This window comes from Flavobacterium sp. GW823-FHT06G12 (genome assembly GCF_058794775.1).
This window is the reverse complement of record NZ_JBXAHE010000004.1, coordinates 57,672-519,044: the sequence shown is the minus strand read 5'-3', so window position 1 is coordinate 519,044 and position 461,373 is coordinate 57,672. Positions and strand designations below refer to the sequence as shown.

383 protein-coding genes, 5 tRNA genes, 1 other RNA gene, 1 pseudogene and 1 riboswitch (2 of these 391 running past the window's edge) are annotated in these 461,373 nt (G+C 33.7%); of the genes and pseudogenes, 205 read left to right on the top strand and 185 right to left on the bottom strand.

Going from position 1 to position 461,373, the window contains the following annotated elements; all coding sequences use genetic code 11:
• The 7 genes from AC1Q5Z_RS17840 to AC1Q5Z_RS17810 all read left to right on the top strand — a co-directional run.
• Positions 1-450, top strand: partial view of a RagB/SusD family nutrient uptake outer membrane protein gene (locus tag AC1Q5Z_RS17840; RefSeq protein WP_492446206.1) — the end only. 1,023 nt of this gene lie to the left of the window's left edge; the window shows 450 of its 1,473 coding nt (coding positions 1,024-1,473); its start codon lies beyond the left edge, outside the window; the stop codon is at positions 448-450.
• A gap of 32 nt (positions 451-482) precedes the next feature.
• Positions 483-2,399, top strand: coding sequence for a sulfatase family protein (locus AC1Q5Z_RS17835; RefSeq protein WP_492446204.1), 1,917 nt, complete (start codon positions 483-485; stop codon positions 2,397-2,399).
• A gap of 232 nt (positions 2,400-2,631) precedes the next feature.
• Positions 2,632-3,687 (top strand): sterol desaturase family protein, encoded by a 1,056-nt coding sequence (locus AC1Q5Z_RS17830; RefSeq protein ID WP_286964967.1) that lies wholly within the window; start codon positions 2,632-2,634, stop codon positions 3,685-3,687.
• Positions 3,688-3,698: 11 nt separating this feature from the next.
• Entirely contained in the window at positions 3,699-4,415 is a 717-nt protein-coding gene (locus tag AC1Q5Z_RS17825; protein ID WP_492446202.1) for a thioredoxin domain-containing protein, read from the top strand.
• A gap of 334 nt (positions 4,416-4,749) precedes the next feature.
• Positions 4,750-6,369 (top strand): sulfatase-like hydrolase/transferase, encoded by a 1,620-nt coding sequence (locus tag AC1Q5Z_RS17820; protein ID WP_492446200.1) that lies wholly within the window; start codon positions 4,750-4,752, stop codon positions 6,367-6,369.
• Between the two features lie 126 nt (positions 6,370-6,495).
• Entirely contained in the window at positions 6,496-7,755 is a 1,260-nt protein-coding gene (locus tag AC1Q5Z_RS17815) for a YeiH family protein (RefSeq protein WP_492446198.1), read from the top strand.
• A 34-nt stretch (positions 7,756-7,789) separates the two neighbouring features.
• Positions 7,790-9,448, top strand: a complete 1,659-nt coding sequence (locus tag AC1Q5Z_RS17810) for an arylsulfatase (RefSeq protein ID WP_343588090.1) — start codon at positions 7,790-7,792, stop codon at positions 9,446-9,448.
• A gap of 134 nt (positions 9,449-9,582) precedes the next feature.
• Here AC1Q5Z_RS17810 and rocD read toward each other — a convergent pair whose 3' ends face one another.
• Entirely contained in the window at positions 9,583-10,836 is a 1,254-nt protein-coding gene (gene rocD, locus AC1Q5Z_RS17805) for an ornithine--oxo-acid transaminase (RefSeq protein ID WP_343588092.1), read from the bottom strand.
• A gap of 226 nt (positions 10,837-11,062) precedes the next feature.
• Here rocD and AC1Q5Z_RS17800 point away from each other — a divergent pair, with 226 nt between their 5' ends.
• The 4 genes from AC1Q5Z_RS17800 to AC1Q5Z_RS17785 all read left to right on the top strand — a co-directional run bounded on the left by AC1Q5Z_RS17800 (position 11,063) and on the right by AC1Q5Z_RS17785 (position 14,436).
• Positions 11,063-11,515, top strand: a complete 453-nt coding sequence (locus tag AC1Q5Z_RS17800) for an Lrp/AsnC family transcriptional regulator (protein ID WP_198856384.1) — start codon at positions 11,063-11,065, stop codon at positions 11,513-11,515.
• A gap of 109 nt (positions 11,516-11,624) precedes the next feature.
• Positions 11,625-12,398, top strand: a complete 774-nt coding sequence (locus tag AC1Q5Z_RS17795) for a dienelactone hydrolase family protein (RefSeq protein ID WP_198856385.1) — start codon at positions 11,625-11,627, stop codon at positions 12,396-12,398.
• A gap of 43 nt (positions 12,399-12,441) precedes the next feature.
• Positions 12,442-13,410: a DUF3667 domain-containing protein gene (locus tag AC1Q5Z_RS17790; RefSeq protein ID WP_198856386.1), complete on the top strand. Its 969-nt coding sequence runs from the start codon at positions 12,442-12,444 to the stop codon at positions 13,408-13,410.
• A gap of 9 nt (positions 13,411-13,419) precedes the next feature.
• The gene (locus tag AC1Q5Z_RS17785; RefSeq protein ID WP_198856387.1) at positions 13,420-14,436 is read left to right on the top strand and encodes a M28 family peptidase; all 1,017 of its coding nucleotides are present in this window, start codon (positions 13,420-13,422) and stop codon (positions 14,434-14,436) included.
• Between the two features lie 160 nt (positions 14,437-14,596).
• Here the strand turns inward: AC1Q5Z_RS17785 and rho are convergent, their stop codons facing one another.
• The gene (rho, locus tag AC1Q5Z_RS17780; protein ID WP_343588100.1) at positions 14,597-16,432 is read right to left on the bottom strand and encodes a transcription termination factor Rho; all 1,836 of its coding nucleotides are present in this window, start codon (positions 16,430-16,432) and stop codon (positions 14,597-14,599) included.
• A 181-nt stretch (positions 16,433-16,613) separates the two neighbouring features.
• Here rho and AC1Q5Z_RS17775 point away from each other — a divergent pair, with 181 nt between their 5' ends.
• From AC1Q5Z_RS17775 to AC1Q5Z_RS17765, 3 genes are all read left to right on the top strand, one after another.
• Positions 16,614-17,024 carry a DUF4293 domain-containing protein gene (locus AC1Q5Z_RS17775; protein ID WP_198856389.1) on the top strand — a complete coding sequence of 137 codons (411 nt, stop codon included), beginning with the start codon at positions 16,614-16,616 and terminating at the stop codon, positions 17,022-17,024.
• A gap of 149 nt (positions 17,025-17,173) precedes the next feature.
• Positions 17,174-17,833, top strand: coding sequence for a response regulator (locus tag AC1Q5Z_RS17770; protein WP_343588102.1), 660 nt, complete (start codon positions 17,174-17,176; stop codon positions 17,831-17,833).
• 11 nt (positions 17,834-17,844) lie between these two features.
• Positions 17,845-18,753, top strand: coding sequence for a sensor histidine kinase (locus AC1Q5Z_RS17765; RefSeq protein WP_492446194.1), 909 nt, complete (start codon positions 17,845-17,847; stop codon positions 18,751-18,753).
• Here AC1Q5Z_RS17765 and AC1Q5Z_RS17760 read toward each other — a convergent pair whose 3' ends face one another.
• Positions 18,754-19,248, bottom strand: a complete 495-nt coding sequence (locus AC1Q5Z_RS17760; RefSeq protein WP_198856392.1) for a metallophosphoesterase family protein — start codon at positions 19,246-19,248, stop codon at positions 18,754-18,756.
• 212 nt (positions 19,249-19,460) lie between these two features.
• Here AC1Q5Z_RS17760 and truA point away from each other — a divergent pair, with 212 nt between their 5' ends.
• The 31 genes from truA to AC1Q5Z_RS17605 all read left to right on the top strand — a co-directional run bounded on the left by truA (position 19,461) and on the right by AC1Q5Z_RS17605 (position 49,985).
• Entirely contained in the window at positions 19,461-20,195 is a 735-nt protein-coding gene (gene truA / locus AC1Q5Z_RS17755) for a tRNA pseudouridine(38-40) synthase TruA (RefSeq protein ID WP_492446193.1), read from the top strand.
• 100 nt (positions 20,196-20,295) lie between these two features.
• Positions 20,296-22,050, top strand: a complete 1,755-nt coding sequence (locus AC1Q5Z_RS17750; RefSeq protein ID WP_492446191.1) for an ABC transporter ATP-binding protein — start codon at positions 20,296-20,298, stop codon at positions 22,048-22,050.
• A 16-nt stretch (positions 22,051-22,066) separates the two neighbouring features.
• Positions 22,067-23,641 carry a histidine kinase gene (locus AC1Q5Z_RS17745; RefSeq protein WP_492446189.1) on the top strand — a complete coding sequence of 525 codons (1,575 nt, stop codon included), beginning with the start codon at positions 22,067-22,069 and terminating at the stop codon, positions 23,639-23,641.
• Between the two features lie 86 nt (positions 23,642-23,727).
• Positions 23,728-26,325, top strand: a complete 2,598-nt coding sequence (locus AC1Q5Z_RS17740) for a zinc-dependent metalloprotease (RefSeq protein ID WP_492446187.1) — start codon at positions 23,728-23,730, stop codon at positions 26,323-26,325.
• 16 nt (positions 26,326-26,341) lie between these two features.
• Positions 26,342-29,680, top strand: coding sequence for a SusC/RagA family TonB-linked outer membrane protein (locus tag AC1Q5Z_RS17735; protein ID WP_492446185.1), 3,339 nt, complete (start codon positions 26,342-26,344; stop codon positions 29,678-29,680).
• A gap of 11 nt (positions 29,681-29,691) precedes the next feature.
• Positions 29,692-31,011: a RagB/SusD family nutrient uptake outer membrane protein gene (locus AC1Q5Z_RS17730; RefSeq protein WP_492446183.1), complete on the top strand. Its 1,320-nt coding sequence runs from the start codon at positions 29,692-29,694 to the stop codon at positions 31,009-31,011.
• Positions 31,012-31,159: 148 nt separating this feature from the next.
• Positions 31,160-31,924, top strand: a complete 765-nt coding sequence (locus AC1Q5Z_RS17725) for a LytR/AlgR family response regulator transcription factor (RefSeq protein WP_343588120.1) — start codon at positions 31,160-31,162, stop codon at positions 31,922-31,924.
• A 225-nt stretch (positions 31,925-32,149) separates the two neighbouring features.
• Positions 32,150-32,734, top strand: a complete 585-nt coding sequence (locus tag AC1Q5Z_RS17720; protein WP_198856400.1) for an NUMOD4 domain-containing protein — start codon at positions 32,150-32,152, stop codon at positions 32,732-32,734.
• Between the two features lie 200 nt (positions 32,735-32,934).
• A complete protein-coding gene (gene lpdA / locus AC1Q5Z_RS17715) occupies positions 32,935-34,323 on the top strand; it encodes a dihydrolipoyl dehydrogenase (protein ID WP_278020931.1) in 1,389 nt (462 codons plus the stop codon).
• A gap of 194 nt (positions 34,324-34,517) precedes the next feature.
• Positions 34,518-35,108, top strand: coding sequence for a hypothetical protein (locus AC1Q5Z_RS17710; protein WP_198856403.1), 591 nt, complete (start codon positions 34,518-34,520; stop codon positions 35,106-35,108).
• A gap of 163 nt (positions 35,109-35,271) precedes the next feature.
• On the top strand, positions 35,272-36,021 hold the full coding sequence (locus AC1Q5Z_RS17705; protein WP_343588127.1) for a DUF2314 domain-containing protein: 750 nt from the start codon (positions 35,272-35,274) through the stop codon (positions 36,019-36,021).
• A 164-nt stretch (positions 36,022-36,185) separates the two neighbouring features.
• Positions 36,186-36,689, top strand: a complete 504-nt coding sequence (locus tag AC1Q5Z_RS17700) for a TPM domain-containing protein (RefSeq protein ID WP_286968001.1) — start codon at positions 36,186-36,188, stop codon at positions 36,687-36,689.
• Between the two features lie 130 nt (positions 36,690-36,819).
• A complete protein-coding gene (locus tag AC1Q5Z_RS17695; protein WP_492446179.1) occupies positions 36,820-37,254 on the top strand; it encodes a GNAT family N-acetyltransferase in 435 nt (144 codons plus the stop codon).
• A 198-nt stretch (positions 37,255-37,452) separates the two neighbouring features.
• Positions 37,453-38,133 carry a DUF4919 domain-containing protein gene (locus AC1Q5Z_RS17690; RefSeq protein ID WP_492446177.1) on the top strand — a complete coding sequence of 227 codons (681 nt, stop codon included), beginning with the start codon at positions 37,453-37,455 and terminating at the stop codon, positions 38,131-38,133.
• Between the two features lie 89 nt (positions 38,134-38,222).
• On the top strand, positions 38,223-38,816 hold the full coding sequence (locus AC1Q5Z_RS17685) for an NAD(P)H-dependent oxidoreductase (RefSeq protein WP_492446176.1): 594 nt from the start codon (positions 38,223-38,225) through the stop codon (positions 38,814-38,816).
• Between the two features lie 25 nt (positions 38,817-38,841).
• Entirely contained in the window at positions 38,842-39,282 is a 441-nt protein-coding gene (locus AC1Q5Z_RS17680) for a hypothetical protein (protein ID WP_492446174.1), read from the top strand.
• A gap of 104 nt (positions 39,283-39,386) precedes the next feature.
• Positions 39,387-39,872 (top strand): SRPBCC family protein, encoded by a 486-nt coding sequence (locus AC1Q5Z_RS17675; RefSeq protein ID WP_286967992.1) that lies wholly within the window; start codon positions 39,387-39,389, stop codon positions 39,870-39,872.
• A gap of 103 nt (positions 39,873-39,975) precedes the next feature.
• On the top strand, positions 39,976-40,872 hold the full coding sequence (locus AC1Q5Z_RS17670; protein WP_492446173.1) for an NmrA family NAD(P)-binding protein: 897 nt from the start codon (positions 39,976-39,978) through the stop codon (positions 40,870-40,872).
• A gap of 12 nt (positions 40,873-40,884) precedes the next feature.
• Complete coding sequence (locus tag AC1Q5Z_RS17665; protein ID WP_492446171.1) at positions 40,885-41,799, top strand: helix-turn-helix domain-containing protein; 915 nt, start codon at positions 40,885-40,887, stop codon at positions 41,797-41,799.
• Positions 41,800-41,843: 44 nt separating this feature from the next.
• Complete coding sequence (locus tag AC1Q5Z_RS17660; RefSeq protein WP_492446170.1) at positions 41,844-42,260, top strand: hypothetical protein; 417 nt, start codon at positions 41,844-41,846, stop codon at positions 42,258-42,260.
• A gap of 1 nt (position 42,261) precedes the next feature.
• Positions 42,262-42,471 (top strand): ArsR family transcriptional regulator, encoded by a 210-nt coding sequence (locus tag AC1Q5Z_RS17655; protein ID WP_278020919.1) that lies wholly within the window; start codon positions 42,262-42,264, stop codon positions 42,469-42,471.
• A 79-nt stretch (positions 42,472-42,550) separates the two neighbouring features.
• A complete protein-coding gene (locus tag AC1Q5Z_RS17650; RefSeq protein WP_198856415.1) occupies positions 42,551-42,919 on the top strand; it encodes a nuclear transport factor 2 family protein in 369 nt (122 codons plus the stop codon).
• Positions 42,920-42,996: 77 nt separating this feature from the next.
• Positions 42,997-44,037, top strand: coding sequence for a serine hydrolase domain-containing protein (locus AC1Q5Z_RS17645; protein WP_343588150.1), 1,041 nt, complete (start codon positions 42,997-42,999; stop codon positions 44,035-44,037).
• 5 nt (positions 44,038-44,042) lie between these two features.
• Positions 44,043-44,468 carry a DUF1801 domain-containing protein gene (locus AC1Q5Z_RS17640; protein ID WP_343588153.1) on the top strand — a complete coding sequence of 142 codons (426 nt, stop codon included), beginning with the start codon at positions 44,043-44,045 and terminating at the stop codon, positions 44,466-44,468.
• Positions 44,465-45,568, top strand: coding sequence for an MBL fold metallo-hydrolase (locus AC1Q5Z_RS17635; protein WP_343588156.1), 1,104 nt, complete (start codon positions 44,465-44,467; stop codon positions 45,566-45,568). The genes AC1Q5Z_RS17640 and AC1Q5Z_RS17635 overlap by 4 nt, the downstream gene beginning before the upstream one ends.
• Before the next feature lie 117 nt (positions 45,569-45,685).
• Complete coding sequence (locus tag AC1Q5Z_RS17630; protein ID WP_343588158.1) at positions 45,686-46,810, top strand: lactonase family protein; 1,125 nt, start codon at positions 45,686-45,688, stop codon at positions 46,808-46,810.
• Between the two features lie 93 nt (positions 46,811-46,903).
• Positions 46,904-47,431 carry a GNAT family N-acetyltransferase gene (locus AC1Q5Z_RS17625; protein WP_492446166.1) on the top strand — a complete coding sequence of 176 codons (528 nt, stop codon included), beginning with the start codon at positions 46,904-46,906 and terminating at the stop codon, positions 47,429-47,431.
• A 116-nt stretch (positions 47,432-47,547) separates the two neighbouring features.
• Entirely contained in the window at positions 47,548-48,129 is a 582-nt protein-coding gene (locus AC1Q5Z_RS17620) for an LOG family protein (protein ID WP_198856421.1), read from the top strand.
• Between the two features lie 82 nt (positions 48,130-48,211).
• Complete coding sequence (locus AC1Q5Z_RS17615) at positions 48,212-48,679, top strand: SRPBCC family protein (RefSeq protein WP_198856422.1); 468 nt, start codon at positions 48,212-48,214, stop codon at positions 48,677-48,679.
• Between the two features lie 245 nt (positions 48,680-48,924).
• Positions 48,925-49,293 carry an iron chaperone gene (locus AC1Q5Z_RS17610; RefSeq protein WP_286969591.1) on the top strand — a complete coding sequence of 123 codons (369 nt, stop codon included), beginning with the start codon at positions 48,925-48,927 and terminating at the stop codon, positions 49,291-49,293.
• An 8-nt stretch (positions 49,294-49,301) separates the two neighbouring features.
• A complete protein-coding gene (locus AC1Q5Z_RS17605) occupies positions 49,302-49,985 on the top strand; it encodes a 2'-5' RNA ligase family protein (protein WP_278020910.1) in 684 nt (227 codons plus the stop codon).
• Between the two features lies 1 nt (position 49,986).
• Here the strand turns inward: AC1Q5Z_RS17605 and AC1Q5Z_RS17600 are convergent, their stop codons facing one another.
• Genes AC1Q5Z_RS17600 through AC1Q5Z_RS17585 form a run of 4 tightly spaced genes read right to left on the bottom strand, consistent with a single transcriptional unit; the run spans position 49,987 to position 53,412 of the window.
• Positions 49,987-50,349: a VOC family protein gene (locus AC1Q5Z_RS17600; RefSeq protein ID WP_492446163.1), complete on the bottom strand. Its 363-nt coding sequence runs from the start codon at positions 50,347-50,349 to the stop codon at positions 49,987-49,989.
• Positions 50,350-50,364: 15 nt separating this feature from the next.
• Entirely contained in the window at positions 50,365-50,790 is a 426-nt protein-coding gene (locus AC1Q5Z_RS17595; RefSeq protein WP_198856426.1) for an SMI1/KNR4 family protein, read from the bottom strand.
• A gap of 3 nt (positions 50,791-50,793) precedes the next feature.
• Positions 50,794-51,252, bottom strand: coding sequence for a hypothetical protein (locus AC1Q5Z_RS17590; RefSeq protein WP_198856427.1), 459 nt, complete (start codon positions 51,250-51,252; stop codon positions 50,794-50,796).
• A 12-nt stretch (positions 51,253-51,264) separates the two neighbouring features.
• A complete protein-coding gene (locus AC1Q5Z_RS17585) occupies positions 51,265-53,412 on the bottom strand; it encodes a cation:proton antiporter (protein ID WP_198856428.1) in 2,148 nt (715 codons plus the stop codon).
• 291 nt (positions 53,413-53,703) lie between these two features.
• Between AC1Q5Z_RS17585 and AC1Q5Z_RS17580 the strand changes: the two genes are divergently transcribed.
• The 7 genes from AC1Q5Z_RS17580 to ypfJ all read left to right on the top strand — a co-directional run bounded on the left by AC1Q5Z_RS17580 (position 53,704) and on the right by ypfJ (position 64,479).
• Positions 53,704-55,131 (top strand): L-serine ammonia-lyase, encoded by a 1,428-nt coding sequence (locus AC1Q5Z_RS17580; protein ID WP_198856429.1) that lies wholly within the window; start codon positions 53,704-53,706, stop codon positions 55,129-55,131.
• Between the two features lie 192 nt (positions 55,132-55,323).
• Positions 55,324-56,142 (top strand): 3-methyl-2-oxobutanoate hydroxymethyltransferase, encoded by an 819-nt coding sequence (gene panB / locus AC1Q5Z_RS17575; RefSeq protein WP_198856430.1) that lies wholly within the window; start codon positions 55,324-55,326, stop codon positions 56,140-56,142.
• A gap of 165 nt (positions 56,143-56,307) precedes the next feature.
• Positions 56,308-56,997 (top strand): RluA family pseudouridine synthase, encoded by a 690-nt coding sequence (locus AC1Q5Z_RS17570; protein WP_278020905.1) that lies wholly within the window; start codon positions 56,308-56,310, stop codon positions 56,995-56,997.
• Between the two features lie 76 nt (positions 56,998-57,073).
• On the top strand, positions 57,074-58,402 hold the full coding sequence (locus tag AC1Q5Z_RS17565; protein WP_198856432.1) for an aldehyde dehydrogenase: 1,329 nt from the start codon (positions 57,074-57,076) through the stop codon (positions 58,400-58,402).
• 118 nt (positions 58,403-58,520) lie between these two features.
• On the top strand, positions 58,521-59,318 hold the full coding sequence (locus AC1Q5Z_RS17560) for a hypothetical protein (RefSeq protein ID WP_488754289.1): 798 nt from the start codon (positions 58,521-58,523) through the stop codon (positions 59,316-59,318).
• 91 nt (positions 59,319-59,409) lie between these two features.
• Positions 59,410-63,462, top strand: coding sequence for a PAS domain S-box protein (locus AC1Q5Z_RS17555; protein ID WP_492446160.1), 4,053 nt, complete (start codon positions 59,410-59,412; stop codon positions 63,460-63,462).
• A 162-nt stretch (positions 63,463-63,624) separates the two neighbouring features.
• Positions 63,625-64,479 carry a KPN_02809 family neutral zinc metallopeptidase gene (gene ypfJ, locus AC1Q5Z_RS17550; protein WP_278020901.1) on the top strand — a complete coding sequence of 285 codons (855 nt, stop codon included), beginning with the start codon at positions 63,625-63,627 and terminating at the stop codon, positions 64,477-64,479.
• Positions 64,480-64,664: 185 nt separating this feature from the next.
• Here ypfJ and AC1Q5Z_RS17545 read toward each other — a convergent pair.
• The 4 genes from AC1Q5Z_RS17545 to AC1Q5Z_RS17530 all read right to left on the bottom strand — a co-directional run bounded on the left by AC1Q5Z_RS17545 (position 64,665) and on the right by AC1Q5Z_RS17530 (position 67,143).
• Positions 64,665-64,738: transfer RNA gene (locus tag AC1Q5Z_RS17545), tRNA-His, on the bottom strand.
• Between the two features lie 79 nt (positions 64,739-64,817).
• On the bottom strand, positions 64,818-65,534 hold the full coding sequence (gene bshB1 / locus AC1Q5Z_RS17540) for a bacillithiol biosynthesis deacetylase BshB1 (RefSeq protein ID WP_343588180.1): 717 nt from the start codon (positions 65,532-65,534) through the stop codon (positions 64,818-64,820).
• A 104-nt stretch (positions 65,535-65,638) separates the two neighbouring features.
• A complete protein-coding gene (locus AC1Q5Z_RS17535; protein WP_492446158.1) occupies positions 65,639-66,709 on the bottom strand; it encodes a chorismate-binding protein in 1,071 nt (356 codons plus the stop codon).
• A 2-nt stretch (positions 66,710-66,711) separates the two neighbouring features.
• Positions 66,712-67,143: a PaaI family thioesterase gene (locus AC1Q5Z_RS17530; RefSeq protein WP_012026684.1), complete on the bottom strand. Its 432-nt coding sequence runs from the start codon at positions 67,141-67,143 to the stop codon at positions 66,712-66,714.
• 312 nt (positions 67,144-67,455) lie between these two features.
• Between AC1Q5Z_RS17530 and AC1Q5Z_RS17525 the strand changes: the two genes are divergently transcribed.
• Positions 67,456-68,967 (top strand): hypothetical protein, encoded by a 1,512-nt coding sequence (locus AC1Q5Z_RS17525; RefSeq protein ID WP_492446156.1) that lies wholly within the window; start codon positions 67,456-67,458, stop codon positions 68,965-68,967.
• A 531-nt stretch (positions 68,968-69,498) separates the two neighbouring features.
• Entirely contained in the window at positions 69,499-73,152 is a 3,654-nt protein-coding gene (gene purL / locus AC1Q5Z_RS17520; RefSeq protein WP_492446155.1) for a phosphoribosylformylglycinamidine synthase, read from the top strand.
• A gap of 183 nt (positions 73,153-73,335) precedes the next feature.
• On the opposite strand, the gene hypE is transcribed toward purL, so the two are convergent.
• Genes hypE through hypA form a run of 4 tightly spaced genes read right to left on the bottom strand, consistent with a single transcriptional unit; the run spans position 73,336 to position 75,801 of the window.
• The gene (gene hypE / locus AC1Q5Z_RS17515) at positions 73,336-74,346 is read right to left on the bottom strand and encodes a hydrogenase expression/formation protein HypE (protein ID WP_492446153.1); all 1,011 of its coding nucleotides are present in this window, start codon (positions 74,344-74,346) and stop codon (positions 73,336-73,338) included.
• Between the two features lies 1 nt (position 74,347).
• Positions 74,348-74,590 carry a HypC/HybG/HupF family hydrogenase formation chaperone gene (locus tag AC1Q5Z_RS17510; protein WP_492446151.1) on the bottom strand — a complete coding sequence of 81 codons (243 nt, stop codon included), beginning with the start codon at positions 74,588-74,590 and terminating at the stop codon, positions 74,348-74,350.
• 3 nt (positions 74,591-74,593) lie between these two features.
• Entirely contained in the window at positions 74,594-75,451 is an 858-nt protein-coding gene (gene hypB, locus AC1Q5Z_RS17505; protein ID WP_492446150.1) for a hydrogenase nickel incorporation protein HypB, read from the bottom strand.
• Between the two features lie 8 nt (positions 75,452-75,459).
• Entirely contained in the window at positions 75,460-75,801 is a 342-nt protein-coding gene (gene hypA, locus AC1Q5Z_RS17500; RefSeq protein ID WP_198856443.1) for a hydrogenase maturation nickel metallochaperone HypA, read from the bottom strand.
• A 162-nt stretch (positions 75,802-75,963) separates the two neighbouring features.
• Here hypA and AC1Q5Z_RS17495 point away from each other — a divergent pair, with 162 nt between their 5' ends.
• The 13 genes from AC1Q5Z_RS17495 (at position 75,964) to AC1Q5Z_RS17435 (ending at position 91,993) form a co-directional block, all read left to right on the top strand.
• Positions 75,964-77,091 (top strand): hydrogenase small subunit, encoded by a 1,128-nt coding sequence (locus AC1Q5Z_RS17495; RefSeq protein WP_198856444.1) that lies wholly within the window; start codon positions 75,964-75,966, stop codon positions 77,089-77,091.
• A 17-nt stretch (positions 77,092-77,108) separates the two neighbouring features.
• Positions 77,109-78,845: a nickel-dependent hydrogenase large subunit gene (locus AC1Q5Z_RS17490; RefSeq protein ID WP_492446148.1), complete on the top strand. Its 1,737-nt coding sequence runs from the start codon at positions 77,109-77,111 to the stop codon at positions 78,843-78,845.
• Positions 78,846-78,861: 16 nt separating this feature from the next.
• On the top strand, positions 78,862-79,608 hold the full coding sequence (gene cybH / locus AC1Q5Z_RS17485; protein ID WP_198856446.1) for a Ni/Fe-hydrogenase, b-type cytochrome subunit: 747 nt from the start codon (positions 78,862-78,864) through the stop codon (positions 79,606-79,608).
• Between the two features lie 31 nt (positions 79,609-79,639).
• The gene (locus AC1Q5Z_RS17480) at positions 79,640-80,149 is read left to right on the top strand and encodes a HyaD/HybD family hydrogenase maturation endopeptidase (RefSeq protein WP_286966769.1); all 510 of its coding nucleotides are present in this window, start codon (positions 79,640-79,642) and stop codon (positions 80,147-80,149) included.
• 10 nt (positions 80,150-80,159) lie between these two features.
• Positions 80,160-82,433 carry a carbamoyltransferase HypF gene (gene hypF, locus AC1Q5Z_RS17475; protein ID WP_492446146.1) on the top strand — a complete coding sequence of 758 codons (2,274 nt, stop codon included), beginning with the start codon at positions 80,160-80,162 and terminating at the stop codon, positions 82,431-82,433.
• A 3-nt stretch (positions 82,434-82,436) separates the two neighbouring features.
• Positions 82,437-83,063 (top strand): FKBP-type peptidyl-prolyl cis-trans isomerase, encoded by a 627-nt coding sequence (locus AC1Q5Z_RS17470; protein WP_198856449.1) that lies wholly within the window; start codon positions 82,437-82,439, stop codon positions 83,061-83,063.
• Between the two features lies 1 nt (position 83,064).
• Entirely contained in the window at positions 83,065-84,141 is a 1,077-nt protein-coding gene (gene hypD, locus AC1Q5Z_RS17465; RefSeq protein WP_492446145.1) for a hydrogenase formation protein HypD, read from the top strand.
• 6 nt (positions 84,142-84,147) lie between these two features.
• Positions 84,148-84,864, top strand: coding sequence for an urease accessory protein UreH domain-containing protein (locus AC1Q5Z_RS17460; protein ID WP_198856451.1), 717 nt, complete (start codon positions 84,148-84,150; stop codon positions 84,862-84,864).
• A gap of 162 nt (positions 84,865-85,026) precedes the next feature.
• A complete protein-coding gene (locus AC1Q5Z_RS17455) occupies positions 85,027-87,435 on the top strand; it encodes a TonB-dependent receptor (protein WP_492446143.1) in 2,409 nt (802 codons plus the stop codon).
• Positions 87,436-87,579: 144 nt separating this feature from the next.
• Complete coding sequence (locus AC1Q5Z_RS17450; RefSeq protein WP_198856453.1) at positions 87,580-88,011, top strand: hypothetical protein; 432 nt, start codon at positions 87,580-87,582, stop codon at positions 88,009-88,011.
• A gap of 176 nt (positions 88,012-88,187) precedes the next feature.
• Positions 88,188-89,966, top strand: a complete 1,779-nt coding sequence (locus AC1Q5Z_RS17445; RefSeq protein WP_492446141.1) for an AMP-dependent synthetase/ligase — start codon at positions 88,188-88,190, stop codon at positions 89,964-89,966.
• Between the two features lie 120 nt (positions 89,967-90,086).
• Positions 90,087-90,941 carry a hypothetical protein gene (locus AC1Q5Z_RS17440; protein WP_492446140.1) on the top strand — a complete coding sequence of 285 codons (855 nt, stop codon included), beginning with the start codon at positions 90,087-90,089 and terminating at the stop codon, positions 90,939-90,941.
• A gap of 137 nt (positions 90,942-91,078) precedes the next feature.
• Positions 91,079-91,993, top strand: a complete 915-nt coding sequence (locus AC1Q5Z_RS17435) for a phytanoyl-CoA dioxygenase family protein (protein WP_492446138.1) — start codon at positions 91,079-91,081, stop codon at positions 91,991-91,993.
• 109 nt (positions 91,994-92,102) lie between these two features.
• Here AC1Q5Z_RS17435 and AC1Q5Z_RS17430 read toward each other — a convergent pair whose 3' ends face one another.
• The 10 genes from AC1Q5Z_RS17430 to AC1Q5Z_RS17385 form a co-directional block, all read right to left on the bottom strand.
• On the bottom strand, positions 92,103-92,648 hold the full coding sequence (locus tag AC1Q5Z_RS17430; protein ID WP_343585633.1) for a 3'-5' exonuclease: 546 nt from the start codon (positions 92,646-92,648) through the stop codon (positions 92,103-92,105).
• 20 nt (positions 92,649-92,668) lie between these two features.
• Complete coding sequence (locus tag AC1Q5Z_RS17425; RefSeq protein WP_343585631.1) at positions 92,669-93,235, bottom strand: metallophosphoesterase; 567 nt, start codon at positions 93,233-93,235, stop codon at positions 92,669-92,671.
• A 73-nt stretch (positions 93,236-93,308) separates the two neighbouring features.
• Entirely contained in the window at positions 93,309-93,812 is a 504-nt protein-coding gene (locus tag AC1Q5Z_RS17420) for a hypothetical protein (protein ID WP_343585628.1), read from the bottom strand.
• 323 nt (positions 93,813-94,135) lie between these two features.
• Positions 94,136-95,233, bottom strand: a complete 1,098-nt coding sequence (locus AC1Q5Z_RS17415) for a slipin family protein (RefSeq protein WP_492446136.1) — start codon at positions 95,231-95,233, stop codon at positions 94,136-94,138.
• A gap of 740 nt (positions 95,234-95,973) precedes the next feature.
• On the bottom strand, positions 95,974-96,759 hold the full coding sequence (locus AC1Q5Z_RS17410; protein WP_343585622.1) for a hypothetical protein: 786 nt from the start codon (positions 96,757-96,759) through the stop codon (positions 95,974-95,976).
• Positions 96,760-96,788: 29 nt separating this feature from the next.
• Positions 96,789-97,358, bottom strand: a complete 570-nt coding sequence (locus AC1Q5Z_RS17405; protein ID WP_343585620.1) for a hypothetical protein — start codon at positions 97,356-97,358, stop codon at positions 96,789-96,791.
• Between the two features lie 431 nt (positions 97,359-97,789).
• Positions 97,790-97,862: transfer RNA gene (locus AC1Q5Z_RS17400), tRNA-Asp, on the bottom strand.
• Between the two features lie 20 nt (positions 97,863-97,882).
• Positions 97,883-97,956 (bottom strand) — tRNA-Arg (locus tag AC1Q5Z_RS17395).
• 910 nt (positions 97,957-98,866) lie between these two features.
• Positions 98,867-103,933: a DUF4132 domain-containing protein gene (locus AC1Q5Z_RS17390; protein WP_492446133.1), complete on the bottom strand. Its 5,067-nt coding sequence runs from the start codon at positions 103,931-103,933 to the stop codon at positions 98,867-98,869.
• A gap of 154 nt (positions 103,934-104,087) precedes the next feature.
• Positions 104,088-104,522 carry a hypothetical protein gene (locus AC1Q5Z_RS17385; protein ID WP_492446132.1) on the bottom strand — a complete coding sequence of 145 codons (435 nt, stop codon included), beginning with the start codon at positions 104,520-104,522 and terminating at the stop codon, positions 104,088-104,090.
• A gap of 334 nt (positions 104,523-104,856) precedes the next feature.
• Here AC1Q5Z_RS17385 and tssD point away from each other — a divergent pair, with 334 nt between their 5' ends.
• From tssD to AC1Q5Z_RS17365, 4 genes are read left to right on the top strand one after another with little or no spacing between them, the layout of a single operon-like run.
• The gene (tssD, locus tag AC1Q5Z_RS17380) at positions 104,857-105,252 is read left to right on the top strand and encodes a type VI secretion system tube protein TssD (RefSeq protein WP_492446130.1); all 396 of its coding nucleotides are present in this window, start codon (positions 104,857-104,859) and stop codon (positions 105,250-105,252) included.
• Positions 105,253-105,279: 27 nt separating this feature from the next.
• Entirely contained in the window at positions 105,280-107,088 is a 1,809-nt protein-coding gene (locus tag AC1Q5Z_RS17375) for a type VI secretion system Vgr family protein (protein ID WP_492446128.1), read from the top strand.
• Between the two features lie 27 nt (positions 107,089-107,115).
• Complete coding sequence (locus AC1Q5Z_RS17370) at positions 107,116-108,639, top strand: hypothetical protein (RefSeq protein WP_492446127.1); 1,524 nt, start codon at positions 107,116-107,118, stop codon at positions 108,637-108,639.
• A gap of 4 nt (positions 108,640-108,643) precedes the next feature.
• Positions 108,644-109,237 (top strand): hypothetical protein, encoded by a 594-nt coding sequence (locus AC1Q5Z_RS17365; RefSeq protein WP_492446125.1) that lies wholly within the window; start codon positions 108,644-108,646, stop codon positions 109,235-109,237.
• 323 nt (positions 109,238-109,560) lie between these two features.
• Here the strand turns inward: AC1Q5Z_RS17365 and AC1Q5Z_RS17360 are convergent, their stop codons facing one another.
• The 5 genes from AC1Q5Z_RS17360 to AC1Q5Z_RS17340 form a co-directional block, all read right to left on the bottom strand.
• Positions 109,561-109,842: a hypothetical protein gene (locus tag AC1Q5Z_RS17360; protein ID WP_492446123.1), complete on the bottom strand. Its 282-nt coding sequence runs from the start codon at positions 109,840-109,842 to the stop codon at positions 109,561-109,563.
• Between the two features lie 233 nt (positions 109,843-110,075).
• Positions 110,076-112,100, bottom strand: a complete 2,025-nt coding sequence (locus AC1Q5Z_RS17355; RefSeq protein WP_492446121.1) for an AAA family ATPase — start codon at positions 112,098-112,100, stop codon at positions 110,076-110,078.
• A 190-nt stretch (positions 112,101-112,290) separates the two neighbouring features.
• Entirely contained in the window at positions 112,291-113,088 is a 798-nt protein-coding gene (locus AC1Q5Z_RS17350; protein ID WP_492446119.1) for a TatD family hydrolase, read from the bottom strand.
• Between the two features lie 413 nt (positions 113,089-113,501).
• A complete protein-coding gene (locus tag AC1Q5Z_RS17345; protein WP_492446117.1) occupies positions 113,502-114,923 on the bottom strand; it encodes an RtcB family protein in 1,422 nt (473 codons plus the stop codon).
• A gap of 887 nt (positions 114,924-115,810) precedes the next feature.
• Positions 115,811-117,328 carry a TROVE domain-containing protein gene (locus AC1Q5Z_RS17340; protein WP_492446115.1) on the bottom strand — a complete coding sequence of 506 codons (1,518 nt, stop codon included), beginning with the start codon at positions 117,326-117,328 and terminating at the stop codon, positions 115,811-115,813.
• A gap of 122 nt (positions 117,329-117,450) precedes the next feature.
• Here AC1Q5Z_RS17340 and AC1Q5Z_RS17335 point away from each other — a divergent pair, with 122 nt between their 5' ends.
• The 8 genes from AC1Q5Z_RS17335 (at position 117,451) to AC1Q5Z_RS17300 (ending at position 127,380) form a co-directional block, all read left to right on the top strand.
• Entirely contained in the window at positions 117,451-118,098 is a 648-nt protein-coding gene (locus tag AC1Q5Z_RS17335) for an HD domain-containing protein (protein WP_492446113.1), read from the top strand.
• Positions 118,099-118,258: 160 nt separating this feature from the next.
• On the top strand, positions 118,259-119,296 hold the full coding sequence (locus tag AC1Q5Z_RS17330; RefSeq protein WP_343585595.1) for a helix-turn-helix transcriptional regulator: 1,038 nt from the start codon (positions 118,259-118,261) through the stop codon (positions 119,294-119,296).
• A 221-nt stretch (positions 119,297-119,517) separates the two neighbouring features.
• A complete protein-coding gene (locus tag AC1Q5Z_RS17325) occupies positions 119,518-119,976 on the top strand; it encodes a MarR family winged helix-turn-helix transcriptional regulator (protein ID WP_274253820.1) in 459 nt (152 codons plus the stop codon).
• Between the two features lie 47 nt (positions 119,977-120,023).
• Positions 120,024-122,414, top strand: coding sequence for a 3-hydroxyacyl-CoA dehydrogenase/enoyl-CoA hydratase family protein (locus tag AC1Q5Z_RS17320; RefSeq protein WP_492446110.1), 2,391 nt, complete (start codon positions 120,024-120,026; stop codon positions 122,412-122,414).
• A gap of 92 nt (positions 122,415-122,506) precedes the next feature.
• The gene (locus AC1Q5Z_RS17315; protein WP_492446108.1) at positions 122,507-123,688 is read left to right on the top strand and encodes a thiolase family protein; all 1,182 of its coding nucleotides are present in this window, start codon (positions 122,507-122,509) and stop codon (positions 123,686-123,688) included.
• A gap of 154 nt (positions 123,689-123,842) precedes the next feature.
• Positions 123,843-124,193 carry a four helix bundle protein gene (locus AC1Q5Z_RS17310; protein ID WP_276172804.1) on the top strand — a complete coding sequence of 117 codons (351 nt, stop codon included), beginning with the start codon at positions 123,843-123,845 and terminating at the stop codon, positions 124,191-124,193.
• Positions 124,194-124,249: 56 nt separating this feature from the next.
• A complete protein-coding gene (locus tag AC1Q5Z_RS17305) occupies positions 124,250-126,055 on the top strand; it encodes an acyl-CoA dehydrogenase FadE (protein WP_492446106.1) in 1,806 nt (601 codons plus the stop codon).
• Between the two features lie 230 nt (positions 126,056-126,285).
• Positions 126,286-127,380 carry a glycoside hydrolase family 18 protein gene (locus AC1Q5Z_RS17300; RefSeq protein ID WP_492446104.1) on the top strand — a complete coding sequence of 365 codons (1,095 nt, stop codon included), beginning with the start codon at positions 126,286-126,288 and terminating at the stop codon, positions 127,378-127,380.
• Between the two features lie 52 nt (positions 127,381-127,432).
• On the opposite strand, the gene AC1Q5Z_RS17295 is transcribed toward AC1Q5Z_RS17300, so the two are convergent.
• The 4 genes from AC1Q5Z_RS17295 to AC1Q5Z_RS17280 form a co-directional block, all read right to left on the bottom strand.
• On the bottom strand, positions 127,433-127,924 hold the full coding sequence (locus tag AC1Q5Z_RS17295) for a hypothetical protein (protein ID WP_198856478.1): 492 nt from the start codon (positions 127,922-127,924) through the stop codon (positions 127,433-127,435).
• An 83-nt stretch (positions 127,925-128,007) separates the two neighbouring features.
• Entirely contained in the window at positions 128,008-128,922 is a 915-nt protein-coding gene (locus AC1Q5Z_RS17290; protein ID WP_198856479.1) for a transporter, read from the bottom strand.
• 41 nt (positions 128,923-128,963) lie between these two features.
• On the bottom strand, positions 128,964-129,479 hold the full coding sequence (locus AC1Q5Z_RS17285) for a DUF4251 domain-containing protein (RefSeq protein ID WP_492446101.1): 516 nt from the start codon (positions 129,477-129,479) through the stop codon (positions 128,964-128,966).
• Between the two features lie 4 nt (positions 129,480-129,483).
• Complete coding sequence (locus tag AC1Q5Z_RS17280; protein WP_492446099.1) at positions 129,484-129,912, bottom strand: META domain-containing protein; 429 nt, start codon at positions 129,910-129,912, stop codon at positions 129,484-129,486.
• A 213-nt stretch (positions 129,913-130,125) separates the two neighbouring features.
• Here AC1Q5Z_RS17280 and AC1Q5Z_RS17275 point away from each other — a divergent pair, with 213 nt between their 5' ends.
• Together AC1Q5Z_RS17275 and AC1Q5Z_RS17270 are read left to right on the top strand one after the other, a co-directional pair.
• The gene (locus AC1Q5Z_RS17275) at positions 130,126-130,653 is read left to right on the top strand and encodes a superoxide dismutase family protein (RefSeq protein ID WP_111289248.1); all 528 of its coding nucleotides are present in this window, start codon (positions 130,126-130,128) and stop codon (positions 130,651-130,653) included.
• Positions 130,654-130,763: 110 nt separating this feature from the next.
• Positions 130,764-131,966 carry an LETM1-related biofilm-associated protein gene (locus AC1Q5Z_RS17270; RefSeq protein WP_343585574.1) on the top strand — a complete coding sequence of 401 codons (1,203 nt, stop codon included), beginning with the start codon at positions 130,764-130,766 and terminating at the stop codon, positions 131,964-131,966.
• Between the two features lie 39 nt (positions 131,967-132,005).
• Here the strand turns inward: AC1Q5Z_RS17270 and can are convergent, their stop codons facing one another.
• The 4 genes from can to AC1Q5Z_RS17250 all read right to left on the bottom strand — a co-directional run bounded on the left by can (position 132,006) and on the right by AC1Q5Z_RS17250 (position 135,369).
• Complete coding sequence (gene can / locus AC1Q5Z_RS17265; RefSeq protein WP_198856483.1) at positions 132,006-132,641, bottom strand: carbonate dehydratase; 636 nt, start codon at positions 132,639-132,641, stop codon at positions 132,006-132,008.
• A gap of 114 nt (positions 132,642-132,755) precedes the next feature.
• The gene (locus tag AC1Q5Z_RS17260) at positions 132,756-134,402 is read right to left on the bottom strand and encodes a SulP family inorganic anion transporter (RefSeq protein WP_343585572.1); all 1,647 of its coding nucleotides are present in this window, start codon (positions 134,400-134,402) and stop codon (positions 132,756-132,758) included.
• Between the two features lie 83 nt (positions 134,403-134,485).
• Positions 134,486-134,767, bottom strand: coding sequence for a hypothetical protein (locus AC1Q5Z_RS17255; protein ID WP_233074096.1), 282 nt, complete (start codon positions 134,765-134,767; stop codon positions 134,486-134,488).
• Between the two features lie 122 nt (positions 134,768-134,889).
• Complete coding sequence (locus AC1Q5Z_RS17250; RefSeq protein ID WP_111379024.1) at positions 134,890-135,369, bottom strand: Dps family protein; 480 nt, start codon at positions 135,367-135,369, stop codon at positions 134,890-134,892.
• Between the two features lie 107 nt (positions 135,370-135,476).
• Here AC1Q5Z_RS17250 and AC1Q5Z_RS17245 point away from each other — a divergent pair, with 107 nt between their 5' ends.
• Positions 135,477-136,424, top strand: coding sequence for a LysR substrate-binding domain-containing protein (locus AC1Q5Z_RS17245; protein WP_198856487.1), 948 nt, complete (start codon positions 135,477-135,479; stop codon positions 136,422-136,424).
• 28 nt (positions 136,425-136,452) lie between these two features.
• Here AC1Q5Z_RS17245 and AC1Q5Z_RS17240 read toward each other — a convergent pair whose 3' ends face one another.
• Both AC1Q5Z_RS17240 and mnmC2 read right to left on the bottom strand, forming a co-directional pair.
• A complete protein-coding gene (locus tag AC1Q5Z_RS17240; protein ID WP_202003427.1) occupies positions 136,453-136,650 on the bottom strand; it encodes a hypothetical protein in 198 nt (65 codons plus the stop codon).
• Positions 136,651-136,816: 166 nt separating this feature from the next.
• Complete coding sequence (gene mnmC2 / locus AC1Q5Z_RS17235; protein ID WP_343585566.1) at positions 136,817-137,479, bottom strand: tRNA (5-methylaminomethyl-2-thiouridine)(34)-methyltransferase MnmC2; 663 nt, start codon at positions 137,477-137,479, stop codon at positions 136,817-136,819.
• A 309-nt stretch (positions 137,480-137,788) separates the two neighbouring features.
• On the opposite strand from mnmC2, the gene AC1Q5Z_RS17230 reads away from it, so the two are divergent.
• The gene (locus tag AC1Q5Z_RS17230) at positions 137,789-138,859 is read left to right on the top strand and encodes a branched-chain amino acid aminotransferase (RefSeq protein WP_198856489.1); all 1,071 of its coding nucleotides are present in this window, start codon (positions 137,789-137,791) and stop codon (positions 138,857-138,859) included.
• A gap of 302 nt (positions 138,860-139,161) precedes the next feature.
• Here AC1Q5Z_RS17230 and AC1Q5Z_RS17225 read toward each other — a convergent pair whose 3' ends face one another.
• Positions 139,162-139,542, bottom strand: coding sequence for a pyrophosphohydrolase domain-containing protein (locus tag AC1Q5Z_RS17225; protein ID WP_286968840.1), 381 nt, complete (start codon positions 139,540-139,542; stop codon positions 139,162-139,164).
• A 417-nt stretch (positions 139,543-139,959) separates the two neighbouring features.
• On the opposite strand from AC1Q5Z_RS17225, the gene AC1Q5Z_RS17220 reads away from it, so the two are divergent.
• From AC1Q5Z_RS17220 to AC1Q5Z_RS17205, 4 genes are all read left to right on the top strand, one after another.
• Entirely contained in the window at positions 139,960-141,162 is a 1,203-nt protein-coding gene (locus AC1Q5Z_RS17220) for an SRPBCC family protein (RefSeq protein ID WP_492446094.1), read from the top strand.
• A 78-nt stretch (positions 141,163-141,240) separates the two neighbouring features.
• Positions 141,241-141,783, top strand: a complete 543-nt coding sequence (locus tag AC1Q5Z_RS17215) for an RNA polymerase sigma factor (RefSeq protein ID WP_198856492.1) — start codon at positions 141,241-141,243, stop codon at positions 141,781-141,783.
• A gap of 33 nt (positions 141,784-141,816) precedes the next feature.
• Positions 141,817-142,236 (top strand): hypothetical protein, encoded by a 420-nt coding sequence (locus tag AC1Q5Z_RS17210; RefSeq protein ID WP_278020852.1) that lies wholly within the window; start codon positions 141,817-141,819, stop codon positions 142,234-142,236.
• Positions 142,237-142,267: 31 nt separating this feature from the next.
• Entirely contained in the window at positions 142,268-142,726 is a 459-nt protein-coding gene (locus tag AC1Q5Z_RS17205; protein ID WP_198856494.1) for a sensor of ECF-type sigma factor, read from the top strand.
• Positions 142,727-142,797: 71 nt separating this feature from the next.
• Here the strand turns inward: AC1Q5Z_RS17205 and AC1Q5Z_RS17200 are convergent, their stop codons facing one another.
• Positions 142,798-143,859 (bottom strand): WD40/YVTN/BNR-like repeat-containing protein, encoded by a 1,062-nt coding sequence (locus tag AC1Q5Z_RS17200; protein WP_198856495.1) that lies wholly within the window; start codon positions 143,857-143,859, stop codon positions 142,798-142,800.
• A 250-nt stretch (positions 143,860-144,109) separates the two neighbouring features.
• On the opposite strand from AC1Q5Z_RS17200, the gene AC1Q5Z_RS17195 reads away from it, so the two are divergent.
• From AC1Q5Z_RS17195 to AC1Q5Z_RS17185, 3 genes are all read left to right on the top strand, one after another.
• On the top strand, positions 144,110-145,402 hold the full coding sequence (locus tag AC1Q5Z_RS17195) for a hypothetical protein (RefSeq protein WP_492446091.1): 1,293 nt from the start codon (positions 144,110-144,112) through the stop codon (positions 145,400-145,402).
• Between the two features lie 131 nt (positions 145,403-145,533).
• Entirely contained in the window at positions 145,534-147,513 is a 1,980-nt protein-coding gene (locus AC1Q5Z_RS17190) for a KUP/HAK/KT family potassium transporter (protein ID WP_198856497.1), read from the top strand.
• 139 nt (positions 147,514-147,652) lie between these two features.
• Positions 147,653-148,867: an RsmB/NOP family class I SAM-dependent RNA methyltransferase gene (locus AC1Q5Z_RS17185; protein WP_198856498.1), complete on the top strand. Its 1,215-nt coding sequence runs from the start codon at positions 147,653-147,655 to the stop codon at positions 148,865-148,867.
• A gap of 230 nt (positions 148,868-149,097) precedes the next feature.
• Here AC1Q5Z_RS17185 and AC1Q5Z_RS17180 read toward each other — a convergent pair whose 3' ends face one another.
• Positions 149,098-150,141, bottom strand: a complete 1,044-nt coding sequence (locus tag AC1Q5Z_RS17180) for an AMP-binding protein (RefSeq protein ID WP_492446088.1) — start codon at positions 150,139-150,141, stop codon at positions 149,098-149,100.
• 4 nt (positions 150,142-150,145) lie between these two features.
• Positions 150,146-151,078 carry a CPBP family intramembrane glutamic endopeptidase gene (locus AC1Q5Z_RS17175; RefSeq protein WP_343585546.1) on the bottom strand — a complete coding sequence of 311 codons (933 nt, stop codon included), beginning with the start codon at positions 151,076-151,078 and terminating at the stop codon, positions 150,146-150,148.
• Positions 151,079-151,194: 116 nt separating this feature from the next.
• On the opposite strand from AC1Q5Z_RS17175, the gene arsC reads away from it, so the two are divergent.
• Positions 151,195-151,539: an arsenate reductase (glutaredoxin) gene (arsC, locus tag AC1Q5Z_RS17170; protein ID WP_343585543.1), complete on the top strand. Its 345-nt coding sequence runs from the start codon at positions 151,195-151,197 to the stop codon at positions 151,537-151,539.
• Between the two features lie 92 nt (positions 151,540-151,631).
• Positions 151,632-154,130, top strand: a complete 2,499-nt coding sequence (locus tag AC1Q5Z_RS17165; RefSeq protein ID WP_492446086.1) for a TonB-dependent receptor — start codon at positions 151,632-151,634, stop codon at positions 154,128-154,130.
• Between the two features lie 175 nt (positions 154,131-154,305).
• On the opposite strand, the gene AC1Q5Z_RS17160 is transcribed toward AC1Q5Z_RS17165, so the two are convergent.
• Together AC1Q5Z_RS17160 and AC1Q5Z_RS17155 are read right to left on the bottom strand one after the other, a co-directional pair.
• A complete protein-coding gene (locus AC1Q5Z_RS17160) occupies positions 154,306-154,479 on the bottom strand; it encodes a hypothetical protein (protein ID WP_492446084.1) in 174 nt (57 codons plus the stop codon).
• A 145-nt stretch (positions 154,480-154,624) separates the two neighbouring features.
• Complete coding sequence (locus AC1Q5Z_RS17155) at positions 154,625-154,771, bottom strand: hypothetical protein (RefSeq protein ID WP_492446082.1); 147 nt, start codon at positions 154,769-154,771, stop codon at positions 154,625-154,627.
• A gap of 70 nt (positions 154,772-154,841) precedes the next feature.
• Between AC1Q5Z_RS17155 and fumC the strand changes: the two genes are divergently transcribed.
• Positions 154,842-156,227, top strand: coding sequence for a class II fumarate hydratase (gene fumC / locus AC1Q5Z_RS17150; protein ID WP_492446080.1), 1,386 nt, complete (start codon positions 154,842-154,844; stop codon positions 156,225-156,227).
• A 150-nt stretch (positions 156,228-156,377) separates the two neighbouring features.
• Here the strand turns inward: fumC and AC1Q5Z_RS17145 are convergent, their stop codons facing one another.
• Positions 156,378-157,580 (bottom strand): NAD(P)-dependent oxidoreductase, encoded by a 1,203-nt coding sequence (locus AC1Q5Z_RS17145; protein ID WP_492446078.1) that lies wholly within the window; start codon positions 157,578-157,580, stop codon positions 156,378-156,380.
• A gap of 240 nt (positions 157,581-157,820) precedes the next feature.
• On the opposite strand from AC1Q5Z_RS17145, the gene AC1Q5Z_RS17140 reads away from it, so the two are divergent.
• Positions 157,821-159,023: a serine hydrolase domain-containing protein gene (locus AC1Q5Z_RS17140; RefSeq protein WP_492446076.1), complete on the top strand. Its 1,203-nt coding sequence runs from the start codon at positions 157,821-157,823 to the stop codon at positions 159,021-159,023.
• A 155-nt stretch (positions 159,024-159,178) separates the two neighbouring features.
• Positions 159,179-159,576, top strand: a transfer-messenger RNA (tmRNA) gene (gene ssrA, locus AC1Q5Z_RS17135).
• Between the two features lie 75 nt (positions 159,577-159,651).
• On the opposite strand, the gene AC1Q5Z_RS17130 is transcribed toward ssrA, so the two are convergent.
• The 17 genes from AC1Q5Z_RS17130 to AC1Q5Z_RS17050 form a co-directional block, all read right to left on the bottom strand.
• The gene (locus AC1Q5Z_RS17130) at positions 159,652-160,842 is read right to left on the bottom strand and encodes a porin (protein WP_286971372.1); all 1,191 of its coding nucleotides are present in this window, start codon (positions 160,840-160,842) and stop codon (positions 159,652-159,654) included.
• A 49-nt stretch (positions 160,843-160,891) separates the two neighbouring features.
• The gene (locus AC1Q5Z_RS17125; RefSeq protein WP_289058656.1) at positions 160,892-161,941 is read right to left on the bottom strand and encodes a type II asparaginase; all 1,050 of its coding nucleotides are present in this window, start codon (positions 161,939-161,941) and stop codon (positions 160,892-160,894) included.
• A 24-nt stretch (positions 161,942-161,965) separates the two neighbouring features.
• Entirely contained in the window at positions 161,966-163,615 is a 1,650-nt protein-coding gene (aspD, locus tag AC1Q5Z_RS17120) for an aspartate 4-decarboxylase (protein ID WP_492446073.1), read from the bottom strand.
• A gap of 39 nt (positions 163,616-163,654) precedes the next feature.
• Positions 163,655-165,349 carry an aspartate-alanine antiporter gene (aspT, locus tag AC1Q5Z_RS17115; RefSeq protein WP_492446071.1) on the bottom strand — a complete coding sequence of 565 codons (1,695 nt, stop codon included), beginning with the start codon at positions 165,347-165,349 and terminating at the stop codon, positions 163,655-163,657.
• A 59-nt stretch (positions 165,350-165,408) separates the two neighbouring features.
• Positions 165,409-166,572: an ABC transporter permease gene (locus tag AC1Q5Z_RS17110; RefSeq protein ID WP_343585508.1), complete on the bottom strand. Its 1,164-nt coding sequence runs from the start codon at positions 166,570-166,572 to the stop codon at positions 165,409-165,411.
• Positions 166,541-167,725, bottom strand: coding sequence for an ABC transporter permease (locus tag AC1Q5Z_RS17105; RefSeq protein ID WP_492446069.1), 1,185 nt, complete (start codon positions 167,723-167,725; stop codon positions 166,541-166,543). Before AC1Q5Z_RS17105 ends, AC1Q5Z_RS17110 begins: the two co-directional genes overlap by 32 nt.
• The gene (locus AC1Q5Z_RS17100) at positions 167,725-168,714 is read right to left on the bottom strand and encodes an HlyD family secretion protein (RefSeq protein ID WP_492446067.1); all 990 of its coding nucleotides are present in this window, start codon (positions 168,712-168,714) and stop codon (positions 167,725-167,727) included. The genes AC1Q5Z_RS17105 and AC1Q5Z_RS17100 overlap by 1 nt, the downstream gene beginning before the upstream one ends.
• Positions 168,715-170,172 (bottom strand): TolC family protein, encoded by a 1,458-nt coding sequence (locus AC1Q5Z_RS17095; RefSeq protein ID WP_492446066.1) that lies wholly within the window; start codon positions 170,170-170,172, stop codon positions 168,715-168,717.
• 437 nt (positions 170,173-170,609) lie between these two features.
• Positions 170,610-171,797: an MFS transporter gene (locus tag AC1Q5Z_RS17090; protein WP_492446064.1), complete on the bottom strand. Its 1,188-nt coding sequence runs from the start codon at positions 171,795-171,797 to the stop codon at positions 170,610-170,612.
• A 45-nt stretch (positions 171,798-171,842) separates the two neighbouring features.
• The gene (locus AC1Q5Z_RS17085; RefSeq protein ID WP_492446062.1) at positions 171,843-173,063 is read right to left on the bottom strand and encodes a DUF763 domain-containing protein; all 1,221 of its coding nucleotides are present in this window, start codon (positions 173,061-173,063) and stop codon (positions 171,843-171,845) included.
• Between the two features lie 144 nt (positions 173,064-173,207).
• Complete coding sequence (locus AC1Q5Z_RS17080) at positions 173,208-174,302, bottom strand: AI-2E family transporter (protein WP_198856523.1); 1,095 nt, start codon at positions 174,300-174,302, stop codon at positions 173,208-173,210.
• 111 nt (positions 174,303-174,413) lie between these two features.
• Positions 174,414-175,139, bottom strand: a complete 726-nt coding sequence (locus tag AC1Q5Z_RS17075; protein WP_492446061.1) for an ion channel — start codon at positions 175,137-175,139, stop codon at positions 174,414-174,416.
• Between the two features lie 74 nt (positions 175,140-175,213).
• Complete coding sequence (locus tag AC1Q5Z_RS17070; RefSeq protein ID WP_343585495.1) at positions 175,214-176,782, bottom strand: MFS transporter; 1,569 nt, start codon at positions 176,780-176,782, stop codon at positions 175,214-175,216.
• A gap of 3 nt (positions 176,783-176,785) precedes the next feature.
• On the bottom strand, positions 176,786-177,850 hold the full coding sequence (locus tag AC1Q5Z_RS17065) for an HlyD family secretion protein (protein WP_343585492.1): 1,065 nt from the start codon (positions 177,848-177,850) through the stop codon (positions 176,786-176,788).
• Positions 177,851-177,861: 11 nt separating this feature from the next.
• A complete protein-coding gene (locus tag AC1Q5Z_RS17060; RefSeq protein ID WP_492446058.1) occupies positions 177,862-179,208 on the bottom strand; it encodes a TolC family protein in 1,347 nt (448 codons plus the stop codon).
• A gap of 327 nt (positions 179,209-179,535) precedes the next feature.
• Positions 179,536-180,012 carry a cupin domain-containing protein gene (locus AC1Q5Z_RS17055; protein ID WP_492446057.1) on the bottom strand — a complete coding sequence of 159 codons (477 nt, stop codon included), beginning with the start codon at positions 180,010-180,012 and terminating at the stop codon, positions 179,536-179,538.
• Positions 180,013-181,005, bottom strand: a complete 993-nt coding sequence (locus AC1Q5Z_RS17050; RefSeq protein ID WP_492446056.1) for an NADP-dependent oxidoreductase — start codon at positions 181,003-181,005, stop codon at positions 180,013-180,015.
• A 92-nt stretch (positions 181,006-181,097) separates the two neighbouring features.
• Here AC1Q5Z_RS17050 and AC1Q5Z_RS17045 point away from each other — a divergent pair, with 92 nt between their 5' ends.
• Positions 181,098-181,478 carry a winged helix-turn-helix transcriptional regulator gene (locus AC1Q5Z_RS17045; RefSeq protein ID WP_198856530.1) on the top strand — a complete coding sequence of 127 codons (381 nt, stop codon included), beginning with the start codon at positions 181,098-181,100 and terminating at the stop codon, positions 181,476-181,478.
• A gap of 170 nt (positions 181,479-181,648) precedes the next feature.
• On the opposite strand, the gene AC1Q5Z_RS17040 is transcribed toward AC1Q5Z_RS17045, so the two are convergent.
• From AC1Q5Z_RS17040 to AC1Q5Z_RS17015, 6 genes are all read right to left on the bottom strand, one after another.
• Positions 181,649-183,127, bottom strand: a complete 1,479-nt coding sequence (locus tag AC1Q5Z_RS17040) for an aminotransferase class V-fold PLP-dependent enzyme (RefSeq protein ID WP_492446055.1) — start codon at positions 183,125-183,127, stop codon at positions 181,649-181,651.
• A gap of 54 nt (positions 183,128-183,181) precedes the next feature.
• On the bottom strand, positions 183,182-184,171 hold the full coding sequence (locus tag AC1Q5Z_RS17035) for a redoxin domain-containing protein (protein ID WP_343585478.1): 990 nt from the start codon (positions 184,169-184,171) through the stop codon (positions 183,182-183,184).
• A 247-nt stretch (positions 184,172-184,418) separates the two neighbouring features.
• A riboswitch (SAM riboswitch) is annotated at positions 184,419-184,519 on the bottom strand.
• Positions 184,520-184,735: 216 nt separating this feature from the next.
• Positions 184,736-185,191, bottom strand: coding sequence for a response regulator (locus AC1Q5Z_RS17030; protein WP_492446053.1), 456 nt, complete (start codon positions 185,189-185,191; stop codon positions 184,736-184,738).
• A 2-nt stretch (positions 185,192-185,193) separates the two neighbouring features.
• Positions 185,194-187,866 (bottom strand): PAS domain-containing sensor histidine kinase, encoded by a 2,673-nt coding sequence (locus AC1Q5Z_RS17025; protein ID WP_492446052.1) that lies wholly within the window; start codon positions 187,864-187,866, stop codon positions 185,194-185,196.
• Between the two features lie 232 nt (positions 187,867-188,098).
• Positions 188,099-188,302 carry a hypothetical protein gene (locus AC1Q5Z_RS17020; protein ID WP_343585474.1) on the bottom strand — a complete coding sequence of 68 codons (204 nt, stop codon included), beginning with the start codon at positions 188,300-188,302 and terminating at the stop codon, positions 188,099-188,101.
• Positions 188,303-188,479: 177 nt separating this feature from the next.
• Positions 188,480-188,740, bottom strand: a complete 261-nt coding sequence (locus AC1Q5Z_RS17015) for a hypothetical protein (RefSeq protein WP_198856536.1) — start codon at positions 188,738-188,740, stop codon at positions 188,480-188,482.
• Positions 188,741-188,958: 218 nt separating this feature from the next.
• On the opposite strand from AC1Q5Z_RS17015, the gene AC1Q5Z_RS17010 reads away from it, so the two are divergent.
• The 3 genes from AC1Q5Z_RS17010 (at position 188,959) to AC1Q5Z_RS17000 (ending at position 191,516) form a co-directional block, all read left to right on the top strand.
• Complete coding sequence (locus tag AC1Q5Z_RS17010; RefSeq protein ID WP_198856537.1) at positions 188,959-189,789, top strand: helix-turn-helix domain-containing protein; 831 nt, start codon at positions 188,959-188,961, stop codon at positions 189,787-189,789.
• A gap of 159 nt (positions 189,790-189,948) precedes the next feature.
• Positions 189,949-190,782, top strand: coding sequence for a 4,5-DOPA-extradiol-dioxygenase (ygiD, locus tag AC1Q5Z_RS17005; protein ID WP_492446290.1), 834 nt, complete (start codon positions 189,949-189,951; stop codon positions 190,780-190,782).
• Entirely contained in the window at positions 190,779-191,516 is a 738-nt protein-coding gene (locus AC1Q5Z_RS17000; protein WP_492446049.1) for an alpha/beta hydrolase, read from the top strand. Before ygiD ends, AC1Q5Z_RS17000 begins: the two co-directional genes overlap by 4 nt.
• 68 nt (positions 191,517-191,584) lie before the next feature.
• Here AC1Q5Z_RS17000 and AC1Q5Z_RS16995 read toward each other — a convergent pair whose 3' ends face one another.
• The 8 genes from AC1Q5Z_RS16995 to AC1Q5Z_RS16960 form a co-directional block, all read right to left on the bottom strand.
• Positions 191,585-193,447: a TonB-dependent receptor plug domain-containing protein gene (locus tag AC1Q5Z_RS16995; protein ID WP_343585467.1), complete on the bottom strand. Its 1,863-nt coding sequence runs from the start codon at positions 193,445-193,447 to the stop codon at positions 191,585-191,587.
• 141 nt (positions 193,448-193,588) lie between these two features.
• Positions 193,589-194,731 (bottom strand): exo-beta-N-acetylmuramidase NamZ family protein, encoded by a 1,143-nt coding sequence (locus tag AC1Q5Z_RS16990; protein ID WP_343585465.1) that lies wholly within the window; start codon positions 194,729-194,731, stop codon positions 193,589-193,591.
• A 203-nt stretch (positions 194,732-194,934) separates the two neighbouring features.
• Positions 194,935-196,239, bottom strand: a complete 1,305-nt coding sequence (locus AC1Q5Z_RS16985) for a serine hydrolase domain-containing protein (protein ID WP_343585463.1) — start codon at positions 196,237-196,239, stop codon at positions 194,935-194,937.
• Positions 196,240-196,243: 4 nt separating this feature from the next.
• A complete protein-coding gene (locus tag AC1Q5Z_RS16980) occupies positions 196,244-198,745 on the bottom strand; it encodes a beta-N-acetylhexosaminidase (protein WP_492446047.1) in 2,502 nt (833 codons plus the stop codon).
• A 13-nt stretch (positions 198,746-198,758) separates the two neighbouring features.
• Positions 198,759-200,240 (bottom strand): glycoside hydrolase family 10-like protein, encoded by a 1,482-nt coding sequence (locus tag AC1Q5Z_RS16975; protein ID WP_343585459.1) that lies wholly within the window; start codon positions 200,238-200,240, stop codon positions 198,759-198,761.
• A 415-nt stretch (positions 200,241-200,655) separates the two neighbouring features.
• A complete protein-coding gene (locus AC1Q5Z_RS16970; protein WP_343585457.1) occupies positions 200,656-201,483 on the bottom strand; it encodes an alpha/beta hydrolase in 828 nt (275 codons plus the stop codon).
• A 55-nt stretch (positions 201,484-201,538) separates the two neighbouring features.
• On the bottom strand, positions 201,539-204,454 hold the full coding sequence (locus AC1Q5Z_RS16965; protein WP_492446044.1) for an FAD-binding and (Fe-S)-binding domain-containing protein: 2,916 nt from the start codon (positions 204,452-204,454) through the stop codon (positions 201,539-201,541).
• Between the two features lie 329 nt (positions 204,455-204,783).
• Positions 204,784-205,533 (bottom strand): DeoR/GlpR family DNA-binding transcription regulator, encoded by a 750-nt coding sequence (locus AC1Q5Z_RS16960; protein ID WP_198856547.1) that lies wholly within the window; start codon positions 205,531-205,533, stop codon positions 204,784-204,786.
• Positions 205,534-205,781: 248 nt separating this feature from the next.
• Here AC1Q5Z_RS16960 and AC1Q5Z_RS16955 point away from each other — a divergent pair, with 248 nt between their 5' ends.
• From AC1Q5Z_RS16955 to AC1Q5Z_RS16920, 8 genes are all read left to right on the top strand, one after another.
• Entirely contained in the window at positions 205,782-209,069 is a 3,288-nt protein-coding gene (locus AC1Q5Z_RS16955) for a SusC/RagA family TonB-linked outer membrane protein (protein ID WP_198856548.1), read from the top strand.
• A gap of 25 nt (positions 209,070-209,094) precedes the next feature.
• A complete protein-coding gene (locus AC1Q5Z_RS16950) occupies positions 209,095-210,828 on the top strand; it encodes a RagB/SusD family nutrient uptake outer membrane protein (protein WP_492446042.1) in 1,734 nt (577 codons plus the stop codon).
• A 244-nt stretch (positions 210,829-211,072) separates the two neighbouring features.
• Positions 211,073-212,275, top strand: coding sequence for an exo-beta-N-acetylmuramidase NamZ family protein (locus AC1Q5Z_RS16945; RefSeq protein WP_343585446.1), 1,203 nt, complete (start codon positions 211,073-211,075; stop codon positions 212,273-212,275).
• 302 nt (positions 212,276-212,577) lie between these two features.
• Positions 212,578-213,405, top strand: coding sequence for an N-acetylmuramic acid 6-phosphate etherase (gene murQ, locus AC1Q5Z_RS16940; RefSeq protein ID WP_198856551.1), 828 nt, complete (start codon positions 212,578-212,580; stop codon positions 213,403-213,405).
• A 170-nt stretch (positions 213,406-213,575) separates the two neighbouring features.
• The gene (locus AC1Q5Z_RS16935; protein ID WP_492446040.1) at positions 213,576-215,084 is read left to right on the top strand and encodes a sodium:solute symporter; all 1,509 of its coding nucleotides are present in this window, start codon (positions 213,576-213,578) and stop codon (positions 215,082-215,084) included.
• A 74-nt stretch (positions 215,085-215,158) separates the two neighbouring features.
• The gene (locus AC1Q5Z_RS16930) at positions 215,159-218,155 is read left to right on the top strand and encodes a serine hydrolase domain-containing protein (RefSeq protein WP_492446038.1); all 2,997 of its coding nucleotides are present in this window, start codon (positions 215,159-215,161) and stop codon (positions 218,153-218,155) included.
• Positions 218,156-218,200: 45 nt separating this feature from the next.
• On the top strand, positions 218,201-219,472 hold the full coding sequence (locus tag AC1Q5Z_RS16925) for an acyltransferase family protein (protein WP_343585438.1): 1,272 nt from the start codon (positions 218,201-218,203) through the stop codon (positions 219,470-219,472).
• 352 nt (positions 219,473-219,824) lie between these two features.
• Positions 219,825-221,306, top strand: coding sequence for an aminotransferase-like domain-containing protein (locus AC1Q5Z_RS16920; protein ID WP_492446037.1), 1,482 nt, complete (start codon positions 219,825-219,827; stop codon positions 221,304-221,306).
• 51 nt (positions 221,307-221,357) lie between these two features.
• Here the strand turns inward: AC1Q5Z_RS16920 and AC1Q5Z_RS16915 are convergent.
• Positions 221,358-223,491: pseudogene (locus AC1Q5Z_RS16915) on the bottom strand (catalase).
• A 269-nt stretch (positions 223,492-223,760) separates the two neighbouring features.
• Between AC1Q5Z_RS16915 and AC1Q5Z_RS16910 the strand changes: the two are divergent.
• Together AC1Q5Z_RS16910 and ligD are read left to right on the top strand one after the other, a co-directional pair.
• Positions 223,761-224,240, top strand: coding sequence for a hypothetical protein (locus tag AC1Q5Z_RS16910; RefSeq protein WP_343585430.1), 480 nt, complete (start codon positions 223,761-223,763; stop codon positions 224,238-224,240).
• Positions 224,227-226,791, top strand: coding sequence for a DNA ligase D (gene ligD / locus AC1Q5Z_RS16905; RefSeq protein WP_492446035.1), 2,565 nt, complete (start codon positions 224,227-224,229; stop codon positions 226,789-226,791). Before AC1Q5Z_RS16910 ends, ligD begins: the two co-directional genes overlap by 14 nt.
• Here the strand turns inward: ligD and ku are convergent.
• From ku to AC1Q5Z_RS16795, 22 genes are all read right to left on the bottom strand, one after another.
• Positions 226,788-227,567, bottom strand: coding sequence for a non-homologous end joining protein Ku (gene ku / locus AC1Q5Z_RS16900; RefSeq protein ID WP_492446034.1), 780 nt, complete (start codon positions 227,565-227,567; stop codon positions 226,788-226,790). The genes ligD and ku overlap by 4 nt on opposite strands.
• A gap of 176 nt (positions 227,568-227,743) precedes the next feature.
• Positions 227,744-228,556: a methionine ABC transporter substrate-binding lipoprotein MetQ gene (gene metQ, locus AC1Q5Z_RS16895; protein ID WP_492446032.1), complete on the bottom strand. Its 813-nt coding sequence runs from the start codon at positions 228,554-228,556 to the stop codon at positions 227,744-227,746.
• Positions 228,557-228,710: 154 nt separating this feature from the next.
• The gene (locus tag AC1Q5Z_RS16890; RefSeq protein ID WP_281633455.1) at positions 228,711-229,364 is read right to left on the bottom strand and encodes a methionine ABC transporter permease MetI; all 654 of its coding nucleotides are present in this window, start codon (positions 229,362-229,364) and stop codon (positions 228,711-228,713) included.
• The gene (gene metN / locus AC1Q5Z_RS16885; protein WP_343585422.1) at positions 229,357-230,388 is read right to left on the bottom strand and encodes a methionine ABC transporter ATP-binding protein MetN; all 1,032 of its coding nucleotides are present in this window, start codon (positions 230,386-230,388) and stop codon (positions 229,357-229,359) included. The genes AC1Q5Z_RS16890 and metN overlap by 8 nt, the downstream gene beginning before the upstream one ends.
• A gap of 373 nt (positions 230,389-230,761) precedes the next feature.
• On the bottom strand, positions 230,762-231,766 hold the full coding sequence (locus AC1Q5Z_RS16880) for an NHL repeat-containing protein (RefSeq protein WP_343585419.1): 1,005 nt from the start codon (positions 231,764-231,766) through the stop codon (positions 230,762-230,764).
• 14 nt (positions 231,767-231,780) lie between these two features.
• Complete coding sequence (locus AC1Q5Z_RS16875) at positions 231,781-232,995, bottom strand: hypothetical protein (protein WP_492446031.1); 1,215 nt, start codon at positions 232,993-232,995, stop codon at positions 231,781-231,783.
• 176 nt (positions 232,996-233,171) lie between these two features.
• A complete protein-coding gene (locus tag AC1Q5Z_RS16870; protein WP_343585415.1) occupies positions 233,172-234,089 on the bottom strand; it encodes a DMT family transporter in 918 nt (305 codons plus the stop codon).
• Positions 234,089-235,228 (bottom strand): N-acetylglucosamine-6-phosphate deacetylase, encoded by a 1,140-nt coding sequence (gene nagA, locus AC1Q5Z_RS16865; RefSeq protein WP_492446028.1) that lies wholly within the window; start codon positions 235,226-235,228, stop codon positions 234,089-234,091. The genes AC1Q5Z_RS16870 and nagA overlap by 1 nt, the downstream gene beginning before the upstream one ends.
• A 9-nt stretch (positions 235,229-235,237) precedes the next feature.
• Complete coding sequence (locus AC1Q5Z_RS16860; protein WP_492446027.1) at positions 235,238-238,441, bottom strand: LamG-like jellyroll fold domain-containing protein; 3,204 nt, start codon at positions 238,439-238,441, stop codon at positions 235,238-235,240.
• A 94-nt stretch (positions 238,442-238,535) separates the two neighbouring features.
• Positions 238,536-239,723, bottom strand: a complete 1,188-nt coding sequence (locus AC1Q5Z_RS16855) for an AGE family epimerase/isomerase (protein ID WP_492446026.1) — start codon at positions 239,721-239,723, stop codon at positions 238,536-238,538.
• Positions 239,724-239,841: 118 nt separating this feature from the next.
• A complete protein-coding gene (locus AC1Q5Z_RS16850) occupies positions 239,842-241,881 on the bottom strand; it encodes a GDSL-type esterase/lipase family protein (protein WP_492446024.1) in 2,040 nt (679 codons plus the stop codon).
• A gap of 196 nt (positions 241,882-242,077) precedes the next feature.
• The gene (locus tag AC1Q5Z_RS16845; RefSeq protein ID WP_198856568.1) at positions 242,078-243,313 is read right to left on the bottom strand and encodes an MFS transporter; all 1,236 of its coding nucleotides are present in this window, start codon (positions 243,311-243,313) and stop codon (positions 242,078-242,080) included.
• A gap of 115 nt (positions 243,314-243,428) precedes the next feature.
• Positions 243,429-244,589 carry a galactose oxidase gene (locus AC1Q5Z_RS16840; protein ID WP_492446022.1) on the bottom strand — a complete coding sequence of 387 codons (1,161 nt, stop codon included), beginning with the start codon at positions 244,587-244,589 and terminating at the stop codon, positions 243,429-243,431.
• A gap of 31 nt (positions 244,590-244,620) precedes the next feature.
• A complete protein-coding gene (locus AC1Q5Z_RS16835) occupies positions 244,621-245,541 on the bottom strand; it encodes a dihydrodipicolinate synthase family protein (RefSeq protein ID WP_492446020.1) in 921 nt (306 codons plus the stop codon).
• Between the two features lie 96 nt (positions 245,542-245,637).
• The gene (locus AC1Q5Z_RS16830; RefSeq protein ID WP_492446018.1) at positions 245,638-247,101 is read right to left on the bottom strand and encodes a RagB/SusD family nutrient uptake outer membrane protein; all 1,464 of its coding nucleotides are present in this window, start codon (positions 247,099-247,101) and stop codon (positions 245,638-245,640) included.
• An 18-nt stretch (positions 247,102-247,119) separates the two neighbouring features.
• Positions 247,120-250,554, bottom strand: coding sequence for a SusC/RagA family TonB-linked outer membrane protein (locus tag AC1Q5Z_RS16825; protein WP_492446016.1), 3,435 nt, complete (start codon positions 250,552-250,554; stop codon positions 247,120-247,122).
• Positions 250,555-250,880: 326 nt separating this feature from the next.
• Complete coding sequence (locus AC1Q5Z_RS16820; protein WP_198856573.1) at positions 250,881-252,113, bottom strand: ROK family protein; 1,233 nt, start codon at positions 252,111-252,113, stop codon at positions 250,881-250,883.
• A gap of 165 nt (positions 252,114-252,278) precedes the next feature.
• Positions 252,279-253,082, bottom strand: coding sequence for a DUF2490 domain-containing protein (locus tag AC1Q5Z_RS16815; RefSeq protein ID WP_343585389.1), 804 nt, complete (start codon positions 253,080-253,082; stop codon positions 252,279-252,281).
• Positions 253,083-253,543: 461 nt separating this feature from the next.
• On the bottom strand, positions 253,544-254,941 hold the full coding sequence (locus AC1Q5Z_RS16810) for a TolC family protein (protein WP_343585386.1): 1,398 nt from the start codon (positions 254,939-254,941) through the stop codon (positions 253,544-253,546).
• Position 254,942: 1 nt separating this feature from the next.
• Positions 254,943-256,295: an HlyD family secretion protein gene (locus AC1Q5Z_RS16805; protein ID WP_198856576.1), complete on the bottom strand. Its 1,353-nt coding sequence runs from the start codon at positions 256,293-256,295 to the stop codon at positions 254,943-254,945.
• A gap of 2 nt (positions 256,296-256,297) precedes the next feature.
• Positions 256,298-257,953: a peptidase domain-containing ABC transporter gene (locus AC1Q5Z_RS16800; protein ID WP_492446014.1), complete on the bottom strand. Its 1,656-nt coding sequence runs from the start codon at positions 257,951-257,953 to the stop codon at positions 256,298-256,300.
• Positions 257,954-258,055: 102 nt separating this feature from the next.
• Positions 258,056-258,460, bottom strand: a complete 405-nt coding sequence (locus AC1Q5Z_RS16795; RefSeq protein ID WP_286970041.1) for a hypothetical protein — start codon at positions 258,458-258,460, stop codon at positions 258,056-258,058.
• Positions 258,461-258,814: 354 nt separating this feature from the next.
• Between AC1Q5Z_RS16795 and AC1Q5Z_RS16790 the strand changes: the two genes are divergently transcribed.
• Complete coding sequence (locus AC1Q5Z_RS16790) at positions 258,815-259,273, top strand: DUF1810 domain-containing protein (protein ID WP_198856579.1); 459 nt, start codon at positions 258,815-258,817, stop codon at positions 259,271-259,273.
• Between the two features lie 236 nt (positions 259,274-259,509).
• Entirely contained in the window at positions 259,510-260,919 is a 1,410-nt protein-coding gene (gene pdxR / locus AC1Q5Z_RS16785; protein WP_343585381.1) for a MocR-like pyridoxine biosynthesis transcription factor PdxR, read from the top strand.
• 157 nt (positions 260,920-261,076) lie between these two features.
• Here pdxR and AC1Q5Z_RS16780 read toward each other — a convergent pair whose 3' ends face one another.
• The gene (locus tag AC1Q5Z_RS16780; RefSeq protein ID WP_198856581.1) at positions 261,077-261,340 is read right to left on the bottom strand and encodes a DUF2024 family protein; all 264 of its coding nucleotides are present in this window, start codon (positions 261,338-261,340) and stop codon (positions 261,077-261,079) included.
• A 133-nt stretch (positions 261,341-261,473) separates the two neighbouring features.
• On the opposite strand from AC1Q5Z_RS16780, the gene AC1Q5Z_RS16775 reads away from it, so the two are divergent.
• Together AC1Q5Z_RS16775 and AC1Q5Z_RS16770 are read left to right on the top strand one after the other, a co-directional pair.
• On the top strand, positions 261,474-262,205 hold the full coding sequence (locus AC1Q5Z_RS16775; protein WP_492446011.1) for a YggS family pyridoxal phosphate-dependent enzyme: 732 nt from the start codon (positions 261,474-261,476) through the stop codon (positions 262,203-262,205).
• A gap of 29 nt (positions 262,206-262,234) precedes the next feature.
• Complete coding sequence (locus tag AC1Q5Z_RS16770; RefSeq protein ID WP_198856583.1) at positions 262,235-262,939, top strand: AAA family ATPase; 705 nt, start codon at positions 262,235-262,237, stop codon at positions 262,937-262,939.
• Between the two features lie 79 nt (positions 262,940-263,018).
• Here the strand turns inward: AC1Q5Z_RS16770 and AC1Q5Z_RS16765 are convergent, their stop codons facing one another.
• A complete protein-coding gene (locus tag AC1Q5Z_RS16765) occupies positions 263,019-264,464 on the bottom strand; it encodes a glycosyltransferase family 2 protein (RefSeq protein WP_492446008.1) in 1,446 nt (481 codons plus the stop codon).
• Positions 264,465-264,965: 501 nt separating this feature from the next.
• Here AC1Q5Z_RS16765 and AC1Q5Z_RS16760 point away from each other — a divergent pair.
• Both AC1Q5Z_RS16760 and AC1Q5Z_RS16755 read left to right on the top strand, forming a co-directional pair.
• Positions 264,966-265,412 (top strand): response regulator, encoded by a 447-nt coding sequence (locus tag AC1Q5Z_RS16760; protein WP_198856585.1) that lies wholly within the window; start codon positions 264,966-264,968, stop codon positions 265,410-265,412.
• A 12-nt stretch (positions 265,413-265,424) separates the two neighbouring features.
• Positions 265,425-269,444, top strand: coding sequence for a PAS domain S-box protein (locus AC1Q5Z_RS16755; protein WP_492446006.1), 4,020 nt, complete (start codon positions 265,425-265,427; stop codon positions 269,442-269,444).
• Between the two features lie 86 nt (positions 269,445-269,530).
• On the opposite strand, the gene AC1Q5Z_RS16750 is transcribed toward AC1Q5Z_RS16755, so the two are convergent.
• Positions 269,531-269,947 carry a lipocalin family protein gene (locus tag AC1Q5Z_RS16750; protein WP_198856587.1) on the bottom strand — a complete coding sequence of 139 codons (417 nt, stop codon included), beginning with the start codon at positions 269,945-269,947 and terminating at the stop codon, positions 269,531-269,533.
• Between the two features lie 185 nt (positions 269,948-270,132).
• On the opposite strand from AC1Q5Z_RS16750, the gene AC1Q5Z_RS16745 reads away from it, so the two are divergent.
• The 3 genes from AC1Q5Z_RS16745 (at position 270,133) to AC1Q5Z_RS16735 (ending at position 272,193) form a co-directional block, all read left to right on the top strand.
• A complete protein-coding gene (locus AC1Q5Z_RS16745; RefSeq protein WP_492446004.1) occupies positions 270,133-270,327 on the top strand; it encodes a hypothetical protein in 195 nt (64 codons plus the stop codon).
• A gap of 32 nt (positions 270,328-270,359) precedes the next feature.
• Positions 270,360-270,548 (top strand): hypothetical protein, encoded by a 189-nt coding sequence (locus AC1Q5Z_RS16740; RefSeq protein ID WP_343585368.1) that lies wholly within the window; start codon positions 270,360-270,362, stop codon positions 270,546-270,548.
• Positions 270,549-270,840: 292 nt separating this feature from the next.
• On the top strand, positions 270,841-272,193 hold the full coding sequence (locus AC1Q5Z_RS16735) for a GH1 family beta-glucosidase (protein WP_343585367.1): 1,353 nt from the start codon (positions 270,841-270,843) through the stop codon (positions 272,191-272,193).
• A gap of 76 nt (positions 272,194-272,269) precedes the next feature.
• Here AC1Q5Z_RS16735 and AC1Q5Z_RS16730 read toward each other — a convergent pair whose 3' ends face one another.
• Positions 272,270-272,635 (bottom strand): hypothetical protein, encoded by a 366-nt coding sequence (locus tag AC1Q5Z_RS16730; RefSeq protein ID WP_198856603.1) that lies wholly within the window; start codon positions 272,633-272,635, stop codon positions 272,270-272,272.
• Positions 272,636-273,000: 365 nt separating this feature from the next.
• Positions 273,001-273,630 (bottom strand): hypothetical protein, encoded by a 630-nt coding sequence (locus AC1Q5Z_RS16725; protein ID WP_492446001.1) that lies wholly within the window; start codon positions 273,628-273,630, stop codon positions 273,001-273,003.
• A gap of 567 nt (positions 273,631-274,197) precedes the next feature.
• Between AC1Q5Z_RS16725 and AC1Q5Z_RS16720 the strand changes: the two genes are divergently transcribed.
• Complete coding sequence (locus AC1Q5Z_RS16720) at positions 274,198-274,371, top strand: hypothetical protein (protein WP_492445999.1); 174 nt, start codon at positions 274,198-274,200, stop codon at positions 274,369-274,371.
• A 167-nt stretch (positions 274,372-274,538) separates the two neighbouring features.
• Complete coding sequence (locus tag AC1Q5Z_RS16715) at positions 274,539-276,155, top strand: tetratricopeptide repeat-containing sensor histidine kinase (protein WP_492445997.1); 1,617 nt, start codon at positions 274,539-274,541, stop codon at positions 276,153-276,155.
• 72 nt (positions 276,156-276,227) lie between these two features.
• On the opposite strand, the gene AC1Q5Z_RS16710 is transcribed toward AC1Q5Z_RS16715, so the two are convergent.
• Positions 276,228-276,761 (bottom strand): 5' nucleotidase, NT5C type, encoded by a 534-nt coding sequence (locus tag AC1Q5Z_RS16710; protein WP_343585356.1) that lies wholly within the window; start codon positions 276,759-276,761, stop codon positions 276,228-276,230.
• A 98-nt stretch (positions 276,762-276,859) separates the two neighbouring features.
• On the opposite strand from AC1Q5Z_RS16710, the gene AC1Q5Z_RS16705 reads away from it, so the two are divergent.
• Positions 276,860-277,606, top strand: a complete 747-nt coding sequence (locus tag AC1Q5Z_RS16705; RefSeq protein ID WP_278020737.1) for a DeoR/GlpR family DNA-binding transcription regulator — start codon at positions 276,860-276,862, stop codon at positions 277,604-277,606.
• A 69-nt stretch (positions 277,607-277,675) separates the two neighbouring features.
• On the opposite strand, the gene AC1Q5Z_RS16700 is transcribed toward AC1Q5Z_RS16705, so the two are convergent.
• The 5 genes from AC1Q5Z_RS16700 to AC1Q5Z_RS16680 all read right to left on the bottom strand — a co-directional run bounded on the left by AC1Q5Z_RS16700 (position 277,676) and on the right by AC1Q5Z_RS16680 (position 284,532).
• Positions 277,676-279,127 carry a TolC family protein gene (locus AC1Q5Z_RS16700; RefSeq protein WP_492445996.1) on the bottom strand — a complete coding sequence of 484 codons (1,452 nt, stop codon included), beginning with the start codon at positions 279,125-279,127 and terminating at the stop codon, positions 277,676-277,678.
• Positions 279,120-282,287 (bottom strand): efflux RND transporter permease subunit, encoded by a 3,168-nt coding sequence (locus AC1Q5Z_RS16695; protein WP_198856610.1) that lies wholly within the window; start codon positions 282,285-282,287, stop codon positions 279,120-279,122. The genes AC1Q5Z_RS16700 and AC1Q5Z_RS16695 overlap by 8 nt, the downstream gene beginning before the upstream one ends.
• A gap of 34 nt (positions 282,288-282,321) precedes the next feature.
• A complete protein-coding gene (locus AC1Q5Z_RS16690; RefSeq protein WP_198856611.1) occupies positions 282,322-283,404 on the bottom strand; it encodes an efflux RND transporter periplasmic adaptor subunit in 1,083 nt (360 codons plus the stop codon).
• 174 nt (positions 283,405-283,578) lie between these two features.
• The gene (locus tag AC1Q5Z_RS16685) at positions 283,579-283,956 is read right to left on the bottom strand and encodes a hypothetical protein (RefSeq protein ID WP_198856612.1); all 378 of its coding nucleotides are present in this window, start codon (positions 283,954-283,956) and stop codon (positions 283,579-283,581) included.
• A gap of 168 nt (positions 283,957-284,124) precedes the next feature.
• Entirely contained in the window at positions 284,125-284,532 is a 408-nt protein-coding gene (locus AC1Q5Z_RS16680; protein WP_492445995.1) for a GNAT family N-acetyltransferase, read from the bottom strand.
• 171 nt (positions 284,533-284,703) lie between these two features.
• Here AC1Q5Z_RS16680 and AC1Q5Z_RS16675 point away from each other — a divergent pair, with 171 nt between their 5' ends.
• Entirely contained in the window at positions 284,704-285,270 is a 567-nt protein-coding gene (locus AC1Q5Z_RS16675; RefSeq protein WP_492445994.1) for an outer membrane beta-barrel protein, read from the top strand.
• A gap of 65 nt (positions 285,271-285,335) precedes the next feature.
• On the opposite strand, the gene AC1Q5Z_RS16670 is transcribed toward AC1Q5Z_RS16675, so the two are convergent.
• From AC1Q5Z_RS16670 to AC1Q5Z_RS16655, 4 genes are all read right to left on the bottom strand, one after another.
• A complete protein-coding gene (locus AC1Q5Z_RS16670; protein WP_492445993.1) occupies positions 285,336-285,950 on the bottom strand; it encodes a hypothetical protein in 615 nt (204 codons plus the stop codon).
• 165 nt (positions 285,951-286,115) lie between these two features.
• The gene (locus AC1Q5Z_RS16665; RefSeq protein WP_492445992.1) at positions 286,116-287,993 is read right to left on the bottom strand and encodes a M1 family metallopeptidase; all 1,878 of its coding nucleotides are present in this window, start codon (positions 287,991-287,993) and stop codon (positions 286,116-286,118) included.
• 344 nt (positions 287,994-288,337) lie between these two features.
• The gene (locus AC1Q5Z_RS16660) at positions 288,338-289,918 is read right to left on the bottom strand and encodes an NADP-dependent glyceraldehyde-3-phosphate dehydrogenase (RefSeq protein WP_343585342.1); all 1,581 of its coding nucleotides are present in this window, start codon (positions 289,916-289,918) and stop codon (positions 288,338-288,340) included.
• Between the two features lie 73 nt (positions 289,919-289,991).
• Positions 289,992-290,303 (bottom strand): rhodanese-like domain-containing protein, encoded by a 312-nt coding sequence (locus AC1Q5Z_RS16655; protein WP_095929060.1) that lies wholly within the window; start codon positions 290,301-290,303, stop codon positions 289,992-289,994.
• A 362-nt stretch (positions 290,304-290,665) separates the two neighbouring features.
• Here AC1Q5Z_RS16655 and AC1Q5Z_RS16650 point away from each other — a divergent pair, with 362 nt between their 5' ends.
• Positions 290,666-291,292: a Crp/Fnr family transcriptional regulator gene (locus tag AC1Q5Z_RS16650; RefSeq protein WP_198856618.1), complete on the top strand. Its 627-nt coding sequence runs from the start codon at positions 290,666-290,668 to the stop codon at positions 291,290-291,292.
• A gap of 266 nt (positions 291,293-291,558) precedes the next feature.
• Entirely contained in the window at positions 291,559-292,344 is a 786-nt protein-coding gene (locus tag AC1Q5Z_RS16645; RefSeq protein WP_343585339.1) for a sulfite exporter TauE/SafE family protein, read from the top strand.
• A gap of 87 nt (positions 292,345-292,431) precedes the next feature.
• Here AC1Q5Z_RS16645 and AC1Q5Z_RS16640 read toward each other — a convergent pair whose 3' ends face one another.
• From AC1Q5Z_RS16640 to AC1Q5Z_RS16620, 5 genes are all read right to left on the bottom strand, one after another.
• A complete protein-coding gene (locus AC1Q5Z_RS16640) occupies positions 292,432-292,818 on the bottom strand; it encodes a helix-turn-helix transcriptional regulator (RefSeq protein ID WP_198856620.1) in 387 nt (128 codons plus the stop codon).
• Between the two features lie 227 nt (positions 292,819-293,045).
• A complete protein-coding gene (locus AC1Q5Z_RS16635) occupies positions 293,046-293,450 on the bottom strand; it encodes a hypothetical protein (protein WP_198856621.1) in 405 nt (134 codons plus the stop codon).
• A 551-nt stretch (positions 293,451-294,001) separates the two neighbouring features.
• Entirely contained in the window at positions 294,002-295,078 is a 1,077-nt protein-coding gene (gene cydB, locus AC1Q5Z_RS16630) for a cytochrome d ubiquinol oxidase subunit II (protein WP_343585335.1), read from the bottom strand.
• A 2-nt stretch (positions 295,079-295,080) separates the two neighbouring features.
• Positions 295,081-296,427 (bottom strand): cytochrome ubiquinol oxidase subunit I, encoded by a 1,347-nt coding sequence (locus tag AC1Q5Z_RS16625; RefSeq protein ID WP_343585668.1) that lies wholly within the window; start codon positions 296,425-296,427, stop codon positions 295,081-295,083.
• A 373-nt stretch (positions 296,428-296,800) separates the two neighbouring features.
• Positions 296,801-297,391, bottom strand: coding sequence for an HD domain-containing protein (locus AC1Q5Z_RS16620; protein ID WP_492445990.1), 591 nt, complete (start codon positions 297,389-297,391; stop codon positions 296,801-296,803).
• Positions 297,392-297,595: 204 nt separating this feature from the next.
• Here AC1Q5Z_RS16620 and AC1Q5Z_RS16615 point away from each other — a divergent pair, with 204 nt between their 5' ends.
• The 24 genes from AC1Q5Z_RS16615 (at position 297,596) to AC1Q5Z_RS16500 (ending at position 321,380) form a co-directional block, all read left to right on the top strand.
• The gene (locus tag AC1Q5Z_RS16615) at positions 297,596-299,011 is read left to right on the top strand and encodes an MBL fold metallo-hydrolase (RefSeq protein ID WP_492445988.1); all 1,416 of its coding nucleotides are present in this window, start codon (positions 297,596-297,598) and stop codon (positions 299,009-299,011) included.
• A 122-nt stretch (positions 299,012-299,133) separates the two neighbouring features.
• On the top strand, positions 299,134-299,697 hold the full coding sequence (locus AC1Q5Z_RS16610; RefSeq protein ID WP_492445986.1) for a YeeE/YedE family protein: 564 nt from the start codon (positions 299,134-299,136) through the stop codon (positions 299,695-299,697).
• 10 nt (positions 299,698-299,707) lie between these two features.
• Positions 299,708-300,184: a DUF6691 family protein gene (locus tag AC1Q5Z_RS16605; RefSeq protein ID WP_343585325.1), complete on the top strand. Its 477-nt coding sequence runs from the start codon at positions 299,708-299,710 to the stop codon at positions 300,182-300,184.
• Positions 300,185-300,208: 24 nt separating this feature from the next.
• A complete protein-coding gene (locus AC1Q5Z_RS16600) occupies positions 300,209-300,727 on the top strand; it encodes a GNAT family N-acetyltransferase (RefSeq protein WP_492445984.1) in 519 nt (172 codons plus the stop codon).
• A 185-nt stretch (positions 300,728-300,912) separates the two neighbouring features.
• Positions 300,913-302,490 carry a glycerol-3-phosphate dehydrogenase/oxidase gene (locus AC1Q5Z_RS16595; protein ID WP_492445982.1) on the top strand — a complete coding sequence of 526 codons (1,578 nt, stop codon included), beginning with the start codon at positions 300,913-300,915 and terminating at the stop codon, positions 302,488-302,490.
• Between the two features lie 288 nt (positions 302,491-302,778).
• Positions 302,779-303,237, top strand: a complete 459-nt coding sequence (locus tag AC1Q5Z_RS16590) for a MarR family winged helix-turn-helix transcriptional regulator (RefSeq protein WP_198856630.1) — start codon at positions 302,779-302,781, stop codon at positions 303,235-303,237.
• 12 nt (positions 303,238-303,249) lie between these two features.
• Entirely contained in the window at positions 303,250-303,882 is a 633-nt protein-coding gene (locus tag AC1Q5Z_RS16585) for an NAD(P)H-dependent oxidoreductase (protein ID WP_492445980.1), read from the top strand.
• A 38-nt stretch (positions 303,883-303,920) separates the two neighbouring features.
• Positions 303,921-304,487: a YceI family protein gene (locus AC1Q5Z_RS16580; RefSeq protein WP_343585312.1), complete on the top strand. Its 567-nt coding sequence runs from the start codon at positions 303,921-303,923 to the stop codon at positions 304,485-304,487.
• Between the two features lie 206 nt (positions 304,488-304,693).
• The gene (locus tag AC1Q5Z_RS16575; protein WP_492445978.1) at positions 304,694-305,974 is read left to right on the top strand and encodes a beta-helix domain-containing protein; all 1,281 of its coding nucleotides are present in this window, start codon (positions 304,694-304,696) and stop codon (positions 305,972-305,974) included.
• Between the two features lie 300 nt (positions 305,975-306,274).
• On the top strand, positions 306,275-307,675 hold the full coding sequence (locus AC1Q5Z_RS16570) for an anthranilate synthase component I family protein (protein WP_492445977.1): 1,401 nt from the start codon (positions 306,275-306,277) through the stop codon (positions 307,673-307,675).
• Between the two features lie 106 nt (positions 307,676-307,781).
• A complete protein-coding gene (locus AC1Q5Z_RS16565) occupies positions 307,782-308,225 on the top strand; it encodes a hypothetical protein (RefSeq protein WP_492445975.1) in 444 nt (147 codons plus the stop codon).
• A gap of 89 nt (positions 308,226-308,314) precedes the next feature.
• Positions 308,315-308,881 carry an anthranilate synthase component II gene (locus AC1Q5Z_RS16560; RefSeq protein ID WP_111426569.1) on the top strand — a complete coding sequence of 189 codons (567 nt, stop codon included), beginning with the start codon at positions 308,315-308,317 and terminating at the stop codon, positions 308,879-308,881.
• Positions 308,882-309,005: 124 nt separating this feature from the next.
• Positions 309,006-309,998, top strand: a complete 993-nt coding sequence (gene trpD / locus AC1Q5Z_RS16555; RefSeq protein ID WP_492445973.1) for an anthranilate phosphoribosyltransferase — start codon at positions 309,006-309,008, stop codon at positions 309,996-309,998.
• A gap of 74 nt (positions 309,999-310,072) precedes the next feature.
• On the top strand, positions 310,073-310,852 hold the full coding sequence (gene trpC, locus AC1Q5Z_RS16550) for an indole-3-glycerol phosphate synthase TrpC (protein ID WP_492445971.1): 780 nt from the start codon (positions 310,073-310,075) through the stop codon (positions 310,850-310,852).
• 165 nt (positions 310,853-311,017) lie between these two features.
• The gene (locus tag AC1Q5Z_RS16545; protein WP_343585297.1) at positions 311,018-311,650 is read left to right on the top strand and encodes a phosphoribosylanthranilate isomerase; all 633 of its coding nucleotides are present in this window, start codon (positions 311,018-311,020) and stop codon (positions 311,648-311,650) included.
• 12 nt (positions 311,651-311,662) lie between these two features.
• On the top strand, positions 311,663-312,844 hold the full coding sequence (gene trpB, locus AC1Q5Z_RS16540; protein WP_132989783.1) for a tryptophan synthase subunit beta: 1,182 nt from the start codon (positions 311,663-311,665) through the stop codon (positions 312,842-312,844).
• Positions 312,845-312,924: 80 nt separating this feature from the next.
• On the top strand, positions 312,925-313,245 hold the full coding sequence (locus AC1Q5Z_RS16535; protein ID WP_198856641.1) for a gamma-glutamylcyclotransferase family protein: 321 nt from the start codon (positions 312,925-312,927) through the stop codon (positions 313,243-313,245).
• A 6-nt stretch (positions 313,246-313,251) separates the two neighbouring features.
• Positions 313,252-313,989: a carbon-nitrogen hydrolase family protein gene (locus AC1Q5Z_RS16530; RefSeq protein ID WP_343585293.1), complete on the top strand. Its 738-nt coding sequence runs from the start codon at positions 313,252-313,254 to the stop codon at positions 313,987-313,989.
• A 155-nt stretch (positions 313,990-314,144) separates the two neighbouring features.
• On the top strand, positions 314,145-314,906 hold the full coding sequence (trpA, locus tag AC1Q5Z_RS16525) for a tryptophan synthase subunit alpha (RefSeq protein ID WP_492445968.1): 762 nt from the start codon (positions 314,145-314,147) through the stop codon (positions 314,904-314,906).
• A gap of 103 nt (positions 314,907-315,009) precedes the next feature.
• Positions 315,010-316,626 carry a M1 family metallopeptidase gene (locus tag AC1Q5Z_RS16520; RefSeq protein ID WP_492445966.1) on the top strand — a complete coding sequence of 539 codons (1,617 nt, stop codon included), beginning with the start codon at positions 315,010-315,012 and terminating at the stop codon, positions 316,624-316,626.
• A 131-nt stretch (positions 316,627-316,757) separates the two neighbouring features.
• Positions 316,758-317,387 (top strand): TetR/AcrR family transcriptional regulator, encoded by a 630-nt coding sequence (locus tag AC1Q5Z_RS16515; RefSeq protein WP_198856645.1) that lies wholly within the window; start codon positions 316,758-316,760, stop codon positions 317,385-317,387.
• The gene (locus AC1Q5Z_RS16510; protein WP_198856646.1) at positions 317,377-318,696 is read left to right on the top strand and encodes a TolC family protein; all 1,320 of its coding nucleotides are present in this window, start codon (positions 317,377-317,379) and stop codon (positions 318,694-318,696) included. Before AC1Q5Z_RS16515 ends, AC1Q5Z_RS16510 begins: the two co-directional genes overlap by 11 nt.
• Before the next feature lie 12 nt (positions 318,697-318,708).
• Positions 318,709-319,788, top strand: coding sequence for an HlyD family secretion protein (locus tag AC1Q5Z_RS16505; protein WP_198856647.1), 1,080 nt, complete (start codon positions 318,709-318,711; stop codon positions 319,786-319,788).
• Between the two features lie 5 nt (positions 319,789-319,793).
• Positions 319,794-321,380 carry an MDR family MFS transporter gene (locus AC1Q5Z_RS16500; protein ID WP_198856648.1) on the top strand — a complete coding sequence of 529 codons (1,587 nt, stop codon included), beginning with the start codon at positions 319,794-319,796 and terminating at the stop codon, positions 321,378-321,380.
• A gap of 142 nt (positions 321,381-321,522) precedes the next feature.
• Here AC1Q5Z_RS16500 and yaaA read toward each other — a convergent pair whose 3' ends face one another.
• Positions 321,523-322,281: a peroxide stress protein YaaA gene (gene yaaA / locus AC1Q5Z_RS16495; protein ID WP_488754408.1), complete on the bottom strand. Its 759-nt coding sequence runs from the start codon at positions 322,279-322,281 to the stop codon at positions 321,523-321,525.
• A gap of 465 nt (positions 322,282-322,746) precedes the next feature.
• On the opposite strand from yaaA, the gene AC1Q5Z_RS16490 reads away from it, so the two are divergent.
• Together AC1Q5Z_RS16490 and AC1Q5Z_RS16485 are read left to right on the top strand one after the other, a co-directional pair.
• Complete coding sequence (locus AC1Q5Z_RS16490) at positions 322,747-324,180, top strand: CCA tRNA nucleotidyltransferase (protein WP_343585282.1); 1,434 nt, start codon at positions 322,747-322,749, stop codon at positions 324,178-324,180.
• 15 nt (positions 324,181-324,195) lie between these two features.
• On the top strand, positions 324,196-325,221 hold the full coding sequence (locus tag AC1Q5Z_RS16485) for a COX15/CtaA family protein (RefSeq protein ID WP_492445963.1): 1,026 nt from the start codon (positions 324,196-324,198) through the stop codon (positions 325,219-325,221).
• Positions 325,222-325,540: 319 nt separating this feature from the next.
• Here the strand turns inward: AC1Q5Z_RS16485 and AC1Q5Z_RS16480 are convergent, their stop codons facing one another.
• The 9 genes from AC1Q5Z_RS16480 to AC1Q5Z_RS16440 all read right to left on the bottom strand — a co-directional run bounded on the left by AC1Q5Z_RS16480 (position 325,541) and on the right by AC1Q5Z_RS16440 (position 332,639).
• The gene (locus AC1Q5Z_RS16480; RefSeq protein ID WP_492445961.1) at positions 325,541-326,305 is read right to left on the bottom strand and encodes a LytR/AlgR family response regulator transcription factor; all 765 of its coding nucleotides are present in this window, start codon (positions 326,303-326,305) and stop codon (positions 325,541-325,543) included.
• Positions 326,306-326,344: 39 nt separating this feature from the next.
• Complete coding sequence (locus tag AC1Q5Z_RS16475) at positions 326,345-326,731, bottom strand: 2TM domain-containing protein (RefSeq protein ID WP_198856653.1); 387 nt, start codon at positions 326,729-326,731, stop codon at positions 326,345-326,347.
• 13 nt (positions 326,732-326,744) lie between these two features.
• Positions 326,745-327,050, bottom strand: coding sequence for a 2TM domain-containing protein (locus tag AC1Q5Z_RS16470; protein WP_343585273.1), 306 nt, complete (start codon positions 327,048-327,050; stop codon positions 326,745-326,747).
• A 2-nt stretch (positions 327,051-327,052) separates the two neighbouring features.
• Complete coding sequence (locus tag AC1Q5Z_RS16465) at positions 327,053-327,382, bottom strand: 2TM domain-containing protein (RefSeq protein ID WP_492445959.1); 330 nt, start codon at positions 327,380-327,382, stop codon at positions 327,053-327,055.
• A complete protein-coding gene (locus AC1Q5Z_RS16460) occupies positions 327,363-327,686 on the bottom strand; it encodes a 2TM domain-containing protein (RefSeq protein ID WP_492445957.1) in 324 nt (107 codons plus the stop codon). The genes AC1Q5Z_RS16465 and AC1Q5Z_RS16460 overlap by 20 nt, the downstream gene beginning before the upstream one ends.
• The gene (locus AC1Q5Z_RS16455; RefSeq protein ID WP_492446288.1) at positions 327,686-329,023 is read right to left on the bottom strand and encodes a 2TM domain-containing protein; all 1,338 of its coding nucleotides are present in this window, start codon (positions 329,021-329,023) and stop codon (positions 327,686-327,688) included. The genes AC1Q5Z_RS16460 and AC1Q5Z_RS16455 overlap by 1 nt, the downstream gene beginning before the upstream one ends.
• Positions 329,024-329,041: 18 nt before the next feature.
• Positions 329,042-329,662, bottom strand: coding sequence for a hypothetical protein (locus AC1Q5Z_RS16450; protein ID WP_492445955.1), 621 nt, complete (start codon positions 329,660-329,662; stop codon positions 329,042-329,044).
• A gap of 49 nt (positions 329,663-329,711) precedes the next feature.
• A complete protein-coding gene (locus AC1Q5Z_RS16445) occupies positions 329,712-330,119 on the bottom strand; it encodes a DUF2141 domain-containing protein (RefSeq protein WP_343585265.1) in 408 nt (135 codons plus the stop codon).
• Between the two features lie 354 nt (positions 330,120-330,473).
• Positions 330,474-332,639, bottom strand: coding sequence for a TonB-dependent receptor (locus AC1Q5Z_RS16440; protein WP_343585263.1), 2,166 nt, complete (start codon positions 332,637-332,639; stop codon positions 330,474-330,476).
• A 142-nt stretch (positions 332,640-332,781) separates the two neighbouring features.
• On the opposite strand from AC1Q5Z_RS16440, the gene AC1Q5Z_RS16435 reads away from it, so the two are divergent.
• The 9 genes from AC1Q5Z_RS16435 (at position 332,782) to AC1Q5Z_RS16395 (ending at position 339,344) form a co-directional block, all read left to right on the top strand.
• Positions 332,782-333,240 carry a DinB family protein gene (locus AC1Q5Z_RS16435; protein ID WP_198856660.1) on the top strand — a complete coding sequence of 153 codons (459 nt, stop codon included), beginning with the start codon at positions 332,782-332,784 and terminating at the stop codon, positions 333,238-333,240.
• A gap of 12 nt (positions 333,241-333,252) precedes the next feature.
• Positions 333,253-333,711, top strand: a complete 459-nt coding sequence (locus AC1Q5Z_RS16430; RefSeq protein WP_198856661.1) for a YciI family protein — start codon at positions 333,253-333,255, stop codon at positions 333,709-333,711.
• Positions 333,712-333,714: 3 nt separating this feature from the next.
• Positions 333,715-334,290, top strand: a complete 576-nt coding sequence (locus tag AC1Q5Z_RS16425; protein ID WP_343585259.1) for a sugar O-acetyltransferase — start codon at positions 333,715-333,717, stop codon at positions 334,288-334,290.
• A complete protein-coding gene (gene gloA2 / locus AC1Q5Z_RS16420) occupies positions 334,290-334,679 on the top strand; it encodes an SMU1112c/YaeR family gloxylase I-like metalloprotein (RefSeq protein ID WP_111363319.1) in 390 nt (129 codons plus the stop codon). Before AC1Q5Z_RS16425 ends, gloA2 begins: the two co-directional genes overlap by 1 nt.
• 377 nt (positions 334,680-335,056) lie before the next feature.
• The gene (locus AC1Q5Z_RS16415) at positions 335,057-336,340 is read left to right on the top strand and encodes a chloride channel protein (protein ID WP_343585256.1); all 1,284 of its coding nucleotides are present in this window, start codon (positions 335,057-335,059) and stop codon (positions 336,338-336,340) included.
• 92 nt (positions 336,341-336,432) lie between these two features.
• Positions 336,433-337,032, top strand: a complete 600-nt coding sequence (locus AC1Q5Z_RS16410; RefSeq protein WP_198856662.1) for an HPP family protein — start codon at positions 336,433-336,435, stop codon at positions 337,030-337,032.
• Between the two features lie 211 nt (positions 337,033-337,243).
• Entirely contained in the window at positions 337,244-337,786 is a 543-nt protein-coding gene (locus AC1Q5Z_RS16405; protein ID WP_198856663.1) for an IS1096 element passenger TnpR family protein, read from the top strand.
• Positions 337,787-337,881: 95 nt separating this feature from the next.
• Entirely contained in the window at positions 337,882-338,241 is a 360-nt protein-coding gene (locus tag AC1Q5Z_RS16400; RefSeq protein ID WP_492445951.1) for a four helix bundle protein, read from the top strand.
• 44 nt (positions 338,242-338,285) lie between these two features.
• Positions 338,286-339,344 carry a nucleoid-associated protein gene (locus tag AC1Q5Z_RS16395; RefSeq protein ID WP_278020712.1) on the top strand — a complete coding sequence of 353 codons (1,059 nt, stop codon included), beginning with the start codon at positions 338,286-338,288 and terminating at the stop codon, positions 339,342-339,344.
• Positions 339,345-339,433: 89 nt separating this feature from the next.
• Here AC1Q5Z_RS16395 and AC1Q5Z_RS16390 read toward each other — a convergent pair whose 3' ends face one another.
• Both AC1Q5Z_RS16390 and AC1Q5Z_RS16385 read right to left on the bottom strand, forming a co-directional pair.
• Positions 339,434-340,015 carry a TetR/AcrR family transcriptional regulator gene (locus tag AC1Q5Z_RS16390; protein ID WP_492445949.1) on the bottom strand — a complete coding sequence of 194 codons (582 nt, stop codon included), beginning with the start codon at positions 340,013-340,015 and terminating at the stop codon, positions 339,434-339,436.
• Positions 340,016-340,086: 71 nt separating this feature from the next.
• On the bottom strand, positions 340,087-340,839 hold the full coding sequence (locus AC1Q5Z_RS16385) for a glucose 1-dehydrogenase (RefSeq protein WP_492445948.1): 753 nt from the start codon (positions 340,837-340,839) through the stop codon (positions 340,087-340,089).
• A gap of 226 nt (positions 340,840-341,065) precedes the next feature.
• Between AC1Q5Z_RS16385 and AC1Q5Z_RS16380 the strand changes: the two genes are divergently transcribed.
• Entirely contained in the window at positions 341,066-343,435 is a 2,370-nt protein-coding gene (locus tag AC1Q5Z_RS16380; RefSeq protein WP_492445946.1) for a GAF domain-containing protein, read from the top strand.
• A 167-nt stretch (positions 343,436-343,602) separates the two neighbouring features.
• Here AC1Q5Z_RS16380 and AC1Q5Z_RS16375 read toward each other — a convergent pair whose 3' ends face one another.
• Positions 343,603-344,778: a Pycsar system effector family protein gene (locus tag AC1Q5Z_RS16375; RefSeq protein WP_492445944.1), complete on the bottom strand. Its 1,176-nt coding sequence runs from the start codon at positions 344,776-344,778 to the stop codon at positions 343,603-343,605.
• 26 nt (positions 344,779-344,804) lie between these two features.
• Between AC1Q5Z_RS16375 and AC1Q5Z_RS16370 the strand changes: the two genes are divergently transcribed.
• Positions 344,805-348,536: a metallophosphoesterase gene (locus AC1Q5Z_RS16370; RefSeq protein ID WP_343585243.1), complete on the top strand. Its 3,732-nt coding sequence runs from the start codon at positions 344,805-344,807 to the stop codon at positions 348,534-348,536.
• 154 nt (positions 348,537-348,690) lie between these two features.
• On the opposite strand, the gene AC1Q5Z_RS16365 is transcribed toward AC1Q5Z_RS16370, so the two are convergent.
• Positions 348,691-349,548, bottom strand: coding sequence for an SdiA-regulated domain-containing protein (locus AC1Q5Z_RS16365; protein WP_492445942.1), 858 nt, complete (start codon positions 349,546-349,548; stop codon positions 348,691-348,693).
• Positions 349,549-349,647: 99 nt separating this feature from the next.
• Positions 349,648-350,700, bottom strand: coding sequence for a hypothetical protein (locus tag AC1Q5Z_RS16360; RefSeq protein WP_198856672.1), 1,053 nt, complete (start codon positions 350,698-350,700; stop codon positions 349,648-349,650).
• Between the two features lie 106 nt (positions 350,701-350,806).
• Between AC1Q5Z_RS16360 and AC1Q5Z_RS16355 the strand changes: the two genes are divergently transcribed.
• The 4 genes from AC1Q5Z_RS16355 to AC1Q5Z_RS16340 all read left to right on the top strand — a co-directional run bounded on the left by AC1Q5Z_RS16355 (position 350,807) and on the right by AC1Q5Z_RS16340 (position 357,460).
• A complete protein-coding gene (locus AC1Q5Z_RS16355; RefSeq protein WP_492445940.1) occupies positions 350,807-351,718 on the top strand; it encodes an ABC transporter ATP-binding protein in 912 nt (303 codons plus the stop codon).
• A 3-nt stretch (positions 351,719-351,721) separates the two neighbouring features.
• On the top strand, positions 351,722-352,558 hold the full coding sequence (locus tag AC1Q5Z_RS16350; RefSeq protein WP_343585239.1) for an ABC transporter permease: 837 nt from the start codon (positions 351,722-351,724) through the stop codon (positions 352,556-352,558).
• A 13-nt stretch (positions 352,559-352,571) separates the two neighbouring features.
• Positions 352,572-354,920 (top strand): FIDD domain-containing protein, encoded by a 2,349-nt coding sequence (locus tag AC1Q5Z_RS16345; protein ID WP_343585237.1) that lies wholly within the window; start codon positions 352,572-352,574, stop codon positions 354,918-354,920.
• A 101-nt stretch (positions 354,921-355,021) separates the two neighbouring features.
• Positions 355,022-357,460, top strand: coding sequence for an FIDD domain-containing protein (locus AC1Q5Z_RS16340; RefSeq protein ID WP_492445937.1), 2,439 nt, complete (start codon positions 355,022-355,024; stop codon positions 357,458-357,460).
• Between the two features lie 122 nt (positions 357,461-357,582).
• Here the strand turns inward: AC1Q5Z_RS16340 and typA are convergent, their stop codons facing one another.
• Positions 357,583-359,379, bottom strand: coding sequence for a translational GTPase TypA (typA, locus tag AC1Q5Z_RS16335; RefSeq protein ID WP_111378311.1), 1,797 nt, complete (start codon positions 359,377-359,379; stop codon positions 357,583-357,585).
• A 222-nt stretch (positions 359,380-359,601) separates the two neighbouring features.
• Here typA and AC1Q5Z_RS16330 point away from each other — a divergent pair, with 222 nt between their 5' ends.
• Both AC1Q5Z_RS16330 and AC1Q5Z_RS16325 read left to right on the top strand, forming a co-directional pair.
• Positions 359,602-361,257: a PAS domain-containing sensor histidine kinase gene (locus AC1Q5Z_RS16330; RefSeq protein WP_343585233.1), complete on the top strand. Its 1,656-nt coding sequence runs from the start codon at positions 359,602-359,604 to the stop codon at positions 361,255-361,257.
• A gap of 5 nt (positions 361,258-361,262) precedes the next feature.
• On the top strand, positions 361,263-361,670 hold the full coding sequence (locus AC1Q5Z_RS16325; RefSeq protein WP_198856679.1) for a response regulator: 408 nt from the start codon (positions 361,263-361,265) through the stop codon (positions 361,668-361,670).
• Positions 361,671-361,896: 226 nt separating this feature from the next.
• Here the strand turns inward: AC1Q5Z_RS16325 and rpsT are convergent, their stop codons facing one another.
• From rpsT to proS, 4 genes are all read right to left on the bottom strand, one after another.
• On the bottom strand, positions 361,897-362,148 hold the full coding sequence (rpsT, locus tag AC1Q5Z_RS16320) for a 30S ribosomal protein S20 (protein ID WP_073417115.1): 252 nt from the start codon (positions 362,146-362,148) through the stop codon (positions 361,897-361,899).
• 153 nt (positions 362,149-362,301) lie between these two features.
• Positions 362,302-362,373, bottom strand: a tRNA-Glu gene (locus AC1Q5Z_RS16315).
• Positions 362,374-362,418: 45 nt separating this feature from the next.
• Positions 362,419-362,490: transfer RNA gene (locus tag AC1Q5Z_RS16310), tRNA-Glu, on the bottom strand.
• A 78-nt stretch (positions 362,491-362,568) separates the two neighbouring features.
• Positions 362,569-364,047, bottom strand: a complete 1,479-nt coding sequence (gene proS / locus AC1Q5Z_RS16305) for a proline--tRNA ligase (protein ID WP_198856680.1) — start codon at positions 364,045-364,047, stop codon at positions 362,569-362,571.
• A gap of 102 nt (positions 364,048-364,149) precedes the next feature.
• Between proS and AC1Q5Z_RS16300 the strand changes: the two genes are divergently transcribed.
• The 5 genes from AC1Q5Z_RS16300 to AC1Q5Z_RS16280 all read left to right on the top strand — a co-directional run bounded on the left by AC1Q5Z_RS16300 (position 364,150) and on the right by AC1Q5Z_RS16280 (position 369,830).
• A complete protein-coding gene (locus AC1Q5Z_RS16300; RefSeq protein ID WP_492445934.1) occupies positions 364,150-365,154 on the top strand; it encodes a hypothetical protein in 1,005 nt (334 codons plus the stop codon).
• Positions 365,155-365,196: 42 nt separating this feature from the next.
• Positions 365,197-366,774, top strand: a complete 1,578-nt coding sequence (locus AC1Q5Z_RS16295) for an OmpP1/FadL family transporter (RefSeq protein ID WP_488754424.1) — start codon at positions 365,197-365,199, stop codon at positions 366,772-366,774.
• A gap of 204 nt (positions 366,775-366,978) precedes the next feature.
• Entirely contained in the window at positions 366,979-368,292 is a 1,314-nt protein-coding gene (gene rimO / locus AC1Q5Z_RS16290; protein ID WP_492445932.1) for a 30S ribosomal protein S12 methylthiotransferase RimO, read from the top strand.
• A 43-nt stretch (positions 368,293-368,335) separates the two neighbouring features.
• Positions 368,336-368,896, top strand: a complete 561-nt coding sequence (locus AC1Q5Z_RS16285) for a hypothetical protein (protein ID WP_198856685.1) — start codon at positions 368,336-368,338, stop codon at positions 368,894-368,896.
• A 28-nt stretch (positions 368,897-368,924) separates the two neighbouring features.
• Positions 368,925-369,830, top strand: coding sequence for an N-acetylmuramoyl-L-alanine amidase (locus AC1Q5Z_RS16280; RefSeq protein WP_286969922.1), 906 nt, complete (start codon positions 368,925-368,927; stop codon positions 369,828-369,830).
• Positions 369,831-370,180: 350 nt separating this feature from the next.
• On the opposite strand, the gene AC1Q5Z_RS16275 is transcribed toward AC1Q5Z_RS16280, so the two are convergent.
• The 8 genes from AC1Q5Z_RS16275 to AC1Q5Z_RS16240 form a co-directional block, all read right to left on the bottom strand.
• Complete coding sequence (locus AC1Q5Z_RS16275; protein WP_492445929.1) at positions 370,181-371,269, bottom strand: outer membrane beta-barrel protein; 1,089 nt, start codon at positions 371,267-371,269, stop codon at positions 370,181-370,183.
• Positions 371,270-371,878: 609 nt separating this feature from the next.
• The gene (locus AC1Q5Z_RS16270; protein WP_289057585.1) at positions 371,879-372,844 is read right to left on the bottom strand and encodes a glycoside hydrolase family 5 protein; all 966 of its coding nucleotides are present in this window, start codon (positions 372,842-372,844) and stop codon (positions 371,879-371,881) included.
• Positions 372,845-372,855: 11 nt separating this feature from the next.
• Positions 372,856-374,088 carry a glycoside hydrolase family 27 protein gene (locus AC1Q5Z_RS16265; protein ID WP_492445927.1) on the bottom strand — a complete coding sequence of 411 codons (1,233 nt, stop codon included), beginning with the start codon at positions 374,086-374,088 and terminating at the stop codon, positions 372,856-372,858.
• Between the two features lie 80 nt (positions 374,089-374,168).
• Positions 374,169-375,428 carry a fasciclin domain-containing protein gene (locus AC1Q5Z_RS16260; RefSeq protein ID WP_492445925.1) on the bottom strand — a complete coding sequence of 420 codons (1,260 nt, stop codon included), beginning with the start codon at positions 375,426-375,428 and terminating at the stop codon, positions 374,169-374,171.
• Positions 375,429-375,512: 84 nt separating this feature from the next.
• On the bottom strand, positions 375,513-376,586 hold the full coding sequence (locus AC1Q5Z_RS16255) for an IPT/TIG domain-containing protein (RefSeq protein ID WP_278020695.1): 1,074 nt from the start codon (positions 376,584-376,586) through the stop codon (positions 375,513-375,515).
• A gap of 21 nt (positions 376,587-376,607) precedes the next feature.
• Entirely contained in the window at positions 376,608-378,170 is a 1,563-nt protein-coding gene (locus tag AC1Q5Z_RS16250; RefSeq protein WP_343585207.1) for a RagB/SusD family nutrient uptake outer membrane protein, read from the bottom strand.
• A gap of 11 nt (positions 378,171-378,181) precedes the next feature.
• Complete coding sequence (locus AC1Q5Z_RS16245; protein ID WP_343585205.1) at positions 378,182-381,349, bottom strand: SusC/RagA family TonB-linked outer membrane protein; 3,168 nt, start codon at positions 381,347-381,349, stop codon at positions 378,182-378,184.
• Between the two features lie 315 nt (positions 381,350-381,664).
• Entirely contained in the window at positions 381,665-382,543 is an 879-nt protein-coding gene (locus AC1Q5Z_RS16240) for an AraC family transcriptional regulator (protein WP_198856694.1), read from the bottom strand.
• Between the two features lie 307 nt (positions 382,544-382,850).
• Here AC1Q5Z_RS16240 and AC1Q5Z_RS16235 point away from each other — a divergent pair, with 307 nt between their 5' ends.
• The 7 genes from AC1Q5Z_RS16235 (at position 382,851) to AC1Q5Z_RS16205 (ending at position 392,596) form a co-directional block, all read left to right on the top strand.
• Complete coding sequence (locus tag AC1Q5Z_RS16235; RefSeq protein WP_492445922.1) at positions 382,851-383,987, top strand: glycoside hydrolase family 26 protein; 1,137 nt, start codon at positions 382,851-382,853, stop codon at positions 383,985-383,987.
• Between the two features lie 38 nt (positions 383,988-384,025).
• Positions 384,026-385,411 (top strand): MFS transporter, encoded by a 1,386-nt coding sequence (locus AC1Q5Z_RS16230; RefSeq protein ID WP_343585201.1) that lies wholly within the window; start codon positions 384,026-384,028, stop codon positions 385,409-385,411.
• A 26-nt stretch (positions 385,412-385,437) separates the two neighbouring features.
• Positions 385,438-386,628: a glycoside hydrolase family 130 protein gene (locus tag AC1Q5Z_RS16225; RefSeq protein WP_492445920.1), complete on the top strand. Its 1,191-nt coding sequence runs from the start codon at positions 385,438-385,440 to the stop codon at positions 386,626-386,628.
• Positions 386,629-386,634: 6 nt separating this feature from the next.
• Positions 386,635-387,825 (top strand): AGE family epimerase/isomerase, encoded by a 1,191-nt coding sequence (locus tag AC1Q5Z_RS16220; RefSeq protein ID WP_492445918.1) that lies wholly within the window; start codon positions 386,635-386,637, stop codon positions 387,823-387,825.
• 1 nt (position 387,826) lies between these two features.
• The gene (locus AC1Q5Z_RS16215) at positions 387,827-389,056 is read left to right on the top strand and encodes a glycoside hydrolase family 26 protein (RefSeq protein WP_343585195.1); all 1,230 of its coding nucleotides are present in this window, start codon (positions 387,827-387,829) and stop codon (positions 389,054-389,056) included.
• Positions 389,057-389,197: 141 nt separating this feature from the next.
• Positions 389,198-390,484 (top strand): glycoside hydrolase 5 family protein, encoded by a 1,287-nt coding sequence (locus AC1Q5Z_RS16210; protein ID WP_492445916.1) that lies wholly within the window; start codon positions 389,198-389,200, stop codon positions 390,482-390,484.
• A 132-nt stretch (positions 390,485-390,616) separates the two neighbouring features.
• The gene (locus tag AC1Q5Z_RS16205; protein WP_492445914.1) at positions 390,617-392,596 is read left to right on the top strand and encodes a retaining alpha-galactosidase; all 1,980 of its coding nucleotides are present in this window, start codon (positions 390,617-390,619) and stop codon (positions 392,594-392,596) included.
• Between the two features lie 57 nt (positions 392,597-392,653).
• Here the strand turns inward: AC1Q5Z_RS16205 and mgrA are convergent, their stop codons facing one another.
• Positions 392,654-393,610, bottom strand: coding sequence for an L-glyceraldehyde 3-phosphate reductase (mgrA, locus tag AC1Q5Z_RS16200; protein WP_343585189.1), 957 nt, complete (start codon positions 393,608-393,610; stop codon positions 392,654-392,656).
• Between the two features lie 112 nt (positions 393,611-393,722).
• On the opposite strand from mgrA, the gene AC1Q5Z_RS16195 reads away from it, so the two are divergent.
• Together AC1Q5Z_RS16195 and AC1Q5Z_RS16190 are read left to right on the top strand one after the other, a co-directional pair.
• Positions 393,723-393,953 (top strand): DUF433 domain-containing protein, encoded by a 231-nt coding sequence (locus tag AC1Q5Z_RS16195; protein WP_198856703.1) that lies wholly within the window; start codon positions 393,723-393,725, stop codon positions 393,951-393,953.
• On the top strand, positions 393,953-394,237 hold the full coding sequence (locus tag AC1Q5Z_RS16190) for a DUF5615 family PIN-like protein (RefSeq protein WP_343585186.1): 285 nt from the start codon (positions 393,953-393,955) through the stop codon (positions 394,235-394,237). The genes AC1Q5Z_RS16195 and AC1Q5Z_RS16190 overlap by 1 nt, the downstream gene beginning before the upstream one ends.
• Positions 394,238-394,381: 144 nt before the next feature.
• Here the strand turns inward: AC1Q5Z_RS16190 and AC1Q5Z_RS16185 are convergent, their stop codons facing one another.
• The 4 genes from AC1Q5Z_RS16185 to AC1Q5Z_RS16170 form a co-directional block, all read right to left on the bottom strand.
• Positions 394,382-394,948, bottom strand: a complete 567-nt coding sequence (locus AC1Q5Z_RS16185; RefSeq protein ID WP_286969997.1) for an HdeD family acid-resistance protein — start codon at positions 394,946-394,948, stop codon at positions 394,382-394,384.
• A gap of 388 nt (positions 394,949-395,336) precedes the next feature.
• Positions 395,337-397,634: a beta-glucosidase BglX gene (gene bglX, locus AC1Q5Z_RS16180; RefSeq protein WP_492445912.1), complete on the bottom strand. Its 2,298-nt coding sequence runs from the start codon at positions 397,632-397,634 to the stop codon at positions 395,337-395,339.
• A 180-nt stretch (positions 397,635-397,814) separates the two neighbouring features.
• The gene (locus tag AC1Q5Z_RS16175; protein WP_492445911.1) at positions 397,815-399,197 is read right to left on the bottom strand and encodes a sialate O-acetylesterase; all 1,383 of its coding nucleotides are present in this window, start codon (positions 399,195-399,197) and stop codon (positions 397,815-397,817) included.
• Positions 399,187-400,287: an SGNH/GDSL hydrolase family protein gene (locus AC1Q5Z_RS16170; protein ID WP_343585179.1), complete on the bottom strand. Its 1,101-nt coding sequence runs from the start codon at positions 400,285-400,287 to the stop codon at positions 399,187-399,189. Before AC1Q5Z_RS16170 ends, AC1Q5Z_RS16175 begins: the two co-directional genes overlap by 11 nt.
• Positions 400,288-400,504: 217 nt before the next feature.
• Here AC1Q5Z_RS16170 and AC1Q5Z_RS16165 point away from each other — a divergent pair, with 217 nt between their 5' ends.
• Complete coding sequence (locus AC1Q5Z_RS16165) at positions 400,505-401,014, top strand: C40 family peptidase (RefSeq protein WP_343585177.1); 510 nt, start codon at positions 400,505-400,507, stop codon at positions 401,012-401,014.
• 206 nt (positions 401,015-401,220) lie between these two features.
• Here AC1Q5Z_RS16165 and AC1Q5Z_RS16160 read toward each other — a convergent pair whose 3' ends face one another.
• Positions 401,221-402,801: a L,D-transpeptidase family protein gene (locus AC1Q5Z_RS16160; protein ID WP_343585175.1), complete on the bottom strand. Its 1,581-nt coding sequence runs from the start codon at positions 402,799-402,801 to the stop codon at positions 401,221-401,223.
• Between the two features lie 370 nt (positions 402,802-403,171).
• The gene (locus tag AC1Q5Z_RS16155) at positions 403,172-403,591 is read right to left on the bottom strand and encodes a DUF1573 domain-containing protein (protein WP_198858358.1); all 420 of its coding nucleotides are present in this window, start codon (positions 403,589-403,591) and stop codon (positions 403,172-403,174) included.
• Positions 403,592-403,755: 164 nt separating this feature from the next.
• On the opposite strand from AC1Q5Z_RS16155, the gene AC1Q5Z_RS16150 reads away from it, so the two are divergent.
• Both AC1Q5Z_RS16150 and AC1Q5Z_RS16145 read left to right on the top strand, forming a co-directional pair.
• Positions 403,756-405,021 (top strand): sensor histidine kinase, encoded by a 1,266-nt coding sequence (locus AC1Q5Z_RS16150; RefSeq protein WP_198858357.1) that lies wholly within the window; start codon positions 403,756-403,758, stop codon positions 405,019-405,021.
• A complete protein-coding gene (locus AC1Q5Z_RS16145) occupies positions 405,018-405,704 on the top strand; it encodes a response regulator transcription factor (RefSeq protein WP_198858356.1) in 687 nt (228 codons plus the stop codon). Before AC1Q5Z_RS16150 ends, AC1Q5Z_RS16145 begins: the two co-directional genes overlap by 4 nt.
• A 460-nt stretch (positions 405,705-406,164) precedes the next feature.
• On the opposite strand, the gene AC1Q5Z_RS16140 is transcribed toward AC1Q5Z_RS16145, so the two are convergent.
• Complete coding sequence (locus tag AC1Q5Z_RS16140; protein ID WP_343585171.1) at positions 406,165-406,470, bottom strand: GIY-YIG nuclease family protein; 306 nt, start codon at positions 406,468-406,470, stop codon at positions 406,165-406,167.
• Positions 406,471-406,565: 95 nt separating this feature from the next.
• Between AC1Q5Z_RS16140 and AC1Q5Z_RS16135 the strand changes: the two genes are divergently transcribed.
• Positions 406,566-407,330: an MBL fold metallo-hydrolase gene (locus AC1Q5Z_RS16135; protein WP_198858354.1), complete on the top strand. Its 765-nt coding sequence runs from the start codon at positions 406,566-406,568 to the stop codon at positions 407,328-407,330.
• On the opposite strand, the gene AC1Q5Z_RS16130 is transcribed toward AC1Q5Z_RS16135, so the two are convergent.
• A complete protein-coding gene (locus AC1Q5Z_RS16130) occupies positions 407,327-409,528 on the bottom strand; it encodes a B12-binding domain-containing radical SAM protein (protein ID WP_492445908.1) in 2,202 nt (733 codons plus the stop codon). The two genes, AC1Q5Z_RS16135 and AC1Q5Z_RS16130, sit on opposite strands and share 4 nt — an antisense overlap.
• A 187-nt stretch (positions 409,529-409,715) precedes the next feature.
• Here AC1Q5Z_RS16130 and AC1Q5Z_RS16125 point away from each other — a divergent pair, with 187 nt between their 5' ends.
• Positions 409,716-416,945: an Ig-like domain-containing protein gene (locus AC1Q5Z_RS16125; RefSeq protein ID WP_492445906.1), complete on the top strand. Its 7,230-nt coding sequence runs from the start codon at positions 409,716-409,718 to the stop codon at positions 416,943-416,945.
• A gap of 120 nt (positions 416,946-417,065) precedes the next feature.
• On the opposite strand, the gene AC1Q5Z_RS16120 is transcribed toward AC1Q5Z_RS16125, so the two are convergent.
• The 3 genes from AC1Q5Z_RS16120 to AC1Q5Z_RS16110 form a co-directional block, all read right to left on the bottom strand.
• Complete coding sequence (locus tag AC1Q5Z_RS16120; protein WP_492445904.1) at positions 417,066-417,725, bottom strand: SdpI family protein; 660 nt, start codon at positions 417,723-417,725, stop codon at positions 417,066-417,068.
• Positions 417,726-417,728: 3 nt separating this feature from the next.
• A complete protein-coding gene (locus AC1Q5Z_RS16115; protein ID WP_198858349.1) occupies positions 417,729-417,983 on the bottom strand; it encodes an autorepressor SdpR family transcription factor in 255 nt (84 codons plus the stop codon).
• Positions 417,984-418,086: 103 nt separating this feature from the next.
• Positions 418,087-419,364, bottom strand: coding sequence for an MFS transporter (locus AC1Q5Z_RS16110; protein WP_492445902.1), 1,278 nt, complete (start codon positions 419,362-419,364; stop codon positions 418,087-418,089).
• 272 nt (positions 419,365-419,636) lie between these two features.
• Here AC1Q5Z_RS16110 and bshC point away from each other — a divergent pair, with 272 nt between their 5' ends.
• From bshC to AC1Q5Z_RS16095, 3 genes are all read left to right on the top strand, one after another.
• On the top strand, positions 419,637-421,226 hold the full coding sequence (bshC, locus tag AC1Q5Z_RS16105) for a bacillithiol biosynthesis cysteine-adding enzyme BshC (RefSeq protein ID WP_492445900.1): 1,590 nt from the start codon (positions 419,637-419,639) through the stop codon (positions 421,224-421,226).
• Positions 421,227-421,349: 123 nt separating this feature from the next.
• The gene (locus AC1Q5Z_RS16100; protein WP_492445898.1) at positions 421,350-422,621 is read left to right on the top strand and encodes an acyltransferase family protein; all 1,272 of its coding nucleotides are present in this window, start codon (positions 421,350-421,352) and stop codon (positions 422,619-422,621) included.
• A 173-nt stretch (positions 422,622-422,794) separates the two neighbouring features.
• Positions 422,795-423,214, top strand: coding sequence for a nucleoside-diphosphate kinase (locus AC1Q5Z_RS16095; protein ID WP_012026941.1), 420 nt, complete (start codon positions 422,795-422,797; stop codon positions 423,212-423,214).
• A gap of 117 nt (positions 423,215-423,331) precedes the next feature.
• Here the strand turns inward: AC1Q5Z_RS16095 and AC1Q5Z_RS16090 are convergent, their stop codons facing one another.
• From AC1Q5Z_RS16090 to AC1Q5Z_RS16020, 15 genes are all read right to left on the bottom strand, one after another.
• Complete coding sequence (locus AC1Q5Z_RS16090) at positions 423,332-423,628, bottom strand: DciA family protein (protein ID WP_095931056.1); 297 nt, start codon at positions 423,626-423,628, stop codon at positions 423,332-423,334.
• Positions 423,609-424,049: a lipocalin-like domain-containing protein gene (locus AC1Q5Z_RS16085; protein ID WP_198858345.1), complete on the bottom strand. Its 441-nt coding sequence runs from the start codon at positions 424,047-424,049 to the stop codon at positions 423,609-423,611. The genes AC1Q5Z_RS16090 and AC1Q5Z_RS16085 overlap by 20 nt, the downstream gene beginning before the upstream one ends.
• A gap of 340 nt (positions 424,050-424,389) precedes the next feature.
• Entirely contained in the window at positions 424,390-424,554 is a 165-nt protein-coding gene (locus tag AC1Q5Z_RS16080; protein ID WP_286969100.1) for a hypothetical protein, read from the bottom strand.
• 7 nt (positions 424,555-424,561) lie between these two features.
• Positions 424,562-425,515, bottom strand: a complete 954-nt coding sequence (gene ftsY / locus AC1Q5Z_RS16075) for a signal recognition particle-docking protein FtsY (protein WP_198858344.1) — start codon at positions 425,513-425,515, stop codon at positions 424,562-424,564.
• A gap of 189 nt (positions 425,516-425,704) precedes the next feature.
• Positions 425,705-425,857 carry a DUF4295 domain-containing protein gene (locus AC1Q5Z_RS16070; RefSeq protein ID WP_070261881.1) on the bottom strand — a complete coding sequence of 51 codons (153 nt, stop codon included), beginning with the start codon at positions 425,855-425,857 and terminating at the stop codon, positions 425,705-425,707.
• A 77-nt stretch (positions 425,858-425,934) separates the two neighbouring features.
• Complete coding sequence (rpmG, locus tag AC1Q5Z_RS16065) at positions 425,935-426,117, bottom strand: 50S ribosomal protein L33 (RefSeq protein ID WP_011963553.1); 183 nt, start codon at positions 426,115-426,117, stop codon at positions 425,935-425,937.
• 27 nt (positions 426,118-426,144) lie between these two features.
• A complete protein-coding gene (gene rpmB / locus AC1Q5Z_RS16060) occupies positions 426,145-426,381 on the bottom strand; it encodes a 50S ribosomal protein L28 (RefSeq protein ID WP_008468080.1) in 237 nt (78 codons plus the stop codon).
• A gap of 71 nt (positions 426,382-426,452) precedes the next feature.
• Entirely contained in the window at positions 426,453-427,706 is a 1,254-nt protein-coding gene (locus AC1Q5Z_RS16055; RefSeq protein ID WP_492445891.1) for a CinA family nicotinamide mononucleotide deamidase-related protein, read from the bottom strand.
• Positions 427,707-427,881: 175 nt separating this feature from the next.
• Positions 427,882-428,226, bottom strand: coding sequence for an Hpt domain-containing protein (locus AC1Q5Z_RS16050; protein ID WP_008468078.1), 345 nt, complete (start codon positions 428,224-428,226; stop codon positions 427,882-427,884).
• Positions 428,226-428,837, bottom strand: coding sequence for a fumarylacetoacetate hydrolase family protein (locus AC1Q5Z_RS16045; protein ID WP_111289096.1), 612 nt, complete (start codon positions 428,835-428,837; stop codon positions 428,226-428,228). Before AC1Q5Z_RS16045 ends, AC1Q5Z_RS16050 begins: the two co-directional genes overlap by 1 nt.
• A gap of 88 nt (positions 428,838-428,925) precedes the next feature.
• On the bottom strand, positions 428,926-429,696 hold the full coding sequence (locus AC1Q5Z_RS16040; RefSeq protein WP_198858342.1) for a 3'-5' exonuclease: 771 nt from the start codon (positions 429,694-429,696) through the stop codon (positions 428,926-428,928).
• 218 nt (positions 429,697-429,914) lie between these two features.
• Positions 429,915-431,270: a dihydrolipoamide acetyltransferase family protein gene (locus tag AC1Q5Z_RS16035; RefSeq protein ID WP_343589656.1), complete on the bottom strand. Its 1,356-nt coding sequence runs from the start codon at positions 431,268-431,270 to the stop codon at positions 429,915-429,917.
• Positions 431,271-431,354: 84 nt separating this feature from the next.
• Positions 431,355-432,518: a glycosyltransferase family 2 protein gene (locus AC1Q5Z_RS16030; RefSeq protein ID WP_343589657.1), complete on the bottom strand. Its 1,164-nt coding sequence runs from the start codon at positions 432,516-432,518 to the stop codon at positions 431,355-431,357.
• Positions 432,519-432,549: 31 nt separating this feature from the next.
• The gene (locus tag AC1Q5Z_RS16025; RefSeq protein WP_492445888.1) at positions 432,550-433,731 is read right to left on the bottom strand and encodes a BamA/TamA family outer membrane protein; all 1,182 of its coding nucleotides are present in this window, start codon (positions 433,729-433,731) and stop codon (positions 432,550-432,552) included.
• Between the two features lie 133 nt (positions 433,732-433,864).
• Entirely contained in the window at positions 433,865-435,055 is a 1,191-nt protein-coding gene (locus tag AC1Q5Z_RS16020; protein ID WP_492445886.1) for a DUF5009 domain-containing protein, read from the bottom strand.
• Positions 435,056-435,166: 111 nt separating this feature from the next.
• Between AC1Q5Z_RS16020 and AC1Q5Z_RS16015 the strand changes: the two genes are divergently transcribed.
• Positions 435,167-435,904, top strand: a complete 738-nt coding sequence (locus AC1Q5Z_RS16015; protein WP_343589663.1) for a tyrosine-protein phosphatase — start codon at positions 435,167-435,169, stop codon at positions 435,902-435,904.
• Positions 435,905-435,910: 6 nt separating this feature from the next.
• Here the strand turns inward: AC1Q5Z_RS16015 and AC1Q5Z_RS16010 are convergent, their stop codons facing one another.
• On the bottom strand, positions 435,911-437,329 hold the full coding sequence (locus AC1Q5Z_RS16010; RefSeq protein WP_233074209.1) for an undecaprenyl-phosphate glucose phosphotransferase: 1,419 nt from the start codon (positions 437,327-437,329) through the stop codon (positions 435,911-435,913).
• A gap of 138 nt (positions 437,330-437,467) precedes the next feature.
• Between AC1Q5Z_RS16010 and AC1Q5Z_RS16005 the strand changes: the two genes are divergently transcribed.
• The 4 genes from AC1Q5Z_RS16005 (at position 437,468) to AC1Q5Z_RS15990 (ending at position 441,727) form a co-directional block, all read left to right on the top strand.
• Complete coding sequence (locus tag AC1Q5Z_RS16005) at positions 437,468-438,433, top strand: T9SS C-terminal target domain-containing protein (protein ID WP_492445883.1); 966 nt, start codon at positions 437,468-437,470, stop codon at positions 438,431-438,433.
• An 89-nt stretch (positions 438,434-438,522) separates the two neighbouring features.
• Positions 438,523-440,385 carry an ABC-F family ATP-binding cassette domain-containing protein gene (locus tag AC1Q5Z_RS16000; RefSeq protein ID WP_343589669.1) on the top strand — a complete coding sequence of 621 codons (1,863 nt, stop codon included), beginning with the start codon at positions 438,523-438,525 and terminating at the stop codon, positions 440,383-440,385.
• Between the two features lie 66 nt (positions 440,386-440,451).
• Positions 440,452-440,925, top strand: a complete 474-nt coding sequence (locus AC1Q5Z_RS15995; protein ID WP_343589671.1) for an FKBP-type peptidyl-prolyl cis-trans isomerase — start codon at positions 440,452-440,454, stop codon at positions 440,923-440,925.
• Positions 440,926-440,947: 22 nt separating this feature from the next.
• Entirely contained in the window at positions 440,948-441,727 is a 780-nt protein-coding gene (locus AC1Q5Z_RS15990) for a class I SAM-dependent methyltransferase (protein WP_343589673.1), read from the top strand.
• Positions 441,728-441,780: 53 nt separating this feature from the next.
• On the opposite strand, the gene AC1Q5Z_RS15985 is transcribed toward AC1Q5Z_RS15990, so the two are convergent.
• Entirely contained in the window at positions 441,781-442,440 is a 660-nt protein-coding gene (locus tag AC1Q5Z_RS15985; protein WP_198858332.1) for a DUF6565 domain-containing protein, read from the bottom strand.
• 292 nt (positions 442,441-442,732) lie between these two features.
• Between AC1Q5Z_RS15985 and AC1Q5Z_RS15980 the strand changes: the two genes are divergently transcribed.
• The 4 genes from AC1Q5Z_RS15980 (at position 442,733) to secA (ending at position 448,037) form a co-directional block, all read left to right on the top strand.
• Complete coding sequence (locus AC1Q5Z_RS15980) at positions 442,733-443,425, top strand: ABC transporter ATP-binding protein (RefSeq protein ID WP_343589675.1); 693 nt, start codon at positions 442,733-442,735, stop codon at positions 443,423-443,425.
• A gap of 145 nt (positions 443,426-443,570) precedes the next feature.
• Positions 443,571-444,140, top strand: a complete 570-nt coding sequence (locus tag AC1Q5Z_RS15975) for a cob(I)yrinic acid a,c-diamide adenosyltransferase (RefSeq protein ID WP_095931074.1) — start codon at positions 443,571-443,573, stop codon at positions 444,138-444,140.
• Positions 444,141-444,382: 242 nt separating this feature from the next.
• A complete protein-coding gene (locus tag AC1Q5Z_RS15970) occupies positions 444,383-444,604 on the top strand; it encodes a DUF2795 domain-containing protein (RefSeq protein WP_007138072.1) in 222 nt (73 codons plus the stop codon).
• Between the two features lie 88 nt (positions 444,605-444,692).
• Positions 444,693-448,037: a preprotein translocase subunit SecA gene (secA, locus tag AC1Q5Z_RS15965; protein WP_343589678.1), complete on the top strand. Its 3,345-nt coding sequence runs from the start codon at positions 444,693-444,695 to the stop codon at positions 448,035-448,037.
• Positions 448,038-448,185: 148 nt separating this feature from the next.
• On the opposite strand, the gene AC1Q5Z_RS15960 is transcribed toward secA, so the two are convergent.
• Genes AC1Q5Z_RS15960 through cysC form a run of 4 tightly spaced genes read right to left on the bottom strand, consistent with a single transcriptional unit; the run spans position 448,186 to position 451,099 of the window.
• The gene (locus AC1Q5Z_RS15960) at positions 448,186-448,848 is read right to left on the bottom strand and encodes a TrmH family RNA methyltransferase (RefSeq protein ID WP_198858328.1); all 663 of its coding nucleotides are present in this window, start codon (positions 448,846-448,848) and stop codon (positions 448,186-448,188) included.
• A gap of 59 nt (positions 448,849-448,907) precedes the next feature.
• Positions 448,908-449,876, bottom strand: a complete 969-nt coding sequence (locus tag AC1Q5Z_RS15955) for a sulfotransferase family protein (RefSeq protein WP_492445879.1) — start codon at positions 449,874-449,876, stop codon at positions 448,908-448,910.
• Position 449,877: 1 nt separating this feature from the next.
• Positions 449,878-450,567 carry an aspartyl/asparaginyl beta-hydroxylase domain-containing protein gene (locus AC1Q5Z_RS15950; RefSeq protein WP_492445878.1) on the bottom strand — a complete coding sequence of 230 codons (690 nt, stop codon included), beginning with the start codon at positions 450,565-450,567 and terminating at the stop codon, positions 449,878-449,880.
• A 4-nt stretch (positions 450,568-450,571) separates the two neighbouring features.
• On the bottom strand, positions 450,572-451,099 hold the full coding sequence (gene cysC, locus AC1Q5Z_RS15945) for an adenylyl-sulfate kinase (protein WP_492445877.1): 528 nt from the start codon (positions 451,097-451,099) through the stop codon (positions 450,572-450,574).
• A 165-nt stretch (positions 451,100-451,264) separates the two neighbouring features.
• Here cysC and AC1Q5Z_RS15940 point away from each other — a divergent pair, with 165 nt between their 5' ends.
• From AC1Q5Z_RS15940 to AC1Q5Z_RS15925, 4 genes are all read left to right on the top strand, one after another.
• Complete coding sequence (locus tag AC1Q5Z_RS15940; RefSeq protein WP_492445875.1) at positions 451,265-451,966, top strand: SIR2 family NAD-dependent protein deacylase; 702 nt, start codon at positions 451,265-451,267, stop codon at positions 451,964-451,966.
• On the top strand, positions 451,963-452,655 hold the full coding sequence (locus AC1Q5Z_RS15935; RefSeq protein WP_492445873.1) for a sterol desaturase family protein: 693 nt from the start codon (positions 451,963-451,965) through the stop codon (positions 452,653-452,655). Before AC1Q5Z_RS15940 ends, AC1Q5Z_RS15935 begins: the two co-directional genes overlap by 4 nt.
• A gap of 69 nt (positions 452,656-452,724) precedes the next feature.
• The gene (purB, locus tag AC1Q5Z_RS15930) at positions 452,725-454,071 is read left to right on the top strand and encodes an adenylosuccinate lyase (protein WP_343588763.1); all 1,347 of its coding nucleotides are present in this window, start codon (positions 452,725-452,727) and stop codon (positions 454,069-454,071) included.
• A 215-nt stretch (positions 454,072-454,286) separates the two neighbouring features.
• Positions 454,287-456,524, top strand: coding sequence for a cation:proton antiporter domain-containing protein (locus AC1Q5Z_RS15925; protein ID WP_198858321.1), 2,238 nt, complete (start codon positions 454,287-454,289; stop codon positions 456,522-456,524).
• A 164-nt stretch (positions 456,525-456,688) separates the two neighbouring features.
• Here the strand turns inward: AC1Q5Z_RS15925 and AC1Q5Z_RS15920 are convergent, their stop codons facing one another.
• Positions 456,689-457,327 (bottom strand): peroxiredoxin, encoded by a 639-nt coding sequence (locus AC1Q5Z_RS15920; protein ID WP_198858320.1) that lies wholly within the window; start codon positions 457,325-457,327, stop codon positions 456,689-456,691.
• A gap of 112 nt (positions 457,328-457,439) precedes the next feature.
• On the bottom strand, positions 457,440-458,351 hold the full coding sequence (locus tag AC1Q5Z_RS15915) for an AEC family transporter (protein ID WP_343588764.1): 912 nt from the start codon (positions 458,349-458,351) through the stop codon (positions 457,440-457,442).
• Between the two features lie 254 nt (positions 458,352-458,605).
• Between AC1Q5Z_RS15915 and AC1Q5Z_RS15910 the strand changes: the two genes are divergently transcribed.
• The 3 genes from AC1Q5Z_RS15910 to meaB all read left to right on the top strand — a co-directional run bounded on the left by AC1Q5Z_RS15910 (position 458,606) and on the right by meaB (position 461,066).
• Complete coding sequence (locus AC1Q5Z_RS15910; RefSeq protein ID WP_113679775.1) at positions 458,606-459,013, top strand: RrF2 family transcriptional regulator; 408 nt, start codon at positions 458,606-458,608, stop codon at positions 459,011-459,013.
• A 58-nt stretch (positions 459,014-459,071) separates the two neighbouring features.
• Complete coding sequence (locus AC1Q5Z_RS15905; protein ID WP_177212378.1) at positions 459,072-459,713, top strand: NAD(P)-dependent oxidoreductase; 642 nt, start codon at positions 459,072-459,074, stop codon at positions 459,711-459,713.
• Between the two features lie 258 nt (positions 459,714-459,971).
• Positions 459,972-461,066, top strand: a complete 1,095-nt coding sequence (gene meaB, locus AC1Q5Z_RS15900) for a methylmalonyl Co-A mutase-associated GTPase MeaB (RefSeq protein WP_492445870.1) — start codon at positions 459,972-459,974, stop codon at positions 461,064-461,066.
• Between the two features lie 125 nt (positions 461,067-461,191).
• On the opposite strand, the gene AC1Q5Z_RS15895 is transcribed toward meaB, so the two are convergent.
• Positions 461,192-461,373, bottom strand: the 3' end of a protein-coding gene (locus AC1Q5Z_RS15895) for an LTA synthase family protein (protein WP_492445868.1). It continues 1,756 nt past the right edge of the window; only the last 182 of its 1,938 coding nucleotides appear in the window; its start codon lies beyond the right edge, outside the window — the gene reads right to left on this strand; the stop codon is at positions 461,192-461,194.

Here is a 461,373-nt window from a genome sequence, read left to right as displayed (position 1 = left end):
CCAATCTTCAAAAAATACTTGGATTTGTCTAATCTGGCAACACCATCAAACGTAGCGATCAACTTTCCTGTTATTCGTTATGCGGATATCCTTTTGTCTTTAGCGGAAGCGATAAATGAACAAGGTGGACCAACAGCAGAAGCTTACGAATTAATTAATCAAGTGCGTAGAAGAGCTTTTGGAAAAGATATTACAACTCCAGATGCAACTCTTGATTTGTCTGGATTAAACCAAACTTCTTTTAGAGCAGCAATCCAAGAAGAGCGCAAAAAAGAATTTGTTCAAGAAGGACAGCGTTGGTACGATTTGGTCAGATGGGGAACATTGGTTACCGAAGTGAAAAAAGTAACGGCTAAAAACTCAGTTTCAGAAAGAAATAATCTTTATCCGATTCCGCAAAGCGAAAGAAACATCAACCCTGATGGATTACCTCAAAACCCTGGATATTAATTAAAACCATATAACTAGAAAACTATAAAAAAATGAAAAATTTTAAAAATAGCATTACATTCAAAAGTCCGAAAAAAGGGCTTTTGGTTACAGCTTTCCTTATTGCACAATTAGGAGTAGCACAGGAAAAAACAGAATTTAAAGGTGTAATCGGTAAAACTTTAGCTGATTCTAAAGAATATTGGCCAGAACCTGTAACGGCTCCAAAAGGCGCTCCGAATATTGTTTGGATTCTTTTGGATGATGTTGGATTTGGAGCTTCAAGCACTTTTGGAGGTTTAATCAACACGCCTACTTTTGATAATCTTGCTAATAACGGACTTCGTTATACTAACTTTCACACAACAGCGATTTGTGCTCCTACCCGTGCCGCCTTATTGACAGGAAGAAATTCAGGAAGAGTTCACGTAAGCGGATTTTCTCACACTATTTTATCTGCCGGTTTCCCAGGTTGGGACGGAAGAATTCCTTCTGACAAAGGAACTATTGCAGAGATTTTACGTGATAACGGATACAACACTTTTGCAGTCGGAAAATACGGCGTTACACCAGACGAAGATGCTACAGATGCAGGTCCGTTTGACAGATGGCCAACAGGAAAAGGTTTCGATCATTTCTACGGATTCTTAGGTTCACAAACCGATCAATACAATCCTGATTTGGTGGAAGATCAAACTCATATTAAACCCGATGGACGCCACTTAAATGAATTGATCACAGATAAAGCTATCAGTTATATTCAGAAACAGCAAAAAGCTGCACCAGGAAAACCATTCTTCTTGTACTATGCGCCAGGAGCAGTTCATGCACCTCATCAAGTAGCTGAAAAATGGGTTGAACCGTACAAAGGAAAATTTGATGAAGGTTGGGATGTTTACCGTGAAAAAGTATTGGCAAACCAAAAGAAATTGGGAATATTTCCTCAAAATGCAGGACTGCCAGATCGTAACGCTTTAATTACAGAATGGAAAAAATTAACTCCAGACCAAAAGAAAGTGTATGCAAGATTCATGGAAGTTTACGCTGGATTCCTGACGTATACTGATTATGAAATTGGACGAGTTGTGGATTATTTAAAACAAAGCGGACAATTGGATAATACTTTAATTTTTGTTGCTATTGGTGATAACGGCGCTAGCAAAGAAGGAACGCTACAAGGAACAATCAATCAGAGTTTGTTTGCTCAAGGAAAAACAGATGAAGAGAATTTCCAAAGCAATTTAAACAATATTGGAGAAATCGGAACAGCAAAAGGATTAAATACGAATTATCCTTTAGGATGGGCTCAGGCTACCAATGCTCCTTTCAAGAACTGGAAACAGGATGCACATTCAGAAGGAGGAACTCGTAACCCGTTGATTGTATTTTATCCAAACGGAATTAAAGATAAAGGCGGTATCAGAAATCAATACAGCCACGTAACCGATTTGCTTCCAACTACATTGGCTATTGCAGGAATAAAAGCTCCAGAATATATCAAAGGAATTAAACAAGATATTATTCAAGGTTCTTCATTCCAAGCTTCTTTAGATAATCCGAAAGCAGAATCATTACACAAAGTTCAATATTACTACATCTTCGGAAACAGAGCCATTTACAAAGACGGATGGAAAGCTTCTGCTGCACATTTACCAGATTCCTTTGCAGTAAAAAAATCTTTGGGAAGCAACGAAAAACCTGCTCCAAGCAATTTTAATACAGATGTTTGGGAATTGTATAACCTAAACGAAGACTTTAACGAACGTAATAATCTGGCAAAAAAATATCCTGAAAAACTGGCTGAACTTCAAAAGTTATTTGACGAACAAGCAAAAGAAAACAATGTGTACCCATTGATTGATTGGCAGGACGTTTACAACAGAAGAATCCACAACACAGGAGCTGATAAAGGAAAAACAGTTTCTGACTTAATCAAACAGGCTACTAAACCTGGAGGAACCAATAACTAAATTACACAACCTGCAAGGTTTTTCAAACCTTGTAGGTTTAAATTAAAAGCTAAAAAAAAATACCTACAAGGTTTTAAAAACCTTGCAGGAAATAAAAAGAGTAATTATGAAACGAGTAGATTATGAAATTATAGGAAAAAAGATTGTCGTGGGGATAATCTTGTTTTTAGTTCCACTAGCAATTCTAGCTGGCGGATTAGCAGTAGTAAATAATTTTTTAAAATAAGAAATCATGGCAATAGTTCAAAAAGAAAAATTAACGAGAGACTTAACAATAAGTTTCTTCATTTATTCATTGCCTGTAGTGGCAATTTACCTTTATTTTAAATTAACTGGAGGAGCGATAAGTCAGTCGCATATTACACTTCCATCATTTTTAGAATTTGCACAGCCTGTCTTTGCAAACATCAGAACTTGGGGATTAACTGTTTTTATGCTAGTTCTTGGCGTAATCGAATTTGCAGCTGGTTTGTATGATGACGAATGGACAGGCGAAGAACGTAAAATAGACATTGTTTGTTTCCTAGCGCCAAAATTGCTTTTACCTCCTGTAATTGCTTTTTTCAGTTTAACAGCTTTGCCTTATTTGTTGCCAAATTTGGCTAATTCATTGTCATGGGTTCCATTTTGGGGAGGCTTTTTCTTAATCGCCATTGCAGACGATTTAACGCAATATTGGTATCATAGATTGCATCATCAGGTTCCGTTTTTATGGCGTTTTCATAGAACGCATCACTCTGCTCCATATATGGGAATGGCTATGGCTTCTAGACAAAACTTTATTTATACCGTTTTCTTTTCTCAAATTTATTTGACAGCGACTTTAACGTATTTAGGTTTAGGACTTCCGGCTTTATTTGTTCTGGTAATCAAAAGCTTTATCACTTTGGGAGCACATTCAAGCATTAAATGGGATAAACCTTTTTACAAATACAAAGTATTGCATCCAATTGCTTGGGTTTTAGAAAGACTTATTTCTACTCCAGCAACGCATCATGCACATCATGCTGATACAAGCGGAGACGGCGTTGGGCATTTTAAAGGAAACTTCGGAAACATGTTTTTTATCTGGGATGTCATTTTTGGAACAGGATTAATTACCCGTAAATATCCAGAATCGTATGGAACAAAATCATACAAACAAGAAGAATGGTACGCACAGTTTTTATGGCCAATTTTTAAATCTAAAAAAGAAGGAAGTTCACTTTCTGAAGGAGTATTATCACTTCCTTTAAAACCTAAAGTAGTTACTGAAGAAACTCCTAAACCAGTTTTAGAACAAGTATAATCTTTTCAGATATGAAAAATCATTTTTTAAAAATCAGTATAACAGCAATTGCCCTTTTATGGGTAATTGCTGCTTTTTCGCAAAATGAAATTCATAATTCATTATCTTTAGATTCGTTTTATTCGAAAATAAAAAGCCAAAAGAATCCGCAGATTGTTGATGCGAGAATGTCCGAAGAATTTGCTTTAAACCATATCGAAGGCGCTGTAAATTTTAATCTTCAATCTGAAAATTACATACAATCTGTTTCAAAACTTGATAAATCTAAACCTGTTTTTATTTATTCTATCGGAGCAGGAAGAAGTGTTGCTCTAGAAAAAGAATTGCTAAAAAATGGTTTCTCAGAAGCTTACAGTTTAGAAGGCGGAATTGCTAATTGGATTGGAAACGGAAAACCTTTTTATTCAAATCTAAAAAGCAAATTATCATTGGCAGAATTCAATAAAATTATTGCCGATAATAAAACTGTTCTAGTAGATATTGGTTCCAAATATTGCGCGCCTTGTAAAAAAGTAAAACCCATTTTAGAAACTATCCGATCGGAATACGGAACCAATTTAAAGATCTTAGAAATTGAGTTAGAAGACAGTCCGCAGGTTATTGCCGATTTAAAAACAGTGAAAGTTTTCCCGACTTTGATTTTATACGAAAATGGAAAAATTGTTTTTAAGAAAGAAGGCATCAACGATTTGAAAAGTGAAGTTGATGTTGCATTGGCTTCGAAATAATCTCGAAACTTTTTACACTTATGTAACCATAATATTGTCATTTCGACGAAGGAGAAATCTTCGCAAGAAGCTCTACAAAGATTGGATATTCGTTGCGGAGTTACTCGTGAAGATTTCTCCTTCGTCGAAATGACAAAAATGCGTGTAAAACTTTGACAGAGTTCTATAACCGTAATATTTGTCAGGCTGAGCGAAGTCGAAGCCACGCAATCAAAATCGCCAATCTTTGTAGAGTTTCTTGCGAAGATTCCTCGTTCCTCGAAATGACAAAAAAACGCGTAAAACTTTGTCAAAGTTCTTGCATTCCATAAAAAAACAAACCAAAAACCATACTATGGCAACCTATAGAAAAATAACCAAAATTGCTATCCCCATTTTAATCGTGCTTCTGCTTATAGCAGCATTTTTATTCTGGCCAATTAATACAGACGGAACATTAGTCAAAGAAGATCAAAAACTTGCAAAAGGGAAAAAAGATTTTTTGGCTTCAAAACCTAAAGATTCCGTTTCCGGAAAAAAGACCAATGTCATTATTATCCTTGCTGATGATTTAGGCAAATATGATATTTCGCTCTACGGCGGAAAAACGACTCCTACTCCGCAGATCGATTCTTTGGCTGCTTCGGGAGTTACTTTTACTGATGGATATGCATCTGCAGCAATCTGTTCTCCATCACGCGCTGGATTAATTACAGGAAGATATCAGGAACGTTTTGGTCATGAATATCAGCCAGGCGATCGCTATCCAAAAAACAATTTGGAATATTACGGTTTTAAATATTTAATTAAAACAGACAATTGGAGATTAAATGATAAAATCAATTATCCAAATGAAGCTTCAATTGCAACACAAGGACTTCCAAAATCAGAAATCACATTTGCCGATTTGGCTAAAAGACAAGGTTACAGCACTGCAATAATCGGGAAATGGCACTTGGGTCATAACAAAGGATTTTTCCCTTTAGATCGCGGTTTCGATTATCATTACGGGTTTTATCAAGCTTTCTCACTTTATACGCCTGAAGATGATAATCCAGATATTATCAATCATCATCACAAAGATTTTACCGATAAAACGATTTGGGGCAAAGGACGAGTTGGAATTGGCCAAATTAGACGAGATTCTACTATTATCGATGAAAAAGAATATTTAACTGAAAAGTTTGCTGACGAAGCCGAAGCCTTTATTGATAAAAATAAAAATAAGCCTTTTTTACTTTATCTTCCGTTTAATGCGCCTCACACTCCTTTTCAAGTTCGTAAAAAATATTACGATCGTTTTCCGAATGTTAAAGACGAAAACAAACGTGTTTATTTTGCTATGATCAGCGCTTTGGATGATGCCGTTGGGCGAATTCGAGAAAAAGTCAAAAAAGAAGGTTTAGAAGATCGTACTTTAATCATTTTTGCAAGTGACAATGGTGGTGCCGATTATACTTTTGCTACAACAAATGCTCCTTTAAAAGGTGGGAAATTTTCTCATTTTGAAGGCGGAATTAATGTTCCGTTTTCACTTTCGTGGAAAGGAAAAATCAAACCTCATACAATTTACAAAACACCTGTAAGCACTTTAGATATTTTTACAACAATTGCCGCAGCTATTGGTTCTGATTTACCTAAAGACAGAGTTTATGACGGTGTAGATTTAGTAAAAACAGTAAATGAAAACACAGTAGCGCACAAAGATTTATATTGGCGTTCTGGTGATGCAAAAGCGGTTCGAAGTGGTGATTGGAAATTAATCATTAGCGGAAAAACGCATGAAAAATGGCTGTACAATCTTGCATCAGATAAATCCGAAACAACAGACCTCTCACAAAAAAAACCTGAAAAAGTAAAAGAATTGCAAACTGCACTGCAAACTTGGGAAAAGGGTTTAATAAAACCGCTTTGGCCTAATTTGACTTATTATGAATTTGACTTTGGCAAACAAAAATACTTTGTCGATTTGTAAACTTTAAATATAAATACTCCTCTCCTGCAAGGTTTCCATAACCTTGTAGGTTTGTTTTTAACTACTCCAATAATTACTTAATACCGACAAGGTTTTGGAAACCTTGCAGGAAAGAAAAAAATCAAAATGTCAACCTCAACAAAATTTACTATTCACGAAGATTGGACCGTCGTAATTCTCGGTTTTCTCATTATCGGAATTTCACTTTTTATTTTTCTGCCAGAAGTTCCCATTTTTAAATGGACAAACGGAACAGACTTAATAAACAATGTTTTCGAAATCAAAAACCTTCAAACTATAGGGTTGCAATTTATTTATTTCCTTTTAATTGGAATTATAGGAACTTTTTTAGTTGGAAAATCAGTTAGGAATTTCATTCTTGCATTTCCAATAATTTATTTCCTTACCTTAATTGCGCTAGTTATTGCCGGAAATGCAAAAATCAAAGCATTAAATCTAGAAGCAGTTATTTTCAGTTTAATAATCGGATTAATAATTGGAAATTTATTCAAACTTCCAGAATGGTTTCGTTCTGCTTTATCAACTGAGCTTTTTGTCAAAATTGGCTTGGTTCTATTGGGCTCGAGTGTTATTTTTTCAGACATTCTAAAAGCAGGATCTTTAGGGTTAATTCAAGCTTTGGTTGTTGTTTTATCCGTCTGGTATTTCGCTTTTTGGCTTTGCCGAAAATTAAAAATTGATGATGAATTGACTTTGATGATTTCGAGTGCTGTTTCTATCTGTGGCGTTTCGGCAGCGATTGCAACTTCTGGAGCCATAAAAGGAGATTCTAAAAAATTATCTTATGTAATTTCTATCGTTTTGGTCACAGCCATTCCAATGATGATTTTTATGCCAATGATTGCCAAATACTTTAATTTTCCTGAAGAAGTTACAGGAGCTTGGCTCGGAGGAAGCATTGATACTTCTGGCGCCGTGGTTGCTTCTGGAACTTTGGTTGGCGAAACGGCATTAAAAATCAGTACTATTGTAAAGTTTTCTCAAAATGTTTTATTAGGAATTGCTGCTTTTGCCATTTCTATTTATTGGACTTATACGCACAACAAATCGGGAGAAGCTTTAGAATCAAAACCATCACTTTATGTCATTTGGGAACGTTTTCCAAAATTTGTTATTGGGTTTATTGGTGCCTCTATAGTTTTCTCTTTTTTCATTACACCCGAAACTCGAGAAACTGTCAAGGAAAGTTTAAAAAATATTCAGGGCCTTTGGTTTGCTTTGGCCTTTACAAGTATTGGTCTAGAAACCAATTTCAAAGATCTGCTTCAAAACAATAGCAAAAAACCTTTGATTACTTTCTTAATCGCACAGTTATTTAATATCATCATTACACTTATCATTGCTTTTTTACTCTTTAGCAAATAATTTAAAGAGAGCTTTAAAAACAAAATATAATACTATGAATACCAAACTAAAAAACATTGTACTTTCTTTCCTTCTCTCAGGAACAGGATGTATTTACGATTTAAATGCTCAGAATAATGCATCAAAACCTAACATCGTTTTGATTTTGGTTGACGACATGGGCTATTCGGATTTAGGAAATTACGGATCTGAAATTAGTACGCCAAACCTTGACCGGCTGGCAAAAGAAGGAACTCGTCTACGCGAATTTTACAATAACTCTATCTGCGCACCAACAAGAGCTTCTTTACTTACGGGACAATATCAGCATAAAGCGGGAGTTGGCTTTTTTGACGTCAATTTAGGACTGCCTGCTTATCAAGGATATTTAAACAAAGAATCTTTAACATTAGGAGAAGTTTTCCGTTCGGGCGGGTACAGTACCCTTTTATCAGGAAAATGGCATGTTGGTTCAGAAGATCAAGCCCAATGGCCAAATCAAAGAGGTTTCGATAAATTTTATGGCATTTTAAAAGGAGCTTCCAATTATTTTGACACCAAACCTTTGCCTTTCGGAAAAACGCCTTATCCAGTAAAATTAATTCGCAATAACGAGGAATTGCACCCAAAAGATGATTCCTATTATTTTACAGATGAAATTGGAAATAACGCTGTTACTTTTTTAGACGAACAAAATAAAGAAAACAAACCTTTCTTCTTATACTTAGCTTTTACTGCTCCGCACTGGCCATTACAGGCAAAACCCGTTGATATTGCAAAATACAGAGGGAAATTTGATGAAGGTTGGGACATTTTAAGAGAAAAAAGAATCAAAAAATTAAAAGAAAACGGAATTTTACTACCAGACCAAACTATTGCCCCGAGAGATCCAGAAGTTCCAGAATGGAATAAACTGACTTATGATGAAAAACAATTCTGGAAAGCAAAAATGGAAGTTTATGCTGCAATGGTAGATAATATGGATCAGAATGTGGGCAAAGTTTTAGATAAACTGAAAGCACTTAAAAAAGACAAAAACACACTGATTATTTTTATTTCTGATAATGGTGCTCAAGGCGGATTCAATACTTACAATCCCTTAGGAAGAGGTTTGGTTAGAAATGATGGACCTATTGGAACTTCGGGATCATTTGATTATCAGGAGCAAAACTGGGCCTATTTATCTAATACACCATTACAGGATTATAAAAACAATATGCATGAAGGAGGTTTTAGTTCACCGTTTATAGCTTGGTATCCTTCAAAAATTAAAGCCGGAAGAATTGACAAAGGAACAGGTCATATTATTGACCTTGCTCCTACTTTCTACGAATTGGCAGGAATTGAATATCCTAAAAATCTAAATGGAGTAAATTCTAATCCGCTTGCTGGCAAAAGTCTGTTGCCTGTTTTATTTGACAATGTTTCTGAAGTAAACAGAGGCGCACCGTTATTTTGGGAAAGAGCCGGAAACAGAGCCGTAAGAGAAGGAAAATGGAAATTGGTCTCTATTTATCCGTCATACCAATGGGAGCTTTATGATCTTGAAAAAGACCGAGGCGAAACAACAAATGTTGCTGCTCAAAACCCTGGAATTGTAAATGATCTTTCAGCAAAATATTTTGATTGGGCAGACAAAACAGGAGTCGTAGAATACAGCAAATTTAAGTTGAAACCGGAAACAATGCCTGGCGGCGCTGCATTAAAAAAATAATTACTTTTTTTGATATTTTAAGTAATTATATAAAAGTGGCTGTCACAATAACAGCCACTTTAAAAAAATGCGTCTACAAAAAAAGCAGCAATTAAACTTGCTGCTTTTTTTATTTTGATCCCAAAGGGAATGTTTTATTTCTTGAATTCTGCTAAAGATTTCTCGATAATCTCCAAACATTCTTGAATTTGCTCTTCGGTCATTACCAAAGGTGGCGCCAATCTAATTTTATTTCCGTGAGTTGGTTTTGCCAATAATCCGTTATCTCTAAATTTCAAACAGATTTCCCAAGCCAGATCTGATTCTTCGTCTGTATTGATTACAATTGCATTCAAAAGACCTTTTCCACGAACTAGCGTAATTAAGTTGTTTTTTTCAGCGATTTTATTTAATCCATCTCTTAAAATAACTCCAAGACGTTCTGCATTTTCAGCCAGTTTTTCGTCTTTAATCACCTCAAGAGCTGCAATTGCAACAGCAGCTGCGACAGGATTTCCTCCAAAAGTAGATCCGTGTTGTCCAGGTTTGATAACATTCATGATTTCATCATTACACAAAACTGCAGAAACTGGATAAACTCCACCAGAAATTGCTTTTCCTAAAATCAAAACATCTGGCTGTACATTTTCGTGATGAACTGCTAAAAGTTTTCCTGTACGAGCAATTCCTGTTTGAACTTCATCGGCAATAAATAATACATTATGTTTTTCGCAAAGGGCTTTCGCTTTCGCTAAATATCCTTCAGAAGGAACATAAACTCCTGCTTCGCCTTGAATCGGTTCAACTAAAAATCCAGCGATATTTTTTGATGAATTTAAAGCTTTTTCAAGTGCTTCTAAATTATCGTATTCAATTTTAATGAAACCATCAGTAAAAGGCCCGAAGTTTTTACGAGCTGTTTCATCGTTTGAAAATGAAATAATAGTAGTTGTTCTTCCGTGAAAGTTATTTTCACACACAATAATTTGTGCCTGATTTTCTGGAATTCCTTTTACTTCATAAGCCCATTTTCTAGAAATTTTCAAAGCAGTTTCAACCGCTTCTGCTCCTGTATTCATTGGAAGAACTTTGTCGAAACCAAAATATTTGGTTACATATTCTTCGTAATTTCCTAATTTATCATTGTAAAAAGCACGAGAAGTCAAAGTAAGTTTCTGAGCTTGTTCTACCATTGCATTCACAATTTTTGGATGGCAATGACCTTGATTTACTGCAGAATAAGCAGATAAAAAATCATAATATTTTTTACCGTCAACATCCCAAACGTATACTCCTTCTCCACGCTCCAAAACTACCGGAAGCGGATGGTAATTATGAGCTCCGTATTTATTCTCTTTTTCAATCAAAATTTCTGATTTTGACGAAAGTGCTTTTTCTGTACTTATCATAATGTGCTTTTTATTTCTACAAAAATATTAAAATTAAACAAATAACAATCCAAAAAACAATATTTTGACTTAAATATAACAAAATAAAAGTCAAAAACAAAACTTAAGCGCTTCAGAAAAGAGAAATTTATTTTTTAGGGGAAATTTGATTAGCTGTCAGTTTATTAAAAAAAAGAATTACTTTTATGAATCGCAAAAGACTCAATTTTTAAACGATTTTTACTGAATGGAATTATTAGACGAATTTGATATTAGTATTCTTAAAGAATTAGAAAAAGACGGAAGAATGGCTTTTTCTTCTATCGCCACTAATCTTAAAATATCAAATACAATGGTGCATCAGCGTATTAACAGAATGATTGAACAAGGTGTAATTGGTGGTATTAAACCTATTATTCAGGAAAAGAAAATTGGTTATGACTGGGCTTCTTTTACTGGACTCACACTGAACAAAGATTCTGATTCTGAACGAATTATTGAAGCACTTAAAGAAATTCCTGAGATTACAGAATGTTATTATGTAACAGGTTCCTTTACACTCTACATAAAAATCATAGCAAAAAATCACGAACATATGCGCCGCATTCTTTATGAAAAAATCGACGGAATCCCAGGCATTGACAAAACCGATTCTATCGTAGAACTAGGCTGCGCTTTTAAACGAAATATATCTTTATAAAAAAGAAAAACATTCTTTTAAAATATTCGTTACAAACCTCACAAGAATTTAGTTGTGAGGTTTTTTTGTAACATAATATTTCTGATATTTGTTAAAAATTGAAGAAATCATGAAAAACTCCATAGTTATTTTATTTAGTGCAATCTTATTTTCTAACCTCATGAATGCGCAGTTAAAACCCGTAAAATACACAGAAGGCAGCCAACAGTTAAATGGCTTATTTATTAAATCTGCTAAAAAAAGCGCTAATAACCCAGGAATCTTGCTTTTACCAGCTTGGCTAGGAATTGATAACGCTTCTAAAGGAATTGCAGAAGAATTATCTAAACTAGGCTATAATGTTTTTATCGCCGATATATATGGAGAAGGAAACTATCCTAAAAATACTGGAGATGCTGGAAAACAGGCTGGTTTTTACAAAACAAACTTCGAAGCTTATCAAAAACGTATTGATGCTGCTTTGAAAGAATTAGTAAAGTCTGGGGCTAATGCTGATAATATTGTTGCTATCGGATATTGTTTTGGCGGAACTGGAGTTCTAGAAGCTGCACGTGGGCATTTGAAGCTAAAAGGAGTAGCATCATTTCATGGCGGTTTAGGAAAAGACGCTAGTAGAAAAACGGAAACAATCGATGCAAAAGTTTTAATCTGCCATGGTGCCGATGATCCTTTTGTTTCTAAAGAAGAAATTGCTTCTTGCCAACAAGAAATGCGCGATTCTAAAGCTGATTGGCAAATGATTTACTACGCTAATTCTGTTCACTCTTTTACAAATCCAGAAGCTGGAAATGACAATTCTAAAGGCGCTGCATATAATCCTGTTGCGGCAAAAAGATCTTTTGAGCATTTACAGCTTTTCTTAAATGAAGTGCTAAAAAAATAAAAACTAAAAAACTACACCAAATCAAAATCAACTGAAATAACCAATGTCACACAACAAAATTAGAGAAGACAAAACCTGTTTAAATTGCAGGCACGTTGTTGAGCAAAAATTTTGTCCTAACTGCGGACAAGAAAACAGTGATTCCAGAAAGACTTTTCATCATTTATTTATCCATTTTTTCGAAGATTTAACGCATTATGAAAATGCATTCTGGAAAACAATAAAAAATCTGCTCTTTAAGCCTTCAACGCTTACTAAAGAATATCTTTCGGGAAGACGTCTATCTTATTTAGCTCCTGTTAGATTATATATTTTCATCAGTTTTATTACGTTTTTTCTAATTGCAATGTTTCCTAGCAAAGTGAAAGGCGATATTGATAAAAGTGAAAAAGTGCTTAGCAAAGAACTGGCAAAAAATACCGAAGGACTCACTAAAAAAGAAGCAGACAAGTATTTCCATTTAAAATCGATGAAGGAAATCGATTCTATTCAGAAATATGGAAAAGAAAACGATAAGTTGAATGCTTCTACGTATTGGGTTTATGAAAAAGCTGTACATGTAACTGAAAACAATACGAAAAGAGAAATTATAGAAAAGTTTATTGAATCTTTTTTTCACAATCTTCCCAAAATCTTATTCATCATTATGCCATTTTTTGCTTTTTTCCTGTGGCTTTTTCACAACAAAAAAAAGTGGTATTATTTTGATCATGGAATTTTCACTCTCCATTATTTCTCTTTCCTTTTACTGATCTTTCTCATCATGTTTATCGTTGACAGACTGATTGGCTTCTTCGGAGAAGATAATCCATTGACTTTTATATCATCAATAACAACATTTGTAGGGACAATTTGGATGTGTTACTATTTTTATCCTGCACATCATCGTTTTTATGGAGAATCCCGAATAGTGTCATTTGTTAAAAGCGTTATGCTCTTTATAATAAACTCACTTTTTATTCTATTTTTACTGACCCTTTACGTTCTTTACACATTTATTAATTTACACTAACTATCTAGAATGAAAAAATTACTCATTTTATTTTTAATTGTTACTGCGTATTCTTGTAAAACTACACAGTCAACAGCATCAAAAGACAACTCGGATCCTTCGAAATATATTAAGGCGATCAGCGAAAAAGATCTTAAAACAATGCTTTACACTATTGCTTCTGATGAAATGGAAGGTCGCGAAACTGGTTCTAAAGGACAGAAAAAAGCGGGAGTTTACATGATTGAGCAATACAAAAAAAATGGAATCTCTTTTCCAAAAGGAGCTTCAGATTATTACCAGCCTGTTCCTGCAACATTTATGAATGCAAAACGCAATCAAAATCTGCCTGATTCAGAAAACATCTGGGCATACATTGAAGGTTCAGAAAAACCAGATGAAGTTTTGGTAATTTCTGCACACTACGATCACGTTGGAATTAAAGATGGGGAAGTTTACAACGGAGCTGATGATGATGGTTCTGGAACTGTAGCAGTTATGGAAATGGCTAAAGCTTTTGCTAAAGCAAAAAAACAAGGACACGGACCAAAACGCTCTATTTTATTTCTTCATGTAACTGGCGAAGAGCATGGTTTACACGGATCTCGTTTTTATTCTGAAAATCCATTGTTTCCAATTGCAAACACAATTGCAGACATCAATATCGATATGATTGGGCGTCGTGATGTGGAGCATGCAAACACAAATAATTATGTATACGTAATTGGCGCAGACAGATTATCATCTGATTTACACAATGCAGTTGTGGCTCAAAATGATAAATACATCAAAATGGACTTAGATTTTAAATTTAATGATCCAAAAGATCCAAACCATTTCTATGAGCGTTCTGACCACTATAACTTCGCAAAACATGGCATTCCTGCTGTTTTCTTCTTTAACGGAGTTCACGAAGATTACCATGGAAAAGGCGACGAACCTCAAAAAATCGAATACGATGCTTTAACCAAAAGAACTAAACTTGCTTTTGTAGTAGCTTGGGATTTGGCAAATAGAGAAAACAGACCGGTAGTTGATAAAAAATAGTTGCTAAGGTTCTGAGATGCTAAGATTCTAAGTTTCTCTTAGGAACGAATATAAAAAAGGATGAGTTTTACTCATCCTTTTTTTATATTATATATTTTTTGATTTACTCAAAGCTAAAAAAACTTAGAATCTTAGCATCTCAGAACCTTAGCAACTTTAACTAGTCATTCATCGAAATCAAAAACTCTTCGTTATTCTTTGTTTTCTTGAAACGATCGTTTACGAAGTCCATAGATTCTACTGGATTCATATCTGATAGATATTTACGCATAATCCACATTCTTTGTAAAGTTTTCTCGTCTAATAATAAATCGTCGCGACGTGTACTAGATGAAGTAAGATCGATTGCAGGGAAAATACGTTTATTAGCTATCTTACGATCTAATTGTAATTCCATGTTACCAGTTCCTTTAAATTCTTCGAAGATAACTTCGTCCATTTTAGAACCTGTTTCTGTTAACGCAGTTGCGATGATACTTAAGGAACCGCCATTTTCTACATTTCTAGCTGCTCCAAAGAAACGTTTTGGTTTTTGCAATGCATTTGCATCAACACCTCCACTTAATACTTTTCCAGATGCTGGCTGAACTGTGTTGTATGCTCTTGCTAAACGTGTAATCGAGTCTAAAAGAATCACAACATCATGACCGCATTCTACTAAACGTTTTGCTTTTTCCAATACGATGTTAGCGATTTTTACGTGTTCTTGTGGCTCTCTATCAAAAGTTGAAGCGATAACTTCACCACGAACACTTCTTTGCATATCTGTAACCTCCTCTGGACGCTCATCTATAAGAAGAACAATCAAATAAACTTCTGGATGGTTAGCAGCAATTGCGTTTGCAATATCTTTAAGAAGCATTGTTTTACCTGTTTTAGGCTGTGCAACGATCATACCACGCTGACCTTTACCTATTGGTGAAAACAAATCTATAATTCTTGTTGAAATAGAACTGCCTTTTTCGGCTAGTTTGAATTTTTCTGAAGGAAAAACTGGTGTCAAGTGTTCGAAAGAAACTCTATCGCGAACTACTTGCGGATCGTGACCGTTAATTTTTAATACACGAACCAATGGAAAAAACTTCTCGCCTTCTTTTGGCGGGCGAACCACTCCTTTTACTGTATCTCCGGTTTTTAAACCAAATAATCTAATTTGTGAAGTTGATAAATAAATATCATCTGGAGAAGCTAAATAATTATAATCTGATGAACGTAAAAACCCATAACCGTCTGGCATCATTTCTAAAACGCCTTCACTTTCAATAATTCCGTCAAATTCAAAATCCGAATCTCTGAAGTTATTATTGTTCTTTTTATTCTTGTGGTTAGGGTTTTGATTATTGTGATTTCCGTTTCCATTGCCATTCCCGTTCTGATTTTGGTTCTGATTCGGGTTTTGATTTTGGTTCTGGTTCTGATTTTTATTCTGATTCGGATTGATCTTTTTTGCAGGAGCAGTTTGTGAAGTTTTTTCAGCTGTTTCGGCTGTTGGCTCAGAAGTAATTGATTCTGATGGAGCTGCTTCTACAACTTCTTCAGTAGCGGTTACTTCTTTTTCTTTTTTCAGCGCTACTTTCTTCTCATATGCCTGTTTATTGAATTTTCCACCTTTAGGCTCTTTTTTTGCTATTGGTGTTTTATTCTCCTCTACTGCTTCATCTGCCTTTTCTGCAATTGGCTGAACTGTTTCAACAGTATCGTTTTTTTGAACAGTTTCCTCTACTTTATCAAATTCTAAAACAGGAGCATTTTTGGTATTTGCTACTTTTGTTTTTGCTGGAGCAATTCTAGCGCGTTTTGGTTTTTCATCTTTGGCTTCAGAAACTACTTCTGCTTGAGGTGCTTGAGCCGGAGCATTAGTGCTCTCTTGGTGTGCTAAAATCTGACTAATTAAAGTCTCTTTTTTGACACCAGTAATCTTTATTGTTTTAGCTAACTTAGCTATTTCTTGAAGCTCAGCAAGCTTCATTTCTTTTAATGCAGAAATATCAAACATGAATGTTCTATGAATTTAATTATTTTAAGGAATACTGTAAAAAGAATAGGTAGATAATTAATTTGAATTGACCGCAGTATGAAGTGCTTACGGTATTATGATGCAATAATACGAATAAAATTTTATCATACAATAGTATTTTAAAAAAAGAAAATATATTTTTGTAAAACATTTTTAGACCATGATACAAAGAATTCAAACTGTATATATATTTCTAGCTTTTGCAGCAACTGGCATTTTATTGCTTTTTGTTCCGCTTTGGACAACTAGTGCAGGAAAGCCATTCTTTTTTATGCAGGATATGCTTTATACTTTTTTACTAGGATTAACAACTATGCTTAGTGTTATCAGTATAATTTCATTTAAAAAGAGACAAAATCAGTTTGTACTAAACAGACTGAACATAATATTAAATTTAATTTTATTAGGATTATTTGTATATCGATCACTAAATTTATCTGGAGGGACTGAGGTCTCTGAGAAAGGTATTGGGATGTTCATGCCAATTGTTGCTATCGTGTTATTAGTTCTAGCTAATAAGGCCATCAAAAAGGATGAGGATCTTGTAAAATCTGTTGATCGTTTGAGGTAAACCTATAAACTTTAGTTTATTTTGTGCGAAGAAAAACCCGAACTCTGATTCGGGTTTTTTTTTACCCTATTATATTATAAATCAGACCTGAAGAGCATAATAAAAGTGCATTTTATAGTATAATTTTGTGTTTTCAAATTCAAATAATCATGACTCCCAAAATACGGATTCATCTTGCAGATGATCATCAGGTTCTAATTGATGGACTGTCCAACCTGCTCCAAACTGTTTCAAACTTTGAAGTGGCAGGAACTTCACTGGACGGCACCACTGTCTATGAGGATGTTATAAACGATAAAGCCGATGTTTTGATTCTAGACATCAGTATGCCTAAAAAAGACGGCATAGAAACATTAAAAGAGTTTAACCAAAAACAACTTCCTTGCAAGGTCATTATTTTATCTAGTTATGATGATCTTAAAATCATTAAAGAAGTAATGAAACTAGGTGCAAAAGGCTATCTTACTAAGAATTGCGCTGGCGAAAATATCATTGAAGCTGTCGAAGCTGTTTATCAAGGTCAGGAATATTTTAGCGATGCTGTTAGAGAAAAAATCTTCAATACTTTTAGAGACAACCCAAAACTCAACTCAAACGCGGTTATAGAAAATCCAATCTTAAGCCCTCGTGAGATTGAAATCATTATTTTGATTGCTTTGGAATATAGCGGAAAAGAAATCAGCGAAAAACTTTTCATCAGCTCCCATACTGTCGAAACGCATCGTAAAAACATTATGAAAAAGCTCAATATAAAAAGTACAATAGGTTTGGTAAAATATGCTCTTAAAAACAATTTAATCAATCCTTAAAAATTGCTTTTATGTTTCGTTTTAAATTCTTTATATATATTCTTTTTCTTATTGCTTTTGAAGGAAATAGTACCGCACAATCTACTGATACCGTAAAAGTTCCACAAACTGAAATTAAGAGTAAAATTGCAAATAATCATTTTAGCAAATCAGAACAACTACGAAACAAAAAAATCGTCAGTTTGTCTATTATACTTATCGCCATCATTTTTCTTTTATTTTATTTTCTGTACCAAAACAATAAATTAAAGCAGAAGATAAAACGAAAAGACACCAAACAGAAAATCCTTCTCGATATCATTAATTCTGGCATAGATTCTCAAGAAGTAGAGCGAAAAAAAATTGCTTCTTTTCTGCACGACAATATCAATTCACTTTTGTCTTCCGCAGGATTACATTTAAACACCTTTACGGCTCAACATGACATAAAATCGGATGAAATCCAGAAAGCTAAAAACATTTTATCTGAAGCGCACGAATTACTACGAGATATGTCTCACGATCTTGTTCCGTCACTTTTGGTTCGTTTTGGATTAATTTATGCTTTAGAAGATTTGTGCGAAAAAAATTCAAATTCTGCGATCGAATTTGAGTTTTCAAGTTCCATTCCAACTAGCAGAAGATATGTTGAAAAGTTCGAAATGAAGATTTATTTTATAGTCAGCGAGTTATTTAGCAATATCACCAGACATAGCAACGCTAAAAAAGCAAAGCTTTCTTTGACTGAAAAAGAAAATCAATTAATTCTAAGCGTTTACGATGACGGAATTGGTTTTAAAACTCAGAAATTAAAAGAGGTTGAAGGTTTTGGGTTAAACAGAATAAGAGCTCGAATTAAAAAATATAAAGGAACTTTATCTATTGTTTCAAAAGAAAACCAGGGAACCAAAATAAAAATTCAGATTCCATTGCCGCATTAATTACTTCGCTCCTATTTCAATAATTTCCAAATCTTTGATTTTATCATCATCAATTACAAATCGCAACATGGTTCTCACTTTATGAAATCCGCTTTTTCCAGCAGCGCCGGGATTCATGTGCAGCAAATTATTCTTTTTATCAAACATGACCTTCAGAATATGAGAATGTCCGCAAATAAACAATTTCGGCGGATTCAGAGCCAATTCTTCCCTAACATTCTGATTGTATTTTCCAGGATAACCTCCAATATGCGTAATCCAGACCGATACATTTTCGCAAGAAAATCTATTATTTAACGGAAATTCCAATCTTGCCTGCGCATCGTCAATGTTTCCATAAACCGCTCTTAGAGGTTTTAGCTTTTTTATGGTATCTGTAACTACCAAATCTCCAATATCTCCAGCATGCCAAACTTCATCTGCTTGAGCAACATATTTTAAAATGGTATCATCAATATGACTGTGAGTGTCTGAGAGAAGCAGGATTTTTGTCATTTTCTAAGGTGCTAAGGTTCCAAGATGCTAAGATACTAAGGTTTTTCTTTTTAGTCACTAAGCTAATTTTTGTTTTCGATGTGATTGCTTTAGCAGAGACATAAAAGCACTATATCCTTACGCAAAAAACTTAGATCCTTAGTATCTTAGAATCTTAGCATCTTTTAAAAAAACCTTTGTACCTTTGCAGCTCAGAACCTCTGTCCCTTAAAATGAGATATTTTATTCAATTCGCTTATAACGGAACACATTATCATGGCTGGCAAATACAGCCAAATGCTTCTTCAGTTCAAGAAACTTTAAATAAAGCTTTTTCGGTTTTATTAAATGAAACTATCAGCATTATGGGTGCTGGAAGAACAGATACGGGTGTTCATGCCAGCGAAATGTACGGCCATTTTGACACAGAAAAAACATTAGATATTCCGGTTTTGACTCATAAACTGAATTCGTATTTACCAAAGGATATTGCTATTTTTGATATTATACCAGTTCACGATGATGCCCATTGTAGATTTGACGCTACAAAGCGAACTTATGAATATCATATTAATACCTTAAAAAATCCGTTTTTACAGGAATTGAGCTGGTATGTTTCGCAAAAACTAGATGTCAGTTTAATGAATGAAGCAGCGCAATTATTATTGAAACATACCGATTTTCAATGTTTTTCAAAAGTTAACACTGATGTCAACACATTTGATTGCACGATTTTTGAGGCATATTGGAAACAAGAAAACGGAAAACTGATTTTTACCATTTCGGCAAATCGGTTTTTAAGGAATATGGTTCGTGCAATTGTAGGCACTTTGATCAATATTGGTTTAAAGAAAATCACTTTAATCGATTTTGAGGATATCATTGCCAGCAAAAGCAGAGAAAAAGCAGGATTTTCGGTTCCTGCACATGGTTTATATTTAACCAAAATAGATTACGATTATTTATAAAGCTTTAAGCTTTAGACAATAGGCTTTAGGCTTATTTCTTGTTGCTTACTGCTAATAGCTTACGGCCTAAAAGCCTAAAGCTTAAAGCACGAAAAAATAAATGAAAGCAAAAGCATTCGATACAGGATTATTCAAACGAATTTTAAAATATACTCGTCCTTATAAATGGCGTTATTATGGCGTAATCATATTTGCCATTTCGCTATCTATCTTCGCTGCACTTCGTCCTTATTTACTTAAAGAAACTGTCGATGGCTACATCAAAACTCATGACAAAATGGGTTTGCTCCTATATATTATATTAATGGGAGTGGTTTTACTGATGGAAGTTTTTTCGCAGTTTTACTTTGTTTATTGGGCCAATTGGCTTGGGCAGGATATTGTAAAAGATATTCGAACCAAACTCTTTCAGCACATTTTGAGTTTCAGAATGAAATATTTCGACTTGGTTCCAGTTGGACAATTGGTTACACGTGCCGTTTCAGATATTGAGTCGATAGCTCGAATTTTCAGTCAAGGTTTGTTTATGATTATAAGCGATTTGATGAAAATGGTTGTTGTCTTGATTTTTATGTTTTACATGAATTGGAAACTGACTTGGATTGTCGTAGTTGCTATGCCAATTTTAGTTTTTATTACTAGAATTTTTCAACGCAAAATGCAAGTTGCTTTTGAAGAAGTAAGGACCCAGATCGCCAACATGAACTCTTTTGTACAAGAACGTGTAACGGGAATGAAAATCGTTCAGCTTTTTAACCGTGAAAAAATCGAAGCCGAAAACTTTAAAGACATCAACAACAAACATAGAGTTGCTTGGATTAAGACTATTTTATACAACTCTATCTTCTTCCCAATTGCCGATATTATTTCATCCATAACTTTAGGTTTGGTTGTAGTTTATGGTGGTTTCCGAATTTTAAACGGAGATCATTTTACAACTTTTGGAGATTTATTTTCATACACAATGTTTATCGGAATGCTTTTTAATCCGTTAAGACAAATTGCGGATAAATTTAATGAAATGCAGTTAGGAATGATTGCTGCCAATCGTGTTTTTGATATTATTGACACACAAGATCATATTCAAGATACGGGAACAATTGAAGCGCCCGTTTTTGATGGAAGAATTGATTTTAAAGACGTTCGTTTTAGCTACATTCCAGAAGAAGAAGTTATAAAGGGAATTGATTTATCGGTTTCGGCGGGACAGACCATTGCTATTGTAGGTTCTACAGGAGCAGGAAAATCTACGATCATTAATTTATTAAATCGTTTTTACGAAATCAATAGCGGAACAATTTGCATTGATGGAGAAAATATAGAAAACTATACTTTGGCTTCTTTAAGAAAACAAATTGCTGTTGTTTTACAAGACGTCTTTTTGTTTGCCGATACGATTTATAATAATATCACTTTGCACAATCCAGAAATTACTCGAGACAAGGTAATTGATGCTGCGAAGAAAATTGGTGTTCATGATTTTATTATGAACCTGCCAGATAATTATGATTTTGATGTAAAAGAGCGTGGTGTTATGCTTTCGTCTGGACAGCGCCAGCTTATTGCATTTTTACGTTCTTATGTGAGTAATCCAAGTATTTTGATTTTAGACGAGGCGACTTCTTCTATCGACATGTATTCTGAAGAAATGATTCAGCGTGCAACAGAAACGATTACAAAAGGAAGAACTTCGATTATAATAGCACATAGATTAGCAACAATTGTAAATGCAGATAAGATTGTGGTGATGGATAAGGGATTGATTGTTGAACAAGGAACGCATCAGGAGTTATTGCAAAAAACTGATGGGTACTATAAAAATTTATATGACTCGCAATTTGCTGTGGCAAACTAGGTCATAATGTTACTTTTTGAAATTTAGATTAAAAAATATTACCTCTAGACGGGCATTCTTAATATATGTTACGGTTTCGATTCTGGTTACAGTTTTGTCCGTTTATATTTTGAGTAACCTTATTACTGATTTGACAGAAAAAGCGAATGATGAAGTATCACTTCGCAGTTTTATGAAGAAGCAGGAATTTATGTCACAAGAGTTTTCTAAATTTATGGAACATGAAAACCAAATAAAACATGTTTTAAAAATAAGTACACCAGAAAATCTAGCATCCAACTTACATATTTTGTCTTCGGTTCAAAATACCAATTCACTGGTTGCCGATAGCTGGTTTCAAATCAATGAAAATAGAATTCAGTTTGGAACAGATTCTATTTCTGATGCCTTAAAAAAAGAAGTTTCAGATTTCATTCTAAAAAATAAAAATGTAGATTATTTCAGCGCTGTTATTCCGCAAGGAAAAGAATGGGTTTGGAGAATTTATTTCAAACTTAATTCAAAAAACACAACAGTTCGTTATGGCTACGATATCAACTTAAAAAATCTTCATAATTATATCTCGAATGTAGACAAGTCTAATTCGGCAACAAATTACGCCTTCATTTTTGATAAATCTGGAAGATGCATTTATCATCCTGAGATTGCGTTTATAGGAAAAGACATTTACAAAATATCTTCTACCCGATCTCTTGATACCATTTTTACTAAAAAACAAGATTATGTAAGAAGAATTACAATGTCCGAATATTTAAAACTGGATGTTATTCGTTTTACAAAAAGATTAGATTTAAAAAACTCGCATTGGTTTATATGTGTCAATGTTCCTAAATTTTCTGTGGATGAAAATGTAGAATTAATCAAAAAATATTCTACTTGGATATACTTGATTACAACAGTAATGCTTTTCCTCATTTTCTACTTATTCTTGTATATCAACAGACACGCGTACCGAGAAAAAGGAATTGCCATAAAAGAAAAAAATAGACTCTTAGTAGAAAACGAAAAAATAATAAAAGAAAAAGCTCTTATTCAGTTACAACAATTGAAAGAGCAGATAAATCCGCACTTTTTATTTAATTCACTCAATTCGCTTTATATGCTAATTGGAAGTGATATTAAAGTTGCGCAAAAATTTACCTTAAACTTATCTCGTATTTATCGTTATTTAATTGATCCGCCAGAAACAAATATTGTCCCTCTGAAAGACGAATTATTATTTATCGAAAAATATATCTTTTTACAGCAGACTCGTTTTAAAGACGAATTATTCTTTTCTATTCAAATAGAAAGCGAAACTGCTTTAAACAAACACATCCCCTATCTTGCTTTCCAGATTGCGGTCGAAAATGCTATTAAGCATAATGCGGCAACTCAAGAAAGTCCCTTAACTACTACAATCCTGATTCAAGAAAATCAGGCAATTATCAGCAACAATCTTCAAAAGAAATTGACTGCTGAATTGAGTACTAAATTTGGGTTAAACTACCTGAATAGCATTTACAATTATTACTCAAAAACCGATTTTAAAACATCAGAAAAAGACGGCGTTTTTATCTGTATTCTTCCATTAATAAACATTCACTCCTAAAAAAAAGCCACTCACTCCTTTTTGTTTTTTTTCTGAACTAAAATAAAATAGTTTCGGATCGAAAATTAACCTAAACTTAACATCTGATGAAGGAAAAGTCATTCCTGCATAATTTGGTAACAATTTGCATACTCTTATTATTATTATCGCCGCTTACTGTTCAATCTCAAAAGAAAAAGAAAGACAAAAAAGAAGCTGCAACCGAAATTAAAAAAGATTCTACCGATTCTAAAAAAGGTAAAAAATATGACGACCTAGTAAAAAAAGGTTCTCTGAAAAAAGGTCTGTTTAATATTATTCAAGTTAAAACGGATGTTTATTTTGAAATTCAAGACAGCTTATTTAAAAGAGAATTTTTAGTTGTAAATAAATTATCTCAAGTTCCTTTTCAAGTAAACGAAGCTGGCTTAAATAAAGGAATGAATTATGAAAACAAAGTAATTAGTTTTTATAAAGATACAATCGCAAAGAAAGTCTGGGTAAAATCGTATGTGCCAAAGGTTTCTTCGCCAAAAGAAGATGCGATTACACAATCTGTTCAAAATAATTTTGCCGAATCTATTATTGAAGTTTTTGATATTGAAACCAAAAACAACGATTCGACTTCTGTTGTTATTAAAGTAAATAAGATTTTTGACGGAAAACAAAAAAGCTTCAATGATGTTTTGAGCAACATTGGATTTGGCGGTTCTGTAAAATCTGATCTTTCTTATATTGAAGGTGTAAAATCTTTCCCAAAAAACATTGTTATAAAATCGCAATTGACTACTTCTGTTAGCGAAGGCGGACCTGCATTGTCTGTAACTCTTGGCGTTACGAGCAATATTATTTTATTGGACAAAACTCCGATGAAACCCCGTTTTTCTGATAACAGAATTGGTTTCTTCACAGAAAAACACTGGTATTTTGCCGATGATCAACAAGCAATGCTTGAAAAAGAACTAATTACACGTTGGAGATTAGAACCTAAAAAAGAAGATGAAGAACGATATTTGAAAGGCGAATTGGTTGAACCTAAAAAACCTATCGTTTATTATATTGATCCATCGACTCCAAAACAATGGAGAAAGTATATTATTGATGGTGTTCACGATTGGCAAGCAGCTTTTGAAAAAGCAGGTTTTAAAAATGCTGTTATCGCAAAAGAACCAACAGAAGCTGATTTGGATTTTGATATTGATGATGTTCGCTACTCTGTAATTACATATGCAGCTTCTCCAAAATCTAATGCTATGGGACCATCTGTGGTTGACCCAAGAAGCGGTGAAATTATCGAAGCAGATATTATTTGGTGGCATAATGTAATGACTTCGCTTCAAAGCTGGATGCGCATTCAGACAGGACCAATTGATCCGAAAGCTAGGGGAAATAAATTTAGTGATGAACATATGGGAGAAGCAATTCGTTTTGTTTCGTCTCACGAAGTTGGACATACTTTTGGCTTAAAACATAATATGGGTTCTTCTTTTGCTTATGATGTTGAATCTCTTCGCTCTAAAGAATTCACAGCAAAAATGGGCGGAACTGCTCCATCAATTATGGATTATGCCCGTTACAATTATGTAGCACAACCAGAAGACAATGTAACAGTTATTACTCCGAAAATTGGAGAATATGATAAATATGCTATTGAATGGGGTTACAGATGGTACGCGCCTAACGAAAACGAAACAACAAAACTAAACGCCTTACTTACAAAACATCAAGATGACCCCATTTATTTTTATGGAGAACAACAGGAAAATATAATTGATCCTCGTTCTCAATCTGAAGATTTAGGAAACGATGCTGTAAAAGCAAGTGAATATGGTTTAAAAAACCTAAAACGTGTTGTCGATAATATATTAAGCTGGACTTACGATAAAGATCAGTCTTACTATGAGACAGGAAAATTATACATCGGAACTATTGGTCAATGGCAATTGTACAACCGCCATGTAATGAACAATATTGGTGGTGTTTATTTAAACACAACAGTTCACGGAGATAACAAACAAAGCTACATTCCGGTTTCTGCAGCAATGCAAAAAAGAGCAGCAGATTATTTAGCTAAAAATGTACTTACAATTCCGCAATGGTTGTTTTTCAATGACATTTTAGACAAAACAAATCCGTTGAAAGATTCTCCTCTTGGTCCTTACGAATATACTCCGTATACACTTTCGAGAGAATTGCAATACAGCATTATGTATGATTTATTTAGTGATGATCGCTTGCTTAGAATGACAGAAAACGAATTGTATCAACGAAATAAAACCAAAGATCCAGTTTTTACCGTAAATGATTTGTTTAAAAAAATGCATCAAAGTGTTTTTGCCGGAACGATTGCCAATAAATCATTATCAATTCTAGAACGTATGACACAGAAAAATTATGTAGACGTTTTGGTTGTTTCTACAAATAAATTATTTGAAAAAACAGATGCTAAGAAACTATTAGACATTCAGCAGACTTTAAATATGCCTCATTTATGCACTTATTTAGATGATGCCCACATGGTAAAAAATATTAATCAATCTTCTTTAAAAAGAGTTACAGAAGTGACTTCAGATAAAAAAGGAGAATTAACAAAAGTCCTTCAATTATTAAAAATTAAAAAGAATACAGGAGACCAATCTACCCAAAACCATTACCGCGATTTGATCCAACGAATCGAAAAAGCATTAAATAACACAACCTTTTAATACACAACCCAAAAACATGAAGAAAATTTTACAAGCCTTACTGCTATTCCTGGCCATCGCAGGATACTCGCAGGAAACCCGAACCATCTCGGGAATTATTCTAGATGAAAATGATCACCAGCCTATTCCTGGAGCTTCTATTTTTGTTGAAAACAATTCTATTGGAAGCAAAACATCACAATCAGGAATTATACAAAGTGAAAGCATTGGAACTACTACAGATTTTGACGGTAAATTTCAATTGAAAATAGGAAAAAAAGTTACGGCTTTGAGAATCATTTTCATGGGATATCAGCCTTATACTCTTGAATTGTCAGCTCAAAAAGAATATACAATTAACTTAAAATCTGAAGTTGCAAAACTTCAGGAAATTGTAGTTACTGGATACCAAAAAATTGAAAAGAGAAAACTGACATCTGCTATTACAAAAGTAGATATGGCTTCGATTCAGCAAGCTGGGGTTTCTAGTATCGATCAATTATTAGTTGGACAAGTTGCCGGAGTTGCCGTTACTACTCCATCTGGAGCACCTGGAGCGGCTGCAAAGATCAGAATTAGAGGTACAGCTTCTTTAAACGGTTCGCAAGATCCTTTATGGGTTTTAGACGGACTTCCGTTAGAGAACAATGATGTTCCTAAAAATTATGATAAAGACAATATTGATGTTTTAAATAACTATTCTATCGCTGGTTTAAATCCAGATGATATTAAAGATATTACCATCTTAAAAGATGCGGCTGCAACAGCTATTTATGGTGCACGTGCTGCAAATGGTGTAATCGTTGTTACTACCAAAAAAGGAAGAAGCGGTAAAATGTCGATTAATTTCAACACAAATACCTTTATTACGCTAAGACCAGAAATATCAAAATTAAACTTGATGAATTCTAATCAAAAAGTTGATTTTGAACTTGATTTGGCTAGCCGTGCAGATTTAACTTACAGAGACACCGGTGGAGATGTTGCTCGTATCCTAAATGGAGCGAATGAATTAGACGCATACAGAGCCGGTGGATTCTCTTCTTTGAGTTCACAGACACAGCAATCAATTAATAGTTTAAGAAATATAAATACCAACTGGGGTAACTTATTATACCAAACTGCAATTAATACGCAGCACGGTTTAAGTTTATCTGGAGGTGGAGAAAAATCAGATTATTATTTCTCTTTAGGATATTATGACGAAAAAGGAACTACAATTGGAACTGGTTTAAAACGTTATAACTTAACTTTAAAAAACAATTTTGAAATAACAGATAAATTTAAAGTTGGTGTTGGAATTTTTGGTTCTGAAACCAAAACTACTTCTTATATTTCAGATACAAGTGGTTTTACTAATCCTGCAAACTATTCAAGAAACGTAAATCCGTACTTGACTCCTTACAATGCTGACGGAAGTTACAAATACGACCCAGACATTCTTGGTTATTCTGATCGTTATGTTCCTTTCAACATCATCGAAGAAAGAAACAATACTTCTTACGATTTAAAAACTAGAGCTGTTAAAGCTTTATTAGACGCTGAATATAAAATCACGAAGGACTTAAGAGTAAGTAGCCAATTAGGTTTACAGTTAGACAATAGCTCAAGTGAAAAATTTGCTGCAGCAGACACTTATTTTACAAGAAGAACAAAAGAACAAACACGTTATTACAAAGACGGAAAATTCAATTATTTCCTTCCAAATGGCGGTATTATTCAAAATTCAAACACCGATTTCTTTCAATATAACCTAAAAACAATGGTTAATTACAGTAAGACTTTAGGTGAAAAACACGAAATTGAAGCAATGGTCGGTAATGAGTTAAGAAGAACTTACAATACAAATATTGCGACAAAAGGTTTTGGTTTTGACGAAAACACATTGACAACACAGCAGATTATTTTCCCAAATTCAGATCTTGCAAACAATCCTGAATATAGAACATACTTAAAAAGCCAGAACGAAAATGCTTTTGCTTCGTTTTATGCAACTGCTTCTTATACTTACGATAGAAAATATAGTTTCTTTGGAAGTATTAGATATGATGGTTCTGACTTATTTGGTGTAGATCCTAAGTACAAATATTTACCTCTATGGTCGGTTTCTGGATCTTGGTTAGTTTCTCAAGAAAACTTCCTAAAAGACAGTAAAGTGGTTTCTAATTTAAGACTTCGTGCTTCTTACGGTTTACAAGGTAATATTGATAAAGGAACTTCGCCATATGTAATGGGAAATAACAAAATAACAACTATTTTACCAGGAACAACAGAACCAACAATCGTTGTTATAAGTCCACCAAACGATAAATTACGTTGGGAAAAAACACAGAATACCAACTTTGGTTTAGATTTAGGATTATTCAATAACCGCATTAGCATTATTACAGATGCTTACGGGAGAAAAAGTTCTGATTTAATTGGTTCGAGATCTTTACCATTAGAAAATGGTTTTGAGTATACAAACATGAACTGGGCGCAAGTAAGCAACAAAGGTTATGAAATCTCTATTGCGACAAAGAACATTAACCGTCCTAATTTTAAATGGACAACAAACATCAACTTTGCACACAACAAAAGTAATGTTGACCGTTTAGAAATTCGTGACAACACTTATACACCAAACCAAGAAGGTCATGCTGTAAATGCTGTTTTTGGGTTTAAAACAAACGGAATCGACGAAAACGGTTATCCATTATTTGTAAACAAAAAAGGAGAAACGGTAAATGCACAAACTTTCTTTGGTTTATTTGATCCTTATGCAGACTTTTTCCCTGGAGAATTTGCACAATCAAGTTTAACAGCAGCAGAGTTCAGAGATTTATTTGTTTATTTAGGAGACAGAGACCCGAAATTTACCGGAGGTATTACCAACACATTCAAAATAAGCAATTTTGATTTCACCGTTGCGGCAGCTTTCAATTTAAAACAAACGGTGGTTAAAACACCTCCTTACAACGGAACACAAGTTGATAGAGGACAAAACTATAGTACAGATATTTTAAATGCTTGGTCACCAACAAATACCTCTTCTAATTTACCAGGAATTACAAGTAAAGATTCTGGAACAGGAGATTCTTATTTAGCTTATTTATGGTTCTCTGGAGGAAATCAGATACCAACATACAACTATTTAGATACATGGGTTAGCGAAATGAGCTATATGAGATTAAGTAGTATGCGTTTAGGATATACACTTCCTAAAGCGTTCACAGATCAAATTAATATTCAAAGTATCAGATTAAATGTTGAAGCGAGAAACCTATTTGTAGTAGGTTCAGATTTCAAAGGATATTTTGATCCTGAAACATACGGAAGCATTTATGCACAGCCAGTTCCTAGATCATTTACTATAGGATGTAATGTAACTTTCTAATTCAATTAAAGATGAAAAAATTCTCAAAATATATATTCCTTTTTGTTGCGTCAATTGCTGTAAGCAGTTGCGATGAATATCTGGATGTTACTCCTATCGGAAAAGTGATTCCAGAAACTTTGCCACAATATCGTGCTGTTTTAACGACAGGCTACTCGATATATCCACAACACAAAGCCTTAACGTCTATGCGTACAGACGAATTGGTTTTAAATGAAGATAGTGACCGAACTGTTTCTTACAGAGACATTCACATCTGGAAGGATACAAACCCAGATCAGTATACCAAATTTTTTCCATACGACCAACTATACTCTATTATTTTCTATACGAATGTAGTAATCAATGAAGCTTCCAAAAAACTGGATGCTTCTCCTGAAAAAGATCAATTAATCGGAGAAGCTTATGCACTTAGAGCTTTAGCTTATTTTGACTTGGTAAATCTTTTTGGAAAATCATACAATGCAGCAACAGCTGCTTCAGACAAATCAGTTCCATTAGCTTTAGAAATCGACTTAGAACAAGCTTTTGTTCCGCAAACTGTCGAAGTTATTTACAACCAGATTATTTCAGATGCTAATCAAGCTGAAAAATTAATCAATGTAAGTTCTCAAGCTAAAGGTTTAAACTACCGTTTTTCTAAAGTTGCTTTGTATGGCTTACAAAGCAGAATTTATCTTTATAGACAAGAATGGCAAAAATCTTTAGATGCTGCCAACAAAGCACTTGCAATAAACAGCAATCTGGTTAATCTAAATTCGACTTCTGTTATTCCAACAAAGTTTGATGCTGCAGAATCTATTTTAGCTTTAGAACCTGGATATACTACCGACATTATGGAATCTTCTTTTGCATCTCCAGAGTTGATTAATACATATAGCAAAACGACAGATTTGCGTTTTCCTCTTTACTTTTCAACTAGCGGAAGCAATTACAGAATTGAAAAAGGAAGATTCGACGAAAACAAATGCACGATCAGAACTTCTGAGTTGTATTTGACAAAAGCGGAAACATCTGTAAAATTGAACAATATCTCAGATGCTAAAAGAACTGTTTTAAGTTTTGCAAAAAACAGATATTCTGCAACAGGATACACACAACTTGAAAGCCAAGTAAACGCTATGAATGCTGCAGATCTAACCAACTTTATATTGGCAGAAAGACAACGTGAATTTGTTGTCGAAGGTCAGCGTTGGTTTGATTTAAGAAGAACAACACAAAAACAGATTGTTCATACTCTAAAAGGGCAAAATTATACTTTGATACAAAATGATCCGCGTTATACTCTTATTTACCCAGCAAACGCGAGATTGAATAATCCCAATCTATAATACACCTATTGTTTTTTTTAAAAAGGTCCAGTTTTCACAGCTGGGCCTTTTTTTTATACAAATTCATGCAACAAATTACACTCTTTTTTGCGAATACGAATTACTGATTTTATCTTTGCAGTATAATTGGTTATAAATTTCGAAAAAAATGAAAATTGCCATTGTCGAAGACGAACATCTTGCTTCTAGCTATCTAAAATCGATTTTAGAACAGCAAGACGTTTTATCGATTACCGCAATCACTGTTTTAAAATCTGTAAAAGAAGCTGTTGTTTTTTTTAAAGAAAACAAAGTTGATCTTGCATTTATGGACATTCATTTGGGTGACGGAAAAAGTCTCGAAATCTTCGAAAAAACCACTATCTCCTGCCCTGTTATTTTTATCACAGCTTACGATTCTTATGCTATTTCAGTTTTCAAGCATTTTACAATCGATTATCTTTTAAAACCATTTGAAGAAGAAGAATTATTAGAAGCACTTCAGAAATTCAAAAAAATAAAAGATAATTTCAACAGCAATTCTACGCTTCAATCTTTGGTAGCAATAGAAAATCCTGAAAGCAGTAAAATCCAGCATCATTTCTTGGTAAATCACGGCTATAAAATGATTTCTATTAGCGAAAATGAAATCACTTATTTTACAGCAACAGGAAAACATTTATTTATTCATGTAAAATCAGGAAACAGCTACTTGTACAATAATACCTTAACCGATATTATAAACAATTTAGATCCTTTCAATTTCTTTAAAATAAATCGAAAATATATTGTGACTCGAAACAGTATAAAAGAAGTTGTAAAACACTCCAATCAGAAAGTAGAATTGATTTTGAATGTTCCTCCAGCCGAATCTGAGGCAATTTTCATCAGTAAAAAAGAAATCAATAATTTCAAAAACTGGCTAGATCAATAATTTAATAATTATTTAGCTATAAATTAATGTTGGTTTCCTAAATTAAAAAACTGCAGTATTCACAAATTGTGATTTAAAATCCGACTAAAAACTGTCAAAAACGCTTTAAAACGTTAAATTAGCGTTATAGAAATCATAAAATTGACCTTTCACAATCAGTTACATAGCAGAAATTTTTTGTTTATTCTTTATCTTTGAGAGTATAGAAATCAAATGTAAAAGACAATGCCACAAAATAGATTTTATCCTGATGAAAAATTCAAAGAAATAGAAATAAATGCCTCATTGCAACTAAGATACGCCATTTCAAACAGAGGTAGATTAATAAGTTTTACCGATGAAATTGAAAACGGAAGGATCCTAAAAGGAGGTTTAAGCGACGGATATCCAACTTTCCGTTTTAAAGTTAAAAAAGACGATAAAATCGTAAATAAATATCTCTTCTTATACAAACTCGTTGCCCAATATTTTATTCCAAAAGATTCTGAAGATCAAACATATGTTCTGCACTTAGATTATAACAGAGCAAACGATGATGAGCGCAATCTGCGTTGGGCTACAAAACAAGAAATGATGGCACATAGCCGTAAAAGTCCTCGTGTTATTCAGGCTAAAAAGAACTTAATTGAGCACAATCTAAAAGCTGACGGCCGAAAATTAACCACTACAAAAGTGATGCTAATTAAAAAAATCCTTGCAAGACCAGAACAAAAAACACGTCTTAAAATGATTGCAAAACAGTTTGGAGTAAGCGAAATGCAAATCAGAAGAATCGCCAGCGGAGAAAACTGGGGACATGTAAAAGTTTAATGGTGATTGTAAAATGTTAAAGGTAAAATGTGAGATGTATGATATTGAAATCAACATTTCACATTTTACTTTTTTACAACTTACCTTTTTTTAAAATAAATCCTTAAATTCGCAATCACAAATAACAAAAGAAGAAATCGAAAGATGAGTTTCGGAAATACAAACTTCATTTTCGATAGTTAATACTAAAAACAAAAAAAATGAAATACGACGTTATTGTTTTAGGAAGTGGTCCTGGAGGATATGTAACAGCGATTAGAGCTTCTCAATTAGGCTTTAAAGTAGCTGTAGTAGAAAAAGAAAATCTTGGTGGAGTTTGCCTTAACTGGGGATGTATCCCAACAAAAGCGCTTTTAAAATCTGCTCAGGTTTTTGATTACCTTAAACACGCTTCTGACTACGGATTGAAAGTTTCTGAATTTGATAAAGATTTCCCTGCAGTTATTCAACGTAGCCGTGGTGTTGCCGAAGGAATGAGCAAAGGAGTTCAATTCTTAATGAAAAAAAACAAAATTGACGTTATTGAAGGTTTTGGAAAACTAAAACCAGGAAAAAAACTTGACGTTACTGATAAAGATAATAAAGTTACAGAATACAGCGCTGATCACATTATCATCGCAACTGGTGCTCGTTCTCGTGAGTTACCAAACTTACCTCAAGATGGTGTAAAAGTAATTGGATACCGTCAGGCAATGACATTACCAACTCAGCCAAAATCTATGATCATTGTAGGTTCTGGAGCAATTGGAGTGGAGTTCGCTCATTTCTACAACTCAATGGGAACAGACGTTACTATCGTAGAATTTATGCCAAATGTAGTTCCTGTAGAAGACGAAGATATCTCAAAACAATTTGAGCGTTCTTTGAAAAAATCAGGAATTAAAGTAATGACTAACTCATCTGTTGAGCGTATTGACACAACTGGTGCAGGAGTTAAAGCTTTTGTTAAAACTGCAAAAGGAGAAGAAGTTCTTGAAGCAGACATCGTACTTTCTGCAGTTGGAATTAAAACAAACATTGAAAACATCGGATTAGAAGAAGTTGGAATCGCTGTTGACAGAGATAAAATCTTAGTAAACGCTTACAACGAAACTAATATTCCAGGATACTACGCAATTGGAGACGTTACTCCAGGTCAAGCTTTAGCTCACGTTGCTTCTGCTGAAGGTATCAACTGTGTGGAGAAAATTAAAGGTTTACACGTTGAGCCAATCGATTACGGAAACGTTCCTGGTTGTACTTATGCAACTCCAGAAATCGCTTCTGTTGGTTTAACTGAAAAACAAGCTAAAGAAAAAGGTTACGAATTAAAAATTGGTAAATTCCCATTCTCAGCTTCTGGAAAAGCAAAAGCTGCTGGAAATGCTGACGGATTCGTAAAAGTAATCTTCGATGCTAAATATGGAGAATGGTTAGGATGCCACATGATTGGTGCTGGTGTTACAGATATGATTGCTGAAGCAGTTGTAGCTCGTAAACTAGAAACTACAGGTCACGAAATCCTTAAATCTATCCACCCTCACCCAACAATGAGCGAGGCTGTTATGGAAGCTGTTGCTGATGCTTACGGCGAAGTAATTCACTTGTAAAAATATACCGTTTTACGGTTATATATAATTTTTCAATTTATAAAATCCGATTTGTGAAAACAGATCGGATTTTTTTATGCTTTTTAATCAAATCGACAATGTAAACCTTACTCTTTTAAAAAATTAGTTTTTTAATATTTTAATATTATTTTCGCAAAAATCTAACTAACCCATTTTTACAAATCAGAAATAGTATGAAGAAAATTTTCCTTTTTATCATTTTAGGAATAACCATTAATTTAAAAGCCCAAGAAGCCAGTGTTGAAAAATCAATGTTCTCAATCCAAACTGGATTTGCAGGATTATGGCTCAATAACGAATTTAAACTTGCTAATTCACTCGCATTAAGAAGTGAAATTGGTATCGAATACGATTTTGCGGTAGGAGACCATTACGACGAAGCTGGTTTTATTCTACAGCCGGTTATAACATTAGAACCCAGATTTTATTACAATTTGAAAAAAAGAAATTCTCAAGGAAGAAAAACTTCTAACAATAGCGGCAACTATCTTTCTTTAAGAACAAGTTATCATCCGGATTGGTTTGTAATAAATCTAGATGACAATATTACCAAAACAGCAGATTTGTCTATTATTCCAACTTGGGGAATAAAACGTTCGATTGGAGATCATTTTACTTATGAAACTGGAGTCGGATTAGGATACAGACTCGTATTTCTAAAAGCAAACTCATACAACGGACACGCACAAAATGTAGATGATTTTAATACAACTGAAAGCCAATACACGCCTTATTTACATCTAAGAATTGGTTACGTTTTTTAAAAGAGATATAATTATTTAACGAAATCCGATTTACTTTTAGTAAATCGGATTTTTTTTTAAGCCTTCAAATCCCTAACACCGCAGAATGTTAAACTTAAAAAGAAAAGCATCTATTGAAATAAATATTACTTAATTTTAGTAAATATAATCTAACAAAAAAATCATGTCTGAAACAACAATTTTCTACGCCGACGGAGAAAATCCAAAAATGATCGAAGCTTACAAAAGAGCTCAAGAAACCTTTAAATATTTCTGGAGAGAACTATCTTGGGAATACCGAAGAATAGTTCCAGGTTTAGATGTTGCTTGTGTAAAACTAGCTTTCACCCAAGATATAGACGACGACACCATTGTAGAACACATGTGGATTAACGACGTAAACTTTGACGGCGAAACGATATACGGAATTTTAGTAAATGATCCCAACGAATTGACTAATGTAAATAATGGAGACGAAATCGCAATTCCGATTAATCAAATTAGTGATTGGTTATTTGCTATTGACGGCAAAACTTATGGAGCATTTACAATTCAGACAATGCGCTCTGAAATGAGCGATGAAGAAAGAGAATCACATGATGAAGCGTGGGGATTAGATTTTGGTGATTTTAATGATATTTTAGTTGTAAACGAACAAAAAGAGAAACCAGAAAATCTAATTGAACATCCAATGAGCAAAAACATGAAAGAAAGTCTCATTGAATTCTTAAAAAACAATCCAGAAGAAATAGAAGCTCAAGACGATTTGGGTTATACTTTTTTACATCGCGAAGCTATTGCCGGAAATCAAACTTCTGTAGAGCTCATTTTAAAAGCAGGAGCCAATGCAGATGCAAAAACCAATAACGGAAAAACAGCTTTAGATTTTGCCAAAGAACTCAAATGGGATCACTTAATTCCTGTACTTCAATAGAAAATTTTAGAACCCGATTTGCAAAAACAAGTCGGGTTTTTTATTTACGAAGTTGCTTTCAAAATGAATATTTCTTCATTTCAAAATCAAAACTAATCTTTTTTTAGATGGTTTAAAATAAAGAATATGCTACTTTTGCTGCACCAAATCTAACCTGCAACAGAATGAAAAAATTATTCTTTACGCTACTATTATTATCTTCAGTTCTTTTGTCTGCCCAAACAAAAAACGATACTGATTTTGCTTCACGTTTAAAAAGCACTTTTTCTCAATCTACAGACTGTGTTAACGACTTCGAAAAAATACTAAAACCAGAAGAACTTAAGGCTTTAAACACCACGCTAAACAATTTTGAAAAAAAATACCTTTACAAAATTGTTATTATAACAACTCCTTCTATAGAACCATTTCAATCATTTGAAGAGTTTGCAACCGATTTAGATCAATTTTTATCAAAAGACCCAAGATTAGATCCTACCCTTTTAATTGTTGTTAGCAAAACATTGAGACAGATTCAGCTTTTAAGTGTCGATTTTATAAAATACAAGTTAAACACAGAAGACACTCAAAACATAATCAGCACCTATTCTATTCCTGAGCTTAAAAAAGGAAATTACTATAAAGCGCTAGAGCAGGCTTCAAATGAGCTTATAAAAAAGCTACAATAATAAATAATTCAAAATCCGATTTGTGCAAACAGGTCGGATTTTTTTATCTATATTGTCTACTTCCAGCAGAATTCTAAAAATAATTTAAAAGACAATTCTGCAATTGAAGAACAGTAAATTAAAATTAGAAATGATACGCATAATAGAAGCCCAAAATAGTGATCTGCCACATTTAAGAAAGCTTTTTTTAAATGAAAGACGGCGCACATTTACCGACCAAGACATTTCTCAATTCAAATTAGAAGATTTTGACAAGCAAACTCAAGGAGAATATATTTTAATTGCATATGTAGACAATATCCCAATCGGATTTATTTCGATCTGGATGCCCAACAATTTTATCCATCATCTTTATGTTGATCATAAATATCAAGGACAAAATATTGGAACCGAATTATTAAAAGCTGCAATTTCTAAAACCAATTTTCCGCTTACTTTAAAATGTGTTGAAAACAATAGTAAAGCAATTCATTTTTACCTAAAAAAAGGATTTGTAGAAAAATCAAGAGGAAATTCTAGTAACGGAAGTTATATTTTATTTGAATTAACCAACGATGTAAAATAACCCTAAATGCAAAACATATGCGTTTTATATGGGCGTGTCCCTCCGGGTCAGGCTGTCCGCTATATCTTTTATGGCAAACCCTGCCATAAAAGGATGCCGCTCCCATCCTTCACGCATTGGTTTTCATAAGAACACTTTTGTTCTAATATAATTTGTATTTTAGTAAGATCAGAACTACAACCAAAAACATTCTAAATCATGCTAAAACAAATTTTTATCCTTTTCATTTTTTGTTTCGGAATCCAATTGCATTCACAAGAAACTGGTTTTACGACACCAGATTATAAAGCCATTGAAAAAGAAATAAGCGACAAAAATTCAAAGTTTTTCTATCCTAAATTAATGGAAAGACTCACGAAGAACGACACTCTTTTAACGCATGATGAATATCGCCATTTGTATCTTGGTTATTTTTTTCAGTCCAAATACAATGCTTTCTGGAAATCTCCAGACGACGAAAAGCTCCAAGCTTATTACAATAAAGAAAAACTCGAAACCACCGATTACGATGCCATCATCAAACTAATCAATCATTCTCTAAACGATTTCCCTTTCGACTTACAGCAGCTTAATTTTCTAGCCTATATTTATCACTTAAAAGGCGATGAAACCAGTGCAAAAATTGCCTCTTTTAGATTTCACAGTATCATGAACGTTATTCTTTCTTCTGGCGATGGTAAAAAATGCGAAACTGGTTTTCACGTACTAATGGTCGATCACGAATATATTCTGCTCAGTCTTTTTGAAATCGAATCGAAAGGACAATCACTTGTTGATAATTGTGATTATTTAAGCTTTGAAAAAGGTGTTTACAATGTTGATGGCATTTATTTCAATATCGAAAAAATGCTCGAAAACGAAAGGAAAGTTCTTAAATAACAATCCCATTATTATTTATGTTTTTATTTGTATTTTCGTACAAAATATAATTAGTTTTAAAAGTATTTTCTAATACAAAAAATCTAAAAATGAATATTCTAATTGTTTACGCGCATCCTAGCAAAAAATCGTATACTTTTCAAGTTCTAGAAAGATTAAAACTAGCCTTGAACAATGAAAAATGGAATATAGAAATCTCTGATTTGTATGCGTCTAATTTTACTAGCGATATGTCTGAGGAAGAATACGATCGTGAAGGTTTTGCGAAAACAGAACTTCCTATACCTGCGGATGTTTTAGCAGAACAAGAAAAAATAGAAAAAGCAGACTGTATTATTTTTCTATATCCTGTTTGGTGGAGCGATTGTCCAGCAAAATTAAAAGGCTGGTTTGATCGTGTATATTCGGTAGGGTATGCATATGGGCAAAACGAAACTTTCAGAAAAATGAAAACTATTCCGTACGGTCTCGTAATTTGCACAGCCGGTCATCCGAATGAGTTTTTACATGAAATCGAAATCGCTCAAAGCATGGAAAAAATTATGATCGAAGACCGACTTGGAAAACGTTTTACACATAAAGAAATGATTATTCTAGGCGGAACTTTGAATCTCGAAAATGTGATGTCAAAACATTTTGACCTTATCAATACAATTCCTCAAAAAATTAAAACAATAGTATAAAAAATCAAATCTAAATCTACCCAAAATGATGCAAGACAATAATGTAGAGAAATCAGTCTTTGAAGAGATTCCGACAGAAAAAATATATTCTAAAAAAGCAATTAGCACCGCAACTTTTTTTGGCGGTCCATTGGTTGCTGGTTATTGCATTGCGGAAAATTTTAAAACTTTTAATGATCTTGAAAAAGCCAGAAACACTTGGATTATTACAGCAATCTGTACAATCGTAATCATTGGAATCTCATTTAGCCTTCCCGAAAACTTTCCAAAAATTGTTTTTCCAGTTATTTATTCTTTCATCGCTTCCTACATAATTCAGACTTATCAAGAAGAAAACATACAAAAGCATAACGATAACGGAGGAGATACTTATGGCGGATGGAGAGTTACTCTAATTACTCTTCTAGGTTTTCTAATTTTATTTGGCTTAATCATGGTAATTGCAGTATTCTTTTACGGCATCTAATAAAAAACTTGTCTGAAATACACCTTCAAATTGTCTTTTAAACACCTTAATCAATTGATTTTTAGATTGTAATTTTACTTTACTAATTTAAAAGTCAATTGATTATGAATACTCAAGATTTTACCACAACCATAATTGTCAATCAGTCACCAGAAGAAGTTTTTAAAGCCATACAAAATGTTCGCGGCTGGTGGTCTGAAGAGATTGAAGGAAAAACAGCAAATCAAGGCGATGAATTTAAATATCATTATGAAGATGTTCATCGCTGTAAAATAAAATTGATTGAAGTAATCCCGAATCAGAAAATTGTTTGGCTCATTGAAGAAAATTATTTCAGCTTCACGAAAGACGATACAGAATGGACTAATACAACAGCAGTTTTTGATATCTCAAAAGAAGATGACAAAACAAAACTCACTTTTACACACATTGGTCTGGTTCCAGAATATGAATGTTTTGATGTTTGCAAAGCAGGCTGGAGTAATTACATCGAGAATAGTTTGAAAAAACTAATTGAAACAGGAAAAGGCCAACCAAACGCAACGGGAAAGCCTCAAATTGAAACGGAAAGAAAATTATCCGAAAAATAAAATCACTTTTCATACTATTATTTTAGACTACGTCAATCATAGATTTGGCTAAATCTATTTCTCTAATGATGCGCAACTTTGTATCATCAAAAAAAATAATAGTATGAAAATTATAATTACAGGTTCTTTAGGAAACATTAGCAAACCTTTAGCGAAAGCTTTAATAAAAGAAGGACATCAAATTACAGTAATTGCAAGCAGTAGTGAAAGAAAATCGGAAATTGAAAACCTTGGAGCGCAAGCCGCAATTGGTTCAGTAAATGACGTTAATTTTTTAACTCAAACTTTTATAGGAGCAGATGCTGTATATTGCATGATTCCACGTGCAAATTATTTTGATCAGAATCTTGATTTAGATGCTTTTACTCGTACAATTGGAAATAATTATGCAGAAGCTATCTCAAAATCTGGCGTAAAGCGCGTAGTGTTTTTAAGCAGTATTGGTGCGCATTTAGAGCAAGGTTCTGGAATCATTCAGCGTTATAATGAAATCGAAGCCGTTCTAAACAGACTTTCAAATGTTTCGATAACATTTATGCGTCCAACTTCTTTTTACTACAATTTGTTGGCTTATATTCCGATGATTAAAAATCAAGGAGTTATAGCCGCTAATTATGGAGCAGATCAATTAATTCCTTGGGTTTCTCCAAACGATATAGCCGAAGCAATTGCAGAAGAGCTTACAACTCCGCTCGACGGAAAAAAAATACGTTATGTAGCAAGCGAAGAAGTTACTGGAGATCAAACCGCAAAAATTTTGGGCGACGTAATTGGTAATCCAGATCTAAAATGGAAATTAATAAGTGACGAAGAAACACTAAACGGATTAATTGCTGTTGGAATGCAACCTAAAATTGCACAAGGTTTGGTAGAAATGTATGCTGCACTTTACAGCGGTTTGCTTGGTGAAGATTATTATCGAAATCGTCCTGCAGTTTTAGGAAAAACAAAACTGGCAGATTATGCTAAAGAATTTGCTTCTATTTTCAACCAAAATTAAGTACTTTGTATTATGGCAAATCAGCAACCTCTTCGATTTAAAACAATAAGCGAATTTCATGATTTTAGAAATTTGCCAAAACCTGAACATCCTTTGGTGAGCGTCTATAATTTTGAAGATTTAAAATATCTTAATGACGAAGAACCAAAAAGCTTAATGCTGGATTTTTATTCGATTGCTTTAAAAAGAAATGCCAACGCAAAAATGCGTTATGGCCAGCAGGAATACGATTTTAAAGAAGGAGTTTTAATTTTTCTTTCGCCAGGACAAGTTTTTTCTATTGAAGGAAATAACGAAATGCAACACACAGGATGGTCATTATTGATTCATCCTGATTTTCTTTGGAATACACCGCTTGCGCAGAAAATCAAACAATATGATTACTTTGGTTATGCAGTCAGTGAAGCGCTTCATCTTTCTGATAAAGAAGAAAACATGCTAATAGACATCATAAAAAATATTCAGCAGGAATACCAGTCTAATATTGATAAGTTTAGCCAAGATGTAATTATTGCACAAATCGAATTGTTTTTGACTTACGCTGAAAGATTTTACAACAGACAATTTATTACTAGAAAAATCAGTAGCAATCAGATTTTAGCGCGTTTAGAAAAATTGCTTGAAGACCATTTTTCTGATGATTCATTAAAACAGAAAGGACTTCCGACGGTACACTTTATAGCCGAAAATTTAAACGTTTCTCCTAATTATCTAAGTGCGTTGTTAAAAATGCATACGGGCCAAAGTACACAACAGCACATTCACAACAAATTGATTGAAAAAGCAAAAGAAAAGCTTTCGACCACTACGCTATCTATTAGCGAAATTGCTTTTGAACTTGGTTTTGAACATCAGCAATCATTTAGTAAATTATTCAAGACCAAAACAAATACTTCACCTTTAGAATTCAGACAATCATTTAACTAATTGTTTTATTTTTCATAAATTCGTTAGCTTAAAAAGCGAAAATTATGAATCCATTTTTAAGAAATACTTTGGCTGTAATTGCAGGTCTAGTTATTGGTAGTATTGTCAATATGAGCATCATTTTACTAAGCGGATCTATAATTCCGGCTCCAAATGGCGCAGATGTTAGCACTACAGAAGGCTTAAAGGCAACCATGCATTTATTTGAACCAAAGCATTTTCTTTTTCCATTTTTAGCACACGCAATCGGAACTTTTGCGGGAGCGTTGACAACTGCTGTTGTCGCAATTAAACACAAAACAAAACTAGCTTTCGGTATTGGAGCTTTCTTTTTATTTGGCGGTATAGTTACGGTTTTTACTTTGCCTTCTCCTATTTGGTTTGGTTTTGCCGATTTAATTTTTGCTTACATTCCGATGGCATATTTAGCTTCTAGAATTGCTTTAAAAAAGAAAAAATAATATGAGCGACAAAACAATAAAACCAGCAAAAAAATGCTACGAACATATTGGTGGCAAATTGGGAGAATTGCTTTTAGAGACATTTGCAGCTAAAAAATGGATTGCAAAAAACAATTCGACAGACAAGCATTTCTACATAACCGAATTGGGCGAAAAAGAATTTACCAAACTAGGCGTAGATCTGAATAAAATAAAATCGGAAGCCCTTTAATTTTATAAATTTACAATCCTTTTCTGCAAAATTTGTAGCGCTTTATTTCTTAACTTAGTTTGCTTTTAAATCTTGAATCATGACTAGGAAAGAAATCGCTAAAAACTTCTTGAAATTAGCAGCAAAAGGGCACCCTCACGAAGGTTTTCGATTGTATGTCGGAAAGAATTTCAAACATCACAACGCCTATTTCAAAGGCGATGCAGACACTTTAATGCTTGCCATGGAAGAATCTGCCAGAACAAATCCGAATAAGGTTTTTAAAATTCATCATATTCTAGAAGACGATAACTTAGTTGCTGTGCATTCGCACCTCAAACAAACGCCTTCAGATATTGGTTTTGCCGTTGTGCATATTCTCAAATTCGAATCGGATAAAATCGTCGAACTTTGGGATCTAGGACAACCTGTCCCAAAAGATTCTATTAACGAAAACGGAATGTTTTAACTAATAATAAAGTACTGATGGTTAATTCTAAATTACAAACAATTCATAATTTGCAACTTACAATCCACAATTAATAAATGAACTTAATCCCTAAAATTTCCTTATTACTACTAGTAATCTTAACCAGTTGCCATTCTTCAGCACAGACAAAAGACAATTATAAAAAAAGTATTGATAGTTTACTCCAAAACACCAACCCTAAATTTACTGGTGTGATTTTGATTGCGAAAAATGGCAAAACAGTCTATTCAAAGGCTGAAGGATTTGCGAATTTTGAAACCAAAAAACCTTTAAACCTAGATAGCCAATTTGAAATTATGTCTATTACCCGACAAATTACAGCTGCTTTGGTTTTGAAAGAAGTAGAACAAGGTAAAATTGATCTCAATACTCCAATAAAAAAATACCTGCCCAATTTAAAGCAGACATGGGCAGATACTATTACAGTTCATCAGTTATTAAACCACTCACATGGAATCACTGATTTACAAAAGCCTTTACTTTTTAAACCAGGAAGCGATTTTAAATATGGCAATGAGGGCTATCCTATATTGGGTCAAATTCTCGAATCGGTATCTAAAAAAAGCTATTCAGAACTAGCAAACGAGCTGTTTAAAAAGCTTAAAATGAATAATACATTTTGCTATTCAAAAGACAGCGATAAAAATTTAGTTACAGGATACATCTCTAACGGCAATAATTTAGAAAAAGCAGAGAATAATTTAATATCTCCATACAAAGTGCCTTCAGGCGGTCTTGTTTCTACTGTAAATGATCTTTTAATTTGGAATAACAACCTTCACAAGGGAAAAATTCTAAAACCCGAATCATACAAATTAATGACATCGTATACAATTCAAAGTCAACATAACTTTTTCGGAAAAGTAAAAGAAGGATATGGTTACGGTTTAAGAATTATAGAAAAAGAACCTATAAAATATTTTGGACATACTGGCCTTGGCAACGGATTTTCTGCTGTAAACCTGTATTTTCCTGATAGTGATGTAAGCTTAATTGTTTTAGAAAATCAGATGCCCGAAGATTCTAATTTGTTTTATGCTTCTGAATTTAAAATCAAAAACATTCTTTTTAAAAGTGATTTATTAAGTAAATCGTAGACAAAATGGCAAAAAATAAAACTACAGAAACTCAAAGTAGCGTTACTGATTTTATTAACGCTGTCGAAAATGAAGTTAAAAAAAGTGATGCTTTTGAACTTCTAAAAATAATTCAAGAAGCAACTGGTTTTGAACCCAAAATGTGGGGACCAAGCATTATTGGTTTTGGAAGCTATCATTACAAATACGACAGCGGTCACGAAGGTGATGCTCCGTTGGCTGGTTTTTCGCCAAGAAAAACAGCCATGACCGTTTATTTTTATCTGCCAGAAGAAAAAAGAGAAGAACTTTTATCTAAACTTGGAAAACATACTTCGTCTAAGGCATGCATTTACATTAAAAAACTCGCAGATATTGATATTGAAATCTTAAAAAAGATAATTTTACTTTCAATTGAATATACCCAAAATTTATATCCTCAAAATAAATGACAACATTCCTAATTCTATTATTCCTGATTGCTTTTGCAATTTATATGTTTCTTCAACACCCAAAATTCGGAAAAGCACCTTCGGGAGAAAGACTGGTTCAAATTCAAAATTCGCCGCAATATAAAAACGGAAAATTCGAAAACCAGAGCTTTACACCCGATCTCGCCGAAGGCAAAACTATGGCTGGAGTTTTATTTGAATTTTTCTTCAAGAAAGTAGATCGAAAAATTCCGACAGATTTAATTCCGTCAGTAAAAACCAACTTAAAAGAACTCCCATTAAATCAGGATGTTTTAGTTTGGTTTGGGCATTCGTCCTATTTTATTCAGTTGGAAGGAAAACGCTTTTTAATAGATCCCGTTTTTAGCGGGAACGCCTCTCCTATTCCAGGAACAACAAAATCGTTTAAAGGAACTGATATTTATACGGTCGATGATCTCCCTGAAATTGATTATTTGCTAATTACGCACGATCATTACGATCATTTGGATTACGATACCTTCTTAAAATTAAAACCTAAAACTAAAAAAGTTGTTACCGCTCTTGGTGTTGGCTCGCATTTGGAATTCTGGGGATTTCCTTCTGAAAATATTATTGAGAAAGATTGGTATTCTAAAATAGAATTAGATGAAAATCTAACAATTCACACCACGCCATCAAGACATTTTTCGGGTAGAGGTTTTAAAAGATGCAATACGCTTTGGACTTCTTTTGTTTTAGAAAGCAAGGATTTTAAAATGTATTTGGGCGGAGACAGTGGCTACGACAAGCATTTTGCCGAAATTGGCGAAAAATACGGACCGTTTGATATTGCTTTAATTGATAATGGACAATACAACGAAAGTTGGAAATATATTCATAATTTACCTCAAGATGTAATAAAAGCCATGAAAGACCTGAATGTAAAAAGAGTATTTCCCGTACATTCTTCTAAGTTTTCATTATCACTTCACGCTTGGGACGAACCTTTGAAAAAAGTAACCGAATTGAATAGTTTGTCTGAAAATCCGATTCCGTTAATTACACCAATGATTGGCGAAATTGTTGAATTGAAAAATGATAAACAAGAATTTAAACAATGGTGGAAAGGGGTTAACTAATGTTATGAATTATGAATTATGAATTCTAAACCGAATTATAAATTCATGCTATGTCCCTGAGGAAAGTGAGCAAAACTTGAAACATGAAACTTTAAAACCTGAAACAAACTAAAAACCGTGAAACCAAAAATATACTATTTCGCAATTGCATTTCTATTAACAATAAACCTATTTTCTCAAAATACCTATGTCTTTTTAGGATCTTACAATCGTGATAAAACCGCTGAAGCTATTCAAGTATATCAATTGGATACCTTAAACGGAAAATTGACCAAATTTACTTCAGTCAAAAACATTATAAATCCGTCTTATTTGACGGTTTCGCCAAACGGAAAATATGTTTATGCCTGCACAGACACTAAAACGCCAAATGCAGGAAGCGTAAGCAGTTTTGAATTTAATCCGTCAGCAAAAACTTTGACTTTTTTGAACAGTCAAAGAAGCGGTGGCGAAAATCCTGTTTATGTCAGTGTTCACAAAAACGGAAAATGGCTTGCCAATGCCAATTATACAGAAGGAAGTGTTTCTGTCTATCCTATTTTAGAAAATGGCAAAATCGATTCGATTGCCCAGAATTTTCAGTATATGGACGGAAGCGTAAATAAAGATAGACAAACTAGATCTCACGTACATTCGGCGGTATTTTCTCCACAATGCGATTATTTGTTTTTGCCCGATTTAGGAGCCGACAAAATACGCTGTTATGCTTTTGATGAAAATCTGAAAAAGCCATTAGTAGAAACTAAAAATCCGTTTACGAAAACCGATTTAGAAGCTGGTCCAAGACATTTAACCTTTCATCCAAATCAAAAATATGGATATTGCATTGAAGAAATGGCTGGACAAGTTAGCGTTTACAGTTATGAAAATGGTGTTTTAAATAAAATCCAACGCATTGCTACGCATTCAGATAAAATAAAAGATGGCTTTGAAAGTTCTGATATTCATATTTCTCCTGATGGAAAATTTTTATACGCAACAAATCGCGGCAAAGAAAATAATATTGCTATTTTCTCTATCGATGAAAATGGTCTTTTAAAAAACATTGGCTATCAATCAACTTTAGGAAAGCATCCTAGAATTTTTGCTCTCGATGAAAGCGGGAAATTTTTGGTTGCCTCGAATGTTTTAACGGGAAATGTAATTGTTTTTAAAAGAGATTCGAAAACTGGACTATTAAAGAAAGTAGGAAAAGAAGTGAAAATGGAGAATGTTTCTTGCGTACAGATTAAACAGATTTAATTTTCTTATAAGTATATTATAGATAATCTTGTTATTTCTCGTTCGTCGAAATGACAAACTTTGAGTTAAAAATTATTAAATAATTAAAAAAACATGACAATAAATAACTTCAATTTACAGCCAGATTTCTTAGAAAATGAAATCTCCAAGTTAATTCCGTTAGAAGAAAAACATTTTGAAGCCTTATTTAAAGCAGCTTCTGATCCGTTAATTTGGGAACAAAATCCTGCGAAGGATCGACATCAAAGAGATGTTTTTAGAGCTTATTTTGATCTGATACTTACAAAAAGTCCGTTCCTAATTCTCGATAAACAAACCAATGAAATAATGGGAACAACAAGTTTCTACGATTACAATCCAGAAAAATCGAATATTAGCATTGGTTACACTTTTATTACCCGAAAATATTGGGGCGGCCCGTACAACAACTCAAACAAAAAATTAATGATCGATTACGCATTTGAGCATGTTGATTCGGTACTTTTTCATATTGGAGCAGAAAACTTCCGTTCGCAAAAAGCCGTTTTAAAACTTGGAGCCAAAAAAAACAATGAGTTAACATTTATGGTTAATGGTCGTGAAGTACCATATTTTGAATATGAATTGAAGAAAAAATTATAGAAAATTATGAATTATGAGTTATGAATTTTGAGTTGACGATAACTTGTAATTTATATCATAACTCTTAATTCATAACTCATAATTCATAACTCACAAAACTCACAAAACTCAAAAAGATGAAAAGAATAACCGTTTTCTGTGCTTCAAGTTTTGGCACTGAAAAAATTTACGAAGAACAAGCAACCAATTTAGGCAAAACCTTAGCCAAACAAAATATAGAATTAGTATATGGAGGTGCAAATGTCGGTTTAATGGGCGCTGTCGCTGATGGAGCTTTAAGTGCTGGCGGAAAAGTAATTGGCGTGCTTCCTAATTTTTTAAGATCGAAAGAAATTGCACATTTAGGTCTAACCGAATTGATTTTGGTAGAGAGCATGCATGAAAGAAAAACCAAAATGAACGATTTATGTGATGGTGTAATCGCGCTTCCAGGTGGTTTTGGAACTCTAGAAGAACTTTTCGAAATGTTGACTTGGGCGCAATTAGGTTTGCATAAAAAACCAATAGCAATTTTGAATGTAAATGGCTATTATGATTCTCTAATAACGTTATTGCAAACTATGACAGAAAAAGGATTATTGAAAGAAGTCAATCAAAAAATGCTTTTGGTTAGCGATTCTATTGACGATTTATTAGATCAAATGAAAAATTACACTGCGCCCACTGTCGGAAAGTGGATTGATAAAAAAAAGTTATAAGTCAGAACTTAAGATCTCAATACAAATTTTAGAGTTATATTTACATTTCCTCGTTAGATCTAACTAATTAACTTCAAACAAAATGAAAACAGAAAACAACAAATACGCTAAGGCAGAAATGCTGATAAGAAAGCCTGTTTCAGAAGTTTTTCAGGCTTTTATTGATCCGCAGATTACAAGTAAATTTTGGTTTACAAAAGGATCTGGAAAATTAGAAGAAAATCAAAAAACAGAATGGACTTGGGAAATGTATGGTTTTTCTCTTTCTGTTACGACAATTGTACTTCAAGAAAATAAAAAAATTGTTATTGAATGGGGAAATCCTGACGAAATTACATTGGTAGAATGGGTTTTTAATCCGTTGAACGAAAGTGAAACTTTTGTGAGTATTACCAATTCTGGTTTTCATGGAGACACCGATAAAATTATAGATCAGGTTCGTAATTCGACTGAAGGCTTTACTTTGGTTTTGGCTGGAGCAAAAGCTTATTTAGAACATAATTTACAACTAAATTTGGTTTTGGATCGTTTTCCAAAAGGACTTGCTTAATCTTATTTAACCGCAAAATCTCTGTGTGTGTGTTTACCGCAAAGAACACAAAGGTTTACGCAAAGCTTGCTAAGTATTTTAAGAGTCACTAAAACGAAAAGTCCACAAAGCTTTATCTGTACAAAACTTTGCGAACTTTATATCCAGATTCTGTTTAGTCTCTTAATAAAATAACTTTGCACCCTTTGCGGTTAAAAAACTAGCCACAAAGAAAAGCAACTTGAAACCTGAAACAAAAAAATGTCATGGAAGTTAAAAAACCAGAAAACATAGACGAATACATTGGTGGATTCCCTAATGATGTTCAAGAAATTTTGGAGAAAGTTAGAATAACGATTCAGAAAGCAGCGCCTGATGCAAAAGAGAAAATCAGTTATTCGATGCCAGCTTTTGAGCAAAATGGAATTGTAGTTTATTTTGCTGCTTTTAAAAACCATATCGGACTTTATGCTTTGCCAAGCGGACATGAAGCTTTTGCTGCAAAACTCTCTAAATATAAATCTGGAAAAGGTTCTGTACAATTTCCTCTCAAAGACCCAATGCCTTATGACTTAATTACTGAAATTGTAAAATTTAGAGTCAAAGAAAATCTGGCAAAAGCCAAAAAGAAATAAAACCACAAATGAATTTAACCCAACACTACGACCAGCTTTACAAAACCTCTTCTGAGATTATTTCGACAGGAAAATATTCAATTGATTCTGAACTTAAAAATGAATCCGATTCTCGTTTTGGAATCACGTTGCTTATTCGCCCAAATGATGAAATTAAAGCAAATATTCACTCTTTCCTAAACGAATTAAGAAAAGCAGAACCTGAGCAATATTTTTACCCTGATTCAGATATTCATATTACAGTTATGTCTATTATTTCTTGTTCTTCTGATTTTACTTTAAATCAGATTTCTGCAAAGGAATACATAGAAGTAATCTGCAGAAGCCTTGTTGATGTTGAGAAAATTCAAATTCACTTTAAAGGAATAACTGCTTCTCCGTCTGCTCTTATGATTCAAGGATTTCCAAGCGATGAAACGCTAAATAATTTACGAAATAGACTTCGCGAAAATTTCAAAAATTCAGGATTACAACAAAGTATCGACAGCCGTTATTCTATATCTACAGCACATTCAACTGTAATGCGTTTTCAGGAAAAACTCCATGATCCGAAAAAATTAATAGAAATAGCCGAAAAATTTCGTGATTATGATTTTGGAGAATTTGAGGTTAAAAACTTAGAATTGGTTTACAATGATTGGTATCAGCGTAAAAGTACGACACGCGTTTTAGGTGATTTTGGATTGAGGTGATTCACTTAAATTTCCCAAAATGCCATAAAACTCCCGAAGGATCGTGCAGAAAACATTCACTCCCCCAATCTAAATATTTTATAGGAGTTAATTTTACTCCTTCATATTTTTCAGGAAGACTTAGAGCCAAAAGTTCGCTATAATATCGTTCGACATTATCCACTTCAAGAAAAATCATAGTGTTTTCAATCCAGCTTTTATCGTAGTAACCTTGGAGGTAAAAAGCGATTTCTCCTGTTTTAAAAACTGAAAAATTAGATTCTAAAACTGTTTCCTCAAACCCTAAATCACGATAAAAACTTCTTGAAACTTCAAAGTTCTTAGCGCCAATAAACGGTCTGATAGATTTAACATTGTGATTCATATAATCTATTTAAATTTATAAAAACCATTCCACTCCATTATCAAGTCGAAGGAGAAAATCTGTAAATGAATTTCCTATTTCAACATGATACTTTGTGTCCAAATCTATAGAAGGCGAAAGAATAATTTTTAAAGAATTATCATCTTCAAATTCAATTCCAATAAATTCTCCACTTCCATTTGTACCTATTGCTAATGTTTGGGGCAGTTTTTCAAAAATATGATATTCCAAATTAGCATCAATAATTTCTTCTAGGCTCCAAAGTTTTATAAACTCAGCTCCAATAAACTGATCGATTCCAAGATAATTTTCGACATAAAAAACATAATCTTCAGGAAGATCAAATTTTAAATGTGCTTGAATATCTTCAATATCAACTGAAGATTCTATCTTTCTTTTAGGAAAACGATACTTCTGCAAAATCTCATCTAAAGTCTCCATATACTATAAATTTATGTCGTTATAATAAATTAAAAACCATTTATTCTGAATGAGTTTAAACTGTCTTTCCACTTCAAAACCACTGTCAGGAATCCAAAATCTTTCTGTAATTAAGGTATCTGTTTTTACTAATGAATGCTGATATTCTTCTATTTCCGATTTTTCGGCAACGGGAATTGCTTGAAACTGCCAATTCTTTCTTGTCCAATTGTACTGCTCAAAACCTGAAACATGCTGTCCTTCAATCGGAAAATCAACTCTCGAAACCTGAAAAAGAGAATCAGAATGGAATTTTTTATTGAATTCGTCAAAACTCTCAGGCAATTCTATTTTTACAGGTTTTACAACGCTATCATTTTTAAATGCTATTTCAGAATTTAAGTTCACATCTTCTTTAACTTTATTGCAATTCAAAGAAATAAAAGTGAGAGCCAAAACAAGCAAAATAGTTGAAATTTTCATGAAGATTCGATTTTAGCCTTTCTTCAAAATACTTCCTAAACCACGCCCGATTTGTTCTATCGCTTCAATACCTTTTGCTAAAGGCGATGCAGTAAAATCTTCGTAAGCATCCATTGCGCTTTCTTTTCTGTCGTCTTGCGGATAAACAAGCATTACATTATTGCTGTCAAAATACTTTTCAAACTTTGTTGGCAATTTATCAAAGATTGATTGATAAGAAACAGAACCTTTTCGAGATAAGTTGACAATAATAAAATCGGTTGGTTTTATGTCTTCAGAAATTACTTCAAAATTTTCCCAATCAGAAACATTTTTAAAACCAAATTTACTGTTCAGTTTTAAATTAGAACCAATTTGCTGAATAGCTTCATGCGTTTTCTTTTCAGCATAAATCACAATCGGAATGCTTAATTCTTGTGACAAACGGCTCACTTTCTGCATTAACAAATGAAAACCAATTCCTCTTTCTGAAAACGGCGGACAAATAAAAACCAATCTTTTTTCTTCAATAAAATTCTTTTGAAACCTGCAGATAAATAAAGTCTTATCTACATTATTTATTATCGAATCTACATTCTCTCCGAAGATTTTATCAATAAATCCGGTCTTTCTTGGCCAGCCCACAATCACAATATCCGACATAATTTCTTTTGACGTTCTTGCAATTCCGCTCGCAGGATTATGGTCGATTCTGGCAATCGTATTAATTTTTACTTCTGAAGCCGATCCTTGAATTACAAATTTATCGGCTGCTTTTCTGTATTTTAAAATGTTCTTTTCTGCCTGATTATTGTTTGGAACAATCGTTAATAAAGTAACTGGATTAGATGATTTTTTATCTTTTATCAAAAGAGCAAAATCTAATAAACTTGCCGCAGCAGAAGATTTTGCTAACGGAATCAAAATATGTTCGTCTAAAATTTGATCTTTGTCGGCGTCTTCATGTGAAATTTCTTCTTCGCAGATGGCAATTTTTTTCGCTGCTTTTTCAGTTGCAAACGAAGCTACAATACACGTAATAAGAATTAGAATGATAGTTCCGTTTAAAATATTTTCGTCTAAGATTTTAGCTTTAAAACCAACTAAAATTACTGCCAAAGTTGCCGCTGCGTGCGCACTGCTCAATCCAAAAATAAGCTGTCTTTCTGTTCTAGTGTATTTAAAAACAATTTGAGTAAAAAATGCTGCGATCCACTTTCCAAAAATTGCTACAACACTCAAAGTTCCTGCTACGATCAAAGCTGTTGGTCCGCTTAAAATAACGCTTACATCGACCAACATTCCAACAGAAATCAGAAAAAATGGAATAAATAAGGAGTTTCCAATAAATTCAATTCTATTCATCAACGCAGAAGAATGTGGAATTAATGGATTAAGCGCTAAACCTGCAACGAATGCACCAATAATTGGCTCTACTCCTGCTACCTCGGCCAAAAATGCGGCAAAGAAAACCACAGAAAGCACAAAAATATAATGAGCGTGTTTTTCACTTTCTAATTTCTTAAAAAACCATTTTGCAACACGTGGAATAATCATAAACATTATCGCAGAAAAAATGGCTAACGAGACAATTAATTTAACCCAAAATGCCTGATTCAAATTCCCTTGACTGCTTCCCATAATTACCGCTAGGATAATCAAAACTGCGGTATCGGTCAAAATAGTTCCGCCGACTGTAATGGCAACCGCTTGGTTTTTAGCAATTCCCAACTTGCTTACAATCGGGTAAGCAACCAAAGTGTGGGTTGCAAACATGCTCGCTGTTAAAAAACTGGCATTAAAATCATATTTCAACAAGTAAAAACAAACCGGAAATCCAATTGAAAGAGGCAGAATAAAGGTAAAAAATCCAAATAGAACACTTTTGTTACGATTGGCCTTAAACTCATTCATATCTAATTCTAGTCCCGCAATAAACATGATATACAAAAGCCCGATTGTCGAAAATAAATCGACAGCAGAGTTTTTTGCCAGAATATTTAATCCGTGCGGGCCAATAATAACACCCGAAATAATAAGTCCGATAATTCCAGGGATATTGATCTTTTTTAATAAAATTGGGCAAAGCAGGATTATAAATAGTATTAACGAAAAGATTAATACTGGGTTGCTTAGAGGTAATTCGAATTCTTGTAATAGATGTCTGAAAAATTCTATCATATGGTAACTTTATCTTCTTGTGGCATTAACATTTGTAAAAAGACATTTCAGAATTAAAACAAAATTCCAGGAAGTATTAATATTAAGAGCCAAGCAATGCGCTTCGTTCTTCTACAAAAATACCGAAAAAACACTAACTTTTTACGGAAAGTGCATATTAAGGTTTTAAATTTATTTCGTTGCCGAATTATTAAATTTTAATATTTTTTTTAACAAATACGCAAGATTAACACTCAAAAAGAAATCATCATTGCATTATTCGATTATCTTTGTCTTAACAAAAATTGAACAATGGAAGAATGTATCTCTGTTTTTGATATGCTTAAAATTGGCGTTGGCCCTTCAAGCTCACATACTTTAGGTCCTTGGCGCGCTGCCGAACGCTTTCTAGAAGAGTTGAAAGACGAAGCAATTTTAGAGGATATCACAAGGGTAAAAGTCGATTTATATGGCTCACTTTCTTTAACTGGAAAAGGCCACGCAACAGATCTTGCCGTTATGCTCGGATTGAGCGGACAAGATCCTGAGTATATTCCTGTCGAAGATATTGCTGGTATTATTAAAAAAATCGAAACCACAAACGAAATCAATTTGGGAAACCAAAAAGTGATTCCGTTCTTTTTTCTTCAAGACATTGTTTTCAATAAAGATTTTCTTCCGTTTCATGCAAACGGACTAAAATTTACGGCTTACAAGTCTGATGATTCTGAATATGAATCTACTTTCTATTCTATCGGAGGAGGATTTGTGGTTAAAGAAGAACGTACAAATGCTAAAGAAAAAAAGGCAATTAAATGTGCATTTCCCTACCCAATCCAAAACGCAGCCGAATTATTGAATTATACTATTACTGAAAACAAATCGATTTCTGAAATTGTATATGAAAATGAAATTTCGATGCGCCCAGAAGCTGAAGTGCATTCTGAATTAATGCGCATTTGGAATACGATGTTGGAATGCATGTATATTGGATGCCATTCTGAAGGTATTCTCCCTGGCGGACTTCACGTGCGCAGAAGAGCTTTTGACATGCACCAAAACTTAATCGGATTATCTAACTATAATGATCCGCAAAGCTGGCTGGAAGAAATTAGAAAAACCGAAGTTAAATTCCGCCAAATCTTAAAATGGGTTAGCTGTTTTGCACTTGCCGTGAACGAAGTAAATGCTTCTTTAGGCCGTGTAGTTACTGCTCCAACTAACGGAAGTTCGGGTGTAATTCCTGCTGTTTTAATGTACTACATGGTAATTGAAAACCATAATGCAGGCGAAAAAGAAATAAAACAATTTTTGATGGTTGCTGGCGAAATTGGCAGTATATTCAAAAAAGGATCAACTATATCTGCCGCAATGGGCGGTTGTCAGGCCGAAATTGGCGTTTCGTCTTCTATGGCTGCAGCAGCGCTTTGCGAATTAATGGGCGGGTCTCCTGCTCAGGTTTTAATGGCGGCAGAAATTGCAATGGAACACCATTTAGGTTTAACTTGCGATCCTATTGGCGGATTGGTTCAGATTCCGTGTATCGAAAGAAATACAATGGGTGCTATTAAAGCTATAAATGCTGCTGAATTGGCCTTAGAAACTGATTCTAAAAATGCTAAAGTTCCATTAGACAAAGTAATTAATACGATGTGGGAAACAGCAAAAGATATGAATTCAAAATATAAAGAAACTTCTGAAGGAGGTCTGGCGGTTGCCGTAAATATGGCCGACTGCTAAACTTTAAGTTATCAAGAATTCTACAAATTAATACTTATACATAAGCTGCATAATTATTTTATTATAATGTAAAACAGGCAATTTTGATTAGAATTTAAAGACCGAAAACTATTTTCTGTCGAAATATTCTACAATTGCTAATTCCTGTTTTACATTTATTCAATACTTTTACAATATCAAAAAAACATTAAAATGTCAGTAGCAAAAAAAGATTATAAAAGAATCACAACAAAGTCATTAATAGAAATGAAAAGCAACGGAGAAAAAATCTCTATGCTTACTGCGTATGATTATACAATGGCAAAAATTGTTGACACCGCTGGTGTCGATGTAATTTTAGTTGGTGATTCGGCATCAAACGTAATGGCTGGACACGAAACAACTCTACCTATTACTTTAGATCAGATGATTTATCATGCTTCTTCTGTAGTTCGCGCTGTAGAAAGAGGTTTGGTTGTAGTTGACTTGCCTTTTGGAAGTTACCAATCTGATCCAAAAGAAGCTTTACGTTCTTCTATTAGAATTATGAAAGAAAGTGGTGCTCATGCTGTAAAATTAGAAGGCGGAAAAGAAATTAAGGAATCAATTAAAAAAATATTACACGCTGGTATTCCAGTAATGGGACACTTAGGTTTAACTCCTCAGTCTATCTACAAATTCGGAACTTATAGTGTTCGCGCAAAAGAAGAAGAAGAGGCTGAAAAACTAATTGAAGATGCTCAAATGCTTGAAAAAGTTGGATGTTTTGCTGTTGTTTTAGAAAAAATCCCAGCAGAACTTGCTAAAAAAGTAGCAGAAAGCATTTCTATCCCAGTAATCGGAATTGGAGCTGGAGGTGGCGTAGACGGTCAAGTTTTAGTAATTCACGATATGTTAGGAATGAATAATGAATTTAGTCCGCGTTTCTTACGTCGTTACTTAAACCTTTACGACCAAATGACTAAAGCAATCGGTCAATATGCAGCAGATGTTAAGTCTAGTGATTTTCCTAATGCTAATGAACAATATTAGATTTTAAGATACTAAGGTTCTGAGTTGCTAAGGTTCTAAGTTTTTAGGGGCAAGGGAACAAAGGTTCAAAGATTTTTGAATTGCCTCCAGCTTTAGCTGGAGGTTTATTTTTAACACACATTAAAGGCTTTAGCCAAACTTTTCAATTTAAAATTTCACTTCAAAATGAAAATTGTTTCAGATAAAAATAATCTCCAAATTTTACACGAAGATAATCACATTATCGTGGTCAATAAACGTGTAGGTGATATTGTACAGGGAGATAAAACGGGTGACAAACCTTTGTCTGATGTTGTAAAAGAATATATTAAAGCTAAATATAACAAACCAGGTGATGTTTTCTTAGGTGTCATTCATCGATTAGACAGACCTACAACGGGAATTGTGGTTTTTGCTAGAACGAGTAAGGCTTTGTCTCGAATGAATGAATTGTTTAGCAATCGTGAGACTAAAAAAACATATTGGGCTGTTGTAAAAAACAAACCAAAAGAAGCGAAAGCAAAACTGGTTCATTATTTAAAACGAAATGAAAAAAATAACACTTCTAAAGCTCATTTAAAAGAAGTTCCAGACAGCAAATTGGCTAGTTTAGATTATACCATAATCAAAGAACTTCAAAATTATACAGCATTAGAAATCAATTTGCATACAGGTCGCCATCATCAAATTCGTGCTCAATTAAGTGCAATCGGATCTTCTATTAAAGGAGATTTAAAATACGGAGCAGATCGAAGCAATCCTGATGGCGGAATTCATCTTCATGCTCGAAAACTGACTTTTGTACATCCGGTTTCAAAAGAGAATATTACAATTATTGCCCCTACTCCAGACGATCCAATTTGGAATGCTGTATGATTTTTATGATTTAATTGTTAAATTTTTAAATTTTATCGATTAACTTGCAGGGAGAAAAAAACAAGCTAATCGTAAAATGGACTTTAAAAGCGACATCGGATATCGAAAGGAAACTCTAAAAAAGTTATTGTATAATATTCAAAAAAGCGAAGATTTAATTGTAAAAGCTTTATATGATGACTTTAAAAAACCAGAGTTTGAGGCTGTTTTGACCGAAACCAATTATGTCATTTCAGAACTTAAAGATGTTATCAAAAACCTTAACAAATGGGCAAAACCAAAACGTGTTTTTCCATCACTGCTTAATTTTCCTTCTACCGATTATATTTACAAAGAACCTTATGGCGATGTATTAATCATTGCTCCTTGGAACTATCCTTTTCAACTTGCTTTATGTCCTCTTGTTGCTGCTGTCGCCGCGGGAAATAGAGTTGTTTTAAAACCATCTGAACTTACACCTCATACTTCTGCTGTAATTGCAAAAATTATAGAAAAAACATTTCATGTTAATCATGTTGAAGTTTTTGAAGGCGGAGTTGATGTTTCTAATAAATTACTGGCACAGCGATGGGATTACATCTTTTTTACAGGAAGTGTCGCTGTTGGAAAAATTGTTGCAAAAGCCGCAGCAGAAAATTTAACGCCAGTTACTCTTGAATTAGGCGGGAAAAATCCGTGCATTATTGATCAAACGGCCAATTTAAAACTGGCTGCAAAACGAATTGTTTGGGGAAAATTTATAAACGCAGGACAAACTTGCATTGCTCCAGATTATATTCTAATTCAGAAAAACATGAAAGTTAATTTCATTTCTTTTATGATCGAAGAAATCATAAAAGCTTATGGAAAGAAAGTAGATAAATCTCCTGATTTTGCACGAATTATAAATACGAAAAACTGGTATAGATTAACCAATATGATTCAAGGCGAACATGTTTTATTTGGTGGAGAAAGCGATGCCAATAAACTTTATATTGCACCTACTCTTCTTGAAGAACCAGATTTGGATAGCGCTGTTATGAAAGAAGAAATCTTTGGGCCTATTCTGCCAATTCTTGTTTATGAAAATGAAAATGATATTGAAAAGGTTGTAAGCCGTTATGAGAAACCTCTTTCATTTTACATTTTTAGCGAAAATAATTCATTTGCAAAGAAATTAATTTCAAAATACTCTTTTGGAGGCGGATGCATTAACGATACGGTTATTCATTTTTCTAACAATAGACTGCCTTTTGGCGGTGTCGGGCATAGCGGAATTGGTGCTTATCATGGCAAACGAAGCTTCGATACATTTTCTCATCATAAAGCAATTGTAAAAAAAGGAAATTGGCTTGATTTACCAATGCGTTATGCGCCATATAAGGATAAACTGGGCCCAATAAAACGAATTCTAGACTGGCTATAAATCAGTTAAAAACATTTCGGAATGTTTTGTAGATTTTTATAAGGAATTGATTAAATATATTATATTTACGTCAAGATACCTTTCAAATATTACAAGTCTATAAAACAATCTTACATAAATGAAATCTACACTTGACCAAATTGAGGACATTAAAAAAAATGGCTTTTCCCTTGATTTTGCTACAGTTTTTAATCACGCCTTCGAAAATTATAAAAAAATAGCACTTTATTCTGGGCTAATCATCTTGGTATTTTCAATTATTGCAGCTGTAGCTTTTATGGGCATAATGGTTGCCTATTATGGAGCTGAAGCAATCTCAAAAGATTTTATTCAAAATTTTGAAAACCAACAATTCACTACTATTCAGCTTGTAATTCAAACTGTTGCCGTTTCTATAGTTGCAGGAATAACAGCTCCATTTGGTGCTGGTTTTCTAAAAATGGCAGATTCTGCAGACAGAGATGTAGAATTTAATGTTTCTACTATCTTCACTTATTACAAATCACCATATTTTGGGCAAATTTTTGTTGCAGCCTTTATTCCTGCCCTTTTCGGAACTGCTATCGCCAATTTAATTGAAAGTGCAGGAATCATATTTGTTGGAAATGTAGTTTCATTTATGGTTTCTTACTTTATGTTTCTATCAATTCCGTTAATTGTTTTTGGAAACCTTGGGGCTATAGATGCTATAAAATCGAGCTTAGTTATCGTTACAAAAAACCCACTTAATATATTTGCTTTTTTCATCATAGGTTTCCTTGGTTCAATGGTTGGTTTTATCGGTTGTTGCGTGGGGATTATTTTCACTGTTGTTTTTAATAGTTCAATGATTTACGCGACCTATTTTGCCATTTTTGGAACACAATCTGAAGATGAAGATTCAATTGATTCAATTGGAAAATACAATGTAGATTAAAATAGAAAATTCTTAATTTCAGAGAACTTAACCACTTCTTTTTAAGAATTTTCAAAACCCTATTTACTAAACCAACATACCCCCAAATTCTATGGCCGCAAACTGTAGTTTTTTCAATTTGATTCTTTCAGGAATTTCCACTGTTGGAAGTACCTTCGAATCGATTGTGACTAGGTGGTATGTATTTAATTCAGACATAATTTACTACAATAACCATAAGCTTTTTGTTTTAGGTTTATCGCTCTTTGCATTTTTGTCGCTTCTAGTTTACCAATTTTTTAGAATTAAAGCTAAAATTGGATACTTCATCGAAAAAAAGAAAGAACAAGATACCGTTGGCAGAGAATATCAGCTTTATATTTTATTTTTTGGTATTGCAGTTATTATTATTGAGATCATAAATGAGATCTTTAAAATTAGACCTAAAAGTCTATTAATAGTCAATGTTCTAATTGGTATTTTTGTTCTTGTTATCTACACTATAACAAACAAAATTAAATGGGTAAGAGATCACATTCAACAGATTTTCATTTCCTGCTTCTTTGTTTATATCAGTTACGCGGCTTACAACATTGTTACTTTAAGCAGTGATGTTGTACCAATTATTGTCTTCCTGATTTCATTTTTCTTTTCTTACAACATACTTAAGCCCATAAAAATATACTGGCTTTTTGTTGCGTTAACATTTAGCTTTTTAATAGCAACAGTTGCATTTCAGCTAATTCCAATAAAATCTTCTATTTTATTAATCAATTTCTGCATCCTTATTTTCATCATAAACCAAGTAAAATATGCAGTTTTATTAGACAATAGAGACAATTTTAGATTTGCAAGCGAAATTGTTCACAAAGGAAATTCGCTTACAATAGCATCAAACCAAAAAGGCGAAATACTTTTTTGCAGCGAAACCATAACTCCTATTTTAGGATACCAACCTGATCAGGTTATGGGTTTAAAATTCTGGGAATTGACTGAAAATTTAGAATCCAACGAAAAATTAAATCTTGTTAGAAATCAAGAAAACAAACTTTACATTAGGAAATTAAAAGCCCAAAGCGGTGAATATAAATACATTCAATGGAAAGATAAAAAATTCTCAGACGACCTAATTATTAGCATTGGACAAGACGTAACAGAACAAGTTATTGTTCAGGATCAATATAAAAATCTAATTGAGACGGCAACAGATATTATTTTTGAAATCGATGCTGACGGTCATTTTACTTTTATAAATGAATTTGGCATTTCTGCTCTTGGATACACTCAAAACGAAATAATCAAAAAGCATTATTCTAATTTCATTCACGATAACTATATCAGTAGTGCTGTTGACTTTTATGAAAATTTGGTGCTTAACGAAAATAATTATCCGATTATCGAAATTCCTATTTTGAAGAAGAATGGCGATGAAATATGGATTTCACAAAAAATTATTGTTCGAAAAAACGACGTAGGATTAACGGCTGGATTTTCTGGAATTGCGCGAGATATTACCGAGAAAAAAAACATCGAAAACGAGAAAAAAAGACGTCTTAAAAAAATTGAGGCCTATAATAATTCGACCAAAAAATTATCTACGACAGACTTTAGCAAATACAATGATTTAAATACGGTTATAGATTTAATCTTAAAAGAAGCCGCCTCTATAAGCAATACGAACCGCGTAAGTTTCTGGAAATACGACAATGATTTAATTACGTGCAAAAACCTTTTTAGCATAGACAATCAAAGTTTAAGCGATAAAAACATCTTAAATAAAGAATCTTACCCTATTTATTTTGAAACCTTAAACAATAAAGCCATTATTAACGCGCCAGACGTATTCAATAAACTGGAAACCTCTGAGTTTCAAAAGCTTTATTTTACAAAAAACAATATCAAATCAATGCTAGATGTACCTATTTTCTTAACAGGCCAATTAGCAGGTGTTGCTTGTTTTGAAAGTACAGAACAAAAACGCGAATGGGACAATGAAGACATTAATTATGCCAGAACTATCTCTGATGTAATTTCACTTGCAATTTCTTCACAAATGCGTTTAGAAGCAGAAAGAAAATTAGAACTTAAAAGTCAGCTCTTGTCTGCACTTTCTCTATGCACCGAAAAGTTTCTCTTGAGCAAAACTACTCATCAGATGTTTCAGGAAACCTATCAAATTATAGGAAAAGCAGCCAAAGTAGATCATATGTATTACTACGAAAAGGATCCGATTTACAATACTGTTAGTCAAAAATATAAATGGTCGCGTGAAGGTGTTGTCCATCAAATTACTCCTCTGCACCATATGACAGAAGAAAATCTTCAAGAAATTTATGATGTTGCTTCGCAAAGAAAAATTCTAAACACATTTACAAGAAATCTTAATGATGGTTTTTTCAAAAAACTACTTATAGATAATGAAATTCAATCGATCTTAATTCTGCCAATTTACATTAACGATTTATTTACTGGTTTTATTGGTTTTGACGACTGCACTACTGAAAGAAAATGGTCTGAAGACGAAATAAACATCTTTCAGGTATTAGCAAATAATATCTCATCTGCTCTAGAAAGAAACCGAAACGAAACTAAAATTATTGAAAGTGAAGAGAAATTTAAACTGATTGCAAACAACATTCCTGGCACAGTTTACCTATCAAAATTTGATGCCTTCTCTACCAAAATATTCTTAAACGATGAAGTTTTAAATCTTACGGGATATTCAAAATCTGAATTCATTGAAAATAATTTATCTTTCTTATCGTTAATTCATCCAGATGACAAAGAAGAGGTAATTAACAATCAAATCGATAATCTACAGCATGGAATGCCTTTGCATAATGTATATCGCATTCAACGCAAAACTGGCGAGTTTATTTGGATTGAAGAATTTGGAGATGTAATTAAACGAGATGATGAAATTGAATTTGTTGGCGGAATTTATTTTGACATTACAAGTAAAAAAGAAATAGAAGATGCTATAAAAGCGAAACAGCTGGCTGAAGCGGCAAACAAATCAAAATCTGACTTCTTGGCTAATATGTCGCACGAAATTAGAACTCCTCTAAACGGAATTATTGGTTTTACACACTTATTAATGAAAACGGAATTGGAGGAAATTCAAGAAAAATACATGACCACGATTAACCAATCAGCTCATTCTCTTCTTGAAATTATAAATGACATTTTGGATTTCTCAAAAATTGAAGCAGGAAAACTGGAACTGTTTATAGACCTATATGATATAAAAAAAATTCTAGGTCAAGTTTTTGATTTAATTGTTTACGAATCGAACAAAAAAAATCTGGAACTTGAATTAAATATTGATCCTGATGTTCCCAAATATATCTGGACAGATATTGTTCGACTCAAACAGATCTTGATTAATCTGCTTTCAAACGCTGTTAAATTCACAACCGAAGGATCTATCAAATTAAACGTTTCGGTTTTAGAAAAGAATCATAACAACAACTGCGTGCTTCGTTTTGCCGTAATCGATACAGGAATTGGAATTCTTGAAAAAAATCAGAAGAAAATCTTTAAAGCATTTCTACAAGAAGATAGCTCTACAACAAGAAAGTTTGGAGGAACGGGATTAGGCTTAACCATATCTAACCAATTGCTCGCTTTAATGGAAAGTCGTTTGCAGTTGGAAAGCAAAATTGACGAGGGAAGTACTTTTTTCTTTGATTTAAATCTAAAAACAAGCAACCAAAGTATAAATGATAAATATAATGCCGAGCTTAAAAGTTTAGATATCGATCTAGATTCTGATGAGATAGAAACAAACGACAACAATATTACTTTTCTAATTGTAGAAGACAACAAGGTAAACATGCTTCTTCTTAAAACAATTATAAAAAACTTATACCATAATGCCTTTATTTTCGAATGCGAAAACGGGTATGAAGCCATTCAACAATTTGAAAAAATTAATCCAACACTTATTTTTATGGATATTCAAATGCCAATAATGAATGGTTATGAGACTGCAAAAGCCATTAGAAATACTAAAAAAGGACGCGACATTCCGATAATTGCCGTTACAGCAGGCGCTGAAAAAGAAGAACGCAATAAATGCATTTCTGCCGGAATGGACGATTATATTTCTAAACCAATCATGAAAGGAACAGTTGAAGAAGCATTAGTAAAATGGCTAGGATGATTTAGTTTTTGAATCTCAGTTTGAGTCACAGCCTTAATAAATTGCTTTTGATAGAAAACAAAAAAATGAGACTGAAAACTTAATGTTCCGATTGTGAAATTTATCATAAAAAATCTATAAATTCGTACAACGTTTTAATAACCAGATTAAAAAGAATTCAATATGAAATGGCAAGGCAGAAGACAAAGTGACAATGTAGAAGACAGAAGATCAATTTCTGGCGGTGGCAAAGCACTAGTCGGCGGTGGAGTTATTGGGATTATTATTTTACTGCTTAATGTTTTTGGAGGCGAAACAGGTCAGCAAATAGCGCCAATTCTAGAACAAATGCAAGGTGGGCAATCCCAACAAACAGAAACTGCAGCTCCTCTAAGCGAGGAAGATAAAAAAATGGGCGAATATGTAAGGACTTTACTTGCATACAATGAAGATACGTGGACAAAGATTTTTGCAGAACATGGAATGACCTACGAAAAACCAAAATTAGTTCTTTTTAAAGGCGCTGTACAAACTGCTTGCGGCGGAGCATCATCTGCTTCAGGTCCTTTTTATTGCCCAGGCGACCGCAAAGTATATATGGATTTAGATTTTTTTGAAGAGTTAAAAACTAAATTTGGCGCAAAAGGAGGCGATTTTGCGATTGCATACGTTATTGCGCATGAAATTGGCCATCATATTCAAACCTTAATGGGAACATCTTCTAAAATGCGTCAAATGCAGCAAGGAAAAAGCGATGCAGAAGCTAATAAATTATCTGTAGCCTTAGAATTACAAGCTGATTTTTATGCCGGAGTTTGGGCACACGATAACCAGAAAGATCTTGATGTGGGAGATATAGATGAAGCTTTAAGTGCTGCAAATGCTGTTGGAGACGATGCTATTCAAAGCAAAATGCAAGGACATGTTGTTCCTGATTCTTTTACTCACGGAACTTCAGAACAAAGAATGTATTGGTTTAAGAAAGGTTTTACAACTGGAGATATTAAACAAGGAACTACATTTGAAGACATTAGATAATACATAAAAACCAAATAATTACCAACCAAAAAAGCACAACCCTACCAGTTGTGCTTTTTTTATAAAATTCCGATAAAAAAAATCCAAATACCAAGTTGATACACTTTGACATTTGGATTTTAAACATTTGAAAGTTTTGTCTTTAAACTAAAAAAGCCTTGAATTTCTTCAAGGCTTTCTTTCTGGGTGGCTGACCGGGTTCGAACCGGCGACCCGCGGCACCACAAACCGCTACTCTAACCAGCTGAGCTACAACCACCATTTTTCTGCTTAGCGAGTGCAAATATAGAACAAAGGTTGAGTTCTACAAAGAAAAAAATGAAAAATTTTCATAAAAATTACATCAAATTTTCTAAGCTATTGACTGCCAAACATCTTTCAACTGTAAAACCTTCTGCAAAATCTTTCCCAACTAGTCTTCCTAGATCCTGCGCACGGTAATTTAGACTTTCAAAAAAGTTTTTACTTGTAATTGGCGTTGCAGGTTCTTTTGAATTCGGATCGTAAAATTGGGTTTTATAAGCAGAAATCGCTTCTACTTTCTTTTTTTCAAATCCTGTAATATCTACAACAAAATCTGGAGTAATATTTTTCCATTGAATATAATGATAAACAATTTTAGGTCTCCACGCTTCTTGCTGTACTCCATCAATCGAAGTTTCAATTTTCATTAATCCCGAAAGAAAGCAAGAATCAGAAACTAGTTTGCTTCCTTTTCCATGATCAATATGGCGATCGTCTATTGCATTGCACAATACAATTTCAGGTTTGTATTTACGTATCATTTTTATGACTTCTAATTGATGTTTTTCATCATTCACAAAAAAGCCATCGCGCATTGCTAAATTTTCGCGCACTAAAACACCTAAAATCTTAGCCGCATCTTTTGCTTCCTGATCTCTAATTTCTGCAGTTCCACGTGTTCCTAATTCACCTCGTGTTAAATCTACAATGCCTACTTTTTTCCCAAGGGAAACTTCTTTTAAAATTGTTCCAGCACAACCTAATTCTACATCGTCTGGATGTGCACCAAATGCTAATATATCTAGTTTCATTTTCTCTTTTTGTTTGTTTTGTTTCAAGTTTAGCCACAGCTGCAATATTAAGTCTCAGTAACTGAAAACTGTGACTTTGACTGAAAACTCATAATTCATAACTTCTAACTCCTAACTTTCAAGACTCTTTTCATCGTCATTGATTTATTGACGCTTTCTTCCCATTCTTTTTCCGGAACGCTTTCTCTTGTAATTCCGCAACCCATATATAAAATTGCTTTTTCTTCCTGAATCTGCATGCATCGTAAATTTACAAATAAATCAGAACTTGCTTGAGCTTCTCCAAAAGTACTATTCAATTCACCTAGAAAACCTGTGTAAAAAGTTCTATCATAATTTTCGTTTTCAATAATAAATCCTTTCGATTTCTTTTTTGGAAGTCCGCAAACGGCTGGAGTTGGATGCAACGTATCGATTACTTCTTCTAAAGTCGAATTATCTTTTAAAACCCCAGAAATATCTGTTTTTATATGCCAAATAGATCCTGCTTTTAAACTATAAGGTTCAGAAACCACAACCGATGCTGTAAATTCTCGAAGCCTTTTTACAATAAAATCAGTTACAAATTGCTGCTCGTCTTTTTCTTTTTGCTGCCAAACAATTTTAGTTTCCTGATTGTCTTTTTGCGTTCCTGCCAAAGCCATCGTTTCAAAAACATTTCCGTTTGCCTTTAGCAGTTTTTCTGGAGTCGCTCCCATCCACAAACCAATTTTAGGATGAAAGAAACAATAGCAAAAAGTTGCTGGATACAATTGAACCAAGTGCTGAAACGTTTCAATAAAATCAAATTCAGATAAAGGCACTTCTTCTTTTCGCGATAAAACGACTTTTTTGAATTCTTCGTTTTTTATCGCTTGAATTCCTTGTGCTACCAAATATTCGTATTGAAACTTAGCTTCAGAATCAAAATTTAAATCGTCAATCTCGATTGGTTCAAATGAAGCTGGATCTTTGTGGACAGAAATAATTTCTGATTCATTTTCAGGAATCAAGACTAGTTGTTTTTCATCAAAAGAAGCAAAAACAAATCCTTTTTCACTGTAATCAGAAACATTGTATAATGTATTATTTTGCTGTAAAATCCCAACATAGCTTTCTGTATTGGGTTTTGAATAAAGTACAAAGGGTAAATTTTGTTCTTTATGATTTTTAATTTTTAAGAAAAATGAATTCATATTTATTCGCTTTTCTTTCTATCCAAAACCATATTCGTCAATTTGCAAAGCGAAACCAGATTTCCCTCTTCATCAGTAATTTTGATTTCCCAAAGATGAAGACTTCTTCCTTTGTGAATAATTCTGGCTGTTCCAAAAACATAACCTTCACGAATGCTTTTTAGATGATTTGCCGAAATCTCGATACCTCTTACCTCCTGTTCTTTCGGATTGATAAAAAAGAAAGAAGCCGCACTCCCCACACTTTCTGCCAAAGCAACAGAAGCGCCTCCATGCAACAATCCCATCGGCTGATGAACACTTGGATTTACAGGCATTTTTGCAGTTAAAAAATCTTCTCCGGCGTCTATATATTCTATTTTTAATGTTTCCATCAATGTGTTTTTAGAAAACTCATTGCAGCGCGCCAAAATCTGCTCTTTTGTATAATTCATTAAAATAAACTTTAAAATCGTAAAATTAAAGAAAGATAAGACATAAATCTAAAATCCGATCCTAAATTTAAAATTCAACTTCAAACGTGTAGGTTTTTTGTTATTTTTACAAAAACAATCAAAATCAATCTTTGGCTAGAAATTATTTTATTTGCCACAGATTGCACAGATTAAAGGGATTTTAAAAGTATAGCCACGAATTACACAAATTTCAGCGAATTATATTTCAATTTAATTTGAGAAAATTCATGGAATTGGTGGCAAAAAAAATCTTTTTAATCCTTTTAATCTGTGGCAAAAAAACTTTTTTAAATGCGTCAACACTTTACACTTTTAATCTTCGGAATCATTCTTGCTTTCAGTTCTTGTCGAACTGATTTTGATACCGTTGCTAGTTCTGGAGATTTAAAGTTTTCAAAAGACACCGTTTATTTGGATACTGTTTTTAAAAATATTGGTTCAAGCACTTACCAATTAAAAGTCTACAACCAAAGCAAAAAAGACATTTCGATTCCGATTGTACAATTTAAAAAAGGCTTGAATTCTAAATACAGAATGACTGTTGATGGAATGTCGGGCAACAACGGTAAGATTTTTCAAAATGTTACACTTTTAGCAAAAGACAGTTTGTACATTTTTATAGAAACAACTGCCGATATTACGGATGCCAATCCTGATGATTTTTTATATACTGACCAAATTCAGTTTGACAGCGGAGCCAATTTACAAGAAGTTGCTTTGGTTACTTTAATTCAAGATGCTGTTTTTTTATATCCGAACCAAAATCCTGACGGAACCAAAGAAAAAATTAAAATTGACGGCAAAGATGTTGATGGATTCTATTTGAGCGAAAATGATCCTATAAACGGAAACGAGCTTCTTTTTACAAACGAAAAACCATACGTCATTTATGGATATGCTGGAGTTCCAGAAAACAAAACCATAACTTTTGAAGCTGGTGCAAGAATTCATTTTCATGCCAATTCTGGTTTGTATGTTGGTAAAAATGCTTCTCTAGAAATTAACGGAAAAACTTCTACAACAAACAAACTCGAAAATGAAGTTATTTTTGAAGGCGACCGTTTAGAATCACTTTATTCTGAGATCCCTGGACAATGGAAATCGGTTATTTTTGAAAAAGGAAGCGCGAATCATTCTATCAATCATTTAACTTTAAAAAATGCGATTGTAGGCTTAGATTTCAGAAGTTCATTAAATCCTATTTTGATCAAAAACACACAAGTTTACAATTGCGTTGAATACGGAATTTTAGCTCAAAACGAACAAATTACTGGAGAAAACATTGTTATAAATCGTGCTGGAATAGCAAGTTTATCTTGCATCTATGGCGGAAATTATAGTTTTGCACACTGTACTTTTAATAATAATTGGTCAGGCAGTTCTCCGTTTGCAGTAAATTTAAGCAACTCTTTGGCAGGAGCAACTCCAGAAACCAATCCGCTTACTCAGGCTACTTTCAATAATTGCATTATTTATGGTTCAGCTACAAACGAATTAAATTTAGATAAAAATGCAAAAGCCACATTTGTTTATCAATTGAATAATTGTTTATTGAAATTTAGCAACTCAACAACCAATCCTAATTACCAATTCAAAACCGATACAGAACATTACACGAACATTATTCTAAATGAAAATCCTAAGTTTTATAATGCTTCTGAAAATAAATTCAATATTGATAAAACTTCTGCCGCTTTCGCTAAAGGGAATCAGGCCTATATCATTACAACAGATATTTTAGGAATTACAAGAACTTCGCCGCCTGACTTGGGTGCTTATCAGAATCAGGATTTCCCTAAATAATGGTTTTGCCACGAAGGCGCTAAGGCGCAAAGTATTTTTATAAAGCATCCATGCAGTTTGTCATTTCGACGGAGGAGAAATCTTCGCGAGTAACTCCGCGAAGAGAATTCAATCTTTGTCGAGCTTCTTGTGAAGATTTCTCCTCCGTCGAAATGACAAAATACACTTAAAGCTAAGAAAATTACTACAATTAGCTTTTAATTAAAATCATTTTTTCAAAATTTACACTTTTTCTTCATTTCCAGATTTCGTAATTTTTGCAAATCCATTCATTTAAAGACATTAAACTTATGAACTTTAAATTTTGATTTTTTTCTTCTAAAAGTTTAATATTACAGAACATATCAAAAAAGAAATTTTACTAAATCATTAAATTTCACCAAATACCTAAACCTCTTGATTTTGCGTCTTTTTGGTAGAAAAAATGCAAGAAAAAAGCAATTTCATTTTTTTTGAAAAGAGATCGTTTCCAAATTTGCGCTTACTATTTATTTACATTAAATTTGCAGCTCAATACAACAAACTACACAAATGATCCATTTCTTTGAAAACCAAAGCAAAACTGTTTTTGCCGTACAAACGCAAAACGAAATTTCAGCTCAAGACATTTCAAAATTAAACTGGCTTTTTGCCGACGCAAACAAGATCGAAAAATCTGCATTGACAGGATTTTTTGTTGGTCCACGCGCCACTATGATCACACCTTGGAGTACAAATGCTGTAGAAATTACTCAAAACATGGGGATTTCTGGCATTATTAGAATTGAAGAATTTCATCCTGCAACGGAAGATTTTACTGATTTTGATCCAATGCTTTCTCAAAAATTCAATGAATTAGATCAAGAAATCTTCACTATCAACATTCAGCCAGAACCAATTTTAGAAATTGATGATATTGCTGCTTACAACAAAGTGGAAGGTTTAGCTTTAAGCGAAGAAGAAGTTGATTACTTAAACAATCTTTCGACTAAACTTGGAAGAAAATTAACTGATTCTGAGATTTTTGCTTTCTCACAAGCGAATTCAGAACACTGCCGTCACAAAATTTTCAACGGAACATTTGTAATTGACGGTGAAGAAAAAGAGACTTCTCTTTTCAAATTAATCAAAAAAACATCTCAGGAAAATCCTAACGATATTGTTTCTGCTTACAAAGACAACGTTGCTTTTGTAAAAGGACCAAAAGTGCAGCAATTTGCACCAAAATCGGCAGACAAACCTGATTTTTACGAAATAAAAGAATTCGATTCGGTTATCTCATTAAAAGCCGAAACACACAATTTCCCAACAACAGTGGAGCCTTTCAACGGAGCTGCAACAGGATCTGGAGGAGAAATTCGTGACCGTTTAGCTGGAGGACAAGGATCTTTGCCATTAGCTGGAACTGCGGTTTATATGACTTCATATTCTCGTCTAAAAGAAGATAGAAAATGGGAAAATGCAGTTGAAGAAAGAAAATGGTTGTACCAAACGCCAATGGATATTTTGATCAAAGCTTCAAACGGAGCTTCTGATTTCGGAAATAAATTTGGTCAGCCGCTTATTACAGGTTCTGTTTTAACTTTCGAACACGAAGAAGAAAACAGAAAAATTGGTTACGATAAAGTAATCATGCAAGCGGGTGGAATTGGATACGGAAAACTAGATCAATCAATTAAAAAGAAACCACAAGAAGGCGATAAAATCGTAATTCTTGGAGGTGAAAATTATAGAATCGGAATGGGTGGTGCTGCGGTTTCTTCTGCAGATACAGGAGCTTTCGGTTCAGGAATCGAATTAAATGCAATTCAGCGTTCAAATCCAGAAATGCAAAAACGTGCTGCAAACGCGATTCGTGGTTTGGTCGAAAGCGACAATAACCCAATTGTTTCTATTCATGATCACGGAGCTGGAGGACACTTAAACTGCCTTTCTGAATTAGTGGAAGAAACAGGAGGTTTAATCGATTTGGATAAATTGCCTGTTGGAGACCCTACCCTTTCTGCAAAAGAAATTATTGGTAACGAGTCTCAAGAAAGAATGGGATTGGTTATTGGTCAAAAAGATATTGATACTTTGCAAAGAATCGCCGACAGAGAGCGTTCGCCAATGTATCAGGTTGGAGATGTAACGGGAGATCATCGTTTTACATTCGAATCAAAAACTAACGGTTCAAAACCTATGGATTATGCTTTAGAAGATTTCTTCGGAAGTTCTCCAAAAACGGTTATGACAGATAAAACGGTTGACAGAAAATATGCTGATGTTGCTTACAACGCAGGAGATTTTGAATCATATTTAAAAGATGTATTACGTCTAGAGGCTGTTGCTTCAAAAGACTGGTTGACAAACAAAGTTGACCGTTGCGTTGGAGGAAAAGTGGCTAAACAACAAAATGCAGGACCGTTACAATTGCCTTTGAATAATGTTGGAGTTATGGCTTTGGATTATTTAGGTAAAGAAGGAATTGCAACTTCTATTGGGCACGCTCCTATTGCAGCTTTGATTGATCCAGTTGCTGGATCTAGAAATGCTATTGCAGAATCGTTATCAAACTTAGTTTGGGCTCCAATTATTAATGGTTTAAAAGGAGTTTCATTATCTGCAAACTGGATGTGGGCTTGTAAAAATGAAGGTGAAGATGCTCGTTTATATGATGCTGTACAAGGTTGTTCAGATTTTGCAATTGAATTGGGAATCAATATTCCGACAGGAAAAGATTCACTTTCGATGAAACAAAAATATCCAAATGATGAAGTAATTGCACCAGGAACGGTTATTATTTCAGCTGCTGGAAACTGTACAGAGATTAAAAAAGTAGTAGAACCAGTTTTACAGAAAAACGGGGATTCTATTTATTATATCAATTTGTCTCAAGATGATTTCAAATTAGGAGGTTCATCTTTTGCACAAATCAGAAATACAATTGGAAACGAAACTTCTACTATTAAAGATTCGGCTTTCTTCAAAAATGCATTTAATACAATCCAAGATTTAATCAGTGAAAACCAAATTTTAGCCGGACACGATATCGGAAGCGGTGGTTTAATCACTACTTTATTAGAATTGTGTTTTGCAGATGTAAATCTTGGAGCTAAAATTGATTTCAGCGCTTTCGCGGAAAAAGACTTATTGAAAATCCTTTTCGCTGAAAACATCGGAATTGTTTTCCAAGCTAAATCTGATGCTGCTGTTGAAGCTAAATTGAAAGCTAATAATATCGAATTCTTCAAAATTGGTTCTGTAACTTCTACAGCTACTTTAGAAATTGCAGATTATAAATTAGATATCCCAACTTATAGAGATGTTTGGTTCGAAACTTCGTATTTATTAGATCAAAAACAATCTAAAAACGGAAGAGCTCAAGCACGTTTTGAAAACTATAAAAATCAGGTTTTAAATTATACTTTCCCTGCACACTTTACAGGAAAAAAACCAGAAATCGACAATTCTAAACCAAGACCAAAAGCGGCGATTATCCGTGAAAAAGGAAGTAATTCTGAGCGTGAAATGGCAAATGCAATGTACTTGGCTGGATTTGATGTAAAAGATGTTCACATGACGGATTTAATTTCTGGTCGCGAAACGCTTGAAGATATTCAGTTTATTGGAGCAGTTGGAGGATTCTCTAATTCTGACGTTTTAGGTTCTGCTAAAGGTTGGGCCGGAGCGTTCTTATACAACGAAAAAGCAAAAACAGCTTTAGATAATTTCTTCAAAAGAGAAGATACTTTATCTGTCGGAATCTGTAACGGTTGCCAATTGTTTATGGAATTAGAAGTAATTAATCCAGAGCATGAAGTTCACGGAAAAATGCACCATAACGAAAGCCAGAAACACGAAAGTATCTTTACTTCTGTAACAGTTCAGGAAAATAACTCTGTGATGTTATCGACTTTAGCTGGAAGCACTTTAGGAGTTTGGGTTTCTCACGGAGAAGGTAAATTTAAATTGCCTTATTCAGAGGATCAATACAACATTGTTTCTAAATATGCTTACGAAGGTTATCCTGCAAACCCTAACGGTTCTGATTACAACACGGCTATGATGTGCGATAAAACAGGAAGACATTTAGTAATGATGCCTCATATTGAGCGTTCGACTTTCCAATGGAACTGGGCGCATTATCCAAAAGATAGAAATGACGAGGTTTCACCTTGGCACGAAGCTTTTGTTAATGCCAGAAAATGGATTGAGAAAAACTAAAAATATATTTTTACTAAAAGCGCCCGATAATTCGGGCGTTTTTTTTGCCACAGATTACACAGATTAACACAGATTTTTTTCTAATAAAAGAAATCATCATAATCCTTTTAATCTGTGGCTATAAAAAATAACTTGTGTAATTGCTTCGTCTATTCACTATCGCTCAGGTCGTGGCAAAAAAACTTAACAAATTCGTGGCAACTGTTCTCCCACTAAAGGGTTTACCACTCTTTTGCCTCCAAAAGCACTTTCGATAATTATTTTTGAAGGATGTTCAGCAGTGACAAAACCAATTTCTGATGCTTTTGGATTTGCTTTTTGCAAAATTCCCAATACCTCATCTTTAATTTCTGGCGCAGCAACGCAAACAAAAATCCCTTCATTGGCCACATAAAGCGGATCTAACCCCAATAATTCACAAGCACTTTTTACCTGATTTTCTACTTTTATATTCTCTTCTAAAAGTGAAATTCCTAAATTAATTTCTGCCGATATTTCATGTAAAACCGAAGCCAAACCGCCACGAGTAGCATCTCTTAAAAAATGAATTTTATCTCCAAATTGTGTTATTAAATCTACAACTGTATGGTTTAAATTTATTGTATCGCTTAAAATATCGCTGTCGAATTCTAATCCTTCACGTTCTGACATAATTGCCATTCCGTGCGAAGCTATTGCTCCATTTATGATTATAACATCACTCTCCTTAATATTTTGAGCTTTAATATTCGCTTTTTCATGAATAACTCCAATTCCAGAAGTATTGATATAAATTTTATCTCCTTTTCCTCTTTCTACAACTTTTGTATCTCCAGTAACGATTTTGACATTTGCCTTATCAGCAGCTTTTTTTACTGATTTAATGATTTGAATAAATTCTTCCAAACCGAAACCTTCTTCTATAATTAAAGCAAGTGAAAGATATTTAGGAACTGCACCACACATCGCAAGATCATTTACAGTACCATTTACAGCTAACTCGCCAATATTACCGCCTTTAAAAAATATAGGCGAAATGACATAGCTGTCTGTAGAAAATGCCAAACTGCCTTGTATGTCTAAAAATGCACCATCATGGCGAACTTCTAAAACATCATTCTTTAAAATTTTAAAAATCACTTCATTCAGTAATTTTGTCATATGTTCACCACCACTGCCATGATGCAAATGAATTACTTCACTATTTTTTTCCATTTCACTCAATTAAATCTTCACCCATTTCCTTAAGAACCTCCATTGTTCGTTTAGCCTCTTCTTCGTCAATAATTCCAATGGCAGCGCCCACATGAACTAACAAATAATCTCCAATTTTAGCCTCTGGAACAAGAGCTAAATTTACTTCTTTAATAATACCCTCAAATGATACTTTTCCTATTCTAAAAGTTTCGTCAAGTTCTACTGTAACTTTTTCTAAATGGCCGGGAACTGCTAAACACATATACTATTGTTTTATAGATTGAGACAAAAAATCGTACCAAGCCGACAATCCTTCTCCTGACGTTGCTGAAACTTCAAAAAAGATTAAGTTCGGATTGACTTTTTTCGCATATTCTTTTAATTTTTCTAAATCAAATTTCAGATAAGGCAGTAAATCAATCTTATTAATAATACAAATTTGCGATCCCGAAAACATGTCAGGATATTTTAGTGGCTTATCTTCTCCTTCGGTAACCGATATAATGACAATACGTTTTAATTCGCCAAGATCAAACATAGCAGGACAAACTAAATTCCCAACATTTTCAATCATTAATACAGAATCTGAAACAGGTTTTAACTCTTTAACGGCTTTTGCTATCATTTCGCTATCCAGATGACAGCCTTTTCCTGTATTAATCTGCAATACAGGAACATTCAATTTATGAATTCTATCTGCATCATTTGTTGTCTGCTGATCCCCCTCGATTACAGAAAAAGCCATTTTGCTTTTCAAATCTGAAATTGTTCTTTCTAATAAAGATGTTTTCCCAGACCCCGGAGAACTAACTAGATTTATAGAGAAAATATTCAATGCTTCAAAAAAGCCTCTGTTTCTTTCGGCAGTAAGCTGATTTTTAAATAAAATATCTTTCTCCAACTGTACTATATTAACTTCATGAGAATGTGAATTCCCATAATTATGATCATGGTCATGACTATCATGGTCATGGTCATGATCAGAATGGCGTTCATGATGATGATCTTCGTGATGATGGTGATGAAAATGTCCAGAATGATAATGAGAGTAGGAATTTTTATCTCCTATTTTAGTAAACCTAATTTCGTTTTCATCAGAACTGCAACCGCAAGTGGTACACATAATTAAATTTATTTAATGATTATTTTCTTTATTTTCAACTCTTTTCCTGTTATGATTTCTTTAAAAGGACTGTTACAATTTGGACAACTGTCAAAACTTTTTTCGATTTGGAATTTCGTTTCGCATTCAGCGCATTTTGCTGTTCCTTCAGGTTCTTCTATAAACAATTTTGCATCTCTTAAAACGGTCCCATTTATGCATTGCGGCCAGATAAAATGAAAAGAACTCATTTCAATGCCAGATAATTTTCCTATTTGCAAGTAAATCTCTAAGGCTTTGTTTCCTCCTATTTTATCTACCTCTTGTTTAGCAATTTTTACGATTGAAGTAACTATAGAAAGTTCATGCATAACTTATCTGTTCTTTAAAATATATTTCAATTTCGCAAGGTATCAACAAAAGAAATCCCAAAAACTGATATTTATCACATTCATAGCAACAATATTTAGATAATTTTAAAATCCTTTTAAACACACAAAAAGTCTTTTTATCTATAATTTAAAACATAACGGATGGAGGAAAAAAACAAAGAAAACGAAACCTATTACAATAGTATTGAAAGACAAGGTTACAACAGAAGGGATTTCTTAAAGTTTGTAGCTTATATTGGAGCCTACATGGGCGTTCAAAGTTCGGCAATTGGCCAGATAGCCAAAGCGCTAGAAACTACTCCGCGTTTGCCTGTAATTTGGGAGCATTTTCAGGAATGTACCTGCTGCAGTGAATCCTTCATTCGTTCTGACCATCCTATTGTTGCAGATATTATCCTAGACAAAATTTCTTTAGACTATACTTTGACATTAATGGCCGCATCTGGTCATCAGGCTGAAGCGGCTAAAAAAGCAACTATGGAAAAATATAAAGGAGAATACATCCTTTGCGTTGAAGGTTCTATTCCGATGGGAGCTGATGGAAACTATTGCTGTATTGGCGGCCGAAGTGCTGTAGATATTCTTAAAGAATCTGCAGCAGGAGCAAAAGCTATTATTGCTTGGGGAAGCTGTGCTACATCTGGTTGTGTACAAGCAGCAAAACCAAACCCTACCGGAGCTGTGCCAATTCATAAAATCATAACAGACAAACCTATTATAAATGTTCCTGGCTGTCCTCCTATAGGCGAGGTAATGGCTGGAATTATTGTGCATGTGGTAGCATTTGGAAAACTGCCTGAATTAGACAGTTCTGGACGTCCAAAAGCTTTTTATTCAAAAAGAGTTCACGACAGCTGTTACCGCAGACCTTACTTTGATGCGGGATTATTTGCAGAAAATTTTGATGATGAAAATGCGAAGAAAGGTTATTGCTTATACAAAGTAGGCTGCAAAGGGCCAAGCACTTATAATGCTTGCGGCAATATGAAATGGAATGGCGGTGTTAGTTATCCTATACAATCTGGTCACGGCTGCATTGGCTGCAGTGCTAAAGATTTTTGGGATGCAGGAAGTTTTTATTCCAGAGATGCAGCTGTAAGCCCTGGCAATATTGAAGCTAATGCAGATACTCTAGGAAAAATTGCTCTTGGAGGCGTAGCTGCAGGAATTGGAGTTCATGCTATCCTTTCGAATGTATCGAAAAGAAAAGAGCTTAATCAGAGAATTAATCAAGGAACTGAAAACGAAAAACACTTAGAGGATTTATAATCTAATAAAAATAAAACATGGCAGAGCGAATAGTAGTAGATCCAATTACCAGAATTGAGGGGCATCTTAGAGCCGAAGTAGAAATCTCAGACGGCACAATACAAGAAGCTTTCCTATCTTCTACAATGGTTAGAGGTTTAGAAAATATTGTAAAAGACAGAAACCCAAAAGATGTTTGGGCCTTTGTGCAAAGAACCTGCGGCGTATGTACATCAACACATGCAACGGCATCTGTACGATCTGTGGAAGATGCGCTTGGAATTGTTATTCCGCCCAATGCAGAAATTGTTAGAAATATCATGTTAGGCTCATTATACCTTCATGATCACGTAGTGCATTTTTACCATCTGCATGCTTTTGATTGGGTTGATGTACTAAGCGGACTAAACGCTGATCCTGTAAAAACATCTCAATTGGCTCAATCCATATCCAATTGGCCCAAAAGTTCACCTGGTTATTTTTCTGATTTGCAGAAAAGATTAAAAAAATTTGTAGCCAGCGGTCAATTAGGAATTTTCGCAAATGGATACTGGGGACATCCGCAAATGAAATTGCCTCCAGAAGCCAATTTAATGGCAACTGCACATTATCTGGAAGCATTAGAATGGCAAAAAGAAATTGTCAAAGTTCACGCTATTTTTGGAGGCAAAAATCCGCATCCTAATTTTCTTGTGGGAGGAATGGCCTGCTCTATTAACCTTGATGATGCTAGCGGCTTAAATGCTGAAAGATTGGCATTTGTAAGACAATTGCTGGAAGAAGGAAAACGATTTGTAGAACAAGTTTACCTTCCAGATGTTTTAACCATAGCAAGTTATTATAAAGACTGGGGCGCCATTGGAGGCTTTCATAACTTTATGACTTTTGGTGATTTTCCAACACAAGGATATAATAACACCAATAATGATACTTTTAAATTTCCGTCGGGAGTTATTCTAAATAAAGACCTCACAAAAGTACACGATCTAGATCTGAGAGATTTAAAAACTGTAGAAGAATACGTAAACAATTCTTGGTATGATTATGAAGGAGACGGCAATACCGGAAGACAGCCTTGGAGCGGAGAAACCAAAATAAATTATTCTGGTCCAAAACCTCCTTATACGCATTTAAATGTTGATGAAAAATACAGTTTTATTAAAACACCAAGGTGGAAAGGCCATGCTATGGAAGCTGGCCCTCTAGCTAGAATGTTAGTAGGATATGCATCAGGAAGAGAAGAATTCAAAGATACTATCGATGCTGCCTTATCCAAACTTCAAATTCCTGCAGAAGCTTTATTTTCTACTTTAGGCAGAACTGCTGCAAGAGCATTGGAATCGAAATTAGTGGCTGGCTGGAATCTCGAATTCTTTGACCGTTTAATTGAAAACATTAAAAATGGAGATACCAAAATGGCCAACATGGAAAAATGGGAAACTTCAACTTGGTCTAAAGAAGCTCAAGGGGTTGGTCTTGTAGAGGCACCAAGAGGTGCATTAAGCCACTGGATCGTAATAAAAGATGCAAAAGTTGCGAACTATCAGCAGGTAGTTCCTTCGACTTGGAATGCTTCTCCGAGAGACCCTAAAGGACAACGTTCGCCGTATGAAAGCAGTTTGTTAAATACACCTGTCGCTAATCCAGAGTTGCCATTAGAAATCATTAGAACCATACATTCATTTGATCCTTGCATTGCCTGCGCTGTTCACTTATATGATGAAAACGGCAGTATTATTAAAGAAGTAAACGATATCTCAATCTGTACCGTATAATTTAAAATTGTTAAACATGCCAGCAAAAACTAACGATTATAAAAGAGCCTACATATGGCAGCTGCCGATACGTATTTTTCATTGGGTAAATGCATGGGCTATTACAGGACTAGTGGCTACGGGGTTTATCATTGGCAATCCGCCAGGTATAATTTCGACTAGAGAAGCAACAAACCAGTTTTGGTTTGGGTATGTCCGAGAAATTCATTTTGCCTGTGCTTACCTATTAGTAGCCGTAATGATTTTAAGAATTTATTTTGCTTTTAAGGGAAATAAATATGCCAGCTGGCGTGTGTTTTTTCCTTTCAAAAAAGAAGGTTTTAAACGAATGTGGCATGTTATAAAATATGATATTTTCCTGCAAAATGAACATACAAATGGCTCTCCATCTGGAGCCGTTGGGCACAATAGTGTAGCCGCAGCCTCTTATTTAATAATGTTTGTGATGGCGTTAATTATGATTGCTACAGGTTTTGCAATGTACGCTCCAACCTCAACTTGGTTTTTTCCTAAAATGTTTGGCTGGGTAACCAATTTTGCTGGTGGTGATTTGAACGTTAGAACTATACATCATTTTACCACTTGGACTTTTATATTGTTTGCTATTGTTCACATTTATTTAGTCTTCTTTCATGACTGGCTTGAAGGACTAGGTGAAACGTCGGCAATGGTAAGCGGTTATAAGTTTGTACGAACTGAAAGAATAAAAAAAGACGAAGATTTAGAGAAAAAGATAGAAATCGTTGAACAGGAGAAAGTTTAAATCGTTTCATCGATTTCAAAAATAAAATTAGATGCAGGAAGAAATTATTGCAAAAAAAATAGATGAGTTTCACACAGATGGAAATGAGATTTTAGTACTTGGAATTGGAAACTATTTAATGGGAGACGAAGGTGTTGGCGTACATTTTATAAACAGAATAGACAAAACCCAATTTCCTGAAAACATTTCATTTATTGATGGAGGCACAGGTGGCTTTACCTTGATTCCTTATATAGAAAATCATAAAAAAGTAATCATTGTAGATGCAACGATGGATGGTAAAGATGAAGGAACAATTACGCTCTTAAAACCTCGTTTTTCAGAAGACTTTCCAACTGCATTAAGCGGACATAATTTTGGACTTAAAGATATGGTTGACATTTTATCAATGCTGAATGTCATGCCCGAAATCTCTCTGTACACAATTACAATCCTAAAAATGGAACCTATGTCTATGAACCTTTCACCAAAGGTAGATGAAGCAATCCAAAAGGTTACCCTTCAGATTATTCAGCAAATTGAAAATTTTAAAAATACATAATTCACTTTTTTTGAATCCCACATTTCAAATAACAATTTCAGGTAGTGTGCAAGGTGTAGGCTTTCGTCCCTTTGTATATAATTTGGCAATCAGCTATGATCTGAAAGGTTATGTTTCTAATAATGAAAATGGAGTCATTATCATAGTGCAGGAAAAATCGCCTACTGTAACTGAATTTTATAAAGAGCTTAAAAAAAAGCATCCTAAAAATGCTAAAATAAAACACATTGAGATTGTAGAAATTTTGAGCGATGAAACATTTGATATTTTTTCTATAAAACCAACTGAGAAAAACATCGCAATCAATGCTCCTCTAACTCCTGACTTTGCAATCTGTAAAAACTGTAAGAGTGAGGTTTTAGATCCAAAGAATCGACGTTATTCTTATCCATTTATAAGCTGTACGTCATGCGGGCCAAGATATGCTATTGCTAGAAAGTTTCCTTTCGAAAGAGAAAACACAAGTTTAAATGAATTTAAAATGTGTAAAACATGTCTTGAGGAATATAATAATCCCAAAGACATTCGTTTTCATTCTCAGACTAATTCATGTCCTGAATGTGGTGTAAGAATTTCATTTACAGACAATAAAGGAATCATAACAAAGGGAACAAATAAAGAAATATTTGAAGCTCTTTGCGAAAAACTTACAGCAGGAAAAATCATTGCCGTAAAAAACATCAGCGGCTACCTACTCTTATGTGATGCAACAAATCCTAAAGCAGTTCTAGAATTACGAAACCGAAAAAAACGTCTCACAAAACCATTTGCAGTTTTATTTAAAGACATTAAACAAATAGAAAATTATCTGTATTGTCAGAAAGCAGAAAAAAAAGCAATCACTTCCTGCCAAGCTCCAATTGTAATTTTACCGCTAAAAAAGAAAGCAGATTTAGCTATTACAGAAATCAGTCCAGCTATCGAAACTGTTGGCGCTATGTTGCCTAATTCTGGCATTTTACATTTAATTTCGAACTTGTTTCAGAAACCATTTGTGGCAACTAGTGGCAACTTTAATGGCGCAGCAATCTGTATGAACCAAAATGAAGCTTTAAAATCATTAAATTCTGTTGCCGACTTTTATTTACATCATGATTTAGAAATTCAACATTCGCAAGATGATTCTATATTAAAATTTTCAAAAAAGCATAAGCAAAAAGTAATATTGCGCCGAGCGCGTGGTCTTACTCCAAATCTCAATTTGTCTTTTTTAGCTCCGAGGTCAGAAAAACTGCTTTGCTTAGGTTCAGATCTAAAAAATACTATTACAATTACACCAAACGAACAGACCTACATAAGCGAATACATTGGAGATCTTGCAAATTATGATACTTATAACAGATTTGAAAAAAAGATTAATAGCTATTTGACTTTTTTCAATTTTTCACCACAAAAAATTATTTATGACCCGCATCCCAGTTACCAATCTGCCAATAAAATTTCAGCTTTCACATTCGAAAACAAAACTATAGAAACGCTTACAATACAGCATCATGAAGCACACTTTGCTGCTATTTTGGGTGAGAAAAATTTATGGAAAAAGCGCAAAATATTAGGAGTTATTTGGGATGGAGCAGGTTTTGGAAGCAATACAGAGATATTTGGCAGTGAATTTTTTGAATATAATCTTGGACAGATTAGCAGAATTGGGCATTTAGAATATTTTCCGTGGATTTTAGGCGATCAAATGTCTAAGAATCCAAAAATAGCAGCATTTTCGATCAGCAGAAACAATCGTCACTTTCAGCAACTTTTCAATAAAAACGAAATCAAAATTTATTCGAAACATATTGAAAATAGTGTAATAAAAACTTCTTCGATGGGACGCTTATTTGATGCCGCTGCTTTTATATTGGGCTTTAAAAATCCAATTTTGTTTGAAGGCGAACCTGGAATGTATCTCGAAAAACTAGCTCAAGAAGCTTTTAGCAAATCTACTGTAAAATTGAAAGATTACCTGCAAGACGAGAAAATCACAAATCTGATTCCAACAAAAACACTTTTGTTAAATCTCAATAAAGCAGTAAAAAACAATACCCAGATAGAAAACGCCGCATTAAATTTTCATTACACTTTAGTTAAATGCATTGAAAAAATAGCTAGGCACAAAAAATCAAAACATCTCGCATTTAGTGGCGGCGTTTTTCAAAATACAATCCTTATTGATTTAATAATTGATCATTTAAAACCAAAATACAAACTGCATTTTCATGAAATGCTTTCTCCTAATGACGAAAACATTTCATTTGGACAACTGAGTCATTATTTACACTTAAAAAATTAAAACATGGATATTCTTGAATTATTAGGGCATATTGGGAAAACAGAAGAAAAAGACAAGATTTCTTACTCTACTGGTGTTGTTATGGCATTGAGTCTTAAAGACATTGGTTTTGAAGAAATAATGTATGAAGATTTTATTGACGGCATGAAATCTATTTTTGAGAAATCAAGTGAAAAAATCTCTCCAAAACGTTCTATTGAAATTTTCAATAATTATGTTGCCCTTTTACAAGAAGAACTAAAAGTAAAAAATGCCGCAATAGGAACTGCTTTTTTAGAGAAAAATGCTTTAAAAGAAGAAATTACTTCTCTAGCCAGCGGTTTGCAATATGAAATTTTAGAAGAAGGCACAGGCGAAATTCCAAAAATATCAGATACAGTAAATGTTATTTACGAAGGTTCTTTGTTAAATAAGACCGTTTTCGATTCTACTAAAGATTCTGGACCACAAAAAATGCGTGTATCAGAAACCATAAAAGGCTGGCAGGAAGCTTTACAATTAATGCCCGAAAAATCAAGTTGGAAAATTTACATTCCGCATCATCTTGCGTATGCCGAGATTGGCGCACCGCCAATGATACAGCCCAACTCTACTTTAGTGTTTACTATTAAGCTCTTAAACATTGTCTGAAATGAAATATCTTTCTGAATATCGAAATCCCGAACTAGTAAATTATTATTTAAATGAAATTCATAAAATTACCACTAAACCTTGGAATATAATGGAAATCTGTGGTGGTCAGACACATTCATTGGTCAAAAATGGATTATTAGATTTGCTTCCAAAAAATATTAGAATGATCCACGGACCAGGTTGTCCCGTTTGTGTTACTCCAATTTCATTAATTGATAAAGCAATAGAATTACTGAAAAAAGGTGTCATTTTATGCTCTTTCGGAGATATGATTCGCGTGCCTGGATCTTCTAAAAGCTTGCTTCAGGCAAAGGCCGAAGGAGGAGATCTTAGAATTTTATATTCACCTTTGGAAGCTGTAAATATTGCTTCAAAAAATCCAGATAAAGAAGTCGTCTTTTTTGCTGTAGGTTTTGAGACTACCGCACCAAGCAATGCTTTGGCTGTTATCTATGCTCAAAAATTAGGGCTTACTAACTTTAGTTTATTAGTCTCTCATGTATTGGTTCCGCCAGCTATGGAAGCTATTTTATCTGATGAGTTTTGTACCATTAATGCTTTTCTAGGAGCAGGTCATGTTTGCACAATTGTTGGGCTGGCAGATTACTACCCTATAGCTAAAAAATATAAAATTCCTATTGTGGTTTCAGGATTTGAGCCCGCCGATATGGTTCAGGCCATTTATCATACCGTAGTTCAATTAGAAAAAGGAGAATACAACGTAGAAAATCAATATACCAGATTAGTAAAAGAAGAAGGCAATGTAAAAGCCAAAGAAGTTGTTGATAGTATTTTTACAATTGGAACTCAGGAATGGCGAGGAATTGGGGTAATTAAAGACAGTGGACTTGTAATGCGAGTAGAATATAAAATGTATGATGCTAGCCAAAAGTTTTCGATCACAACTTTGCACAAAAATACAGATCAATACTGTATTGCCGGACAAATTTTAACAGGACATAAAAGACCAAATGAATGTCCTGAATTTGGGAAAAAATGTAAACCGTCCAATCCCTTAGGCGCACCAATGGTTTCTTCTGAAGGTGCTTGCGCGGCCTATTTTAACTATTTGTAAAAAATTATGATTGGATTTCTGATTACGATTTACGCTGGATTAGAACATGCCTTTGAAGCTGATCATTTACTGGCTGTAAATAATTTGGTTACTAATAGAAATAGAATCAAAGATGCTTTAAAAGATGGAATGTTCTGGGGTGTTGGCCATACTTCCACAATTTTTTTAGTCGGCATTATCATGATTGGCTTTAAAATTTCGATAAGCGAAAATATATTTAGCTATCTCGAAGCTATTGTAGGTTTGATGCTTATTGTGCTGGGAATAATTCGTTTGTTTAAATTATTGTACAAGAAAAAACATGCGCACACGTATTACCATAGTCACGAGCATACGCACAGTAACGGAGTTACACATACACACATGCACGCTCACACCTACTATCATTCGCATCCTATTGCCTCTTTTAAACATGCCCATTTTGATGAATCAACAAATTATAAAACGGCATTTGGCGTAGGACTGGTTCATGGTTTGGCAGGGAGCGGATCTTTGGTTATTTTGGTTATTTCGCAAATGAAAACTCCATTAGAAGGATTACTTTATATCCTAATTTTCGGAATTGGTTCTATAATAGGAATGTTTATCGCTGCTGGATTATTTAGTATTCCGTTTACAAAGAGCATTCTCAAATCTCAAAAATTGCAATATGCCTTAATAATAATTTCTTCGGTAATATGCATCATCTTCGGCTTCAAGATTGTTTATACCAATTTATTTTAAAAATTAAGTTTATTCAGATATAAAAAAATGCTACGACGCTATCCCCATGTCGAAGCTTTTTTTTCTTCATTAATTATACTCTAATTAACATATAAGAATAGCTTAATGATATCTTAAGGCTATTTTTAAAGCTTCATTTACTGCGATAAATATCTTTGCTTCATGAAAAATATTATACGCAAATTATACCTCCCAATTCTCTTATTTACTTTAAGCCAATTTTCTTTTGCTCAAAAAACAGCAATAAAAGGAACCATCACCGACGGAAAAAACCCTATAGAATTTGTTGATGTTATTTTAAAAAGTACAGCCGATTCAACAAAAACTGTTAATTATACCACAACAGATGTTTCTGGCAATTTCGCTCTAGAAAATGTAACTTCTGGAGAATACCTGCTTCAGTTTAAATTAATCGGTTTTAAAATAAATACTAAAAAGATAAAATATACAGGCACGGCTATTTCACTCGGCACTATCATTTTGCAAGAAGATGCAAATCAGCTTAATACTGTAGTTGTAAACTCACAGAAAAAACAGATTCAAAAAACTGCAGAAGGTTTTGTTTTTAACGCGGTTTCAAATATTTCGCAATCAGGAGGAACAGCAATTGATATGCTAAAAAATATTCCAACAGTTTCGGTTGATGCTGATGATGCCATTTCGTTAAGAGGAAAAACGCCTTTGATTTTAATCAATGGTAAAAATTCTGCTATTACTGATATGAATCAGATTCCGGCAAGCAGTATTGAAAGCATCGAAATCATTACAAGTCCGACTGCAAAATACGATGCTAATGCAGAAAGTGGCATTATCAATATCAAACTTAAAAAGAATAATCTAAACGGAATAAATGGTGCTGCAGTTCTTGGTGGCGGTTTTGGAGCAAAAGGAAGATTAAGCAGTTCTGCTCTTTTAAATTATAAAAACGACAAATGGAATGTTGGCCTTGCTTACGACAATCGTTTTGCAGGAAGAACAAAAAGTATTGAAGGCGAACGAACGAACTATTTTATTCAAGACGAACATTATATCCATCAGACTCGAAGTGACCAGCGTACAGAAGGTTTACAAAATCTAAAATTCAATCTTGATTTTTCTCCAAATGAAAGAAACACTTTCTCTTTTGAAGCACTTGGAAATCTTGAGAACAAAGACAATGAAGAGACTTTAAAAACGAATGTTTATAACGATTCAGATGCCTTTTTCTCTGCTAACCAACGCCATTCTTCAGAAATCCAAAAAGCTAAAGCTGCAGAGTTTTCGTTAAATTATGACCGAAAATTTTCTGATGACAGAAAAAGTTTAAATGCAAACATTACCAGTTCTTTCAATTTTGGCAGAGAAAACACAAATATCGATACCAATAATTACGATGAAAATGGAATGCTGATTGGTGACACATTTTGGCAAAAAACACATAATTATGGGAAAGAAAATATTTCGAATGCTATTGTAAATCATGCATTTCCAATTTCAGAAAAATCAACTATTGAAACAGGCTATAAAGGAACTTTTAGATTTTTTAATTCTGATTTTCAAACCGCTGATTTAATTAATGGCGATTATGTAGTTAATCCGCTTGCAAGTAATATTTTTGATTTTAATGAGCAAATAAATGCCTTTTATGGACTTTTAAATTCGTACTCTGGTTCAAAAGACAATCAGAAATGGAAATATAATGTCGGACTTCGTGCAGAACAAGTTTCAAATAATGGAAAAACAGAAAATGGAAGTGATAATTTTTCTAATCATTATTTAAAACTTTTCCCTTCAGCATCTTTTCAATTGAATTTGCAATCTGACGAATTTTTAAAATTTGGTTATAGTAAACGTATAAATCGCCCAGATCTAGATGATTTAAATCCTTTTGTTGATATTACCGATGCATTAAATCCTCATAGTGGAAATCCTTATTTAAAACCAGAAATTATTCATATTGTAGAATTAAATTATAATAAAGAATGGGATAAATATTCGCTTTCTGGAAATGCCTTTTATAGAAATGCTAACAATACCATAAGACAATATGCCACATTGCAAGATAATGGAGTTGTTTTATTACAGCCTCAGAACATTGGAAACATGGTTACTTATGGAGTTGAAGGTATTTTTAGTCTAAAACCATTCTCTTTTTATGATGCCAATATTAGTTTAACGGCTTTTCAGCAAAACATTAGTGCAACAAATTTACCACAATCTGAAGATGTTGTCAATAGTGCATTCAGTTGGTATGGAAAAGTGATCAATAACTTTGTGCCATGGAAAGATGGAAAACTACAAATTATAGGAAACTACAATTCTGCTGTTGCAACTCCACAAGGAAAAAGAATCCCGATTTACAATGTCGATATGGGATTTCAGCAAAAATTAGGAAAAGGAAATGCACGATTAGGCTTAGTTGTAACCGATATGTTTAACACATTAGAAAGCGGTTATAAAAACAATACTTTATTATTTAAAAGCAATAGAACTTCAAAATCTGATACAAGAGCTTTAATGATAACGTTTGCTTATACCTTTAGATCAGATTTCAAAGAAAAATTACTAGAAAATCAGTTTTCGACGGAGTAAAAACTGACATAGAATCATAAAAAAAGAAAAATTTCATTCTTGTATTTTTAAGCTATTATTCTATTGAAAAATTGAATTATATTCGCCAAAAGAAATCAGCTAGACAGATTTTTTTAAGCCCGAAAACACTTAATCCTACATAGAATGAAATTTTTACATTTATTAGTGGTCACACTATTTTTTACTGCCTTTCAATCGTATTCACAAGTACACGTTGATCAGATCATCCATAATTCTAAAGAACGTTACATTACCACAACTATTGGTTATCCAGTTCCAGGAACTTTTGCACCTTTGAACCAAAAAGAGCCTATTACAGTTTTAAATCCAGACGGAACAGGTTTTATTCAGGCCGAAGATTTAAGCAAACAAAAAATAAACTGGGGAATAGAATGCACAGAAGAAGGTGTTCCTGTTTTTAAAGAAGGATTCAACAGTGCAACTTATACATTTTGGTACAGACCAAATGACAGTGAAGAATGGTATTACTCTCAATTCTCTATTCATTTTGCCAAAAAGAAAATGTTTTTAATGGGCGAAAGAGTAAAAACTTACGAAGATTATAACGTGCAATAACTTTTAAAAGCATCTTCAAATTAAATTTTTCTTGATTTTTTGGAAATTTCACGGCGAAAAAGAAAACGTTTTCGTTGATTTTTAATAGTCTCTATAAATTTTCCCATTAAATTTTATAAAACTGAAAATCATACCCAAATTTTATTTAATTTGCAATAAAATTCAATATATTAAACATGGTTTCAATCACACGCCTTTTTGATTTTCCCTATTATCAACAAGAAACTTACAACCTTCCAGTTGCTCTTGCAACCAAAAAAAATGGAGTCTGGGAAAAAACATCTAGCCAAGAATATATTGCAAAAGCAAATGCTGTTTCGAGAGCATTATTGCGTATGGACGTTCAGAAAGATGATAAAATCGCATTAATTACTTCGAACAACAGAACGGAGTGGAATATAATGGATATTGGTATTTTGCAGACTGGTGCTCAAAATGTTCCTATTTATCCAACTATCGCAGAAGAAGATTACGAATATATTTTAAACCATAGCGGTAGCATTTACTGTTTTGTTTCTGATGAAGAAGTATTACAGAAAGTAAATGCCATAAAAGCAAATGTGCCAACTTTAAAAGAGGTGTATTCCTTTAATGAAATTGCAGGTTGCAAACACTGGACAGATTTACTTGCACTTGGTGAAGACGAAAGCAATCAAAGCGAAGTCGAAGCTAGAAAAGACAGCATTAAAACAGATGATTTAGCTACTATTATCTACACTTCTGGAACAACAGGAAGACCAAAAGGAGTTATGCTTTCGCACAAAAATATTGTATCAAATGTTTTGGACAGTGCGCCAAGAATTCCGTTTGATCCAGGAAAAAGCACTGCATTAAGCTTCTTGCCTATTTGCCATATTTTTGAAAGAATGATTTTGTACATCTATCAATATTATGGTGTTTCAGTTTATTTTGGAGAATCGATCGATAAAATTAGTGACAACTTAAAAGAAGTTCGTCCAACTGTCATTACAGCTGTACCAAGACTTTTAGAAAAAGTTTACGATAAAATTTATGCTAAAGGAGCCGAATTAACTGGCATCAAGAAAAAACTGTTTTTCTGGGCTATTGATTTAGGCTTAAAATACGAACCATACGGAGCTAACGGATTCTGGTATGAGTTCCAATTAAAAATTGCTCGCAAACTAATTTTTAGCAAATGGAAAGAAGGTTTGGGAGGAAATCTAGATTTAATGGTTTCTGGAAGTGCTGCTTTGCAACCACGTTTAACGAGAGTTTTTGCTGCTGCAGAAATTCCAGTTATGGAAGGTTACGGTCTATCTGAAACATCACCCGTAATTGCAGTTAACGATCAAAGAAACAGAGGTTTTAAAATTGGAACTGTTGGAAAACCGATTCGTAACCTTGAAGTTAAAATTGCTGAAGACGGAGAAATTTTATTAAAAGGACCAAACGTAATGTTAGGTTATTATAAAGATCCTGAAAAAACGGCTGAAGCAATTATCGATGGTTATTTCCATACAGGAGATATTGGAGAAATTGACAGTGAAGGTTTCTTGAAAATTACAGATCGTAAAAAAGAAATGTTCAAAACTTCTGGAGGTAAATATATCGCTCCACAAATGATTGAAAATGCCATGAAACAATCTCGCTTTATTGAGCAGATTATGGTTATTGGTGAAGGTGAAAAAATGCCTGCAGCCTTTATTCAACCCAACTTTGAATTTGTAAAAGAGTGGGCTAAAATTCATAAAATTACTTTAGGAAGTACAGATGCTGAAATTTCTTCAAATCCAGATGTTATTAAACGAATTGATGAAGAAGTAGAAAACATCAACAAAAAATTTGGTCACTGGGAACAAGTGAAACGCATTGAGCTAACTCCAGATGTTTGGTCAATCGATGGCGGACAACTTACTCCTACCTTAAAATTGAAACGAAAAATTATTAAAGAGATTTACAAAGACCTTTATGCTAAAATCTACGGAAACAATTAATAAATCAAAATAATATAACCAAAGCGAAAAGGCCGTCTCAATGAGATGGCCTTTTTTAGTTTTAAATATTTTTTTGTCTGAATATTTTTTAACTATTTTTAATCTACTAAAAACAAAATAATGAAAGAATATATCGACAATATAAATTGGTCAGAAGTTTGGGAGTTTTCAAAACAATTTATCCTGCCTAACATCGGTTGGTTTATACTCTGGATTGTTTTATTTATTGTTCTCGGGATTATTTTAGGCATTCTTTTCAATGTGTTTTTATATCGAAAAAATTTCTTTTACCGCGACAAAAAATATTACAACTGGTTTGCCAAACTCTGGATTCCGTATTTCCTAATTGTCATTCTCTATTTTATGACAATGATTGGCTTGTTCTACGGAACGCATTCTATTTTACGCAGCGAAAACAAGAACATTGCCACTAAGATTTATTCTAACACTTTTGGAACCACATTTTCATCTGAAAAAGAGAAAAAAGATTTTTTGCATGCTTTGCAACTGCTTTCAAATTCTTCAGAAGATGCCAGTAAAACGCTTACTAAAGCATTTGCATCTTATATCAAACAAAACAATAGCGGTTTAAGCACTTTAGATAACTTCAAAAATTCTTCGACTTCTTACTTGCTTGAAAAATACGAATCAGATGTTTACAGTGCTTGCGTCTACGGATTTATGAAAGCTGTCGACAAAAAAGCCGACATGAAAAATGTAAAAGACATTAATTATGTCGATTTTAAAGCTACTTTGGCAAAACTAGATCAGATTGAACCTCAAAAGATTGAACTCTCCTTACAATCAGAAATGGGGCGAAAATTACAATCGGTACAGAACTTTGTTTTTTATGGAATTCTAAAACACGAATTGATTTTTTTTCTGTTTTTTCTTTTGATTCCGTTTGTTGAACTTCTCATTTATATAAAATTTGTAAAAGCACCAAAAACAACTCAAAATACAGTTGCTATTTAATTGATAAAGATTTTGTTCTAAAGGCTATCTCAATAGGATAGCCTTTTTTAGTATCAAAAAAAACGGGTATTTTTACTTTAACCCCAAAATTATAATTCCCGTATTTTTATGTTTTCATTCAACTAAAATTGAAAAGTATGCCTTGGACAATTCTCGAACAATTATGGAACCGTGCTGTAAATCCAGAAAACACGAATCCAGATCTTACCAATTGGGACAACGAAATTAAAACATTGTACCAATTAGGTATTGCCATGGAAGATACTTTATTCTTTTTATATTCTGAAAAACCAGATTTTGAAACTTTCAAGACATGGATTAATAACAGAAAACGAAATGCTGCCTCAGAAATAGAGGATTTAATAGAAAATGTATTGTCTGAAGAAGATCTTCAATTTTGGAATGAGAACGGTTATATAGTAGTTAAAAATGCCATTTCTAAAGAAGATTGCCAAGCCACACAAAATGCAATTTGGGATTATTTAAAAATGGATCCAAATCAAAAAGAAAGCTGGTACAAACGTCATGAAAAACAAAAAGGATTGATGCTTAATTTTTCGGATCACGAAACTTTAAATCGTAACCGTTTTTCGCCAAGAATAAAAAAAGCTTACGAACAGCTTTACACAACCAATAAAATTTACAAAACTATTGATAAAGTAAGTTTTAATCCTCCGGAAACAGATCATTTTACTTTTCTTGGAAGTCCGTTGCACTGGGATATGAGTTTAAAAAAACCGCTTAAGTATGGCCTTCAAGGTTTACTTTATTTAACCGAATGCGGAGAAAATGATGGCGCTTTTCATTGTGTTCCTGGTTTTCATAACCAGATTAATGAATGGCTCGATCAACTTGCACCGAATGAAAATGCTAGAGAAAAAGCTTTAAAAACTTTACAGCCAAAACCAATTACAGGAGATGCAGGTGATTTTATAATCTGGCATAATGCACTGCCGCATTGCGCAACACCCAACAAAGGAGAAAATCCAAGAATGGTGCAATATCTTACTTATCTTCAAGATGATTACAATGCTACAGGAGAATGGATTTAATTTATTTATAGCAATTGTAGAAAATGCGAAAAACTGCAAATACAACGATTTACAGTTTTCTACAGTTATCAGCTATTCTTTTTAATAACTGCGATTAACAAATTAAATTCTAATTTTTAAGGCACCAATTCAAAATCTTTGCGATGTTTTTGGCATCGTCAATTCCGCGGTGATGTGTTCCTTCTAATGGAATATTCAGCAATGCAAGCGCACCATTCATTCCTGTTGGTTTAACCAAGCCAAACTTTTCGGCAAAATGCTCTTTTACATTGATATGCTCCTCTCCCATTGGATAGGAAACACCAAACGATTTACATTGTTTTTTCAGCATATTTAAATCGTATTGACCATAACTTGCCCAAGTATACAAATCAGGATTATACTCGTCAATAAGCTCATTAATGGCATCTTCGAAACTAACTCCGTTCTTATCAAGCAAATCCTGAGTAATGGTGGTTAATTCCGTACAAAACAAACTAACGGTTGAACGTTGTGGCTTTACTAATATTCCTTTATTCTTCGAAATTGCTCCTGTTTTTGTATCCAATACAGCTAAACCAATTTCAATAATTTCATTTTGCTGCCCACTCGGGACAGCACCTTGCCAACATGTGGCTTCTAAATCGATAATAATAATTTTATCTGTAGTTTTCATTTTTTTAATTTTTAAAAATTTTACAATTCCCTGTCTCCAAAAGGAGCTTTCCAATCTTTCTTTAAAATAACGGCTTTTACCTCATCATAAGAAAGAGGTTCATAATTGTGGCAGTCAACACCAACATCAAACGATCGAGAAGTTTCATCATCAAACAAATGACCATGCGAGTGACCGTATAAATGCCATGTTCCTCTAAAAGAACTTCTCCATACTTTCATTGCGTAGTGAAACAAGATTATTTTCTGCCTTCCGTTTGGTGCATCTGCATCTTCAATACTTAATTCATAATAATCTTTAATCCATTCAAATCGTTTTGCATAACTCAATGCCGATTTATCGTGATTGCCTTTTACAAGAAAAATAGAACCATTTAATTGGTCTAAAATTTCTTTTGTTCGTTCTGGTCTTGCCAGCGAAATATCTCCTAAGTGATAGACAATGTCTCGCGGACTCACCTTTTCATTCCAACGTTTAATGAGTTCCTGATCCATCTCTTCTATCGAGGCAAAAGGCCGTTCACTAAACCTAATTATATTCGTGTGACCAAAATGATGATCAGACGTAAAAAATATTTTTTGATTCATTAATTTTTTAAATTTTTAATTTGAAACCACCAATTTTATATTGATGGTTTCTGTTGTATTTTCTCTGTTTTTATCAGAAAAACATGCTTTTAAAATCTAGAAAGAAACTTCTTTTCTTAGACTTTTTTTCAGGTTTTTCTCTTTTTTCAGAGTTCTTTTTTTCAAAAACAGCTTTAGCTTTCTCAAGCTTTTTTACTGGTTTTGTTTCTTCTTTTTTAGAAGTTTCATAAAACTTTTTGAAAGGACGTGGCTCAAAATCAACCAAAATAGCTGCCATGTTTATAGCATCAATATTTGATGGATCTGTCTCTCCTTTTAAGAACGTTTCTATAGGACGGAATTTGTCTTTCTTTTCCTTAAACTTGTTCTTTTTGGTATGATCGAAATCTAAGCCCAGTAGATTCTTGAAAACATTCAAATCATCTTGAGTTGGGTTATTCTCGAAAATAAGCCAGCACAAATCACGAAGTTTACCACGAGAAGGCTTGTACAAATAATCAAAGTATTGACCGCCTTTTTCTGTCTCGTATTTATTTCTAATTGCTTTTTTATATTTTTCTAGTGTATTGTTTTGCATGGTATTTTTCTTTTGCAATTCTTGGGAATCTCAGGAAATTGAAGGCTTTTCTGGGAAATCCAATATCACAAAAGTTCAAAAGCACGCTTGCTTTACTAGAGAAATATCTCTAAATGATATATATGGTTTTCCGAAAATTTACCTTTTCATTCCATAGGCTAATGCATTCTAAATCTGCTTCGATAATCGAGGCAAACGAAGATTCACTAAACTCCACTGTATCTGTCTGACCTTTATGGGCCGACCCAAATCCTATTTCTTGATTCATCCTTAAATTTTTATTATTAAACTTAAACAATCAACATTTACTGCTAATGGTTCTTTTACTTTACGAAGATTTCTTTTAATTGACCAATTACGTTTCCGCCGCCAGAAATAGTGATTTCACCAATTTTATCTGCGATTTTTTCAACGTATTCCATCTCTTTCAACTTCCACAACATTTCGTTTTCTTCCATCAGCTTTGCTGTGTTAAGCAAACTTCTTGTTGCAGCAGTTTCTTCTCTTCTCATAATGCTGTTGGCTTGCGCTTTTTTCTCCGCAACCAAAACCTGATTCATGATTTCTTTCATATCTCCTGGAAGAATTACATCTCTTATTCCAGCATCAGAAATTTTCAAACCTAAATCTTCGATTTTAGTTTTTGCTTCTTCTAAAATAGCTTCGGCAATAGCATCTTTTTTAGTTAACAATTCATCTAAAGTCAAGCTTCCAACAAAAGCTCTTAAAGCCAATTGCATTGCTACATACAATTGTTTTTCAAAATCTTTATTTTCAGTCAAAGCTTTCATGATATCAACTACTTGGTATCTCACAAAAAAGTTAATTCTCAATCCTGCTTTATCTTTAGTCAACAATTCTTGGCCGGAAATCTCCAATTGCTGCTGTCTTGTATCGACAGTTTTTACTTCGATTGTAATGGCGTTATTCCAGAAATAATGTGTTCCAGATTTCAATTCTTTCACAAAAGTTCCATTCACAAATAACAAAGCCTTGTCGTTACTTGCTACAATGAATTTTCTTGTGAAGTATCTCATCTTAACATTTTCCAATAAGTTTACTGGAATATTTTCTGTAATTTCAATCTTAGACAAATCTGCTTTAATGAATTCATTTTTTACAACTCCTTTCCAAAAAGCATATTTTCCTGGCGTTAAAACTTCTTTGAAATTTCCTTTTACGAATTGTAATACAATTTCGTTATCGGCAACCTCAACAACTTCCAAAAGAGATACTAACACTTCATTTTGCAATAAAATATCCAACTCAAAAGGAGCCTGAAAAGATCCATTTAGATCATAAATCATAATGTTTTTATTTCCAAAAATCCAGTGTAATCCTTCTTCTAAGATTTTTTCCAATTTTCTATTTTCGAACACCAAGCCTACTTGGTACGTTTCGATTTTAATTCTTTTTATCATAATTATATTTTGTTTCAGGTTTAATGTTTCAAGTTTTGAAATCTATAACCTCTATTATCTTTCTTCTTGCTAAATAAAAAAACCTCTTTGCCTTTCTCCTCTAAGAAAAACGGACGAATAGTTTGTTCTTTGTCTGTCTGAATTATTTCTGATTCTATTTTATTGAGAGAATCCCCAAATTCTCTTAACAATCAAATCAAAAAGAAAACAAACTTTTCAAAACACATTTCTATTTGCACTGGCTTTATCAGAGTGTGAAACATCAGATTGTAAAATCCTAATTTCACTGACAAAGACAAATCAGTTTTTTCTAATGGTCATCTTTTTAAGAGTGATGGTCTCTACTGTTACAGGTTTTTGAGACCCGTCGACTTACCGGATTCGTCCAACCGAAACGCGTTCGGTGCAGGATTCGAACCTGCATAACACATCCAATGCTCTATCCAAATTGAGCTACCACATTACTGTGAATGGGATTCGAACCCACAACCCTCAGATCCCTTGTGCGATAATTTTTTGGAAAACCATCAAAACCTCCAAACCAAGCTGCATAGAAAAACATAATACGCTTTCGCGAAAAGTCTGCTACAATAGTGCTATACAGAAACACCCAACAAGGCTTGTTTGATATTTTTAATCAAAGTTTCCTTTGATATCATTTCATTTTTTAAAGAACGTTTTTTCTTCTTAAACAAAGATTCAAATGATCCTGCGCAATTATTCTGCGCAGGATGTTTTTTTTAATTAATCCATTCTATAACTGTCGACAAATAAGTTTCTCTTACTTCATCAAATCGAGTTATGTTCGGAATGTGATTTACTTCTAACAAATATTTAGAACCATCTTTTGCAACGATATAATCATTTCCAATCATATCCATTTGCAGAGTTTTTTTTATATGAATTGTATCTGCTAGCAAATCTTCATCAACAGGCATAAAACCTGCATTGTCAGGATGAATAGATTTTAACCAATCGTCTCCTTCTAATTTAATCTGCCAATATACATCTCCAATCATCATGATACGAACGGCTTCTCCTTCATAATAGGGTTCAATTGTAGCCGTAAATTGGCTTTCCCATTCTCCTGTAAAACGATGTTTATTCTCGCCGCAATGCCAATTACCCCATTTGGCAACCGTATCATTGGCAATATTTACAGAAGCCCCTGCGCTTATAAAACCACGAGGTGCACTAAATTTTGAAAGAGATAATGCTTTTACCAGACACGGAATCTTAAATCGGCAATCCAACATTGCTGCCGCATTCGGATAACAGTCTCCTCGCCAAATTGCTAAACCAGTAATAAAATCGAAATCATTATCGTAAATTCCGTAATAAACCACTTTATCAACCGGAAGCATTCCAACTCCATTGGCTTTTTCCATATAAAGCACCTCATCTTTTACTACGATTTTAGGAATAGACTGATGCCAAATAATGTGTCCTGAAAAATTGGCTTTTATAACATCATACTCTTCTTGTTCAATTCCAACAAGGGCTATTCGGTTGAATAATTCTTTCATTTTTTTTACTTTTTAGCGTTATTTACTTTTTACACAGATTCTAGTTTTAATCGTTTAATACCAAAATCTGATTTCCTTAATTTGCACATTCTTTCATCTGAAATGTGATGGAAAACAATACCTTCAATGTCATTCTCTGATAAGAATATTTCTAAATCCTTAAAATCAAGACTTACAAAATCAAGTACTTCACTTCCGTGTTTTACCAATGTATGTTTCTCAAAATTTTCAGGGTTTCCTTGAACTTTTGGTCCGCATAATTCGTAGGTTCCGTCAACTTTGCTTTCTAATCCATCAAAACCTTCAAAAAAATGTTTGTCCTCCGATTTTGAACGGTCGCATTTTAACCAGTGTGGATGATGACCTGATTTTGGATCGGCTTCCTGACAAGGAATTGCACCCATCGGGATTGCTCTTCCCTTTTTAGCATCAAACCTTTTAAATATTTCACCGCCTATAATCGCTGCCGATGTACCATCAAATTTTCTAGTTGCAATGGCTTCTCCATCAAAAACCCATTTGTTTTCAATATTAATTTTATCTACTACCCTTCCTAAATCATTAGGGTCTTTGGCGAATAATGTGCTTATCTTTTTCATCGTATATTTTTTAATTTTTCATTTTGTACAGGAAGAGTCCCGATAGCTATCGGGGCGAACTCTCAGGAAACTGATCCTAAATCAGCCGTGTTTACCATTTCACCATTCCTGCGTTTTTTTAAAGTTGCTAAGGTTCTGAGATGCTAAGAGACTAAGTTTTTTTAACTTTTAAATCCGAATCTCAACAACTTTAAAAACCATTTCATTTGTCTGGGAAGCAGTCCCGATAGCTATCGGGAGAACCTGCGACCTCCCGCATCCAAAGCGGGTAAACAACCTCCGTTATCTTCCCGGATTTTTTTTAAAGGTTCTAAGGTACTGAGATGCTAAGGGACTAAGTTTTCAACCTCTACCGCTTTGTACCTTTGCAACTCTATCACTAAAAAACTCAGAATCTTAGTGCCTTAGCACCTCAGTGCCTTTAAAATAAGCGGCTCATACGGGAGTCGAACCCGTTTCTCCCGAGAGACAGTCGGGAAGGTTAGCCAGTAACCCCAATGAGCCAGTTCCTTCTAGAGAACAAGTGATTTTGGAAGGATTCGAACCTTCGACCATCTGCTTAGAAGGCAGACGCTCTATCCAACTGAGCTACAAAATCATTTATTTTTTATTTTGCCACGAAGGCGCTAAGGCACTAAGGTTTTTTTACGCTTATTAAATCTTTGCGACTTTGTGCCTTCGTGGCAAAACTATGGGCATAAAAAAAGCACCCGATCAAAGGTGCTTTACAAAATTCAACGTGATATAACTATCCTATTGCCTATATTGATGCACCTGCATTGCGAAACGTCCAAGATCGAATCTTGAGTTTAGTGGTAATCCGTATGATATTTTATTTTGTAAAGCCATTTTATATGCTGTATTATATTTTAAAATTCTTGTTATTATTTGAAATGCTGTGTTTCAATTTTGTTTGGCAAAGATAAAGTCGAAAAAATCATATTTCCAAATATTTTTTAAGATTATTTTCCTGACTATCAATTAGTTACGCCTTAAATTAAAACAAAGAAATTCCTGTCCGCAAACTGATGCAGATCTCTATTTTGTATCAAATGACTGTTACTCATCAGATTACTTTCCAATACTATATTTCTCTATTTTGATTAATCATTAAACATTTTGGTCAATTATTTTTTTAGTTTTTTTAATTATGGTTTGTTTTTCTATCATTCTAAACATCTTTTTTGTCACACTGAGCGAAGTCAAAGTGCTTTTTAAACGAAGTCAAAGTTGCTTTAAAACAAAAAAAGCGCCCTACTTTGAGGACGCTTTTTTATTTTATGATGAGTTTGACTCTAAATTTTACATTTCAATTTCATAAAAATACATATTGCATCCTGATACTTTAGCCGGAAGTGATCCTGCTAAGTGGTCAAAATATTTTGCAATTGAAAGTCTCATCTGTATTTTTTCTGTTTTTAAATTATGGGAACAAATGTAATATTTTATTTCTTAATTTAACATTTTACAATAAAAATGTTAAAATTATTATTTCCAAAACTTAACTATTAAGCATACGTCTTATCAATCTGACTTAAAATAGTCGGATCCTGAATTTCATTATCTTTCGCAAACAATAAAACTTTAGACATAACCTCAGCCGATTTAGGATCATCATCTGCAAATGGAAGGAATAAACGTCCTCTGTGTTGCGAATGAATTGGCAATATCGATAAATATTTACCTGGCATCTGATGTACAACCGCACTTCCTAAATGAACGCTATACTCTGCCAATTGTCCTTTGATGATGGCATGATTTCCTGTAATTTCAACATTCTTGATTTTGAATAAACGCAATGTTTCTCTTAACAATACTGCTCTCATCTCGATAGAAGAATGACTCGCTTCCGGATCAACGCCACCAACGTGGGCAACGCTTACCACCAAATCAATATCACGCATTACTTCTGAGAAAATCCTCGGATTAATATCTTCAAAAGCAATGTTTTTATAATCTTTTAAAGAATGGAATTCGATAGTTTCTAAAGTCGGACTTTCTACATCTGCTGGAGAGAACCAATCTGCCATCGCATACATTTTGACCTGATAACCTTCTTTATGGAAAACCTTCTGCAATCCTTCTTCGTAATCTACTTTCCAACCTCTTGTTTTCAATAAAGCCAAAGTTTGGTTCGGCTGAACTTGATGCCCTGCATAACGTCTTGAAACCGATTTCTCTTTCAATTCATCTGGTGTTGGAACATACAATTCTCTAAAAATCTGTTTAAACGGCTGTTGCAATTTATTATCAAAACAATATTTCTGGTAATCTACCCAAACGTTATTTTTATGCAAATCGAAACAGTGTGCGATTCTAAAAGTCTGCTTTTCGTTTAACGAAATCATTTCTCCTAAACCGGTAACTAAACTTCCATCGACATAAAAACCAATCTGATTGTCATTAGAAATAAAAACTAATTTCTCTAGATGTTTTGAAATAATTGGATGTTCGAAAAGGTTTTGCATTTCTGCGAATAAAAACTCGTCGCCGCGAATCATACTTTCTTCCAAACCTTTTCTTGAACGAGTCCATTGCTCACGCATGGTTTTTCGGTAATTGGTCAATTCCAAAATGCCTTTATCTTTTTTGTATTTCGGCGGAATCGATTTTAATTCCTTATCGCCTTTCAAAGTAACCAAATCGGCTTTTCCTTCTTTGTTGATGACCAAGCTTATCGTTACATCATCTAACTTAACTTCAGTTTCTTTTGACAGGATATTTTGAACTTGTTTCGTTTCCATTGCCCATGTCAAACGAACTGGATCTGGATAACCCGCATTTCTCGCTAAGTTTTCTAAAGCCACACGAATAGCCAAAGCTTCGCTCGCCTGTTTCATCGAACCGAATTCTTTGCTTTCTTTTTTAAACTGCTGTAAATATTCGTAACGCGCCAAAATATCTTTTTCTGGACTTGTTTTACTTAACGGAACCAATCCATAAACTCTTAAATAATCCTGATCGCGTTTGTCTTTTACTTTGGCCGTAACTTCTCTAATTTTCAAATCTCCTGTAATCGTATCAGCGTACAATCTGGCACGCCTGTGACCATTTCCGTCTGTTACATATTTGGCAGATTCGTATAAAAGTTCCCATTTTGCTTTTCCTAATTTCTTGTAAGCCGATGTAAACCAATCTTTATCTACAGCACCATCTTTAAAATCTTGCAAATCTAAAGTCGAAAATCTCGCTGCTTCACTTTCTAATTCTGAATTGGTTGCACTATAAGAAGCCGTTTTAGTATGCGCATGAAACCACCAGATTCCTTCATCCAGACCATTCCAATCCAAATAACTGCTGATAAACTTTTGCCATTGAGGCGCATAAATAGCAGTCTGAATCAGTCTTTCTTCAGAAATTTTGGCTTTTTTAATTAAAGCATTAAAACTTTCCTGCGTATCAGTTTCTAGCGGATAACATCTTTTCAACAAGAAACTAAATAATTTCTGTTTCGTTAAATCGGTGTAGCTCCATGAGTAAATATAACCTTTGTACAAACTTGCTTTTCCAAGCGCTGTAATCAATTCGACTAAGCGGTTTGCTCCAAAAATCTTCTGGAAACTTTGTACCAAATGCGTTACCGAAGTATTAGAATCGCCTCTTTTGACCTCAACATCCAAAAATGTTTCACGGATTTTATCTACCATCGAAACTAGGAATGGAAATCTAGCCAGTAAGTATTCGCTTCCTTGATTTCTGTAATTTCTGCTTCCGCCCGTTAAAAATGAAATTCTTTCCGGATCCAAAATACCTTCGTACAATTCACCTTCGGTAATTAACTTTTGTTCAAATGCAGCACTATATAACTGAACAAAAGGTTTGCAGTACGAAATATTTCTTTCTAGTCCGTTCAATTGTCTCCATCTGTATAGATTCCATATCTTAATTTCTTGTTCTGTAGTTACATTTCCTAAGTCGATTCTGTTTAGATAAACATCAAAAAAGTTCTGATTTTGCCAGCCGTTTCCGTTGTTGTTATTGTAATAATATTCATTTTTCCCAGGCACATATTCAAACTCTTTTACAGATTCTGGAAGATCTGCATACAAAGTCGCACAAGCGTCGATTAAGAAATCGGCTTTTTCTTCAAAAACATATTTTACTTGCAACGCATTCAAAATATTCAGAATCGCATTGTCCCAATCGTAACCTCTTTTGTTTGGATGAGGCAATAATTCTTTATAATAAAAAACATGTTTTTCGAGGAAATCACGCCAAATCTTACGGTCGCAATTGCTTACAAATGTCAGCAAAAACAAATCTCGTCTTATTAACCCTGATTTTTCAAACCATTCTTCCCAAACTTCATACAACGGATAATTGTTTGCTGCCAATTCTGAATTCTTTTCGTCTTTTAGATTTTTTAATGGTCTAAAAGAATTTCCAAGCAGAACAGTCGATTTGCTATTATCGTAGTTTTCAATTTCGTATTCGTAATTTCTGTTTTCTTCAAACAATTTATAAAGCTTCGCAATTTCATCTTTAATATGCGGCATCGATTTGGAGAAACCGTATTGATGTTCTTTTACCGCTTTTGCATACAAAGAATCTGCTCCTACTTTAGGAAGTTCATAAGCAGAAATTTCGTTTGGCGTAAAAAATCCGTAACCGTTTTCTGCGCTTAAGAGATCTTGTTTTTTTGAAGGTTCTAACTGCTCAATAAATTTGGCTTCTTTCTCGGTAATTTTTGGCCTTTGCAGATAATCTTTTACCCAATCGTTAACCTTATCCGTCAGTTTATTGTTTTTCTGAAGCTGAAGCATTACGTCTAGCATAGACATACGCTGTTCTAAATCGCCTTTTTCTATAGTCTGATTAACAAAATTGACTACTTTCTGATCTTCTTGTTTGATTAGAATCGACGTTAGATTTTTCTTTAAATTAGAATTTTTACGTTTAAATAATTCCTGAAAAATAATTAATTCATCTTCTGTTAAACTCAAATCTTTCAAAACATTAACTGCCGAAGCCACAAGAGATTCTCCTCGATCTTTTAAAATTCTCAACGCAAAATTTCTTTGAAATTCAGTTGGTTCTGTTTTGGTTGGATTGTTTTGATTGCTATAGTAAGAATAGCTGTAAAAACTTCCCAATAAATTTCTCGTCAGTTTCTCTCTTAAGTTGATCGAGAAGCCTTCAAAATGTTGTAAAACCGCATCTAATCTTTCGTTGTTATCGCCAACCAAATTAATCGCTGCGGCATAAAGCGTATCTCTTTCGAATTTTACATTTAACCACGAAAACACCTTTCCTTCAAAAGTTTTTTCTTTTTCTGTAATGCTTTGCGCTAGATTGTAAACTTTATCAAAGAAGTTCGGATAATCTGTATTTTCAATATAGAATTTCGATTTTGTATTAGCCTCCAACAAAGCATTCATTCTCGGAACTGCAAATGCCAAAACCTGCAGATTTTCATCTTCTAACGCTTTAAAATAGAGAGGCATTTCGATATAAGGATCGTTGGTTTCTCCCGCAAATTTTAATGCCAGCGATTTCTTTTCGACCGAACCTTTTTCTAATAATTCATGCAGATACGGAACCGTTTTCTCGACATCCAAAACACCTTGAACCCAAAGCGCCATATAAACTTCGTTATTATTTTTGCTTTTTACGCCTGTCGCAATCGTTTCTGGTTTGGTAAAATAACCCGAAGCCAACTCGATAATATTACGAACCGTAGTTTCTTTTTCAGAATCCCAACCCAAACCTGTCCAAGTATCAATCGCTCTTACAACCGATGAAAAACGAGTCAGTTTATTATCAATAAGCACTTTGATCATGTACTGCAAAGCGCCGATACTTGTTTCGTCTAAAGCTTCCAGAATCGTTTGGCGCAAACCTTCCTGACGCTGAGCCGCCAAAAGCAGTTTTTCTACCAACTCCCAGTTCTGCTGCTTTTCGCTGTTTAAAAGTGCTTTGATGATATTTCTAGACACTTTTCCGTGTGGATCTTTATTGAAAATAATGTCTTCAAATAATTGAAAAAGTCCTTCTTTACCAGAATCTAATGCAGCAGACCAAACCATGAATTTAGTAATGGTATTCGAAATCTCGGTATCGTAGCGAATTTCATCTTCAATACTTAAATCATAATAAAAAGTGGTGCTGTCATGGTAATTGTATTTGTAAGGTCCGTTTAGCAAAGAACGCAGAAAATTAATCTGATTGACCAACAGATAACTTTTATGATTTGGTGCTCTAAATGCTCTTCGCGTATAACCCGTCTGATACATTTTTTGAGGCAATCTGTTCCAAGCTTCTTTTACGAATGCGGCGTTTTCTTTGCCAAAAAAGTAAAGCAAAAGCTCGTAGTAATTTTGATCTTCCCACATATCCTCTTTTACCAAAGTCGCAAACTTTTCGGCTTCTGCAGAACCAAGAGAAATATAATTACTATAATAATTGTCCTGAAGTTTAACGAGTTCTAGACCAAACTCCGCCACTTCTTTTTTGAGTTTTGCTTTAGAAAATAATTTCGTAACCAGATTACTGTTTGCAATTTCTTCCAATTCTTTTTTAAATCTCTTAATTGGATTTTCGATTACTTTACTTTTTAATAAATCTTCAATTGTCATAATTTTTATTTTTTTGTGAAAAGTAAAATGTAAACTGTGAGATGTTTTTTGAAAAAGCCTAAATCTAACTTTCACATTTAACAGCTCACAACCAACATCTTAATTCTCACATTTTACGTTTTACGTTTCACATCTAACATCTCACATCTAACAATTACCAATAGCTTCCCGCCAAGAAAGTCAGCCTGATAAAAGTGAGGTTTTTATTTTGAGATAAATCGATTTGTTCGGTTAGCGTTTCTAGCTGATCGTCGCCGTAGAAAACAGCGTACAAACCATCTTCAAAAGCTACAATGGCATTTTCTTGCGCTTTGGCCAAATCTACTTGGTTGTGATTGTACAGCGCGCCAAAACCTACTTTTCCGGTATCGGTAAGAATGGGTAAATAATTTTCTTTTGGAAGATGGATTTTGTCTTCGTCTTCAAACTCAAAGGATGAAGAACGGAACAATTGAACCTGATGATCAACAATCGATTCTATGAGTTTTTGGGTAGTAATAGCAGGATTTTCAATATCCAGAGCGATACTTTTTTCCTGAAGGAGCGGATGTTTTTTTCCTAATTGTTTAACTGAGATGTTTATATTCATCTTTTGTGGCATTTATAATAATGCTGTAAAGTAAGAATTTTAAAGCAGGTTTCACTTAAAATAATGTCTTTTAATTGTTAAAAAATCTAGGATTAAAAGCGCTATTGGATACTTCAAATTCAAGAAAACCTTATTCTGTCATTTTTATGTCTTCTAAGGCTTCTTTTTCTTTTCCTTCTTGTATAAATTTATAATTATACCACAACTTTAACTGCCAGCATTCTGAGCAGTAATTCAACAACATTTTCAGAAAAAAAAAGCTGCTCCAGCACATTCTTGCCAAAGAATCTGGAATAGCAGACAGACTGCATATTAATCTACAAAAAATAAAACCATGAGCTTTTTAGCAAAACTACAAATCGACGGAGAAGAATTTAATGTATTGGATTTTAATCTAAAGTTTAAGCAAGAAATTGATGCTGCCAGCAAACCAACTGGCAATGCCAAAGGCGGAATTATAAAAATAAGCATTGAAGCCAATCAGAGCACCAATTTCTTGTCTTGGATGCTGAGTGGTGATTCTACAAAAAACGGAAAGATTGTTTTCTATAGAAGAGATGCCTTAAGCAAAATGAAAGATCTGCAATTTAATAAAGCCTACTGTATTGGCTATGAGGAGCAGTTTTCAAGCACAAACAAAATGCCAATGATGATTACCATGGAACTGACCGCTAAAGAACTCGTTTTTGGCAGTGCCAAATTTGCCAACCAATGGATCTCATTAGACTAAATCTTTAAACTAACCCACATAGCAATTATGTCAGCATTTTCAGAATATGTGCATATCTCCATCAGCGGATTTACACAAAATGTTATTTATTACAATCTGCAGCTAACCCAAAAAATGGCAGACCACCATTATTTTTCTTTCTTATGGCAATACACTGGAAAGCCCATTATTGAGCCACAAGATCAAGAAGAAGCTTTTAGCATTTATATAGGACGCGAAGTCATTTTTACTTTCAAAGTAAACGGTGTCAGATTGATGTCTAAAGGTAAAATTACAAGACTGGACTCTATTGATCTTCACGGAAGTCCTGTGGGCTTGCATGTAACAGGAACGAGCCACACGATCTCTATTGACGAGATGAAAAAATCCAGAATCTTTCACGAACAGAATCTGCAGCAGATTGGGCTTGAAGTTTTTTCAGAAGAAGGATCAGGAGAATTTTATCAGCGAGAATCTATCGTTCCTACCTATATCAAAGAATTCAAATTTAAGACGCAGTATAACGAAACCAATTTTGATTTCCTTAAACGCCTTGCCACACGATACGGACAATGGTTTTATTTTGACGGAATGCGTATGCAGTTTGGAAAGCTTAAAAACAGCAACGTAACGCTCATAAACGAATCTTCGCTTCATAATTTCAGGATCGAAGCCTATTTGGTTTCGCACAAAACTGCGTTCAGCGGCTATAATTACCTCAATGCCGAGAATATAAAAAATGCATCGGCAAAAACGGTTGAAGGAAGCCAAGACCGATTTGCCTCTATGGTGGGCTACAAACAGGCAAACATTGTCCAGCATGGTTTAAATAACAGCGCCTACACCAACAATGCGCAAAACAGTGAAGAAATTGACCTGATGGTAAAACTGCAGACTTCTGCCCGAGATGCCAACAGCGTATTTTACAGCGGTACATCTTATCTGCCTATTGGTCTTGGACAGATGTTTAGCATTGAAAACAAAAACATAAAGCACGATCTAGTGGCGGTCGAAGTCAAACACTGCTCTGAAGTAAACGGAAATTACACCTGTCAGTTTAGAGCCATTCCTGCCGATGTCGCTGCTCCGCATTATACAGATGTAAATGTTTTTGCCTCCAGCGAGAGCCAGCCAGCCGTAGTTATTGACAATAATGATCCTGAAAAATTAGGGCGCATAAAAGTACAGTACTTCTGGGGTGCATGGAATTCTAAAAGTGACTGGATGCGTGTACTTCAGCCTTATTCTGGCTCAAACAAAGGTTTATATTTTAGACCTGAAATAGGCGAAGAAGTCCATGTAAGTTTTGAAGGCAGCAATGCAGAACGCCCTTACATTTCTGGAACTTATTACAACGGAAAAGAAATGCCCGATTTCTTTGATGCCGAAAACCGAATTAAAGGATGGAAACTCCCTTTTGGAATGCTTTTTAAGTTTATTGAAAAAGTGGGCATTTGGCTTTCTGACTCAAGCAGTAATGAAATTCATTTGGATGAGGAGGGCAAAAATATAAATGTTACTTCTCCTGAAACTGTAACGATCCGCGCTAAAAATATTGTTTTTGAAGCTACGGAAAGTATCACATTTACAGCGGGAACAAATATTTCTGAAAATGCAACTTTAGATAAAACCACTATTGTTGGTGGAGTGCTGCATACAAATGTTATAGGAAATAGTATGTTTTATGTTGGTGGAAATCATGATGAGAATATTGAAGGTGATCTAAATTCAGATATCAAAAAAGATAAAATTTATACAGTTTCAGGAAAAAACATTCATCAAAGTGAAAATGGACATGAATTCAATTCCGATAAAACTATAAAAAACAATAGTTCGGAAGATACAAGACAAAATTAAACTGACAGAATATAATAAATTCAAGAAATGACCAAAACCAGACGTGTTGGCGGGAATGCAACTTACATAGTAAGAGGAACTACAAAAGAATTTGCCAACGAAATAGAAATAAACTCAAACGGACGCATAGAGTATAATGCACCTGAATATACTTATGGCGATCCAGAACCGAGACCAGTTAGAGAAGATCCTGAAATTGCTTTTTCAGGCTGCTGGACATCAGATTATGAAGGAATGAGAAATTTGGAACAGGACAACAGAGGGCCTAAATCTTCTTTAGGTAAAACCGTTTATTTTCAATTGACTGTGAGCAATGATATTCCTATCGGTACAATTATTACGTTTCAGCTATGGGATAAAGATACCGGAATGTTTCTGGATTGGCTAGTTCCCGATGATGATAAACTCGATGGTAAAAAAGTATATAGAAATGCTATTGTAAGAGAAGTAAACGGAAAACGCATTATGACCATTGAGTTATTTTTGAACCCAAAGTGGAATAGTGACCTTTTATCAGACAAAGGCTATTTTAAAGATGGCTGTCTAGATTTTTATTGGACTTGGAAATATCGTAATCAGGATTGGATTTCAAATAATAATTTATTGAGTGTTTACGCTTCTGAAACCGCTTTGTTTATAAAACCTGCCTATGAAGGTTATGGCTTTCCTGAAATACGAACTGCAGATGGAGAACTTATTGTTTTCTCTGCTGGAATTGTTGCTACTGTAGAACCATCGAAAGAATTAGAAAAAATAATGGATACTATTTTAGATGACATTAAAGATAATGCCATTGCAGATGTTCGCGAGAAGATGGTAAAATACAGTGACAAACTAAGGTATTCTATTGCAGTAAAAAAACTCAAAAAAGGATTTTTAGCCAACAACTTGGGTAAAATAGAATTTAGCAGAAGACTTTACACTAAACCCGTATTTGATAACAGCGGTAAACTTTACGAAATTACACAAGCTGCGAATTTTGGTTATAGAAAAGAAGGAAAACTTATAACAACTAAAGGAATAAGCCAATTGAATTATTTTAAACAGGTTGGGGTTCGTAATGCTGTTTTAAAAAATGTAGAAAAACTAGATTATGTCTTACAAGCCTTAGATCTATTACGTTTTGCAATGGATGAAAAAAAAATGGAAACTATTACAACCATGTTTGCTCCTTTAGATTTTTTAAATGCTATTGTTTATCCAAGCATAAGCAAACCTATTGAACAAGTTTGGAATGGAATGGTTTCAGATGCTGTTGAAGAAGCAAAGGATAGAGGGCTTAATGGTATTTATGAATTAGCAGATGCAAAATGGTTTAAAAAAGAAAAATATGGAAACTATCAATACACTCTTATTAATCAACAAATATTGGACAAACTATTAAAAGGAGAAATAAAAACAATACAAAAATTAAATGACTTATATGAAAATCAATTAATCAAAAATAATTATGACAAATCTCTTTTTGAGTATACTCTCCTTCATTATTCAATAAAAGATCATACTATTGATGATTATAAAACTTATGTAGATTGTATCTTTATAAATTAGCAAAATGAAACATATTTATATCCTTATTTTAGTAACCACATTACTAACATCTTGCTTGGAAAAAAAAGGTCCGATTGAAGTTAAGCAATTAGATACTAAAGAAATAGTTACTATTTTACCAAGTTTAAAAAATCCCCATATTAAAGATAGTGTAGTCTTATCACTTCCTACTGAATTTCAGATAACAATGGATTCTTCTGTGGATTATGTAGTTTGGCTTTATCGAATTGATAATAGAACATTAAGAGATGGGTCTTTTGATTATCAAGTATATAAAAAGCAAAATAAAAGAAAAGTTATCTATCAGTTAGATTCAGATAAATCATTAATTGATATACCAATTGATATAATCATAAAAGAACGAAATCATCTAATATCGAAAGTTGACGCTTTAAAATTATTAAGAAAATACAACCAAAATAGATCTTTGGATAATTTGAAATTTGGAGACACAATAAAATTAGTGACATACGATAAATTTAGAAATGAAAACAAAACACTCATTAACAACTTTGAAAAAATTCCTGATTCTATTCATTTTAAAGCCGTTAGAGGTACGAAAGAGAATTTTTATGTAGTAAAAAAAATTACTTGGTAAAATAAAAAACCTCGATCCCAAAAAGTCGAGGTTTTTCCATTTTATAAACCTTACTCCTCGCTCAAATAAGGATTCAAAATCTCCGCCAATTCATTGAGCCAATAATAATTGTCTTCAAAATTGGTTAGTCCTATTTGGAGGGTCCCGATAGCGCGGATTTGCAATCCGTGCCCACAACAGTTTGACACAATAAAGATCATTAAAACAAAGTACAAACCAAACTGTTGCGGGCACGGATTGCAAATCCGCGCTGTCTGGTTTTCAAAAAAGACTTATACTAAAAAAAATATCCCGACAAATAGACATTGTCGGGATTTGAGTTTTTATTGAGATAATTTACGATTGTTACTACAAGCCTTATAAATCTGTTTCTCTGAAAATGGCGATAAGGCTTCTGCCAGATTACGGCTGGTTCTTAAACAGCTCAGTATTTTTTGCCTTAAATTGATATCGTCGCCAAACTCTGTATGCATTAATAGCTCGAAGATTTCCTGCAAATACATGGGCTGTTCTTTGTAATCTCCATCAAACAATTCGTCTGAAAGGAAATTAATTACGGATGGCACTACATCACGATGTGTTGGTTTTTGATTTTCTTTTTGCATAGTTCTGAAAATATTAAACACACGAAACCCACGATCGGTTGTGCAAAAACATTCCAAGGAATGAGATTAGGGCTATCACTAGCACCCTCAACGTAACGTGGGTTCGCTTATATTAAACTTAAAAATAATTTTTTAAGGATTTCTCCTTGGTGTAATGTTTTTGCTCTGCAAAGATATGATTTTATTTTAAAAAGAAAGAAAAAGCTTACTTTTTTTTTCATTATAATGCTTAATTATTTTCGAGTTATAAAATTATAAATTTCAATGGTTAATTTTTCAATCTCTTTGCTCTTAGACAAAATTTCCCACGGAAAATTTTGCTCAAAAACTCTCTCGCTTAGATATCTCTTATTAATGATTGTCCCAAATACTTTATATTTTTTAGTTTCGTAAAATGATTTATTAAGGATGAAAGTATTATTTATTCTTCCTATTTCCTCCCTCAAAACATTCAAAAACTCACCAATATATTGTTTTTTAAATTTTGAATAATCATGTTTTTGTAATGCTGTCTCGATTTTTGTTTGAATTTCCGCCTCATTCTCTTTCAATAAATTTTCATTACAAAAATTAATCAAAACAATTTTCCAAACATCATTTGTAAGCAAATTTTCAATCTCCCTAATTTCCCAAATTATTTTAGGATAAAAGTTATCTTCTTTCGCATCTAATAATGCTTGTAGTCTTTTCTTCTTAGCCGAGTTCTTCTTTCTTGTCTCATTATCTGAATCTGCTAAAAGAAAAATTCTGTTACTCACTGATAAAGCATTTATATCTTTTAAAATAAGTTCCGCTTCCTCTCTTTCTATTTCCTGATCAAAAAAATAATGGTCAATATTTGATCCAGCATATTCAAAAAATGCAAAATCTATATCCTCTTTAATATTAACATATCTTTTTTTATCATTTTTTAAAAGATAGTAAGTATATGATTTTAAAAATGCTTTTACATAATTACGATCTGATATTCCTTCAACCCAAATACTACAATTTGCCATGAAAACGGAAGAATTATTTACTCCTAAATCCTTGAGCAAACAATTATCGCCCCTATTCACATTCTTAATGGTAAACTGCTTATCATTTACTTCGTTTTTTCTTTGAGAAAATAAATAAATTGACACATCCTCTTTCTCAATTGTTAAATCTAAAAAATGATTTGAATGGGTAGTTATTATATATTTGAGTTTCTTGCTAGTTAAATCATTATTAGATGCAATTTGTTCTAGAAATAACCTTTGCATTCCAGGATGTAAATTGAGTTCAGGTTCATCAATAAAAATAAATGATTCAGGTTCAGCCATAAAAATTTTATACATCAATATAATTAATGCTTGAACACCATCACCTAAATTATATAGTTTTCTAGTTTCTTTTTCACCTTCAACATGTATAAGAATTAGTTCCGATTCATTAATTCCTTTTTCATTATCATTTTTATCAAATTTAGCTACAATATCAATTTGTTTACCGTCAAAAAAATTGATGCTTAAAAATTTTTCAAAATTTTCAAACTGAATTCTTATGCTTTTTTCTGAATTTCTTGAATTCAATATATCTCGATATAAATGTAGCCCAGTAAAAATTTGAACGTTCCTGTCTATTTGATAGTTTTGCAGGTAAGTATGAAGAAATATATCTTTTTCAATCTTTTCATAATCATTTGTACCTGGTACTTCTAATTTCTTCTCTGAGCCATATTTTGTTATTTGAAATAATGAATGAGCACTTCTTAAAGTTGGAATATAATACTTTTTAGGCTTAAATTCTATTGTGTGTATTTCTTCATTTCTAGAATAATTCTCTAAAAATTCATCCTTCATACTAGAATAACGAGCTATTTCATTAAGCCTTTTTTTGTTATCTTTTATAATACTATTAAAATTATCTTCGTTAGATTTATGAAGCGTATTCCTTTGAATTCTATCCGCTTGTTGATCCATTACACTACCACTACTTATAGCACTTCTGACAGTATGTCTATCTACAAATTGTTTAATTTTATCTCTATTAAACATTTCAACATATAAATTATACTCATCAACAAGTTGTCTTCTCAACAATAAATCATTAATTCCGTTATATGAATTTAGAGACATCAATTGTCTCATAAATCTACTTTTACCGCAATTATTTGCTCCAACAATTATATTTATTGAATTAAATTTTGGAAAATATTCTATTGAATGATCATCATCATTTAAGAAATAATCTTTAAATAATTTTGGGTCTAATATTAAATCCCAAGCTTTTTCCATAATTATTATTTTAACATTTTTTCTAATTAAAAATTACTAATCAAAAATGCAGAAAATTTCGCAAAGACTTTTACGGTTTTCCATAATCTCCTTAATTTTAATTTGCTCAAATATATACAAACAAAAAAGCCCTCAAACCAAGTACAAACACCTGATTTAAAAGCCAACAAATAATCTTTATAATTAAGATCTAAATCCCAAAAAAGCTTTTAGAATTCCTCGTCGTTTCCTCCGCTACTTTAACTAAAGTAATTCCTTTAAACTGTGCAATTGTTCCGGCAACATACGGCAGAAAAGCAGGTTCGCAACGGCGTTCGTGGTATTTCTTTAAGAGGCTGTTCGGGACATTTTTAGGAAGCATAAACGGCGCATCGGTTTCAATCATCATTCGGTCTAGCGGTACGTACTGAATGACTTCTTTTAAATGGCTGAAACGCTTGGCATCTGAAATCGCTCCCGTAAAACCCAGATAAAATCCGTTATCGAGATAGGTTTTGGCTTCCTGCAACGTTCCCGTAAAACAATGCACAACGGCTTTTGGCAGTTTCGGCAGATAGTCTTTTGTGATATTCATAAACGAACTAAAAGCGCTTCTTTCGTGCAAAAACAACGGCTTCTGTACGTCAATCGCCAATTCTAATTGAGCTTTATAACATTCTTCCTGTTTGTTTCGGGGCGAAAAATCACGATCAAAATCGAGTCCGCATTCGCCAACCGAAATGACGTGTTTCAGTTCTAATAATTTCCTGAGTTTCGAAATACTCTGCGAATCGAAACTCTTCGCATCATGCGGATGTATGCCCGCCGTAGCGTACAACACGCCCGGATATTGCCTCGCAATCTTTGCAGATTCTTCACTATTTCGTACGCTGGTGCCTGTGAGTATCATTTGCGATACGTCGGCGTCGAGCGCATCTTGTATGACATCGTCTATGTCGTTTTGGAATTGTTTGTTGGTTAGGTTGATTCCTATGTCTATGTAATTCATATTTTTTAAAAGTTGCTAAGGTTCTGAGATACTAAGATGCTAAGTCTTTTCTCTCTGTTGCCTTAAATTATTTATTTTTTTGCCACGAAGGCGCTAGGGCGCAAAGTTTTTTGTTTTTAATCTCGCAAAGGCGCAGAGTCGCTAAGTTTTTTTTTTAACCACAGATTATTAAGATTAAAAGGATTATTTTAAAATCTGCACAATCTGTAAAATCTGCGTGAAAAAATTATTTGAGCTCAAAGTAACCGCAATATTTGTCATTTCGACGTTAGGAGAAATCTTCGCGAGAAACTCTACAAAGATTGGACTAACGTTGTGGAGCCACTTGTGGAGATTTCTCCTCCGTCGAAATGACATAAAATGAGGATAATCGCTGTGATGAGAAACCTTAGAATCTTAGCATCTCAGAAAAACTAGTCTTCTTTGCTCCCGTCATCTGCCATTCTCACCAATTTCGGCGTGAACTTCGCCACAACATCAACTAAATCTTTCTGTGCTTCCATGACCTGATTGATATCTTTATACGCCATTGGAGCTTCGTCAAGACCTGCTCCGATAAGCGTAACTCCATGATCTCTCAGGATCGATTTCATTTCGGTTTGTGTGATGTTTTTTATGGCTTGAGTTCTGCTCATTTGTCTTCCTGCTCCATGCGAAGCCGAATTAATTGCGTTCTCCTCGCCTTTTCCTCTCACCAAAAATCCCGGTGCGGTCATACTTCCCGGAATGATTCCCATAACGCCTTTTCCCGCTGGGGTTGCTCCTTTTCTATGTACGATCACTTCTTCGCCATTCCAGATTTCTTTCCATGCGAAATTATGGTGGTTTTCGACTTTGGCTAAAATCGTCGCACCCAAAGCGCGTTCCATTTTGTTATGAATAATCTCATGACAAGCCGAAGCGTAATCTCCCGCCAAATTCATCGCCATCCAGTATTCCTGACCCAATTGCGAATTCATATCTAAATACGCCAAGTTTTTGGCTACTTCTGGAAGTTTACATTCGTCTTTGGCAATTTTAGTATAATAGCCGGCAATTGTGGCTCCCATTCCGCGTGAACCGGAATGCGTTAACAAAGCGACGTATTTTCCTTTTGGGATATTTAAAACTGCATCGTCTTTTGCAAATTCCATGATTCCGAATTCCACAAAGTGATTTCCGCCACCCGAAGATCCTAATTGCGACCAGGCTTTATCTTTCAAGTTCTTCACAAACGGATTCATATTGAATGTTTCGTTTTCCAAAACCGCATGATCTGATTTGTACTGACCATGAAATCCGTGACCTGCTCCAAAAATAGAATTCGCGATTAATTCTCTTTTGAATTTGGCTTCATTTTCAAAGTAAAAATCCTCCGGAATATCGTAAACTGACAATGCCATTCTACACCCAATATCAACGCCAACACCATACGGAATAATGGCATTTTTTGTGGCTAGAACTCCGCCAATCGGTAATCCGTAACCTTGGTGCGCGTCTGGCATTAAAGCGCCAGCAACCGTAACAGGAAGTTTCATAGCGACTTCCATTTGTTTTCTGGCTCCGTCTTCGATATGATCTAATCCGTAAGCCGAATACGCATTCGGATTCTGATTTAAAGCAATGAAATCTTCTGGTTTTTCATTCGATTTTTCGATCAAAGCCACAGCGAGTTTGCTGAAGATTTTATCGTCTATATAGTTCTCCGGAGTTTCTAAGACGTTTTTGTAGTGAGTGATCATTTCGTCTCTCATGAATCCGTTTCTTTTGCTGTTTATTTTTAAGGCAATCCCAATTATTTTTCCTTCTGGGAATCCTAATGCTAATATATCTGTACCGTTTATTTGTGTTTTCATTTTTTTTGTTTTTTAAGGGACAAAGGCGCAAAGGTTTTTTGCCGAGCAAAGGCATATTTCTCGCAAAGTCGCTAAGACGCAAAGTTTTTATTTAAAGTGATTAACACGCCGTTTGTCATTTCGACGTAAGGAGAAATCTTCGCAAGTAACTCCGTAATCAAAATCGTCAATCTTTGTAGAGCTTCTCGTGGAGATTTCTCGTTCCTCGAAATGACAAACTGTGTCTTTAATTTTATTTAATTGATGTTTTCAACATTCATTTTTTAATTTTTAAAAGAGGTAACACTTAGGAATGGTCTAATTTTCTTGGAACGAAGTAACCATTTCCTGACGACACTCTTTTTTAAGAGCAATATTCTATAAGCGACTTTTAGGATTCGAACCTAATATTATCATGCCGCGAAGTAGCGCTTTATAGACGGCATCTTATTTTTTGAAAAAGTAATAATTTATAAGAGTTAATATTCAACCTAAACGAAGTAGCTCTCATACACGACATTTTTCAGTTTTAAAAAGAAGTAAAAAGCAATAAGAGAAACGGGGCTTGTCTTGCCAGAGTCGAACTGGATAACCTTGCTGATTTTACAACTTCGCTATTCCTCCCCAAATTTGAGACGAAGTAACTCTTATTTACGACATTCTTTTTTATTTTTAAAACAAGGCAACAAACGATAAGTGAAATTTACGTGCTCTACCACTGAGCTACACTTCCTTTTATATTTTTTTTCTTGCGGAAGTGGCGGGGCTCGAACCCGCGACAACGTCGTTAACAGCGAAGTAACACTTATCTACGACACTTGCTTTTTATTCTTATTTTCAATGAACTTATTTCTTTTGCAAATATTCAAATCATACTGCGCAATTATTTTACGCAGTAGATTCTTTTTTTACAATTCTATTCGGTTAATGTAATTCAAAGCGCTGTTTTTATCCTCTAAAGCATTCAAAACATCAAACACTTTATCTGACCAGCCGGCTATTAAATATACATCGTTTTTTTCGATATTTATTGGCGACTGACCGTAACCAGCCAAATCAAATAAATACAATTTTGCATTTGGTGCGATACTTTTGTATCGGTTCCAGGAGTTTGCAAATGAGTCTTTTGTGTACGCGTTATTCCACATTTGAACGTCTGTAAACAACATTACTTTGTCTACAATTTCTTTTCGGGCGATTAAATCTTCCAAAACCAAATGACCGTTTGTAGCGTAACCCACTTCACCTTCGCGTTTGTAATATTCATTAACATTAGCCAATATGCTTCGTTTTGGCATATTAATTATTTTCCAACGATCACCAAACATACCGCTTACCACATTTTTACAACGGCTTTGCATTAACATACCCAACATCAAACCGATATCATAAAGCAATACTTTACTTTTTGGTGAAATTGGCTGTTGCATTGAACCCGAAACGTCACAAGCAATTACAACTGATGTGTTTACATCAAAACCTTTTATGTTTTGTGAACTCGCCATAACAGCATCTTCCAAAGCATCTAAAACCATTGAAGTATATTTAGAATTCAAGTCTTTCACTTCACGATAAGCGGCTAAAAATCGGAAAGGCAATTGTTTTGAGTTTGCGACTGCTTTTTCGTTAGAAAGATAATCGCACACTTTTTGGATATGAAAACCAGAAACATTCGCTTCTAAGATATTTCGTAAGTTACGCAACAAAGCCATGTAACCTATTTTACCGCTATCAATCAATTCTTCCCATTTTTGAGTAAATGCTTTTTGTTTTTCAAATTCGTTATAAAACTTAATCTGACCTAATTGCGACAACTCAGTTTCCCAAGTATATGGCGTTTGCAAAGTGTTACTCACAACTTTATTAAAAATGGTTTGTTGCGCTTCGTCTTTTGCTTTCGGATGAACCAAAAACAAAGCATCTTTTAATTTTACAGCACCATCGCGATTGTATTTGGCAAATTGATATTCATCAAATTTGTTGAACGAAACCGCTAAACCTTTTTGAATTTGTTTTGATAAACGGTTTAATTTCTTAACGCCATTACGTTCGTTTGCCATTTGATAATAAGCCAATAATTCTGTGATTTCATCTGCACGCTGAATTACATTGATTATCATTTTACTGATTAATGAATCGCCAGAATAAATTTTAGCCAATTCTACAACCAAAACCAATGGCACAGAACGCATATGCATTTCGTTACGGGCATAAACTGCCAATTTTGCAACAAATACTGGATTACATTTTTTAATCAAGTTTTTGATTCGCTCTAAACGAGTTGTATCTTTTTCATAAAATGAAGCACTTAAGCTTGTTGTTACAACTGCTGCGTATAATTCGTATTCTGATGTTAAAGAAAAAGCCGGAGCATTTTCGTGATTAACTATATTGTTTTTCTCTTTTGCTAAAAAATTGAATTTCATAATTTCTGGTTTTTAAAATTAGACAATGGTTATTGTTTTATTTCTTGAGCAAAGATTTCAAAACGACTACGCAATTATTTTGCGCAGTAAAAAAAGAATTTTAAATTTGAGTAAAAAACAAGATGAATTTAGAGAAAATCTATTCTGAATTGCTTTCGAATATTGGCTTTTCAGCAAATGAAATTCAGCAAAACTGGTTGGATCTAGAAAAGGCATATTCCAAAAAATCAAGGCATTATCACAATCTCACGCATTTAAAAGAAATGATTGCCAGTTTTGAAATGTATCGTGATAAACTTCAAAACCCAAACGAAATATTATTTTCGATTTTCTATCATGATTTTGTGTATTCGGCTTCCAAAAAAGATAACGAACTTAAAAGTGCCGAATATGCTTTATCTATTTTTACAGATATTAAACCCGACAGGTTTTTAAAACCTGTCGGGTTTGCGGAATTTGATCGTCACTTGGTTTTTGACGCGATCTGCGCAACACAGCAACATCAACAAAATGCAATTGAAGATATTAATTGGTTAATCGATTTTGATTTGAAAATCCTCGCTAAAGATTGGGAAGATTATAAAATCTATTTTGAACAAATTAGAAAAGAATACCGCATTTATCCTGATTTTCTATACAAACCTGGACGTGCAAAAGCGTTGAAACATTTTCTAGAAAATGAGTTTATTTTTCAAACGGATGAATTCAGAAATTTATACGAAGAAAAAGCTCGCGCTAATATTGAGAAAGAAATAAAGTTATTAAGCTAAAAATTGAATCTCGCAAAGACGCAGAGTCGCAAAGTTTTTTCTCTCGCAGATTGAGCAGATTTAAGAGATTTTTTTTAATCCTTTTAATCCATATAATCTGTGGCTTAAAAATAAAAACTTTGCGCCTTCGCGACTTTGCGAGCAAAAAACACACAAAGCAATGTCACAAAACAAAAACGCCTTAATCCGATACAAAACCATCGATAAATGCCTTCAGAATAAATACAGACAATGGACACTCGAAGATTTAATCGAAGAATGTTCAGAGGCTTTATTTGAATATGAAGGACGACAAAATCCAATCAGCAAACGAACGATCCAAATGGATATTCAATTGATGCGAAGTGAAAAATTGGGTTATAATGCGCCAATCGTGGTTTACGATAAAAAGTATTATAAATATGAAGATGAAGATTTTTCGATAACTGATATTCCGCTGACGGAAACCGATATGAATGTTTTAACCGAAACGGTTTCGATGCTGAAACAGTTTAAAGATTTCTCTTTATTTAATGATGTATCAGATATTCTACAGCGTTTGGAAGATAAAATCTACGCTGAGAAATCGCATACCAAACCTGTTATTTATTTGGATAAAAACGAAAACCTAAAAGGGCTTCATTATTTAGATGAAATTTATCAGGCGATTATTAAAAAGATGGTTTTGATAATTACCTATAAATCGTTTAAATCGCGAGAAGAAACCAAATTTCATTTTCATCCTTTTATATTAAAGGAGTTTAATAATCGTTGGTTTTTAGTCGGAAAGAAAAAAGCCTCACAGCCGATTACCAATTTGGCTTTAGACAGAATCATTTCGATTGATTATGATTTTAATCTGCCTTATATAGAAGAAGATTTTGATGCCGACATTTATTATAAGGATGTAATTGGCGTAACTATAAATTCAGGCTTACAACCGAGACGAATTGAATTATGGGTGGATGCTTCAAACGCGCCTTATGTACTTACAAAACCGTTGCATACTTCTCAGCGTATAATTAAACAAAATGAAGACGGAAGTGTTATTATACATATATATGTAATTCCAAATTACGAAATGGAACGTCTTCTGTTAGGTTTTGGAAGCTGTCTGGAGATTTTAAGGCCAGAAGGTCTGAGAAATCGTATGAAAAAGATACTTCAAGACGCTATTTCACGCTACAATTCAGTACAACCAACTGAAATAAATGCATAATTTTTTAAAGAATACAGAATTAAATGCGTTTTAAAAACTAAAAAAGGATTTTTACAGCATTAAAAATGTTAAAATCTAAAAAAAGAATAGTATATTACACTTAAAATAAACAACCAAAACCCTCTAAATCAGGGATATTTTATAACTAACCAAAAAATTATTAAAAAATTATATGCATGCATAGTATTTTTTAATTATATTTGAAATCGATATAGTTACCTATGAAAGACAAAACGATAGATTATATTTTAAGAGCGACATGGCAAGCTGTTTCAAGAATGTATAATGAAGAGGCTGCTAAATATGATGCAACAATGGCGACAGGGTTTGCTCTTTTAAGTATGGACAAGGAAGAAGGAACTCCATCAACCGCTTTAGGTCCGAGAATGGGCATGGAAGCCACCAGCTTAACAAGAACCTTAAAATCTATGGAAGAAAAAGGTTTAATTGTTCGCAAAAAGAACCCAAGTGACGGAAGAGGTGTTTTAATCTATCTAACCGACTTTGGAAAAGAAAAAAGAGATTTATCTAAAAATACAGTTCTAAAGTTTAATGAAACCGTTAGAAAACATGTTTCAGAAGAAAAACTGAATCATTTTATCGAAGTTTCTGAAATCATCAACGAACTGATTCACGATAAAAACATATTTAATCAAACAGAAAACACAGAAGAAAAGTAATCAATTTTGATTGTCCTGATTCTGTAAAAAAACAAATAATAACAAATATGAAACGCACAATTAAAAAAGTTGCTGTAATTGGATCCGGAATTATGGGTTCAGGTATAGCTTGTCATTTTGCTAACATTGGTGTCGAAGTTTTACTTCTGGACATTGTACCGCGTGAATTGACCGAAGCTGAAGCTAAAAAAGGATTAACACTTGAAAGTAAAGCCGTTCGCAACCGTGTGGTAAACGAACATTTGGCGAATTCATTAAAATCGAAACCATCTCCTATTTACAGTCAAAAATTCGCAAATAGAATTACGACTGGAAATACGACGGATGATATGGCAAAAATTGCAAATGTTGATTGGATTATCGAGGTTGTTGTAGAGCGTTTGGATATCAAAAAATTAGTTTTTGAACAAATCGAGAAATTCCGTAAACCGGGAACTTTAGTTACTTCAAACACTTCTGGTATTCCAATTCACTTTATGAGTGAAGGAAGAAGCGAAGATTTCCAACAGCACTTCTGCGGAACTCACTTTTTTAACCCTGCGCGTTACTTAAAATTATTTGAAATTATTCCTGGTCCAAAAACTTCAACTGAAGTATTGGATTTCTTAAACGAATACGGATCTAAATTTTTAGGAAAAACTTCGGTTGTTGCTAAAGATACTCCGGCGTTTATTGGAAACAGAATTGGTATTTACGGAATCCAGAGTTTATTCCACTTGGTAAAAGAAATGGGATTAACAATTGAAGAAGTTGATAAATTGACTGGTCCGGTTATCGGTCGTCCAAAATCGGCTACTTTCCGTACGGTTGACGTTGTTGGTTTAGATACTTTGGTTCACGTTGCCAACGGTATTTACGAAAACTGCCCGAATGACGAACAACACGAATTGTTCAAACTTCCTGATTTCATCAACAAAATGATGGAAAATAATTGGTTAGGAAGTAAAACTGGACAAGGTTTTTATAAAAAAGTAGATAAAGATATTCTTTCTCTAGACTTAGATACATTAGAATACCGCGCTGCGAAAAAAGCAAATTTTGCAACTTTAGAATTAACTAAAACTATCGATAAACCTATCAATCGTTTCAAAGTTTTAGTAAAAGGAACAGACAAAGCGGGAGAATTCTACCGTAAGAGTTTCGCCGGAATGTTTGCTTATGTGTCAAACAGAGTTCCAGAAATCTCAGACGAATTATACAAAATTGACGATGCCATGAAAGCTGGTTTTGGATGGGAAAATGGTCCATTCGAAATCTGGGATGCAATTGGTGTTGCCAAAGGAATTGAAATCATGAAAGCTGAAGGTTTAGAGCCTGCTGCATGGGTTACTGAAATGCTGGCTTCTGGAAGCGATAGTTTCTATACTGTAAAAGAAGGAGCAACTTATTTCTATAACATTCCAACAAAATCTCAAGTAAAAGTTCCTGGACAAGATTCATTTATTATCCTAAACAACATTCGCGAAAGCAAAAAAGTTTGGAGTAACAGTGGTGCAATCATTCAGGATTTAGGAGACGGAATCTTAAACTTAGAATTCCAATCTAAAATGAATACAATTGGTGGTGACGTTCTACAGGCTATCAATAAAGCAATCGACTTATCAGAAAAAGAATATCAAGGTTTAGTTATTGGAAATCAAGCAGCGAATTTCTCTGTTGGAGCTAATATCGGAATGATTTTCATGATGGCGGTTGAGCAAGAATACGACGAGTTGAACATGGCAATCAAATTGTTCCAAGATACAATGATGCGTGTTCGTTACTCTTCTATTCCAGTTGTAGTAGCGCCTCACGGAATGACTTTTGGCGGTGGATGTGAAATGAGCTTACACGCTGATAAAGTGGTTGCTGCTGCAGAAACGTACATGGGATTAGTTGAATTTGGTGTTGGAGTTATCCCTGGAGGTGGTGGTTCTAAAGAAATGACTTTAAGAGCATCTGATTTATTCCGCAAAAACGACGTGGAATTGAATGTTCTTCAAGAGTATTTCTTAACGATCGCAATGGCTAAAGTTTCAACTTCTGGTTACGAAGCTTTTGACACTGGGCTTTTACAACACGGAAAAGACATTATCGTAGTAAACAAAGATCGTCAGATTGCTGAAGCTAAAAAACATGCTTTATTATTAGCTGAAGCTGGATATACACAGCCTATCAGAAGAAACGATATTAAAGTTCTAGGAAAACAAGCTTTAGGTATGTTCTTAGTTGGAACAGATCAAATGCAGGCTGGAAAATACATTTCTGAGCACGACAAGAAAATCGCTAACAAACTGGCTTATGTAATGGCTGGTGGTGATTTATCTGAAGCAACTTTAGTATCTGAACAATATTTATTAGATATCGAACGTGAAGCTTTCTTGAGTTTATGTACAGAGCGTAAGACTTTAGAGAGAATTCAATATATGTTAACTAAAGGAAAACCGCTTAGAAATTAGAAAATAGAACAAAGAGAATAGAATATAGATTAAAGACTTTGTAAAGTCTATTTTCTATACTCTATCTTCTATACTCTTAAAAAACAAAACAAATGAAAACAGCATATATAGTAAAAGCATATAGAACAGCAGTTGGAAAAGCTCCAAAAGGTGTTTTTAGATTTAAAAGACCTGATGAATTAGCTGCAGAAACCATTCAGTTTATGATGGACGAACTGCCTAATTTCGACAAAAAACGTATCGACGACGTTATGGTAGGAAATGCCATGCCGGAGGCGGAACAAGGTCTTAACGTTGGACGTTTAATCTCTTTGATGGGATTAAAAGTAGAAGACGTTCCTGGTGTTACAGTAAACCGTTACTGTGCATCTGGATTAGAAACTATCGGGATGGCGACGGCTAAAATCCAATCAGGAATGGCAGATTGTATCATTGCAGGTGGTGCAGAAAGTATGAGTTATATTCCGATGGGAGGTTACAAACCAACTCCGGATTATAAAGTTGCAGCTGCAGGTCACGAAGATTACTATTGGGGAATGGGTTTAACTGCTGAAGCGGTTGCTAATCAATACAAAATCTCTAGAGAAGATCAGGATGAGTTTGCTTACAACTCTCACATGAAAGCTTTGAAAGCGCAGGCAGAAGGAAAATTTGACAAACAAATCGTTCCAATTACTGTTGAGCAGACTTTCATCAATGAAAATGGAAAAAAAGAAACTAAGTCATACGTTGTAAAACAAGACGAAGGTCCAAGAGCTGGAACTTCTGTTGCTGCTTTAGCAGGTTTAAGACCAGTTTTCGCTGCTGACGGAAGTGTAACTGCTGGTAACTCTTCTCAAATGAGCGACGGTGCAGCATTCGTTTTAATCATGAGTGAGGACATGGTTAAAGAATTAAATCTTGAGCCAATTGCCAGATTAGTAAACTTTGCTTCTTCTGGTGTTGAGCCAAGAATTATGGGTATCGGTCCTGTAAAAGCAATTCCAAAAGCATTGAAACAAGCCGGTTTAACATTAAACGATATTGAATTAATTGAATTAAATGAGGCTTTTGCTTCACAAGCTTTAGCAGTAACTCGCGAATTAAATATTAACCCAGAAATCGTAAACGTAAACGGTGGAGCAATCGCTTTAGGTCACCCACTGGGATGTACAGGAGCTAAACTTTCTGTTCAGTTGTTTGATGAAATGAAACGCAGAGGTAATAAATACGGAATCGTTTCTATGTGTGTGGGAACTGGGCAAGGTTCTGCGGGGATTTACGAGGTTCTTTAAAAAGAGAATAGAATATAGAATAAAGAGAATAGATGTTTTTCTTTGAGAATAAAAAGATTTACTTTTTGGAATGATAAAAGATTCAAAAAACAAAATAAAAAATAGTATTAATCTTACTTTTTATTTTAATTTCTTAAATTGACTCAAAAAAAACATGAGACATAATTATAAGAACTTGAAGATTTGGAAGATTGGAATTTCGATTGCTAATGAAATTTCAGATGTATTAATAGAATTTCCAAAACACGAACGATACGATTTGAGTTCTCAAATAAGCAGATGTTCGGTTTCGATGCCTAGTAATATTGCAGAAGGATCTTCAAGAACAGATAAATCTTTCAGTCACTTTTTAGACATTTCTCTTGGTTCTTCATTTGAACTAGTTACACAATTATTGATTGCTAAACATAGAAAATATATAAACGAGATACAATTTAACCAATTAGAAATTAAAATAGAAGAATTCCAAAGAATGACAATGAGTTTTCAAAACGGACTAAAGTAAAAGTCTATTTTCTATACTCTATACTCTATTTTCTTTCATAAAAAAACAAAAACAAAATGGCAGATACAATCGAAAAAAACGTGACTCGTGGCGGTCAGTTTTTAGTTAAAGAAACAAAATGCGAGGACATCTTCACACCAGAAGATTTCTCCGAAGAGCAGTTAATGATGCGTGACTCTGTAAAAGAGTTCGTAGACAAAGAATTATGGGCGCATAAAGATCGTTTTGAGAAAAAAGATTATGCGTATACAGAATCATCTATGCGCAAAGCTGGTGAACTTGGACTTCTTGGAGTTGCAGTTCCGGAAGAATACGGCGGATTAGGAATGGGATTTGTTTCTACAATGTTGGTTTGTGACTACATTTCTGGAGCAACTGGTTCGTTCTCAACTGCTTTTGGTGCTCATACAGGAATTGGAACTATGCCAATTACACTTTATGGAACTGAAGAACAAAAGAAAAAATACGTTCCGTTATTAGCTTCTGGAGAATGGTTTGGAGCTTATTGCTTAACTGAACCAGGCGCAGGATCTGATGCTAACTCAGGAAAAACAAAAGCAGTTTTATCTGAAGACGGAAAATACTACTCTATTACAGGACAAAAAATGTGGATTTCGAATGCAGGTTTCTGTAGCGTTTTCATCGTTTTTGCTCGTATTGGAGACGATAAAAATATTACAGGTTTCATCGTAGAAAACGATCCTTCAAACGGAATTTCTATGAATGAAGAAGAGCATAAATTAGGAATCCGTGCTTCTTCTACTCGTCAGGTTTTCTTCAACGAAACGAAAGTTCCTGTTGAAAACATGCTGTCTGAAAGAGGAAACGGTTTCAAAATCGCAATGAATGCTTTGAACGTTGGTCGTATTAAATTGGCTGCAGCTTGTTTAGATGCTCAAAGAAGAGTTACTTCTGGAGCTGTAAAATATGCTAACGAAAGAATTCAGTTCAACACTTCTATTTCATCTTTTGGAGCTATCCGTTCTAAATTAGCTGAAATGGCGACTAACGCTTATGCTGGAGAAAGTGCTTCTTACCGTGCTGCAAAAGACATCGAAGACAGAATTGCTGCTCGTGAAGCAGAAGGAACTTCTCACCAAGAAGCAGAATTGAAAGGTGTTGAAGAATACGCTATCGAGTGTTCTATCTTGAAAGTAGCCGTTTCTGAAGACGTTCAATCTTGTTCTGACGAAGGAATTCAGATTTTTGGTGGAATGGGATTCTCTGAAGATACTCCAATGGAGAGTGCTTGGAGAGATGCTCGTATCGCTCGTATCTATGAAGGTACAAACGAAATCAACAGAATGCTTTCTGTAGGTATGTTGATCAAAAAAGCTATGAAAGGACATGTTGATTTACTTGGACCAGCAATGAAAGTTCAAGAAGAATTAATGGGAATTCCATCTTTTGATACTCCAGATTTCTCTGAATTATTCTCAGAAGAAAAAGGAATTATTGCTAACCTTAAGAAAGTTTTCTTAATGGTTGCTGGTAGCGCCGTTCAAAAATATGGTCCTGAATTAGATGCTCACCAACAATTATTAATGGCAGCTTCTGATATCTTGATCGAAATCTACATGGCTGAAAGTACTATTTTGAGAACTGAAAAATTAGCAAAAGCTCAAGGCGAAGATAAAGTTCAAGAGCAAATTGCTATGGCAAAATTATACTTATACAAAGCGGTTGATATTGTAAACTTAAGAGGAAAAGAAGGAATCGCTTCTTTCGCTGAAGGTGACGAACAACGTATGATGTTAATGGGACTTAAACGTTTCACTAAATATACTAACCTGCCAAATGTTGTGGCACTTAGAGAAAAAATTGCAGCAAAATTAGTAGCAGAAAACACATACTGCTTCTAATTTCAAAATAGTTTTTAGCTTTTAATTTGTTATAAACCCGCACAAGTCCGAAACTGTGCGGGTTTGTTTTTTTATAATTTTCAACGAAAGGCATTTCTTATAAGACGCAATAATTTTGCAATTATTTGCAAAATATTTGTTAAAATTAGCTTTCAGACTCATAGAGAATAGTCAAACATCAAATGGATTACATTATATTTAACGTTCTAAAAACTATAAAAAACAAAATAATGAAACAAATTAACCTAATTGCATCATTTTTATTGTGCTTTTGCTTCACCGCTGCTTTCGCACAGAAAAATAAAAAAATGGACATCATTGCCTATTACACTGGCGATTCTCAACTTATTGATCAATACGAAGTTGGAAAATTGAACCAGATTATTTTTAGTTTCTGTCATTTAAAAGAAGGCAAACTAAGTGTTGATTCCGCTAAAGATTCTCTTACAATCAAACATTTAGTTTCCCTTAAAGCGAAAAATCCGCAACTTAAAATCGTTTTATCACTTGGTGGCTGGGGAGGCTGCGAACCTTGTTCTGAAGCTTTTTCTACTGCAGAAGGACGCTTAAAATTTGCAAAATCTGTAAAAGAAGTAAGTGACTATTTTAAAGTTGATGGTTTAGATTTAGATTGGGAATACCCATCAATTGAAGGGCTTCCTGGTCATTTATACCAGCCAGCTGACAAATCTAATTTTACTGAATTGATTAAAATATTACGTTCAACTTTAGGTAAAAAATACGAATTGAGTTTTGCGGCTGGAGGTTTCCAAAAATGTCTGGATGAATCTATCGACTGGAAAGCTGTTGCTCCTTATGTAAACCGCATTAATATTATGAGCTACGACTTAGTAAACGGATATTCAAAAGTTACGGGTCATCATACGCCATTATATAGCACAAATCCGAAAGAAGAATCTACTGACAGAGCTGTTGAGTTTTTATTAAAAGCTGGTGTTCCTGCTGAAAAATTAGTAATTGGAGGTGCATTTTATACTAGACAATGGAAAAATGTAGAGAATATCAACAACGGATTGTATCAAGCTGGAGAACACTTTCAAGGTGTTGACTTTAAAAACTACGCTACAACATATACAGAAGCAAACGGCTGGAAATATTTTTATGATGAAAAAGCTCAAGCACCATATTGGTACAATGCATCAACTAAAACTTTTGCAACATCAGATGATTTAAAATCGATCAAAGCTAAAGCTGAATATGCAAAAGCAAAAAAATTAGGTGGAATTATGTTTTGGGAACTTACTTTGGATAGTTTCCGCGACGGAATGGTAAATGAGATTTACAAAGTTAAAACTGAAAAATAAAAAAAAGCGGGAATCAAATTGATTCCCGCTTTTTTTTATTAGACGAATATTTTTACATCGTTTTAGTCTTGTTTTTATCCATTTCACCAATAAATGGAATAGCTTCTAAAATTTCGCTTCTAATTATAGTTTGAAGATAAACCTCAAGCTGAATAAATTTTGCTGCATTTATTGAACCAATTGCTTTTTTGGCCTGATTATAAGTTTTAGAGTAAAGCTTTTCATAATCAACATGGTTTTTCAAAGTAGCTTTTGCCAATTCATCAGCTTTAGCATCGGTTAAAGTTTCGTAATTAGCCGCATAATCATTTATCAATTGAAACTTTGTCTGCCCTAAAGCCTTTCGCGACGTTTCATAATTATCGTAAACTTTTGCAAAGGCTGCCGCTTGTGCGTCAGATAAATTCATGTACTGTTTTACCAAGTCAGCTTTAGATTTTCCATAAACACTTTGCACTACTTCTAAATCTTCTTTGTAAGAAGACTGCGCATAAGATGAAAATGAGGCTACTGCCATGATAAGAATAAGACTTAATTTTTTCATAGTTTCAATTTTAAATTTGTTTTTAAAAATATATGCATACTCAAATATACTGATTTTAAACACATTAAATCATAATCAATATTTTAAAAGAAAGAATATTGATAAACTGCTGATAAGGCATAATAATTTAGTCCGTTATTGGTATAAGCTCCAATATGATATTGAAATCTGACCGACTGTCCTTTCGCAATTGGAGTAGAAAAAGTTCCTCCTACTCTCCAGTTATCAATCTGGCTATCATCTGAAACTCCATCAGTAATAGTTCGTCCTCCAAAAAACCAAGTCGTATTGAAGCCAACCCACATTTGGTTCTTAAAATAATAGCTTGCATGCGCCTGAAGGCTATAGGTTGGTTTTTGCTCTAATTTTTTCCCTAAATAATCATTATTATCCGTATAAAACCACATCCCGCCATAGGCCTCGGCATATACATGAGCAAACCGTTTCGACACCCCTATTTCAGGCTTAAAAGCCCAGCGGTTTGTTCCAATATTTACTTGTTTATCACCATAATATCTTCCTGTTGGAATTGAAGTAACCAAACTGACTCCAAGAATTGTTTTTTGCTCAAAACTTCTGAATTCAGATTTATCAAGTGCAGGAGAACCTAGCAAATTAATTCCGAAACGCACTTTCATATCTGCAAAACCAGTTCTTGAGCCAGTAACCAGCTGATCACTAATTACAGCAGATCCATCCATAAACGTAAAAGGTAGCGCTACCTGTATACGAGCCAGTTTATCTGCCATTCCAAAAGTTCTGATATAATTTACAGCCATATTGTGGCTTTGAAGTGTAAAATCTTTTATGGGTAGAGAAGGATCTGTCAGCACATTTCCATTCATAAAAACATAACCTGCAGCAATTACATTTAAACCTTTAGGAACATTTGCATACACTCTGGGTTCCAAATCCTGACCAAATACGCTGCACACACCAAAAAAGAAAAACAAAACCGAAAACTGCCACTTTAATAACCAAAAAAAGATTCTTACCATATATTCAGACGAATTTGTGACAAGTTTAGTATTGAATTAAATCATTGTTTCTCTGCTGATTTTGGAGCATATATTACTCCATCATAATTAATTGGACCTCTATTATTGCTACTCACAGAAAGTGTTGTACTTCCGTTATAGAATATAGAAAACGTTAAATCATAGACATCACTTTTACCTCTTACTGTTGCCTTTAGAATGGTATTATTCTTTTTAGTTTCAACCTTAATATTCTCAGGCTTGCCTTCAAATTTTATTCCGCCATCGCTATTATATCCTACATTATAAGCACGTCCAAAGAAAGGCAAATCGCAAGTTGTGTTATCCGCATTAAACTTTAAAAAATAAGTATTATAATCGAGCTGAAGCAATCTACCTCCTTGAGGTGTTGCTTTTTGGGCTTCAAAAACAAAATTTTGAGAATCTATAAGAGCTTTGATTTCATTTTGTTTCTTTAACTCCCTTTCTTGTTTAAGTTCTTTTTTTGTTTTCTCCTGTGCAGAAACTGAAAAGTTAATTACAATCAAAAACAGTAAGACAGATAATTTAGTTTTCATAATACTATTTTTTCGTAAAACGCATCATGGCAATATCGCCAGAAATAAAATTCAAAGTCTTACCATCATCAGTTACATCGTAAGAAGTTATTTTTTGAAGCGTACTCAAATAAGTTTGTTCACCTTGCAATCCATCCAAACACATCATTTTGGTTACTGCCATTGGCTGAGTAAAATCAATTTTGTTGCCATCAACAACCAATTTCCCTGTGTATGAATTACAGCTTGCGTTACCAGAAACCTGATTTGTTTTGGTATCAAATTGTATGGTTGGTTTTTTATTTGGGTATAATCCATCAAAAGTAATTCGTGGTCCAGAAATGTAATTCAATTCCCAAGTTCCATCAAGTTTAGAAACTGAACCTGTTTTTGCGCATTTGCAGGAAATTAAAAACGAACTAAAAAAAACGAGGGTAAAAATCTTTTTCATCATAACATTAAGGATTAAATGTGAGCGAATTAGACAAATGGTTTTCAGAAATTATTCGTTAAAAACCTATACGAATTTAAGCAATATTTTCGGTTTTTAACTCAATCAATATCAAATTATAACGTATAGTTTGACTTTTTTTTAACTTTTAGAGTTAATCAATTCCGTTATTTTATGTTAAATTTACTTAATCTTTAACTAAAAATGCCCGTAGATATGAAAAAACTAATTGTTTCTTTCGCTATAATTACAGCCTTAATCGTTGGCTGTAAAACAAATAACAAATCAAATGATGCTAAAACTCTGACTGTTGCATTAGAACCAAAAAGCAACAGCAAAGTAGCCGGAACTGCTACTTTTGTTGAGAAAAATGGCAAAGTAACTTTTACAGCAAAAATCACTGGATTAGAACCTGGAGTTCATGCCATTCACATTCATGAAAAAGCAGATTGTAGTTCTGCAGACGGAAGTTCTGCTGGAGGACACTGGAATCCGACTTTCAAAAAACATGGAAAATGGGGAGTTGGAGAATATCATAAAGGTGATATTGGAAACTTTACCGCTGATGCAAAAGGTAACGGATCTATCACTTTAACTACTGACGAATGGTGCATTGGATGCGGCGACAGTAACAAAGATGTTCTAGGAAAAGGCTTAATTGTACATGCAGGAACAGACGATTTTACAACCCAGCCAACTGGAAATGCAGGAGGAAGAGTTGCTTGTGCAGGAATCATTAAATAAGAAAAAATTTAAATAACCGCTATTTTTAACAAAATGTAGCGGTTATTTCATTTTAAAATGAATTCTAAAACAAGAAAAAGACATAGCTTTGCATCAGCAAAATTAAGTCCATGATTAACCCATCAGCACCAGGCTGGATCGATAAATTTTTTAGTGAACAGAAGTTTTCAGAAGCAATTCCTTTTGAAACGGTGGATTCGTTTTACTATAAAGTGAGAGAAACGGGATTCATTTACGGACATATTATTGCGATAGATTCTCAAATTCCGATTCCGATAAAAGGCTGGTTTAAAACCGAAATTTCAAAAGTTGCTTTACTTAATACACTCTATCATGTTTTTTGTTTAGAGAAAAGAAATTCGGAACCTAAAAATTTTATTTCTGAAGCTTTAAAGTTTTACAAGCAAATGAATCCAGAAGGATTTAATTTGTTTAAAATTTTATTGCCAAAAGATACGCCTTCCCTATCTCTGGAAAATATTATTGACCAGAGAGTTCAAACCAATGACAGCATTATTAGTAAAAACTTTTCGCATTTGGTAACCAATGCGCTTTTGTTTATTGATGTTTTGGCTTTCAGACAATATTTGGAGCATGGAGAAATTCCTGAAAAATATTTAAAAAGAATCGAGGAGACGGTTCTCGGAATTGTTGGTTTGGCCTTAAAAACCAAAACAGTAAAATCTCAGCATGATGATTTATTGATCAAACTTTTTGAAGCTTCTATACGCTATTCCAAATTTTCGAAAGTTACAGTTGAAACTTTAGAAACTTTAAATCTTGACTATTTTAAAAATAGACTTGAACATTATTACCTAATAGATATGGCTGGAATGGCTTTGTGGAGCGATGGTGTAGTTGAAAACGAAGAATCTTATTTTCTATACGCTTTAGGTTCAACAATGGGAGTTTCTGACGATTTTGTAACAAAAAGTATGGATACAACCAATACTTTTATTACAACACATAAAAAGAAGATTCCATATTTTAATTATTCCAATCCTGTTAAGCACTTTTATGATCAAATGACGCACAGTGTAGTCAAATTAATCATAAGAAACAAAAACCGATTGATTAAAGAAATTGTTCAAAGTAAAGAATTGATGGTGCTACTTGCCTATTCTACAACAAGAGATTTGGATGCAAAGGAAAAGAAAAAAGTAAAAAAACAGCTTTTGGACATTTGTAAAACCATTCCATCGCTAACCATATTTTTACTTCCTGGAGGAAGTTTACTTTTACCGATACTGATTAAGTTCATCCCAACAATGCTGCCATCGGCATTTAATGAGAATTTAGACGAAAACGAATAAAAAAAAATCGCCCTCTAAGAGGGCGATTTCTATTTCTTATTAAAAGTCCAGCTTATAAACACTATCAAGCTCTGCATTCGAACTGATTGTAACATTTAAATCTGTTACAAAACCAGAATTCAATCCATAAACCCAACCGTGAAGCATAAGGTCTTGACCGTTTTGCCAAGCATTTTGAACAATTGACGTTTTAGCTAAATTATAAACTTGCTCTTTAGCATTTATTTCTACAAAAGCATTGAATCGCTCTGTTTCGTCTTCGATCGAATTCAAGTATTTATCATGCAAACGGTACTCATCTTTAATGTGACGAATCCAGTTATCAATAATTCCAACAGATTGATGCCCCATTGCCGCTTTTACACCTCCGCAACCGTAATGGCCACAAACAATAATATGTTTTATTTTCAAAACATTTACTGCATAATCTAGTACACTTAGCATATTCATGTCAGAGTGAACAACCATATTTGCAATGTTTCTGTGTACAAAAACTTCGCCTGGTTTTGCACCAACAATTTCGTTTGCAGGAACACGGCTGTCAGAACATCCAATCCATAATAGTGGTGGCTGTTGTCCTTTTGCCAAATCAGCAAAATAATTAGGGTCTTTTGCCAATGAAGTTTCAACCCACTTCTTATTATTTTCTAATAACTGCTCATAAAATTTTCTCATTTTTTTATTTTTTGTGTGGTAATTTCTAATTCTAGGAATGTCTCAAAAAAGAACTTAAATGTAAAGTTACCTAAAATTTGACATTTCTAAGGCCTTAAAAACACCATTTTTTAATTATTCTTCTCTAACAACTTCTTTTTTAACCAGTTCTCTTTTTGCTACATCATAATAGTGTTCTATTGTAACATGATTGTGGTTTTCGGGTGTATTTTCTAATTCGTATGCTTCTTTAAATCCTTTAAGCTTTACTTTGATGTTTTCATCGATAGCTCTGGTTTCCTTAAATTCACGAATTAAATCTAAAACGTCATGAGCAATATACTCTGTATCATGAGCATTGATGATTACTTTAGAATTTTCTGGAATTTCTGCCAACGTTTGTTTGATTGCCGCTTTATTTAAAAACGAAACTTCCTGAGCTAAATCAATATGAATAAGGTCTCCATCTTCATATTCTTCTTTCTTGAAAACATAAGCTCTTTTCAAATTTCCTCTCAAAACAAAAATAATACTGATAACAATTCCCAGCGCAACACCTTTTAGCAAATCTGTCGCAACAACAAAGACCAAAGTTGCAATGAAAGGTACAAACTGGTATTTCCCCTTTTCCCAGAAATGCATAAAGGTTGCTGGTTTTGCTAGTTTATATCCAACCAAAATCAAAACAGTCGCCAATGTTGCCAGTGGAATCTTGTTTAAAATTGCTGGTATAGACAATACACTTATTAATAGAAGCACACCATGAATAATGGCTGACATTTTAGATTTTGCTCCTGCATTGTTATTTGCAGAAGATCTTACTACTACAGAAGTCATTGGCAAACCTCCTAAAAGAGAGCTCACAATGTTACCAACTCCTTGTGCTCTAAGCTCAACATTAGTATTGGTATAACGTTTTTGAACGTCCATTCTATCAGAAGCCTCAATACATAAGAGCGTTTCAATAGAAGCGACAATGGCAATTGTAATAGCAACTACCCAAACTTGCGGATTTGTAATAGCAGTAAAGTCTGGGGTAATTATAATTGATTTAAAGTCATCAAAAGATTTTGGAACTGGCAAAGAAACCAAATGTTCTTTTGCAATTGCCAAAGTGCTTCCTGTAGATACAAATATTTCGTTTAAAACAACTCCAGCAATTACAGCAACCAAGGCTCCTGGAACTAGTTTTATTCTTTTTAAGAAAGGAACTTTGTCCCAAGCTAATAAAATCACCAATGAAACCGCAGAAATTACTACAGCTCCTAAGTGAATATGATTTAAAACATCAAATAAAAATGAAAACGAATTGCTTCCATCATTTTGAACAAAAGCCTGATCTCCTTCGAAATCTGCATCATAACCAAAAGCGTGCGGTATTTGTTTTAAGATGATAATGATTCCGATACCCGCTAACATTCCTTCAATTACGTTTGTTGGAAAATAGTTTGATATACTTCCTGCCTTTAAAAATCCTAATGCTAATTGAATTAATCCAGCAATAAAAACAGACATTAAAAATACATCGAAAGCTCCTAAATCGGTAATTGCGGTTAAAATGATAGCTGTTAACCCAGCAGCTGGACCCGATACACTAATATGCGACTGGCTTAAATATCCAACAACAATACCACCCACAACACCAGCAATAATTCCAGAAAATAACGGCGCTCCAGAAGCCATTGCAATACCTAAACACAACGGAAGAGCCACCAAGAAAACCACTAAACCTGAAGCAAAATCAGATTTAAGGTTGGCAAAAAGATTGATTTTTTTTGTCATAATATAATACTAAAAAAATTATTCATTAAAGATTTACCCCATCTCGATAGAAATGCGGCTAAAGTTCGAAATAATCGGAAGTATTATGCTACGTTTGGTGGTGGAGCAAAAATGCTCGGAGAGATGTTGTCTAGTTTGACAATGTTTTCAGAAATGATTGTTTTTTTCTCGATATAAACCGGAATCAAAACTTCGTGCTCAAGAATAGTTGGATGAACTACATTTTTAAGTTCTTTATGCACTTCTTCTTCAGCAATACTAAAAGATATAGCCGTATTATTTCCTTTCTTAATCGCCTGGACAATTGTCGGGGTCGATAAGAAGGCAATAAATATGAATAATAATATGCGAGCTATAAATTTCATTGAAGCAAAAATAGCGTTAAACAAATAAAATCAAAGAGATTTTTATAGAAATTTAACATAAACAAAAAAGCAGAATGCAATTTTTATTCCATTCTGCTTCTATTTTATTAAAAACCAATATTTTACAATGATTCTTCCAACCAAGCATTCATCATCCAAATTGTTTTTTCTTGCTCTGCAATGAAGTCGCTCATCATAGAATTGGTACCCTCATCATTAATTTCGTCAGATTTGTTCAAGATTTCTCTTTCAATTTTTAATAAATCTGATAAAGAGTGAACAATAAGCTGAACCGCTTTTTCATCGTTAGAAATATTTTTTCCTACTGTCAATTTATTATTTTTAATATAATCTTCAAAAGTATGCAGAGGCGTTCCTCCTATTGTCAAAACTCTTTCTGCGATCATATCTATTTTTAATTGTGCATCTGTATATAATTCTTCAAATTTTACATGTAAATCAAAGAAACGTTTTCCGCGAATATTCCAGTGAATTCCTCTCAAGTTTTGATAATAGACTTGAAAATTTGATAATAACACATTCAATTCTTTTACTAATAATTCTGATTCTTTTACTGGTAACCCTAAAATATTTGTCTTCATAATCTTATTTTTTACACTAATTTACTACAAATTTAGAGTAACTTTACTAAAATAAACATAAATAAAAATTATATTTTCTTATTTTTGCATCACAAATTACTATCAACATGACTATAACTCAATTGCAATATGTGTTAGCGGTTGCTGAGCATAAAAATTTCACTCTTGCTGCTGAAAAATGCTTCGTAACACAGCCAACTTTAAGTATGCAAATACAAAAAATCGAAGAAGAACTTAATATTTTAATTTTCGATAGAAGTAAAAAACCGATCCAACTTACTGATATTGGACAAAAAATCGTAAATCAGGCAAAAAATATTGTAAACGAGGCTGATCGTATAAAAGATATAGTAGAACAACAGAAAGGTTTTATTGGCGGAGAATTTCGTTTAGGAATTATTCCAACGATTATGCCAACGTTGCTTCCTATGTTTTTGAATAACTTCATTAAAAAATATCCAAAAGTTAAACTCTTAATTGAAGAGTTGAATACCGAGGAAATTATTCTGAAACTAAAAAACGGACATTTGGATGCTGCAATTGCTGCAACACCGCTTGAAGACGAAAAAATTAAAGAAATTGTTTTGTATTTTGAACCTTTCGTAGCATATATTCCTGAACATCATGCAAGTTTTCAGAAAGAAGAAATTGAAGTTTCCGATTTAAATCTGAATGAAATTCTGTTATTACAAGACGGACATTGCTTTAGAGATGGTATTTTAAATTTGTGCAAAAATGTCTCAGACGCCGATCAAACTAATTTTCAGATTCAAAGCGGAAGTTTTGAAACCTTAATTAAATTGGCAGACGAAGGCCTTGGTACAACGTTACTTCCGTACTTGCACACTTTAGACTTAAAAGAATCCGACAAACTGAAGCTCCGTAATTTTAAGGAGCCAAAACCTGCTCGAGAAGTAAGTTTAATTTACCCAAAGAGCGAATTAAAGATGCAAATCATTGATGCATTAAGATCTACAATTGCTGGCGTTGTAAAAGGCGCAATTGTTTTTCAGAATGTTCAAATCATTAGTCCGTTACAAAAGAAAGCGCAATAAAAAAGGAGCCAATTTGGCTCCTTTCTTTTTATACTTTAATTAGCTGTAGACTTGGCTTTAATTCTGGTTTTCCAACAACGAAATTAAGTAACCACTCTTGCAATTGTTCCATTTCGTAAGGTAACAGTGTTTTGATAGCTTTTTCTAACTCTTTGCAGAAAAGTATCGGATCGAAACTAACTCTCTCAAGTATTGATTTCGTGTAATCAAACATCATTTTTGACATAATAAAATAAGATTTTCGGGGGTTATCTATTTTTTTAAACTCGAGCCAAATTTAAACAATTAACTAACATAAATTCTACTTTTAACTTATTTTTTTAAAAACTTTAGCAACGAATACGTTTTCTTAAAACACATAAATCAATGTAGAATTATTCTAAATAACTCATTTAAACCTTTTTAAAAGCTCGAAACATTTCTCTTTTTCCTGGAGGCCCTGCTAATTTTTCTACAGTAAATCCAACTTCAATCATGCTTCTTTTAACAACTCCTCGAGCTGCGTATGTAACAAGAACTCCGTTTGGCTTTAAACTGTTGTACATTTTCTGAAAAATTTCGGTACTCCAAAGTTCCGGTTGCACTCGGTAACCAAAGGCGTCAAAATAAATCAAATCAAAAATTTCAAAATCGTTTATTTCGTGAAAAAATTGTTTTCTTTTGGTTAACGAGAACTGGTCGCAAATTTCTATTTTTTCATTCCATTGAGATTTATGCATTTTTTCAAAAATGTTATAAAATTCCGATGCATCCAATTCATCAGCATAATTCATTTCCAAAATCTCGTCTGCATCTACAGGATACGCTTCTACTCCAACATAATCAATCGCCTGTTTCTTTCTAACAGATTCCAAAAAAGTAATAAAAGCATTTAACCCTGTACCAAAACCAATTTCTAATATACTTATAGGATTATCAAATAATGAAAGACCGTTTTTAATAAAAACGTGCTTTGCTTCCTGAATTGCGCCATGTTTAGAATGATAGCATTCATCCCACTCTGGTAAACGAATTGTAGTTGAGCCATCTAGCGTTTTAATTATTTCTCTTTTCACTTTTTTCAGAATTTTACAATGGCTTTTTATTGGTTTTCAAGCCATTTTAATAATCAAATTTAATCAAAACTAATGCGTAAAGCCTTAAAAAACCGTACTTTTTTCATAAAATCTTTATAAAAACCAATCAAATATTTGAGTTTATTATAGGATAAATAAATCTCAATCAAAACCATTAAATAATGAATTTTCGCTAAGCATTTTACAGATTTTTACGTAATTTTGCATTCAATAAATTCCATTTTACACGATATCATCACTCTAGTATTTCTGACAGTGAAGAATATCTCACAAAAAACTTACATAACTATGAGTACAACTCAAACAAGCAAAATTGAAATCATTAAAGCTACTTCTACAAAAATCAACGAAGTAGATTTTGACAACTTAAGTTTTGGTGCTGTATTTACAGACCATTTATTCGAATGCGATTTTAAAAATGGGCAATGGCAAAACCCTGTCATTAAGCCTTATGCTCCAATTTTAATGGACCCGTCATCAAAAGTCTTCCATTACGGACAAGCAATTTTTGAAGGAATGAAAGCTTATAAAGATGACAATAATGATGTTTGGTTGTTTAGACCAGATGAAAACTTCAACCGTTTCAACAAATCGGCTGTAAGAATGGCAATGCCAGAAGTTCCTGAGGCTATTTTTATGGATGGTTTAAATGAATTATTGAAATTAGATAAAGATTGGATTCAAAGAGGAAACGGAGCTAGTATGTATATTCGTCCATTTATGATTGCTACAGGTCCTGGAGTTATTGCAAATCCTTCTGACGAATATAAATTTATGATTTTACTTTCTCCTGCAAAAGCATATTATGGAGGAGAAGTAAAAGTTATCATTGCTGAGCATTTCAGTAGAGCTGCAAATGGTGGAATCGGTGCTGCAAAAGCTGCCGGAAACTACGCTGCTCAGTTTTACCCAACTAACTTGGCGAACAAAGATGGTTTTCAACAAGTTATCTGGACAGATGATGCAACACACACAAAATTAGAAGAAGCTGGAACAATGAACGTTTTCTTCAGAATTAATGATACTTTATTAACTGCTCCAACAAGCGAAAGAATTTTAGATGGTGTTACCAGAAAAAGTTTAATTGCAATGGCAGAAAAAGAAGGATTAAAAGTTGAAGTTCGCCCAGTAATTGTTTCAGAATTGGTTGAAGCTGCTAAAAACGGATCTTTGAAAGAAATCTTCGGAGCAGGAACTGCTGCAGTTATTAGCGTTATCAAAGGATTCTCTTATAAAGACGAATACTTTGAAATGGCTCCAATCGAGAATTCTTATGCTTCTTTCTTAAAAGAAAAATTAACTAATCTTCAAAACAAACTTTCTGAAGACACTTACGGATGGACAGTTAAAGTTCAATAATCCCAAGATTAACATAAAAATAAACCCGACAGATTTTTTAAAATCTGTCGGGTTTTCTATTTTTCTTTATTCTTAAATTTTACTGCAGAGAACGCCAAGATTAAACACAATCTTGTCATTTCGACGAAGGAGAAATCTTCACTAGTAACTCCGCAATCAGAATCATTAATCTTTGTAGAGTTTCTTGCGAAGATTTCTCCTTCGTCGAAATGACAAAAATGAGACAACGCTTTGCGTTCTTTGCTTTTTTTTTACAAGAACTACAAAAAAAACTTAGCGTTCTTTGCGTTAAAAAAACTTCTTTACAACAATTTCGAAAAATCTGGTTTAAAATAATTTGGACCTTTCATCACTTTTCCATCTTCGCGGTAAATTGGCTGACCATCTTCTCCTAATTTACTCATATTACTGCGCTGGATTTCATCAAAAACTGCTTCAATTTTATCTTGAAGTCCGTGTTCAATAATTGTTCCACACAAAATATACATCATATCTCCAAGAGCGTCTGCAATTTCAACTAAATCATTATTCTGAACCGCTTCATAATATTCCTCATTTTCTTCCTTCATTAAATTATAACGAAGTAATTTCTTTTCTGCTCCTACATCAGCCTTTGGTGTTGTGCTGTGGCCAATTCTAAAAGCAGTGTGGAATTCTGTTACGGCATCAAGTTGTTTTTTCATATAGTAGTTTTCTTTTTTTTTGCTAATTTAAGTCACTTTCTTATAAATCTGAAAATTTATTGAATGAAATGAAAAGGCAATTTAGCAGCAAATCGTTTACAAATCTCTAAATTTGCTAAAAATTTTTATAACTATGTTCAGTCAAGGTCAAATACTATTTGGAGTATGTTTTTTTATCGCTTTTGTAATCATCATGATATTTGCTTATCGAAAAGATTTGAAATTACATAAAGTCTTTTATAAAGGGAATTACAAAGTACTCCTAGCCTTTCTGCTTTTTATTGTTCTTTTGTTCGTAATTAAAATATTTTTAAAAAGATAAATTATTCTGGTTGCCATAAAATAAACCTAATCATTATGGGTTATTAGTAAGACTCATGATAAATTTATAACTTTACCGAAACCAAACAATCTACCATGAAAATTCTAAAGTATTTATTTCTTTTTGCACTTTTAAGCTTTGTTGCTCTTACTGTTTTTGTTGCTACTCAGAAAGGAGATTTTTCTGTAGAAAGAAGTAAAGTTATCAATTCGCCTCGTGCAACGGTTTATAACTACTTAAACGACTTTAGAAATTACGAAGATTTTGAATCATGGTCGGTTGAAGATCCTTCTATCAAAATGACTTATGCTAATAAAACAAGCGGAAATGGCGCTACATTTTATTGGGATGGTGCTGATGGAAAAGGAAACTCTATTATTCTTAAAACAAAAGACGGCGAAAGCATTGACCAAAAAATGCAATTTGACGGTACAGAAGCTGATGTAAATTGGACTTTAAAAGATACTTTGAACGGAAAAACAAAAGTTACTTGGAAAGGAAAAGGAACTATGAGCTTTCTATTTAAAATATATACCGCTTTACATGGAGGTTCAGATAGAGTTATTGGAACTATCTACGAAAAAAGCTTAGCCAATATTGATAAAAACCTAGACTACGAAACCAAAACTTTTGCAGTTACAGTAGACGGAGTGGTAAAGAAAACCGAAACTCCTTATATCAAGCAGACTTTTACTAGTGAGATTGCCAAAATAAGCAAAAATGCTAGAATTGTAATTCCGAAGCTTATTCACTTTAGCGAAACAAATGGTTTGTCTGAGGTAGGAAAACCTTTTATCATTTATCATACGTACGATACCAAAACTGGTTTAGCGAAGATTTCAATCTGTCTTCCTATTAATAAAGAAATTTCAACAAGTTCAGGAAGCGATATTTTAGCTGGAAAATTAAATGGTTTTGACGCTGTAAAAACAACTCTTACTGGAGATTACTCTCATAGAAATGAAGCAATAGCTAAAACAACTGCTTACATCAACAACCAAAAAATTATTCCAGATTTAAGCTGGTCACATCTTGAAATCTTGACTCTAAGTAAATTGGATGTAAAAGCTTCTTCTAAATTGGTAACTGAGATTTATTTCCCTATAAAACCTAAAGTAGTTCCAGTTACTGCTGAGCCTGTTTACGCTCCAGAAAATACTAGTGAAACTCCAAGCGAGCCACGCACAGAACAACCACGCACAGAACAACCACGTACAGAGCCTGTAAAACGTAAACCTGCTGCGCCAGCACCAGCTCCTACGCAAACACCTACACAAGAAGAAGACTCAGAATTTTAAATAATTTCGAAGGTACATTAAACCTTTTCCTTTAAATTCTGTCTAACTTCTATTAAAAAAGTTTACAAAACAAAAAGTTTGATAGACGAGAAAGAATTTATAAAAGAATTATTAAACCCTGAAACGCAAAATATTGCGTTTCAAAAACTCTTGTCTGATTATCAGAAACCTTTGTATTCTCATATTCGAAACATTGTTTTGAATCATGACGATGCTGATGATGTTTTACAGAATACTTTTGTAAAAGTCTTTCAAAATCTTAAAAACTTTAAAGGAGAAAGCAAACTTTTTTCTTGGATGTATCGCATTGCTACCAACGAAGCTTTGACTTTTTTATCGCAAAAAGCGAAATTAAGCGGCATTTCGTCTGAAGATCTGCAAAACAAAACGATTGATAATTTAAAAGCTGATCTTTATTTTGATGGAGATGAAATTCAAATCAAACTTCAAAAAGCAATTGTAACACTTCCAGAAAAGCAACAATTAGTTTTCAAAATGAAATATTTTGAAGAATTGAAATATGAAGAAATCGCAGATATTTTAGGAACATCTGTTGGAGCTTTAAAAGCATCTTATCATCACGCAGTAAAAAAAATTGAATTATATGTTACATCAAATTAAACCTTTTGTAACTAAAACTATCTTATAAGTATTATGAAAACATTTAAATTAGAAAACGAACCCAAAATAAAATCTGGCTTTAAAGCTCCGGACAATTATTTTGATGATTTTTCAGAGAAGGTTTTACAACAATTAAACGAAAAAGAAGTTAAGGTAATTCCTTTTTACAAACGCAAAAAAACAATTTCTCTGGCTGCCGCTGCAGTAATTGCTTTTGCATTACTAATACCAATTGCAAACAATTATAAAGCTAGCGTAAACGATCTTGACGAAGCTACTTTAGAAAACTATTTATCTTATCACTCCAATATAAGCCAATACGATTTAATTCAAACATTAGACGACAGTGACATAGAAAAATTAGGTAACAATGTTACTCTAGAAGACGAAACACTAGAAGATATCTTAGCTGCAAGTCCAAACATAGAACACTTAATTTCAGAACAAAATTAAATCAAACTTAACTCAACAACTTAACTTAGCAATGAAAATAAAAAACATTTTACCGCTACTGCTATTTCTGACAAGTATTTCATTTTTTGCACAAAATGGAAAAATTGATGAAAAGCGAGAAAAAATCAAAGCTTTTAAAGTGTCATTTTTAACAACAGAATTAGAATTAACTTCAACCGAAGCCGAAAAATTCTGGCCAATTTATAATGCTTACGATGACAAGCAATATGAATTAAAGTATCTGAAAATGAAAACTTATATTAAACAGCTTAAAGATGAGAATCTAAAAAATCTTTCAGATAAAGAAGCAGCGACATTATTATCTCAAATAGAGAGTACTGATAAAGAAATATATCAGCTTCGAGACAAATATATGAGCAGCCTTAAAAAAGTACTCCCAGCAAAGAAAATATTATTGCTTAAAAAATCAGAAGACGATTTTAATAGAAAGTTACTGCAACAATACCGAGACAAAGGCAATAAAGATTAAACTTAACGATACAACAGCGATAAGAACCCTATATAATAATACTTACTTTATTATTTAGGGTTCTTATTTTTTTATTTAAAATTAAGTCGAACCACTTTATTATGTCCTGCTGCGATTGCAGTGTTCCTATTCACAAAACGAATGGTAAAAAATCCTTTATCGGTAGAAAGCTGCATCCAGTTTTCTCCTCCATTTTGAGAATATTGTATTCCTTCAGAGCCTACACAAACAATTTCTTTTCCATTACCTCCTGGAACATATTGCACACATGATGCATAGCCAAATCCCATATTCTGACCAATTAATTGCCAAGTCTTGCCACCATCTTTTGTAAAAGCTTTATTATTGGCTTTATTATTAGGAAGATCGTAATCTCCTCCTGCAACGAAACCTTGTTTAGAATCATAAAAATCGGCCGTAAAAATTCCTGTCATTTGTTTTCCCTGCACAATAGGAGTTTCTACAACTTTCCATGTTTTTGCTTTGTCGGGAGAATAAAAAACACGTGCTTTTTTTCCACCTGAAACTAACCATGTATCATTTCCTTTTATAACGATATTAGTGTTACTTGCCGCAAAAGCAGCTTCTCCAGTACTATTTGTTGGCAATTTATCAGACAGTAATTTTGTCCAGGTTTCTCCACCGTCACGTGTAACTATAATAGAAAAAGTATCCTCTGTCGGATCGCCAATTGCAATTCCTTCCTTATCATTCCAAAACTGCATACTATCGTAAAACACCTTCGGATTAACTTCTTTATACACCAATTTAACTTTACGGTCTTTCTTTGAAACGGAATAAAGAAGTGCTGGATTTGCCACACTCAGCAAAAAAATATCTTTTGAAGTTTGTGCTATACTTCTAAATTCTAATTTAAGTGTATCGCGGTAAATATGTTCTTCAAATTTTTCTTTTTTATCCAAATCATAATAACCAAAACGAGAATTATCGGCCCCGTACCAAACTTTATTTTTGTCAATTAGAATTGCTCTAATACTAATTCTGTCTTTAAATAATGTATCTATTGTCATTGAAGTAAAGCCATTATTGTAAACAACGTCAGTTTTATAATTAAATGTCCTAAAAGACATCAATAAAATAAAAATAACACAAAATAAAGAGAGTTTTTTCATAGGAAACTTAAAATTTGGTTAACGCTAAAATACAATTAATTCCAACATAGAAAATTAATTTTCTCATTTTTTTTGACAAGAATATTTGCTATTTCATTTACAGATCTTTATCTAAAAAAAACTCAAAGACATTTCAATAAAAACACAAAACCTTATTAATCAATGCTTTAATAGCAATATTTTAGCACATAAATTTTATGGCACAGTAATTGAATATCTCATAACACAAATAATTTAATACAAATTAGCCATGAAAGCGAATTTACTTTTAATAGCGATATCAGCCTTAGTTTTTGGTTCTTGTGCTGCACAAGGTCAAACTACTGTTTATGCAAAAAACTCAGATATAAGCGATAACTTAGATTTAAGAGCTGTTGCTTCGATGTTTGGAGAATCAGCTAACCTTCAAGATTTTGAAAGACGTTTAAATGACCCTAAATATCAAATATCAAACTTAGACCTTAATGGCGATAACGAAGTAGATTATCTTCGTGTTATTGAGAGCGTTGAAAACAGAACGCACGTTGTAATTATTCAAGCTGTTTTAGATCGTGATGTTTATCAAGACATTGCAACTATTGATGTTGAGAGAGATAATTACAACAAAGTAAGTGTTCAGGTTGTAGGTAACACCTATTTATACGGAGCAAATTACATTTATGAGCCTGTTTATAGTGTGGTTCCTGTTATCTATTCTTCTTTCTGGGTGACAAATTACAGACCGTACTGCTCAACTTGGTATTGGGGTTATTACCCAACCTATTATAGAGCATGGAATCCGTATCCAGTTTACAGATATAGAAATAATGTAAATGTTTATATTAACGTAAACAACCATTACAACTATGTAAATGTTAGAAGAAGCTATTCAGCTCCTGCGATTTATGAAACAAGACGTAGTTATGGTTACGAAAGAATGCGTCCGAACTATAGCTTTGCAGAAAGACATGCTAACACAACCAACAGATATGATTTAGATCAAAGACGTGTTGCGAGCAGAGAAACTAGCAGAAATACATATAATACAAACAGAAATTATACAGGTAGAACTTCTGATAACGGAATCTCTAACAGAACATACGCTGATAATAAAAATACAACAAGCAGACCTACTGTAGACAGAAGCAACAATAACTACGGTAATAGCAATAGTAATAGAGGTTACAACTCTACTGGCAGAAGTTCTGAAAGTGTAAACGTTGAAAGAAACACAACAGGCCGCGGTTATTCTAATAACGCAAATAATACTCCAAGAGTAGAAAGCACTCCAAGGGTTCAGAATACGCAAAGAGCAGATTACGGAAGCACCAGTTCTTCTAATACATCAAGAGGATATTCTAATCGAGAAGCATCTGCTCCAAGAGTAGAAAGAAGCTCAAGAAGTTATTCTGAAAACCAATCTGGTAATTCAAATAGAGACTATTCTGCTAGAACACAACAAAGTCAACGTTCAGAGTCTCCAAGAATAAGCCAAGAATCTAGAGGCGGACAAAGCCAAAGAGAAAGCGGTTCTAGTTCTAGAGGAAATGGAAGAAGAGGTTAATTTTAGAATAAATAATATTTAAAAAGAGAAGCACAATTTTACGATTGTGCTTTTTTTTATCTTTTTAATTTTAAATGCCTCTAATTTGTTTTAAAACAGTAAATTTGCAACCGTCTTTTTATAAAATTAACATGAGCGCATCGCATAAAAACTTACATAGTAAGTTGTCTATTGGGGGTTTATTAATTACTTTAGGGATTATATATGGAGATATTGGAACCTCTCCATTGTATGTAATGAAGGCTATATTAGGCGATCACACGATAAATGCTGATATTGTTTTAGGAGGTATCTCTTGTGTGTTCTGGACCTTAACATTACAAACTACAATTAAATATGTACTTATTACTTTAAGTGCAGACAACCACGGTGAAGGAGGAATTTTTGCATTATATGCATTAGTCAAAAAAACAAAAATTCAATGGCTCATAGTACCCGCCATTATTGGAGGAAGCGCCCTGCTTGCTGACGGAATTATAACTCCGCCTATTTCGATTTCATCTGCTGTAGAAGGAATTAGAGCATTCTACCCAACGATGGAAACACAAACCATTGTGTATATCGTAATTACAATTCTATTCGTTTTATTCACCATTCAGCAGTTCGGAACTAAATTGGTTGGTAAATTCTTTGCCCCAATGATGTTGATCTGGTTTGCAATGTTAGGAACCTTAGGAGCAATTCAGGTATCGAATTATCCAGAAGTAATTAAAGCAATTAATCCATACTACGCTTATCATTTATTATCGATACACCCTGATGGTTTCTTCGTTCTAGGTTTCGTATTCTTATGTACAACTGGAGCAGAAGCATTGTATTCTGACATGGGACACTGTGGAAGAAAAAACATTAGAATCAGTTGGATGTTTGTAAAAACGACTTTAGTTTTAAACTATTTCGGACAAGCAGCTTATTTAATTCATCATGAAGGAAGCACCTTACAGCAATTAGGAGGCGAAAACGGAAACCCGTTTTACTTAATTATGCCACATTGGTTTTTACCATTCGGAATTGTAGTTGCAACTCTTGCAGCTGTAATTGCATCTCAAGCGCTTATATCAGGTTCGTTTACTTTAATTAATGAAGCAATGCGATTGAACTTCTGGCCAAAAGTAAAAATCAAATATCCAACAGAAGTAAAAGGTCAATTATACATTCCATCAATCAACTGGTTATTGTTTTTTGGTTGTGTTGGAATCGTTTTACATTTCGAAAAATCAGGAAACATGGAACACGCATATGGTCTTGCTATCATTTTGTGTATGATCATGACTACTATACTATTAAATTACTACTTAATCATGAAACGTGTAAAACTGTACTTCATGGTACCGTTGATTACTATTTATTTATTGATTGAGTTTAGTTTCCTTTTCGCTAATATTACCAAATTTGCAGAAGGTGGTTATGTAACACTAATCATTGCCAGTATGCTAATTTCTGTAATGACAATTTGGTATTTGGCTAAGAAAATCAACAAAAACTACACGAAAGTGGTTAAGGTTGACGATTACAAACAAGTTCTTGTTGAGTTAAGCCAAGATTTATCAATTCCGAAATATGCTACGCATTTGGTTTATATGACCAACGCTAATCGTGTAGATGAACTAGAGGAAAAAATCATTTATTCTATCCTTCAAAAACGCCCAAAAAGAGCAGATATTTATTGGTTTGTTCACGTTAATATTTTGACAGAACCTTATAAAACGCAATACAAAGTAACAGAAATTGCTAAAGACGATATTTACAGAATTGACTTTAATTTAGGTTTTAGAGAGCCTACCAAAATCAATTTGATGTTTAGAGAAGTTATCAAAGACATGGTAAAACGTGGCGAGGTAGATATTACCAGCCGTTACGAATCTTTAAACAAAAACAATATTATTGGAGACTTTAAATTTGTATTGTCTGAGAAATTCTTATCAAATGACAACGACTTAAGATGGCATGAAAACATTATCATGAACTCTTATTTCTTCATCAAAAAACTGAGTTTGTCTGAAGAAAGAGCTTTTGGTCTAGACAGCAGCTCTGTTAAAATAGAGAAATTCCCAATGGTGCTTCATGCTCCTGAAAATATTGGATTAACGAGAATTATTTCTAAAGAGTAAAACTCAAAAAAAGATATTTCTAAAAAAACACTCTAAATCAGAGTGTTTTTTTTCTTTTAGTAGCAGTCTGAGCAAGATTCGGTATTAAAAATTTAACTTTCAACCAATTAATACTACCTTTGCACTTCAAATAAATAAAATGAGATTACACAGAAATTTAGTTTATACTACCATTGACTCTTTAAATGCAATTTTCAACGAAGGAGAATATGCAGATAAAGTGGTAGCAAGAGCATTAAAAAAAGACAAACGTTGGGGAAGTTCTGACAGGAAGTTTGTTGCTGAAACCATATACGAAATTGTTCGCTGGAAACGATTATATGCTGAAATTGCAGAAGTAAAAGAACCTTATGACAGAGACAATCTATGGAGAATGTTTGCTGTTTGGGCTGTTTTACGCGGTTATCCAATTCCAGATTGGAGACAATTGGAAGGAACTCCTGAAAGAAAAATTAAAGGACGTTTTGACGAATTATCTAAGACTAGAGCTATCAAAGAATCTATTCCTGATTGGATGGATGAATTAGGCGTGAAAGAACTTGGAGAAAAAGTTTGGGCAAAAGAAATTGCTGCACAAAATCAGCCTGCAAAAGTTATCTTGAGAACCAATACTTTAAAAGGAACTAAAGAGAGTCTTAGAAATACTTTAATGGACTTAAATATTGAAACAGAATATTTAAAAGACCAACCAGAAGCTCTTGTTTTAAAAGAAAGAGCAAATGTATTTTTAACAGATGCATTTAAACAAGGACTTTTTGAAGTTCAAGATGCCAACTCACAATTAGTTGCAGGTTTTCTAGATGTAAAACCAGGAATGCGAGTTGTAGATACTTGCGCTGGTGCTGGCGGAAAAACATTGCATATGGCTTCTTTAATGGAAAATAAAGGGCAATTGATTGCAATGGACTTGTATGAAAGCAAATTGAAGCAATTAAAATTAAGAGCGAAAAGAAATGGTGCTTTTAACATTGAATACAGAATCATCGATAGCACAAAAGTGATCAAAAAATTACACGAAAAAGCTGATCGTGTTTTGATCGATGCGCCTTGTAGCGGATTAGGTGTTTTGAAAAGAAACCCAGATTCTAAATGGAAATTACAACCTGAGTTTATTGATAACATTCGTAAAGTACAGAGCGAAGTTTTGGAAAACTATTCTAAAATTGTAAAACCAGGCGGAAAATTAGTTTATGCAACTTGTTCTGTTCTTCCATCAGAAAACCAAGAGCAAGTAGAGAAGTTCTTGAAAACAGAAATCGGACAGCAATTTACTTTTATTGAAGATCGTAAAATGTTAGCTTCTGAATCTGGTTTTGATGGATTCTATATGGCTTTACTGGAACGCAAAAAATAAATTCCAAATCATTTAGGAATACTTAATATTAAAAAATCCAAATTCCAATCTTAAAACTTGGAGTTTGGATTTTTTTTTAATTCCATATAGCTTTGTCATTTCGACGTAAGGAGAAATCTTCGTTAGAAATTCCACAAAGATTTGTCTATTGGAGCGGAGTTACTTGCGAAGATTTCTCCTTGCGTCGAAATGACAAGATTGCGAAAACTTGGGATTTAAAAGATTGGAATTTAATCTTGTAAAGTAGGTTTTCGCAACAACTTTCCGTTTTCGTTTTCTTTGAATTTTGAAACAAAAACTATTTCTTTTGGTTTTTCATATTTCCCTAAAACGTCAAAGAAATCAGGAGCAAATTCTTGTTTTTCTCCTTCAATAACCAAAACCAATTTCTCACCTAAAGTAGTATCTGGAAGTCCGGTAACGAAAAATCTATTCGCAATTTTTCCGATTAGTTTAGCTTCAATCTGTTCTGGAATTAGCTTTACTCCTCCACTATTAATTACATTATCTATTCTTCCTAAAAATTTAAATTGTTGTTCATTCAATAATTCAACCAAATCGTTTGTAACAATTGGTTCATCCGAAATTGTTGCCACATGAATAACCAAACATTGACGATCGTCTTGAGATATTTTTACGTTTGGAAGAATCGAAAAAACTGAATCACCTAAACGTTTTGCAGCGATATGTGTGATCGTTTCTGTCATTCCATACGTTTCATAGATTTCTGTTTTAAGGGGCAATAATTTTTCTTCTAAAGCCGAATCTAATTTTGCTCCACCAATAATCAACTTTCGCACTTTAGAAAGTCCTTCAATAGAATTCTGAACTTGAAGTGGCACCATCGCAACAAAATCGTAAGTAGTACTATTTAAAGCCAACGGATGCAGACTTGGTGAAACGACATCCAATTCTAATCCTAAAATTAAACTTCTCACTAGCATCATCTTTCCAGCAATAAATTGAGTTGGAAGACACAATAATGCTTTATCTCCTGGCTTTAAATCAAAAAAATCGCCAGTTGCCAATGCCGATTGTATCATTGCTTGTTTCTGCAATCTGACTAATTTTGGAAGTCCTGTTGTTCCAGAAGTAGTCATTTCGATGTAATCTTTTTTATCAAACCAATCCAAAAAGAACTCTCCAATAGATTGTTCGTAAGCATCTCCTTCTTTGATAAAACTATAAGCAACACGACACAAATCTTTTGCATTTAAATGATACCCATTTAGTTTAAAATAATTGTGAACGTTATTTTGAGTTAAATTTTGCATATTCTTAAGCTTTTAATTCGACATTATTAATGTTTCCTGTCAATCTTTCTTTCCAATTTGTCCATCCGTATTTTTTACTAAAAATAAAAAGTAAAATAGGATAAATAACTACAACAGGAAGAATTACATCTATTCCCGCTGAAGGTTCTGAAAGATCTTTAAATATAGAATTGGTTTGAAAAACAGTCCAATCTGAGGTAACCAATAATGCACCTACAAGATTATTTGCGGCATGAAAACCGAGTGCCAATTCCATTCCTTCATCCATTAATGTTATAATACCCAGAAACAATCCAGTTCCTATATAATAAATCATGATAATATTTCCCATTTTGCCAACTTCTGGATTTGTCCAGTGCATTGAACCAAATATAACAGAAGTCATTAAGAGCGGAAACCATCTGTTCTGAGCCAAATTGGCAAATCCCTGCATTAAGTATCCCCTAAAAACATATTCTTCCGTACTGGTTTGAATCGGAATTAAAATAAATCCTAAAATGACTAATATTAAAAAAGGCACTAACTTAAATTGCAATACAAATTGCTCTGGAGACCTAAAATAGACAAACAAAAAACTAAGCAATGAAAAAAATGCCCATAAAAAGAAAGAAAACCAGATTCGTTTCCAATCTACTTTAGATCTTGAAGTGGTAATCGACAATAAGGTTTGATGATGAATAAATTTTACAACAAAATAAATCCCTGCAAAAGCAAAAACAAAAGAAATCATTACCAAAAAAAGCGTCGTATTTGAATCGAACATAGTCATAATACCCTCGTTGGTAGTCGGAAAAGCAATATGCTCTGTAAACGTTTTATAAAATACAGCTGCCGAAATTGGAATTTGCCCAACAAAAGATGCCGAAATAATAAATACAGATCCTAAAAGATATTTCCAAAATTTATTTTCAGGTTTAATCCCTTGCTCTAAAAACATAAATTTAAAATTTTAAAAAATGAGAATTCAAATTCGATAAGTTAATCTTACTTTTGATATTGCAAAAATATCTCTTTTTTATTTTAAGAATATTTGAAACATCTAAATATAACAAAATGATACAAATTTACCATAATCCGAGATGCGGAAAATCAAGAAACTGCCTTGCTTTTATTGAAAAATCGAATCAAGATTTTGAAATCATACCTTACTTAACTGAAACTCCAACTTTTGAACAGCTTAAAACATTATTGGAACAACTAAACCTTGAACCAATTCAGCTTATTAGAACCAAAGAAAAAATCTGGATCGAGAATTTTAAAGGCAAAACTTTGAGCAATGATGAGATTATAAATGCAATGGTAGAAAATCCTATTTTAATTGAACGTCCGATTGTCGTAAAAGACGGAAAAGCCATAATTGGCCGTGATCCTGATTTAGTTGCTTCTTTTTTAGATTGATTCTAAAATATCTTATTAACATTTTTTTGTGATTTCTCTCTTTAAACCAAAAACTACATTTGCCGTCTAAAGGATTAAAGAAAAACCAGAAAATGAAAAAAATCAAATTTGCAGTATTACTTGTATTCTTATTTACAAGTTTTTACAATTACTCTCAGCAAGGAGGCCCTGGAGGCAAAAACAAAGTTAAAGTCACCGGAAAAGTTTTCGAGAAAGTAAGCAAACAACCGTTAGAATACGCTACCGTTTCGATTACTGCACCTAATGACACAAAAGTAATTGCAGGAGGTATTACCAATCCAAAAGGAGAATTTGAGGTTGCTGTTGCGCCTGGAACTTACGATATTAAAGTTGAGTTTATTTCGTTTAAAGCAACTGAAATTAAAGGAAGAAGCATTAAAGACGACACTAATTTAGGCGTAGTAAATTTGTCGGAAGACGCTGCGCAACTAAATGAAGTTGTTGTTCGTGCCGAAAAATCGACTGTTGAGATTAAACTAGACAAAAAAGTTTACAACGTTGGTCAAGATATGATTGTAAAAGGCGGAAGTGTAAGCGATGTTTTAGACAACGTTCCATCTGTCTCTGTTGATACTGAAGGAAATGTAAGTTTAAGAGGAAGCGACAATATTCGTATTTTAATTGATGGAAGACCTTCGCAAGCTATAAATATGGCAGAAGCATTAAGACAGCTTCCTGCAGATGCAATTGACAAAGTTGAAGTAATCACTAATCCATCAGCACGTTATGATGCTGAAGGTGGTTCTGGAATCATCAATATCATTCTAAAAAAAGGTAAAAATCAAGGTTTCAACGGAACTTTTATTGCTTCAACAGGTCTACCAGAAACTTATGGTTTAAGTGCCAATTTGAACTATAAAACTAAAAAATTAAACTATTTTACAACTGCTGGATACAACTACAGAACTACAGAAGGAGCTGGTAAAACAAATTCTGAATATTTTAATCCAGACGAAACAATAAAAAATTACTTAGATGAAGACCGTGACACAAAACGTGTTAGAAAAGGTTTTAACGGAAGAGCTGGTGTTGAATGGACGATAACTCCATCTACATTTTGGACAAACGCCATCAACTATCAAAAAAATTCAGGAGACGATAGAGATTTAATTAATTACTACAACTACGATGCTGCCCATAATTATACAGGAACATCTTATCGTTTAAACAATGCAGATACTGGAAGCGAAAACTTTGAGTATACTTCTAATTTAATTAAAAACTTTAACGACAAAGGGCACAAACTTACTGCAGATCTTTCTATTTCAAGAAACACAGACGACAGCTTTAGTGAAATTACTGCTTCACCAAATTTCAATAATACATTAAATGATCAAATCCAAAAACAAGTTTTGTTTCAAGCTGATTATGTATTGCCTTTAGGAAAAGCTGGACAATTTGAAGCGGGTTATAAAGGAAGTTTTGGCGATTTGAATAACGAATATTATGTAACAGATAATGATGGAGCAAAAAATCCAAATTTATCAAATACATTAGAGTATAAAGAAAACATTAATGCTCTTTATACACAATATGGTTTTAAAGTAAATAAATTCTCTTATTTATTTGGTTTAAGATGGGAAGACACAGATATTCATGTGAATTTATTAGACAATAGCGTTTTCAATACTAAAAAATACAACAACTTATTCCCAAGTACTTTTATTAGTTATGAAATCTCAGATCAAAGCAACTTCACTGCAAGTTACAGCAAACGTTTGACTAGACCTAGAGGACGTTTCATGAATCCTGCTGTGAACTACTCAAGCAACATCAATATCTTTCAAGGAAATCCAGACCTAGACCCTTCTTTAACAGACAAATATGACATTGGTTATATCAAGAAATGGAATAAAGTAACATTCAATACATCTGCCTATTTTGAAGATACAAAAGACGTTTTCAGTTTTGTGAGATCTCCTACTGGTGATGTTGTAACTCCTGATGGTGATGTAGTAACTCCAGCACCAGGTCAAACAGTTGAAGGTACGCCTGTTATTAAAAGCATGCCTATTAACTTAGGGCAAGAGCAAAAATTTGGTTTCGAATTTACATTAAATTACACACCATTCAAATGGTGGAGATTAAACAGTAACTTCAACTTTTTTAACGTAAAAACAACTGGAGAACACAGCTATACAGATACGCAAGGAAATGAGATTGTTCAAAATTTAGATAATCAGGCTAATTCTTGGTTTGCAAGATTAAACTCTAAAGTAACGCTTCCTTACAAAATTGACTGGCAGTTAACTGCAATGTACAACGGAGAACAAAAAACAGCTCAAGGTAAAAACTTAGGCCAATTTGGAATGAATACTGCTTTCAGTAAAGATGTAATGAAAGATAAAGGAACGATTGCTTTCAATATTAGCGACGTATTCAATTCAAGAAAAATGAGATCTTATACTTATTTAGATGATGTAACTTCATATAGTGAATTCCAGTTCCGTAAACGTCAATTTAATTTATCGTTCACTTACCGTTTCAATAAACCGAAAAGCGAAAGAGATAAAAACGCACAGCCTAAAAATGATGGCGGTGGAGAAGGTGGCGGAGATTTCCCTGGATAATCTCTGTTAATTTTCAATACTAAAAATCCTAATTCCAAGTTATAAAATTGGAATTAGGATTTTTAGTATTTGCCATATTCCAATTTGGAGCTTCGCTATTCAATATTTCCTTACTTTCAAGCATAAAAAAAAGGACTCGTAAAACGGGTCCTTTTTTTATGACATCAATCTAAAATTAAATAGATTGATCTTCTTGTCTTTTTCTGGCTCTTTTTTCTTTGATCATTTCCCAGCTAGCTCCCGTAACCCAATAAGATACGAAACCAACCAAGAAAAACATTAACCAAAACCCTATAGTTAGTATGGTTAAGAAAAGTAAAAAGCCTAAGTACTGTGAAAATTCAAACATGTTTTCCGGAATTTTTGAATGTTACGACAAATGTAGGGTATATATTTTTTCTCAGCAATAAAATCTAAATCAATTTTCGTTAAATAACATTTATCCGTATATTTATACTCATTTTAAATAAGCTTTTTTAGAACTTGAAATCCTTTTAAATAAAGAGCTCAGGCAAATTACAATAATTTTCAGGAGCTATTTCCTGCTGTCCGCTATATTCCCTATAAACAAAAACTACGGCTAAAAAGCCTTGTTTTTCTAAATCGGGAGATGCCGCTACCATCAGGGCTAAAAGACTCATTTTCAAAAGAAGTTTTCGTTTTAAAACAAAACATTTCACATTTTACGAATAACATTTTACATACACCATAATGAAATATAGAATAGAAAAAGACACCATGGGCGAAGTTAAAGTCCCAGCCGATAAATATTGGGGTGCACAAACAGAGCGTTCCAGAAACAATTTCAAAATCGGACCAGCAGCATCAATGCCAAAAGAAATCATTGAAGGTTTTGCCTATCTAAAAAAGGCTGCAGCTTATGCCAATTATGATTTAGGAGTTCTGCCAATCGAAAAAAGAGATGCAATTGCCGCAGTTTGCAACGAAATTCTAGAAGGCAAACTAGACGATCAATTTCCGCTTGTAATCTGGCAAACGGGTTCTGGAACACAAAGCAACATGAATGTGAATGAAGTAATCGCCAATCGCGCTCAAGTTCTTAAAGGTTTTGAAATAGGCGAAGGCGAACAATTCATTAAAGCCAATGATGACGTAAACAAATCACAATCATCAAATGACACTTTTCCAACAGGAATGCATATCGCGGCTTATAAAATGGTTGTAGAAACTACAATTCCAGGTGTAGAAAAACTTCACGCTACTTTAGCAAAAAAAGCCGTAGAATATAAAGACGTTGTCAAAATCGGACGCACGCACTTAATGGATGCAACGCCATTAACTCTTGGACAAGAAATTTCAGGTTATGCAGCTCAACTAGCATTCGGATTAAAGGCTTTAAAAAACACTTTAGCCCACTTATCTGAAATTGCTTTAGGAGGAACAGCAGTTGGAACCGGACTAAATACTCCAAAAGGTTATGATATAAAAGTAGCCGAATATATTGCCAAATTTACCAACCATCCTTTTATAACGGCAGAAAACAAATTTGAAGCTCTTGCAGCACACGATGCGATTGTAGAAACACACGGAGCTTTAAAACAATTAGCCGTTTCCTTAAATAAAATTGCTAATGACGTAAGAATGTTAGCTTCTGGTCCGCGTTCTGGAATTGGAGAAATCCACATTCCTGAAAACGAGCCTGGTTCTTCTATCATGCCAGGAAAAGTGAATCCGACGCAATGCGAAGCTTTAACAATGGTTTGTGCACAAGTTATCGGAAACGATATGGCAATTGCAGTTGGAGGAATGCAAGGTCATTATGAATTGAATGTTTTTAAACCTGTTATGGCGGCCAACTTTTTACAATCGGCACAATTATTAGGAGATGCTTGTGTTTCTTTTGACGAACATTGCGCACAAGGAATCGAACCAAATCATAAAAGAATCAAAGAATTGGTAGATAATTCATTAATGCTAGTTACAGCCTTAAATACTAAAATTGGATATTACAAAGCAGCAGAAATTGCCCAAACTGCACACAAAAACGGAACAACATTAAAAGAAGAAGCTGTTCGTCTTGGTTATGTAACTCCAGAAGATTTTGATGCTTGGGTAAAACCTGAGGATATGGTTTAATTTCAAGTTATGAATTATGAGTTAAGAGTTATGAGTTAACTTACTAAATCAAAATTTTCCTAAAGCAAAAAGGTAAAAACATACTGTTTTTACCTTTTTTTACATTTAACAATGAGCAAAACTCATAATTCATAACTCTTAACTCTTAACTTATTTACCGTCTACATAATCCTGTAAATAGCTAAATCTTTCCGTTAGTTTTCCGTTTTCGGTTATTTTGGCGCGTTTTAAGATTCCATCTTTATCTCCATTGAAGAAAGCAGGAATTACATGTTCCATAAATTGTTCTCCAAAACCTTCGCTTGCATCTTTCGGAATTTCGCATGGCAAATTATCGACCGCCATAACAGCAACGGCTGCAGGGTGAAAGAAATCTACTTCTCTATCTTCTAAAGGAAAATAACCATACAAAGGCTCTTCGATTGTCGAAGAACGAATTGTACAAGCAATTGGCCCGTTAACATCACAAGAAATATCGGCTACAACTTTCAATTTGCAATCACTTGCATTCAGCATTTCTTTCGTTAAAATCATTGGAGCATTGCTCGCATAAAAATGTCCCGCAAAATAAATATCAGACACTTTAGTAAATCTCTCAAAATCAGATTCGTATTCTTCTGGATGATGAACAAAATCTACAAAATCTAAAACCTGTCCATCTTTTCTTTTATTATATTCTAAAACATCAAGCTGTACGTAAACCGCTTGAGCATATTTTTTAGTCAAATAATTATCTATTGTAATCTCCTTTATTTTTATTGCATCCAAAATCTCTTTTGCTCCGCTCCCAACCTTTCCAGTTCCTGTAACTACAAACTTAAGAGCTGGCATTGTGATACGTTTTAAATGCTTGATCAAATCTTCTTTTCCAGAAAGTGTTTCTGCTTTCGGAAGCTTGAACAATTCGAATTTAATTCCGAAAGCTCTAATTCCGTTATAAACACCAACCATTCCGGCATATCTTCCGAAACCAATTAAACGACGATCATGCTCATCTACAATTGTTTCGTGATCGTATAAATCAATGTTTTTTTCTAAAACTGCTTGAAGTAATTTTCTATTATGAGGCTGTTTTTTAATTGTATGAGAAAAAAAGAAATACGCTTTGTTTGGAATCAAATCTGTTACTGGAACTTCTTTTACGCCAAATAAAACATCACAATCAGAAACATCATCAGCAACTGTGATTCCCATACTTTTATAATCATCATCAGAAAAAATTCTAATATCTGAACTTTCAACTTTTACAGAAGCATCATGATATAACTGTTTTAATTTTGTCAATTCATTAGGTGAAAATACAACTCTTCTATCCGGTGGATTTTTTCTTTCTTTTATGATTCCAAATTTCATCTAAACTGATTTTTTAATATTTAAAATATAACTTTTTACACTGTATTTGTTTCAAATATAACAATTTTAGTTAAATTTTTGTTTTAAAAATTCTATTTAGAATGTTTCAAAACCGTTAAAAGCTGAAAAACAAACAAATAAATTTAACAATACTTAAAATTATGTTAAAATAGATAATTATAAGCCTCAGAATTGAGAAAACAACAAAATTGAATTCGATATATTTGTTTTTAAAGAACGATGCAAATGATTTTCCTTAAAAAAACAAAGATACCACAAATACTTTTTTCTATACTAGTTTTAAGTTCTTGTGGTCAAAACAAAAAAACAGCAACAGATACAACTCAGACAGTCGAAGATACATTGCCAAAAATGAAGCCGTTAGGAGCTGAAAAAACAGTTTCGCAAGCTTATAAAAATTCGGTTGTAGGTAGAATAAATCACTTTTATAATAAAAATTGGCCTAATAACACCATGAACGGAAGCTTCTTGGTTGCCAAAAATGGACAAATTTTATTTGAAAGATATAATGGCTTTGCCAATAAAAATGAAGGCAGTAAAATAACACCAGAAACACCTGTTCAAATTGCTTCCGTAAGTAAAGTTTTGACCGCTACAGCTGTTTTAAAACTAGTTAATGCTGGAAAAATTGATTTAGATCAAAAGGTCAATACTATTTTAAAAACTTTTCCATACGAAGACTGTACCATAAGAATGCTTTTAAGCCACCGCACAGGAATGCGCAATTATGCTTATTTTACAGATCGCGACAAATCTATTTGGGACAGACATAATCAATTGACCAATAAAGACATTTTAAATATTCTGGCAACAAAAGATATTGGTTTGGAATCTAAAACTGGAACCCGTTTTAGCTACTGCAATACCAACTATGCAATGCTAGCGCTTATTATCGAAAAAATTACAGGTTTAAGCTATAAAGAAGCAATGTCTGAAATGATTTTCAAACCTCTTGGAATGAAAAATACTTACGTTTTTGATGATGATAAGGATAGAAAAAAGATTGTTCCTTCTTATAAAGGTAATGGCGTAGAAATTGGTTTTGATTATTTGGATAATGTTTACGGAGATAAAAATGTTTTCTCTACCGCTAGAGATCTTCTAAAATTTGATAGAGCAAGACAATCTCCAGATTTCTTGAAACCAGAACTATTGAAACAAGTTTACACAGGCTACAGTAATGAGCGTAAAGGAACTAAAAATTATGGTTTAGGAATAAGAATGATTAATTGGGAAACAGGGCAAAACTTCTATTTTCATAATGGTTGGTGGCACGGAAACACCTCATCTTATATTACTTTGATGAATGAAGGCGTAACAATTATTGCACTATCTAATAAGATGACTAGAAACACTTATGCAGTTCGTAAATTAGCTCCAATCTTTGGAGATTATCCTTTTAATTTTAAAGACGAAGAATAAAATTATAGTCGTAAAGCCGAAAGTCAAAAGTCGTAAAGTCTTAAAAAACATTTGCTAATGCTGACTTTGGACTTTCGACTTTGGACTTTATGACTTTTTTTTAAAATTTTAGTAGAAAGTAATTTCAAATACTCTAAATTTGCAGACTCATTTTTGGGGTCGACTGGTTTTGACAGCGAGTCGAATTGAACAGTAAGCACGTCGAGCATTGAGACCTTGCTCGTAAATATAAGATCTTAAACTTTTACACGGCGAAAATAATTACGCTTTAGCTGCATAATCCGAATCATAGTACGATTGCGCCACGTCTCTACAAGGTAGAGAAGCTGGATTCTCCTGGAAAGCCTTGGTTTGTGGCGTTCCGTTCAGGGGAACCGTAAAAATAAACCTAGATTTCTATGAGCTTCGGGTGGATTTCGAAAATTAAGAAGATAAGTGTTGGGTGGTTGTTTCTGGCCTAGCTCAACATCGAAAATTCAATCAGGAAATAAGCGTGTAGAAAGCTCTTTAGTTGCTCGTTTGGACCCGGGTTCGATTCCCGGCGACTCCACAAAAAAGGAAGATGTTTTACATCTTCCTTTTTTTATTTAATTTTTAATGAAAACCCGTTTTAAAAAAATAATAGCAACTATAAAACTAATAGTGGCGATATTACACCGATCATTATTCGTCCTGTATTATTATTTTCTTGTCCTAAAACTGTTTTTGAATAATCGCTATAACGGTAATATCTTCCGACATAAGTAGCAAAAAACTTTAAATTAAAGTTTTTTATAGGATAAAACTCAACAGTCGGAATTACTCCCCAAGCTGTTCTTACCCTATCTGACTTTTCTAGTGATGATATATCCTTCCAATAAGACGTGCTTATCATGCCTATTAAGGAAATTTTCCATTGTTCATTAATAGAGTAGACAGTTCTGAGCCAGTGTTCTATGTAATAAACATTTTCTGCTGCATGATCTAAAACTGTCTCAGGAATAAGAGAACTTACAACACCAGTGCGATCCAAATCTTCGATGCTCCATTTAAAATCATATTGGAAGAGCCATTTTTTTGTCCGAAATTGATTTCCTAACGCGGTATAGTACATATTTACTGGTCTGCCATTTTTTAATGCTTCTTGAAAGACGCTAAAGCTGTAGATTGTTTTAAATTTTCCATCTAGAAAACTTCCGTTCCAATTTCCAATGTATGCAGCAGGGAATTTTGCTTCCTCAACATCGGGTACATTCTCGTATAGTTCTGTGAAACTTTTCGTTCTTGAATTTAATATCTGACCCGATAAAACATGATTTTTTGATAGTGTCCAATTAAATTGAACCCCAGTTAAAAAATTATCTGAATTATCTACAATGTCGTTGTACTGATAAATATCAATTGGATTCATATCAAATTCATATCCTCCCCAATTTGCTGTCATTTTTCCGATGGCAATACTTGTACGATCAGATATTTTATACCCAATAAATGCTAAATCTGTTGAATGGCTAATGTTATCTACCGATTGCGTTTCTGGATCTCTTGTGTATCTGTCTCTAAATCTAAAAAAAACTTTGTCTTTATAGACTTTTCCTTTTACTTCAAATCTAAACTGATTAATTTCAAAGCTACTTCCTGTGTAATTTCCACCCTCAAAATTATTATTTAGTCCAATTTGAGTATTAAAAATAACATCAATGTTATTCAACAGATCGGCTTTATTAGCTTTTATTAATGGTACAGTATGATTTACCGTTGTATCGGCCTGCTTTTCTTGTTGGGAATAAACATTAGACACCAATAAACTAAATGAAAGTATTAAAAATAGTATACGCATATTTTTATTTTTTAGAATACTGTTATTTTATCTCCTTTTCCCTTCTGCATCAATACTCGAAAAAGTACTCCTGCAGTTTTTTTGTGTCGTTTGTTTGTGTAAGTCCAAGCATTAGCAAAATTCTAGCTTTCTGAGGGACTAAATCATCCGCTACAATTGTTCCTAATTTTTGATCATCCGTTTCATCCAAAAGCGTAACTCTACCAGTTGCTACTCTTGAGGCTCTTACTACAACTACTCCTTTCTTCACTGCAGCTGCGACTGCATCTGAATTGACCTTGTTAAGATTTCCATTTCCTAAACCACCTGTTACAATTCCTTTTACTCCAGAATTCACATACGCATTTATAGCTGTTGCAGGAGCATCTGCATATAATTCTACTACTGCAACTTCTGGAAGTGTTTTTAATCCTGTGATATCAAAAGGCGTATCCTTGTTCGTTTTACGGAGTATTTTTTCATACATCACAACTTTTCCATCATAAACCTGTCCAATAGGTCCGCTGTTTGGAGCTGTAAAAGCATTTAAATGGGTTGTGCTTGTTTTTAAAGCAGCTCGACCTGAAAATATATATTCATTAAATACCAACAATACTCCGCTATTTGCTGCTTGTTTTGAAGCTGCTAAAGTCACCGCATCGAAAAGGTTTTTCGGTCCGTCGGCGCTTATAGCAGTTGCAGGACGCATAGAGCCTGTTATTATTACAGGTTTATCATAACGAGAGGTTAGAGATAAAAAATAGGCAGTTTCTTCCTGAGTATCTGTTCCATGTGTTATGACAATGCCATCTGCTTCATTATTTTTGTAGATTTCATTAATTCTATTATTGAGCTTAATCCAAATATCAATGCTCATATCTTGGCTGCCTACATTTGCAATTTGTTCTCCTGTGATATCGGCAATTTTTTCTATACCCGGAACAGCGCCAATCAGATCTTTAATAGGGAGTTCTCCCGCTTTATATGCAGAACGATCTGCTGATGCTCCTTTTCCAGCGATTGTTCCTCCTGTTGCCAAAACTTTAATTCGTGGCAATTTTTGCGCATAAACACCTGTAAATAATAAAACTGATAGAAGTAACGTAAGTAATGTTTTCATAATTAAGTAGTTTTTCAATTAGATTTATTGTTTTTTTGAATTTTCCCAACTAGTCACATATTCCATTATGACTTTGCGAACATTTTTCCCTAGTATTAAATAGCTATCTGTGGGAAGATTTGCCAATGATACTCTTATGCTCCACTCTGGACCAGCAAAACCACCTCCGTTTAAGAGTACTATTGCTGTTTTTTCAGCCAAACGGAACAAAACATCTACAGGCTCAAAATTTTTCTTCATCCAATCGGCAAACTCATTTCCGTAAAAATGTTCTGCGGCTACCATAATATCAATTTCAGAATAATATCCAGCTCTCATTGGATCTTCTATAATTGGAACTTCTAATCCCTCCCATAAAAGTTTTAAACGTTTCTGAATAATAGACTGCGTCAAAGTTTTGTAAACATCTTGAGTGTCCAACAGACAAAAAGCTGAGAAAAGCATCATTTGAAATTGCTGCGGAAGTGACAAACCTGCTGTGTGGTTTAAAGCTACTTGTCGGCTATCGGCTACAAGCCTGTCAATAAACTTAATTTTTTCTGGTTCTAAAGTTAAAGTAGCATAACGATCATGAAGCTCTTTTTTACGATCATCGCTAAGAGCGGCAATTTTTTTATCAAAAATGTTATTTTCATGAATTGCAATAGTTCCCAATCTCCATCCTGTACATCCGAAATATTTAGAAAAAGAATAAACATTAATCGTATTCTCAGGAATAACAGACATCAGAGACCTAAAATTATTGATAAACGTTCCGTAGACATCATCTGTAATAATCATTAATTCCGGATTGTGGTTTTTAACAATATCAGCGATATAATTAAGCGTTTTTGTACTCATTGCAGATGACGGAGGATTGCTAGGATTAACCACAAATGCCACTTTAATCTCCGAATCTTTCAATTTGTCTAACTCAGAGTCTGGGTATTGCCAAGTATGAAACCCGTTTTCACCCACACCACTTGCCTGCACATGCACAACATCAAAATTGTAACGCTCTAATTCGGGAATTTCTATATAAGGTGTAAATGTTGGAGTTAACAATGCTATTTTGTCTCCTCGCTGTGTAAGGTAGTTTTGCATGAAAGAATCAAAAATATAGCACATTGCTGCTGTACCCCCTTCTACTGCGAAAATATCGAATTTCCCGATATTGCTGCCAATACCGCACATTTCTTGTATTAAATAATCGTGCACTATTATTTCAATGTGGCTTAACATACGATCTGGAACAGGATAATTAAAACCAATTACGGCTTCAATCCATTCTCTAATCCAAGCATCGGCATCAAAATCATGATTATCAACGCCATAATGATACGTTTTTTCTAGAAGTGATGCTCCTGGCGAATCTTTATGATTACTTAAAAACTCTTCGAAGCGTTTTGCTACTCCTGTTTTATTCTGTACAATTCCAGCCAAAATACCTTGTTCCTCCATAACGTTTCGACATTCGCCAAGTGCAAATTGTCCAAACAAAAAGAAAGCTTCTCTTGGAACAGTTGCAATCCAGTTCGGATTTCCTCTTCCTGCATTAAGTGTTATCGCGGTCGATTTTAATGCACTTTCATCTGCCAAGCGAATAAGTTCATTTTTAATTTCAAAGGGGCTAAGAGTTTGGAGTGTTTTCTCTACTTCTCGTGATGTCTTAATTTTAGAAATATCAATTGCCATAATAAAAATTTTTAAAGATTTTTAGAACTAAACGATTTATCAACTCATCATTAGGATAACAACAACGCCCCAGATAATAAGCAAGGTATTTCCAACCGCATAAGTAACGGTATAACCTAAAGCAGGCGTTTTACTTTTAACAGCATCTTGCAGTGCTCCTAGAGCTGCGGTAGTGGTTCGCGCTCCTGCTGCACATCCTAATGTAATAACAGGATGAAATTTAAAAATATATCTACCTAACAAAAGGGCCAATATTAAAGGAAGTGTAGTGGCAGCGGCACCAGCAATGAAAAGTCCCCATCCAGCTTCCTGAAATCCGACAATAAAACTTGGCCCTGCTGTAATACCTACTACGGCTATAAATATGTTTAAACCTACATTATTCATAACCCATAAAGCAGGTTCTGGAATACGTCCAAATGTAGGATGCTGCCCGCGAAGCCATCCAAAAATAAGTCCCGAAATTAAAGCACCTCCGCTTGTGCTTAAACTAATTGGAACACCGTTGATTTTTAAAGTAAGTGCGCCAAACAAGCCTCCCAAGACAATTCCTAATCCAACAAATGCCATATCTGTTGCATTTGTTGCCCGATCTGCATAACCTATATGCAATGCTGCTCGATCAACATCTTTCTTAGTTCCAACTAGCTCAATCAGATCGCCTTTATTAAAAGTTGTGTTAGGTAGAACAGGCATATCAATTCCTGCTCTTTTTAAAGATCTTATGACAACACCATGTGCAATTTTACTGCCTCTTAACTCTCCAATAGTTTTGTTTAGAACCTCTTTTTTTACAATCATAACCGTTAAGACTTCTACAGGAAAATTAAGGAGTTCAACATCTAAAACTTCTTTTTCGTTTACAGCCACATAATTCATCATAAACTCTCTTCTGCCACCAAGTGCAATAACATCATTTTCTTCTACGATGGTATCTTTTTCGGCTTCGAAAATGTCTTTTCCTTTACGAATTCTTTCTATAAACAAATGCCTCCCTTTGCTTTCCAATTCTGCTTCAATAGCTGCAACGGTTTTATTACATCCAAATGATTGTGCAGAGATCTGATAAGCATTGTAAATCACTCTATCATACGCCGAAGCCATGCTAGGATCGTCACCAATGGAATCTCCTCCAAGTTGTATTTCGAGTTCTTTTGCTTTTTCGACTAGATTTCCGCCCAAAAGTTTGGGGCCAATAGAAGCCAGAATCCATGCAGATCCAGCTGTTCCAAAAATATAAGTTACAGCATATGCTACAGGAATCTTGTTAATTAAAGCTGCTTTTTCTGCTGCTGGAATATCTAGTTGATTGATGGTATCTGACGCCACACCAATTACAGCTGAAATAGTCTGAGAGCCTGCAAGCATACCCGCTGTGAGTCCCATATCGTATCCCATTATTTTACCTATAAAATAGGGGCAAACCAAACACAATACGCATACAATAGTGGCAAAGAACATCTGGGGTAAACCGTCTTTTTTTAAGCCTCCAAAAAATTGAGGTCCAACGCTGTAACCGACAGCAAATAAAAACATAAGAAAAAAAACAGATTTTACAGCCGGGGCAATAACAATGTCCAATTGTCCGACTAAAACTCCAACAAGCAAAACACTTGTTACGGTTCCTAAAGAGAAACTTCCGATTTTAAATTTACCAATGAAATATCCTAAAGATAATGTAAGAAAAACAGCTAATTCAGGATATTGTTTAAGTGTAGTTATTAACCAATCCATATAATTATTTTTACGTAACGTGAAGATAATCAAAAAATTAGCTCAAACTAAGAAAATTTTTACTTATTTAGATTAATTAACAATCGTTTAATTCTTACAAAACAAATAAAACTGTAAAAAATCCATAAAAAGATTAAATGAAACAAAGCAGATGCGTTTTCCCATAATCCTGCTCCTGATTGTACCATTCTTGTATATATGGCTATAAAAGGAGTTGTGGGCAATAAATTGGCCAGCCATTGTAATAGTAAAGGAAGTGATTCGTGTGGCCAGCTGTATCCAGTAATTAAAAATATCGGATAAGTTGAAAATGCCATCATTTGCAAACAAACTAATTGAGATTTGAACAATGAACCGATAAATTGTGCCATCGGAACTAATGTTGCGATAAATAAAACCAGTAAAATACCAAGTTCTAAACCATTTGCGCGTTGAGGCAAATCGAGTATTTTATAATTTACATTTAAAAAGAAAAATGCATAAGACGAAAACAGCAGTAAATAGAACAAACCTTTTCCCCATATTCCATTAGAAACACCTGCATTCATCCATTCGCGCAAGCGTAAATTTTGCCGTTCTCCAGCCACACTTTCAGACAAACCTATTAGCAGTGTCTGCTGTAAAATTAGAGCTAATAGTCCAGGCAACAGAAACGCTCCATAACTGGATCTTTCATTAAATAATGGACGATAATCTAAATTGACTGGCATTACATTATCCATCGCGGCGGCTGTACTCATTCCTTCGCTTTTCTGAAAATATTGAAGTCTTACACCCGCGCCTATTGTCAGACAAATTTGCTGCACGCTCATTAGCAAATCACTCGAAGGCAAAAAACGTGAAGCATTTACTGCTAGAACTACGTTACTTTGTTTTAAACTTAATAGATTCGTTTCTGTTCCTTCAGGAATATAAAAATAGCCTTGACAATTTCCCTGATACATTTGTTCTTCGGCATCTTTTAAATTAGAAAAATGAATTAATTGCACTATCGGAGAGTTATCAATATTTTGCTGAAGCAATCGTGATAATCTAGAATGATCGTCGTCTACTACTCCAAGTTTTACTTCAAATTCTTCTTTATTAATGTAGATACTGCCATAAAAAAAAGCATACAATAAAGGCGCAATAAGAAGCGTAAGAAGCAGACTATGATCTTTTCCTATTAATGAAACTTCTCTAAAAAAGAGACTAATCAATGAGTTTTGCTTCTTTTTTTTCATCGAAAACTAAATTAAATTGACGTCGAAACAATAAAATTGCTGTTGGAAACATTACGGCACAAAAAATTAGGAGTTTGATTAAATCTCCTTGGGCATATTTTAAAGGCAGATTCATATAATACAGTTTAAAAAATCCGTCTAAAAATGCGGTATATGGCATTATAAGCGCAAAATATTGATCGTACCACGGCATTGCCCAACGCGGAAATGTAAAACCGCTGAATACAAAAGCAGGAGAAGTATAAAACAAAGCAACATCTCCAGACAGCATTACATCTTTGAATAATGCAGAGATAAACATTCCGATTCCTATACAAGCTAAAGACAGAAAAGTGTAAATAACAAAAAACTTTCCTGTTGCACTAGGAACTCCAATATCGAAATAAGGAAATATTACAAAAGCAATCAAAATAAAATTAATCCAACTCACTACAAGATGAGCAATTGTTTTTCCTGCAATTACATTAATAACAGAGCCATTTGAGCAATGATATAACTCCTCCATGGTTTGAGTTTTCCATTCATAATTTAATGCCAGCATACAGCTTATAATCAAAATCATCTGCATACTTACTGTAATTAATCCAGGGACTAAATACTCCTGATAATTATAAGTAGCATTATAAAGCTGATAAACATTTAATTTTATCGGATTAGCAAGTGCCATGGCTTGATCTGCTTTCATTCCTGTTTTTACAAGTTTTTGTAAAACTACTCCTGCACTACCTGTAATTATAACTTCAGCCACAGCTTTGTAAATCATTTTTGCAGGAACCAGAGAAGCGGCATTCGTATATAAAGTCACAGTGCTTGGATGCCTGCTATAAATATTTTTTTGAAGATTTGCTGGAAAATGAACAGCCCCTAAAATTTTGCCTTCGTTAATTAACCTTTTAACCTCTTCTTCACTGTAAACACGACGCGTAATATTTAGGGATTCTTTTTGTTCTAATAAAAAAGTAAGTTGTCTACTTATGGCGCTTTGATCATCATCCCAAATGGCAAAAGCTAAGTGTTTGGCTTCTTGTTTTTGATATATAAAAGCATAAAATGTAAATAATATAGCTGGCACAACTAACATAACAAGGTAAAACACCTTCAAATTTAGAATGCGCTTCCATTCTCTAATCATTATATTTATTACGCTGTTCATCAAGGTAGAATTAGTGAAGCTGTCATACCTGAACGTAATCCTTTTATTTCCGCTAATTTTTCAGGTCTAAACTCGATTGTAAATGTTCTGAGTTCAAACTCACCTTTATCTTTAGAAGGCACCCAATTGGCAAATTCTAATGTTGGAGCAATAGAACTAACTACGACATCAAAAACTTCAGGATCGCAACCAGGAACTTTTACAGAAGCTTTAGTCCCCACTTTAAGGAGATTTGCTTTGTCTTGCCTGATATTAAATTTTATTACCGTCGAATTTTTCTTTTCAATAGTCATCATAGGATAACCAATAGAAACAATTTCTCCCTGATGGGTGACCATACTCGAGATCACACCATCTGCCGGAGCCAACACTCTAGTATTATCGCCAAGCGCTTTTGTTAGTTCGTATGCCTCTTCGGCTTGTTTTACAATTGCATTTGCCGTTTTTAATAATTCTGGTCTTGCACCGTCTTTTAGCATTTTCAGGTTTAATTTTGCGGTTTCCATTTCTTTTTTGGCCGCCTGAAATTTAAAATAAAAGACATCTTTTTCTTGACCCGATATTACATCAGCATTATACAAACGTTCCATTCTATCGTAAGTAGTGCTAAACAATTTGTATTGCTCCTCACTTATTTGATATAGCTTTGAAGTCGCTTCAATAAGTTCTGGTCTTGCACCTTGAGTAAGCAATTCCTGCTGTCCTTTTGCGGCATCAATTGCTGCCAATGCTTGCGCTTTTATTGCATTGATTTCGTTTGAACGAAGTATAGCAACCAATTGACCTGTGTGCACCGTATCACCTTGTTTTACCAATAAGGAATCGAGTCTGCCCGGAAACTCGGCCGCAACATCGACACTTGATGCATCAACCATTCCTATAAAGTTATTTTCTAAATCATTATTTCCTTTAAGAAAAAAGATCAATGCTATAACAACTACTAAAATCGGAATTAGCAGCGCCCAATAATTTTTAAAAATATCTTTCATCTATTTAATAAATTGAGTGATTCTTGTTGGTTCTCCTATACTGTTTAAATATTCTGCAAGTGCCACATAATACCCAAAAACAGCCGTATAGTATACTTTTTCTATCTCCGTTTCAACTAGCAGAGCATCATTAACATCTTTTGGCGATGACATTTGATTGTTCATTCTCTGTGTTATCAAGCTACTTGTTGTACGAGCTTCTTTTCGCGCTGCTTCTAGTGCTTCAACATCTTTTTCAAGAGAATCCATCTTATTTTTTGCAGCTTTAGACTTTACCTGAAGCAGCAAACTCACATTTTCTTCTCCTAATCTAGCTTCGTCGATTAATTGCTTAGCAGCCTGTGTACGTTTGCTTGTCTGGGCATTAAATAAAGTCCATTGCAATTCTAAAGCAACAAACCAATCTGGAATGGCAACAGGAAGATCTTTTTGATAAAGGTTGAAGTTTCCAACAGCAAAAACATTTGGCAATGCTAAAGATTTACTTATTTTTTCAGCAGTTTCAGCATATGCTATTTTGCTTTCTGCCATTTGCTGAACTGGATTGGTAAGCCAAAAATCTTTCTTTGGTTCGCTTAAATTAATTCTATTGTAATTTAACGTATCCGAAATTGTCAAAACCTGATCTAGATCGGCTCCCATTAATTTGTTCAATTCAATTTGTGCATTTTTTTTATCATTCTCGATGGAGTTAAATTGACTTTTTGCTTGAATTAAAACTACATTCGTCCAATTTTTTTGATATGGAGGCAGAATTTCATTTTTTACAGACTCTTCGGCATAGGTTTTATTTTTATCTAAAGCCGTAATAATCATTTGTTGTTTCTGCATTAAAGAATTAAGATACAGTATTCTTAAATATTGAAGTGTTATTAAGAAAGTTACTTCTTTATCTACAGCTTCGACATTAAGTCCAGCAGAAGTAACGACAGACTGAGCAAGATCTACAGAAGAATTTAATTTATTTCCTAAATAAAGAGGTTGCCTCACTCCCACACCTGCCAAAAAATAAGACTGTTCGCTTAAAGACGGATTATAATTAGGATAAATGCCTCCGATTATAGTTTTCGAAGTATTATAAATTCGATCCTGCGCGGCTTGCGATAAATTACCTCCTGTGATTTCATTATATATCTGATTGGCCGTATTGACACTCTGCTTTGATGACCCTTCTACAATTCCGTCTTTAACTGACTGCAGATTAATTGTTAAAGGACTGCTTAAATAAGTATAGCTGGATAAAAGATCTACTTTTGGAAAATAGCTGTTCTTTTCAGCCTGAAGATTATATTCTACTGTTTTTAAACCCGATTTGGCTTGCTTGAGCGAAATATTATTTTGTTTTGCGGCATTAAAACAATATTCAAGCGATGCTGTTTGGGCATTTACCTCCAAACTAATAAGAGCAACTGAAAAGAGAATTAAATAAAACTTGGCTTTTAAAAGTTGTATCTTCATAACATTGCTCTTAATTTAATTTTTAAATATTCATTTACATATATAACTAAACATTATTATTTTAAACTTGGAGTAACTGCATAAATCCACACTTTTAATCTGGGGAACTTAAAAGTATCACAGCTCTATTATTGAAGGAGTATTTATTTGCATTTGAAATTAAAAATATTCAAAAGTGCAATCTTTAAATTTAGTAATTAACTCCTTTTCAATATTATAAAGTTAGTTTTTTTTTCTTAGGAAACCATTTTATTTATAAAATGAAACAAAATATTTATCTGAAAAACTTACACATAAATAAGCTATTTGTACTCATTTCTGATAAAAAGGATATTTATGAACTAATTTCTTTTTAAAGTTTGATTTAATACATGAAAGCAAAAGCCTGCAAAAATTAATTCACAGGCTTCTCCTATTATTTCAACTTCTAGTATTATTTAAGCAAGATTTTTGCTTCTTCTTCTAGCAATCTTTGCCCAATACAAAAGATATACAATTCCTAAAACGAGAATCAGAATATCAAATTTCATAATCTGCGGAATACGCATAATTTGATCGCTGTAATAACTTCCGCCTAAAAGTGCTCCACAACCAATTCCAAGTTCCATCGAAATATACATTGTGGCAACAGCTTTTCCTCTATGATCGGGATTACTTAAATCGATAGTCCAAGCGCTGACTGCTGGAGACAAAATCCCTGTACCAATTCCGTAAATTGCTGCTCCAACCAATAGCATCTGAATATCTCTTCCTTCACTTATTACAAAAAGTGCAGAAGCCGTTATAATTAATCCTGCCAATATCACTTTTGGTCGCCCATGTCGGTCTGAAACTTTTCCTGCTCCAAAACGAACTAAAACTGAGGCCACCGTAAAGGCAGTAAAGAATATACCTTTATTGGTTGCTCCAACATGCTCGCTCCAATCTGGAATTAAAGTCAAAATAAGTCCAAATGCGGTGTATGAAAGAAAAGTAATAATTCCTGCAGGAAACACATTTTTGTCAACGATATCTTTTCGTCCAATAATAAACATAGATCGGTTCAGCTTTTCTTTTGTAGCAAGAGTTTCTTTCATATTCATTACGATAATAATAGAGAAAAACGCCAAAAATGATGAGCAGTAAAACATGACATTAATTCCGTACAAATTCACAATCAAACTTCCTAATGCAGGTCCGAGCGCTCCACCAATACTAAAACACAATCCATGCATTCCTAGAGCTTCACCCCATCTATGTTGCGGAATAACATCTGCCACATAAGCTGAAGTCGATGTGGGTTTAAATCCTGTTGAAAAACCATGAACCAAACGCAACAATAAAAATCCGGAAACAGAACTCAAGATTGGATAAAGAAATCCGCATACCACACAAACCGAAGATCCGATTGCCATAACAGGAACTCTTCCCCATTTATCGGTAAGTTTACCGCTAAAAGGACGCGAAATTGCAGCCGTTAGAGTAAATAAGGAAATAATAAGTCCTTTGTATTCTGCTCCTCCCAAACTGCTTAAGTAGTTTGGAAGTTCAGGAATCATCATATTAAAACTTGATGAAAATAATAAAGAACTCAAACAAAGTAAAATGAATTGTAGGGTGTAGATTGATTTTTCGTTTTGTGACATTATTTGTTTTTTGATAACTAAAGGCTGATAAGGAATATCTATTTTTTAGAATAATTCCAACTGATTGTTTGGGTTTATAGGTTTCTTTTTTGGAGGTTTTGCATCTCCAAAAACGGTTTTTCCTCCGTATTTATGCGATTCTTCTCGTTCTCTCTGAACAAGAGCATCAAAATTTGAATTTGGAGTAAAGCTTTCTTCTGCTCTCCGCGAAATTTCAGATAGTTTCTGAATAGCGCTTAATTTGTCACTATTGCCAATTTTGGCTCGATTAATAGCTCTTTGAAGCGCATCTATCGTTTCATCGTAAATTTTTACAGGAACAGGAAACGGATGTCCGTCTTTTCCACCATGAGCAAAAGAAAAACGAGCAGGATCTTCAAATCGTGTTGGAGTTCCATAAATAATTTCGCTCACTAATGCTAATGACTGCAAAGCTCTTGGTCCCATTCCTTTTAAAAGCAGTAATTCTTCAAAATCTTCTGGTTTGTTTTCGTGAGTTGTCCAAAGCATTGCGCCCAATCTTTTCATATTCACATCTTCTATTCTCACATCGTGATGCGCAGGCATAGAAAGATACTGCATTTCTTTTATGATTTTAACCGGCGATTCTTTTACCAGCTCTAAAATTCCTTCTCGAGATTTTGTAGCGGCGTTGGCAGTAAGGTTCAATATAGAACCTTGATTTTCGCCATAAATAAAAGTATGAGGTTCGTTTATAAAAGATTTCAAATCTTGAGAATGCCAATGATATCTTCTCGCAGTTCTAGAATCTGGATTCATTCCTTGCTGAATAACAGCCCATTGCCCTTTATTATCGACAATAAAATTATGCTGATACAATTGAAATCCGTCTTGAATGGCAGTGTTATCTACTTTGGCGGTAAGTCGGCTGCAACTGGCAAGATTAACTCCATCAAGACCTGTTTTTTCGCCAACAAATAAAAGTTCCTGCGGCGTTGCCATAGAATACTTTCCTTTGCCTCCGCAGATATAAATTCCAAGCTCTTTTGAGTGCTGATTAACTGATTTTTTTAAAGCTCCAAGTACCGAAGTTGTAATTCCAGACGAATGCCAATCCATTCCCATAACAGCGCCAAAACTCTGAAACCAAAACGGATTGCTCAATTTACTGATAACTTCGGCAGTAGAAAATTCCATCGCAATGGTTTCAACAATTGCAAAACCAAGTTTAGACATTCGCTCAGCAAGCCACATCGGAACATGTCCATAATGTAAGGGAAGATCTGCCGTGCCTGAACGTTTCATTTGCGAGGAATTTATAATCCTGCAAAAATACTTCTTTTAATTGTGAAATGTGAATTGTAAAATGTGAATTGTGGGATGTGAGATGTGAGATGTGAAGTGTAAAATGATACTCGCATCTTTCATTTCACATCTAACATCTAACAATTAAACAATCTCAATATCTTCTGCTGGTTCTTCAACAGGCTCTATATTGTCGTCTAACCAAGCAACAAAAAGTTTGTAACCTATTGAAAATACAATTGGTCCTACAAACAACCCGATAAAACCCGACATGATAAAACCACCAATTACACCAAGAAAAATAACAAGCATTGGCACAAGCGCACCTTTTCCTAATAAGAGCGGTTTTAAGACATTATCTGATAATCCGCTGATGATGAAAAATACCGTCCAAAAAATGGCATAACCAGAATCTCCTGTTGAGAAAAGATAAATGATAACTCCAATATTAATAATAATTGGTCCAATCTGTAAAATAGAAAATATAAGACAAATCAAAGTCAAAATTCCTGCATACGGAATATCAGCACAAAACAATCCAATCGCCTGAATAATAGTTTGAATAACCGCAACTCCCAAAATTCCTTTCACGACTTGATAAATTGTAGAAACCGAAATTGTCATAATCTCTTCAGCCTCATTTCCAGCAATTTTTTTAAGGAATTTCATAAAAAAAGCTTTTCCACCTGGCGATACTAGTAAAATACCTGCAATAATAATAGATAGAATAAACTGAAGAAAAGCAGCACCAGAACTCAAAATACTAGCCATAATTTTAGAAGTTAATTCTTTTATCTGGTCTTGGTATTTAATAACTCCCTGTTCCAAATCTGTCGACATTGAAAGTAAAAATTCGTAAAGTGGTTTTCCTATTATTGGCCACTCTTTTATAGAAGCTCCGGGTGGCGTAATTTTTAGCGTTCCTGCATCAAAACTATCTTTCAATTCTAAGAAATTTCCCGTTGCCGCTTTTAGGAAATAAATTAAAGGCAATATCATTATAGCGATAATCAAAATAGTAATGACAACTGAAGCCAATGCTTTACGTCCTTTCAGAATTTTCTGCAACGAATTAAACAAAGGATAAAATACCACAGACAGGATTACAGCCCAGAGAATTGGCATAAAAAAAGGTAGCAGCAATTTAAGACAAAATCCTACAAGGAGAAAAATGAAAAATAACTGCAAAATAGTATCAAAGAGTTCTTTTCTCTTATTCGAATTAGTTGTTGTTTTCATGGTTATATTTTTTAATGGTGAATGGTAATTATGAGTTGTAAATTGTGAATTGTTAATGGTAAATGATTTCTCTCCATAAATCTCTTTTCTAACTTCTTTCTTATTAATACTCTAATCTTGGTTCTTGCCTTTTGATTCTTCTTTACTTCCAGTCTTATTAATAGAGAAATTAGCATCAGAAACCAGTCTTCCAATTAAGATAACAGGATATAAAACGCCTGTAAGAACTTCTATTTGAACTAAAGAGCGTGCCAACGGATGAAGAGGAACTATTTCTCCAAAACCTGTTGAAGTCATACTGATGTAGCTGAAATACATAAAAATAGCTTGGTCGCTATTGCTTGCAAATTTTGACTCTGCAATCTGAAAAGAACCTTCGATATGGTTATAAACAAATAAATAAAGCACCGACCAAAAGTGAACTAAAAGCATATAGACTACAATAGATCCTATGATGCGATAATTGGTTACAGGACCTGGCTCTAAAACTTTTACTAAAACCAAAGAGATTAAAAGAAGCATAATAGCAACCGAAAAAATAAGATCGGCAAATAAAATAAAGACATTATGATTTAAGTAATTAATCCATTGTATAATAAGAAACAGAATAGGGATTATTGAAATACTTATGGCTTGCTTTCTATGTTTTGATAATGCCACAATTCCCGCAAAAAGAAACAGCATCCAAAATATATTGACAGCCACCATAAAATGAGATTTACTCCCAAAAAACGGAATAGCAATAAAATGCATAATACACAAAAGTATCAGCATGCCGCTAAGTCCCTTTTCTTTGGTCCAAAAGCGGTATAAAAAACGATCTTTCTTTGCTATCATAATATAAATCAATGCTTAATTAGTTGCTTTTTCTAAAATCTCACCTCTTGCTTCTTCATTTAGTTTCTTCATGCTCAAATTGGTATTGGTTCTACTTCTACTCTTCCTATTGGTCTGCGCCAAAGTTTGAAAATCAGAATAATAAAAATGGGCAGAAAACAAATTGCCGACATGACGAGATAAATATCTTTGTAAGCCAGCAAAATAGAAGCTTGCGAAGTTTGGTTAGAAAGACTTTTTTCTGCTTTTTTCTGCGCCTCAGCATCAGATAATCCTAGGAATAAAAATTTCTTTTTTGAATTTTCTAGCTGGCTTTCTGCTTGCTTGTTTATTGCACTTAACTGTTGACTTAAGCCCGTTTTATGCTGTACATTCATTTTTGAAATAAAGGTTCCCAAAATAGCACCGCCCAATAAAGAAGCAAAAATGGCTTGAGCTATAATTCCTGTCATCATCCGTGAAGTGCTTAGCTGCGGTGGAACTCCTTCTGAAATATAGAGTAACGAAACAGGAAAAATAAATCCCATTCCTACCCCTTTAAAAATTAAGGGCAGATAAAAATCAGAGGCATCGATTCCTGGATAGAACCTAAAGTAGAGCGTAATATGATAAATTCCATAACAAGCAAAACCAATTATCCAAATTGTGGCCAAATAAATTCGTTTGTATAAAAGATAAGTCGAAAGCGGAATCGAAATGCATAATCCGATCAGCAATGAAAGATGTGTTACTGCCCCAAGAACAGAATCAAATCCTAAAACATTGGTCATATAACCTGTAACTACGCTTCCTGTTCCGTTCATTATCCCGATATAAAACATCATTAAAGCACCTACAATTACATTTTTAAATTTGTAAACATCAGGATTAATTAAAGGTTCTGGCGTAAATCGAACGTGAAGCAGATAAATGCCCACAGTAATAAATAAAAATGCAAAAGCGAGAGTTATTTTAGGGTCGTTAAGCCAATTTCTCGTTTGTCCTTCAGCACACAAAAAAAGAATAATCGCAAAGAATAAAATCATAATAATCCAACCTCTCCAATCAAATTGAAATTTGGTTTTAAGAGGTGCAACATCAGCTTTGTAAAAATACCAAGCCAGAATAATACAGATTAAAAAATTGAGATTTAAGAAATAAACTCCAAATGTCCAGTTATGAAAACTTACAAAATTTGCTCCTAAATATTGATACAAATGCTGACTCCCTTTTTGTATAAACTGAAAAATGCCATACATCAAAGCCATATTTAACGCTGGATTGTATTTTAACAAAATAGGCACCATAGAAGCAAATATTCCGATTATGGAAACAATTGCTAAAAGAGCACGACATAAAACAAACCACGCAATAGTTGGCGCAAACAATGAAGCAGTATTAAATAAAAGTGATAAAAATGAAACCGATAAAATCATGGTACGCACTTTAATTTGTTTTCCTAATTTTAATCCTAAAGGCAAAAAAGCTAGCATGGCAAAAATGGGAATATAAACGGCGTAACTAAAAGCTGTAGTAGAAGGTGCAAAATGTCCTAATAGCTGCGAATTATCATAAGTCGTTACATTCAATCCGTTAAAAAAAGGAATCGTCAGGATATACAATCCTGTCAGTGTAAAAAGGCTCCTTTTTTTTCCTGCAAACATCTTTTACTTTTTTACTTTAACTGTAACATTCATTCCTGGTCTTACATCTTGAAGCTCTTTAGACGAAACTTCAAATTCAATTTTAACGGGAATACGCTGCGTGATTTTTACAAAATTTCCGGTCGAATTATCTGGTTCTACCATCGAGAATTTGGCTCCTGTTGCTGGCGAAAAACCCATTACTTTTCCTTTAAATTCTTTTCCGTCCAGAGCATCGATTGTAATAGTAACTTCTTGACCTTGCTTTATTTTTTCGATTTGAGTTTCTTTAAAATTCGCAGAAATCCATAGTTTTTCACTCAGCACCATGGTGGCAATAGTTTGATTGGCATTAATTAATTCGCCAATAGACAAATTTCTTTCGCCAATAAAACCATCTGCTGGCGAGATAATTGCCGTATAAGACAACTGAAGTTTGGCCGCATCCAAATCGGCTTTCTTTCTAGCAACAGTTGCTGTAGCAGCTTCCAGATTAATCGAACTTTGTTTAGTCATAGAACTACTTGCATCTAAGCCTTTTCTTCCTGCTTTAACATAAGCTTCTTCCGATTTTAATTTGGAAATAACCTGATCGTACTGATTTCGTGTTACAGCCGAATCTGCATACATATTTTTAAAGCGCTGATAATCTTTTTGGGCTTTTTCTAAACTCGCCAAATCTCCTGCTAATTTTTCTTTTCCCGAAGCCTGATTAGAAACTGAAGTCGTAATATTTTGTTGTAACGAATGTAGATTTCCTTCGGCTATAGCCAAATCTGCATCGGCTTGTCTAACTTTAATGAGGTATTCTTCATCGTCTAAAACAACCAAAGTATCTCCCTTATGCACCAACTGATTGGATTCAAATTTTATTTCTTTAATATGTCCCGTAGCGCGAGCCACAATATTGTTCATATAAGCTTCGACCTGAGCATTATTTGTAGTTTCGTAAGAACTGAAATCGAAGAATAGGCTTAAAATCCACAACCCTCCTGTTATTAAAAAAACAAAAGACAAAATCGTAAGAACTCTGTTTCTTCTTTTTTCGCTTTTCTGAATTGCGCTATTTTGTATATCTGCTTCGCTCATAACAAGATAAATTAAAGTTTGCCCATTGCGTACTGAAGTGAATAGTATTGAATAATCAAATCTAAATTGGCATTTACCAACGAAATACGAGAGTTGTTTAATTGTAATTCGGCATCTACAATCTCACTTATTAAAGCAAAATCATTGTCGTATCGGCTTTTTACAATTTTATAATTGCTCATAGACAATTCTACATCTTTCTTATAGGTTTTGATGTTTTCTTTGCTTTCTGCATATCTCACATAAGCATTTTTAACTTCTGTAGAAATCTGATCTTTGGTCACTTCTAGAGCTAAATTGCTTTTGTCAATTTCCAATTTGTCTCCGCTTATGCGATGTTTTAAGTTGTAAAAACTAGAAATATCCCAATTTAAAGAAAGTCCTGCTGCCCAATAATTAAGTAGATTAACATAATTGGGCCATTGTGCTGGATATTCTGTATTTAGAATAAGATTTGCATTTAAATTAGGTTTAAATCCGCTTTTGGTTAAACTCAATGATGATTCTGATAATTTGATTTTTACGGCCGCCCGTTTTATCTCTTCGCGGTTAGCAAAAGCTTCTTCTAAACTTTGCTGCAAATTCATATTTTCTGTCGGAATCATGCTTTCTGCCACTTCTGGTTTCAGAATGGTGTTATTTGGAAAACCAATCAATATATCAAGATAATTGCTGATTAATTCGATGGTATTGGTACTTCTAAAGACCGAAACCTTAAAGTTAGACTGCTGTAATTCGGTTCTTAAAAGATCACTCGTCAAGTTCTGGCCATTCTTTACACGCGATTTTAATTGATTGATTCGGATATCGGTATTTATAATATTTTGTTTTGTAACCTCAATCTGACGGTATAGTTTTTCGAGTGTAAAATATTGCTCTGTTATGGCGTTTTTAACATCAGCTTCGGTCATTCTCACAGCAGATTGCTGCATTTGGGTAATTAATTCCTGCTGATTAATTCTAGTATTAAGAGCATTTCCTGCGTAAATTGGGAGTGAAGAAACAACATTGGCAAATGCCTGATGATTGTAATAATCTACAGTAACTTGGCTTTCATAAAATCCGTTATACAATTTAGGATCGCCAATATAATTGTATCCGCCGTTTAAGTTTATCCTTGGCATTTTTGCAATTTTAGCCTGACCAACATTTTCGTTAGCAATAGCCAAATCAGCATTTGCCAGTTTTAATTGCCGGTTATTTTTAATGCCTAATAAAATTGCTTCGTCGAGCCTTATTTTTTTTGCAGAAGCGAGGCTAACGGTATCTTGCTGTGCAAAACTTAAGTTAGAACCGCAGCACAATAAAACTAGAACCAAATGTTTTATATTTGGAGCTCTAAATTGCCAATAACTCATTCGATTATATTGATTTAATTTTGCTTTTTTTGGGAATTCGTAATCAATATTATTTAGCAAACATTTCAGATAAACTTGCAAATTCACCTGTTTTTAAAGTAGTACAGGCTTAGAAATTTGCTTTTTTTAAGGCAGTTATTTTTTTGAATTAAATATAGATAATTAATAATCAATACTTTAAATACAAAAATTTAAAATGGTTTCATTTTATAAGATGAAACCATTTTGAAACTTTTTTAAGTCTATCCAAAGACAAAAAAAAAGCAATAATCAAGTAGATTATTGCTTTTTACAAATAAATCAAAATATAGTTTTCGGCGTATAATTCTATTTTTCAGCTTTTGCAGCATCTAGCAAAACTGCCAATTGAATACAAGGAGAGTCTGAGCGATTGCTCCAAGCGTGATTGGTTCCTCTCTGAATTACGATATCTCCAGCTCTCAATAAAGTTTCCTCTTCATCAACAATTAGATAAATTTCACCAGAAATTATGATAATATAATCTAAAGTATCGGTCTGATGCATCAAAGGATGCGGTTGTCCTTCTGTGACTATAATGCCTAAATCTTTATCGGGTGGAATCTGGACGTAACGAAAATAGCTTCCGTTTTTGGGTGTGTTTGGAAAAGCCGTATTCTCAATAACTTTTTCTTCAAATTTTGCTGGTGTCGAATCTGTTGACCAGATATCCGAAATAATCAAACCCGGAAAATGTTCCGATACATTGGTCACAATTTCATCTTGTTCTATAATCGATTTTCCGTCTCGTAAACCAGTTACGATTCTTCTTGGTATTGTTTTCATCTAATTAATCTTCATTATTAATTTTCTGCCACCGGTTTTGTTTTCTCTCAAAATCTTAAGCGCTTTATCTACCGTTTCTTTGCTCAATCCTCCTATTACATCAATATGGGGAGCTGTAATTATTTCATTCTCCACTAAATAATTCAATTCTGACAATCCTTTTTTATAGTAATCGTATTGCTTTTCAATTCCATACGCATAGTTTGAAATATTATGAATTGTAGCTCCTTTCGAAAAAAGTATACCGCGCGATTCTGCAGTAGAAAAGTTCGTAACATCAATATACTTTCCGTTTATTTTTAAAAGTTTTGCGGCTATTTCAGCAACATTATTTCCAACTAAATCTACTGCTATATCAAATTTTTTATTTCCATTTAAAACAAAAGCCGCTTCGTAAATTGCTTCTTTTCTGTAATTGATAACTTGTTCTGGTCTGACTCCAAGATTTAATAAAGATTTTATACTTTCTTCGTTTCCAGCTGTTACCACAAAATTGGTAAAACCTTTAGCGATAAGCAGTTTAATAAAAACGTTTCCTACTCCTCCAGCCGCACCTGTAATCAGTATCGAATCGGTTAATGCAACATTAATTCTCTTAAAAGACTGCAAAGCCGTAAGTCCAGCTGATGGAATTCCTGCCGCCTCTTCAAAAGAAATATCCTGAGGTTTCTTTACTGCAATTCCTTCTGGAACACAAATATATTCTGCATAAGTACCATTTGACCCCATACTTCCAGAACCGCAAAAAATAGCATCTCCAATTTTAAATTCCGTAACCTCAGCGCCAATTGCTGTAATTATACCCGAAAATTCTCTTCCTAAAATTGGCGAATGTATTAGCTTTCTTTCCGAGCCGTTTTCGGTCATTTGATAATCAATCGGATTAAATCCTGAAGCCATAATTTTTACCTGAATCTGATGTGGTTCAGGTTGTGGAATTGCTACTGTTTCCAGCTTAAATTCTCGGTTTTCCTGTAATACAATTGCTTTCATTTTTATCATTTTAGTTTACAAAAGTATCGCCGTAATGCTTTATTTTTGTTATGGGTTAACCCAAGGTAACCGGTTACCAAATAGATACTAGTATGGCAAAAATTAACGATAATGGAGTGCTTCGCGAAGCCAATTGTTCTGAAGAACTTATGGCAATGCGTGACAGTCTTGATGTTTTGGGCGGTAAATGGAAATTGATGATTCTAAGGTTTTTAACCAACAGAACGCATCAGGTGATTCATTTTAAAAAAATGCAACGTGAAATTGATGGTATTTCGGCTAAAATGCTCAGCAAAGAACTCAAAGAATTGGAGACCAATTTACTCATTACCAGATCTGAACAAAATACCAAACCAGCGACTGTCGTTTATGCCATTACCGAATATGGCAAATCGGTGCTTCCTGTTACCGAAACCTTAGTCAATTGGGGATTGGCGCATAGAGAAAAAATTATCGAATCGATTAGTAAATAAATTTTAAACACATAGAAAGATAGTTTTATCTATAAATACGTTTCAGTTGTTCAAAAACATAGCGATTTGAGAAACTAGTTTATTTCTAAGTCTTTTTACAAAATAGAAAAATCTATCTTTCTATGGGTAAAACCTAACAGGTTCTGAAAACCTGTTAGGACTACTACTAACTAATCTAACTTAAACCAATCTTTTACCTCTTTTTCTATATTATCTTTTATTTTGGGATTTTCAAATTCGTTTGAAACCGAATTGTATTCGTAATCTTTTTTCCATTTTTTATAATTCAACGCTACTTTTTCAATTGCGTCACAGATATAAAAAAGTTCTTCATTGGTCGTAATGGGATGCAAGGATAAACGAACCCAACCTGGTTTATTGGTCTGATTTCGCTGCAATAATTCATTGGTAATTTCAGCCGATTTCTTTTCATTGATATTGAAGAGATAATGCGCATAAGTACTGGCGCAAGACCAGCCCCCGCGAACCTGAATCCCGAAACGATCATTTAAAAGCCTTACAATCAAATTGTAGTGAATATCTTCGATTACAAAAGAAACACAGCCAATTCTTTCTGTTGTTAAATCTCCTAGAATAGATAATCCGGGAATTTTTTGTAGTCTAGAAAAACAGAGATCGAGCAATTCTTTTTCTCTATTTTTAATATTTTCCACTCCCATCTGCTCTTTTAATTCTAAAGCCAAAGCAGTTCTAATAACTTGCAGAAAACCTGGAGTTCCACCATCTTCTCTAACTTCTATAACATCGCTGTAACAATATTTCCCTAAAGGATTAGTCCATTTTACGTTGCCTCCACCTGGATTATCAGGAAAATCGGATTGGTATAATTTTTCATTGAAAACCAAAATACCGCAAGTTCCAGGTCCGCCTAAAAATTTATGAGGCGAAAAGAAAATCGCATCCAATTGTTCTTCTGGATCTTTTGGATGCATATTGATTTTGACATATGGTGCAGAAGCTGCAAAATCTACAAAACAAAGTCCGCCATTTTGATGCATAATTTTGGCCAATTCGTGATAGGGCGTAATAATTCCGGTAACATTCGAACAAGCCGTAAACGAACCTATTTTTAAGCTTCGATCGGCATATTTTTTAATTTCATCTGAAAGAACTTTTGGATCAACCAGATTGTTTTCATCTGGCGAAAGAATTACAACATCTGCATTAATTTCATACCACGGAACCTGATTGGAATGATGTTCCATATGCGTGATAAAAACAACTGGTTTATCTGTTTCCAATTCGTAGTTTTTTCGCACTCCGATAATACGCTGCAGTTTAGATAAAGCAGCCGTCATTCCGCTTCCTGTTGTAACTAAAACATCTGATTCGCTGGCATTAACCGCTTTTTTAATAATTTCTCTAGCGTGCTGATATGCATAAGTAGACGTTTTTCCTGTCTGACTAGAAAATGAATGCGTATTGGCTATCATTGGACCAATTTTATTGAGCATTATATCTTCGATCGGAGTGTATAATCTTCCACTCGCAACCCAGTCTGCATAAACTAGATTTTGTTCTCCGTAAACCGATTCAAAAGTATGCTCAATTCCTACTGTATTTTCTCTAAACTTAGAGAAGTGACACTCCGATTCTGTTGGTTTTGTTGTTGGCTCAATAGCATTCATATCCTTATCATTTTAAATTAACTAATTGTATTTTTTGTTGTGCTTTTTTTAGAATCAAATTTTATTCTCCAAAAGCGCTTTTAATGTAGACTGCAATTCTTCTCCGTGCAGGTTTTTGGCAACGATTATTCCTTTTGAATCCACTAAATAATTACCCGGAATTGCTCTTACACCATATAATTTGGCAACAGCACTGTTCCAGAAAAGCAAGTCAGAAACATGTGTCCATGTCAAATTATCGTCTTGAATTCCTTTAATCCAGTTTTCTTTCTTTTTATCTAATGAAATTGCTACAATATTGAATCCTTTATCATGAAATTCTTTGTAAGCCGATACAATATTTGGATTCTCTTTTCGGCATGGACCGCACCACGAAGCCCAAAAATCAACCAAAGTGTAGCCTTTTAAATTATCATAAAGGCGAACTGGCTTTCCATCAGGATCTTTGGCAGTAAAATCTGGGGCTTTTTTACCAACCGCCAATCCGTCTAATACGGTAACCAGTTCTTTTAGTTCTTTCACGTAAGTGATATTCTGAAGGCTTTTATCTAGTAAAGCAATATTTTGAGTAATTTGCTCTGGTGTTAATCTATACGACCAGTTTCTATATAATACATAAGCCGAAACAATAGATTTTGGATGTTCTGTAATGAATTTACTAATTTCAACATCTTTGGTCTTTTTATAGGTTTCAAACAAATCTTGAGAAGCCGAACCTTCAACCACAGAAGCCGTATAATACTTCTTCGGACTTAGTTTTACTGTTATCGGATCTTTTTCAAGAAAAATATACAATGGCGAACTTTCTGTATTGACGCTTAGACCGTATAATTCTGGCGTTTTTACTTTCGTTTTAAAACTAAAATTTCCGTCTTTTACTTTTGCAGAATCAATAGTCGTAAACATTTTATTGTGAAACTTCTGCAGGTAAACATATTGTGCCACTGTGTCGACAACAGTTCCTTTCAATTGTAAATTGCTTTCCTGAGCTTGAGTTTGAAGCGCTCCAAGAAACAAAGCAAAACCTAGTAGTATTTTTTTCATTTTATTTTTAGTGTTTTAAGATTAGACAAAAGAATTTTGTGCCAATGCCTAAAGCCATCAGCGCTATTGTTATTTTATAAAAGAAATCTGGAAAAGATTACTGTTTTAGAATTCAGAAAAAAGCAAAGCTATTTTCTTCAAAAATTGAATTCAAAAGTTCATAACCGGCATATAATATTGATTCTGCTTTCATTGTAATAAAAATTTTTAGTATGGATGATCTTAAACAGATTTACTGAAGAAATCTTTCTTATCTACCCGCACACGGCGGAAGGATTTAGCACCTTATTCGGCAACAGGTTGCTAAGACTTCATTGGGCCTATTCCCTCAGTCTTTCTGGATAAGTATCATTATATAACTTTTCTGCGATACAAATATATATTAATTCTATCTAATTAGTCAAGTTTAAAAGATGATTTTTTTATTTTTTTATTTAAAAAATACTTTTACAAATTTCAAACACATGAAAATCAAAGCATTAAATTGGAAAAACATTATTTAGGAACGGCATTTTTTATAAAAGAAATTCATACGTTTTACTCTCAAAAGAGAAAAAACATTATTTATTCTGGAAGAAAAACGTGCAAATATTTATTTTTTTCAAGGCTAGAAAGACCTTCTTTCAGTCCGTTTTTGAGGTTTGAAGTAATTAATCCCAACACTTGTTTTAGATCATTGAAATTATTGGGTTTCACAAAATAACAGACAGCACCCAAATTGGCAGCGGCATCCATGTCATTTTTATATGACGAAGTCGAAATCATTATTACAGGAATGTCTTTATAATGTTCCTCTGCCTTTAATTGTTTTAAACATTCCCAGCCATTCATAATCGGCATATTTAAATCTAAGAAAACTACGACTGGCACTTTATCTTGAGCTTTCAACAATTTTAGCACTCCGCTTCCATTTTCAGAACAATGGCAAACAATACTTTCATCTATCTCCGCCAATGCTTCACAGAACATTTCTGCATCGTCCTTATCATCATCAGCTAATAAAATCATATTTTCTCCCATAATTAAATGTCTTTTGCTTTTTGTACAAACGGCAAGGTAATAATAAAAATAGCTCCTTTATTAGAAATTCCTGTTGCAGTAATGCTTCCGCCATGACGTTCGGCTATTTTTTTGCAAAGTGACAAACCTAGACCTGTGCCTTCGTATCGATCCTTAGAATTTAATCGCGTAAAAGTTTCAAAAATGCGCCCTGTTTGATCAAGGTCAAAACCAATTCCGTTATCCTCTACCGTAATTATGGCCACTTTATTACCTGCTTCAATTTGTTCTGTTGCTGTAATATTAATTTGAGGCGGAATGTTTTCTTGGGCGAATTTAATAGAATTATTAATTAGATTATAAAACAGCTGATATAGCAATACCGAAGCTCCTTCTATAACTGGAAGCTCTTCAAAATAAATTTTGCCATTTGCTTCCTGAAGCGCAATTTCAAGATCATTTTCTATGTTTTTAATCACTTCGTTTAAATCGACTATTGTTGTTTTTTGCGAATCGGCATTCATTTTAGAATACGCAAGAACACCATCAATCATATTAAACATACGATCTGCTGCAACATGAATTCGTTCAATATATTTTGATGAAGATTCGTCTAACTGCTCTTCCATATGCTCTTCTAAGCGGCTCAAAAAAGTCTTTATTTTTCGAACAGGCTCTTTTAAATCGTGCGAAGCAACGTGAGCAAACTGCTGTAAATCTTCATTAGAACGCTGTAATTCTTTTGTACGATCTGCTACTAGAATTTCTAGTTTTTCGGTCGTAGACTTTTGTTCATGAATATCGGTACAAGTTCCAAACCAATTAGTAAGCACCCCTTCTTTATCTCTAATAGGAAGCGCTTTACTTAAAAACCAGCGGTATTCGCCTGTATTTGCATTTCTTAAGCGAAACTCTATCTGATAAGGAAATTCTGCACGAACACTTTCGTACCATCTTTTAGAAACCAAATACACATCATCGGGATGCAATTTTGAAATCCAGCTCGAATCTCCAAATTCATGTTCTTCAAAACCTGTATATTCGTACCAGCGACTGTTGTAGTAATCGACAAAACCATCTGGATCTGCTGTCCAAATAATTTGAGGAATAAGATCTGCAAGCTGTCTAAACTTTTCTTCGCTTTCTGTGATAACGTTTTGAAGTTCTTTCTGCGAAGTAATATCACTTGATGCTCCAAACCATTCGATAATTTTTTCTTGATCGTCTAATATCGGAACTACTCTTGAAAAAACCCATCTAACAGAATCGTCCTCATTAACTGCTTTATGTTCCATTTCAAAAATGGATTTTTCGACAATCGATTTAGAAATAAGGTCAACGGCTTGTCGCAAATCTGTAGTATGAATAAACTTATCCAACCAATTGATACCACGTTCTCCCGAATTAGACAAGCCTCCTTCTCCTTCCAAATTTTGCATAATCATCCAATCGGCATCCATTCGATAAACCAAGTCTGATGATGCGTTGACTAAAGCTCGAAAACGGCTTTCGCTTTCTTCCATTTTTTGGCGCGCCACAACTTGTTGTGTAACCTCAACCGCTACTTGAATCATTCCTGTTATTTCTCCATCTTCAATTAACGGACGATAAGCCAAGTTATAATAATAGTCTTTTAATTCTCCTGTTCGATTATGCGGAACCAAAACTTCACTTTGGTCAAAAGGAATTCCTTCGTTGTAAACCTTTAAAACCTGTTCCCAAACATATTGTCCTTCCAGTTCTGGCAAGACATCAATCAAGCGCATTCCGATAATTTCTTCTCCGCGACCAATCATTTGCAACATATGCTTATTGATTTGCTCAATTACAAGATTATCGCCTCGCAACACTAACGTTGGTGCCGGTGTTTGATGAATCATTTTACGGAAACGATTCTCACTTTGCTGCAATTTTTCTTCAGCTTGTTTGCTTTCTGTAATATCCCTTGTAGTTCCTGCGACAAACTCTACTTCTCCTTTTTCATTAAAAACAGGAACAAAAATATAATCGTAAATTCTTCTTCCCAATTCAGCATGAGGAAAAGAAACCGTTCCTCGAATTGGTTTTCTCTCAGAAATCACAGTATCTATTTCTTTTTCGTGCATTTCGGCATGCCAATCTTCGTAACCATTTTCAATTAAACCGCGTCCAATAGAGTCTTCTGCCGTTTTTCCCCACATGCTCAACAAAGCTTTGTTTGCATAGGCAAACTTATAATCGCGATCAAATACATAAACCAAATCTGGTGTCCCATTTAATATAGAATCATAAAGTCTTTTTTGTTTTTCTGCATCAATCAATGCATTATTCAGAGCAGTTTCGGCATGCTTCTTTTCGGTAACATCTTCCATTGTCACGACTAACATTTCGTCTTGTTTTACAACAGTAAATCCGAAACATTGTTTTCCATTTTCATCGCCGTACCATTGCTCAAAATTGGCTGCAATGCCAGTTTCTGTCGTTTCAATAAATTGCTCCAAAATATTGGTTCCTTCTATTTTAGAGAAAACTGTACTGAATCTTTTGCCTTTGTAGTCTTTATTATCGATCCAGTTTATAATACAAGAATTAAACAACAATATTGAAAAATCTTCGACTTTGTCTTTATTATCGTACAAAGATTTTAAAACTGCAATTCCATTAGGTGCAGAATTAAAAACGGTCTGAAAAAGCTCTAAATTACTTATTAGCTCCATTATCGTACTGAGTGATAGTTTTCTAAAGTTGTTTTATAGTGTAAAAGGCATGTAAATTGTTAATTTCCTTCTCAAATATAGAGAAAAACGCTTTTACTTTAAACATTTGTTAAAAATGATTTTGATTTAATAAGACATCTTTAAACACCCTCATTAATCTTCTATTAATGCATAGTAACAAAAAAGCTGAATCGTTAGTATTCAGCTTTTCGTTTTATGCATTTACTAGCAATTACTTCTTAATAGAATCAGTCTTAACTGTTGCTGTTGTGTCTATATCGACTGTATCCATGTCTGGTCCTACAGTGTCCATTGTTTTTTGAATAGAATCATTTTCATATGAATCTATTGTAGTGCTTTCGTTCTTTTTACAAGAAAATGATAATCCTGCCAAAAAAACTAAGAGGGCAATTTTTATTTTTATTTGCTTTTTCATAATCGTATATTTTTAATTGAATATTTTCTTCTTTAAATATTATAAAAATAGCGATTTCAGCCTTTAGTTCTTTTACACAATTTTTATAACTTGTTATATATCAATAAATTTACTTTATAAAAATGCTAAACTAGTAATAAAAAAGAGCAGAAGTTTTTCTGCTCTTTTTTATCATTTTTAATCTATTTTAGTTGCATCATTTTCGGCAATATCTCTATTGAAATTATTTTTATGCCTAAGTTCTTCATAATCGGCATCATCTCCCCAATCGCCTGTGTTTTGTTGATGAATAGGATGATTTTCTTCGTTTAGCAGTTCCTGTTTGTTTTCATCATTTGGAAAATACATATGGTATCCTAAGATTGGATCCCAATTTGATTCTTGAGTACGATCAATACCATCTTGGAATAAATCGTTTTGTTCATTTCTTGTATCCATTTTCTATAATTTTATACTCTCAAAAATTGAAAGCCCGATTATTATTTCATTCCTAAGTTAGTAAAATTCAATAAATTAAACCATAACTACTTATATCATTTAACGAAAAATTTACATGATTTGCTTATAGACTTTCAATTGATTTTTGATTTAACCAATAGTCTCCAATAAAATGTCTAAGAATAATAATTACCTTTAGATTCCTCAAAACACCAATTATGACTGAGATTTTTAAAATGTTTAAGATTACGGCTGCCGAATCTGAAAAAATTATGCAATCGGTAAATGAACCTCATGCGCATGATTTTGAAGAACTCATAATTGGAAATAAAGGCCAGCTAGAACATTTCATAGATTTTCAGTCCAAATTGATTGAAGCGCCTTTTATTAGTTTTGTGACTCAAGGAAAAATTCATCGCGCAAAACCTCTCATAAAAGATGGAGATTGCGATATGTGGGTTTTACGATTTAAAAGCGAATTCATCGCTGAAACTACCTTCAGTCTTTATGCTTCTTTTCATGACAAAGCGAATATTAGCTTGCAAAGTAATTATTGTTTTGAAAAACTAGATACCATCTGTAAAATTATTTTTGATGAATACGAACAAGAAGCTCCTGATCTTGCCGTTATCAAACAATTATTGAGCGCGCTTTTTACCATTATCGAATCGGAAAGACGAAAGCTGAATTTAGATAACGCTGAATCGAAAAAAATTCAGAGTTCTACTTTCAAAAACTTTTTGAGGTTATTAGAACAGCATTACAAAGAATCTAAAGATGTAAATTTTTACGCAGAAAAACTCTTTATGACTTCGCGCAACTTAAATATTATCTGCCAAAATATTTTACAGCAAAGTGTTTCGGAAATTATTGAAACTAGAAAATTAACCGAAGCCAAAAACTTATTAATGACAACAGATAAAAACATTGCCGAAATAGGTTACGAACTCGGATTTAATGAAAAAACCTATTTTACGCACGCTTTTAAACGAAAAGCAGGAATGACTCCAACAGAATTTAGAGAAGAAATGAAAAAGCTTCTTTCTTAAAAACACAACCTTTCTTCCGAAAATCATTACCCCTTTCGTTGTAATTAAATGCAATTTTGTATCACAAATAAAAGATACTTTTTAAGCAATTAATTATAAAAAATGAATCGTAAAGATTTTCTAAAAACCATGGCAATTTTACCTATCGGAGCTGCAGCAATGAAACTCAGCTCACTTAAAACCGCTGTAGATACTTTTGGACCTACAGAACGAATGCCAGTTCTTTTTCTAGGACACGGAAATCCGATGAATGCATTGGCAGATAATAATTTTACTCAAGGCTTTCAACAAGTGGCAAAAACACTTCCAAAACCAAGAGCGATACTTTGTATTTCTGCACACTGGGAAACCAAAGGAACTTTTGTAACGGCAATGCAAAAACCGCCAACTATTCATGATTTTGGAGGTTTTCCGCAAGCACTTTTTGATGTGCAATATCCTGCACCTGGAAGTCCAGAATTAGCCTTAGAAACACAAAAATTAATCACTTCAACTTCGGTTGGATTAGATAACAGTTGGGGGTTGGATCATGGATGTTGGACGGTTGTCAAATTTCTTTATCCAAATGCCGATATTCCGGTTATCGAAATGAGTATCGATTACTCGCAACCAGCATTATATCATTATGAACTAGGAAAAGAGCTAGCAGCTTTACGCCGAAAAGGTGTTCTTATTGTTGGAAGCGGAAATACTGTTCACAATTTACGTCTCGCCGCTTGGGACAAAATGATGGTTCCGGGTTACGCTTTTGAATGGGCGCATATTGCGAATGAAAAAATGAAAAACATGATTTTGGATAAGGATCACAAATCGCTTATTCAATTTGACAAACAAGGAAGAGAATTTGAATTGGCCGTTCCAACTCCAGAACATTATCTTCCGTTATTGTACATTTTATCACTTCAGGAAAAAGACGAAAAAGCAACGATTTTTAATGATGAACTTGTGGCTGGATCACTCAACATGATGTCTGTAAAAATAGACAAAGCATGAGTTTAAAAAAGTTTTTTTGGATTGCATTTGCCGTCCTTATTACCCTATCAATTTTCAGTTTTACGATTATGAATTCAACTAAAGAAAAAACTAAACTGCATTATTTAATTAGAGAACCCAAAATAAAAACGGCAAATCCGCCCTTGGTGATTTTGCTTCATGGCGTTGGCGGAAACGAGCAAAATCTTTTTTCGTTTGCACCCGAATTGCCCGATAATTTTGTGGTGGTGTCTGCTCGCGGACCATTGACTTTTGGCGCAAATAGTTTCGCTTGGTTTCAGGTAGATTTTTCTACTGGAAAACCTCAGATAAATGCTGAACAAGCCGAAAATTCAAGATTAATGCTAATTGATTTTATTAATGATTTAAAATCTGAAGTCCATTTTAATTCTGAAGAAGTTTACTTAATGGGATTTAGCCAAGGCGGAATCATGAGCTATAGTGTTGCACTTACCGCTCCAGAAAAAGTGAAAGGAATTGCCGTAATGAGCGGAAGACTTTTGCCAGAAATAAAACCTTTTATGGCAAATGAAAAACGTCTTGAAAAACTTAAAATCTTTATTTCTCACGGAAAACAAGATGCTGTTTTAAATTATCAATACGCCATAGACGCTTCTGATTTTCTAAAAACAAAAAATTTACATCCTGATTTTCATTCTTACGAAGAAGGTCACACTGTAAATAGACAAATGTTTGATGATGTCAATCTTTGGCTAAAAAACAATAGTCTTTAACAAAAAAGCCTGTAAACGTAATGTTTACAGGCTTTTTTACAATAATCTAATTCCCTAAATAAAGTAATTTAAAAAGTAACTAATTTCACTCCCAATGTAAACCATCTTGAAGGCAGTGGGACTGCTCCTACTTCATAATACGCTGCATTGAAAATATTTTGTCCATCTAAGAAAATGGTGAATTTATTAATTGCCTGGCTTACTCTAAAGTCATTTACCCAATAAGAAGGCCCTGTAATTCTTTCGTTAAAACGAGTTGCAAACATTACAGATAGATTTCTAAACTGATAATCTATCGTATTGGTAATTTGATGTTTTAATGAAGAAATTGCATATTTTGAATACGTTTCTGTACGTGCTGTTTTAAATTCAGAATCTAAATAAGTGTATCCTAAAAGAATGTTTAATCTAGAATCTTTAGAGAAATCAAATCTATAAGTTCCACGTAAGTTGATTCCGTTTGTGTTCAAATCTCCAGTGTTCTGACTTTGCCAAGGCACCGTTGTTTCGTTACGCATCCAATCGATATAATTGTCAATTTTTCTGTAGAAATAATTCGCATTTAAGCTCAAAGCTCTTTTGTTGTACTTAAATCCAACTTCACTCTGAAACGCATTTTCCGAATCTAAATCTGGATTTCCGATATTTCCAGTTTGTTTCAAATACAAATCTGTAAACGATGGAATTCTTTGGCTTGTTCCCACATTTCCAATAATTTTAAATGCGTCAGTAATTGCATAACTTGCATCAATTCCTGGATAAATCTGCCATTTGTAATCTGAATTATAGTTTAAATACGTTCCGATGTTTACATCTAACTTTTCCGTAAAACTTGTTCTGTACTCGGCATAAAGACCAACATTATCGCGATCATGATCTCCAATGTTTGAAGAGTGAATATTTTCGTTTCTAAATTCAGCTCCAAAACCAATTTCTCCTTTAGATAATTTAACTGTAGAATTCAATTCTCCAGCAATAGAATTCGTGTAATGCTGACTTCTTCCAACTGTCAAATTTGAATTTCCTAAATAACGGTAATCATCATAATTGTATCTGTAAGTTACTCTCGGCATAATTTTCCAACTATCCGTAATTTGATGATTGGATTGAATGTTAGCAAATGTAGTCTGAACAATTTCGGTAGCATTTTTATCAGTTGGAGCAGCATAAAATCCGTTAGCACCAAATCCGTTATTGATGTAACCTGCAGAACCTAAAATTTCGTTTTTATCATTGATCTGAACATTTCCTTGATAGAAAATTTTATTGTTTTCGAATGCTGTATTGTAACGGTAACCGTTGCTTTTATCATGCGAAGCAAAAATTAAATGTTGCTGTTTTTCTTTTCCTAAAACAGCTCCAGCTTGAATTCCTGTTCCGTAATAGGTATCTCCAGTGTCTTCCGTGTCTTTTTCGAAATTAGAACCTGCATAAGTGCTAACCAAAAAACCAGAATCGGTTGGTTTTTTCGTAATAATATTAATAGCTCCCGTTAAACTGTTGATTCCATAAATTCTTGCAGCCGGACCACGAACAACTTCGATTCTCTCTATTGCCTCAACTGGAAGAGGAAGATTCAACATATTATGAGCCGTTTGCGAATCGATAACTTTTGCTCCATTCAATAAAACAACAGTTTGCTCAAAACTTCCGCCATCAACACTAATGTCGGCTTGAGTTCCAAAAGGTCCTCTTTGTCTAATATCTACTCCGTTGGCATATTGCAATACTTCTTGCAATGTTCTTCCTGGAAGTTTTTTTATTGTTTCGCTAGAGATAACATAAACGTTTCTGTTTTGTTTAGAAATTGGCGTGTTAAAACGACCTTCGTTAATAATGACTTCATCCATTTGGTTGATGGAATCGTTTTTTGTCTGTGCGTAAAAATTGGTACAAATTACTGTAAAAACAGCAAAATAGATTTTTTTCATTTTGGTTTACTATTTTTTTGGCAAAAGTAAACTCTTACCGTACCAACAAAGCATACCAGTTTAATAATTACAAGTAGTCCGGTTGAAATTCTATTCTATTTTGTGTGAAATCAAATAAAACGAAAGAAAACCTGAAAGATATTACTTATAAATCAAATATTTAGCTCTCATTTTTTTAAACGCAATTAAACCTTCTTTCCAACTGTTTCTGATTTCTTCTTCCGAAATTCCAGCTTCAATCTGCTGTTGGAGTTTTTCATTTCCTGCGCGAATGGCAAATTTTCTTTTATCGAAAAATTTAGATTTATCTGCTGTTGTCTGATAGGCTTTTATCAACCATTTAATTTCTAATCTGCTTATTCTCGGAATAGAAGACAAATCTTCTCCATTGCATTCTATACCTTTGTATAAAGGATCTTTATCTCCAAAATTAGGTTGTGGAGTAAAAGAGAAATCGCTTTTTGGCAGATAGGGCGAACCGTAAATCTGGAACTGCTTTTCGGTTCCGCGTCCCATACTTACATTTGTTCCTTCAAAAAGACATAAACTCACATATAAATTAATCGCTTGATCGTTTGGCAAATTTGGTGAAGGTCGTACAGGCAAACTATAAGAGCTTTTTCTAGTATAATTCAAACACGGAATCACAGTCAGTTTGCATTGAATTCCATCTTTCAGCCATTTTTGTCCGTTGATCATTTTGGCTTCTTCTCCCAAAGTCATTCCGTGCAATAAAGGCGTTGGATGCATTCCGATTCCGCTTTTAAAAGCGATATCCAAAACAGGGCCGTCAACGATCGAAATATTCGGATTGGGACGATCCAACACAATCAGTGGAACATTGTTCTCTGCGCAGGCTTCCATAATGCGGTGCATTGTAGAAACGTACGTATATAATCGTGTTCCAACATCCTGCAAATCAAAAACCATAACATCGATTCCTTTTAATTGCTCTGGAGTTGGTTTATTGTTTTTTCCGTAAAGCGAAACAATCTGCAAACCAGTTTTAGAATCGATTTCGTCAGATACATTTTCTCCAGCATCAGCTGTTCCTCTAAAACCGTGTTCTGGTGCAAAAATGCTTTTTATTTTTACTTTTTGTTCTACTAAAAAATCGACTAAATGTTTTTCTTTAGTGATAATTCCCGTTTGGTTGGTTACAATTCCTACGGTTTTGTCTTTTAATAAAGGCAGGTATTTTTCGGAATTCTCAGCACCAGTTTTTATTTGCTGCGCAAAAGAAACGGCTGAAATTAGCAGGCAGATTATAATTAGTTTTTTCATAGCTCTTATTTTTTTTTGCCACAGATTAAAGGATTAAAAAAGGATTTTTTGTTTGTCACTAATTACACAAATTTTCGCTAATTCTTTTTTTACATACTTTATATAAAATAAAAATCACTTTAATCCTCTTAATCTGTGGCAAAACTTTTTCAAACAGATTAAGAAAATTAATTCGTGTAAATTCGTGCAATTCGTGGCAAACTTTATTTATTAATCTGTCTCCAGATTTTAGCGCTAAAATCGTCTTTGTACATTAATCTGTTTGTTCTCGTTGGGTTAACTCGATTGGTTAGAATGATTAAAAATCGGTTTGTATTTCTATTCATAAAGAAAAAAGTTCCTGTAAAACCCGTATGCCCAAAATCGTCTTTTGTAAAAAACTCGTCTGGTTTTCTTTTATCAAAACCTAAACCGCGATAAATTCCCTCTTTTGCAAGTGGCGAATCTGTAAACTCTTTTACAACATTGGCTTTTAGAATCTGTTTTCCTTTGTAATTTCCGTTGTTCATTAACATTTTACAGATTACGGCAATCGATTCTGCGTTGGCAAACAAACCTGCATTTCCAGAAACGCCTCCAAAAATCGCCGCTGCTTCATCGTGCACATAACCTTTTACAGTATCTTTTCTAAAAAAATTATCTACCTCAGTTGGCATTACATTATCTATAGAAGTCCATTTTAACGGATTATAGCCAATTTTCGAAATGCCTAATTCGGTATAAATTTCATTTGTGAACTCATCGAGTTTTTTTCCTGTTTTGGTTTCAATCATTTGCTTCACCAAAAGCAAATTTAAATCGCTATACAAATATTTCGCTCTCGGATTTGTATTTGCCTTTGCAATTCTCTCATAAACCGATGGATAAAACTCTGGATTGAGCCACATGTTTTTATAAATCTGAACCCAATTTTCTTTTGGTTCAAAAACCAGATATTTAGAATCGTAAACAATATTTTTGTTCACAAACATATTATCAAAAGGCTCAACATATTGTTCCGATTTTTGATTGCTCAAAAAAGGCGAATTATCTGGTGTAGAAAGCAATGCTTGATAAAAAGTGATACTTGGCGTTAATCCAGAAGTGTGCGTTAGCAATTCAAAAAGCGTTAAATCGGAAATCGCTGTGTTTTTGTACATCGGAACAATTTCACCTACTTGATCCGTCAATTTAATTTCTCCATCTCCAACCAAACGCATTGTTACAAGTGTTGCTCCTAAAACTTTAGACATCGAAGCCAAATCAAAAACATCATCTGATTTTACTAATTGCTTTTTGGTATAATCGTGATAACCGTAATTTTTGGAAATCAGATTAAAATCTCCTGTTCCTACAATAATCTGTGCTCCTGGAAAAAAGCCTTTTTCGAGCGCATTTGTCATCATCGAATCGATATAAACCTCATTTCGTTTTACATCAAAAGATTGCTTTGCCTTTTTCTGCGAATAACCTTTTACTCCCAAGAAAATCAAGGAAACCACTATAATTTTAATACCAATATTTTTCATAGTACTATGGATTAATTTTTAAGTCCTGTCCTGCCATCAAAGGCTCATTATTGGTTCCTGTAATTTGTATTCTAACCGCTTTTATAGGCTGTTTCGGATAAATTGATGCGTTTCCGTAATCAAAATTATCGCCTTTTATAAAATCAGTTCCATTGTATGAAAACTCAACATAACCGTTGTTTATTATAAATCTCGGATGATGCGGAATTCCAGTTAAAACATCTATTTTAGAAGACACTACAGGATTCGTAAAAGTATACAAAATCCAATCGCCATCTTTGCAGGCAACATCGGTACGCAAATAGGTTTCTTCATTATAATCTTCCAGATTCGCAATTGGAAACTTCGGATTTTCTGCCATCGAAGAAGTCACTTTCACTTCTGGTTCCTGATAAGGCGTACAATTGAATTTTACATTTGCTGCAGATTTTTTCTCTTCTTTATTTTCGACTGTAAAGTCTAATCGATACGTATTTTTTTCATTATAATTTTCAATCAAAAATCTCAAACGAGGTTTTGATTTTAGTGCTTTTTCATCTGCATAAGTCTGAATTAATTTATCATTTTCAAAAAGCGAAACATTTTTGATTGTTCCGTTTGCTCCATCATCTGTCGGATTGAAAGTCAAATACCAGATTCCTTTTTTATCAACATGTTCAGTAATATTTTCAGAAATAGTCAAGACTTCTGCTTTAGAGGTATTCCAATTGGCAACAGGCAGTTTTTCAGCTTTTACTGCTGGACTTGCTATATATTCATTAAAAAATACTCTAAACATATAGCGTTCGTAATCTTTCGTTTGAATTGGCTCTGTGTATAGAGGCGATTGTCTTGTTGGCTCATTTCCATCTTTATCAAATCGCACAACAGCACCTTCATAAGGTGGCGTTACAGTAATTGTTCCATTTTTATAAATCGCTGTTGGAGGAAAATCTCTAAAAGCAATTCCCATATCTGCCAGTCTTTGCAAATGACTGTGAGTTAATCTTCCGTAAAAATCGTCCCAGTTTTTATCTTCTTTTTTAGACCATCCAATTTCAGACAACGCACTGATTCTCGGATAACTTTGATATTCCATAATTCTTGCAGGACGATCCAAATATTCGCTCCACAAAGCACCTTGAACTCCAATGATATTTTTTTGTTCTTCTGGAGTTAAATCAGTATCTGGAATTGGTTCAAACGAATAGGCTCTTTTGGTATCTGTGATTGCAGCCCAACGATGGCCGCGTTCTGTTTCAGATTGTGCCATATCGTAATACGTAAATTGTCCTGGCATCATGATGGTTTTATACCCTTTTTTTGCAGATTCAATTCCATAACTAATTCCTTGCCAAGCAGAAATCAACGTGTTCGGATCAATTTCTCCGCCTTTCAGGATTTCGTTCCATCCATCTGTTTTTTTATGGTATTTGTCTACAATTTTCTGTACTCTTCTAAAGAAATAATTTTGAAGCTGAAAACTATCTGTAAATCCTTCCTTTGCCATCAAAGCTTGACATTTTGGACAATGTTCCCAATTGGCACGATTAACTTCGTCTCCGGCAATATGAATATATTCAAAAGGGAATAATCCAGATACTTCTCTAATAATCGAATCTAGGAGATCATAATTTTCTTCGCGCCCAACACACCAAACATTTTTCACTTCGCCCTGAACACTTTTTAGTTCCTGCGTAATCGCACAACCCACTTCTGGATACGAAGCTGTTACGGCACGCGAATGTCCCGGTATTTCGATTTCTGGCATTACAGAAATACCTCGATCTGCTGCATAAGCCACCACTTCTTTAATATCTTCTTGTGTATAGAAACCTCCGTAACGTTTGTCACCAGAGCCATAAGAAGGAAGCAAAACTTCGCCTGGACCTCTCCAAGCGCCTTTTAAAGTTAAATCTGGCAACGATTTAATTTCGATTCTCCAGCCGTTATCGTCTGTTAAATGCCAATGAAAAACATTCATTTTATGAGCGGCCAACCAGTCAATATAATTTTTTACGGTTTGTTTATCGAAGAATTGTCTTGAACAATCCAACATCATTCCACGCCAGTCAAAACGTGGATAATCTTCAATTTTTACAAACGGAACGCTTCCTTTTTTAACATCTTTTGTAGAACAAATTTGAAGTAAAGTCTGAAATCCGTTTAAAACTCCTTTATCTGTTTTTCCTTTTACGAAAATTCCTTTTTCATTTATTTCTAAGTGATAACCTTCATCTGGAAGATTCAATTTCTTATCAACCAGAAATGAAATATTATTTTTTCCGTGTTTTTTTCCAATAGAAACAATTGGGGTAATTCCTGTATTTTTTGAAATATTTGCTGAAATATAATCGGCGCTGTTTTTTAATTTCTTGTCTACAACCACTTTTAATGGCGAAGGCAAAACAAACTGACCCGAACTTTGCTGAACAGATACCGGTTTCGGAATTAGGTCTAATTTTTGGGCTTGTACAAAACTAAGCGAACTTAGAAATATGGCTAATAGAAGAATACTTTTTCTCATTTCTTTGTATATTTTATTTTATTGAAAATTCAATCGGACTGCTTTCTGTCTGAGTCTGACTCAAAGCGGTGAGCGCATACACGTAGTTTTCCAAATCGGCATTCGGAACTTCTAGTTTTAAGGCTGTTGTCACATAATAAATATTCTCAGGATTTGAGAAATCAGTTATTCTTCCTTTTGGGAATTTGTAGATTACATATTTTTTGTCATTCAATGCCGCTTTCCAAGTCAAAACTGCTTTATCTCCTTTTTTAGCAATCACTGCATTTGTTGGCGGTTCTGGTTTTAGTCTTGTAATTCTATTCGCTTCTGGAGTTAAAGCAATGTATTTATATTCTTTTTGAAGAAGTGGCTGTCTCAAAGTATCTCCTTTTTTTAAGAAAGTCGAAGCGGTAAAATGCATAGAGCCATCAATTTGAGGCATTTTACGAATCATTTCGATTTGTTTTACAATCTGGTCCGGACTTCTCCACTCAGGTTCTTTAGCCGAAGTTGAAATTTTATAATCGCCATGGCCAACGTAAACATTTGCTCCATATTTGTGTTCTGCCCACCATTTTGCCAGAACTTCAAAATTGGCGCGGTCAAAACCAATATGCCAGTATAATTGAGGTGTTACATAATCGATCCAGTTTTCTTTTTGCCATTTTAAGATATTCGCATACAAATCATCATAATTTGTTGCTCCAGCAACGGTATTAGAACCTTGCGAATCTTTGGCAATATTTCGCCAAACCCCAAAAGGTGAAATTCCGAATTCGACTTCTGGTTTATTGGCAATAATGGTATCTCTGATTTGCTTGATAATTAAATCGACATTGTCTCTTCTCCAATCGTCTTTATCTTTAAACTGGCGCGGTTCTTTGGCAAATGCTTTATCATCTGGAAATTCTTGTCCTGCAATTTTATACGGATAAAAATAATCATCCATGTGAACTGCCTGAATATCGTATTTACGAACAATCTCGCCCACAACAGAAGCCACAAAATCTCTGGTTTCCTTTAAACCCGGATTAAAATATCTCGTTTTTCCGTAAGTCAGGAAAAGGTCTGGTCTTTTAAAATATAAATGATTTTTTGAAAGTACATCTCTAACGGTATCTTTCTGAACACGATACGGGTTAAGCCAAACATGCACATTCATTCCACGTTTTCCCGCTTCATCGATCATCATCTGCAACGGATCGAAACCTGGGGCAACGCCTTGGGTTCCGGTTATCCAATGCGATGCTGGTTCTTTTGTTGATTTATAAAATGCATCAGCAGTTGGACGAATTTGAAAAATTACGGTATTCATATTATAAGAACGCAGATTATCCAAAATGGCAATCATTTCGTTCTTCATTTCTTTGTCTGATAATCCTGGTTTAGAAGGCCAGTCGATATTTTCTACGGTAGAAATCCAAGCGGCTCGCATTTCTCTTTTTGGAGATTGCTGACTGAAAATTTTAGTCTGAATCAGCAATACCAAAATCATAATTTTTAGGCTTTTCATAAATTATTATTTTTAGGTAGTTAGTATAATATTGTTGCAGAAAAGTTTAACCGCAAAGGGCGCAGTGGTTTACGCTATGTTCGCAAAAAGTTTCTTTTCCTTTTTTTTAATCTCGCAGAGGCGCAATTTTTTTATTGTTTGATTGTTATTTTTCTCTCGCAGATTTAGCAGATTCAATGGATTTAATTTGTTGCGAAAAAAATCTTTTTAATCCTTTAATCTGTGGCTATTTTTACTCTCGCAGATTTAATTCGCGGAAATTTGTGCAATTCGTGGCGAATATTTTTTTAATCCTTATATCCCGATAACTATCGGGAGTGGCAAAAAAATACCTAACAGGTTTTGAAAACCTGTTAGGATAACCAACCAAAATTTATACATTACGAATTATCGGTAGTTCGCAATGCACTTAACGTTACTTTGTTTTTATATTTTCGTTGAAGAAATCATGAAAAAACAAAAGCTGATATTTTATGGAATTTTCCCAATATTTAAGATTATGTTCGCCTGGACGTTCTATATAATCGTGATTTATTTTTAGATCCAGCATTTTTGCATGAAGCTCTCTGTTTACTTTCATAAAGAAATCGTCAACTCCGCAATCAATAATTAATTTTAATTTGTTGTCTTTTACCAAATCAAGCATATTGGTAACTGTGTTCTGATTCCAATTTTCTGGAAATTCTGTAATTGGCCCTAATCGTTTTTTGATATCCCAATTTTCAGGAAACGGACGAAAATCTACGCCTCCGCTCATACTTCCTGCTGCTCCAAATACATCTTGGTGTTTAAAAGACAAATACAAAGCACCGTGTCCGCCCATACTTAAACCTGAAATGGCTCTTCCTTTACGATCTGAAATGGTTCTGAATTGTTTGTCAATAAAAGGAACTAATTCTTTTACCACATAAGTTTCGTATTTAAAAGTTGGATCTATCGGACTGTCAAAGTACCAGCTTGAATAATTTCCGTCTACACCAACTATAATGAATCCGAATTGATCAACTTGTTTTCCCAATTCTTTAAAATCTTTTGCCCAAGAACCATAATTTCCGCTGTAGCCATGAAGCAGATAAACTACAGGAAATGCTTTCTTGCTCTTTTTATAATTGTCTGGAACCATAACACAAGTTTTAATATTCTTCTGCATCGAAGGACTAAAAACTTGCAAAGTATCAACCTTCGCCGCTTGAACTGCAAAGGCTATAAAAAGAAGAAAGAAAGTGTAAATTGTTTTTTTCATAATTGATGTTTTTATAAAATAATATTTTTGAAAAGCACTGGGAAAATACAAAAAATTATTTCAAACAATCTTTTAAAATAGTTACGGGATGCATCGCTTTTCTGCTCGTTCCGTCAAAAATCTGATGACGGCAGCTTGTTCCTGCGGCTGCAATTTCTGTAGATGACTCTGTTGCCCTAATTTTAGGAAACAGTGTATCTTCTCCCATCTTCATGCTGATTTCGTAATGTTCTTTTTCATAACCAAATGAACCCGCCATTCCGCAACAGCCCGAATTGTAAATCGTAACCGTACTATTTTTTGGAAGATTCAGCATTGCAAAAGAAGCTTCAACAGAGCTTAATGATTTTTGATGACAATGCCCGTGGATTTTGATAGTTTTCTCTTTTTCAGAAAATTGATCTTCGCGAATTTTTCCGTTTCCAATTTCTCTTTTAAAAAACTCTTCAACTGTAAAAGTATTTTTCGCTAATTTCTCGGCACTTTCTTTATCAGCCGCCAATCGAATATATTCGTCTCTGAAAGTCAATATGGCTGAAGGTTCAAGACCTATTAAAGGTGTGTTTTCAGAAATTATATTTTTAAAGGCATTGATATTTTTATTGGCAATTTCCTGCGCCTCTTCTAGAAAACCTTTTGAAATAAAGGCTCTTCCGCTTTCTTCATGCTCAATTATAATTACTCTGTAACCTAATTTTGTCAATAATTCGTAAGCATCAATTCCGACTGAAACATCGTAGTAATTGGTAAATTCATCACAGAAAAGATAAACGCTGCCGTTTTCAAAAGCGCTGTCTACGTAATGCTTTTTGTTCTTTTCGTGCCATTTTCTAAAGGTCTTTGGAGCCAATAAAGGCACCTGTCTTTCAGGCGCAATTCCCATACGTTTTTTAACAAACGAAAGATTCGAAGCCCAATTGGTAACAGATGGGGCAATACTTCCCAATTCATTCAATTTCGAATTGAAAGCAAATATCTTATTTCGGAAAGAAAATCCGTTTGCTTTTTGGTATTGGTATAAAAATTCTGCTTTTAAAGTTGCCACATCAACATTGCTCGGACATTCGCTCGCGCAGGCTTTACAGCTCACACACAATTCAAAAACTTTATATAATTCTTCGTGATCGAATTTATTTTCTTTTTCAGAATTCGTCAGATATTCTCTTAAAGCGTTGGCGCGTGCGCGCGTTGTATCTTTTTCATTTCTTGTAGCACGATAACTCGGACATAAAGTTCCACCTGCCGATGGCATTTTACGGCAATCGCCCGAACCGTTGCATTTTTCAGCAGCGCGCAAAACTCCTAAACTATCAGAGAAATCCTGAATGGTTTTTATCTCAGGCTCCACTCTTCCTGCTTCGAAACGCAGATTTTCATCCATTTTAGAAGCATTTACAATTTTCCCAACATTCAAAATCGCATTAGGATCAAATGCTTTTTTTACTCGTTTTAGCAGTTCGTAGTTTTTATCGCCAATCATAAAAGGAAGAAACTCTCCGCGTAGAATTCCGTCGCCGTGTTCACCGCTTAATGAACCTCTATATTTTTTCACCAAATGGGCTACTTCAGTAGATAAATTTCTAAACTGATGTAATCCTTCTTTTGTTTTTAAATTAATCTTCGGACGCAAATGCAACTCTCCCGCTCCAGCATGTGCATAGTAAATCGCGCTTTGTCCGTGTCTTTCCATCATTGCTGCAAAATCGGCAATATAATTAGGCAAATCACTCAATTCTACCGCAGTATCCTCAATAGAATCGGCAGCTTTGTCGTCTCCTACAATACTTCCTAAAAGTCCAAGACCAGCTTTTCTTAGCTCATTTACTTTGTCAATATCGGTTCCGTAGATTTTTGGCAACGCATATCCGAAACCATTATTTTCTATATCTTTAATTAATGCATCGGCTTGCAATTCGGCATCTTCCATGCTAATGTGCGATCCCACTTCAAGCATAATAACAGCTTTTGGTTCGCCCACAATAAAGAATCGATTTTTAGCTTGTTCTCTATTGGTTTTGGTACAATCTAATATGGTATCATCCATCATTTCGCAAGTGTACAAATGATGTTTCATGGCAGTGACAACGGCTTCTAAACTTTCCTGAATGGTATTAAAATGTGCCACAACCATGATATTATTGGTTGGCGGCAAATCGTCTACTTTCAAGGTAATTTCTGTAGTAAAGGCCAAAGTTCCTTCACTTCCGCAAAGTAGTTTTCCTAAATTGATGGTATCTTCTGTTCCCGAAAAAAGTTTTGATTTCAGTAAAACATCAATTGCGTAACCTGTATTTCGTCTGTGAATTTCTGGTTTTGGAAATTCTTTTAAGATTTCTTCCTGATTTTCTTTGCTCGAAAGTTCGTCGTAAATGGTTTTGTAAATTTTATTTTCTAAAGAATCGCCTTTTGTTTTTTCGATAAATTCTTCAGAAGTTAAATCTTTAAATATTGCGGTAGTTCCGTCACTTAAAACGGCCTTTATTTCTACAATTTTATCTCGGGTAACGCCATAACGAATTGAGGTTGTTCCTGACGAATTATTTCCAACCATTCCGCCAATCATACATCTATTGGTAGTTGATGTAGTTGGAGCAAAAAATAATCCGTGAGGTTTTAAATATAAATTCAGTTCATCACGAATTACTCCAGGCTGAACTGTTATGGTTTTATTTTTAGTATCAAAAGAAACAATTTTATTAAAATGTTTCGAAACATCGACAATGATTCCGCTTCCGATAGTTTGACCTGCAAGCGAAGTTCCTGCTGTTCTAGGCGTTATAGAAAATTTATTTTTTGAAGCGAACCGAATAATATTTACAATATCATTTTCTGATTTTGGAATCGCCACGGCAAGAGGCATAATTCTATAAGCAGAGGCATCTGTGGCGTATATTTTTTTATGAAGATCATCATAAAAAAGAGTTCCTTCTAGCGAGGTTTCTAATTCTTGTAGTTGAAGAGAATCGGACATTTAATTGGTTCTGTTGCTTTTGGTTCTTTAATACATGTTTTATTTCTGCGCTTCACTAAAAAGTTGTTTGGCAAAAACAATACATTCTAAATTTTATTAGAATTTGATACTTATTAAAGTTCCTCTTAAAAGCTTTGAACTTCTTTTAACGCACCAAAGAAATGGCAAGTAAACCAAGAAATGATTTTCATAAATATACCTGACTAATAAAATTAGTTTTAACAAATATAGATACAAAAAGCATACAAATACATTATTTTGCGTTTTTTAACATAATTAAATTATAATAACGCAACAAAACGCAAAAACTGCATTAAGTAAGTTTAAAATTATAAGATAAAAACACCAGATTTTCTATATTCGTCTAGTTTTTCATCTTCTGGATCTAACTCTGTCACAATCGTATCGAGTTGTGTAAGATCGCATACGCCGTGTGGCATTTTGGTATTTAATTTATTTGAAGCAAACATCGAAACCACTCTATCAGAAGCTTCTATCATTGCTTTTTTCACAATTGAGATTTCATAACCTACTTCTGTAAGCCCTTGTTTTATATTTATACTGCTGGCACCAATGAAACAAATATCGGCTTTGATTTTAGAAACTACCTGAATCACATCCATACCAATGGTTACCATTGCGTTTTTCTGCATTTTGCCACCAATAAATATTAAATCAATATTTGGATGTTGAGATAATTGCATCGCGATTGGCAAACTATAAGTATATATTGTCGCTTTTAAATTAGCAGGAATTAACTTGGCAAAAACCAAATTGGTGCTTCCTCCACTCATTATAATAACCTGATCGTCATGAAGTAAAGACAATGCTTTTGATACGATTTGTTTTTTTTGTTCTTCTGCAGTTATTGCAATATCAAATACATTTGCAGGTTTCTCTTTAACTTGAACTGCCCCGCCGTACACCTTCTCTAACTGCTTTTTACTGTCCAATTCATTCAAATCTCTTCTTATGGTATCTTCAGACAAATCGAGAGCCAAAGCTAAATCTGTTGTAACAACTTTTTGGTCTTCAATAAGCTTAGTCATTATGTATTTATGTCTTTCGGCTTTCAGCATGTTTTTTAAAAGTTAAAGTTCATCACAAATATATCAAATATTTTAATCTCTATCAGAAAAGACGTTAAAAACTGCAAAAATACGCATTAAGTAAATTTTTAAAATAAATCAAATAAACTTTTTGAGGCAAAACTTGCGTTTTTTTGCGTTATTCAATTTTTTTTTCGAAAAAAAATCAAAAATAACGCATTTATATGCAATTAATAAATATATTTGCTCAACAACAACCATAAAAAACCAGATTAATCATGAAAAAGTTACTCTTTATTTCAGTGTTGGTTTTGTGCATTCAAACAGCATTTGGACAAGCAAAAACAGTTACTGGAACAGTAAAAAGCAAATCAGACGGAATTCCAATTCCTGGAGTCAGCGTCGTTATTCAAGGAACAAATAATGGCACTACAACTGACTTTGATGGAAACTACAGCATTTCTGTAGCACCGGGACGAACTCTAAGCTTTAGTTATATGGGTTATGAAACTCAATCAATTAAAGTGGAAAGCCAACAGAAAATAAATGTTGGTCTTACAGAAAGCACTTCGAAACTAGACGAAGTTGTTGTTGTAGGTTTTGCTTCTCAGAAAAAAACCAATTTAACAGGAGCTGTTGCCAATATTGATGTTGCTAAAACAATTGGAAGCAGACCTTTAACTGATGTTAGTAAAGCTTTACAAGGTACTACTCCGGGGGTAAACATTAATTTTAATTCAGGAAATATCAACCGTGCCGCAAAAATAAACATTCGTGGAGCGGGTACAATTAATGGTTCAGACGATCCTTTAATATTAGTAGACGGTGTTCCTACCGACTTATCATTAATTAACCCAAATGATATTGCTACGATGTCTGTACTTAAAGATGCGGCTTCTGCGTCTATCTATGGTGCTCGTGCTGCGTTTGGAGTTGTTCTTATTACTACAAAAAGCGGAAAAACAGGCGAAGGAAAAGTGAGATTTTCTTATTCTGCCAATACGGCTTTTACAAACCCAATTTCTACGCTTAAATTCTTAGATCCAACAGAAGAAATTCCAGGATTAATTGCCGCAGGAACAAGAACGGATGGTTCTACTCCGGAAATTTTTGGTCAGAATTACAGCATTTTGTTAGACGGAATTAAAAACTGGAAACAAAAATATGCAAACAATCGTACCAGTAATGAAATGGTTTATGGAGAAGATTGGGAAATAAAAAATGGTGTTCCTTATTTCTATAGAGTTTGGGATGCAAACAAAGAATTGTATGCTAGCAATGCGCTACAAACTACACACAATATTTCTGCTCAAGGAAATTTAGGAGATAAAAGTTCATTCTTTGCTTCGTTCGGATTGACTAACCAAGATGGTATGTTAAGAGTAAATCAGGAAAAAAGACAAAGAATCAACATTAATTTAGGTTTTACAACAAAATTAGCAGATTGGCTTACTGGAGATTTTAAAGTAATGACAATCAACAGTTCTTACGATCAACCATTTAATTATTATGGAGGTTCTGGAACTGATGACACTGGTTACGGAGGTTACTTTGGTTATGCGCTTCGTTGGGGGCAATATTTCCCAAATTTTGGAACTTACAGAGGATACAATTTCCGTACAGCTGGAGGGTATTTATCTAATGCTTCTAGAAACGAAAATAACAAACGTAATACTAGAGTAAGTGCTAGATTTACAGCAGATATTACAAAAGATTTAAACCTTATCACTGAAATAAGCAGTGTAAACGATTATTACAACAGAAAACAAAATGGTGGCAAATTCTTAGCATGGGACAGCTGGTCTGCAATGCCATACGATGCGACTACGATTCAAACCGCTACTCCTGCAACTCTAGAAACAGGAAATGATTTTGTTGGACAATCAAAACAAGAATCAACTACAAATGTGGTAAACATTTATGGTAATTATAAAAAACAATTTGACAAGCATAATTTCAAATTCTTAGCTGGTTTCAACTCAGAATGGCAAAATTTATCTCGTAACTACGCAAGAAGAAATACGCTTTTAGACAAATCTAAACCAGAATTTAACCTTGCAGTTGGCGAACAATTTGTTTCTGGAGCCGCAAACACAGATTTAAATCCAACGGTAACAGAGTACTCGATTGCAGGTTTCTTTGGCCGTGTAAACTATGATTACAACGGAATTTATTTAGTAGAGCTTAATGCTCGTTATGATGGTTCTTCAAGATTTCCAACTAACGAACAATGGGGATTCTTCCCTTCTGCTTCTGTAGGATACAAAATTGTGAACGAGAAATTTATGGAAGGAACACGCAGCTGGTTAAACGATCTTAAATTGCGTGGTTCTATCGGATCAATCGGTAACCAAAACGTTGGAAACAATGCTTTCTTATCGATCATGACAGCTAAAAACCCTTCTTGGGTAAATAGCGGTGCTACTCTTCCGCCTTCTACAAATTTACCAACTAACGTAGATCCTGCATTGACTTGGGAAAAAGTAATGACTAAAGATGTGGGTATTGATATTAAAATTTTGGATATGCTTGGTGCTTCTTTTGACTGGTACCAACGTGATACAAAAGGAATGCTTGCTCCTGGTATAACACTTCCAGGTTCATTTGGACAGACTTCTGCACAAACTAACTCAGGAAACATGAGAACTCAAGGTTGGGAGCTTTCTTTGAACTTTAATAAAAATTTAAGCGAAACTGCTTCTATTTTTGTTGATGTTGCTTTATCTGATTCTAAATCGGTTATTACAAAATGGAATAATACTTCTAAATTATTAGCTTTAGTTACCACTGATACTAAGCCTTACTATGATGGTTACGAGATTGGCCAGATTTGGGGATTAACAAGTGATAGACTTTTACAGGCTGATGACGTAATTACTAATAACGGAAAAACGGTAAATGGTGTTGACTACTCTAAAACAATGGGTGGAAACTTCAAATACGGAGCTGGAGACGTTCACTATGTGGATTTAGATGGTGACGGAGCTATTACTCGTGGAGCGGGAACTGCAGACGATCACGGAGATTTGAAAAAAATTGGTAATTCAACCCCTCGATACAGATATGGTATTACATTAGGTGGTAAATTCCGTGGATTTGATATTTCTACTTTCTTCCAAGGAGTTGGAAAACGTGATTACTGGGCTGCTTCAGATGCTGTATTGCCTTTCTTCCGTGCACCTCAGCAAATGTATGCCAACCAAGCAGATTACTGGACTCCAGAAAACACAGGTGCTTATTTCCCAAATCCATACTATGGTAACGAAGCAAACACTTTTGGATCAGGTACTCAAGGCCAGAACAACTTTGTTACTTCAACAAGATATTTATTAGACATGTCTTATTTCCGTCTTAAAAACTTTACTATCGGATACAACTTGCCAGCAGCTCTTGTGAAAAAAGCAGGATTAGAAAAAGTAAGATTATATACTTCTGGTGAAAATATTGCGACTTGGGCAGACAAACGTCTTCCTGTAGATCCTGAAATTGACGAAACAGAAGTTTTCTGGGGAAGAGCTTATCCTTACACAAAAACATGGTCAGTTGGTGTTGATATCTCTTTCTAATTTCTAACTATTCAAAACTCTTACAATGAAAAAATACAATATAAAATCTAAGTTTCTGCTAATGTTTGCAACTGCTTTACTAGCAGGAAGCGCAGTTAGCTGTTCAGATTATCTTACTGATGATCCTGCAGATAAATTTACAAACGATAACTTTTGGCAGTCAGAAGATAACGTAAAAACCTTTTCATGGCTTAATTATGATACTTTTTATGGTTATGGAAATGGTACAACAATTGGACTTTCGTTCTTCTACTATCATGGAAGTGATTATAGAGTTGACGATAACTTGTCTGCCTTTACTTTCTACCAAATGCCAGTTACCGCTGCAACTACCAATGTTTATTCTTGGAATGAATATTACACGCTTATCCGTCGTTGCAACCTAATGCTAGAAAAAATCCCGACAGTAAACATGTCGACAGAAAAAAAGAACCATTACATTGGAGTTGCTAAATTTTTTAGAGCTTATACCTATTTCCGTTTAGTGCAAAAATTTGGAGATGTGCCTTACACTGACAAATATTTAGCTCAAGATGATGCTGCAGTATATGCTCCTTCAAAACCAAGAGCCGAAATTATGGACAACGTAATTGCAGAACTTCAAGAAGCAGCCGATTTGATGCTTGTAAATGATGACAAAAACGTTACGGCAAATAAATACACCGCTTACGCAGCTTTAAGTAATGCTTGTATTTATGAAGGTACTTACAGAAAATACCATTTAGGTCAAGATGGAAGCGTTTACCTTAACAAAGCAAAAGCAGCTTCTTTGATGATTATGAACAATCCAAGCTACAAATTGAATGCAGATTGGAAAGGGCTTTACAACTCAGTTGAATTACTTGGAAATTCAGAGGTGATATTAGCAAAACGTTATTTAACAAACGTATTAATGCACTCTCTTCAAAACTATACAAACACTTCAACAATCCAGTACGGTTTAACAAAATGGGCTGCTGACAGTTATGTAACAACAAACGGATTGCCTATTCAACAAGCTGGAAACAGCCAATACGCAGGAGACGACAATGTTACAAATACATTCACTAACAGAGATCCTCGTTTTAGTAAAACGGTAAATCCTGCTAACTACGGTTACAAAGGAAAACCTTTTGGTACAACAGCTTTAGTTTCAATGTCTGGATATGTATTTGAATTGTACAATAATCCTGCTACAACAGGTCCAGATGTAACTACAGGAGGACGTAACTATACCGATGCTCCATTATTCACTTTAAGTGAAGTGTATTTAAATTATGCTGAAGCTTGTGCTGAATTAGGAACTGCAACAAACGCAGATCTTGATTTGTCAATCAACAAAGTGCGTACTCGTGCCGGAATCGCTCCTTTGACTACTGACGGAGTAAATGCTTCTGCAAATGGTGTTCAAATTAACGACCCAAGAAGAACTTCTTCTTTAGAACAATTGACTGGAGTAGTAAATCCGTTAATTTGGGAAGTTCGTCGTGAGCGTCAAATTGAATTCATGAGCTGGACAACATTAAGACAAGCTGATATTTACCGTTGGAAAAAAGGTGATTATTTAGATACAAATAAAAACCCTGACGTTAATCTTGGTGCTAGAATTGGAACTCCAGTTGGATCGCAAACTGTGGTTGACGCAAACGGATATGTAAAAATATACCCAGCAAGTACAAGAATTTTTGAACCTAAGCATTATTTAATGAACATTCCAACGAATGACATTGATTTATACAAAGCTCAAGGTGTAGAATTAAAACAAAATCCAGGTTGGTAATTCGGTAAAAAACTGAAAAAACCACATTTAATAAAACTGCCTCCGACGTGAGACTTTTCGGAGGCAGTATTTTAAAATACTCTTTTTAAAGACTGTGACTAATAAAAAGAAAAATTAATCCTGATTCATACAGGTTATCTTGTTAGTTTTTACATTCCCCCAAATCTGCCTAAAACATTCATATACTCCGATAAAATATTAATTTTATTAGTCCAATTCGTCTTTAATTAATAACTGTATTAAAATGATAAAATTTATAGCAAAAAGTGCTTTTGTTACAGCATTTCTGTTTCATGCTGCGTCATATTCGGCAGCCATTCAGCCAAATAAAACCGTTATTTTAGTAGAAAACAAAAATGCTGTTATAAAAACAGGTGCTGACAATTACGAAAAATATTTACCGCTTTTAAAGGATAAAAAAGTTGGAATTGTAACCAACCAAACCGGAATTTTATCTGACAAAACTCATGTAGTAGATTTTCTATTGGAGAAAAAAATTGCTGTTCAGACTATTTTTGCTCCCGAGCACGGATTTAGAGGAACAGCCGATGCCGGCGAACATATCGTTGACGGAAAAGATCCCAAAACAGGCTTGCCGATTATTTCGCTTTATGGCGACAACAAAAAACCAAAACCAGCGCAGTTATCTGGAATTGATGTCATGATTTTTGACCTGCAAGATGTAGGAGCACGATTCTATACCTACATTTCTTCTTTGCATTATGTAATGGAAGCTTGCGCAGAAAATAACATTCCGCTTATTGTTTTTGATCGTCCAAATCCAAATGGCTCTATCGTAGACGGACCGCTTTTAGAAAAAGAATTTACCAGTTTTGTTGGCATGCACCCTATTCCGCTCCTTCACGGAATGACAATTGGCGAATATGCGCAAATGGTAAATGGAGAAAAATGGCTAAAAGATGGTGCTCAATGTAAACTAACCGTTATTCCTTGTGTAGATTACAGCAGAACAATGCCATACAGTTTATTGGTAAAACCGTCTCCGAATTTACCAAATGACCAGTCTATAAATCTATACGCAAGTTTATGTCTTTTTGAAGGAACAAACGTAAGTATGGGACGCGGAACCGAGAAACAGTTTCAAATCTACGGTTCCCCGTATTTAACCAAAACTAATTTCAGTTTTACTCCAAAACCCAATTTTGGCGCAAAAGATCCTTTATACAATGGAAAAGAATGTTTTGGCGAAGATTTGACAGCTTATCCAAAATTGAAACAATTAGAACTAAAATGGCTTATTAAAGCGTATCAGAATACGAGCGATAAAACAAAATTCTTCAATGCATTTTTTACCAAACTGGCAGGAACAAAAAAATTACAGCAGCAAATAGAAAGCGGCGTTTCTGAAGCTCAGATAAGACAATCTTGGCAGAAAGATCTAGAAGCTTTCAAAAAAATGCGAACAAAATATCTGATTTATAAATAATATTTCTAATTCAGTTCTCTTAGACTAAATTTTTTAAACAATAGAAACATAGACTTTGATAGACTTACAAAAAAGCGTTTCATTAGCATAAACACACACATATATATTGCTATTCAGAAATGTAGTTCTCTTTGGTTTGCTTTTTAAAGATTGGTTACCTTTTTAAACAAAAATCAAAACCTGTGTTTCTATGTTTTTAAAATTAAATTCTATTCTAAATAAAAATATCAAACTATTAATGTAAAAATAGAGAAGCCTGATAGTAGAAAAATCTCGGTTTCAACAATCAAAAAAAAAGAAAAATGAAAAATAAAAATCCTGAAACTGAACAAGAATCTTTGTACAAAGACTTGGATCAAATGAGCGTGAAAGAACTTCTTACAAACATTAATACAGAAGACAAAAAAGTTCCGCATATTATTGAAGAGCAAATTCCTAAAATAGAAAAACTGGTTAAAGCCATTGTAAAAAAAATGCAGTTGGGCGGAAGATTATTTTATATCGGAGCTGGAACTTCTGGAAGAATAGGAATTTTAGATGCATCGGAATGTCCGCCAACTTTTGGTGTTCCCCATGATATGATTATCGGAATTATTGCCGGCGGAGACACAGCTATTAGAAAAGCGGTAGAAAATGCAGAAGATGATACCGAACAAGCATGGAAAGATTTGGCAAAATTCGAAATTTCAAGCTTAGATATGATTATCGGAATTGCTGCTTCTGGTAATACGCCTTACGTTTTAGGAGCACTTAAAAAAGCTAAAGAACACAATATTAAAACGGGAAGTATTTCTTGTATCAGCAACGGACTAATCGCTCAAGAAGCCGATTATCCGATTGAGTTAATCGTAGGTCCTGAGTTCTTAACAGGAAGCACAAGAATGAAAGCAGGAACGGCTCAAAAACTTACTTTAAATATGATTTCTACTTCGGTAATGATCAAATTAGGAAAAGTAAAAGGCAACAAAATGGTTGATATGCAGCTGTCTAACGAAAAATTGGTAAAACGCGGCATCAAGATGATTATGGAAGAGCTTGCTATAGAATATGAAGTTGCCGAAGAATTACTGCAAAAACATAAAAGTGTACGAGCTGTTTTATTAGCGCACACCAAAAATCAGGAAAACTAAAAACCACACTATCAAAATCTTTTTATAGATTTATACAAATTCAAAAGCTGAATAAATTCATTTTTTGGAGTTTTTAACACCGACCTGACAGAGTAAAATCCGTCAGGTCAATTAAAAAATCTTCTTTATCTGAGTTATTTATAAAAACCAAAAATCACCAAAACTATAAAATGACACCAAGTACCATCCTTCTCCTTATTATCGTTTATTTCGGAACATTGTTCTATATATCGCACAGAGTCAGCAGAAAAGACAGCGGAAATGAAGCTTTTTTTACTGCTAATAAAAATTCAAAATGGTATTTAGTGGCTTTCGGAATGATCGGAACTGCTCTTTCTGGAGTAACTTTTATCTCTGTTCCTGGAGAAGTTGGCGCGCCAAGCGGTGAACAATTTAAATATTTTCAGTTTGTTTTAGGAAATGCACTTGGATTTATTGTCATTACAAAGCTTTTACTGCCTTTATATTACAGAATGAATCTGACTTCGATTTATGGATATATAGAGCAAAGAATGGGCTTTTTCAGTTATAAAACAGCGGCTTCGATCTTCTTGATCAGCCGTACTATTAGCTCGGCATTTAGACTTTACTTGGTGGTTATTGTTTTACAGCGTTTTGTGTTCGATTTTTATCATGTTCCTTTTGCGTTTACTGTTTTAATTTCGCTGCTGTTAATCTTCTCTTATACGTATAGAGGCGGATTAAAAACGATCATTATTACAGATACTTTACAGACATTCTTTTTGGTAACTTCTGTTTTTCTTACTATTTATTTTATTTGTGATAGAATGGATTTAAGTGCTATTAGCGCATTTGAAGAAGTAAAAAACAGCAACTATTCTAAGATATTTTTCTTTGATGATTTTATGGGAAGTAAATTCCATTTTGTAAAACAAATTTTGGGCGGAATGTTCGTAACTATCGCTATGACTGGTCTAGATCAAGATTTAATGCAAAAAAACTTGAGCTGTAAAAACATTGGCGAAGCACAGAAAAACATGTTCACTTTTACAGGAATATTTGTTATCATTAATATTTTCTTTTTGAGCGTTGGAGCGTTGTTATATATATATGCAAACAAAAACGGAATTGCTGTTCCAACCGATTTAATTACTGGAAAACCAAGAACCGATTTACTTTTTCCTGAAATTGCATTAAACCATTTAGCGCTTGTTCCTGCAATTGTATTTTTATTGGGAATTATTGCTGCCACTTTTGCAACTACCGATTCTGCCTTAACAGCCTTAACAACTTCTTTTTGCGTTGACTTTTTAGGTATGGACAAAGCAGAAAACAGCCATAAGAAAAACACGGTAAGAATTAGACATTTAGTACATATCAGTTTTTCTATTTTGGTATTTTTTATCATACTGATTTTCAACTCAATCAATGACAGTTCGGTAGTCGGAATGATTTTTAAAGTTGCCTCTTATACTTACGGTCCATTATTAGGATTATACGCTTTTGGTTTATTCCAAAAATCGAGACATGTAAATGATAAACTGGTTCCGTTTATCTGCTTGCTTTCTCCATTATTCACTTATTTCATCAATGAATATTCTAAAGTTTTATTCGCAGGATATGTTTTTGATAATGAATTAATTATACTAAACGGATTAATTACTTATTTAGGATTATTTGTTACCAGTTCACGCAGTGAAAAAGAAATAAGTTTCTAATTCAGCTTAATACTATTAATGAATCAATTTAAATTTAAATGCATTAAACTCAAATTGATTCTTAAAAAAATGATATGAAAAATCCATTTGTAAAAATCAGTTTCTACGCCACTTTTATATTTTTAATTACCAATTGCGCATCCAAAAAAAATAATGGTGCAGCAGATGATAAAAAGGATATTCCTTTAAAAGACACTGTTGTTTACGTACAAAAAAACACTTCAGACAAAAAAACTTTCTTTAAAGATTCTGATAAAGAAACGGCTTGGGTTGACAGCATTTACAGTAAAATGACTGTACAAGAAAAAATCGGACAATTGTTTATGGTTTCTGCCTATTCCAACAAAGATTCTGTACACGTTAATCAGATCAGCAAAATGATTGAAGATTATAAAATAGGAAACGTAATTTTCTTTCAAGGCGGGCCAGTTCGTCAAGCGAAATTAACCAACTTATATCAGTCAAAAGCAAAAGTTCCTTTAATGATTGGAATCGATGCCGAATGGGGATTAGCCATGCGATTAGATTCAACATATCGTTATCCTTGGAATATGACTTTGGGCGCTATTCAGGATTTAAGTTTAATTGAAAATGTGGGAAGAAATATGGCTGCCGAAAACAAACGAATCGGCGTTCATTTCAATTTTGCACCTGTTTTGGATATTAACACCAATCCTAAAAACCCAATTATCGGAAACCGTTCTTTTGGCGAAGATAAAGTAAATGTAAGCGAGAAAGCAATTGCTTTAATGAAAGGGATTCAAGGCAATGGCGTTTTCTGTACCGGAAAACACTTTCCTGGGCACGGAGACACGTCAACCGATTCGCATCACGCCTTGCCTACCGTTAATTTTTCTAAAGATCGTCTAGAATTAGTCGAACTCTATCCGTACAAAAAATTATTCGACGAAGGTCTGGCTTCTGTAATGGTGGCGCATCTTAATATTCCGAGTTTAGAATCACAGCCAAATTGTCCTTCTTCTGCGTCCTATAATGTGGTTACCAATCTGCTTCAAAAAGAGTTAGGTTTTAATGGCTTAATTTTTACAGACGGTTTGGCGATGAAAGGTGCTGCCAATTTTAAAGGTCCTGGAGATCTAGAAATCGCTGTTATTTTAGCAGGAAACGATATTTTGCTTTGTCCTGAAAATGTACCAGTTGCTTTTCAGAAATTGGAAGAGGCTTACAATACGCAAGTAATTACGGAAGAACGATTGGCACATTCCGTTAAAAAAATTCTTCATTTTAAATACAAAGCCGGACTGAACAAATACAAACCGATTGATTTAAATAATTTGTACAATGATTTGAATCCGTCGCAAAATGATGCTTTACATTATAAATTGTATGAAAATGCGATTACGGTTTTAAAAAACGAAAAAGAAATTCTTCCGATAAAAGATTTAAGCGAAAAAATCGCCTATATAAAATTGGGTGAAGACACTAATAGCACTTTCCTTTCGACCTTAAAAAAATATACCAATATTACAGAAGTCAAAGACACCAATCTGGACAGTCTGAATAAAGAATTGAAAAAATTTGACAAGGTTATTATCAGCTACCATAAAGTAAATAAGGCTTGGGAAAAACAAGAATTCACATTACAAGAAATGCTTTGGCTAAAAGAAATTGCAAAACACAACAAAGTAATTCTAGACATTTTTGCAAAACCTTATTCGTTATTATCTATTAATAATTTTGATGATATTGAAGGATTGGTAGTTTCCTATCAAAACTCAGATATTAGTCAGGTTGTTTCGGCAGGATTGCTTTTTGGCGCCATTGAAGCCAAAGGAAAATTGCCTGTTTCTATAAATGATGCTTTCCATGTAAATGATGGTTTGACTACCGAAAAACTAAATCGTCTGGCTTTTACCGCTCCAGAAAATGTAAATATGAATCCGGCAATTCTGTCCAAAATTGATGCTGTAGCGCAAAAAGCAATTGATGGTAAAATGGCACCAGGAATGCAGGTTTTAGTTGCCAGAAAAGGAAATGTTATTTTTCAGAAATCGTATGGAGCGCAAACTTATGATAACGGAAAAAAAGTTGCAGATACCGATTTATACGATGTAGCTTCGATTTCAAAAATGATTTCGACATTGCCAAATGTGATGCAATTGTACGATAAAAACAAAGTAGAGTTGGATACCAAACTGAAAGATATGTTGCCTTTTTTTGCCAAAACAAACAAAGAAAATATCACTTTCAAAGATTTGCTAAATCATTATGCAGGACTTCAAGCGTGGATTCCGTTTTACAAAGCAACTTTAGACAGCAACAATCAGCCTTCTGAAAAATACTATCGAAAAGCAGCAGAAAACGGTTTTACAACAAAAGTTGCCGAGAATCTTTACATTCGAAATGATTATCATGATACGATTATGAAAATCATTGCTGAAAGTCCTGTAGCTCTAAAAAAAGAATACAAATACAGCGATTTTACTTTTATCATTTTAAAAGAATATTTAGAAAGAAAAACACATAAAAAATTAGAAGAACTGAGTCAAGAAAATTTCTACACTACACTAGGAATGACCAATACGCTTTATAATCCATTAGACAAATTTGACAAAAGCAATATCGCTCCAACCGAAATTGACAACTATTTCAGACATCAGGTTATTCAGGGTTATGTACACGATATGGCGGCCGCAATGGAAGGCGGAGTTGCAGGTCATGCAGGAATTTTTTCTAATGCAATGGATGTAGCCAAAATGATGCAGCTTTATCTGCAAAAAGGAAATTATGGCGGAATTCAATATTTTTCTCCACAAACTTTTGATGCTTTTAATACTTGCTATTATAAAAATCAAGGCGTCCTGAGAGGTTTAGGATTTGATAAAAGAGTACACAAAGGCGGACCAACTTGCGACTGTGTTTCTGAAGCAAGTTTTGGACATACTGGTTTTACAGGCAACATGGCTTGGGCAGATCCAGAAACCGAAATTGTGTATGTATTCCTATCCAACAGAACGTATCCGGAAGTAGTAAATGACGAAAATAAATTAGCCAAAGGAAAAATCAGAGAAGAAATTCAACAGATCATTCAAGACGCTATCATAAAATAAAAGTTCCAAAATCTAAAATTCAAACCTATCTAAAATATCAACCCAATGACAAAAGAACGTTTAACCTCACTCGATGTCTTTAGAGGATTTACTATTCTCTTAATGACGATTGTCAATAATCCGGGAAGCTGGTCATCTATTTACCCGCCTTTAGAACATGCTGAATGGCATGGCTGTACGCCTACTGACTTAGTTTTCCCGTTTTTTGTTTTTATTATGGGAACGGCTATTCCGTTTGCAATGCCTGTGAAACATTTTGACGGAAGTGTTTTCAATAAAATTTTAGTTCGTTCGCTTAGAATCTTCTGTTTAGGATTATTTTTAAGTGTTTTCAGCAGAATACATTTATTTGGTTTAGAAGGAATTCCGTTATTAGGATTAAGACTGGTAATTGCTTTTGCGGTTGCTTATGCTCTTTTAGGAAACTTTTCAATGAAAGTCAAAACCATTCTTGCCGTTGGAGTATTTCTAATTCTTATTTCATTATCATTTAGTGGTCTTGAGCATTTTGAAGACACGAGAATTCCAGGCGTTTTGCAGCGAATTGCAATTGTGTATTTCTTTACTTCTATTTTGTATTTAAAGACTAATTTAAAAACACAGCTTTTAGTTTTAGCTACGCTTTTAATTGGATATTGGCTTGTAATGGCTTTTGTTCCCGTTCCTGGATTTGGTCCTGCCAATTTCGACAAAGGAACCAATCTTGCCGCTTGGATAGACGATACACTTCTAAACGGACATTTATGGGCTTCATCTAAAACTTGGGATCCAGAAGGAATCTTAAGCACTTTGCCAGCCATTGGAACTGGAATTTTAGGAATGTACATTGGTCAGCTACTAAATTTATCTGTTGATAAAATGGAAATCGTAAAAAAGACCGCCATTGCAGGAACTGCTTTAGTAATTGGAGGTTTAATTTGGAACATCTTCTTCCCTATTAACAAATCACTTTGGACAAGTTCTTATGTTTTATATACAGCTGGAATTGCAACACTGTGTTTAACGCTTTTGTATTATATAATCGATATCAAAGGACATAAAAAATGGACGAAATTATTCCTGATTTGGGGTGTAAACCCAATGATCGTATTTTTCTTTTCTGGAATAATTCCGAGAGTTTTAAGTGGCATAAAAGTAGCCGATCCCGAAAAAGCTGGAGAAGAAATTGGACTTCAAGCGTATATATATAACCACGGAATTGTTCCTTGTTTTGAAAATCCATTAAATGCATCACTTGCTTATGCCTTATCTTATGCTATTTTCTGGTCATTCATTTTATGGATTTTCTACAAAAAGAAACTGATTTTTAAAGTGTAATTAAGATTATAATAAATTACCGCAACGAGTTACAATGTAATATTCCGTAGGAATATCTGGTCGGTAGAAAAAGAATATGTCATTTTGCATTGTGTTCCAGAGGAACACCTGATTTTATATAACAGCGTTCTGTTTACCAACCAAACGTTCCTACGGAACGTGTAACCGCAATTCAAATTTAATTCTACCGATGAAACATTCCTACGGAATGAATTAAATAATTTCAGCCGGACTTAATAGTTTGATTTGGTCATCGTTCTAACACTTATGTAAAGATCATTTTTCTTTTTTTCTAAAAATTTTAAGAAAAGCAGTATCTTGCCGTACCAACAAAAGTGTCAGTTTATAAATTATGGATAGTCCGGTTGAAATTCCTTTTAAAAGCTTTATTCAGCTTAAACCAGAAGAAAGCACTGCTATTTATCTGCAGCTTGTTTTTGAATTTATCAAAGCCATACAAACGGGTTTTCTTCCCGAAGGTACTAAACTTCCTGGCACCAGAATTTTATGCAAAGTGCTTTCAGTTAACCGAAACACTTTAATCAAAGCCTTTCAGGATTTAGAATCGCAAGGCTGGATTGAAACACTTCCTAATAAAGGAACTTTTATTTTATCCCAGCAAAAAAGCAAAGCTGAATTTAGTATTTCGAAAGAACAAAATACCACTCCAGATAATATTGGTTTCAATTTCCAGCGATCTACTATTCTTGAAAGTCCGATTGAAATCAGTAATCTGCCGTATCAATTTAATGACGGAATGCCCGATTTACGATTGGTTCAAACCGATGTTTTGGCCAGACTTTACGTTTCGAAATTAAAAAGAAGAAAAACATCTAAAACCTACGAACAGATAGAACTTCGCTCGCATTCGAATTTTAAAACTCATTTTTCTAATTATCTTAATCTTACGCGAGGAATTCGTATTTCGACTTCTAACCTTCTTACAACAAGCAGTCACGAAATCGCTTTGTATCTGGTTACAAAAGTACTTATTACTTCAGGCGATAAAGTCATCGTAGCTTCGCCGGGATATTATATGTCAAATATGACGCTGACCAATACGGGAGCGCAGATCATTTCTATTCCAGTAAATGAAGACGGAATTGATACTAAACGTTTAAAAGAAATTTGTGAAACGACCAAAATTCGAGTTTTATATTTAACATCCAATTATCATTATCCAACCACTATTTCGCTTAGCGCTAAAAAAAGAATCGAAGTTTTGGAATTGGCCAATCAATACGGGTTTGTGATTTTGGAAGACGATTATGATTTTGAATTTCATTATGATAATAATCCTGTTCTACCTTTAGCCGCTTTCGATTCCAACCAAAAAGTGGTTTATATTGGATCTTTTGGGAGATCATTGCCATCTGGTTTTAGCTACGGTTTTGTTGCCGCTCCTGCAGAATTTATTAAAGAACTCGAAAAGCATCAAAACATCTTAGAACCCAGAATTGATGTTATAAAAGAACAGGTTTTAACCGAATGGATTACCGAAGGCGAAGTGCACCGTCTTTCAAAGAAAAATAAAAAAATCTATAAAGAACGTCGCGATTATTTTGTTTCAATTCTTAATGAAAAACTGAAAGGCAAAATCAAGTTTAAAGTACCTCCAAGAGGATTGGCAATTTGGGTCGAATGGCTAGATCATTTTAATCTGATTCAGTTTCAAAAAGAATGTTCTAAACAAGGTTTATTTCTACCCAAAACCATTTTATACCAAACCAAAAATCTTACTGCAACACGTTTAGGATTTGGACATTTGGAAAAAGAAGAAATGGAAAAAGCTGTTTCTATTTTAAGTGAATGCTTGAAGATTATTACAAATTGAATAAAATAATTTCATAAAAAAACCATTCCGAAAAGAATGGTTTTTATTTTTTCAAAGACTTTTTTCTCTTTCCCAGAAGCGATGTCTTCCCAAAGCTTTTATAAAAGAAACACTTAAGTTTTTATCTGAGTTATTTTCGCTCATCAAAACTCCGGGATCATTATTAATATCGCTGTTATTTTTTATGATCTGAATTCCTTCACCTTCAGCAGCAATAAATTTACAATGATGGTAAGAATCGTTTAAAAACTCTTTTACTTCTTTAATTTTTGAGAGCGCTACAATTCCTTTTCCTGACGGAATAAAAACACCATCAAAAAGTACTGATGCTGCAATTTTATAGGTTTGATCAACAGGAATTTCTATACCTTCTTCAGAAACAATTGTTCCTAAATGTGGTGCTATAATAACGGCTTTTGCTCCTGCATTTTGTAATGTCGTTTTCATTGTTTTTATTGAACTGGAGTTTACACCCTCTGTACATAAAAAAGCAATTTGTCTAGTTGCAATTGTATTAGAAACAGTCGGATTTTTAAGCATACTCAAAGCATCTGAATGTGTTATATTTTGGTTGGCTTTGCTTGATTCCTGTTTTCCTTCATCATCTGCTCCCACTCCGTGATTAATTGGTTTTTCAATTTTCGGAACTGAAATCCCTAAATTTTTAGCAACCGTTGCGGCTAAGCTAGAATCAACTCGATTTAAAAGCGCGAGCATTCTTTCTCTAATTGCAACAGTTTCAACTTTACCTAATTCAAAAGATAAAGCACTTGAAATATGATCTTGTTCTATTGGAGTTTGACTGTTATAAAAAAGTTTCGCCTGACTAAAATGATCAGCAAAACTTTTGCTTCTTGCTCGCACTTTATGCGCATCAACGCGTTCATTAAAACTCACAAATCCGCCTTGATCCATTTTAGCTTGAAACGGACATCCTCCTCCTAAAGAATTTGGCTGATAACTTACTTTTCCAACTGCAATTTCCTGTCGCATGTGTCCGTCCCGTTGGTTATTATGCATTGGCGCAATTGTTCTGTTAATTGGAATTTCATGAAAATTTGGGCTTCCTAATCTTGACAATTGTGTATCAGTGTACGAGAATAATCGGCCTTGCAATAAAGGGTCATTCGTAAAATCAATTCCTGGAACAATATGTCCTGGATGAAAAGCAACTTGTTCTGTTTCTGCAAAAAAGTTATCTGTATTTCTATTCAAAACCATTTTCCCGATTATAGTTACGGGAACCAACTCTTCTGGAATTAATTTCGTTGGATCAAGCAGATCGAAATCAAATTTATGTTCGTCACTTTCAGGAATAATCTGCACACCCAATTCCCATTCTGGAAAATTTCCTGCATCTATTGCTTCCCACAAATCTAGTTTATGAAAATCTGAATTTTTACCTGAAATTTTCTGTGCTTCATCCCACGCAACTGCATGTGTTCCTAATTTTGGTTTCCAATGAAATTTTACAAAATGAGATTCATTTTTATCATTAATAAATCTAAAAGTATGAACTCCAAAACCTTCCATCATTCTCAAACTTCTCGGAATTGCTCTATCGCTCATAACCCACATAATCATATGCATGGATTCGGGCATTAGCGAAATAAAATCCCAAAAAGTGTCATGCGCAGAAGCTGCTTGCGGAATTTCATTATGCGGTTCTGCTTTTACAGCGTGAATTAAATCTGGAAACTTCATAGCATCTTGAATGAAAAATACGGGCATATTATTGCCAACCAAATCAAAAACACCTTCCTGTGTATAGAATTTTACAGCAAAACCACGAACATCGCGAGCCAAATCTGAAGAACCTTCTTGAACCGGCAACGGTTGAAAATCGTACAAAAACGGGCGTTTTTATACTGGTATCGTTTAAAAATCCTGCTTTTGTATATTTTCCCATTGTTTTATAAAGTTCAAAATAACCGTGCGCACCAGAACCTCGCGCATGAACAATACGCTCTGGAATTCGTTCATGATCAAAATGGGTGATTTTTTCTCGTAATATGAAATCTTCTAAAAGAGAAGGACCTCTTTCTCCAGACTTTAAAGAATTGTTGTTATCATTTATTTTAACGCCTTGGTTGGTGGTTAAAAATTCATTTTCAGCATTTGATTTGTTATATTCTAAATCGTTCTGTTTTCCTTCAGAATTGTCTTGATTTGTTTTTTTTTGAATTTTTCATTTTCTGTTGATTTTACAATTTATCATTCAATGAACTACTATTTCAATTGAGGGGTTTCTCAAAAATAGGTTAACAAAGTTAGACTGCTTTTTAGCTCAAAAATTATACAATTAAATTTCAGGATTATAATATTATAACCAAAACATAAATTGATAATCAACACTTTACTTATAATTATATAATTCCATTTTTTAATATTATAACAGAAAAAGTCATTTTAAAAGTAACTTTGAAATAGAGTTTTAATTCAAAAAAAGGGGACATGATTTACACTTTTATACAATTAATTTTAGTTTCCATTGGAGCTACATCAGCCATGACTTGGTTTAGTTATGTGATGTCGAAAAACTTTCAAGAATTGTATAAAGAACCTGTTTTATTGACTTTTGCTCTAAAGAAAACAAACATCAGTCTTTCTGAAAAATCTCAGAAAACATGGGGATGGCTGATACATTACATTATAGGTTTTCTATTTGTTATGGGATATCAAATACTGTGGGTAAAGAACATATTACCAGTTTCCCCACTCAATGCTCTCCTACTAGGAGTTATCAGTGGTGTAATTGGCATATTCAGCTGGATTATCATATTTAAAATGACCAATCATCAACCCCCAATTGATTTTAAAGGTTATTATATTCAGCTGCTCTTTGCCCATATTATTTTTGCTGTCACTGCAACGGCACTTTACTCTCTTTCATTAACCCTTTTAATTCTTTTGAAATCTTATGTCACTGTCTAAATACCATCAAAAAAGAGATTTTAAACAAACCCGTGAACCTAAAGGAAAAGTTGAAAAATCGGCTAACGAATTGATTTTTGTAGTGCAGAAGCATGCCGCATCTCATCTTCATTATGATTTTAGGTTAGAAATGGATGGGGTTTTAAAAAGCTGGGCAGTGCCAAAAGGTCCGTCAATGGATCCTGAAATAAAACGTCTCGCCATGATGGTTGAAGATCATCCGTACAGTTACAAGGATTTTGAAGGCACAATTCCAGAAGGAAATTATGGCGCAGGAAATGTAATTGTTTGGGATAACGGAACCTATACTTCTGATGAAAAAACAGCTTCTGACGAAAAACAATTATTAAGCGATTTAGAAAAAGGACGTTTGAGTTTTGTTTTAAAAGGCAAAAAACTGAAAGGCGAATTTTCTCTGGTGAAACTTCACGGCAAACAAGAAAATGCCTGGCTTTTAATCAAGAAAAAAGATCAATATGCTTCTGATGCTGATATTTTAGAAAAAGACAAATCGGTTATTTCTAAAAGAAGTTTGGAACAGCTGATAGCAAAATCTGAAAAACAGGCTTCAAAAACAGAAGAAAAAACGGCTGAGAAAAAACCTGTAAAAAAAAAGACCAATCTAAAAACCGAAAAAGCTGAATTTCTAAAACCCATGCTAGCCAGCGTACGCGAAAAACCTTTTGAGGATGATGAATGGGTTTTCGAAAATAAGTATGATGGCTATAGGACGATTGCTGTCATTAATGCGCAGCAGGCAGATTTATTCAGCAGAAATCAGCTTTCTTTTACTGATAATTTCAAACCAATCGCCGAAGAATTACAACAAATAGATCACAATGTAGTTTTGGATGGCGAAGTTGTGGTGGAAAATGATGCTGGCAAAGCCGATTTTCAGCTACTTCAAAATTATATGAAAACCGGGATCGGAAATCTTAAATATTATGTTTTTGATTTATTGAATTTGGATGGAAATCGGATTACCGAATTATCGCTTCTGGAACGAAAAGAACTGCTGAAAATTCTCTTCAATAAATATTCTTTTTCGAATGTTTTTTATTCTGAACATACCGTTGGCGACGGAATACAACAATTTGAAAAAGCGGTTAAAAACAAAACAGAAGGAATCATTGCCAAAAAATCTGACAGTACCTATACCATAAATAGAAGAAGTTCCAACTGGCTTAAAATAAAAACCGCCAATGAAGAAGAAGCAATTATTATTGGAATCACAGAACCTAAAAATTCGAGAAAGTATTTTGGCGCTCTTTTACTTGGCCAATATGATGGAAAAAAGCTGCATTATATTGGCAAATGCGGAACTGGTTTTACAGAAGCAATCCTTAAAGAATTATACACTAAACTAAAACCGCATTTTATTGAAAAATCTCCGCTTGACGAAAAAATCTCTTTACGCGATCCTATACAATGGTTGAAACCAAAAGTGGTATGTCAGGTGAAATTTTCAGAATGGACTCAGGATCAGCATTTGCGACATCCTGTTTATCTTGGATTAAGGGTTGATAAAAAGGCTGAGGAAGTTATTTTTAATGGCAATGAGAATAGAAATAACAATAGTAATAAAGATTCTAATTTAATTGAAATGGGACATTTAAATAAACACAAGGCCGAAAATGATTACGATCTAAAAATTGGTAAAACGACTTTGCATCTCACTAATCAGAATAAAATTTATTTTCCAAAAGATAAGATTACAAAAGGCGATATTGTGCAATATTATAAAGAAGTTTCAGAACTGATTTTGCCCTATTTAAAAGACCGCCCAGAGTCGATGAATCGTTTCCCGAACGGAATTGATTCTCCTAGTTTTTATCAGAAAGATGTTGATGTTGATAAAATTCCGAAATGGCTTAAAACCAAAAAAATCTTCTCAGAATCCAACAATGCTGACATTGATTATCTTATTTGCAATAATAAAGAAACACTGCTTTATATGGCCAATTTAGGCTGTATCGAAGTGAATCCGTGGAATTCGACTATTAAACATATTCAGAATCCAGATTGGCTCGTAATTGATTTAGATCCTGCAAAAGACGATTTTAAACAAGTGGTTCAGACGGCCTTGGTTGTAAAAGAAGTTTTAGACGAATTGGAAACCGAATGCCTCTGTAAAACTTCGGGCGCTTCTGGACTTCATATTTATATTCCGCTTGGCGCGCAATACGATTATGATTCTATAAAAATTCTAAGTGAATTGATTGCCAAAGAAGTGCAATCCAGACTTCCTGATATCACGACGGTTGATAGAAGCATTAAAAAGAGAAACAACAAATTGTATATCGATTTTTTACAAAACCGACGCGGACAAACTTTGGCGGCGCCGTATTCTGTTCGTCCAAAACCTGGCGCTACAGTTTCTACGCCTTTAGAATGGAGTGAGGTAAATGATAAACTGCATCCATCGCAATTTACCATAAAAAATGTATTAAAGCGATTTGAGAAAAAAGGCGATTTATGGAAACCCGTTTTATCTAAAGGCGCCAATATTAAAAAGATTATTCTCAAACTGGAAAATAGTCAAAACAGTTAAGAAGATTTTTTCTTTTTATTTTCTAAACTTGCTTTTAGCATTTCCATTAAATCGTCGCTTTGTTTGTGTACCACTTTTAGTTTTGGAGCTGTTTTCTGTGGTTTTCCTTTTGCTTTCTTTTTAATGATATCCAAAAGCTTGGCAGTATATTCGTCTTTAAACCCAGAAATATCAAACTTCTCTGTTAGCTGATTTATCAATTTTTCTGCCATGTCCATTTCTTTTGTCGATTTTTTAGACATTGGCGGAAGCTTTAATTCACTCATACTTCTAATTTCCTGTTCGAATCGGATTCGGTTTAAAACAATGACGTTTTTGTACGGTTTTAAAATCGCCAGACTTTCTTTATTTCGCAGCACAAATCTGGTAACTCCTACTTTTCCTGAAGCTTCAAGGGCATCACGAAGTAATCCGTAGGCATTCATTGCGCCTTTATCAGGCTCGAGATAATACGACTGTTCGTAATAAATACTTTGAATTTCTTTTTCGAAGGCAAAACTTTCAATATCGATTGTTTTGGTTTTAATGGCATCTGCGGCTTCAAAATCAGAATCTTCCAAAACAATATATTTGCCTTCCAAATTATATCCTTTTACAATATTGGCAAAATCTACTTCTTTACCGGTATTTTCGTTAACACGTTTAAACTTGATATTGGCATGATCTTTCGCATCCAGCATATCCATATCCAGACTGCTTTCCTGCACCGCCGAAAATATTTTTATCGGAATATTAATTAATCCAAAACTTACCGAACCTGTCCAAATCGATCTCATAACATTTGTTTTAAAAATTGAACTCTAATTTAGTTCAATCAAAAAAGGTAAGCCTTACAAAATCAACAGATTGTTTTATATAATTGTGAATTGTAAAATGAAAAATGTGAAATGTGAAATGTCTTTATCCATAACATTTCACATCTCACATCTCACATTTTACATCTCACATTCTTTTACCAGCCTTTTACTGCTCCGCCTTTAAACTCTTGTTCAGCTGCTTTTTCAACTTCTGGAGATTGAAAAGCTTGTAAAAACTGTTTTACTTTTTCTTCATTTTTATTGTCTTCACGGCTTACTACCAAATTCACATAAGGCGATTCTTTATCTTCCACAAACAAAGCATCACGAGAAGGAACCAATCCTGCTGCAGAAGCAAATGTATTGTTGATGATTGCAATAGATACATTTTGGTCGTCTAATGCACGAGGCAATTGAGGCGCTTCTAATTCTAAAATTTTTAAGTTTTTAGGATTGCTTACAATGTCTGTTACTTTTGGTAGCAAACCAACGCCATCTTTCAATTTCAACAGACCATTTTTCTGCAAAAGCAATAACGAACGTCCTCCGTTTGTTGGATCGTTTGGAATAATAATCGTGCTTTCGTTTTTCAATTCAGAAAGGCTTTTTATTTTTTTAGAATAAGCTGCAATCGGATACACAAACGTTTTTCCGATAATAGCCAATTTGTAACCACGCTGTTTTGATTGTTCGTCCAAATACGGTTTATGCTGAAAAGCATTTGCATCAATATCACCCTGACTCAAAGCTTCGTTTGGAATCACATAATCGTTAAAAGAAACTAATTCTACTTCCAATCCGTATTTTTCTTTTGCTACTTTTTTAGCCGCTTCTGCCACTTTCAATTCTGGACCTGAAGCCACTCCCACTTTAATAAAATGAGGATCATTATTTTTACTTTTTCCGCAATTGGATAAAACAAGCGCCAAAGCAAAAACTCCAGCTATTTTTAAAATATTTCTTTTCATGATAATTGTATATTTCTTAAATTTTAAACTTCTAACATTTCACTTTTGACTTTCGACTTTTGACTTTCGACTTTTGACTTTCGACTTTCGACTTTTGACTTTCGACTTTCGACTTTTGACTTTCGACTTTTGACTTTCGACTTTCGACTAAATCTTATCTATGATCGAATCGTTTTGATAATCTATCTCCCGCAAACTGAATCACGAATACTAAAATGACCAATAAAGCCAAAACCGAGTTCATTGTTACGGCATCATAACCAATATAACCGTACTGGTATCCAACTTGTCCTAAACCTCCTGCTCCAACAGCTCCGCCCATTGCAGAATATCCGACAAGGGTAATTAAAGTGATTGAAGCTGCATTAATTAAAGAAGGCAAAGCTTCTGGCAATAATACTTTGTACACAATTTGCAAAGGAGTTGCTCCTAAAGCTCTTGCTGCTTCGATTAATCCTGAAGGAAGGCTCAACAGGCTATTTTCTACCAATCGAGCAATAAATGGAGCCGCACCAATACTCAATGGAACCAAAGCCGCACTCACACCAATTGAAGTACCGACGATAGCGCGTGTAAACGGAATCATCCAAACGATTAAAATAATGAATGGAATAGAACGAAAAACATTCACCACTATCGATAATGTTCTGTTTAAAACTGGCTGTTCTAAAATCTGGTTTTTACGAGTTAAGAACAATAAAATTCCTGTTGGAAGTCCTAACAAAAACCCGAAAAAGCCCGATACAAAAGTCATAACAATGGTTTCCCATGTTCCTTTTAACAATAAATCTATAAGAGAATCAGACATAACCTATAATTTCTGTTTTAATATGTTTTGAATTAAAATACTGAATTGCCGCAATGTAATTTTCACGTTTTCCTGAAAGTTCGATCAGCATTACGCCAAAATTAACTTCGCCAGCCTGATCCATTTGTGCGCTCACGATTTTAAAATCGGTATCAAAAAGTCTTGAAACTTCTGAGATAACAGGCTCATTAACCGATTTTCCAGTCATTTCCAGTTTCAATAACGGATTCAGATTTCCGTTATCTTCTTTTTGCAATTTATCCTGATAAACAGATGGAACTTCGATATGAAGAGAAGAAGAAATAAATTCTCTCGTCAATTCATGTTTCGGGTCGGCGAAAATTTCTCCAACACTTCCCTGCTCGATTAATTTTCCGTGACTAATAACCGCAACTTCATCACAAATAGATTTTACAACTTCCATTTGGTGCGTAATCAGTAAAACGGTAATATTAAGACGTTTGTTAATGTCTTTTAATAAATTTAAAATAGATCTTGTTGTTGCAGGATCTAGCGCACTTGTTGCTTCATCGCACAATAAAACTTTCGGATTATTGGCCAAAGTTCTTGCAATAGCAACTCTTTGCTTCTGACCTCCCGAAAGACTTGCCGGATAATCGTTGGCTTTTTCTGCCAATCCAACCAATTGCAATAATTCTAAAACACGAGTTTTGATTTCGCTTTTTGAAGTTCCAGCCAATTCAAGGGGAAAAGCTACATTTTCGAAAACCGTTCTCGAAGAAAGCAGATTAAAATGCTGAAAAATCATTCCGATTTGTCTTCTTTCAATCGCCAGTTCTGCGTTTGATAACTGCATTAAAGCTTTTCCGTCAACGATAATTTCGCCAGAAGTTGGTCTTTCCAACAAATTCACGCAGCGAATCAGCGTACTTTTTCCTGCTCCGGAAGTTCCAATTACACCAAAAATTTTCCCTTCAGGAACCTTTAAAGAGACATCAGACAAAGCAGCAACAATTCTGTCTTTCTGATGAAAAGTTTTGGTTACATTTTTTAATTCAATCATTCTTTACAGTTTAAAAACAAAAAAGCCTTCCATTAATTAGTTGAAAGGCTTTCTTGAAATAAATTTTATCATTTTATATATTAAGCCAGATCAATAAATACCATTACAATAGCACAGCACATCATGCTGTAACGATAATAATTATTCATTTTCTGGTTATCTTTCTTCATAGCGAGTGCAAATTTAAACAGTTATTTTTAATTTTTAGCTATAAATCATCAAAACTTTTAATACCCTATCAATGTAGTAGGTTATTTTAAAATTCCAATCTTGAAAATTCCAAATTTCATTTCAATTAAAAAAAATCCAAATCCCAATTTGTTCCGAGACTTCGAGATTGGAATTTGGAATTTATAAAATTGGAATTTAAAACCTAATTATTTTGTTCTGCAATTGCCGATTTGTTCAGTTTTACCACTCTAATTTTCTTATTGGTATTATCTGATAAGAAAATACGATCATCAAGCTGTGCAGTTCCCACAATAGTTCCGAACTTATTCTCGCCAAAAATATCTGAAGCATTCAAAACCGCTTTATAATTTTTTCTGATAAATTCTTCTTTTGGATACAATCTTAAATACGATGCGCTTCCTTCATTTTCTGTAGTTACCGCCCAATCTTTACTAAAAGAAACTGCAATTGGTTTTATGTCGACAAATTGCAATTTATCTGGTTCAATTGGAGTTGTTAGCGAATTCTTAGCATTTGCTTTAATGTTTGCGATATCATAGTACAGATAACTTTTTGCATCTCTTCCTGCAACCACAAGATTTCCGCCATACACATCCATAGAATATACTTCTGTGTAACCATTTAAGGTATTTAATTTAGCGATTGGCTCTAAATTCCAATTGCTTGTCTCGGTAATCTGAGAAGTTTCAAATACTTTAATACTTTTCTCTTTTTCCTTTACGAATATCAATCCATCTTTTACTACAACGCCAAAAACGTGCACAAAAGTCTGCCACCATTGCCCGTTTCCAACCGTGCTGATTCCAGCATTTGTAGTTTCATCAAAAACAAATAATCTAGATTCTGTACTTCCTACATAAATACGTCCGTTGTCAACCGCAACCGAAGTCAGGCTTGTTAACGGAATTGTTGTTGTTCCTTTTGTATATTCTTTAATTGTTTTAATGTGAGCTAATGTCAGAGCATTAAATACTTCTAAAACATTTCCGTTGATAACGTATAGTTTCTCGTTTGCAACTGCGATTCCTTTCGGATCAAATGCTTCTGCACTTCCTGGAATGTTATCCGCTGTAATCGAAGCTTCATCTGTTGGGTAATAATAACTATAGTCTTTGGTCTCATTGTCGTCTTTACTGCAATTGGTAAAAAAGCAAAGAGCAAATATCAGGGGCAAAATATTTTTCATCGTTGTTTTATATTTTAATTCCATTTTCCTTCGCCTTTGTATTTGACTAAAAATGGATTTTTCGGATTAATTTTAAACACTGGTTTTTTATAATTTCCGCTTACGTAATTTGTTTTTGCATACGTTTTCAAAACGTCTGGATCTGTAAAAGGAAGATCATTCAGATAAATTAAATACTTATAGAAATCTGTCAGCATTTCCTGTTGGCCACCGCCTTCACCACTATTCGCTAAATTACTGCTGTGACTGAAACCGATGTGATGCGAATATTCGTGCGACCAAACCGACATTTCTCCAACCCAATGGCCCGTTACGTAACCCGATTCCCATTGCGATGCTAGATTTCCTCCTCCCCAAGCAGAATCTCCTCCAACCATTGCCATCCAAACGGTTCTTTTATCTAAATAATTCCAGTATATTTTTTCGATTTCTTCTTTAGAATAATAATCGTAAATACCGTCTTTATCTTCTGCATTTCCGTGCCAGTTTAACGCACCGTTTATGCCTGTTCCAGCTGCAGCGGCTTGTTCTTGTTTGTATTTATCAAAATTGGTAAATGTGCTGTAATACATTGGATGGCTCAGCGCATAAGAATAATTGATAATCATGGTAATTGCTTCTTTTGCCAAAGCTGGATTCATAGGAAGAAATTTACCCATTTCATTAATGTGGTATCCATCATGAAATTGAACTAAATGCGTCGATTTTATCTTTTTGATTTTCTTAAACAAAGGATCTTCCGATTCTATAAAAAACTCAATTGCTCCAGACGAAAATCCGTCGATTTTATCGATTGTTACCGTATTTCCTGTTTCTAGCAAATAATCATTTTTCTGCTCCGTTAAAGGAATTTTATGAAACGAACGATGAAAAGCTGGAACTTTTGAAAAATTAAAAAGCAAAAACTTCTTATCGTAATTCGCCAATTTTGCGTACACCTTAACATCTGTCAGTCCAACTGGAGAATAAAGTGAAACTTGTACAGAATCTTTTCCTTTTAAAATAACTTGAAAAGGTTCGTTTACTCTAAACCAGCGATCTGCTTTATTGTACATGATTGAAGGATCTTCGTCGTCTTCAAACATAATCATTGGTTTATTTTCTGCGGGTAAAGCTGTAGCATCTATGCTTGGCAGGTAACTTGGTTTGTAGTTTTCGCCATCGTCACTACAGCCAAAAATAATACTTGCCAATAGGGCAAATACAAAAAAGTGAGTGTTTTTTCTCATCAGTAAGTAAAGTAGGTTTGGGGTTAAAATATCATGCAAAACTATAAATATGCTCGATAAAAACAAGCATATTGCAAGAAAAATATGAATATAAAGTATACTAATAGTAAATTTTTGTATGCTATTTCTATACTTAAAACTTTTTTAATGTTTTGATTTTCAAACATTTCATTTTGTCATTTTTCTTTTATTTTTTTTGAAGAAAGGCTAATATACAATCCTAATATTACGAAAACAACACCAAGAAAAGTATAAAAAGTCAATGGTTCCTCGACAACTAAGTAAGCGATTAAAAAACCGAATATTGGACACAAGAAAAGCCAATACGAAGCTTTTATCGGATTTATTTTTAAAAGATAAAGCCAAAACTGAATGGCTCCAATAGAAACTGCAATTGACAGCCAAAAAGTGGAAAGCCAGAAATTTAAATCTAAATTATTTTGATCTGATTTATAAGTTAAAACCAAGACAGGAAAAAGAAATACAGCTCCAATTATGGTTTGCCAGCCATTTATGGTTAAAATATGCAAATCATTCCATTCTTGCCTAGAATAATAAATTGTTCCTAATGAATATGCAATCATACTAACTAGAAGAATCAGTATTCCGCTGGGAGTTGCAAAGCTGCTTTGTAATAAAGGATAGGCCGCAAAAAAAACACCCGTAAGACAAAGCAATAAGCTAATAATATTTTTAAAATCGATTTTATGAGATAACCAAACTGCCGAAATCAAAACAATAAAAACAGGATTAGTTGCTACTGCCAAACTCCCTAAACCAGCGGATACTTTTTGCATAGCAAGAACATACAAACCCAAATAAAAAGTAATATTGAGCAAACCATAAATACTGATTTGAATCCATTCTTTTTTTTGAGGCAGACGTTTTGCCATTATAAGATGCGAAATAAGAAGCATAATGCATCCAGCGATTAGAAATCTAAAAATAGAAATTACAAAAGGCTGAGCAGAATGAAGTCCAATTTTTGTAGCTGTAGATGCAGAAGCCCACAAAAAGGAAAAAATAATTCCGATAAAAATGATTTTGAGTTCTTTAAATTTACCCAAAATTGGAGACACTTTTTCTTTAATCATTAGGAAATAGAACTGTTGGTTTTAGAAAAATCAAGCGTTTCTATTTTACTTAAATCAGCATTGAATTGGACAAAACTGGCAGGAAAACCATGCTTTATTTTGCCGATTTTTTCTTGCATACCAATAGCAGAAGCTACCCTTGTAGTTGCCATTTTTATTGCTTCATCAGCCGAAACATTCAGATGATTGTAAGCATTTTGCACCGCTTCTGTCATTGATATTGTAGCTCCCGCCAGATTGCCGTCTTCGTTTCTGTAAAAACCATTCTCTAAATGCGCGTCAAAATTGTCCCACTTAAAATTGGCTACTTTTCGCCCTAAAAAAGTTGCATCGCTTATTAGGAAGAATTTTTCTTGTTTTAACTTGTAAGCTACTTTTGCTGCAGCATAATCGCAATGTGCACCATCTAGAATAACTGGAGCATAAACTTCTTCATTTTCAAAAACAGCTCCAACCAAACCTGGTTCGCGGTGGCCAAACTGCGTCATGGCATTAAACAAATGTGTCACAAGATTTATTCCTTTAGAGAAATAAAATTGTGCTTCTTTGTGTGTTATGGTCGAATGGCCAATCGAGATCGTAAATCCGCTCTCGATTAGCATATTCAATTGTTCTTCTGTAAAACATTCGGGCGCAATTGTAATAACTTTTATAACATCTTTTCCCTTTCTGATTATTTCTTCTAGTTCTTCATTCGTTGGCTTTCGCACCTGATCAATACTGTGGGCGCCACGTCTTAACGGATTTAAAAACGGACCTTCCAAATGCATTCCGACAACGCCATTTTTGTGCTTTTGCATGTATTCTCGAACTGCTTCAATTCCGTTGAGAATAGTTTCTCTAGAAGAAGAAATCAAACAAGGTAAAACATGTGTTGTGCCATACTTCATGCTTGCATCATAAATATCCTGAATGGTTTCTTCATTTGGAGTCTGACTGAAATAGTACTTTTCTCCTCCATTAATCTGAATATCTATAAATCCTGCAGCGAGATGATTTCCTCCCAAATTAATTTGCTCAATGTCATTTGGTATTTCTTGGTGTACTGAAATAATAGTCCCGTTTTCAATAATTACGGCTCCATTTTCAATTACTTCATCTCCTGTATGCACAATCGCATTTACAATTGCTTGTTTCATGTTTTAATTTTATTTCTTTATAATTTTACTGTTAAGTCCAGTATTTGAATCTTTTACATTTAAAAGATAAATTCCTTGAGGCTGGTCTGCCAATGAAAATGATATCTCTTTTTCGTTCAAATTTAAAACGGAAGTTCGAATTAATTTCCCAGTTAAATCGAATAATTTAATTGCAGCAATTCCAGAAGCATTATTTACCTTGATTTTAACTATATCCTTAACAGGATTTGGACTTACTTCAACACTAAATTCGTTGTTTTCTATTACAGTATTTTCTGTTACTTTTTTTGCTGATAAAGAACTTGATGGAGGCAAAAATGTATCAGCTCCGCTTGTAAGCCAGTTTAATGAGAAACGGACAAAATACATCTGATAAGTTGAGCTTTCGCCATTTTCATAATAAATGCCAATTGTTCCGTCTGGCAAAATAGTAAGACTTGAATAAGCAGATGCTCCAGGAAATATTGTTTTTGGCAAACCCCAAGTTGTTCCTTCATCTGTACTCATTTGCACGCTTACGTTTTTACGGCTGCTTGAAAATGGAATCGAATGCAATAAGCGATTTTTATCGTAACCATCAAGTGTTGAAGTATAACGAATAAAATCACCATCACAATTTGGATCTGTTATACTTGTTTGATTATAAACTGTTCCCCATGTTTCTCCTTTATCTGTCGAGATATTAAAACGGCGTGTTCCCGGATTTCTTATACTCATCATAATGTTTCCATTATTCAATTCTACCACTTTTGCTTCATCTCCATCTATTTCTGCTCTATTTGTCGATGCTGTCCAAGTAATACCGTGATCGGCACTTGTAATTAAATAATTACTAATGCGTTCTGTTCCTGAAACATTTTCTCGAACTGCAATTGCGGCAACAATTTTACCATCACGTAATTGATGTGCTCTGCCAGAAGCAACAAACAATCCTTTCCAATTTGGGTTTGGTCCGTAGATCTGACTTGTAATATCTACAGGAGTTCCCCAAGTTACGCCGTTATCCGTACTATGAATTACCAAAACCTTTGCAGGAACCGCATTAGTTGAAGCAAAAAATCCTTTATCTGCAGAAACTAAACACAATAATTCTCCTGTCGATTTATCTAAGACCAAAGCCGCATCTCCTGCTCCGGTTGCCGCTCCAAAATTGGCAATTGTTAATGGTGAAGACCAAGTTTTTCCGTTATCGGTACTTCTGCGCACAACAGGATCTATTTTTGCCGATAAATCTCCTGAGCCATTCCATCTTTTATCTGTTACCGTTACCAGCGAACCATCGGCAGCAGTGATGATTGCTGGAATACGATAACTTGCAGAACCTGCATCTCCAGGCGTAAATAAAAGCGTATTAGTTAATAATATTACTCGGTTTCCAGATACTGTATTTGAGGCTACATTATAAGTTATTCCGTTTGCAACAATTGATTCGCAGGTTGCATCTAATAAATTTCCTTCAGTTGCTCCAGCTGAAACATCGTAAGTAATCCAAAAATAATTATCTCCAGAAGCCAATGCTTTTGATCCGTTTACAGTAAGATTTCCGTTAGACGGCGTAACATTTCCAAATAATGTTGCTGTTGTCGGATTAAAAATTGCTGTGCTTCCGCTTGAATATATTTTAATATTTGTAACGTCGCTAATATTGGTAGTTCCTGCCATAGTAAACTTTAAAGCACTTACCGTCAACGGATTTAAATTGCCCGAAACAGAAGCTCTAACCGCTATAATTCTCTGATCTGTATCTCCTAAACCTGTTGGTAATTCTGTCTGAATCAAAGAGATCGAATTTATCTGCATTTCATTCGTCTGCGCAATAACAGAAGCTCCATTCATTAATGTTCCTGGATGATTATTCCCTGAAATATCTGGAACCGTTGTACCACTTATATTTTCAAAATCCCAAGCGGCAATTAATCCGGTTTCTGTTCCCGTTATTGCAACTGTCTTATCGGTCAAAACTTCTGCTGCAGTCATAGCTTTGCTCCAAAAACGAATGTCATCGATTTGGGCATTCATATAAGAAGAAAAATTACTTATCGTGCCAAAAAACAAATCTCCTGTATTTGAAACTGTATTTGTTCCTCCAATATTAGACGATGTTTTAGTTTGCTGCAAAACACCATCAACATAAATTTTACAGCTTGTGGTGGCAACATCAACTACCATTGCCAAATGATGCCAAACATTGTCTGCAATACTTGAAGTTCCGTATGGCGGGCCTGCTGCTCCTGCGCTTGTCGTTAAATTTACTCCAAACTGTCCTCCTCCTGCCGAAGTATTATTTATAAATTCATATCCAATTCCAGAACCATTTGGACGTTTGCTCAAAATACGTTTTCCGAAATCGCCCGTTTTTATTCTGCAGCTTATGGTTAAATTTTGTCCAGCCGCCAAGTTAAAATCACTATGATTTGAAACTAACATATAATCATTTACTCCATCTAAATTTAAAACCATCGGAAAAGCATTTGGAAAAGTAACAGATCCAAAAAGAGTTCCCGTATGACTATTTCCTGAAATATCTGGAACTGAAGTGCCGGTTATATTTTCAAAACTCCATGCTGCCAAAAGATCTGTCGCAGGTCCATTAACAACTGCTGTCATATCTGCTTGCAATTCAGTTGCTGTCATTGCTTTATTCCAAACACGTACATTATCAATCTGTCCTGCCCATTTGTAGCTGTTGGAAGCGTCTGAAGTTGCACCAATTACGAAGCTTACAGCATTAGAAAAATCGGAAGTTACAGAAGTAAATGTTTTTCCTGTATTGGCTAAAACTCCGTCAATGTATCCATACATAGTTCGGTTACTCGAGGCATCCATAACCAAAGCAATATGATGCCAAGTTCCGTCTGCGAGAGAATTAGCAGAATAGCCTGCTGTACTAATGTTTGCTGGAGTTCCAGTACCACTCATATTCATGGCAAACTTTCCTGCATTTGTGCCGTTTCCTGTCCAAAATTCATATCCGTTACCAGAAGTGCCATTTCTTTTAGCAAAAATTCTTGGTGTTCCAGTATTGGTTGTTGTTTTAATCCAACAGGTTACGGTTTTATTTTGACCCGAACCAAAGTCTAAATCCGGATGATCTGCCACTGTCATATAAGTTGAAGTGCCATCAAGATTTAAAACTTTACCACTTTGCGCTTTTGTATTTATACTGCATAAACACATCAAACACGAACAAAAATAGCGTAATACATTTTTCATAGTTTTTAATATTTGGTTATAAATTGGTTAAAAAGCATTAAAAAATAATAACGAAAAACTTGATGACTGGCGGATAAATCAGAATAAGCGGGCTTTAATTTTTCTCAAGATATTCGTTTAATATTTGTGTACAATACCATTCCTGACGAGGCAAATGAAATGGTCCTTTATAAAGATTCCCTTTGGCAGTTTGAGCTACGCTTCCGTCTCGGTGCAAATAGCCAAACCATTCTCCATTTTCTTTATCATGAAATTTACTATACGAGTAATCATGAATCATTTTGTGCCATTCTGCATATTTTTGATTTCCAGTCATGGTATAAGCCAAAAGTGTTGCAATAATTACCTCGTTATGAGGCCACCAGAATTTCATATCCTGCCAATATTCTTGAACAGGATTTCCGTAAACATCAAGAAAATAAAGAATTCCTCCATGCTCTTTGTCCCAACCGCGTTCCCACATATAATCGAGCATTTTGCATCCCAATTCGATCAAATGCGGATCATTGTTTCTGTATTTGGCTTCATGCAAAATAAACCATGCGCCTTCTATTGCATGTCCAGGATTTAAAGTGCGTCCGTCAATGTGATCGATTATAGCACCATCTGGAGCAACTTGTTCCATTACACATTTTATATCGTGTTTTACAAAATCATTTTCAATTTCTGCAATCCATTTTGTGATCCATTCATCGCATCGAGGGTCTCCAATATTTTCTCTCAGCTGTTGTGCTGTATTAATCATAATCATTGGAGAACCAATTCCTTTTGAAGGTCTTGTTGAAGTATATTTTGGTTCTAACAAACCAGAAGTTGTTGTATATTTTATGCACTCTCCAAAAAGATGTCGCGCTTGTTCTGCTGCGGCTTCATCTCCACTTGCTTTGGCGTAAGCACTCATCGCAATTGCTGCAAATGTTTCAGAAAAATAATAACGGCGTTTACGAATTGGGCTTCCATCTTGAGTGACGTGAAAAAACATTCTTCCATCAGTATCAAAACAATGTTGATTAATAAAATCGATTCCCGATTTAGCTCCATCAAGCCATTCTTGCTTTGGCTCTATTGTATTATAAAGTGTTGCTAAAAGCCAAGCTGTGCGCCCCTGAAACCAAACCGATTTATCTGTATCAATCAAATCTCCAGTTTGGTTCCGCATTAATAAGTAACCGCCATGCTCGGTATCTATAGATCGCGGAAACCAAAATGGTACTGTATTGTTTAGTAATTGGTTCTGATAAAAGTCTTTTAATTCTATTAAATCAGTTTTTGAATAGCTCATTTTTGATATATGTTTTTTATGCCCGAAAATAAATTCAGGTTCAGTTATAGATAGGTGAAGTCACTTTAGCTGAAAAATCAGGTCAGCCAAAGGAAAAATATAGATATAGAGATGCTTTCTAGTTTTTGCTTATAGAATTCAGTTTAAGCTTAAAAGTGGAACATGGGAGACTGGCTTCGTTTACCAAATTTGCTGTTGTATAAGGTTTCCAGGCGTAGAAAACTTCATTAACTTTTTCGCCATTCGGAATACTAATCTCAACTTGATCTTTTATAATTTTTGCTTTGGTTTCAATCCGAATTCCTTTATCGGTAACTAATTCAAATCCGATTAGGTCTTTTTTATCTGCTGTGTCTAATTGTTTTGCATTCGAAAAAGAAACTAAAACTGCATCTCCTTTTTGAATTGCTTTTAAAGGAATTGGTCCGTTTGCTATTATTTTTTTGCCGTATGTTTTTTTTAATGCCAATAGCGCTAATCGCTCCCCAATTTGCCTTTTCTTTATTGGATGAACATTTGTCTCTTCTCCAAAATCCATACTAACAGCCATGCCACTATTAGGAATTTCTTTTTGAATTCTATTTTGTGCATCTCTAAATTCTGGCCAAGATGGTCGATTAATTCCTGATAATTGCACAAAATAAAATGGCAATGAACCTCCCCAAGCGCTTCTCCAATTTTTGACTAATTCTGGCATTAAATGTTCATACAATTCGACATTATGTGCATTGCTTTCTCCTTGGTACCAAATAAATCCCTTTATCGGAAACGCTATAAAATGCAAAACGCCTGCTTCGTAATTGTAACAAGGATCATAAGGATGGCGCTGTTTTGGGTTTATTGCGTTTTTTAAATTTTCGTCTGCTCTAGAACGTACCCAAGGCTGCAAGAAATCAGATTTTCTCCAATTTGTTAATACGTCTACTACTTTATCATCATGCTCCAAAGTATATCTCTCAAACCAAGATTCTATTGGAGAACCGCCAACGGCAACTTCTATTAATCCAATTGGAATATTTTCTTCGCGAATAATGTTTTGACCAAAGTAAAAGGCTACTGCCGAAAAATCTTTGGCACTTAAAGAATCGCATGTTTTCCATTTTCCAGAAAAATATTTCAACTGATTTACTTTTTCTAAAGTAATCGAGTCAAAAGCTTTTTCGTTTGTTTCTTGAATAGCTTCAAAATTGAATAATCTAAGGTTGGTATTCTCAGCCGCTTTCTTTACTTCAGAGATTCCATTTTCAGATTTTTTTAGAGGAAAAGCCATATTAGATTGTCCTGAACAAAACCAAACATCTCCAATTAAAATATTTTTTAAAGTGATTTTTTTATCTAAAGTTGAAATTGAAATTTCGTGAATTCCTCCAGATTTCATTGCTGGAAAAATAACTTTCCATTTTCCTGCTTCATTTGTTGTTGCAATTTCTTTTTTATCATCAAAAACTACTTCAACTTTTTCTCCTCCATTTGCATTTCCATAAATTAGAATCGGCTGGTTACGCTGTAAAACCATATTATCGGTAAAAACAGTTCCTAATATTAAACCTCCAAAATCTTGGGTAACATTTTCGTAAACTGTCTGTGCTAAGATTTTTGCCCCTTCCTTTGTTGGATGCAATGCATCTGGAAAAAGGTCTGGACGCGAATATAATTTTTCGTGAAGGTCAATTAAATTGACATTGTTGGCTTTTGCAATCTCGCCGATATGCTCCTGAATTTGCCAAAACCAATCTCGGGTTCCCGATTTAAAACGAGGATGTTCATTGAAAATCGGAGTCATACGACAGATAAAGATTTTTACATTCGGATTCTGTTTTCTTAATGCATCAATCAGCCAAAAATAATCGGCATTAAAATCTTCTTTGTAATTCGGCCAGTTCCTCGGATCAGTATCATTTAATCCCAAATGAATAATTGCAATATCTGGCTGATAGGCAATCGCATCAGAGCATTCTTTAGTTTTATAATAAGGTTTACTCCCTTTTTTTAAAAGAGTTGCGCCACTGTGTCCAAAATTTCTAATTTCATAACCATTTCCCATTAAAACCTGCAATTGCGAAGGATAAGATTCTGATTGCGAGTTTGCCAACAAATATCCCGCTGTAACAGAATCTCCCAAACAAGCCACTTTTACAGTCGTTTTTTGTGCATTCATTTTAAATGGAATGACTGTAAAAGCTATTAATAGGAACAGAAATAAATTTCGTTTTTGTGTTCTCATTTTTTCTTCAAATTCTATTAAAATTGAGGAATCATGAGCCGAGCGAAACGGCAAGGCTTCGCCCAGGCTTATAAAACCAAAAAACCTAACTAACAAATCTAATTTTTAAAAAAGGGTAAATAATTATGCTTTAAGCCTCTTCAAAATCGTTTACTTTTGGGCGCAAAAAACTAATTTGTGTTATAAGGGCAATCAGTACGATACCGGCCATCAAAGAAAAACCATAACCCAAATTACCAGTATCGGCTGATTTACCTAACAAAGAGGTGACCAATGCGCCACAGCCAACTCCTGTCATATTTAAAATACCATAAGCCGTAGCCCGATATTTTGAAGAAACAAATTGACAGATAATGGGCATATTGTTTGCATCAAACATTCCGTATCCTATACCAAAACACAAAACTGCGCCAACCACGTGAAGCAACGAATGCCCAAATCCGATCAACATTAATGCGGGAATAGTTAAGCTTAAACCTATCGCACTAGTATAAATTCTTCCTTTTATATTTTTTTGAACCCATTTATCTGATAAAATTCCACCGAACACAACTCCTAATAAAGAAGAAAATGAAATTGTAATCGTTGCTAAAGGCCCAGCCTGATCCATTGAAATACCTAAATTATCTGAGAAAAGCGTTGGAAGCCAGTTTTTAGTTGCCCATCCCGGTAAACTTATAATCGCGAAATAGAAAAGAATTACCCAAAAAGAAATATTGGTAAATAATAGGGCTAGACCTTTTAGCAAAGAAACTTTTTCGTGTGTTTTATTAAACTCTGGATCAAAAACCTTTGTCTTTTTCTCAAATAAAAAGAAAACCAAAATGATAGAGTAAACCACGCCTACAATTCCGAAATGATGAAAAGTAGAATGCCAAGAATATCTTGCTGCAATTGTTGCTCCAAAGCCACCTAAAGCCGAACCAACATAAAGCCCTGTCATGTGGATCCCGATGGCAAGTGATCTTGTTTTTTGTTGATGATAATCGGCAATTAAAGATAAACCAGCAGGAATGTATAAAGCTTCGCTCACGCCCATAATGGCTCTTAGCCAATAAACTTCATCGTATGTTTTGGCATAACCCATTGCATAGGTAACTGCAGACCAAACAAATAAACTCCCAATAATTAGCCATTTTCTATTTAATTTATCGGCGATAATTCCAGAAACTGGACTCATCAAAGCATAAATCCAAAGAAAAACTGCCATTAAGCGTCCAAAATTTTCTCCTGAAACTAATTCAGGAATGTCACTTTCCATTGATGGTCTCATGGTTGCGAGCATCTGCCTGTCCATGTAGTTTAATAAAGCTACAATCCAAAGTAACGCGACTACGAGCCAAGGATAATATTTAGAGTTTTTCATTTTGGTTTTGGTTGATTTTTGGTTTTTTATTAGCAATCTTCAATTAAACCTGAGAGGTTTTAAAAACCTATCAGGTTTCTAAGCAACTTAACTTAATTAACTTAGATTTTTATTTTTATTCTACAGTTCCAATCATAACATCTGGTGTACGAATTCCAGGTTTTATTTCTCCATTTGATAAAACAATTTTATCGTTCCAAAGTACTGCTGTTGTCGTTACATGAGCCAGAAATGGCAATTCGCCAATTTTTGTCCATTTATTTTTTAAAGTATCGTACAATAAAACAGCATTGTAAAATCCTTGATGTGTTGTATTTAAGATATTTTTTTCGGCAATTAATTTTGCTTTTTCTTCTTCTGAAGCTGTCTTTGAAATTTGAGATAAATAGGTTTCTATTTTATGAAATGTTTCTCCGTTATCTCCTCCCGTAATAATGATATAGTGTTTCCCAAAAGCGACTCCTGCTCCTGCTGAAAAATTAGTCGTTTCCTTTCCGTCTGTTATAACGGCTTTAGTTTCCCAAATTTGTTTTTTCAGGTTGAAAGCCAATGTTGTGTTGTGCAAATCACTTATTCCAGAAGCTGTTTTGGTTCTTCCTCCAACAACATAAATGACTTCATTCTGAACCACTGCTACTGAATTTGCTAATGCAAAAGGTAATTTTGGTTCTGATTTCCATTCTGGCTTGGCTTTATTTAAATCAATACTAAAAACCAAATCGGAACTTTTTGTGGCTTCATCTCCTCCAATTGCATATACTACATTGCTTACATTTACAAGAGCAATATTGGTTATGTAGATTGGAAAATCGGGTAATGCTTTTATTTCAATTTCATTTTTTTCAGAATTCCAATTTAAAATATGTGCTTTGTTGGATAAACCATTTTCGTTTTCTCCACCTACATAAACAATTCCTAAACTGGTTGAAACATTTCCGCAATACGCAATTGGTTCTGGTAATTCTGCTATTGATTTTTTATTCCAATGAAAGGTTTTATCGTTTTTTTCTAAAACATGAATTTCTTTTGAATAATGTTTCTTCCCTCCTTCCCAAGGCATTTTATCTTGAAAATTGGCTCCTCCAGCTACAATCAAAACATCATTTGTCACGCCATTAATTGGTCCTGCAAAACCTAAAGAAAGACTTCCATCAGCATTTTGAAGCTGCGCTGCTTTTTGCCATTCTATTTTTGAAATATTTTTTTGCTGTGAAAGACCAACTGTTGCTGACATAATTGAAATAGTAAGAATTGAGAAAGAAAAAAATCGATTCATAGTTGTTTGTTTTAGCCGAAAACGAAACGTATTATTTTGATTTAAAGGCCTCAAAATTTAAACCTGCAACATCTTTTTTGAACAATTCAAATTGTGCTGCACTCATGTTTTTGACTGGCAATCTGAATTCACCTAAATTATGCCCAACCAATTTCATGTAGGCTTTTCCAACTGAGATTCCTCCATACTTTCCTAAGAAACGAATCATATCAATTGACTTCTGCTGTAACTTTCTGGCTTTCGTTAAATCATTAGCATTAAAAGCATCGATTAAATCATAGTACAATGGTGCAGCATAATTAAAAGTACTTCCAACAGCGCCTTTAGCACCTAAAACTAATGCTGAAAGCATGTTTTCGTCACGTCCCCAAAGCATATCGTATTTTCCGTTTTCATAACTCATACAGCTCTGAAAATCCATAAAATCTTCATGTGTATATTTTACTCCTGCAAAATTTGGAAGTTTTCCATCCAAAGCTCTTACCAAATCAAACATTGGAATATTTACTCCTGTCAAGACTGGAATATGGTAGTAATACAATGGCATGTTTGGAACACTTTCTCCAACTTTGATACAAATTTCTGCCAGCGTATCTACGTTTCCTGGTTTGAAATAAAATGGCGCAGTTATAGAAACCGCGTATAAACCAACTTCATACGAGTATTTAGCTAGTTCGATACAGTCTGTTAAACAAGTTCCGCCAAGGAAAACCATTACTTTAAAATCGGCATCGTGATTAGAACAATCTGCCCATGCTTTAGCAACCGTTTTTTTCTCTTCTAATGACATCGAAACCCCTTCGCCAGTAGAACCAATTATAAATGCTCCTGTTACTCCATTTCTTTTTAGAAAAGTATAATAAGCTGGAATCAGGCTCACATCCAATTTTCCACTCTCATCGAATGGAGTAAATGGAGCTGAAATAAGACCTTGTAAATGTTCGATTTTCATGACTTTTATTTTTTAATTTTTTCGTTTTATCAAACTGGAAAAGTTTTCATTTCCAGTTTGATTTTAAACTTTAGTTTTTTTTATTCTTTGTTTCGTTTAATTAGTATATCCTGGATTCTGAACAATTTTAGGATTGAAATTGATTGTGTTTTGAGAAATTGGAAACAACACTTCTTTCCCTGCCATTGACGGAACTATACTTGTTTTATTAAAACGCACAATATCCCACCATGATTTTCCTTCAAAGGCCATTTCTTTTAAACGCTCTCTTAAAATCACATCGTCATTTGCTGCCGGAGTATCATTTGTAAATGAAGCCGATGCGTCAGCTCTTTTCATTACCAGATTCATTTCTTCTGTTGGATCCTGACCTAAAGCATTTTTAACTTCCGCTTTCATTAATAAAATATCTGCCCAACGGTAAATAATAATATCACTCACAAATCTTCTGATTGTTCCGTCTACAGTTCCGTTGTATTTTACCAAACCTGTAACTACTGGAGTTGTACCGTTATATAAAGTTAAATACGTTGCGTCTTTTCTGGTATCTGTAGCTGCAAAATTGAATCTTGTAATGTCTGGCTGTACTCTCGAAATACCAGCATTTCCTGAACCTGTTCCTAATGTACCGAAAACGGCCGTTGCCTGTGCTGATGTTAATGGTGCAAAATCACTTGGTCCAACAAACATAAACTGATTCCAGTTATCTAATAGTGATGACGTTAAATCGGCTAATGAATAACGAACTGCAAAAAGCACTTCGGCATTTCCTTTTTTGTCAAAAGCAAAAACATCTTTGAAACTTGGCATTAAAGTCGGTGTTCCCGGAATTGCATTTATTGCTGCCAAAGCATTATTTAAGTCTGCTGTTCCTCCGTTTAATTGTTTTGCTGTCCATAAATTCACTTCTGCTTTTAAAGCATAAACTGATGGAAGAGCCAATTGCGTTTTGTTATTGTTTGCATCGGGAAAATTAGCAATGGCCTGATCAATATCTGATTTAATAAAGGCAAATGTTTCTTCAATCGTATTTCGCGGAATAATGTATTGCGACTGATTGGTATTTTCTGTTGGTTCTGTTACAATTGGCACTCCTCCCCAAGAACGCGCCATAATGAAATAACATAACGCACGCATGGTATAGGCTTGAGCAATATATCTTTTTTGCTCTTTTACTGTTGATGGACTAAATGTAATTTTTGGCACATATTTTAAAACCAAGTTTGCCGAATGAATTACAGTATACAAACCAGCCCAATCTACATCTATATTTTGTGGTGTAAGATTGTTGTTATAGTAATTTGCCAATGTTAAAGGAGACTGAACTCCGCCAGTAATTTCTGCACTTCTTGCTCCTCCTAACAAATAATAATTTTGCTGTGTCTGAATTCTAAAGTTTACATACATTCCGTTTACGCCTGCTTTGGCGTCATCTTCTGTTTTCCAGAAACTGTCAGATGTAATAACACTATCAGATGTTAATTCTAAATCATCTTGACAAGAATTAAAAAGAGAAAGACTTGAAAAAAGTATTGTGTATAAAAGAAATTTCTTTTTCATGATTTTTTAATTAAAAATTTACAAACTGATATTTAAACCAAGAATAATGTTTCTAGGCACTGGGTAAGTTCCTGTAGAACCAGCTGCGTTTAATCCTAAACTAGATCCTCCGTCAATACCTTGTACTTCTGGGCTTAACCCTTTGTATTTAGTAAAGTAGTATAAATTACTTCCTGTAACATATAGACGAAGTGATGTCAAACTTGCTTTTTCGATAAGTGTTTTTGGAAAACTATAACTGAACGTAATTTCTCTTATGCATAAATAATCTCCACTTTCGTAGTAACGACTGTTACCTTGGAACATGTTGGTATTATAAGCTGCTCCGCTCGCTTCAGATCTGAATAAGTTGTTCTGATTGGTTTGATCTGCCCAACGGTAACGAGGAACATCTGTAATATCTCCTTCTTTCTGCCAAGCTTGTGCGCTTTCTGCCAATAATCCGTAGTTACCTTGAAACTGACCTAAGAAACGTGCTCTTGCTTCGTTGTAAATTGTTGCTCCTAAAGAATAATCCGTTCTAACTGTTAGAGAGAAACCTTTGTATGAAGTATCAAAATTGAAACCTCCTACGAATGTTGGGAACATATTCCCCATATATTGTCTGTCTCGGCTATCAATGATTCCGTTATTGTCTGTATCTTCAAAAACTGCGTCTCCAGCAAATTTTCTTCCATCAGGATTACCACCATTTGCAGCCGTTTTCGTTACATAAGTATCGTGAACTTTTGCGTTGTATGCATCTGCTTCTGCTTGAGTTGAAAGAATATATAATTGTTTATGAGCGTAGAAATTTCCAATTTTTTGTCCTTCCTGTAAACCTCCTACATATACATATTTACCACTTTTTGCATCCCAGATCTCAGTACCTCCAATTCTATTATTTCCATTTCCATTAAATGGAAGTTTTTCAACTGTATTGGTATTGTGCGAAACGTTTGCTCCAACATTTACTTTCCAATCATTTTTATTGTAAACATTTGCCTGAACTTCAAGCTCAAAACCTTTGCTTCTTAATCCTCCTAAATTGGTCAAAACAGTTGAGAAACCACTATTTGAAGGCAATGTCAGATTCGTCAATAAGTCTGATGTCAATTTGTTATAGAAATCTCCAATGATTCTAATTTTATCTTCGTTTAATCCGATATCAAAACCACCATTTATCGTTTCAGACTGTTCCCATTTCAAACCTGGGTTTGCAATTTGAGAGTTGATAATCGCCGATTGTCCATTGTAGCTATTCGGAAGTCCGTTTGTAGTTCCTGCATATAATCCTCCAGCTTGGAAATCTCCTAAAGTTCCTAAGTTTCCGTTTACACCATAACTTCCACGAAGTTTAAGAGAAGAAAAGAATTTTGGCATTGTGTTGGCCCAGAATTTCTCTTCCTGCATATTCCATCCTGCCGAAATCCCAGGAAAGAAACCATATCTATTGTCTGGTCCTAAACTTGATGAACCATCATAACGAAATGAAGCTGTTGCAAAATATCTGTTTTTATAATCGTAATTAACACGTCCGAAAACACTATTTAAAACCAATTTGGTATTGTTGCTGTAAACTGAAACCGGAATTGGAGATGAGTCTAAAGTCTGCGCTAAATCTGAAGGGCTTCCTTTTCCTGCTGCATTAAAATATTTAATGGTTCTATCGTATTTTGAAACTCCTAGTTTAGCATCAAAGTTTCCAATATTTTCCCAATCTTTTTTATAAGCAAAAACTCCTTCGTATTGCACTTGATAGGTTTGATTGCTCAATCTTGTTGCAGTTCTTGTATTATCAACCAAACCGCTGCTTCCGCTTAAAAATGCCTGTTGAAAAGTATTGTCATTTTCATTTTCGCTGTATAATGAAATGGCTGGTGTGAAAGTAAAATCTTTTGCAAGTCTTAATTCACCATCTACGCCCATCTGAAGCTTATCGTTTTCATTTTTGCCTTTAACTTTCCCCATCTGGTACAATGGATTTCCGTTAATGTTGTTTTGTCCTGGAGCTAAAGTTCCGTCTTCTAAATATAGTTTTGTAGTTGGTGAGTTTCCTAAATATCTATTGAAAACTACACTGTTAGCCACAACCTGATTGTTACTTGCTTTTGAGAACAAAACACGTCCGTTAATTGTAAAATTGTCCGCAACTTTTAAAGAAGCGTTTAATTTACTGGTAAACCTTTGGTATCCTGTGAATATCGTAATACCATCACCTTTTAAATATCCTAAACTCAAATCGAATACACCTGTGTCTGTCCCTCCGCTAAAACCAAGTGTATGGCTTTGTGTAATAGCATCTTGAAACAAGATATCATTCCAATCGGTACTTTTGTACATAATCGTGCTGCTCGGGTTTAAAGGATCTGCAATTTCCTGCCAGCCTTTTGCCTGAAGTGTACTTATGGTTTCTGCAGATAAATTAGATTTTAATAAAGTAGCAAACGGAGTATTATTTTCTAGATTATTTCCTGTACCTGCAGGCGTTGCACCAGTCAATTGTCCTAAACGTGCGATACCAGTAGTTGTTGAAAGTCCCGCAAGTTCGGCAGCATTATACAATCCTTCACGTTGCATTTTAATGTAATCGCCTCCATCCATAAAATTGTATTTTTTGCCAATTCTACTGTTTTGAGTTGAAACATTATAAGTAACTTTTAGTTTTCCTGCCTTACCTGTATTTGTCGTGACAATGATTACACCATTTGAAGCTCGTGCACCATAAATAGAAGTTGCAGCAGCATCTTTAAGTACTTGAAGTGAAGCTATATCTAAAGAGTTAATATCGTCGATTTGGTTTCTAATGACACCATCAACAATATATAAAGGAGTTGCGCCAGAAGGATTATCAATTGAAGTACCACCACGAACAATTACATTGGAAGCTTTTCCTGGCTGTCCCGAAGAAGTTTTTACAACCAAACCTGTAACGCTTCCTTGTAAAGATTGCGTAACGTTTGAGTAAGGTACGTTTTCAAGTACTTTTTTATCCAGTTTAGAAACTGCAGTACTTAAAGTTCTTCTGTTTTGAGCTCCATATCCTACTACAATCACCTCGTTCATTTGCTGTCCTATTTCTTTTAAGACAATGTTCAATGGACTTCCCGTAATTGCAACTTCTTGATCTTGTAATCCTATATATGTAACAATTAAAGTTGTTGCATTATCTGGGACTTCAAAAACAAAATTTCCGTCAAAATCTGTTTGAGTGCTTATGTTTGTTCCTTTAGCAACAATATTTACACCTGGTAGCGATTCGCCTTTTTCATTGGTTACTTTACCAGTAACTTTCTTCTGAATTGGGTCACTCTTTTTTACATTTTTATCCGTAAACACAACGCTTTTTTCTGTGTTAGCAGACGCTAATTGCATAGTAAAAGCTAAAAGTAACGTAGAAGTAAGTTTAACAACTTTTACGTGTTTAGGAGTAAACCTAAAATTTTTAGGCTTACTTTTAGGCAATAATTTCATACTTTTGTAATGGTTTGGTTAATAAAACTTTGTTAAGGTCAATTTATTTATTTCCAATCAACCGTTCTGATGAAGAACAAGCCAGCAATGTTCACAGCATTGGCTGGCTTTTTTTATGATCAAAAAACAATATTTTTATCCAAATGGTTAGTTTGGTTTTATTCAAATCTTAATTCTAGTTTTTCTTTTGTAAGCAGCCAACTTCTATTGATTAGATGTAAACTTTGCTTAAATATTTTATTATTATTTTGTAAAGATATAAAAATATTTAAAATAACAACTTTAGTTATTAAAATATTTTAATAAGTATGAATTTATTTTTTAAATTAATTATTAATAAGAGGAAACAACAGCTTTTCTTTTATTACACAACAAGCGCCTATAACTCCCGCACGGCGCCCCAAAGTTGATTTTTTAAGCTTCATATCACGATTGACTAAACCTAATGAATATTTTTTAAGAGCTGATTGAATTGGCAGAAGTGCATAATCGCCAAGTTGTGCGAAATCTCCTCCAATCACCAAAAGATCAGGGTTAAAGATGTTTAAAAGGATAGATAAGTAACGTCCCATTTTCTCACTTTGCTGTGTTACAAGATCAACACAAAGAGTATCTTCTAAATTTACAGCGCCTGTAATTATTGCATGATGTTGTAAAACTGGCGAGTTATCATCTAAAACAACTTTAGATTGCTTACCTTCTTTTATTGCTTCTTTAAACTGATTAATTAAAGACCAACCCGATATTTCAGTTTCTAGACAACCTAGTTTTCCGCATTGGCACATTATTTCATTATTAAATATCGTACTATGTCCAAACTCGCCAGAGTAACCCGATTTTCCATAATAAAGCTTTCCGTCAGTGATCATTCCTATTGCAACTCCCCAACTATAATTGACAAAAATGATATTTTGCTCATCATCGACAACACCTTCGCAATACTCGCCAAAAGCCATTGCACGCGTATCGTTTTCTAAGTGAACTGGAAGATTTAATTGTTCTGAAATAATCTCTGTCAGAGGTCGATTTTCACTGAAAAAATAGTTATAACTAAACCCTTCCATCGAATTAATTCGGCCCGAAAAGTTAATGCAGACACCAACGATCATTTTCTTTTCTACCAAACTATCTTCAATAAATGAATTGATTAGACTGCAAAATTTAAGAAGAGATTCTTGAGTGTTTTCTAAAGTAAAAGAAGTTCCAAGCTCTACGCTTACCAACTCATTTTTAATATTTTGAAGTCCGATTGACATACTCGTTAAACCAACTTCAACACCTAAAAAATAAGCGCAAGTCGGATTGATACTAAACAGGGAAGGTCTACGCCCGCCGCTGTTAGTAATTTTTCCCATGTCAACAACATAGTTTTCTACTAATAATTCGTTAACCGCTTTGGTTACTGTTGGAACACTTGATTGAAGTTCTGCACTTAATTCGGCAATAGTCGAATTACCTCCAGACAATAAACGCTTTACAATTGATTGTCGAAGCAGATGCCACTTTTGTTCAGACAAACTTTTGTCTTTACTATTATCTAATAAATCTTTTAAACTCATTGCTTTCCTTATTTGGTTCACAACAAATTTAAATTATTTTTTAAATCAGCATAAAAATACAGTCTTTAATATTAAATTATTTTAAAATATTAAGAACTATTTTTAAAAAGTAGTGTAAAAAAGATTTCAAAAATAAAATTGAAGCAAAATAATGAAGGACAAAAATTAATCTGCGCCACCATCGACGCTATCAAATGTTTCGCGTTCTTTTGGTTTAACACTATATTTTAAAGAAACCATTGGCCCGTAATAGACATCAAATTGAGTTCCGTTTGTGCGCAATTGCATTTGACCGATTACACCTGCCAAAAAATGAATATTCGGAGTTATTCCAGCAGTATAATAAACTGATAATCTGAAAATATCAAAATGTTCATCTGCATAATCTTTAGAGGCAAATTTCAGCATGAGCTCTGTATAATAACCAAGATTAGGCGCCAAGAAAATTGGTTTTTCCTTGCTTTGTCTCAAATAATGATTGACTCCAAAACGGGCTCTTATTCTGGGTATTGTCTGATGATTACCATTTCTGTCATCAAAAAACTTGGTCTCAAAACGCACTTGCTCAAAAAGAGAACCTTTAGGCATTTCTTGAGTATAGGTTCCCATAACGATAAGTCTATTTTCTAAAGTTTTGTAATTTCCCGCTTCTTCTATTGCATATTTCTGATTGTGCGCATATCCCAACCAAAGCTTCATATTTTTAAAACCAGAATAAATAATCCAAGGTCTTATTACTTTACGCTGTGTATATTCAAAAGGATTTCCGTTTGTGTAAGCGCCTTGTGTAACGAGCTGCATATCTGCCTGACCGCTCAAATTCCATTTTTCTATTAAAGGAAATGCAACATCAACCTCGCTTATAGATGCTGGAATAAATCCCATTGTGTAAGGAGCGTCTTGGGCTTTTAAAACTTGAGAAAGCATGATGCAACAAAATACAAGGAAACTCTTTTTTAATAAACTCATAATTCGTCAATATTAAATTACACGGCTTCGAAATAAGAAAGTCTATCAAATTTAGATAAAGAAGTTTTTAACTTTAAAAAAAAGCGGTTTCATATTATAACATGAAACCGCTTTCTAGACATTTCTTCCAAACAAAAAAGCTTTAGAAAAATATCTAAAGCTTTTTTTAAATCAAAATTCTGAAAATTAATATAATGCAGACAGGTACAAAACTGACTGTTATTTTTATGTTCACATGATATTTTGCCCCTCTGGGGCTATTTAATATATCAAACATACATTTCTATAAATATTTCGTCCCACTGGGACTACCGATGTATAGTCCCACCGAGGCTTTTTATAGCTCTGGAAGAGCAAAATATTTATAGCTAAAAATCTATGCTCCCTAATTCAGAAGCTCCAGAGGAGCGACATGTTAGATTTCTATAAATTTCAGTTATCCAATTATGCATCGAAATTTGTTAATCTGGATTTGCCAATATTTTGTACAATTCGGCATTCGACAGATAAAACTGATTCTCTAAACTTATTTGCGACAATTTTGCGCTAACCAAATTGTTTTCTCTCGAATTGATTAAGAAAATCGAACTTTCTCCAAATGAGAATAATTTTTCTTCTGAATTCAACATTGTCATGTAATCTTTTACCAGATTATCAATTACAACTTTCTGCTTTCTTAATGATGCAATTTCAGTCTGCTGCGCTTTTACTTTATTTTTAAGTTCTAATCGTTGTTGGTCTATATCAAACTTCATGTCCTGAATTTTCAGTTTTGCCATTTTTAAACTTCCTCTTTCTTTTCTTAAGAAAATAGGAAAACTGAAATCGATATTAAACTTATAATCGTCGGCGTTGAAATTATTCCAGTAATTTGGTTCTGAAATATAGTTGTAACCTACATTAATTTTTGGAAGCAACGAATTGGCTTTCAACTGGCGATTGACTTCCAAAATATCCATTTTGGTTTCTAGAGACTGAATTTTTGGATGCGAATCTAACGACTCCACATCGACCATCATAGCATCTGTCTTTAAAGTTTCTTCTATAGTCTGAATTAGATTTTGTTCAGGTTTTACTAAATCTCCAAGCTCTACAGGAACATTTTCAATCCATAAAAAATTAGCCAATTTCAATTTTGCTTTAGCTAATTTCAGGTTTCCATTTTCAACATTCAGTTCTCTGTTTCGTACCGTAATTTTGGCCTCAACACTGTCAATTGCGGGTGCATCTCCTGCCGCGATTAACTTTTTAACTCCTTCAAAACGAGTGCTGGCAAAACCTAAATAATTTTTATACAATTCGGCTTCGTTGTAGCTTTTTCTCCATTCAAAATAAGCTTCACTCGCCTGATATAAAATTTCAATTGCTCTTAGTTTTCGCTGTGCATCACTTAGTTTTACCTGAAGTTTTCCTTCGCGAACATCGGCCATTCTTTGGTTAATAAACATTCCCTGACCTAAAGCAACATTAATTCCTAGCGAAGTTAAACCTGCTTCTGGCGTTTTGTTCTGCGGGTTATAATATTCCCCGTTCGTATCGTCAAAACCTGCTTTAATCTCAACTCCATACCAAGTCGGAATTTTGAAACTGCTGTTTAATAACGAATAATATTCTGTGCCTTTAAATTCTTTCTTATTATAATCTACTTCAAGTTTTGGATCAAATCCGCCTCGTGCCATCATCAGTTTTGCCTGAGCATTTGTCACTTCAAGATTGGCTTGTTTTACCAAAGGGTGATACTTTTTTACATAGCCCAAAAACTCAATAAAAGTAAGTTCCTCTTGATTAAAATTCTGGCTCTGCAGTGTAGAAAAACTTAATAGAAATAAGAAAGAAAACAGTTTTACTAGATTTCTCATTTTACTTTTTCTCCTTTCCTTTATCTTCTTTTTCTCCTGAATTGTAATAGTTTGGTGGGAAACCATTCAAGTTTCGCCAAATCTCGTACCATACCGAAACGGTTTCTAACAACGCTATACTTTGCGCACCAGCACCAATGCTTAATTCTTTTGGCCAGTGACGATCTTCTCCATCTGGCGAAACCAGAATTCTATATTTTCCGTTTGGACTAATGAAATTTTCTATAGCTACAACTTTACCCCCGTAAGTTCCATAAGACAACCCAGGCCATCCAGAAAATACAATTCTAGGCCATCCATCAAACCAAACACGAACTTTTGCACCACGATGCACAAGCGGTAAATCGATTGGATCTACATAAGTTTCTACTGCAATATCGTATTTGGCTGGCATGATACTTACAACAGGAGTTCCTTCTTTAATAGTTTCTCCAAGACCTGCCAATAAAGCACGGTTTACATAACCACTCTGTGGCGCTGTAATATAGTACAAACCATTTCTAAGTCTGTAATTGGTATATTGGTTCTCTAGTTTGTTAACCTGAGCTTCTGTATCGTACTGTGTACTTAAGGCAGTAAATTTATCACTTCTTGATTTTGATATTTTTTCAGCATATTCGGCAGTAATTCTGCTAACTTCTACTCTTGCATTAATCAATTCGTTTTTACTACTCAAAAGTTTATTTTCTTGCGTAATCACATACGCTTCAGACTCTTGCAACTTTAATCTTTTCTGCTCGACATCTGTCATTGGTTTTAAACCTTCTTTATTTAAAGCAGTAGAACGATCAAATTGTGTTTTTGCAATTCTAAGCTGTGTTTTTACTGCTACAAGATCCATACTGTCGCTTTTTATTTTCAGTTGCGACTGACGAATTTTGTTTTGCGCCTGCTGTAATTTCAATTGCTTTTCTGTATTCAAAGACTGCGCTTGAACATCTAGCGAATTTACTTTATCACCGTATGATTCTACTGCCATTTTTTTGGCATCTACTTGTTGTTTGGTATTGTTAACCAAATTAGGATCCAAATAATCTTCTTTGATCTCCGAAATGTAAAGTATCGTATCTCCTTTCTTTACATAATCTCCTTCTTTTACAAACCATTTTTCAATACGTCCTGCAATGGCATTATGAACCGTTTGAGGTCTCTGATCTGGTTTTAAAGTCGTTACAGAACCTGTTCCCGAGATGTTTTGTGTCCAAGGCAAGAAAAGGCATAAGACAGCAAAAATCAAAAATCCGATTATGACTTTGTTCAAAATTTCGTAATGAGGTCTACGAGCAACACTTGTAATCGATTTGTATTTGCCCGGCGTTATAAGTACGTTGTTATCTTTAGATAGGTTGAGCATGATTAAAGCTTTATGTCGTTAATAATTTTTCCGTCATCAATCGTAATCATACGACTGCATTTGCTTTTCCAAACATCATTTTTAGAAGTCACAATAACAGTCCAGTCGTTTTCTTCAGAAAGTAAAAAATCAACAATTTTACTTGACGTTATTTCGTCCATTTTGTCAACTGGATCTTCTAAGAATAAGATATTCGGTTTACCGACAATACTCCTTGCCAAAAGAATCTTTTGAACATCAGAAGCAGAAAGTTCACGACCTCCAGGATGAATTTGATTCTCCAACCCGTTTTCGAAAGTTTTAATATATGGGGTAAGACCAACATTATCTAAAGCCCATTTTAAATCATCACTATTTAGTTCTTCATTTCCAAAAACAATATTCTCGCGAATTGTTCCTGCAAAAAGTGTATCGCCTTGCAAAAATGTCCCCGATTGTGCTCTGTATGTATCTTCGTTAAGACGATTCATATAATTATCGGTCACATACATAGCACCGCTTTCTGGTTCTAGAACTCCCGAAAGCAATCGCAACAAAGTACTTTTTCCTGCACCATTTGTTCCAGTAAGAATAATTTTTTCGCCTTGAGAAATTTTCAAATTGATATTCTTAAGCGATTTTTTATTGTGTCCGGGATAATTGTAACTCATGCTTTCGGTCTCGATATTGATTCCTTTTTCTGTTTTATCTGAAGTTTGAGGAATGCATGAAATCTCCATATCAGTCACCTGACCAATTTTTTCAACAGAAGTTAGCACGTCGTAGAAAGACTCCAATCCGAAGATGATTTTTTCTACCGAGTTAATTAACAATACAATTACGATTTCAGCTGCTACGAACTGCCCTATGTTCATTTGGTGGTGAATTACCAGAAAACCACCGATCGATAATAAGGCAGCAGTAACAATTACTTTAAAAATAGTCAGCTGAATATATTGCTTCTTCATTACCTGAAAGTGCTTTTCACGGTAATTGACGTAGTTGGTTACATAGCCATCATTTCTGTCCAATGCATATTCAAAAGCTCCTTTTCTGCGGAAGCTTTCTCTATTGCGGGCAATTTCTTGAAGCCATGCTGCAACCTTATATTTAAATTTTGATTCGTTCAAACTTGTCTCAAGACCATCTTTGTACGAAAATTTAAAAATGACATATAAAATGACAATAAATAAAAGTCCGATTACCATAAAGAAAGAATGGTAAAGAACTAATAGAATAATCCCCAGACCAACCTGAAGGAATGCGGTGCAGAAATCAAGCAATAATTTTGCAGTGCCTTTCTGTACCATTAAAGTATCAAAAAAACGATTGGCTTTTTCGGGAGCATATTCCGAGTACATTTCTTTAAATTTTATTAAAGGCATTCTGTACGCAAATTCAAAAGACGAACGCACAAAAATTCGCTGCTGCAGATTCTCTACAATTCGCAGCTGCAAAATCGTAAGAACACCTCCAAAACCAACGCCCACCGTAACTAGAATTACCAGAACGATCCACGAGACGCTTAGCTGTCCGCTTTGAATAAAATTAATAATAGCTTGGATTCCCAAAGGCAGAGAAAGATTTACTAACCCTGCAAATGCAGCATAGAAGATAATTTGATATACATCGCGCTTATCGAGCTGCAATAAGTTATAAAAACGTTTAAATGGTGTCATGAATTTAAAGTATAAATACAAGATTATTACATAGAATAAATATACGGCAAAAACCGCATTAATGGATTAAGATTTTTACCCTAATCCTTAAAAAACAAGTATTTATGAATTCAATCGAGGAGGCGGTATATCTATTTTGCCATGAAAGCCAAATGAGAAGATTGTATTGTCAATATATTTTTTTCCTTCAGATTCTATTAAGAAATAAAAATTAGGCATTAGTGATTCTGATGAAACCAAATATTCCATTAAAGGAATTCCTTTTGACAATTTAGCCGTTTTAGTATCTTTTGTTTTGTAATCGTCCATTTCTTCTGGAATTCCGTCACATTTAAAGATTTTCTTCAAGAAATTGCAAGTAATGCCTTTTACAGTATAAGTTTCAGCATTATCACTCAAGATTCTTCCAACACTATTAGAAATATTTAAACTGCTAATTAGAAAATAGCCGACAAGCAACACCTGAAGGCATTTACATAAAAAGCTATTTTTAATTTTGTTCAACATAGTCTAAAAAAAGGCTGAAAGTTTACCCAAATCAAATCATTTTGATTCAGGATCCCAGTAATTTAAGGCGTTTATTCTATTTTTTCTGAGCGCGCAAGTTAGAGCCATTTTTTTTGCAGAACATTAAAATAACATTAGAATTTAGAACCATTCAAAACTTTAGAAATTTATTAACAAGGCATTCTTACAGGCTATCGGAATTATGTAAAGACTAATTGCAATTCTATAACTCATAATGACTTAAGCAATCTACTTTTGGTAAGAAAAAAATTTGACAACATACAATAAAGAAATATCGAAGTGTTACCTATTAAAGAAACTCCATATATAAACAATTTAATACAGAATCAAGACATGATTTACGCAAAGAATGATTTGACCCGATTTCTAGATGCTCAAAACAAATTGTACTTAACTGCTTTTTCTGAAATTGAAAAAGGTAAAAAAGAAACGCATTGGATGTGGTTTATTTTTCCGCAGATTAAAGGACTAGGAAAAAGTACAATTTCAGATTATTACGCTGTAGCAGATTTAAAAGAGGCAACCGAATTCTTAAATCATCCTATTCTTTCTAAACATCTGATTGAAATTTCAAAACTTTTATTGACTTTTAATAAAAAATCTGCCGAAGGAATTTTGGGCGATTTAGGCGCCAAAAAACTACATTCTTCTATGAGCTTGTTTGTTTTGGTCGAAAATGCCCATCCTGTATTTCAGCAAGTTTTAGACACTTTTTTCTTTGGACATCTGGATCAGCTTACTTTAAATTTTACTCAAAACACTAGTGTTCTGCCAAACACAGTACTTTCTTAATATTCTTAGGACAAAAAAAGGGAATAGGTTTCTATCTATTCCCTTTTTAATGAATTAAAAAAATCTCTTCAATACTTTTCTTTTCTAAATTTTCATTCTAAAACAACAAAAACACTTTTAAGGTACTGCATGTGAGCTTGCTTTTCTTCAAAATAATACACAATTATTTTCCATTTATAATTATTGTATTTTTGGACTAGCAAATTATCTTCATTTATAAAAAAGAAACAGTCCACATGCTTCGACCTTGGCCTTTAGAAATTCAGTTAGACAAAAAATCAGATAAAGCCATTTATCTACAAATTGCCGATGCTATAATTGAGGCTATCCAAACAGGAAAATTGGTTAGCGGAAATGCTTTGCCAGGAAGCAGACAATTGGCTGAATTATTAAAAGTAAACCGAAATACTGTTGTAGAAGCTTTGGATGTTTTAATTACCGAAGGTTGGCTTGTAACAATTGACCGAAAAGGAACTTTTGTAACCGAATCACTTTCGCAAATTCATCATTCCACAGAAAATAAAAAAGAGCAAAATATTACAATTGAAGAGCCTAAAAGCTTTTTGGTTTTCGATGACGGACTTCCAGACAGCCGTCTTGCTCCAATGAACGATTTGGCAAGAGCGTATCGAGAGTTGTTTAGTCGAAAATCGCGTTGGCAAATTATGGGTTACAGCAACGAATTAGGAAATTTAGATTTTAGAAAATCAATAGCTCAAATGCTCAATTTTAAGCGTGGCATGAGCATTTCTCATGATCAAATCTGCATTACGCGCGGAAGCCAAATGGCAATGTATCTTGCTTCTCATTGTATTTTAAAATCGGGCGATTTTGTTTTGGTCGAAAATCCTGGCTACAAACCTGCTTGGGAAGCTTTCGAAAATGCTGGCGCAACTTTACTTCCGGTAAATATAGAATCGGACGGATTGGATATCGATCAAGTCGAAAAATATTTGCAGCATAAAAATATAAAAGCCATTTATGTTACACCACATCATCAGTTTCCAACTACGGTTACTTTGTCTTTAAAAAAGCGTTTAAAACTGATTGAACTTTCTAATCAATATACTTTCACGATTATTGAAGATGATTATGATAATGAATTTCATTTTGGCCAAAGACCAATACTTCCGATTTCTAGTTATTCGGGTTTGAAAAACTATATTTATATTGGCACTTTCAGTAAAATTGTTGCTCCAGCTTTACGTATAGGATATTTAGCCAGTTCGAATGAAAACATTCAGAAGATTGGAAATCATAGAAAAATAATCGATGTTCAAGGCGATAATATTATGGAAGAAGCAATTTTAAACCTCATCAATGAAGGTAAAATAAAGCGCCATCTTAAAAAAGCCAATTTGGTTTATAAAAGTAAAAGAGATTTTTTCGAAATCTTATTAAATCAATATCTTCAAGGTAAAATCGTTTTTACAAAACCAGAAGGCGGACTTGCTTTTTGGATTGTTCCAAAAGCAGAAATTAATATTTTAGAAATTTTCGAAAAACTAAAATCGCAAGGCATTCAAATCATGAGTTCTGATCGATTTAGTTTTGATGAAACCATCAAAGGTTTTCGTCTGGGTTATGCTTCTCTTTCTGAAAAACAAATGGAAGAAGGAATTAAGGCGCTTGCAAAGCTTTTATAAAAATCCTAAAAGCATTATCAAATCTATACTTTAGACGCAGATTTCACAGATTTACTATCGCAAAAACGCGGAAAAAAACTGATTTTAAAATCCGTCGAATCAGCGTTTTCGCGATAGCAAATCTGTTTTATCCGCGTTCAATTAACTTAACAACAAGTTAATTACAGTTTTCCATTTCAATAATAGAAAAACCATTTTCCCGAACTTGATTTTCTACTTCGATTGGCGCTTTATCAATGTGGCAGAAACGGCATTCTTTAGAAGATAATGTTTGTCCTTCCTCATCTACACTTTTCAGATATAATTTTCCGTATTCGTACACTTGTTCTGCATCGTTAACATTTTCGTCAACCAAAATATCAAAATGCATAATTTTTCCATCTTTGCGGGTTACATAGGTATCCCAAACTGCTATTTTCATTTTTTATAAGGTGCTAAGTTTTTTTTCTCTGCAAATTTATTTTGGATTTAAAAGTTTAAAATAATCCAGTTTTTTCATTTTTTGAAATGTACTGGTCCAGTATTATTTTATGGTTTAGATTTAATTTTGCAGTATGAAAAACGATATTATTTTTAATTTGATTAAAGTGCATCAACGCATTGAAAGTGCTTGCAGAATTGCTGGAAGAAATCCTGAAGATGTTCAGCTTTTATTGGCGACCAAAACTGTTCCGGCAGAACAAATACGAATTGCAATCGAGGCTGGCGAGACTTTAATGGGGGAAAATAAAATGCAGGAATTGCGAGATAAAAATGATGTTTTGAAAAGTCTTCCTGTCGAACGTCATTTTATCGGACATCTTCAAACGAATAAAGTAAAAGATGTTTTGAAATATGTAACTTGTATTCAATCTCTAGACCGAATTAATCTGGCCGATGAGTTACACAAACAGCTTCAAAACCAAAATAGAAAATTGGATATTTTTGTCCAAGTCAATACTTCCTACGAAGAAAGCAAATTCGGATTGGCGCCAGAAAATGTTTTGTCTTTCATTAAAAAAATAAAAACATACGAAACTTTAAATATTAAAGGTTTAATGAGTATTGGGCTTTTGGATGTTGAAAAAGAAAAAATGATTCCGTCTTTACGACTTTTAAGAACCATAAGAGATGAAATATATTCAGAAGGAATTGAAGGTTTACAAGATTTGAAACTTTCTATGGGAATGTCTCAAGATTTAGAACTCGCCATTGCAGAAGGTTCTAATATGGTGAGAATTGGCACTTCAATCTTTGGAAACCGTTTTTTAGGAAAAGAAATCTGGAACGAAAACATTGCAGAATAAAACTTAATTTTGCAGCAAATTAAATGCAGATGAACCTGAATGATCTTACCGTAATTGATACTGAAAAAATTGCTTTAGACGATTTGTTTTTTAGTGATGAAAATAAAGCCGCTTTGCTTCAGATAATCAAGGAACATCAATATATTGAAGAATTAAAACAATACAATCTTAAAGTTGACAATAAGATTTTATTGCATGGAAGTTCTGGCTGTGGCAAAACAACAACAGCAAAAGCAATTGCCAATGCTTTAAATAAAAAGATAATTATTGTAAACCTCAGCACTGTGGTCGATTCTAGAATTGGCGAAACTTCTAAAAATCTAAAAGCTATTTTTGATAAGGCTATTCGCGAAAGAGCCGTATTATTTTTGGATGAATTTGACCAAATCGGAAAAAGTCGTGACAGCGATGATAAAGATGTTGGCGAAATGAGACGTTTGGTAAACACAATCATTCAGCTTTTTGATTATTTCCCTTCTGATAGTTTATTGATCTGTGCAACGAATCATTACGAAATAATAGATAGCGCTTTATTAAGAAGATTTCAGCTTCGTTTGAAATATGAAATGCCTTCAGAAAAACAGCTCGATATTTATTATGACAAAATTTTAAGCACGTTTCCAGAACATTTTCAGAACATCCAAAGAAAATATTCTGTTTCTTATGCCGAAGCTTTAGATTATACCAATACTACAATGAAAAGGCAGATTATTGCTGCTTTAGATTCTAAATAAAAATGAGAAAACCCGCTGACACTACAGCGGGTTTTCGTTTGGCGGAGTTTTTTATAATAGAATGAATAGTGTTCTTAATTTATAGTCCTCTTGTCAACCAACCTCTTTTGTTGGCTGTTGCAATGGCATAAGGTGCAATCCAGAATAAACTGAAAGTGTAGAAAACACTGTAAGAATAAGCCCAGAAAGATTCTGCAAGCGTATATCTTTTTGCGTAAAATACCATCGAAAATGTTGAGAACATTAATATAGCAACCAAAGTTGAACTAATGAATAATATTGGGTGAACTGCAATAAAGTAGAACATGAATAAAAAGAACGGATACGTCATTGCAATTTTAAAAAACTGATTTAAAAACAGCATTCTAGGTCCAAATTTTGATTCTTTTCTAAAATCCTTGAAAACATATTTTGCCATCATAAGATTTTCGCGAACATTACTTCTCGCCCATCTAATAAACATTTTGTATAATCCTTTGTATTCTTCTGGAACATTAGTTAATACTACTGCATTTCTTTGAAATTTCACTTCTAAACCTTGTTTCAAAATCATATTAGTAAGAGCACGATCTTCTCCAATATCTGATGGCTGCCCCATAAAAGTTTGGTTGATCCATTCTGGCAGACAGTTAAAAACTGCATCTCTTCTGTAAGCTGCCAAAGCTCCTGGCGTACATAATACAGAACCCAATTGGCTTTCTGCAGAACGTTGAAATTCGAAACTCATTACAAAACTTACATTAAGCATTTTTGGTAAAATCGCTTTTTTATTGTTCAAAACCTGAACGTTTCCTGCAACTGCACCGCATTTTTTATTTACCACAAATGGGCTAACTAAGTTTCTTAAAGTATCTTTTTTTACTATAGAATCACTATCTACAGTTACGAAGATTTCTCCTGTTCCTAATTTGAAACCTCTGTATAAAGCCTGACGTTTTCCTTGGTTTTTAGGCTGCTGAAAAATCGTAACACGATCTCCTAATTTTGCTTTTGCTTCCTGCATCCAGTACCAAGTATCATCTTTACTTCCATCGTCAATAGCAAGAAGCTGCAGTTTTTCTGCTGGATAATCGCTTTCTGCAAGACTTAATAAAGTGTCCCAAACTAGTTTTCCTTCATTGTATGCCGGAACGATAATCGTACAAGTTGGCAATAAATCATCTGATACTGATGGAATAACTTTGTATCTTAAGTACAAATACGAACTGTACAAGAAAACTCCTGTTTGGTAGAAAAATAAAAGTGTCGTAATTATTAAAAATGGCAATCCCCAAGTCGAAGCAATTCTTTCAAAATGAAATTGCTCAAAATCGTCTTGCAATTGAAATACCATAACGGCCCCTGCAATTAGTAATAAGAAAGTAGCAATAAGAATCGCTAATCCAAAAGGACTTGTCGGTCTTTCTACATGCACTTTTTGTGATTTTTCGTTGGTTCTGAAAAAAGAACCGTTTAATGTTTTTTTGCTGATAGCTGAACTGCCGTTCGCATAAAATTGTTCTGAGATAATTGTTTCGCTTTTCATGCTTATACTCCTTTTTTAATTTTCTTAATTTGGCTTTTAGCAAAATCTTCTCCCTTTCAAAAACGGACACATTAGAGATTTTGACACTAACACAATTTACAAGCTGCATGCCAATACGATTTTAAACTGGTACAGAGCTATTTAGAAAAACAAGAACAAAAAAGAGTGTGTAATTATTTTACACTTTTTGGATACGGTATACACTAAAATCGTGATTTTTGGAGTGAAATAAGTGAGATTCTAAAAGGTTTTACAGTATTTTGTCTCTTCTATTTGGTAAAGAAATATGAATCTCAAAAAGCAAGCTTTTAAATAAAAACCTGCAAAGAATTAATAAAACGCATTTCTTAAATTAAAATTGCATTAGAGAAAAAAATCAATGATATTTTCTTCTTTTTTTCTTCTATTAAAAAACATTCTTCACAAAAAAACTAGAAATCTTACTTAAAAAAGTTAAATTTATCGAAAGAAAACTTAACCCTAAATTAAGGAGAATAAAAAATGAATAAAGAGCATTATTATCTTTTATTGGCTGATGATGACGAAGATGACTGCCTTTTCTTTAAAGAAGCTCTCGATGAAATAACGATCGGCACTACACTGTCAATGGTACACGACGGTGTCCAATTGATGAATTATTTGAAAACTAATATTTCAAATCTTCCCGATGTTCTTTTTCTGGACTTAAATATGCCTAGAAAAAATGGCCTGGAATGTTTAGATGAAATTAAAAATGACGAAGAATTAAAAGCCCTGCCAATTATCATTTTCTCTACTTCGTTAGACGGCGAAATAGTTGACAAATTATACCAAAAAGACGCTTCTTTTTATATTAGAAAACCAGGTGAATTTTCTAAACTTAAAAATGTAATAGAAAAAGCACTTACCATTGCATCCGAAAATAATTTTAAACAGCCCGAAAGAGCCAATTTCATATTGCAACCTTAATCTTCTCTGGAAATGAACCGCAAACACAAGGAACATTATTTTCTTTCTCAAGAAGGTGAAATGGGGAATTTAATTCGTTCTGCAGATTGGAGCAAAACCTCTTTGGGAAATCCTGAAAATTGGCCGCAAAGCTTAAAAACAATGACGGCAATGATACTTGGTAATCCGTTTGGAATGTACATTGCTTGGGGAGAAAATTATACTCAATTGTATAATGATGCTTTTCGTCCTATTCTTGGTGTTTCTAAACATCCAAAAGCATTAGGCATAAGTTCGCGGGAAACATTCAGCGAAATTTGGGATACTATAGGTCCTATGTTTGCCGATGTTATGAAAGGACATGCGGTAAGTTTTCCTGATTTTAAAGTTCCGTTACATCGAAATGGCTACATAGAAGATTGCTTTTTTGACTTTTCATACAGTCCGATAAAAATCGAAGATGGCTCTATTGGCGGCATTTTGGTAACGGTTATAGAAACTACCGAAAAGAAAATTGTTGCAGATGCGCTACAGGAAAGTAATGTTCGATTTGTCAATAATATTATGCAAGCGCCTGTGGCAATGTGCATTTTTAGAGGCGAAAATCATATTGTTGAAATTGCTAACGAACAAATGTTGCAGCTTTGGGATACAAAAGCAAAAAATATAATTAACAAACCTATTTTTGAAGTTCTGCCAGGATTGAAAAAACAAGGTTTTGATGAAATTCTCAACAGCGTTTTTAGAGACGGAAAAAAAATTGCCACAGATGAACTTTTTGTTCAACTAAACCGAAACGGACAAACTGAAAACACCTATATTAATTTTGTTTACGAAGCTTTGCGCGAAAAAGACGGCACTATTTCTGGCATTGCAGCAATTGCTACAGAAGTTACTGCTCAGGTTTTGGCACGTTCAAAAGTTGAAGAAAGTGAACAAAAAATAAGACAGCTGGTAGAAAATGCACCTTTTCCGATTGCGGTTTATGTTGGAAAAGAAATGCGCATTGAACTAGCAAATGAATCTATTATAAAAATTTGGGGGAAAGGCCCAGATGTAATCGGAAAAACATACCGAGAAATTCTCCCAGAACTAAAAAATCAATCGGTTTTTGAACAAGTAGAATCGGTTTTTGAAACTGGCCTATCTTTTCATTCTAGAAATTCGCGTATCGATATTGTCATCGATGATAAGTTGCAATCTTTTTATTTCAATTACAGTTTTACGCCTTTATACGATTTAAATGGTAAAATTTATGGCGTAATGAATACCGCTGTAGAAATTACAGATTTGTATATAGCCAAACAAAAAATAGAAGAAAGCGATAAACGGTTTCGTAATACAGTAAGACAAGCTCCCGTTGGTATTACTATTTTACGTGGATCTGAATATGTGGTTGAAATGGCTAACGAAGCTTATCTCAAAATTGTTGATCGAACGGAAGAATCTTTTGTTGGAAGACCTTTGTATGATTCGCTTCCAGAAGTAAAAGAAACTGTTAGCGTTTTACTAGACAATGTTTTGAATACTGGAGTTCCGTTTCACGGAATTGAAGTTCCTGTACCTTTAAACCGATATGGCAAAATCGAAACTTCTTATTTTGATTTTCTTTATCATCCGCTGAAAGAAGAAAACGGAACAATTTCAGGAATTTTGGTAACCGTTACCGAAGTAAGCGAAAAAGTTGAAGCCAGAAAAAAAATCGAACTTAACGAAGATCGTCTTAAAATTGTTGTTGAAGCCAGCGAATTGGGAACTTGGGAACTTAATGTAAAAACAGGACATCTCACCTATTCTGAAAGATATCTGGAAATCATTCACGGTTATACCGAAGAATCTTTGTTAACTCATCAAGAATTATTGGCGCATCTTCATCCTGATGATGTGCATGTTAGAAATGAAGGATATAAAGAAGCTTTAAAATCAGGTTTTTTAAATTACGAAGCTCGTGTAATTTGGAAAGATCAATCGATTCATTGGGTTGAAGCGAAAGGAAAAGTTTTTTATGATGAAAATAATGATCCATCAAAATTAATAGGAACAATTCGGGACATTACCGAAGAAAAAAAATACAACCAGAAAATAGAAGAAAGCGAAAAGAAACTGCGAAATCTTATTATGCAATCGCCTGTTCCAAAAGCCATTTTCCGCGGAAATGATTTTGTGATCGAAATGGCCAATTTTGTGCTTTTGAATAATATTTGGAAAAAAGAAGAAAGTGAAGTTCAAGGAAAAAAACTATTAGAAATATTCCCAGAACTTAACAATCAGAAATACGCACAGTTACTAAAACAAGTTTACGAATCTGGAAATGTCTATTCTGAATCTGAATCTTTGCTTTTTATTGATAATGAAAACGGCGGTGATCAATATTATGTAGATTTTGAATTTGCACCACTCCGCGAAAGCGATAATTCGATTTCTGGAATTAGAATGACGCTAATTGATGTTACCGAAAAAGTCGAAGCCAGAAAAAAAATCGAAGAAAGCGAGAAAAGATTCCGTTCACTTACAGAAAGCATTCCGCAGTTAATCTGGGAAACTGATGCTGAAGGAAAAGCTCTTTTCACCTCTGGGAAATGGCTAGAATATACCGGAGTCGAACCTGGAATTGAAGGTTCTTGGCAAAAAATGATTCATCCAGATGATTTTGAAGAAAATGTAAAAATCTGGCAACATGCACTCGCAACTGGCGAAATGTATCGCTGCGATGTGAGAATGCGCAGAAAAGATGGATCTTACAGATGGCATACCGTTATTGGAGAACCTGTTTTTGGACTCGACAATAAAATCATAAAATGGGTCGGCGCTTTTACCGATATTCATACCGAAAAAGCTTTTACTCATGAACTTGAACAACAAGTTACAGCGAGAACTAGAGAGCTAATTCAGATTAACGAATCGCTTCGAAAAAGTGAAGAGCGTTATCATTTGATGGTAGAAGAAGTTCAAGAATATTCCATTCTATACTTAAATTCAAAAGGTATTGTAGAAAATTGGAATGTTGGAGCCGAAAAGATTAAAGGCTATAAAGCAGACGAAATTATCGGAAAATATTTTGGTGTTTTTTATACTGCCGAAGATCAAAAACATAAATTGCCTGAAGAACTTTTAGAATTGGCAAGAGAAAAAGGAAAAGTAATTCACGAAGGCTGGCGTGCACGCAAAAACGGAAGTTTATTTTGGGCAAGCGTAGTTATTACAGCAGTTCATAATAAAAAAGGCGATGTTATTGGTTTTTCTAAAGTAACGCATGATTTAACCGAAAGAAAAAAAGCTGATGATAAATTAAAAATGAATGCACTAGAACTAGAGCAAAAAAACAATGAACTAGAAGAAATGAACAAAGAGCTTCAGTCATTTGCTTATATTTCAAGTCATGATTTGCAGGAACCGCTTCGAAAAATACAGACTTTTGCTTCGCAGATTATTGATAAAGAATCGGAAAATTTATCAGAAAACGGAAAAGATAAATTTAAACGAATGCAAAACGCTGCACAGCGAATGCAGACTTTAATAAATGATTTATTAGCCTACTCTAGAACAAATAGTCAAGAACGTGTTTTTATAAAAACAGACCTCAGCCAAATTATTAGAGAAGTAAAAGAAGATTTAACCGAAGAATTAGAACAAAAAAGCGCCATAATTGAAATCGGACATACTTCTGAAGTTGATATTATTCCGTTCCAGTTTAAACAATTGCTTTATAATTTGATTAGTAATTCGCTGAAATTTTCAAATCCTGATATTCCGATTATAATTAGAATCAAAAGCAAAATAGCATTAGGTCAAGATCTAGCAGAAGAAAAACTGATTGCAGCAAAAAAATATTGCCATATAGAAGTTTCGGATAACGGAATTGGTTTTGAATCCCAATACAACAAAAAAATATTCGAAGTGTTTCAGCGTCTACATGGTAGAGATCGCTACAATGGTACCGGAATCGGACTCGCAATTGTGAAAAAAATTGTAGAAAACCACAACGGAGTCATTACTGCTTCTGGCATTCACAACGAAGGAGCTTCTTTTGATATTTATATTCCCGTAAATTAAATTTATTTCATAAAAAAAGGAAACTTCAATTAAGGAGTTTCCTTTTTCCATTTCAAAACGAATTGAAATTATCTCAAAACAAATTCTTATCTAGTATAAACAGTAATTACACCAGTTGTTTTATCTTTAATTTTAAGCTCTTTGTTAGTAAGGTTCATGATATCACTAGTTGAACTAATATTTCCAACCGTAATAGTCAAATCGTTATGAGATCTTACATAAGTACCAGTAGTTTCTGTAAGAGCACAATCAGAACCGTTATAATCACCAATAACCGCTGCGTTACTTAATCTTAGATCCAAATAATCTTTATTACATCCTGCTGCATTCTGAGGTGCATCAATTAACACTTCTTTTCCATCAACAATTGTCCCAGTTTGGCTTAGACTATACTTCCCTTGAAGTGGAATTATTGTTTCTCCATCATTATCGTCGTTACTACAAGAAGTTACGAACATTCCCGCGCCTAAGGCTAATACGAATAATATGTTTCTATTTTTCATGTTTGTTTGTTTTTTATTAATTTAATTCAATAATGCTAAATTAAAAGTAAAAACCTACAAAAAATTTCATGATTTTAGGAATATATTACATAAATCGCATTTTTTAAACAATGCTCACTTTTCTATTACACTGACTAATAATTAATGTATTTTAGATAAATATTAACAACCTATTAATTTATAAAATGAAAAAACTATTACTATTTAGCGTTTTTGCTCTACTAAGTTTTGCAACGTACTCGTGCACTGCGGATGATAGTCAAACAAGCGAATCTAAAACAGAAATCAAAAAAAATACTTTGTCTTTGGATAATGCCAAAGCAAATATAGGACCGGATGATGATCCTATTACTGTGCCACCACCACCTAAAAAACCTTAAACTACAGTTGTCTAACCTAAATTTATTTTAAAGTGAAAAAATTACTTTTATTCAGCGGTATTGTATTGTTAAGTTTTGCAACTCATTCTTGCACTGCTGATGAAACAGAAACAACAAGCGCAAAAACTAAAGTTGTAAAAGAAAAACCTATAACCGAAGCACAAGCAGATGGTCCTGGCGATATTTCTGTACCTCCGCCCCCGCCTCCAGAAGATAATTAATTTTATAATGCAATTTTAGAGGAAGTATCTTTTTAATGCTTCCTTTTCTTTTTTATTGATTTTCTGACTATACAATATAAAACCCCAATCTTCCACACACTTTAACCATTTGATAATAATCACTTTACAATAAATTCACATTAGTTTTATTAATTTGATATAAAACTAATCGTTATGAAACTTTTTAATCTAAAATTTCTAGTATCATTCAAAGAATGGCTTTTCTTGAGAGCAATGCAATCTTCTTTCCTACATTAATAAACAACTTAATTATAAAGGAAAATACGATTGAATGAATAAAGTCGAAAGCTCATTTCTGAATAAAAACCAATTTGGTGAAGATTTCTTGTGGGGTGTCTCAACTGCCGCTTTCCAAATTGAAGGTGCGCATGATTCGGACGGAAAAGGTTCTTCTATCTGGGATGTTTTTACTTCTCAAAAAGGAAAAATTAAAAACGGTCATCATGCCATAACCGCTTGCGATTTCTACAACTCTTATCAGGACGATATTAATCTAATTAAGGAACTTAATATTCCTAATTTTAGATTTTCTATCAGCTGGCCCAGAATTATGCCAACTGGTGTTCATCCTGTAAACCAAGCGGGAATCGATTATTACAACAAAATCATAGATTCGCTACTGGCTTCTGGAATCGAACCTTGGATAACTCTTTATCACTGGGATTTACCACATGATCTGGAAGTAAAAGGAGGTTGGACAAACCGAGAATCTGTTTCGTGGTTTAAAGATTATGTCGAAGTCTGTGTACAGTATTTTGGCGATCGTGTCAAAAACTGGATGGTCATTAACGAACCTTCCGTATTTACGGGAGCAGGTTATTTTTTAGGTATTCACGCGCCAGGCAAAAAAGGAATTACAAATTACCTAAAAGCCATGCATCATGTTACTTTGGCAACTGCAGCTGGAGCTAAAATAATTCGAGAGCGAATTTCGGATTCTAATATCGGAACTACATTTTCGTGCACGCATATCGAACCTGCAACAGAAAACTCAAAAGATGTCGAAGCTGCTAAACGCGTAGATACTTTATTAAACCGAACTTTTATAGAACCTATTTTAGGATTAGGTTATCCGCAGAAAGATCTTCCAGTTCTTAAAAAACTTAATAATTACATTTTAGAAGGCGATTTAAATAATCTCGATTTCGATTTTGATTTTATTGGTTTGCAATGTTATACTCGTGAAGTTGTAAAATCGGCAATGCTGATTCCGTATATTGGTGCAGAATTAGTAAGTGCCGAAAAACGAAATGTAATTTCTACCGATATGGGGTGGGAAGTTTATCCGCCAGCAATGTATCATATTCTTAAAAAGTTTAATGAATATGACGGAATCAGAAAAATCATTGTAACTGAAAATGGTGCTGCTTTTCCGGATACTGTAAAAAATGGAAAAGTTCATGATATAAAACGGACACACTACATTCAGGATCATTTAGAACAGATTTTAAAAGCCAAACAAGACGGTTTAAATGTCGATGGTTATTTTGTCTGGACTCTAACCGATAATTTTGAATGGGCTGAAGGATATAATGCTCGCTTTGGGTTGATTCATGTCGATTTCGAAACGCAAAAACGTACTATTAAAAATTCAGGATTGTGGTTTAAAGACTTTTTATCTTAAAACCTATTCTCAAAAAATAGAAAAAGCCTTTCGTATTAATTGCGAAAGGCTTTTTTATTTGAAATAAGATTATCTTTTAACGAAATCTATATTTATAATTCTGTTTTAAAATTCCAACATGAATCTTTCCATTGGTTTTTAAATGAGTCGTCATCATGATATATTTTTCTTCGGGATATTTCACCTCAAAATTAAAGGTTGTATCTCTTACTTTCACTTGAAGCAAATGTTTTCCTTCACTAGAGGTTGATAGTCCAACTGTTTCGTAAGTTGGCAATGCCTCTGTTGCTTTTAAATTAATATCTTGAACTTTCTCTTTATCCAGAAATACTTCTAGTTTTAAATTGTCCAATTTCATATCGGTTGGCTGTTCAAATGAGACAACATATTTTTTACAGCTTACGGTGCATAAAACGATTAATAGTAAGAGAAGCTTTTTCATAAATAATGTTTTTAACTGATACTAATAGATTCAAAATCTATTTTTAATTTTATAAATATAGATAATTTTATTGCAAATCGATTGCTTAGAAAAGTAAGTTTTTCGGTCTTTGCAACTAGTTTTTATTCGATTAAAAATGGTCAAAAAAAATACACTTTTTTAGGTAAAAAAAGTGCTATTTCATTGATTTTTATTAGGTTTAACGGGATTTTTTTCTTATCTTTATAGTGTAAATAACAGTAAATATATGCCGAAAAACAGACTTTTTAACTACCAAAATTGCACTTCACAAAACCATTCTTTTTCCCGCTTTACGCATTTTATTTTTCAAAATGCTTTTTCGTTTCATATCGAAACTATTTTTTCTAATCTTTTTTCTGCACCAAGTATATGCAGGCCGAAGAAACTAGAGCAACTGCTCCAACCGCAATCGTAATTATTTTGCGAGGATATATTTTCTGAGCCAGTTTTTTAGAAAATAGATTCCTAAAATTCCATAAAAGATTTCCTTTTTGAGGAACTTCTTTCGACTCTTCATGTTCATTTTTCACCAAAACCTTTTCTTCTATGCCATTATTATCGATTTCGACCGTTTCATTCTTAACGACATTTTTAATTTGTTTTGCTTCTTCAATTCTACATTTTTCATTGAACTTTTTAAAAGGGCGTGGCTGAAAATCGACAATCACGGCGGCAAGATTTATCGCATCAATATTTGACGGATCTGTTTCTCCCTTAAAGAAAGTTTCAATAGGCCTGAACTTATCTTTTTGATCCTTAAACTTATTCTTTTGAGTATGATCAAAATCTAAGCACAATAAATTCCTAAAAACATTCAAATCGTCTTGGGTTGGTTTATCTTCAAAAATAAGCCAACACAAATCGCGGAGTTTTCCGCGCGAAGGGTTGTATAAAAAATCAAAATATTCGCCCTCTTTTTCGATCTCATATTTAATTTTAATCGCCTTTTTATATGCTTCTAATGTATTATTCATCTTGCCTCTTTTAGGAACTTCTTTTGACTTTCTATTTTCATTTTTTAACTAAAACTTTTTATATGCCTTTATTTTCGAATTCTAGATTTAAATGCTTTTTCAGCACTTTCAATTTCTGTTCCAATTTCTATATTTTTTCTATATTTTTTTTTGCCGTTCAAACCAACTTTTGAACAACTTATTGCATCTATTATAATATAGAGATTCGATTAAAATTAAATAATAATTAACCCAAAAAAGGCCTTCTATTTTAGTTTTATTGGGAATTCTCGGGAATCTCAGGAAAACGCAGGAATTCCGGGAATCCCTTGTCAACAGTGATCTAAAAGTGCCTTTACTTTGCATCAGAAATTAGTTCAAGTTTTGTCTGCAGACTAAAACAAAAATATAAAACTAGTTCTAATTAACATTGTGGAAAACCGTAAGACCGAGTTTATTCGGGAAGTATAAATTACGTCTTACAGGTCTACACGATCTACTTCCCAAAACCAATTTTGGTATCGCATTCCAAGATCTGGATCAACTCCGGACAGCCATACCTATGTCTAATTTCTAAAATAAACTAAAATGAAAAAACTAATACTATTTATCGCTTTTGCGCTATTGTTCACGATATTTTCTTGTACTCCTGATGAGTATGAGACACAACCAAAAAATAAAATTGAAAAAGTTGGCACACCGTCAGCAGAGTATAATGAGGGTCCTGGTGATAAAGTACCACCACCACCACCAGCTCCATGATAAAAAAAAGTTTTTAGTATCTAATTAATTACTATTTTCGGGGAAAGTAAATTTAAATGTTACGATCCCCGTTTTTTTATTGTATTATTTTTCTTTTTCTTTTTTCCTGCGAAGAAAAAAAGACCATTAATCCTAAAACTGAGTCTATACAAAAAGAAGCTCTTGCTTTGCGCGATAAAGCAATTGAAAATTATGATAAACAAAACTTCAACACCGCTTTTTATGAGTTCAATAAGTCAAAGGAACTTTCTAATACTATAAAAGACAGCGGAAATATCTCTTACGTACTTATCAGAATTGCGGAAATCCATCAGCGAAATGGAGATTATTATGGCAGCAAAGAGATTTTAACAGAAGCGTTACAAACACTCCCACATTTTAGAAAAAAAGGAGTTTATCCCGCTAGTATAAATAATACGCTAGGAGTTGCTGATAAAGAGCTTTCTCTCTATGATGATGCTATTTATTATTATAAACTAGCAGCAAATGAATATAAAGACCCGCTCTTAAAGCATGCTCCTATACAAAATATTGCTGCCGTTTATATTCAACAAAAAAAATATAATAAAGCAATCCCTATCTTAGATTCTCTTTTACAATCTCTTTCAAGTAAAGAATTAAAAGAGAAAGCTGCTCCAAGTGATAAATCTATATTGTTGGACAATTTGGGTTATGCTTATTTTAAGAATGGAATGGAAGATAAAGGATTTCATTTAATGACTGAAGGCCTGCAAATCAGAATTGACACTAAGGACGCCTATGGAAGCATTGAAAGCTATCTTCACCTTGCAGATTATTATTCTAAAAGAGATAAAAAAAAATCTGATGAAAATGCTCTTCTGGCTTACAAAGCCGCTACAAAATTAAACAGCATTGATGAAAGGTTAGAGGCTCTTCAAATTTTAATTTCAAATGACAATACTCCTAGTACACCCAAATACACCCAAAAGTACTTTACACTAAACGACAGTATTATTAAAGTTCGAAATAATTTTAAAAATAAGTCTGCCAAGATTAAATACGATGCAAAAAAAGAAAAAGACGAAAACGAAAAACTACGTTTAGAAAAAGCAGAAAATCAATTATCACTTCAAAAAGCCAAATATCTTAGAATTGTATTTGTAATTGTTTTTTTCTTTTTGGTGATTTTAATCGCAATTTTAATTCGCTATTATAAAAATAAAAATAAGGCAATCGAATTTAAAAGTTCGTACGACACCGAAACGAGAATTTCTAAAAAAATACATGATGAATTGGCAAATGATGTCTTTCAAGTAATTGCTTTCGCCGAATCTCAACCATTAGCCAAAGAAAATACCAAAGAGAATCTTCTCCAGAAGTTAGATGATATTTACGGACGCGTTCGAGGAATTTCAAAAGAAAACAATAAGATCGAAACGGGCAAAGATTTTACCAAAAGCATCAAGGAAATGCTTTCTGCTTACAATACTATTGAGAGAAATATTATTGCTACAAACTTAGAAAGCGTAGAATGGGAAGATGTTGATGATATAAAGAAAATTACCATTGGGCGCGTTTTACAAGAATTAATGGTAAATATGAAGAAACACAGTAAGGCCTCTCTTGTTGTAATAAAATTTGAAAGTGATCCAAAATCAATTCTAATACGTTACACCGATAACGGAATTGGCTGTGAAAAAACGAAGATTTCTAAAAATGGTCTCCAAAATATGGAACACCGTATTCAGACCGTTAAAGGAACTATCGAATTTGAAACAGAACCCGAAAACGGATTTAAAGCTAGAATAGTAATACCTAAATAAACAAAAGCCTTTCGGAATATTCCTGAAAGGCTTTTTCTTCAAAAAACAAGTAATTTTTAAAATTACCTTGCGTTAAACTGCCTCTTTCAAAACAGCAACAGCTTCTTTCCAATTATTCACTCTCAAATAATTCTCTTTTTTGGCATTATGAAATGCTGTAAACATAATAGGCTGACCCATGCAAAAATCTAAATTCTTTGGATGATCATCGATTAGATAATCAGTATTGATAATGGTTTTGCTTCCGCATAAAACGATATTTTGCCATTGAATAAAAGGAAAATGTTCTGCGAGCCATTCTATTTTTTCATTCAGCGAAAGCGGAAATTCTGTCGCCGCAGATACAATATAAATCTCAAAATTTTCCTGTAATAACTTTAAGCTTTCTACCGCATCATCTATTACTGGCAATGTTCTAAAAAAATCTTTAGAATTTAAAACACTACGTACTTTCTCTCGGCCGTAAAAAGCTTCTTCTTCTGTCAAACCTTGAATTTCTTCTTTTAAAATTGTTATTCCGAAATCTCTTTCGAAGTAAGTTATTAGGTGTGCTTCTACATCAGCAAGCACTCCATCCATGTCGACTGCAATTGATTTCTTTTTCATTGTAAATTTATTTTGCTGCTAAATTATGCAAAAATTGCAATAAACAGCAAAATATTGCAATTTTTTATTTATTTTTGCAATATAAAACCGCAAAACATATGAGAAAGGAAGAACGACAGCAGACAATTTTAGAATATTTATCTAAAGAACATCGAGTAACTTCGGTAGAATTAAGCGAATATTTGAGTGTTTCTGAAGACACAATTAGACGTGATCTAAAAGAACTTTCAGATCAAGGGCTTTTAAAAGCTGTGCGTGGTGGTGCGGTTGCTCCTTCTCCAATGCCTTTACATTATAGAAAAAGAGAAAAACATGACCTTGAAAACAAAAAGATTATTGCAGAAAAAGCCATTTCATATCTAAAAGATGGCCAAGTAGTTTTTATTGATGGAGGAACTACTTCTTTGGCTCTTGTAGCAAGTTTTCCACATGATTTAAAACTCACTGTTATAACAAACAGTTTTCCTGTTGCAGTTTTGGTTGAAGATTTGCCCAACATTGAATTGATTTTTGCTGGAGGAAAAATGTGTAAAACCTCTTTTACAACTTCGAGCATGGAATCACTAGATTTTTTTAGAAGTTTTAGAGCCGATGTCTGCATTTTAGGAACATGTGGTATTCATCATGAACGTGGGCTAACCGGAATTTTATATGACGATTCACAAATCAAAAAAAATATGATTCAGAATTCGAATTTCATAATTGCTTTGGGTTCAAGTGAAAAAATTGATACCGGAGAAACTTATTTTGTTTCTCATTTAAAAGACATTGATGTTTTGGTAACTAATATTTCGCCTGACGAAGAAATATTAAAACCATACAAAAAACAAGTAACGGTTCTTTAGCCAAAACAAAAAAAGCCTTTCAGGATTTTACTCCCAAAAGGCTTTTTTACTACAAATTAAGTGGCAATTTTATTTCCATCCGCCGCCCAAGTCTCTATAAACATGAACTGCAGCATTTAATTGTTCTTTTTTAGTATCGATTAATTCCAATTTAGCTTCTAATGCATCTCTCTGCGTCATTAAAACTTCGAAATAATCTACTCTTGCCGATTTAAACAAATCGTTTGAAACGTCAATAGAAGTATTTAAGGCATCAACTTGTTTTGATTTAAGATCGTAACCTTTTTGAAGATTCTCAATCTTAGACATTTGATTTGACACTTCTAAATAAGCGTTTAAAACCGTACGATCGTAATTGTATAATGCTTGAATTTGTCTTGCATTTGCACTTGCAAACTCTGCTTTAATTGCATTTCTATTAATCAAAGGCGCAACAAGATCTCCTGCCAATGAGTACAATAGCGATTCTGGCATTGTAAACAAATAAGAAGGTTTGAAAGCATTTACCCCAATTGCAGCTGTAATATCCAAAGAAGGATAAAACTCGGCACGGGCTACTTTTACATCTAATTTTGCTGCTACTAATTCTAGTTCTGCTTGTTTTACATCTGGACGATTCTCTAACAATTGAGAAGGAATTCCAGAACTTACAGCCGCTGGTAAAAGACTTAAGAAATTAGTATTACTTGTTCTTTTAATTTCCTGCGGATATCTTCCAAGCAAAAAGCTGATCTTGTTTTCTGTTTCTTTTATCTGCTGTAAGATATCAAACTCCATACTTTGCGAAGTTAAAACCTCAGCTTCAAATTTCTTAACTCCAAGTTCTGTTGCTCTTGCCGCTTGTTTTTGAACTTTTACAATTTCTAAAGCATTAGTTTGCAATTTGATAGTTTGTTTTACAATATCTAATTGATTGTCTAAAGCTAATAATTCATAATACGAATCGGCAACTTCGGCAATAAGGTTTGTAATAACAAAATTTTTACCTTCAACAGTCGCCAAATATCTATTTAAAGCTGCTTTTTTAGAATTGCGAAGTTTTTTCCAAATATCTACTTCCCAGTTTGCATAAGCGGCAATAGTAAAATCTCCAAGCGGATCTGGCATCTCTTTACCTGGTTTAATTTCAGTTGTAGCATCACCCGCTCCTTGACTTGTATATCTACCCACTTTTTCTACTCCAGCTCCAGCGCGTAAACCTGCAGTTGGCAGTAAAAGTCCTTTTTTTACACGAATATCATTCTTTGCGATTTCTATTTCTTGTAAAGTAATATTTAGTTCTTGGTTATTTTTAAGAGCAGCATCAATTAAATCAACTAGATTCTGATCTTTAAAATAATCTTTCCAGTTTAAAGCCGCTGTATTATTGTTTGCATCTTGTGTTTGAACAGTTGCACCAAACGAATCAGGAACTGGCGTACTTGTAGTTACTGCTGCCTCAGGTGCAGGGGTTTTACACCCTGCAACTGCTAGACATGCAGCTAATACAATACTATATTGATATGTTTTAACTTTATACATGATTGTTATCAATTTCTTCTGTTAATGGGTTTTCTTCTTCATGTTTTACCAATTTGTGTTTCTCGGCAATTTTAGCAAATATGAAATACAAGCCCGGAATTACAAAGACACCGCAAATGGTTCCAATAAGCATACCTCCTGCCGCCGCAGTACCAATTGTTCTGTTACCTATTTTACCTGGACCAGTTGCAAATGCAAGCGGTAATAAACCAGCAATAAAGGCAAACGAAGTCATCAAAATTGGACGGAACCTTGCTTTTGCTCCTTCCATTGCTGCATCCAAAACAGATTTTCCTGCTGCATGTCTCTGGATCGCAAACTCGACAATCAACACGGCATTCTTACCTAATAAACCGATAAGCATTACCATGGCAACCTGAGCATAGATATTGTTTTCTAATCCTGTTAATTTCAATAAAAGGAAAGCTCCAAAAATACCCGCTGGTAAAGAAAGAATTACTGACAATGGCAAAATAAAACTTTCGTATTGAGCTGCTAATACCAAATAAACGAATCCTAAACAGATTAAGAATACCCAAATAGCTTGATTACCTTGTGCCACCTCATCGGCAGAAATACCTGCCCAGTCAATGTCATAACCTCTTGGTAACTTTTCGGCAGCTACTTTCTGAATCACTTTAATCGCTGTACCAGAACTAAATCCTGGAGCTGGCGAACCACTAATTTGTGTTGAGGTATACATGTTATGACGTGTGATTTCTGAAAGTCCATACACTTTTTCTAATTTCATAAAAGCAGAATAAGGTACCATTTCATCACGATCGTTTTTAACATACAATTTCAAGATATCATCTGGCTGTGCACGATATTCTGGCGAAGCCTGAACAATTACTTTATAGTTAATACCAAATTTAATAAAACTGATTTCGTAATTACTTCCCACAAGAGTTGACAGCGTATTCATGGCATTTTCAATAGAAACACCTTTTTGCTGTGCCAAGTCATTATCAACTTTCATCATGTATTGAGGGAAACTAGAACTGTAGAAACTAAATACGTTTGACAATTCTGGCTGTTTGTTTAATTCAGCCACAAACTCATTATTTACCTGTTCCATTTTCTTGTAATCTACAGAACCTGTTTTATCTAGTAAACGAAGTTCAAATCCTCCAGCAGCACCATATCCTGGTACAGCAGGCGGTTGGAAAAATTCGATATTAGCTCCTGTAATATCTTTACATTTTTCCTCCATTTCATGCATGATCTCCAAAACAGATTCTTTTCTGTCGCTCCAGTCTTTAAGGTTAACCAAACAAGTTCCAGAGTTCGATCCTGTACCTTCAGATAAAATCTCATAACCCGCTAACGAAGAAACTGATTTTACTCCATCAATATCTTCAGCAATTTTCTGAACTCGCTCTGCAATACTATTAGTTCTCTCTAAAGATGAACCTGGTGGTGTCTGAATTACAGCATAAAACATTCCTTGATCCTCATTCGGAATAAAACCTGAAGGAACATTGCTACTAATGATCCATGTTCCAGCACAGAAACCTAAAAGAGCCACAATTGTAACCACTCTTCTATCAACAATTTTACCTAATAGGTTCTGATATTTTCCTTGTGCTAAATTGAATTTTTCGTTAAAAGCATCAATAAATCTATTTGCAGGAGTTTTCTTTTTAGGTACACCGTGGTTATTTTTTAGCATCATCGCACAAAGTGCAGGCGTTAAAGTCAAGGCCACAATACCAGAAAGAATAATCGCAGTTGCCATAGTTACAGAGAATTGTCTGTAGAATACTCCAACAGGTCCAGACATGAACGCAACCGGAATAAATACTGCAGCCATTAAGAATGTAATTGCAATAATAGCTCCCGCAATCTCGTGCATGGCTTGTTTAGTTGCTTTAAATGGCGAGAGATGTTCCTCTTCCATCTTGGCGTGGACAGCCTCGATAACCACAATCGCATCATCGACCACGACCCCAATCGCTAATACAAGTGCAAATAGCGTAATTAAGTTCAACGAAATATCAAAGAATGTCATGAACACAAACGTTCCTACCAATGATACTGGAACCGCGATAGCTGGAATAACAGTAGAACGCCAGTCTCCTAAGAAAAGGAAAACTACTAGACCTACCAGAATGAAAGCCTCAACCAAAGTATGGATTACTTTTTCGATAGAAGCATCAAGGAATTTAGAAACGTCATATGAAATTTCGTAATCCATTCCTTTTGGAAATCTTTGTTTGATTTTTTCCAGTTTTGCTTTTACTTCTTCAATAACCTGATTCGCATTACTCCCAAATGATTGTTTTAATACGATTGCTGCAGATGGTTTTCCATTCAAATTAGAATAGATATCATACATCGAGCTTCCAAATTCAACTTTAGCAACATCTTTCAATCTCAAAAGCTCTCCATTTGGATTTGCTTTTACCACAATATTCTCATATTGCTCTTTTGTTGTATAACGCCCAGAATATTTCAATACATATTCGAATGCTTGAGAACGTTTACCAGAACTTTCACCCGTTTTACCAGGAGAAGCTTCCAAACTCTGACTTGATAATGCTTCCATTACCTCATCAGCAGAAATTTTATAAGCCAACATACGGTCTGGTTTTAACCAGATACGCATTGCATATTCACGTGTTCCTAAGATATCTCCAGAACCAATACCATTTACCCTTTTTAATTCAGAAAGTACGTTAATATCGGCATAGTTATACAAGAACTTCATGTCGGTATTTTTGTCTGTACTGTAAAGGTTCACGTACATCAACATACTCGGTACTTCTCGTGTAATTTTAATACCCTCACGAATTACCAAAGGAGGAAGTTTATTGGTAACAGAAGCCACACGGTTCTGAACGTTAATTGCAGCTTGGTTAGGATCTGTACCTAAGTTAAAAACTACTTTGATTGTTGCTTCACCATCGTTTCCGGCATCTGAAGCCATATATTTCATTCCCGGAACACCATTTAAGGCTCTTTCCAAAGGAATAACAACCGCCTTGATCATCAACTCACCGTTAGATCCAGGATAATCTGCCGTAACGTTAACCATAGGAGGTGAAATTGTCGGGAATTGTGTAATTGGTAAATTTAAAACCGACAATATCCCTAAAAAGACAATAATCAACGATATCACTATCGAAAGAACAGGTCTTTGAATAAATTTATTAAACATTTTTGTATATTTTAATGATTAAAACCCAGTAAACCTATTCTGCTTTTAAGCGTAAATTATTGATTACTTTATTAGGAGATTGGTAATCGTATTTAATCTTGTCGTTTTCTTTTACTTTCTGAACACCTTCAAGTAAGATTTTATCATTCTCTGTAATACCGCTTCTGATTACATACAAATCAGGAATCTCACCCGTAATAGTGATCTCTCTTGAGCTTACTTTATCATCTTTACCTATTACAAAAACATATTTTTTATCTTGTATTTCGTAAGTTGCTTTTTGTGGAATTATGATAGCATTCTTAAGAGGAACATTCATCTGAACTTGTCCTGTTTCTCCATTTCTAAGTAATTTTCCAGAATTAGGGAATCTTGCTCTGAAAGCAATATTTCCGGTTTCATTATTAAATTCACTTTCTATAACTTCAACATTTCCTTTCTCTTTAAAAATATCTCCATTAGCCAAAACTAAATTCACCTTATTATCAGCACGATCCTTTATATTCGTTTCATAGCTAATATATTCTGGTTCAGAAACATTGAAGTACGCAAACATCTGACTGTTGTCTGAAAGACTCGTCAACAATTCCCCTTCATCAATTAAACTTCCTAGTTTTAAAGGAATACGGTCAATTGTTCCATCAAATGGAGCTCTAATTTCTGTGAATGATAAATGTAATTTTGCCAGTGCCACTTCAGCTTTTGCAGATTGTAATTTTGCTTGAGCTACACTCAATTCGTTTTTAGAAACGATATTTTTATCAGCCAATAATTTTGAATTTTGCAATTCAATTTCTGCCGATTTTTGTTCAGCCTGTGCTTTAAGCAATTCAGACTGATACATGTTTGGCATAATTTTAAACAACAACTGTCCTTTTTTTACAAATTGTCCTTCATCAACATATATATTTTGTAAAAAACCTTTTTCTTGGGCACGAAGTTCGATATTTCGAACTGATTTTATTTGTGAAACGTATTCTTTGGTAAATGAAGTATCAATTTTAACCGGATTAGTAACGGTAAATTTTTCAACTTCTTCTTTTTCTTCTTTTTTAGATGTACAGCTCGTTAAGCACACCAAGGCCATTAAGCCTGTGAACACAATGATTTTTTTCATGATTTAGTTTGGAAATTAAGCGATTGAATGCTTTGGAATGAAAATTCCTTTGGATGTTAAAATGCATCAGTCAGCCGTAGCCCAGACCTTAACTTTCATATAAGCAGAAGTAGAAAAATATACAACAGCAAGATACGCAGATCGTAACTCAGGTAACCGATGTATATTATAAAATCAAATTCTTAATACTCTCTGAGTAATATAGATAGGATTTGAATGCCCGAAAACAGGCGTAGAAATTTTAAAACGATTTGAATCATTCGCTGCAGACTGATCTGAAAGTGCCAGATACAAAGCGTCTACCAAACTATACGAAGCAGTAAAATACTTATTCGTTAGTAAATTAATATCATCACCGCCTCCTAGAAGATCTTCTTCAAGATCGATATCAGCATCTTCAATTACAGAACTACCTCGATCTTGACTAGTGAACTTAACTCTATGTTTATGTTCAAAATTGTGATGATGTGAAAGTGTACTAGCATTAAGGTATTGGCCTCCGCCAAACAGAAGCAAATTCATGAATACTAAAAATACTATTAACTTTCTCATTTGGGTGCGAAAGTAGTAAAAGAATTAAAACAAAAAAAGATTTTTTAAGAAGGTTTAACAATTACATAAAACGAAAACGTTTTCATTCGTTTAATATTTAGCAATATTCTAGTCTATTATCTTACAATTATTACCATATATTTAAAAACCAACCACTTAGAACTAAACTCAAAAAAGAATAATTTCCATAATTGTAAACTCTTGACCCGCTTTTTCAAAAGTTTTAAAAGTATTTTTCATTCCAAATTTCTCGTAAAATGCTTTTTTATTCGTTCTAGCATTGCACCAAACTTTTTTCAGTCCCTTCTTTTTCGCAAATTCCAGTATTTGTATTAAAAGCTCAGAGGCAATTCCTTTTCCTTGGTATTCTTCTAAAGTTGCGAGTTTTCTAAACTGCATTTCTTCTCCTTCAATAAAACATGAAATTATAGAAACTAATTTATTTTCTTCAAAAGCTCCAAAATGAAATCCTAAATCATCTTCTTTAAGCTGGACAAATTCAAAAGGTTGATCTGGCCACATTACCTCGTGTCTTATCTGCCAAGTATCGGACGCGTTTATTGTTTTAATTTCCATATTTATTAAATCTTCTCAAAAATAATTCATTTTGAATTGATTATAAAAAAGCAGAGAAAAATATTGATGTTGTTAACTCTCAAAACTTTACAAAAAAATAAAGCAGATAAATCATTCATTTTTAATCTATTATACTTATTTTTATAGTACCAAAATCAAATAAACCTTGTTATGAAAAAACTCTTTTTAATAGCATTTTTATGTATTTGTGCAAATGGATTCGCACAGTTAATACAAATAGGACCACAAATTTCGACAAATATTACTTCTGTTAATACCAAAAATTTCAGCTCCGACCATACTAATACAGGAATTGGTGCTGCAGCATTTGCTAGGTTAAATCTTGCACTTTTTTATGCTCAGGGAGAATTTGGATATGCTCAAACCAATTTTAGTGTTTATCAAGATGCCATTGGTGAAACCGAATTTAAACTTGCAGGAACAGATGCGTCATTAATTGCAGGGCTTAAAATTATTCCGCTTGGCAAATTAGGAAACGTAAGGCTTTTTGTTGGCTACAACTGGAAAAATTATTCTGACATAAGCAGAAGCAATAATCTCAATTCTGTAACATTCGAAAAAAACAATCACAGTATTCTTGGAGGCGTGGGAGTTGATGTCTGGAGATTGACTTTTGATTTAAGGTATCTTGCGGGACTTAGTGATATTGATACTTCTAGCAATGGCGAAATCAAAACTGGGGTTACAAATTTTTCGATTGGATTTAAATTTCTATAAAAATGCCTCCAAATAGTATCTAACTTTTTGGAGGCAGTTCAAATAATTCCCTTTTTTATTTATTTCTAGATTTTAACGTAATAATTTTCTTCGTTATTAGCTTGTATCTTTTCTATTCCGTCTTTTGTTTTAACAGCAACATTAACAACATGAAGCACATTTGCTTTTTCGTCAATATTGCAGTTCCAAATTGTTCCGTCTGAAAGTATAATTTCTGAAAATAATGAGACTGTATTATTTGAATCATTATAAATCAAGTTTTCTGTTTTTATTAATTTTTTTATTTTAGTCTTTCTATCGACTTCAAAAAACAATATTGAGTCTTCTTTAATTTCAATCACTTCATCAAGTAAAGTTTGATTAGTAGAATTAGTTTGCGTAGACACCCAAACAGGCTGGTTTCCTGAACGTTTCCAAGTTCCAATTGCATGATCTAAAATTTCCTTTCTTAAAACCTCACGTAATGTATCTACCATTTTAACTGATTCTTGAGCGATCTCATTCTCAGGTTTAATTTTAGCTGCTAAAGAAAACAAATCGATAGCTTTTACAAAATTGGCTTTCTTATAGTAGGAAACAGCCAATTCATATTTATTTTTTTGAAATGCTGCCTTTTGATCATTTTGTCCAAAAAACTGAACGGTAGTTAGTAAAATAAGTAGGACAAATGTATTCTTCATATTATTTTGTAGGTTTTTTTTTATACATGCAAACATAGTATATTTTACACAAATCTTTTTACGGTTTTCCGTATTTTTGAATATTTATAATTATTTTAAATAAAAAATGCCATTTTATTAAAATAAAATGACATTTTTTAAATATATCGTTAAATTTAAGCTAGTTTATTTAACATAAAAAATATTGTTTTCTGGAGTTGCATCCATGAAAATTCCACCATCAAGTTCTATTTTTTCTATTTTTTTTGTGCTTTTCAAAACTATCTTAGCTATTTTCTCATTTTTTTCCCAAATAGCAGGTGTTTGATGTACAATTGCTTTCGATTTATCTGCATAAGTAATCACAACATCAAACGGAATTGCAAAGCCTCCAATATTTTCTACTGTTATAGTTTTCTTATCGGCAGAAAGGCCTTTTACTGCAATATCTAAATAATTGTTCGTAAAGAACCAATTATTGAAAAACCAATTTAAATTCTTTCCGGTTGCTGTATTAAATGAATTAAAATAATCCCACGGAATTGGATGTTTTCCGTTCCAAGTATCCATATAAAAATGAAGTGCTTTTTTAAACATTTCATCTCCCAACATATCTTTCAAAGCTAAGTAAGATAGAGAAGCTTTGCCATAAGAATTATTTCCATAACCAGCTCCAGAAACCTGAGTGGACATTGTTATAATAGGCTGATCTTGCTCTGCAGAACGATCCTTAATATAATTTTTTACTCTAAAATCTTGGTAAAATTTATCTGCTGCTTCTTTTCCATGCTCAGCAATTCCAATTAAATACTCAAAAGTTGTTGCCCAACCTTCATCCATAAATGCATAACGAGTTTCGTTAATTCCCATATAAAACGGGAAATAGGTATGAGCTACTTCGTGGTCTTGAACTAATTGCGCAAAAACAAGATCATCCATCTGAGAATCGTTACACATCATAGGATATTCCATATCTGCGAAACCTTGAAAAGCTGTCATTTTAGAAAACGGATACGGAACTCCTGGCCAATTGTTAGAAAACCAATCTAAAGCATACTGGTTATTTTTTACTGAGTTTACAAAATCAGTTCCTTTAACATTATAGGCTGCCTGAATACTTGCACGACGATTTGTTTTCTTATCTACTACAACACTGCTAGCATCCCACAAATAGTGATCGCTTAAACCAAAGCAAACGTCAGAGATGTTTTTCGCTTCAAATTTCCAGATATTCCAATCGTATTGTTTCGTTACAACTCCGCTTTTCATTTCTTGCTCATTAGCGATATGCAAAATTTCATCTGTTGTGTATGATTTTTTTAAGCGTGTGGCAAATTCAGGTTGTAAAACCTCATCTGGATTTAACAAATCTCCTGTTGCATACACCACATAATTTTTAGGTGCTTTTACAGAAAAAATATAATCGTTGAAATCATTGTAAAATTCTTGACGGTCTGTATGCGCTAATCTATCCCATCCGTTATAATCATCAAAAACAGAAACACGAGGATAACTGTAGGCTACAAAAAATGTTGTTTCGTCAATCTGCCCTTCTCTACCACTTTCTTTAGACAAAGGATAATTCCACTGAATATTAATAACTGTTTTTGAATTTGGTAAAATTGGTTTTTGCAATTTCACATTTCCAACAGTTCCCCAATTTTTAGCGTCTTCTTTGTAAACTTCATTTTCAATTTTTAATGAAGTGATCGTTAATCCATCGCTTAAAAAATCGTTACTTACTTCACCACCTCTTGGAGAAGAAGGTTTATGCAGATTATTTACAAAACGGATCACTAAGTTTCTTAAAGTATCCTTGCTATTGTTTTCGTAAATAATACTTTCAGTCCCGCTGACTAATCTTGTTTTTGGATCAACTGAAATTTCCATGTTATATTTTCCACGGTTCTGCCAATAGTGTGCACCAGGTTTTCCGTCTTTAGAACGTGTGCCGTTCTCATAAGCTTTTTTTATGTTTCTAGGCATATAAAGCTCTTGTGCAAAGCTATTTTGGGCAAAAAGAACAAATGCTATTAATGCAAACTGCAAAAATTTCTTTTTCATAAGTGACTTTTGAATCTTTAAATTATTTCTTTTATAAGACTGCTGTTTTAAAACAATGTTACAAATTTAATTATTAATTGTTAATGGTGAATTGTAAGTTGTGAATTGTAAGTTGTGAATTGTAAGTTGTGAAATGTGAGATATAGAAAAACTTCATTTTATATTTTACATCAAACTTTTACAAAAAAACTTAAAATCTTAGAATCTTAGCGTCTTAGATCCTTAGAATCTCTAAAAAAAACCTTAGAATCTTAGCATCTTAGATCCTTAGCCACTTTAAAAGAAAAACCGTCTATCACCTAAAGCAACAGACGGCATCTACAATTAATATATAACCTTGATTACTACAAAATATAATCGGTATTAATAAAATTCGATTCTTTGCTGTTAAGCAATTCCTGCAGAATCTCATTATTATAATCGATATCTTTTGAAGCTACAAACGTACGAATTGAGAAAGAACGCAAAGCATCTGGAATACTCAAAGTTCCTACTGCAGAATCTTTTCTTCCTGTGAAAGGGAAAGCATCTGGCCCTCTTTGGCAAGAACTGTTGAGGTTTACTCTACATACTAAATTAACCAAAGCATCAATTAGCGGTGCAAGCGTTTTAATATCTTTACCAAACAAACTTACTTGCTGTCCATAATTTGATTCTGCCATGTCTTTCAATGGTTCTTTAATGTCTTTAAAAGAAAGCACAGGAACTACTGGACCAAACTGCTCTTCGTGATACACACGCATTTCTTTATTTACAGGATATAAAACAGCAGGGAAAATATAATTGTCAGTATGCTTTCCTCCTTTTTCATTGATTACTTTCGCTCCTTTATGAACAGCATCGTCAATTAAACCTTGAATATATTTTGGTTTATCTGTTTCTGGAAGTGGCGTTAAAGAAGCTCCTTTTTCCCACGGATTTCCAAAAAGCAAACTGTCTACTTTCTCTGCAAAACGTTTGTTGAATTCTTCTGAAATTGATTCGTGAACATATAACACTTTCAAAGCCGTACAACGCTGTCCGTTAAAAGATAAACTTCCCGTGATACATTCTTGAATAGCCAAATCTAAATCGGCATCTGGAAGAATAATCGCTGGATTTTTAGCCTCTAAACCTAAAATTAAACGTAATCTGTTTTTATTTGGATGCTGATCTTGTAAAGCAATCGCCGATTTACTGTTTCCAATTAATGCCAAAACATCAATTTTTCCAGATTTCATAATCGGAGAAGCTACTTCGCGTCCTCTACCATAAACAATATTGATTACACCTTTTGGAAAACTGCTTCTGAAAGCCTCTAACAATGGCGAGATACATAAAACACCATGTTTAGCAGGTTTGAAGATTACTGTATTTCCCATAATCAAAGCAGGAATCAATAATGAAAAAGTTTCATTCAAAGGATAATTATATGGTCCAAGACATAAAACCACTCCAAGAGGCCCACGGCGAATCATAGCATTTACGCCTTGCACTTTTTCAAAATGCGAACTGCGTCCGTTTAATTCTTTATAACTCGCAATAGTATCGTAAATATATTCTACTGTTCTGTCGAATTCTTTTTGTGAATCTCCAAGGTTTTTTCCAATTTCCCACATCAAAAGTTTTACTACTTCTTCGCGGGTTTCTTTCATTTGCTTCACAAATTTTTCCATGCATTTAATACGATCCACTACTTTCATAGTTGGCCATAAACCTTGCCCCATATCGTATGCATTGGTAGCAGCTTCGACAACTTCTGCTGCTTCTTTTTCTCCCATAAAAGGAATAGATCCTAATAAAGTAGGCGAATACTTTTCAGTTGAAGAAATAGTAGAAAACACAGGTGTGGTTTGCCCTGTCCATTGTTTCAATTCTCCATTTACAAGATAAGTATCTTGATTTATCAAACTTTTAATCTGATATTCTTCTGGTATAAAACTCATAATTTGGTTATTTAATGGTCTGGTAATTCATTTTCAAAAGAAAAAAGAGGCTTTTTTAGTGCCTCTTCTTCTTTTATGGTTGTACTGTTTCGCCTTCCCAATCCAGGATTCCTCCAAGCAGATTGTAGGCGTTTTCGATACCCAATTCGTTCATAATCTGACACGCTTTTGCGCTTCTAGCTCCAGAACGGCAGTATACGTAATAATTTTTATTTTTGTCTAATTCTTCGATTTCATAGATAAATGCCTGCCCTTTATTGATATCAATATTTAGAGCATTCTCAATGTAGCCGTCATTAAATTCGTCTTCAGTTCTTACATCAAGTATAACTGCATTTTCGTCAGCTTCTAACTGAGCAACCCAATCTTCTTGTGATAAATTCATAATAAAATGTGTTTTTGTAAAATTACGACGTTTCTCTATATGAAAAACGTACCAAATGCGATTTCGATTATTATTCTCAGAAAACGTTTTAGAGAAAGTATTATAATCAGTGAATTACAAATTTAGTTACTATTTTTAAAAATTCAGCCTACAAAATCGATAGAAAATAGGATTTTTTCATTTACATAAAATTAATCTTAAATCTAGTTTTCTGATAATTATTCCCACTTCAAACCATTATCTTTGCAAACAAATACATTTTTTAATTCGATTTTGATAAAAATATTCGCCACGAATTACACGAATTCTCACGAATTAATTGTTTTGAATTAATGCAATTGGTGGCAAAAAAAATCTACAATATGCAACATTCATTAAAAACCATTTTTCCTAATTTCTCTAATGAACTTATAGCTACAATAGAAGAAAATGGAAGTCTTCAGGATTTTAAAGCTGGAACCATTTTAATGCGTACCGGACAGTATATTAAAAATACTGTTTTGATCATTAAAGGAAAAATTAAAATCTATCGTGAAGGAGAAGATGGCGGAGAGTTTTTAATGTATTATCTACAACCTGGACAAGCTTGTGCCATTTCGATGATCTGTACTGCTAAAAGCGAAAAAAGCCAAATTATGGCAAAAGTCGTCGAAGATGTTACCGTAATGATGATTCCGTTGCAATTGATGGATAAATGGATGATGGAACACCGTTCTTGGTACGAATTTGTAATTGAAACTTATCGAAGCCGTTTTGAAGAAGTTCTCGAAGTCGTTGATAATATCGCTTTCCGTTCTATGGACGAAAGATTAGAATTCTACTTAAAACGTCATTCTGATGCTTGTGGTTGTTCTGAAGTAAATCTCTCACACCAAGAAATTGCAACCGAATTGAATACTTCACGAGAAGTCGTTTCCAGATTACTCAAAAAAATGGAACAGCGAGGTTTGGTCAAACTCAACCGAAACCAGATTGAGTTACTGAAATAGTTATTTTTGACACAGATTAAAAGGATTATTAGGATTTCTTTTTATTAAGAATAGAAAAATCCATCTAATCCTTTCAATCTGTGGCTAAAATATTTCCTGTTGTCAAGCTGAACGAAGTCGGAGTCTCGCAAAGCATTTCGACTTTGCTCAGCCTGACAAAATAATTCGTGAAAATTTGTGCAATTCGTGGCTAAAAAAAATCTTCTGTGATAAATGTTACTGTAGGTTTCTAATTTCCGAGGCAACTTTGCATTAAAATAAATGCAATGGAATATTTAGGTTTTTTTGCCTCAATCATAATCGGAATCACACTTGGCTTAATTGGCGGTGGCGGTTCTATTTTGACTATTCCAATTTTAGTCTATTTATTTAAAGTTAATCCCGATCAGGCGACTTCTTATTCTCTATTCATTGTTGGGTTAACGTCTTTATTTGGAAGTTACAGCCATTATAAAATGGGAAATTTGAAGCTGAAATCAGCTTTGTATTTTGCTATTCCTTCAATTGTTTCAATTTTAATTATACGCGAAGTTATATTTCCGCAAATTGCGGCAACGCTATTTTCTGTTGCTTCTTATACAGTTTCAAAAGATTTTCTGATTATGATTATCTTTTCGATTCTAATGATTACGGCAGCAATTTCGATGATTAAAAAAAATCAGCCAGAAATAAAATTAGCCGAACCCAATTATTCGCAATTGAGTTTGATTGGCTTTTTGGTCGGAATCGTAACTGGATTTCTAGGCGCTGGTGGCGGATTTTTAATTATTCCTGCCTTGCTTTTTTTCGCCAATTTACCAATGAAGCAAGCGGTTGGAACCTCATTGTTAATCATTACTATTAATTCTTCACTTGGTTTTGCAGGCGATTTATACATCGGAACAGCTATAAATTACACTTTCTTACTAAGCGTTTCTGCAATGGCCTTAATCGGAATGTTTGTTGGAAGCCAACTTTCTAAAAAAATTGATGGCGCAAAATTAAAACCGCTCTTTGGCTGGTTTGTTCTTGTAATGGGATTTTATATCATTGCTAAAGAAGTTTTTTTCTAATAGCAATCTTCAAAACTTTATTTAGTTTCACTTGTAGAGTAATCTTTGTCAAAGCATTAAACTTTGACAAAGATGAAACTAAAATATTCAAAGTTCTCCAAATTTATCTTTATAGCGTTCAAGCTCAATTTCAGTTCTATTAAGCAATTTTTCTAATAATTGGATTTTATCTTCATAAAGCTCTTTTAATACCGAAGTGTTATCTGCATTAATTAAGATACTTCCATTATTATTACCTGTTATTTTTCCGTAATTACTAAAATATTTATCGTATTCAAAACTAATTATATCTTCTACACTCACATCTAGGATTCTTCCTATCTCGACCAATTTTTCATAACTCAAAGATGTTTTTCCTTTCTCAATTTTACTGTAACCCGCCTGAGTTACACCTAATCTTTCTGCCATGTATTCTTGAGTGTAATTTTTTAACTCTCTAATATTTCTAATTTTATTTTTTATTGTTGTGGCCATATCTTTTTCTGATTTGGGTCATGTATAGCTAAAAACAGCCTCCCGTTAAATCGTAACGGCATAACCATACATGTTTTGGGTATTCATAAAAACTACTTCATAATAAATTACGAACTAGCGTTTCGTTAATTTTTTCTTTTTGGTAATGAGGTAACCATATATCAAAGCCACCATTATGAAAAAAGTATCATAATGGAAAATATCAAGTACAAACATCTCTGATTTTTTTAAGCGGTTCTCTTTACACTTCGTTCAAACTGAAGATCTAAATAAGCATCGATTTGCTTACCAACCAATTTGCGGTCTTTTAATGCAATTTTAGTTCTTATCTCATTTTTGTAAATATCTTTCACAAAAACAAAATATACGAACTCCGCCTTATTGCTAAATCTCGCAGCAATAATAAGTGCATAACACAAAATTGCAGGAATAATGTAATACAGATCCATTAAATTGGAAAATAACATACAATAATACGTTGCGGCGGTAACAGCTATAAAAGCACCGTTTTCAAGAAAATATTTTTTCTTTTTTTTAAGCAGTCCAAGTTCTTTAATTTCATCAAACTGATACTGCCAATTTTTAGATTTGTAACGAAATCTAACCTTGTCGGAAAAAATTGTTAAAGGCATAATAATTTAGTAGGTAAAAATAGATTTAAGCTTCTAGTAAAAATCAATTTCTAAAAATCTTTAGGGGGAAAAACTCTTAGATACGCAATATTAAGCATTAACCACTTTTTTTTCTTACAATTAACATTATAGAATATAACTATCAGTTGTAATTAAATCTTTCGTAAAAATTATCATACACTTTTAACGGCTAAATTATATTTATTCTTAGAAGGCAATAATTTGGGCGTTTTCTTCGGCCGGGCTATCCGATTTAGTCCCGATTTAGAAAAACAAGGCTTTTTAGCCGTAGTTTTTCTAAATCGGAAGATACCGATCCTATCTCTAATGCAAACTCAGGCAAAATGACGTTTTAGTCTTTAAAATTTTTAATGAATTGCCTCCAGCTTCAGCTGAAGGTAAACAAATGTATATATAAAAAAGGCTTTAGCCAAAACCGAAAAAGTTTGGCTAAAGCCCAATTCAAATTCAAACAAAAAACCTCCAGTTAAAACTGGAGGCAATTCATATAGAATTCGTGAAAATTCGTGTAATTAGTGGCAAACAAAAAATCAATGTTCTCCATACCCAATATCATCCATCTTTCCGCTGAAAACACGATATTGAATAATAAAATAAATAATCACCAGAAACAAAGCAATAAAAAACCAGCTCAAACCAGCATTTAATCCGTATTCGTGAGCGGCCGTGTTATAAATCGTTAAAGACGGATTCACTTTATTGGTTGAAGGCAAAACATTCGGAAAAATTGAAACTGCTGTCGAAGCAAATCCGCCAACTAAGAATAAAGTTGAAAAAATAAATCCGTGACCGTCTTTTTTAAAGGAACGAACTTTAAACAATCCCGCAATTCCAACAAAAGTCATTAAAGGAAAAAACCACAGAATTGGATTTTCAACGAAATTATGAAAGGGTCTCGGTTCGATAAAATGCCAAATTCCCAAAGAAATAAAGACTAAAATCAACAGAACAAAGTTAAGTCTAAAGATTACATTTTTCAATTTCGGATTCAGCGCCGAATTCGTTTTATAAATAATCCAGTTTGCACCATGAATCGTTAATGCCACAACACTCACAATTCCTAAGAAAAGTGTAAACCAGTCAATAATTCCCAATTCATCTGCTTGCGGACTAAAAGTAGGATTCCATAAAGGCAAAAAGAAAAAATGCGCCTCTTGCGTAGAAACTCCATTTTGAACCATTCCGAGATTTACACCGCGAACGATGTTTCCTAAAGCAATTCCGAAAAATAAAGCCAAAAGCAAACTCGCGATTCCGAAAGCTTTATCCCAAATGCTTTCCCACATATGATTGTGAATTTGTCCGCGCATTTCTAATCCTATGGCACGAAAAATCAAAAGCCATAAAATCATAATCAGAGGCAGATAAAATCCGCTAAAAGATGATGCATATAAAGTCGGAAAAGCAAAAAAGAGAACACCTCCCGCCGCAATCAACCATACTTCATTGGCGTCCCAAAACGGACCAATGGCATTGGTAATTGCTTTTTTATCTTTTTCTGTATCAGCAAAAAATAAATGAATAATTCCTGCACCAAAATCGTAACCGTCTAAAACCAGATAAACGGCCAGAATTCCCATTAAAACTACGTACCAAAAAAATTCCATACTTATATTTTTTCTGTTGAAAGTTCCACATGACGCGGACCTTTATTGATAATTTTTCCAACTAAAAGTAAAAACAGCATTCCCAGTAAAAGGTACAAACCGATAAAACCAAGCAATGTAAACAAGGTATTTCCTGATGAAACCGTTGGTGAAGCTCCGGCTGCTGTTCGCAGTAAATTGTAAACCAACCAAGGCTGTCTTCCTAATTCTGCCGTGTACCAACCTGTTGTATTGGCAATGTACGGAAATGGCATCATGAACATTAAAGACCATAAAATCCATTTGGTTTCAAACAATTTTCCTCTAATTAATTGAAAAAGCGAAAGCACCATCAATCCTATAAAAACTGTTCCCAGTCCAACCATAATATGATACGCATAATACAATCCAGAAATATTCGTTGGGTGTAAATCTTCTTCAAACTGATCTAAACCTTTTATTTCCTGATCCCAGTTTCCATAAGTCAGGAAACTTAGAATGTTTGGAACAGCGATTTTATTATCCAGTTTTTTATCTTTTACATCGGGCTGACCGATTAAAACAATTTCTGAACCTTTCTTTTCGGTGTGAAAAATTCCTTCCATAGCGGCAAAAGTTACAGGTTGGTATTTCACAACATTTTTAGCCAATAAATCTCCTGTTGGAACAGCTACAATAACACTCGAAATCAATCCGAAGATTACTCCTGTCTTCAAGAACAATTTCCCGAAATCAACATTCTTTTTACTTAAAATATAGAAAGCTCCAATTCCAGCCACAACAAAAGAACTCGTTACCAAAGAAGCGGCTTGATTGTGTAAATATGAAGGCCAAAGCCAAGGATTTAAAAATAAAGCTTGAAAATTATTCAATACAAATTTTCCATTTTCTAATATTTCGTAACCAACCGGATTCTGCATCCAAGAATGTGTAGCAATAATTAAGTAACCGCTCGCCCACGAACCAATCATGATTAGCAATCCCGTTACAAAATGCCATTTATGTCCGAGAAGTTTTTCTCCGAACAAAAATAATCCAAGAAAAGAAGATTCTAAGAAGAACGAGAACATTCCTTCCATCGCCAACGTCTGGCCGATGATTCCGCCCGTTAATTCGGAGAATTTTGCCCAATTGGTTCCAAACTGAAACTCCATCGGAATTCCTGTTACAACTCCCATTGCAAAATTGAGGGCGAAGATTTTCATCCAGAAATGGGTGGCGTGATTGTATTGTTCGTCTTTAGTTTTGAGATATTTCCACTTGAAGTACACAATGATCAACGAAAGACCCATCGTAAGTTGCGGAAAAAGATAATGAAAAGTGATCGTGAAGGCAAATTGCATTCGATCATAAAAGAGCATTTCTTCCATAATGGTAATTTGTTTATGAAGTTCCACAAATTTAACCATTAGAACCCGAATTAACGCCCTTTAAAAAAAGTTTATCGTCTGATATTTGTTAAACTTTTCAACAATTTAAAGGTATTGATTACACTTCTACTCTTTTTGATTTGGTTATAGTTTGTCATTTCGACGAAGGAGAAATCTTCACAAGAAGCTCGACAAAGATTTGACTTTCGTTACGGAGTTACTTACGAAGATTTCTCCTTCGTCGAAAGGACAATATTGTGTATAGATTTACGTATAAAAACATAACCCGTGGTTTCAACCACGGGAACACAACACGTTTCCTGCGGTTGAAACCGCAGGCTATGTTTGATTTTGATTACGAATTTGTTTTTAATTATTTCTCTAAAATCCCTTTTTCTACACTTTCATTAATCAAACCTTCTGCATAATTCCATAAAGATGCTGAACCATTTTTAATGACGCTTTTCTTTTCATAGACTTTATCATATTTCACTCCAAACTCCTTCCAAGTTCCGCCGTTGTTTGATGTGTTTTGCAGCAAAGGCTCTAATCTGTCCATAGATCTGGCAAATTTGGCTTCGTTGGTTTCTCCTGCTTCAAATTCTTCCCAGATTGCAATTAGTTCTTTGGCTTGCTTTTCTGGCAGTAATCCAAAAATTCTATTTGCCGCTAAACGTTCTTCATCTGTATTGTTATGACTTTTTACAGTATCATAAATGAAAACATCGCCTGCGTCAATTTCGACTATATCGTGTATCAAAACCATTTTTACCACTTTCAAAACATCAATAGGTTCATTGGAATGTTCTGCCAAAACGATTGCCATTAAAGCCAAATGCCAGCTGTGTTCTGCATCATTTTCGCATCGGTCGCTGTTGAATAATTTTGTCTTACGCTGAATGTATTTTACTTTATCAATTTCTTTTATAAAAGCAATTTGATCTATTAAGTCCTGTGTGTTCATTTTCTTTTTTGTTTTGAAATGACATTCGTCATACGCAAAATTAAAGCTTAAAGCGTAATTGCTCAACTTAAAATTAAGTTATCTCAATCGAATATGACAAACAGCACATTTTTTTACACAAAAACCTAATTTCTGTAACATTAGTCACCTATTTTTTTAAAAAACAAAGTTACCTTTGTAACCCATCATTTTACAATACCTATCATGAAAATAGAACAAATTTACACCGGATGCCTCGCTCAAGGTGCATATTATATCACTTCAAATGGCGAAGCGGCCATTATTGATCCGCTTAGAGAAATTCAGCCTTATCTGGATCGTTTAGAGCGTGATGGCGTTAAACTAAAATATATTTTCGAAACGCATTTTCACGCCGATTTCGTTTCAGGTCACGTTGATTTAAGCAAAGAAACTGGAGCTCCAATTGTTTACGGACCAAATGCTGCCTGCGAATTTGACTGCATTTCTGCAAAAGACGGACAGGAATTTAAAATCGGAAAAATAACTATTAAAGTATTGCATACTCCAGGTCATACTATGGAAAGCACTACTTTTTTACTGATTGATGAAAACGGAAAAGATCACGCCATTTTCTCTGGAGACACCTTATTTATTGGTGATGTTGGACGTCCCGATTTAGCTCAAAAAGCGGCTGGAATGACACAAGATCAATTAGCTGGAATTTTATATCATTCGTTAAGAGACAAAATCATGACTTTGGCTGATGACGTTATTGTTTATCCTGCGCATGGTGCGGGAAGTGCTTGCGGAAAAAATATGAGCAAAGAAACTGTTTCGACTATTGGGAATCAAAAAGCGACCAATTATGCTTTGCGCGCTAATATGACCGAAGAAGAATTTATAAAAGAAGTAACTGACGGTTTATTGCCTCCTCCTGCCTATTTCAGCATGAATGTTGCGATGAACAAAGGTGGTTACGAAAGTTTTGAAACTGTTTTAAACAACGGAATGAAAGCGATAAACGTAAAAGATTTTGAAGCCGTAGCTGAAGAAACTGGTGCTTTGATTCTAGATACAAGAAGCGCAGCTGATTTCAGTAAAGGATTTATTCCGCAGTCTATTAATATCGGAATCAACGGTGATTTTGCTCCGTGGGTTGGAACTTTAATTGCCGATGTAAAACAGCCAATTATATTGGTTACTGCTGCTGGCATGGAAGAAGAAACCGTAACTCGTTTAAGCCGTGTAGGTTTTGATACGATTATCGGACATTTAGAAGGCGGTTTTGAAGCTTGGCAAAATGCAGGTTTTGAAGTTGATACGGTAAATAGAATCTCTGCAGAACAGTTTGCAAATGAGTTTAAATTTGGTGAAGATAAAGTAATAGATATTCGTAAAGAAACAGAATACGAAGCAGAACATATTGACGATGCTTATAGCAAACCTTTGGCTTATATTAATGACTGGGTAAAAGACATTGATCCAAACGAGCATTTTTATCTGCATTGCGCAGGAGGTTACAGAAGTATGATTGCTGCTTCTATCCTTCAAGCACGAGGTTTCAGAAATTTCTCTGAGGTTGAAGGTGGTTTTGGAGCGATTTCTAAAACCAATGTTCCAAAATCAGATTTTGTTTGTCAAAGCAAAGTATTAAAATAATTAAAGGTTCTGAGTTGCTAAGATTCTAAGGTTCTAAGATTTTTGACCTTTGGGACTTAACAACTCAGAATCTAAAAAAACTTAGAACCTTAGAATCTTAGTACCTTAGAACCTAAAAAAATATGCTAGAAATCATAAAAGAACCTTGGCCTTGGTACGTAGCAGGCCCGCTGATTGGATTAACTGTTCCAATTTTATTAATTATCGGAAACAAATCTTTCGGGATTAGTTCTTCTCTTCGTCATATTTGTGCGGCTTGTATTCCCGCGAATATTTCATTTTTTAAATACGACTGGAAAAAAGAAAGCTGGAATTTATTCTTTGTTTTAGGAATATTTCTAGGCGGTTTTATCACTGCTCATTTTTTATCGAATCCAAATCCTGTGGAGATTGCTCCTGAATTATCAGAGAAATTAGCAATTTACGGAATCACAGATCATAGTGGTTTGGTTCCTGCACAATTATTTTCTTGGGAAAGTTTATTAACACTTCGCGGATTTATTATGATTGTCGTTGGCGGATTTTTAGTAGGCTTCGGAACTCGTTACGCTGGCGGATGCACAAGCGGACACGCTATTATGGGATTATCAAACTTACAATGGCCATCATTGGTAGCTACTATCTGTTTTATGATTGGTGGTTTTGTAATGGCACTTTTGATTTTACCATATATTCTTTCACTTTAAAATTTAGAAAATGAATTTAGAAAATAAAAATATAGACGGCGAAGGAATCAACGCAAGTCAGAAAAAAGAAACTGCATTGGGAAATCTGAAGTATTTAATAGTTGGTATCTTTTTCGGAATTGTATTCGTAAAAGCAGAAATCATCAGCTGGTTTCGTATTCAAGAGATGTTCAATCTAGAGTCATTTCATATGTATGGCGTAATTGGATGCGCTGTCGTAGTTGGATTAATATCAGTACAATTGATTAAAAAATTCAATATCAAAACTCTTGATGGCGAAAAAATCGAAATCCAACCAAAAACTTTTAATAAAGGACAAATTTACGGTGGCTTATTATTTGGTTTCGGATGGGCTATTACTGGAGCTTGTCCAGGTCCGCTTTTTGCTCAAATTGGTACAGGCGCTACTGTAATTGTAGTTACTTTATTAAGTGCAATTGCTGGAACTTGGGTTTATGGTTTGATTAAAGATAAATTGCCTCATTAATTTTTTATAAAGTAAATCCAAAAAATGAATTCTACAGAACAGTTAGTATTACGAAAAGCAGTTCTTTCTGAAGTACCTGCAATTTGGGAAATACTGCAAGATGCAATTGAACAAAGACGATTAGACGGAAGCACGCAGTGGCAAGATGGTTATCCGAACGAACTTTCTATTAAAAATGATATCGAAAATGGTTATGGATATGTTTTTACAGAGGACGAATCCATTCTGGCTTATGCGGCTATTATTTTTGATAAAGAACCTGCTTACAACAATATTGAAGGCAAATGGCTAACTGATGGCGATTATACTGTTGTACACCGCGTCGCAGTTTCAAAACTAGCAAAAGGAAAAGGAATTGCAACAAAGCTATTTGAAAAGATTGAAAGTTTATCTGTTGAAAACGACATTTACAGCATAAAAGTTGACACTAATTTTGACAATGTTCCAATGCTTAAAATTTTAGATAAACTAAAATATACTTATTGTGGCGAAGTCTATTTAAGAGGATCTGCCAGAAAAGCTTTTGAAAAACGATTGATCTAAATAAACAATATATAAAATTGATAACCCGACATGTTCTATGAATCTGTCGGGTTTGTTTTTATTTCACGTTTACGTTGCCTACCGAGAACCTGAAACTTGAAACCTGAAACCTGAAACTTTTTTCTTCATCAATTTTTAATTTCATTTCGTTAAGTTTGCTTTAAACAAAAAGTCCCGTAAAAAATATGAATCGCTCAGAGCAGTTATTAAAACTACAAAATACAGAAAATTGGGACGTAATAATTATTGGCGGAGGTGCAAGCGGACTAGGAACTGCAATTGATGCGGCAAGTCGCGGGTATAAAACCATTTTGTTTGAAGCGGTAGATTTTGCAAAAGGAACTTCAAGCCGAAGCACTAAACTGGTTCATGGTGGAGTACGTTATTTAGCGCAAGGAGATGTACATTTAGTTAGAGAAGCATTAAAAGAACGAGGACTACTAGCACAAAATGCAAGTCATTTGGTAAAAAATCAATCTTTTGTTATTCCAAACTATCATTGGTTAAGCGGTTACTTTTACACCATCGGATTAAAGATTTATGATCTTTTATCTGGCGCTCTAAGTTTAGGCAGTTCAAAATATCTTTCGAAAAAGAAAACTATTGAAATGCTTCCTAATGTAGAAGAAAATGGTTTAGTAAATGGCGTAATTTATCACGATGGACAATTTGACGATTCTCGTCTTGCTGTCAATCTTGCCCAAACTGCAGTAGAAAACGGAGCTTGTGTTTTAAATTATACTAAGGTTGTTAATTTATTAAAAGACAATAACAATCAAGTAATTGGAGTTCAGGTTCAGGATCAGGAAAGCGGAATTAAATATGATTTAAAAGGTTCTGCTATTATAAATGCTACAGGAGTTTTTACAAATGCTATTATGAAGCTCAATGATAACGTTTATAAAAAATACATTGTCCCAAGCCAGGGAATTCATTTGGTTTTTGACAAATCATTTCTGCCTGGCGATCACGCCTTAATGATTCCGAAAACAAAAGACGGAAGAGTTTTATTTGCAGTTCCGTGGCATAATCATGTTGTAGTTGGCACGACTGATACTTTAATAAAAAAACAAAGTTTAGAACCAATTGCTTTAGAAAGCGAAATTCAATTTGTACTTGAAACAGCCCAGAGATTCCTTGCAAAAAAACCAGAAAGAAAAGATGTATTAGCTGTTTTTGCAGGATTACGCCCTTTGGCAGCTCCAAAAGAAGAAGGTAAAAGCACTAAAGAAGTTTCTAGAAGCCATAAAATTATAGTTTCTGAAACTGGTCTCATTACCATTACAGGAGGAAAATGGACTACCTATCGAAAAATTGCTGAAGATATAATTGACAAAGCCATCAAAACAGGCAAATTACCAAAGAGAACCTGTACAACAGAACATCTTTCTATTCACGGAAGTCAACCTACTTCTTCACTTGATAGAGAAAATCACCTCTATATATATGGTACTGATATTGCAAAAATAATCGAGTTACAAGAAAGCGAACCAGCATTAAAAGAAAAACTGCATCCTAATCACGAATTTACAACGGCAGAAGTCGTTTGGGCAATTCGTTATGAAATGGCAAGAACTGTTGATGACATACTGGCAAGAAGAGTTCGTTTATTATTCTTAGATGCTAGAGCTGCAATTGAAGTTTCGGAGAAAACAGCTAGAGTAATTGCCAAAGAATTGGGACATGATGATGCTTGGATAAACAATGAAATTGCCAATTTCAAGCAAATTGCAAAAGGTTTTCTGCTCTCAGAATTCCAATAAATCATAAATCTAGTTGATTTTTAAGGTTTTACACTTTTAAAATATCTTACAAACAGTCATTTGACTAATATTTAAAATCAAAACTTTCTTTTAGTTTTAAAAAATCATTAATATACAACATATCAATACGTTATATTAAAAAATTACTTTAATTTTAATATCGAAAACTATTCTTTTAGTTCTTTCAAAAAGCTCATTTATTCGCGTTAACAAAAAATTAACACAACATTTGTATATACAACTATTAAAAGTTATACATTTGTATATACAAATTATACACTTACGACTATGACAATTGAAGAGGTTATTAAGAGTACGGTTAAGATGGATAATGCGAAAAAAGTTATTCTGAATATCATGTACACGCAAAATGTGATTCAGGATCATTTCAACGAGTTGATCAAACCGTATGATTTATCTGGAGAACAGTATAATGTGTTGCGTATATTAAGAGGACAAAAAGGAAAACCTGCTAATATGTGCGTGATACAAGAGAGAATGCTTGCTAAAACGAGCAACACAACACGTTTGGTAGATAAACTATTATTAAAGGATTTTGTAACGCGAAATGTCTGTCCTGATAATCGAAGAAAAATTGAAGTTTCGATTACACAAAAAGGATTAGATGTATTGAAAGAACTAGATCCAAAAGTAGACGAGCATGAGCAAACATTTGCAAATAATTTAAAACCAGAAGAATTGGTTTTCCTAAATCAACTATTAGAAAAATATAGAACCAACAAATAAAGTAATAAAAATATGAGCAATTTCTTAGAAAATCAAAATTGGAGGTACGCAGTTAAACAATATGATGCTTCAAAAAAGATATCAGAAGCTGATTTAAATACATTAAAAGAAGCGGTTAGATTAAGTGCTTCTTCATACGGATTACAACCTTACAAAGTAGTTATTGTTGAAAATCCAGAATTGAGAGAAAAATTAAAAGGCGCAGCTTGGGGGCAAACTCAAATTACTGATGCTTCTCACCTATTCATTTTTGCAAATGATTTAAGCCTTGATGCAGGTTCTGTTGACAAATACATAAGCAACATCAGTGAAGTAAGAGGTGTTCCTACAGAAGCTTTAGGAGGTTTCAGCGATATGATGAAAAATGTAATTTCAAATTTATCTGAAGATGCAAAACACATCTGGACTGCAAAACAAACCTATTTAGCTTTGGGGAACTTATTAAACGCTGCTGCTGACTTAAAAATTGATGCTACTCCTATGGAAGGTTTCAATGCGGCTCAATTCAATGAAATCTTAGGTTTCGATAAATTAGGTCTAAACGCTTCAGTAATTGCAACTGTAGGTTACAGACATGATGACGACAAATCTCAACACCACAAAAAAGTTAGAAAATCTCACGAAGAATTATTTATCACTCTATAATTATTTATTAATCAAATTCAAATTTTAATTTTAAAAACATGAAAAATTTAAAAACTATTGCAATAGCATTATTCGTAGCAGCAGCTGGAATCTCAGTAAACGCTCAAACTAAAAAAATCGATGTAAAAGCATCTACTATTAAATGGGTAGGTAAAAAAGTAACTGGAGAGCACTCTGGAACTGTAAACTTTAAAGAAGGTTCTTTAGTTTTCAAAGGAAAAAAATTAGCTGGTGGTAACTTTACAGTTGATATGACTTCATTAACTTCTACAGATTTAACTGGAGAATACCAAGGAAAATTAAACGGTCACTTAAAAGCTGACGATTTCTTCGGAACTGACAAATTCCCAACTTCAAAATTAGTTTTCAAAACTATCGGTGCAAAATCTACTGACGTTTATACTGTAACTGCAGATTTAACTATCAAAGGAATTACTAAACCAGTAACTTTTGATATCACTGTTAAAGGAAACACTGCTACAACTGCTTTCAAAGTTGACAGAACTAAATACGATATTAAATACGGTTCAGGTAGCTTCTTCGACGGTTTAGGAGACAAAACTATCAACGACGAATTTGAATTGACAGTAGCTTTAAAATTCTAATATTTAGACCTTACTAATTCAGAAATACAGTAAACCCCGACAGTTTTAAACTGTCGGGGTTTATTTTTTTTAAACTTTTCAAAAACTTAACATTCTTAATAATAAAGTAACTCTTTCGTAATAAGTATCAGGACTTTGATTAACATACGGCTTCTATTTTTGGGACAATTAAAAAAAATCAAAAACTAGAAATTAAAATCATAGTTATGAAAACAAAACTACATATTGCATGCATATTCTTCATTATCAGCTTTTTCGCACAAGCTCAACAACAGCCAAAAGGAATCACTGGTACTTCAAACTGGATGACCAACTGGACGAGCTTTAGACCAGCTGCAAATGACTATGGCGAAGCAACCAATATAATTGCCGGAACAATTGATAAAGATACACGCTTAGTAAAACGTAATATTTATCATTTGGTTGGTGTTGTGTATGTTACAAACAATGCAACGTTAACTATCGAGCCAGGAACTGTTATACGTGGTGACGATAAAACATGCGGAACGCTTGTTATTACCAATGGAGCTAAAATTATGGCTGAAGGATTAGAAACTGATCCAATTATCTTTACATCAGAAAATGAAATAAACAATAGAAAACCAGGAGATTGGGGCGGAATTATAGTTTTAGGAAAAGCACCAATAAACTCATTAGGAGGTATTCATACTTTGCCTTTCGATTTAGATCCAACCTTAAATCATTATGGAGGGCAAGATCCAGAAGACAATTCAGGAACTTTAAAATATGTGAGAATCGAATATGCCGGAAGAAAATTAAGCGCTTCAAAAGAGTTAAACGGTCTTTCTCTTGCTGGTGTTGGAAGAAAAACAACTGTGAGCCACGTTCAAATTAGTTTTTCAAATGATGATTCTTTCGAGTGTTATGGCGGAGATTTGAATTTAAGCAACTTGGTTTCATTCAGAACAACAGATGATGATTTTGATTTTACACAAGGAGCTCAAATTAATATTAGCAATAGTATTGCAATTCGCCATCCGTTTTCTTCAGATATTTCGGGTTCAAGATGTTTTGAGGTTGATTCTTACGAGAAAGTTGCGAATACAGACATGACTAAAAAAATGACTAAAATAAATGCAAACAACATTACTTTGGTTAATTTAGAGGAAAACAATCAAGGCTTGGTGAGAGAATCTGCTTACATTAAAGAAAACACCTTTTTCAACCTAACCAATAGTGTGGTTTCTGGATTTGCACCATTTATTTTGTTGGAAGGAAATATCGGAAATGGTGAAGCAAATTTATCAAAAATCACTTTTAAAAATATTGTAGCAAACAATTGTCAAGGTGAAATTGAAAGCGAATCTGGAAGCAATATTCCTGGCATAAAAAACTATTATGGAAACCCTGCTTACGGAATAGAATATACAAAATTGAAACTTAGTGAGCTGTTTGCACTTCCAAATATTAAAGGAAATCCAGATTTCAGATTAAATGTAAATAATACCATAGCAAGTGGAAATTAAGGAGTTATAGAAAGGCTTGTGATTAAAATTTAACAAATTTCAGAAATTCGAAAAGATTTTTTTGAAATTTTATGTACTCTAATTAAAATTACATTTATATCTTTGTCACATCAAAATAAAGAAATGAGAACAATTTTAAACAATACTTGGTGGTGGAGCAATTTACGTCAGACGTCGTGAACAAAGCTTCCTATGGTATTGTAAAAAATATAAATATATAAAGGGCTTGTCATCACGACAAGCCCTTTTTTTTTTGATCCAATTGAAAACAAATTAACGAACAACATAAAACTATATATTTTGAAACCTTTTATTCTTAATACACATTACAAACAAATTCTGGCAGATACAGTAACGCCGGTAAGTATTTATTTTAAAATCAGAGATAAATTCCCAAATAGTTTATTACTAGAAAGTAGTGATTATCATGGAAATGACAACAGTTTCTCTTACATCTGCTGCAATCCTATCGCTACTATTAAAATCGAAAATGAGACAATCTCAAAAACTTTTCCTGACGGAACTTCTGAGAAAACTGTGATCGATGCTTCAACAAATATTCCTCAGGTAATTCAGGAATTTTCAAGCCAATTCAAATCAGAAAAAAACGATTTTAAATTCATCAACAACGGTTTATTTGGATACATTTCTTATGACGCTGTTCGTTACTTCGAGAAAGTATCTATTGCTAAAAAAGACAATGCAACTTCAATTCCAGATGTTTTTTATGCTGTTTATCAAAACATTATTGCAATTAACCACTTTAAAAATGAAGCTTATATTTTCTGCCACAGTTTAGACGGAAAAAATAACATTGCAGAAATCGAGCAATTATTGCAATCAAGAAATATTGCTTCTTATAAATTTTCTAAAGAAGGTGAAGGTTTCTCTAACTTGACTGATGAAGAATTTAAAGCAAATGTGGCTTTAGCTAAAAAACATTGCTACCGCGGAGATGTTTTTCAATTGGTTCTTTCTCGACGATTTACTCAAGGTTTCAAAGGAGATGAATTCAATGTTTACCGAGCTTTAAGAAGCATTAACCCTTCTCCTTATTTATTCTTTTTTGATTACGGAGATTTCAAAATATTCGGTTCTTCACCAGAAGCACAAATTATCGTAAAAGATAGAAAAGCCGAAATTCATCCAATTGCGGGAACTTTCAAAAGAACTGGAAATGATGAGCGTGATGCACTTTTAGCTAAAGAACTTTCTGAAGATAAAAAAGAAAACAGTGAACACGTTATGCTGGTAGATTTAGCTAGAAACGATTTAAGCAGAAACGGACATGATGTAAATGTAGAAAAATACAGAGAAGTTCAGTTTTTCTCTCACGTAATTCACTTAGTTTCTAAAGTTACAGGACATTTGCACGATAAAGCAACTACAATGCAAGTCGTAGCAGATACTTTTCCAGCAGGAACTTTAAGCGGAGCACCAAAACACAGAGCTATGCAATTAATTGAAGATTGCGAAAAGACAAATCGTAACTTCTATGGAGGCGCAATCGGAGTTATGGATTTTGACGGGAACTTTAATCATGCGATTATGATTCGAACTTTCCTTTCTAAAAATCACCAATTATATTGTCAAGCAGGAGCTGGAATTGTAGCAAGTTCTGACGAAGAAAGTGAAATGCAAGAAGTTTACAATAAGTTGAGAGCCTTGAATACAGCGCTAGAAATGGCAGAGCAGATTTAGTTTCAAGTTTTTTTAGTTTCATGTTTCAAGTTATTGGAACGTGAAACCTGAAACCTGAAACAATTAAACAAACTATAAAAACCACAAACTATAAAAACCACAAACTATGAAAAAAGCAGTATCAATTTTAGTTTTAATCATTACCCTTAGTTCTTGCAATTCTGAAAAAAAGCAAAATCCGATTGAAGGAACCTGGCGTCTTATATCAGCTGAAACGACAGAGAAAGATTCCACTTTTTCGACTTTCAATTCAAAAACAAAAATGATTAAAATTATTAACGATACACATTTTGCCTTTTTTAATCATGATTTGAAACACGGAAAAGATACAACAGCAGCATTGTTCTTTGGCGGAGGCGGAAAATATACTTTAAAAGATAGTATTTACACCGAAAATCTGGAGTTCTTCAACAACCGTGATTGGGAAAACAACAAATTTGAATTTGTAGTGAAAGTTCAAAACGACACCTTAATTCAAAAAGGAGTAGAAAAAGTAGAAAAATTAGGAGTAGATCGTGTTATAGTAGAAAAATACGTTCGAGAAAAATAATAAAAAAATTAGTTGCCAGTCTCAGTCTCCGTTTTTAGTAAAAAACTTAGCATCTCAGAACCTTAGCAACTTAGCAACTTAAAAAAAAAATGAAAAAGATTTTAGTTATAGACAATTACGATAGTTTCACTTACAATTTAGTACACTATTTAGAAGATTTAAACTGCGAAGTTACTGTTTACAGAAACGACGAATTTGATATTGATGAAATTGCTGGTTTCGAGAAAATATTACTTTCTCCAGGACCTGGAATTCCAGATGAAGCTGGTTTGCTAAAAGCAGTAATCGAAAAATACAGTCCAACAAAAAGTATTCTTGGCGTTTGTTTAGGACAACAGGCAATCGGAGAAGTTTTTGGAGGAACACTTTCCAACCTTGACAAAGTATATCACGGCGTTGCAACAAATGTAAAAACTTTAGTAGACGACGAAATTTTATTTGAAGGTTTAGGAAACGAGTTCGAAGTTGGAAGATACCATTCGTGGGTAGTTGACAATAATTTACCTGAAGATTTAGAAGCAACTTCGGTAGATGAAAACGGACAAATTATGTCTTTACGTCACAAAAACTATGATGTAAGAGGCGTTCAATTTCACCCAGAAAGCGTTTTAACACCAAACGGAAAAAGGATTTTAGAGAATTGGATTAAGAGTTAGTGTACAGTATTCAGTCTCAGTTTACAGTCTCAGTTTACAGTCTCAGTTTACAGTCTCAGTTTACAGTCTCAGTAAAAAACTTAGAATCTTAGCATCTCAGAACCTTAGCAACTTAAAAGAAAAAATGAAAACTATATTAAACAAATTAATCAACCACGAAGTGCTTTCTAAAGAAGAAGCAAAACAGGTATTGATTAATATTTCAAGCGGTCAATACAATCCAAGTCAGATTTCGGCATTTTTGACTGTTTTTATGATGCGCAGCATTACTATTGACGAACTTTCGGGCTTTCGCGAAGCTTTATTGGATTTATGCATTCGTGTCGATTTATCAGCTTACAACACCATCGATTTATGCGGAACGGGCGGTGACGGAAAAGACACTTTCAATATTTCAACTTTAGCCTCTTTTGTATCTGCAGGAGCAGGAATAAAAGTAGCAAAACATGGAAATTACGGAGTTTCATCTATTTCTGGATCAAGCAACGTAATGGAAAAAATGGGAATTAAATTCAGCAACGATCCATCATTTTTAGAAAAATGTATTGATCAGGCTGGCATCTGTGTATTGCATGCTCCCCTATTTCACCCAGCAATGAAAAATGTGGGACCAATTAGAAAAGAATTGGCAGTAAAAACCTTCTTTAATATGTTAGGTCCAATGGTAAATCCAGCATTTCCACAGAATCAATTGGTTGGAGTTTTCAACTTAGAATTGGCGAGAATGTATGCGTATTTATATCAAAATACCAATACCAATTTCACGATCTTACATTCGCTTGACGGATATGATGAAATTTCACTGACTGGCCCAACAAAAACAATTTCTAACCACATGGAAGGAATGCTGAATCCAGAAGATTTTGGCGTTCGTCTTTTATCGCAAACAGAAATTGAAGGCGGAAAAACAATTGAAGAATCTGCTGCAATTTTCACGAATATCATTTCTGGAAAAGGAAACGAAGCTCAAAATAATGTAGTTTGTGCCAATGCTGCAATGGCAATTTCAACCGTTACAAAATGCTCTCCAAAAGAAGGATTTGAATTAGCAAAAGAAAGCCTATTGTCTGGAAAAGGATTAACAGCTTTACAGAAATTACAAGAATTAAGTAAATAAAAAACAAACACAAATTTCACGAATTAGCACTAATTAAATTTGCGCCTTTGTGACTTCGTGGCAAAACAACAACAATGAATATTTTAGATAAAATAATAATAGACAAAAAAAGAGAAGTGATTTTGAAGAAATCGATTATTCCAGTTTCACAATTGGAAGCTTCAGTATTTTTTGGAAAACAGACGATTTCTCTTAGTCAGAAATTAAAAGAAAGTAATTCTGGAATTATTGCAGAACACAAACGCCGTTCTCCTTCAAAATCAATCATCAACAATAATTTTACAGTTGAAGAAGTAGTTAAAGGTTATGAAACTGCTGGCGCTTGCGGAATCTCCGTTTTAACCGACGGAAAATATTTCGGTGGTTCTTTAGACGATTTGCTTTTAGCTCGAGCTTCAGTCAATATTCCGCTTTTGCGAAAAGAATTTATTGTAGACGAATATCAAATTCTAGAAGCAAAAGCTCACGGAGCCGATTTAATTTTATTAATCGCTGCCGTTTTAACGCGTGAAGAAATTAAATCTTTATCTGAATTTGCAAAAAGTTTAGATTTAGAAGTTCTTTTAGAAGTTCACAATCAAGAAGAATTAGAAAAATCAATTATGCCAACTTTAGATATGATTGGCGTAAACAATAGAAACCTAAAAACGTTTGAAGTAAGCTTAGATTTCAGTAAAGAATTGGCTTTTCAAATTCCAAATGATTTTGTAAAAATATCCGAAAGCGGCATTTCATCAATTGAAGCCATTCAAGAACTTAAACCATACGGTTACAAAGGTTTCCTAATTGGAGAAAACTTCATGAAAACCGATAACGCTGGATTAGCAGCGACGGAATTTATTAGTAAGATATAATTTTGGTTTGCCACAAATTACACAAATTTCCACTAATTAAATTCGTGCTAATCCGTGAAATTCGCGGCAACAATATAAGCGCAAAGCTTTGCGAACTTTTTCGCATTTTAAACACAATACAAAAGAAAAAACTTAGCGCACTTTGCGTTAAAAAAACACAACGAAATGAAACTCAAAATATGCGGCATGAAATATCCAGAAAATATCCTCGAAGTAGGCGCGCTCCTACCCGATTATATGGGATTTATTTTCTGGGAAAAATCTGCTAGATATTGCAGCGGGAATGTTCCCGAGTTGATCAAAACAATCAAAAAAGTAGGTGTTTTTGTCAACCAAAGTCAGGAAGAAATTCTGGAAAAAGTTGAAAAATACAATTTGCAAGCAGTTCAATTACACGGAGAAGAATCAGTTGAATTTTGTTCAGCTTTAAAGGAAAAACTTCCAAAGAAAATTGAAATTATCAAAGTATTTTCGGCCGATGAAAATTTTGATTTTGAGATTATAAAGCCTTTTGAGAATGTCTGCGATTATTTTCTGTTTGACACAAAAGGAAAACTTCCAGGCGGAAATGGAACAACTTTCGACTGGAGCATATTAAAAAAATACAATTCGAAAAAGCCTTTCTTTTTGAGCGGTGGCATCGGAATGAATGAATTAAAAGCCATTGAAGAAATTTCAAAAACCAAATTACCTATTTACGCTGTCGATGTAAACAGTAAATTTGAAATCGAACCAGGGCTGAAAAATAAAAATCTATTTAGCAATTTCAAACGCAAATTTGATGTTGCCAACTTTTAAAATTTAAATAAAATGAGTTTTAACGTTAACGAAAAAGGATATTACGGAGAATTTGGAGGAGCTTACATCCCTGAAATGTTATATCCAAATGTAGAAGAACTACGTCAGAAGTATTTAAGCATAATGGATGAACCAGATTTTAAAGCTGAGTTCAATCAATTGCTTAAAGATTACGTTGGACGCCCAAGTCCGTTATATTTTGCAAAACGTTTGTCTGAGAAATACAACACCAAAGTTTATCTAAAAAGAGAAGACTTAAACCATACCGGAGCGCACAAAGTAAACAATACTATCGGACAAATTTTACTTGCAAAACGTCTAGGCAAAAAAAGAATTATTGCCGAAACTGGAGCTGGCCAACATGGTGTAGCAACAGCAACAGTTTGTGCTTTGATGGGAATTGAATGTATAGTTTACATGGGAGAAATCGACATTGCGCGTCAGGCTCCAAACGTAGCGCGTATGAAAATGTTAGGCGCAGAAGTTCGTCCAGCGCTTTCAGGCTCTAGAACTTTAAAAGATGCTACAAACGAAGCAATCCGTGACTGGATCAATAATCCTGTTGATACACATTATATTATTGGATCGGCAATTGGACCGCATCCTTATCCAGACATGGTGACACGTTTTCAGAGTATCATTTCGGAAGAAATTAAATGGCAATTAAAAGAAAAAGAAGGACGCGAAAATCCTGATTATGTAGTGGCTTGTATTGGTGGAGGAAGTAATGCTGCAGGAACTTATTACCACTTTTTACACGAACCGGAAGTTGGAATCATTGCAGTTGAAGCAGCTGGAAAAGGAGTTGATAGCGGTCATAGCGCAGCAACAAGCAAATTAGGAAAAGTGGGGGTTATTCACGGCTGTAAAACGCTTTTAATGCAAACTCCAGACGGACAAATTACAGAACCATATTCGATTTCTGCAGGATTAGATTATCCAGGAGTTGGACCTTTACATGCACATTTGGCGCAAACAGGAAGAGGTGAGTTTTTCTCTGTAACTGATGATGATGCAATGAATGCTGGGCTTCAATTGACAAAATTAGAAGGAATTATTCCTGCGATCGAAAGTGCACACGCTTTTGCAGTCTTAGATCAAAAGAAATTTAAACCTACAGATGTTGTTGTAATTAGTCTTTCTGGGCGTGGAGACAAAGATTTAGATAATTATATAGATTACTTTAAATTGTAATAAAAATTGTAATTTGGGCGTTCAAATCCCGATACTTATCAGGAGACTGTACGCTAACAAATAAAGAGAAAATCATAATTATGGAACTATTATTCTCATACGGAACATTAAGATCGAAACAAACTCAGATGCAGATTTTTAATAAAGTTTTAAGTGGAAGTCCAGATCAAATACTGGGTTTCAAACTTAAAAGTTTACAAATTGAAGAAGAATTTGGAATGGCAGATTATGTTGTGGCTGTGCCAAGTGAAAATTTGGAGGACATTATACATGGTGTTGCTTTTGAAGTTTCTAATCCAGAATTGTTAAAAGTTGATCAATTCGAGTCTAATTCATACAAAAGAGTGCAAGTCAAACTTCAATCAGGAAGAACGGCTTGGGTATATACTGAAAATAAATAATTAAAAATGATTTTAGCGGCAGCGCAAACAAAACCAAAACGAGGAGATATATCTGCTAATTTACTGAATCATTATCAGCTTATTGAATTGGCTGCCGAAAACGGCGCTAATTTAATTGCGTTTCCAGAATTATCAATTACAGGCTACGAAAGAGAAAATGCAGAAGCATTGATCTTTACAGAAGACGATTATAGAATTGATCATTTAAAAGAATTATCGGTTAGAAATAACATTGTTATTATAGCTGGAGCACCAATTAAGATAGATTCGAAATTATATATTGGCGAATTTATTATAGCTCCAGACGATTCGGTTTCAATTTATACCAAACAGTTTTTACATGAAGGCGAAGATGAATTCTTCGATTCGACATTCGATTTTAATCCGATGTTAACTATAGAAGATCAAAACATTTCTTTTGCAATTTGCGCTGATATTGACAATCCTTTACATCCTGAAAATGCGTCCAAAAATGATACCGATATTTATGTAGCAAGCATTTTCTTTTCGCCAAACGGGATTCCAAATGCTTATAGAGATTTACAAAATTATGCTGAAAAACATAAAATGAATGTTTTAATGTCGAATTTTAGCGGAGAATCTTGGGGATCGCCTTCTGCTGGACAAAGCGCTTTTTGGAATAATAAAGGCGAATTAATTGCGCAAATGAATGATTCTGACTCTGGATTATTATTGGTTGAAAAAAAAGGTGATGATTGGGAAAGCCAAATCATAAAATTTTAAATAAAGTATGCCGCAGATTAAAGGATTTTCACAGATTAATTATTAAAGAGAAACAACCTTTAATTTAGAAATCATTTAAAATCCTTTAATCTGTGGCAATACAAATAACATGCCTACAAGGTTTTAAAAACCTTGCAGTAGAAAAACATATAAAAATGAACAGAATAACTCAAAAATTACAAGAAGATAAAAAAATCCTTTCGATTTACTTTTCTGCAGGATATCCTAACTTAAATGATACTGTGCAGATTATTCAGGATTTAGAGAAAAACGGAGTAGATTTAATCGAAATCGGACTTCCTTTCAGTGATCCTTTGGCAGACGGGCCAACCATTCAGGCGAGTTCTACACAGGCGCTTCATAACGGAATGACAACTCAAATCCTTTTCGATCAGCTGAAAAACATCCGCGAAAGCGTAAAAATTCCGTTGATTATTATGGGATATTTTAATCCGATGTTGCAATACGGCGTTGAAGCTTTTTGTGCAAAATGTGCCGAAATTGGAATTGACGGTTTAATTATTCCTGACCTTCCAGTTGATGTTTATGCAGATGAGTACAAAGCGATTTTCGAAAAATATGGTTTAATTAATGTGTTTTTAATTACACCACAAACTTCAGACGAACGTATTCGTTTTATTGACAGCGTTTCAAACGGATTTATCTATATGGTAAGTTCAGCAAGTGTTACAGGATCTCAATCTGGTTTTGGAAATACTCAGGAAACTTATTTCGAAAGAATTGCGGACATGAATTTGAAAAACCCTCAAATTGTTGGTTTCGGAATTTCGAATAAAGAAACTTTCAATCAGGCAACTAAATATGCAAAAGGTGCAATTATCGGAAGTGCTTTTATTAAACACTTAGCAGAAAACGGAAGTGGGAAAATTGCTGAGTTTGTTGGAGAGATTCGATAAATAGATGTAAATTACGCGGTATTTCAATCTTAGAAACCGTGTTATGCAGCAATATTCATTTGTGAAAGTATTCTTCATACTTATTATAAATTTAATGTTTTGTATGGTATATGCGCAAGAAAACATAGCATTGCATATACCAACAAAACAAGACACTTTAAATGGTTCGATAACTCCTGAAAGAATCTGGTGGGACATTCAGCATTATGATCTTACTATAAAACCTGATTACAATAACAAAACGATATCAGGAAAAAATACAATTGAATATACTGTCGTTAACAAAAAACATTCTGATTTAATGCAGATTGATCTTGTTGTTCCTTTAAAAATTGACAGTGCTTTTCAGAAAGGAAAAAAGATCGATTATACTCAAAATGAAAACATCTGGTATATAAAACTGCCTAAAAAGCTACTTTCAAAGAAAAACAAACTAACTATTTATTATTCTGGAAAACCAACAGAGTCCATTAAACCGCCTTGGGATGGTGGTTTGGTTTGGGCAAAAGACTCTTTAAACCGTCCGTGGATTTCTGTGGCTTGCCAATATAAGGGTGCAAGTTTGTGGTTTCCTTGTAAAAATGCTCTCTATGATGAACCAGATAAAGGTGCAAGAATAAATATTATTGCTCCTAAAAATCTAATAGCTGTTTCAAATGGCCGTTTGACATCAAAAATTACAAATACAGATACTACTTCGACTTTTACATGGGAAGTTAAGAATCCTATAAATCATTACGGAATTACATTTTATATAGGCAATTATATCAATATCTCTGATACATTTCAAGGCGAAAAAGGAAATTTGAGCATGGATTTTTGGGTACTTGACTACAATAAGGAAAAAGCACTAAATCATATGATTCCGGAAGTTAAACTAGCAGTAAAATCTTTAGAGCATTGGTATGGACCTTATCCTTTTTATGAAGATAGTTTTAAGATGGTTGATGCCCCATATATAGGAATGGAACATCAAAGCGCCATTGCTTATGGCAGTTCATACAAAAAAGGCACAAATAAAAAAGGAGGCGATATTTCGAATACTGGCTGGGGCAAAAAAACAGATAAAATAATTGTTCACGAAATAGCGCACGAATGGTTTGGCAATACTGTTACTGCAAGTGACATTGCCGATCGATGGATTCAAGAAGGATTCGCTGGTTTAGCCGAAGAACTTGTTATAGCAGATATATGTGGAAAACAAGCTGGAAACGAATTCATGAACGGAAGATTTAGAACAATCGAAAATGATAAACCCATTATTGGCCGATATGGCATAAATGAAGATGGCAGCAATGATAATTATATTAAGGGCTGGGCCGTTATGCACATGATTAAAAACATAATAAATGATGATTCAAAATTTCGAAAAATAATTCGTGATCTCACTCATGATTTTCATAATAAAACGGTTACAAGTAATGAAATCGAATCATATTTAAATTCAAAATCAGGAATTAGCTTTACCTTTTTGTTTGATCAATACTTAAGGACAAATAAAGTTCCTATTTTAGAATTCAAATACAAAAATGAAGAATTGAGCTATCGTTATATTGACTGTATTGAAAATTTTTCTATGCCAATTAAAACTAATTGGACAGGAGAGAATTTTATATATCCTTCGACATTCTGGCAGTCAATAAAAGTAGAAAACAAAGACACTCTTCAGGAATTAAAAATAGATTTAAACTTTTATGTAACACTTAAAAAAGTCGATTAATCCCAACAATAGAGCACTTTTTAATCCATAGACCTCGAAAACGCTTTATGTTAATATTGTGTTAAAATAAAATTAAACAAGTGTTTAAATTAAACAACTGTTTAATTTTGCATCCGATTAGAAACACTATCATGTCAAACATCGAATTAAACGATAAAAAAATTCAGATTCTAAACGTCGCTGAAAAGCTTTTTTCTGAGAAAGGATTTGAGGGTACATCGATACGGGATATCTCCAAAGAGGCAAAAATTAATATTGCCATGGTGTCGTATTACTTTGGTTCAAAAGAAAGACTTCTGGAAGCTCTAATTTTCTACAAAACGGTTGATTTAAAATTACAACTTGAAAATTTATTGCAGGAAAATCTACAACCGCTTGAAAAAGTCAATAAATTAATCGAAATTTACATTAACAGAATTTGTCTTAACAAGGGGATTTACAGAGTTTTACATTTTGAACTTTACAATAAAAAAAGAGAAAAAAGCCTTCAAGCTTTTACAGAATTAAAAAAAGGAAACTTAAAATCTGTCGAAAGTATTATCAACCAAGGTCAAGCTCAAGGCGTTTTTAGAAAAGATATTAATATCCAACTTATAACACCGACGATTATTGGAACCTTTTTTCATTTCCACATGAATCGCTCTTTCTTCGAAGAATTATTGGATTTAAAAACAGATGAAATGTTTAACAATTACATTAAAAACGATCTTACAAAGCACATTCAACAAACTATAAAAGCGCTACTTGTTTATGAAAATTAGTCAATTAATGCTCTTTGGAGTTTTCTTCATCGGAATATCTTCAGCAGAAGCACAAGAAAAAACAAGTTTAACCTTGGGCGAGGCCGTACAAATGGCTTGGGAAAAGAGTAACGAAGTTACGCTTGCCAATACTAAGGTAAACACAAAACTATACGAGTTAAAAACCGTAAAAAACAATCAATACCCAGATCTTAAAATTTCTGGCCAATATCAGCGTCTTACCAAAGCGTCGATTGATATGCCAAATCAAGGCGAAAGCGCTTCTCTAGCTTCTCCTGACAGAGCTATGTTAGGAATGGCAAATTTAAGTTTACCGATTTTTGCTGGATTTAAAATTCAAAGCAGCATCGATGCATACGACAATTTGTACGAAGCTGAAAGTGCAAATGCTGCTAAAACAAAAGAAGATGTTGCTTTAAAAACAATCACTTATTATACGGCATTATACAAAGCGCAAAAAACTTTAGATGTTTTAAATGAAAACCAAAAAAGCGCAAAACAACGTGTTACTGATTTTACAGAGTTGGAGAAAAACGGAATCATTCCGAGAAATGATTTATTAAAAGCACAGTTGTTGGTTTCTAAAACACAATTATCTATTGATGAAGCCAATAATAACATTAATAATATCAATTACTACCTAACTACGTTGCTTAAATTAGATCCTAGCGTAAAAATTCAGGTAAACGAAGAAGATTTCTTTAATTTAAAAACAAGTAATGCTCCAACATCTGATGCTATAGCATTAGAAAATAGAAAAGATTTGGAAGCAGTTAGATTACAAGGAAAAGCTTCTGAAGCAAATATTAAAATAGCAAAAGCAGGATATTACCCAGCGATTTCATTGCTTGGTGGTTACACGGCATTAGATCTAAAAGATATTATTACTGTAAAATATGCTATGAATTTCGGAATCGGATTATCTTATGATTTATCGGGAATTCTAAAAAACAATGTGCATGTTAAAGAAGCAGAAAGCAGAGCTCTTGAAGTAAAAAACACTGAAGCTATTATGACTGACAAGATTAAGGTTGAAGTTCAGAAATCTATTGAAGATTACGACTTAGCAATCAATCAAAGTGTTGTTTATGATGAAGCACTTCAGCAAGCTGCAGAAAATTACAGATTAGTTAAAGATAAATTTGACAACGGTTTATCTGACACTAATGATTTGGTAGAAGCGGATGTAGAACATTTAAACGCCAAAATTCAAACTGCTTTATCTAAAGCAACAATTATTCAAAAATATTACGAATTACTTTCAGTATCAGGACAATTATCACAATCATTCAATCTTTCTAAAATATAATCGATAGCTCTCATGGAAAAGAAAAAGACAAATAAAAAATTCATCATCATACTAACCGTAATGGTTTTATTGGGAGGAACTTACGGAATATCAAAATATTTACACGGTCAAGCTCACGAAGAAACAGACGATGCTCAGATCGAGAAAAAAATGAATCCAATTATCCCAAGAGTTTCAGGATATATTAGCAAAGTTTATGTGAAAGATAATGATTATGTAAAAAAAGGAGATACTTTATTTACTATCGATAAGAGAGATTATCAATTAAAGATTGATGAAGCTAATGCTGCATTATTAGGAGCTGAAGGTCAATACGAAGCTGCAAAAGCTGATATTGGAAGTGCTTATGCAAGTATTTCTGTTTCAGACGCTCAAATGAGATCTGCGAGCGGTTCTATCGAAAGTGCAAAAATTAGATTGAGACAGCTTACAAACGATTATAACCGTTACAATAACCTGTACAAAACTCATACTATTACAAAACAACAATATGAGCAGGCGTTAACAGCAAAAGAAGAGGCAGAAAACCAAGTACGAGTTTTAGAACAACAACAAAAAGCTACTTCTTACCAAAAATCTGTTATTCAGTCAAAATCTAAAGTTTCAGACAAACAAACAGAAGTTGCAGCGGCAAATATCAAAAAAGCAAAAACGATGCTTGATGTTGCTCACTTAAACCTTTCTTATACTGTAGTTACAGCTGCTATTGACGGTCAGGTTTCTAAAGTTGATATTCAGCCAGGACAATTGGTGCAGCCAGGACAATCTTTATTCTACATTATTAATAATAACGAAGCTTGGGTTGTGGCTAACTTCAAAGAAACACAATTAAACAAAATGGTTGTGGGACAAAAAGTAAGCTTAAAAGTTGATGCTTATCCAAACTATGAATTCAAAGGAACTGTAACATCATTTTCTCCTGCTACAGGATCTCGTTTTTCATTATTACCTCCTGATAACGCAACAGGAAACTTCGTAAAAACAATTCAAAGATTACCAGTAAAAATTAGTATAGACGAATCAAACGATCCTGAAAAAGTAAAACTTTTAAGACCAGGTATGAACGTTGACGTTGATGTACATTTGAAATAAGATAAATGGCAACAGCAGTACAAGACGACGATTTAGTAGAATACGGTTTCAGACGTGTTATCATTACGATTACAGCAGTGCTTTGCGCACTGTTGGAAATTGTAGATACAACGATTGTAAACGTAGCGCTGACAGACATGCGCGGAAGTCTTGGAGCTACCTTGACCGATGTGGCATGGGTAATTACAGCATACGCAATTGCGAATGTTATTGTAATTCCGATGACGAGCTGGCTATCACAGCAATTTGGAAGACGTAATTATTTTGTGGCTTCCATTATAATATTTACAGTCTGTTCTTTTTTGTGTGGTAACGCCACAAATATTTGGGAACTTGTAGCCTTCCGATTCGTACAAGGTATGGGTGGTGGAGCACTTCTAGTAACAGCCCAAACGATCATTACAGAAAGTTATCCTGTAGCAAAACGTGGAATGGCGCAAGCGATTTACGGAATGGGTGTAATTGTTGGTCCAACTTTAGGTCCGCCTTTGGGAGGATATTTAGTAGACAATTACTCTTGGCCTTATATTTTCTACATTAATATTCCGTTAGGAATTATCGCTACAATTTTGGCTTTAACATTCGTTAGAAGTCCGAAATATGGAGAAAAATTAAAAGCCAATCAGGTTGACTGGTGGGGAATAATCTTGTTGAGTACCTTTATTGGTTCTTTACAATTCGTTCTAGAACATGGGCAGCAAGACGATTGGTTTAACGATTCTTTAATCGTAACCTTAAGTGTTGTAACCGTTCTTGGATTGGTTTTATTTATATGGAGAGAGCTTACTTATAAATATCCAATTGTGAACTTAAGTGTTCTAAAAGATGGAAACTTAAGAATTGGAACCATAATGTGTTTTATTCTTGGTTTTGGTTTATACGGTTCAACATTGATTATCCCGATTTATACGCAATCTATTTTAGGATGGACTGCAACTGATGCAGGTTTATTATTAATTCCAGGATCTATTACAACAGCATTCATGATGCCATTTGTTGGAAATATGATTCAGAAAGGTGTACCACAAGGTTATATGGTTGGAGTAGGATTTTTGATTTTCTTCTTCTTTACCTTTATGATGTATAGCCGAATGACACCAGATACTGGGGTTGAACATATGTATTGGCCTTTAATTTTAAGAGGTATTGGTTTAGGATTGCTTTTCGTTCCTATTACAACACTTTCTCTTTCTACTTTAAAAGGAAAACAAATTGGTGAAGGAGCTGCATTTACAGGAATGATGCGTCAATTAGGCGGATCTTTTGGTATTGCAATTATTACTACTTTTATCACTCGTTTTAGCCAGTCTCATAGAGTAGATTTAATTAATAACCTAGATCCTGCTAAGTTTGACGTGCAGCAGCGCATTGCAGGAATGCAGCACGCATTTATGGCAAAAGGATATAGTGCAGATGTTGCCTTGAAAAAAGCGTATCAAGCCATAGAATATTCAGTAATGAAACAAAGTACTGTAATGGCTTATATGGACATCTTTCTTTATCTAGGAATTATGTTTTTATGTTGCATACCGATTATTCTCTTTATTAAAAAAGGGAAGAACAAAATTAGTGCAGCCGACGCAATGCATTAATGATAATAGATTTATAATACGCATAAACGCCGAATTCTTAGTTGAATTCGGCGTTGTTTTTTTATTCTTATTTACCAAAGAATTTATTTTAAAGAGGAGTTAAAAAACTCAGAATCTTAGCAACTTAGAATCTTTAAAAAAATTATCTTGTAAAAACTAAATGATTTCCTTTAGAAAGATTTGCATCAAACTGATACCCTTCGTAATTAAAACCTTTTAAATCATCTATAGTTTCAGCATTGGTATCGATAATATAACGAACCATCATACCTCTCGCCTTTTTCGCGAAGAAACTAATCATTTTTAGTTTTCCATCTTTGTAATCTTTAAAATCTGGAGTAATTACTGGAACTTTTAGAGCTTTTACATCAACAGCCGAGAAATATTCATTACTCGCTAAATTCACGAATAATTCGCCTTTTTTCAATTCTTTGTTTAAAGCTTTTGTAACCGTTGGCTTCCAGAAATCATGTAAATTTTTAGATTCGCCAACCGGCATTTTGGTTCCCATTTCCAAACGATAAGCTTGCATTAAATCAAGCGGTTTTAAAAGACCGTAAAGTCCAGATAAAATTCTTAATTTATCTTGCAGAACATCTAATTTTTCTAAGGGAATTGTATAAGCGTCTAAACCTGTATAAACATCTCCATCAAAAGTATAAACCGCAGGACGTGCATTTTCTGGAGTGAAAGGTGTTTTCCAATCCTGATTGCGTTTCCAATTTAAATCGGCTAATTTTTCTGAGATTGACATTAGTTCTGATAATTCAGAAGGCTTTTTTGTTTTTACTACTTTATGAACCACTCTTGCTTCTTTTAAGAATGAAGGTTCTGTATATTGAGATGTTGGTAATTCTTTTTCGAAATTCAATGATTTCGCTGGAGATATAACAATTTTCATGTGTGCTTTTTTCTATGATTCAAAAATACAAATTGAATTTCTAAAAACAGATTATCGCAATTGATTTGTTTTATTGGGGTATAGATTTTTTTCTGCCACGAATTGCACGAATTTCCACGAATTATTCTTTTGCGCAAATTGTTATATTTTTTTGCCACAGATTAAAATGATTTACACAGATTTTCTTAATCTATTACTATTTTTTCTGCCACGAATTGCACAAATTTTCACTAATTAAAAATCTTTTTTAATCCTTTTAATCTGTGGCAGAAAAATAAATTCGTGGAAATTCGTGCAATTCGTGGCAACCATTCTCATTTTAATAAAATTCTGCACGACAAAATGTGAAATTGTTCAAAAAAGTGAGCTCTAGATTATAATAGGCATTTTCTATGTTGTAAATTTGCATGCATTTCATTTCTTAGAAATTTGAAATTGCATTTTTACTCAATAATTAGTGAATTCGTGGCGATACAAACAAATTATAAAACTGCTTTACAAAACAAAATCTTCGATGTTATTTCGAAAGCTTCTCAGGAATTAAAAGTTGACTCTTATGTGATAGGAGGATTTGTTCGTGATTTGCTTTTAAACCGAGGTTCTAAAAAAGACATTGATGTTGTTGCAGTTGGAAGCGGCATCGAATTGGCTCTTAAAGTTTCCGATTTACTTCCGAACAAACCAAAAGTGCAGGTTTTTAAAACTTACGGAACTGCAATGCTTCGTTTTGAAGATACTGATATCGAGTTTGTTGGTGCCCGAAAAGAATCTTATACCCGAGACAGCCGAAATCCGATTGTTGAAAATGGAACTTTGCAAGACGACCAAAATCGTCGTGATTTTACCATCAATGCCTTAGCACTTTCTTTAAACCAAAATAATTTCGGAGATCTTCTAGATCCGTTTGACGGATTAACCGATTTAGAAAACAAAACGATCAAAACGCCTTTGGATCCAGATATTACCTATTCTGATGATCCTTTACGTATGTTGCGTGCGATTCGTTTTGCGAATCAATTGAATTTTGAAATTGAAGAAAATTCACTAAATGCCATCACCAAAAATGCTGATCGCATCAAAATAATTTCTGGGGAGAGAATCGTTGATGAGTTAAACAAAATTCTCATGACCGATAAACCTTCAACAGGATTTTTACTTTTATACAAAACCGGACTTTTAGAACTAATCTTACCAGAATTAACAGCGTTGAATCAGGTAGAAGAAATTGAAGGCCATACACATAAAAATAATTTTTACCATACGTTGGAAGTTGTCGATAATATTTGCCCAAACACAGATGATGTTTGGCTTCGCTGGTCAGCATTACTTCATGATATTGGAAAGGCACCAACAAAACGTTTCACTAAAAAACAAGGATGGACTTTTCACGGTCATGAATTCTTAGGCGGAAAAATGGCTAAGAAAATTTTCGAACGTTTACATATGCCTTTAAACCATAAAATGAAATTCGTTCAGAAAATGGTTATTATGAGTTCACGTCCGATTGTTTTGGCACAAGATATTGTGACTGACAGCGCGGTTCGCCGTTTGGTTTTTGATGCTGGCGAAGATGTAGAAAACTTAATGACTTTGTGCGAAGCGGATATCACAACCAAAAACCCATCGAAATTCAAGAAATATCATAAAAACTTTGAAATTGTCCGCAAGAAGATCGTTGAAGTAGAAGAGCGAGATCATGTACGTAATTTTCAACCACCAATTACGGGAGAAGAAATTATGGAAATATTCGACTTAAAACCTTCACGAGAAATCGGAATTTTAAAAGAAGCCGTGAAAGAAGCTATTTTAGAAGGTGATATTCCGAATGAATATCAAGCTGCTTATGATTTTGTGATTAAACGAGCTGAAAAATTAGGCTTAAAAAAAGTTGAGAAATAAGTATTATTTAATAAAATGAAAAAAGAGAATAAATCAGTAATCATTTGGTTACTATCGGGCTGTGTTTTATTATTTTTAATGGTTGTCGTGGGCGGAATTACACGTTTGACCAATTCAGGTTTATCTATGACTGATTGGCATTTAGTAACCGATACCTTTCCACCTTTAACAGAAGCAAAATGGCAGGCTGCTTTTGACGAATATAAAAAGTTTCCTGAGTATCAGAAAATCAATATTCACAATGATTTTCAGTTAGCCGATTATAAATTCATCTATTTCTGGGAATGGTTTCACCGTTTCATTGGTCGTATTATTGGCTTGGTTTTCTTTGTGCCGTTTGTTTACTTTTTAGCAAAAAAGAAATTAGATACTCCAACCATCAAAAAATGTATCATTCTTTTGGCAATGGGAGCTTTCCAAGGATTTTTAGGATGGTTTATGGTAAGAAGCGGATTAATTGACAATCCAGATGTAAGCCACTTTAGACTTTCTTTGCACTTAACTTTTGCTTTTATCACATTTGCGTATACGCTTTGGGTTGCACTAGATTTGATTTATCCAGAAAGAAATATCAATAAGATTTTACCTCTTAGAAATATCGCTCGTTTTGCTTTAGCTGCTTTATTAATCCAAATTATTTATGGCGGATTTGTAGCGGGATTGAATGCGGGATTAATCCATAATCATTGGCCTTTAATGAGCGACGGAGAATTTATTCACGAATCGGTTTTTATTGAGCAATCTTCTTTAATAAAAAATTTAATTGAAGGAAAAAGCGGTGTTCAGTTTGTACACCGAACTTTTGCTTATGTAGTTGTAGCGATTATTCTTTTTCTTTTCTTCAAAAGCAAAAAATATACACTTACACATACTCAATCAAACGGAATCAAAACTTTAGTTGTTTTTGTTTTCATTCAGTTTTTATTGGGAGTTTTCACTTTATTATACAGCGTGCCTTTGGCTTTAGGATTAATTCACCAAATTATGGCGTTTTTTCTTTTAAGTGCTATGACGTATACATTGCATAGATTAAGCAAATAATATTTAAAAACTTTACAATACAAAAAGAGCTGAAATTTTTCAGCTCTTTTTGTATTGTAAATATTGTATTGAAAATATGAGCCGAACCCATGGCTCTCTACATTAGGGTGCGTTATTTCTAACCGGATTAAAATCCGGCTCTACAAAATATATTGAGCCGATGGCTCTTTTCCTTAAAAGAATATAAACGATTTCAATATACATTAGAAAATTCCATAGAAATGAAAATATATTGTAGCAACGGATTTTAATCCGTTGAATTGATATTTATGCATTCCTAGAAGTTCCATATGAACGATACATTTAATTCACAAAAAAACTATCCCAACCAAGCTTTAAAATCCTGCACTTTCTCTCGGCTTACAATTACCTCATCATCTTTATAAGTTGGCAGAATAACTTTCAATCTCGAATTGGTATAAACTTGAATTTCTTTGATTGCTTTTAATGGAACAATAAATTTTCTGCTTACGCGAAAGAAATCCTTTTTATCTAATTCCTGTTCCAGAATTTCTAAAGTCGAATCAATCAAATAATCTCGATTGTCGTACGTATGAATATATGTGCCTTTATTTTCGCTGAAAAAACATTCAATTTCTTCTGTAGTAATTACTTTTAAATGTTGTCCTATTTTAACTGTAAATCTCTTTTTATACGTTTTCTCAAAAGGATTTGATAACATTTGTCGAATTTGCTCGAAATCTAATTGTAGATTTGAAGTTTCTGCTGTTTTCGGAAGACGTGATTTGAATTTTGAAACCGCAACTTCCAAATCATCCTCGTCAATTGGTTTTAGAAGATAATCTATACTGTTTAATTTAAAAGCTTTTAAAGCGTACTCATCATAAGCTGTAGTAAAAATGATCGCGCTTTTGATATCTATTTTTTCAAAAATCTCAAATGATAAACCATCTGAAAGCTGAATATCCAAAAAAATTAGATCTGGATGCGGATTATTTTCGAACCACTGAACCGATTCCTCAACAGAGTGAAGCATGGTTTCTACTGTTACATCTAGCTTTTCAAGTTTTCTTTGCAGCAACCTCGCCGCTGGTTTTTCGTCTTCTATAATTAATGTGATCATTTACTATATTGTAAAAAATTGAAAAATATTAATTCAAATTTACTCCCATTTATTTTTATTTGCGGCATCTTTTTCCATGTATTTTTGGATTTTTCTTTTCTCCCAATCAGATCCAAAAAACCAGTCGGTACCAAAAACCGATAATGCATGTGCTAATAGACCAATTCCCCAAAAAAACGCAGTTGAATAAGTATGCCATTCTGTTAAACCACTTAAATCCATTACCAGTAAACCAGCAGATTTATCTCGAGTCAAACTTGATACAATGATAATAATATTTACAATGATGAAAATTTTCAAATGCGAGTAAAATCTTTTAAGTCTTTTTACTCTTTTATAAGCAGCATTGTAATTTGGATCGTCTGCATACTCTCCAAAATGCTGTCTTGCGTAATCTTCATACATTTCTCTTCTAAAACGTCCCATAACTATATTTTAATTATTTCCACTTATTTTTATTCTGTTTTTCCTTCTCCATAAACTCTTTGATTTTTCTTTCTTCCCATTCTTTGCCCATTCCTGGAAAAACTTCAAAGACTTTTAATCCGTGAAAAACCACTCCTACTCCCCACCATAATAATGGCCAGAAAAACCATAGATATTGAGGCGATGTATAAAGATTTATAAAAATCAAAATTGCGTTTACAAATATATAAGCAACTAGATTTCCATAAAATCCTTTTAAATTTTCAACTTTTTTTCTTGCCTGAATATATCTTTCTTCTTCACTTAAATTCGTTCCCATGATTATTCCCATTTTTGCTTTTTATATTTTTTTTCTAAGATACTTCTCAATTTACGCTCTTCCCATTCGTGCCCGAAAATTTTATACGAGGCAAACAAATCAATTGCAGAGCCTACTACAACAGCCGACCAAATAATTACAACAACCCAATTTAAATATCTAATTGGAAAAAATTGCAACGGAAGATTGGTATATTCTTTTAAAAGAAAAAGGATCATTGCAATGCCATAAACAAACAAGTGTTTGTAAAAATATTTTAACTGAATCACTTTTTTGGTTGCCAAGTCTTTCAAGATCGCTTCTTCATGATCGTTATTCAAATCTGTTTCCATGATTACTTTCTAATCGTTGTTGATTTTCTTTCTCTAGAATTTCTCTTATTTTTTTCTCTTCCCATTTCTTATTGAAGAAAGGCGGAAGACTAAAAACTTTCAGTCCGTGCAAGATTATTGCCATTCCCCAGCCCATTACAGACCAAATCCACCAAAGGTATCCTGGAGAAGTCATATAATTTACAACAATCACAATCGGATTACATAAAACGTACACGGTCAAATGCTCATAAAATCCTCTTATTTCTTTGACTCTTTTTTGAGCGTCATAATAACGATTTGCTTCTATGAAATCTTTTTCCATTATTTCCACGTTTTTTGTTTGTTGTCTTTCTCTAAAATCTCTCGAATCTTTCTTTCTTCCCAATCAGAACTGTATCCAAAAACTTTGAAAGCATGCATCGCAACTCCAAATCCCCAGCCTAAAGCCGAAAACCAAAACCATTGAAATCCTGGCGAAAATTTTAAATTAATAAAGATCAAAAACGGAATCACACAGCAATACGAAATTATATTTCCGTAAAATCCTTTAAGTTCTTCTACTCTTTTTTTGGCTCTATAATAAGCTTTTGCTTCATCGGTATATTCTGCACTCATTTCCATAACTGCAATTTGTTTTGTTAAAATTGGAATTCTAACTGTGAAATTCTTTCCATCTTCTTCAATCTTCACTTTTCTATCCGTTATAATTCCGTATCTGTTTACAATATTCTGCAATCCGACACCTTGCCTGTCCTGCAAAACTTCTTTTTTCTGAAGATCATTCTGAATAGCCAGATAATCTTTATCAATAAAAATTCTAATGTGAAGCGGTTTTTGCTCACTTACCACATTGTGCTTTACAGTATTCTCCAGTAAAAGCTGTAAAGAAAGCGGCACCACTTTGGCTTCTGGATTGATATTTTCTGTTGGCAATTCGTAAAACAAACTATTTTCGAAACGCATTTTCAGAAGATTCATATAGGTTTTTGCAAACGACAACTCGTCTTCAACCGAAACCAATTCTTTGTCTTTCTGTTCTAAAACATATCGGTAAATTTTAGACAATGAAGTAGTAAAACGCTGTGCATTATCTGGATTTTCTTCTATTAAAGAACTAAGAACATTTAAGCTATTAAAAAGAAAATGTGGGTCGATCTGGTTTTTTAAACTTTCAAATTTGGCATTTGCCGTTCCCGCAATAATCTTTTGCTGTGTTACTTTGTTTTCCTGATAGAGTTTATAAAAATTAAGTCCGTGAAAAAACAATAAAACAATAAAAGTCATTACCGCAGATTCTATGTAATTTTCAGCCTTTTCATTGGCTAAAAAACCAATAATTGTCTTATTCTCGATTATTACACTTGTAAACAAACGCAACACTCCAATTACAATCATCGATACTAAAAAAGAACTTGCAAAACCAATAAGTATTCTCTTTACTGAATATGGATTTTCTCTGAAAACTCTATCTAAAAAATCAAAAAGAACGACATTTACGATATATAAAACCACACTGTAAAGCATGCAGTACAAGAAATAAATGTAAAGATTCTTGGTAAAGACTGCTGTTCCTAAAGAAGCAAACCGAATTAGAAAAGAAAATAAAAAGACTATTCCTCCAACTAAGCATGCTTTTAACAAATTAGGTTTTAATATCATCATATTTATAATACTGAATTATTTACAAGTTTTTTGAATTTCTAAAGCTCTATCTAATCCCCATTTTGGAGAATAAGGAGTTGCTGGTTTAAAAGTATTAAAAAGTTCAATAGATTTATCAACCTGTGCACATAAAGGTTTAGTATCAACTCCTGTCCATTTTGCACCTCCTAATTGATAATCGGCTTCACCAAAAACTGCTCTAGGATTGGTTGGATCCAGCGCTTTAGCTTTCGCGTAAGCTTCCATTACTTTACCAGAATATTTCATTCCGTTTGTCATTGGATCAGCTACAACATATCCTGTATAAATTAAGGCTTGCATTACATACAATTCTGAATTGGCTTGGTCTTTTATCAACTCTATATCTAATGCATCTTGAGCTTTAGTCAACAACAAATCGATTTTTGTTTTGTCTTTTTCTGTAAAAACAGCTGTCGCGTTGATCATAGCAATATAATAATTTGGCAAGTAACTGTTTTTTTCTGCCGCAGCAATTCTTTCGAATAAAGCCGAAGCTTCAGCATTTTTTCCTTCTTTCCAAAGTCCGAACGCTTTGTTCATTCCTTGTTCAAATTGTGTTTGAGCCATACCTACTGCTGCAACAAATAATACGATTAAAGTGATGATTTTTTTCATTTTATAAGTTATTTAATGATTTGTTTATATGGATTAGTTATTTGTTTATTTAGAATACAATTTCAATTTTTGAATCTTTGCTGACATTAAATTTAGCATCTTGATATGATGGAGGTCCCATAAATCCTTTTGCATTGTTTGAAGCTGCATATTCTTCTGATGGAGCTCCCATTGCATTTCTGTCAAGCTTTCCGTTGCTATTTTCATCATGATACGTTGAAATTGCATATTCTCCCGCAGGAAGATTATCAAAAGTTACAACCGCTTGATTGTTTTTAATTTCGGAAGCCAAACTTTTGTAAGTTGTTTTAAGGAAAGTTCCGTCTGAATTATATAATCCTACTTTCACGATTCCTGTGTCATTTTTCAAACCTGAAACGGCAACAGTTAATTTCACATTTTGAGCAGACATTAAGCTGCAGATAAATAAAATAGTTATTGTAATAATTTTGGTCATGATTTCTATTTTTTAAGGTTCTAAGATTCTGAGTTACTAAGGTTCTAAATTTTTTTTATTGATGATTAAAACTCTTTTTTTTAGGCTCAAAAGTTCAGAGTGTCAAAGCTTTATTTTCTATTATTCTGTTCAAAAAACTTTGAACCTTTGTCACTTTGTTTCTTTGTTCCTTTTAATTTACACTTCAAAAGTATGCTGGTTTTTACTCTTTTAAAATTAAATGATACTGAGTTGTTGATTTTTGATGATGAATTGTTTTTTTAAGCTGCTAAGGTTCTAAGGGACTATCCCGATAGTTATCGGGACTAAGTTTTTTTCCTCAGAACCTTAGAAGCTTAGCATCTTAGAACCTTTTTAAAGATTCTTCAACTGATTCTCATTCTTATTCTGACTGATCGTCCAGAAGAAACCTACGAAAAAGAATCTGTCTGCTGTTGGCACCACGGCTTGTCTTTGATAAACACCGCTTGCGTCTGGATTTTTTGCATAATCGTATCCGAAAACATTTTTCGTTCCTAAAACATTTGAAACAGAGAAATAAAGGATCTTTTGTGTCGTTAATAAATATGCCCAGCTAAAGCTTAAACTATTGTACGATTTTGTTTTCCCATTCATAAACTGTGTTTGGTTCGGATCGTTGTACGGACGTCCTGAACTAAAACTGTTTGTTAAACTAACCTGAGATTTCCAATCTGTAATAAAATATTTTGCTACAACAGATAAGTTATGATTGGCAATAAAACTTGGAGTTGCCATGTTTGGAAAGTTTTTATATTGTCTTTCTGAATCGATATAAGAATATGAAATCCAATACTCTAAGTTTTTATGCAAATTGCTGTCTCTCCAAAACAAATCGAATCCTTTTGCATAACCAGATCCATTATTATTGAAAACAGAATTGTACTGAATATCTCTTGTGTCGTATTGCACTAAATTGCTGTAATCTTTATAATAAGCCTCGGCTCTAAGTGTTTGTCCAGGTCTTGTAAACGTATAATTGAAAATATAATGACTTGCTTTTTCGCTTTCGAATTGATGATATTTAGAAAATTTAATATAATCTACAACTGGTGTTTGAGAATAATCTCCGTAAGCAAATGAGAACTGACTGTTTTTTGAAGCTTTATATCCTAATGAAGCTCTTGGCGCAATATTATTTTCGTTTAATAAACTGTTGTTTGAATATCTTAAACCAACTTTTAAGGCCAGTCTTTTAGAAAATAAAATATCACCTTCAGTATACGCTGCAAAAATGTTTGAATCGTAACCATTTGTAACATTAAGCGAAATATTATCGGCTACGTTTTCATCGTATTTTGTAATGAAATAATCACTTCCGAAAGACAATTTAAAAAAGTTTGAAAATTTCTTGCTTAATTTCAGCTTCAGCTGAGCGGCATTTTCTTGGTTTTCGATTCCGGTAATATCATATTTCAATTTGTTTTTACTGTAACCGTAGCTCACTCCAGAAGTAATCTGCCATCCAGTTCCAAAACTTCCTTTGTAAGACGAATTCAAATAGAAGTTATTATTGTTCATGTCAGTTCGAATCGGATTTTCGAAATTGACATTTTTCTGATTCAAATCAAATTTTTCAGAATCAAAAGAAGCATACAACTTAAATATTCCGTTTGTGAAGTTGTATCTGTAAACCGTCTCACCTCCAAGAGATTGATACGGATTATTCCACTCTACGTTTTGCGGAATAACAGCCTGATAAGGTGCTAAATTCACATACATCATATTTACGCTAAGAGAACTTTTTTTGAACTTCTGCGTATTTCCTAAGCTCAACCCAACCGTCATTAATCCGATATCTGTTTTATCATGATCTTCTTCGTCTTTTGTATTTAGAAGCAAAACACTCGACAAAGCTTCGCCATATTCTGCAGAATAACCTCCAGTAGAAAATGCAATTCCATTAAACAAGAAAGGAGAAAACCTGCTTCTTGTAGGCAAATTATTGGTTGTAGCACCATACGGTTGTGCCACACGAATTCCGTCAACAAAAGTTTGGGTTTCGCTTGCTTCACCTCCACGAACAAACAAACGTCCGTCTTCACCAACCGTTTGAGTTCCTGGCAAAGTCTGCAAAGCCGCCACTATATTTCCTGCAGAGCCTGCTGTCGTAACAATATCTAAAGGTTTTAAAACAGAAACTCTAGCTTTGTCTCCAGATTCTAAAGTTCCAGCTGTAATAACAACGGCATCCAAAGTATTAATATTCTCTTTTAATTTTACTACTTGATCTTTATAATTAGCAACATCAATTTCTTGTTTGTAAGTCTCAAAAAGTAGAAAACTTACCACTAAAAATTTATTTCCAGTTTCTGTAGTTTCAAAAGAAAATTCTCCTGTTTCAGAACTTGTTGCTCCGTCGTAAGTTCCGTCAATATAAATATTAGCGCCAGCAACAGGTTTTCCTTTTGGATCTACTACTTTTCCAGAAATAGTATTTTGAGCAAAAATTAAAGCTGTAAAAAATAAAAAGCTTATTGTAAAAAATAATTTGGTTTTCATGTCATCTTTGGTTTTTGATGAAGCAAATGTATTTTAACAATTCATGTTAAAAAATATATAATAACCCAATTGTAGATTTTCGAGGATGAGTTGTAAAATACTAATTTGTATCTTAGTAACGTGTTTCTAAAAACTATTAACTATGTCAGAAAGTAAAAGAGTTTCGAATTTATATCAATCCATTTATAATGGAAATCCATGGCTTGAAGTAACCTTAGCAGATACTTTAAAAGATGTAACTGCAGCTCAGGCTTATAAAAAAATCAATCCTAACTTAAACACGATTTGGGAAATTGTCAATCACCTAATACAATGGAGAAGAAACATATTAAAGCGTGTTCAAGGAGAAATAATTACAACTCCCGATCATAATTATTTTGTGCCCATTTTAGATTCATCTGAGCCCGCTTGGGAACAATCACTGCAAAGTCTGGCAAAATCTCAGGAATTATGGAGTGCTTGCCTGAATGATTTTAATGATGAGGATTTCGAGAAAATAGATCTAAATAATAATCACAATTTTTATGAAGATATTCACGGAATCATTCAACATGACGTTTATCATTTGGGGCAGATTGTTATTTTGAAGAAATTGCTTTAAAAATTCATAATCATGAAAAAGCCACTTTTAATTTTTGTTTTTTTAGTAATGAGTGCAATCGGGTTTTCACAAGAATCCGAAGTTAAATATGATGAAGCTCTAGCCAAATCTCTCCATGCCGACGAATACGGAATGAAGAAATATGTTTTTTGTCTTCTAAAATCCGGAAGTAATACAACAGCATCTAAAGAAGAAACCAAAAAACTTTTTGAAGGACACATGGAAAATATTGGCAAATTGGCCAAAGAAGGAAAACTCGCTGTTGCAGGACCTTTCATGAAAAATGATCGAAATTATCGTGGCATTTATATTTTTAATGTCGAAACGGTGGAAGAAGCAAAAGCGCTTGTTGCCACCGATCCAGCAATAAAAGCCAATTTACTTGAAGCCGAATTAACGCCTTGGTACTGCACCGCAGCTTTGCAGGAAATTCCGAAAATGCATGAAAAAATTGCCAAGACGAAAATGTAAAATATGAAAACAGAAAAAGAAAAAATGATCTCTGGCGAATATTATAATGCCTTTGATCCAGAATTAGTAAAAGGACGCCGTGCGGCAAAAAACCTTTTACACAGCTTAAATGTAAAAGAATATCGAGTTACCAAAAAAGCAAAAGAGATTCTAAAAGAATTAATTCCAAATGCTGGAGCCGGTCTTTATATTGAACCTCCTTTTCATTGTGATTACGGTTACAATATTTTTGCTGGCGAAAATGTTTATTTTAATGTGAATTGTGTGGTTTTAGACTGTGCGCCAGTAAATATTGGCTCAAATGTATTTATTGCGCCAAATGTTCAGATTTATACTGCTTCGCATCCGCTTGACGCTGAGTTGAGAAAAACGCTTGAAAACGCATATCCCGTTACAATTGGCGACGATTGCTGGATTGGCGGAAATTCTGTTATCTGCCCAGGAGTAACAATCGGAAAAGGCTGTGTTATTGGCGCTGGATCTGTTGTTACAAAAGATATTCCAGACAATTCGCTTGCTGTTGGAAATCCAGCAAAAATTATTCGAAAATTAAATCAAGAACCTGAATCTAAAAAATAATGCTTACCCTTAACAAAGTTCATCATATTGCCATTTTATGCTCTGATTACGAAAAATCGAAATATTTCTATACTCAGATTTTAGGTTTAACCATTATTCGTGAAATTTACCGCGAAGAACGCCAATCTTATAAATTGGATTTGGCTTTGAATGGCTCTTATGTTGTGGAGTTATTTTCATTTCCAAATCCGCCGCAAAGACCTTCAAGACCGGAAGCAGTTGGTTTGCGCCATTTAGCATTTGAAGTTATTAATCTAGAAGAAACGATTGCTTTTTTAACTTCAAAAAATATAGAATCGGAACCCATAAGAATTGATGAAACCACAGAAAAGCGTTTCACTTTTATCGCAGATCCTGATTTATTGCCGATTGAGTTTTATGAGCGTTAGTTCTTTTTTGCCGCAAAGTCGCTAAGACACAAAGTTTTTTAAATTTTTAAAGATTGAAGATTGAATTGCGTCCAGCTTTAGCTGGATGATTTAGAAAGTCAAGCTTGAAAGGCTTTAGCCAAATCTACAAAGTTTGGCTAAAGCCTTTTACTTTTTCAAATTTTATACCTCCAGCTAAAGCTGGAGGCAATTCAATTCACTGTAGAAGAAAACTTAAAAAACTTTGCGACTTCGCGACTTTGCGGCAAAATATACATCGAAGGAATTTTCCTGTTTATATCGATTTTAACACACTAAAATGAATATTTCCTAGAAAAAACCGAATTTGATACTTAATTTTGTAATCCGCAGAAAAAAATGCGATTCTCAAACTTATAATGATGAACAAAACGGCGCAAATCAAAAAAAATCATCAATTAATCAAACTCCGAAAATTAGTTATTGTTTCTATTTTAATTGGCTTTCTTTCTGCCTTTCTCGGAATTTCACTAAAAAAAATAACCGAATATTACGAAGAAATCTTCTTTCACGAAGTCTCGGTTCATCCAATATTTTATATTGTTTTCCCTGTTTTTGGATTATCAGTGATTTATTTTCTGAGACAATATCTTTTTAAGAAAAAAGAAAATAAAGGAATCAAAGAGGTTTTTGAAAGCACTGCATCAAAATCTAAAAATCTGCCTTCTTATAAAATTCCATCTCACTTCATAAACGGATTATTAACCGTTATTTTTGGAGGTTCTACAGGAATTGAAGTTTCTACCGTTGTAGCAACAGCAACTATTGGTTCTGTAGCACACGAAAAAGAAAATGTTTTCCGTCAATACAAAACAGAACTTATCTGCGCGGGAGTTGCGGCAGGAGTTACAGCACTTTTCAGCAGTCCGATTGCAGGAGTTTTATTTGCTTTCGAAGTAATTTCTAGAAAAGTAACGCGAGCATTTATCATTTCAAATTTAATTGCGGTTTCTATCGCATTTGGTTTGCTAACGATTTTAAAAGAAGAACCATTATTTGCAGTTTCCATCACAACATGGAACTTAAAAGCAATTCCGTACTTCATTCTTTTAGGAATTTTAGCGGGAATGAATTCTGTTTATCTGACACGTTGTGTGTTATTTTTTAAATCTCAATTTGGAAAAATCGATACGCATTATTACAAAATCATTTTAGGATCTGCTGTTTTAAGTATTTCATTATTCTTTTTTCCTCAATTATACGGAGAAGGTTATCATGCCATCAAAGGAATTTTTGGCCCTTCATCTCAGCTTCCACTAACCATTACATTGGCTTTAACATTTATCGGAATATTGATTCTAAAACCTATTGTAACTTCAATTACTCTAGCTTCTGGCGGTGACGGAGGTGTTTTCGCGCCAAGTTTATTTATCGGAGCCTTTTTAGGATTATTGTTGGCTTCTATCTTAAACAGCTTTTTTCATGTAAATGTAATTCCAGTTAACTTTATGATTATCGGAATGGCTGCGGTTCTAAGCGCCAGTATTCATGCGCCTTTTACAGCTATTTTTCTGGTTTGCGGTTTAACAAACGATTATACTTTGTTTTTGCCAATCATGGTTGTTTGCCTGATTTCAAAATACACGGCAAAAATGATTTATCCGTACACCGTATACAGTTATTCTCCAAGTTTAATTAAATAAAACTGTAATCTACAAGATTTACAAAGCAATAAAAAACAATATACGGCAAAGTATATTTAAAAGCATAACGAGTAAAATATAATACCACAATAATGCCAACTGAAAAAATAAAAAGAAGCTACCGCAAAACACGTTACATTCTTTATAAAGAAACTTTAATCGATTATAAAGAGCATTTTTGGTCCTTTTTAGGTTCGTTTGTCGGAATTGGGATTCTTTCTTATCTCGATGCTTCACAATTTGCAGGAAGTGATGTGCTCTTTTTAATTGGTTCTTTTGGTGCGTCGAGTGTTTTGATTTATGGAATTATACAAAGTCCGTTTTCACAGCCGAGAAATCTAGTGGGCGGACATCTTATTTCGGCTTTTATTGGAGTTACCATCAATAAATTGGTTCCAGACATTGTTTGGATTTCGGCTCCGCTGGCTGTTTCTCTATCTATAATTTTTATGCAGATTACCAAAACACTTCACCCGCCAGGTGGTGCAACGGCATTAATTGCAGTAACGGGCTCTGCTCAAATAAAAGGTTTAGGCTATATGTATGTGATTTCTCCCGTATTAACAGGCGTTTCGATCTTACTTATAACTGCTTTGATTTTTAATAATATGACTTCAAGCAGAACTTACCCAAGTCACAGCACTTATCATAAGCATTATCATAAAATTAGAAAAAGACTGGCGAGAAAATAATTTTCGCTCTTCTCCTGCAAGGTTTTCAAAACCTTGTAGGCATAAACTTCAGCATTAATAAGGCCTACGAGGTTTTGAAAACCTCGCAGGATCACAAAACAATTAAAACACAGAAAAACAAGAGACTAAAATCTTTTCAACAAATCGTAATTCGTGATTCGTATTTCGTTTTTTATATTTTACCTTTGACCTCTCAATAAAAACAAAGATTATGGTTTATAAATTTAGAGTTATTCTAGACGCCGAAGAAGATATTTTTAGAGACATTGCTATTCTTGAGGAAGATACACTTGAGGATTTACACAATGCAATCTTCAATGCTTTTGGCTTTGACGGATCAGAAGTGGCTTCATTTTATACTTGTGATGACACTTGGAATCAGGAAGATGAAATTCCGCTTTTTGATACGGGAGATGTTCCTGGCGAAATAAGAACCATGAACGATTATCCGTTATCTAGTATCTTAGACAAAGAAAACACAAAGATTATCTACGTTTACGATTTCATCAGTATGTGGACATTCTTAGTTGAATTAGCTGCAGTCGAAGATGAAACTGTAGGGGCAACTTACCCTGAAACTTTATTCTCTCACGGTGAAATGCCAGACGAAGCTCACGAAAAAAACTTCGAAGCCGATGACATGCACGATGATATCTACGGAGAATTTGAAGACGACCTAGACGAAGACGATCTTGACATGTTCGAAGGTGATGATAGCTTCGAAGATTATGGATTTGAGGAGAATTGGAACTAACGTTAAGTTGCTAAGATCCTAAGACTCTAAGATTCTGAGTTTTTAATTTTTGAATGAATTTTCTTATTTTTAAATTAAATTTAAAAAATAAGTTAATGAGTCATTTTAGAAAGATTTTGGTCTGGCAGAAATCAATTTCCTTAGTTACAAAAATTTATAAAGTAACAAGAACTTTTCCAAAAGAAGAAACTTTTGGATTAACTTCGCAAATACGTCGAAGTTCAGTATCAATTCCAAGTAACATTGCAGAAGGATCTGGAAGAGAAAGTAATAAAGATTTTTTACGGTTTTTATATATTTCTCTAGGCTCCTTATTTGAAATGCAGACCCAACTTGAAATTGCAAAAAATATAATTTATATAAACGAAGAAGAATTTAACCTTTTATATGAGGACAGTAGAGAGATCGAAAGAATGCTAGCGTCGTTAATCAAAAAATTAAAAGACACTATCTAAAAAACTTAGTATCTTAGAAACTTAGAATCTCAGCAACTCAAAAAATGATCAACTTATTCAACACCCACATCGACACGCTGTCAATACACCGCGTAGGAAACAAAAGCCGTAACGAAGCAATTTTTTTATCGGAGCAGCCATTTAATTTAAATGACGAGATTGTTCCTTTGATAAAAGAATTCTTTTTTAAGCCTTTTAGAGAAAAAGAAGAAAACTATTATCAGTTTGCACACGAAGTGGACTTGGATTACAACGACATGTTTAAATATGCAACTGAGATTTTCGCTAATCCGTCAAATGTTCATGAAGTTTCTAAGAACATTACAAAACATTTATTTGAGCAGTCAAATCACCCGCACATTAAAAATGGTGAGGTTTATGTAACATATTTGACAAATCTAAGTATTGATAATAATGTTGTTGATGCAATCGGTATTTTTAAAAGCGAATTACAAGCAGATTTTTTACAGTTTGAAGAAAACGGAAGTAACCTTGAAATGATTTTACAGCAAGGAATTAACTTGAGTAAATTGGATAAAGGATGTTTGATTTTCAACTACAAAAAAGAAGAAGGATACAAAATCTTAACTGTAGACAGCAACCGTTATGATGCACGCTATTGGTTAGAGCACTTTTTATCTGTTGATGCTTTTGAAGATGAAAATTTCATCACTAAAAAATATTTAAAGTTCTGTCAAAACTTTGCAAAAGATGTTGTTTTGCCAGCAGAAGACAAGAAAGAGGAAGTAATGTTTATGAACCGATCTGTGAATTATTTCGCTAAAAATGATCAGTTTGAAGAGCAGAATTTCTTGAATGAAGTAATTGATAACCCTGATTTGATCCCTGAATTTAAAAACTATAAAGTTGATAAAGGAGAAAAATACAGCATCGAAGATGTTACCTCATTCCCTATTGCCAACGCAGCAGTTTCTGACGCTAGAAAATCGATTAAAAACGTTATTAATTTGGATACTCACATTCAGATTAAAATGGATTTTATTAATCCTGAAAGTGCAGAAAAGTTTGTTGAGAAAGGCTGGGATGAAGAAAAACAAATGTATTACTACTTAGTTTACTTCAACAAAGAAGAGAAAAACTAAGGGTTTTCATTTTCTATTACTTACTTATTAATACAGAAAACGGCAGTTACATTTGTAATTGCCGTTTTTTTATTGTCTAAATTTTAATGTTACAAAACCGAAAATACGGCTTTTATAATATCATCATAAACTTGTTTGTTTCTTTCTCCTGTGCGAGCCAAAACTCGAATTCCGGAGTAATTATTAAAGATAAATCGCGCCAAAACTTTTGCATCCAACTGTTTGGAAATATGTCCCGCCTCCTGCCCTTTTTTAACAGCATTTGTAAAAACTTCTTCCATAGTTTGGCTATTGTCTTTTACAATCTTAGCAATTTCTTCATCATGCATTGCTAGTTCTACAGAAGAATTAACCATAAAACAGCCTTTTGTAATTCGGTCTTCTAAACTTTCGAGCACAGCTTGCTTAAAAATAACCTGCAAAGTTTCTTTGACATTCTCAGATTTTTCTAAAAGTTCTTTGACGGCATCTTGTGCCTGCTCCTGATAACGTTTTAAGGACTTTGTAAACAATTGCTGCTTATCGCCAAAAGTATCGTACAAACTAGAACGGCTCAAACCTAAATGCGTCACCAAATCTTGAGCAGAAGTTCCGTTGTAACCTTTGTGCCAAAAAATTTCGATTGCTTTATCCAAAGCCTGATCTTCATTAAATTCTTTCGTTCTAGCCATGACATTCAAATTAAATTCATTTACAAAGATACAAAAATACGGAACAATCGTTCCTGAATTAGTCAAAAAAATTATACTACAGCATTTACTGTAAGTCCACCATCAACTACAATTTCAGTTCCAGTTATGAATGATGCATCATCTGAAGCTAAGAACGAAACTGTTTTGGCAATTTCAGCAGACTGAGCAAAACGTTTTAATAAAATTTTCTCTCCTAAAATAGTTCCAAATCCTTCTACTTCTTCTTTTTGCAAACCTAATTTTCCATACAATGGAGTTTCGACTGGTCCTGGAGAAACAGCATTTACTCTAATTTTTCTTGGAGCTAATTCTGTTGCAAATACTTTGTTTAAAGATAGTGCTGCTGCTTTACTTGCTGCGTAAACACTAGAATTTGGCATTCCTACATGAGCATTTATCGAAGTATTAAAAATGATCGAACCTCCATCGTTTAAAATTGGCAATACTTTTTGAACTGTAAAATACACTCCTTTTACATTTACATTCATAATACTGTCATAATGATCTTCTGAAGCTGAATCTAGCGGTGCAAAAGCTGCAATTCCAGCATTCAAGAATAAAATATCAACCTTGCCAAATTTTGATTTTGCTTCTTCAACCAAGTTGTCAATTGATTTTAAATCTGATTGATCGGCTACAATTCCAGTAACATTCAATTCTTTTTCCGCTTTTGCCAAAGCTTCTTTGTTTCTTCCTGTTACAATTACTTTTGCTCCTTTCGCTGCTAAATCTGCTGCGGCTGCATATCCAATTCCGCTGTTTCCACCTGTCACGATTGCTACTTTGTTTTCTAAATTTTTCATTTTATTTATTATTTAAGTTATTGATTATTCAATTATTACAGTACAAAGATATAATAACGGAACGATCGTTCCGTTATTATTAAAGTTAATTTTATGTTAAAATATTCAACTTAGAATAGAAACGCCCGTCAAATAAGGAATTATCTATAGAATGATAAACGAAAGAAATCGCAAAATGAGGTTGATTCTTAATTTATGCTTAATTTTGCATTAAAAAATAACTCAGATGGATATTCAATTTTTTAAAGAAAGTCCTTTTACCACTATAATTTCATTTCACAAGCTAATTGAATCTTTTGAAGAAATTGCGCAGTCAGACGTTGATTACAGATCCAACTATGCTAAAGCGATTTTAGAACAAATTGAATTAATTCCGGAACTAAGGACTGGAATCCAGGATTATTCGGTTATCAAAAACAATGAAGCTTTAATTAAAAATATATTAGCCGATTTATTTCCGACTGCATTGACGCACAATGAAATAAAAGCGGTGACGATTCCATTTCAAAACATCTCCTTTAATTACACAGAGCGTTTCAAAAAAATCCTCAAAAATGCAGGTGACGAATTTTATATGGAAATTCGTGATTTTAGCGAGCATCAGTTCTATATCAATAACTGCTGTTTAATTTTAAGCAGTTATTACAAACAGCATATCGATTTCAATCAGCCATTTTTCTATGACATTCCAGATGAAAATGGTATTGAAAAGCATTATCGTATTTTATACAATGCTGATTTTATGGAAATTATTCCGACTGAAAACGCTGTTCCTTTAACTCAGGAAGATATCGATCAACTACTAGATAATTACAACGATATTAATCTATGGAAATCCAAGTTTCCAAAAGGAAGCTGGGTCTTAAGAGGTTTCGGTATTGTTTCTTTATTTGATGCCACAACAGAAAGTGCTATTTCTATATTGAAAAGCAGTTTACTAAAACCTGGTCCAAAAACAGTTGCCACAGATCAGGAAGTTTCTAATATTTTTCAGTCGATTTTTAATCTTCCGAATTTAAAAGTCGGATTTATTATCTATAATCCTGAGGAAGAGAAATTTATGCGACCTGCAAAATACGAAAATCAGATGAAGAGCTTTCTGCTTTCTGCTGATCAGGAAGTAGATTGCAAAAATGCTTTTTTTGGATGTTCTTTCGAAAATTTATTAGACAATAAAGAACCTTTTGTAATATCTAATGTTAGCAAATTCACTGAAGAACAGACGAATAAAAAACTTGGCGAGCATTTACTTTCACAAGGTATCCAAAGCTGCATATTTGCACCAGTTATAAAAAACGGGCATTTATTAGGAGTTGTAGAATTAGTTTCTCAAAATACACGAGATCTTAATAGTGTAAATGCAACAAAACTAGATTTGGTTCTGCCATACTTAACCGATACGATTGATCGTGTTAATACCGATATGCAACATCAGATTGAAGCGATTATTCAGCGTGAATATACTACGATTCACCCAAGTGTATATTGGAAATTCAAAAGAGAATCTCAGAATTATTTTCAAAATATGAATCATACCAAAGATTATATTTTTAAAGAAATTGTCTTTAAAAATGTATATCCGCTGTATGGCCAAATTGATATTAAAGGTTCTTCTGAACATCGTAATGAAACGGTAAAAATTGATTTGAAAAGTCAACTGACAGCTCTTATGGAAATTTTTGATAATCAAGAAGAAAACTCAAATTTAGTTCTTCTTGAACAAAGAAAATTTGAACTGGAATCGCTTCGAAGCGAATTGGATTATCCACTAAAAGCAGATACAGAACAGCACATACAGCGTTACATTGAAGAAGAAATTCATCCAATATTGAAAAACACAAAAAGTAATGCTAAATCTGAGAAGTTAGAGCAATTATACTTTGATAGTCTAGACGAAAAAACTGGAATGTTTTATCAGGAAAGAAAGAAATTTGACAATGCCATGTCGATCATCAATAAAAGATTGGCAACGGTTTTGGATAGAAAACAAGTTGAAGCACAACAGATTTATCCGCATTATTATGAGCGTTTTAAAACGGATGGTGTTGAACACAATTTGTATATTGGAGCTTCAATTGCGCCAACAAAACCATTTGACATCATGTATTTGCATAATCTTCGTTTATGGCAATTGCAGACTTTGTGTGAAATGGAATTGGAACATCACGAGCTTAAAGCTTCATTACCATATGAATTGGATGTTACTTCATTGATTTTGGTTTTCAGTTCTGCACTTTCTATCCGTTTTAGAATGGACGAAAAACGTTTTGATGTAGACGGAACTTATAATGCAAGATATGAAGTCGTTAAAAAACGAATTGATAAATCGCATATTAAAGGAACAAACGAAAGAATTACTGAGAAAGAGAAAATTACAATTGTATATTCTCAAAATAGCGAAGAAGCAGAATATTTAAAATATATTAAATATTTACAGCACAAGAAAATTCTTGAACCATCTATTGAACAATTTGAAGTTGAAGATTTACAGGGAGTTTCTGGTTTGAGAGCAATTCGTGTCAAAGTAATCAACAATAGTTCAAACCCAGGAATTAAGAAAATAACTTATCAGGATTTATTAGATGAGCTCAACTAAATAGTTGAGCTTTTTTTGTCTACTATTTATTGAACACCGATAAAACGGAGTCGCTATCGCGAAGACGCGGAAAAAACGGATTTTTTTAATCTAAAATAAATCAGAAAAGAATCTGTGTTCATCCGCGTCTTCGCGATAGCGAATCCGTACAATCAGCGTCTAATTTTTTATATAGACTTAAAAGCAATCACAAACGCGATCACCGTTATGATAATTCCGAACATAAAAAAGTTATAGGCAATTCGGAGTAAATTATATTTTCGTTGTAAAACCAATCCTAGATAATACAAATCTTTAATCATAGTTGAATAGAGATAATCACGATCTTTCATCATTTCATTCATTGCCCAATCGTAATCTTCTAAAGGCATTTTGTAGAAATTTCCAAAAAACATCAGATTCACTTTTTTAGCTTCAACATCGTCTCTCGTAAAAAAACCAGAAGTTACTTTTGGACGTGTAGAAAGAATGGCAAAAATAATTGTGATCACACTCGACATCAGCATAATAAACGTCGGCACAACCAAATGCGCATTTTTTGGACTGTCTAATTTTGGAATAATAGACGATAAAGCAATCGAGATGATAATTGCATTTACAGACAATAAAATATTGGCTTTACTATCAGCAATTCCGCTCAAACGAGTATGATTCCCTAGCGTAACACGAAATAAAGTATCGATTCCACGATCTGGTTTTTCGGTTTTATCCTTCTTTTTATCTTCTTCTAGTGCGGCAGCGGCTTTCAATTCTTGTTTATTGATTTTTTTCTGAATTAATAATAGATTTTTTTCTTTCAAAGGTTGCCATTTTCTCAAGGCATAATCAGTATAGAATCTATGTTTGTTTAATAAGAAATTGAGATTTTCTCTTGTCCATTCGGCATTAGAAAAACTAACTATTCCAGCATTTTTCAATTCCAAACGCAATAATTCGCAAGTTGTAGCATATTCCGCTCCCATTAAATGCGCGTAATCTGCGTCTCTTATAATTTTTTCAAGATGTGTTTTTGGTTCATATTCTTTAACTGTAGCCAGAATCAGACTTGAAACAAGTGCTATAAACTCTTCCGATTTTCCTTTTTCGCGCAAAAAGTTGGCAGCAATTTCGGTGCTTTTCTTTTCATGATTTTCATATCCCTCAATATATCCAGTGTCGTGAAACCATGCTGCAACCAAAAGAGCTTCCTTGTCCTCACCACTTACATCTTCTTTTTTGCAAAGTTCTTTTACTGCTGTAACAACCGTAAAAGTATGATTAAAATTATGGTAAGAATATAAATTAGAAAGTTTATCTTTGAGTAAATTACCGACAAAATCTTCGGATTGTTCTATTAGATTCATAAAGAATATTTTTATACCACTAAATTATGAAATTGTTTTTGGATAATCATTTTATTGCTAAGATTAAAAATTACTCTTTGGCAATTATGGCCCTATTCATCGTTTATTCTTGTGCAACGCGCAAACCTCAATACGGAAAAAATGTTAGTGCCACTGAAACAGAAAACGCTACAGATACGATACAAATTGCACATACTTTTTTTCTTGTTGGAGATGCTGGAAATGCCGATGAAGAGCAAGCACAGCAAACACTGGAGCTTTTACATCAAAAGTTAAAAAGAGCGAGTAAAAAATCGACGCTTCTTTTTTTAGGCGACAATATTTATCCGAAAGGTTTTCCTGGCAACAAACATCCTGAAGACAAAGCCTTAGCAGAAACCAAACTGACTAATCAATTAAAATTAACCAAAGACTTTAAAGGAAAAACAATTGTAATTCCTGGAAATCATGACTGGTATAGTGGCATTAAAGGTTTAGAACGTCAGGCCGATTTTGTTACAAAATATTTAAACGATAAAAAAAGTTTTCTTCCGAGAAAATCATGCCCTATTGAAACTGTAAAAATTGACAGCACTACTGCTTTGATAGTTGTTGATAGTGAATGGTTTCTAGAAAATTGGAACGATCATCCGACTATAAATGACAATTGCGAAATTAAAACCAGAGAAGCCTTTTTTGAAGAACTTGAAGGTCAATTGAACAAAAATCAAGAAAAAACAGTTGTCTTAGCAATTCACCATCCGTTACTAAGCAATGGAACACATGGCGGTCAATTTTCGTTAGAAAAACAATTATTCCCTTTAGAACAAAAAATTCCTCTTCCTGTAATTGGCTCATTCATCAATTTGTTGCGAAAAACATCTGGCGTTAGTCCGCAGGACATTCAAAACAAACAATACACGATTTATGCAAAAAGAATTAAAACGCTTTTGCAAAAACAGAAAAATGTAATAGTTGTTTCTGGACACGACCATAACCTTCAATACATAAGCAAAGAAAATATTCAGCAGATTATTAGCGGCGCAGGATCAAAATCTGAAGCCGCAAGAGCCATCAGTCCTTATGATTTTTCGTATGGAGGAAATGGTTATGCTACATTGACTATGTATAAAAGTGGCGATGCTAAAGTTTCTTATTATGGAAACGAAAACAACAAAGAGAAACTTCTTTTTGAGCGTGAAATAATAAAAGCCAAGGAAATCAATTGGGCTTCAGATATTCCAAATAATTTTCCTGCAAAAGTCACTACTTCGATTTATTCACCAAAAATGACTCAAAAAGGTGCGTTTCACAAATTTTTATTTGGCCAGCATTATAGAAAATATTACAGTCTTCCTATTGAAGCTACAACGGCAACTGTAGATACATTAAAAGGAGGTTTAAAACCAATTCGTGAAGGCGGCGGACATCAATCGGTTTCATTAAGAATGGCAGATCCTCAAGGGCGTGAGTTTATCATGCGCGCAATGAAAAAAAGCGCAACAGTGTTTTTACAATCAGTTGCTTTTAAAGACCAATACGTGGTAAATGATTTCGAGAAAACATATGCCGAAGATTTCTTATTTGATTTTTACACCACTTCTCATCCTTATGCTTCTTTTGTTATTGGCGAAATGTCTGATCAAATTGGTTTAAGACATACGAATCCTATTTTATATTATATCCCGAAGCAAAATGGTTTGGGAGAATTTAATGCAAGCTTTGGAGATCAATTATATATGGTCGAAGAAAGACCTGCTGATAATCATTTGGATGGAAAAAATTTCGGAAAACCAAGCAACATCATCGGAACTGACGATATGATGCTAAATCTTCATAAAGATGAAAAATATGTGGTTGATGAAAAAGAATATATAAAAGCTCGTTTATTTGACATTCTTATAGGAGATTGGGACAGACATAGCGATCAATGGCGTTGGGCTGAATATAAAGAAGATGGAAAAGTAATTTATAGACCAATTCCGAGAGATCGTGATCAGGCTTTTGTAAAATATGATGGTGCTTTGCTTTCACTTTTAATGAACATGCCTCCGCTTCGTCATATGCGATCTTTTAAAGGTGACAGGATCAATGTGAAATGGCTTGGCAGAGAACCTTACCCAATGGATTTGGCTTTTCTAAGAACTGCTGAAGAAAAAGAATGGGTGGAACAGGCCAAATATATTCAAGAAAACTTAACTGATGCAGATATTGATGAGGCTTTTAAAAACATGCCAAAAGAGGTTCAGGATGGAACAGTCGATGAAATCAAAGCAAAATTAAAAAGAAGAAAAAAAGATCTTCAAAAGTATGCTCGTGAATATTCTGATGTTTTAAACAGAACCGTGATGATTGCCGGAACAGACAAGAAAGATAAGTTTGTTTTGAATCATAATGTAAAAAAGGGGATTGAAATTCAGGTTTTCAGAATTAAAAAAGAAGGCGATGAATTGCTTTATACCAAAAATGTAACCGACGATAAAACCAAAAATCTTTGGATTTATGGACTAGACGATAATGATGTTTTTGAAGTAAAAGGAAATGAGAAATCAAACATAAAAATTCGTTTGCTTGGCGGCCAGAACAATGATACTTACAATATTGAAAACGGAAGAAAGGTTATTGTTTACGATTTCAAATCAAAAGAAAACACTTATAATCTAGATTCTAAAACACAAACGCAGTTAACAGACGATTACGATGTTAATTTATATAACTACGAAAAACCTAAATACAATGTAATTGCAGGACTTCCAAACATTGGTTATAATCCTGATGATGGCGTAAAAATGGGAGTCAACGTAAATTATACGGTAAATAATTTCAAACAGAATCCGTACACGCAAAAGCATATTTTTAATGCATTTTACTATTTTGCTACTGGCGGTTTAGAGTTTAATTATGCTGCACATTTCCCTGGTTTATTAGGAAAATGGGTTATTGATGTGGAATCATTGTATACGACTCCAAACTTTGCAATGAACTATTTTGGTTATGGAAATGAGTCGCAGTATAATGATGATTTAGGAATGGATTACAATCGTGTCCGTATTAGAAAATTTAATGCTTCGGGTGCCATTCGCCATGTTGGAAGATATGGAAGCGAGTTTAGCGTTCAGCCAATTTTTCAGAGAATGACAGTTGAAGACACCGAAAACAGATACATTAATATTCCGGGTATTGTAAATCCAGATGTATTTGACAGTCAGAATTACGGAAGTTTAAAAGTAAAATATCAGTTTAAAAATTCAGATTTTGCTGCAAAACCAACTTTAGGAATGGCTTTTATGATTGCGGCGACTTGGACAGCTAATTTAGATGACACCAAGAAAAATTTCCCTACTCTAGAAAGCTTCTTAGGATTTACTCATAAAATTGATCATAACGGAAAATTAATATTGGCCACTTACGTTAAAGGAAAAGCTATTTTCAACAATAATTATGAATTCTACCAAGGTGCTTCTCTAGGCGGAGATACAGATTTACGTGGTTATAGAAATGAACGTTTCTTAGGAAGTTCTTATTTTTCTCAAAGCTCTGATTTACGTTTAAGCATTGGAAAAATCCGTAAAACTATTGTTCCTTTTACGTACGGAATTTTAGGTGGTTTCGACTACGGAAGGGTTTGGCTTGATGGTGAAGAATCAAGAAAATGGCATCAAGATTACGGTGGCGGACTTTGGCTGAATGCCATAAATGTTATTACAGCGAGAATCTCTTATTTTAAATCTCCTGATGAAGTTGGAAGATTAATTTTTGGAGCAGCGTACAGCTTCTAGCTGTAGGTTCAAAGTTGCAAAGGCTCAAAGTAACAAAGTTTTTTTAGCCACGAATTACACTAATTTACACTAATTTTTATTTAAATATAATTCGTGAAAATTAGTGTAATACGTGGCTGATTTTTTTGACTTAGTATCTTAGCATCTCAGAATCTTAGAGTCTAAATTCATAGAGTTTCCCTCCTATTTTATTTGTTTTTTCGTCGGCGATTAACAAAGTATTATTATTTTTAAAAACAATCGCTTCTTTTTGCGAAAAGTGATTTAGATTTAATTCTGTTTGTTTTCCTGTGTGGAATAAATCTGCTTTAAAATCTTTAAACAAAAGCACTTTGTCATGACTTAATAAGGCTACTTTTTTTCCATCTGGACTAATTGAAGCACTTGTCAGCACGCAATGATTATAATTGTTGCATGTTTTAAATTCTCCAATCTTTACTGCTTTCTGAGTTCCTGCGGCATTTTTGATTTTGTAGATAAACGCAGTTCCGTCAAAACCTTTGCTTCTGTTTTTGGTAAAAAGATAGAAATAACCGTTTTGTTCAAAAAAACCTTCAACATCATAGAACATTTCTTTTTTCTTTGGAGGAAATTCTTTTTGTTCTGGATATGAGAATGAGATTTTATATTCGGCTTTAGCCGCATCATTATTCAATTGATTTTTTGCTACTTTATAAATGCATAAATCACGTCTTTCGTTATCATTATTTCCAAAATCTCCAATGTAGATATTTCCAGTTTTGTCTTTAGTAATATCTTCCCAATCGACATTTGTTGCATTTGAGATTGTGATTGTTTTAGCTATTTTACCTTTAGAATCAATTGCATAAATGGCGTTTTTGTTTCCGCTATCTTCCAAAGTGTAAAGAATATTGGTTTCTGGAAAATAAGTAATTCCCGAAACTTCTTTCAATTTTTTAGGCAGCGAATAAAGTTCTTTTAAATCAGAGCCGGATTGTTTCTGGCAAGCTAGTAAAGCAATTGAGCAAATAACTAAAAAAGATTTTTTCATAATATTTTTTTTTATTTTGCCACAGATTAAAAGAATTATAATGATTCCAAAATCTTTTTAATCTGTGAATCCCGATAACTATCGGGAGTGGCTAAAACTTTAAACTAAGTTAGTATTTTTAAAATTACGTGTAATAAATTCAAACGCAGCATGCATCACATGCCCCATTGATTTTGCGTTTTTAAATTTCATATCATTCGTATAACGATACAATTCCATTTTCAATTGTGTCAAATGCTCTTGCGTTGAAATGGTATCGTGGCACATAATATTCAACAATTTTTTGATTCTCGTTTCGGCAGAATGAATACGTTTCGCTAAAATCGCTCTTTCTTCATCTTTATACTGAATAATAGAACGTTCTTCTAGTTTCTCTTTGATCAATTGAATCATTGGAAAATTTTCCTTGAAAAACTGCGGGCGATATACTTTAAAATTTCCCTCGTAACATTGCTGATCAAAATCGATCGGACGAATTTTATAGACTACTTGATCAAAATCGTGAATTGGGACAATTACGTAATTATAGGCACGCATGTCTCCCAAAAGACGAATCATACAGCGTTCGTTAAACTTGACGAACTCTTTGGCAATTTGCGCCTTTTCCATTTCACTGCATTGGTCTAGCAACGTATCCATAAAAACATCGCCAGGAATTCCTATAATATGCTCCTCAATCAGAGTATCTTTATAAACTAGAAAGTTGATTTTATCTGGCGAAAGAATGTCTTCCAATTCTAATCCATAAATACGCGAAGCATCTGCTTTTTTGATGTAAAAATGAACATAGTTATCATTGAGAATATTTCGAACTTTAATTCTAAAAGGTTTCGAATTTCCGAAAGTACAATAATCAATAGCATCGACATTCAGGTATTGAATGATTTCGCTATTTCCATCAGAATGCAGCAGCGAGTAGATTTTCTTTAGATTTAAATCAATTTCACTGCGCTCAAATTCTCCATAATATACTCGAATCCAAAGTGTATCGTTATCATGTTTATCATAAACATTTATAGAACCCGAAAAACGGAGCAAGTCATCATAAAACACAGAAACTTTAGATATACGTTCGTATCGTTCTAAGTAACTTAAAAGTGGCTGTGTTAAAGGGTAAGACGGTTTTTTTAAAACCATTAAAGGCTCGCTCATTTTGAATATCTTTATTACAAATTTACGTCAATACGATTTAAAGTTAGAATTTAAAGTAACAAAAATCAACTTGACTCGTCATACTAAAAACTAAAACCAGAAAAATTTGGAAACCATATTAACCATTGAGAATTTAAGTAAAAGATACGGCCGAATTCAGGCTTTGAAAAATGTATCTTTTCAAATACAAAAAGGTCGCGTTTATGGCATTCTAGGGCCAAACGGCAGCGGAAAATCGACTACATTAGGAATTGTTTTGAGTGTTGTCAACAAGTCGTCTGGCAATTATAGCTGGTTTGATGGCAAAGTAGAAACGCATGAGGCTTTAAAAAAGGTTGGCGCTATTATAGAAAGACCAAATTTTTATCCGTACATGACGGCCGAACAAAACCTAAAACTGGTTTGCAAAATCAAAAACATCAATTATTCTAAAGTTAACGAAAAACTAGAATTAGTTGGTTTGAGTGAAAGAAAAGACAGCAAGTTCAGTACTTTTTCTTTAGGAATGAAACAGCGTTTGGCCATTGCATCGGCACTTTTAAATGATCCCGAAATTTTAATTCTAGACGAACCAACCAACGGATTAGATCCACAAGGAATTCATCAAATTCGAGATATCATAAAAAAAATTGCATCTCACGGAACGACAATTTTATTGGCTTCTCATTTATTGGACGAAGTAGAGAAAGTGTGCTCGCAAGTAATTGTTTTAAGAAAAGGCGAAGTTTTATATTCTGGACCTGTTGACGGAATGTCTTCAAACGAAGGTTTCTTTGAACTACAAGCCAATGACAATTTAATTCTAAAAACTGCTTTACAGGAACATCCTGCTGTAGATAGAATTGCTGAAGAAGACGGGAAAGTTTTGGTTTATCTAAAATCTGATTTATCGGCTTCAGACTTAAATCAGTTCTTGTTTTCTAAAAACATTGTTTTAAGCCATTTAGTAAAACGCAAAAACAGTTTAGAAGCACAATTTTTAGAGTTAACCCAAAACGCCATCGCCCAAAAAAACTAAACCATGAAAAGACTTCTTTCTATAGAATTACAAAAAATCTGGATGAACAAAGCCAGCCGATTATTAACTTTGACCTATTTCATATTACTTTCTTTTATAGCATTAATTGCTGTTATAAAATTTGATATTGGTCCTTTTAAATTTCATTTGGCAGAAATGGGAATCTTTAATTTTCCGTTTATCTGGCATTTTAACACCTATGTTGCTGCTTGGTTAAAATTCTTTTTAGCTATTGTAATCGTTTCAATGATGGCAAATGAGTATAGCTACGGAACTTTAAAACAGAACTTAATTGATGGTCTGAGCAAAAAAGAATTTATCTTATCTAAATTCTTAACTGTAGTTTTATTTGCTTTTGCCTCTACCGTTTTTGTTTTTATCATGAGTTTAATTTTAGGATTATGCTTTTCTTCTTATACCGAATTCGGAATTATTTTTAGTGAGTTAGATTATCTTTTAGCCTTCTTTGTAAAACTAACTGGATTCTTTTCTTTCTGTTTATTTTTAGGAATCTTGGTAAAACGCTCTGCTTTTGCACTTGGTTTTCTTCTCGTTTGGAACATATTAGAAGCAATCATAAGAGGTTTTTTAGCTTTTAAAGTTTTCCAAAATAGTGATACAGATAAAAAGATTACACAGTTTTTACCCTTAGAATCAATGTCTAATTTGATTGTTAATCCTGGCCCAAGATTATCAGTAGTAAAAAATATTGGTTCGCAAATCGGAATTGCAACAGACGCTGATTTTAGCGTGCATTATTCTGCTATTTTAATTGTTTTAGTCTGGACTTTTGTATTTATATATTTTTCTTACAAATTATTAAAAAATAGAGATTTGTAGTATATTTGCTACTATGAGTCAAATAAGAGTTTTTCTAATTCTAATTTTGTGCTGTTTTTGCTATAAAATCAGGGCACAGGATATTTCTGTAAATGATACAGCTACTCCAACAGATTTAATCCAGAATGTTTTAATAAATAGTTCTTGTGTTGATGTCGAAAGTGTAAACGCATCAGGAAACCCTACTCCAAATCAACAGAGTTATGGTTCTTTTACAGCTGGCTCAAATTTTCCTTTTCCTAGTGGAATAGTTTTAAGTACTTCTCCCAGTAAAAATGCTGAAGGCCCTTTTAACCAACAAGGCTCTAAAGGTACACAAGTAAGAGCTTGGAATGGTGATGCAGATCTTAATACTGCTTTAGGAATTAACAACAGTACACAAGCAACAGTTTTAGAATTTGATTTTATAGCACTTACCAACTCTATTAGCTTTAATTATATTTTTGCTTCGAATGAATATCAGAATAATTTTCCCTGTATATATTCTGACGGATTTGCTTTCTTAATTAAAGAAGCTGGAAGCAGTGATAATTATAAAAACCTTGCTGTTTTACCCAATACCACTACTGCGGTTTCGGCTACAACAGTACACCCAAAAATTGAAACCATAAATGGCAGTGGCGGAGAACCATTAGTTGGCTGTGAAGCAATAAACGAAAATTATTTCAATGGCTATAATACAGCTACAAGCCCTATTAATTATGCTGGGCAAACTGTTGTGATGAATGCTTCAACAGATGTAATTCCAAACAAAAAATATCATCTAAAATTGGTTGTTGCCGATGATGTCACCCGACAATACAATTCGGCAGTTTTTATTGAGGCAGGTAGTTTTGTAACTAAAATAAATTTTGGAGAAGATAGAACTGTAGCAAATAGCAATCCTGTTTGTTATGGAGAAAACTTTTCTTTAGATACCCATTTAAGCGCAACGACATATACTTTTAAATGGTATAAAAAAGACGCTTCTAATACTTATGTCGAAATTCCTGGCGCACTATCTCCATCTTATACTGTACCATCATCTGGGGCATATAAAGTAGAAGCTACAATGAACAATACAGCATGTGTTTCTGTTGGAGAAATCACGGTTGAATTTTCTGCTCAAATCCCGTCAACAAATACTTCTTTATTACAATGTGATGATGATACAGATGGGGTTACAGTTTTTGATCTAACTAAAGCTGCTAATATTGTAAAAAACAATGATTCTCAAATTACCAATCAAGGCTATTACGAAACTTTGGCAGATGCAAAGGCAAAAACAAATCCAATTTTAAATCCGCAACGATATACTAACAAGTCACCAAATCAAATTGTTTTTGCTCTACTAGAAAACACTTATGGTTGTAATACTACAGCCGAAATCACTCTAAATGTTTCTAATTCTGTCATTCCTAATCAAAACCCAATAGAAACTTGTGATGGAGATGATACTCAAGACGGTTTATATCAATTTGATTTAAGCGCAGAAGTAACTCCTCAAATTTTATCAGGTTTACCTGCAGGATTGCTAATTAATTATTTCTTGACTTCTGCAGATGCAATTACAGAAACTAATCCGTTGCCAAATATTTTTAAAAATACAACTCCAAATAGCCAAACGATTTATGCACGTGCTGCAAACGGCCCTAATTGTTACGATATAACTCCTATAGAATTAATTGTTCACACATTTGATCCTCCTAATTTTGAAGATGAAGCTCGTTATTTATGTAAAGGAGATAATATGACCTTAAGTGTAGATTCTAGTTTTAGCAGTTATATGTGGTCTAATGGAAGTACCACAAATTCTATAGTAATTAATAGTCCTGGAGACTATTCTGTAACTGTAAAAGATGCAAATGGCTGCGAAAAAACTAAAAAATTCAAAATAATTTTATCTGAACCAGCCACAATTACCGGAGCAGACGTAAAGGATTTTTCTGGAAACGACAATACTGTTGAGATCCAGTATACAGGCGCTGGGAATTATGAATTCTCTCTTGATGGAAAAGTCTATCAGGACAGTTCCATTTTCACACAAGTAACTCCAGGTGTTTATAATGCGATTGCTAGAGATAAAAATGGCTGTGGTTTGTCAAGTTCATTTTTAATATATGTGTTAGATTATCCGCGTTTCTTTACCCCAAACGGAGATGGATATAATGATTTATGGGTAATTAAAAATATTGATCAAATGCCAGATTTTACGATTTCAATTTTTGATCGCTATGGAAAATTGCTAAAACAAATGAATCAAAATGGCACTGGATGGAACGGAATTTTTAATGGTAGAGAAATGCCTTCTGATGATTACTGGTTTACCCTTCTTTTTGTAAATGGAAAAAATGTCAAAGGACACTTTAGTTTAAAGAGATAATCTCAATATTTTAACTTAATTCCAAATATTCGTTCAAAAATAATATCTGTAAAAAGTTAAAAACATCTATTTTGTATTAAATTTACTTCAAAATAAAGAAGATGAATTTATGTAAAAAATTACTTGTTTTATTCTTATTCTGCTCAAATCTTTATGCGCAAAACGATTGCAAAGATGCACTTATTGTTTGTGGAAATTCTGGTTTTAAAGGCCTAACTATTAATGGCCCGGGAAACATTAACGAAATAAAACCAGAAAATAGTTGCGGCACTACAGAAAGCAACAGTATATGGTTAAAAATCCTGATCAAAACTTCTGGCACTTTAGGTTTTATAATTACTCCTGAAAGCTCAGATCTCAAAGAAGATTTCGATTTTTTTGTATTTGGCCCTAATGCCAAATGTTCTTCTTTATCTTCTCCCATTAGATGTTCAACAACAAATCCTCAAATGGCACATCTTACTAATAATCAAACTGGAATTGATGGCAACCACTATGATACGTTTGAAGGTCCTGCAGCTTTAGGCGATGGATATTTAAAATGGCTGAATGTTAACGAAGGAGAAAGCTATTTTGTAGTTGTCGATCGTCCAATTGGTTCAAGTAATTTTTCATTGCAATGGCTTGGAAATGCGACTTTTTATGATGCTCCAACAATCAATATAAGTTCACCAAACGAACTTAATATGACCAATTCTGATTTTAGTGCGAGTATGACATCAACTTTTGACTTAACAGTAAATTCTCCAAAAATAATAGGATCTCAAACCGATATAAAAGTGACATATCACAATACTTCAAATGATGCAATTATTAATATCAATCCCATAGAAAATCCGACCGCTTACAAAAACACCACAAGCCAAGAAACGATTTTTGTTAGAGCCACCAATACCACAACACAATGTTACAATGTAACTTCTTTTACAATCAAGGTAAATGATAAAATTGATTTTCCAAAAAACAAAGTTGAAACTTGTGATGAAAATGATGTAGATCCATATGACGGAAAAACCGTTGTAAATCTTAATCAAGTTTCTAAAATAGTTTTTGACAATGCAGACATTTCTAGTCTAACTATAAAATACTATTTATCTCAAAACGATGCCGATAATAATATAAACGAACTGCCAAATCAATTCAGCAATAGCATTCCTTTTGAACAAACTATATACATTAAAGCCTTTAACAGCACAATAAGCGCATCTGTTGCTCCGATTAAAATTGTCGTAAATCCTCTGCCTCAAAAAGTTACTACTTCTCTTGTACAATGTGATACAGGCGAAAATGCATCTGGATTAGTTCTATTTAATTTGAACGAAGCAAACGCTTCTCTATCTAATAACGATTCTAATCTTGAAACTTCGTTTTTTAACACCAATACAGATGCTTTAAACAATCAAAATCAATTAAATCCAGTTTATACAAATACTAGCAATCCTCAAACTCTATATGTCAGAGTTCGAAATTTAAAAACAAACTGTACCAGCATATCCAATCTTATTTTAAAAACTAATGTTATTTCGGTGCAAACTCACACACTTAATTTAGTATGTGATGATGATGGAAATGAGGATGGAATACATCTTTTTGACCTAACAAGCGCTAATATCACAGTTTCAAACAATCAGGACTTAAAATATTATCCAACCGAAAATGACGCTTTACTAGAACAAAATCCTATTGAGACCCCTCTAAAATATGAAAACAAAATACCATACAATGATTTTGCCTTTGCAAGGATTGAAGAAGGAAACACTTGTTTCGGAATTAGCAAAATTAAACTTGAAGTAGCAAAATTGCCTAGTCTTGAAACTGATACTTCGACAAATGTTTGTGACAACGATTCTTCTTTTTATGCAAAATTAGATTCAGGATTTACTAATGACAACGCATTAAATGATTTCTCCTATAAATGGAAAAAAGATGGTAATGAAATACCTGATCAAACTAATTCTACATTAAACGTTAATACTATTGGAACTTATACTGTTACTGTAACAAACAAAAATAACTGTTCTAAAACAAGAAAATTCGAAGTCGTTTCTTCTAATATTGCGACTATAAAAGATATTGAAATTATAGATCTACAAATTGACGATTCTAATAAAGTTACAGTAAATGCAACTGGAAACGGAGATTATGAATATAGCCTAAATGCGCCAAGCGGTCCTTTTCAAGATTCGAATATATTTGAAAATGTAAAATCTGGAATTCATGATGTCTATATAAATGACAAGAAAAAGTGCGGCATAATTAATAAAACAATTGCAGTAATTGGAGTGCCCCACTATTTTACACCAAATAACGATGGCCACAATGATTATTGGAATATAGCGGGATTAAACAAAAACGAGTATAAAGATTCTAAAGTTTACATCTATGATCGTTATGGAAAATTAATAAAACAATTAACCGTATTTGATATAGGTTGGGATGGAACTTTTCAAGGCAGTCCGCTCCCTTCAGATGATTATTGGTACCTCTTAAAACTTAGCGATCATAGAGAAGCAAAAGGACATTTTAGTTTGAAACGGTAAATTAAAAAATTACGCCCCTAAAATCCCGAATTCCAGCTTTCCAAAACAACTCAATTCCATCATAAAAAAATCCCAAACTCCAGAATTGGAATTTGGGATTTTTATATTGAAAATTAATCTAATTAGATTTTGTATCTCTTTCTATCTGTTTCGCTTAAGTAAATTTTTCTTAAACGTAAAGATTTTGGAGTAACTTCAACATACTCATCTTTTTGAATGTACTCTAAAGCTTCTTCTAATGAGAATTTGATAGCTGGAATAATTCTAGCTTTATCATCAGCTCCTGAAGAACGTACGTTAGAAAGTTTTTTCGTTTTAGTAACGTTAACTGTCATATCGTCACTACGAGTATTTTCTCCAATTACCTGACCTTCATAGATATCTTCGTTAGGATCAACGAAGAATTTACCACGATCTTGTAATTTATCGATAGAGTAAGGAATTGCTTTTCCATTTTCCATAGAGATTAATGAACCGTTGTTACGTCCAGGAATTTCTCCTTTGTATGGTTCGTATCCAATGAAACGGTGTGCCATAATAGCTTCACCAGCAGTAGCAGTAAGCAATTGATTTCTTAAACCGATAATTCCACGAGATGGAATGTTGAATTTAATAATCATACGCTCTCCTTTACCTTCCATAGAAAGCATTTCTCCTTTACGGATAGTAACGAATTCAACCGCTCTACCTGAAAGATTTTCTGGTAAATCGATAGTTAATTCCTCAATTGGCTCACATTTCACACCATCAACTTCTTTGATGATAACTTGTGGCTGACCAATTTGAAGCTCATATCCTTCTCTTCTCATTGTTTCAATAAGAACAGATAAGTGAAGTACACCACGACCAAATACCATGAATTTATCAGCAGAATCAGTTTCTCCAACTTTCATCGCTAAGTTTTTCTCAAGCTCTTTTGTTAATCTTTCACGAATATGTCTAGAAGTAACAAATTTACCTTCTTTACCAAAGAAAGGAGAATCGTTAATTGTAAACAACATACTCATTGTTGGCTCGTCGATAGCAATTGTCTGTAAAGCTTCTGGATTTTCAAAATCAGCGATAGTATCACCAATTTCAAAACCTTCGATACCTACAACAGCACAAATATCACCAGCAACAACTTCTTCTACTTTTCTACGGCCTAAACCTTCAAAAGTGTGTAATTCTTTAATTCTAGATTTGATGATTTTTCCATCTCTTTTTACCAAAGAAATTGGCATACCTTCTTTTAAAGTACCTCTTTCAAGACGTCCGATAGCGATACGCCCTGTAAATGAAGAGAAATCTAAAGAAGTAATCAACATTTGCGGAGTTCCTTCAGAAACTTTTGGAGCAGGAACATTAGCAATAACCATGTCTAATAAAGGCTCAATGTTTTCTGTTTGATTTTTCCAATCATCAGACATCCAGTTGTTTTTAGCAGAACCATAAACCGCTGGGAAATCTAACTGCTCTTCAGTAGCTCCTAATTCGAACATTAGATCAAAAACTTTCTCGTGAACTTCTTCTGGAGTACAGTTTTCTTTATCTACTTTATTGATAACCACGCAAGGTTTCAATCCTAAATCAATCGCTTTTTGTAAAACGAAACGAGTTTGCGGCATTGGTCCTTCAAAAGCATCAACTAGTAAACATACACCATCGGCCATGTTCAATACACGTTCAACTTCACCTCCAAAATCGGCGTGGCCTGGAGTATCGATAATATTGATTTTTGTTCCTTTATATTGAACAGAAACGTTTTTAGAAGTAATTGTAATACCTCTCTCACGCTCTAAATCATTATTATCTAAGATTAAATCACCTGTGTTTTCGTTCTCGCGAAATAACTGACAGTGATACATAATTTTATCAACCAAAGTTGTTTTACCGTGATCGACGTGGGCAATAATTGCAATGTTTCTAATAGATTCCATCTGTGATTTTTAATGGGCGCAAAGGTACACTTTATTTTTTAAAAAAAAATGTTTCTATCATAGTTTGCGTATATACAATCAATTAGTTAATACAAAACGCGAAAATATCGGTTTCAAAATGACATTAACATACGTTTAGTTATAGTTAAATTAACTATATTTGAAGTGATGAAAAGTAAAACTCTCCAAATTACTCTTATTTATACAATCATCTCGATAATTATGGCGACCATATGTCATAAATTACTCACAACCTACTTTTCTTCTTCTGAATATCAATATTTATTTTTAATAAAAGACATTATATTAATTCTAATCACAGGACTAGTTTTTAGTTTTATACTTTCAAAGAACGAAAAAAGAAACATAACCATCTTTGAAAAGTTAAACAAAACCAACGAAGAAATAAAAGAATCGAATGAGAAATATGACATTGTAGCAAAAGCAACAAGCGATACTATTTGGGATTGGAAAATTCAAGAGGACAGTATTAATTGGAACAAAGGAATTGAAGGTGTTTTTGGTTACGATCCAAAAGAAGTAGGCAAAACTTCTAAATGGTGGTTTGACAAAATTCACCCAGAAGACAGTATCCGAATGTCAATAAAATTATATTCTTTCATAGAACAAAAAACAGAAAAATGGCAAGACCAATACCGTTTTAGATGTGCAGACGGAACATATAAGTATGTTTTGGATCGAGGTTTTTTATTAAAAGATGAAAACGGAAGAGCCATTAGAATGATTGGTGCAATCCAAGATATCACGAAACAAAAAGAAGAAGAGCAACGATTAAAGCTTTTAGAAACTGTAATTACACAATCTAAAGATTCTATTTTAATTACCGAAGCCAATTCTTCTGACGGGAAAATACCAAAAATAGTTTATGTAAATCCTGCATTTTCTCAAATGTCTGGCTACCAGTCAAACGAAATTATCGGAAAATCGCCAAATATTTTCAAAGGACCAAAATCAGATTCAGACGAATTAAAAAAGCTTTTAAGGGCCATAAAAAACAAAGAGGAATGCTTGATCGAAACTATTACTTACACAAAAAGTAAAGAAGAATATTGGGTACGCTTTTCTATGATTCCTATTTTCAATAACGAAGGAATGATCTCGCACTGGATTTCGATTCAAAGAGATATTACTGACGAGAAAAAACTAGAAACAGAAAAAGAACATCTTATTCGAGAATTAACGCAAAACAATAAAGACTTAAAACAATTCTCTTATATCACATCTCATAACCTTAGAGCACCGCTTTCTAATTTAATCGGGCTATTAAACCTTATAGAAGACATTCCGATAGAAAATGAAGAACTACAAGAAATACTAGCAGGATTTACAAAATCGACTCATTTGTTAAATGAAACCATAAATGATTTAGTAAAAGTTATCATCATTAAAGACAACCCTTCAATGCAGAAAGAGGAGGTTTCTTTAAAAGAAGTTTTTGAAAATGTATTTAGCCAGCTTTCTTTTCAAATTGAATTACACAAACCAATAATCAAATTGAAATTCGACAAAGTTCCAGAACTTATTACAAACAAAGCTTACATTGAAAGTATTTTATTAAACCTGTTAACGAATTCTATCAAATACAAATCGGAAAATAGAAAACTAAAAATTTCTATTACAGCAGAACAAATAGAGCATAGAACAATCCTGACCTTTAAAGACAACGGAATAGGCATTGATTTGGAAAGAAATCGCGATAAAGTATTTGGACTTTATCAAAGATTCCACAATTACCCAGATAGTAAAGGATTAGGATTATATCTTGTAAAATCACAGGTGGAGACAATGGGAGGAACAATCTCTATCGACAGTGAAGTCAATAAAGGAACTACATTTACAATAACATTTAAAAATTAATTATTATGCTTGAGCAGATTTTATGCATCGATGATGACCCTATCACATTGATGCTATGCAAAAAAGTAATTTCAAAATCTTCATTTTCACATGAAGTTATTACCGCTCAAAACGGCGAAGAAGCTCTTCATCATTTCAACATCTTAAAATACACCAACGACAAAGCAAGAAAAAGGCCTGAATTAATTTTTTTAGATTTAAATATGCCTATTATGGGAGGATGGGAATTTTTAGATCACTTCACTTCTCCAGATTATATAGAATTCAATACTGTTCCTGTAATTGTACTATCCTCAACTATTGACCCTGAAGACCTTGCCAAAGCAAAAAAATATCCAATTATAATAGACTTTCTTTCTAAACCAATTACACAGCCCATGCTAGAATATCTTAAAAAGAAGATTGATTTATAAAATTTAAAATCCCAATATTTTAAATTACAAATCCCAAAACCCCACAATACACAAAATCAATCAAGGTTTAAATTTTTAAATCTCTAAAACAACAAAATTCCAAATTTCAATCTATTTATAAAATTGGAATTTGGAATTTATTTTTTATTGGAATTTCATTTTAGATTTAAAACAAAAAAAAGTCCTCTTTTGGAGGACTCTTATATCTTTATTAAATTGTTTTTATTTACAATTTAGCAACGTGTTTCGTTAATTTAGACTTCAAGTTAGAAGCTTTATTATCGTGAATGATGTTCTTTTTAGCCAATTTATCAATCATAGAAATTACAGTTGATAATTTTGCAGTAGCATCAGCTTTATCAGTAGCTAGTCTTAACGCTTTAATAGCATTACGAGTAGTTTTATGCTGATATCTGTTAAGAACTCTTCTTTTTTCGTTACTTCTGATTCTTTTTAATGCTGACTTATGATTTGCCATTTTCTTTTAATTTTAGATGTAATAATTATTATAAATACTAGTTAAAAAAGAAAAACCTCCCACAATCGTATAACAATCACTTTGGTTTTAACTAATAAAACAAAAACCGAGACACCAATTTTTGTTTTACAAAACTTATTTACAACTAATTTGTAGTCCGTAGGGGAATCGAACCCCTGTTACCAGGATGAAAACCTGGCGTCCTAACCCCTAGACGAACGGACCAATATTCTCCTAAGTTGGAAACTTTTCAATATGTAATATAACTTGTAGTCCGTGGGGGAATCGAACCCCCCTTACCAGGATGAAAACCTGGCGTCCTAACCGATAGACGAACGGACCGCGCTTCTGTATTGCGGATGCAAAGATACATCTATTTTTTATTTGCGCAATACCTAATGCAAAAAAATCTATATTTTTTTAATAAGCCTTAGCAAAAAGCACTCTTTTAGAAGAAGGTTTCCCTGTAAACACGCAGGTTCCAGCCTCTTCTACAGCATCTAAAGGAATACAACGAATCGTCGCTTTTGTCAATTCTTTTATCTTCTCTTCTGTCTCTGCAGTTCCGTCCCAGTGAGCAGACAAAAAGCCTCCTTTACCTTCTAAAACTTCTTTAAATTCCTCAAAACTATTTACTTCCGTAATATGAGTATTGCGATAATCTAAAGCTTTTGTAAATAAGTCAACTTGAATCTGTTCTAAAAGATTATTTACGTGCTCAACAATTTTTTCGCTAGCAACAACTTCTTTTGTCAAATTATCACGTCTTGCCACCTCAAAAGTTCCATTTTCCAAATCTTTTGGACCAACAGCAATTCGAACAGGAACTCCTTTTAATTCCCATTCTGCAAATTTAAATCCTGGTTTTTGCGTTGTTCTGTCATCAAACTTAACAGTGATTTTTAATTTTCTCAGTTTAGCCGTTAAATCCTTAACAGCTTCAGTAATTTGAGCCAATTGTTCATCTGTCTTATATATAGGAACGATAACCACTTGAATTGGAGCTAAATTTGGAGGCAATACCAATCCTTGATCATCAGAATGTGTCATGATCAATGCACCCATCAAACGAGTAGACACTCCCCAAGAAGTTCCCCAAACGTGTTCTTGTTTTCCTTCTGCATTAGCAAACTTAACATCGAATGCTTTTGCAAAGTTCTGACCCAAGAAGTGAGATGTACCGGCTTGTAATGCTTTTCCATCTTGCATCAATGCCTCAATACAATATGTCTCATCTGCTCCAGCAAAACGCTCTGTTTCAGTTTTAAAACCTTTCACAACTGGAATTGCCATAAAACTTTCAGCAAAATCAGCATAAACGTTCATCATTTTTTCTGATTCCTCAATTGCTTCAGCTTTTGTAGCGTGAGCCGTATGCCCTTCTTGCCATAAAAACTCTGCAGTTCTCAAGAATAAACGTGTACGCATTTCCCAACGAACCACATTTGCCCATTGATTGATTAATAAAGGTAAATCTCTATAAGATTGCACCCATCCTTTATATGTAGACCAAATAATAGCTTCACTTGTTGGACGAACGATAAGCTCCTCCTCTAATCTTGCATTCGGATCAACCATTAATTTACCAGGTCTTTCCTCGTCATTTTTCAATCTGTAATGCGTTACAACTGCGCATTCTTTAGCAAATCCTTCTGCATTCTTCTCCTCCGCCTCAAACATGCTTTTCGGTACAAACAAAGGAAAATAAGCGTTTTGATGTCCAGTTTCTTTGAACATACGATCTAACTCGGCTTGCATTTTTTCCCAAATAGCATACCCGTATGGTTTTATCACCATACATCCTCTAACTCCTGAATTTTCAGCTAGATCTGCTTTTACAACCAGTTCGTTATACCATTTTGAATAATCTTCTGATCTTGTAGTAAGGTTCTTACTCATATTATATATTTTGGCACAAATTTTGTTTTATACAATTTTAACTAAATAGTTTGACAAAACTAACTAATTTTGTAATGTGCAACAATAAAAAACACCACAGATATGAAAACTTACCTTTCACTCCGCCAAAACTCTAATCATTTTTACTTAATTGGATTATTGAGTTTATTGCTAGCATCGTGTGGTTCTTACCAAAATTCCTCTTATTATGATAATGATGGAGTTTATGGTGGTTCATCTGTTAAATATGTAACAAATGGAACAAACAACCAATACAAAGAGTATTTCAGATCATTGCAAGATGACAATCAACCAACTGAAATATTTACTGACGTTGATAATTACACCAATTATTCAGATAGCACTCAAACTGCCTCTGTAGGAAGTTATCCTGCATGGGGAAGCAGCAGTTCTGATGTTTCTGTAAACTTTTACACTACTCCATCATGGTCATTCGGATTTGGATGGGGTTATCCTTATTATGGTTACGGTTACGGATGGGGCTACCCTTATTATGGTTGGGGATATCCAGGATGGGGATACCCAGGTTGGGGTTATCCAGGTTGGGGATACCCATACTACGGTTATGGATATAATTACTCTTACAACTACGGAAGAAGAGGTTCTGCAGCTTATTATGGAGACAGAAACTATGCTTACAACAGAAACTACAGCACTGGTAGAGGATATACAACTGGTAGAGGATATACAACCGACAGAAACTACACGACTAATAGAGGAAATTATACCACAAACAGAACTTATACTACAAATAGATCTAACGGCTATACTGACTTCAGAAGTTCAAGCATGAATGGAAGAACAACTAGTCCTACATTTACAAATAGAAGATCGTACAGCAATGGTTCTAACTACAACAGCACTTACAGTAACGGAAGATCTTATAATAACGGAAATACTTCTACAAATAGAACCTATACACCAAGCAACAACAGTGGCTCATCTAGAAGCTACACTCCTAGCAATAGCGGATCTTCAAGAAGCTACGCTCCTAGTGGCGGCGGTGGCGGATCTAGATCATACAGCGGCGGTGGCGGCGGTGGAGGAATGAGATCTGGCGGCGGTGGCGGTGGAGGAAGAAGATAATTTTTCCTCAACCCTCTGAATTTCTAACTAAAACTCATCAAAATGAAAAAAATATTTTTCCTATTTATAACAGGACTAACTGTCAGCGCGTCATACTCACAAGAAGTTTCAGATGCTTTGCGATATTCTCAAGAAAATCTTACAGGTACCGCTCGTTACAGAGCAATGAGCGGTGCCTTTGGAGCAGTTGGAGGAGACATCTCTGCGTTGAGCGTTAACCCTGCTGGGTCTGCAATTTTTAACAGTAATCAAGTTGGAGTTTCCTTTAGCAATCAGAATATCAAAAACAATTCTGACTACTTCGGCACTCAGACGTCAGATAAAAAAAATTCTTTTATTCTAAATCAAGCTGGTGGTGTTTTTGTATTTAAAAACCATAATCCTAATGTGGGATGGAATAAAATTACAATTGGAGCAACTTACGAAAATACTAATAATTTCAATAATGAAGTTTTTTCAGCTGGATACAACCCTTCTCATTCAGTTGACGCATATTTCTTAGATTATGCAAATTACAGCAATGGAGGTGCACCTGTTCCACATGAACTTGTTAATACACTAGGTAACGAAACCATTACTAGCTTATATCAAGATCTAGGTGCTAATTTCCCAAATGCACAATATCCTAACCTATCAGGTTTTTCAGCACAGCAAGCATTTTTAGGATACCAAGGATACATTACTAACATTGACAATGTAAACGATCCAAATAGCACTTATTCAACAAACGTTCCAAAAAATGCTACTTACTACCAAACAAACGAGATCTACTCAAGAGGCTACAACAGTAAAGCAAGTTTCAACATTGCAACTTCTTATAAAGATCGACTATATTTAGGAGCAAACTTAAATCTTCACATTACAGACTATAGGAGATCAACTAGTTTTTACGAAAGCAACAATGGAGATCTACAATCAGACCAAACCATATCGAGCATAAGATTTAATAACGATTTATATACCTACGGAAACGGATTCTCTTTCCAACTTGGAGCAATTGGAAAAGTAACAGATAATTTTAGACTTGGTATCGCATACGAATCTAACACTTGGTACGAGTTATACGATGAGCTTTCACAAAGTGTCTACACAACGAGACAAGCTGCAAATGGACCAATTGTGAATACAAATGTAGCTCCTAATGTTGTAAATGTATATGAATCTTACACTTTACAAACCCCAGACAGATGGACTTTTAGTGCAGCATATGTTTTTGGAAAATCAGGGTTATTAAGCATTGATTACGGAATACGAAACTATGGAAATGCTAAATTCAAGCCAGCTAATGCAGGCTTTGGCGGTCTTAATGATCAAATAGACAACTCTCTTACTAGTACTGGCGAACTTCGTATTGGTGGAGAATACAAAATCAAACAATTGAGCTTAAGAGGTGGATATCGTTACGAAGGAAGCCCATATAAAAACGGAATTACTGTTGGGGATTTAAATAGTTATTCTGCCGGTTTGGGTTATAATTTTGGATCTACAAAATTAGATTTGGCCTACTCTTATTTAGAAAGAAAATCAAATCAAGGTTTTTTCACAAGAGGTTTTACCGATGGAGCTAACATTACTTCTAAATTAAACAATGTCACCATGACCTTATTATTTGAATTGTAATTAAAAATCAAAATAGATGATTGAAAATTTCCATCAGGTTTACTTGGTGGATTTTTTTTATCCTTTATAGAATACTTTTTTAACTCAATTCAAGATTATCAGGTAATAAGAATGACTAGCTTCATAAAAAACAGCTAAAACAAACTGCAAACTAGTGTGGTTTGAATAAAAAAAGTGTAATTTTGCACTCCAATTTATAAAAGTATGAGAACCAAGTCTTTAAAAAAGAACAAAATTAACGTAATCACTCTTGGGTGTTCAAAAAATGTTTATGACAGTGAAGTCCTTATGGGACAGCTGCGTGCAAATGGCAAAGATGTTGAACACGAAGCACCTGCAGAAAAAGAAGGAAACATTATTGTAATTAATACTTGCGGATTTATTGATAATGCAAAAGCAGAATCGGTAAACATGATTTTGGAATATGCAGATAAAAAAGACAAAGGACTTGTTGACAAAGTTTTTGTAACAGGATGTTTATCTGAACGTTACAGACCAGATTTAGAAAAAGAAATTCCGAATGTTGATCAATATTTTGGAACTACAGAATTACCTCAACTATTAAAAGCTCTTGGAGCCGATTATAAACATGAGTTACTTGGAGAACGTTTAACTACAACTCCTAAAAATTATGCTTATTTAAAAATTGCTGAAGGATGCGATAGACCTTGCAGTTTTTGCGCCATTCCTTTAATGAGAGGTTCTCACGTTTCTCAGCCAATTGAAAAATTAGTTAAAGAAGCTCAAGGCTTAGCTAAAAACGGAGTTAAAGAATTAATCTTAATTGCTCAAGACTTAACTTATTATGGCCTTGATCTTTATAAAAAGAGAAATCTTGCTGAATTACTGGAAGCTTTGGTAAAAGTAGAAGGAATTGAATGGATTCGTTTACACTACGCCTTCCCTACTGGTTTCCCTATGGATGTTTTGGAAGTAATGAAACGCGAACCTAAAATCTGCAACTACATTGATATTCCGTTACAGCATATTTCTGACTCAATTTTGAAATCAATGCGTCGCGGTACAACTCAGGCTAAAACAACTCAATTATTAAAAGATTTCCGTGCTGCTGTTCCTGGAATGGCAATTAGAACTACTTTAATTGTTGGTTATCCAGGTGAAACTCAAGAAGATTTTGAAATTTTGAAAGATTTTGTTCAAGAAATGAAATTTGACAGAATGGGATGTTTTGCTTATTCTCACGAAGAAAATACTCATGCTTATTTATTAGAAGATGATGTCCCTGATGATGTAAAACAAGCAAGAGCAAATGAAATCATGGAACTTCAATCGCAAATTTCTTGGGACTTGAATCAAGAAAAAGTAGGTAAAGTTTACAAATGCATTATTGACAGAAAAGAAGGCGCGCATTTTGTAGGACGTACAGAGTTTGATAGTCCAGATGTTGACAATGAAGTTCTAATTGATGTTTCTAAGCATTATGTTAAAACTGGTGAATTTGTTAATATAAAAATAATTGAAGCAACAGAATTTGATTTATACGGAGAACCTGCTTAAATTTACGCTGAACAATTGTTAAATCACAGATAAAAATACTTTTATGAAACGCTTTCAAATCTTATTTATTTTAGTTTTTGGCCTTTTAAGCTTTACTGCTTCTGCCCAATATGGCGGATACAACAATGGTTATGGTAATGGTTATGGCGGCGGCTACGGAAGAGGCGGCGGAATGGGTATGGATAGAAGTATGATGGCTGGACAACAACAAAGCACACCAAGCAAGCCTAAAGAAACTCCTCCAGAAGAAATTGCGGCGATAATCATGGATCAAATGAAGCCTCAAGTAAATCTAGATGAGTTGCAAGCAATTGCTATTTCAAATGTTTTGGCAGAAAGCATAAGAGAGCAAGGTATTTTATTGAAAAATGAAAGCAGCAGTCAAGACCAAAAAATTGAGCAGATTAAAGCTTTAAAAGAAAGCACTGATAAAAAAATCTCTGCTTTTTTAAATCCTGATCAAATTGAAAAGTACAAAACTTTCATGGACAATTTCAAAGACATGAAAAAATCTAAATCTAAATCTAAGAAGAAAAAAGATAAAGATTCTAAAGAAGATGCCGAACAAGTAAAAGACGCCCCAGATACGAAAATTTCAGAATAATCGTTATTAACTTATAAAACAACGAATTATGACAAAAAAACATTTTTGTTATCTGATTTTAGCTATTATAATCAGCTCTTGTTCTACAAATCCGTACAAGAATACTGAAAAGGCTTACGATCAGCAGCTGAAAACTTTAGAAAACCAGATTACAAGCAAAGAAGCAAAATCAATTCCTGCTGTTCCGCCTTTAGCAATTGACACTTCTTATGCGCAACAACTGGGAATTGTGAAAGACACTTTATCTAAAACAGGTTCTACTTATTTGGTAAACGGAATAAACACAGAATGGGTTGGTACAGTAAATTTTAATTTAAGAAAACCAAGTTTTGTTATTATTCACCACACTGCGCAAGATTCGCTGCAACAAACGATTAACACTTTTACAAAAACCAAAACTCAAGTAAGCGCCCACTACATCATTTCTGAAAACGGAAAAGTAGTACAGATGCTTAATGATTATCTAAGAGCATGGCATGCTGGAAATTCGACTTGGGGAAAAACAACAGATTTAAACTCTTGTTCTATTGGTATCGAATTAGATAATAACGGCTTTAAACCTTTTACTGAAGCGCAAATTAATAGTTTGATTGCTTTATTGACCAAATTGAAAAAGGATTATAACATTCCGACTCAAAATTTTTTAGGTCATGCTGATATTGCACCTGGAAGAAAGCAGGATCCGAGCGCATTATTTCCTTGGAAAATATTAGCCGAAAAAGGATTTGGAATTTGGCCAGATGAAGTCTTAGAACCTGCACCATTTGATTTTAAAATTGAACCAGCACTGAGAATAATAGGCTATAACACCAAAAATTTAACTGCGGCTATTCAAGCATTTAAACTACATTATATTCAAACCGATGCAACTTCAGTTTTAGATAGAAAAACAATCGATACGATTTATTCGATATATAAAAAACAGGTTCAATAAAGAATCTCAATCAATTAAAATAAAAAAAAGCGTTTCTATTAATTTAGGAACGCTTTTTTTTCGGGCATGTTGAGTAATACGAAGAAAGAAGGCAGAGACACGAGATTTAAAACCTCAAAACTAGAAACCTCAAAACTAGAAACCTCAAACTAGAAACCTCAAACTAGAAACCTCAAACTAGAAACCTCAAACTAGAAACCTCAAACTAGAAAACCTCAAACTAGAAAACCTCAAACCTCAAACCTCAAACCTCAAACCTTAAACCTTAAACATGAAACAAATAAAAAAGCTGCCAAAACATTAGAATGTTTCGACAGCTCCAAAAAAAAAAAAAATATCAATCTTTATCTCTAGAAAGAGTATGTTGTCGCAATTAAGGCATAGAAACTACCACCTGTTGGCAATGTATTTTTATCTAAAAAGATGTCTTCAGAAGCTGCATCATATCTTAGCTCAGGAATTATTGTCAATTTTCCAACTTTGTAGTTTAAAGAAACTGTGTTTGCAAATACATTTGATCCTACTAAAGTTCCTAAACTCGGAGCAGCATCTTTAGCATCAAAATACTCCATTCTATAAGCCAAAAGCAATGCAGGATTGAAAGAATAAGTAGCATATCCTACCACAGAAAACCAATCTCCGTCTAAATTACTATCAAAATCATTTGTAGTTTTAGCATAAGTTGCATTCAACCCAAGTGAAAAACTATCTGTAATTGTTTTAGATGCTGTTAAATCAAATTGTGTTTTATTTTCATCTGAAACCGGAATTGTACTTCCTGGAATTGGATTTGTACTTCCTGTTGTAAAATTCAAATAAGCACTTCCTGTGTCACCAATATATCCTACTTGACCGATGAATGTTTTTTGGTAAGATCCTGCATCCATAGCCGATTTAAAATCTGTTGGATTTGTCACTCCTAACATTGCAGTGAATTTACCTGAAGTATATTGCGCTTTAACCCCAGTATTAAAAAATGGTCCGTAAGAAAACGCATAAGACATACTGTAGTTTTTATTATCTACCGCGTCTAATACTTCATAGCCGATATGAGTTCCGAAACTACCTGCTACTACTTTAAACTCTTCAGTCAAATTGTATGTAAAATATAATTGTTTAATCATAAATTTTGCGCTTGCATCTTTATCTGGCGTTTCATTATATGAAAATTCTGCTGCTCTTTTTCCGAAACCTAAGTCTACAAAAACAGAAGCTTTTCCAAAAGTATGACCTGCTTCAATCGATGCCATTCCTAACTCGAATGAATTTTGTGAGTTGGTGAAGCTCGTTAATCCATTCATCTGTTTTGAAAAATCATATTTATAGTACGCATCTGCAGAACCTCCCCATGTGGTTGCTGGAGCGGCTGCTTCCTCTTCTTGGGCAAAGGCAAAAGAACTTGTTAACATCGCGGCTAAAATGTGAAATGCTTTTTTCATGTTTTAATTTGGTTTTTAGTTATTAATTGATTCTGGTTAGTTAATCTTTTTATATATCTATTTACTAGTATAAGTCATTTCTAAAACCTTGCATGCGCCCTTCAAATCATCATCATTTTCATTAGCGAATTTATTAACTTTTGTATGAGTAGAATAATTCAAAACTGCTTTTTTGACGTTTTAGGCGAAGAATTACGGATTACAAAAATTAAATCATCAATAATCAATATTTGATATTTATCGATATTTGTTTTTGAAAATTCAATAATACCATTTTAAGTTATTTTCAATTTTTAAAAGGGTAAAATAAAAATAAAACAGATAAAAACTACAAAAACAAACATTAAAACGATACAAAAAACAACATACCCCCTAAAATTTTAGGGGTATTAAAAAATTAAACACTAAAAATAGTTTTTAACTCGAAAAAACAAAACAGCATAATCTCATTTACAGCTAAGGAAATTATTCTTACAAAAACAATGTCCAATTTTAGTACTGCCCAGCCCCATTTCTCATCTATATTTTTTAAGAGAAAGAGAAAATAATAAACAAAAAAAGCCTGCTCAGATATGAGCAGGCTTACTTGCATTTTAGCTAAAAATTGACTTATTCTTCTTTATTATATTTCCTTAAATATTCTCGGACTTTAATTCCAGATTCTTTTAAATCCTCGTCTTTCCATTTTCCATCAGATTTAGCTGTTTTTTTTAGAATAGAACAAGTTTCATCCTTATCCGATACCGACCATGTAATCCAGCTTAATTTCCGAGCTTCCATCCAATCAATGTATTCTTGCCAAGCTTTATAATTTAACGGTCCATCTCCAGAAGCTTCCATTCCTGCCGATTCTGAAATAAAAACTGGCAAGCCGCTTTTAATAGCTCTATCTGTTCTATCTCTTAATTCTTTACCATGCGTAGCGGCATAAAAGTGCATTGTATACATTATATTGTTATATCCTCTTATTGGATCTTCGGCAGGCAAATCAATATCCTGATCCCAATGAGGGCAGCCTACTAAAATTATATTATTAGGATCGTTCTCTCGAATAACTTTAATAACTTCTTCTGCGTAGTTCTTTACTTCCCACCAAGTTTCATAATCTGGCTCGTTGAATACTTCATATATTATATTAGGATACTTGGCGTACTTTTTTGACATTTCTGCAAAAAATGCTGTAGCTTCTTTAAGATTGATATTATGGCTATGCCAATCTATAATTACGTATATATCAGATTTTATAGCACCATTTACAACAGCCTCGATTTTTTCTTTAGAAAACTGAGGATCGTTTATATAGGAGTAATCCCCTAATTCGATTCCCATTGCGGCTCGAACTACATTACAATTAAAATCTTTTTTTAACCAGCTTACTGCTTTTTCATTATAAAATCTCGGCCACATGCTGTGCCATCCAAAACTTAAACCACGGAGCACAATTGGATTATTTTCTTTATCTACAAGCTGAGTTCCAAGAATACTTAATTGCCCATGTTTTTTAACGAATTGTGCTTTTGAAACATTTACACATAGCAAAAGAAAAAAAGCAGCATACCAAACCTTTGATTTCATATTATATAGCTTTAAGGGATTAATTTTAAGGTAACAACATCATGAGAAGCTATTTCGGTCACAAAAGCTTTCTTCGTATTTCCTATTTCTTTGTTTTTCCAAAGATCTTTTATTTTGAAAACCGTTTTACTAAAATCAGCTTCGTATCCAAAATCGACATCTTTGATATTGTTTTTCTTCCAATCAAAACTAACTTTTTTTGAGGTTTCAGTTCTATTTACAAAACTCACCGCCCAAGCCCCGTCTGAAAGTGGTTTTACCCAAACCTCTACTCCATCTAAAATTGCACATTTAAATCCCTGAATTCCAAGTTTATCTTGATTTACCGAAAGTAATTCTTTATTGGTTAAAATTGCCAAAGTTTCTTTAGACATTTTTCGATAATCGTTTCCTGTAAATAAAGGTGACGAAAGCATACACCACATTGCAAAATGCGTTTTATCTTCTGTATTATTCATTTCGTTTCCAACTTCCATCATATCAAAATCATTCCAATGATCTGGACCTGAATATTTACGGATATCTTTTCTCATATCTGCAATTTTCATGAATCCCCAAGATGACCAATTTTCCGGATGTTTGAATTCGCAGTCAAAACAAGGATAAATATCTCCAGAAATTCTCCAAAGATTTCCAACTGGTTTTCCCCACTCCCACGGTTGATTATCTCCCCATTCGCAAAGACTAAAAACAATTGGCTTTCCTGCAGTTTTGAGCGCATTACTCATGGTTGTATAAGCCTCTTTTGCAGTAATCCCTTCTGTATTGCACCAATCGTATTTCAAGAAGTCTATTCCAAGTTTTGCATAAAATCTAGCATCTTGATATTCATAACCTCTTGTTCCCGGATAACCAGCACAGGTTTTCGTTCCTGCGCAATTGTACAATCCAAATTTCAAACCTTTACTATGCACATAATCAATAAGTGCTTTCATTCCGTTTGGAAATTTTTCTGGATCTGGAACTAAATCACCATTTGCATCCCGTTCGTGCGTCATCCAGCCATCATCTAAAACAATATATTTATAACCTGCGGCTGCTAAACCAGAAGAGACCATAATGTCTGCCGTTTCTTTCACCAACTTTTCGTCTATATTAGTTGCAAAAGTATTCCAAGAATTCCAGCCCATTGGAGGCGTCATTGCAAGACCTTCAAATTTTCCGCCTTGTTGCGTGTGCGTATTTCCTTGACTAAAAGTAAAACTCGAAACACTTAAAAGAAACCCTAAAATTATTTTTTTCATTCTTTATCTATTTTAAAAAAGATATTCCCTAATTTCTCAATTAGGGAATACCTCAAACTAACTCATAACAAATATTATTTTTATAAAAACCCGATGTCGTCTATGTAAAAAGCACTAGATGGAGTAATTGTTCCTCCTGAAAACTCTTGAATAAACACACTATCAAAATTTCCATCAGTCAAAAGTTCAGGGTGTAAAGCTGAAATAGGAATTGAAATATTATTCCATTGTCCAGGAATTAACGTTACAGTCGTACCTTTAGCAGAATCACCCGTATCACTATTTATGGTAACCATAATTTTGGTACTTTCAGTTGGGAAAATAGACATTTTAACAAATTGATAATCTGCAGCGTTAAGAAGAAGATCTGAGTGCATGAAAAGTCCGCTCCAAGCTTCTGCAACTTTCTTAATTGCATATGTTCCTCTGCTAACTTTTTCTGTGCTTTCCCAGGTGATGTCTCCTCCCCAGCCCCAGCCCCAGCCTTTCAGTGAGTCTTCGTATAATAAATATTTAAGGCCTATACCACTTGGAGCAGAAACTCCAAATTCAGTCTCTACAACAATAAGCGCATACGAATCAAAATCTGCTGGAACAGTTGCTTTTATTTCTGTTTTAGACACTACAGTAAATGTAGCTTCAGAAGATCCAAACTTAACCGTTTTAACTTTTACAAAATTCTGTCCTGTAATAGTAATAACATCTCCAGCAGAAGCTAAAACTTGTGACAAACTTGTAATTGCAGGAGCTGGAGGAGTTAAGACAATTACATTATCCAAAACATTTACAAAACCATTCGTACCATAATAATCAAGTCCTGGAGCCGCTTTATCGGATCCATTAACTTTTAAAACATTATTAGTTACGTTAATGCTTAGTAAATATAAATCAGGATTTACGGCATTTGCCATTGTTGCATAATCTCCTGTTGTTAAATAATCAGCTTCAACACCTTCAAGTTTAGCTACTCTTTTTTTAACACCTTTAACTACATGACTTAAAACAAGTTGCTTTAGATCATCTACTGGAACTAAATTGATATCTGGATATCCTAAATCATTTACATAACCATTCGCTACTAAATAAGAGTCTAGAGCTGTATTATTAGGAACAAAATAAGTAAAATCATCAGGTGTATTTAATGACGATTCTAAACCAGCAAGTTGGATTGCTTTTGCAAACGTACTTAAATTGCTATTTGCCAAGACTAATCCGTATGCTGTATTGTAATTTTGTTGCGCCCCACCTATATCTTGAATATCATTATCACAAGAAGAAGCTGCTACAAGCAAAAAGACACATACAGCAATATGTTTTAATTTATTATATATATTTTTCATAAATTCTCTTTTAGTTTTTTAATTATGAATTTTAATAAGTAAACCCGATTAACAATCGGAATTTATTTTTCGAATTCGTCACAATTATTTTAATACCAATCCAATATCATCAAGTAAGATTGTGTTTCCGCCAAAGCCACCAAATTCTTGCCATCCAATTTTGCTTAATACAGCTGGATTACCTACATCGCTAAAAGGAATTTCTATATATGTCCATGAATCCGATTTAAATTCTACTACTTTGAAATTATTATCAGCATCTCCATTAATAAAAAACTTTACTTTTCCAGCTTTTGCTCCTTTAACAGAGAATCTAACCGCTTTAAATTTATCGGTATCTGTAAAATTCCAAGAAGCAAGTGCAATAAGATAACCATCCCACTCACCAGATTTCCATTCAATACATTTAGTACCTTGACTAGCATCTTTAGAATAAGCCAAATCAAAAGAATTGGTTCCATCCCATTTCTCGTCCCAACCCCAAATATTGGTTGGAGCATCATCATAAATTTCACTTCCTAATGCTTGGCTAGCAACAGTTGTTCCTGAAACATTTGTTACAGATAGATATTTATATTTGAAGTCATCTGGAACTTTTACTTTTATTTCAGTCAATGTCGATTCAATAGGCTCAACTTTTGTAGCTCCAAAATTTACAGAAGGACGCAAAAAGTATTCTCCCGTAATTGTAATTATGTCTCCTGCGTTAGGGTTAATTGGAAATCCTTTAATGGTAGGACTTGGAGGTCGAATTGCTATTTTATAGTTTAAAGTACCAAGATTGGTAACTATTTTCATTTCATCCATTTCGTTATAGTATGGCGTTTTTTGGTCTACCAACACAACGATTGCGTTATCTGTTACGAAAGTCGGATTAAAATAAGATTCTAACCCGTTGAATGAAATTGATTTTAATGTAGCAAAACCAGATCCTCTAATGATATAATAATTTCCTGCATTAATAATATCTGTAGGAACATCTACCTGTCTGTCTCCTTCAACCAAAGGATCATCAATAACAGATTTGCTAATTCCTGTTACTGCAAGTTTTCCAGATGAACCTCCAGAATCATCATTTGAACAAGAAGCGAACAGCAAAATTGAAACTGAAGCCAAAAAATACAACTTCAATAACATTCTATCTTTTATATTTTTCATAGTGATTTACTTTTTAAAAAATTATTTAAAATTGTAAGGAACCGGTGCCTCTTTCAACTTTGGATTTTTTCTAACTTCAATATCTGGTTTTGGATAAGTAAAATCTGTTGGAGTTGGTGTATAATGCATTACTCCTTGAGAATCAAAACCTCTATCTTGCTGAGAAATAATATTAATTGCTTCTTGACGCGGAAGTCTTCCTAAGTCAAACCAAAATTCTCCTTCAAAAGCAAATTCAACTCTTCTCTCGTGAAATAAAGCTGCTTTTGTCAAAGGAACATTATTTCCTAAAATACCAAGACCTGCTCTCTGTCTCACCATATTGTATGAGTCTTTTGCTGCTGCATTGGTAGTTTCATCAGCTCCAGCCATAATTGCTTCTGCATAAATCAATAAAAGATCTGCATAACGCATAATATAATTGCAATTATTCATTCCTCCCCACGAATCTGCTGGGCCTGTTTCGCTAGTAGCTTGTCCTACAACATATTTTTTAACCGCAGCACCAGTGTTAGCCAATATATCTCCGTACTTATCTTTATCTACTACAAAGCCCACTTGCCCGTCAGCTTTCAGATTAGGATAAGAATCACCATAAACCATAAAAGATTCTTTTCTTCTTAAATCGCCTATTTCAAAAGCATCTTGCACATCGTTACTTGGTACGTATGTAGCACCATAAGATGCATTATCATTCAAAATATCTAAACCATATTGAATATTAGAAAAGTTTCCTCCTCCATAAGTGTTTATAGCACCAGACCATTGCCAAGAATAAATTGATTCTTCGTTGTTATTTTTACTTGTCAAAAACAAATCTGCAAAATTTGGCAACAAAGCAAACTCTCCTGAATTGATAACCTTCTCAGCCATTAATTTAGAATCTGAGTATTTTTTTTCATACAAATACACTTTAGCCAAAAATGCTTCTGCAGAACCTTGTGTTACAAAAATATTGTCTCCACTAGCAGATCTTGATCTGATTTTAGATTTTAGATTTGCCGCTGCAAATTTGAAGTCGTTTTCAATGAATGTATAAACATCTTCAATTCTATTTGTATTAACTAATGGGTCTTTTGCTAAAGCTAAATTATCTTCAATAATAGGCACTGGCCCGTACAAACGAACTAAATAAAAATAAGCTATCCCTCTAAAAAAGTGTGCCTCGGCAATAGTATTTTTAATTACATCGCGGCTCACAGCTGAAGTAGCATTTTTCTCTATATTATTAATTAAATTATTAGCCTGAGCTACAATTGCAAAACAAGCTCTCCAAGGATCTAATAAAATTGGACTGTCAGAAGTTAACTTAAATTGAATAAGTTCTGGTCCATCTGCATAAGCCAAGCAGTTTCCTGACGACAACTCAGACAATGCATAAAAATTTTTAGTATAATAAGGTGCCCACATTGCTCCATACATACCATACGTAGTACGTGCCACTTGCTCGTCGCTATTATAAAACTGGTCACTGCTGTAACTATCTTCAGATGGACGATCCAAGAAATCTTCGCTGCAAGAAGTAGTTGCCAAACCAAGTGTCAAGAATAAAACGAATGTCTTTATATTGATATATTTTTTCATAAGAGTAGTAATTAAAATTCTAAATTCAATCCAAAAGTGAAACTACGATTGGTTGGGTAACGCCCAGAATCAATTCCTGATAATAATGGATCTTGATTATATGATCCGATCTCTGGATCATAACCTGTATATTTAGTAAATGTGTAAAGATTTTGAACACCTAAGTAAAATCTTAGTTTACTAATACTCGCTTTCGAAATAACATCAGAAGGCATGCTATAACCAAAAGTTAATTGCTGAATTCTTAAGTATGATCCATCTTCTACGTAACGATCAGAAATTGCAATGTTTGGATTTCCGTCTCCACCATCAGGTCTTGGATATTTTGCATTTGGATTTTCTGGTGTCCAGAAATCTGCAGCTTCAGCCAATTGATTTTCATACAAACGTTGGTTTTTTGTACCAGCACGTCTAGTTAAATTCATTACTTTATTTCCGTAAGATCCTTGCAAAAAGACTCCTAAATCTAAATTTTTGTAATTGAAAGTATTGTTGAATCCATAAGTGAATTTTGGTTGCGGATTACCAATGTACGTTAAATCCTTCTCATCAATTAAACCGTCTTTATTTTGATCTACGTATTCAATATCTCCTAATTGACTTTTTACAGCTTTATTTCCTGTAAAAGGAATTGGTGCATTTGCCAATTGCTCATTGGTTCTAATAATACCAACAGATTGGTATCCGTAAAATTGACCAACTGCCTGACCAACAACTGTTTTGGTAACTGCTTTAGTAGTATAATCATTAAGCATTACATCTTTTGTCAAATCAAAATTGTCTTGTAAGCTCAATAATTTATTTTTATTTGCAGAGAATATTACTTTTGAATTCCATTTAAAATCTTTCCCAAACTTATTAGTGTAATCTAAAGTCACCTCTAGACCTTGGTTTCTTAAGCTTCCTAAATTCACATTCGGCGCTCCTAGACCTCCCTGATAAGCATCTGTACCAGTAACATAATAAGGTAATGGTAAAACAAATAAAAATCCTTCCGATTCTTTTCTATATACATCAACCGTTGCTTGAAGTTTAGAATTAAAAAGTGTGAAATCTAGACCAAGGTTAGTCTGTTTAGAAGTTTCCCAAGTTAAGCCAGGGTTTGCAATATTATTTACAGTAAAGAAATTCCCCATTGCAGATTTTATTGCTCGAACTGTACTCATATAACCTGCACCACCAATATTTTGGTTTCCAGTTTCTCCATATCCAGCTCTAAATTTGATATTATCAATATACTCTTTAGTGCCTTCCATAAATTTTTCGTTTGAAAGTTTCCAATAACCTGAAACAGAAGGAAAGTAGCCCCATTTTTCGCCAGGTCCAAAATTAGAACTTCCATCAGCTCTCATTGTTGCCTGCAAACCATAACGGTTATCAAAATCGTAATTAAAAGATCCAAAGAAAGAGTATAAAGAAGAGCTTCCTTTATATTCTGAAGCCACAACTGTATCAGGATCTCCTAAACTAATAGAATGGATATCATTACTTAATAAGCCTGAAACCGATTGTGAGTTTCCGTTCCAATGGCTATCATTAGCCTCTTGACCAACTAATACATTAAAATGATGTTTGTCTAAATCAGTCTTGTAAGTTAAAACGTTTTTAACGTTCAGACCATACCAATTGTTAGCTCTTTCAACAAGCGAATTAGTTTCTCTAACTGCCGATCCCCATTTGTAAGTAGGCTGAAACCCTTCGAAATTATCAATATTAGTAGATCCTCCAAAATCAAAACGATACTCTAATCCTTTTGCTATTCTAAAATTAGCATAAAAGTTTCCAAGGAAATTCTTTTTAATCAACTTATTAGTATTCATCAAAGCCGAAGCTACAGGATTAATCCAAACTCCGATTGATCCATCTGCTGGTGGACCAGCATAATTACCATTAGTATCTTTTACCGCAACATCTGGAGTAGACAAAATAGATGTACTAATAATACCGTTACTTGCCCCATTGATTGTAATATCCTCGTTAGTTATACCTGTTCCAATAGAAACACCAACAGTCAGCCAATCTTTTATTTTACTGTCTACGTTCGTTTTAAAATTATATCTTTTAAATCCAGAACCAATCACAATACCTTCTTGATTTACATAACCTCCAGAAATATAATAAGTCGTACCATCTTTTGCTCCTGAGAAAGAAATCTGATGGTTAGTCATTATTGCTGTTTTATAAATTTCATCTTGCCAGTTTGTCCCTTTACCTAAAACAGACGGAACAGCAAACTCATCTCTAGGCGTTACACCATAAACCCCAGCTAAAGCATTTTGCTGTGCTGCATATTGGCTCAAAGTCATCGTATCTAATAAACGTGTAACATTTTGAATAGACATGAAGGAATCAAAAGTGATCTTTCCTGAGCCTTTCTTACCTCTTTTTGTTGTAATAATTACAACTCCGTTTGACGCTCTAGAACCATAAATTGCAGTTGCAGATGCATCTTTCAAAATATCCATTGTCTCGATATCATTTGGATTTAAAAATGCAATAGGGCTAGAAGTAACGTTTCCTGTATTTGTTCCTAAGTAACCAGTTACAATAGAACCACCTGTGTTAGTATTAGAAGCATCTCCAGAAATTGGAATACCGTCTATGATATACAATGGCTCATTTGTTCCAGAAATAGAAGTCGTTCCACGTATTTTAACCGAAACACTACCTCCAGGCTGACCAGAGTTATTCGTAACTGAAACCCCTGCAGCACGTCCTTGTAACAATTGATCTACAGACACTTGTGGAGTATCAGCAAAATCTTTAGAGGTTACTGTAGAAACAGCCCCCATTAAGTCCTTTTTCTTTACACTTCTATAACCTACGTTTACTAGAACCTCACGCAAATCTTCGGCGCTAAGCTTCAGAACAACATTGACTGTTCCTCCGTTTTTAACGTTGATTGTTTGCGCAACATATCCAATAAATGAAACAGAAATAGTAGAATTTGCAGGTGCTTCAATAGAATATTTTCCATCAAAGTCTGTCGAAGCCGTCTTCTTTGTACCGGTAACTACGATATTGGCACCTGGTATAGATAATCCCTTTTCATCAGATACAGTTCCCGAAACCTTTACCTGAGCCGTAATAAAATTACTAGTCAGTAACAAAAATAATATCAAAGGAACGGCTCTGTGGTCAGCCATCCAATGAATGAAGCTAGTCATTAGTTTTTTCATAATAAGTGTTTGGTTAGTTAAATTTGTTTTTTTCTATAATCTAAAAGCAAATGCCAGGGTAATTTTTACGTTTTAAATTATTTAACAAATCTATAACAGAGAGGGTTATCAAATCAATAGTATTATATCATTTAATGATAATATTTTTACCAGAGACGATTAAAAAAACACATATGAAAATAAAACCATTAAAATTTTAAATTATTCTCAATTACAGCACTCTCAAAAACCCAAACAATGAATTAAAAACAACGAAAACCCAAAAATCAAACGTTTTCGTTAAAAATAATATTTAGTAGTGACAAAAAAGTATCACTATAAAATACGCTTTAGACCTGAAAATTCTTCTCGATATTGACTTGGCGTGCAATTTTTTGTTGCCTTAAAACTGCGATTGAAGTTAGCAATATTATTAAACCCAGATTTAAAAGCAACTTCAGAAACACTCATATCTTTCTCAACCAACCAACGCGCAGCATAACCAATACGAATATCATTTATATAATTGACAAAAGTTTTTCCTGTTCTTTTTTTTATAAATCGATTAAAAGAAATTATCGACATACTCGCCACATTTGCCACATCTTCTAGAGTGATTTTTTCAGCGAAGTGTTTTTGCACATACTCATAAACCAATTTCATTTTATCGTAATCATCAAAAGTATCATAGTCTACCGTATAAGTCGAAAGCAAACGCTGATTTCTAGAATTGGCGAGATCATACAATAAAGAAGTTATTTCAAGAAAATAATCCATACCGTCCAATTTAGATAGCCTCACAAGCCTTGGCGTTAATTCTTCTGCTGTTTTCTTCGAAAAAAGAATTCCGTGAATCGATCTATTAAACATATCTCGAATCGGATTCATAATACGTCTTGACAACAAAGATTCATGAAATAAATCATTATGAAACTGAATTGTTATTTCGTGTATTTTTTTACTTGTACATTTATTTAGCTCCCAACCGTGATATAAATTCGGACCAATTAAAACCAATTCGACATTATCGATTTCTTCAATATTATCTCCTACAACTCTCTTCACTCCTTTTCCATTTTGAATAAAATTGATCTCGAATTCTGGATGATAATGAACCGGAAAATCAAAACTATCTTTCACGCGATCAAAAACCAAAAAGCTATCACTCGCAGCAAGCGGTGCTATTTCTCTATAAAAATTTTTCGTACTACCCATCTTAAAAATTATTTTCAGGAAAACAATATTTGTCTTTTTTGACTGCAATAATATGATATATAATTGATAAAATAATATTAATTACAGTATAATCATCCGTTTATCTTTGAAAAAGTTAATTTATCATTTCTTTAAAAAGAATATTAATAATAAACATTAATCATTTTTTATTAAATAACTTTTTATAGTTTTAATAATTTTAACAATAATAACATAGAGAATTTTGGGTAAAAAAATCGCTATATTATAAAAACTATAAACTCTTGTTTAGTCAGCTTTTAGCTAAACAATCAACTAATATTTTTCGATGAAAAAACATTTTTTAACGCTTTTGACTGTAACTCTAATAGCAAGTTCATGTATGTCTCAAAAAAGCACTAGTAATACTAATTTGTCACTTTCAGATAAAAAAGCAACAACTGAAACTAAATCTTTATATAAAGAACTTAACATTTTAACTCAAAAAGGGTTCTTATTCGGGCATCAGGATGATTTGGCTTATGGCGTTAAATGGAAGTATGAAGACGGGCGAAGCGATATAAAAGATGTTGTTGGTGATTATCCTGCTGTATATGGATGGGATATTGCCGGCCTAGAAAATGATAGTCAAAATAATATTGATGGCGTGCCTTTTACTAAAATGAAACAGTATATTATTGAAGCAAATGCAAGAGGCGGAATTTCTACAATAAGCTGGCATTTTGACAACCCTGCAACAGGAAAAAATGCTTGGGATAATGCGCCAAACTCTTTAAAAACAATTTTGCCTGGAGCCGAAAATCATAAAAAATTCACTTCATGGTTAGATAAAGCAGCTGTTTTCTTTTTGTCTTTAAAAGATAAGAATGGTAAAAACATTCCGATTCTCTTTAGACCTTTTCACGAACTTACTGGCGGATGGTTTTGGTGGGGAAAAGGAAATTGCACTTCAGAAGAATTTAAAACCGCTTGGAAATTCACCTTTGATTATCTTCAGAAAAAAGGCGTTCATAACTTAATCTATGTTTACAATACAGGAAGTTTTGAAAACGAAAATAATTTCTTAACCAATTATCCAGGAGACAATTACGCAGATATTTTAAGTTTTGACAGTTACCAAAACAATACTGATTCAAATGGAGAAAAATTCATCTCTGAAGTTCAGAACCAATTTAAAATATTGAATGAAATAAGCCTAAAAAAGCATAAACTAATGGCTTTGGCAGAAGCTGGCTATGAAGCAGTTCCAGACCCAAAATGGTGGACAGGAACTTTATTGAAAGCCATTGGAGATTATAAAATTTCTTATGTCCTGTTATGGAGAAATCACGGCTGGCAAGAAAAAGAACAAAAAATGCATTACTACGCTCCTTTTAACGGACAAGTAAGCGAGAAAGATTTTATAGATTTTTATAATCTCGACCAGACAATCTTTGAGAAAGACATTCAGAAAAAATTAAAATAATCGCCCCAAAATAAATTACAATCTTTAAAAGAAATCTAATGCACGACAAAATTAGTTTAAAAGAAAAAATTGGTTACGGACTTGGAGACGCTGCTTCATCTATGTTTTGGAAAATTTTCAGCATGTATCTGTTATTTTTCTACACCGACGTTTTCGGATTAGCGCCTGCCATAGTAGGAACTATGTTTTTAATTACTAGAATCTGGGATTCTTGCTTTGACCCAATTGTTGGAATTCTAGCTGATAGAACCAAAAGCAAATGGGGAAAATTTAGACCTTATTTGCTTTGGGTAGCAATACCTTTTGCCGTGATTGGAGTTCTAACTTTTTACACTCCTGATTTTGACGAAAAAGGAAAAATCATCTATGCTTATGTGACATATTCCTTAATGATGATGATTTATTCTTTAATCAATGTTCCTTACGCATCACTTTTGGGCGTAATGTCTTCTGACAGAAAAGAAAGAAATACACTTTCTTCTTACCGAATGGTTTTTGCCTTTGGAGGAAGTCTTTTAGCGCTTTGGCTAATTGAGCCCTTAGTAAATTATTTCGGTGGAAATTTAAATTCAAAAACTGGTTGGCTGGCTACAATTGCCGTTTTCGGATTAATCACAACCATCTTTTTTTGGGCTTGTTTTTTATTCACTAAAGAAAGAATTAAACCAATTGAAAATGAACAAAATAACCTAAAAGAAGATTTAAAAGATCTTCTAAAAAATAGACCTTGGTGGATTTTGCTTGGAGCAGGAATTGGCGCATTAGTTTTCAATTCTATTCGTGATGGTGCAGCAGTTTACTATTTTAAGTATTATGTAAGCAGTACTATAAACTTCGATTTTTCACTTTTCGGAACCGATTTCCATATGACTCCAACTTCAATTTATTTGGTTTTAGGACAAGCAGCAAACATCATTGGAGTAATCATTGCAACGCCAATTGCAAATAAAATTGGCAAGAAAAAAACTTTCTTCGGAGCGATGACTTTGGCTGCCATTTTAAGCCTGATTTTCTATGTATTCGGAAAAGAAGATGTTTTCCTAATCATGAGTTTCCAAGTTTTAATCAGTATTTGTGCCGGATGTATTTTCCCATTAATCTGGTCAATGTATGCAGACAGTGCCGATTATTCGGAATGGAAACAAGGACGTAGAGCAACAGGATTGGTTTTCTCAGCTTCGTCAATGTCACAAAAATTCGGATGGACAATTGGTGGCGCTGGAGCGGGATGGCTATTAGGTTATTACGGTTTCCAAGCTAATGTCGAGCAGACAGCAACAGCTCAAAACGGAATTCAATTAATGCTCAGTATTCTACCCGCAATTGCGGCTGCGGTATCAGTAGCTTTCATAGTATTTTACCCTCTATCAGAAGAAAAATTACAGATTATAGAACAGGATTTAAACGAAAAGAGAAATCATTAAAAAACAAAGACAAAGAATCAATTTATATGACAACAATAACATCTTCAGCCACTTTTCAAGAAAGAAAATTGGCATTAGAAAAACAACATAAAACTCTGCTTGAACAAAAAAACGAGCCTCAGCAAACTGTTGGAAACGGAATATACGAACGATATAAAAATCCAGTTGTTACAGCAGAACATATTCCGTTAAATTGGCGCTTCGATTTTAACGAAGAATCCAATCCGTTTTTACAGGAAAGAATCGGTATGAATGCGGCTTTCAACGCTGGAGCAATGAAATGGAATGGCAAATATTTAATGGCCGTTCGCGTAGAAGGAATTGACAGAAAATCGTTTTTTGCTATCGCAGAAAGTCCAAACGGAATCGATAATTTCAAGTTTTGGGATAAACCATGCGTGATTCCACAAACAGAAGAACCAGATACAAACGTATACGATATGCGTTTAATCCATCATGAAGACGGATTTGTTTACGGGATTTTCTGTACCGAAAGAAAAGACCCAAAAGCGCCAAAAGGAGATACAAGTTCGGCAGTAGCCAATGCAGGAATCGTTCGTTCTAAAGATTTGGTAAACTGGGAAAGACTTCCAGATTTAATTTCAAATACGGGACAACAACGAAATGTAGTATTACATCCAGAATTTGTAAACGGAAAATATGCTTTATACACGCGTCCGCAAGATGGTTTTATCGATGTTGGATCAGGTGGCGGAATCGGTTTAGGATATGTTGATGACATGGCAAATCCTGTAGTAAGAGACGAAAAAATCATTTTCGGCAAACATTATCATACAATTTACGAATTAAAAAATGGTCTTGGCCCTGCTCCTATTAAAACTTCAAAAGGCTGGTTGCATTTAGCACACGGAGTTAGAAATACTGCCGCCGGCTTACGCTATACTTTGTATATGTTTATGACCGATTTAAATGATATTTCGAAAGTAACTCACGTTCCAGCTGGACATTTTATGGGACCTGAAGGAATTGAAAGAGTTGGAGACGTTTCGAATGTTTTATTCTCTAACGGATGGATCGAAGACCAAGACGGAACGGTTTATATTTACTACGCTTCATCAGATACACGCATGCACGTAGCGGTTTCTTCTGTAGACAAACTTGTAGATTATGTAATAAATACTCCATCAGATACTTTTATTTCTGCAGGTTCTGTGCAAACCATTATTAAACAAATCGAAAAAAATAACGCAATTTAAAATACCGTGTCATTACAAAGAAAGCTTTTAAAATCGGAATTAACCGCAGAACTCAATTCCATTCTAAAATATTGGTCGGAGCGTACTATTGACGACCAAAATGGAGGTTTTGTTGGTCAAATCGATTTTAACGATCATATTATTGCGAATGCAGAAAAAGGTTCGGTTTTAAACGCCCGAATTCTTTGGACATTCTCTGCCAGCTACACAACCACAAAAAACGAAAACCACAAAAAACTGGCAGAAAGAGCATTCGAATTTCTCGCAGCTTATTTTTATGACACACAATTTGGAGGTCTTTTTTGGAGTATAAATGAGGATAAAACTCCAAAAGACACCAAAAATCAAATTTATGCTTTAGCATTTGCTATTTATGGCTTATCTGAATATTATGCTATTTCAAAAGAAGAACGAGCTTTAGAATTGGCTAAAAACTTATACGCCAAAATTCAAGAACACAGCTACGATCCTATAAATAAAGGCTACCTTGAAGCTTTTACCAGAGATTGGCAACCAATTGAAGATTTGCGTTTAAGTGCAAAAGATGCCAACGAAAAGAAAACCATGAACACGCATCTTCATATTATTGAGGGTTATGTGAATTTATATAAAGTCTGGAAAGACGAAAAACTGTTGTACGATATTATCGAATTATTAGAAACTATCGAAAAGCATTTTATCAATCCAGAAATAGGGCATTTGCATTTGTTTTTTGATGAAAACTGGAATGAAAAGCCAGATGTGATTTCGTATGGACATGATATCGAAGCTGCTTGGCTTTTACAGCAATGTGCAGAAATTTCAGGAAATGAAACCTTAATTGCCAATTTTAAAAAATACGCCATTCAGATAGCCGAAGCCACTAAAGAAGGCCTTGACTTTGATGGTGGATTATGGTACGAATACGATCCTGAAAAAAAAGAATTAATTGCCGAAAAACATTGGTGGCCACAAGCAGAAGCATTAATTGGTTTCTACAATGCATATCAATTAACTGATAAAGAAGAATATCTAGACATTGTTTACAAAATCTGGAAATTCACAAAGAAACACATGATCGATCATCAAAGCGGAGAATGGTTCTGGGGCATCTACGAGGATTATTCCAAAATGAAAAAAGACAAAGCTGGATTTTGGAAATGCCCATATCATAACGGCCGCGCTTGCCTAGAGCTTATTAATCGAATTAAAGACTAAAATGAAAACAACATTTCTTAAAATAGCATTTCTCAGCCTCTCGATTTTAACTATTATCAGCTGTTCTTCAGACAATGAAGACCCCGGCAAAGTAATTGTCGATCCGCCAATGCAAGACGATCCTTTAACGACATCAAATGCGGCAAATTATATGGTCGATGCCGGTGCTACAAAAGAAACTGTTGCTTTATTTTATAACTTAAAGAGACTAGCACAAACCAAAACAGCAATCGGTCAGCAAGATGCTTTCAATAGCTTTTATCAAGATGCTGGCGGAGATTCTGACATTAAAAAAAATACAGGTTTTGATCCAGCAGTTCTGGGTTCAGATTTTATGTTTATTACCGATAAAAACAATAACGAGCAAAGCAATAATTGGTTTTATCAGCAGGAACAAAAAATTATTGCCGATACAAAGGCCGCTTACGCGAAAGGAATAATCAATACTTTCAGTTGGCATTTGAGAGAACCTTACAACGAAGATTCTTTCTACACAGCCGATATGACTTCAGAGCAGAAATCGACCGCTTTTAGAAGCATTCTTCCTGGTGGGGCAAACAACGAATGGTATAAGAAAAAACTAGATAAAGTTGCCAGCGTGGTTTCAAATTTAAAAGGTTCAAATGGCGAATTGATTCCGATAATTTTTAGACCTTTTCATGAATTTGACGGAAGCTGGTTTTGGTGGGGCGCCGATTTTTGTACTGCCGATGAATATAAAAAAGCCTATCAGTTTACAGTTGATTATTTAAAAAACACAAAAGGCGTTCATAATATTTTATATGCTTTTTCTCCCGACAACTCTTATACAACTGAAGCCAATTACTTAAGCCGTTATCCAGGCGATAAATATGTTGATATTATCGGAATGGATAATTACGGAGACTTCAATAATCAAGGACAAACGGGATCTGACAGAGCAAATACAAAACTTAAAATTCTTTCTGATTACGCTAAAACGAAAGTAAAAATCGCCGCCTTAACCGAAACAGGTTATCGTGTAACTAGCACAACTCCTGCCATTACCGATTGGTTTTCTTCACTTTTATACAACGCGTTAACCAAAAATGACATCCAGATAAGTTATGTAATGTTTTGGAACAATAATACTGATGGTTATTATGTTCCGAATAGTTCGGTTTCGAATGCAGCAGATTTTAAAACTTATAGTTTGAAAACAAAATCGGCTTTGGTGAATTCTCTGCCAAAGATGTATGAAATGCCGAAATAACTTTTTGTTTCAGTTTGAATTCAAAACTTTCTAAAATAACGTAAAGCCCTAGCCCTGATAGGAGTGAAAATCCTTTTATGCTGGGGTTCAGCATAAAAGATTGTAACGGATAGCAGGATTAGCTCCATTAAAATATAAATTATGAAAAATAGATTTTTTAAAACCCTTTCGTTAGTCTTAATCTTAACAGCAATTGCATGTAATGCTCAAGAAAAAATCACCGTAAAAGGAAACCAATTTTACAAAGGCGAGAAACCCTATGCTTATATCGGGACCAATTATTGGTACGGAAGTATGTTGGCTTCTAAAAAAATAGGAGACCGAAAAAGGCTTTTACGCGAATTGGATTTAATGAAAAAAAACGGAATTGATAATTTACGTGTTTTAGTTGGTGCTGATGGCGGAAAATATGATTTTACGGTTCGCCCAGCATTGCAATACGAGCAAGGAAAATATGATGAAGATTTACTCGATGGCTTGGATTTCTTGATTAACGAAATGAGCAAACGAAATATGTATGCAGTTTTGTATTTAACGAATAACTGGGAATGGTCGGGCGGAATGTCGCAATATTTAGAATGGAATGGTAAAGGTCCAGTTCCAGTTCCAAATATTCCGCCGAATACTTGGCCTCAGTTTATGTCGTATACAGAACAGTTTCACAGCTGCGAACCATGCATGGAAGCATTGAACAATCATGTAAAGTTTATTATCGGAAGAACAAATTCTTATTCTAAAAAGAAATACAACGAAGACAACACAATTATGGCGTGGCAGGTTGGAAACGAACCAAGAACTTTTACGCCTGAAAATGAAGTAAAATTCACGAAATGGCTCAATAATATTGTGGATTTAATTGATAGTCTAGACAAAAATCATTTGGTTTCTACAGGTTCTGAAGGAAAAAATAGTTCGAACGACAGCATGGAAATCTTCGAAAGAACACATCAAAATCCGAATATTGATTATTTAACCATGCACATTTGGCCTAAAAACTGGAATTGGTTTAAAGCTGATAATGCCGAAGCTACAATGCCAGCCACAATCGAAAATGCCGGAAAATATATTGACGACCACATTAAAGTAGCTAATAATCTGAAAAGGCCAATTATTATTGAAGAATTTGGTCTTCCGAGAGAAAATGAAAATCTGAATGCTGGTGCTTCTTCTGTTTACAGAGATAAGTTTTACAGCTATATTTTTGGACGAGTTGCAGAAAGCGTTAAAAATAATGGCCCGTTAAGAGCAGCAAATTTCTGGGGTTACGGCGGTGAAGGAAAAGCGATTCATCCAGACGGAAAATGGAATCCTGGCGAACCACTTACAACAGATCCTCCTCAAGAACCACAAGGTTTAAACTCTGTTTTTAATGGAGATAAATCGACATTAGAAATTGTGAAAGATTATAATTCAAAATTGAAAAAATAAATTAAAATTCATCCCTATTTTCTGTAGAGACGCACTGCAGTGCGTCTACACAACGAATATCCAAAATACGTTAGACGCACTACGGTGCGTCTCTACAGAATAACAAAATCAAAATTTGATAAAAAATACAACATGAAAAACATATTTATTCTTTTCTGTTTTATAATCGTAAACCTTTCTTTTTCACAAAAGAAACAAGATTTTACGGTGAATTCTCCAAATGGAAAAATCGAAGTTAAAATTGCTGTAAATGATAAAATCTCATGGTCTATTTTGCACGAAAATGATTTGATTTTAGCGCCATCTGAAATGGCTATGACTTTGGATGAAAATAATATTTTAGGAAAAAACCCAGTTGTTTTAAATTCGAAAAAAGAAAGCGTAAATACTTCTTTTGAAACACCTTTATACAAAAAGAAAAGCGTAAAAGATCAGTATAATAAACTAACTATCAATTTTAAAAATGATTTCGCAATTGAATTCCGTGTTTTTGATGATGGTGCGGCGTATCGATTCATTACCAAAAAGAAAAAAGATATTACGATAAAATCAGAAGAAGTTGTTTTAAATTTTGACAAAGACTACAGCACTTTAATGCCTTATGTAAGAGATTTAAGAAATCCGAAAGATCCTTATATTTCTTCTTTTGAAGCACATTACGAAAACAAGAAAATCAGTGAATTTGCAAAAGATACTTTGGCATTTTTACCATTTCTAATTGATTACAAAAATCATAAAAAAGCTGTTTTTCTTGAAGCTAACTTGGAAGATTATCCAGGATTATTCGTTACAAATAATAAAAACAAATCTGGTTTTGAATCTCGTTTTTCTAAATATCCATTAAAAGAAGCCAATGGCGGATTCAACAATATCAACCGATTAATTACCGAAAGAGCCGATTATTTGGTGAAGACAAAAGGAACAAGAACTTTCCCGTGGAGAGCAATTGTAATTTCTGAAAGTGATGCTGCATTAGCGAATAATGATATGGTTCAGAAATTAGCTGAACCTTCAAAAATTAAAGATGTTTCTTGGATTAAACCCGGAAAAGTTGCTTGGGATTGGTGGAACGATTGGAATATTTACAATGTCGATTTTAAAGCCGGAATTAATACGCAGACGTATAAATATTATATTGATTTTGCTTCTAGGAATAAAGTTGAATATGTGGTTTTAGACGAAGGTTGGAGTTTGGAAGAAGATATTATGAAGCATAATCCTAATGTCGATTTAGAGGCTTTGATTACATATGGAAAAGAACGAAATGTTGGAATTATTTTGTGGAGCTCTTGGATGGCTTTGACTAAAAACACAGATGGAATTTTAAAGAATTATGCCAATTTAGGAATTAAAGGTTTTAAAGTTGATTTCTTAGACCGCGATGATGCCAAAATGGTCAATTCGGTTTACGATATTGCTCAAAAAGCGGCAAATTATAAATTGATTCTAGATTTCCACGGAATGTACAAACCAACTGGAATTCAACGAACTTATCCAAATATTTTAAATTTTGAAGGTGTAAAAGGCTTAGAAAACAACAAATGGACACCAAATGATGATGTTCCGCTATATGATTGCACGATTCCGTTTATTAGAATGATGGCTGGACCAATGGATTATACGCCTGGCGCAATGCGAAATGCTACAAAAAGCGAATTCAAACCAAGTCATTCGACACCAATGAGTCAAGGAACAAGATGTCATCAATTGGCATTGTACACGATTTTTGAAGCGCCTTTACAAATGATGGCCGACAGTCCGACTGCTTTTATGAAAGAACAAGAAAGCACCGATTTTATCGCTAAAGTTCCAACGACTTTTGATGAAACTATCGCACTTGATGGTGAAGTTGGAAAATTTGTTTCAATTGCCCGAAGAAAAGGAATTACTTGGTACTTAGGCACAATAACAAATTGGGATTCTAGAGAAGTAACAATTGATTTTTCTTTCCTTGAAAAAGGCAAAAAATTCCAAGCCGAGATTTTCTCTGATGGTATAAACGCAGACAAAGCCGCAACTGATTACAAAAAAGAAATTGTAACAGTTGATTCAACTACGAAATTAAAATATCATTTAGCAAGCGGAGGCGGATTGGCGATGATTATCAAATAAAAAAAGGAGAACAAATTGTTCTCCTTTTTTATCATTTCACATTTTACAAATAGCTTTTTACGCTAGAATTTTTTCAATCGCATTTAATTCATCATGCGAAAACTCTGTATTCTGTAAACAATCAATATTATTACACAATTGTTTTACAGAACTTGCGCCAATTAAAACCGATGTAATTCGTTTGTCTTTCTGCAGCCAAGCCAGAGCCATTTGTGCTAAAGACTGATTTCTATTTTGAGCAATTTCATTCAATTGAATTAATTTCTGAATACGTTCTTGTGTAACCTCATCTTCTCTTAAATGCCCATTCGGATTATGAGCTCGTGAGTTTTCAGGGATTCCTTTTAAATATTTATCGGTCAAAAGTCCTTGTGCCAAAGGCGAAAACGCAATACAGCCTACTCCTTTTTCTTCTAAAACATCCAACAAACCATTTTCAACCCAACGCTCCAACATCGAATATTTTGCTTGATGAATCAAACATGGCGTTCCCAATTGTTTTAAAACATCAACTGCAACTCTCGTTTGTTCCGCAGAATAATTACTGATTCCAACATACAAAGCTTTTCCGCTTCTTACAGCGTGATCTAAAGCCATCATGGTTTCTTCAATCGGTGTTTCTGGATCTGGGCGGTGTGAGTAAAAAATATCGACATAATCAATGCTCATTCTTTTCAAACTCTGATCTAAACTTGACAATAGATATTTTCGTGAACCCCAATCTCCGTAAGGGCCTTTCCACATTGTATAACCTGCTTTGGTAGAAATTACGATTTCATCGCGTAGATTTCCCTGAAAATTATGCCATAATATTTTTCCAAAATTCTCCTCAGCAGAACCTGGAACTGGACCATAATTATTTGCTAAATCAAAGTGAGTAATTCCTTTATCAAAAGCCTCAATAGCAATGCTTTCGGCATTTTCAAAATTATCAACCGAACCGAAGTTATGCCATAATCCTAAAGAAATTTCAGGAAGCAGCAAACCGCTTTTTCCGCATCTGTTATATTTCATTGTTTTAATTTAAAAGTTGGAATTTTAATAGATTTTAAAGGTAAAAACAAACCATGCTATTTAAAACCAAATTCGCATTTAATTTTTGTAAATTTGTTTAAATAATAAAATTATGGAAAATAACTGGCAAAATTTAATTTCAATAAACCAAGATGTTCGGTTTGGCAAACCTATAATTACTGGAACCAGAATTTGTGTTTCTGATATTCTTTCATGGTTATCTACAGGAATGTCTTTTGAAGAAATCATTGAAGATTTTCCTGAATTAAAAAAAGAGCATATTCTTGCTGCGTTAAGTTTTGCTGCTAACAGAGAAAATATTACGAAAATAATAGCCGCATAATGAAGTTACTTCTGGATGCAAATATCTCATGGAGAATAATTAAACTAGTAGAAAATACTTTTTTCAATTGTTTACATGCTAATGATATTCCCGTAAATCAACCGGCAAAAGATATTGAGATTTGGGAATTTGCAAAAGCAAATAATTTCACTATTTTGACTCATGATGATGATTTTGAAAAGTTATTACTTTTAAAAGGAGCCCCTCCAAAAGTTATAATTCTAAAAACTTTCAATAAAAACACTAAACAAATAGCTGAATTTTGTTCTCAAAAAAGTATATAATCGAATCGTTTATAACTAATACTGAACTAATGATTCTAGAAATTTACTAAGTGCTTATTAATTCATATTAACAATAAATCCGACCGTTTTTAGAGATCGGTCGGATTTATTGTTAATATAAAAGCTAAATCAAACTTTATTTTTTTAAGCTAAATCGTGTAGTTTTTTAAGTTTGAAAGAAAAATAAATGTAAAAAATACCGCTTGCGATAAAAGCAAAAGCAGTCCAATATACTATTGAAAGTCCCGCAAAAACAGGATTCCATAATAACAAAAATGAAAACAATAGTCCCAAAATCCCTAATCCTAAAAGATTTTTCCAATCTGGAACAGAATAGCTTTTTAAATTAAAAGCCATAAAAATAGCCATTACAGAGCGAAACAAAATAGCCAATCCAACATAAAGTGGCAAAAGTGTTACTGAAACTAACGGATTAGCAATTAATACTATTCCAACTCCTAAACCTATAATTCCCGAGATCAGCGTCCAGCCCCAATTGTCTATTTTTTTTCTGTTTGAAAGTGCAAAAATAATTTCAAAAATTCCGCTGACCAGAAACGATACACTAAATAAAAATGCTAATGTTAAATATGCTTTTACAGGTGTGGCAAAAGACCAAAATCCGATGATTACAAAAAGTATTCCCACTAATAACGGAATGTACCAATAATCAATTGCTGCTTTCACTTTTTTAAATAAAGAATGTTCCATAATACTGTTTTAAAATCTTGCCTACTCTATAAAGTTTTCAGCTTACCTTGAATTGCCAATTAAAAAATATTTAAATGGCTGTCTATCAAAGATAAGGCAAAAGCGTAAACCAAAATATTTTTCCTACAATAAAATACTAACATACAAATACTTAACAAACTACAATATGCAAATCAATAGCGTCCAGCTTTAGCTGGATAAAAACATAAACACAATAAAACAGGGCTTTGGCCAAACCTACAAAGTTTGGCTAAAGCCCTGTTCCTATTCAAATCTTATTCCCCTAGCTGAAGCTAGGGGCTATTCAAAAATCTTTACTGCCAACAACTATCGGGATTGCGAGATTAAAAAAACTTAGTGTCTTAGTACCTTTGTGGCAAAACCCTTTTTACTCTTTAATTTCAAAACCACTCTGCAAACCTTTATCAGAACTACCTCCAACCATGATTTTAAACGTTCCAGGTTCAACTAAATAATCTCCTTCATTATCATAAAACCCAAGTTCCTTATCGGTTAAAGTAAAGTTTACTGTTTTCGTTTCACCTTTTTTCAGGTTTACCAATTCAAAACCTTTCAATTCTTTTATTGGACGAACGATACTTGCAAATTCATCATGAATGTATAATTGAACCACTTCTTTTCCATCATAATTTCCAGAGTTCGTAACCTCAACGCTCACTTGAACTTTTTCACCTTTTGCGAAAGCCGTTTTATTCAACTTCAAGTTTTTATAATCAAAAGTCGTGTAGCTTAAACCAAAACCAAACGGAAATTGGGGCGTTTTCTCGACATCCATATAATGCGACCAGAAAACATTTTTATCGCTATCGATCGGTCTTCCTGTGCTGTATTTATTATAGTAAATCGGCACCTGCCCAACATTTCTAGGAAATGACATCGGCAATTTTCCGCTCGGATTGTAATCTCCGTACAAAACCTGCGCAACTGCATTTCCGGCTTGGGTTCCCAAATGCCAAGCTTCCACAATGGCCGGAACATTTTCTGCCGCCCACGGAATGCTCAACGGACGACCATTGTTTAAAACCAAAACCACATTCGGATTCACTTTGTAGATTTCTTCCAATAATTCCTGCTGCAAACCTGGCAGATTCAAATCGGTTCTGCTTCTTCCTTCACCGCTCTGGAATCCGTATTCGCCTAAAACCATTACTACGGCATCGGCATTTTTAGCCGCATTTTTAGCCGCTTCAAATCCGCTTCTGTCTGTTGTGTTGAAAACTGTTTCCGTTAAGAAAGTTGCTTTCTGTTTTAATAAATCTGCCCCTTTTTCAAAAGTCAGCTGGTTGCCTTTGTACTGCTGCATCCCTTCTAAAACCGAAACCGCGGTATCGTCTGAAGCCGCAATTCTCCAGCTTCCCAACGGACTGTTTTTATCGTTTGCCAAAGCTCCGATTAAAGCGATTTTCTGACCTGATTTTTTCAGCGGAAGCAGATTCTTTTCGTTTTTCAGCAAAACGATCGATTTCTTTGCCATATCCAAAACGCCTTCGTTATTGGCTCTGCTTCCAACGACTTCTTTTTCGCGTTTCTCATCGCAATATCTGTACGGATCATCAAATAGCCCCAATTCAAATTTCACGCGAAGAATTCGGCGAACGGCATCATCGATTAAAGATTCTTTTACTTTTCCTGATTTTACCAGATCAACCAGTTTTGCAACGTACAAATACGATTCCATATCCATATCAGAACCTGCAATTACGGCTTTTGCCGCTGCATCGGCTTCGTCTTTTGCATAACCGTGCGCAATCATTTCGCGGATTGAAGCATAATCGGAAATCACGAATCCGTCAAACTTCCATTTTCCTTTTAGAATATCCCTTTGCAAAAAGGCATTTCCAGTTGCAGGAACACCGTTCAAAGTATTAAACGAATTCATAAACGTGCGGACTCCCGCTTCAACTGCAGCTTCAAAAGGAGGCAGCACAGAATTGTACAATTTCGAATTGCTGATATCCACAATATTATATTCCAATCCCGCTTCAACATAACCGTAAGCCGCAAAATGTTTCGCACAAGCCGCAATTGTATTTGCTTTCGCCAAATCAGCAACAGTTTCTCCCTGAAAGCCTTTTACTCTTGCATATCCAATTTTGCTTCCCAAATACGGATCTTCTCCCGCGCCTTCCATCACGCGTCCCCAACGCGCATCATTTGCCACATCAACATTTGGCCCAAAAGTCCAATTGATTCCGGATGCCGAAGCCTCGTCTGCCGCAATCGCAGCCGATTTCTTAATCGCTTCCAAATCCCAGCTCGCAGCTTCTGCCAGCGGAATAGGGCTTAACGTCTTATAGCCATGTATCACGTCAAAACCGATAATTAATGGAATTCCCAAGCGGGTTTCTTCGACTGCAATTTTCTGCACCGCGCGCACTTCTTTAACGCCGCGAACTGTCAGCATCGATCCGACAAGGCCTTTTCTTAAATGCTCGTATTTCAGTTCGGCTGTTCCGCCTTTTGGCGCTGGTCCCGTAACATCCCAAAAGCCATTGTATTGGTTCATCTGCCCAACTTTTTCCTCCAGCGTCATTAATGGCAGAAGCAGGTCTATGCGCTGCTCAACAGTTTTATTTTTATCCAGATACGGCTTTTTTTGTGCATTCATATTTCCAACAGTAAACAGGGATAAAACCCCGATAATAATTATTTTTTTATTTTTCATGATGGTTTAGTTAGTTCTTTTTTAGGGACTAAGATTCTAAGTTTCTGAGATATTAAGTTTTTCAAAACTTTGCATCTTAGCGTCTTTGCGAGATTCGAACTATACATTTTTTAGCTTCGACTTCACTAAGCTTGGCAAAGCATATCAATAATCTAAAATCTTGCTTCTTTCCCCTCCTCTCTATAACTCAGAAATAAAACAAGAAGCAGGCAAATTCGCTTTATTAAACAAATCTGACTGAATCGTATTTCCCCATGCAAATCTCACTTTTGCTGGAGAACCTACTTTTTTACTTGTCACAATCACTTCGTTATTTTTAATCGAAGCTTCGGCCGGATAGAAAACTCCATCTATTCCCGCAACCTCAAATTGATTCGATTTTTTGTCTTTAAAGTACAATCCGTCTCCGTAGTCAAAAGAAACGATTACTGCATTTTTATCCACTTTAATTCCTTTAAAAAGCGGTCCATTAACGAAGTTAGGATTGGTTTTGTAAGTTTCTGCTAAAGCCAAATTCGCTAAACGAATTCCAACCGATTTTTTATTTTTGGGATGAATATCAATCGTATCCGAAATATCGCTAATTACAACCATTCCTGTTTTTGAAACTTCTTTCAATAATTTTCTCTGAGAATCTCTAACCGTTACGTTTGAGAAATTATTTGAACCATTTTTAAATGGCGCAATCTGAACGTAATAAAATGGGAAATTATCATTCCATTCTTTTCTCCAAGAAGTAATTAAGGCTCCTAAAGTTTTATCATAAACTAGCGAACCAACATTAGATTCTCCTTGATACCAAAGCGTTCCTGCGATTTTAAATCCGACAATTGGATAAATCATCGCATTATAAGCACGTCCAGGTTGTCTTGGTCCATATTCTTGTTCGTTAAGCTTTTTTGCATTTTCTAATAAAAGCGGATCATTATTTACCACATCTTCTGGCATCCAGATTTCAGCCGGAGTTCCGCCCCAATTCGAAGAAATTAATCCGATTGGAATATTTTTTAAATCTTCGCGAAGGCGTTTAGCAAAAAAGTAGCCAATCGCACTAAAATATTTCATCGTTTCTGGAGTCGATTCTGTCCAATTTCCCAGCAAATTATTCTGCGGACTTTCCGCCGTTAATTTCGGAACGGTAAAAAACCGAATGTTTGGATTCGTGGCATTTTTCATTTCTTCTTCTCCATCATCAATTCCCCAACTCACAGACATTTCCATATTTGATTGTCCTGAACAAAGCCAAACTTCTCCAATTAGAATGTTTTTTAAAACGACTTCATTATAGCCCTTTATAGAAATAGTAAAAGGTCCACCCGCTTCTGGAGTTTTAATGGTAATTTCCCATTTTGCTTGGTTGTTGGCAACGGTTTTATATTCCTGATTGTTCCAACTCGAAACTAGTTTAATTTCTTCTTTCGGATTTGCCCAACCCCAAATTTTCACTTGAGAGTTGCGTTGTAAAACCATATTATCACTAAAAATATTCGGAAGCGAAATGTTTGCCATCATAGTACTGGAAATCAATAAAAAGAAAACAAACTTATAGATATTATTTTTCATTTAGCAACTTCTTTAAAAATGGAGCATATTCGTTTGCCAAAACCTTATGTTCTGCAAGATCTGGATGCCCTGAACATCCGCTTGGAGTCATTGGTTTAAATTTGAAAATCTGAATTGGTTTATGTGCTTTATCATTCGCGAAAGCGTTTTTAACTTTATTCAGACAATCTTCAAAAACAACTCCTCTTTCACCTCCAACCATTGGACTATTCGTAATTACAATCTGTACTTTTGGATTATGTTCGTACAACATTTTTATAAAATTGATGTAATTCGAAATGTATTTTTCTGGATTAAAAGGCAATCTTTCTTTTTTGCCGTCACCGCCAGAAAAATCATTTGTTCCTAAAGCAATACTGATAATATCAGGTTGAAAAGCAAAATCATATTTAGGTTTTGATACATCTTTCGTTAGATATAAATTTGGATAAGCATCTGGCATTATAGCTTCGTCTTTATTCTCATCATTCCAGTTTCTATACATTCCGATTCCAGAAACGCAGCTCATTAAGTAATCGGTATCGATTTCTCGTGAAAGTGTTGGTCCATAAGCATAATAACCGTTATGATGATCCATGTACTCTCCTTTATCACAAGGAACATCAGACGGATCGCTAGCGGCGCCACAAGTAATAGAATCACCAATAAATTCTATTTTCTTTTTCTTTTTAAACGAAATCGGAATTAATTTCGAAGTTGTTCCAGCAAACAAAATATTGCCACTTTGGGCTTCAGTATTTTTATAAATTTCTAGTCGATGTTCTTTTTTACTTGAAGTCACTTTTATTGGAAATACCTGCACAGCTCCTTTTTCAATTCTGATCTTCCCAATATATTTACCGTCCAAAACCAATTGAACATAATTATGATGTTCATAAGCGTCTACGCTTTGAAGTGAAATTGAACATTCTTTTCCTGTAAAATTGAAAGAAACAGATGAAGCTGTTCCGATCAAAATGACATTATCATTTTGCAGTTTTTCTATTCTGCCCTGATATAAGTAAGTTTTATTTGAATTTAGTGTTTGCGAAGTCGAAATAACTGAAATCAGTAAAAACAAAATTAAAAGGGCTATTTTTTTGGGAAACATAATTTATTTGTTAAAATCTAAATACGATTCACAAATATATTGGAAAGAGAATATCGAAAAAGATACTAAAATGTCAAAAAGTAATAAAAAAACACCACACAAACACATCACTTTTGGCTTTCATAACGTTAATTCTTACAAGTGCGACAAATAGTATTGCTTTGAAATGCTTAATTTGCCGTTTTTATTTATCAATTCAATAGTTTTTATAGCCCAAATGAAATTACGTCTTTTTACTTTTCTATCTGCCTTTATATTATTTTCTTCTTTTACTTTCAAAAAGAATAGTGAACAAATTCTAGTTCAAAATTCTAACATTCAAACCGAAATCAATCGTGATTCTATTGTTGTTTTTGCAAAAAAACATTTAGGAATTCCTTACAGGTACGCCAGCAGTAATCCTCAAAAAGGATTTGATTGCTCGGGTTTTGTCGGTTATGTATTTAAAAATTTTGGAATGACGCTTCCGCGAAGTTCTAGCGGTTATAAAAATATTGGTAAAACTGTAAAACCAGAAGATTTTAAAGTTGGTGATATTTTAGTTTTTTACGGATATAAAAACAGAAATATTGTAGGTCACGTTGGAATTATTTGTGAAGCCAATGGAATGCATTCGAAATTTATTCATGCTTCATCAGGAAAAGCACAGCAAGTAACTATAACAGCGCTTGATACAGAACATTATACCAAACGCTTTTATAAATGTGTTGATGTTTTATCGAAATAGTTTTTTTTCGCCACTATTTTATTTTTTGCCACTCCCGATAGCTATCGGGATAAAAAGATTTGCACAGATTTTTTTAATCCTTTTAATCCTTTAATCTGTGGCTTTTATTTTTTGCCACGAATTGCACTAATTTTCACTAATTTTTTATTTGCAATACTATAATTTAATTCGTGTAAATTCGTGTAATTCGTGGCAACCTTACACTTTTATTCTTCGGTTAAGAGTTTAATTAGACTTTCATCTCTTCCATAAATATCTTTGTAGAAGTTTAGATTTCCTTCACGGTCAACCCAAGCGGTAAAATATCCGATGTATACTGGAATTTTTTTCTTAAGCGTATACCAGCTTTCTTTTCCTGCATGCATGGCTTTATCAATTCTTGCAGGATTCCATTGTGGATCTACTTTTAATAGCTCAATTGCCAATTCACGTGGTTTTGCTACACGTACACAACCATGACTAAATGCTCGGCTTTCTCTTTCGAACAAACTTTTTGAAGGTGTATCATGCAAATAAATATTGCTTGAATTTGGAAATAAAAACTTCACTAAACCCAAAGAATTATTTTTTCCTGGAAGCTGACGAACCGCGCCATTATTCCACTCCAGATTTTTCTTTTGCAGATAATTTTTATCCTTTGCCATTCCGGGTTTAATCTCCGAATTAATAATGCTTGTTGGTACATTCCAATACGGACTAAAAACAATATTACTCATCATTCCGCTAAAAATAACGGTTTTAGTCATTGCTCTTCCAACCACAACTGGAGAAATAAAAGCAATTTTTCCGTCTTCAATTATATACAGTTTAAATTCAGGAATATTAACTTCGATATATTTTTGACCTTTTTCTAATTCAGGATCAATCCAACGGCAACGTTCCATATTCACGATGATTGTTTTGATACGTTCTGAAACTGGAATATTTAAATCATTTATATGCTCTAATAAAATAGTGTTTTTTGGAGTATAACCGTGACGTGCTTCATAGTACTTCATGGCTTTCATTAAAATGGTATCGCAAACGGCACTTTTATTATCTTCCTTAATATCTTTTGTTACAAAAAGCCTTTCTCTAATTTGAGCAACAATATCTGATGAATCTCCAACTTTTAACGCTTTGTAATCTTCACCAGTTTCGATAGTTTTCCAACCGCCGTTTTTCTCAATTTCTCTATATTCTTTTAAAGCATCACGAAGCTTGTAATACTGGCTGAACATCTTTTTCTTCTTATCATCCAAAATGGTTGATTTCTTAAAAATAGAATCTGAAAGTACTTGATAGTTGAATTTTTTTCTTGGCAAAAGCCATTCTAACGAAATACTTGTTTTTTCATCAAAACCTGCATATACTTTTTCGGCATAATAGTAATACAAATTTGACAGTAGTAAATCGGTATCTTCTTTGGATAATTTTTTGGTTGGATTGTTTTCGAAAACCGAATTTAGTTCTTCTTTATAAGGATAATTGGCTTTTAATCCTTCTTGATCTAAATTTTTGTATTGATTGAATAATGTACTTCCAAACTCAACTACTCCTTTATTATCCTGCCATAATTGAGTCGATTTGTTTTTTTGATACAAAGCGGTTACATCATTTTTAAATTTATCCAGTTTAGGATAATTTTCATAAAACTTCGCAATGCGTGCGGTGTCAATTGTAAGTTTTAATTCTGGAATTTTTTCAACTTTTTTTATCGATTTTTCTTCCTTCTTATCGGCTTTCGAATTACACGAAAAAACAACGAAAAAAACAACTGCAATTAAAGGCGTATACCAAATTTTCATAAGTAGATTTTTTTATTAAAAGTAAATCTGTTGAGCTTAATTATTTTCAACACATAGAAACATAGTTTTTTGAAAAATTAAAAAAAGGCGTTTCGCTAATTTAAATGCACATAGTTTATCTATGTGTCGAAGCTTGTTTCTTTTTAATCCCTATTTTTAGACTTAAAAATCTATGTTTCTATGTGTTAAAGTCTATTTTTTAAATTCTATTTAATGAGTTAAAAGTAGAAAAATTTCTATTAAATCAAAGAATTCCGAAACAAATCTTAACCATATTTTTTTGGCATTTAAGCGTTTAATAAAAAAATAAAAAGCTCCAAACAATTTTCATGTCTGGAGCTTTCGCCATATAACCAACCTATTAAAAATCTTAGATAACTGTACCTTTTAAAGTAAGTACTTTAGGTGTTGTTTCTGCACTAGTTGTTACAGTAACTGTTTTTGTAAAAGCACCTTTGTTTGCAGCATTGTAAGTTGCAGTAACTTTTGCAGATTTACCTGGCTGAATTGGTTCTTTTGTGTAATCTGTAGCTGTACATCCGCAAGATCCTTGTACGTTTGTAATAACTACAGCTGTTTTTCCTGTATTTTTAAATTCGTATACAATTGCTTTTGGAGTTCCTTGCGGAATTTGTCCTACATCAATTGTTTCTGCTTTCCAAACAATTGTAGAAGCTGCAGCAGTTTCTGAAATTTCATTATCTGAAACTAAAGATTGTACTGGCGCAATTGCCGAAAAAGACATTAGGCCTAAAGCCAAAGCTAACATCGAAATTTTGATCATTTTCATAACTGATATATTTAAAATGGTTTGTAGTTCATTTTGATATTACAAAGGTAATTCAGACAAAAATAAATCGCTGTTAACCGCTTTCAAACGTTTGTTAATGACTTGTTAATCGCTTATTTTCAGGCTAAAATTGATTAATATTACACTCTTAAAATTCTGCATTCTTGAAAATTAATAAACTTAACAGCATCATTATCTTAGGATTGGTAGCCATCATCAGTATTTTGGTGGCACAATTGTTATGGACAAAAGAGGCTTTCACAATCGAACAAAAAAAACTTAGCCAAAAAGCACATATTGCTTTACTAGAAGTGGCTAAAAAATTATACGAAGGAACTAATCATGAACTTCCGGTTCAGAATCCTGTACAGAAAATTGCAAACGACTATTATATTGTAAATGTCGACAATGAATTTGAACCTGATATTTTAGAATTTTATCTAAAGACAGAATTCAAAAAAATGAATATCACGACCGACTTTGAATATGCAATGTACAATTGCCAAAGTGATGAAATGATTTATGGCGATTATATTTCGCTTTCGAAGAAAAAATCAGAATGTAAAAAGACTGTTTATTTTCCTAAACATAAAAATCTGGTTTATTATTTCGCTGTTCGTTTTCCGAATGAAACCACCTATTTATTCAGTTCTATGCGTTTTTGGTTTATTCTTTCAACCGCATTGATTCTGATTTTATTGATTTATGTGTATTCTATTTTTACACTTTTACAGCATAAAAAATATTCAGAACTGCAGCGTGATTTCATCAATAATATGACGCACGAATTTAAAACTCCTTTAGCATCTATTCTTATTGCATCGAAATATTTGATCGAACAAAAACCAATTAAAGAAGATAAAAAACTTTTTACTTATACCGATATTATTATCAATCAAGGAAATAAACTAAACGGCCACATCGAAAAGATTCTAGATATTGCAAGATCTGATTATACTCCGTTAGAACTTAAAAAAGAAAGTATTTTAATTGTTCCGATTATTGAAGAGACAATAGAAAACATTAAACTAAAATATCCTGAGGCTTCTATTACAATTGAAACTGTTTCAAAAGAATATTTACTTGAAACTGATACTTTTCATTTTGCCAATTTAGTTTATAATTTATTGGATAATGCTATAAAGTATTGTAATGAAAAACCAGAAGTTACAATAAAAATTATTGAAGATAATAATTGTCTAAAACTCGAATTTATTGATAACGGAATTGGCATTAATCCTAAAAAAATATCTTTTATCTTTGATAAGTTTTATCGCGTTCAGAACGAAAAAAGTAACGAAGTTAACGGTTTTGGACTTGGTTTATATTATGTAAAAGAAATCTGCAGTTTGCAAAACTGGAAAATAAAAGCCGAAAATAATCAAGAAAAAGGTGTTACTTTAACTTTATCAATTCCTTACAAAAAATGAAAAATTTCAAAATACTATATGCCGAAGACGACGAAACCCTTGCGTTTTTAACCAAAGATAATTTGGAGCAAAATAATTATGAAGTAATTCATTGTTCTGACGGAAAATCGGCACTTAAAATTTTTGAGGAAGAAGAATTTGATGTGTGCATTTTTGATATTATGATGCCAAAAATGGATGGTTTTGAGCTTGCAGAAGCAGTTCGAAAAATTGATGTTAATGTTCCTATTATTTTCCTTTCGGCTAAAACTTTAAAAGAAGATCGCATTAAAGGACTTCGTCTTGGGGCAGATGATTATTTGGTAAAACCTTTCAGCATTGAAGAATTACTTCTGAAAATTGAAATTTTCTTGAAACGATCTCAGAAAAATATTCCGCCTGCAAAAACAATTTATGAGGTAGGAAAATATCAGTTTGACACTAAAAATTTCATTCTTTTTAATGACGAAGAAAAAGTTGGATTAACTCAGCGTGAAGCAGAATTATTGAAACTTTTTCTAGATCATAAAAATTCTGTTTTAAAACGCGAACAAATCTTAACCTCTTTATGGGGAACAGATGACTATTTTATGGGAAGAAGTCTAGATGTTTTTATTTCGAGACTGCGTAAAATCTTAGCCAACGAGCAAGGCATTTCGATTGAAAACCTACACGGAATTGGGTTTAGGTTTTCTATTGGATAAACTTTTTTTCTTAAAGTAAAGTAACCACGAAGTTTTGTCATTCCGACGTAGGAGGAATCTCCACGACAATATTTCACAAAGCTATTCCAATCTTTGGCGAGCTACTTACGGAGATTCCTCGTTCCTCGGAATGACAAACAGAACTTAAATACTGTAAATCAACTACAGTAACCACAAAGTTTTGTCATTCCGACGGAGGAGGAATCTCCACGACGATATTCCACAAAGTGATTCAATCTTTGGCGAGCTACTTACGGAGATTCCTCGTTCCTCGGAATGACAAACTAGGCTTGAAAAACTTTAAATAACATACCTGTAACCACAAAGTTTTGTCATTCCGACGAAGGAGGAATCTCCGCGGCAATATTCTACAAAGCTATTCCAATCTTTGGCGAGCTACTTACGGAGATTCCTCGTTCCTCGGAATGACAAACTAGACTTGAAAAACTTTGTCTTCGAATTAATATTCCAAAAATTTCAATTCAGGATTTATAGTTTTAATTAAATCAATTTTCTTCTCTCTCCTCCATCCTTTAATTTCTTTCTCCCTCGCAATCGCTTCTTGAATCCAAGTAAATTTTTCGTAATAAAGTAAGAACTCAACATTGTATTTCGAAGCAAAAGTTTTATTGTTCAATAAAACATTCTCTTTATGCTTTATTAATCTCTTTTTTAAATTATTAGCAACTCCAACATAAAAGATAGATTTCGATTTATTTGTCAAAATATAAATGAAATACGTATGAAAACCTTCTTGTAAATGCATAAATTTAAATAATGACAATACTACTAAAAATAAAGAAAAATCTGTAAATTAATTTTAGAAAAACTTTGTATTTTTAGTATCTAATTTTCTTGGATATGAAATTACATCATTTGCGAAATGCCACTTTGGTAATTGAAACAGAGAAGCATGTCATTTTAGTTGACCCAATGTTAGGTAAAAGAAAAACAATTCCGCCTTTTACTATTTTCAGATATAAACCGAAAAGAAATCCGTTGGTGGCACTGCCAAAAAACAGTCGCGACATCTTAAGTCGAGTTACGCATTGTTTGATTACACATTTGCATGCAGATCATATTGATAAAGCTGGCGAGGTTTTTTTAAGACGAAAGAGCATTCCTGTTATTTGCAGTTCTAAAGACGAAAAAGCGCTTGTTCAAAGAGGACTTAGTGTAATTCAGACTCTAGAATATTGGGAACCACAAAAGTTCTTAGACGGAAAAATTACTGGAATTCCAGCTATTCATGGTTATGGTTTTATCGCCAAATTAATGGGCAATGTCATGGGATTTCTTATTGAATTAGCCGATCAAAAATCAATTTATATTAGTTCTGATACTATTTTTACAGCACATGTAGAAAAGGTTTTAACGCAATTTAAACCTGATATTTCGATTGTAGCCTGCGGAACCGCAAGACTTGATATTGGACAGCCATTATTAATGCGAATGGATGACATTTTAAAATTTGTCACACTTGCTCCTGGAAAAGTTCTTGCAAATCATTTAGAGGCTTTAAACCATTGTCCGACAACAAGACTTCAATTAAAAACAGCTCTTTCAGATCATGGCCTTTTAACTAAAACTTCTATCCCAAATGATGGAGAATGTATTGAATATTAAAGTACCAATAATCCAAATTCACGCAAAGTGTTTATAGGTTTAGAGTACCAGAACAATTCGAAATCTTCCAATTCGGTTTCAAAATCAGTTTTGACTTCTTGAAAAGTATAATTTTTAGAACCCGAAACGGCTATTTTTGATAAAATTGCAACTAACCATTCGCCTTCTTCTTTGCTGGTTTGAATATCGAAACTTTCTTTTTTATCGTGAAAAGTCAATGACATCATTTCCCAACTTCTTCCTTTTTTCGATTTCGTAAATAAAGACACTGAAGGTTTTCCGCCCAACCAAACCACTTTTGCATTTGGTTTTGTATTAAAATCGTTTTGTTCTTCTAAGGCATTAAAAATAAAATCGGGATGAATTTTTGTTTTCGGAATTTTAAAATCGAACCAATCTTGCAATTCGTAATCAAAACAGATTCCATGCATGAAATTGAAAAGCGATTTCTTTAATCCGAAACTGAATTTATCGTGATTGATTCCTGTAGAATCAATGTATTCTATATCATTATTAGCAAAAGTTCCTATTACTTCTGTTTTCTTTGTCACACCAAATTTCTCTGGATATAATCCGACTGGACTATGCGCCGTAAGAGCAAATTGATGCCAAAAACCAGATTGTAAAACTCCAGCTTCAAACAATTGGCGAACCATTTCTAAACTATCAACCGTTTCCTGAATCGTTTGTGTTGGATATCCATACATTAAATACGCATGAACCATAATTCCTGCTTCGGTAAAGTTTCGGGTAACTTTTGCCACTTGTTCTACTGTAACTCCTTTATCAATTAATTTCAACAATCGGTCTGAAGCAACTTCTAGACCACCTGAAACAGCAATACAGCCAGAAGCTTTCAGTAACAAGCATAAATCTTTTGAAAAGCTTTTTTCAAATCTAATATTTGTCCACCATGTTACGGCGAGTTTTCTTTTTAGAATTTCAAGAGCTAGAGCACGCATTAAAGCTGGCGGTGCGGCTTCATCAACAAAATGAAATCCGTTTTGACCTGTTTTTTCTATCAATTCCTCCATTCGATCACAAAGCAAACTTGCCGCAACTGGCTCGTAAACTTTTATATAATCTAAAGAAATATCACAAAAAGTACATTTTCCCCAATAACAGCCATGCGCCATTGTGAGTTTATTCCATCTTCCATCGCTCCACATTCTGTGCATCGGATTTACAATTTCGATAACCGAAATATATTTATCCAAAGGAAGATCTGAATAATCTGGCGTTCCTACATAAGCTTGTTTGTAATCGTGTTTTAAAGAATTGTTTTTGTAAACGACTTCTCCGTTTTCTAATAAAAAAGTTCTTTTAAAAGAATCAGAAACTGGATTTTCTAAATGAAAAATTAATTCTTCGATTGGGACTTCTCCATCATCTAAAGTAATGAAATCGAAAAACTCAAAAACACGTTTATCAGAAAGCGAACGTAATTCGGTATTTGGAAAACCTCCTCCCATTGAAATTTTTATTTCAGGATGATTTTGTTTAACCCATTGTGCGCAACGAAACGCGCTATATAAATTCCCTGGAAAAGGAACAGAAATTAGAAATAAAGTCGGTTTTACCGCTTCTATTTTAGATTTTAAAAGCGAAATTAAAATCGAATCAATGTAAGTTGGTTCTTGCTGTAAAGCTTCGTATAACTCATCAAAAGAATTGGCACTTCGTCCTAAACGTTCTGCATATCGGCTGAAACCAAAATTTTCATCGACGCATTCTACAATAAAATCTGAAATATCTTCAAGATATAACGTTGCCAAATGTTTTGCTTTGTCTTGAGTTCCCATTGTTCCAAAAGCCCAATCCAATTCTTCTAGCTGTGCAAAACGAGAGGCCTCAGGCAAAAAATCTTCCTGACAAATCTGCAAAGCCAAAGTTGGATTTTTCCCTTGTAAAAACTGAATTACAGAATCGATTGTTTTGATGTATTCGTCTTGAAGAGCAAAAATACGTTTAGAATTATCTGAGATTTCAGAGTCAAGTTGAAACTTAGAGCTTGAGATTTCAAACAAATCAATAAGCCCTTTTTTTGAAAACAATTCCAAAATCACATCAATACCCAAATCTGCCTGAACCGATTCGATACTTTTAGTGTTTAAAAAACCTTTTATATACGCCGTTGCCGGATACGGTGTATTCAGTTGTGTAAAAGGCGGCGTAATTACAAAAAGTTTCGTTTTCAAAAGAGTTTTTTTTTGCAAAAATAAGGGATATTTAGAATTATTCGACAAAAGAAATAAATCCGAATTATTTGGCTAACATCTCTTAATATTTTAAATTTTTATTATTGATATTAAACTTACAAAAACATTTTCTTTTCATATTTATGGCATTGTATTTTGGCTATATTTGCCAACAAAATTTCCTTAAATGAAGCTTAGAACTTTACTCTTATTTATTGTTTTTATTAAATATTCTTGTGTTTTTTCGCAAGAAATTAATCCAAATTCTTCCCGTAATTTATTATTAGAAGATAAAGATGGTCATCTAATTCAAAATTTGGAACAGCAAAAGCAATTTTTGAAAATCAGAGAGGAAAAGATGAAAGCAGAAGTCTTGAATTTGCAAAAGGCAATTTTTAATTCAGGCAATGGAAATTTGACTTCAAAAACAGCAGCGACTCTTCAAGGCGTAGAAATGTGTACTAATGCAGGTTTTGAGCAATATGAAACGGTCAACGGAAACAGTTATCTTAAGAATTTTCTTTGCACAATTGGTGATCCTCCTGGTCCAACGCAATGCCAATCAATAAGTAATACTGCCGACTCGTATATTAATCGCTATAATCCTAATAATATGGATATTATGGCAACTACTGTTGCTTCAAATTTAATTGACCCTTATATGGGAGACATTAAAGCATTTGATCAATATGCTCTTAAAATCAATTATGAGAACTCCTCTACCTATGGCTCTATTGTCCAGGGCAAAAGGTTTAAAACCAATAATGAAAATTATCTGAAATTTAATTACAAAGCGGTACTGCAAAGTGTGTACGACGATAGCCATACGGATAATCAAGCTTTTGTAAAAGCACGTATTTTAGATAAAAACAAAAAAGTTGTCAGTGAATTTTGTTTGGTTGGAGACGAAAAAAATTGTATTTTCAGCAAGGTTCCAAGTCAATATTCTGATTTTGTTACTTTATATACTACCAATTGGCAATCTGGAATATTAGACATTTCATCAATTCCAAATAATGAGGAGTTTACCGTTGAATTTATGGCTTCAAGATGTGGATTGGGAGGGCATTTTGGGTATATGTATATTGATGATGTTTGTACCTTACACTCTGCAGAAAACTTGCAAGGTTCTATAGAGCTTGATCCTTTGAATAAAGTTTGTCCGACTTTACCAATTTCAGTTTGTGGCAATTATACTATTCCTAATTCTGGAGGAATTTCTGCATCAGTAAAAAAAATCACTTTAAATGTTTATAATAGCAATAATGTGTCTGTTTACAGTACATCAACTACTTCAAGCTTAGACACAACAAATAAAAAATTTTGCTTTACATTAAAAACCAGTGATTTTCCAAATATTACAAATGCTAATTATAATGTAGGCGTACAAATAGATTATAACATTTCTGGGACTTCATGCTCCGGAACCACATTTGATTCTGCTACAGATCCTGACGCAAATCCTGGTTGGGATATTTCTTTTTTGAATTGCTCTTCAAGTTGTACTATTAATGTAACAACTGCAAAAATATCTCAATGTGATGCCAACCGCGACGGAACTGAAAACTTTAATTTATCTACATTAAATTCTTTAATAGTTCCTTCTACAACGGGGTTAAATTTTAGTTATTTCAAAAATTATAATGAGGCAGAATCTAACTTGAATGCTATCACCAATTTTACAAGTTATCCAAGTTCAAGTGCTTCTATTTTTGTTAGAGTAAGTAAGGATGCAACTTGTTATAAAATAATTTCTGCCAATTTAGAGGTGAGAAATCCAACAGCAAATATTACAGGTATTTTAAATGTTTGCTCTGGAAGCACTGTATTAACCGCTTCTTCTGGAGCTTCGTATTTATGGAGTACAGGAGCAACTACCCAAAGTATTACGGTAACTTCGCTAGGAAATTATTCTGTTACTGTGAAGGACTCTTTTGGATGTTCCAGCGATGCAAGTGTTAGTATCGAACCTAGCCAAACTGCTGTGTCTCCTACCTTGCAGATTACGCAACCTTCTTGTTTTGTAACTACAGGAACGATAAAAGTAACTTCACCGGCATCACAATACAGTTTTGATGATGGCGCAACTTGGGAGGCAAACGCTACAAAGAGTAATTTATACCCTGGAAACTATTTAGTAAAAATAAAGACTGTAAATGGATGCACTTCTTATTCGCAAAGTGTTACTATTACAGCGGCTTCTACTTCGTATCCAAATTACAGTTATACCAATCCTCTATTTTGCGGAGATACGGGCAGTATTACTATTATAACTCCAGCTTCGTACTATAGTTTTGATGATGGTAAAACTTGGGGAAATAATCCTACTGCTAACAATCTTTTACCTGCAACTTATAAAATTCGAACCAAAGATTTACAAGGTTGTATTTCATCAGCAAATAATGTACTCATTAGTAGCAATACTTTAGAAACTCCAACTTATACAATCGTACTGCCCGCTTGTAATACAAAAGGAAGCATAACCATCAATACTCTTTCTGATTTTTATACTTTTGACGGAGGAACTACATGGGTTACAAATAACAAAATGAGCAACTTAGATGCAGGAAGCTATTCTTTAGGAATAAAAAATGCTTTAGGTTGTACCTCTGGTTATTCCTATGCTTATTTAAATGATTTTAAGGACTCCTATCCCGAATATACAACTGAACAGCCTGTTTGCGGAAGGGACGGAAGCATTACTATTACTACAGTAGCAGATTCATATAGTTTTGATAATGGAGCAACTTGGACTAGCAATAATGTTAAAATTTTACCTTTTGGAACCTATCAAATAAAAATAAAAAACAGTGCAGGATGCATCAGTTCTGCTAATTATGCTTATTTATATCAGCCTTATTTGGATACCCCGATTATTAGCTTGGAACAGCCAACTTGTGGTACAAACGGAAAAATCACTGTCAACTCATTATCCGACTTTTATAGTTTTGACAATGGCGCAACGTGGACAACATTAAATTCTAAATCATTACCTCCTGGCATTTATAATATAATTATAAAAAATAGTCTTGGCTGTACCTCTTATCCAAATAATGCTTATTTAAATAATCCAAATATAGATGTACCCGATTACACTGTTGTTCAACCCACTTGTACATCTCCGGGCAGCATTAAAATAAATACAACTGCTAGTTTCTATAGTTTTGATGGAGGTTATACTTGGGGAACTTCTTCTTCATTACCAAATCTTACTTCTTATGGATATTACAACATTGCGATAAAAAATAGTTTAGGATGTGTTTCTAACTCTGTAAGCGTCCAAATTAACAACGCAAGGCTTCCTGATCCAGATTATACAGTTACCAATCCTAGTTGTGGAAATATTGGCAATATTACATTCAACACTACTGCAGATTATTACAGTATAGATTATGGTTCAACCTGGAGTACAAGTAAGGTTTTTAATAATTTAAGTCAGGGATCTTACTATTTAATGATAAAAAAAGGGAATTGTACATCCAATTATATTACCATTTATATGGATTCTTCGATGCTGGCACAACCTAATTTAACCACAGTTCAACCAGGATGCGGAACAAAAGGCAGTATTAAAATTAATACTACTGCAAGCTTTTACAGTCTTGATGGGACAAATTGGGTAACAAGTCCTGTTTTTTCTAACCTTTCTCCAGGATATTATTACCCCGTGATTAAAAATGCTAAAGGTTGCGTTTCTAACTCGAGCACAGCATATCTTCAAGAGTTTTATCTGCCCAATCCTACCTTCAAAATAACACAACCTACTTGTGGAACTGGAGGAAGCATAAACTTTACTTCAACTGAAGCACAATACAGTATTGATGGAGGTAGAACTTGGAGTACTAATCCTTTATTTACTAATCTTAGTCCAAACTCTTATTCTTTGGTAGTAAAAAATGCCTCTGGTTGCACATCTAACCCATACAACGCATACGCTTACTTACAACAATATTATTTGCCTAACCCTGATTTTACAGTAATCCAGCCAACATGCGGCGTTAATGGAAGCATTACTATTGCAACAGTTGCTGCTTTTTATAGTTTTGACAATGGTAATACTTGGACAACTAAGCCTGTTCTTTCTGGACTTACTTCTGGTTATTATAACATTATGATAAAAAACGCGGCAGGTTGTCAATCTTATGGTTTATCAGTAAACATTAATCCATATTATCTGCCCAATCCAAACATAAAAGTAGTACAACCTAGTTGCGGAAACGACGGTAGCATTACCGTTACAACTCCTGCTGACAGTTATAGTTTTGATGGAGGCACCACTTGGACTACAAATCCAATTTTATTAAATCCCGCAAATACGTCTTATAGTGTACTTATTAAAAATGTAACAGGTTGTAAATCAAATTCACAATATGTTTACATATACAAGTATTACCTACCGTCACCAAATATAACTTCTATTCAGCCTACATGCAGTAATCCTACGGGAACTATAATCGTAAATTCTACTGCAGACCAATATAGTTTTGATGGAGGAACAACTTGGACTACAAACCCTATAAAGAAAAATTTAGCTGACGGCTCATACAATGTAATAATAAAAAATACTTTAGGCTGTACCTCTTCTAGTAGCTATACTTATATAAACACTCCTCCTGCAATTCCTGCCGCACCCGATGTGAAGATAGTTCAACCTTCTTCTTGTGGCGCAACCGACGGTAGCATTACCATAACAACACCAGCAATTAGTTATAGTTTCAATGACGGAAACAGTTGGACAACGAGTCCTACGAAAGTAAATGTAGGAGCTGGTACATATATTATTAAAATCAAAACAAATTCATATAGTTGCGAATCATTAACAACTATTGCCAACTTGAGTTCTGGCACTACAATTGCGGCTCCAAATTTCACTACAACACAACCAAATTGCACCTCTTCAAAAGGTTCTATTACCATTACAACAAATGCATCAACTTATAGTTACGACAATGGGTTAACTTATGTTTTTTCTAATACAAAAACGGATCTATCTCCAGGTACTTACTTCGTAAAAATTAAAAATTCAGTAGGTTGTGTTTCAGATGCTGTTAAAGTCACGATATCGCCATTATCACCGCTTGCAGCTCCTGCTTTTACAGCAACTCAGCCCACATGCACCAATTTTACAGGATCAATTACAGTTAATACTACTGCAGATCTCTATAGTTTTGATAACGGAGTTACATTTGGAACATCTAATACAAAATCTAATTTATCTGCAGGAACCTATAATTTGATGATCAATAAATCTGGTTGTATTTCTCTTGCTGCACCTGTCACAATACAAGCTGCACCTGTAATACCCGAAGCGCCACAAGTTGTAGTTACTGAACCAACGGGCTGTAATTCGGCTACTGGAAGTATTATGGTTACTACAGTTGCAAATCAATATAGTTTTGACGATGGCCTTAATTGGAGCAACAGCAATACTGCCAGTTTATCTCCTGGAAGTTATTTTATCCGAATAAAATATACAAATGGCTGTCCATCTATTGCGTATAAAGCAACTATAAATGCAGCGCCAGATGCTCCCTCAATTCCAACTTTAAATGTTACTCAACCTACTACTTGCAGCAATCCATTTGGCTCAATTTCGATTACAAGTACTGCAGCTCAATATAGTTTTGACAATGGTAAAAATTATTCAGCCAATCCAAATTCGGGTAATTTAGTTGCTGGAACCTACATGGTTCGAGTTAAAAACAGTCGTGGCTGTGAGTCTGCTCCATTATCTACGACCATTAATCCTCCAACAGATTATCCGAGCAACCCTGCATTTACAACTATCCAGCCCGATTGCAATAATCCTAAAGGTACTATTACAATTACCGATGTTGCATCAGAATACAGTTTTGATGATGGTGCTAGCTGGATTACAACTGCAGTGAAATCAAATCTTGACCCAAAAACTTATTCTATTAAAGTCAAAAATAATAAGGGCTGTATCTCAAATGCAACCACAGTTACTATAACTCCTTTTACAAATTTTACTCCAAAGCCTACTCTTGTAAGCCCTCAAGCATTCTGTATTCAACAAAATGCGACATTAAATTCAATTACAATTATAGGACAAAACATAAAATGGTATGACGCATTAACAAACGGATCTCTCTTATCCAATACAACTTTGCTTCAAAACGCTAAGATTTATTATGCTTCGCAATCTATAAATGGCTGTGAGAGCGAAAGAGTTACTGTGTCTATAAAAATTCAAGATACTCCTGCTCCTTCTGGAGATGCAAATCAGACATTTTGTACAGGACAAAGTGCGACTTTAGCAACTATTAAAATTACAGGAACTTCAATAAAATGGTATAACGCATTAAACAATGGTTCTTTATTAGCAGAAACCACAAATCTAGAAAATGGAAAAACTTATTATGCTTCTCAGACAGAAAATAATTGTGAAGGATCTAGATTGGCAGTTACAATTTCAATTATAAACACACCAGTAGCTCCAACTGCAAATGGAAATCTAGAGTTTTGTAAAAATGAGAATGCAAAATTAAGCAACATTCAAATGACAGGTCAAAACATAAAATGGTACGACACCGCTTTTTCTGCTGCCGCACTGGCAAATACTACTTTGTTGGAAAATAATAAAACCTATTATGCTTCGCAAACTGTTGGATGCGAAAGTGATAGAGTACCAATTCTAGTCCACGTTTATGACACTGCCCTACCAACCGGTAAGAGTAGTCAGCAATTCTGTATTGACCAAATTGCTACTTTAGAGAACCTTAATATAAAAGGAACAGATTTAAAATGGTACGATTCTGCAACTAATGGAAGTCTTTTGTCGGAAACTAATTTATTAGAAACTAAGACATACTACGCAACACAAACAGTAAATAACTGCGAAAGTGAAAGATTTGCTGTATCAGTAAAAATTCAGGATACTTCAATTCCATTTTCAGATTCGCCACAATCATTTTGCATTCAAAAAAATGCCAAAATCAGTAATATTGCCATAGATGGTCAAAATATAAAATGGTACGAAAGCACTTCATCAAATAATCCCTTATCAGAATCAACTTCTCTTGAAAACGGAATAACTTACTATGCTTCTCAAACAATTAGCGGCTGCGAAAGTGACAGAATTCCTGTAACGATAAATATTCTTGGAGCTACAACATCAGAATGCATTCATTTTGTTGAAGAACTTCCTTATCCAAAATTCTTTACTCCAAATGGTGATGGCCACAATGACACTTGGACAATCGATCCTAATTATTTGGCTCCTAATTCATCTATTAGAATATTTGATCGCTACGGAAAACTCATAAAAGAACTAAGATTAAATACTTCTTGGGACGGAAATTACTTAGGAAATCAAGAACCTTCTTCAGATTATTGGTTTACGGTTACAAGATTTAATGGAAAAGAATTTAGAGGACACTTTTCTTTAAAAAGGTAATTTTAACTCTAATAAAAAAGGTTCGTATTTTAAATACGAACCTTTTTTATTAAGACCTTATGACATAGTCTATCAACAACTCTATCAGGGCAACTATTACTTTTATCATAATTAATAAATCTATAAACTTCCTTTCTTTTTTAAACTTCTATACTTTAAGTAAGAATAAACAATAGGAATTATAGCTATACCAAATACAATTGTCAAAAATACTTTAGAGAAGGCAGAACTTTCAAAAATTAAGCTTCCGACAATAATAATTAAACCAGCGATAAACCAAAGTTTTCCAGCAAATAGATGCGTTTTTTTCCAGACTTCTTGATTCTCTAGTGTCCAAGGTGTTTTTATTCCAATAAAATAATTGGGTTGAATTACTTTAAAATAATTGCCCAAAATCACGAATAAGGCTCCGACTAAAACGAAGATAAAACTCGGAATAGAAATAGATTGGCTCTTGGTGCTATAAATAATAAACAAAGCTAAAATTGACATAAAAAGAACCAAAACAAATTTAAGCTGATATAGCTTTCCTCCCATCAAAGACATCTTTTTCTTTGGGTCAATCTTTGAAATGACGGACATAATTATATAAGTAAAAACAGGAAGTATAAAAAGCATTCCAATCAAAGTAAATTTATTTCCCCAACCATCTATTTCTCCTTTAGAATTCCAATGAATAGGTACTATTTCTGGCAGACTATTCCAAACTGTGCCTAAATAAATAAAAGGGATCAAAACAATTCCAATTAGAGGAAGCTCTTTTTTAAATTCTAGTTTCATTTTTTATTTTTTAAAGGTTAGTATCCATTGCAGAACATCTTCCATTATGGTGGTATTGATGGAGTAAATGATGAACTGTCCATTTTTCTCAAACGTAATTAAATCGGCTCGTTTTAAAATATCTAAATGATGAGAAATACTTGGTTTTGAAATATTAAAAACATCTGCAATTTCACCTGCCGACATATCTTTCTCTTTCAAAAGATCCAAAATCTCTCTTCTAGTTGCATCATTTAATGCTTTAAAAATATCGTTCATTACATTTATATATTTAGACAAATATCTAAATACTTTTTAAACAAACAAAAAAAAGCAGTAATTTTTTACATTACTGCTTCCAAATATTTTTAAAAATAGATTCTTAAAATTTATGTTCGTCTTTGCTAATAACCATAAACGAAACTAAAGATATCAATGCTGCTGCAGTTAAATAATAGCCAACATAACTCACACTATATGTAGAAGCTAGATAAATTGCAATCATAGGCGCAAAAGCAGCTCCTAGAATTCCTGCCATATTGAAAGTCAACGAAGCACCAGAATAACGAACATTCGTTGGAAATAATTCAGATAAAAAAGTTCCCAAAGGCCCATATGTAAAACCCATTAACGACATCCCGATGCAAGCAAAAATGGCTACTTGCGTAATATTTCCAACACTTAAAAAATAAGAAAAGAAGAATCCGAAAATAGCGATAGCCGCTGTCGCTACGATAAGCATTTTACGTCGACCAATTTTATCTGCCACAACAGCCGAAACTGGAATGAAAAGAGCAAAAAACAATACAGAGAATAATTGAATCAATAATCCGTCTCTTTTAACGATTCCTAAATCTGAAGTTGCCCAACTTAATGTAAATACTGTCATTAAATAGAAAACCAAGAATGTTGTAATTGCTGCAAATGTTCCAAAAATCAATTGATTTTTATATGATTTTACCAAAGTCAAGAACGGAACTTTTACTTCTTCTTCATGTTTTTTGGCATTTTCAAACGAAGGTGTTTCTGTAATTTTAGTTCTAATGTAAAAACCAATTATTACCAAAAATGCACTAGCAATAAAAGGAATTCTCCAACCATAATTCATAAAATCTTCGTTGCTCATAGAATCTGTTAACAAAAGAAAAGTTCCTCCCGAAAGCAACAATCCTATTGGAGCGCCTAATTGTGGAAACATTCCATACCACGCACGTTTATTTGGTGGTGCATTTTCTATCGCCAATAAAACAGCTCCTCCCCATTCTCCTCCTAAACCAACACCTTGTCCGAATCGGCAAAGCATTAATAATAAAGGTGCTGCTACGCCAATACTTGCATAACTTGGTAAAAATCCGATTGTAACTGTCGAAATTCCCATTGTCAATAAAGCTGCTACAAGAGTAAACTTACGACCGATCTTATCTCCATAATGTCCAAAAAAAGCAGACCCCAATGGACGAGATAAAAAAGCAATAGAAAAAGTCGCTAAAGATTCAAGAGTCGCCATTGTCGAATCTGAACTAGGAAAAAATAATTGCGGAAAAACCAATACAGCTGCATTGGCATAAATATAAAAATCAAAAAATTCGATTGTGGTACCAATAAGGCTTCCAAAGAGAACGTGTTTTAAAGAGTTCTTTTTATTTGGGTTAGTTTTCATGTAAAACGGATATAACTTTTTTTTTGATTACAAAAATATAGTTTCATTATTAATAATTCATCTTTAGAAGAATTAGTTTTAAAACACCTCTCGTTTTTTAACAAATTTCATGTGTTTTCCATTTAAAAACAACGTGTTTTAATCAAACATAAAAACTTGATTTTACGCATTTTAAAATAAAAATCAAAAATCAAATCTTAAGCATTCGTTAAAAGCGTTTTTAACTGTATATTTTCATTAAATTTACAGCTGTCAAAAATAAACTTAAAATTATGCCTACCGACTGTATCAGCTTTCAATCTTCTGGATATTTCTCTAAACTAATGCAAGATTACTTAGATCAAAAACCAGAGTTAAAACCGCTGTACAATAATTTCCCAAGCCTAGAAAATTTCGAAAAACAAATAGCCGAAAAATCGGCGAATTTTGACCATAACAACAGAACAGCATTGGTTGCAACTCTGCAAAAACAATATCAAAATATTGAAGCATCAGATTTAACCAAACAAAATATTTCGCTTTTAGCACTCGAAAACACATTTACAATTACAACTGGACATCAGCTCAATCTATTTAGCGGACCACTTTATTTTTTATATAAAATTATTTCTACGATTAATTTAACCAAAGAATTAAAGTCGAAATATCCTTCGCACAATTTTGTTCCAGTTTATTGGATGGCTACTGAAGATCATGATTTTGAAGAAATCAATTATTTTAATTTTAAAGGAAAAAAAATCCGTTGGAATGCTGAAAGCACTGGTCCAGTCGGAAGATTATCAACCGAAGGCTTAGAAGAATTATTTGAAGTTTATTCTCTAGAATTAGGCTCAAGTACAAATGCAAACGCACTTAAAAAGCTTTTTAAAGATGCATATTTAAAACATGAAAATCTAGCCGATGCGACTCGCTATTTAGCAAATGCTCTTTTTGCAAGTTACGGCTTAGTAATTATAGATGCAGACGATGCTGATTTAAAACGCACTTTTGTTCCGTATGTAAAAGAAGAATTAGAAAATCAGACTTCATTTAAAGAAGTTCAAAAGTCTATTGAAGAACTTTCTGCTTATACCGTTCAAGTAAATCCGCGTGAGATTAATTTATTTTATATTGAAGATAAGCTTCGCGAAAGAATTATTTTTGAAAATGATAAATATGTGGTTAACAACACTAAAATCTCATTTTCTAAAGATGAAATATTTAAATTATTAGAAAGCAATCCTGAAAAGTTCAGTCCAAACGTAATCATGCGTCCTTTATATCAGGAAATCATTCTCCCAAATCTTTGCTACATTGGCGGAGGCGGAGAAATTGCTTATTGGCTAGAATTAAAAGCTTTCTTTGAAGCTGTAAATATTACTTTCCCAATATTATTAGTTCGAAATTCAGTTCTTTTAGCAACCGAAAAACAAGTTAAAAAAGCAGATAATTTAAATTTAACTTGGAAAGATTTATTCAGTAAATCTGAAAACTTGGTTAACGAAATTACACATAAACTTTCTCCATTTCCAATTGATTTAACTCCGCAAAAAGAAGCACTTGAAAAACAGTTTGCCTATCTTTTTGAATTGGCTGAAAAAACAGACAAATCTTTCTCTGGTGCCGTAAAAGCACAAGAAGTAAAACAAAAGAAAGGTTTAGAAAATCTAGAAAAACGTTTATTAAAAGCACAAAAAAGAAAACTGGCAGATCAATTGGAGCGAGTTACAGATTTGCAATGCGAATTGTTTCCAAACAATAGTCTTCAGGAACGTCAAGCTAATTTTTCTGAATTTTATTTAGAAAAAGGAGAGCAATTAATTCCACTTTTAATTCAGAAATTAAAGCCATTAGAACATAATTTTGACATCATAATAATCTAAAATAATTATCTTTAGAAACTATAAAGTAATGATTTAGGAACAAATAACCAGCACATTTCCTAAATCATTACTCTCTCAAACCAAATAGAATTATATTTTATAACCTATTAACTAGCTAACCTAATGGTAAGAGAACGCCTAATTTCGCTTGATGTCTTTCGCGGACTGACAATTCTATTGATGACTATTGTAAACAATCCCGGTGATTGGGGAAATGTTTATCCGCCACTTTTACATTCGCAATGGAATGGCTGTACACCAACTGATCTTGTATTTCCGTTTTTCATTTTCATAATGGGAGTTGCAGTTCCTCTTGCAATGCCAGAGAAAAAATACGATGAAACGACATTCAACAAAATCCTGATTCGTTCCTTAAGAATGTTCTGTCTAGGGATTTTCTTTAATTTCTTTGGAAAAATTCAATTGTTTGGTTTAGACGGAATCCCGCTTCTAATAGGACGTCTAATCATTACTTTTGCTGTTGGCTATGCATTAATGGGCAATTTCAGCACACGACTAAAAAATATTTTTGCATTTGGGATATTGGCTATTTATTTCATTTTAGCTTATGGTGGATTTGAAAGCTATCAAGACGTTCGCCTTCCAGGCGTTCTACAGCGTATTGCCGTTGTATATTTTGTGGTTTCACTTTTGTATTTAAAGACATCTCGAAAAACTCAAATTATTACAGGAGCTTTTTTACTTTTAGGATATTGGGCAGTAATGACTTTAATTCCTGTTCCAGGATTTGGAGAAGCTAATTTAGACCAAGGCACAAATTTGGCCGCATGGATTGACAGCGTTTTCCTAAAAGGACATATGTATCACGAAACCAAAACTTGGGATCCTGAAGGAATTTTAAGCACATTACCATCAATTGTTAATGGAATAATAGGTTTGTTTATCGGACAAATTTTATTGCTTTCTGTAACCAAAATCCAAAAAGCACAAAGAATAGGAATGATGGGAACTTCACTTATCTTCTTTGGCCTAATCTGGGATTTGGTTTTTCCAATAAACAAATCAATCTGGACAAGCAGTTATGTTTTATACACCACAGGATTGGCAATTGTCTGCTTAACTGTTTTGTATTACATCATAGACATTAAAGAATACAAAAAAGGTTTCAAATTATTCATTATTTGGGGAGTAAATCCTATGATAGTTTTCTTTGCTTCGCAAATTATTCCTCAAGCTTTGATAATGATTAGTTTTCAGCATCCGTTACTTCCAGGCGACCAAATCAACCTTCTAAATTATCTATACCGTTTCGGAATTGCACCATTTTTTAGTAATGCAATGACTGCATCTTTAGCAGGCGCATTAACATACGTTGGAATCTGGACATTTATATTATGGATATTCTACAAGAACAAACTTATTTTTAAAGTATAATGCTTATAAAAGACCATATTAAAGACGCACAATAAAGCGTCTTTTTTATTTCAAAAAATAATTTTTCAGCATTTCTTGCTCAAAACATCATTCCAGCATGTTTAAATTATGAATTTATTAAAATCAATTCATAAAAAAAGTATACTTTTGCACAAAATTTAATAAAATATAAAATGGCAACAAATAGAACTTTTACAATGATTAAACCAGATGCTGTTGCAAATGGACACATCGGGAATATCTTAGCAATGATCACTAATGGTGGTTTCAAAATCGTTTCATTAAAATTAACTCAATTAACTGTAGCTGATGCTAAAGCATTCTACGCAGTTCACGCAGAAAGACCTTTCTACGGAGAATTAGTTGAATTCATGTCTCGTGGACCAATTGTTGCCGCTATTTTAGAAAAAGACAACGCAGTAGAAGATTTCAGAACTTTAATTGGAGCTACAAATCCAGCTGAAGCTGCTGAAGGAACTATTCGTAAAGCATACGCTACTTCAATCGGAGAAAATGCAGTTCACGGATCTGACAGCGACGAAAATGCTGCAATCGAAAGCGCATTCCACTTTGCAGGAAGAGAGCAATTCTAATAATATTAGATTGTAGATATTAGATTGCTGAATCTAACTATCACTAATAAAAAAATCCATTCGCTAATCGAATGGATTTTTTTTTATATGGAAAAATCTAAAATCTAAAATCTAAAATCAGCGAAGCACAACATCCTTCACCACCTCACGTCCAAGTTCTTCATTAATCATTTTTACGATTTTATATTTTCCGTGAGTTAATTCTTCGCGCAAAACAGAAGAACCTAATTCTACATAAAGCGTACTTCCTTTTAGAACAACATTCCGGGTATAGGTGTTTACACCGCTTCCCATAAGATTTTTCCAAGCATCACGAACATCAATTTGATCCATCCCTGGTTGCAATTTGTTCACTTGAATAATTTGCTGTAAAACAGCACTAATAGTACTTTCGTTATTTAGTCTTTTCGCCATCGTTCAAAAGGTTTACTGGTCCAGCTTTTTTATAATGATATTCTATTTTTTGTGAGTTTTTAACCACTAATTCATCATCAGAAAGAGAGATAATTTCCTCGCTCCATTTTGCATATTTCGTTTTGTAATCTAAGAAAACCTGTTCTCCAGCAAAACGCACCGAAACATTCTCAAAAGTATCTGTTGTCAAAAATGTACCGTCAAATTGCGGCATCACTTTAGTACGGACACCTTTATTATTCTTAATTTGAAAAAAGTCAAAAGTCTCATTCATCTTATACTCCTTCTCTTCGCCCTTCTCAAAAATCACTTTTTCAATTTCCCAATAGCCATTCAATTTAGCAATATCTGCAGGTTTTACTTCCTGTTTACAGCTCACAAACAAAAGTGAACAAAACAAAACTATAAAAGTGTTTTTCATAAATAAAGTTATTAAATTTTATTCTTTTTTCTTGAAATGAAGTCTAAGAATTAGGAGCCATTTACTCCATTAGTTCGCTACTGCATATGTGCTGTCATCCATTATTTCTTTTGTCTTTTAAAGGAAAAAGCAAAAAGATGTTTGCCTTATCAAAGCAAGGATTTCTGTTTTCAAAAGAAATTTTTCTTGGATTACAAAGATAGTCTTATAATCATCAAAAGAAACAAAAAATCGAAAACACATTCAACTATTTTTAAAGCAGACAGCACAAAAAAAAAGTCTTCAAATAGAAACGCCTAAACGCATCCTATTTAAAGACTCAATAAATTTTCAATTATATTTATCGATTAGAACGTATTCTTTTAAGAACTCCCAAAAAGAATAAAACTATTCCTAAAACTAGTAAAACATAATATATCGAAAGATTTTTATCTTTTAAAACATTTGCCAGAACAAAAGATAATACGCTAGCAAAATAAAACGTTAAAGCAGATATGTTTTTCATTAATTAATTATTTAAAGAAGCTGTCAACAAATTCATATTTATTAAAGACTTGCAAATCCTCAATTCCTTCACCAACACCAATATATTTTACAGGAATTTGAAATTGATCTGAAATACCAATTACAACACCGCCTTTTGCAGTTCCGTCCAATTTAGTTACAGCTAATGAAGTAACTTCTGTTGCAGCAGTAAATTGTTTTGCTTGTTCAAAAGCATTCTGACCTGTAGAACCATCCAAAACTAAAAGCACATCATGAGGCGCATCAGCAACTACTTTTTGCATTACACGTTTTACTTTTGTTAACTCGTTCATTAAATTGATTTTATTATGAAGACGTCCAGCAGTATCAATAATAACAACATCGGCATTTTGAGCAACTGCAGATTGCAAAGTATCAAAAGCAACAGAAGCTGGATCGCTTCCCATATTTTGTCTTACAATTGGCACATCTACTCTATCTGCCCACACTTGCAATTGATCAATTGCTGCAGCACGAAAAGTATCAGCTGCACCTAAAACTACCTTATGTCCTGCTTTTTTAAATTGATAAGCCAATTTACCAATTGTTGTCGTTTTACCTACTCCATTTACTCCAACAACCATTAAAACGTAAGGCTTTTTATCTTTTGGGATTTCAAATTCTGTTGCTTCACCCGTATTTGTTTCAGATAATAAAGCACCAATTTCATCGCGAAGAATTTGATTTAACTCTTCTGTTCCTAGATATTTGTCTTCAGCAACACGCTTTTCAATTCTTGTGATAATTTTTAAAGTAGTATTTACCCCAACATCAGAAGCCACAAGAACTTCTTCCAGATCATCTAAAACATCATCATCAACTTTAGATTTCCCTGCAACGGCTTTACTTAACTTTGAAAAAAAAGTAGTTTTTGTTTTTTCAAGACCTTTGTCTAAAGTCTCCTTTTTTTCGGTAGAGAATAATTTTTTAAAAAAACTCATTTTTTGTAGATTATTTAGATTTATTAGATTTCTTGATTTTTACGCAAGAAATCCAAATCTTTAAAGAAAGCGCAATTGTTTTTCAAAAAATGGCCAATTGTTACGATTCTTTAAATTTTTAGACAAATATAGGTAATAAAAAAGCTACTTCCGAAATGAAAGTAGCTTTTCTATATAATGTAATTGTAATTATTTCTTTTTCAAGAATTCATCAACTTCTTCAGGAGCCATAATAGATTCTACGAATGTATATGCACCAGTTTTAGGAGATTTCACCATTTTGATGGCTTTTGACAATCTCTTAGAAGCTGTTTGTAACGATGCTACGGTTTTCTTTGCCATGATTCAAATGTTATTTGAAGTTTTTCATAAAACTCGAAATGGCTAAACCATTTGAGATTTATAAAAATCTCTAATTATTACTTAATTTCTTTGTGAACAGTTACTCTTTTCAAAACTGGATTAAATTTTTTAATCTCTAATCTGTCTGGAGTATTTTTTTTGTTCTTAGTTGTAATATATCTAGAAGTTCCTGCAACACCAGAAGCTTTGTGCTCAGTACATTCTAAAATTACCTGGATTCTATTACCTTTCTTTGCCATCTTGCTATATATTTATTTAGGAAAAGATTATTTGATAAATCCTTCTGACTGCGCTTTTTTCAAAACTGCAGTGATTCCATTTTTATTAATTGTTTTTATCGTAGATGCTGCTACTCTAAGAGTAATCCATCTATCTTCTTCTGGAAGATAAAAACGCTTTTTAACTAAGTTTACAGAAAACTTTCTCTTAGTTTTGTTCATAGCGTGAGAAACGTTATTTCCTACCATCGCTCTTTTACCTGTAAGGTCACAAACTCTTGACATTATACTTATCTTTTATCGTTATTCAAAATCAGGGTGCAAAGAAAAGAAAAATAAACCATTGTAGCAAAAAATTATTGCACAAATTTTAAAATTTCTTTCTGCAAAATTTCTAAACTCTTGACAGATGCCCTATCTATCACTTTTTCACGAGGTTGTCCGAAGTTAAATTCTTCCACAATTACTCCGTTTGGAGTTGCCAAAGCAATAAAAACAGCACCTATTTCGGCATCAGAATCTCCTTTTGAAGGCCCTGCATTGCCTGTCGTTGCTAGCGCATAATCGGTTTTCAGCAAATCTTTCACGCTCAGCGCCATAGCCGAAGCAACCTCAGCACTTACAACCGAGAACTGATCAATCAAATTTTGCGGAATTCCCAAAACATTTACTTTGGTTTCTGCTGCATAAGAAACAACGCTTCCTTTAAAATAGCCCGATGAACCAGGAACAGACGACAGTAGCGAAGCGATTCTTCCTCCTGTACAACTTTCTGCTGTTGAGATAGTTTTACTTTGTTTAGAAAGCAATTTGCCAATTACTGTTTCGATTGTCTCGTTTTCTTCGTAGCCTACAATTATATCATGGATTATAGCATCTAAAGACTGAACATTAGATTCTATCGCTTCTTCCAACTCTTCTTTATTAGTTCCTCTGGCGGTCAAACGCAAACGAACTCGGCCTGGATTTGGCAAATAAGCAAGTTTTATAAATTCTGGAAGATTATTTTCCCATTGTTCAATACGTTCTGCAACTAAACTTTCGCCCTGACCATAAGTCAAAATAGTTTTGTGAATAATATATGGGCGTTTATATTCACGAACAATCTTTGGAATTATTTCTTCTTCTACCAAATATTTCATTTCGTAAGGAACTCCTGGAAGCGAAATAAAAACTGTATTTTCTTTCTTCATCCACATTCCTGGCGCTGTTCCCACTTTATTATGCAAAACAGTACAAGTTGACGGAACTAGAGCCTGATCTTTATTCAATTGAGAAATTGGTCTTTTATAAAAACCTTCTATCAATTCAGTTACATGAGCCAAAACTTTTTGATCTACAACTAACTCATCATTAAAGTATTCACAAAATGTTTTCTTTGTAACATCATCTTTTGTCGGACCTAATCCGCCAGTTACAATTACAACATCTACTCTATTTTGCAATTGAGCAAAAGTATCTAATATATGTTTTTTGTCGTCGCTAATTGACAGCATTTCTGCCACCTCAACTCCAATTCTATCGAGCGATTTAGCAATAAAAGCCGAATTTGTATCTACGATTTGGCCAATTAAGATTTCATCTCCAATAGTAATAATTGCTGCTTTCATATCAGTGAAATATTTTTGTTGCTTAAATAAATAAGCCAATAATTTATAAGTAGAAAATTTAAATTTTGTCTTTGGAGGAAGGTATTAACGGCTTTTACAAACTATAAGCCTGTTTACAAAATTTAAAAAATGTTTTGACTTATTCCTTTAAAACAGGAATAAGTCAAATTTTATATTAAAGATCAAAATCTTTTTTTATTTCTTTAATCGCTTCTTTTACTTGTACCTTAATACTTTTAAAAGTTTCGATAATATCTTTTTTCTTGCCTTCAGCCTTTGTCCAAGCTTCTACTTGCAAAATTTCTTCAAAAGCCACATTTAATCCCATTAGATCCAATGTAGGCTTTATTTTATGAGCATAGGAATAGGCGTATTTATGATCCTTCTTTTTAATTCCTTCTTTGATTTGTTTTAAATCTTCAGGAACTTCTGTAACAAATAAAGTTAAAATCTGATTTACAAATTCAGGATCGTTATCTGAAAGCGCATAAACTTTCGAAAGGTTGTACTTTAAAGCCATTATTTTACTTGTATTCTGAATAATTTTTTATCTTCTAAAAAGCCTTCTAAAACATCATTTGGTTTTACAGCCGCAACACCTGCCGGCGTTCCTGTAAAAATAATATCTCCAATTTTTAAAGTAAAAAACTGAGATACATGTGAGATTAATTCATCAATCTTCCAAAGCATCATACTAGAGTTTCCTTTTTGAACTGTTTCTGAATTGCTTCTTAATTCAAAATTAAGATTTTCCATAGAAACAAAATCAGTTTTTGGTAAAAAATCACCAATAACCGCAGAACCGTCAAAAGCCTTGGCTTTTTCCCACGGAAGCCCTTTTTCTTTCAATTTACTTTGCAAGTCTCGAGCAGTAAAATCGATTCCTACACTTATTTCATCATAATATTTATGAGCAAATTTTGGCTCAATATATTTTCCGACTTTATTAATCTTTACGATTATTTCAACTTCATGATGAACATCTTCAGAAAACTCTGGAATTACAAACGGATGCTGTTTCAGCAAAACCGCAGAATCAGGCTTCATAAAAACAACAGGCTCACTCGGACGCTCGTTTTTCAACTCTTCTATATGATTGGCATAATTCCTGCCGACACAAATTATTTTCATTCTTTTTCAAGTTGCTAAGATACTGAGATGCTAAGATACTAAGAATCTAAAAAAACTTAGAATCTCAGAACCTTAGCATCTTAGAAACTTATTTCGTATTTAATTTTCTTAATTTAATTGCTGTCAAAACTTTTTTGGTATATAAAGGAAAATCAGCATTTTGAATCCAGCTGAAATATCCTGGCTCTGTTTCTAGAACCTTCTCTACTTTTGCACCTTTATGTTTTCCAAAAGTAAAAATTTCTTCGTCATCTTGATCAAAAGCAATCATTCCGGCAAAATCTGCTATTTTTTTACGTGTTGTAAATTCAGATAAAGATTTCATGTCGTTTTCTAATTCTGGATAACGATCTAATTGTGCTTTCAAGATTTCGTAAGTTGCCATTGTATCAGCTTCTGCTGAATGCGCATTATCCAAATTTTTTCCACAATAAAATTTCAAAGCAGCACTTAATGTACGCTCTTCCATTTTATGAAAAATAGTCTGTACATCTACAGAAACTTTATTTTTCATATCAAAATCAACTCCTGCACGAAGCAATTCTTCTGCTAAAAGGGGAATATCAAAACGATCTGAATTAAACCCTCCCAAATCACTATCTTTAATCATATTGTGAATATGCGGAGCAAGTTCTGCAAAAGTTGGTTCGTTGGCTACTTTTTCGTCTGTTATGCCATGAACTGCAGTAGTTTGTGGAGGAATTGGAATTGTTGGATTAACCAGCCAGGTTTTACTTTCTTTGTTTCCGTTAGGAAAAACTTTGAATATTGAAATTTCTACGATTCTATCTTTACCGATATCAATTCCCGTTGTTTCGAGATCAAAAAAGCAAATTGGCTTGTTAAGTTTTAATTCCATTTCTAATTTTTATAAGTTTACAAATGTAATTTTTAAAGCGGAATATCTCTCTTTATTCTGATTTTTTTTGTCGAAAAAAGCTTTCAAATCACGATTTTAACTTTTCTAAAATAAGCCTTTATCAAGATTGCGCATTTTCACTTAATTCTTTTCTTACAAAAGAAAAAATCCGATAAGTTTAAAACCTATCGGATTTGAATTTATTTTTAAAATGAATTTTAGAAATCTCTATCTACATCAAAAGCCTCTAAATATTCTGCTACTCTTTTCACAAAACTTCCTCCTAAAGCTCCATCAACAACTCTATGATCATAAGAGTGAGACAAGAACATTTTCTGACGAATTCCGATAAAATCACCTTCTGGAGTTTCAATAACCGCAGGCACTTTACGAATTGCGCCAAGAGCTAAAATACCAACTTGTGGCTGATTGATAATTGGCGTTCCGAAAACACTTCCAAAAGTACCAACATTTGTAACGGTATAAGTTCCGCCTTGTGTATCGTCTGGTTTTAGTTTTCCAGCTTTTGCACGATTTCCTAAATCGTTAACCGCTTTTGCCATTCCAACCAAATTCAATTGATCTGCATTTTTAATCACAGGAACAATTAAATTTCCGTTTGGCAATGCCGCCGCCATTCCTAAATTGATATTTTTCTTCTTAATGATATAATCTCCGTCAACAGAAATGTTCATTCCAGGGAAATCTTTTAAAGCTTTTGCAACTGCTTCCATCATAATTGGAGTAAAAGTCAATTTCTCGCCTTCTCTTTTTTCGAAAGCTGTTTTTACTTTATCTCTCCATTTCACAATGTTCGTTACGTCAACCTCAATAAATGATTGTACGTGAGCAGAAGTTTGAACCGAAGCGGTCATATAACCAGAAATCAGTTTACGCATTCTGTCCATTTCAACAATTTCGTCAGCACCATTTACAGAAACTGGAACTGCTTGCTGGCTTTTTTGAGCAACTGGTTCAACTGCTTTCACAGGTTCCGCTTTTGGAGCCTCAACAATTTGAGGAGCCACTTCAACTGTTTTAGGAGCTTGAACAGCACCTGATTTACGAGCTTCTACATATTTTAGAATATCTTCTTTTGTTACGCGTCCGTCTTTTCCAGAACCCGCAATATTTTCAAGTTCGTTTAAAGAAACGCCTTCTTCCTTTGCAATATTTTTAACTAATGGAGAATAGAATTTATCTGAACTTGAAAAATCCTGAGAAGTTGTTACTGTTTCTTTAACCGCTTCGATTGTTTTTTCAATTTCAGCAGCTTCAGCAGGAACCACAACTTCTTCAACTTTATTTGTTACTGCACTTGGCTCATCGCCTCCTTCAGTTTCAATAATAGCTATAGTTTGCCCTACTTGCACTAAATCATCTTTACCAAACAATTGCTCAACTAAAATTCCTGATACTTCGCTAGGCACTTCGCTGTCAACTTTATCTGTTGCAATTTCGAGTACGGCTTCATCAGCCTCAATTTTGTCTCCAACCTCTTTCAACCAGTTTGTTATGGTTGCTTCAGCGACACTTTCTCCCATTTTAGGAAGCTTTAATTCAAATCTTGCCATATTGTTAATCTAAAAGATGTTTTTGATTTTCAGATTGCGAAATTAACGAAAATTTTAAACATAAATTTCATTTAATATAATTTTTTACTCAATTTTCACGATTTGCCCTCTGTCATTCCTTGAATTACTTCCAATAATAAAACCCGTATTTTTGGGAAAAATTTTAAAAGTAACCTGCTTATCTTTAAGAGTTTCTATGATTTCGATACATTTTTTGAATGAAATATAGTGATTATCCAAAATGATCTCTGTCTTTTTACCCTTTAAAATTAGGCACGAATTTACCATTTTTTCTTCTTTGAAATCTAAAAAAGCAACTTTATTTTCCAAAATCGGAGCCAGTTTTTTAGCGAAATTCTCATTTTCGGAGCATAAAAAATAACTTTCTGGCAATGGATTTTCTTTTGGTTTTCCTTGAAACTTTTTTGCAACAGAAAACAAAAAAGAGCCAATTTGAATAAAGGCACTAAAAAACTGCGATTTCTTAAAATGCTTCTGATAAAAGAAATTCATGGCTTCTTGAAAACGCATCATATATTTTTCGTCTTTTACAGTGCTTTCTCCTTTATAATGCAAAACTGTCGTTTCGTGAAAATAACAATTTGTTTTCCCGATTTGTAAAGCTCGATAAGACAAATCAATATCATCGGCATACATAAAACAATTTTCGTCAAAACCATTTAACTCTTCGTAAACTTCTTTTTCTAGAAACATAAAAGCTCCAACGAGAATAGCTGCTTTTCCTGTTTCATTTTCATTTAAATGCTGTGCGTAATACCGATTAAAAAGTTTGGTTTTAGGAAAGATTTTATACAATCCGAAAACTTTTGTGAACGCTACCCAAGGCGTTGGAATTCCGCGTTTGCTTTCTGGAAGAAATTCACCGGTTCCATCAATCAATTTACAGCCAATAATTCCGAGATTATTTTGCCTTTCGGCGAAAGCCAGAATCTTTACAAAAGTATCTTCTGCAACAACAGTATCAGGATTCAAAATACAAACATACTTTCCTTTCGCTTGACGAACACCAATATTATTGCCTTTTGGAAAACCAAAATTATCTTTGTTTTCTATCAGTTTTATGCTAGGAAATTTTTCTTTCATCATCAAAACGCTTTCGTCTGATGAATTATTATCAACAACAATAATTTCTGCGTCCATTGCTGCAATTGCTTCCTGAACGCTTAAAAGGCATTGTTCGAGAAAGTAACGCACATTGTAGTTTAAAATAACAATCGATAATTGCATGAATAATTGAGTCTGTAGATTTTGGCCGAAGTTAGAAATTTTCTGATAACCCCAAGCGCAGCGACCAGTCGTTTTTACTAATTCCGTAATCTAAAGCGAGATTACTGCCATTGCGTTTGTTCCATTTTATGCGAATTCCAGTTCCAACTGCAGGATTCCATTTTTTGAATTCATAAGTATCAAGTTTAGAAACCGAAGAAACATTGGTAAAAAATACAGCGCCAAAAAATCCATTACGACTAATATCAGTTCTGTATTCGGTTTCAAAATAAACCAAAGCATTGCTTCTATATCTGTTTTTAGTAAAACCGCGCCCAGTTTTTCCTTCTCGATCCCAACCAATACTTGGCAAATCCAAATAATGCGGTTTCCCTCCAAAAGTCGACCAAAAAAAAGCTCTTGATGCCCAAACTCTATGTTTGGTTTTGCTAAAAGAGTGGTATTTTCTAGCATCAAAATATATAGACTGCCACTTGTCTCCTTCTACTCCGCTGGTATTGAGTCGCAAATCGGCTTCGACATACAAACCTTGTTCAGGATTAATGATATTTTCTCTTGAATCGTATAATCCTTGAATTGCAAATCCGAAAGAAGTCTCGTCAGAATAATCACCATTCATGTATTTATAATAATCTGTTTCTCCGTCTATATAAGATTCTTCAGAAATATTTTTATAATTATCAAAAAGAAAACCAACTCCCAAACGATAATTCCCGACAATTTGCCTTGTAATAAACTGATAAAAACGCCATTGCTGATAGTCGAGCGTTGACATTTCTTTTTCTGAATTATCTACACCCAAACCATAAGTATCCTGCGGATAAATCATATACCGATAATCTCCAATAAGATTCCATTTATTATCACTTGTATAAATATAAGATTGGATGGGAAATACAAACTGATTACTAAAACTAAAATAAGGCGAAAAAGTAATTTGAGACATTTTAGTTTTTTCTGCATCTCCTAAGTAAAAAGTAGTCAGAAAAGAAACAACCAAACCATTACTGGAATTAACACCAACCGGAACGGGCAATAAAGAAAAAGCCAGTTTTCGTTTTCTATCTGGACGAATAGTATCCTGTTTATCAAAAATTTTATGAATGACGTCTAAGATATCCCGAGTTTCCACGGCTGTACTATCGTTCTGAGCCTGACAAAACGATCCTATAAAAAATAAAACTAAGATGTATTTTATTTTTAAACTATTCACACACAATATCTTAAAACCCTTTTCTTACAAATTTAAAATTTTATTAAGAATATAGACAAGTTTATGCTCGAAAGTTTATAAGTGGTAATTTTTAATCGCAGTTTCAGATTTTAAACTGTAACTGCGACTAAAACTACAAATGAAGCTGGATTTTATATCTATTCAAGATTTTCATTACAAAAAGCATAATGACAGAAAATAATAAAGACCACAAGATTCCTGGAACTCCTACTCTGAAATATCCTGGAATAATATGAACGTTTATAAGCTTACAGAAATAATAAATTACACCTGGCAAAATATAAATCAATAACGGATTTGCTGCTGCAGGCATAAAAAATTCGCTCCATTTGGTTTGCTTTTTAACTTCCATTAGCCAATACAGAAAATAAAATAAAACCGTACAAATTGCTGCCGAAAACATAGTCCATGAAGGTGTTCCTTTGATTTTTGAAATTCCGAAATATGGGCGAAGCAAAATCGCTGTCACTGCAAATAAAACCGCAAAACCAATTACTGGCCAGTTGATTTTGGGACTGACTTTTCTATCAAAAAACAACAATGAAATAATTACTCCTGCCGAAACTAGAGAAGCATGTGTAAGATGTCCTGCTATAAAACTTAGCCAAGGAGTACTGTGCACAAATGAATTTTCGATTAAATTAAGAGAATTCATCGGAACAGAAAAAACTAAAAATGCAATCATTGCCCATAAGTTTCCTGAAACTAACCAATAGTAAATAACCGTAAAAAGATATGCCCAACCAATTAAACCAAGTATTCCCCACCATTTTGGTGTCATTCCTCTTTCTCCTGTATCTCGAACATATAAAAAGTACAATGTTATAAGGACTAAAATCCCTCCATATTGAAGCACATTTTTTAACCAAACAGGAAAATCTTTTGGATATTTATTCCAAATCGGAATTGGCATTGCATATGCTAAAAGCGCCCAAAGCACTGGCGTAATTATCATTTTAGAAGCATCGTAACCATATTCGGAATTGACCATAAAAACGCCAATTATGATAAGTGCAATAGCTCTTTTTAATGTATGCGTCCAAATTGTTTTAGGACTGTCTCCTTTGATAAGTCTAGCATTAAAAGCAAACGGAATAGACATTCCGACAATAAATAAAAAAGCAGGAAAAACTACATCAACAAAAGTCATGGCATCTGCATCTGCAGGCATATGCCTCATCCATTGTGGCACTTTTTGTATACTTGCCAACTCATTTACAAAAATCATTATAAAAATGGTAATTCCACGCAAAGCATCTATAGAAATAATACGCTGATTAAACAGATTCTCTTTTATTTTCATAATTTTTTACTTTTTTACTAAAAATCAAATATAACATAATTCTAAAATGTCTGGTTACAAATTCTAGATTAATTTTGCGCCTTATAAAACTGATTTTTACATTTTTGTCACATGTTATCATTCCTCAAATCAAAACCCATTTTAAAAGACCTGCTTGGCGGAAATTTTGTAGATATTCATTCTCATGTTTTGCCAGGGATTGATGATGGAGCAAGAAACATTACAAAATCAACAGAATTGGTTTTGTCTTTGCAAAAACTTGGAGTTTCTCAAATTATTACATCGCCTCATATTAAACATTATGTATGGGAGAATTCTCCAGAAATTATTGCGTCCAAACTTCAGGAAACCCAAAAAGCTTTAGAAGAAAATAAAATTAAAATGCCTCTTCAGGCTGCGGCAGAATATTTTATAGACAGCTGGTTCGAAAATCATTTCAAAGAAGAAAAACTTCTGACTTTAAAAGACAATTATGTTCTAGTTGAAATGTCTTATCAAAATGCTCCTTTAAATATTTATAAAACTATTTTTGAGATTCAATTAGCTGGTTATATTCCTGTTTTGGCACATCCTGAACGTTATGTTTTTTATCACAATGCGTTTTCTGAATACGAAAAATTAAAAAATGCGGGGTGTATTTTTCAACTAAATTTACTTTCTACTGTAGATTATTATGGCTCTAAAATCGGGAAAATTGCTGACGAACTTTTAGCGAAAGGAATGTACACTTTTTGCGGAACCGATGTTCATCATAAAAAACACATCGAAGCTTTTGACGAAAAATTAAAAATTAAAAATATTGATTCTTTAAAAGAGATTATTGCTAACAATCAATTTTTTAAATTCTAAAAAAGCTTAGTAAGCGTTTTCCTCACCTTTAAAAATATTGATAACAGTTTTTACGATAATCTTTATATCAAGCAAAAAGCTCCAGTTTTCGATGTACCAAATATCATATTCTACTCTATTTTCCATATCGCTTAGAACTTTTGTTTCGCCTCTAAAGCCATTTACTTGCGCCCAACCCGTAATTCCCGGTTTTGCATATTGGCGCACCAAATAATTATTGATTAAATCACTATATTCTTTGGCAAGATTAACCATATGCGGTCTTGGCCCAACAACCGACATGTCTCCAAAAAAGACATTGAAAAACTGAGGTAATTCGTCGATACTAGTTTTACGAATAAAGCCACCAAATCTAGTTATACGACTATCTCCTTTTTGTGCCTGTTTATTATGAGCAAGACCATTTATATACATGCTTCTAAATTTCAGACATGTAAAAGATCGATTATCTCTACCCGATCTTTCTTGTTTAAAAAACACAGGACCAGGCGATTCTAGTTTTATAATAATCATAATAATTGGAAACAGCCACGGAAAAACCAGCAAGATTACCAAACCTGAAAAACAAATATCAAAAATCTTTTTGAGAAGTCTGTTTGAAGCAAATTCCAGAGGTTCTGGACGAAACATTAAAACAGGTGTGTTTTCATAAAACGCAACTTCTACTTTACTTGCTTTTGTATACAGCTGAAAATCTGGAATAAATTTAATACGAACCATGTTCTGTTCACAAATTTTGGTTAGTTCGTTAATGATTTCGATGTTGTCAATATGCAATGCCACATACATTTCATCTACTTCATTCTCGTTCAAAAATGCTTTAATAGCTTCAAAATCTCCGATAATCAAATTGGGATCAACAATTTTCTGATCCTTTTTTTCGTCAAAAAATCCTAAAAAACGATATCCGTAAGTCAAATCTTTCGCTAGTACTTTTCGAATTTTTTCTCCAGACTCGTTTACGCCAACAACAATAAAGGTTTTAAAATTATATCCTTGCGCTCGAACATATTTTAAAAGTTTCATTGAAAAATATCGGGAAAACATCAGCAATCCAAAAAATATCAGGTAGAAATAAAACAAACGAAGTCTTGAAATATCATTATATTTTAAGTAAACAACGAATATTGAAACCAAAGCGGCATGAATTGAAATCTTTTTGATAGTTCTCCACAATATCGATTCTATTGGTTCTACCCTAACACTTCGATTGGAATCTTTTTGGAGCAATAATGCCACCCAAATTAAAATGGCTACAAGCGAAATGGTTTTTTCATCTTTAGACAGTAATTTATCCAAATTTCCAAATCTTGCCAATGCCGAAAGTATAGTTGCGAGATTCAACAAAACAATATCGACTACTACAAACAAAAGTTTATAATAACGTGAAATTCGATAGTGCGATAATTTTTGTAGAATTTTCATGTCGGGGGCTTGATTTTATCCAAAAGAATAAAAAAGACTTTTATGCAAAATAACACTTAAATTATATTTTTTTTATACTTATTTCATTCTATTATTTAAAACTTTACTTTTATCTTATGCAGACTTAACATTGCACTCATGCTAAAAATTGTTTTTTTCTTTTTAACAATCACCACTTCGGTTTACGCCCAAATTTCTGGTTGCACAGATCCACAGGCAGAGAATTACGGTTTGTCATCTAAACAAAATAATGGAAGTTGCACCTACAAAAATTTGAAACTCACGCCAGAATATTCTTTTCGATTAAGTGATTCTATAAAAGAAACTTCGGGATTAATTGCTTTTGAAAATTTACTTTGGACACACAATGACGATCATGACACTACAATTTATGGTTTAGATACTTTAGGAAGAATTAAAAAGAAAGTTGTTCTTCCGGTAGTTATCAATCATGATTGGGAAGAAATCTCTCAAGACGATACTTATATTTATATCGGCGATTTTGGAAACAATTATGCTGGAAATAGAACCGATTTAAGAATTCTTAAAATCGAGAAAAAGTCTTTTCTAGAACAAAATCCAAAAATAGAAACCATTTCATTTACTTATTCTGATCAAACTGATTTTTCTCCTTCAAAACCAAACAAAACCGATTTTGATTGTGAAGCTTTCATTATTTCCAAAGACAGCATTTACTTGTTTACCAAACAATGGAAAACGTCTAAAACTACTATTTATGCACTTTCAAAAGAATCTGGATCTCAAATTGCAAAATTAAAATCGACATTAGACACAAAAGGTTTGGTCACTGGCGCCACCTATTTGGAGAACAAAAAACTAATTGTTTTGTGCGGCTACACTAAAATTGGAAAACCTTTTTTTCATCTGCTTTACGATTTTAAAAATCAGGATTTCTTGTCTGGAAATAAACGAAGAATCGATTTAAGACTTCCTTTTCATCAAGTAGAAGGAATTGCAACAAAAGACGGACTTCATTATTTTATTACCAACGAATCTCTCGTTCGAAAACCTATTTTAAACAATCCGCAACAAATTCATTATTTTGATCTGAGTTCCGTTCTTGGTTTGTATCTCGATAAATAATTCGCTATTGTAAGATAATAGTTTACTTTTGCAGAAAGTTATGTTTTAGAATACACCATAACTCATAATTTATAACTTATAATTACAAAGTGAATTACTTATCTGTAGAAAATATATCGAAGTCATTTGGCGAAAGAGTCCTTTTTGACAACATTTCTTTTGGAATCAATAAAGATCAAAAAATCGCTTTTATTGCAAAAAATGGTTCTGGAAAAACAACCATTATGAGCATTATTAATGGTTTGGAAGAACCAGACACGGGACAAGTTGTTTTAAGAAAAGGAATTAGAATGGCATTTCTGTCTCAAGACAACAACCTTCAAGATGAACTTACGATTGAAGAAAGCATTTTCGCTTCAGACAATGAAACGCTAAAAGTTATTGAAGCTTACGAAAAGGCTCTAGAAAATCCTTCTGACGAAGAAGCTTACCAAAAAGCTTTTGATGCAATGGACCAACATAATGCTTGGGATTTTGAAACACAATACAAGCAGATTTTATTCAAATTAAAACTGGAAGATTTTAAACTTAAAGTGAAAAATCTTTCTGGAGGGCAGAAAAAACGTCTTTCATTAGCAATAATTCTAATCAATCGTCCAGATTTATTGATTCTAGATGAGCCAACCAACCACTTAGATCTTGAAATGATCGAATGGCTTGAAAGTTATTTTGCAAAAGAAAACATTACGTTGTTTATGGTAACGCACGACCGTTTCTTTTTGGAACGCGTTTGTAATGAAATTATAGAATTAGACAACGGAAAATTATACCAATACAAAGGAAACTATTCGTATTACTTACAGAAAAAAGAAGAAAGAATCACTTCTGAAAATGCCAGTGTTGACAAAGCCAAAAACTTATTTGTAAAAGAATTAGAATGGATGCGTCGTCAGCCAAAAGCGAGAACGACTAAATCAAAATCGCGTCAGGATGACTTTTACATTATTAAAGAAAAAGCACAAAGCCGACGTAAAGAAAATAAAGTTGAGCTTGAGATAAATATGGAAAGAATGGGAAGCAAGATTATTGAGCTTCATAAACTTTCTAAGAAATTTAAAGATCGTGTTATTCTAGATAATTTCAGTTTTGATTTCCAGCGTGGAGAAAGAATCGGAATTATTGGTAAAAACGGAACTGGAAAATCGACTTTCTTAAATCTTTTGACAGGAACAATTCCGCCAGATAGCGGACGTGTTGTAAAAGGAGATACTATCAAAATTGGTTATTATACACAATCTGGAATTAATCCAAAACCGGGACAGCGTGTTATTGACATTATAAAAGAGTACGGAGAATATATTCCGTTGACAAAAGGAAAGATTATTTCTGCATCGCAATTATTAGAGCGTTTCCTTTTTGATGCTAAAAAACAATACGATTATGTTGAAAAATTAAGCGGTGGAGAATTAAAACGTTTATACTTGTGTACAGTTCTAATTCAGAATCCGAACTTCTTGATTCTCGATGAGCCAACAAACGATTTGGATATTGTGACTTTGAACGTTCTTGAAAGTTTCCTTTTAGATTATCCTGGATGCTTATTGGTGGTTTCTCACGACCGTTATTTTATGGATAAAATTGTCGATCATTTATTTGTTTTTAGAGGACAAGGCGAAATCGAAAATTTTCCTGGAAACTATTCTGACTTTAGAGCATATGAAGACAGTGCAGATGTTGCTCAGAAAGAAGAAAACAAAGCCGAAAAGAAAGATTGGAAACAAAATAATCCAACAGGAAATTTAAGTTTTAACGAGCAAAAAGAATATCAGAAAATCGAAAGAGAAATTAAAGATCTTGAGGCTGAAAAAGCTAAAATCGAACAATTATTCTCTGACGGAAAAGTTGCCGACGCTGATATTGAGAAAAAAGCAAACGAACTTCAAAACATTATCAGTAAGATTGATGCAAAGGAAGAACGCTGGTTTGAACTTTCTGCCAAACAGGAAGGATAGACTGACTTCAATTTGGTTACACAAAGATTATCTTTCGCTTTATTAAATATTAAAAAAATACCCTAAATGAAAAAATTATTAGCTGCCGTATTTACCTTAACATTATTTATCTCTTGCAACAGCACAGAAAAAGACACACCTGTTACTCCTCCAAAAGATTATAGTGCAGAGAATGACAAAGAAATCACAGATTATCTGACTAAAAATAATTTGACTGCAACAAAAAGTACTACAGGTCTGTATTATATAATTAACGAGCCAGGAACAGGCGCGCAACCAACCGCTACTTCAAAAGTCACTGTTGCATACAAAGGTTATTTTACCAATGGAAGCCTATTTGACAAAAGTACAGATAGCGGATTGACTTTTCCTCTTAATGAAGTTATTAAAGGTTGGACAGAAGGAATTACTTATTTTAAAGAAGGAGGAAGCGGCGTTCTTCTTATTCCTGCACATTTAGGTTACGGAAGTTCTCCTCGTCCTGGAATACCAGTTGGATCAGTACTTCTTTTCGACGTAAAATTGATTAAAGTAAACTAACATCCAATAGCTAAATTTCTAGATGTTCTTTCAAATTAAATCTTATCTAACTTTTCTTTGGCATTCTAAAAACGAACATGCAGTGCATTCTCCATTTGTTTTCAGCCTGTTAACTAAATGCTTTTATGATAAGAAATCTAAACCAGAATACGCCATTCTAAAAAAATACAGAAAATCGCTTTTAGAGAATAAAAATTTCATTGAAGTAACCGATTTTGGAGCAGGTTCAAGAGTTTTTAAATCAAATAGAAGGCAAATTTCTAAGATCGCAGAAACAGCAGGAATTTCGCCAAAACGTGCAGAATTATTGTTTCGCGTAACCCATTACTTTCAGCCTTCAACTATTCTAGAAATAGGAACATCTTTGGGTTTAGCAACTGCTGCATTAGCTTTAGGAAATCCGAAAGCGAAAGTAGTAACAATAGAAGGTTGTCCAAATACTGCAAATATTGCTCAAAATCAATTAACTGAATTTGATTGCAGTAATGTAGAAAATGTAATTTCTGAATTTGAATCTTTTTTGATTTCTGAGAACATTCAAGCAACAAATTATAATCTGATATATTTTGACGGAAATCATTCTAAGAAAGCGACTTTAGAATATTTTGAACTTTTATTGCCAACAATCGACAATGATTCTGTTTGGATTTTTGATGATATTCATTGGTCAGAAGATATGGAAGAAGCTTGGGAGATTATAAAAAATCACCCAAAAGTAAAAGTCACCATTGATACTTATCAGTGGGGATTTGTATTCTTTAGAAGAGAACAGCCGAAAGAGCATTTTACAATTAGAACATAAAAAAAGACGATCAGAAATGATCGTCTTTTTTACTAATTCAAAATTTTAAAATCTTATTTTTTTGCTTCTTTATTTTCTTCAGATTTAGCTCCCATTCTGTTTATCTTATACATTGGTGCAAATTTAATTTTCAAACCAGCAATTTTTCGGTTATCCTCAGCTGTCAAACCTTCTTTTTCAACTGTATTTTTACGGCTGTCAAGAGCTTCGTACATTAACTTAATTTCATCCCAGTCTTCTCTAGAATATTTGTCTTTATTATTTTCTACAGTATGAACAAACTGCTGATAAACGCTATGAATATTTTGGGCGTTAACCCAGCTAAAACTCATATCATCACCAATTCTTCCTGCACCAAACAAAGCATCTCTTAACTGCTGTTTCGGACTAGGAGCTGGAGGGGCAAATTGGGCGGTCATTTCATTTTTAAATTCCTCGTATTTAATTTTACTTGCATTTATTTTCTCTGTTGCTGCAGCATTGTCTTTAATGTCTGCTAATGCCGCTTGCGCTTCTTGAGATCTTCTATCGTACTCTGCTTCTACACTTTTCCAATTGTCTTTTAAATCGGCTGCGGCTACATTTTTAACAGAGTCAACATATACAACGTAGTTATCTACTGTTTTTTGAGCTTTTTCTTGTTTCTCGTCTTTACACGATGTTAACCCTAATACTAATAATGCAATTCCTGTAGCTATTTTGATATTTTTCATAATCTTGATTATTTAATTAATTGATTAATCAAATTTACTAAACCCAAGACGCAAAAAATTACATTATTATCATGTTTTAAAAATTAAAAATATCTTAAATCTATAAAATTAACAAAATAATGACAATTATATAAAAACAATTCAAAAACATATAACTCATTTCTATTTAAAAAACATATTCTTTTAAAACTTTATTTCTGAAAGCGTTTTTGTAACAAAAACCAATTCTCAACTACTTATAATTTTTATTGAAAAGTGTTTTGTACTTTTAAATCCAAAATTGTAAAAGGAAATGGCTGAACCATTAATTAAAATAACCGACATTAGACGAAATTTTATTTTGGGCAATGAAACGGTTTATGTTTTAAAAGGAATAAATCTAGAAATACAAAAAGGCGAATATGTTGCTTTAATGGGACCTTCTGGATCTGGAAAATCAACATTAATGAATTTATTAGGCTGTTTGGACACGCCAACCTCTGGACGTTATATTTTAAACGGAAAAGATGTCAGTCAAATGAAAGATGATGAATTGGCCGAAATTAGAAACAAAGAGATTGGTTTTGTTTTTCAGACATTCAACCTTTTGCCTAGAACTACTGCTTTAGATAATGTTGCATTACCAATGATTTATGCCGGTTACGGCAAATCTGAAAGAATTGCGCGTGCCACCGAAGTTTTAAAACAAGTTAATTTGGCCGACAGAATGGATCACCAGCCGAATCAGCTTTCTGGAGGACAACGCCAGCGTGTTGCCGTTGCAAGAGCTTTAGTCAATAAACCTTCGATCATTCTTGCCGATGAACCAACAGGAAACTTAGACAGTAAAACTTCTGTAGAAATAATGAAACTTTTTGGAGATATTCACGCACAAGGAAATACTGTAATTCTTGTAACTCATGAAGAAGATATTGCTGCTTATGCACATAGAATTATTCGTTTGAGAGACGGTTTAATTGAAAGCGACACGAGAAAAACTGTTTAATCGTTTATTTGGTTAATAGTTTAATCGGAAAAAGAAAAACTTATAATTTCAGTTCAATCCAGATAAACTCTAGGCATAGAATCTAGAAAAATAAGCTCAAAGAAGAGAAAACTTAGCATCTCAGAATCTTAGCATCTTAAAAAAAATGAAAGTATATACCAAAACAGGCGATAAAGGCACAACGGCGCTTTTTGGAGGAACCCGTGTACCGAAAGATCATATCAGAATTGACAGTTACGGAACCGTTGATGAGTTGAATTCTTATATCGGACTAATCCGTGATCAAGAAATGGATTCGCATTATAAAACGATTTTAATCGAAATTCAAGATCGACTTTTTACTGTTGGTGCCATTTTGGCAACTCCACAGGAAAAAGAAGTTTTGAAAAACGGAAAACTTCGCTTAGAAAATCTCGGAATAATTGATTCCGATATTGAATTGCTCGAAAACGAAATAGACAAAATGGACGAAAGCCTTCCGCCAATGACGCATTTTGTTTTACCGGGAGGCCATCCAACTGTGTCACATTGTCATATAGCACGCTGTATTTGTCGCAGAGCAGAACGTTTAGCTGTGCATTTAAGTCATAATGAACACGTTCCTGAAATAGCAATTACGTACTTAAACCGACTTTCTGACTACCTTTTTGTCTTGGCACGAAAGTTGTCCTCAGACTTAAAAGCGGAGGAAGTGAAATGGATCCCAAGAAAGTAAAAAAACTTTCTTAAAATTTCAATTTTTTAAAATCCCAAATTCCAAGAAAAATTAAAAATTCTTTGAATTTAAATTTCACATAAAAGCTTTAAAATAGGAGGATTTAAACTCCTTTTTTGGAATTTGAAATTTAAAAATTGGGATTTAAAAAGAGACGTTCTTAAATTTTATTAAAATAAATCAAAATTTACTTGTCTTTTTCAGTAAAAAATTTATTTTTGCACAAACTAAACAGATAACAGATGTATTGGACATTAGAATTAGCATCTTATTTAAGTGATGCGCCATGGCCTGCTAACAAAGACGAACTTATAGACTACGCTATTAGAGCTGGTGCTCCATTAGAAGTAGTAGAAAACCTTCAATCAATCGAAGATGAGGGTGAGATATATGAATCAATGGAAGAAATTTGGCCTGATTATCCAACAGACGAAGATTATCTTTGGAATGAGGATGAATATTAAAAAATAAACCAAAGAAAAAAGTCTCTCATCATAGAGACTTTTTTTTTGGTTCAAATACATATTATATAATAAAGAAATACAATAAATCATGAGTTTCATAAACAGTATTATTAAAGTCTTTGTCGGCGATAAGTCGCAAAAAGATGTCAAAGCTTTACAACCTTACTTAAATAAAATTAAAACATTCGAAGCTCCTTTAATGAGTCTTTCAAACGACGAGTTAAGAGGAAGAACCGTTTATTTTAAAGATAGAATTAAAGAAGCTAGAGCTGATAAAGATGCTAAAATTGCTTCTTTGAAAGCAGAAGTAGAAAACATCGAAGACATCGATAAAAGAGAAGACATTTATGATGCAATAGACGCTCTTGAAAAAGAGGCTTATGAAATCTCTGAAAAAACTTTATTGGAAATTCTTCCAGAAGCGTTTTCTGTAGTTAAAGAAACGGCTCGTCGTTTTAAAGAAAACTCTCATATTGAGGTTACTGCAACTGCAAAAGACCGCGAATTCTCAGCAACAAAATCATACATTACCATTGATGGCGAAAAAGCGATCTGGGCAAACAAATGGAATGCTGCTGGAAAAGATATCACTTGGGACATGATTCACTATGATGTTCAGTTAATTGGTGGTATGGTATTACACGAAGGTAAAGTTGCCGAAATGCAAACAGGAGAAGGTAAAACTTTGGTTGCTACACTTCCTCTTTACTTAAACGCTTTGACAGGAAACGGAGTTCACTTAGTAACAGTGAATGACTACTTAGCAAAACGTGATAGTACGTGGAAAGCGCCTTTATTCGAATTCCACGGTTTATCTGTAGATTGTATCGACAATCACCAACCAAGTACAGAACAAAGAAAGAAAGCTTACGATGCTGATATCACTTACGGAACTAACAACGAGTTTGGTTTCGATTACTTAAGAGATAACATGGCGCACTCTCCAAGCGATTTAGTGCAGAGAAAACACAATTTCGCAATTGTCGACGAGGTTGACTCTGTATTAATTGATGATGCTAGAACGCCGCTTATCATTTCTGGACCAGTTCCTCAGGGAGATCGTCATGAATTCAACGAATTGAAACCAAAAATTGAAAACTTAGTTGCACAACAACGTCAGTTAGCAAATGGTTTCTTAGCTGAAGCTAAAAAATTAATCAAAGAGGGTAATACTAAAGATGGAGGTTTCCAATTATTAAGAGCTTACAGAAGTTTACCTAAAAATAAAGCATTAATTAAATTTTTAAGTGAAGAAGGAATTAAACAATTGCTTCAAAAAACTGAAAATCAATACATGCAAGATAACAATCGCGAAATGCACAAAGTTGACGAAGCTTTGTATTTTGTGATTGAAGAGAAAAACAATCAAGTAGAATTAACAGACAATGGTATTAAATACCTTTCTGGAGATACTGATGCAGATTTCTTCGTTTTACCAGACATTGGAACAGAAATCGCTGCGATTGAAAAACAAAAATTAGACAAAGACGCTGAAGCGGAAGCTAAAGAAAGATTATTCCAAGATTTTGGTGTAAAAAGCGAGCGTATCCACACTCTTACTCAGCTTTTAAAAGCGTATGCTTTATTCGAAAAAGATGTAGAGTACGTTATCATGGACAACAAAATTATGATTGTCGATGAGCAAACAGGTCGTATCATGGACGGACGTCGTTACTCTGACGGTCTTCACCAAGCGATTGAAGCAAAAGAAAACGTAAAAATCGAAGCTGCAACTCAAACTTTCGCAACTGTTACATTACAGAACTATTTCAGAATGTACAACAAGTTGGCAGGTATGACGGGTACAGCGGTTACAGAAGCTGGTGAGTTATGGCAAATCTATAAATTAGACGTTGTTGAAATTCCAACAAACCGTGGAATTGCAAGAATTGACAAAGAAGATTACATCTACAAAACAACACGTGAGAAATTCAATGCTGTAATCGAAGATGTTACTGAATTATCTCAAGCTGGAAGACCAGTATTAATTGGAACAACTTCTGTAGAGATTTCAGAATTATTAAGCCGTATGCTTAAAATGAGAGGAATCACACACAACGTATTGAATGCTAAAATGCACAAGCAAGAGGCACAAATCGTTGAAGAGGCTGGTAAAGCTGGAGTTGTAACTATTGCAACAAACATGGCTGGTCGTGGTACCGATATTAAATTATCTCCAGAAGTAAAAGCTGCGGGAGGTTTAGCAATCGTAGGTACAGAGCGTCATGATTCTCGTCGTGTAGACAGACAGTTACGCGGTCGTTCTGGTCGTCAAGGAGATCCGGGAAGTTCTCAATTCTACGTTTCTCTTGAAGATAACTTAATGCGTTTATTCGGTTCTGAAAGAGTTGCGAAAGTAATGGACAGAATGGGATTGAAAGAAGGTGAAGTTATCCAACATTCTATGATGACTAAATCTATCGAACGTGCTCAGAAAAAAGTAGAAGAAAACAACTTTGGTGTTCGTAAACGTTTATTAGAATATGATGACGTAATGAACTCTCAACGTGAAGTAGTTTACAAACGTCGTCGTCACGCATTGTTTGGAGAGCGTTTGAAACTGGATATTGCTAATATGCTTTATGATACTTGCGAATTAATTGTAAGTAACAATAAAGTTACAAATGATTTCAAAGGATATGAGTTTGATTTAATTCGTTATTTCGGAATCACATCTCCAATTTCTGAAGCTGATTTCACAAAATTATCAGATATCGAAATTACTGGAAAAGTATATAAAGAAGCTTTAGCATTCTATACTGAAAAAACAGAAAGAAGTGCAAGAGAAGCTTTCCCAATTATTAAAGGAGTTTACGAAGAACCAAACAACCATTTCGAAAGAATTGTAGTTCCATTTACAGACGGAATCAAAACTTTAAATGTTGTAACTGACTTGAAAAAAGCTTACGATAGCGAAGGTGCTCAATTGATTGCTGATTTCGAGAAAAACATCACTCTTTCTATTGTTGATGAAGCTTGGAAGAAACACTTGCGTAAAATGGACGAATTGAAACAATCTGTTCAATTGGCTGTTCACGAGCAAAAAGATCCATTGCTTATCTACAAATTAGAAGCTTTTAACTTGTTCAGAGGAATGTTGGATAACGTTAACAAAGAAGTAATTTCATTCTTATTCAAAGGTGATTTACCAGCTCAAAATATTCCTGAAATTCACGAAGCAAGAGAAGTGGCACGTCCAAAAGAAAATTTACAATTAAGTAAAGACGAAATTCCAAATAGCGAAAGCATCAACCGTGAAGCTGGAGAAACTCAACAGCGTCAAGTTACTGAAACTATCGTTAGAGATATGCCAAAAATCAACAGAAACGATACTGTTGTAGTTCAAGAAATTGCTACTGGTAAAACAGAAACAATGAAGTACAAAAAAGCTGAAGCTTTAATCGCAGCTGGAACTTGGGTTTTAATTAACTAATAAGAATCCAATCTAAATATAAAATCCCCGATTACTAAAGTAGTCGGGGATTTTTTGTTTTTTTTTATTTTGCCACAAATTACACAAATTCGCACTAATTTTTCTGCAAAAAATTAAAACGCGATTCGTATAATTCGTGGCGAACAAATTATCTCGGATTATCTTGATAATAACGTTCTTCAATTCGTTTTATATCTTTTATAGAGTTTTTCGCCCAAAGCAAACGTTTTACTAAAATTTCTTCATCAGTCAATTTCCAATCAATATTAGATCTTCTAAGTCTGTTTGTTAAGCTTTGAATAATAATCGCTGCCGAAACCGAAATATTTAAACTTTCTGTAAAACCAACCATCGGTATTTTTAAGAAACCATCTGCGTTGTCCATAATTTCTTTTGACAAACCTTCTTTTTCTGTTCCGAAGAATAATGCGCTTGGTTTTGTAATATCAAAATCTTCCAACATACAATCTTTTTCGTGTGGAGTTGTGGCAATAATTTGATATCCTTTGCTTTTAAGATCAGAAAGGCATCCAGAAACCGAATCAAATCGATTAATATCAACCCATTTTTGCGCGCCTAAGGCAATTTCTTTATCGATTCTTTTTCCAAAACGCTGCTCAATTACATTTAATTCCTGAATTCCAAAAACTTCGCAGCTTCGCATTACCGCGCTTGTATTGTGCATTTGATAAACATCTTCTACTGCAACTGTAAAATGTTTTGTTCTATTTTCTAGTACTTTTAAAAAATTAGCTTTTCTATTTTCTGTCAATATATTTTCTAAGAATGCGAGGTAATCTAAATCAATCATTTTATTTATGTTTGGCGCAAAAATAATAAATAAAAGAGAAAGAAGTCTTCTCCTTATTTTCAGTCAGCTAAATCTTCAATCAAATTGGCATTAAGCTTTTCGTGCAAAACGTTGAGCTGAGATAAATTCGCAGACAAAACATCATCTTTATAAGAATCTCCATTAAAAACTGCACTTTCATTTTTAGAATGTCTTTTAAGACGTTCCAACATCACATTTAGTTCGTTCTCAGAATAATCGACATTAATAAAAGTTACAAATCGTTCTATAACATTTTTCATTCCGTCATTATAATTGAGCATTATTACATTTTGGTCTATTTCATAAAAATCTAGAAAACTTTGAAAATATTTTTCTAAAACCAAAACTTGATATTGCCGAAAGCTTAATTTTTCATTTTCCGCCGAAGTAATTCCAAAAACACTTAACGGAATTATATTAGGAACCATATGCATGCCCGCCATCTTTTGATGAGATCTTAAAACTTCTCCTGGATTTCGATACAATAATGCAAAAGGAGTCTCAGGAAAAATAGATCTTAAATATGAACTTTTAAAAACACTCCAAGCATCTAGTTTTATAATTAAATGTTTTTGTTCGGGAAATCTTTTCTGACCTAAGAATTTCAAAACTGATTTCAGTAAAAGCGTTTTAGTATCCTCATCAAAAGCGTCAGTTCTTAGAATCTGATCGATTATAGAGGCTTCAGAAACCATTATATTTTCAGAAGAAGTTGCAAGAGACTGACTCAACATCGTAGATCCGCATCTTGATACATGAAAAACCAATCCCTTTAACTCAACAAAATCTAATTCTTTAGACCAATCAATACTATTTTGTATTGTACTTATAAATTTAAATTGCTTCGAATTATAATTATGACTTTGGCATTTCGCAATAGTTTCATCAAAAAAAGGATCTATAAAAGGCACGTCTGCTAAATAAAGCCATTCGAAATAAATCTGATTATCATTTTCAATCAATTTAACCGGAATCCAATTCGAAATAAGGTCTTTTACATTTTCCATTTTATGAGTTCATTTGCGATTGAAGTTCGGCAATAATCTTCGTATTAGTTTCTGAAGGATTTCTAGAAAGCTCTGCTATAATTTGTCGTTTTACCTCTTCTGAATATTCATATTTCGACACATAATTCAAATCAAAACCTATTTTAGAAAACAATAGATCAGACCATTCATTTCTTATGCAATCTAATGTTAAGTGAATTCTAGGCTCTTTGCTTTTGTTCTCCACACTATGTGGCAATTGAAAATTGGCGTACCAACACTCCCCCATTTTCATTGGAACCAATTTATGATCTACATAAAAATAAACTTCAGAATTGGTAATAATAGGAACATGAATCCTGAAAAAACCATCTTCATAAGAAGTGTCATTATCTACATGCTCTTTAATTTCGCTTTGAGGTCCGAGTCTTAATAATCTCACGGCTTCTTTTTCGCATTGAAACCAATCCATTATTTCCTTAAAATAAGAACAATCGTCAAGCAAAGGCGTATTCTTATATTCTTTATTCGGAAAAGAAAGAATATCATTTTCTAATCCCGATTGCGATCGCAAAGAAACACTTGTCCAATTTCCTTCATATCGATTGGTATTAAAATGTGGTGTCCACAGATTTTTTTCGCAAACCAATAAATCATTTTGCAGTTTATCTACAGAAAAAGAAATAGGAAGCTGGCAGGAAGAAGGATTCATAATCTTAAGAGTTTAAATTGCTAAGTATAAAATTGTAGAGTTTATTGGTAGAAACCGAAACTGTTTCTGCATCTGTTTTTAATACTAAATCTGCTTTTATAGGAATTTCAAAAACATCACTTATTCCTGTAAAACTTCTAATTTTATTTTGATCATTATCGGGCAATAATGCTCTCTTGTATAATCCTTTCGGATCTCTTTCGATCAAATTAGTAATGGCGCAATCCAGAAATACTGTTTTAACAAATTCAAAAGATCTTAATTCATTTCTAAGGTTTTCATACGGATTTATAACCGACATCAAAACGATTTTATCTTCTTCGATCAAACTTCGGCCAACATTAAAAAGACGTCTCACATTTTCGTAACGATCTTCTTTAGAAAATCCTAAATCTTTACAAATTGTCTGTCGGTAAATATCGCCATCTACAATTTCGGCTTCATAATTATTTTGAAGCAAAAGATGTCTGACATTTTCTGCCAGCGTCGTTTTTCCTGAACCAGATAAACCTGTAAACTGAATTAAAATCATTTTAACATCACTTTTTTAAAACGCATCATTAAAAATAAGTAATTCAGAATGAGAGACAAAGAGTATAAATACGGATTATTTTCTTGTAAAAAGAATCGCCAAACCTTGCTATTTCTTAAGTTTTTAAAGATAGAAATCACTATTTTTATCTTTTAATAAACAAAAATGAAAAAGAAACTTGTTGTTTTAACAGGAGCAGGAATTAGCGCCGAAAGCGGAATTAAAACTTTTCGTGACAGCGATGGATTATGGGAAGGACATGATGTAATGGAAGTTGCCACTCCAGAAGGCTGGTACAAAAATCAGGAATTGGTGCTGGATTTTTATAATAAAAGACGCCAGCAGTTAAAAGAAGTAAATCCGAATTTGGGTCACATAATTTTGGCTGAATTGGAAAAAGATTTCGACGTACAAATTATCACTCAAAATGTTGACGATCTTCATGAGCGTGCAGGAAGTACAAACGTTTTACATTTGCATGGCGAATTATTAAAAGTTAGAAGTACGCAGAATAAAAATCTAATTTTAGATTGGACTGAAGATTTGCATACAGGAGATTTAGATAAAAACGGAAATCAACTACGTCCACATATTGTTTGGTTTGGCGAAGAAGTTCCTGCACTCGAAGAAGCTATTGACATTACCGAAACCGCAGATTATTTTGCTGTAATAGGGACTTCACTGCAAGTTTATCCAGCAGCTGGATTAATCGCATATACACCAAGTACAACTCCTGTTTTTTATATTGATCCAAAACCAATTGCGATTCCGAATCTTCGAAATAAAGTCGAAACAATTGCAAAATTTGCTTCTGAAGGGGTTGCCGATATGAGAGAAAAATTATTGACCTTAGAAAAAACAACATGATTTTTGAAAGCTGGTTACAGCAATTATTTCCGTTTAATCTATTCTGGCTTTTTGTTTTCTTTTTAATAGAAAACTCACTGCTAGTTGTTTTATCAATTTTAATTGGAAAAATATTGGAACCTGAAAACACTTTTTTAAAGCATAAAGATCGAAAATGGGTGCTTTCTACACTGCTTTGCAATACATTAATCACTTTAATTGGTTTCGAATTATATCGCTACGGAATCTTGAAAATAGATTTTTCGGCATCTATTAAACTTTTCATTTTTGATACACTTTTATTGATTCTTTTGATGGATCTTTTCATGTTCATTTTTCATTATTTGGTACATCATTTAAAATGGCTTTACCCAATTCATAAACTGCATCACACACATGTAGAAACCAATGTTTACAGTTTGTATGTTCTACATCCTATTGAAACTTTAGGTTTTGGATTTATTTGGCTGTTTTTAATTACGATTTTGAAGTTTAATTATCTGAGCATCATTATTTATCTCATTCTAAATCTGTCTTATGGAATATTTGGGCATTTAAAAAAAGATATCTTTCCATCTTTCTGGTACAGTAATTACTTTACAAAATGGATTTCGACTACTAGATTCCATAATGATCATCACAAAAATGAGTCACACAACTATGGTTTTTACTTCACAATTTGGGATAAAATTTTCAAAACCATAATTTAAGCATCAATATAGCTTTCAGAAGTTTTAACAATACCTTATATTTGCACCTTTCGAAAAAACAACATCACAATGACTACTCTAAACGAATTGAATGCTATATCTCCAATTGATGGAAGATATAGAAATAAAACTCAAAATTTAGCACCTTTCTTCTCTGAAGAAGCTTTAATAAAATACCGCGTTTTGGTTGAAGTGGAATACTTCATTGCGTTATGCCAAATTCCGTTGCCTCAATTGAAAGGTATTGATTCTAGCTTATTTGAAAGCTTGAGAAACATCTACAAAAACTTCTCAACAGAAGATGCGCTTTGGATTAAAGAAACAGAGAAAGTAACCAATCACGACGTAAAAGCGGTTGAATACTTTATTAAAGATGCTTTTGAAAAATTAGGTTTATCTCAATACAAAGAGTTCATTCACTTCGGATTAACATCTCAAGATATTAATAATACTGCTATTCCGCTTTCTACAAAAGAAGCGTTTGAGCAAGTTTATATGCCAACCTTAATTGCTGTAATTGCAAAATTAAAAGAATTAAGTGTTGAATGGAAAGACATTCCAATGTTAGCGCGTACACACGGACAACCAGCTTCTCCTACTCGTTTAGGGAAAGAGATTTTGGTATTTGTTGAGCGTTTAGAAGAGCAAATGCGTTTGTTATTCAATATTCCGTTTGCAGCTAAATTTGGCGGAGCAACAGGAAACTTTAATGCACACCACGTAGCATACCCACAAATTGACTGGAAACAATTCGGAAATAAATTTGTTGAAACAGATCTTGGTTTAAAACATTCATTCCCAACAACACAAATTGAGCATTACGATCATTTTGCTGCTTTCTTTGATGCTTTAAAAAGAATCAACACTATTATCATCGATTTAGATCGTGATATCTGGACGTATGTTTCAATGGATTATTTCAAACAAAAAATCAAAGCTGGAGAAATTGGTTCATCTGCAATGCCACATAAAGTGAATCCAATTGATTTTGAAAACTCTGAAGGAAACTTAGGAATTGCAAATGCTATTTTTGAACATTTGGCTGCTAAATTGCCAATTTCAAGATTACAGCGTGATTTAACTGACAGTACTGTTTTACGTAATGTTGGTGTTCCTTTTGGACATACTATTATTGCTTTTGAAGCGACTTTGAAAGGTTTAAATAAATTACTTTTAAACGAAGGTAAATTTGCTGAAGATTTAGAAAAAAACTGGGCAGTTGTAGCAGAAGCTATCCAAACAATTTTACGTCGTGAAGCTTATCCAAATCCATATGAAGCTCTAAAAGGTTTGACTAGAACCAACGAAGCAATTGACAAAAATGCAATTCATAACTTCATTGCAACTTTAGAAGTTTCAGACGCTGTTAGAGCAGAATTATTAGCAATAACGCCTAGCAACTACACAGGAATTTAAGAAAAATACCAAATATTTTACCAAAAAAAGCTATCTTTATCGAGATAGCTTTTTTTATTTAACTCGGAGTAGTCCAGATTACTTCACTTAGCTTTATTTTCGTTGGAGTTCAGTGAATTACACAAAAAAAAGCCTTTTGTTCAGAAAGCAAGAGTTGAACAAAAAACTTTAAGTGAAAAGCTGGATCAAGCTCACCGAAAACCAAAATGCCACATATGATTGCACTAAGCGCCGCTGCTGAAACTACACACCACTTACAACCTTTAATTAGTGATTTAGGTTTAATCCTAATGACTGCCGGAATTGCCGTTCTATTATTTAGAAGATTGAAACAACCTTTGGTTTTAGGCTACCTGATTGCAGGTTTTTTGGCTGGAAACCATTTTGATTTTTTCCCATCAATAACCGACATGAAAAGTGTTGAAGTTTGGGCCGAAATCGGGGTGATATTTTTGCTTTTCAGTTTAGGACTCGAGTTCAGCTTTAAAAAACTAATGAAAGTTGGAGGGACTTCGTCTGTCACGGCCATAACGCAAATTATGTTTATGACCATAATTGGTTATTGCGTCGGACAGTGGATGGGCTGGGGAAAAATGGATAGTATTTTCTTGGGAGCAACACTTTCTATTTCGTCCACAACTATTATTATCAGAGCTTTTGATGAATTAGGAGTTAAAGGGAAAAAATTCGTTGGAATTGTTTTCGGAGCTTTAATTGTAGAAGATATTGTTGCCATTTTAATGTTGGTTTTATTATCTACTATTGCGGTAAGCGACCAGGTTTCAGGAACAGCATTACTGCAATCTGTTTTAAAACTTATTTTCTTCTTAATCATATGGTTCTTAGGAGGAATATTTATTATTCCGACAATCTTTAAAAAAGCAAAACATCTATTAACTGATGAAATGCTGCTGATTATCTCATTGGCACTATGTTTAATGATGGTAATTTTTGCTTCAAATGTTGGTTTTTCTCCTGCATTAGGTGCTTTTATTATGGGATCTATTATTGCTGAAACGACGATGGCTGAAAAAATTGAACATTTAATTCAGCCCGTAAAAGATTTTTTTGGAGCCGTTTTCTTTGTATCTGTTGGGATGTTAATTAATCCTGTAACATTGGTAAATTATGCGCTTCCTGTTGCTATAATCACTTTGTTAACCATATTCGGAAAAGCATTTAGTTCTTCTATCGGAGCTTTAATTTCTGGCCAGCCATTAAAACAATCTGTTCAAACGGGAATGAGTTTGGCACAAATTGGAGAGTTTTCTTTTATTATTGCAACTCTTGGAATGACTTTAAAAGTTACAAGTGATTTCTTATACCCAATTATTGTTGCCGTATCTGCAATTACCACTTTTACTACTCCATTCTTAATTAAATATTCAGAGCGTTTTGCTTTCTTTCTAGAGTCAAAAATGCCTAAAAAATGGGTTAAAAACATTAACCGATATAGTGTGAATGCGCAAGCCATCAAATCTGTAAGCACTTGGCAGATTGTACTTCGTTCTTCGATTACACAAATTATTCTTCACACCATTATTATTACAGCAATTATTTTATTGTCATCAAAATTTGTTGCACCATTGGTTGCAGATACAAGATTCGGAAATACTTTGGCGGCTTTACTGACTTTAGTTGCAATTGCACCGTTTTTGTGGGCGCTTTCGCTTCGTCGTGTAAAAGTAGATGAAGTTGAAGCTCTTTGGGAAGAGCGAAAATATCGTGGCGCACTTTTAATGCTTATCTTAATCAGAATGAGTCTTGGCTTGTTCTTTGTCGGGTTTTTATTAAATATCTTTTTCTCTCCTTTGGTTGCTTTTGTAGCATTGATTATTGCCATTGGGGCTTATCAAATTTTCCCTAAAAAATTAAACGAGCAATATCATAAAATTGAAAATCACTTTTTGAAAAACTTCAACGATCGTGAAAATAAAAAGATCGACAGAAGATATGCTAATTTAATGCCTTGGGATGGACACATGTCTTTCTTTGAAATTAAAAAAGAATCCAATTTAGTAGGTCAGACTTTACAAGAACTTAAAATTCGTGAGCAGTTGGGAATTAATATCGCTTACATTAAACGAGGAGAAGTTACCATTCCTATTCCTACCAAAACCGAACGTTTATTTCCTGGCGATGAAATTTGCGTAATTGGAACCGACGCTCAAATTGCAGAATTCACAAAATTCTTAACTCAAAACGAAACAGAACCACCTGCAAAAGTAGAAGAAACCGATATTGTTTTACGTCAGCTTGAAGTTTCTCAAGACGAATTCATTCAAAAAAGCATCGGACAATTTAGAGCCAAAACAGACGGAATGGTCGTAGGAATTGAAAGAAACGGAAATCGTATTCTAAATCCAGAATCTAGTTTAATCTTAGAGAAAAATGACATTCTTTGGGTTGTAGGAGACAAGAAAAAAATGAATGCTTTGTTGGCAGCGAAGTAAGGTTCTGAGATACTGAGATACTAAGTTTTTATCCGGAATCTTTTTAAACTTTCGTAAAAAATAAAGCGCTAAGATTTCGTTATGAAATTTTAGCGCTTTTTATATTCATTATTTTGAAAAAACCTTAGAATCTTAGCATCTCAGAAACTTAGAAACTCCGAATATTATTTATTCGGCTGTGGAGTCAATCTCAAATAAGGTTTTATTGGCGTATGTCCTTTTGGGAATTTTGCTGGAATATCGCTGTCTGGAATTGCTGGTGCAATTACCACATCTTCTCCATCTTTCCAGTTTGCAGGAGTTGCAACACTATAATTTGCAGTCAATTGTAAACTGTCAATTACACGAAGTAATTCGTCAAAATTTCTTCCTGTAGAAGCTGGATAAGTCAGCGTTAATTTGATTTTTTTATCTGGTCCGATAACAAAAACAGAACGAACTGTAAATTTGTCACTTGCATTTGGATGAAGCATGTCGTACAGATTTGCTACTTTTTTATCCTCATCTGCAATGATTGGGAAATTCACTTCTGTATTTTGAGTTTCGTTGATATCTTTAATCCATTCTTTATGAGACTCTAGGCCATCTACACTCAAAGCAATAACCTTAGTATTTCTTTTTTTGAATTCTGGAACATAGTTCGCTACAGTTCCTAATTCAGTAGTACAAACCGGAGTAAAATCTGCTGGATGCGAAAATAAAACGCCCCAAGAATCTCCTAACCATTCGTGAAAGTTAATTGGTCCTTGCGTCGTTTCTGCATGAAAATCTGGTGCTATATCGCCTAATCTTAATGTTGACATAATTTATCTTTTTTAGTTCCTCTAAAATTAACCAAAAAAAGCATATAGAAAACATTGATTTTCTTAAAAAAAGTTAAAATTCTACTTTGTCGATATAATTAGTATTTTACTGCTAAATAAAAGCGAGAACAAAGTACCAAAAAGCAAGTGTTACAAAGGAAATCGGAATTCCAAAACCAATCATCATACTACTCAGTTTTGGTTTTAATCCGTATGTTGAAGCCAAGATTGCACCTGTAATCATGGGTGCCATTGCCGTTTCCATGATGGTAATTTTTATTACTTCAGAATGCTGATTGAAAATAAAAACATACAATACAAAAATGACAAAAGGAATTAAAAGCAGTTTAAAGAAAAGTCCTAGACGTAAAAATTTCCAATGTTGGCTTTTTCGATCAAAAGTCAATTGCAAACCAACCGAAAGCAAAGCTAAAGGTGTTACCAAACTTCCAATTTTTAGCAGAATAGATTCAAAATTGTCATTTAAATGATAATCAAAAATATTCATCAAACATGCCAAAACGAACATAATAAAAGGTGGGAATAAAATAATCTTTTTGAAAATCCCTAATGCATTTGGGCTTCCTTTAGAATAAAAAGCTGCCGTAAAAACACCAAGAGTTGAAACCACTACAAAAGTTCCCGGCTGATCTACCAAAACGGCAGTTTCTAAACCTTTCTTTCCATACAAAGCTTCTATAATTGGATAACCAAGAAAAGAACTGTTGCTTAATCCTGCAGTTAGAATCAAACATCCTATCAATTTATTTGACCATCCATTTCTTCTTCCTAAAAAATGAAAAAATAGAAAAGCCAAAATATAAGTAATCCACCCCGCACCTATCGGAAACATTAATTCACTACTCCATTTTATTTTCGGAATATGATATAAAGTAATGGCAGGAAGGCAGAAATAAATAACAATTTTATTAAGCGTCTTATAAATATGAGTAGGAAATTGTTTTACTTGTTGTAAAACTAGACCTAACGAAAGAAAGAGAAATATTAAAATAAAGTTGTTCATATAATAAGATTACAGCAAAAATAGTTATTTCCATTTTGTGAAAAGTGAAAAGAAAATAGTAATTAACCCTTTTAAAGGAATCACAACTATTGATTTTCTTTTGTTAAACCTATAACATTACACCAAAAACCACTCAATTTCAAACAATTAACAATCACTTTTTACATTCTAGTAATCTGTTTTTACCAAAAATTAGTTAAATTAGTACTTTGTGTTGCAAAAACATGTAAATTTGTAACATATTTTATTACAGTATGATTTCAGGTAAATTTGCCATAACGATTCACATTCTTACTTTGCTCCATAAATTTCCAAATGATTATTTGTCATCGGAGTTTATTGCGGGAAGTATTAATCTTAATCCAGTATTGGTCAGAAAAGAAATTGCCAACTTAAAAGCACATCATATCGTAGAAAGTAAAGAAGGAAAAAATGGCGGGACAAAATTGGCAGTAAACGCTGCTGAACTGACTTTAAAACAAATATTCGAAATGACTTTTGAAACGATCGGTTTAGGTTTTGCTAAAAATCAACCAAATCCTGATTGTCCTGTTGGAAAAAACATCAATCAGCATTTGGAGAATTTATATAGCGAAATGAATCAGAAAGTGAGCGCACAGCTTGAAGGAATTTCATTGGAAGATTTTTCGAATCAATTTTAAAAACTATTTTTTTATCCAAAACTGTAACATTTTTTATTACTAAATAAATTTATATATTATGAAAATCGCACTTATCGGAGCTACAGGATTTGTTGGCTCAGCAATTTTAAACGAATTAGCAGATAGAAAACATGAAATCACTGCTATTGCAAGAACTCCAAAAGACACTCCAAACGCTACTTGGGTTGCTGCAGATATTTTTAATGTTGATGCTTTGGCAGAAATCTTAAAAGGTCACGATGCTGTGGTTAATGCTTATAACCCTGGATGGACAAATCCAAATATTTACGATGACTTTTTAGCTGGTTCTAAAGCTATTCAAGAAGCAGTTAAAAAATCGGGAGTAAAACGTTTTATCACTATTGGTGGTGCAGGAAGTTTATATGTTGCTCCAGATTTACAGGCAGTTGATACTCCAGATTTTCCAAAAGAGATATTCCCTGGTGCAAATGCTGCAAGACATTATTTAAACATTATTAAAGAAGAAAAAGATTTAGACTGGGCATTCTTTAGTCCTGCTTTCGAAATGCATGCTGGAACTAAAACAGGAAGAACTGGAAAATATCGTTTAGGTTTAGAAAATCCTGTTTTCAATGACGAGCAAAGAAGTATTCTTTCTGTAGAAGATTTGGCAGTTGTTATTGCTGACGAAGTGGAAACTCCAAAACATCATCAGGTTAGATTTACTGCTGGATATTAATTTTTTTTTTTTTAGTTGCTAAAGTTCTGAGATTCTAAGCTACTAAGTTTTTTTGCCACGAATTACACAAATTTCCTCGAATTATTCTTCTGCTACTATAGAAGAAAAAATTTGTAAAAATTTGTGTAATTCGTGGCAATTTTTTTTTTTACTACTTTTTGGCATAACAAATTAGTGAGAATTCGTGCAATTAGTGGCAATCTAACTTTTTGAAACTGTTTTTGTTTTCTGTACTTTTACATTTCTAAAAAGTGCGTTTTGTCAAATTCTAATAAACAAACTGGTAGCATCTCTGAAAAAGCTGGAATTTCACCTCCCGAAATCACCAATATTTTGGCTATCAATCAAATTAAAAGCAAACGCAGACAACAACCGACTTCTCAAGAGTTAATTAAGGATATTTTAGAAGGAAACAGAACTTCTCTTAGTCGTGCCATTACTTTAATTGAAAGCACTAATCCAGATCATTTTGAAAAAGCAAGCGAAGTAATTCAAGGCTGTTTAGCTCATGCCAATAAATCAGTACGAATTGGAATTACAGGTGTTCCTGGAGTTGGAAAAAGCACTTTTATTGAAGCTTTTGGAAAACATCTGACACAATTAGGAAAAAAAGTAGCGGTTCTAGCAGTCGATCCAAGCAGTTCGCTCTCACACGGAAGTATACTCGGTGATAAAACCCGAATGGAAGAATTGGTTAAAGACGAAAACGCTTTTATTCGTCCAAGTGCTTCAGGTCAAACTCTGGGCGGTGTGGCGCGAAAAACCCGAGAAACTATTATTCTTTGTGAAGCCGCAGGTTTTGATACTATTATTATCGAAACTGTTGGTGTTGGCCAAAGCGAAACTGCCGTTCACAGTATGGTCGATTTCTTTTTGCTTTTAAAAATTTCTGGCGCAGGCGACGAACTTCAAGGCATTAAACGCGGTATTATGGAAATGGCAGATGCCATCGTTATTAATAAAGCAGATGGAGATAATATAAAAAAGGCAAATCAGGCGAAATTGGAGTTTAATCGAGCTTTGCATTTATTTCCTCCAAAAAAATCGAACTGGCAACCTAAAGTTACTACTTGCAGTTCTCTAACAAAAGATGGAATTCGTGAAGTTTGGAATACGATTTCTGATTATTTTGAAATGACGAAAGAAACAGGATTTTTTCAAGAAAAAAGAAACGAACAAAATCATTTCTGGATGATGGAAACCATCAATGAACAATTGAAACAGAATTTCTATAATCAGCCAGAAATCATTTCGCTTTTAGAAGAAAGCAAAAAAGCAGTGCAAAACAATGAAATTTCATCTTTTGCAGCTGCTTCTGAGTTGTTAAAATTATATTTTAAAAAAAGGTTCTAAGATACTAAGCTTCTAAGTTACTAAGGTTTCTTGTCTGGTCGAGCGGGGTCAAGAACTATATAGCATTTCGACTTCGCTCAATGTGACAAAACTTAGAAGCTTAGCAACTTAGTACCTTAGCATCTTTATTTCTTAGCTCTAAGCTTATATTTATTTTCCTTATAAAGATTCCCTGCTGTAATTACATGTGCCAAAGCATCTTTTGCTAATTCTTCATTTAATTTAACTGGAACTAAAGTTGTATCATTTTTGATTTCAAACTGCAATGGCTTCAAATTTGGTTGCATGATCACAACCTGATTTTCAA

Coding starts and splice junctions, on each gene's coding strand:
- AC1Q5Z_RS17835 (WP_492446204.1), top strand. CDS start 483: ATGAAAAATTTTAAAAATAGCATTACATTCAAAAGTCCGAAAAAAGGG.
- AC1Q5Z_RS17830 (WP_286964967.1), top strand. CDS start 2,632: ATGGCAATAGTTCAAAAAGAAAAATTAACGAGAGACTTAACAATAAGT.
- AC1Q5Z_RS17825 (WP_492446202.1), top strand. CDS start 3,699: ATGAAAAATCATTTTTTAAAAATCAGTATAACAGCAATTGCCCTTTTA.
- AC1Q5Z_RS17820 (WP_492446200.1), top strand. CDS start 4,750: ATGGCAACCTATAGAAAAATAACCAAAATTGCTATCCCCATTTTAATC.
- AC1Q5Z_RS17815 (WP_492446198.1), top strand. CDS start 6,496: ATGTCAACCTCAACAAAATTTACTATTCACGAAGATTGGACCGTCGTA.
- AC1Q5Z_RS17810 (WP_343588090.1), top strand. CDS start 7,790: ATGAATACCAAACTAAAAAACATTGTACTTTCTTTCCTTCTCTCAGGA.
- rocD (WP_343588092.1), bottom strand. CDS start 10,836: ATGATAAGTACAGAAAAAGCACTTTCGTCAAAATCAGAAATTTTGATT.
- AC1Q5Z_RS17800 (WP_198856384.1), top strand. CDS start 11,063: ATGGAATTATTAGACGAATTTGATATTAGTATTCTTAAAGAATTAGAA.
- AC1Q5Z_RS17795 (WP_198856385.1), top strand. CDS start 11,625: ATGAAAAACTCCATAGTTATTTTATTTAGTGCAATCTTATTTTCTAAC.
- AC1Q5Z_RS17790 (WP_198856386.1), top strand. CDS start 12,442: ATGTCACACAACAAAATTAGAGAAGACAAAACCTGTTTAAATTGCAGG.
- AC1Q5Z_RS17785 (WP_198856387.1), top strand. CDS start 13,420: ATGAAAAAATTACTCATTTTATTTTTAATTGTTACTGCGTATTCTTGT.
- rho (WP_343588100.1), bottom strand. CDS start 16,432: ATGTTTGATATTTCTGCATTAAAAGAAATGAAGCTTGCTGAGCTTCAA.
- AC1Q5Z_RS17775 (WP_198856389.1), top strand. CDS start 16,614: ATGATACAAAGAATTCAAACTGTATATATATTTCTAGCTTTTGCAGCA.
- AC1Q5Z_RS17770 (WP_343588102.1), top strand. CDS start 17,174: ATGACTCCCAAAATACGGATTCATCTTGCAGATGATCATCAGGTTCTA.
- AC1Q5Z_RS17765 (WP_492446194.1), top strand. CDS start 17,845: ATGTTTCGTTTTAAATTCTTTATATATATTCTTTTTCTTATTGCTTTT.
- AC1Q5Z_RS17760 (WP_198856392.1), bottom strand. CDS start 19,248: ATGACAAAAATCCTGCTTCTCTCAGACACTCACAGTCATATTGATGAT.
- truA (WP_492446193.1), top strand. CDS start 19,461: ATGAGATATTTTATTCAATTCGCTTATAACGGAACACATTATCATGGC.
- AC1Q5Z_RS17750 (WP_492446191.1), top strand. CDS start 20,296: ATGAAAGCAAAAGCATTCGATACAGGATTATTCAAACGAATTTTAAAA.
- AC1Q5Z_RS17740 (WP_492446187.1), top strand. CDS start 23,728: ATGAAGGAAAAGTCATTCCTGCATAATTTGGTAACAATTTGCATACTC.
- AC1Q5Z_RS17735 (WP_492446185.1), top strand. CDS start 26,342: ATGAAGAAAATTTTACAAGCCTTACTGCTATTCCTGGCCATCGCAGGA.
- AC1Q5Z_RS17730 (WP_492446183.1), top strand. CDS start 29,692: ATGAAAAAATTCTCAAAATATATATTCCTTTTTGTTGCGTCAATTGCT.
- AC1Q5Z_RS17725 (WP_343588120.1), top strand. CDS start 31,160: ATGAAAATTGCCATTGTCGAAGACGAACATCTTGCTTCTAGCTATCTA.
- AC1Q5Z_RS17720 (WP_198856400.1), top strand. CDS start 32,150: ATGCCACAAAATAGATTTTATCCTGATGAAAAATTCAAAGAAATAGAA.
- lpdA (WP_278020931.1), top strand. CDS start 32,935: ATGAAATACGACGTTATTGTTTTAGGAAGTGGTCCTGGAGGATATGTA.
- AC1Q5Z_RS17710 (WP_198856403.1), top strand. CDS start 34,518: ATGAAGAAAATTTTCCTTTTTATCATTTTAGGAATAACCATTAATTTA.
- AC1Q5Z_RS17705 (WP_343588127.1), top strand. CDS start 35,272: ATGTCTGAAACAACAATTTTCTACGCCGACGGAGAAAATCCAAAAATG.
- AC1Q5Z_RS17700 (WP_286968001.1), top strand. CDS start 36,186: ATGAAAAAATTATTCTTTACGCTACTATTATTATCTTCAGTTCTTTTG.
- AC1Q5Z_RS17695 (WP_492446179.1), top strand. CDS start 36,820: ATGATACGCATAATAGAAGCCCAAAATAGTGATCTGCCACATTTAAGA.
- AC1Q5Z_RS17690 (WP_492446177.1), top strand. CDS start 37,453: ATGCTAAAACAAATTTTTATCCTTTTCATTTTTTGTTTCGGAATCCAA.
- AC1Q5Z_RS17685 (WP_492446176.1), top strand. CDS start 38,223: ATGAATATTCTAATTGTTTACGCGCATCCTAGCAAAAAATCGTATACT.
- AC1Q5Z_RS17680 (WP_492446174.1), top strand. CDS start 38,842: ATGATGCAAGACAATAATGTAGAGAAATCAGTCTTTGAAGAGATTCCG.
- AC1Q5Z_RS17675 (WP_286967992.1), top strand. CDS start 39,387: ATGAATACTCAAGATTTTACCACAACCATAATTGTCAATCAGTCACCA.
- AC1Q5Z_RS17670 (WP_492446173.1), top strand. CDS start 39,976: ATGAAAATTATAATTACAGGTTCTTTAGGAAACATTAGCAAACCTTTA.
- AC1Q5Z_RS17665 (WP_492446171.1), top strand. CDS start 40,885: ATGGCAAATCAGCAACCTCTTCGATTTAAAACAATAAGCGAATTTCAT.
- AC1Q5Z_RS17660 (WP_492446170.1), top strand. CDS start 41,844: ATGAATCCATTTTTAAGAAATACTTTGGCTGTAATTGCAGGTCTAGTT.
- AC1Q5Z_RS17655 (WP_278020919.1), top strand. CDS start 42,262: ATGAGCGACAAAACAATAAAACCAGCAAAAAAATGCTACGAACATATT.
- AC1Q5Z_RS17650 (WP_198856415.1), top strand. CDS start 42,551: ATGACTAGGAAAGAAATCGCTAAAAACTTCTTGAAATTAGCAGCAAAA.
- AC1Q5Z_RS17645 (WP_343588150.1), top strand. CDS start 42,997: ATGAACTTAATCCCTAAAATTTCCTTATTACTACTAGTAATCTTAACC.
- AC1Q5Z_RS17640 (WP_343588153.1), top strand. CDS start 44,043: ATGGCAAAAAATAAAACTACAGAAACTCAAAGTAGCGTTACTGATTTT.
- AC1Q5Z_RS17635 (WP_343588156.1), top strand. CDS start 44,465: ATGACAACATTCCTAATTCTATTATTCCTGATTGCTTTTGCAATTTAT.
- AC1Q5Z_RS17625 (WP_492446166.1), top strand. CDS start 46,904: ATGACAATAAATAACTTCAATTTACAGCCAGATTTCTTAGAAAATGAA.
- AC1Q5Z_RS17620 (WP_198856421.1), top strand. CDS start 47,548: ATGAAAAGAATAACCGTTTTCTGTGCTTCAAGTTTTGGCACTGAAAAA.
- AC1Q5Z_RS17615 (WP_198856422.1), top strand. CDS start 48,212: ATGAAAACAGAAAACAACAAATACGCTAAGGCAGAAATGCTGATAAGA.
- AC1Q5Z_RS17610 (WP_286969591.1), top strand. CDS start 48,925: ATGGAAGTTAAAAAACCAGAAAACATAGACGAATACATTGGTGGATTC.
- AC1Q5Z_RS17605 (WP_278020910.1), top strand. CDS start 49,302: ATGAATTTAACCCAACACTACGACCAGCTTTACAAAACCTCTTCTGAG.
- AC1Q5Z_RS17600 (WP_492446163.1), bottom strand. CDS start 50,349: ATGAATCACAATGTTAAATCTATCAGACCGTTTATTGGCGCTAAGAAC.
- AC1Q5Z_RS17595 (WP_198856426.1), bottom strand. CDS start 50,790: ATGGAGACTTTAGATGAGATTTTGCAGAAGTATCGTTTTCCTAAAAGA.
- AC1Q5Z_RS17590 (WP_198856427.1), bottom strand. CDS start 51,252: ATGAAAATTTCAACTATTTTGCTTGTTTTGGCTCTCACTTTTATTTCT.
- AC1Q5Z_RS17585 (WP_198856428.1), bottom strand. CDS start 53,412: ATGATAGAATTTTTCAGACATCTATTACAAGAATTCGAATTACCTCTA.
- AC1Q5Z_RS17580 (WP_198856429.1), top strand. CDS start 53,704: ATGGAAGAATGTATCTCTGTTTTTGATATGCTTAAAATTGGCGTTGGC.
- panB (WP_198856430.1), top strand. CDS start 55,324: ATGTCAGTAGCAAAAAAAGATTATAAAAGAATCACAACAAAGTCATTA.
- AC1Q5Z_RS17570 (WP_278020905.1), top strand. CDS start 56,308: ATGAAAATTGTTTCAGATAAAAATAATCTCCAAATTTTACACGAAGAT.
- AC1Q5Z_RS17565 (WP_198856432.1), top strand. CDS start 57,074: ATGGACTTTAAAAGCGACATCGGATATCGAAAGGAAACTCTAAAAAAG.
- AC1Q5Z_RS17560 (WP_488754289.1), top strand. CDS start 58,521: ATGAAATCTACACTTGACCAAATTGAGGACATTAAAAAAAATGGCTTT.
- AC1Q5Z_RS17555 (WP_492446160.1), top strand. CDS start 59,410: ATGGCCGCAAACTGTAGTTTTTTCAATTTGATTCTTTCAGGAATTTCC.
- ypfJ (WP_278020901.1), top strand. CDS start 63,625: ATGAAATGGCAAGGCAGAAGACAAAGTGACAATGTAGAAGACAGAAGA.
- bshB1 (WP_343588180.1), bottom strand. CDS start 65,534: ATGAAACTAGATATATTAGCATTTGGTGCACATCCAGACGATGTAGAA.
- AC1Q5Z_RS17535 (WP_492446158.1), bottom strand. CDS start 66,709: ATGAATTCATTTTTCTTAAAAATTAAAAATCATAAAGAACAAAATTTA.
- AC1Q5Z_RS17530 (WP_012026684.1), bottom strand. CDS start 67,143: ATGAATTATACAAAAGAGCAGATTTTGGCGCGCTGCAATGAGTTTTCT.
- AC1Q5Z_RS17525 (WP_492446156.1), top strand. CDS start 67,456: ATGCGTCAACACTTTACACTTTTAATCTTCGGAATCATTCTTGCTTTC.
- purL (WP_492446155.1), top strand. CDS start 69,499: ATGATCCATTTCTTTGAAAACCAAAGCAAAACTGTTTTTGCCGTACAA.
- hypE (WP_492446153.1), bottom strand. CDS start 74,346: ATGGAAAAAAATAGTGAAGTAATTCATTTGCATCATGGCAGTGGTGGT.
- AC1Q5Z_RS17510 (WP_492446151.1), bottom strand. CDS start 74,590: ATGTGTTTAGCAGTTCCCGGCCATTTAGAAAAAGTTACAGTAGAACTT.
- hypB (WP_492446150.1), bottom strand. CDS start 75,451: ATGTGTACCACTTGCGGTTGCAGTTCTGATGAAAACGAAATTAGGTTT.
- hypA (WP_198856443.1), bottom strand. CDS start 75,801: ATGCATGAACTTTCTATAGTTACTTCAATCGTAAAAATTGCTAAACAA.
- AC1Q5Z_RS17495 (WP_198856444.1), top strand. CDS start 75,964: ATGGAGGAAAAAAACAAAGAAAACGAAACCTATTACAATAGTATTGAA.
- AC1Q5Z_RS17490 (WP_492446148.1), top strand. CDS start 77,109: ATGGCAGAGCGAATAGTAGTAGATCCAATTACCAGAATTGAGGGGCAT.
- cybH (WP_198856446.1), top strand. CDS start 78,862: ATGCCAGCAAAAACTAACGATTATAAAAGAGCCTACATATGGCAGCTG.
- AC1Q5Z_RS17480 (WP_286966769.1), top strand. CDS start 79,640: ATGCAGGAAGAAATTATTGCAAAAAAAATAGATGAGTTTCACACAGAT.
- AC1Q5Z_RS17470 (WP_198856449.1), top strand. CDS start 82,437: ATGGATATTCTTGAATTATTAGGGCATATTGGGAAAACAGAAGAAAAA.
- hypD (WP_492446145.1), top strand. CDS start 83,065: ATGAAATATCTTTCTGAATATCGAAATCCCGAACTAGTAAATTATTAT.
- AC1Q5Z_RS17460 (WP_198856451.1), top strand. CDS start 84,148: ATGATTGGATTTCTGATTACGATTTACGCTGGATTAGAACATGCCTTT.
- AC1Q5Z_RS17455 (WP_492446143.1), top strand. CDS start 85,027: ATGAAAAATATTATACGCAAATTATACCTCCCAATTCTCTTATTTACT.
- AC1Q5Z_RS17450 (WP_198856453.1), top strand. CDS start 87,580: ATGAAATTTTTACATTTATTAGTGGTCACACTATTTTTTACTGCCTTT.
- AC1Q5Z_RS17445 (WP_492446141.1), top strand. CDS start 88,188: ATGGTTTCAATCACACGCCTTTTTGATTTTCCCTATTATCAACAAGAA.
- AC1Q5Z_RS17440 (WP_492446140.1), top strand. CDS start 90,087: ATGAAAGAATATATCGACAATATAAATTGGTCAGAAGTTTGGGAGTTT.
- AC1Q5Z_RS17435 (WP_492446138.1), top strand. CDS start 91,079: ATGCCTTGGACAATTCTCGAACAATTATGGAACCGTGCTGTAAATCCA.
- AC1Q5Z_RS17430 (WP_343585633.1), bottom strand. CDS start 92,648: ATGAAAACTACAGATAAAATTATTATTATCGATTTAGAAGCCACATGT.
- AC1Q5Z_RS17425 (WP_343585631.1), bottom strand. CDS start 93,235: ATGAATCAAAAAATATTTTTTACGTCTGATCATCATTTTGGTCACACG.
- AC1Q5Z_RS17420 (WP_343585628.1), bottom strand. CDS start 93,812: ATGCAAAACAATACACTAGAAAAATATAAAAAAGCAATTAGAAATAAA.
- AC1Q5Z_RS17415 (WP_492446136.1), bottom strand. CDS start 95,233: ATGATAAAAAGAATTAAAATCGAAACGTACCAAGTAGGCTTGGTGTTC.
- AC1Q5Z_RS17410 (WP_343585622.1), bottom strand. CDS start 96,759: ATGAAAGAATTATTCAACCGAATAGCCCTTGTTGGAATTGAACAAGAA.
- AC1Q5Z_RS17405 (WP_343585620.1), bottom strand. CDS start 97,358: ATGAAAAAGATAAGCACATTATTCGCCAAAGACCCTAATGATTTAGGA.
- AC1Q5Z_RS17390 (WP_492446133.1), bottom strand. CDS start 103,933: ATGACAATTGAAGATTTATTAAAAAGTAAAGTAATCGAAAATCCAATT.
- AC1Q5Z_RS17385 (WP_492446132.1), bottom strand. CDS start 104,522: ATGAATATAAACATCTCAGTTAAACAATTAGGAAAAAAACATCCGCTC.
- tssD (WP_492446130.1), top strand. CDS start 104,857: ATGAGCTTTTTAGCAAAACTACAAATCGACGGAGAAGAATTTAATGTA.
- AC1Q5Z_RS17375 (WP_492446128.1), top strand. CDS start 105,280: ATGTCAGCATTTTCAGAATATGTGCATATCTCCATCAGCGGATTTACA.
- AC1Q5Z_RS17370 (WP_492446127.1), top strand. CDS start 107,116: ATGACCAAAACCAGACGTGTTGGCGGGAATGCAACTTACATAGTAAGA.
- AC1Q5Z_RS17365 (WP_492446125.1), top strand. CDS start 108,644: ATGAAACATATTTATATCCTTATTTTAGTAACCACATTACTAACATCT.
- AC1Q5Z_RS17360 (WP_492446123.1), bottom strand. CDS start 109,842: ATGCAAAAAGAAAATCAAAAACCAACACATCGTGATGTAGTGCCATCC.
- AC1Q5Z_RS17355 (WP_492446121.1), bottom strand. CDS start 112,100: ATGGAAAAAGCTTGGGATTTAATATTAGACCCAAAATTATTTAAAGAT.
- AC1Q5Z_RS17350 (WP_492446119.1), bottom strand. CDS start 113,088: ATGAATTACATAGACATAGGAATCAACCTAACCAACAAACAATTCCAA.
- AC1Q5Z_RS17345 (WP_492446117.1), bottom strand. CDS start 114,923: ATGAAAACACAAATAAACGGTACAGATATATTAGCATTAGGATTCCCA.
- AC1Q5Z_RS17340 (WP_492446115.1), bottom strand. CDS start 117,328: ATGAAATTCAATTTTTTAGCAAAAGAGAAAAACAATATAGTTAATCAC.
- AC1Q5Z_RS17335 (WP_492446113.1), top strand. CDS start 117,451: ATGAATTTAGAGAAAATCTATTCTGAATTGCTTTCGAATATTGGCTTT.
- AC1Q5Z_RS17330 (WP_343585595.1), top strand. CDS start 118,259: ATGTCACAAAACAAAAACGCCTTAATCCGATACAAAACCATCGATAAA.
- AC1Q5Z_RS17325 (WP_274253820.1), top strand. CDS start 119,518: ATGAAAGACAAAACGATAGATTATATTTTAAGAGCGACATGGCAAGCT.
- AC1Q5Z_RS17320 (WP_492446110.1), top strand. CDS start 120,024: ATGAAACGCACAATTAAAAAAGTTGCTGTAATTGGATCCGGAATTATG.
- AC1Q5Z_RS17315 (WP_492446108.1), top strand. CDS start 122,507: ATGAAAACAGCATATATAGTAAAAGCATATAGAACAGCAGTTGGAAAA.
- AC1Q5Z_RS17310 (WP_276172804.1), top strand. CDS start 123,843: ATGAGACATAATTATAAGAACTTGAAGATTTGGAAGATTGGAATTTCG.
- AC1Q5Z_RS17305 (WP_492446106.1), top strand. CDS start 124,250: ATGGCAGATACAATCGAAAAAAACGTGACTCGTGGCGGTCAGTTTTTA.
- AC1Q5Z_RS17300 (WP_492446104.1), top strand. CDS start 126,286: ATGAAACAAATTAACCTAATTGCATCATTTTTATTGTGCTTTTGCTTC.
- AC1Q5Z_RS17295 (WP_198856478.1), bottom strand. CDS start 127,924: ATGAAAAAATTAAGTCTTATTCTTATCATGGCAGTAGCCTCATTTTCA.
- AC1Q5Z_RS17290 (WP_198856479.1), bottom strand. CDS start 128,922: ATGGTAAGAATCTTTTTTTGGTTATTAAAGTGGCAGTTTTCGGTTTTG.
- AC1Q5Z_RS17285 (WP_492446101.1), bottom strand. CDS start 129,479: ATGAAAACTAAATTATCTGTCTTACTGTTTTTGATTGTAATTAACTTT.
- AC1Q5Z_RS17280 (WP_492446099.1), bottom strand. CDS start 129,912: ATGATGAAAAAGATTTTTACCCTCGTTTTTTTTAGTTCGTTTTTAATT.
- AC1Q5Z_RS17275 (WP_111289248.1), top strand. CDS start 130,126: ATGAAAAAACTAATTGTTTCTTTCGCTATAATTACAGCCTTAATCGTT.
- AC1Q5Z_RS17270 (WP_343585574.1), top strand. CDS start 130,764: ATGATTAACCCATCAGCACCAGGCTGGATCGATAAATTTTTTAGTGAA.
- can (WP_198856483.1), bottom strand. CDS start 132,641: ATGAGAAAATTTTATGAGCAGTTATTAGAAAATAATAAGAAGTGGGTT.
- AC1Q5Z_RS17260 (WP_343585572.1), bottom strand. CDS start 134,402: ATGACAAAAAAAATCAATCTTTTTGCCAACCTTAAATCTGATTTTGCT.
- AC1Q5Z_RS17255 (WP_233074096.1), bottom strand. CDS start 134,767: ATGAAATTTATAGCTCGCATATTATTATTCATATTTATTGCCTTCTTA.
- AC1Q5Z_RS17250 (WP_111379024.1), bottom strand. CDS start 135,369: ATGAAGACAAATATTTTAGGGTTACCAGTAAAAGAATCAGAATTATTA.
- AC1Q5Z_RS17245 (WP_198856487.1), top strand. CDS start 135,477: ATGACTATAACTCAATTGCAATATGTGTTAGCGGTTGCTGAGCATAAA.
- AC1Q5Z_RS17240 (WP_202003427.1), bottom strand. CDS start 136,650: ATGTCAAAAATGATGTTTGATTACACGAAATCAATACTTGAGAGAGTT.
- AC1Q5Z_RS17230 (WP_198856489.1), top strand. CDS start 137,789: ATGAGTACAACTCAAACAAGCAAAATTGAAATCATTAAAGCTACTTCT.
- AC1Q5Z_RS17225 (WP_286968840.1), bottom strand. CDS start 139,542: ATGAAAAAACAACTTGATGCCGTAACAGAATTCCACACTGCTTTTAGA.
- AC1Q5Z_RS17220 (WP_492446094.1), top strand. CDS start 139,960: ATGAAAATTCTAAAGTATTTATTTCTTTTTGCACTTTTAAGCTTTGTT.
- AC1Q5Z_RS17210 (WP_278020852.1), top strand. CDS start 141,817: ATGAAAACATTTAAATTAGAAAACGAACCCAAAATAAAATCTGGCTTT.
- AC1Q5Z_RS17205 (WP_198856494.1), top strand. CDS start 142,268: ATGAAAATAAAAAACATTTTACCGCTACTGCTATTTCTGACAAGTATT.
- AC1Q5Z_RS17200 (WP_198856495.1), bottom strand. CDS start 143,859: ATGAAAAAACTCTCTTTATTTTGTGTTATTTTTATTTTATTGATGTCT.
- AC1Q5Z_RS17195 (WP_492446091.1), top strand. CDS start 144,110: ATGAAAGCGAATTTACTTTTAATAGCGATATCAGCCTTAGTTTTTGGT.
- AC1Q5Z_RS17190 (WP_198856497.1), top strand. CDS start 145,534: ATGAGCGCATCGCATAAAAACTTACATAGTAAGTTGTCTATTGGGGGT.
- AC1Q5Z_RS17185 (WP_198856498.1), top strand. CDS start 147,653: ATGAGATTACACAGAAATTTAGTTTATACTACCATTGACTCTTTAAAT.
- AC1Q5Z_RS17180 (WP_492446088.1), bottom strand. CDS start 150,141: ATGCAAAATTTAACTCAAAATAACGTTCACAATTATTTTAAACTAAAT.
- AC1Q5Z_RS17175 (WP_343585546.1), bottom strand. CDS start 151,078: ATGTTTTTAGAGCAAGGGATTAAACCTGAAAATAAATTTTGGAAATAT.
- arsC (WP_343585543.1), top strand. CDS start 151,195: ATGATACAAATTTACCATAATCCGAGATGCGGAAAATCAAGAAACTGC.
- AC1Q5Z_RS17165 (WP_492446086.1), top strand. CDS start 151,632: ATGAAAAAAATCAAATTTGCAGTATTACTTGTATTCTTATTTACAAGT.
- AC1Q5Z_RS17160 (WP_492446084.1), bottom strand. CDS start 154,479: ATGTTTGAATTTTCACAGTACTTAGGCTTTTTACTTTTCTTAACCATA.
- AC1Q5Z_RS17155 (WP_492446082.1), bottom strand. CDS start 154,771: ATGAGTCTTTTAGCCCTGATGGTAGCGGCATCTCCCGATTTAGAAAAA.
- fumC (WP_492446080.1), top strand. CDS start 154,842: ATGAAATATAGAATAGAAAAAGACACCATGGGCGAAGTTAAAGTCCCA.
- AC1Q5Z_RS17145 (WP_492446078.1), bottom strand. CDS start 157,580: ATGAAATTTGGAATCATAAAAGAAAGAAAAAATCCACCGGATAGAAGA.
- AC1Q5Z_RS17140 (WP_492446076.1), top strand. CDS start 157,821: ATGCAAATGATTTTCCTTAAAAAAACAAAGATACCACAAATACTTTTT.
- AC1Q5Z_RS17130 (WP_286971372.1), bottom strand. CDS start 160,842: ATGCGTATACTATTTTTAATACTTTCATTTAGTTTATTGGTGTCTAAT.
- AC1Q5Z_RS17125 (WP_289058656.1), bottom strand. CDS start 161,941: ATGAAAACATTACTTACGTTACTTCTATCAGTTTTATTATTTACAGGT.
- aspD (WP_492446073.1), bottom strand. CDS start 163,615: ATGGCAATTGATATTTCTAAAATTAAGACATCACGAGAAGTAGAGAAA.
- aspT (WP_492446071.1), bottom strand. CDS start 165,349: ATGGATTGGTTAATAACTACACTTAAACAATATCCTGAATTAGCTGTT.
- AC1Q5Z_RS17110 (WP_343585508.1), bottom strand. CDS start 166,572: ATGAAAAAAAAGAAGCAAAACTCATTGATTAGTCTCTTTTTTAGAGAA.
- AC1Q5Z_RS17105 (WP_492446069.1), bottom strand. CDS start 167,725: ATGAACAGCGTAATAAATATAATGATTAGAGAATGGAAGCGCATTCTA.
- AC1Q5Z_RS17100 (WP_492446067.1), bottom strand. CDS start 168,714: ATGAAAGATATTTTTAAAAATTATTGGGCGCTGCTAATTCCGATTTTA.
- AC1Q5Z_RS17095 (WP_492446066.1), bottom strand. CDS start 170,172: ATGAAGATACAACTTTTAAAAGCCAAGTTTTATTTAATTCTCTTTTCA.
- AC1Q5Z_RS17090 (WP_492446064.1), bottom strand. CDS start 171,797: ATGTCACAAAACGAAAAATCAATCTACACCCTACAATTCATTTTACTT.
- AC1Q5Z_RS17085 (WP_492446062.1), bottom strand. CDS start 173,063: ATGAAACGTTCAGGCACGGCAGATCTTCCCTTACATTATGGACATGTT.
- AC1Q5Z_RS17080 (WP_198856523.1), bottom strand. CDS start 174,302: ATGAAAACAACAACTAATTCGAATAAGAGAAAAGAACTCTTTGATACT.
- AC1Q5Z_RS17075 (WP_492446061.1), bottom strand. CDS start 175,139: ATGATAGCAAAGAAAGATCGTTTTTTATACCGCTTTTGGACCAAAGAA.
- AC1Q5Z_RS17070 (WP_343585495.1), bottom strand. CDS start 176,782: ATGTTTGCAGGAAAAAAAAGGAGCCTTTTTACACTGACAGGATTGTAT.
- AC1Q5Z_RS17065 (WP_343585492.1), bottom strand. CDS start 177,850: ATGAGCGAAGCAGATATACAAAATAGCGCAATTCAGAAAAGCGAAAAA.
- AC1Q5Z_RS17060 (WP_492446058.1), bottom strand. CDS start 179,208: ATGAGTTATTGGCAATTTAGAGCTCCAAATATAAAACATTTGGTTCTA.
- AC1Q5Z_RS17055 (WP_492446057.1), bottom strand. CDS start 180,012: ATGAAAACAATACCAAGAAGAATCGTAACTGGTTTACGAGACGGAAAA.
- AC1Q5Z_RS17050 (WP_492446056.1), bottom strand. CDS start 181,005: ATGAAAGCAATTGTATTACAGGAAAACCGAGAATTTAAGCTGGAAACA.
- AC1Q5Z_RS17045 (WP_198856530.1), top strand. CDS start 181,098: ATGGCAAAAATTAACGATAATGGAGTGCTTCGCGAAGCCAATTGTTCT.
- AC1Q5Z_RS17040 (WP_492446055.1), bottom strand. CDS start 183,127: ATGAATGCTATTGAGCCAACAACAAAACCAACAGAATCGGAGTGTCAC.
- AC1Q5Z_RS17035 (WP_343585478.1), bottom strand. CDS start 184,171: ATGAAAAAAATACTACTAGGTTTTGCTTTGTTTCTTGGAGCGCTTCAA.
- AC1Q5Z_RS17030 (WP_492446053.1), bottom strand. CDS start 185,191: ATGGGAGAAAATATGATTTTATTAGCTGATGATGATAAGGACGATGCA.
- AC1Q5Z_RS17025 (WP_492446052.1), bottom strand. CDS start 187,866: ATGGAGCTAATAAGTAATTTAGAGCTTTTTCAGACCGTTTTTAATTCT.
- AC1Q5Z_RS17020 (WP_343585474.1), bottom strand. CDS start 188,302: ATGAAAAAGCAAATAAAAATAAAAATTGCCCTCTTAGTTTTTTTGGCA.
- AC1Q5Z_RS17015 (WP_198856536.1), bottom strand. CDS start 188,740: ATGGATACAAGAAATGAACAAAACGATTTATTCCAAGATGGTATTGAT.
- AC1Q5Z_RS17010 (WP_198856537.1), top strand. CDS start 188,959: ATGACTGAGATTTTTAAAATGTTTAAGATTACGGCTGCCGAATCTGAA.
- ygiD (WP_492446290.1), top strand. CDS start 189,949: ATGAAACTCAGCTCACTTAAAACCGCTGTAGATACTTTTGGACCTACA.
- AC1Q5Z_RS17000 (WP_492446049.1), top strand. CDS start 190,779: ATGAGTTTAAAAAAGTTTTTTTGGATTGCATTTGCCGTCCTTATTACC.
- AC1Q5Z_RS16995 (WP_343585467.1), bottom strand. CDS start 193,447: ATGAAAAAAATCTATTTTGCTGTTTTTACAGTAATTTGTACCAATTTT.
- AC1Q5Z_RS16990 (WP_343585465.1), bottom strand. CDS start 194,731: ATGAAAAAACTAATTATAATCTGCCTGCTAATTTCAGCCGTTTCTTTT.
- AC1Q5Z_RS16985 (WP_343585463.1), bottom strand. CDS start 196,239: ATGAAAAATATTGGTATTAAAATTATAGTGGTTTCCTTGATTTTCTTG.
- AC1Q5Z_RS16980 (WP_492446047.1), bottom strand. CDS start 198,745: ATGAGAAAAAGTATTCTTCTATTAGCCATATTTCTAAGTTCGCTTAGT.
- AC1Q5Z_RS16975 (WP_343585459.1), bottom strand. CDS start 200,240: ATGAAAAGCCTAAAAATTATGATTTTGGTATTGCTGATTCAGACTAAA.
- AC1Q5Z_RS16970 (WP_343585457.1), bottom strand. CDS start 201,483: ATGAAAAAAACAATTTACACTTTCTTTCTTCTTTTTATAGCCTTTGCA.
- AC1Q5Z_RS16965 (WP_492446044.1), bottom strand. CDS start 204,454: ATGTCCGATTCTCTTCAACTACAAGAATTAGAAACCTCGCTAGAAGGA.
- AC1Q5Z_RS16960 (WP_198856547.1), bottom strand. CDS start 205,533: ATGCTGAAAGCCGAAAGACATAAATACATAATGACTAAGCTTATTGAA.
- AC1Q5Z_RS16955 (WP_198856548.1), top strand. CDS start 205,782: ATGAAAAAGTTACTCTTTATTTCAGTGTTGGTTTTGTGCATTCAAACA.
- AC1Q5Z_RS16950 (WP_492446042.1), top strand. CDS start 209,095: ATGAAAAAATACAATATAAAATCTAAGTTTCTGCTAATGTTTGCAACT.
- AC1Q5Z_RS16945 (WP_343585446.1), top strand. CDS start 211,073: ATGATAAAATTTATAGCAAAAAGTGCTTTTGTTACAGCATTTCTGTTT.
- murQ (WP_198856551.1), top strand. CDS start 212,578: ATGAAAAATAAAAATCCTGAAACTGAACAAGAATCTTTGTACAAAGAC.
- AC1Q5Z_RS16935 (WP_492446040.1), top strand. CDS start 213,576: ATGACACCAAGTACCATCCTTCTCCTTATTATCGTTTATTTCGGAACA.
- AC1Q5Z_RS16930 (WP_492446038.1), top strand. CDS start 215,159: ATGAAAAATCCATTTGTAAAAATCAGTTTCTACGCCACTTTTATATTT.
- AC1Q5Z_RS16925 (WP_343585438.1), top strand. CDS start 218,201: ATGACAAAAGAACGTTTAACCTCACTCGATGTCTTTAGAGGATTTACT.
- AC1Q5Z_RS16920 (WP_492446037.1), top strand. CDS start 219,825: ATGGATAGTCCGGTTGAAATTCCTTTTAAAAGCTTTATTCAGCTTAAA.
- AC1Q5Z_RS16910 (WP_343585430.1), top strand. CDS start 223,761: ATGATTTACACTTTTATACAATTAATTTTAGTTTCCATTGGAGCTACA.
- ligD (WP_492446035.1), top strand. CDS start 224,227: ATGTCACTGTCTAAATACCATCAAAAAAGAGATTTTAAACAAACCCGT.
- ku (WP_492446034.1), bottom strand. CDS start 227,567: ATGAGATCGATTTGGACAGGTTCGGTAAGTTTTGGATTAATTAATATT.
- metQ (WP_492446032.1), bottom strand. CDS start 228,556: ATGAAAAGAAATATTTTAAAAATAGCTGGAGTTTTTGCTTTGGCGCTT.
- AC1Q5Z_RS16890 (WP_281633455.1), bottom strand. CDS start 229,364: ATGTCTGATTCTCTTATAGATTTATTGTTAAAAGGAACATGGGAAACC.
- metN (WP_343585422.1), bottom strand. CDS start 230,388: ATGATTGAATTAAAAAATGTAACCAAAACTTTTCATCAGAAAGACAGA.
- AC1Q5Z_RS16880 (WP_343585419.1), bottom strand. CDS start 231,766: ATGAAAAATATTTTGCCCCTGATATTTGCTCTTTGCTTTTTTACCAAT.
- AC1Q5Z_RS16875 (WP_492446031.1), bottom strand. CDS start 232,995: ATGAGAAAAAACACTCACTTTTTTGTATTTGCCCTATTGGCAAGTATT.
- AC1Q5Z_RS16870 (WP_343585415.1), bottom strand. CDS start 234,089: ATGATTAAAGAAAAAGTGTCTCCAATTTTGGGTAAATTTAAAGAACTC.
- nagA (WP_492446028.1), bottom strand. CDS start 235,228: ATGAAACAAGCAATTGTAAATGCGATTGTGCATACAGGAGATGAAGTA.
- AC1Q5Z_RS16860 (WP_492446027.1), bottom strand. CDS start 238,441: ATGAAAAATGTATTACGCTATTTTTGTTCGTGTTTGATGTGTTTATGC.
- AC1Q5Z_RS16855 (WP_492446026.1), bottom strand. CDS start 239,723: ATGAGCTATTCAAAAACTGATTTAATAGAATTAAAAGACTTTTATCAG.
- AC1Q5Z_RS16850 (WP_492446024.1), bottom strand. CDS start 241,881: ATGAATGCACAAAAAACGACTGTAAAAGTGGCTTGTTTGGGAGATTCT.
- AC1Q5Z_RS16845 (WP_198856568.1), bottom strand. CDS start 243,313: ATGAAAAACTCTAAATATTATCCTTGGCTCGTAGTCGCGTTACTTTGG.
- AC1Q5Z_RS16840 (WP_492446022.1), bottom strand. CDS start 244,589: ATGAATCGATTTTTTTCTTTCTCAATTCTTACTATTTCAATTATGTCA.
- AC1Q5Z_RS16835 (WP_492446020.1), bottom strand. CDS start 245,541: ATGAAAATCGAACATTTACAAGGTCTTATTTCAGCTCCATTTACTCCA.
- AC1Q5Z_RS16830 (WP_492446018.1), bottom strand. CDS start 247,101: ATGAAAAAGAAATTTCTTTTATACACAATACTTTTTTCAAGTCTTTCT.
- AC1Q5Z_RS16825 (WP_492446016.1), bottom strand. CDS start 250,554: ATGAAATTATTGCCTAAAAGTAAGCCTAAAAATTTTAGGTTTACTCCT.
- AC1Q5Z_RS16820 (WP_198856573.1), bottom strand. CDS start 252,113: ATGAGTTTAAAAGATTTATTAGATAATAGTAAAGACAAAAGTTTGTCT.
- AC1Q5Z_RS16815 (WP_343585389.1), bottom strand. CDS start 253,082: ATGAGTTTATTAAAAAAGAGTTTCCTTGTATTTTGTTGCATCATGCTT.
- AC1Q5Z_RS16810 (WP_343585386.1), bottom strand. CDS start 254,941: ATGAGAAATCTAGTAAAACTGTTTTCTTTCTTATTTCTATTAAGTTTT.
- AC1Q5Z_RS16805 (WP_198856576.1), bottom strand. CDS start 256,295: ATGCTCAACCTATCTAAAGATAACAACGTACTTATAACGCCGGGCAAA.
- AC1Q5Z_RS16800 (WP_492446014.1), bottom strand. CDS start 257,953: ATGACACCATTTAAACGTTTTTATAACTTATTGCAGCTCGATAAGCGC.
- AC1Q5Z_RS16795 (WP_286970041.1), bottom strand. CDS start 258,460: ATGTTGAACAAAATTAAAAATAGCTTTTTATGTAAATGCCTTCAGGTG.
- AC1Q5Z_RS16790 (WP_198856579.1), top strand. CDS start 258,815: ATGATTTACGCAAAGAATGATTTGACCCGATTTCTAGATGCTCAAAAC.
- pdxR (WP_343585381.1), top strand. CDS start 259,510: ATGCTTCGACCTTGGCCTTTAGAAATTCAGTTAGACAAAAAATCAGAT.
- AC1Q5Z_RS16780 (WP_198856581.1), bottom strand. CDS start 261,340: ATGAAAATAGCAGTTTGGGATACCTATGTAACCCGCAAAGATGGAAAA.
- AC1Q5Z_RS16775 (WP_492446011.1), top strand. CDS start 261,474: ATGAAAAACGATATTATTTTTAATTTGATTAAAGTGCATCAACGCATT.
- AC1Q5Z_RS16770 (WP_198856583.1), top strand. CDS start 262,235: ATGAACCTGAATGATCTTACCGTAATTGATACTGAAAAAATTGCTTTA.
- AC1Q5Z_RS16765 (WP_492446008.1), bottom strand. CDS start 264,464: ATGAAAAGCGAAACAATTATCTCAGAACAATTTTATGCGAACGGCAGT.
- AC1Q5Z_RS16760 (WP_198856585.1), top strand. CDS start 264,966: ATGAATAAAGAGCATTATTATCTTTTATTGGCTGATGATGACGAAGAT.
- AC1Q5Z_RS16755 (WP_492446006.1), top strand. CDS start 265,425: ATGAACCGCAAACACAAGGAACATTATTTTCTTTCTCAAGAAGGTGAA.
- AC1Q5Z_RS16750 (WP_198856587.1), bottom strand. CDS start 269,947: ATGAAAAATAGAAACATATTATTCGTATTAGCCTTAGGCGCGGGAATG.
- AC1Q5Z_RS16745 (WP_492446004.1), top strand. CDS start 270,133: ATGAAAAAACTATTACTATTTAGCGTTTTTGCTCTACTAAGTTTTGCA.
- AC1Q5Z_RS16735 (WP_343585367.1), top strand. CDS start 270,841: ATGAATAAAGTCGAAAGCTCATTTCTGAATAAAAACCAATTTGGTGAA.
- AC1Q5Z_RS16730 (WP_198856603.1), bottom strand. CDS start 272,635: ATGAAAAAGCTTCTCTTACTATTAATCGTTTTATGCACCGTAAGCTGT.
- AC1Q5Z_RS16725 (WP_492446001.1), bottom strand. CDS start 273,630: ATGAATAATACATTAGAAGCATATAAAAAGGCGATTAAAATTAAATAT.
- AC1Q5Z_RS16720 (WP_492445999.1), top strand. CDS start 274,198: ATGAAAAAACTAATACTATTTATCGCTTTTGCGCTATTGTTCACGATA.
- AC1Q5Z_RS16710 (WP_343585356.1), bottom strand. CDS start 276,761: ATGAAAAAGAAATCAATTGCAGTCGACATGGATGGAGTGCTTGCTGAT.
- AC1Q5Z_RS16705 (WP_278020737.1), top strand. CDS start 276,860: ATGAGAAAGGAAGAACGACAGCAGACAATTTTAGAATATTTATCTAAA.
- AC1Q5Z_RS16700 (WP_492445996.1), bottom strand. CDS start 279,127: ATGTATAAAGTTAAAACATATCAATATAGTATTGTATTAGCTGCATGT.
- AC1Q5Z_RS16695 (WP_198856610.1), bottom strand. CDS start 282,287: ATGTTTAATAAATTTATTCAAAGACCTGTTCTTTCGATAGTGATATCG.
- AC1Q5Z_RS16690 (WP_198856611.1), bottom strand. CDS start 283,404: ATGAAAAAAATCATTGTGTTCACAGGCTTAATGGCCTTGGTGTGCTTA.
- AC1Q5Z_RS16685 (WP_198856612.1), bottom strand. CDS start 283,956: ATGAGAAAGTTAATAGTATTTTTAGTATTCATGAATTTGCTTCTGTTT.
- AC1Q5Z_RS16680 (WP_492445995.1), bottom strand. CDS start 284,532: ATGGAAATTAAAACAATAAACGCGTCCGATACTTGGCAGATAAGACAC.
- AC1Q5Z_RS16675 (WP_492445994.1), top strand. CDS start 284,704: ATGAAAAAACTCTTTTTAATAGCATTTTTATGTATTTGTGCAAATGGA.
- AC1Q5Z_RS16670 (WP_492445993.1), bottom strand. CDS start 285,950: ATGAAGAATACATTTGTCCTACTTATTTTACTAACTACCGTTCAGTTT.
- AC1Q5Z_RS16665 (WP_492445992.1), bottom strand. CDS start 287,993: ATGAAAAAGAAATTTTTGCAGTTTGCATTAATAGCATTTGTTCTTTTT.
- AC1Q5Z_RS16660 (WP_343585342.1), bottom strand. CDS start 289,918: ATGAGTTTTATACCAGAAGAATATCAGATTAAAAGTTTGATAAATCAA.
- AC1Q5Z_RS16655 (WP_095929060.1), bottom strand. CDS start 290,303: ATGAATTTATCACAAGAAGATTGGGTTGCTCAGTTAGAAGCTGACGAA.
- AC1Q5Z_RS16650 (WP_198856618.1), top strand. CDS start 290,666: ATGCAACATTCATTAAAAACCATTTTTCCTAATTTCTCTAATGAACTT.
- AC1Q5Z_RS16645 (WP_343585339.1), top strand. CDS start 291,559: ATGGAATATTTAGGTTTTTTTGCCTCAATCATAATCGGAATCACACTT.
- AC1Q5Z_RS16640 (WP_198856620.1), bottom strand. CDS start 292,818: ATGGCCACAACAATAAAAAATAAAATTAGAAATATTAGAGAGTTAAAA.
- AC1Q5Z_RS16635 (WP_198856621.1), bottom strand. CDS start 293,450: ATGCCTTTAACAATTTTTTCCGACAAGGTTAGATTTCGTTACAAATCT.
- cydB (WP_343585335.1), bottom strand. CDS start 295,078: ATGGAATTTTTTTGGTACGTAGTTTTAATGGGAATTCTGGCCGTTTAT.
- AC1Q5Z_RS16625 (WP_343585668.1), bottom strand. CDS start 296,427: ATGGAAGAAATGCTCTTTTATGATCGAATGCAATTTGCCTTCACGATC.
- AC1Q5Z_RS16620 (WP_492445990.1), bottom strand. CDS start 297,391: ATGAACACACAGGACTTAATAGATCAAATTGCTTTTATAAAAGAAATT.
- AC1Q5Z_RS16615 (WP_492445988.1), top strand. CDS start 297,596: ATGAAAATAGAACAAATTTACACCGGATGCCTCGCTCAAGGTGCATAT.
- AC1Q5Z_RS16610 (WP_492445986.1), top strand. CDS start 299,134: ATGCTAGAAATCATAAAAGAACCTTGGCCTTGGTACGTAGCAGGCCCG.
- AC1Q5Z_RS16605 (WP_343585325.1), top strand. CDS start 299,708: ATGAATTTAGAAAATAAAAATATAGACGGCGAAGGAATCAACGCAAGT.
- AC1Q5Z_RS16600 (WP_492445984.1), top strand. CDS start 300,209: ATGAATTCTACAGAACAGTTAGTATTACGAAAAGCAGTTCTTTCTGAA.
- AC1Q5Z_RS16595 (WP_492445982.1), top strand. CDS start 300,913: ATGAATCGCTCAGAGCAGTTATTAAAACTACAAAATACAGAAAATTGG.
- AC1Q5Z_RS16590 (WP_198856630.1), top strand. CDS start 302,779: ATGACAATTGAAGAGGTTATTAAGAGTACGGTTAAGATGGATAATGCG.
- AC1Q5Z_RS16585 (WP_492445980.1), top strand. CDS start 303,250: ATGAGCAATTTCTTAGAAAATCAAAATTGGAGGTACGCAGTTAAACAA.
- AC1Q5Z_RS16580 (WP_343585312.1), top strand. CDS start 303,921: ATGAAAAATTTAAAAACTATTGCAATAGCATTATTCGTAGCAGCAGCT.
- AC1Q5Z_RS16575 (WP_492445978.1), top strand. CDS start 304,694: ATGAAAACAAAACTACATATTGCATGCATATTCTTCATTATCAGCTTT.
- AC1Q5Z_RS16565 (WP_492445975.1), top strand. CDS start 307,782: ATGAAAAAAGCAGTATCAATTTTAGTTTTAATCATTACCCTTAGTTCT.
- AC1Q5Z_RS16560 (WP_111426569.1), top strand. CDS start 308,315: ATGAAAAAGATTTTAGTTATAGACAATTACGATAGTTTCACTTACAAT.
- trpD (WP_492445973.1), top strand. CDS start 309,006: ATGAAAACTATATTAAACAAATTAATCAACCACGAAGTGCTTTCTAAA.
- trpC (WP_492445971.1), top strand. CDS start 310,073: ATGAATATTTTAGATAAAATAATAATAGACAAAAAAAGAGAAGTGATT.
- AC1Q5Z_RS16545 (WP_343585297.1), top strand. CDS start 311,018: ATGAAACTCAAAATATGCGGCATGAAATATCCAGAAAATATCCTCGAA.
- trpB (WP_132989783.1), top strand. CDS start 311,663: ATGAGTTTTAACGTTAACGAAAAAGGATATTACGGAGAATTTGGAGGA.
- AC1Q5Z_RS16535 (WP_198856641.1), top strand. CDS start 312,925: ATGGAACTATTATTCTCATACGGAACATTAAGATCGAAACAAACTCAG.
- AC1Q5Z_RS16530 (WP_343585293.1), top strand. CDS start 313,252: ATGATTTTAGCGGCAGCGCAAACAAAACCAAAACGAGGAGATATATCT.
- trpA (WP_492445968.1), top strand. CDS start 314,145: ATGAACAGAATAACTCAAAAATTACAAGAAGATAAAAAAATCCTTTCG.
- AC1Q5Z_RS16520 (WP_492445966.1), top strand. CDS start 315,010: ATGGTATATGCGCAAGAAAACATAGCATTGCATATACCAACAAAACAA.
- AC1Q5Z_RS16515 (WP_198856645.1), top strand. CDS start 316,758: ATGTCAAACATCGAATTAAACGATAAAAAAATTCAGATTCTAAACGTC.
- AC1Q5Z_RS16510 (WP_198856646.1), top strand. CDS start 317,377: ATGAAAATTAGTCAATTAATGCTCTTTGGAGTTTTCTTCATCGGAATA.
- AC1Q5Z_RS16505 (WP_198856647.1), top strand. CDS start 318,709: ATGGAAAAGAAAAAGACAAATAAAAAATTCATCATCATACTAACCGTA.
- AC1Q5Z_RS16500 (WP_198856648.1), top strand. CDS start 319,794: ATGGCAACAGCAGTACAAGACGACGATTTAGTAGAATACGGTTTCAGA.
- yaaA (WP_488754408.1), bottom strand. CDS start 322,281: ATGAAAATTGTTATATCTCCAGCGAAATCATTGAATTTCGAAAAAGAA.
- AC1Q5Z_RS16485 (WP_492445963.1), top strand. CDS start 324,196: ATGAAAAAAGAGAATAAATCAGTAATCATTTGGTTACTATCGGGCTGT.
- AC1Q5Z_RS16480 (WP_492445961.1), bottom strand. CDS start 326,305: ATGATCACATTAATTATAGAAGACGAAAAACCAGCGGCGAGGTTGCTG.
- AC1Q5Z_RS16475 (WP_198856653.1), bottom strand. CDS start 326,731: ATGGGACGTTTTAGAAGAGAAATGTATGAAGATTACGCAAGACAGCAT.
- AC1Q5Z_RS16470 (WP_343585273.1), bottom strand. CDS start 327,050: ATGGGAACGAATTTAAGTGAAGAAGAAAGATATATTCAGGCAAGAAAA.
- AC1Q5Z_RS16465 (WP_492445959.1), bottom strand. CDS start 327,382: ATGGAAACAGATTTGAATAACGATCATGAAGAAGCGATCTTGAAAGAC.
- AC1Q5Z_RS16460 (WP_492445957.1), bottom strand. CDS start 327,686: ATGGAAAAAGATTTCATAGAAGCAAATCGTTATTATGACGCTCAAAAA.
- AC1Q5Z_RS16455 (WP_492446288.1), bottom strand. CDS start 329,023: ATGATATTAAAACCTAATTTGTTAAAAGCATGCTTAGTTGGAGGAATA.
- AC1Q5Z_RS16450 (WP_492445955.1), bottom strand. CDS start 329,662: ATGAAAAAAATCATCACTTTAATCGTATTATTTGTTGCAGCAGTAGGT.
- AC1Q5Z_RS16445 (WP_343585265.1), bottom strand. CDS start 330,119: ATGACCAAAATTATTACAATAACTATTTTATTTATCTGCAGCTTAATG.
- AC1Q5Z_RS16440 (WP_343585263.1), bottom strand. CDS start 332,639: ATGAAAACCAAATTATTTTTTACAATAAGCTTTTTATTTTTTACAGCT.
- AC1Q5Z_RS16435 (WP_198856660.1), top strand. CDS start 332,782: ATGTCAGAAAGTAAAAGAGTTTCGAATTTATATCAATCCATTTATAAT.
- AC1Q5Z_RS16430 (WP_198856661.1), top strand. CDS start 333,253: ATGAAAAAGCCACTTTTAATTTTTGTTTTTTTAGTAATGAGTGCAATC.
- AC1Q5Z_RS16425 (WP_343585259.1), top strand. CDS start 333,715: ATGAAAACAGAAAAAGAAAAAATGATCTCTGGCGAATATTATAATGCC.
- gloA2 (WP_111363319.1), top strand. CDS start 334,290: ATGCTTACCCTTAACAAAGTTCATCATATTGCCATTTTATGCTCTGAT.
- AC1Q5Z_RS16415 (WP_343585256.1), top strand. CDS start 335,057: ATGATGAACAAAACGGCGCAAATCAAAAAAAATCATCAATTAATCAAA.
- AC1Q5Z_RS16410 (WP_198856662.1), top strand. CDS start 336,433: ATGCCAACTGAAAAAATAAAAAGAAGCTACCGCAAAACACGTTACATT.
- AC1Q5Z_RS16405 (WP_198856663.1), top strand. CDS start 337,244: ATGGTTTATAAATTTAGAGTTATTCTAGACGCCGAAGAAGATATTTTT.
- AC1Q5Z_RS16400 (WP_492445951.1), top strand. CDS start 337,882: ATGAGTCATTTTAGAAAGATTTTGGTCTGGCAGAAATCAATTTCCTTA.
- AC1Q5Z_RS16395 (WP_278020712.1), top strand. CDS start 338,286: ATGATCAACTTATTCAACACCCACATCGACACGCTGTCAATACACCGC.
- AC1Q5Z_RS16390 (WP_492445949.1), bottom strand. CDS start 340,015: ATGGCTAGAACGAAAGAATTTAATGAAGATCAGGCTTTGGATAAAGCA.
- AC1Q5Z_RS16385 (WP_492445948.1), bottom strand. CDS start 340,839: ATGAAAAATTTAGAAAACAAAGTAGCAATCGTGACAGGTGGAAACAGC.
- AC1Q5Z_RS16380 (WP_492445946.1), top strand. CDS start 341,066: ATGGATATTCAATTTTTTAAAGAAAGTCCTTTTACCACTATAATTTCA.
- AC1Q5Z_RS16375 (WP_492445944.1), bottom strand. CDS start 344,778: ATGAATCTAATAGAACAATCCGAAGATTTTGTCGGTAATTTACTCAAA.
- AC1Q5Z_RS16370 (WP_343585243.1), top strand. CDS start 344,805: ATGAAATTGTTTTTGGATAATCATTTTATTGCTAAGATTAAAAATTAC.
- AC1Q5Z_RS16365 (WP_492445942.1), bottom strand. CDS start 349,548: ATGAAAAAATCTTTTTTAGTTATTTGCTCAATTGCTTTACTAGCTTGC.
- AC1Q5Z_RS16360 (WP_198856672.1), bottom strand. CDS start 350,700: ATGAGCGAGCCTTTAATGGTTTTAAAAAAACCGTCTTACCCTTTAACA.
- AC1Q5Z_RS16350 (WP_343585239.1), top strand. CDS start 351,722: ATGAAAAGACTTCTTTCTATAGAATTACAAAAAATCTGGATGAACAAA.
- AC1Q5Z_RS16345 (WP_343585237.1), top strand. CDS start 352,572: ATGAGTCAAATAAGAGTTTTTCTAATTCTAATTTTGTGCTGTTTTTGC.
- AC1Q5Z_RS16340 (WP_492445937.1), top strand. CDS start 355,022: ATGAATTTATGTAAAAAATTACTTGTTTTATTCTTATTCTGCTCAAAT.
- typA (WP_111378311.1), bottom strand. CDS start 359,379: ATGGAATCTATTAGAAACATTGCAATTATTGCCCACGTCGATCACGGT.
- AC1Q5Z_RS16330 (WP_343585233.1), top strand. CDS start 359,602: ATGGCGACCATATGTCATAAATTACTCACAACCTACTTTTCTTCTTCT.
- AC1Q5Z_RS16325 (WP_198856679.1), top strand. CDS start 361,263: ATGCTTGAGCAGATTTTATGCATCGATGATGACCCTATCACATTGATG.
- rpsT (WP_073417115.1), bottom strand. CDS start 362,148: ATGGCAAATCATAAGTCAGCATTAAAAAGAATCAGAAGTAACGAAAAA.
- proS (WP_198856680.1), bottom strand. CDS start 364,047: ATGAGTAAGAACCTTACTACAAGATCAGAAGATTATTCAAAATGGTAT.
- AC1Q5Z_RS16300 (WP_492445934.1), top strand. CDS start 364,150: ATGAAAACTTACCTTTCACTCCGCCAAAACTCTAATCATTTTTACTTA.
- AC1Q5Z_RS16295 (WP_488754424.1), top strand. CDS start 365,197: ATGAAAAAAATATTTTTCCTATTTATAACAGGACTAACTGTCAGCGCG.
- rimO (WP_492445932.1), top strand. CDS start 366,979: ATGAGAACCAAGTCTTTAAAAAAGAACAAAATTAACGTAATCACTCTT.
- AC1Q5Z_RS16285 (WP_198856685.1), top strand. CDS start 368,336: ATGAAACGCTTTCAAATCTTATTTATTTTAGTTTTTGGCCTTTTAAGC.
- AC1Q5Z_RS16280 (WP_286969922.1), top strand. CDS start 368,925: ATGACAAAAAAACATTTTTGTTATCTGATTTTAGCTATTATAATCAGC.
- AC1Q5Z_RS16275 (WP_492445929.1), bottom strand. CDS start 371,269: ATGAAAAAAGCATTTCACATTTTAGCCGCGATGTTAACAAGTTCTTTT.
- AC1Q5Z_RS16270 (WP_289057585.1), bottom strand. CDS start 372,844: ATGAAATCAAAGGTTTGGTATGCTGCTTTTTTTCTTTTGCTATGTGTA.
- AC1Q5Z_RS16265 (WP_492445927.1), bottom strand. CDS start 374,088: ATGAAAAAAATAATTTTAGGGTTTCTTTTAAGTGTTTCGAGTTTTACT.
- AC1Q5Z_RS16260 (WP_492445925.1), bottom strand. CDS start 375,428: ATGAAAAATATATATAATAAATTAAAACATATTGCTGTATGTGTCTTT.
- AC1Q5Z_RS16255 (WP_278020695.1), bottom strand. CDS start 376,586: ATGAAAAATATAAAAGATAGAATGTTATTGAAGTTGTATTTTTTGGCT.
- AC1Q5Z_RS16250 (WP_343585207.1), bottom strand. CDS start 378,170: ATGAAAAAATATATCAATATAAAGACATTCGTTTTATTCTTGACACTT.
- AC1Q5Z_RS16245 (WP_343585205.1), bottom strand. CDS start 381,349: ATGAAAAAACTAATGACTAGCTTCATTCATTGGATGGCTGACCACAGA.
- AC1Q5Z_RS16240 (WP_198856694.1), bottom strand. CDS start 382,543: ATGGGTAGTACGAAAAATTTTTATAGAGAAATAGCACCGCTTGCTGCG.
- AC1Q5Z_RS16235 (WP_492445922.1), top strand. CDS start 382,851: ATGAAAAAACATTTTTTAACGCTTTTGACTGTAACTCTAATAGCAAGT.
- AC1Q5Z_RS16230 (WP_343585201.1), top strand. CDS start 384,026: ATGCACGACAAAATTAGTTTAAAAGAAAAAATTGGTTACGGACTTGGA.
- AC1Q5Z_RS16225 (WP_492445920.1), top strand. CDS start 385,438: ATGACAACAATAACATCTTCAGCCACTTTTCAAGAAAGAAAATTGGCA.
- AC1Q5Z_RS16215 (WP_343585195.1), top strand. CDS start 387,827: ATGAAAACAACATTTCTTAAAATAGCATTTCTCAGCCTCTCGATTTTA.
- AC1Q5Z_RS16210 (WP_492445916.1), top strand. CDS start 389,198: ATGAAAAATAGATTTTTTAAAACCCTTTCGTTAGTCTTAATCTTAACA.
- AC1Q5Z_RS16205 (WP_492445914.1), top strand. CDS start 390,617: ATGAAAAACATATTTATTCTTTTCTGTTTTATAATCGTAAACCTTTCT.
- mgrA (WP_343585189.1), bottom strand. CDS start 393,610: ATGAAATATAACAGATGCGGAAAAAGCGGTTTGCTGCTTCCTGAAATT.
- AC1Q5Z_RS16195 (WP_198856703.1), top strand. CDS start 393,723: ATGGAAAATAACTGGCAAAATTTAATTTCAATAAACCAAGATGTTCGG.
- AC1Q5Z_RS16190 (WP_343585186.1), top strand. CDS start 393,953: ATGAAGTTACTTCTGGATGCAAATATCTCATGGAGAATAATTAAACTA.
- AC1Q5Z_RS16185 (WP_286969997.1), bottom strand. CDS start 394,948: ATGGAACATTCTTTATTTAAAAAAGTGAAAGCAGCAATTGATTATTGG.
- bglX (WP_492445912.1), bottom strand. CDS start 397,634: ATGAAAAATAAAAAAATAATTATTATCGGGGTTTTATCCCTGTTTACT.
- AC1Q5Z_RS16175 (WP_492445911.1), bottom strand. CDS start 399,197: ATGAAAAATAATATCTATAAGTTTGTTTTCTTTTTATTGATTTCCAGT.
- AC1Q5Z_RS16170 (WP_343585179.1), bottom strand. CDS start 400,287: ATGTTTCCCAAAAAAATAGCCCTTTTAATTTTGTTTTTACTGATTTCA.
- AC1Q5Z_RS16165 (WP_343585177.1), top strand. CDS start 400,505: ATGAAATTACGTCTTTTTACTTTTCTATCTGCCTTTATATTATTTTCT.
- AC1Q5Z_RS16160 (WP_343585175.1), bottom strand. CDS start 402,801: ATGAAAATTTGGTATACGCCTTTAATTGCAGTTGTTTTTTTCGTTGTT.
- AC1Q5Z_RS16155 (WP_198858358.1), bottom strand. CDS start 403,591: ATGAAAATGATCAAAATTTCGATGTTAGCTTTGGCTTTAGGCCTAATG.
- AC1Q5Z_RS16145 (WP_198858356.1), top strand. CDS start 405,018: ATGAAAAATTTCAAAATACTATATGCCGAAGACGACGAAACCCTTGCG.
- AC1Q5Z_RS16140 (WP_343585171.1), bottom strand. CDS start 406,470: ATGCATTTACAAGAAGGTTTTCATACGTATTTCATTTATATTTTGACA.
- AC1Q5Z_RS16135 (WP_198858354.1), top strand. CDS start 406,566: ATGAAATTACATCATTTGCGAAATGCCACTTTGGTAATTGAAACAGAG.
- AC1Q5Z_RS16125 (WP_492445906.1), top strand. CDS start 409,716: ATGAAGCTTAGAACTTTACTCTTATTTATTGTTTTTATTAAATATTCT.
- AC1Q5Z_RS16120 (WP_492445904.1), bottom strand. CDS start 417,725: ATGAAACTAGAATTTAAAAAAGAGCTTCCTCTAATTGGAATTGTTTTG.
- AC1Q5Z_RS16115 (WP_198858349.1), bottom strand. CDS start 417,983: ATGAACGATATTTTTAAAGCATTAAATGATGCAACTAGAAGAGAGATT.
- AC1Q5Z_RS16110 (WP_492445902.1), bottom strand. CDS start 419,364: ATGAAAACTAACCCAAATAAAAAGAACTCTTTAAAACACGTTCTCTTT.
- bshC (WP_492445900.1), top strand. CDS start 419,637: ATGCCTACCGACTGTATCAGCTTTCAATCTTCTGGATATTTCTCTAAA.
- AC1Q5Z_RS16100 (WP_492445898.1), top strand. CDS start 421,350: ATGGTAAGAGAACGCCTAATTTCGCTTGATGTCTTTCGCGGACTGACA.
- AC1Q5Z_RS16095 (WP_012026941.1), top strand. CDS start 422,795: ATGGCAACAAATAGAACTTTTACAATGATTAAACCAGATGCTGTTGCA.
- AC1Q5Z_RS16090 (WP_095931056.1), bottom strand. CDS start 423,628: ATGGCGAAAAGACTAAATAACGAAAGTACTATTAGTGCTGTTTTACAG.
- AC1Q5Z_RS16085 (WP_198858345.1), bottom strand. CDS start 424,049: ATGAAAAACACTTTTATAGTTTTGTTTTGTTCACTTTTGTTTGTGAGC.
- AC1Q5Z_RS16080 (WP_286969100.1), bottom strand. CDS start 424,554: ATGAAAAACATATCTGCTTTAACGTTTTATTTTGCTAGCGTATTATCT.
- ftsY (WP_198858344.1), bottom strand. CDS start 425,515: ATGAGTTTTTTTAAAAAATTATTCTCTACCGAAAAAAAGGAGACTTTA.
- AC1Q5Z_RS16070 (WP_070261881.1), bottom strand. CDS start 425,857: ATGGCAAAGAAAACCGTAGCATCGTTACAAACAGCTTCTAAGAGATTG.
- rpmG (WP_011963553.1), bottom strand. CDS start 426,117: ATGGCAAAGAAAGGTAATAGAATCCAGGTAATTTTAGAATGTACTGAG.
- rpmB (WP_008468080.1), bottom strand. CDS start 426,381: ATGTCAAGAGTTTGTGACCTTACAGGTAAAAGAGCGATGGTAGGAAAT.
- AC1Q5Z_RS16055 (WP_492445891.1), bottom strand. CDS start 427,706: ATGAAAGCAGCAATTATTACTATTGGAGATGAAATCTTAATTGGCCAA.
- AC1Q5Z_RS16050 (WP_008468078.1), bottom strand. CDS start 428,226: ATGGCTTTAAAGTACAACCTTTCGAAAGTTTATGCGCTTTCAGATAAC.
- AC1Q5Z_RS16045 (WP_111289096.1), bottom strand. CDS start 428,837: ATGAAAATAATTTGTGTCGGCAGGAATTATGCCAATCATATAGAAGAG.
- AC1Q5Z_RS16040 (WP_198858342.1), bottom strand. CDS start 429,696: ATGGAATTAAAACTTAACAAGCCAATTTGCTTTTTTGATCTCGAAACA.
- AC1Q5Z_RS16035 (WP_343589656.1), bottom strand. CDS start 431,270: ATGGCAAGATTTGAATTAAAGCTTCCTAAAATGGGAGAAAGTGTCGCT.
- AC1Q5Z_RS16030 (WP_343589657.1), bottom strand. CDS start 432,518: ATGCAATTATCGATTGTTATTTTAAACTACAATGTGCGTTACTTTCTC.
- AC1Q5Z_RS16020 (WP_492445886.1), bottom strand. CDS start 435,055: ATGAAAATAAAAGAGAATCTGTTTAATCAGCGTATTATTTCTATAGAT.
- AC1Q5Z_RS16015 (WP_343589663.1), top strand. CDS start 435,167: ATGTTATCATTCCTCAAATCAAAACCCATTTTAAAAGACCTGCTTGGC.
- AC1Q5Z_RS16010 (WP_233074209.1), bottom strand. CDS start 437,329: ATGAAAATTCTACAAAAATTATCGCACTATCGAATTTCACGTTATTAT.
- AC1Q5Z_RS16005 (WP_492445883.1), top strand. CDS start 437,468: ATGCTAAAAATTGTTTTTTTCTTTTTAACAATCACCACTTCGGTTTAC.
- AC1Q5Z_RS15995 (WP_343589671.1), top strand. CDS start 440,452: ATGAAAAAATTATTAGCTGCCGTATTTACCTTAACATTATTTATCTCT.
- AC1Q5Z_RS15990 (WP_343589673.1), top strand. CDS start 440,948: ATGTTCTTTCAAATTAAATCTTATCTAACTTTTCTTTGGCATTCTAAA.
- AC1Q5Z_RS15985 (WP_198858332.1), bottom strand. CDS start 442,440: ATGAAAAATATCAAAATAGCTACAGGAATTGCATTATTAGTATTAGGG.
- AC1Q5Z_RS15980 (WP_343589675.1), top strand. CDS start 442,733: ATGGCTGAACCATTAATTAAAATAACCGACATTAGACGAAATTTTATT.
- AC1Q5Z_RS15975 (WP_095931074.1), top strand. CDS start 443,571: ATGAAAGTATATACCAAAACAGGCGATAAAGGCACAACGGCGCTTTTT.
- AC1Q5Z_RS15970 (WP_007138072.1), top strand. CDS start 444,383: ATGTATTGGACATTAGAATTAGCATCTTATTTAAGTGATGCGCCATGG.
- secA (WP_343589678.1), top strand. CDS start 444,693: ATGAGTTTCATAAACAGTATTATTAAAGTCTTTGTCGGCGATAAGTCG.
- AC1Q5Z_RS15960 (WP_198858328.1), bottom strand. CDS start 448,848: ATGATTGATTTAGATTACCTCGCATTCTTAGAAAATATATTGACAGAA.
- AC1Q5Z_RS15955 (WP_492445879.1), bottom strand. CDS start 449,876: ATGGAAAATGTAAAAGACCTTATTTCGAATTGGATTCCGGTTAAATTG.
- AC1Q5Z_RS15950 (WP_492445878.1), bottom strand. CDS start 450,567: ATGAATCCTTCTTCCTGCCAGCTTCCTATTTCTTTTTCTGTAGATAAA.
- cysC (WP_492445877.1), bottom strand. CDS start 451,099: ATGATTTTAATTCAGTTTACAGGTTTATCTGGTTCAGGAAAAACGACG.
- AC1Q5Z_RS15940 (WP_492445875.1), top strand. CDS start 451,265: ATGAAAAAGAAACTTGTTGTTTTAACAGGAGCAGGAATTAGCGCCGAA.
- AC1Q5Z_RS15935 (WP_492445873.1), top strand. CDS start 451,963: ATGATTTTTGAAAGCTGGTTACAGCAATTATTTCCGTTTAATCTATTC.
- purB (WP_343588763.1), top strand. CDS start 452,725: ATGACTACTCTAAACGAATTGAATGCTATATCTCCAATTGATGGAAGA.
- AC1Q5Z_RS15925 (WP_198858321.1), top strand. CDS start 454,287: ATGATTGCACTAAGCGCCGCTGCTGAAACTACACACCACTTACAACCT.
- AC1Q5Z_RS15920 (WP_198858320.1), bottom strand. CDS start 457,327: ATGTCAACATTAAGATTAGGCGATATAGCACCAGATTTTCATGCAGAA.
- AC1Q5Z_RS15915 (WP_343588764.1), bottom strand. CDS start 458,351: ATGAACAACTTTATTTTAATATTTCTCTTTCTTTCGTTAGGTCTAGTT.
- AC1Q5Z_RS15910 (WP_113679775.1), top strand. CDS start 458,606: ATGATTTCAGGTAAATTTGCCATAACGATTCACATTCTTACTTTGCTC.
- AC1Q5Z_RS15905 (WP_177212378.1), top strand. CDS start 459,072: ATGAAAATCGCACTTATCGGAGCTACAGGATTTGTTGGCTCAGCAATT.